Here is a 448,961-nt window from a genome sequence, read left to right as displayed (position 1 = left end):
ACCGGAAACGCGCCTATCAGCGTCAACGACGGGGAGAACAAACCGCGTCGTCAGAATGACGAAATTACCCCACCCAACCGGCCATTTTGATTGTCGCCAAGCGGTCAAAGTAGTTGACGTCGCATAATCTGAGTTGCGATTTCTATGCTTCCTTACTGGATTCTGTTCTTGATTCCCACTGTTGGTGTGCTGGCAACTCGGCGGCTGCACCCGGCATCGCAGACGCCCATGTGGTTGCTGGTCGGGGGAATATTTGCCCTTGCCATCGGAATGCGGTATCGGGTGGGAGGGGATTGGAGCTCTTATCTGGCTTACCTGGATCGCGCGGCGATAATGTCGCTTCCCGAGGTGTTGGCTAGCGATGACCCAGGCTACTACCTGCTCAACTGGCTAGTGTTCCAGTTGGGTGGAAACATATATTGGGTTAACCTGATCTGCGGCATGATCGTGATGAGTGGCGTGGTGGTCTTTGCCCGTCGTCAACCGTTGCCCTGGCTGGCGCTGCTGGTGGCGGTGCCGTACCTGATTGTGGTGGTTGCCATGGGTTATAGCCGCCAGGCCACGGCTTTGGGATTCGTGCTGCTGGGCCTGGTATCCCTGAGCAAAGGCGAGATCCGATGGTTTGCCATCTGGGTGCTACTGGGTGCCACCTTTCACAAGTCTGCGGTGCTGGTATTGCCAGTGGCAGCGCTCGCTGCCAGTCAGAATTGGCTATGGACATTTCTCTGGGTCGGTGTCACTACCTTGATTGGTGGGTACCTGTTTCTTTTCGATTCTGCCGACAGGCTCTGGGAAAACTATGTCGAAGCTGATTACCAATCACAAGGAGGATTAATCAGAGTATTGATGAACGCTGTTCCTGCTACATTATTTTTGGTGCTACGAAAGTATCTTTGCCAAGGCGGAGAAGAGTGCAAGCTTTGGTGGTGGCTATCAATATTGGCCATCGTTTGCATTCCACTGGTGATCATGTCATCGACTGCTACCGACCGAGTGGCTCTTTACCTTATTCCTTTGCAGATGTATGTCTTTTCAAGGTTACACAAAGTCAGTCATGATGCATTAGTGAGGACATATATTGTTACGGCAGTCGTGGCATACTATGCTCTTGTACTATTTGTCTGGTTGATGTTTGCTTCACATGCTTATGTCTGGTTGCCTTATCGGTTGGTGTGGTTGCTGTGAGGGTAATCGCAGGAGAAAGCTCATCTCAAGACAATAATTAATTTTAGACATGATGTTGAGCTGTTTCAGAAAGTCTCTGAGACACCGAGTGCTGATTGAGGTGTTATGGAACCATGCATTGATGGATGTTAAACACCACGGCTATTGTGCTTGCTAGTTAAATTAAGGAGACAAACATTCTCCTCGTTTCTGGAAATTCCACTACGGGTCGATTATTTATTGTTTTTAGAGTATTTGATTATTTATATAATTTAGAGCCCTGATGATGATTACTGTTATATCGCAGCCTGTTATAGTGTTGGTCTCCAACACCTCTTGGTATCTTTATAATTTCCGGCGTGGAACGATTCTGGCGCTTTGCGCAGCGGGTTATCGTGTTGTGGCACTGGCTCCAGAAGATGCTCATTCCAATCGTCTGGTGGAGGAACTGGGCATCGAATATGTGCCGTTACCGTTGGACGGTAAGAGTATCCAGTTGCTTGGCGAAGCTAGAAGCTTTCTAGCCTTGATGAATACGCTACATCGGCTCACACCGTTATTCGTGTTCAATTTTACCGTAAAGGCCAATATTTACTCGGGGCTAGTCTGCCAGCTGCTACGGATTCCCTATGCCAATAATGTTTCTGGACTGGGGACGGCCTTTATCCACGATACTTGGTTGTTTCGTCGAGTTCGCAGAGTGTATGGCTGGGCAAATAGCGGTGCGCGGCGGGTGTTCTTCCAGAACCGTGAGGACTACGACTTGTTCGTCGGACATGGTCTGGTGCGTGATACCACAACTACGGTGCTGCCGGGCTCGGGCATGGATACCGTACGCTTCGCTTTCTTGCCACTGCCGGAAGCAATTCCCTTCACCTTCATAATGATTGCTCGGTTGCTTGGCGACAAGGGGGTGCGCGAGTACGTCGATGCCGCTGAGCGAGTGAAAAGCGATCATCCCAAGACTCGCTTCCTGTTGATTGGCCCGCAGGGTGCGAGCAACCTCACTTCCATCGGCGTGGAGGAGGTGCACCGCTGGCAGGCAGAGGGTGTGGTTGACTATCTCGGGGAACAGGCTGATGTGCGCCCTTTCCTGGCTCAGTCGCACGTGCTGGTGCTCCCTTCGTACCGAGAGGGCATGCCGCGCACCGTACTGGAAGCAGCCTCAATGGGGCGCCCGGCCATCGTATCGGACGTGCCGGGCTGCCGGCACGCGGTGATCGCCGGCGAGACCGGCTGGCTATGCAAGGTCAAGAGTGCCAAGTCGCTGGCTGAGCGGATGAACGAGTGCCTGGCGATGCCCTTTGAGTCGCTGCAGGAAGCGGGCCGGGCGGCACGACGACGTATCGAGAACGAGTTCGATGAACGCATCGTGATCGAGGCGGCGATGAGATGTTTAAGAGGGTAGTGAGAGACTACAAAATATGCTGACGGCTAACCACGGCTTAACCAAAATCAATGCGAGTAATTGACCAGGATAAGAACCGACCCATCTTTCCCGGAGTATCAACAAGCTCAATAGTCGCCCCAGAAAAAGACTGGGGTATCTGACACCGACACAGGCGTTCTTAGGGAGAGTATTCAGGGACACTCAAAGTCGCAGGTGTTCCATTTATTGCTTGGATTCAGAGCAGGTGGGTGGATGCAATGTATGAAGCATGAGAGTAGTGGGGTCTGTGAGGCGGCTGTTACTTGTTGGTGGCGATGCGATCAAACCGCGTTCGCAATGGAGCAATGACAGTGAACACCAGAAAGCACCAGAAAGTTGAGTGCCGTATAGAAGAAAGTGTTACTGAATTTTCTAATATTTGTTCGGATGTTCTGATTGCCAGAACTTGGAGCGAATTCAATAATCTTCGGGATAGGTTCGTTGAGTTGGGGTTCATAAGGTTTCCACCGTTGTCAACGTTTGTTGATATTGAAAGATATGCTAAAGATGTCATTGGAGAGATTAAAGATAAAACTTTTGTCGAGTCATCTCCTGCGCACGTAAAACTACTTGATGCTCTTGAAGTTAAAGCTGTTTTGGCTCCTATCTTGTTTGATATTGCAAAAGATAAATTTGGCTATACTGGCGATTTGGATAGTCAATGCCATATGGCGCGATTAGTTAAGCCTGGAAATGCAGTTGAGCAATACAGAGCGCATTTTGATTCTCATATTTTTACTTTGATTATCCCGTTGGTAATTCCGGCAAACTCTTTGGGAAAAGAAGTTGGGGAATTGTTGTTCATGCCTAATGCAAGGAGGAATCCGGAGAGCGAATTTGAAAATATTGCTGGTAAGGTTTTTTTTAAAATATATGCGAGAAAAAGTAGTGTGTTGAGGCTGGAGAAGGATAACAAATTTGAGGTTGAGTTTTTTTCTGATTATCGTCCGTTGCTGTTTTTGGGTCGAACAACATTTCATGTAAATAAGCCTGTAGCGTTAGGGGCATCAAGCGCTCGGTTAACACTGCTTTCTCATTTTTTTGATCCTGGACCTAAATTTGGCATTGGTAAAATCATGAGATCTCTGCGGAACCGTTGACGAATTGTTCGTCTGAGCGGATTAATATCATTGGTCTTTGGCTTTAATCACATTGGCAATCATCTCACTGTCCTCTTGGCCCAGCATACGTTCCTCTAATTAACTTGGTTTATCATCTTAGTTAAAGGAAGAAGTCTCAATGCCAACCTCATGCTCACTGGATCCGGTGTTGCAACTTCTATTGCTACTGTCTCGGTTGGAGTTGTCAGAAGAGCAGGAGTGTGCTGCTTTGGCATTGTGCGCTCGCATTGACGACTGGACGCGGGTTTCTCATCAGGCGTATCAGCGTTTTATTTTGCCATTGGTCTATCGACATTTATGCAAACTTGCTCCTGAACGCTTGCCGCCGGAACAGTTGGAGGCTATGAGACGCATGTGCTTGACAGTGGTCCGACATAACCTCCATGTGGCTGCCGCGCATCGGAAACTGATTGATGATCTACTGAAGCCCTTGGATGTCCCACATCTATTTTTTAAGGGGCACAGCCTGGCGGCGCGCTATTATGACGACCCGGCCATGCGCTTCTGTCGGGATATAGATGTGCTGGTATCGCATGATCATATCGTCGAGTTGCTTGAGGTCGCTTACGCAATAGGGTATACGCCACATGATCCAGTTGAGCTGACTATGGATCGAGTAAGCCTGGACTTTGTTGCTCGCGCACAACCGGTGATTACCTTGCGGTCACCCCAAGGGGTTTTGATTGAGTTTCATCAACGCATCGACAAGACCGGCTCAATCTACGAGCCATCTGAGCTTTTGGCCAACGCTGAGACGCTGATACTTAGTGATAATAATAAAGTATCGGTCATGCCCACGGCGGAACTCTTCGTTTACGTCTGTATGCACCATACTCGCCACCAATGGACTCGTCTTCACTGGCTGGTCGATCTTGATGCGATTCAACGTCATCCAAGCTTTGATTGGAATGCTGTTTATGCTTGTGCTTCCCGTCGCAATTTGACAGCGACCGTTGAGGCGTCACAAGAACTCTATATGGCATTGGCGACGCCAGATTTTCTGAGTTGTCAGCTATCAGCAAATGGCAAGGAGATACTCGGGACTTGCTTGAACGCCCTTCAGGGTGATCTGGACTTAGGCACGGAACTGGCTTTGCGGAAAAAGAGAGCCGCCCCCGATTTTGCTTTTGCCTGGCAAGCCAGCACTGCCCATCTATTACGTTGGAGAGTACAGGGCTGGATCAAGCGGTGGCAGCCAAACTACAAGGATTACCACAGCTGGCCACTGCCACTCCAGTGGCAGTGGCTGTATTTTTTCATCCGCCCGTTCCGAGAGCTTTTCAAGCGACTCTCTTCAAATAGCTACTCAAAATGACTCTGCTTTTTGCGAGTGCTCATGATTCAGTCTGACAAGATACTTGCGCCGCTGCATACCTTGCGCCGCATTCTACCGTTGCTATGGCAGAGTAGCCGGAAATGGACTGTTCTAAGTACCTTGTTGATGGCCTTGGAAGTAGCCTTCGGTCTGACGGCGCTGTATCTGCTCAAACAGCTGGTGGATGTGGTGACGGAGCTGCTTGGCAGCGATGAAGTTGCCGATGGCTTAGGACCCGTATTGTGGTACGTGGCCTTGACGGGAGGGTGTACGTTGGCCTTTATGGCTTCCCGAGCCCTGTCGAACCTGTCACGAGAAGCTCAGGGGTTGTTGGTGGCCGATCATATCGACCGCGAGATTCATGCCCGCGCGGTACGCGCCGATCTGGCCTTCTACGAAAGTCCGCTCTACTTCGATACACTGCAGCGGGCCCGGCAGGCAGGGAATCAGCGCCCGGTGCAGGTCGTCGGCAATCTGATGATGTTGGTCAAGAATAGCCTGATGTTGGCAGCTATTGTCGTGCTGATCATCACCATCAATTGGCTATTGCTGCCGGTGTTGTTGATTGCCATTGTGCCGGCATTACTGGTGCGACTGCATTTCACTCGGCACTTTTTTGACTGGCAGCGCCACCGTACCCAGCTGGAACGTCGGGCCAGCTATCTTGATTGGCTGATGACCTCCGATATTCATGCCAAGGAGCTGCGCCTCAATCAGTTGGGCGATTATCTGCGAGAAAGCTATGCCGATCTGCGCGCGCTGATTCGGCGTGAACGCATGCGCATCACCCAACGGCGCACGCGAGTCGAACTAGGTGTGGCGAGCATTGCCACTATTGCCTTCTTCAGTGCCCTCGCTTATCTGGCCTGGCAAACCGCGGAAGGGCGCAACAGCGTCGGCGACTTGGTGCTGTTTCTGCTGATCTTCCAGCGTGCCCAGTCGATGGGCCAGGAACTGGTGCAGCAGGTCACCAAGCTTTACGAGGATCACCTCTACATTGGGCTGTTGTTCGAGTTTCTCGATATCCGGCCGGCAATAGCCGAGCCGGAGCATCCGTTGCCGGTACCAGCGCAGTCGCGTGAAGGTATTCGTTTCGAACAAGTGGGATTTCACTATCCCGGTACTAACAAGTCAGTGCTATGCAATATCGATCTAAGTATTCGTCCTGGACAGATCATTGCACTTGTCGGGGCCAATGGTTCGGGCAAGACGTCGCTGATCAAGCTGCTCAGCCGTCTCTATGATCCGACCTCGGGCCAGATCACCCTGGATGGCGTGGACATTCGCGAGTATGACCTGGAGGAATACCGGCGGGTGTTCAGTGTGATCTTCCAGGACTATGGGCACTATGCGACCACGGTGCGGGACAATATACGCTTCGGGGACATTCGGCAGCCCGCCGATACGCCGTCGATCGAGGAGGCGGCGGTCAAGGCGGGGGCAGATTCATTCATTCAGGGACTTGTGCATGGTTACGATACCTCCTTGACCCGCATGTTCGACGATGGCCAGGAGATCAGCATTGGTCAATGGCAGAAGATCGCCTTGGCCAGGGCCTTTATGCATCGCTCCAGTGTCATCATTCTCGACGAGCCGACCAGTGCCCTGGATCCAGGCGCGGAGTTCGAGCTGTTCGAGAACTTCCGCGAACGCATCGATCATCGTGCTGCTCTAATCATCAGCCATCGGCTTTCCACAGTGCGCATGGCGGATTACATCTATGTGCTGGATCAAGGTGTGATCCGTGAGGCGGGTACGCACGATGAGTTGATAAAGCGACAGGGGACGTACTGCGAGCTGTTCAACCAGCAAGCGCATCATTATCGGGAGGTGGAGAGCTAGAAATGAGTCCGGTTCACCGAATCGAGGTTGCACGATCATGAGTGGCGTGTGTGGAATCATTCACCTTGACGGCGAGCCGGTCGATCGAGGGGTTCTCGAACGGATGGCTAACCAGGCGGCTTACCGCGGCCCTGGTGGAGTTCACTATCACTGCGAGGGCGCTGTTGGGATCGCTTGTCTTTCGCTGGATACCACTGCTGATGGAAGCGGGGCCTGCCGACCGGTTATTGCTCGTGGTCACAGTCTGGTATTCGCCGCCGACGCGCGGCTCGATAACCGTGATGAGTGCGCCGAGGTCTTCCTGGTGCATAGTGCCGAGATATCAAGTGGTGTCGGGGCGGCGGAGGGGCCACCATCCGATGCCGAGCTTATGTTGGGTGCCTTGCTGCACGATGGCGAACGCGGTCCAGCGTTCCTCATCGGGGATTTCGCCTACGCACTTTGGGACGAAAGCCGCCGTGAATTGCGGTTGGCGCGTGATGGAATGGGGATGCGCTCGCTGTACTACAAGGTCGAGTCGAAGCGCATACTATTCGCCACCGAGATAAAGCAGATTCTTGCCGTGGGGGGAGTGCCGAGGAAGCTCAACGAGCAAGCGGTGGCCTGGTATCTCGCCGGCATGCAGGTGCCGGCAGGTTGTGTGTTCTATGAAGGGATCGAGGAGGTCAAACCGGGCGAGGAGGTGGTGATCGATTCGCAGACGCGCGTGCGCCAGCGTATCTTCTGGCGACCCGATCCCGACAATCGCATCCGTTACCGTGATGAGCGCGAGTATGCCGATCATCTACGCGAGTTGCTGGTGGAAGCGATGCGATGCAGGCTGCGTGCCCGCTCTCCGGTGGGTGTCAGTCTCAGCGGGGGAATGGATTCGGCTACCATCGCCTCGATCGCTGGTTGGCTCGGCGAACGTGGAGAAGACGTGCCCGCGATACGCGCTTACAGTTGGGCATTCACCGATTTCCCGGAATGTGATGAGCGAGCGAATATCTACCGCATAACCGACAGGTACCAGATTCCCACACACGAGATACCCGCCGAGGAAACCTATCCGCTCGTTGATTATGCTGCATATACCCCGCACGAAGATGACCCCTTTACCTCGATGTTTCAGGCCTTTATAGCCAGAGGAGTGTCGACAGCCTTGGCTGATCGTGCTGCGGTCATGTTCTATGGTTTTCGCGGCGATATGATGGGCGGGGGAAATGTGAGCGACGTTCCGGGCATGCTGCGAGCAGGATTGTTCGGCGACGCACGTGGGGAATTGGCGAGATTGTCGCGCAAGTTCAGCTTCTCCAAAGTCTCGACAATATCGCACTATGTGCTACGTCCCGTGGCCTCTGACCTCATACCCCGGCAATTCATTATCTCGGGGCGGCGTGCCTCACAGCGACTTAGGCCGCTAGTGACGAGAGAGCACCATGGAGAGGATCGCGCGATAAGAGTGGGGCCGGCGGAACGCGCCGTCGAGCATGTGCGCGAGAGCTTCCTCCGGCGGGCTGGGCTTCCGCTATGTGATCCGGTGTCCTTGGAAGCGGAGACCTGGCCGGGTTCAGCAGGTCGGCAACGCTATGTTCACGTCTTCTCTCCGTTGGTGATGCGTGGAGTAATGTATGCCGAACGGCTATGTGCGGGCTATGGTATCGGGTTTGCCGATCCTTGGAGTGACCGACGCATTGCCGAGTTCATGCTCGCCTGCCCACAGCACTGGATAAGCAGATCCACTGAGGTGAAACGGTTACCGCGACATGCCATGCAGGGGATCATGCCGCCGGATGCCATCAAGGCCTCCCGCAAGGTATCGCCCGAGCCATTCTATCTCCATGCGCTGCGCGAGAAGGCGTACGACAATGTGATCGATCTCATGACCGGCAGCTGCTGTGCTGAGCTCGGTTACATCGATGAAGTCGCGCTACGTGAGCGTTTCGAACGTTTCAAGAGGGGCGATGCGCCAGTTTTTGACCTGTGGTCGACTCTGTCACTCGAGATCTGGCTGCGACGTTACTGGTCGTAGATGATGCGGTAGATTGATAGGTCAATGAGGCATATCAATTGTGATGAGAGGATTTCATGAATTGATAGGAGAAAAAACATACTTCGTTGTTATTGATGGGTAAGTCTTTTATGTCTAATATATAGGTAAGGTAGTTGTTTTCAACAATACTTCAATTGTTGAGAGAGGGATTACATGAAAAATAATTCACAGGCTCAAGTGGACTGCTTGGTACGCAGAGAATACAGCGCTCCGCAACTAAAGTTCTGGGGTACTGTATCCGACATTACGCAAGTGGGTTTGACGAATCCCGGGGGGGACGTGTGGCCCGGTAAGGCAGACCATGATCCAGGCAGTATTACTCACAGTAATGCCGGTGGAAATTGAGTGAGGAAGCATAGCGCCAATAGCCTCTTATCATTCTTTTTCCTATAGTTTCACGGGAGATGACTTTGGATGTCGTCTTGCTGCTAGATGGCCGTCTCAACGTAGAGCGACTACTTGAATATAGCCAGCAAGTTGACACGACGTCTGCTTTGCAAGCGCTGGGAGGTGGAATCTGTGCCAATCATTTATGGGACGAGATGGAAGGAGTCGTCCTCGTGGCGCGCGCTCAACCTGTATCAATGCTGGCCGCTTTCGGAAATTTTACTCCCACCCAAAGGTCCCTATTGAGGGGGCTTGCATTACAGATCAATGAGGTGGCCAGTAAGCACCACTTTATTGATTACTCAACCGCCGAAATCGCTGCTGAACGTCTTGCCAAAGAACTTGTCAGGCGTTTTGGTGTTGAGGAGTTGTCACGATTCCAGTATACCGCCATTCCTAGGGGCGGCTTGATCGTGCTCGGTATGTTATCGTATCTACTCGATCTGAGTCCTGAGCAGATCGTCATTCCAGAAAAGGCTACCTCGGCAGTAAACGACGAAGTACTTGTCGTGGTTGACGATTGCGCGTTGTCGGGTGTCCGCTTTCAGCAGTTCTTGAAGAAAGTGGACTCTGCTCAAGTGATTTTTTGTCCACTGTTTGCTGCACCTGAATTGTGTCGAGCCATCGAACGTGCCGAGCCCAGAGTCCAGGCATGTATCAACGCCAAGGATCTGCAGGATATAGCACCCTCGCGATATGGTGAGGCATATGCCCAATGGCTCACCGCTCACCGCGAGATCAGGGGCGGACATGGCTACTGGGATGGCATCACGGAGCCACTCACATTCTCCTGGTGCGAGCCGGAAACCAGATACTGGAATCATGAAAACAAACGCTTCGAGGCCGGCTGGAACGTCAGGCCGCCGGGTTTATGTCTCAAACGCCGTGCTGTCACGGCAAACGTTGAGTGTGAACGGCGTGAGGCTGGTAGCCACAATGCGGTGATACTGCAAACCGATGGCCCAGGGCCGCTGATGGTTGCCGAGCGCGTGCTGTGGACAGAGATGGATTCGGCGATTGCGGTGGCTCGTATGCCGGAAAGCGCGTTGCAGAGCTCACCCTGTTTTCGACTCGAGGGGACGGCAGCCGAGATGTGGCGCTGTGTGCTTGAGCAAGGCACGCTCGAGTCTGCTGAGTCGGCGCTGCTTGAGTTTTACGAGGTCGATCCGGCAACTCTTCGAAAAGATCTTGCCGCGTTCGTTTCGGATCTCGTGGATAACGGAATCTTGACTCGACGTTAAGGTACTCAGTGACGCCGAGGAGGAAGTCGTGGTGAGCGTGAAACCACACCGATACCGTGTCTTCGGCCTGTGCCTGGAAACTGATTACCGTTTCCGCACGCCCATGACCGCCGCGCCGCCCGAGGATGACACACAGCTGCTGTTTACCTGTCTGCTCGTTCTCCATAGCCGCCGCCTGTCGGCTGCTGAGTGTCTCTATCTGAGCCCGAGCAAGAATCTTTACGGCGAAAGCGCGGTGCAGATATACGCCACACAATCCTGTTTCATCATGCGCTTTCCACGAGTGGCGGACTTTGTGTTGAACCCCGGTGAGATCACCTGTGAACTGTTTGACCCTGAATGCGATTACCTGGTGGAGGTGTGCTTGCTTGGTCATGTCCTTGCCTACTACCTGGAGCTAATAGGCGTGGCGGCCATGCATGCCGGCGCGGTAGCTGTTGGCGAGCGTGCGGTACTGTTTGTCGCCAATCGGACTGGCGGTAAGAGCACCTTGGTGGCTTCCATGGTAGCAGCAGGCTGCCCGCTACTCGCCGATGATATTGCGGCGCTCGAAGTGCAAAATGACGTCGTCGTTTGCCGGCACGGGTTCCCACAACTAAAACTCACTCCCGAGCAAGCAATACGCTTTGCGGGGCATTCCGATGGTTTTCCGTTGGTGCACCCGGCCTTCAGCAAACTAAATGTTCCTGCCGAAAAGGTGGGGGCGGTCAGCACAGTTTCACTTCCGCTCACCTGTGTCTACTTGTTGCAACGCTCTGATCGTTCAGCCGAAATACAGATTACCCCTGTCTCCGCTGGCGAGGCGCTGATCCAACTCATACGACACGCTTTCCTCGCTGAGGCCCTCGGAGGCCACGGGAGCTGGAGCGGCTTCGCTGGAGATGAGATAGGGGATAACGGCGTCAACGGGGGGGGGCTATCCGCCAGTCGGTTTTACCACCTGGCAGAGATTGCGCAAGGCGTGTCAGTGAAGCGCTTGCGCTATCCTTCAGGATACGATCAATTGCCGCAGGTTCATGCAGCCATATTCGCTGATCTGGACGAGTCCGGTAGGGTTGGATATCAACACTATGCCTAGCTTCAGCAAGATTTGTTGTCTCTCCCGTATTCGAAAGATCATACTTGTGGAAGCCGCGTTTCTATTACCATTTGCCTGGTTGTTGGTCAGGGCGGTGCCGTTTCGCTGGTGGTCGCGCTGGCTGGGTACGTCCACGTCAGGGGAGGTCGACCCTGACGTTGTCACTGTTGATGAGCGCTCGCAAGACATTGCTTGGGCAGTCCTGGCAATCAATCGCCACGTCGGTGAGCGTTTCACTTGTCTTATGCTGGCCATGGCGGCGCAATGGATGTTCAGTCGCCGCCGCATCTCCAGCAGCTTGGTGTTAGGCACACTCACAGAGCGTGGCGAGGATAAGCGAATGGTCATGAAGGCGCACGCTTGGCTCAGGGTAGGCGCGCGAGTGGTGGTGGGACAGCATGGCGGCCGCTATATTCCCATCTCGAGTTTCGTTCGAACGTATCATTACCCTGAAGATTACTGAGTCGAAATGAGTTGCATCCGAGCAGCAGTATCAACCAAATCCCATTGGAGTGAATATGTCTTATGGATGCGCACAGCGTAGTGGTGAGAAAGAAAGATCCCTTGTCCTCATCCGTGGGAGACGAGGTTGTCATCCTTAGTGCAAAGAAAGGCTTATATTATGGCACCGAGGCCGTTGGCAGCCGAATTTGGTCGCTGATTGAACAGCCGACTAGTGTGGTTCGCCTCTGCAATCAGGTGATGAAGGAGTTCGAGGTGGATCAGGCCACCTGCGAACGTGATGTCCTCTCCTTCCTGGAGCAACTGGAAGGAGAGGACCTCATTATCGTCCACTGATACTACCAAGCTTCGATTTCAGAGTCGCAGGTCCGCATCTCCATTACCCAGCATGTACTTGAGATCGTAAAGCACATGATGAGGCTTTCCCCAACTCCGTATCTGTGCCGTGCCGAGATCGCGGAATTCACGATGGGCGACCGCCAGTATCATCGCATCGTAGGTGCTGTCCTGGGGATGATCCACGGGACGAACACCATAGTGAAGCACTGCATCGTCGACATCGGCGTGGGGATCATAGACATCCACAAGGATGTCGTAATCCGATAATTCACGAATGATATCAATCACTCTGGTATTGCGTAGATCTGGGCAATTTTCCTTGAAAGTCAGCCCCATTACCAGAACTCGCGACCCTTGTGCATGAATGCGCTGCTTGATCATTTGCTTGACCAACTGACCGGCGACATAAGCACCCATGCCATCGTTGATGCGCCGCCCTGAGAGGATGACCTCCGGATGGTAACCGACCTGTTGCGCCTTGTGCGTCAGGTAGTAGGGGTCGACACCGATGCAATGACCGCCCACCAAGCCTGGGCGGAAGGGCAGGAAGTTCCACTTGGTACCCGCCGCCTGCAGCACTTCTTCGGTATCGATGTGCAGTCGGTTAAAGATCATTGCCAGTTCGTTGATCAGGGCGATATTCACGTCGCGTTGGGTATTTTCGATGACCTTGGCGGCCTCGGCGACACGAATGGAGCTGGCCTTGAAGGTACCGGCGGTGATAACCGAGGCGTAGAGCCGATCGACGAAGTTGGCTACTTCGGGAGTCGACCCTGAGGTCACCTTGCGAATCGTGGTGACGCGGTGTTCCTTGTCGCCCGGGTTGATGCGCTCGGGGCTGTAACCAGCGAAGAAGTCGACGTTATAGGTTAATCCAGATATCCGTTCAATGACCGGGATGCATTCTTCTTCTGTAGCCCCGGGATAGACAGTGGACTCGTAGATGACCACATCACCCTTGGAGATAACCTGGCCGACGGTCTCACTAGCCATGAGCAGTGGCCTCAGGTCAGGGCAATGCTGATGATCAATTGGCGTGGGGACCGTCACGATATACACGTTGCAGTTGATCAAAACATCCTGTTGATTGGAAAAAATCAGGCACTCCGACTGGCGTAACAGTTCAGGTTCGACTTCCAGTGTGTTGTCGTAACCAGCGTTCAGCTGGCAAATGCGCTGCGTATTGATATCGAACCCAACCGTTGGGATCCTCTTCCCGAATTCCACTGCTAGAGGCAAGCCGACATAACCCAAGCCGATGATTGCCACTTGAACCTTATCCTTGCGATTTATCATATCCATGTTGCGTTTCCCCGCAGCAACCGAGTGTTAATTTGTGACAAAAACCTTCATGTGATGCTTTATATTTTTAATTGGAATATAAGTCGCATTGAGCTTCTTGGCCGACTGTAAATATAGCTATAACTTTGGATTAGTCTTTGGAGTCGTTGGCCTGTTTTTTGGTAGGTTGTAAGTTGCTATTTCCTTGGATCCTGCTGATGTTGTCGTCTGCACAAAGGTCGTAATAATCACTGATAAGGCATCGAATGAGTCGAGAATGTCTTGTATACGCATATTTGTATTATTAGAGAAAAAATGGCTTTCTGAATTTTGTGTGTGATATAAACAATATACTAGATTGGTTTGTTGGTGTTTATTACTGTTAAATATTGTTATTTTGTGTATTATTTTAATAAAAAAACTCGAGCTTACCAAGTTGGTTTTTCTAGTTACTCGGCTTTGTGGTGGATTAATGGCATGTGGTTAGGGAGTAGGTGAGAAGGGAATGATGGTGTCATTATTCACACCATACTTAAGAATGCATTGTCGATATATGCGAATGATCTTGTTGTGTAAATTCTTGCCTTGTCTGACACTTATTCAGCGGCTTTTCCCACAAGGTCGGCAAATCGAATGCGCCATCCAAATGCATCGGGAGTTGGCTGTCATGTCGTCCGTCTGGAATGGCTACGACGCAAGGGACTGTTAGCGGATTGACCTATTGGCTCTCGAATAGTGGATGGATGATTGGCACGGCGTTATCGAGTGAGTTGGGTCGAATGGTCGTGATCGCGGTGCACACCTTGATTGGTGATAATGAGTGATTCGATGTCCCTTTCTACGGTCTGGCAGCGGGTAAACACCTGGTTGCTGTTTGCATTCGCGGCTCTGCTGATCGTGGTGCCGTGGGGCTATGCCGTGATTCCGTTAGTGGCGGCAGGGGTGGTGTTGGCTGGCTGGCTATGTGGCTCGGGTGTCGGTGATCGCCTGCGTCGCTTGGATGCGGAGGATGGCTGGTGGTGTCTGGCACTGCTGGGCTATGGTGGGCTGTGGCTGTGGGATGTGTGGCGAACCGGTCACTGGCCGGTGGGCGAGGGAAGTCAGGGTGTGGCCTTGCCGTTATGGCCAATACTGGCCGCGCTGTTGCTGGTGTGGCTACGTTGCTTCCGCCCCTCGCCGTATCTCTGGTGGCTAGGCATTGGTTGTGGTGCGCTGGCGGCTGGCGGCATTGCATTGTTCGAACGGCTAGTCCTGGGGGTGCACCGTGCCAGCAATGACATGAATGCCATTCCATTCGGCAATTTGTCCTTGTTGCTGGGCGTGATATCGCTGATGGCGGCGTTATGGCTGAGCAGTCGGTCCTTAGCGGGTCGATGGGGCTGGCTGCGGCTGGCATTCGTGGCGGCGTTGGCGGGCATATTGGCGTCGTTACTCTCCGGCACTCGCGGAGGATGGGTGGCGGCCCCATTACTATTGTTGCTGGTCTGGCGAGGGTATCGCGATGTAGTGAACGCCGCCCTGTTGTGGCGCTGGCGCTGGGCACTAAGTTCGGCAGTATTGCTGTTGGCGTTTGTCGTGGTCTTGCCACAGTCCGGGGTCAGTCATCGCGTGGCCGAGGCGTTCAGCGATGTACATGACTACTGGAGCGAGGAAAACAGGTCGACTTCGATAGGCTTGCGGTTTGAAATGTGGCGAGGCGGCTGGCAGTTGTTTCTGCAGCGGCCGTTGGCGGGCTGGGGAGAGGGAGGGGTTCAGGAGGCAAGGGATGCCCTCGTGGCCAAAGGTATACTACACCCCGACGTCAGCCAATATGATCAGCTGCATAGCGATATCATCGATACCGCTGCCCGACGCGGTATATTGGGCCTGGCGACGCTGGCTATGCTGTATGGCGTGCCGCTGGTGTTGTTCGCTCGGAGGCTGAGTCAAGCCAGCGCAGGGGAGCGTGCGCTCGCCGTGGCTGGCTTGATGATCCCGATTGCCTTTATCGATTTCGGCCTGACGCAGTCGATGCTGCGCGACGTGCGTGGCTTGAGCGGTTATTTGGGATTATGTATTGGCTGTTGGGCGGTATTGAAGCGAGAGGGAGAAAAGTACTTGGCGGCACACACCGACAAGACGCTGACGATAAGGCCACGTCGACTTTGATGAATATCCTGGTGTTAGGCTCCTTCGGGAGCCTTTTTCGTTTCTTGGAAATAAATAACAAACCGAGCGCTTTCGATAGCGTAGTGAATAGCGTCGATCGATTATTCTTGAGCCTTCGTCTATCGCCAAAAGGAGTTGGCCATGCAGGACCTACGCTTTACCCATCATGGCGCCGTGGATGGCGTCACTGGCAGTTGTCATCAGTTGCATGTCGACGATACTCGCTCGTTACTGGTCGATTGCGGCCTGTTCCAGGGCGATGAGGCCGGTAGCGGCGAGGATGGCCTGGCGCGCCACCGCATCGAGTTCTCGCTGCAAGGTGTCCTCGCTCTGGTCGTCACCCATGTGCATATCGATCATATCGGCCGCTTGCCCTACCTGTTTGCCGCCGGTTTCGAAGGGCCGATCCTGTGCAGCCATCCCTCGGCGAAGTTGCTGCCGCTGGTGATCGAGGACGCGCTTCGTGTGGGCTTTACCCAGGATCGTGATTTGATCGAGCGCTTTCTGGCGAGGGTCGACAGGCAGATCGTACCCTTGGAATATCGAGCGTGGCATGTACTGCTGGATGATGCCCACCGTTTGGTCAAGGTCAAGTTGCGTCGTGCCGGCCATATCCTGGGATCGGCTTATGTCGAGGTGGATGTCTTCGACAAACGGAGCCGGCTATCGCGCCGCGTGGTGTTTTCCGGCGACTTGGGGGCGCCGTATTCACCATTACTGTCGGCGCCAGAGTCGCCGCATGGTGCTGACGTAGTGGTATTGGAAAGTACCTACGGAAGTCGGCATCACGAAGGTCGCCGTCACCGTCGGCAGCGCCTGCAGGCCGCTATCGAGCGGGCTTTGGCTGATGGCGGTACAGTGCTGATCCCGGCGTTCAGTATCGGTCGAACTCAGGAGCTGCTCTACGAACTCGAAGGCATCATTCACCGCGCCCGTGAAAAGGGGGATGATTCGGCAGCGCACTGGAAGCGCCTCGAGATCATCGTCGACTCACCGCTCGCTTCGCGCTTTACCCGTGTCTACCGCGAGCTGGAGCCGTTCTGGAATGAAGAAGCCCACCGTCGAATGCGTGCCGGGCGCCATCCGCTGGATTTCGATAGCCTTTATACCGTTAACTCGCATGGGGAGCACGAACGTACGGTGGCCTATCTGGCTGAGAGCCTGCGTCCGGCGGTGGTCATCGCGGCAAGTGGCATGGCGGCAGGCGGGCGTATCGTCAACTATTTGAAGGCGATGCTGAAGGAGCCTCGTCACAATGTGCTGTTCGTCGGCTACCAGGCAGCGGGTACGCCGGGACGTGTCATTCAGCAATATGGCCCGAAAGGCGGTTGGGTGGAGCTGGAAGGCACGCGCTATACCGTGCGCGCTGGTGTCGAGAGCCTGGGAGGTTATTCGGCACATGCAGATCAACGCGATTTGTTGAATTTTATTCGCCGCATGAAGCGTTGGCCCCGGGAAATCCGGTTGGTGCATGGCGACTCCGAAGCCAAACAGGGTCTGAAGCGGGCACTATTGGCCATGGCCATCGAGCATGGGCACAAGTTGGAAGTGGTGATACCGGGATAAGACGATAGCTGTGGCCGCTGTGGCCACTCGGTCGTCTCAGGGCGCCTGTCGGCGCCATCGTTCAGTGAACTGAACTCCCACTGGGTCATGATGCATGGCGGTCAGGGATTATCGTCATATCCTGGACTGGACAGGGAGATGGGGCCGCATCGTATGGCGTTAGCCGGTATACTGGCGATCGAACATTTCAATCGACAGTTTCCGTTCGACAAGGGCCTGTACCGTGGACCAGATTACCTTGACCCAACCCGATGATTGGCACCTGCACGTACGCGATGGCGAACCGTTGCGTTCTGTGGTGCCCTATAGTGCTCGCCAGTTCGGCCGTGCCATCATCATGCCCAACCTGACACCGCCGGTGACTACCACCGACCAAGCGGTGTCCTATCGTGAGCGGATTCTGGCGGCCGTACCCGACGACAGCGATTTCGAGCCGCTGATGACGCTTTATCTCACCGACAAGACGCCTGCCGAGGAAATCGAGCGCGCCAAGGACAGTGGTATCGTGCACGGCGTCAAGCTGTATCCGGCCGGAGCGACAACCAATTCCGATTCGGGAGTCACTGACATTCGCCACTGCGATTCGGTCATCGAAACCATGGCTGAGGTGGGCATGCCGTTACTGGTGCATGGCGAGGTGACCAGCCCCGAGATCGATATTTTCGACCGTGAGGCAGAATTCATCGAGCGAGTGATGAAGCCCTTGCTGGAGCGCTTCCCCGAACTGCGTGTGGTGTTCGAGCATATCACCACCGCCGATGCGGTGGCGTTCGTACAACAGGCGCCGGCCAATGTCGCTGCCACTATCACCGCCCACCATCTTCTGTTCAACCGTAACCACATGCTGGTGGGGGGGATTCGTCCGCATTACTTCTGCCTGCCAGTGCTCAAGCGTGAGACCCATCGCCATGCATTGCTGGAGGCGGCAACCTCGGGCAGCCACAAGTTCTTCCTCGGTACCGACAGTGCCCCCCATGCACGCGGCGCCAAGGAGTCTGCCTGCGGGTGCGCCGGCGCCTTCACCGCCCCGGCAGCGATCGAGCTCTACGCCACCGCCTTCGACCAGGTCGGAGCGCTCGACAAGCTCGAAGGCTTCGCGAGCCACTTCGGCCCCGATTTCTACGGACTGCCACGCAATGACAGCCAGATTACCCTGTTGCGGCAGGAGTGGACTCTCCCCGAGTCCCTGGCGTATGCCGACGATGAGATTGTGCCGCTGATGGCAGGGCAGAGCTTGCCATGGAAGATGCTCGAATCCCACGAAGAATAAGGAAGTAAAGAACTGCTCGGCGGGAAAGCTAGTTAAACAGCGAAGCGAAGCCACCGCTTGGCTAGGCAATGAAAAATCGAAACTGTGATTTCGTTTTTCCATCTGAAGTGGGTAGATGGGAAAGAATCGAAGCTGTACTTTCGTTTTCTGGTGATTTGAGCAAGGATGCTGTAAAAACGAAACTATGGTTTCGTTTTCTGGTGTTGCTGGATATCGGGGAGGAAGACGGTGCGTATTCCGGTGACCAACGTTGTGACTATTGGTGAGGTGGCGAAGAAGGTTCGGCGTGAGCAGGGAATACGCCAGGAGGATATGGCATCGATCCTGGGGGCCTCACATGTGTTTCTCCGTGATGTGGAGCATGGCAAGCCAACGGTGCAGTTGGGCAAGGTGCTGCGGCTGCTCGATGAACTGGGGATCACGCTGATCCTGGAACTGCCGGATGAACCGGAAGCTGACTCTGACCGGAATGGTCGACCATGACACGACGGACACTCACTGTCTGGTTCAACGACACACGTATCGGTGAGCTGTCCAGTCTCAAGGGTTTGTGGCGATTTGACTACTCCCCTGAGTGGCGAGCGAGCGATGATGCCTTCGATCTGTCGCCAGGGCTCCCGAGGGCGCAAGGCACGATTGTCGATGGGGCGGATCAACGCCCCGTGCAGTGGTACTTCGACAATCTATTGCCTGAGGAGGGGCTGCGCGAGTTACTGGCCAGGGATGCCGGGATCGCTCAGCAGGATGCCTTCGGTCTGTTGGCCTTTTACGGTGCCGAGTCGGCGGGTGCCCTGACGCTCCTGCCGCAGGAGGAGGAACCGGCGACGGGTGAGTTGCGCCCCTTGGACGACAAGACGCTCTCCCGGCGTATCGGAGCGCTACCAAGGGTATCGTTGGTGGCCGGTGCGCCCAAGCGCATGTCGCTGGCGGGGGCGCAACACAAGCTGCCGGTAGTGGTCGAGGAAGATCAGCTGTGGGAGCCGGTGGGACAGAGAGCCTCCACCCATATTCTCAAGCCGGATCATCCCGATACCGAGCATTGGCCGCATACGGTGGTCAATGAGTGGTTCGTCATGCAGCTGGCCCATCGTTTGGGGTTGTCGGTGCCCGAGACCAAGCGGCGTTGCGTGCCACAAAGCGTCTATCTGGTGGAGCGTTTCGATCGTGCTCGTCACCACAAGGAGGGCGGGGTCGACAGGCGTCATGTCATCGATGCCTGCCAGCTTCTTTCCTTGGACAAGGTCTTCAAGTATCAGGGTGCGCGACTGCCCACCCTGGCAAGGGCGATCGACTTGTGCGGGCGCAAGGCGCAGGCGCGCATGAGCCTGTTCCGGTGGCTGGTCTTCAACCTACTGGTGGGCAATGACGACGCCCATTTGAAGAACCTCTCCTTTTTTGCGACACCCCGGGGCTATGAACTGGCGCCGTTCTACGATTTGCTGTGCACGACGGTTTACCATCAACCGCCCGGTGATTGGTCGAATGTCACCTTGACGTGGCCATTGGGGACCGCGCGACGTTTCTCGGAAGTCCGTCGGGAAGATGTCCTGAATGCCGGGCTCGCTCTGGGGCTGCCGGCGAAACTGGGAGAGCGCATCGTCAAGGAGTTGGCGACCACCATTGTCGCCAAGGCGGATGCGCTGATCGAAGAGGCTATAGCGGGCGAGGCGCCTGTGAGTGCCGGCGAGGCACGCTTGCTGCGCCAGATTCGGTATGTGGTGGTCGCGGAGATGGCGAAGCAGTTGGTGTGATATGCCTCGATCGAGGCATCATCCCCGGGTCACCAGCCGCCCCTGGGCGTCCAGTTCCAGGCGGCGATTTCGTCCGGCGAACAGGGCGAAAGTGGCAGCAACGATACAGACGAGCATCAGTACGGTGCAGATCGTGGTCAGGCTGGCGCCGAATTGCAGCAGCAAACCGACACCCAGCGGCCCCGTGGCGGCCAGAGTATAGCCGAGCCCTTGGGCCATGCCGGATAGCTTGCCGGCCAGGCGTGAATCACCGGTACGCAGCACGATCAGGGTCAGGGCCAGGCTGAAGCTGCCACCCTGGCCGAGGCCAAGCAGAATGACGCCTGCCCATCGCCATGCCAGCGGCCCGACCAACAACAGCAGCAGACCACTAGCCGTAGCGGTGATGACCAACAGGATGGCTGGACGCTGATCCCGTCCCATCCTGGCCAGCCAAGGGGCACCCAAGGCGGAGATCAATTGTGCCATGACCGATACCGCCAACAACCAGCCGGCTTCTGCCTCGCTCAAGCCACGACGTTGCAGTAAGACCGGTAGCCAGCCGAAGACGATGTAGGCAAGCGAAGATTGCGATCCCATCAGGCCAGTGACCTGCCAGGCCAGAGGGGCGGTTACCAGTCTTACGCGTGGTGGCTTTGCCGCGCTGGGCTCATGCCTGGGCCTGGGGTGAGGCATGCGTACCCGCCAAGCGATCAAGGCAATCAAGGCCACCAGACTCCAACTGGCCAAACCCCAACGCCAATCACCGAACCAGTCGGCCAGGGGGATGCTAAGACCGGCGCCAAGGGCCCCTCCAAGGCAGAGCGCCATGGTGTAGACGCCGGTCATCAGGTCGGCTCCGCGAGGCAATTCGCGTTTGACCAAGGCCGGCAGCAGGCTGCCACTGACGCCGATTGCTGCCCCGACCAGCAGAGTCCCCGAAAAGAGCCGCCAGGCATCGTGGCTGGCCCGCCATAGCAGCGCGCTAGCGAGTACCAATAGCGCCAGCGACAGGGTCCTTTCCGAACCCAGGCGCTTCGCGAGCCACGGCGCGAGAGGTGCGAAGATCCCCAGACAGAGCACGGGCAAGGTGGTTAGGGCTCCGATGCCCAGTGGGGGAAGTCCAGTGTCCTGTTGCAGACGGGTCAAAAGCGGCGCCAGGGAAGAAAGCGCCGGCCGTAGATTGAGCCCGACCAACACCATCAGTAACAGGAATCCGACGATCGGTTTGACTGTCTGTCTCCCGGATGGTGAAGCGGACTGCAACCCTTCGCGCGTCGTAGGCATTTATTTATTTCATATATTGTTGAAGGTCGCCTCGTACGGCATCGAGGAGCGTGATAAAACGAGTGTCGCCGCTTGAATCGATACGATCGACACGGCATGACGTGGACATCGACTTTTCCACCAGCAATTCGTCGAAGATTTCCAAGGTAATCTTCGTAGCTGGTTGGCTGCCGGGAGTGATAATGCCGTCTTCTAGCGTGAAGGTCTCTAGCAGGCTGGCTCGAACGCGAGTGGTACCACCTTCGGCGAGCACACGACGCACGAACAGCCAGCCCTCGCAAGGCAGCACATCGCCGCTGTTACGCTGGCGCAGGAATAGCGTGCGGTAGCACGCGCCTTCCTTTGCACCCTTGTCGGCCATGTTGCGATAGGCGTCGGTGACCCGTGTTGCCACGGCGCCGGCCTGGGCAAGGCGCTCGGAAGCGCCACGATGCTCCTGGCTGAGCTGCTCCTGGCGTTGGAAGACCAGCCAGCGACGGTATTCGGCAATGAGGGGCGACGCGTCCATGTGCTCTCCTTTGAGGGACAGTCGGTAGTTTGCCGGGTACATTCTCATAAAAGGAAGATGTCGTCGAGGCGCATGCGCGAGTCGCCACATAACGGAAATGCTGTCTCGATACAGTCGCGCCATTCAACGGTGCTTATCCTTTCTGGGACTTGTGGCCACGAACCCTTTCTTATTAAGGTCGAGACAACTGGAAAACAACGATTACATGATGATACCCGCCTAGGGATCGCACGCCGCGACAAGAACGACAATCACTTTAATTAGCTACGCACAGGAAAGTTGAATGACCCAGACTCTCGAAGCTGCCACCCTCACGCGGGATGCTGTGTCCGACGACACGTGTTTTGCCCGTTTTACCAATGTCCAGAAGAGTTATGACGGCGTCGAGCTGGTCGTCAAGGACTTCAATCTGGATATCCGCAAGGGCGAGTTCGTGACCTTGCTCGGCCCTTCCGGGTCGGGCAAGACCACTTGCCTGATGATGATGGCCGGTTTCGAGACGCCCACCCATGGTGAAATCCTGCTGAAAGGCAATCCGATCAGTGGCCTGCCGCCTCACAAGCGAGGCATCGGCATGGTATTCCAGAACTATGCCTTGTTCCCGCACATGACGGTGGCGGAAAACCTCGCCTTTCCCCTTGAGGTTCGTCATCTCTCCAAGGAAGAAGTCAAGCAGAAAGTTCAGCGTGCCTTGGCGATGGTTCGACTGGAGGATTTTGGTGATCGTCGCCCGGCCCAACTTTCCGGTGGTCAGCAGCAGCGCGTCGCCCTGGCTCGCGCTCTGGTCTTCGAGCCCGAGCTGGTATTGATGGACGAGCCGTTGGGTGCTTTGGACAAGAATCTCCGCGAAGAAATGCAATACGAGATCAAGCGCATCCACGCGAGTCTCGGTGTGACCATGATCTATGTTACCCACGACCAGACCGAAGCATTGACCATGTCGGACCGCATCGCGGTATTCAACGATGGCGTGGTGCAACAGCTTGCTGCCCCCGACGCTCTCTACGAAGAACCCGAGAACGCCTTCGTGGCCTATTTCATCGGTGAGAACAATCGTCTGCAGGGCGAGGTCGTCGAGAGGGTAGGGGATGTGTGCTCGGTGCGGCTGGACAGCGGCGATGTAGTGCGTGCCAAGCCTGTAGCGGTAGGCGGAGTTGGCTCCAGGACCACACTGTCGTTGCGGCCGGAGCGAGTGAGCATCATTCGAGACGGGAGCGCTCTGCCTGACAACTGCTTTACCGCCAAGGTGCAGGAGGTGATCTACCTGGGTGACCACCTGCGCACTCGCCTGTCGGTTTGTGGCAACGACGAGTTCATTATCAAGACTCCTAATGCCGAGGGTCATGGTGTCTTGCGGCCGGGACAGGAAATAGAGATCGGCTGGTCGAGTGCCGATTGCCGAGCCTTGGATGCCTGAAGGTCGCTTCAGGCTTTCCTCCTCAGAGCCGCGAAGCGGCAAGAAGTGGCATGAAGTGAAGGTGTCGCGAAGCGGCATAGCGAATGACGCTGCAAGATAACGTCACAATTACAAGCGGAGCTTTATCATGATCAAGACACGTACGTTCAAGGGATCCACGATCGTTGTGGCGGGGCTTTCGACACTGGCCCTGGCAGTCAGTGCTCACGCGGAAACCCTCAATATCGTTTCCTGGGGCGGTGCCTATACCGAAAGTCAGCAAAAGGCTTATCACGCGCCTTGGGCGGCGCAAAACGGCGACGAGATCATCAATATTGACCGCAGCGGCAATGCCTTGGCTGGTCTGCGGGCCCAGTCTCAGGCGGGGAATGTGACCTGGGACCTGGTCGACATGCTGCCGGCGGATGCCATGATCGCCTGCGCCGAAGGCCTGATCGAACCTCTGGATCATGACGCCCTGCTGGCTGCGGCGCCAGATGGAACGCCGCCCAGCGAAGATTTCGTCGATGGTGCCTTGGGCGAGTGTTTCGTGGCGTCGATCGTCTACTCCAACGTCGTCGCCTTCAACACCGAGATGTTCCCCGAAGACAAGCAGCCCAGTTCCATCGCCGATGTCTTCGATCTCGAGAACTTCCCGGGCAAGCGTACCCTGCTGCGCAAACCGATCAATAACCTCGAGTGGGCCCTGGTCGCCGATGGGGTGGCGCCGGAAGACGTTTATGACGTGCTCGAAACCGAAGAGGGCGTCGAGCGTGCTTTCGCCAAGCTCGACACCATCAAGGATGAAGTGATCTGGTGGGAGGAAGGGGCCCAGCCGCCGCAACTGCTGGCTGACAAGGAGGTCGCTTTTGGTTCCGCCTACAACGGCCGTATCTTCAATGCCATGGTCAACGAAAACCAGCCTTTCGAGATCATCTGGGATGCCCAGGTCTTCGAATTGGACGGCTGGGTCGTTCCGACCGGCAAGCTCGACAAGGTCAAGGATTACCTGCGTTTTGCCACCGACACGCAGCGGCTGGCCGACCAGGCACAGTATATCTCCTATGGTCCGGCGCGGAAGTCCTCGTCCGACCTGGTGTCGACTCACGCTGAAACCGGTATCGACATGATGCCGCATATGCCGACTTTCCCGCCGAACTTTGCCACTGCCATCCCCAAGGATGACGAGTTCTGGGCCGACTACGGCGATGAGCTGACCCAGCGCTTCGACGCCTGGCTGGCTCAGTAACCGACTGCCGCGCCACTCGGACCCCATCCGAGTGGCGTGCGCATCCGCATCCGTTCTTCTTTCCCTTGCCCGACCGTTTCATGGAGAGACCTGCGTGTCCGAATCTCCCACTGCTCCCTTGACCACGGCCGATGGCGTGCCGTTGAAGACCAGTCTGCGTCGCGCGGTGCGACGCTCGAAGCTCAAAGCGTTTCTGCTGGTGTCGCCTTTATTGTTGTTCCTTGTCATCGCTTTCGTGATGCCGATCTTCGACATGCTGTGGCGCAGTGTCGACAACCCGGAAGTCTCGAGCACTCTGCCACGCACCGTTTCCGCTCTAGAAGGTTGGGATCGCGAGTCGCTACCCGGTGAGCCGGCGTTCGCCGCGTTGGTGGAAGACCTGCGCGATGGGCAAGCGGCCCGTAACCTTGGATTGCTCTCCAGTCGCTTGAACTACGAGAAATCGGGCATGCGCTCGGCCATCAGCCGGACTGGTCGCAGGGCTCGCAATCTGGAGCCCCCTTATCGTGAAGCCTTGATTGAGTTGAACGAGACTTGGGGGGAACTGGATACTTGGAAACTGATCCAGCGCGAGGCTTCACCCTATACTCTGTCGTACTATCTGGCGGCGGTCGATCGGCAACTGACTCCCGATGGCGAAATCGTCAAGGTGCCGGAGCATCTAGAGATTCATGCCACTCTGTTCTGGCGAACCTTCTGGATGAGCGGCGTGATTACCCTGATGACGTTGCTGCTGGGCTATCCCATTGCTTTCCTGCTGGCCAATCTCCCGCTGCGCTATTCCAACTTGTTGATGATCCTCGTGCTGCTGCCGTTCTGGACCTCGCTGCTGGTGCGCACCACGACCTGGATCGCCATCCTGCAGTCCCAGGGCGTGCTCAATGACATGATGGTTGCCATAGGGGTGATCGCCGACGAGGCGCGATGGCAGATGATCCATAACAAGCTGGGAACGATCATTGCCATGACGCATATCCTGCTACCGTTCATGATTCTGCCGTTGTACTCGGTCATGAAGACCATTCCGCCGAGTTACATGCGCGCAGCCCGTTCCTTGGGAGGGCGTCCCTTCCTGAGTTTCCGGCGGGTCTATTTCCCACTGACCATACCAGGGATCGCCGCGGGCGGGATTCTGGTGTTCATCCTGTCGATCGGCTACTACATCACACCGGCCCTGGTCGGCGGACAGTCGGGACGCTTCATCACCAATTATATCGCCTATCATATGCAGACCTCGCTCAACTGGGGGTTGGCAGCGGCGATCGCCTCGATCCTGCTGTTCGTGGTGATAGTGTTCTACATGGTTTTCAATCGCCTGATCGGCGTCGACAAAGTCAAACTGGGGTAATGTGATGGCCGTTCCTTCCTATGCCACTCGCGGTGAACGTATCTGGCATTACGTCTTCCTGGGGCTGTGTGGTCTGATCTTCCTGTTCCTGATTGGGCCCTTGTTGATCATCATCCCGCTGTCGTTCAATGCCGAGCCCTACTTCACCTTTTCCGATGCTATGTTGCGTCTGGACCCGGCGGGCTACTCGCTGCGCTGGTACGAAGACTTCTTCACCTCCAGCGCTTGGCTCAACTCGATCAAGAACAGTTTCATCATCGGGATCGCTTCGACCGTACTGGCCACGGTGTTAGGAACCATCGCTGCGCTGGGGCTCTCGAATCGGCACATGCCGGCACGTGGCGCCATCATGGCGCTGTTGATTTCACCGATGATCGTGCCGTTGATCATTTCGGCAGCGGCAATGTTCTTCTTCTTTTCCAAGATCCACCTGGCCCAGACCTATCTGGGGGTGATTCTCGCGCATACCGCCTTGGGGATCCCCTTCGTGGTGATCACGGTGACGGCAACGTTGTCGAGTTTCGATACCACGCTGATTCGGGCTGCGCACAGTCTGGGTGCCAATCCCACGCGTACCTTCTTCAAGGTGGTGTTGCCGTTGGTGACCCCCGGTGTGGTATCCGGCGCACTGTTCGCTTTCATCACCTCGTTCGACGAGGTGGTGGTGGTGCTGTTCATTTCCGGCCCCGAGCAGCGCACCATGCCGATCCAGATGTGGTCGGGGATTCGCGAACAGATCAGCCCTACCATTCTAGCGGTAGCCACAATGTTGGTGATTTTGTCGATGTTGCTGTTGACCACGCTGGAACTGCTGCGTCGGCGTAGTGAGCGACTGCGGGGCATGACGCCCGGCTGAAGTGCGAACCGACTGTTGCCTGTTTCACGATGCCCGGCCTATGCCGGGCATCGTGCTTTTCATTCCACGCAATCCGTGCAAGTCGGCCCTAAAGATTGGGCGGCAATGGCCGATAGCTAGAATTACACACCCATGCAAGGCCTATTCGTGGCGATGATGTCGCGAAAGGCTGGTAAAAAGGGCATCGAGTCAGGAAGGAGCATCATGGCTACTATCTCGTCATTGGGAGTCGGGTCGGGCTTGGATCTGAGCGGGCTGCTCAATCAGCTCGAAAGCGCCGAGCGGCAGAAGCTGACGCCGATCACCACGCAGAAGAAGAGCTACCAGGCGGAGATCTCCGCTTATGGCAAGCTCGAGAGCGCGTTGTCATCATTTCAGACGGCGGTCAGCTCCCTCAACAAAGCCACGCTCTATCAAAGCGTGACCAGCAGTGTGGAGGGGAGCAGCGTCACCGCGACTTCCACCTCGGACGCCGTCACAGGGAGTTACACGATCAATGTGACCAATGTGGCCAAGGCGTCGAGCATGGCGACCGACGGGATCGCCGACAAGACCACAGACCTAGGGGCGGGCACGGTGAGTTTCACCTTCGGTGACGGAAGCACGCTCGATGTCGATATTACGGCGGGAGACAGCTCACTGGAGGCGATTCGCGATGCCATCAATGCCAAGGAGGGCGGAGTCAGTGCCTCGATCGTCAACGACGGCAGCGGCACTCCCTATCGGCTATCGCTCGCATCCACCGAAACCGGTACTGACGCGGGCATTTCCAGCGTCACCTTCAGTGGAGATTTGGGGGGGCAGCTAGCCATTGATGCCGCTACCGAAGTGGTGGCGGAAGACGCCACCCTGACGGTCAACGGCATCTCCATCACCAGCCAGTCCAATCGTATCGAGGAAGCAATCCAGGGAGTGACGCTAGACATCGTCGAGGAGGGCGAATCGACCCTTACGGTAGAGCGCGACACTGAGTCCATCAAGGATGCGATCGAGAGTTTCGTGAAGAGCTATAACTCGTTGCGTAGCACGATGGACAGTTTGTCCAGCTACGACTCCGAGAGCGGTAACGCCGGTGAACTGCTTGGCGATAGTACCTTGCGGAGTGTGGAGTCGCGCTTGCGTAGCACGCTGAGCGACGCTGTGGAGGGGGGCGAATTCAGCCTGCTTTCCGACCTGGGGATCAGCTTGCAACTGAACGGTAAGCTGAAGATCGACGACGACAAGCTCGATGATGCCATCGCCAATAATTTGTCCGGCGTATCGGAATTCTTTGCCGGGAGCAGCGAGGAAGGGGGTATGGCCGGCCAACTGGACGGCACCTTGGAGTCGATGCTGGAGGACAATGGGCTACTGGATAACAGGGTCAGCGGTCTGGAGACCTCTGTCGAGAACCTTAATGACCGCTTCGCTCTCATGGAACGTAATATCGAAGCTACCATCGATCGTTATCGCCAGCAGTTCACGAAGTTGGATGGCCTTATCGCGAGCATGAACCAGACCAGCACCTATCTGACACAGCAATTCGAGAGCCTGAATGCTCAGTTGGGCCGTAACTGATAAATGTCGCCTGGAGTGAGCGGGTCGCTACTGCAGCCGGCCGAGTGAAGGAGAGAAGGAACCATGAGTGCCATGCGCGGCGCCGCGTCCTATGCCAGGGGTGCGGGAGCTTATGCCAAAGTGGGGGTGGAAAGCGGCGTGATGTCAGCGACCCCTCACCAGTTGATCGTGATGCTGTTCGACGGGGCGCTGACCTCGATTCGGGCAGCCCGGCTGCACCTGAATGAGGGCAACATCCAGGAAAAGGGCAAGGCGATCTCGAAAGCGTTGGATATCGTCAACAATGGGTTGCTGGCAGCCCTCGATGCCGAGCGTGGCGGTGAAGTGGCGGAGCGTTTGGCGTCGCTCTACGATTATATTGCTCGGTTGCTGTTGTCAGCGAATCTGCACAACGATGAAAAGAGTCTCGAGGAGGCGGCGCGTTTGCTCGAGGATATCGGCTCGGCGTGGCGCGAGATCGGTACTCAGGTACAAGGAGTGTGATATGGCGGCGATCCAGCCTATGACGCAGGAGCAGGTTCTTGCTGCATACGAAACCCTGAGGGAGTGTTCCAACCGCATGCTCGAGTGGGCACGTCTGGAAGACTGGGATTCTCTGGTCAACGAGGAATCTCGTTATATCATCGAGGTCGAGCGCCTGTCGAAACTCGAGCCCAGTCTCGCTATGGATGTGGCGCAGCAGGAGCGTAAGGCTGAATTGCTGGAACAGATTCTCGAGCAGGACATGGAAATTCGCCGACGGCTGGTCGAGCGTCGCGATGCCTTGAGCGAACTGATCGGGGTTTCCCAGCGCAAGCGTGATCTGAATCGTGCTTATCGACCGCTGGGTAAAGTAAGCCATCTGCCTAAAGGCCGAACGTGAGTGGCATTACGCCGATTCTCGACACCCTGTTGCATCAGGTGTTGGGCAAGCGAGTTGACGTTCCGGTTTCTCGGCCGCTGAATGAGCCGGTCAAGCCTTTGGACCCCGCCGAGGCGCTGCGGGCGGTGCATAGCGACTCGCGTCTCGATGCCCGCCAGCCGCCCTTGGCCCCGCTTGCCGGCGCTACCGCCAAGGGCATGCCGCGCGAGCAAGGTGTCGCACCGCCCGCCCCAGGCGCGCCGTCTCCTTCGACCAGCACCCACTTCAGTCCTGCCGCTACCACCATCGCCGATATTCTGGTCAAATTTCCCGCACCTCCTTCGGTGATCAAGCCGGTCACTCCGTTGATGCCGACTTCCGAGCCGCTGCCATCGGCACCCTTGTTGGCAAGCCGCCTGCAAGCCAGCATCGGCGAGAGTGGGGTGTTCTATGAGTCACACTTGAGCAAGTGGTTTCGTGGGGAGTTTCCTCGTCAAGCGCTTGAACATGAGCCGCAGATGTGGCGCACCCAGGCGTTGCGTTCGTCGCCCGTCGAACTGTTGCTGACGGGACCTTTGCGGCCGGTATCTGGAGCGCTTCCGCCCGCGCCATGGGTACCGCCGTTCAGCGGGAATGCCGCCATGGGTGGGGGGGAGATATCGCCACGCATGGTGCCTCCGGCGGAGGTCGCGAAAGGCAATCAAGTATCGGGTAGATCCTTGGCCGTGCCGACGTCGGGCGCGCAGATGCCTGACAAGCCGGCGGTGGTAATGCCTGGGGCAAGTACCTCAGGACCTTCGCTGGCAACACCCACGCCAGCGGGCTCTTCTCCCGGTGCCATGAGTTCATCGATGGCTGCCGGCGTTTCGCCGGTGGTAGGCACTGAAGCATCCATGGCGTCGCTTCCCGCCGATCCCGTCAGTGATGCCTTGCAAGGAATCGTCCGCCATCAGTTGGAAATGCTGGTGACACCGGTGTTGCGTTGGGAAGGAGATGTCTGGTCGGGGATCTTCATGGCCTTGATGGTTCAGGTGCCGGAAGAGGCCTTGTCTCAGCATCGATCCCGGCAGGGGGAAGAAGAAAGTGACGGAGAGGGGAAAGAGGAGCAGGAGCCGGCCTGGCATTCGGAGATGACGCTTCGCGTGGAAAGCCTGGGCACGATTGGTGTGTCGCTGCGACTGAAGGAGCGCCGTCTGGCGCTGACCTTGACCGCCGAATCGACCGCGCTCGTGATGCGCCTGGAACAAGGGCAGGTGACGTTGAAGCATAGGCTTGAGCGGTGTGGTCTCGACGAGGTGGCCTTGCGAGTGAATCTGGCCGTTTCGGAGGGGAATGCCTTATGAGCGCTTCATCGTCGGCTGATGGCCGCCGTCAAGCGGTGGCGCTGGCCTATGGGGAGGGGGACTCGGCACCTAGAGTCCTCGCCAAGGGGTATGGCGAGCTTGCCGAGCGTATCGTCGCCGAGGCCAGCCGTCAGGGGGTCTATGTACACGATGCTCCGGAGCTGGTGGCCTTGTTGATGCAGCTCGATCTCGACGAACGCATTCCGCCACAGCTTTATCAGGTGATTGCCGAGCTGCTGGTGTGGGTTCGGGAGATCGCACCTCAAGAAAACGCTGGCTGATTACCTGCACGGCCCAATCGCCGCGTTGCGCGAGCCTGGTCGGAATCTCCATCTCTACCGTATCCAGTTCCCGTGCACCGTGCCTTTTATGCTTGGCGTGTTGGACAAGGTGTACAGTGCTTCGGAAGTGGCGACTCCTGCGCTTTGGGTTGATGTATTCTTTATTAGTATTTTGTGTAAATTTGTATCTTAGAAGAGGGTGGTTTTCATTACAAATGGTGTCGATCGGTATCGAAAGGTGGCTAACTGGCTGTTATCACATCACTTGGTCCTTCCTTGGTCCATGACAATAGGAAGACCTGCCCATCCAGCGTTGACATAACAGGTGTTGATTCTTTTCATAAAAAAGTCTCACAATGCAGGTTAAATAAAGTGGTCGAATACATAGAACCACTGATGTTGAAGGGCACAATAATAATCCAAGGGCCTGTAGAGCCCGCCTTGACAACGCGAATGACGCAGGGACTGACCAATGCAAATCGATAGCATTCTGGACGAGATCCAGGATCTCAACCTTTCGTATCTGTTGCTCGTGCAGCGTCTTTTGAACGAAGATCGCTCCACCGCTATTTTTCGCCTCAAGATCAGCGAGTCCATGGCGGACTTGTTGGCCTCCCTCTCGGCCAAGCAGCTTAGCAAGCTCGCGCGGACCAATCAGTTGTTGTGCCGGTTGTGCTATGAGGATCCCGATCAACTCAAGAAGCTGACCCATAATCAGCGCGAGCAGGGGTTGTCCCAGACCCATGCGGCGTTGTTGATGGCCTCCATGCCAACACATGGTGTGGCTCTTGGCGCCGGTCAGAGGAGTTGAGCGATGGCAGACAAGAGTCTCGTCAGTGAAATGCTGCAAGTGCAGATGGCCATCGAGCTTATCGAGCTGGGAGCTCGTTTGCAGGTGCTGGAAACCGAGACCGACTTGAGCCGGGCGCGATTGATCAAGCTATACAAGGAAGTGCGTGGCATGTCGCCCCCCAAGGGCATGCTGCCGTTTTCCACCGACTGGTTCATCACCTGGTTGCCGAACATTCATTCATCGTTGTTCTACAACATCTATCGGTGTCTGGTGAACGATCAGGGGTGCGAGCGAATGGAGGGTTTCGTCAAGGCCTTTCGGCTGTATCTCGAACAGATGCAGCTCGACGGTGCCGAGCCGGTGTTGGGCTTGACGCGTGCCTGGACCCTGGTGCGTTTCTTCGAGAGCGACATGCTTGAGTTGTCCAAGTGCACGAGCTGTGGCGGCCATTTCGTGGCCCATGCCCATACTCCTTGCCATGATTTCGTATGCGGTATCTGCCAACCTCCCTCCCGTGCGGGCAAGACACGTAAGCGTCGTGATGCCGTTCTGGTGGCAAAGACGGCACCATCCGCAGTGACCGCTGCCACTTTCATGCGTTGATTCACGCCCACTGATGTTTCGCTGTATCCAGCCGCGCCCCCACCAGCCATGTCAGGTGGGGGCGCTTGCGTTGTGTGCGAAGAATTTTCCCGACACCCCCTCAAGTTATCGCCTTGTATGCCGATACCTTCTTCAGGCACTGGCATCGCAAGCTTTTTATACGCGTCAATGAAGGAAACCTGGCTGTGTTGATACCCATTGGATTCATCATCGTGACCTTTTCCGTGTTCGGCGGCTTCGCCTTGTCCGGCGGTCACCTGGGGCCTCTCTATCAGCCCACGGAGATCCTCATGATCGGCGGTGCGGCCTTGGGCTCCTTCATTGCCGCCAACAACGGCAAGGCCATCATGGCGACCCTGCGCACCACCTCCAAGCTCAAGCGTACGGTCAAGTATGACAAGGCGACTTACATGGAGTTGATGGCGCTGCAGTACAAGCTGCTTACCAAGGCGCGGCGAGACGGGATGCTGGCTATCGAACGCGACGTCGACAATCCCCAGGAAAGCGCGATATTTTCCGAATATCCGAAAATCCAGAATGATCCCATGATCATGAATTTTCTGACCGATTACCTGCGCTTGATGATCAGCGGCAACATGGATCCACACCAGATAGACGAACTCATGGAGCATGAGATCGAGGCTTTCGAGCATGAAGCTCACATTCCTGCCGATGCATTGGCCAAGGTTGGCGATGGGCTGCCGGCCTTCGGCATCGTGGCGGCCGTGATGGGGGTGATCAAGGCATTGAGTTCCGCCGATGCCGGCGCGGAACAAATGGGGTTGATGATTGCCCACGCCTTGGTTGGCACCTTCCTGGGGATCCTGCTCGCTTATGGGTTCGTCAATCCCTTGTCCAGTCGTGTCGATCGCCAGGTCAATGAAGCGGTCAAGATGCTGCAGTGCATTCGCGTGACCCTGTTGGCAAGCCTGAATGGCTATGCCCCCCAATTGGCGGTGGAATTCGGGCGCAAGGCGTTGCATACCACCGAGCGTCCGAGCTTCAGTGAACTGGAGGATCATGTGCGCTCGACCAGGGGCGCTGGCACGGGGGGCGCATGAGCCAGGATTCCCGCCCGATCATCATCAAGCGCAAGAAGATCGTCAAAGGCCACTATGGCGGAAGCTGGAAAATCGCCTTGGCCGACTTCATGACGGCCTTGATGGCATTGTTCCTGGTGATGTGGATCCTCTCCACGGCCAGCCAGGAGCAGCTTGAGGGTGTTGCCGACTACTTTCGGACTCCGCTGACATCCGCTGTCGTCGGTGGCAACAAGACCACGGGTAGCACTAGTGCCATCCCAGGAGGCGGGCCGGATCCGATGCATACCGACGGGGAGCGCATGCGCATCGACCTGCGTACCGAAACTCGCCCCAGCGATGAGCAGCGCTCGTTCGTCGACCTCCAGCGACGCTTGGAGAGCTTGGTCGAGGGCGACCCGCAACTCCGTGACATGAAAGCTCAAATGCGTTTCGACATGACGCCAGAAGGGTTGCGTATCCAGTTGGTGGATACCGAGCAGCGTCCGATGTTCGAGCTCGGCAGCGACCATGTGGCGCCTTATATGCGGGACCTGTTGCGAGCGATCGCACCGGTTCTCAACGAGATGCCCAACTCGCTCAGCATTAGTGGGCACACGGATGATATTCCCTATGCCGGTGGCGAGAAGGGGTACAGCAACTGGGAACTCTCCAGCGATCGTGCCAATGCCTCGCGTCGGGAATTGGTTGCCGGTGGACTGGATGCCGACAAGCTGCTGCGAGTGGCGGGTTTGGGATCGCGAGTGCCCCTGGCCGAAACCGTTCCCAGTGCCCCCGTGAATCGCCGTATTGCCGTGGTCGTGCTCGATCAGCGAGCGGCGCGGCAGATCCGCTCACAGGGGCTACGGGGGGGTGGTGCACCATCGCCGGCAGGCACGAATTTGTCAGGAGCTCTGCCTGAATCTCCCCTTGAGCAGTTCACTCAGGGGTTGAAGGAAGCCGTCACCGACGATTAACCAGCAGCAAGCTGACCGGCTTACCCGGTCACTATCATCATCAGTGCGGGAACGAGCATGGATATCAGCGATTTCTACGACACGTTTTTCGAGGAAGCGGAAGAGCTCCTCGGTGACATGGAGCGGCACCTGCTCGAGTTGGATGTCGACGATCCGGATGCCGAACAGCTCAATGCCATTTTTCGGGCAGCGCATTCGATCAAGGGGGGCGCGGGCACCTTCGGATTCGACGTGCTGCAGCAGACCACGCATCTGCTCGAGAATCTGCTCGACCACACTCGACGCGGGGAGTTGGTACTGCGCCGCGATATCGTCGACACCTTTCTGGAAGCCAAGGATATGTTGCACGACCAACTCGATGCTTACCGCAACGGTGAAGAGCCCGATCCCGAAGCCTACGAGCGTATCTGCAAGATCTTGCAGGCTATGGCGTTGGAGGAAATGGGCAAGAGCGTGGAGGGGGGAGCCACCGCTCAACCTGAGGCGGCCGTTAGTTCAGAGGCGAATCCTGAGCCTCCTGTCACCGAGAAAAGCGACGAACCGCCGTCCGGGGATGCGTCGCCCAGCGATGCCGGAAGTGGACGATTGTCCGTGGCCTTGATCGGGGTAAGTGACAAGGATCGCGAGACGCTGGTCGAGGAACTGGGAAATCTTGGCAAGGTGCTCGATCAGAAAGGCGATGCCAAGCGTTATGTGGTCGAATTGGAAACGAGTTCGAGCCCCGACGATATCGAAGCGGTGATGTGCTTCATCGTCGAGCCCGAACAGCTCGAGATCGAAGCGGCCATGGGGTCGCCGGCAAGCACGGAACCTCCGGCCCAGCCCAAGGAACCCGCGGCTGATATGGCCAAAACCGACGACCCAGTCGCAGCCACGCCGCCTGCCGTCGGGCAGAAAGCTCCCGGTGATGGGGGGTGGACATCGACTCCGGCGGCGAACAACCCTCCAACCGCCAAACCCAAGGCCAAGGGAGGCAGTAACGCCAAGAGCGGTGGTGAGTCGACGTCGATTCGAGTCCCGGTGGACAAGGTCGACCAGATCATCAACCTGGTAGGCGAATTGATCATCACCCAGTCGATGCTCGATCAGACTGCCAGCGAACTGGACGGTGTCTCTCACGGTGCCCTGGTCAACGGCATGAGCCTCCTGCAGCGCAACGCACGCGATCTGCAGGAGGCAGTGATGTCGATTCGCATGGTGCCCATGGACTATGTGTTCAGCCGTTTTCCGCGCCTGGTGCGTGATCTGGCGGCAAAGCTCGACAAGGACGTGGAACTCATCACCGAAGGTAAATCCACCGAACTCGACAAGAGCCTGACCGAGCGCATCATCGATCCGCTTACGCACCTTGTGCGCAATAGCCTCGATCATGGTATCGAGACGCCGGATGCCCGCGAGGCCGCCGGTAAGTCCCGGAGCGGCAAGCTGACACTCTCGGCGCAGCATCAGGGTGGCAATATCCTGATCGAAGTGATCGACGATGGAGCGGGTCTCAATCGCGACAAGATCCTAGCCAAGGCCCAAGCCAATGGTATTGCCGCTTCCGAGACGATGAGCGATGACGAAGTCTGGCAACTGATCTTCGCGCCCGGTTTCTCCACCGCCGAACAGGTCAGCGATGTCTCGGGGCGTGGCGTGGGCATGGATGTGGTCAAGCGTAATATCCAGGCCATGGGCGGGCACGTCGAGATCCTGTCGCGCCCCGGCGAGGGAACTACCACGCGAATCGTACTGCCGCTGACCCTCGCGATACTCGACGGCATGTCGATCAAGGTCGGCGAGGAGATGTATATCCTGCCGTTGGGAGCGGTGCTCGAGTCGTTGCAGCCGACCGATGAGGATCTCTATCCGATGCCGGGCGATGAAACCCTGCTCAAGGTGCGCGACGAATATCTGCCGGTGATCGCCGTTCAGGAAGTATTGGATGTCGAGAACGCCTGTATCAAGCCTACCGAATGTATCGCCGTGATCGTTCAGGGTGAGGGGCGCCGCTATGCGCTGTTGGTCGATGATCTGGTCGGGCAGCAGCAAGTGGTGGTCAAGAATCTGGAAACCAACTATCGCAAAGTGCCGGGTGTGTCGGCGGCGACCATTCTCGGCGATGGTAGCGTTGCCCTGATCCTGGACATCGCCGATCTGCATCGTCTGAGTCGTAACAAGAAGGAAGCGCGGCAGGCACACCTGCCCGCCTCGTCTCACAAGCTAGTGCCTTTAAAGGAGGTAGAACCGTCATGACGAGCACGAACTCTGCCAGTGTCGCCGCCGTGGAGGCGCATAGCCGCGAATTCCTGGTGTTCTCGCTGGGTGAGGAAGAGTACGCCATCGATATCCTCAAGGTGCAGGAAATCCGCGGTTACGAAAACGTGACGCGTATTGCCAATGCGCCGGACTTCATCAAGGGAGTGACCAACCTGCGCGGTGTGATCGTGCCGATCGTCGACCTGCGCATCAAGTTCCATCTCGACAAGGTCGAGTACGGCGGTCAGACGGTGGTCATCGTGGTCAATGTCGGTGAGCGTGTGGTGGGCATCGTGGTCGATGGCGTGTCCGACGTCATGACCTTGACACCCGAGCAGATCAAGCCGGCGCCGGAGTTCGGAGTGACACTGTCGTCCGACTACCTGAGCGGTCTGGGCAGTCTGGATGATCGCATGCTCGTGTTGGTCGATATCGAGAAGCTGCTGACCAGCGAGGAGATGGCCATCGTCGATCGTGTCAGCGAATGAGTATCGCTATCCCACCGATGAGTCGGTGACATCACTACAACGAAATGGCCCTGACGAAGCAGGGTGGCGACATGTGCCGGCAAGGGCCGCTTATGTCGAACCGGTCTGGCGATTCCGTGCGCAGGCACGATCGCGTGGAAGGAACGAGGGGACACTGTGAAGTTACTTGACAACATGACGGTGAAAGTCAGTTGGGCCTTGGTGCTGGCAGCCTTTTCGCTACTGATCGTGGTGGCGAGTGTGTTGGGCCTCTATGCCCTGGATCAAGGCTATGATGCCATGACCGGGCTGGCACCCCATGCCGGCGAGTCGGGCCAGGCGGCGTTGCAGGCATTCGATAGCTTTGCCACCGGAATGCGCTGGTCCATCGTTGGCGTGCTGGTGGTATCCGCGGTGATGGTGGCCGTGGTGCTGTGGGGGGTAATGGTCAATGTGATTCGGCCGCTGCACAAGGTAGTCGACCATTTCGAACGCATGGCAAAAGGCGATCTTTCCGAGCGTATCGAAACGCGTGGCAACAACGAGATCGGACAGCTCTACGCCTCGTTTGCCCACATGCAGCAGAACCTGTCACGTACCGTGGGTACCGTCCGCGGCAGCAGCCAGTCGATCTACCAGGGCGCCCAGGGGATCGCTCACGGCAACAACGACCTGTCATCGCGCACCGAGCAGCAGGCCGCCTCGCTGGAGGAAACCGCCTCTAGCATGGAGGAACTGACATCCACGGTCAGCCAGAACGCCGATAATGCCCGCCAGGCCAGCCAATTGGCTGCCAGTGCCTCGCAGACGGCAAGCCGTGGCGGCGTGGTGGTCGGTGAAGTGGTCGATACCATGCGCGAGATCAGCAGCAGTTCCCATCAGGTCACCGAGATCATCAAGGTCATCGACTCGATTGCCTTCCAGACCAATATTCTGGCGCTTAACGCTTCAGTGGAAGCCGCCCGAGCCGGTGAGCAAGGGCGCGGTTTCGCCGTCGTCGCCGGGGAGGTTCGCAGTCTGGCCGGTCGCAGTGGCGAGGCGGCCAAGGAGATTCGTGCACTGATCGAGGCTTCGGTTACCAAGGTCGAGACGGGAACGGCACTGGTCGATCAGGCGGGTAGCACCATGGAGGAGATCGTCGCCGCGGTGCAGAAGGTAACCGACATCATGGACGAGATCGCCTCGGCCTCCCAGGAGCAAAGCAACGGCATCGGCCAGGTCAACCAGGCGATCACCCAGATGGATCAGGTTACCCAACAGAACGCCGCTCTCGTCCAGCAAGCGGCCTCGGCCGCCAGTGAGCTGGAATCCGAGGCCGCTCGGCTGCGCGAGGCGGTGGCAGTGTTCCGCTTGGCGCAATCGGAGGCGAGTGCTTCGCCACAGAGGGGTGAGGAGGACAGCCTGTCTCGCTGGCTTCCCAACCTCCGCGAAGGCGGCGTGCAGGATCGTCATGGCAGGGCCGCGGGGGCCTTGGCACCGACTGCCTCGCGTGCCGGTGACGACGAGTGGGAATCCTTTTGACGTATAACGATAACGAGCCGGCCTGGCCAGCATGTTGCCATGGCCGACTTCATCCGCAGGGGGGGTAAACATGCGCAATAACCAGCCGGTGACGCACCGGGAATATCAGTTGGACGACAATGACTTCCTGATTTCGCGTACGGATCTCAAGGGGCGGATCACTTATGCCAACCCTGCCTTCATTACTATCAGTGGCTTCAGCCACGAGGAACTGATCGGGGCCCCGCACAACCTGGTGCGACACCCGGATATGCCGTCCGAGGCCTTCGCCAATCTCTGGGAGACTCTTCAGGCCGGTGAGACCTGGAATGGGTTGGTCAAGAATCGGCGCAAGGATGGCGATCATTACTGGGTCAATGCCAGCGTGACGCCGATCGTCGAAAATGGCGAGGTCGTCGGCTATGCCTCGGTACGCATCAAGGCTGAGCGTGAGGCGATCGACGAGGCCGAGCGGGCGTATGGCGCGATCCGTGAAGGCCGCGGCAAGCATTTGCGATTGGATCGCGGACGTTTGCAGAGGCGGGGGCTGGTTGGGATGCTGAGGCGCGTCAACCTGCGTACCATGCGGGCGCGTCTGACCGGCATGGTCCTGGTGTCGGCATTGCTACTGGCGGCCAGCGGTGGTCTGGGGCTTTATAGTCTGCAGGCTTCGGGAGAGCGGCTTCAGCAGCTCAATCGCGAAGGGCTGGAAGACGTGGCGCGCTTGCAGCGTATCGATCAGTTGATGACCCAAGGGCGTCAGCGTCTCGACCGCCCGGTCAGCAACCCGATGTCGGCGGATGCCGAGAAGGTCGGTGAGGATGTTGAGCAGGTAGTGTCGTCGTTAGAGGAAGCCTGGGCAGAGTTCGCTGCCGGGGCCAGTAACCAGACGGATGAGGTTGAGGCCTTTGGTGAACGCCTCGATCACTATATTCAGGCTGGCCTGGTCGCCGCAGTGGACAGCTTGGCCAGTGGTGATTTCTATGCCGCCTATGTCGCCCATAACGAAGTGTTGAAGGCCAAAGGCGCGGAGCTATCCGAGTCGGTCAATGCCTTGGTGGCCGACAAGCAGGCCGATGCGCAGGCGATGGCTGAGGAGGCCAGAGCCGATCAGCATCGCACGCTGATTGCGCAGGGAGCGCTCCTGGCATTCGGTCTGCTGGTGTTGATGCTGCTTGGTGCATTGACCATGCGCGCGTTGCTCAAGCCGCTGCGTGAATCGATGAACTTCACCCTGCAGATCGCTGCCGGCAACCTGGCGGCTACGATGCCCGCCCATCGTAACGATGAAGCCGGCCGTCTGATGCGGGCGCTGGATGTCATGCGCAAGAGCCTGGGCAGCATTGTCGGCAATGTGAACAGCGGCGTAGCCGTGGTTAAACCGGCGGCCCAGGACATTGCCAACGGCAACGAGGACTTGTCGTCGCGCACCGAGCAGCAGGCCGCCTCGCTGCAGGAAACCGCCTCGAGCATGGAGCAGATGACCACCACCGTGCAGCAGAACGCGGACAATGCGCGCCAGGCCAGTGGTTTGGCGGTGGACAATACCAATCGGGTGCGTGAGACAGGCGAGCTGATGAATCAGGTGGTGGAAACCATGGGGCGCATCACCGAAAGCTCGCGCAAGATGACCGATATCATCGACGTGATCGATTCCATCGCTTTCCAGACCAATATCCTGGCGTTGAACGCTTCAGTCGAAGCGGCTCGTGCCGGTGAGCAGGGCCGTGGCTTTGCCGTGGTGGCGGGTGAGGTGCGCAACCTTGCCGGCCGCAGTTCGGAGGCTGCCAAGGAGATCCGAGCCCTGATCGATGGCTCCGCCAAGGAGATCGACGGCGGTGCTGATCTGGTCAAGCGCGCCGAGACCTCCATTGAAGAGGTCGTGGCGGCCACAACGCGGGTCAACGACATCATGGGCGAGATCACTGCAGCTTCCGATGAGCAAAGCGGCGGAATTTCGCAGATCAATCAGGCCATCGCCCAGATGGATGAGGTTACGCAGCAGAATGCATCGCGGGTCCAGGAGTCGGCGCGCGCCGCTGCCGAACTCGAGACTCAGATCACGATGCTGGCCAATGCCATCGCCGCCTTCCGCTTGCATGGAAGTGGCCATGAAGATGTCAAGGCCGTGTTGACTCAAGCCTCCCGGAATTCGCAATCCGAGGCCCGAGCGCCGCGTATCGCACAAGACGTCCATCGCATCGCCGGTGGAGAGACACCGCAGCGCGAGAGGGCGCTGAGTGCTTCGGCTTCTCGCCAAGCGGCGACGGCCGATGACTGGGAGGAGTTTTGAGCAGTATTCCTCCCGACAACGTCGGCCGGTCCCAGTGGCCGGCCGCCGGTACGCTCGAGCGTGACCTGATACTGACGGATGCCGATTTCGCACGCATCCGCCAGTTGATTTATGAGCGTGCCGGCATCGTACTGGCCGAGCATAAGCGTGAGATGGTCTATAGTCGCCTGGCCAAGCGCTTGCGCCATCACGGCATGACGCACTTCAGCGACTATGTGGCGCGCTTGGAACGTCAACCGGCGGCTCGGGAGTGGGAAGCCTTCACCAATGCGTTGACCACCAATCTGACCGCCTTCTTTCGTGAGGCGCATCATTTCCCCTTACTGGCCTCGCATATCGCGAGCAAGCCGGGACCGGTGCGCATCTGGAGCGCGGCGGCGTCGACAGGGGAAGAGCCTTATTCCATTGCCATGACCCTGCTCGAGACACTGGGACCACGCGCGAGCGAAAGCCGGGTGGTGGCAACCGACATCGATACCGATGCTCTGGAGCGGGCTCGTGCTGCCATCTACCCCATGGAACAGGTGCGCAAGCTCGATGAATCTCGTGTCAAGCGTTTCTTCCTCAAGGGAAGTGGTGAACGCATCGGCCTGGCGCGGGTGCGTCCGGAAGTGGCGGCGATGGTCGAGTTCGATAGCTTCAACCTGTTGGCCCCGGACTGGTCGATCAAGGGGCCATTCGATGCCATCTTCTGTCGCAATGTGATGATCTATTTCGACAAGAAGACCCAAGCGAAAATTCTTTCGCGCTTCGCTCCCTTGCTCAAGCCGGACGGACTGCTGTTCGCCGGACACTCCGAGAACTTTTCCTATATCAGCGAGGCATTTCGACTGCGTGGCCAGACGGTCTATGTGCTGGCGCCACGAAATTGAACGGATTCGCAGCATCCGCCTAAAGCCTTTCGCCGTGCTGCCGATATGGACTCTATGCCAACCAGAACAATCAATGCTGCCGGCTCGCTGCGTCGACATCGCAAAGGAGATTTGACTTGAGTGCAGCCAAGATCAAGGTGCTGTGCGTCGATGACTCGGCGCTGATACGTGACCTGATGACCGAAATCATCAATGCACAGAGCGATATGGAGGTCGTCGCCGTTGCTCCGGATCCACTGGTGGCACGAGACCTGATCAAGCGTCATAACCCCGACGTCCTGACGCTGGATGTGGAAATGCCGCGCATGGATGGCCTGGACTTTCTCGAGCGGCTGATGCGCCTGCGTCCGATGCCGGTGCTGATGGTTTCCTCGCTGACCCAAGCCGGCTCGGAGGTCACGCTGAGAGCACTGGAGCTGGGCGCCGTGGACTTTCTGGCCAAGCCCTCGCTCGGCATTCGCAGCGGCATGCTCGATTATGGCGAGCTGATCGCCGACAAGATCCGTGCCGCGGCTCGCTCCCGACCGCGTCAGGCCCGGCGCGACGATGCGCCGGCGCCAGTCGCACTCAAGGCACCGCTGGTGTCCAGTGAGAAGCTGCTGATCATCGGCGCTTCCACGGGTGGCACCGAGGCGATCCGAGCCGTACTCGAACCGTTACCTGCCAATGCGCCTGCGTTGATGATCACTCAGCACATGCCGGGTGGTTTTACCCGCTCCTTTGCTGAGCGTTTGAACAAGCTGTGCCGCATCACCGTCAAGGAGGCCGAGGACGGGGAGCGGGTGGTGCCGGGGCATGCCTACATTGCGCCGGGTGACGCTCACCTCAAGCTGGCGCGAAGCGGGGCCAATTACGTGGCAAGGCTCGATAGTGGCCCGCCGGTCAATCGTCACCGCCCATCGGTCGACGTGTTGTTCGATTCCGTGGCCCAGCATGCCGGGCGTAATGCCATAGGGGTGCTGCTGACCGGCATGGGACGGGATGGAGCGCAAGGGTTGTTGAGAATGCACCAGGCGGGGTCCACGACCCTGGCCCAGGACGAAGCGAGTTGCGTGGTGTTTGGCATGCCTCGCGAGGCCATCGCCTTGGGAGGGGCCAGTGAAGTGATATCGCTGGAGGAGATCGCTCCCCGGCTGATGGCGCTGGTCGCGGCATCGGGGCGAGCGCAACGCGTATGACAAGGGGTTGAACCCCGGATGATAACAATTGATTGGGGCTGAGAAGGAAACGCCGGCATGATTCGACTATTGCGCAATATCAGCATCAACGCGGCCATGATCTCCATCCTGGCGTGTTTCGCGCTTTTCATCGCCGTGATCGCGGCACTGGGTTTCGTGGCCGAGCGCAGTGCAGGTGAAACGATCGGGACCTTGCGTCAGATCAATGTGGAGCAGTTGAACGAGATCAATCGCGCCGATGCCTTGCTGAACCAGGCGCGCGTCAATCTCGAGATTGCCGCCAATCGCATCATGATGGGGCAGATGACGAAGGCCAACGAACGGGTCGCCGTAGCGGGGGACGAGCTGGGGCGGGCCGAGCGACGTTTCTCCAACTTCGTCGCCGTGTCCAAGAGCGACCAAGGGAAAGAGCTTGCCGAACGGGTTCAGGGTGATTTCGAGACCGTGCTGGGCCTGGTCAAGGAACTGCATGACGCGTTGGATCAGCAAGATATACCTCGCTTTGCCAATCTTCGCGATGCCCTGACGAAGCCGTCGACAAACCTTGCGGCCAGTATGACGGATTTCGTCCAGCATGGCTTCGAACGCGGTGAAAGCCTGATGAAGGATTACAAGGCGCAGACCCAACGCTTCGAGTGGATCGGCTTCGGGATTCTGGTGCTGACCGCGATCATGCTAGTGCTGATGTATATCGGTCTGCGCAAGATCGTCATTCGCCCGCTCACCGATGCCGTGGTCGGTCTCGAGCATATCGCCAAGGCGGATCTCACGCAGCGTATCCAGGTGCTGGGCCGCAACGAGATCAGCAAGCTGTTCGCCGCGATGCGTGAGATGCAGCAAGGCTTGGCCAAGACGGTGGGTACAGTGCGCGAGAGCAGTGGGTCGATCCATGTCGGCACACGTGAGATTGCCAGTGGCAATGCCGACCTGTCGTCGCGTACCGAGCAGCAGGCCGCCTCACTGGAAGAGACCGCGAGCAGCATGGAACAGCTCACCGCCACCGTGAAGCAGAACGCCGATAATGCCCGCCAGGCCAGTGGGCTGGCAAACGAGGCCTCCAATACCGCCACCCGAGGTGGTGAGGTGGTGGAACGCGTGATCACCACCATGCATGGTATTTCCGGCAGTTCGCAGAAAGTTGCCGATATCACTGGCGTGATCGACTCGATTGCCTTCCAGACCAATATCCTGGCGCTGAACGCTTCGGTCGAGGCGGCCCGGGCCGGCGAGCAAGGTCGTGGTTTTGCCGTCGTCGCCGGGGAAGTCCGCAACCTTGCCGGCCGCAGTGCCGAGGCGGCCAAGGAGATCAAGGAGTTGATCGAAAACTCCGTGGTCCAGGTACAGGAAGGCTCGGCGCTGGTCGAGCAGGCTGGTGAGACCATGAAGGAGGTCGTTGCGGCGGTCAGGCGCGTAACCGACATCATGGACGAGATCTCCGCCGCATCGCAGGAGCAGAGCGATGGCATCGAACAGGTCAGCCATGCCGTGGGCCAGATGGACGAAGTGACCCAGCAGAATGCGGCTCTGGTACAAGAGGCCGCCGCCGCGGCTGCTTCACTGGAAGAACAGGCGAGCCGCTTGGAACGAGCCGTGTCGGTCTTCCGCCTGCCCGGCGGAGCGCACCCGTCGCTGTCGGCGCCCGCCGACGAAAAGTCTGCTTCACCAGCCTTGCCGTCACGCTCCGAAGCCGGGAAGAAAGCCTCCGAGCCGGTCAGCGACAAGCGCCAGCCACGGCCACAACAGCGCGAAGTGGTGACCGAAGACGACTGGGAAGAATTCTGATAGTTAAACGTGGCCGGCATTGTTGCCGGTCTCTCCCGACTGCCATGACGTAACGAGGAAGATCAATGGCTGACAAGAACATGAGTATTCTGGTGGTGGATGACTTTCCCACCATGCGCCGCATCGTCCGTAGCCTGCTCAAGGAATTGGGCTTTACCAATGTGGAAGAAGCGGAAGACGGTCAGGATGGCTTGTCCAAGCTCAAGTCCGGCAACTTCGAGTTCGTGGTTTCCGACTGGAACATGCCCAACCTGGATGGGCTCGAGATGCTCAAACAGATCCGTGCCGACGATGCCTTGAAGGACCTGCCGGTGCTGATGGTCACTGCCGAGGCCAAGAAGGAGAACATCATAGCCGCGGCCCAGGCTGGGGCGAACGGCTATGTGGTCAAGCCTTTCACGGCGGCGACCCTGGAAGAAAAACTCAACAAGATTTTCGAAAAGCTGGGGAAGTAGTAGTCCCTGGGTCTGCTTAAGCCAAGGAGAAGCGATCATGAGCGGTGATGCGCAACAGTCGTCGGCCCAGGGCGCAGATGATCTGGTCCAGCGGATCGGTCAACTGACGCGCATGCTTCGTGAAAGCATGCGTGAACTGGGGTTGGACAAGGAGATCGAAAGGGCCGCCGAGGCGATTCCCGATGCCCGGGATCGATTGAGTTACGTGGCTTCGATGACCGAGCAGGCGGCTGACCGGGCGCTGAATGCCATCGATCGAGCGCAGCCCATCCAGGATGAGTTGGGGGCCAAGGCGGAAGCACTCGATAAACGCTGGCAACAGTGGTTCGAAGACCCTATCGAGCTGAGTGAGGCCAGGGAGTTGGTCAAGGACACCCGCGGCTATCTCAGCGAGGTGCCCAAGAGCATTCAAGCCACCAATGCCGAGTTGCTCGAGATCATGATGGCTCAGGACTTTCAGGACCTGACCGGCCAAGTGATCAAGAAGATGATGGATGTGATCCGCGAGATCGAACATCAACTCGTGCAAGTGCTGCTCGATAGCGTACCCGAGGGCGAGGAGCGTAATGCGATGCAAAAGCGTGCCGAAGGGCAGTGGAAAGCCGATGCCAAGAAGCGCGAGGAATCGCTGCTTAATGGTCCGCAGATCAAGCCCGACGGGGCCGACGTGGTCAGTTCGCAGGATCAGGTGGACGATCTGCTTGACGAACTGGGCTTCTAGTCTTTCCCTTTCATTGTGACCCTTTCTCACTTAATGGCGCGGTAGTCGTGAATTAACGCACGATTACTCGCGCTTTTTCGCGTATCGCCTCTAGTCGCCTTTCATGACAATGGCCAGCATCCAGAACTTCCGACCCGGATGATATCTCCCAGGCCATGGCGGATCAGAGCAGCGACCAGGAAAAGACCGAACCGGCCACACCGCGACGCCTCGAGAAGGCGCGTGAAGAGGGCCAGGTCGCACGGTCTCGAGAACTGACTACCTTCATGCTGCTATTGGGCGGGGTGGGCGGCCTGTGGTCGATGGGGGCTCTGCTTTACGATCAACTCGGGCTGGTGATGGAGCAGGCATTTCTCTTTGAACGGCGTCAGGCCTTCGAAACGATGTCCATGCTCAGCCATGCCTGGGAGCTAGGTCAGCGTACCCTGTACGCCATGCTTCCCCTGTTTCTGTTGCTGGTAGTGGTGGCGTTGGTGGCGCCGGCGATGCTGGGGGGGTGGCTGGTTTCCGCCAAGTCGTTGCAACCTCAACTTGGCAAGCTCAACCCTCTCAAGGGACTGCAACGTATCTTCGGTACCCAGGCGTTGGTCGAACTGGCCAAGGCGATCGCCAAGTCGGTGCTGGTGGGTGGCGTAGCAGTGACATTCCTGCTTGCCAATCGCGGCAAGTACATGGGCTTGATGGATCTGCCCGTGCAGCAGGCATTGGCCAGCACCCTGGAACTGGCAGCCATGGCATGCGGCCTGATCGTCCTGGCGTTGCTGATCGTGATTCTGATCGATGTGCCGTATCAGCTATGGAGCCATGCCAAAAAGCTGCGCATGAGCAAGGACGAAGTCAAGCGCGAGCACAAGGAGTCGGAGGGCGATCCACAACTGAAGGCACGTATCCGATCCCAACAACAGGCCATGGCACGTAACCGGATGATGAGCAAGGTGCCTGAAGCCGATGTGATCGTCACCAACCCGACGCACTATGCGGTGGCCTTGCGCTATGACGATGGCAAGATGTCGGCGCCGCGGGTGGTGGCCAAGGGCGCCGATGCCGTGGCGGCCAAAATCCGCGAGCTGGGTAACGAGCACCGGATTCCGTTGCTGGAAGCGCCGCCCTTGGCTCGGGCGTTGTACCACCATGTGGATCTCGATCATGAGATTCCCGTGGCGCTGTATACCGCGGTGGCCGAGGTGCTGGCTTGGGCCTTCCGTCTGAAACGGGTGCGCGAGGAAGGGGGCGAGATGCCCGAGGCACCCAATGAACTGCCGGTTCCCGAGGAACTGGACGACCGCCGGCCTGCCGAGCCTTCGGCGCCGCGGGATGAGTCGACATAGGAGCCTCGATGAGAGCGCTGACCGATTACCTGGGGCGTCGCGACTGGATGAGCGATGTCCGCATGAAGCTGCTGGCCGGCCCGATCCTGATCATCATGATCCTGACCATGATGATCCTGCCACTGCCGCCATTCGCGCTGGATTTGTTCTTCACCTTCAATATCGCGCTGGCGGTGATGGTGCTGCTGGTCAGTATGTTCACCCAGAAGCCCTTGGATTTCGCGGCCTTCCCGGCGGTGTTGCTGTTCACCACTTTGTTGCGGCTATCGCTCAATGTCGCCTCGACGCGGGTGGTATTGATGGAAGGCCACCAGGGCGGCGACGCCGCGGGCAAGGTCATCGAAGCCTTCGGCACCTTCCTGGTGGGCGGCAATTTCGCCGTCGGCCTGGTGGTGTTCCTGATTCTCGTGGTCATCAACTTCATGGTCATCACCAAAGGGGCTGGGCGTATCGCCGAGGTGGGGGCACGCTTCATGCTCGATGCCATGCCCGGCAAACAGATGGCTATCGATGCCGACCTCAATGCCGGCCTGATTGGCGAGGATGACGCGCGCAAGCGGCGAGCCGATGTGGCCCAGGAAGCCGATTTCTATGGCTCCATGGACGGTGCCAGCAAGTTCGTCCGCGGTGATGCCATGGCTGGCCTGGTGATCATGGTGGTCAATATCATCGGCGGTTTGCTGATCGGCATGTTGCAGCATGATCTGGATTTCTCCCAGGCAGCACGTACCTACACGCTGCTGACGATTGGCGATGGTCTGGTGGCGCAGATCCCTGCTTTGGTGATCTCCACCGCCGCTGGTGTCACGGTATCGCGGGTCAACACCGACCAGGATGTCGGGCAACAGATGATCAGCCAGTTGTTCGTCAACCCTCAGGTGTTGATTCTGGCCGCTGGCGTCATGGGTCTGCTGGGCATGGTGCCAGGCATGCCTAACCTGGTGTTTCTGATCTTTACCGCCGCTCTTGGCGGGCTGGCCTGGTTCCTGATGCGCCAGCAGGAGAACAAGTTGGCCGCGCAGGAGATTGATGCCGAACCGGCTCCACCACCGGAAGCGCCGGAGGCGAGTTGGGACGATGTGCAACTGGTCGATACATTGGGGTTGGAGGTCGGCCATCGCTTGATTCCGCTGGTCGATCACCGTCAGCAGGGCGAGCTGTTGGGGCGCATCAAGAGCGTGCGCAAGAAATTTGCCCAGGACGTCGGCTTTCTGCCGCCGGTGGTGCATATCCGCGACAACCTGGAGCTGGGTCCCAACACGTATGTGATCACCTTGAAGGGTGTGGAAGTCGGTCGCGCCGATGCTTTCCCCGGCAAGTGGCTGGCGATCGATCCGGGGCAGGTATCCGGTACCGTTGACGGCACTCCCACCGAGGACCCGGCCTTCGGTTTGCCGGCAGTATGGATCGATGCCAGCCAGCGCGAGCGTGCCCAAGTCTATGGCTACACGGTGGTCGATGCCGGCACCGTAGTGGCGACGCATCTCAACCATCTATTGCATCGTCATGCCGGCGAGATGCTCGGCCGCACCGAGGTCCAGCAATTGCTCGACAAGTTGAGCGGCGAGAACAAGTCGCTGGTCGAGGACGTGGTACCCAAGGCGATATCGCTGACGACGCTCCAGCGTATCCTGCAGAACCTGCTCGAGGAAGAAGTCTCGATCCGCGATATGCGCACCATCCTCGATACCTTGGCCGAGCATGCCGGCCAGCAGAGCGACGCCAACGAGTTGACGGCGATCGTACGCATTGCCTTGGGGCGCTCCATCACCCAGCAATGGTTCGGTGGTCAGCGGGAGCTTCATGTGATCGGCCTGGATGCCAATCTTGAACAGGTTTTGATGCAGGCCATGAATGGAGGCGGGGCATTGGAACCGGGTCTGGCCGACACCTTGATGCAGCAGGCTGAGGTGGCTTTGCAGCGCCAGGAAGCCAGTGGAGAGCCGCCGGTATTGGTCGTCGAGCATAGTCTGCGTGCCTTGCTGGCGCGCTTCCTGCGTCGCCGCCTGCGGCATTTGGTGGTGATGTCGCAGGCCGAGATTCCCGATGATCGCAGCCTTAGGATTACCAGTCTGATCGGGGCACAACAATGAGCGTAAGACGTTTCTTGGGGAGCAATAGCCGCGACGCGATGCGTCTGGTGCGTGCGGCGCTTGGCGACGATGCCTTGATCCTTTCCAATCGCCGGGTCGAGGAAGGCGTCGAAATACTGGCGATGGCCGATGACGAACACGGTCGCCTGACGCAGACGCCCGTTGCAACGCAAGCCCCACCGGCTTCCACAAACGCGGTTCCGGCCTCCGCCTCGACACGTACGCACCCCCATGCGGAGACGAGCCCCTCGGCACCGCTAACGTCTCCTGCCGCGGCAGTCCCGGAAATGGACTTTGCCGCCCTCAGCCAGCGCTTGTTGGGTGAAATGCAGGACATGCGGGCATTGCTGAATCGCCAGGAGGAGTCCTCGGCGGCAGTGTCGTCGGCACCGAATATTACGGACCGCTTGCGCCATCGTCTGTGGGCGGCGGGAATCGGGCCGCGTCTGGCTGCTGAGCTGCTGACCACCTTGCCGCCCGAGTTGGACGATCTCGAGGCCGACGAGGCCGAACTACAGGCATGGTTGAAGCGGCAGTTGGCTAGCCGGTTACTGGTTCCCGAGGAGGGGGCGGAACTGCTCGACGACGGTGGGGTCATCGCTCTGGTCGGTCCGACGGGTATCGGCAAGACCACCACGACGGCCAAGCTGGCGGCTCGCTACGTGATGCGTCATGGCAGTGAAGGCGTGGTCCTGGTGACCACCGACAGCTATCGGGTAGGCGCACACGAACAACTGCGCATCTATGCTCGTTTGTTGGGCGTGGAGGTTCATGCGCTCGATGCCGAAACGTCGTTGGAATCCTGGCTCGCACAGCTTGGCGACAAGCGATTGGTCATCATCGATACTGTCGGCATGAGTCAGCGAGACCAGCGGCTGGTCAAGCAGGTGGCTCAGCTCGGCGGTGGTGGTGAAAGGGTTCGTTTGTTGCTGTTGCTCAATGCGGCAAGCCATGGCGACACCCTGGAGGACGTCATTGCCACTTATCGTCGCGCCGCTCAGGCAGTCGATAGTCGGCTGATCGATTGCATCCTGACGAAGAGCGATGAAGCAGCAAGACTCGGGCCTTTACTGGATACCGTCATTCGCCACGGACTGCGGCTGCATTATGTCTCTCACGGCCAGCGGGTCCCCGAAGACCTGAGTCTGGCCGATGCCCGAGAGCTCGTCGATCTGGCCCTGGATGTCGATGGGGATTCTCCCTTTGCCTTGGGCGCCGATGACCTGGAGGGTTTGCCCAAGGGGGGACAAGGCCTGCAATCCCTGTCGCGTGGGTTGCTGGGGCAGGGGCGTTCGCTGGCAGTGGCGTGGACATCACTGCGTGAATACCTGCCAGGGTTTGCCCTGTTGGAAGATGCCTGGGAGATCGCCGCCTCGCCTGGCCCCGCTCAGCAGAGTGGCGTGTCTGCCTTGCAGGAGCAGGTTTCGCACCTGGCTCGACAGCAGGCCAGGGCCAGCGGTGGTCAAGTCATGCTCTGGGGGCCCTCCAGGGTGAGCGGTTGCGACTGGCCAAGCCCGATTCAGGCGCTCGATCCCCGGGGCCGGTTGCTGGCGTTGAGTTGGCAATACCATATGCTGCCAGCAGGGCAGGATCAGCGGCTTGGTTGGACGGGAGACCATCTTGGGATCGATCGCCACCTGCTGGCGCAGTGCCCGGATATACCCGCCCTGGAATGGCTTTGTGCCTGGCAGCTTCCCTGGTTGACAGCTGTCAAGGGCAGCCGGCGGGTGGCCTATGAGGGGGAGCGTCGCAGCCTGTCACAGCTTGCCGGGCTGGCAAGGGACAAGGGAACTTTCGCCTGTCGTGCAAAAGGGCGCCATGCCGTTGCCGAGTTGACGAACTTGGCAGTCGAGATGCCGACGATGCGCAGAGAGGCACCTGCGTCGATATTGTCCGCCATGGCCTGGTTCTGCAGGCTCACCGATGCCGACAGTGGCCAAGAGTTGGGTCGTCGCTACTGGTTGTCGTCTGACCAGGACGACAACCAGGCCCGCGAGCTCTTGTTGATGGAGCTCGCCCATGTCGACTTGCCTTCTTTGACCCGCCTGGCGTGGCAGCGCCTGGGCGAGGCCGGTTTCTCTCGCTGCGATTCTTCGCTGCGCTTAATGCTGGCCGGTGGCCTGGCGGCGGTGGCGATGCGTCTCGATCAGGATGACGACGCCTGGGCCATGGATGTACGTTCCCAGCTTCTCTCCATGCAGGGGGGCAAGGCGCAGCGCAAGCCGAAACCTTTGCTCGAGGCCTTGCTGCATCTCTTCACCGCTCGCGACGTGTTTCGCCAGATGGGTCGCAGCGGTCAACGGACATTCGGTGGCTGAAATGGGACAAGAGGCGTCTTCCATGGGGTATGACCAGGCGGCCGGGCTGCGTCGCTGGTCTCGGCAGCGGGGCATCGAGTCGACCGTAATGGAAGATTCGAAGGTATTGGCGGACGCGCCCAGGGAATCGTGCAAGAAGACCTTGATGGTGGTGGGAATGCCAGGCACCTCGTCGCGCCAGCGGCGCCGGGCCCAGCAGGTACTACGGGATTGGCACGTCGCAGGCCAACGTTGGGTCGGTGAACCCGAAGCATGGCAAGTCGTGCTCCTGGATGTCGACAGTCCTCATTTGTCGATACTGGCTGGGCAGCAACCACGTTGGGCGCTCTGGATCGATGGTGGCGAGGAAGGGTTTCGACGCGCCTATCGTACGCTCAAATGCCTTCATGCTGGACGGGGACCTCGTCGTCTCCTGGCGCTCCATCCAGGTTTCGCCTCCCGTGTGGGTTTGCTCAATAACCTCCAGCAAGCAGCCGAAGAGTTCTTCGGTATCGAATTACTTGTGCTGGATGGCACCACTGCCAGGTAGTCGGAGAAACGATGATGAGTACGACTCGTTTGGTCGTGGTACTCGCCTTGCTGATGTTGACGACATGGCCGGCCTGGGCGGCGTCAGGGAGCTGGGTTGCCTCAGCTCCAAGTCTGCGTGTCGCCGTTCCTGAACGTGAGGTTGGCTCGCAAGCGATGTCGGCGACATCCTCGCTTCCCGCTCAGTCGCGCATCACGAGCGTGCGCTGGCGTTTCGATGCTCCACCAGGGCATCCACTACGGGCATGGTTGTGTCATCCCGTACGCTGTATACCGTTATCTTCAGCGTCGGGCCATAGCTTGGCCCTAGCCGATTTACCTGCTTCCATGCCGTTGAATTTTCGCTTTCGCTTGCCTCGCGGGACACGGCCCCTGGAAGTGAAGGGGCTTCAGGTCATTGTCGACTATCGTTGATCCGTGAGTTCAGTGATGCTGGCCGGTGCCAATGAGGGACGATCTCGGTGCCGGTTCAAGGGCTTGCCTTCCAATGCCGTGAGTAGGATCTGTAATGGATCTCCGTGGCTCACCAGTGCGATTGTCTCACCATCATGATGTGCTTCCAGGGTGTCGATGACTTCCCGCATCCGGATAGCAACGCTGGCGGCGCTTTCCACAGCGAAGTGACAATGATCGGGGTCCTGGGCGTCGAGAGCCCAGACGTCGTGATAACGGCGGTCGGGTTGACCGTCCAACTCGCCGAAGAAACGCTCGCGCAATCCTTTCTCCGACTGCATGATCAGTTTGAAATGTCGGGCAATACACTCGGCCGTCTGGGTCGTACGCCGGTAATCCGAGTGCAAGAGAATAGAAGGGGTGGGCCACTGCCAATCGTTGAGCAGTTCGTGCATCTGCCGCTCGCCCAAGGACGATAGCCCATAGCCTGCAATGCCATGTCGGGGGGCACTCACGATGATCCCCGCTTCGTTGGCCTGACTATGGCCATGTCGTATCAGCAAATAGTGATTTTTCAGGTTCACGGTGATCGCACCCTGCGATGACGGATGTGTCATGACGTCTGGCTGGCATTAGCCCAAGCGAATGCGCTTTGCAGTGTATGCCAAAACTTGGAAAAGCCCCGCATTGGATAGGGTATTCAAGGCTTGGGGCTTGCGCCGCTGCATCAATAATGGGAGACGTGACGGGTCGATGTTTCGGCCCGCGAGTTCGATTTTCCATTGAGTCAAGGCGTTCCATTAGGGCCCAAGGCGAGAAGATGTACACGGCACAGGGCAAGATCGATCAAGGGGCGTTGCTCGAGGAGTACCTCCCGATGGTACGGCGTCATGCCTTGGCGCTTCAGGTCAAGCTGCCGGCAAGCGTGGAGCTCGACGATCTGATTCAGGCAGGGATGGTCGGCCTGCTGGACTGCATGTCGCGTTACGATACCAAGCATGGAGCGAGTTTCACGACCTATGCCGGCCAGCGTATTCGTGGCGCCATGATCGACGAACTGCGCAGCCGCGACTGGGTGCCCCGCAGTGTCAGGCGCAATGCTCGCGCACTTGATGAAGCCATTCGACGGCTCGAGCAAAAGTTGGGGCGTGCCGCCGATGAGCGGGAGATCGCGAGCGAACTGGAAATGGAACTCGACGAATATCACCAGTTGCTGGGCGATACCAATGGAGGGCAACTGCTTCCTTTCGAGGAACTCGTGGCCGAGGGAGCGGAGCCGAGTGCGGAAGACCGGGCCCCACCTTCTCCCTTCGCGGCATTGGCCGATGGCGAACAACGCGAGAGGCTGGTCGCGGCCATCGAGCAGCTTCCCGAACGCGAGAAACTGCTGCTGGGCCTTTATTACCAGGAAGAGCTCAACCTCAAGGAAATCGGTGCCGTGCTGGGCGTCAGCGAATCACGGGTATGCCAGCTCCATAGCCAGGCGGTGTCGCGGTTGCGGGCGAAGCTAGCCGATTGACCGATTACGCTTCCCCGCCAGACCGTTTTCATCACGGCCTGGGGGGCTTCATTGCTTTCAATGGCATGACACTTGGGCGCCTTTCCGCTCGCATGGATTGGCAACCCTTCATCAAATCGGCGTCAAGCCCGTCGTTGGGTGCGTGAGCGGCGGCGGCGAGGCCGTTGATCGGCTTCATTGCCGGGGCCTTTGGCTTGACGCTGTTGCGTCGCGCCACGCCGGTCTGACCGCTGGCGCCGCCCGTTCTCGATCGGTTCCGGCTTGGCCGCGGGATCCGGTTCGAAGCCGGGCTCGATACGCTTCTCCAGCGATTTCTTGATCAATTTTTCGATGCCGCCGAGCAGACCATGTTCGTCCACGCATACTAGGGAAACGGCTTGCCCCAGGCTGCCGGCACGGCCGGTGCGGCCGATGCGGTGCACGTAATCCTCGGCGACATTGGGGAGTTCGAAGTTGACGACATGCGGCAGCTCGCTGATGTCCAACCCGCGGGCGGCGATGTCGGTGGCGACCAGGACCTGCAGGTCGCCTGACTTGAAGGCGGCCAGTGCCTTGGTGCGAGCCGATTGACTCTTGTTGCCATGAATCGCCATGGCGGGAATGTCCTGCTTGGACAGTTGTTCAGCGAGACGGTTGGCGCCGTGCTTGGTGCGGGTGAAGACCAGCACTTGATACCAGCGGTGCTTGGTGATCAGGTGAGCGAGCAGGTCGCGCTTCTTGTCTCGGTCGACGCGATAGATGGCTTGGTCGATGGTTTCGGCGGTGGTGTTGCGCCGGGCCACTTCGATCATGGTGGGGGCTTCGAGCAACTTGTTGGCCAGGGTCTGGATCTCGGCGGAGAAGGTTGCCGAGAACAGCAGGTTCTGGCGCTTTTCCGGCAACAGGCGCAAGACCTTGCGGATGTCGTGAATGAAGCCCATGTCGAGCATGCGGTCAGCTTCGTCGAGGACCAGGGTTTCCACCCGCGACAGGTCGACATGGCGCTGTTGATGGAGATCCAGCAACCGGCCGGGTGTGGCGATCAGCACGTCCAGCCCTGGGCGGATGGCATCGACTTGCGGTTGTTGTCCGACCCCGCCGAAGATCACGTGGGAACGCAGTTTCAAGTGGCGGCCATAATCGGCGACACTTTCACCAACCTGGGCGGCCAGTTCGCGGGTCGGGGTCAATACCAAGGCACGGATCTGACGTGCTTTGGGACGCGGACCGTCGGCCAGACGCTGCAGTAGTGGCAGAGTGAACCCGGCGGTCTTGCCCGTGCCGGTCTGGGCGCTGGCCAGCAGGTCGCCTCCCCCGAGCACAGCCGGGATAGCTTGGCGTTGGATAGGCGTCGGGATGGTATAGCCCTGTTCTTCGACAGCGCGCAACAATTCGGCACGCAGACCGAGTTCGGAAAAGCTCATGCAGACTCCAGAGCATGCGCATCCGCCACTCGCCTCGGTTTAGTGCAGGCGTGAGTCCCGGGCCAATGCGTGGAAAAAGGAATGACAGGCGCGGCAGGAGGGACTGAAGTATGCCGCAGGCGCGCATCATGGCAGAAAAACGTGCGGAATGCAGCATAAAGACGCTTTTCCGCCAGCGTAACTCGTCTTTCAGCGTAATTCGGTGATGCGTTTTGCGAGTCGGTCGGCGACTTGGTCCCAGCTACGTCCCAGCGCCCTGACCAGAGCTGGGTAGCCGTCGGTATCCAACTCGCTCTGGGCGCTGAAAGGTTCGAGCGTCAGCAATTGTCCCTGAACATCACGCAATTGCCACTGGCCGCTGGCTACCGCCAGCCCATCGTAACGGCCCTGAAAACGCTCGACCTCGAGACGAAGCGTCAGCGCTTCGTCGGTGCTGCTGTCGGCGCCTAGTACAACGGTATCCGGGAGGCGCTCGGCCAAGCGCTGGCGAAGGCCTCGCTCCAACTGGCGATCGAGGTCCTCCGCCCAGAGGTGCTCGCGAGCCTGGTTGAGCGTAATGTCGTCGAGCTGCAGGACGATGCCTTCGCCATCGAGATAGTGGGCGAGCCGCAAGGAGCGTATGACCAAGGTATGCGTGGCATTCGAGCGGGTAATGCCACGCACTTCCGTGTCGTTGGGCAGGGTGTAGCGCTGAACGGGCGACGGGGTCGAGGCACAGCCTGCCAGCAGCAGCAAGGCGGCAAGCGAAATCAATGAGCGCATGAGGGGCATTCGGTCTCCTTCAAATCTATCGTCAGGGGCGCGGCGCACGTGGCTCGGGGTCTCCATCGAGACGACGCTCGAAGATCAGCGCATTCGGTTGTTCGCTCAAGGTGCGTGCCACGGGTTGGAGGTCGCGCATCACGCGCTCGAGGCGCTCCAAGGCGCTAGTCAGTTCACGATAGGCGCCGGAATCCGGCGAAAAGCCTTGTAGCGTCTGACGCAGCTCTTTCAGGGTCTGGTTGAGGTTATCCGGCACCTCACTGATGCCCGGCTCGTCGAGCAGTCCCTGGAACGATGCGGTGAGCTGGCGGACATCGGCCAGCATGGCCTCCGAGACCTCCAGGTTGCGATCCAGGCGGGTAAGCAGGGGCTCGATCTCTAGGGCATTGAGCTTGTTGAGCAGGTTGGTGACCTGGGTCTCGATGTGGGCCAGGCCGGTGGAGGTGGTGGGAAAGACCGTGTGATCCTCGAAGCGTTCCGCGGCATAGGTATCGGCCAGGTCGCTATGGAAGTTGAGGTCGACGAACAGGGCGCCGGTGAGTAGGTTTCCGCTCTTCAGCGAGGCCCGCAAGCCGAGCCCGAACATGCGCTTGAAGCGTTCATCCCACTCCTCGAGGTCGATGGGGCCGTTGCCGTCGTCGCCAGCGATGCGTTGGGGTTCGATACGAATCAGTACCGGGATCGAGAAGCGCTGGCGGGATTCCGGCTGAGGTGTTCTGAAGTGCCAGGGCACGCTGGCCACGGTACCTACGCGTACGCCGCGAAACTCCACCGGCGCACCGCGCGACAGGCCACGTACGGTATCGTCGACCAGTAGTACGTACTCCAGGTAACGATTGAAGGTACCTTGCCGTGCGCTGTCTTCGTCGGCATAGAGGACGAAGGTGGTATCGGGATTCACGGGGGCGCCACGTGGGATGTCCTCCAGGTAGCCGAAGGTCACGCCGCCCCCGAGCAGGGCTTCCAATGACTCGACATTGACATGGATACCCTCGGAGTCGAGGCGCAGATCGACACCGCTGGCCGACCAGAATCGCGTATTGTCCGTGATCAGCGTGTCGTAGGGGGTTTCGATGAACAGACGATGGCGCATGCGATGCGCTTCGGCGTCGAACTCGGCCACCTCTACGCGGCCGACGGTATACCCCTGGTAGGTGACCGGGTCGCCGACACGCAAGGAATTGCCGAGCTGGCTGACCAGGTTGATGCGGATGCCTTCCGCGCCCGCGGGGGCGACGGGGGGCTGCTCGAGCACGTCGAACTCGCGGCGTTCGACGTCGCTCTGGCCGGGCTGAAGCTGAATAAAGGCACCGGAAAGGACGGTGCCCAGGCCGCTGATGCCTTCGCGGCCGATGCGTGGCTTGACCACCCAGAAGCTGGTGTCTTCGACCAGCATGCGTTCGGCATCGGGGTCCATTCGCGCCGTGATCTGAGTATGGCTCAGGTCATCGGATAACCGTACCTGCTCGACGCGCCCGACTTCCACGTTGCGCGTCTTGATCAGGGTGCTGCCGGCTTCGATGCCTTCGGCATTGGGCATGCTCAGGGTGATCAAGGGGCCGCGACTGGTGATGTTGTCATAGACCAGCCACATCCCGATCAGCACGGCCACCAGGGGCACGATCCAGATGGGCGATAGGCGTGATTGCCGCCGTCGCGAGGCGCGATGAGGGGTAGTGGCCTGTTCGTCGGTCATGATGGTTTTTCCTGCGAATGGCGAATGTGGCGTGGCTGGCGATCGTCCCAGATCAGTCGCGGATCGAAGGTCATGGCGGCGAGCATGGTCAGCACCACTACGCTACCGAAAGCGAGCGCTGCGGGACCAGGCGTGACTGACATCAAGGTACCGGCACGAATCAGGGCAACCAGGATTGCGACCACGAAGACATCGACCATCGACCATCGACCGATGAACTCGGTGATCCGATACAGCCGCGTGCGGGCGGGGCCGTTGAGTTCATCGCTGCGGGGCACGACAAGACATAGCCACGCCAGAGCCAGAAGCTTGCTTACCGGCACCAGGATGCTGGCGGTGAAGATCACCACGGCTACCGGCCAGGAACCCATCTGCCATAACTCCACGATGCCGCCGATGATGGTCGATGGCTGGCTTTGTCCCAGCGATGTGGTGGTCATGATCGGATAGACATTGGCGGGAATATACAGGATCGCGCTAGCGGCCAGTAATGCCCAGGTGCGCTGCAGGCTATGAGGTTGGCGCGTATGCAGGAGTTCGCCGCAGCGTCGACAATGTCCATGACCGTCGGACTCGAGGCGGTTGACCAGGCCACAGGTCGGACAGCCTGCAAGTCCTTGGGGGGCCGCGGTATGGCCGCTTCGCGTGCCCTCCGGTGCCAGCGGTTCGCCGGCCAGCGAAAACCACATCCAGTCGGCGTCGATCGACTGGGTGGTGAACAGCAGCAGCAAGGCAAAGGCACAAAAGGCCCAGAACGAAACTCCCAGGTCGATCTGTGCCATGCCGGCGATCTTGATCAGGCTTACCAGGGCGCCAATGATGAAGACATCGGCCATCATCCAGGGATGAAGATGAGCCAGTGAACGCGCGATGCCCCGGCTGTAGGGAAGGGAGGCGTTGCTCAGCAGCCCGATCTGCAGCCAGATCACCCCCAGCAGATAGACCGCCGGAAGCACGATGATGGTAAGGGCCACGCCGATGGCGACTAGCGGCTGATGAAAGCCGATCAATGTGGTGACCGTCTGTGTGAGCTCGATGCGATTGCCGATTCCACTGACCTCGAAACTGATGAACGGGAAAGAGATAGCCAGCAGCAGGGCGATCGTCGCTCCGATTGCCAAGGCCAGGCTTCGCTGTGCGGGCCGGTAATGTCGCCTGACCAGCGTATGGCCGCAGCGGGGGCAGTCGGCCCGCTCTCCGGGGCGTAATGGTGGTAGGGCGACCACCCAATCGCATTCGTGGCAGGCGCGAAGACGCCGCCGCGAAACCCGTGTCCGGGCAAGCACAGGCTCCATCGTCATCGTGGAAGGCCACCGTGAGCCTTCAGGAGAGGCATGATCGGACAAGAAGAACTCCCAAAACAGTGGGCGAATGAGCTGCCTGCATGTCATTATGCCGCCTGTCGTTGATCATACAAACATGCATGCTTGAATGTCGGCTCTTCGTGGTCGACATCCAATATAAGGGAATGATGACCGATGCTGTTGTTCATTGTCGCCATCGTAGTGGGGTTGATTCTGCTGGTGTGGAGTGCCGAGCGCTTCGTGGAGGGAGCCGCGGCGACGGCGCGCCATTTGGGGCTGTCGCCGTTGCTGATCGGCATGCTTGTGATCGGTTTCGGTACCTCGGCACCCGAACTGACGGTGTCGGCACTGGCTGCGGGACAGGGCAATCCCGGCCTTGCCTTGGGCAATGCCTATGGTTCGAACATCGCCAATATCGGCTTGATCCTGGGGGTGGTGGCGCTGATCTCGCCGCTCGCGGTGCACTCGCAGGTACTCCGTCAGGAATTGCCCTTGCTGGGAGCCGTGACCCTGTTGGCGGCCTGGCAAGTGCGCGATGGTACCATTGGCGCCTTCGAAGCTGGCGTCTTGTTGCTGGTGCTGGCCGTATTCATCGGTTTCAGTATCTGGCGAGCCCGGCAAGCCGGTGCCGGTGAAGACCCGCTGGCCAGCGAAACCGTCGAGAGTCTCGACGTCAAACCGATGCCGTTCATGCGGAGCATCGTGTTTACCCTGATCGGTCTGGTCCTGTTGATTGCCAGTTCGCGGATCCTGGTATGGGGTGCGGTGGGCATCGCCCAGCGTTTCGGTGTCAGCGACCTGATCATCGGCTTGACCGTAGTGGCGGTGGGCACGTCCTTGCCGGAGCTGGCTTCGTCGATCAGTGCCCTGCGGCGCCGTGAGCATGATCTGGTGTTGGGTAACGTGGTCGGCTCCAACCTGTTCAATACGCTGGCAGTGGTGGGACTGGCCGGGATCATTCACCCCATCGGGGTCGGTAGCGAGGTGATCGCTCGCGACTGGCCGGTGATGGCTGTCATGACGCTGCTAATGGCGGTTTTCGCACTGGGCTGGCGCGGCCGCCAGGGACGCATCAATCGTCTCGAAGGCGGTGTGTTGCTGCTACTGTTCGTGAGCTATACCACTTACTTGGTCAATACGGTGATTCAATCCGGAAGTGTGTGATATCGGTTCTTCCCGGAACTCGATGTTCCAGCCGCTATCATCGCGTTTTCAGCATGGGAGACGGGGCTGCGGCAATTGACCACAGTCCCCGATGGCCAAAGTGCGGCAACGCGACACAGGGTTTGCCCGGCATCATTCTTCCGCTTTCAAGCTCCTGTCAGTAGGCTACTTTACTGATACCGACATAGGAGTATGTCATGGAGCTCGATCCGCTGTTGCTGTCACGAATGCAATTCGCATTCGTGGTGTCCTTTCATGCGATCTTCCCGGTGTTCACCATCGGTCTCGCATCTTATATCGCCGTACTCAATGGGCTTTTCTACCGTACCGAGAACCCGGCATGGGAGCGCTTGGCGGTGTTCTGGACCAAGGTCTTCGCCGTGGTGTTCGGCATGGGAGTGGTGTCGGGCATCGTGATGTCCTTTCAGTTCGGTACCAACTGGAGCAACTTCTCTTACGCGGCGGCGAACTTCCTGGGGCCGATGCTCAGTTACGAAGTGGTCACCGCCTTCTTCCTCGAGGCGGCCTTCCTTGGAGTGCTGCTGTTCGGACGTGGCAAAGTTCCCCAGGGCGTGCACCTGTTCGCCGCTATCATGGTGGCCATCGGCACCTTCATCTCCTCGTTCTGGATCCTTTCCGCCAATAGTTGGATGCAGACACCGGTGGGCGCGGAGCTGATTGGCAATCGCTTCCATATTACCGACTGGAGCGATGCGATCTTCAATCCCTCCTTTCCCTATCGCTTCACGCATATGGTACTGGCCTCCTTTCTTACCGGCGGTTTCGTGGTAGCCGGGGTCAGCGCCTGGTATCTGCTGATCGGGCGCGATGTAGGGGCCAACAAGAAGGCGCTCTCCATGTGCTTGTGGCTGCTACTGGTGCTGGCGCCGACTCAGGCCTTGGTGGGCGATTTTCATGGTCTCAATACCCTGGAGCACCAACCCACCAAGGTGGCCGCCATGGAAGGCAACTGGGAGACCCGCTCCCATGTGCCGCTCTTGCTGTTCGCCATACCCGACCAGGCCGCTCAGACCAATCGCTTCGAGATCGGTATTCCCAGCCTGGCCAGCGTCATCCTTGCTCATGATCCTGCCGGCGTGGTGCCGGGGATCAGCGAGATGCCGCCCGAGCAACAGCCGCCGGTATGGCTGGTGTTCTGGTCGTTCCGGATCATGGTGGCGCTCGGTTTCCTGATGATCGCCGTCGCCTTGGTGGGGTTGTGGTTGCGCCGTGGGGGCCGGGTCTACGAGCATCGCGGTTTCCTGCAGTTGCTGCGATTGATGAGCGTCACGCCCTTCATTGCCGTGCTGGCTGGCTGGTTCGTTACCGAAACTGGCCGGGCGCCCTGGCTGGTCTACGGCATGATGACCCATGCCGAGGCGGTGACGCCCTCGCTGACGGGTGGCATGGCGCTGTTCACCCTGATCGGGTATGTGGTGGTCTATGCCGTGGTGTTCTGGGCTGGTATCTACTACCTGACCCGGGTGGTGCGCAGTGGCATGCAGGAGGGTGGCGAAGAGATCGGTGGCGAAGTGGAGCGACCGATGCGGCCGTTTTCGGCCAGTCATACGCCCTTCGATGATGTCCCCACCAGCAACCCGAGCAAATAAGGAGCGCAGCCATGGTTGGTATCGATCTGGCATTGATCTGGGCCGTGATCATCGGCTTCGGCGTGATCATGTATGTGTTGATGGATGGCTTCGATCTGGGCTTGGGCATTCTCTACCCCTTTGCCCCGGATGAGGATGCCCGGGACGTGATGATGAACTCGGTGGCCCCGGTCTGGGATGGCAACGAAACCTGGCTGGTGCTCGGGGGGGCGGGGTTGCTGGGCGCTTTCCCGCTGGTCTATGCGGTGTTCCTGCCCGCGCTCTATATCGGGGTGTTCCTGATGCTGGCCGGTCTGATCTTTCGCGGCGTGGCCTTCGAGTTCCGCTTCAAGTCGCGCAGGAATCGCCACTGGTGGAATCGCGCCTTCTGCTGGGGATCGGCGGTAGCGGCCTTTTCCCAAGGCGCCGTGGTGGGCGCTTATATCCAAGGCTTCGCCGTGGAAGATTTTGTTTACGTGGGCGGGGCGCTGGACTGGCTGACACCGTTCACCGTACTCACCGGTCTGGGGTTGATGGCCGGCTATGCACTGCTGGGGGCCACCTGGTTGATCATGAAATCCGAAGGATATATCCAGGAATGGGCGTATCGCATCACCCCAACACTGCTGGCGGTCGTGTTGGCGGTCTTCCTGATCATTAGCTTGTGGACCCCCTTCGTGAACCCGGATGTCTGGGAACGCTGGTTCGGTCATATCGGCGTAATCTGGATCTTCCCGGCCTTGGCGCTGGGCTGTGCGGTGGTGGTCTATCGCTCGGTGCGTCAGCGTCGTGAAGGGCTGCCTTTCGTAGCCACGCTCGGCATCTACATCTTCACCTACCTGGGGCTGGTGGTCAGTAAGTGGCCGGTGATCGTGCCGCCTGATTACACCATCTGGGATGCATCCTCGTCGCCTGAGTCGCAACTTTTCCTTCTGATCGGCGTGCTGTTCGTGATTCCCATCGTGCTGGCCTATACCGCCTGGACCTACTGGGTGTTCCGCGGCAAGGTCAAGGTGGGTGAGGGCTATCATTGAGTCCATCAACTCCGGAGAGTGGCGATGACGGGCTGACCCCGAGGCGCTGGCTGGCCGATCTGGCCGCTCGCGAACAGCGGCTGCTGCACCTTGCCATACTGGCCGGCTTGGTCGCGGGGGGCGCTACCATCGTGCAGATGGGGCTGTTGGCCTGGATCGTCAGTGCCTTGCTGGTGCAGAACGTTTCGCCCGGTGGGCTGGTCTGGGCCTTTGTCGCAGCCATGGGGGCGATCGGCGTGCGTGCCCTGGCCCAATGGGGCCAGGAGGTGGTCGCCCAGGAGGCGAGCCTGCGGATTCGCCGGGTAGCCAGGCACGAGTTGCTCGAGCACCTCGAAGCACTGGGGCCGGTGCGTTTGGCGGGACGACATAGCGCCGGTCTTGGCGGGCAATTGGTGGAGCAGATCGAGGCACTGGATGGCTATTTTGCGCGTTTTCTGCCGCAATTGCGTTTGGCCGTTGCCTTGCCGTTGGTCATTCTGGCGGTCGTGGCTTGGCTCGACTGGCTGGTGGCGATCCTGCTGTTGCTTTCGATGCCCTTGATTCCTCTCTTCATGGCGCTGGTGGGCATGGGCGCTGAGCGCCTCAATCAGGAGCAGTTTGCCGCGGTGACGCGTCTGGCGGGGCATTTCCTCGATCGGGTTCGTGGTATTACCACACTGCAGTTGTTCAACTGCACCACGTCTGCCTCCGAAGAAGTATTTGCACGAGCTGACGACTATCGGCGGCGCAGCATGCGCACCCTGCGCCTGGCGTTCCTGTCGTCGGCGGTGCTCGAGTTCTTCGCCTCGGTGGCGATCGCGGTGTTGGCGGTCTATATCGGCTTCGGTCTATTGGGCTATATCGACTTCGGCCCTTCCTCCGAACTCACCCTGTTCAGCGGTCTGACGATCCTGCTACTGGCGCCGGAGTTCTTTCAGCCATTGCGCAGCCTTTCGCAACACTATCATGACCGGGCCGCGGCCCTGGGGGCTGCCGATGGCCTGGTGGCGCTGCTCAACGAGCCGCTGTCCGAAGATGCCAGTGAAGGCGAGCGGTGTGGGGTTGCCCCAGCAACCGCGGTCGACTTGAGAGGTGTCAGTATCAGCCACCCCGGGCGGGGCAGGGTTCTGGGACCAATCGATCTAGAGGTGGCGGCCGGTTCGACGGTCGCTTTGGTCGGTCCCTCCGGCGCAGGCAAGTCGTCGCTGCTACAACTCATCGCTGGCTTCATTGACCCGCACACCGGAAGGATGGGGATTGCGCACGAGAATGGCTTTGCCTGGATGGATCAACGCCCCCTCCTGATACATGGCACGATCGCCGACAATCTACGCCTGGCCGCACCACATGCCAACGATGCCCAGTTGCTGGCGGCACTCGGGCGAGCCGGCCTGGGTGAGTTGCTGGCGCGGCTGCCCGAGGGCCTGGATACCTCTCTCGGTGAACGAGGTGTCGGTCTATCCGGCGGTCAGGCCCAGCGCCTGGCGCTGGCACGTGTGTTTCTCTCCCCGGCGCGCTTGGTGTTGCTGGACGAGCCGACGGCGAGTCTGGATGAAATATCCGAGGCTCTGGTGATCGAGGGGCTGAGAGCACTAGCCGAAGAAGGACGAACCCTGGTGATCGCCACTCATCATCCCGCCCTGATGACGTTGGCCAGCCAAGTGGTGCGGCTGGATCAAGGTCGTATCGTCGCGGAGGAGTCGGCATGACTCCTGGGGATCGCCGTGGTGGCTCGGCGTGGCGGGAGCTCGGAAACGAGCTGTGTCCTTGGCTGCGACAACTGGGCCAGCGTCGCCGGCGGCTGGTCTTGGGAGCGTTGCTGCTGGCATCGACCGTCGGCGCGGCAATTGGCCTGCTGGCATTGTCGGGCTGGTTCATCACCGCTACGGCATTGACCGGTACCCTGCTGGCGGCGGGGGCGGTCGCCAGGCTGGACGTTTACGTCCCCGGTGGCGGAATCCGCTTCTTTGCCTTGACGCGTACGGTGTCGCGCTATGTCGAACGCCTTTATAACCATGACACCGTGCTGCGCCTGCTGGCCGACCTGCGCGCCGTCATGTTCCGCGTGCTGGCCGGCTTGGATGCCCAGGCGTTGTCGCGACGCCGGGCCAGCGAGTGGCTCAACCGCCTGACCGCAGATATCGACACACTGGACAGCCTGTACTTGCGTCTGCTGGCGCCGCCGGCAGTGGCGCTGCTGGCGATCCTGGTGGTCGTCGTGTTGCTGGCGAGTTTCACGCCATTGGTGGGTGGCATCATAGGGCTGGTGCTAATGGCTTTGTGGGGCTGGCTGGTGGTGGGCCAGGCCTGGTTGGGAATGTCGCCGAGTCAACGACGGGTAGCGACCCTGGACCGGCTTCGCGGGCATGTGATCGAACATCTTCAGGGGCTGGGCGAATTGCGGGCATATGGTTCGCTGTCGATGCATCGGCGCAGGATCTTCGACGAGGAAGACGCGTTGTATCGGGATCAGCGGCAGCTGGGGCGCATTACCGCTCTGGGCAACGCTTTGGCAGGGCTGGGGGTGAGCCTCGTCATGCTGCTCGTGCTGTGGCTGGCGGCACTGGCGTATCGCGCCGAAGCGCTTTCGGGGCCGTTGATGGTGATGATGCCGCTGGCGGTGCTGGCGCTCAACGAGGCCTTCGCCGTGCTGCCCGCGGCCTTCACCCAGTTGGGAGCGACACGTGCCGCGGCGCGGCGCCTCAATGCGCTGAAGGGCTCGAGCAGCGCCATCGTCGAGACCGCGACAGCGAGTTCGATACACGAAGGGGCCGTCGAGTTGCGCCTGGAGGCGGCAAGCCTGCATTACCCGGATAGCCTATCGCCGGCGCTGGACGAGATATCGCTGACGCTGGGCCGGGGGGAGCGCGTGGCGCTGCTGGGGGCATCCGGTGCCGGCAAGTCGAGTGTGGCGATGCTGCTGACTCGGCTGCAGGATCCGAGCAGAGGGCGTGTCACGCTGAATGGCGTCGATCTGCGCGAGCTGTCACTGGAGGCATTGCGTTCGCGTATCGCTTGTTTGACACAGAGCACCGAGCTGTTTCACGACAGTATCGCGGTCAACCTGCGCCTCGCGCGCCCCGAGGCCAGTGACGCCGAGCTGTGGCGAGTGTTGGAAGCGGTGGAACTGGCCGACTGGGCCGAACGGTTGCCCAGGCAGCTCGAGACGCCGGTGGGCGAGGGCGGTCGTCAGCTCTCGGGTGGCCAGGCGCGTCGCCTGGGGCTGGCGCGGGTTTTGCTACGTGAATCGCCGGTCGTGATTCTCGACGAACCATTCAGCGGTCTCGATCGACCGTTGGCCGAACGCATCGCGGCGCGTCTCGATGCTTGGCTGGCCGGCAAGACAGTACTGTTTCTGGTGCACCAGCTCGGCAATGGACAGGTGGCGCCGCCAGGCATTCGGCGCTCGCTGAAACTGGTTCAGGGACGCATAGCGTCATAGCAGAATGTCGTCCCCGCAGCGGACTTTGCGCAAACGGTCAGATTGGATCAGGATTAGTCAAAGTTCTGGTGTGGAGTGCTTATGCAAGATTTTCTCAAGCGGTTGCCCAAGGCCGAGTTGCACCTGCATATCGAGGGTTCGCTAGAGCCTGAGCTGATGTTCGCGCTGGCCGAGCGCAACGGGGTCGAACTGCCCTACGCCTCGGTGGAAGAGGTTCGCGCCGCCTATGAATTCGAGGATCTGCAGTCGTTCCTGGATCTGTATTACCAGGGCATGAGTGTGTTGCACTCGGCTGACGACTTCTTCGACTTGGCCATGGATTACTTCCGGCGTGCGCACGCCGAGGGCGTGGTGCATGTAGAACTCTCCTTCGACCCCCAGGCGCACTTGGCACGTGGCATTGAGCTGGATGTCCAGATGGAAGGGCTCGGTCGCGCACGACGTCAGGCCGAACGTGAACTGGGAATATCGACGGCGCTGATCATGAGCTTCCTGCGCGATCGCCCAGCAGCCGAGGCCATGCGTGTGTTCGAGCAAGCCGCTCCCTATTGGGAGACCATCGATGCCGTGGGGCTGGACAGCGCCGAGCGCGGTCATCCGCCGTCGAAGTTCAGTGAGGTCTTCGCCCGCGCCAGGGAGCTGGGGATCCCGCGGGTGGCGCATGCCGGCGAGGAGGGGCCGGCTGCCTATATCCGTGAAGCACTCGATCTGCTCGATGTCTGTCGTATCGATCATGGCGTGCGCTGCCTGGAGGACCCGGCGCTGGTCGAACGGCTGCGCGAGCAGTGCATCCCGCTGACCGTCTGCCCGCTCTCCAACGTGCGCTTGAAGGTGGTGGAGCATATCGAAGAGCATCCATTGCCAGAATTGCTGGCGTCCGGTCTGGTGCTGACCCTCAACTCAGACGATCCGGCCTACTTCGGCGGTGGCGTGCTGGACAACTACTTGGCTTGCCACCGTGCTTTCGCCTGGTCGACGGATATTTTTGCGTCGCTGGCACGCAATGCCATCGAGGTCGCGTTCATGAGCGACGAGCGCCGCCGTGCCTTGTTGACCGAACTGCAGGTCGTAGAATCAGAGTGGTAAAAAAGGGCGGCCGTGGAAACGGTCCGCCCAACAGCGCGAGGCAAGAGAAAAACGGTGGGGCTCAATGAGGAGCGGCATCGCGGTGATGCACGCACTCTCCGTTGCCCCAGGTGGCATAGACGGTGCGGTCGTCGCCCAGCATCATCAGCGCGAAGAGCTGTTCGGCGAGATTGCGGGTACGCGAGCTGCGCCGTGCCAGCAATGGCGTGGCTTGGGGGTCGAGCACCACGATGTCGGCGTCACCGCCTTCGCGCAGGCTGCCGATATGGGCGTCCAGATGCAGGGCACGCGCGTTGCCCAGCGTCAGGCGATAGAAGCCCTGCCAGGCGGTCAATGGCTGGCCGAGCAACTGGCCGACCTGATAGGCGGCCTTGAGGGTCGCTAGTCCCGACAGGTCGGTGCCGCCGCCGATGTCGCTGGCCAGCGTGGTGTTGAGCCCGGCGTCGCGACAGGCCAGCCGATCGAACAGGCCGCTACCCAGGAACAGGTTGGAAGTCGGGCAGAAGGCGATGTTGGCACCAGTCGCCGCCAGGCGGTTGCGCATCTCCTGGGTCAGATGGATGCCGTGAGCGAAGGTGCTGCGTGGCCCGACCAGGCCGTAGCGCTCATAGACGCCCAGGTAGTCCGGGCAATCCGGAAAGAGTTCGGCGACCCAAGCGATCTCGCCCTGGTTCTCGGATAGATGTGTTTGCAGGTGCAGGTCCGGGGCGTTGCGCAAGATGGCGCCGGTGGCGTCGAGCTGTTCGGGGCTCGACGTTGGTGCGAAACGCGGTGTCAGGGTATAGCCGAGACGGCCCTTACCATGCCAGTCGCCGATCAGCCGCTCGCTGTCGCGAATCCCGTCGGCCACTGTGTCGGTCAGACCCTCGGGTGCGTTGCGGTCCATGAGGACCTTGCCGGCCAGCATGCGCAGGCCGCGCTTGTTAGCAGCGGTGAAGAAGGCGTCCACTGAAACCGGATGCGAGGTGCAGAAAACCTGAGCGGTGGTGGTGCCGACACGCAACTGTTCGTCGAGAAAGGCGTCGGCAACGTCCTCGGCGTGAGCGCGTTGAGCGAAACGACACTCCTCGGGAAAGGTGTATTCATTCAACCAGTCGAGAAGCTGGCGGCCGTAGGAAGCCATGATGTCGAGCTGCACATAGTGCACGTGACTATCGATGAAGCCGGGCATCATCAGCTTGCCGGAATAGTCGATCACCTCGATGCCCTCGGGCAGTCGCGGGGCTAGCTCGCGGTAATCGCCGATGGCGCGGATATGGCCGCCGTCGAGCCACAGGGCGCCGTCTTCCAGGTGCAATACACTGCCCGGTTCGGGGCGGTCGCCCTCGCCGGGGTCGTTGAGAAAGCTCAGCAGGGGGCCGCGCAGCACGCGTTGGTGTCGAGCCTCGGTCATGGGTCTCTCCGAGTGAGTCTTGGGGTTGTTGTCAGTGCTTGTCAGGGCTGGGACGAGGAGCGCTTGGGTGGCGCGTTCGCAAAGACCTCGCGTAGCGTTTCCGGTGGCACGCCTCGACTATCGTCCTGTTCGCTCGCCGGCTTGAGCGTCAGCAGTTCCGCGACCACAGCCACGGCAATTTCGTAGGGCTGCTTGCCCTTGGCACCAGGAATGCCGATCGGGCAGCGCACCCGGTCGAGACTCGTCTGGTCGTGTCCGGCGTCGCGCAGACGCCGTTGGAAACTGGCCCACTTGCTCTTCGAGCCGATCAGGCCGATAGAGGCGCAGTCGCCACGTTTCAGCAGGGCATCGATCAGCCGGCGATCCTCGCCATGGTCATGGGTCATCACCAGCACATGGCTTCCGGCGGGCAGTGATGTTACGGCGCTTTCTATATCCGGGCCGTCCTCCCCGCTGGCCATCCGCCGGCAGCTCAGTCGCGGTTGCGACTCGCTCCCCTCGGGGAAGATATCTTCACGGCTGTCGAACCACAGCACTCGCCACGGCAGAGGCGCCATCAATCCGACCAAGGCCTGGCCGACATGGCCAGCGCCGAACAGAGCGACGCTCATTTCTGCCCCGGCGAAGATCTCAAGCAGCACATGCACGTAGCCGCCGCAGCATTGCCCGCTGCGCCCGCCCAGTGGGAAAGCTTCCAGCCGCGTGCCGATCTCGCCGGCGGCCAATGCCTCACGCGCTGCGGCGATCACCTGGAACTCGAAGGTGCCACCGCCCAGGGTGTCGTGGGTATCGTCAGCGGTGATCACCATCTTGGCGCCGGGTTCGCGTGGCGTGGAGCCCGCCGCCCCGACCACGCTGGCCAGGGCGTGGGGACGGGCTTCCTGCTGCAGGCGATGCAGCGCTGCGTGCCAGCTCAGGGTCTCAGGCGAGGTCATCGCTGGTCTCTTCCACTGCTGTGGCGGTGGCTTGGCGGCGACGCAGCGCCTCGGCAGCCATCAGCACCCGTTCCGGTGTGGCCGGGGTGTCGAGCCGCGGGCACTCGCGGTAGCCGGTCAGGCTCGACAGCGCATCGCGCAATGCCGACCATACCGACATGCCGAGCATGAAGGGCGGTTCGCCGACCGCCTTGGAGCGGTAGATGCTGGCCTGGGAATTGGGATGGCCCTGCATCAGTTCGACGTTGAATACCGGTGGCAGGTCGCCGAAGGTCGGGATCTTGTAGGTAGCGGGGCCGTCGGAAACCAGACGCCCGGCCTCGTTCCACTTGAGTTCCTCGCTGGTCAGCCAGCCCATGCCCTGTATGAAGCCGCCTTCGACCTGGCCGATGTCGATCGCCGGATTCAGCGAGTCGCCCACATCGTGCAGGATATCCACTCGAGTCACCTGATACTCGCCTGACAGGGTATCGACGCTGACCTCGCTGACCGCGGCGCCATGGGCGTAATAATAGAAGGGCCTACCCTTGGCGGTCTGGCGGTCGTAGTGGATCAGCGGCGTGGAGTAGAAGCCCTTGGCTGACAGGGAGATGCGCGACATGTAGGCCGCCTGGACCAGTTCGCCCCATGGGATACGATGCGCGCTTTCCCCCTCTCCAGCGACCAGTTCCCCGTTCTCGAGGCGCATGCCTTCACGGTCCAGTCCGCCTTGATCCTTGAAAAAGTGCGCGGCGGCGAAGTCGAACAACCGCTCGCGGATCTGCGTGGCAGCGTCTCGGGCCGCCTGGCCGTTGAGGTCGGCACCGCTGGACGCTGCGGTGGGCGAGGTGTTGGGCACCTTGTCGGTGCGCGTGGCGGTGATCCGCACCCGTTCCAGGTCGAGTCCCAGTTCGCGCGCCACCACCTGGCAGACCTTGGTGTGCAGCCCCTGACCCATCTCGGTGCCGCCGTGGTTGATCATCACGCTGCCGTCGGTATAGACATGCAGCAGGGCGCCGGCCTGGTTGAGGTGCTTGGCAGTGAACGAGATGCCGAACTTGACCGGTGTCAGTGCCAGCCCTTTCTTGATGATCGGGCTGTTGGCGTTGAACTCGGTGATCGCCCTGCGCCGTGCCCAGTAGTCGCTCTTGGCTTCGAGTTGCATGACGATATCGTGCAGCAGTTCGAGCTGTTCGACCTTCTGGCCGTAGTGGGTGACGTCGCGCCCGGCACGATAGAGGTTGCGCTTGCGTACCGTCAGCGGATCTTCGCCGACCTGGCGCGCTATATCGTCCATGGCCGCCTCGATGATCATCATGCCCTGTGGGCCACCGAAGCCGCGGAAGGCGGTGTTGGACGCGGTATGGGTCTTGGCGCGATGGCCGGTGACCCGCACCTGACCCAGCGAGTAGGCGTTGTCGGCATGGAACATGGCACGGTCGACGATGGCTTCGGAGAGATCCGGTGAGTAGCCGCAGTCGCCGATCACGGTGATGTCGCCGCCAAGCAATATACCTTGATCGTCGAATCCGAGACGATAGCGGTTATGGAAGGGGTGGCGCTTGCCGGTGACGCGCATGTCCTCGGCGCGAGGTAGGCGGATGCGCGTGGTGCGGCCAGTGCGCCGGGCAATGATGGCGGCGATACAGGCCCAAGGTGAAGCCTGGGTCTCCTTGCCACCGAAGCCTCCACCCATGCGACGCATTTCCACAGTCACCGCATGGAACGGGATATTCAGTACCTCAGCCACCAACTTCTGGGTCTCACTGGGGTGCTGGTTGGAGGTATAAACCACCACGCCTTCGTCCTCGGTGGGCGTGACCAAGCATGCCTGGCCTTCCAGATAGAAGTGCTCCTGGCCGCCGACGAACTGCTCGCGCTCCAGAACATGTGGTGCACCGTCCAGTACCTGCTGCCAGTCGCCACTCTCTTGTACATGGGTGGGGCGTACGAACTCACCGCGTTCGGCGGCGGCCACCGGATCGAGGCTAGCCGGTTGTTCGTCGATCTCGACGATGGCTTGCTTCACTGCCAGTCGCGCCGCCTTGTGGCTCTCAGCGGCTACGGCGAACAGGCATTGGCCAACGTAGCTGATTTCGTCGTCGACGAAGATCGGATCGCCGGGGAACACTGGGCCGATATCGGTGTGGCCTGGCACATCGACGATGGTGATCACGTCGACCACGCCAGGTGCGGCCTTGACCTTTTCGAGATCCAGGCGCGTGAGCCGGCCATGGGCGACGGGTGAAAGGCCCAGCGCGATATGCACCGCATCGGCCGGTGCGACGATATCGTCGATATAGCTCGCACGGCCGGTCACATGTTTGATGGCGCTCTCGTGGGGATGGGCTGCGCCCGCGCCACCGCTCGCCTGGCGGTCGACACCACGACGGGTCCGAGAAGAGTCCTGGGAAATGTCAGTGAGCGTACGCATCGAGCGTCACCTCCGCATGGCTGTTCTTGTTGGACGCCGCTACCAGTATCAGGCGCAGACGTTCGAGCATGTTACTGGCTGTCACCTGACGGTATTCGGCCGCTCCCCTGACATCTGTCATGGGCTGGAATTCGTCGTGCAGCGCACGTTTGGCTGCATCGAAGGCTGCAACGCTGGGCGGCTGACCTTCCAGGGCCTGTTCGGCGCGTGACGCGCGACGCGGAATCGCCGCCATGCCGCCGAACGCCAGGTGAACATCACGCATCACGCCATCTTCGAGGCGCCAGGCGAACGCCGCCAATACGGCCGAAATATCGTCTTCCCTGCGTTTTGACAGCTTCCAGACCTTGAGATTCTGGCCGTCGGCAAGGCGCGGCAGGAAGATTGCGCGAATGAATTCGTTGTCCTTGAGTGCCGTTTTCTTGTAGTCGAGGAAGAACTCAGCAAGCGGCAGCTCGCGTTCGCCGTCGGGGCCATCGAGGCTTAGCCGCGCATCGAGGGCCAGCAGCACCGGCGGGGTGTCGCCGATCGGCGAGGCATTGGCCACGTTGCCGCCAAGCGTGCCACGGTTGCGAATCTGCGAGGAGGCAAAGCGATGCATCAGATGGGCAAAGGCAGGGTAGTGGGCTTCCAGCAGCGGTTCCAGACGTGAGTAGGTCACCGCGGCACCGATCCACCATCCTTGCGGTGTCTCTTCGATGGCATTGAGTTCCGCTACCTGGCGTACGTCGATCAGGTCATCCAGCACCTTCAACTGCTGGGTGGCCTCCAACCACAGGTCGGTGGCTCCAGCGACCAGTCGCGCATGGGGGCGCTGGCGCTTGAGTTCGCGCAGGGTGGCCAGGTCGCGGGGCGCGGTGAAATGCCCTTGGGCGGCGAGTTCGGGAGTCGTGGAAGCACTTTCGCGTAGCTTGGCGACGTTGATCGCCAGGTCCGGATCGTCGGCCCACGTGGGGTGGGTGTCGGGGTAAGTGCCCATCGACAGTGCGGCATCGCGAATCGGCCGGTAGCCGGTACAGCGGCAGAGATTGCCGCCCAGCGCGGCTTCCAGGCTTTCCTGGGTGAGCGGCGCCGGGTGGCGACGCTGTGCTTCGTGCAGTGTGAACAGCGACATCACGATTCCTGGCGTACAAAAGCCGCATTGGCTGCCATGACACTCGACCATGGCCGCCTGGGCAGGGTGCAGGGCATCGCCACGCGACAGGCCCTCGACGGTGACCAGGTGACAGCCATGGAGCTGGTGGGCTGGAGTGATGCAGGCATTGGCGTTGTGATAGCGCAATTCACCGTTGTCATCGGGTTCACCGATGGCGACGGTGCAGGCGCCGCAGTCGCCGGACGCACATCCTTCCTTGGTCCCGGTATGTCCGAGCTGGGTGCGCAGCAGTTCCAGAACACTGGTGTCGGGAGACACATCGGTACATTGCCGACGCTTGCCATTGAGGTAGAAGTCGATCATCGCAGAGTCCGCTGTTGTTGTGCTGTTACCAGGGTATCGCTTCTTTTGACCAAATGGTCAACTTGACTAAAGCGTGGCTCAAAGTGGCGTATAGTGCAAGAGGTGGGGGCAAGGTTTTTTACTCAGCGCTAGTGGCCCATTGCAGCGTGCCGTTGCCTGCGGCAAGCTTGGGGCTTTCCACTCAAGGGCTTGAGTTATGACATCGATGAGCACGCCCGATGCGACACGTACCCGGCTGCGCAACGAGAAGGCCATTCTCGAGGCGGCGGAGCAGGTGTTTGCCCGGCATGGGTATCGCGGCGCCAGCGTGCAGGCGATCGCCGAGGCCGCCGGGCTGCCGAAGTCCAATGTGCTTTACTACGTCGGCAGCAAGAAACAGCTTTATGTGGCGTTGCTGGAGCGCATGATGACGCGCTGGAACGCCATGCTCGACGATATCAGTGTCGAGGACGATCCGGCCCAGGTCCTCGAGGCCTTCATCCGCAGCAAGATGCAGTTGAGCAAGGAGCACCCGCAGGGCTCGCGTCTGTTCGCTGCCGAGATTCTGGGGGGCGCCCCCTTCCTGCAGGAGTACCTGCATGGAGAACTGCGTGAATGGGTCCAGGCGCGTGCCCGCGTCTTCGAACAATGGGCCGAGCGTGGGCTGATGGACCCCGTGGACCCGGTGTGGCTGATTTTCCTGATCTGGTCGGCAACCCAACATTACGCCGACTTCGAGTCACAGGTACTCGGCATCACCGGTCGCGAGACTCTGAGCGACGAGGACTTCAAGCACATCACCGACTTCCTGTGTCGCGTGATCCTCAAGGGGTGTGGCGTGAAGACCCGCGAGGCGGTGGTTTGAATCGATCTTTGTATACAAGTTTTGGTGAAATGGTAGTCATTTGTCTCGCAACATGCGATGGTGTGGCTCAGGATGTCGTCGTGGGGACAGCGAGATGAGCAATACGTGGCAGGATGAAGTACTGGCCGATGTCAAGGCCGGCGCCCGGATCAACGATCGGCATATTGTCGACAGAATTCGTCAGGCGGTGCTGATGCAACGTCTCCCGCCAGGTACGCGACTGCCCGAGGTGACGTTGGGTGAAATTTTCGGCGTCAGCCGCTCTGTGGTGCGCAAGGCGCTGACGCGCTTGGCCTCGGACCATGTGATCACCCAGCAGCCCAACCAAGTGGCCCGGGTAAGCGCGCCGAGCGTCGAGGAAACCCGCGAGATCTTTGCCGCCCGACGCCTGATCGAAGGGGAAGTGGTAGCGCTGTTGGCCGGTCATCTGGACCGCGAACAATGCCGCATCCTGGCGTCGTATGTCGAGGCTGAGCAACAGGCGCACCAGCGCGGCGACGAAGGGCAGCGTATCGAGCATTCCTTGGCGATCCATCACTACCTGGCCGATCATTCTCCCAACCGGACTCTTGGCGTGATGCTTTCCGATCTGATCCTGCGCACTTCGATCGTGATCGCGCTCTACAAGCGTGCCGGCATGGCTTCCTGCTATCTGGAGAATGACCATGCCGAATTGCTGTCGCTATTGGAGCGTGGCGAGGGTGAGGCGGCGCGACGCCGGGTGCAAGCGCACCTGACGGCGCTGGAGGAACTGCTCGATCTGCGACCCCAGGATACACGTATCGATTTGGCGGCGATTTTTGGCGAAGCAGGTTAGATACTGGCTTGTTGTGATTTTTCCGCCGGCAGAGCGAAGGAGATCGCGACCGTAGTGGCCAGCATGGCCGTCGAAGCCCACAGGCAGGCGGCGAGGCCTGCATTCATGTAGATCCACCCCGAGAGCAGAGTGCCGACCAACCGGCCCATGGCGTTGGCCATGTAATAGAAGCCGACATCCAGCGATACACCGTCGGCGCGTGCCATATGCACGATCAGATAGCTGTGCAGGCTGGAATTGATGGCGAATACCGCGCCGAACAGCAATAACCCACCGAGCAGAAACGGCGCCGGCTGCCAATCCAGGCCCAAGGCGATCAGCGCTGGAATCAGTGTCAGCGCGGCGGCCCAGGCAATGGCGCCACGGCGTCCGGCATGGTCGGTGCCGGTGAGACGCGGGGCGCTGGCTTGAACAGCGCCATAACCGATCACCCAGGTCGCCATGAACCCGCCCACTTGCCAGTGGTCCCAACTGAAATCGGTGGTCAGGAATACCGGCAGCGCGACCACGAACCACACATCCCGGGCCCCGAACAGGAACAGGCGGGCCGCCGAGAGCACGTTGATGGCGCGGCTCTTGGAAAGGATGTCGCGGAACTTGGGCTTGGCTTTGGCACGACCCAACTCGGCGGTGAGCTTGATCAGCGACAGGCTGAGCACGAGGACGAGCATCAGCGCCATGGCCAGCACTGCTCCCTGGAAGCCCAGCAGCGTGAGCAGCAGCCCACCGAGGAAGAAACCCACTCCCTTGAGGGCATTCTTCGAGCCAGTCAGCAGCGCTACCCAGCGGTAGAGCGTGCCTGCACCTCCATGCTCGCCGGTGGTGGGCACCAAGGTCTTGATGGCGCTCTTGGCGCTCATCTTGTTGAGGTCCTTGGCGATCCCTGACAATGCCTGGGCGGCCATCACCCATGGCACCGAAAGCCAGGCGGCCGGTACCAGTAGCATGGCCAGTGCCACGATCTGTAGCCCCAAGCCTAGGTTCATGGTGCGGTTGAGCCCCAGACGGGCGCCCAACCAGCCACCCACCAGGTTGGTGACCACGCCGAAGAACTCGTAGAACAGGAACAGCAATGCGACTTCCAGCGCCGAGTAGCCGAGCTGATGGAAATAAAGCACCACCAGCATGCGCAAGGCGCCGTCGGTCAGGGTGAAGGCCCAGTAATTGCCGGTGACCAGCAGATACTGGCGAACTTCCGTCGGTAATGTCGCGATACGAGCCCACATGGTTCAGGCCTTGCCCACCTTGGCGGCGAGTTCCACGGTGCGGTTGGCGTAACCGTATTCGTTGTCGTACCAGGCGTAGAGCTTGACCTGTGTATCGGCGACGACCATGGTCGAAAGCGCGTCGATGATCGAGCTACGCGGATCGCTGCGGTAGTCGATCGACACCAGTGGCCGCTCTTCATAGCCAAGGATACCGGCCAGCTCGCCGTTGGCAGCTTCTTGCAGCATGGCATTGACTTCCTCGACGCTGGTCGACCGCTCGACTTCGAATACCATGTCGGTCAGCGAGGCATTGGCCAGGGGAACGCGGACGGCATGACCGTTCAACTTGCCTTCCAGTTCGGGGAAGATCGCGGTGATCGCCTTGGCCGAGCCGGTGGTAGTGGGAATCAGGCTCATGCCACAGGCGCGTGCCCGACGCAGATCCTTGTGTGGACTGTCGAGGATGCTCTGGGTATTGGTGATGTCGTGGATGGTGGTCATGGAGCCGTGGCGGATTCCCAGGCGCTCGTGAATCACCTTGACCACCGGTGCCAGGCAATTGGTGGTGCAGCTAGCCGCCGTCACGATGCGATGCCGCTCGGGATCGAAGCGGTCGTCGTTGACTCCCATGACAACGTTGAGCACGCCTGGCTCCTTGACCGGCGCGCTGACTACCACGCGCGCCACGCCCTGATCGAGGTAAGCCTGGAGCTTGTCACGAGACTTCATCTTGCCCGATGCCTCGATCACCACGTCGCAGGCCGACCAATCGGTTTCCGCGATGTCACGCTGGGTGCTGAAAGCGACGCGACGCCCCGCGATGACCAGATCGCCGTCATCGGTCGTGATACCATTTCCGCCTGGCTGCCAGCGGCCATGCACCGAGTCGAATTCCAGCAGATGGGCGAACGTGGCGGCATCGCCACCCGGGTCGTTGATGTGCACGAATTCCAGGTCGTCGCGCTCCCAGCCGGCGCGTAGTGCCAGACGACCGATGCGGCCGAAGCCGTTGATGCCGATTTTCAGCGTCATGTGGTGATCTCCTCAACAGCAGGCTTGCTGACGTTCGGGACGATTGCCCATCCGGGCGAGTATTCCCCGCATGTCGGCGAGTTGTGCGTGACAGCCGCGCGCCGTGGTTTCGAGTACCTCGTGCGCCCAAGCGGGCAGCTCGGGGTGCAGCCGATAGTAGACCCATTGGCCCTGGCGACGGTCGGCGACCAGTTGGCAGGCCCGGAGCTGCGCCAGGTGACGCGAGATCTTTGGCTGAGAGGTAGCCAGCACATGGGTCAGCTCGCAGACGCAAAGCTCTTCTTCGGCCTGCACCAGTAGCAGGATTGCCAAGCGAGTATCGTCGGCCAGGCACTTGAACAGCCGTGTGGCTTGTTCGGTCATGTGAAAACGCTCCTTGCCGGGGGATATATAACTCTTGGCATATATGTTACACCATATATCTAGTGAGGTGGCAGTTTAATGACAGTAGCCCGGACGCTTCCCATCGACTCACGACTTGACGATGTCCGCCAGGCGTTACGCGAACATGCGCGGGTTCTGCTGGTCGCCGAGCCCGGTGCCGGCAAGACCACGCGCGTGCCGTTGGCCTTACTCGACGAGCCCTGGTGCAAGAAAGGCAAGTTGTTGCTGCTCGAGCCCCGGCGAGTGGCCGCTCGCCTGGCGTCTCGTTACATGGCCGAGCAACTCGGTGAGTCGGTGGGTGAAAGTGTCGGTTACCGTGTGCGGGGCGACAGTCGGGTCGGGTCGTCCACCCGCTTGGAGGTCGTGACGCAGGGGGTGCTGACCCGCATGCTTCAGGACGATCCCATGCTCGAAGGGGTAGCGGGCATCGTCTTCGACGAGTTTCATGAGCGCAGTCTCGAGGCCGATCTCGGTTTGGCGCTGGCATTGGATGTACAGGCAGGGTTGCGCGAGGACCTGCGCCTGGTGGTGATGTCGGCGACCTTGGATGTCGGGGCGTTGCGGCCCGCACTAGGGGAGACGGCACCACTGATCGAATGCCCGGGGCGTGTCTTCCCGGTTGAAACCCGTTACCGGCCGCTCCACAGCCGTGGAGATAGCGCCGACCAGCAAGCCGCCGTGGTGCGCGAGGCATTGACCAATGGTGAGGGCGACCTACTGGTGTTTCTGCCGGGGGTGGCGGAAATCCGGCGCCTGGCACGCGCGTTGACGGGACTGCCCGCGACCGTCGTGATACACGAGCTGCATGGACGAATGACGCTGGATGCACAGCAACGGGCACTATGCCCCGATCCCGATGGGCATCGCCGGATCGTGCTGGCCACCGCGATCGCCGAATCGAGCGTTACGGTGGATGGCGTTCGCATCGTGATCGATGCCGGTTTCGAACGGGTGCCGGTGTTCCAGCCGCGTACCGGCATGACCCGTCTGGCCACTCAACGTCTCAACCGTGCCAGTGCCGACCAGCGGCGTGGTCGTGCCGGACGTCAGGCTCCCGGGCATTGCTATCGGTTGTGGGCCGAGGAGCAGCCGCTGCCCGCCCATGGCGAGCCGGAGATCGTGCAGGCCGACTTGTCGGGGCTGGCCTTCGAATTGGCGCGCTGGGGCATCAAGACACCCGAGGAGTTGCCTTGGGTGACGCCGCCGCCTTCGGCGGCCTTGGCTGCCGGTCGTGACTTGCTGAAGCGTCTAGGGATACTGGATGCGGCGCTCTCCTTGACCGCACTGGGGCGGGCCTGTTCGCGCTGGCCGACCCATCCGCGACTGGCTGTGATGCTCGAGCGCTCAGAGGAATGGAAGGCCACGCCGCTGGCGTGCTGGCTGACGGCATTGCTCGAGGGACGCGATGGCAGCGATGAACGCGACCTGGCCGTGCGCTTGGCGCGGCGACCCGATGCGCGAGCCCGGGGAGCGGAGGGCCAGTGGTACCGCGATGCGCGACGTTTAGCCCAGATAGCCGGTTGTAAGCTGGATATCGAGAGCCTGGCACCGCTTGGAGAACTGCTGGCACTGGCCTATCCCGAACGCGTGGCGCGGCAAATCGAGCCCGGACGCTTCAAGCTGGCTGGCGGCGGCCAGGCGGTTCTGGATGCGAAGCTTGCGCTGGCACATGTCGAGGCTCTGGTGGCGGTGGATCTCGATGGCCAGGCACGGGAGGCCAGGATCTTTCGTGCTGCCGAAGTGGCGCTCCCACGGATCGATACCCTTTTTCCCGAGACGCGCCACTGGCAGTCCCGTCTGGAATGGTCGGAGAGCGAGGGACGTTTGCAGGGAGAGGAAGTGCGAGCACTGGGGGAGTTGGTCCTGGAGCGTCGCCCGCTGGCCAGGCTGCCCGAGGACGCCGTGCGGCATGCGTTGATCCAGGCCCTGCGCAAGCGTGGAAGGCTGCCCTTGGATGACGACGCAGAGCAACTGCGTGGACGGGTCACGCTCTTGCGGCGCGAATTGGGTGATGCCTGGCCAGACTGGTCGACGCAGGCGCTGCTCGACAGTCTGGAAACGTGGTTGGCACCGCATCTGATTGGCATTACCCGGCTCGATGCCGTCGAACGTTTGCCCATGGCGCGCCTGTTGCTCGATACCCTGGAGTGGTCGCAGCGCCAGGCTCTCGAGGAGTTGGCGCCCAGCCATCTCCAGGTGCCCAGCGGTTCGCGGATACGCCTTGACTACCGTGACGAGGAGCCGGTGCTGGCCGTCAAGTTGCAGGAGCTGTTCGGGCTGAGGGAAACGCCGCGCCTGATCGGTGGCCGCCTGTCGGTGGTGTTGCACCTGCTATCGCCGGCGCGCCGTCCGCTACAGGTGACCCGGGACTTGGCGAGCTTCTGGGCCAATGGCTACTCCCAGGTCCGCAAGGACATGCGCGGGCGTTATCCCAAACATCCCTGGCCGGAAGATCCTTGGAATGCCCCGGCCACATCTCGGACGAAACATACCCGTTCCTAGCTTTTCCTTTCGGGCCAAGATGTTGGCGGGGGCGTCGGCGAGTCACTATATTGACTCCATATGCGCCCATTAGCGGAACCTGCAGTGGCGTGCAAGGAGGGGGCAGCCAATGGCTATGGCGATTGCGTTGATCGTACTGGCGCTGGGCTCGGTGGTGTTCTTCTTTCTTAGCCCCTGGTATTTGACTCCCTTGGCATCCAATTGGGGCGCTATCGACCATACCATCACTATCTCCTTCTGGGTGACCGGTGTGGTTTACCTGGCTATCACGTTCTTTCTCGCCGTCGCCTTGATTCGTTATCGCTACAAGCGACACAGGCGTTCCCTCTACGAACCGGAAAACAAGAAGCTCGAAGTGTGGCTCACCGTGCTCACCTCGTTGGGCATCGCAGCGCTACTGGCGCCGGGTCTGTTTGTCTGGGGCTCGTTCGTCACGGTGCCGGACGACGCACATGAAGTCGAAGTAGTCGGCCAGCAATGGCACTGGAGTTTCCGTTTTCCCGGGGAAGACGGAGAGTTGGGCCCGGTTCGCGCCAGTCTGATCAGCGATGACAATCCTTATGGCATCGACCCCGATGATCCCAGGGGACAGGACGATATCCTGGTTCGGAGCCCACGCCTGATGTTGCCCATCGATCGCCCTGTCAAGATGACACTACGCTCCAAGGACGTCATTCACAATTTCAAGGTGCCCCCGTTCCGCGCCAAGATGGATGCGATTCCAGGGCAGACTTCCTATTTCTGGCTGACACCGACAAAAACCGGTGAATTCGAGGCGGTCTGCGCGGAATTGTGCGGCATTGGCCATTTCGCCATGCGCGGCAGGGTGGAGGTGGTGGATCAGCAAACCTTCGATGAATGGCTGGCCGGCAAACCCACATTCGGAGAATTGGCTGCGCGCGAACCGGGAGACCCCGAGGCGGGGGCCGAACACTTTGCGCGTTGCGTGGCTTGCCATGGCCCGCAAGGCGGAGGGAAGCAGGAGACCAACGCGCCGCGGCTCGCCGGGTTGGATGCCGAGTATCTCAAGCGCCAGTTGCGCAACTTCAGGATCGGGGCGCGTGGAACGAATGAGGCCGATCGTTTCGGGCAACAGATGCGACCTTTCGCCACCTCGCTGCAGGATGAGGACGTCATCGCGGATCTGATCGCCTATCTCGAAACCTTACCTGTCGAATCCACGCGGCCCACCATCGCCGGCGATGTCGAACGCGGTAAGAGACTCTACCGCACTTGCGCAAGTTGTCACGGTCCAGAGGGACAAGGCATGCCGGCATTCAATGCCCCGCGTCTGGCCGGCATGAACGACTGGTATCTGGTGCGACAATTGCAGCACTTCAGGGAAGGCGTTCGTGGTCGCCATCCAGAGGATTGGTACGGCAATCAGATGGTCGACATGACACAGATCCTGGTCGACGAGGCCGCGTTGCGCGATGTGGTCGCGTACATCGGCAGTCTTTCCGAGGCGCCGGCGGTGGCGGATGCCGGCCGACAAAGCGCGGAGGAATGATTCATGGGTGAACGTGAGTACGACGCCAGTTCCTATGTGCCACCCGCTGAAGTCGGCGAGATGGAGCTCGTCCATCCCAAGACGTTCATCGGTAAATACATCTGGAGCCAGGACGCCAAGGTCATCGCGATCCAGTACGTCATTACCGCCACCTCCATCGGCCTGGTGGCGCTGGTGCTGTCGCTCTTGATGCGCCTGCAACTGGGGTTCCCGAACAGCCTGACGCTGATCGACCCCAGCAGCTACCTGCAATACGTCACCATGCACGGCATGATCATGGTCATCTACCTGCTCACGGCCCTTTTTCTCGGCGGTTTCGGCAATTATCTGATTCCGTTGATGTGCGGTGCGCGGGACATGGCCTTTCCCTATCTCAATATGCTCAGTTACTGGGTCTACCTGGTATCGGTGTTGTTACTGGTCGTCGGCTTCTTCCTGCCTGGGGGCTCCACTGGCGCCGGTTGGACCTTGTACCCGCCGCAGGCGATCAACCCCGGAACCCCAGGGGTCGACGGCGGGATCATTCTGATGCTGGTGTCGCTTGCGGCATTCATCATCGGCTTCACCATGGGGGGGCTGAACTATGTCGTCACCGTGCTGCAGGCACGTACCCGAGGCATGACGCTGATGCGGTTGCCACTGACGGTGTGGGGTATCTTCATGGCCACGGTGATGGCACTACTGGCATTCCCCGCATTGCTGGTAGCGGCATTGATGATGTTGCTGGACCGTCTGCTGGGGACCAGTTTCTTCATGCCGGGCATGCTGTCGATGGGTGAGCTTTCCAGCCACGAAGGGGGCAGTCCGCTGTTGTTCCAGCACCTGTTCTGGTTCTTCGGTCACCCCGAGGTCTATATCGTGGCGCTGCCAGCCTTCGGTATCGTCTCCGATTTGATCGCCACCCATGCACGCAAGAACATCTTCGGCTATCGCATGATGGTCTGGGCGATCATCATCATCGGCGCATTGAGCTTCGTGGTCTGGGCACATCACATGTATGTCAGTGGCATGAATCCCTATTTCGGGTTCCTGTTCGCCACCACGACGCTGGTCATCGCCGTGCCCACGGCAATCAAGGTCTATAACTGGGTATTGACCCTGTGGCGGGGCAACATCCATTTCACGGTCCCGATGCTGTTCGCCATCGGCTTTCTGTTCACATTCGTCAACGGTGGCCTCAGCGGCCTGTTCCTCGGCAATGTCACGGTCGATGTGCCTCTGTCGGATACCTACTTCGTCGTCGGTCATTTCCACATGGTGATGGCCGTCGCGCCGATCCTGGTGATATTCGGCGCCATCTATCACTGGTATCCCAAGGTCACCGGGCGCATGCTCAACGACACCTTGGGCAAGATCCATTTCTGGGTGACGTTCCTGGGTACCTATGCCATCTACTATCCGATGCATTTCATCGGGCTCGAGGGCGTGCCTCGGCGATACTACGCCTACGGCGAGACCACGTTCATTTCCGACTCGGTCCAGGCCTTGAACGCGGGGATCACCATTGCCGCGTTCATCGTCGCCATCGCCCAGGTCTTGTTCCTCTTCAACCTGGTATGGAGCTATTTCCGTGGACGGGAGTCAGGGCCCAACCCCTGGCAAGCCAATACCCTGGAATGGCAGACGCCTCATACCCCGCCCCGACATGGCAATTTCGGTGAGGAACTGCCAGCCGTCTATCGCTGGCCCTACGATTACAGCGTGCCCGGCGCGAAACACGACTTCATACCCCAGAACGTGCCTCCCGAAGAAGTGGAATATGAGGAGAGCTCGAAGAGCGGGGGGCGCGCATGACCATCACTCTGATCGTTCTTGCCCTGATGATGGCGGTCTTCGTTGGATGGCTGTTCAGTCAGTCGATCAATGTGCGGCCGTGGATCGCCGAGACGAGCAGGGCACGACCGTTGCCCCGGATCATCCCGCCGTCCGTCACGGCACCACGGGTGGGGCTGGTGGTGTTCCTGGCGGTCGTGACCTCGGTATTCGCCTTGTCCATCAGCGCCTACATAATGCGCATGGAAATGGGCACGGACTGGCGGTCCGTTCCGGAACCGGGATTGCTGTGGCTGAATACCGGTGTTCTGGTACTTGCCAGTGTGGCGCTGCAAACCGCTTGGCACGCGGCCAAGCATGGCAAGCGTCCTCTGCTGCGCCGAACCTTGGTGGCGGGGGGCATCCTCACGGTGGCGTTCGTCATCGGACAACTCGTCGTCTGGCGGCAGCTTAGTGCCGCCGGCTATTACATGACGGCGAATCCAGCCAATGCCTTCTTCTACCTGTTGACGGCTTTGCATGCCTTGCATCTGTTGGGCGGTCTGGTGGCCTGGGGAAGAGCCCTGAACAAGCTGTACGGTGGCGCCGAGCTGGCACGGGTGCGGGCGGGTGTCGAGCTTTGCGCGGTGTATTGGCATTTTCTGCTATTGGTCTGGGCTGTGTTGTTCGGCCTGGTGTTGACGACCTAGCGAGAGGACGACGCGATGGTGAACTCGACTCCTCGTGGACCGACTCAGAAATCCGGATGGCAGGGGTTGGTTTCCGACTTGGCGTCCGACCAGCGGGCCTTCAAGAATGTCCCCTGGGGCAAGGCGATGATGTGGATATTCCTGCTCAGCGATATCTTCATTTTCGCCTGTTTCCTGGTCGGTTACATGACGGTGCGTATTTCCACGACCGAGCCTTGGCCGGATGCGAGCGAAGTATTCGCCTTGCATATCGGGAGTCGGAATGTGCCGCTGCTGCTGATCGCCATCATGACCTTCATCCTGATCAGCAGTAGTGGGACCATGGCCCTGGCGGTCAAGTTCGGTTATGAGAAGAATCGCCGCGCCACTGCGACCTTGTTGATCTTGACCGCACTGCTCGGAGCCTCCTTCGTCGGCATGCAGGCCTTCGAGTGGACCAAACTGATCGGAGAAGGCGTCAGGCCTTGGGGCAACCCATGGGGGGCGGCACAATTCGGGGCCTCCTTTTTCCTGATCACCGGCTTTCATGGTACGCACGTGAGCATAGGCGTGATCTTCCTGATCATCATGTCGATCAAGGTCCTGCGTGGTTCGCTGGAGACAGGGAGACCAGGTTTCCTGACCGGACGCAAGGGCCGCTACGAGATGGTCGAAACGTTGGGCCTGTACTGGCACTTCGTCGACCTGGTCTGGGTCTTCATCTTCGCATTCTTCTATCTCTGGTAGGGCGGCTCGAAAACGGCTGAATGCCGCTATCGCACCGAGCCCCCGGGAGGGCGACATGGCACAAGGAGAAGCTCAACAGCATCCCATCGGTATCTACCTGTGGGTCTGGTTTCTGTTGTTCGTGCTCAGTGTGTTTTCCTATATGGTGGATTACCTGGGATTCGAGGGGTATCTGAAATGGTTTCTGATCACCCTGTTCATGCTGATGAAGGCGGGGTTCATCATCGCGGTGTTCATGCACATGGTGTGGGAACGCCTGGCGATCATCTGCGCGATCCTAGTGCCCCCCGGAGTGTTGGTAGTCCTGATGCTGCTGATGGCGATAGAAGGCAACTACACACTTTTGATCCGGTTGGAATATTTCTTCCAATGAGCCGCAATAGCGCTTCTCTGTTAGGCACTTTCACGAGAGTGCTTGGTAAAACTCATCAAATATCACGCTCAGCACATCGGGCAAAGCCTGGGCTTCGAAAAAACACTTTCGATAAGAAGTTTGTTGTTTTGAAACTTTATGTAAAATATCCCCTGTTTTGATAAATCCGGCAGTCACTCATCTCATTAAATGATGAGTGGAGGAGTGTGGTGTTTATGTATATTCTTTTTTAGAATATTTATATAAATAAAAGTGTTTTTGTTTGGTTCGCTAGCACTAGAGAAATCACCTACAGTTCTTATACGGAAAAGGGAAGTCGCTCAAACGTATTGTTGTATTACTTGGTTTGCCTTGAATTACATGACGTTGAAACGTTGTGGGGGTTGCTGTTGCGACTTGGGCGTAAACGTTGAGTAACTGTGGTCTCGTCATGATGCTACGGTAAGTAACGATGTCTTTGGCCTCATGATTTCAGTGATAAGCATTGCATGCTTTATTGAAAATACGTCGTTGCGGAAATGTAAGTTGGATATATTGCGGCGGCCAAGCAATGGCTGGTCATGGGTGCATGGATTTATTTTCTTGCAAGCAAAACGGTGAGTGCTTGGGCGAAAAATAGTGCCTGGGAAAAAAATAGACGTGATAACGATAGCTGGTTTGCGTGGGCTCTTGGCCTGGAGCAATGACCAATACGCTATTAGTCCAGTAACGATTGGAAAAAGACGAGCAGAGTGAAGCGCCAGGCAGAGATTTGCCAACGATGCCTGGGGAAGTGATGAATAAATCGGCGAGCGGCGTGAAGCGCAAGGCGCCCGGAGCGCAGAACCGAGCGCAGCGACAAACATCCGAAGGATGGCCCCGAAGGGGCGAGAAACCGCAGGTTTCGAGTCAACCGGAGCATATGGGGTATATGTGAGGGTTCCGACCGGGCTGGCGCACCAGCACCGCGTAACGCAGCGATTCACCCGCGCAGGCAATTATTCAGTGTTTCCCTAGTCCGTGCAGGCATTTTGCTCAGTCGGTTCCGAATAACAATCAACAAGGAGAAGCAGTCCATGGTACAGGTCAGCTATCCTGGCGTTTACGTACAGGAAGTCCCGAGCGGTGTGCGTACCATCACGGGAGTTTCCACCTCCATTGCGGCTTTCCTGGGGCGTGCGAGCAAGGGACCGATCGACAAGGCCGTTCGACTGTTGAGTTATGCCGACTATGAACGTGCCTTCGGCGAACCCCATCCTCAAAGCGATCTCGCCGACAGCGTGCGCATGTTCTTTGCCAATGGCGGGACGAACTGCTACGTGGTACGACTCGCACCAGGCGCCACACCTGCCGTCGTTACCTTGAGGAGTCTGGTGCCAGTGCCGCCGGGCCAGGCCGTGCTGGTTGCCATCGCCAAGGCGGCCGGTACCTGGGGCAACACGGTGCGCATGGAGGTCGATTACGATACGCCCAATCCCGATGAAAGTTTCAACCTGCGGGTGATTCAGGAAGAGGGCGGTTCGGTGGTTCAGACCGAATCCTTCACCGGCCTCACCATGAACCCGTCGTCCTCGCGGTTCGCACCAAGCTTCGTGACCCAAAGCTCCAGCCTGGTCGATCTCGAACTGGCCGCCGCCATGGGTAGCGCCACGGACAGCGGCTCGTTCATCAACACGCTCGCCAATAGTTTCGCCGGTTTCTCGGCCTCACGACGGCCACTGCGCAACCCCCTGACCGATCCGGCCGGCGCCACCGATGGCGCCGGCATTCAGGCCGCTCTGAATGCGCTGTTTGCCGGAGGAGAGACCAGTTTCGACATTTCGGTCAACGGCAGTAGCTATGTCACTGTCGACCTGAGCATTGCCCCGGCGCTACCGGCGACCATTGCCGGCATCGCAGGCAATATCGAAAGCAAGATCAACGATATGCTGGCGACCTTGTCTCCGGCGCCAACGGTATCCGTTTCGCTGGGTACCAACGTGGCCGGTTTCGGTCGCTTCATCGAAATCACCGCCGGCAACGGTGACGAATCCGCCGTTCGTGTGCGCCGGGCTGCGGCCAATGACATCGCGGGTGCCCTGATGCTGGGGGTGGACCAGGGCGGCATCGAGAAACCGCGCTGGAGTAATTTCCGGCCCGCGCCGACGGCTAGTCTGATGCGACTGGGTGACCCGACCACGCCGGGCGATATCGGGTTTGCCAATGACGTCTTGACCATCGACCAGAACGCCATCACCCAAATCACCATCAACGGCACCAACGTCGCGCTCAATACCGCGGATTTCAATATCCAGACGACGGCGGGAACCGACCCCTGGTATATGAACGCCTCGGGCGACAGTGCGGTGACGGGCGACAACGACGGGATACGGGAGAAACTGCGTATCATCGCTCGGGCGATCAATGCCGAGCCGGACCTGGGCTTCCAGGCCGAGGTCTGGGGTTACCATCTGGCGGTATTGGCCACCAATGGCGCTCTTGGTAATGAGCCGACAACGCTTTCCACCGGCACGGCCGCCTTTGATGCCACCCTGCAAACCAATGTGCGCCAATACAGTCTCGGCCAGGACGTAGGGGATTTCACCACGAATGGCTCGCCGGGAACGCCGGGCGGCAATCCCACGGCTGGCGCCTACCAAGGCAGCGAAGCCAATCAAACCGGCATGCATGCCCTGGACCCGGTGGACCTCATCAACTTGATGGTCATTCCGGGCGACCGCGATGTGACCGAAAGCGTGATGAACTCGGTATGGGGGCCAGTCAGCGTCTACTGTCAGCGCCGGCGTGCCTTTCTGCTGGTCGATCCGCCGCCGTCCTGGACCGATAGCAACGGCCGGCCACAGGTGGTGCAGGACACCGGTCTGATCAATCAGCTCAGGGCGACCATGGTCAAGGACCATGCCGCTGTCTTCTATCCGCGCCTGAAGTACAACGCTCGTGGCTTGATCAAGACCATCGGCCCAGCCGGTGCCATTGCTGGGCTGATGGCTCGTACCGACGGCAGCCGTGGTGTGTGGAAGGCGCCGGCAGGTATCGAGGCGGGCATTCGCGATATCGTCGGCGTCAACCTCGAGCTCACCGATCGGGAAAACGGCGTGCTCAACAAGAAAGGGGTGAACTGCATTCGCGTGCTGCCCAACGGCATTGTCAACTGGGGCGCCCGGACTCTGGACGGAGATGACGATTTTGGCAGCGAATGGAAATACATCTCCATCCGTCGCTTGGCGCTGATGATCGAAGAATCCTTATATCGAGGCACCCGCTGGGCGGTATTCGAACCCAACGACGAACCGCTGTGGGCCAACCTGCGCCTGAACGTCGGAGCCTTCATGAACTCGTTGTTCCGTCAGGGCGCTTTTCAGGGCAGCAGCCCGACGGAAGCCTATTACGTGCGCTGCGATGCCTCCACCACCACTCAGAACGATCGCAACCTGGGCATCGTCAATGTCGAGGTGGGATTTGCCCCCCTCAAACCCGCCGAGTTCGTGGTGATCAAGATTCAGCAGATGGCTGGCCAGATCGAGACATGATAAGTCCAAGGAGAGATCAGCATGGCTAACGGGTTTTCCGTCAACGCGAATCGCTACGATCCCTACAAGAATTTCAAGTTCCGGATTCTGTGGGACAACAAGCCGGTGCTTGGGGTGAGCAAGATCAGCTCGCTGAAACGTACCACCGAAGTGGTCAAGTTTCGCAGCGGGGGAGAGAACTCGATCGATCACAAATCCCCCGGTCGCACCAGCTACGAGGCCATCACCGTCGAGCGTGGTCTGACCCACGATCCGGAGTTCGAGGCCTGGGCCAGCAAGGTGCATACCTACGAAGGCGACTCGGTCATGGACCTGGCCAACTACAAGAAGGAGTTGACCGTCGAGTTCATGAACGAACGAGGACAGGTGGCGTTTCGCTACTTCTTGCACAACTGCTGGATCAGTGAGTACACGGCCCTGCCGGATCTGGATGCCAACGCCAATGCCGTGTCCATCGAGAGCATGAAGATCGAGCTGGAAGGCTGGGAGCGTGACCTCGATACCAAGGAACCTGACGAAGGGGCTTGAGGATGGTCACGGCCGGACAGGACAGGGCAGCTCGTCAGTCATGGAAGTCGATTGTCTTCGGTTCTGAAACAACGCATGTCAAGGTCGACTTCGGCGCACCGCCACCCTATGCGGTGAGCGCCTTGCTGAGAGCCTGTCTGCGGGATACCGACGGCAACCGCGTCGGTGCAGAGCAGGTCTGGCAATGGTCCGTCGCCAGCCGCCTGCAGGGGCTGCTGGCTGTGGTCATGGCCACCGATGCCGGCGATCTGGATGTCAGCACCGAGTGCCGGCATTGCCATCAGCCGCTGGGTTTCGAGTTGCCACTGCAGCGTTTCGTGCACACACCGCCCGACGAACCGTTGTCTTGCCGGTTGGATAACGGCGAGTGGTTCGAGGTGCGCCTGCCGACCGGCCAGGATCAACGTCGCTGGCTGGAGCAGGGGGGCGCCGACGCCGAGACCATGGCGTGTGACCTGGTGGTGGGAGCCAGCGAAGACGGGGATTGGAGTGAGGACCGTCTAGCGGCCATGGAAGCCGCGCTGGAACGCGCCGACCCTTTTACCGCCCTGGATCTGGAAGCCGAATGTCCCGAGTGCCAGGCATCGATCCAACACCCGTTCAACCTGGAAGCGACTCTGCTGCAACGCTTGCAAGGCGTGCTGACCGAATTGCTGCGCAACGTGCATCGTTTGGCCACAGCCTATCACTGGTCGGAGGCCGAGATCCTGTCCTTGCCCATCCAGCGCCGTGACTTCTATCTGGCCTGCCTGAGTCGGGAGGGGCGCGTATGAGTGGCTATTTCCAGCGTCTGGCGCAGCGCAGCGGGTGGGCAGGCCAACAGCCGATTGCCCCACGGCCTATCACCGCTGGTTCGGAGACAATGCCACCCGAGGTGAACGACGTGCGCAACGTCGCTCAGCCTACCAGCAGAAATGCATCGGCCCAGATGGCACCCCACGTGGAATCGAGTGACAAAGTGACGCATTCCACTGCCACCGAGCACGAGCCAACTGCCCATAAGGCTTCTGGCGATATGGCGCCGCATGAGCAACGTGAGCGCAACCACCAACCGCCGGAAAGCGCGGACGACGTCTCGGTCGATGTTGTCCCCAAGGTTGAAATACGCACACTGGAGATCGCTCAGCCGCGCACGGAGACCGGGCCGGCGGAAGAGCAGCCCTCCCGGCAGGTCGACTCTACATCGCCCATAGCGCCGACGAACGACACTCAGGACACCGAGCCGGCGACAACGCCTCGGGCAGAGAAAAGCGAGCGTCCGGCCGGGACCGTTCCCAGCTTCATCCATGAGGTCAGTCGGGAGTGGGCGCGCGAGGAGGTCAGGGTGCGGGAAGTGGTGAGTGAACCTTCGCGACTTCCCGTGGTAGAGCACGCCGATGGACAGGAGCGCTCCACAGGCGCGGAAGCGCGCGCTTCCTTTCACGTCGAGGTGACACCCCAGCCGCTGTCGAGTCACGGCCCTCCTTTCGAGGACCGCCGCGAGAGCCCAAGCGTCAGCATTGGCCACGTCAGCGTGGAAGTGCACACCCCGACGGCGGAACCCACCGTACAGGCCATGCCGGCAGCCCCGCCTTCGGTTCGGCCCGCCCCGGCCAAGCCGCAGCGGCAGATCGACTTGCGTCGTTACTATCTGAGGGGGGTGTAGCCGATGCCCCTGGAGCAAAGTCGCACCGCGATCGGCGCCGTCGGTGAGCTGCTGCGAACCCGTCTCACCGCCCGTACCTCGGCCGGCTCGGTCGATGTCGGCCGGCCCGAGGTGGCGGCCGGGTCAGCCGGCCCCAAGTTCAATCTCTTTCTGTACCAGATCGAGATCGACGGTTATTTGCGCAACCAGGCCCTGGACGAGGGACAGGATGCGCCTCTGTGGCTGGTGCTGCGCTATCTGATCACCGCCTACGACGATTCCCAGGAAAGCGACTCGGTTGCAGCGCACGAACTGCTGGGCGAGGGCATGCTGGCGCTGCAGGAACTGAACTTCATGCAACCCAGCGTACCCGCGCTGATGGACAACCCGCAGTCGCTGAAGATCACCTTCGACAGTGCCGATGTCGACCTGCTTTCCAAGATCATGCAGGGCAGCGACGAACGTTATCGCCTCTCCGCCGCGTTCCAGGTGCGGCCGGTGATGATCGCGCCATCGCAACCCCCATCCTACGCGCCTCTGGTGCAAACGGTGGGGCCGCCGGGGAACGAAGGGGTGGAGGTCATTCCCAGCCTGGGGCCGACGTTGACTCGTGTCGAGCCGGAAAAATTCGAGGCCGGCGACACCATCACCGTGTTTGGCGAGGAACTGAGCAGCGCGGTTCAGGAGCTGCGGGTTGGCGATCAAGGCTATGGCATCACCGCCGCACCGGCCGGGCGGGTACGCACGCGAATTCCTGCCGATACCGAATTGTCGCCAGGTAGCCATGTCATCGTTGCCGTGAGCCTGTCCGCCAGTGGCCGACGTATCCATAGCAATGCCATCGTCGGCACCTTGATGCCGACCTTGGTCAGCGCCGTGCCGGGCGCTTTGACACCCGATGTGTCCGGCAACCTCTTCGGTTCCCTGACGCTCACCGGCGAGCGCCTGGGCGGCCCCGACGACAGCATCTTCGTTGCCTTCTACCGTGACGGTGCCATTCAGTTGATGCTGGAGGCCTCCGGAATCGCTACCCAGGACAGCCTGACGGCAACGGTGGGCGTGGATGACGCTCTGCCGCCAGGCCGCTATCGCATCATCCTGCGCACCAACGGTGCCCAGGCCATGGCCATGCCGGAGGTGAACTGGTCATGAACGAGGAGCGCTTCGAGAGCCTGGAACGGATGACCCCTGGATTGAGGATCGTAGATCCGATGCTGGCCTATTGGCTTGCCCAAGTGAATCTGCGCCTGCGTCGCGAGCTGACCTGGTGCTGGTACCAGCGCACCGGCCAGAACGATCCCGATACCGGCGTTCTGCCACCCCATACCGGCATCGCCGACGACAACCTGGCGTGGGCGCGCAGCGATGGACAGCGCCGCCAATTCTTCGCACAGGACGCTACCGCCGCTTTCCTCTCCGAGCGCATTCAGGAACCTGCCCCCGAGCTGCGTAGCCGCTACCGGGGGGACTGGGCGTGGCTAGTGACGGAACTGGGGCTGGAGGAGGCCGATCAGTTCGTGCTGGCGCTGGCCGTCGCCCATCGACTCGACGCTGGCCTGGGCCCGGTGTGTGCCGCTTGCCTGAACGACATCAACAAGGCCTTTCCCACCTTGGCGCTGGCCCAGCGTCTATGGGACGAGCCGCTGACCATTCTGGCGCTTGCCGCTTCGACTCACCCGCTGCGTCGTTATGGCCTGCTGGAGACGGATGCGGTGAGCTGGCAACACCCCTTGGAGTTGCCTGCCTGGATTGCCGCCGGTTTGAGTGGCGGCTACACGGATCCCGAGGGTGTGATCGAGGTACCCCCTCGGCCCCGGCCCTTGCCGGAGCACTGGGTCGTACCTCTGCATGTCCTTGGCGAGCCAGCGCATCGTTTGCGCCGCGTTCCCTTGCTGGGACAACGGGATGACGACTTCATCGCATCATGCGCTGCCATCGCCGAGCGACTGGATGCCCGCCTGGTGGGAGTGACACCGGCCGCCTGGCAGCAGCACCGCTTGACCGAACTATTGACCTGGGCCTGGTTGCGCGGTGTCGAGCCGGTATTGCCGTGGGGCGTGACGATACCCGCGGAGAGCTGGCCCCTGGCCCTGCCGTTGCGAGTCTGGCAACCGATGTCGCCACAGCAGTACTCGCACGACGACACCGGTGGCAGCTTACTGCCTCCGTTGACCCTGCCGGCCATCGGTTTTCACCGCCGTTTGGAGGTGTTGCAGGAAGTGCTCGGCAGCGGTGCCGCCAAGCACCATACCGTGGTCGAGGAGTGTGCTCGCCGCTTCCGCTTTTCCGAACCCGCATTGCGCCGTATCGCCACGACGTTGCGGCATTTGGGCGCCTGGCAGGGGGACGATCTGATCGAAGCCTGCCGGCACGAAACCCGAGGCGAGCTGGCGCAGTTGACGCAGCGAGTGGAGCCCCGGTTCACGCCGGACGACCTCGTGCTGGCCGCCGAGCAACAAGCCCAGTTCCGCGAAGTGGCGCGTGCCATGGAAGCCCTGACCGAGGTGCATTATCGCTGGGGTACGGCGCGGGTATGGAACGAGAGTGGCCTGGCCATATTGTTCTGTGGCCCGCCCGGCACCGGCAAGACCATGGCCGCCGAGGCTCTGGCGACTCGCTTGATGCTGGACATGTACCGTGTCGATCTGGCGCAGGTGGTCAGCAAATACGTCGGTGAAACCGAAAAGAATCTGCGCCGCATCTTCGATGCCGCCGAGGCCAGTGACTGCCTGCTGTTCTTCGACGAAGCCGATGCCCTGTTCGGCAAACGTACCGAGGTCAAGGACGCTCACGACCGCTACGCCAACATCGAGGTGTCCTACCTGCTGGAACGCATGGAACGCTTCAAAGGCCTGGCCATCCTGGCCAGCAACCGGCGCAAGGACATGGACGAGGCCTTCATGCGCCGCTTGCGTTATGTCATCGAGTTTCCGGTACCGGGCGTCGATGAACGCGAACGCATCTGGCGACAGGGATTCCCCGCTCATGTCGATACCGACGGCCTGGATTTCCGCTTCCTCGCTCGCCAGTTCGCTTTTTCCGGTGGCCATATCCGCTCGGTGATCTTCAATGCCTGCTTGCAGGCGGCGGCCGAGCCCGAAGGGGAGCCGGCCACGGGCAAGGTCGGCAAGCCCAGCATGCGCCAGGTGCTGGTTCAGGTGAAACGCGAGCTGCAGAAACTCAATCGTGCCGCTGACGATGAACTCTTCGGTAGCTACGCCAGGTTGCTTGGGGAGGAGACGGCATGAGCGCCGTGCGGATAGATCTCGAGCGTATCGACATCAGCCTGCACGGCGTTTCCGCTGAGCTGGTGCAGGAGGCGTTGGATGGGTTGGAGGCGGCGTTGTCGCGACAACTGCAGGGGGTGAAGGCAAGCGAGCGTCCCTTGGCGCTAACCGGTATCAGTCTGGCACCACAGCACGTGTCGCCGCATGTCACCTCCGACGAGATGCGCGATCTGCTGGTGCAGCAAATCGTGATGGCCGTTGAACGAGCCTTGCATCAAGGAGTGGTGTGATGAGTTTCTATCTGCGTGGCGTTCTGGTCGAGTACGGTACCGACATGCTCGGGCCCCTGCCCAACGTGGTGGTGTTCCAGTTCAATCCGGAACAGTTGCAACGCAGCCTGGAGTTGCCTTCCAGCGCCAGTGCCGAGGACCGTGAAAACCGCGGTCAACGCGAGCCCCATCAGGTGAGTTCGGTACCCACCGAAACCATCCGATTGACGGCGCATTTCGACGCTTCCGACGACCTGGGGCAGAACGATGCCTCGTCCGCCATGCCCAGGTTGTTCGGGATAGGCCCCCAATTGATCGCTCTCGAGAAGATGACTTACCCCAGTGGAGCCGGCGGTGGTGCCATTGGTGCCGCTATCGACGCCATCGGTGATGCACTGGGTGACGACAGCGAGCCCAGTCAGCCGAGGCCACGCGAACAGGCGCCCCGGATCCTGTTCATCTGGGGGCCGAATCGCGTACTGCCGGTGGAAGTGCGCTCGATGAGCATCACGGAAAAGAAATTCGATCCCTTTTTGAATCCGGTACAGGCCGAGGTGCAGATCGGCTTGGCGATCGCCAGTTTTCCCGAAAACAGCGACGACGTCATCGGCAAGGGGGCGCTGGATTACACCAATACCGTCAAGGAGGCCCAGGTGGCACTCAACCTGGTCAGATCCGTCGAGTTGGCGATAGAGACGATTCCATTCTGAGGTGATTCATGTTCGGTAACGACTCACGTTACAAGAATCTGCCCACCGTCACCCTCGGTACCGAGAACGGAGAGGCGGTGGCCGCCGTCAAGTTGCGGGTATTGGGCCAGCCGCGCAGTCGCCCCGCCATGGTGACCCAGGGCGACCAGTTGGATGTCATCAGTCAACGACGCTTCAAGAGTGCCACCCGCTACTGGCACATCGCGGATGCCAATAGCGAGCTGGAAGCCAACAGCCTGACCGATGAAGCGGGCCGCATGATCCAGACCCCGGAGGAAAGGTAAGCCGCCATGCCGACCGAACTGCGCATCTACCTCGACAACCAAGCCGCCGATGAGGAACTGCTGTACCGGTTTCGGGAAGTGCGCGTGGATCTCGCCATGGGGATAGCGGCCGAAGCGGAGCTGAAGCTGGAGATAGGCGCCGATGACAACGGCCACTGGGAAGGCATCGAGGAGGACTACACCCAACCCTTTTCCCGGGTTCGGGTCGAGGTCAAACCGCCCAATGGCGACGATTTCGAAGCGCTGATCGACGGCCCCATCGTCGGCCAGCGCTTCACGCTCAGTGCCAGTCCCAACCAGAGCCAACTGGTGCTGGTGGTGCATGACGACAGCGTGCTGCTGAACCAGCACGAAAGCATCGTGTTATATGAGGAACTGACCGCTTCCGATATCGCCACGCAAATTTTTGGCGAATTCGATTTGATTCCTGACGTGGATGCGGTGCCTGCCTCCGGCGGCAGCCTCGAGCGCTTCGTCATGCAGCGCGGTACGGCGGTTCACCTGTTGCGCAAGCTGGCGCGCCAACATGGCCTGTTCTTCTACGTCAGGCCGGGCATTGAGCCGGGCAGTAGCGTCGGTGTGTTCAAGGCGCCGGACCTGACCTTGGCCGGGTATCCCGAGCTGTTGCTGATGGGCGGTAAGCGCAACATCAACAAGTTCGAAGCCGAATACGATGCGCTGCGGCCGATGTCCGCCAGGGCCAGCGATATCGACCTGGCGGACAAGAGCGTGCTGGAAGCCGAGGCAGCCACGAGCACACTCGACGCCTTGGGCGACACCGCCACACACGATATCGCCGATCCCGGCAGCAGTTTCCTGACCCTGACTCGTGAAGACAGCGGCGATCTCGAAGCCGGTGTCAATGCCGTTGCCGACTATTCCAGTTGGGCCTATCGCGCCGAGGTCGAAGTGGCGGCCGATGTCTATCCGGCCGTACTCAAACCCTACAACGTCATTGCCGTGGCAGGCCCCGGTGGCTTTCTGGGTGGCGAATACCTGATTAGCCGGGTAACCCACACCCTCGATGACGAGGGCTACCGGCAACAACTCACGTTGCGTCGCAATGCCCGTTCGGTGGGTAGCGGCGGCGGTGGAGCATTGGGAGGAGTGTTCTGATGGATGACGGGGGAATCGAACGCACGATCGTGGAATTGGCGGAGCAGGTTCGTCACCGCTACTACGGCAAGTATCGAGGCACGGTGGAAGAGAACGAGGACCCACAGAAGATGGGCCGTATCCGCGTTCGGGTACCCAAGGTGCTGGGCGATGTGGTCTCGCCCTGGGCGTTGCCCTGTACCCCATACGCCGGTGATGGCAGCGGCCAATACACTATCCCGCCCATCGGCGCGGGTGTCTGGGTCGAGTTCGAGGCCGGTGATCCCAGCCTGCCGATCTGGTCGGGTGGCTGGTGGTCGCCCGACCAGGTGCCGACCAACCAGGATGGCGATGGCAAGACACCGAACATGAAGGTGATTCGCAGCGAACAGGGCTTGATGGTCAGCTTCGATGACGACGGACAGACCATCAGCGTCAGTGACAGCGACGGCAGCAATATCCTGAAGATCGAAGTTCGCGGTGGCCAGGTATTGCTGAAAGGGGCGAGCAAGGTAGTGGTGGAGGCGCCGCAGATCGAACTGGTCGAAAACGCCACCCATCCGGTGGTGTTCGGCGACCAGTTGATGAGCTACCTCACCCAACTGGTGACCATGCTGCAGACCCACACCCATCCGGGGCAGTTGGCGGCCGGGATCTTTCCGGTAACGCCCATGGTGCCGACGCCGACCTTTCCGACCCCTTCGTCGTCCTTGATTTCACGGAAGGTAAAGGCGGGTTGATATGCCGATCAAAGCGGGAACGGTGAACGACTTCGAAGACAGCATGGCCGAGGCCATGGAGAACGCCCTGGCCGAGGAGTACCAGATTCTCAAGGGCGAGGCGTTGCCGGACATGGGCCAGGAGGATCGCCGTATGCTGCTGTCAGCCATCGCTCAGGGCGTGGTGCGTTACTTGAAGGACAACCTCGATGCCTTCGAATTGAGCAGCGAGGTCACTCAAGTGACCGGTGAGCCCGACGCACCGCTGATTCGCAGCGAGAACCCGGCTTCCATCGGCGTTTCGGGCGGCGGGGGTGGCAGCATCGCCGCCGGTGCGGCGGATGTCACCCAGATCGACAGCGCCGACAACCGTGTGCGCAGTCGCGGCAGCGCCAATATCGACAATCTGAACACGACGGGGACCTTGTACTCATGAGTGGCCGACATCTGTCGTTTCCCTTCCGGATCGGCGCCGATGGGCGCACCCGTACCCCGCAGAGTCTGGAAGAACACATCAAGGGCGAGGTCATTCAACTGCTGCTGACCAACCCCGGTGAGCGCCCGCTGCAGCCGCTGATCGGCGCCGGGCTGCGCCGGCTGGTGTTCGAGGGCAACAGCGATGCCACGGCGGCGGTGGCCAAGGCCACCATCAACCGCGCCCTGAATGAGTATCTGGGCCACCGTATCGAGGTGATGGCGCTGGAGGTGGAGAACGACGACGCCACTTTGCTGGTGGGCTTGCAATACCGCCTTGTGGAAACCGGCGAGGAGCAGCGGTTGCGCTTCGAACACAACCGTTGATGGAGACGAATGCATGAGGCTGGGGATGACATCATGAGCTATCGCTTCGACGACGAAGTGCTGGCCGACCGGGCCCGCGATCTGGAAGGAGAAGGCCTGAACGGCATCGATCTGGTGTTCGTCGAACTGGAGGACGCCACGCCGCCGACCTTTGCTGAGCTGCGCCTGGAATTCCACAACGGCCTGCACCTCGCTGCCATCGACGACGCCATCAACATCGACGGCATCGCGCCCACCGCCATCTTCACCATCCGCGGCGGTTCGCGATTGCCGGCTGGCGACGGGGCAGGCGAAGTGCAAGTCACCCAGCTTCTTTCCGCCAGTGGCAATGCCTTGACATTGAGAGTCGAACCGGTCGGCGATTATTCCACCTATACCTTGCGCGTCGATTTCCGCAGCGGTGCCGGTGACGACCTGATTGACCCCTTGTTCGCCGAAATCCCGTTCAAGTTCCGCCCCGGCTGCTTCAACCTCAATTGCGCTCCCACCTGGGAAAAAGGCCGCGAGAAAGCGCCCAAGCCGGTCATCGACTATCTGGCCAAGGACTTCGACTCCTTCAAGCATGTGCTGATCAATGCCATGCGTGAGCGGGTGCCGGGCTGGGAGCCGACCAGCGAAGTCGACCTCGATCAGGTCATCCTCGACCTGCTTGCCGCCGACGGCGACTTTCTCAGTGACTTCCAGGACCGCGTCATGCAGGAACGTTACTGGGGATTGGCCCGCAAGCGCGTTTCCCTGGCCCGTCATGCCCGGTTGATGGATTACCACATTCACCAGGGCAACCAGGCCAGCACCGATCTGGTTCTGGAGGTAGAGAGCGAACAGACGTTGCAGGATGGATTTGGCGTCTGGACCGGTGACGACTGGAAAGATCCCGGGGCACAGATCTTCGTCACCGCCCATGCGCAGTGGTGCCATCCCTGGCTCAACCAGATCGGATTCTACACTTGGAACGATGCCCTGTCCGCACTCGATGCCGGTGCCACCCACGCCGACTTGGCGCTGCCGGTCGCCCTGAACCCGGGTAACGCCGGTGAGGCCAACCAGTTTCGCGATGTGTTGCGTCGCGACGACGTGCGCTTCCTGATCATCGAGGAGCGCCTGAACCCGGAAACCGGTACCGTCAACGGCCGCGACAGCGGCAAGCGGCAGAAATTGACGCTGTTGCCTGGCAACGCCGCCGCCGAGACCCGGCTGGACCCTTTCACCGGCCAGCATTGCGTGCGCGTGTTCTGGCAGCCGGATGACCGGCTGCGGCGTCGCTATGGCCTGATCACGCGTTGCGAGGGCACGCCGGTGGCCGATGTCTCGGTGATGCATGCCAACGTGGTACACGCTCGCCACGGCCGGCCGCATGTGACCGTTTTTCGGCCACCGGGAGCGATCCTGGGAGGAACGGACAGCTCGGTGCTGATACACAGCGACGAAGCGCACTGGGAGGCGAGCCGCTGGGGCACGCTGTGCGCCTTGCCCAATCGACCATTGGCCTATCGCGATACGCTGCCGGGTGGTGACGTGCCGCCGGTATCTTCTTGCCGGGTGGAGGTCGCTGGGTTTGCGTCGCCCTGGCAGGAACGGATCGACCTGATCGAAAGCCAGAACGACGATGAACATTATCTCGTCGAGACCGACGAACTGAGTCGCAGCCAACTGAGATTCGGTTCTGGCACCAACGGGAGGGCCTTGAACGATGAGGCGGTCGTCACCGTTCATTATCAGGTGGGACGCGGCAGTGTCGGCAATATCGGCATCGACAAGCTGACCGGTTTCGACGGTCCGCCTTGGCTGATTTCCGTGCGCAACCCCTTCGACGCCACCAACGGTCGCGACCCCGAGCCCCGCGATGTGCTGCTGCGCCGGGTGCCGGTCGCTTACCGTGCCAAGCAGAAGCGTGCGGTGACGCTGGCCGATTACGTGGCCCGTGCCGAGGAACTGGCCGAGGTCTCCCACGCCTACGCCAGCTACGCCTGGACCGGTAGCTGGCGCACCGTTCGGGTGGCGGTAGACCCGCTCGGAACTACCGAACTGCAGGACGACGTCCGCCGGCGTATCCACCGGCATCTGGATGCCGTTCGGCTGATCGGCGAGGACCTGGAAGTTCGCTTGGCCCGCTATGTGCCGCTGGATATCAAGATGCGTCTCTGTGCTCACCCCGACTACTGGCCGGAGGATCTCGCCGCCATCCTCGAGCAGGAGTTCTCCGATGACCTGACGCCGGACGGTCGCCACGGCTTCTTCCATCCCGACGACTGGACCTTCGGCCAGCCGTTGCATGCCAGCCAGATCATCGGGCGAGCGCTGGCCGTGACCGGCGTGGAGCGGGTGCTGAGCCTGAGCATTCACCGCTGGAACCAGGGTTTCGGGCCGACCACCGACACCATCACCCTCGAACCGGACGATCTGCCATTGAGCGAGGTGGATGTGCTGGAGGTGGAGCCCAGCGAGGTGATTCAGGTGGCCAACGATCCGGACCATCTGGAGCGAGGCCGGATGGTATTCGACATCCAGGGAGGTCGCCGATGAGCTGCGTACACGATTGCAAGACCCCTCCGGTCTTCCCGTTGCGGATCGACAACCGACGTGGGCTGCCCGCGATCCAGTACCGGATCGGCGACTATGGCAGTTTCCGCGAGCACATGCTGGACCGACTGGATAAATCCAGGACACTTGCCGACTGGACCCATCGCGGCAGCGACGATCCCGGCATCTCTCTGATCGAAGGGACGGCCATCGTCGCCGATATCCTGAGTTTCTATCAGACGCTCTATGCCAACGAAACGTTGATCCGCACCGCTCGCTGGCGCGAAAGCGTCAACCGCCTGGTCCAGCTCAGCGGCTACCGCATGGCGCCTGGCGTGGCAGGGGAAGCGACCTTCGCCTTGACCGTGCAGGGCGAGGATGCGGCCACCATACCCAAGGGGTTCGGCTTCAAGGTCGAGTTGGAGGGGCGTGACGAAGCGGTGGTGTTCGAGACCACTCGAACCGCCACTGCTTATCCGGCGCAGAACGAATTCCACCTCTATCGCCCACGCAAGGGGCTGCAACCGGTGACGACCGGCCTGACTGCGCTGGAAATGCACGCCGTGGATGGCGATCAGGATGTGGCCAGCCTGGCATCCATCGCCTTCAGACCTGGCGACCGCATCCTGCTGCTGCCCGATCTGACGCCTTTCGCCTCGGGTGGCGGTAGCTATGATGCGAGCCACCCCCAGGCCCGACCGGAGATCGTCATCGTCAAGCGAGTGGAGCGGGTGCTGAACCGCATCATCGTCCATTTCGAAGGTGCCTTGACGATACCGCGCGACGCCATCGTCGAGGCCTATGTCATCGATCGCAGTTTCCGCCATTTCGGCCACAACGCTCCGGCACGTATCGGTCGGCTCAACGAAGCGACCGGCTTCATGACGATGGAGGCCACCGACTTCGAGCGCCGGATATATGGCACGGATTTCGGCGACGGCGAGTTCTACAGCACCTTGCCGATGCTGGAGCTTCCGCTCGACCAGGACGTCGATGATGTCGCCGTCGGCAGCAAGTTGATCTGCCACGGCCTGGCGGAATTCGACGGCAGTGGTGGCAGTGTTCCTTTTACTGTGGTGCGCAGCATCGAAGCGCTGCGCAGCGATACGCTGGTGTGGGGTGGCGTCAGTGGGGCCTGTGCGGTGGTCAGCATGGACGCCAGGATGATCGCCAACCTCGCCATTCTCAACGAGAAGGCCGATATCCGGCGCTTGCAGATCCACGAAGCGGTCAGCCCGACCCTGCAATTCCGTGCTCCCAGCGACTGGCACAGCGGCCCCTTTCCGGTGACCGAAAGCGGCTACGAAATTCACTACTACGGCCTGTTGGGAGATGCCGCAAGGCTGGTTGGACGGGAGTTGATGCTGGCCGGAGACGACGGTCGCATGCAGACGGTGAAAGTGCTTGAGGAAACCACCCTCGACGCCTCCGGCCGCGACCCGGCGCAGCCCTGGCTGTGGCCGCTGATGTTCGACCAACAGCCGATATTCGAACGCGACTGGTTCAAGGAAGAGGCACCAAGGGTCACGGTTCACGGCAACCTCGTCCACGCCGATCAGGGCGAAACCCAGAAACCCACGGTGCTGGGTTCCGGCGATGGGCGACGCAAGTTCCAGACACTCTCGCTGCCGAAGCATCCTCTGACCTATCGCTTGCTTTCCGAAGCCACGCCGCCCCAGGTGCCAGCATTGGAGGTCCATGTCGATGGCGTGCGTTGGCGCAGGGTCGATACCTTCTTCAATGCCGGCCCCAGCGACCGCGTCTATGTGGTGCGCGAGGACGAGGAGGGCAACAGCTACATTCAGTGTGGCGATGGCATCAATGGTGCCGTCTTCCCATCCGGCCGCCACAACATCGAGGTAGTGTTCCGCAAGGGAGTGGGCGGGCGCGGCGAGGCCGCCGGCAAACCCAAGCCCACCGGCAAGCTCAAGCCACTGAAAGAAGCGGTCATGCTTGGCCCGGCTGTCGGCGGCGGCGATCCGGAAACCATGCAAAGCGCTCGCGAAGCGGCACCGGCGCGGATGCAGAGTTTGGGTCGCTTGGTTGGCCTGGCCGACTACGAGGCTGAAACCCTGGCATTGCCCGGTGTGCTCAAGGCGCGGGCGGACTGGGTGGCGCCGACCGGAACGCCGCGCATTCGCCTGACGGTGCTCTCCGAGAGCGGCGACCCGGCCGAGGTGAACAAGGTGCGGCAGAGCCTACAGGCTGCCAATCGTTGCCGGGGTGCCTCGCGCCATCCCATCCAGGTGATCAATGGGGTGCGCAAGTTCGTGCTGGTGGATCTGAGTGCCGGCTTCGATCCCGATTACCGCAGCGAAGACATTCGCGCCGCCATTTTGGGCACCTTGGGCGCCTGGGGAGCAGAAGGGGACTCACCGGGCATCACCGGCCTGTTCGCCTTGGCCGAGCGTCGCTTCGGCCAGGGCGCGCACGTTTCCCAGATACTCGCAGCGGTTCAGAACATCGAGGGGGTCAACTGGGTACGGGTGGATGCCTTCCTGCCATTGCCGCTGGGCAGCCCACCTGAAACCGACCCTTCCGAACTGACGTTGCCGGCGAGTCCGGTACGGGAAGCACGCATCGATTGCAGCAGCGCCGAGCTGTTGTCGCTGTATCAGGAACACCTGGTGATCAACCTCAGTGCGGATACGTTGGCGGAGGCCTGTGACCCATGAGCACACCACGCCGGCCTCTATACCAGCAACTGCCCGAGATCTACCGCATCAAGGACGGCGAGCAGCGCCCAGCCCACCAACTCGAGGCCTATATGGGCATTCTCGACGAGGTGATGGCCGGCGTTCGCGACAATATCGAAGCCCTTTATCATGACTTCTTCATCGAGACCTGCGATGACTGGCTGATTCCCTACCTGGGCGACCTACTCGGCGTCTCGCATCTGGCCGGAGATCCATGGACGCTGCGCGCCGACGTCGCCCGCACTGTTTTCCATCGCCGGCGCAAGGGTACCCTGGGCGCGATCGAATCACTGAGCTATACGCTGACCGGCTGGGCAGCGCATGCGGTGGAATCCCGCGAGCGCATGGCCTGGAACCAGCACCTCAATCACCAGCGTCCGGACGCTGGCGGCCAGCCGCCATTACGGCTTCGCACGGATATCGTCTCCCAGGTGCGTGGCGGTATGGCGACATTGCGCGACCCGGCCCAGCTCAGCTTCCTGAATGGCCCGTTCGATCCCTTCGCCCATGTTGCCGATGTCAAACCCGGCCAGATCGGGGTACCGCGTTACAACCTGCCGAACCTCGGCGTCTACCTGTGGCGGCTGAAGGATTTCCAGGTGCCGGTGGCCGATCCCGGTTCGATCGAAGCCGCCGCTGTCGTGCCGGCCCAGGCCGGTGACGCGGCCGCCGTGGTGCGCGCCATCGTCCATCCCCAGGGCGACCCAATGACGCTGTTCAATACGCACCGCTACCGGGCCGACGATGACCCGCCCGACCTGAGCCATACCGATGCGGTGCCAGGCCCCATGCCCTGGGCACGACTGAGCAGCGACACGCCAACCGGTAATCCTCAGGCATATGTCGCCGTCGCGCCATATACCGGCACACCCGGCCAGCCGAGTGCCGGGGCCGTGGGCCTGATCCTGCACGTTCCCGAGCCGTTGCCCGATACGGCTGGCTGGACCTTCCGCGGCGCCAACCTGTGTGCCTGGGAAGAGGGACTGCGCCCAGCACTGCGCGAGCGCGAGATCGCCATCGACCCGGAGCGTGGCCGAGTGCTGTTCGGGCTGAGCGACTTGGCCGGCGAAGCGACACCTCTCGCCGAAGGTCTGAGGATTTCCTATACCTACGGTTTCTCGGGGCCCAGCGGCGCCCATCCCATCGTTCGTAATGCCACCCCGAGCGAATGGCAGAACCAGGCCGTGGTACTGCGCAACGTCAGTGGTGGCGGGGCGACGGCGCTTCGTGATGCCCTGGCTGATCTGGGCACGCAGACCCAGCCGGTGGTGGTGGAGATCCAGGACAGTCGCACCTACACGCTGGACATCGACGATGTGGTAGGCCATGGCACGGAAGGCGGCGCTCCCACGCTGACGCTGACCACGTCGCTGTGGATGCGCGCTGCCAGTGGTCAGCGACCCGTCATCCGCCTGGTTAATCCGTTGCGATTCCGGCCGCTCGATGTCCTCGGCGCCGGTGCCGCCGAGGTCATCGCCAACCTCATGGTTCGGCTGGAAGGGCTCTATCTCACCTGGGACCGGGAGGCGGCTGGTTTCGCCGACCCGAATGAGGCGCTGATCCAGCAGGCGGCGTTGAACCGCCTGGAGCTGGATGGCACCACCTTGGACCCGGGCGGTGCCTGGCAACTGGACCCATTGTCGCCGGGGGTGCGTCAGGCGCTGCGTCCAGCCTTGCATGTGGCGAACGACTTCGGCTTCGTCGATGATCCCAACGAGACCGACGCCTTCGACCAGCAGCCATGGATCGTCATCCATCGCTCCATCGTCGGCCGTGTCGAGGCCGACGATGAATACCAATTGGAGCTGATCGACAGCCTGATCGATGCTGGCAGCGCCGAGGGTGACCCGGCGCCTGAGTTCGCGGTGTGTGCCGCCAGTGGCGATCCGCTCCTCGAGTGGGGGCCGACGCTACAGGTCGCCGGCATGACCTGTTTTGGCCGCATGCGGGTGCACAGCGTCGATGGCCAGGGCAGCATCTGGCTGCACCGCCTGGAGGCCCATGACAACCAGCGTGGTTGCGTCAAGTTCAGTTTCTTCAGCGGCGACGGCGACCGGCTGCCGCCGCATCACGGCTGCCTCTTCGCTACCTCGGCGAGTATCAGCTTCACCGCCACCTGGTTCGGTCTGCCAGGCTACGGCCAGTTGCGGCTGCGCAGCGACAGGCGGCTGCTGGAACAAGGACCGAACAACGATGCCATGGGCTGCTTCGGCTACCTGCTGAATACCCATAAGTGGAAGAACCTGAACATTCGCTACCGTGAATTCGTGCCCGTGGGCATTCGAACGATTCTGGTGCCGGTCACATGACGGTGCCGGTGTTTAGCGCAACAGTCACCGCAAACAGTCAGGGAGACCCGTCATGAAAGGGGACTTCTCGCAACTGAACTTTCAACCGGTCGACAACTTCACCGGCGTTTGGCATCAGCAGGGCAGGGTGCTTCTGGATCAGGACTGGAACGCCGAAACCGAGATCGCCCGCCATCTACGCGAGCTGCTTGGTCAGGACGTCATTGGTCCGGACCTGGTTGGCATACCGGCGGCCGAGCCGGATAGCTGGCGGGTGGTAAGTGCCGAGTCCGATGGCAGCGGTGTCGAAGTCACTGTGGAACCGGGGCGCGGCTGGATCGACGGCCTGCACCTCTACATTCCGGGCGAGATGCCGTTGGTGCTGCCGACCACTTGGTTCGGACCTCCCATCGACGATCCGCAGCCGGATGCCGCCAGCATCGCCGCCGGTGAGCGCGATGCGGTGATCCTGGAAGCTTGGGAAGAGGCATTCAGTGCTTTCCAGGATCCGCAGTGCCTGCTCGAACCGGCACTCGGCGGCCCGGATACCACCGAACGCTCCATATTGCACTACCGTTTACGGCTGTTGCGCCTCCGGGACGGCGAGGATTGCGGCAACCTGGAGCGGCTACTCGATGACCCGGATCAGCAAGGGCACTTGACGGTCACGCCCGCACCCACCCTGGCCATCGGTGGCGACTGCCCGGTTCAGGCTGGTGGTGGCTACAGCGGTTTCGAGCACTACCTGTTCCGTATCGAGGTCGCCAGCCCGACGACAGATGGCGAGGCGCGCTTCAAGTACTCCCGCTTCAACGGCGGTCTGGTCGGACGCGGCACCTTCGATAATGCTCTGGACCAGATCAGCGTGCTGGCCAATGACCAGATGATCGATCATTGCGGCCTGGACGATTTCTTCCTCGAAGTTCTGGCACCCCACGACTCCGGCACTTACTGGGAGGTGGTGATGGAGGCCGATGCCTCCAGCGTTGGCGATGGTGTTCTCTCTCTGACCAACATCGTTGGCGCCTGGCCGGGCGCGGCCAGCGACGAGGCCTTCTTCCGGCTGTGGGATGGCACCCGCCTGATCCAGACCTTCGCCACCGGCGCGCCGGTGGATTTCGAACTGGGCCTGCGTCTGACCTTCGATCCACCCACGGCCGACAACGCCAACTATCGCCCCGGCGATTACTGGACCTTTCCGCTGCGCACCGCTGGTACCGATTTCGATCCCGCTGTCTGGCCGGCAGACGCGCCGCCTCACGGTGTCACCTATCACAGGGCACCGCTCGCCATCCTGAACTGGAATGCCGGCCCGGTGGTGACGCTTGATGGGCCACCGGACATTCATGACTGTCGCCGGGTATTCCAGCCTCTGACCAGGATCCAGACCTGCTGCACTTATAAGGTCGGGGATGGGCTGCATAGCTTCGGTGATTTCGCGACCATCCAGGATGCCGTCGATCACCTGCCGCCGAGTGGTGGCGAGATCTGCGTGTTGCCCGGTACCTATGAGGAAAGCGTCGTCATCGACAAGGATAACGTCCGCATCCACGGCTGTGGCCCGCGCAGTCGGGTGGTCGGGCGGCCGGCGACAGACGACGTTGGCACCCCTGAGCCGGTGTTCTTGGCGGAGGGGCGGCGCAATGTGCGCATCGATTCGCTGGGTGTCGAGGCTGCACCGCGCGGTATTGGCATTACCATCGAAAGCGATGAGCAGGGGGTGGAGTGTCGCGGGATTCGCCTGCTCGGACTGGAAGTGCATGCCGGGGCCGACAGTGCGATCAAGATCGCCGGTGCCAATGAGGTGGTAGTGCGCGATTGCCTGCTGCTGGCCGACGATGTCGCCAGCGGTTGGGCGCCATTGTTCCTGCTCGGCGACGACGTGCTGGTGGAGCACAACCGCATTCAGGTAATCCCGAGACGGATTGCAAGCGATTCACTGACAGCGGCACCGGTCGCGGCCCCACCTCCAACCCCTGCATCGATCCAGGTCGAGGCCGGGCGCGGTGGCATTCATATCGCCGGTACCTGCGAACGCATTCAGGTGATCGACAACGACATCTTCGGCGGTATCGGTCACGGCATCACCTTGGGCAGCGTCGAGACGGTCGACGAGGATGGCAACGTCGGGCCGGGCCTGATCGGTTGGATCGTCAATGTTCAGGATCCCTGCGATCCCTGCGCGCCCGGCAGTGTCTACCTGCCACCCGGCGGCGATCCAGATACCGGCGTCACCTACCAGTCCGCCGGGGCTCTCTACGATATTCGCATCGAGCGCAACCGTATCCATGGCATGGGGTTGTGCGGCATCGGCGTGGTGGCCTTCTTCAATCTGGACGAAGCCGACGAGTTCATCAGCGTCCATGGGCTGGACATTCTTGGCAACGAACTGCGCGACAATCTCTGGCGGGATTTGCAGGCGCTACCACAGGAGGCGCAGGGCTACATGGGCTATGGCGCCATCGGCTTGGCCGATGTCGAGGCGCTGCGTATCCATGACAATGTCATCGAGGACAATGGGCCGGATCATCTGCAGCCGGTATGCGGAATCTTCGTGCTGCATGTCGAAGGGTTGGATATCGGCCGCAATCGTGTCCGCAATAACGGCCAGCAAACCGAGGAGGATGCCGAGGAAGCGTTCTCGGGGCGGCGCGGCGGCATCGTCGTGCCTTATGCCTTGCCGGGCATCGATGCCCTCGATGTCGGCCGCGAGTTCCGCCCGCGCCAGAACGGCGTACCGGCGGCGAGGATTCATGACAACATCGTCTCCCAGCCACTGGGACAGGCGCTGGCGCTGGGCGGCCTGGGGCCGATGAGTGTCCAGGGCAATCAACTTACCTCCCAGGCGCTGGTTCCGAGGTCGGGCGATCCGAGTTTCTGGGCCACCACGGTGCTGATCGTCAACTATGGCCTGTCGAACGAGTTCTACTTGCAGACCATGCTGTTCCGAGGCGCCACAGCCGACCCGGTGGACGCCGGAGACTTGCCGAGTGGCGGTGACGGTTTCATTCCCGCGCCAACGCGTGGCCTGGATGACCAGGGCATCGGTCGCTACCTCGCCAACGGCAATGTGCTGTTCGCCGACAACCAGCTGTTCCTCGACCTGTCGGAAGTCGATGTCGACTTCGCCATCTCCCAGGCCGCCATCGTCAGCCTGGATGACGTCGCCGTGCAGAATAATCAGTTCGACTGCGATTTCCGTGTCGACATCTTGTTCACCAATCTGCTGACGGTGGGCATGACGGTGCGCGTCCAGGACAACCGCTTCAAGGAAACGTTGATGATCGCGCTGTTCTCTTCCGTCGCCCTGGGGCTGGTCTTCAACAACACTAGCGACAACCAGGCCACGCATTGTTTCCTCAATCTGGAGTCGCCGCTCGCCGCCTTGCCGTTCCTCACTCCCAGTATCCGCGAACACGACAACCAGGTGCTGTTCAATGCCTTCAGCTTCCTGACATTCTGGTGCGAGGCCCTGAGCAACTGGCGCCGGATTCTGGTGCCGAATCAGGATCTGAGCGCCACCAATAGCGCACAGGTCAATACCAGTGTCGGCATCGATAACGGTCTGAACATGTTGTGGAGGGATCAATAGCCATGCAACAGCGAACGTACAAGAACAAAGGCCGCAACATCGCCCTTGAGCAGGTCGAGGGCGTACTCAAGAACTCACCCGAGCGCTTCGATGCCGAGCGCGGCCAGGGGCTGGCGACCCTGAGCAATATCAAACGAGCCAAGCTCGTGCAGTCACGCCGAGAGCGAGCTCGCATGGAGCAGCGCCATGGCGCCGATCACCCACGGTTCCAAGAGGCCGATGCTCGCATGCGCCGTGAGCACGTGATGCTGGTCAATACCCGCGCGGAGCGCGACCGTGCCGGGGTACCCATCGTCGAGCGGGAGGAGAACCAATGGATCGTGCACGGCCATGTGCGCAATCAGGAGGGCATACCGCTCGACAACGCCAATGTGGCCCTTTACCCGGATCGCGACGGCCATCGGGACGCATTGGTCCAGAGCAAGACCGACCGCCATGGCTATTTCAAACTGAATTGGTCGCCAGAATACCGCGACACACCGAGCGAGACCGGCGGTGGAACAGGGCCGGGCCTGATCGATGAAGGCGGACAGAGTGGGCTGCGCATCAACACCAATCAAAGCCGCCTTCGCAATGCCGCCGCGGCCATCAACAACCCGGTCTACCTCGGTGCCAGCTTCCAGGGCAGCAAGAGCGTCGACGCCCGCACGCTCTATCCGACGCCTGGAAACGTTAGCTACCGGGATATCGAGCTCACGGTGGAAAACACCGACGCATGCCAACTGCGAACCCGCTACCTGGGCAACAGCAGCACCCGCGAACTGCACGATCTGCACAACGAACAGCCGGGTTGCCAGATCGGCAGAATGCGCCCGGATCACCGGGTGTATTTCACGAGCGAAAAGCAGGCGCAGGCATTGGGTTATGACTTTTGCGCTTATTGCTATGGGCCGGAACGCTCGAAGAGGTAGCTCGTGGAACGCGCCTCTGGAGTTCGGGTCGAGTTGCGTCAATTGGCGCCAAAGCAAGACGGGGTGGAGCGCAGCACCACCAAGCAGCCGTTGGCGCCTCCTTCTCAGCCCTTGATGGTGCAACCGAAACTCTGGGTGGGATCGAGTCGCGATCCTCTCGAACGGGAGGCCAACCGTGTTGCCGATCGTGTCGTCAGTCAAGTGCACGATCGGCAGGCTCAGACGACGCTGTCAGCACCCGTCATGACGACGCCACCACCGGTACAACGCCTGCCTGAGTCGGAGCAGGAGCAAGAGGAAGACAGGGATGGCGATGAAGAGATGACACTCGTTCAGCGCGCAGCCGATGCCGACCCCGAAGATGAAGACGATCGTGGCGAGGATGCTACCCGCCCGGTGCAGCTCAAACCTGCTGTCGTAAGACCAGAGCCCAAAGGACAGCCACTGGAAACGTCATTGGGAAAACGCATTCACGGCGCTACACAGCAACGGGGTAGAGTTCTGGATGCTTCCATCCGGGAGGTAGTGGAAGCAGCCATGGGGTTGGATCTCGGCTGTGTCCGGGTACATCAAGACGCCGAGGCAGCCACCCTTAGCATGCAACTCAGGGCGCGTGCCTTTACTGTCGGTCCCCACGTTTTCTTTGGACAGAACCAGTATGCGCCGAACACTCGTGCTGGTCTGCATTTGCTGAGCCATGAATTGGCTCATGTTCAGCAGCAGCTTGGCGCGCAATGGGTTGCTCGCGATGGCGAAGACGTTTTTCCCGATCGCGAAGTGCCTTCCTCCGCGATCGCCGTCGGCCTATTCGGCATGGATTTTCACCCGGAGGAGAACAGCGTTTACAGCGGTGGGCCCACTCGATTCGAAGCCATGGCGATCGTGCTGAAGAGATTGCTGGGAACGCAATACCGGCGCGGCATCGAACAGCGAGTATACGACGCTTTGGAGCGTCAGAATGTATCTGGTTTCGGACGTTTTTCCGCCAATTCGACAGCGGAGTCGGGGGATCCTATACAAGGTCCTCTGCATATCGACATTCGCGCTTCCAACAAGTTGGTCGCTCTGCTGGAAGGGGAAGATTTCGGCTTTGAAGTGCAACTGAGCGAAGAGGAACGCAAGCGATTGGCACTGGGGCTTACCTCGGCGAATCTTTGGCCGGAAGTGCAGCCTCTCATGCCGGCTTGGTATACCGAGTGGATATTCCGTGAAGAACTGTCTCAGCAAGGGGAACTACTGCGCATCTATCACCGTGCGGCCCAATCGGACGCTCCGGGTGGTGAGTCGAGTCGACAGGAAGCGCTGGGCAACCTGATGGCTGCGCTCTATCCTCCGGTCGAGTTATTGGAAGCGATCCGTCAGGACGTTGCCATCGGCAGTACGGATGTCGAGGCCGGTGATGCCCTCGAGCGTAATACCCGGGTACATGCCGTAGTCTCCTACGTGATTCTTTGGGGAATCAGCGTGGAGGATGCCCAGGACCTGCAACAAGCGCCTGCAGCGGATACGATGCAGAATGATCATCCTCGTCAGGCCAAGGCACTGATGTTTTTGCGTTATGCCAGGACTCAACCTCAGTTGCTGGAAGCCGGACGCAGCTCGGATGGTCATGACGCTCGCATTGAGATACTCGGTCGCTTTGGCCGCTTCCTAGGTCATGTCGGCCAGGCAGGCCGGCGGACCGGCGAAATCATGGACCACCCGGCGCGTGCCAATGCCCCGGCTTGGAATGCGACATTGAGCGTTTCTCCGGAATTGTTGCCGCCCTTGTTCTCCGCGGCACTGGAAACCGATCACAGCTTCTCCATGAACCTGGAGTTCGGCCATTGGACGGATGCCTTCGCTCTTTATGGATTTCTCTGGGAACGCATCCGTATCCCCGATCCTCCGGAAGAGGAGAGCGAGACCGCACCACAGGTGCCGGATGTCGAGCAAATGGCCGGTGAGCGGCCCAGTCTTGGTGAGGTGTGGGATGTCCGCATGCGCCGTACCCACCGCTATAACGAAACCGATATCGAGCGCATTCGCGAGATGACGGGCGTCCCTTTTGGGACGGCCGCCCACGATCTGGTCGGTATCAACAACATTCTACGCATCACAGGTACGGTATTGCGCTTTGGCTTCGAATGGGTGACCCAACCTCGGAATGTACGCCCCATCGTCTTTCCCGAACCGGGGATGTACGTGATCCGTTGCCGCGCCATCCCCATACTCGAGGGCGATGAGGAAGTGGTGCGCATGCCTAGCGTCGCCTACCAACCAGTGGTGGCGCAGGACCCGACTCAAATGGCCATTGAACAGGTCGAGGGAACTGCCCGTACCCAGTTCCAGGCACGCCTGCGAATCGCCGAAATTCAGGGTCTCTTGAGTGCGCCATTTCCTCCTGCCAATGCGGCCGAGCTGCGCGAGGAAATGGAATATTTGCGGACGCTCCTGGCCACGCCCCGGCAGCGGCTGGTCCAGAACGTCAACGACCTCGCGCAACAGATCCGTACCATTGAGGAACGGATACGTCTGCGAGCCCGAATCCGGGCGCTCGAGAGTGCTCCAGAGGCTAGCCGGGACAGCGAAGAGATTTCCCGCTTGCGCGAGCGTCTTCGCGCTATCGGTGGTCCGGGTACCGATTGGGAGGATCAGCGTACCTTGCGGCGGTTGCGTGACCAGCATGAAACTGCCGTGGAAATGGTGGGGACCCGGGAGGCCCGAGTGGTCGACGAGGAAGGTGTGCCCATGGAACTCATGGCTACCTTCGTCAGCGATCTCGGCCACAGCGTTACCCTGGCTCTCGAGACATACGACCGTGGTCCCGTAGATGGTGCTCGGGAAGTCTTCATATCCGATCTGACTACACCTCAGAGCGGGATCGGTACGGGCCGCGCCACTCACTCCCAGCCTGCCAGTGATGAAGCCTTGCGCATGGCGGTCGAACTGGCATTGACGGACTTGCTGGAAACCAGCAGCGACTATGGGAGGGGGCGTGTCGCCTACCGGGTGGGTGGCAGCATTCATCACCTGCGTGTCGAGGCCGGCAGTGGCCGCGTGCTGATGGAAGCACTGGAAGGCGCGAGCATGGTGGTGTCCATTGGTGCCATTGCTGCTGCACCCTTTACCGGCGGTACCAGTCTGTACATTCTGTTGCCTGTGGGGTTGATAGGTGCGGCGCCTTCCGTGTACCGGCTCTATGAACGTTACCAGGCCGATACCCTGCGCTTCGATCTGCAAACGGCGATGGACGTGGTCAACATCGTCGGTGGGATGGTCGGGCTGGCTCAGGTGGCAACGCCTTTGCGCATGGTCCGTCTCGGACGAGCGTTGATGATCATGGGAATCGGTGCCGACGGTGCCGGTATCCTGCTGATGGGGGCGGGCGTAGTGCAACAGATCGCTGCCTTGCAGAACTTGCCTGAAAGCGAACGTGCCGCCCGTCTTCTGGAAATCCTCGGTAACGCCATGCTGCAGATCGGTATCATGGCGGGAGGCTCTCTTGCGCACGCTCGCTATCAAGGGCGCCGATCCAGCGGCAGTCCGGGAGACGATACGCCGGGTTTCCATCCACCTCGGGAAGGGGGAGAAGGCACGGCTGGTGGACGAGCTGGTGTAGAAGTCGACACACCGCCCACCGGTGAACGCACCATGACCGGCACCGGCCGGCCCACGGACCCGCCAGGCACCGGCACTACGGCTACACCGCGAGCCGGAAGCGCGGATACCCAGTCGCCACAACGCCTTCTGGATCGGCTGGGCGAGGGGGTGGACCGAAGCCTGCCGCCACCTCGACCATCAGCGGAGGTGCAGAATCCGCCCCAGGCGGGTACCTATCGTCGTCGAATTTTCGATGCCGATGAAGCCTATACCGCCTACAACGAGGCCTTGGAGGCATCCGCTGGTCGAGAGGTAGCAATTTATCATGATCCCGAAACCGGTGAGTTTCTGGTTCGCATCGGTGACGAAGGCAGCGTTACTGCGCCGGAAGCTGGCTGGAATGCCTTGGTGCATTATCACCCCAACCCCGGCAATGTTCTCACCTACCGCCTGCCTGCCCCGGCCGATTTTCAGGGCCTGATGATGCGCTTCTTCGCCGAAGGTGGCCATGTACGGGAATTTGTCGAATTCGATATACCCGGCGTGGGCCGTGGGCGTACCGAGTACGGCATCGAGGGCGGCCATTCCGAACCTTTCTACGTTCGCATCCACTATCCGGACGGCACCGAACGTACCGTCCGCTTCACTCACGATGGGGACTATCAGGTCTACTGGGGCTCACGCACGACGCATGTGGCTCCAGGATCACCCGAATACCGCGCGATGATAGAAGACATCCAGCGGTATCTGCGAGATCGGGATCCGGACCTGGGCTCCGGACCGATGCGACCAACCAGTGAGAGAACTTCCGCAGGTGCTGGCCAGGGCCAACGTGTCCGGCAACTTCAGGATGCCGAGGGCAACCTGACCTCACAAGGCATTGCGTTCATTCGCCAGCGTTACCGTTCGGTGCGTGACGGCAACCGCAGAATTCCATTGTCGGATCTAAGTGACGCCGAACTGCAACAGCAGTTCAAGAATCAACCCGGTTGGCTGGAATCGGTGGTGATCGCTGAAGTTCGTGCGAGTTGGCTTGGTCGAGGCAGCGAGGTGGATTTCGTCATGACCAATACGCGTCAGGATTTTCACCAGATCGCCAGTCGACTACAGGAGGCGATTACCGCCGGTAATACCGGTCACAGCCTGCACGAGCCGATACTGAGCTGGAATGTACGCGACTTCGTGCTGGAGTTAGTGCGACAGAACGACCCGGTCATCAAGCCGCTTTTCGATGCTCTGCAAAACCATTCGGACGCACAGGTACGACGACGCTGGCATGAGTTCAAGTATTCAACACGGGCTGGCGACATGTACGGCTTTTTCCTGGGCGAGGTGGGGGCGAAACGACCGGATGTGGTGGAGGTGTTGCTCAGTCAGAATGAGATCCATATCACTGATGCCACCTTTGCCGTTGGTGACCCGATCCATAACTTCAAGTCGGCCTTTTATCGTGCCGTCATGGAGCGACTGATCAATGTCGGAAGGGTAACCGCAACGGACTATCGCGCACCGATGCGGCAATCACCGGTGGGACCATGAATCGACGAAGGTGATGCCGTTGTCGTCATAAATCCAGTCGGGCTGAAATACGGGGAGGCGCAACATGTCGCTGGCGAGACAAGGTCAAGGCAAGCCCCGGCAGGATGGCCAGCAGGATTCGACCTCCAAACGAGGCAGTACAGGCTCTGCAGAACAGAATGCAGGGCGTGCCGATCAGCCATTGCTGCTCAGACCTTCACTATGGAACGAAGCGACATCTTCCTCGCTTAGTCCGGCGAGCGGGCACAACGGTTTGCCTCACTCGCTGCGCGGTGCGCTGGAGCAGCTTTCCGGCGTGGATCTCTCTTCCGCCCGGGTTCACTACAATAGCAGCGAGCCCCAGCGCTTGGGCGCCAATGCGTATGCCCAAGCCAACAACATCTATCTGGGAGCGGGACAGGAGCATCAACTGCCGCACGAGGCTTGGCACTTGGTGCAACAAAAGCAAGGGCGCGTCCGGCCCACAGGCCAGCGTAGTGGCGTCGCCACTAACCTCGAGCCATGCCTGGAGCGTGAAGCGGATGAAATGGGGAGCAGAATCAAAAGCGGCGTAAGCAGAACGTTTTCGCCGCCTCACCATCAGATGATACCTGGCCAGCAGCCAGCGCAGGCCGTTGCCCAGTTGGCGCCCGCCAAGATAAAACGGGTCGAAATCTTCACTAATGCCAATGAAGTGAAAATCACGCTGGAGAACGGCAAGCGTTATACCTATCCCTTGATAACCGACGAGCTCGAAAATCCCACCCCCATTGATCCTTCCAATCCACCCTATCAGTCAGGCACTCGCATCAAGGCGACACACAAGAAGAAAGCCAGCCGGGACAAGGATATTCACGTCGACCCCGACGAAACGCTTGGCAAGTTCCGTTACAACTGGTCTTTCGAGGGAGTTGCCGGCCAACCGGAACTCGAAGATTTCCCGCCCAGTGATTATGACCTGATCTTTTACCTCAAGGGCTCTGCCGGTTCGGGAGAGAGTAAAGGTGAGGGTAAAGGGAAGGGCGACAAAAAGGGTGAAGGCGAAGCCGGCAAAGGTGGAGAGGCTGAAAGGAAAGGACAGGGTGGTGAAAAGAAGGGTGGTGCCGGGGGCAAGAAGAAGGCCAGCGAGAAGGAACTGAAGGAGTTCATCAAGAAAGTGGGTGGCTCCGGTGAAGACATCGATAAGACCCCGCTCACCGATGAAGAGAAACAACGTGTAGCCGACGCATTGGGCGAACTGTCAAGCGCTGAGGAAGAACAATTCCTGAGCGTCATGGATGAATTGGCACAACAATGCGAGGACGACCCTGCCTGCACCAACAAGGGTCTGGCCGACCTCCTGGAATTTTACCAAAACCTGGATGAAGCCAGCCGGGAAGCGCTATCGATCAACCAGATGCTGAAGGCGGACCCGACTTCGGAATCGAGCGAGTTGCCGGAAGAAGTGCTGTTGAACATTGAAACGGATGCCAAAGCCACCGCCGCAAGCCTCGACAAGGCCAAGAAGATCAACAGTAATCTGGCTCTGATCCAGAGCAAGATCACCGATCCCAAGCTCAAGAAGGAATTCGAGGAGATCGATCTAAACAAGCTTTCCGAGCTGAATACCCTGATCATGATCCAAGGAATGCTGGCTGGAGCCAGTGAACGCTTGCCTGAGCTGCAACCAGTCACTATCGGGTTGACCTCCAACATTGGCAGGATTCGCGATTTCATTCTGGAAGAGATCGCCTGGTTGTCCGCCGAGATCGCTGCCACGGCACTGTTTTCCGCCTTGACTGCTCCGGTCAGTGGCGGTGCTTCGCTGGCAGCCGGGGCCGCGGCTGCGGGTCATCTGGCCATCCGATTGAACAAGTTGCGCAAGCTAATACGGAAAATTCAGAACCTGATGGAAGTGGTGGACAAGATCCGGGGGATCGTCGCCACCTTCCAGACGGTGCGCGAGTCCTTGGCGAAAGCCGATCGTTTGCTGAAGACTTTCCAGGAAAAGCGTGAGCAGGTCCGCAAGTTGCGCAAGCTGTTGGACAAGGGTGAGGCTTCGGTCGAGCAGATCCGCCAGATGGAGAATCTGGAAGACGAACTGTTGGAGCTGATGTTGGGATCGGAAGAGCGAGTAGGCATGATCGAGAAGCTGGAGCCTATCATGGACCAGTTCTTCTTGCCCGAAGACCTCTCCGACGAGGAACTCAAACAGCTTGTCTTCGATGTGCCGGACGGCATCACCGCCGTGGAAGAAATGCTGGCCTATAAACGGGCCGTCGAAGGCGGTAATGCCGATCAGACGGTGACACTGTCATTGAAAGGCTTCAGGGCTGGCTTCCTGCTAGCGCCCTTTGTCGGTTTCCTGACCGGCACCATCAACGATAAGCTCGCTGAGATCATGGCCGACAAGGACTTGTCGGAGCGCCTGCTTGGCATTGGTGGTCGGCGCCGCAAGGGAGGTGCATTCAAGGGATCCAAGACCAAGCCACGGAAACGGCTCAAACAGGTCAAGACGAACAAGCAGAAGCGGGCGGAAGCCAAGAGGAAGTCGGCCGAGGCTGACAAGCAAGACAAACGTCAGGGCAAGAAGAAAGACAAGGACGATGCATCAGCTGGCACGTCCATGGGTGATTCCCGGGCCAAGTGGCGGCGACTGGAATCGGAGATTCAGGCTATCGGCAAGGAAGCGAAGGAACAGGGCGGCATGACCCAGGTGGAGGTCAAGAAGAAAGCCACTACCATCGCCAGGAAACCTGAATATCGACTGTTCGAGGCTCGGGTGGACATCGATGCCTATCCCAAGGATCCGGCACTGAACCGCTTGCAAGTCGAAGACAAGGGCAGCACCAAAATCAAGGTCAAGGGCGGAGGGGCCAAGAAGCGCCGCCGCAACAGTGACATCCTGGTGAATTATCTGCGTCCCGAACGGGAGCGGCACAAGGCACTGAACGCAGCCATTCGGGATGCCTTCAAGAACTGGCCGGAGGACAAGAGCGATACCAAGGGTGCCATCGAAGCCAAGCTGGACGAACTGAAGAAACGCCATGGCTATCCGGTTCAATTCAAGTATCCCGCTGGCAAGGCCAAGGAGAAGGGCAAGGTGTTCGTCGAAGCGGAAAAAGTGAAAGGCGACATCATTGCCTGGCGGGTCATGACCAGTTTGCGTGAAGGCAAGCCAGCCGAGATAGCGCGTATCGATCGTCCTGGCAACTATTGGGGTAGCAAGAACAATCCGATAGAGCTCGATTGGAAGAAGCCCGCGATCACCGACTCGAAGCATTACGAACCGCTTTACGTAGGCCCCTATGTCGCAGGCGAGGCGCGTGTGACCCAAGCCGAGCTCAAGGACCATAAGGGTCGTTCCAAGATAGAGCGGCAGGCGCTGGCGGATGACATCGAAAGCCGGGTTTCCAATACCGGTACCAAGGACAAAGTGAAAGAATGGAAGAAAAATCCCAAGATCGAGAAGTTTGATGCCACGACCCGGGAAAAACTGCCCAGCCCCAGCCGAACCACGGTCGGTGTCGCCGATAAATGGCAGATCAAGGCAGGCACCAAGCTATTTCCCTTCGTACCGAAGTCCCGCGATAACGAATCCGGGGCCATCTTCACCAACAAGTTCCGGCTGTTTGGTTTCTACGCTGCCGAGGAAGGCAAGGACGGTGACCATGTCTGGGAAATTCAGGTCGGTGGCCCGAACAAGGTCGAGAACATGTGGACGTTGGAAAGCGGTTTGAACCAGCGGGCGGGTGGCGAGTTGGAAAAGGCGACTGTCAAGACGCCGGACAACAAGTCCAAGAGCATGAAGCAACTGAAGAAGGAAGCCAGGGAGAACATCAAGGGCGGCAAGAAAATGTGGGTAAGGATCAAGAGCACCAAGTAGCCCCCTGAATCACCAACGAAAAACCGCCACCCGGTGTGACCCGTAAGTGGCGGTTTCTTTTGCTGTTCGTGGTCGGAGCGACTGGATTCGAACCAGCGACCTCTGCAACCCCATTGCAGCGCGCTACCAAGCTGCGCCACGCTCCGGACCGGGTTCCCGATGTGAGGCTGTAGGCCACCCCATGCCCCGAGAACGAGGCGTATCCTACCTCGTGACGCTGGAAATGAAAACCCCTTTTTGCGCTTTTTATTCAAGTGCTTGTCGGAGCGAGGCAAAGCGACTGCGATGTCAAGGATGCAATGCCGGGTACAAACCCAGAGGGAGGCATATTCTGGCGGCGTGTCTGGCAGCGGCGACTGTCGACAGGCGTGTTCACGGCTCGGGATAAGGAGGAAAAACGCGGAAACGGAAAAAGAGGGCGGTCTACCTATGGCCACCCTCTCTTGCTGACATGTTCGATCAGTGCGATCAAATCTCTTCCCATACCCGTTCGCGGAACTCGTTCGACAGCTCGGCGACCTTGCTGATGCGAGAAAGGTGGGCATTGGCCATTTCCTTGACCGCATCGTTATAGCACTCGCCTAATACCGCAGGGTTGTTGAGCGTTTCCTGATCCATGAAGCATTTGGCCATCCTTTCGCTGCTAGAGGCACAAGCCATCAGGAATTCGGCTTCATGATGAATGGCGTCACTGACGGTTTCCATCCACGCCAGTTGCATGCGTGCCATGGGCGACGCAGCATCCATCCAGTGTTGCATCCACCACTCGATGACCGGTTGGGAAACTTCCAGGACGGGTTCCAGGACGGGTTCCTGGGCAGGAGCAGCGCTGCGCGTTGCTTTTAGCATTTGTAGGCCCCTCGCTATGGTGTCAAGTGCATTCCTGAGTATAGTGGGCAAGGTCGTCCGCGATTGTTTCGAATAGTTTCCGCGCACTGTTTTCTTGATGTGCGACAAAGGACGTAGATGGGCCGTACGTGGCATGCGCTACCCTGAATCTCGGTTGCACGGGAGTCTGTCGATGTGGGAAGTGATCAAGTCAGTGTTGGCGGCATTTTTTGGGGTGCAGAACGAACGCCAGCGACACCGCGATTTCCAGCATGGAAAACCAGTAGCCTTCGTTGCGGCAGGCATCGCCTTGGCGGTGGTGCTGGTAGTCGTGGTGGCCGCGGTGGCGATCGTCGCCGCCCGCTGACGATCGTCGCCTTTAGCGTTGATGCGTGCGTTTAGCAACTTGGTGGGTTTGCTTGCCATTCGGCTTGTAATCCTTTTCCATAAGCGTTAAAGGCACGCCTAATATTGCCTCACAGCCGCGCGGTAGGCATGACAACGACAAGGAGGGGCCGATGCGCAAGTCGCTCGCTTGGATGATGGGGGCGGGATCTTTCCTGGGGTTGGCATCATCGACCCTGGCCAATGGCTGGAACATGCCAGTAGGCGTCACTGATGTCAGTCGCGAGATTTACTCGCTGCATATGACGATCTTCTGGATCTGTGTAGTGATTGGCATCGTGGTATTCGGGGTGATGTTCTACTCCTTGTTCCGCTATCGCCGTTCCCGTGGTGCCAAATCCGCCAATTTTCACGAGAATACGTCCGTCGAAGTGGTCTGGACGGCGATCCCTCTATTGATCCTGGTGGGCATGGCATTACCGGCTACCGCCACACTCAAGAGAATGTACGACCCCTCGGAGGCAGAACTCGACGTCATGGTAACTGGCCAGCAATGGCGTTGGCATTACGAGTATCTAGGCGAGGACGTCTCCTTTACCTCGAGCCTCAGTACGCCTCGGAGTCAAGTCAATGGCGAGGAGGAAAAGGACGAGAATTACCTGCTCGACGTCGATGAGCCGCTGGTGTTGCCTGTCGGTCGCAAAGTGCGTTTTCTGATGACCTCCGACGATGTCATCCATTCATGGTGGGTCCCCGATCTTGCCGTCAAGCAGGACAGCATCCCTGGTTTCGTCAATGAGAACTGGGTTCGAATCGAGGAGCCGGGAATCTATCGTGGGCAATGTGCCGAGTTATGCGGCAAGGACCATGCCTTCATGCCGATCGTGGTGCGCGCCGTGGAAGCCGACGAATTCGATACTTGGTTGGCTGAGCGTCAGGAGGCTGCCGCAGCCGAAGCAAGCGGTGTCGATCGCGAGTGGGGTATGGATGAATTGATGGAGCGCGGTGAGCAGGTTTATGGGTCCATTTGCGCCACCTGCCACCAGCCGGATGGATCGGGAGCCGAGCCGACCTTCCCTGCCTTGGCGGGTAATGAGGCGCTCCTCAACGACCTTGACCGTCATATCGATGTGGTGCTGAACGGTGTCTCCGGGACGCCCATGGCAGCCTATCGCGGCAACTTGAATCCCGTGGAACTGGCAGCCGTCATCACCTATGAACGAAATGCCTGGGGAAATGAGAGTGGGGATGCGGTGCAACCGTCGGAAATCCAGGCGCTGCTCGAGTAGTGGCGCATGACGGAACGTTCCTCTGGGTATTCTTGACAGGACAGGAGATCTCCGATGGCCTCGAATTTGCCTCCCAAACCGACTCTTGAGCACAGTACTGCGGCTAGCGGCGGCCTGGCCCATGAACATCACGAGCGGCCCCGCGGAATTTGGCGTTGGCTGTTGACCACCAATCACAAGGAGATCGGTACGCTCTACCTGGTCTTCTCGTTGGTCATGTTCTTCATCGGCGGCATCTTCGCGTTGGTGGTGAGGGCGGAACTCTTCCAGCCCGGACTGCAACTCGTGCAACCCGAATTCTTCAATCAGATGACCACCATGCATGGATTGATCATGGTGTTCGGTGCTGTCATGCCGTCCTTCGTAGGCCTTGCCAACTGGATGGTGCCGCTGCAGGTGGGGGCGCCCGACATGGCCCTGCCACGGCTCAACAATTTTAGTTTCTGGTTGCTTCCGGTGGCCTTTACCTTGCTATTGTCGACCCTGCTGATGCCGGGAGGCGGTCCCGACTTCGGCTGGACCTTCTACGCGCCGCTGTCGACCACCTACGCCCCGCCATCCACGACTTTCTTCATCCTCTCGCTGCATATGGCGGGAATCAGCTCGATTCTGGGTGCCATCAACATCATAGCCACCATTCTCAACCTTCGTGCCCCTGGCATGCGGTTGATGGACATGCCGCTATTCGTATGGACATGGTTGATCACGGCATTCCTGTTGATTGCGGTAATGCCGATTCTTGCCGGGGTCATTACGATGATGCTGATGGACATCAACTTCGGTACTAGCTTTTTCAACGCCGCTGGGGGCGGGGATCCGGTGTTGTTCCAGCATCTATTCTGGTTCTTCGGGCATCCCGAGGTCTATATCATGATCCTGCCCGCGTTCGGTATCGTGTCGGCGATCATTCCCACCTTTGCCCGCAAGCCTCTGTTCGGATATGCCTCGATGGTCTACGCCACGGCGTCCATCGCCATCCTGTCGTTCCTGGTCTGGGCACACCACATGTTCGTGGTTGGCTTGCCGCTGGTGGCTGAATTGTTCTTCATGTTCACGACCATGTTGATTGCCATACCCACCGGGGTGAAGGTATTCAACTGGATCGCGACTCTGTTCCGCGGTTCGATCACCTTCGAGACAGCGATGCTGTTCGCATTGTCCTTCGTGGTGTTGTTCACCATCGGCGGGTTTTCCGGGCTGATGCTGGCCATCGCCCCCGCGGACTTCCAGTACCATGATACCTATTTCGTGGTGGCCCATTTCCATTATGTGCTGGTGCCCGGAGCCATTTTCGCCGTCATGGCTGGTGTCTACTACTGGTTGCCCAAGTGGACCGGCCACTACCCCGACGAACGTCTGGGACGCTGGCATTTCTGGATGTCGGTCATCGGCGTCAATCTGACGTTCTTCCCCATGCACTTCTCGGGGCTGGCCGGCATGCCGCGACGTATACCCGATTACGCGCTTCAATTCGCCGATTTCAATATGGTGTCCAGTGTCGGCGCCTTCATGTTCGGTGTTTCGCAGTTACTGTTCGTGTGGGGAGTGATCAAATGCGTGCGTGGTGGTGAAAAGGCACCCGCCAAGGCCTGGGAGGGGGCCGAGGATCTGGAGTGGAGTGTGCCTAGCCCAGCTCCCTTGCACACTTTCGAAACGCCACCGGAATTTACCCCGATCACTCACTGACATCACTCGCTTGCTAGGCGCTGCCGATGTCCGGCAGCGCCGGGGAGTCGCGCCATGAACCCGGTCCAACGCACGGTCTTTCGAACGGTAGTTGTGCTGATGGGCATGTTCGCTTTCGCGTTCGCCTTGGTGCCCTTGTACGATGCCTTTTGCAAAGTGACGGGCATCAACGGCAAGGTGGGTGACCAGCCTCGTTCGATCGTTAATGAACAGGTGGATACCTCGCGCTATGTCACGGTGCAATTCATCACGCGTTCCGGAAAGGGGTTGCCGTGGCAACTGGAAGCAGAACACCGACAGGTGCGTGTGCATCCTGGCCAGCCCACCGAAGTCAATTTCGCTTTCAGCAACAATAGCAGCAAGGCACTGACCGGACGTGCGGTTCCGAGCGTGTCGCCCTCACAGGCTTCCTTGCATCTACGCAAGGTGCAGTGTTTCTGCTTCGAGGAGCAGCGCCTGGAAGCCGGAGAGCGTCTGGAAGTGCCGTTGGTTTTTCAATTGACTCGGGATCTACCCCCCGACATCAATACGGTAACGCTGGTCTATACCCTGTATCCCGTGGCGGACTCCCAATCACAGCTACAGGCACAGACATTGCCTGTTCGAGGAGGTGACGTATGAGTGGTGGCAGCTACTACGTTCCGGAAAGCAGTAAATGGCCGGCGCTGGGCTCCCTGGCCGTGGGGATCATGATGGCCGGTCTCGGTACGTTGCTGGTGTACGGTCGGGGCGCCTTGGTGATGACCTTGGGTATGGTGGCTGTGCTGTCCGTCATGTTCCTGTGGTTTCGCGATGTGGTGCGCGAGTCGCGTCAAGGGCTCTACGATGACCAGATGGACCGCTCCTTCCGCTGGGGGATGGGCTGGTTCATCTTTTCGGAAGTCATGTTTTTCGCTGCCTTCTTCGGCGCATTGTTCTACGTGCGTACCTTCGCGGTCCCTTGGTTGGACGGTGAAGGAGCCAAGGGCGTGGCGGCGCTGCTATGGCCGGATTTCACCGCGAGTTGGCCGCTGATGAATCCGCCCGATGCCGGCATCAGCGGGCCTAGGGAATCGGTCAGCCCCTGGCAGTTGCCGTTGGCCAATACGCTGTTTCTGGTCAGTTCCAGCATTACCCTGACCATCGCCCACGAAGCCTTGAAGGAAGGTTATCGGCGGACTGCGCGGAACTGGCTCATTGGCACCCTGGTGCTGGGAATATCCTTCCTGGTCGTGCAGGGGTTCGAGTATTACGAAGCCTACGCTCACTTAGGCCTCACTCTGGAAGCGGGGATCTATGGCTCGACCTTCTTCCTGCTGACGGGGTTCCACGGACTGCACGTCACCATCGGCGCCATTACCTTGGCGGTAATGCTGGGCCGTATCATCAAGGGGCACTTCACCCGTGACGATCACTTCGCGTTCGAGGCTGCCTCCTGGTACTGGCATTTCGTCGATGTGGTATGGATCGGTCTGTTTCTGTTCGTCTACGTGTTTTGAAGGCAGGAAGGCCGGCGCGCGATGCCTGTCACGAGGTTCCTGCCCGCCGTATTCCCGGTCGAACGAAGGGCTGCTGCCAACTGGCCCTTCGTCACGTTATCCAGCGAGATCTCCGAGATAGAAACCATAGAGCAGTAACAAGATCAGCAGGCTTGCCAAGGCGACGCGGACTTTGAGTGAAATCAGCACCCGACGTGAGCGACTATGGTCGCGTAGCAGGAAGCCCGCGCCAGCCGCCAGACTGGTGAGCATGGCGAGAAAGACCAGGGCGATCAAAGCCTTCAGCATGGGGAACTCCGTGAGACAGGATGTAACCAGTTCAAGCAAGCGGGAGCATCATGTCAAGCGCTTCGTGGCCTGGTGGTTGTTCTGGGGGCTGGTGGTGGTGGTTGGGATTGGCCTCGGAACATGGCAGTGGCAACGTGCCGACGACAAGCGTGCCTATCTGGCCCAACTGGAGGCCGCACCTGAGCTCGAAGCACCGTTGTCTGATCCACCGCCAGGGGCGCGCGTCGTGCTCAGGGGAGAATACTTGGCCGAAGAAACCTACTTTCTCGACAACCGGGTCGTCGAGGGTCGAGTCGGCGTGGCCGTCTTGACGCCTTTGCGGGGAGACGATGGACGCTTGTGGCTGATCCAGCGCGGTTTTCTGCCCACGGGCCCCTCTCGCGTTGAACCAAGGGTGGGTACACCAACCGGCAAGGCTCGGGTCAGTGGCCGATGGCAGCCGGCAAATGACGATGCGCTGGTGTTCGGCAACAATCGGGAAGGACGTCGTTTGCAGAGCATCGACCTGGCAGCCTGGTCGTCGTTGCCAGACTTTGCCCATGAGGGGTGGGTGCATCTCGAGGAGGGGGCGGGGAGGCTGACACCTTGGTGGCAGCCCAATGTCGTTCCTCCCAGTCGGCATCTAGGCTATGCAGTGCAATGGTGGGGGCTGGCGATAGCCGCCCTAGCGGTCATGCTGGTGGGAGGTAGGTACCTCTGTCGCGATGAGATGCGGAGAAGCTACACCGCTTCGGAAGAAGGAGGGAGCGAGCGATGACATCGGCTGGTCGTCAGCGTTTGAAACTGCTTGCCTTGATGGCAGTGTTTGCGACGCCGCTGCTGGTTGCCTGGGTGATGGTCGAATGGCGTGTGGGGATTCCCGAGCAGAGAACGGCCCATGGTGAGCTCGAACCCGATATACCGCCATTATCGGAGTGGCCCCTGCGTGAACCGCGCCCAACAACCGAGGTGGGAGACTGGATCTTGGCCTTCGATTGTTCGGCTTCCTGCGATGTGCTGGCTGATCAGTGGTGGCGGTTGCACCGAGCAATGGGGCGTGAGGCGCCGAGGGTCACGCGCTTGAGAATCGGGGGATCCGATACGCCACTTCCCGGTGAGGTGTTGGGGCAGTGGCGCGAAGTTCCTGCCTGGCAGCGTGATGGTCAGCTTTGGCTGTTGGATCCGCAGGGCACAGTGGTGCTGGGTTATGCCACCGACGTCGATCCCGGCGGAGTACTGGACGATATCAATCACTTGTTGAGGGTCAATTCAGATAACGTGGTGGAGGCGGAGCTATCCAGTCGGTGATGTAGCCAAGTGGCTAGGTGCAACGATGATGAGGGGCTGCCATGTCAAAGGTTGATGTCAGACTTCGATTGCTGAAGCACCTGAGCCTGATAGGTGTGTTGTTCACTGCGCTGGTGATTTTGGTCGGAGCCTGGACCCGTCTGATGGATGCGGGGCTGGGGTGTCCCGATTGGCCTGGTTGTTACGGTCGCCTGGTGGTGCCCGATTCCGGTGTTGCCCTGGCCCATTCGCCCGATGTGCCGCTGGAGGCGTTCCGGGCATGGATTGAGATGACTCATCGCTACGTCGCTTCGGCACTTGGCTTCCTCGTATTGATGCTGGTATTCCTTGGCGCGTCTTTGCGCCGTCGCCCTGGCTACCCCTGGCGGGTCAGCCTGACACTGCTGGCCATGATCCTGGTTCAGGGAACCTTCGGTGCCTTCACCGTTACCCTCAAGCTTTGGCCGCAAGTGGTGACGCTGCATCTATTGAGCGGGCTTGCCGTGCTGCTGTTGTTTCTATGGTTGCACCTGCGGCTGCGGCAACATGTGCAAGGGCGCATGCCAGGCGGGTTATCGGGCAAGCCGAGGCAACTGACGCCACTATGGGGTGTGGCGATCGCGTTATTGGTCCTGCAGTTGGCTTTGGGTGGTTGGGCCACTAGCAACTATGCCGGTATCGCCTGTCAGGGATTCCCTACGTGCAATACCCAGTGGTGGCCCGACATGGACTGGAGTGAGGGATTCCACCTGACTCAGACCGTGGGGCCCAATTACCTGCATGGTCAGTTACACGCCGAGGCGCGTACCGCCATCCATTTCGCGCACCGGTTAGGGGCGTTGGCTCTGGGGGGGGCGATCATGGTACTTGCCTGGCGGCATTGGCGTGAACGATACCTACGACCGACACTGTCACTCTTGTTGGGAGCCTATACGGGGCAAGTAGCATTGGGTATAGCCAATGTCCTGTTATGGTTGCCATTAGGCTTGGCGTTATTGCATACGGCAGGTGCGGTGTTGCTGGTGGTGGCGATGGCGCTAAGCGTTTGGCGGTGGCGCCAGCAAGGGGCCTTGCTGACGTTGAATGGAGAAGGCAGCGAGAAGGAGTGGGCGCATGCGTAACGCGGCGATTGAACGTGTCGACGGAATATCGCAAGTGGCCTGGCATTGGCGAGACCTGATAACGCTTTGCAAGCCGCGTGTGGTCATGGTGATGCTGGTTTGCGCGCTGGTGGGCATGGCCCTGGCGTCACCGACGTTGCCATCCTTGGATGCGGTGGTCTATGGCTTGGTTGGTATCGGCTTGGCAGCTTGCGGTGCCGCGGCGTTCAACCACGTTCTTGACCGTCGCCTCGATGCCATGATGATCCGCACGGCTCGCCGCCCGCTGGCTTCGCAGCGATTGCCCATGAGTTATGCGTTGGCGTGGGCGACACTGTTGTCCGTATCGGGGATCGGACTGTTGTTATGGCGGGTCAATGCGCTGACCGCTTGGCTGACCTTGGGCTCCTTGATCGGTTATGCCGTGGTCTATACGGCATTTCTCAAGCGAGCCACCCCACAGAACATCGTGATCGGTGGAGTGGCCGGGGCATCGCCGCCGTTGCTCGGTTGGACAGCCATCACAGGGCAGTTGGGGGCGGAGCCCTTGCTGTTGGTGCTGATTGTATTCGCTTGGACTCCGCCGCATTTCTGGGCCTTGGCCATCCATAAGCGAGACGAATATGCCAAGGCCGGTATTCCCATGTTGCCGGTGACGCATGGCGATGCCTTCACTCGGCTCCAGGTCTGGCTCTACGGTTGGTTGACGGTAGCCGTGACCTTGTTGCCGTTCGTGATCGGCATGAGCGGGCTGGTCTATCTGGTCGGTGTGATGGCACTCAATGCTCGTTTCATGTTCTGGAACTGGAAGGTCTGGCGGGGCCAGGACGTGCATGCGCCGCTCGCTGCGTTCTGGTTTTCGATCCGCTACATACTCGGTGTATTCGGTGTACTGCTGCTCGATCATTATTCGCCCGGATGGTTCTACTGAACTGCAGGCTACTGTCGTCCAGTATTCGATCTCCTATGGGTCGATTGCTTGGCAGCCTGCTTCCAGAGTCATGAGGCGTCACCGGCTTTTGGATGGATTGGGTCGAGTAGTCGGTCGGCGTATACTCCCTACGCCCAAACGCCAAATTGAGACACCCTACCGATGAGTGAAATGACTGCCGTGATCCTGTTGGGGATCGCACTCGTGATCGTAGCTGGCCTCGGGGCTTATGCATGGACGCTATGGAAAGAGGTCAGACGTCGTGAAGCGTTCAAGCGAGATGAAGTTCGCCGTGCCAATGAAATGTGCCTGGAGAGTCTGGATGCCATTGCCAAGGCCATATTGCAGGAACAGGTCGATCTGACCGAGGGAGCATTGCGCTGCAAGGTACTGCTCGAGATCATCGATCCCGCGCTAATGGAGCGCCAGAGTTTCCAGATATTCGGCGTCATCCAGTCGCGTACCGCGCATCTGCATACCCACTCCGCACGCGAAGCTTTGAGCCCCAAGGAGCGGATGAAGGAAGATCGTCAACGATGGGCGATCGAGGAAGAGCACCGACAAGAGGTGCTGGATGCGGCCAGAGCCGTGCTCGAATTCAAGTCGAGTTGGCCGGGAAGCTTGCATTGAATGGGCTATCTATCCGCAGGTATGACGACAGGTGCGTCCACGCTTTTCTCCTATTATACAACAATGATGCACAAATCGGCATTTGCAACATTTTGAGTATTCAGTCATTCTGATGGGCGAGCCTATGATGCTGGTCCGGTGTGCATGACATCATTCGCCGAACGAGGAAAGCACTGGTCGAAACACCAATGATGTGCTTTCTTTTGCAGGGTAAGGTGGAGTAATCTCTTCTCGCTTCGGGGTTCCGCAAAATAATGGGCCTGCTGTGTCAAGAAGAGTTGCGACAAGCGCTGTGTTAAGAAGGAGTCTTACATGAAGAAATCAACGACTGGCTTGATGCTCGGTTCCGCTCTGGTCGTCGGCCTTTCCGGCTGTGCCAGCTCTGCCTCCCAGACGTCCGGTCAGACGTCCTCGGATCGCGCTTGGTACCAGCACCCGGCCGTATGCGGTCTGGCGGGAGGCCTGATTGGTGGTGGCATTGGTTTTGCCACCAGCAGTGATTCCGATGAAGACAGTGGCGCTGCTATAGGCAGCACTGTTGGTGCCACTGCCGGTGCGATGCTGTGTGCCGATCGGACCCCTGAGCCCGTTGAGCCACAGTGCCCACGTTATGGCGAGGTGCCGGCGGGTGTCGCCACCGATGCCGAAGGTTGTCCGCTGGACTCCGATGGCGATGGCGTGCCGGATTATCGCGACCAGTGCCCTGGTACCCCGGCAGGTGTTGAAGTCGATGCGCAGGGTTGTCCGTTGGATTCCGATGGCGATGGCGTGCCGGATTACCGCGATCAGTGTCCGAATACGCCGGCGGGTGCCGAGGTCAACGCTTTGGGTTGCCCCGAGAGCCTGGTGCTGCGTGATGTGAACTTCGAGTTCGATTCCGCCCGGTTGACGCCGCAAGCGGAGCAAGTGCTGGATGGCGTTGCCGAACGCCTGGTGGCCAGTCCCAATGTGCGCGTGAGCATCGAAGGGCATACCGACTCCGTTGGCTCGGACGCATACAACCAGCAGCTTTCCCAGCGTCGTGCCGAATCGGTCGTCGACTACCTGGAGTCACGCGGTGTCGAGAGAAATCGCATGCGCGCCCAAGGCTTCGGTGAGGAGCAGCCGATCGCCAGCAACGAGACTGACGCTGGCCGCGCCGAGAACCGTCGCGTGGAACTCGACGAGTGGGAATGAAGCACCGTCGTTGATGCGAACGGAAAATACGGGCGGAGACACCGCCTGATGATGAACGCCAGGGGCCTTCGGGTACCCTGGCGTCGTTTTGGGTGCCGGCAGGCCATGAAGTTTCATGCTGGACGCCTGATGCAAGAGCCTGCTAAGGTTCGCTTTTTGTTGCCTCACTGTGCCGTTGGCACCGTCTCATCCTGGGCAAGAGCGTCTTGTCTCGTGATGATGGCCAGTCGGCGTGATGGCAATGCATCGTCTCCTTTCATCACAGCCTGCGACATGTGAGCCCTGGTATGGCTCACCACTGCGCTCAAGGATATTTGCAATGCCTATCGTGACACTGCCTGACGGCAGTCAGAGACACTTCGACGCCCCCTTGACCGTCATGGAACTGGCCGAATCCATCGGCCCTGGCCTGGCCAAGGCCTGCGTGGCCGGAAAGATCGATGGAAAACTGGTGGATGCCACCGATGTCATCGATCACGATGCCGACGTGGCGATCATCACCTCGCGTGACGAGGAAGGTCTCGAGATCATCCGTCACTCTTGCGCTCACCTGATTGGTCATGCAGTCAAGCAGCTCTATCCCGAGGCCAAGATGGCCATCGGCCCGGTGGTCGAGGGCGGCTTCTATTACGACATCGATTTTGGCCGCTCGGTGACGCCGGAAGATCTGGAAGCCATCGAACAGCGCATGAAGGAGCTGATCGAACGGGGTTATGACGTGGTTCGCGAGTATGTCGACCGCGATCAGGCAATGTTGACCTTTCTGCACCGCGACGAGCCCTACAAGCAGGAGATCGTGCGCGAGATTCCGGAAGGCGAAACCATTCGTCTCTACCATCACGAAGAGTATGTCGACATGTGTCGTGGGCCGCACGTGCCCAATACACGTCACCTGAAGGCCTTCAAGCTGACCAAGTTGGCTGGTGCGTATTGGCGCGGCGATGCAGACAAGCCCATGCTGACGCGCATATACGGTACGGCCTGGGCGGACAAGAAGCAGCTCAAGGGCTACCTCAAGCATCTCGAGGAAGCCGAAAAGCGCGATCATCGCAAGCTGGCCAAGCGAATGGATCTCTTCCACCTGCAGGAGGAGGCGCCAGGCATGGTATTCTGGCATCCCAATGGCTGGACTCTTTACCAGGTGGTGGAACAGTACATGCGCCAGGTGCAGCGCGAGCACGGTTATCAGGAGATCAAGACGCCCCAGGTGGTGGATTTGTCGCTGTGGAAGAAGTCCGGCCATTGGGGGCACTACAGCGAGCTGATGTTCATCACTGAGTCGGAAAAGCACGAGTATGCCATCAAGCCGATGAACTGCCCCTGTCATGTCCAGGTCTTCAATCAAGGATTGAAGAGCTATCGTGACCTGCCGCTGCGCCTGGCCGAGTTCGGTAGCTGCCACCGCAACGAGCCGTCCGGGGCTCTGCACGGTTTGATGCGGGTGCGTAGCTTCACTCAGGATGACGCCCATATCTTCTGTACCGAAGGGCAGATTCAGTCGGAAGCCGAGGCGTTTATCGCGCTGACGTTGCAGGTCTACCGGGAACTCGGCTTCGAGGATGTCGAGCTCAAGCTGTCGACGCGCCCTGATGGTTTCATGGGCGAGGCCGCGTTGTGGGATCGTGCCGAGGCGGGTCTGGAGGCGGCGCTGAATGCCACTGGCCTCGAGTGGGAGTTGCAGCCGGGCGAAGGAGCGTTTTATGGTCCCAAGATAGAGTTCGCCTTGCGTGATTGCCTCAACCGGGTGTGGCAGTGTGGTACCCTGCAGCTCGACTTCAACTTGCCGGGCCGTCTGGGCGCCCAGTTCGTCGACGAGGACGGTGCGCGCAAGGAGCCGGTCATGCTGCATCGCGCCATCCTGGGCTCCTTCGAGCGTTTCATCGGTATCTTGATTGAGCACTACGCTGGTGCCATGCCGCTTTGGCTGGCTCCCCAGCAGGCTGTGGTGATGACCATTACCGATGCTCAGCGCAAGTATGCCCAGGCATTGACGCAACGGCTGCAGAAAATCGGGCTGCGCGTCAAGGCGGACTTGAGGAATGAGAAGATCGGCTTTAAAATTCGGGAACATACGTTGCAGAAAGTTCCCTATCTCCTGGTGGTGGGAGATAAGGAGGTCGAATCCGACGCTGTTGCCGTGCGCACTCGAAGCGGCGAAGACCTGGGCAGCATGCAGGTCGATGAGCTGATTGCCAGGCTCCAGGCGGAGCGGGTGTGACGGTAACGTCAATTGCCAGAACGGAGATGTAACGATCAAGCGGAACAATCAGCGCGGGCGTCCACAAGACAAGCGCCCACCAATGAACGACCGTATCAGTGAAGACGAAGTTCGTCTAATAGGCAGCGACGGCGAGCAGCTAGGTATCGTCTCGACGCGTGAGGCGCTGGAGCAGGCCGAAGCCGCTGGTATGGATCTCGTGCAGATTTCCAATGCCGATCCCGTGGTCTGCAAGATCATGGATTATGGCAAATTCGTCTTCGAGCAGAAGAAGCAGAAGGCTGCTCAGAAGAAGAAGCAGAAGCAGATCCAGGTCAAGGAAGTCAAATTCCGGCCTGGCACCGACGAGGGGGACTATCAGGTGAAGCTCAAGAACCTGATACGATTCCTCGAAGGTGGCGACAAGGGCAAGGTGACGCTACGTTTTCGCGGTCGCGAGATGGCACACCAGGACATCGGCCGTCGGTTGATGGAACGGGTTGCCGCAGACCTTGAAGAGATAGCCACCGTGGAGTCCTTCCCCAAGATGGAAGGACGCCAGATGATCATGATCCTTGCCCCCAAGAAGAAGTGATCCAAAGGCAGGCTAACGGGTAGTCGCCGGTACCGAAGGGCTGGCGGCTATCGGCCTTGGGTTTTCTGAAAAACACCGAGTGGAGTTTTCCCTCATGCCGAAAATCAAGAGTAACAGCGGCGCTGCCAAGCGCTTCAAGAAGACGGCTCATGGCTTCAAGCACAAGCAGTCTTTCCGTAGCCACATCCTGACCAAGAAGTCCACCAAGCGTAAGCGTCATCTTCGTGGGATGAAGCAGATCCACGACGCCGACAAGGCATTGATTCAGCGCATGTTGCCGAATCTCTAAGCTTGGTTGATTCCCTATAACGTCAGGAGAATGTCATGACTCGTGTCAAGCGTGGAGTGGTGGCTCGTCGCCGTCACAAGAAGATTCTGAAGCAGGCCAAGGGTTACTATGGCGCTCGCTCGCGGGTATTCCGCGTTGCCAAGCAGGCGGTCATCAAGGCAGGGCAGTATGCCTACCGTGACCGTCGCCAGCGCAAGCGTCAGTTCCGTGCATTGTGGATCGCGCGTATCAATGCGGCGGCTCGTCAGAGTGGTCTGTCCTACAGCCGTTTCATTGCTGGCCTCAAGAAGGCTGGCATCGAGATCGATCGCAAGGTTCTCGCCGATCTCGCCGTTCACGAGAAAGCGGCCTTCGCTGCCATCGTCGAGAAGGCCAAGGCTGCTCAATAAGTGACACTGGCCGTTTCGGCGTTCCGAATATGATCGCGTATCGGGACGTCGTGTGAACGTCACAGGGGAAGGGCAGCCGCTCTTCCCCTGTTTTTTATTCCAAGACCCCGTTTTGATGGCCTCGTGTCGATCGAAACGTATTCGGAGCTGAACGGATGGACCATCTTCCCAATCTGGTTGCCGAGGCTCGTTCCGCCATCGAGGCTGCCGAGGATATGCAGTCGCTCGACGAGGTACGGGTGCGTTACCTTGGCAAGAAAGGCGAGATCACCGCCTTGCTCAAAGGGCTGGGCAAGTTGCCGGCAGAAGAGCGTCCCGCAGCAGGCGAACGAATCAACCAGGCCAAGCAGCAGCTCGGGGTTGAACTCGATAGCCGCAGGCAAGCGTTGGAACAGGCTGCGCTCGACGCTCGGTTGTCAGCCGAACGCCTCGATGTGACCTTGCCGGGACGCGGACAGGCGAACGGCGGCTTGCATCCCGTCACCAGAACCTTAGAGCGCATCGAAGGACTGTTCACTCGAATTGGCTACGATGTGGCGGTGGGGCCGGAGATCGAGGATGACTACCACAACTTCGAGGCGCTCAATATCCCTGAGCATCACCCGGCACGGGGCATGGCCGATACCTTCTACTTCGACGCCACGCGCCTGCTGCGTACCCATACCTCCCCGGTACAGGTGCGTACCATGAAGGAGTCCGCGCCACCGATTCGCGTCGTTTGTCCTGGTCGTGTCTATCGCAGCGACTCCGATCTGACCCATACCCCGATGTTCCATCAGGTGGAGGGGCTGTTGGTCGACGAGGATGTCAGCTTTGCCGACCTCAAGGGTACCATCGAGGACTTCCTGCACGCCTTCTTTGAGCGCGACGATCTGTCGGTACGTTTCCGGCCTTCCTATTTCCCGTTCACCGAGCCTTCCGCCGAGGTTGATATCCAGTGCGTGATGTGCGGTGGTGAAGGGTGTCGAGTCTGTTCGCACAGCGGCTGGCTGGAAGTCATGGGCTGCGGCATGGTGCATCCGGAGGTGTTCCGCTATTCCGGTATCGATGCCGAGCGCTACAAGGGGTTCGCCTTCGGCATGGGGGCCGAGCGTTTGGCCATGCTGCGCTACGGCGTCAACGATTTGCGGCTGTTCTTCGAGAACGACCTGCGCTTCCTGCGACAATTCGCTTGACTGCACCGACCGATACCAGAAGACAGGAACTCCCATGAAATTTTCCGAACAATGGTTGCGTGAGTGGGTGTCACCACAACTGGCGACCCAGGCGCTGGCCGACCAGATCACCATGGCCGGTCTCGAGGTCGATGCCGTGGAAGCGGTCGCCGAGAATTTCGAAGGTGTCGTGATAGCCCATGTAATCGACAAGGTGCAGCACCCCGATGCCGATAAGCTCAGTGTCTGCCAGGTCGATGACGGCAGTGGCGAACCGCTGCAAGTCGTGTGCGGCGCGCCCAATGTGGCGGTTGGCCAAAAGGTGCCGTTTGCGCGAGTTGGTGCGGTGCTGCCCGGCGACTTCAAGATCAAGAAAGCCAAACTGCGCGGGGTGGACTCTCGAGGGATGATCTGCTCGGCGTCCGAGTTGGGGCTGGAAGAGGGGCATTCGGCCGGGATTCTCGTGCTACCCGCACTGGCGCCGGTGGGCGAGGATTTTCGTGCCTGGATGGAACTCGATGACAGTACCATCGAAGTCGACCTGACGCCCAATCGTGGAGATTGCTTGAGCATCAAGGGGTTGGCTCGCGAGGTCGGTGTGCTCAACCGTCTGGCCGTGGAGGGGCCAGCCATCGAGACGCAGGAGGCGACGCATGATGAGCGATTCCCGATACATGTCAGCGACCCCGAGCGTTGCCCTCGTTATATCGGGCGGCTGATCAAGGGGGTCAATGTCGGCGCCGAAACGCCGCTATGGATGGTCGAGCGACTGCGTCGCAGCAGCATCCGCAGTATCGATCCGGTGGTCGACATCACCAATTATGTGATGCTCGAACTGGGCCAGCCGATGCACGCCTTCGATCTGGGCAATCTACATGAGGCGATCGACGTTCGCCTGGCACGCGAGGGTGAGCGCCTGGTACTGCTCGATGGCCAGGAAATCGCTCTTCGCGACGATACCCTGGTGATTGCCGATCACCGTGGACCGCTGGCGATCGCTGGGGTCATGGGGGGCGAGCATTCCGGGGTCAACCTGGAAACGCGTGACATCTTTCTCGAGTCGGCATTCTTCACGCCGCTGGCAGTGGCGGGTCAGGCGCGCACCTATGGGCTGCATACCGATGCCTCGCACCGTTTCGAGCGTGGGGTCGATCCTGAGTTGACCCGCTTGGCCGTGGAACGGGCCACTGCGCTATTGCGCAAGATCACCGGTGGTGAACCCGGACCGGTGATCGATGTGACCAGCCACGACCACTTGCCGCCGGCACGACATGTCGAGCTGCGTGCAGCACGTCTCGAGCAGGCACTGGGCGTGACTCTGGCATCCGAGACGGTCGAGGACATTCTGCAACGGCTTGGCATGGTCGTGCATGAAACAGCTGAAGGCTGGCGAGTGGAGGCGCCGAGTTGGCGCTTCGACATCGACATCGAGGAAGATCTGATCGAGGAGCTGGCACGGATTCATGGTTATAACCGTCTGCCGGTTCGTCGCCCGCAAGCCCGCTTGGCACTGAGGCCAGATGGTGAGAGCCGCCAGCCACTCTCGAGGATGCGTCATCAGATGGCGGCGCGGGGCTATCAGGAGGCGATCAGCTATAGCTTCGTTTCCCCCGAGTTGCAGCGGACTCTGATGCCTCAGGCCGTGTCGCCACGTCTGGCCAATCCCATCTCCAGTGACATGTCGGTGATGCGGGCCAGTCTGTTCCCGGGGTTGATCAAGGCGTTGGAGTACAATCTCAACCGTCAGCAGAGCCGTGTACGCCTGTTCGAAGCTGGTCTGGTGTTCCGTGGTGAACTGGACGACCTGGCGCAGATTCCCATGCTGGGCGCTCTTGCATGTGGTCCGCGTGAACCTGAGGGCTGGGGCGCTGGACGCGAGACGGTCGACTTCTACGACGTCAAAGGTGACCTGGAAAGCCTGTTGGCCATGGGAGGCGATGCCGCGGCCTGGCGCTTCGAGCCGGGACAGCATTCGGCCTTGCATCCTGGGCAAACGGCACGTGTCTTGTACCGTGGCGATGAAGTGGGCTGGATCGGTACGTTGCATCCGGCGGTGCGCGCCGAGTTGGGGTTGAAGGTCGATGCGGTGCTGTTCGAAGTGCGACTCGATGCCTTGACCCAAGGCCGCTTGCCGTCGTTCGTGCCGTTGTCACGCTTCCCGGAGGTACGGCGCGATCTGGCGCTGTTGGTCGAAGAGGACCTGCCCGTGCAATCGTTGCTGGATTGCCTTCGAGAGCAGGCTGGCGAATGGCTGACGGAGCTGCGTCTGTTCGATGTCTATCAAGGCAAGGGGGTGCCGGAAGGGTACAAGAGCGTCGCTTTGGGCTTGACCTGGCAGCATCCTTCGCGCACGCTTAATGACGATGAAATCAATCGGTTAGTCGATGCCATCGTCACCGAAACCGGGCAACGGTTCGGCGCTCGGCTTAGAAGCTGAGTTTCCGATCTGCGCGGCGGCGGCGATCCAACGAGGGAATGACCATGGGTGCGTTGACCAAGGCGGAATTGGCCGAACATCTGCATGTCGAGCTTGGCTTGTCCAAGCGCGAGGCCAAGTCGATGGTGGAGGCCTTCTTCGAGGAAATCCGTGGCTGCCTGCGTGAGAACGAGCAGGTGAAGTTGTCGGGATTCGGCAACTTCGATCTGCGCGACAAGCGGGAACGCCCCGGACGCAATCCCAAGACCGGAGAGGAAATCCCTATTTCGGCACGGCGCGTGGTGACTTTCCGGCCCGGACAGAAGCTCAAGGGGCGTGTCGAAGACTTCGATGGCCCCCTGAGCCGCTGAAGCCGATCGAGGTCCGTGATGGAGGAGGCGTCATTCCCAGTGAATGGCGCCTCTTTGTATGCCGCCATTGCTCAATGGCACAATAATGGCCAAGAGCGCAGGCAGTTTTCGGAAGAACCTAGGTGGTGCCTTCCATCAAATAGGTAATGACCACCTTGAAGACATAGCCGAGCATGCCTGCTCCCAGCACGATGAACAGCATCAGCGTGCCGAACCTGCCGGCTCGTGACTTACGAGCCAGATCCCAGATGATAAAACACATGAACAAGATCAGACCGCCGATCAGCACCGGCGTGATCCAGGCTTCGAATGTTTCCCGCATGTTCTCTCCTGTGCCGAGAAAAGGGCGAGTATAGCCCGTGAACAGGGAGCCTTGCAGGTAGAGGGGCGCGGTGCAATAGCACAGGCCGTATGCAGGATTCGGCTTGGCTGTCGACTGTGTTACCATTCGGGAAAATTTCTCAAGTCAATCAAGCCCATGCCCATCCTGAAGATTTTTGTTGGTACTGTATATGGCGGTGCATTGGACGTCGCCGAACAAGTGAAGCCACTCTTCGAGCAGGCCGGCTACGAGGTCACTATCTATGACCAGCCGAGCCTGGACGACCTACTTGGTTCGCCGACCGACCTGGCGCTGTTCTGCACATCGACTACCGGAAGCGGCGACTATCCGGGCAATATCGTGCCCTTCACGCGAGCCCTCAGTGAACAGAGCCCTTCATTGACGGAGCTGCGCTATGGATTGATAGCGCTTGGCGACAGTTCCTACGGAGATACCTTCTGCGGCGCGGGTCGTGCCCTCGACGCCCTGCTCGAAGAGCTTGGTGCCCAACGCCTCGGCGAACGCCTCGAGGTCGATGCCATGGAGACCTTCATGGCCGATGATGAGGCTTTACCCTGGGCCGAGGCCTGGATCGCCGAAGAAAATCTACAGGTTGCCTGAAATGCAGGTCGCTCCCTCGCCCGAACGGCTAAGTGTGATGCTGGGCCTGCTGCTGGTGATTCTTGCCACCTTGCCCCGTTACGTGGCCGAGGGGCTCGATACTCGACTGTCGCTGATCGGGATGGCGTTCGTGGTGGTCGCCGTGATTGCCGTGATTCACTGGCGCATGTTGGCAGTGGAGGCTCGGACACGGTTGCTGCCGCTGCTGCGTCGCCTGGGATTCGCCGTTCTGGCCGGCCTGGCGGTAATGGCGATCTGGCATACTTTTTCGCCAGCCTGGATCAACTGGCAGGTGCTGTTGTCGCGGGGGGTGACACTGGGGCTGCTGTTGCATGTGCTGGGGCTGTGGTGGAAGCCTGTCTCCAACCGTACCTGAAGGCGCGAGGGTGCGCCTTCAGGTGCAATGGCGATCATTGCAGGGTATAGCAGGGTACGTAGGTACTGTCCGGCAGTTTCATGCGTCCTTGGTCGACGAAGGAGCTGAGCAGTTCGTCCAGCCGCGTCATCAGCTCAGATTCGGCGTGTAGCCGGAAGGGGCCGTTGGCTTCGATGGCACGAATTCCCGGTTCCTTGACGTTGCCGGCGACAATGCCCGAGAAAGCACGCCGCAGGTTGGCGGCGAGTTCGTGGACGGGCTGGTTGCGATGCAGCGCCAGGCCGGCCATTGCCTCGTGGTTGGGAGCGAAGGGTTCCTGGAAGTCGCGGTCGATGTTGAGGCGCCAGTTGTAATAGAAAGCGTCTTGGTGGGCGCGGCGGAAGTCGGTGACCTCATTGATGCCCGCTCGCATGCTGCGTGCCACCCCGATCGGGTCATCGATGAGGATGCGATAGCGGTCCCGAACCGCGCTCCCCAGCGTATAGACGAGGAATTCGTCGATACGCTTGAAGTAGTCGGCGGAGTTGGCCGGTCCGGTGAAAATCACTGGATACGGCATGTCATTGTTGCTGGGGTGCAACAGGATGCCGAGCAGGTAGAGAATTTCCTCGGCAGTGCCGACCCCGCCTGGGAATACGATGATGCCGTGCCCGACGCGCACGAAGGCCTCGAGGCGTTTCTCGATGTCGGGCATGATCACCAGTTCGTTGACGATCGGGTTGGGTGACTCCGCAGCGATGATGCCCGGCTCGGAGATGCCTAGATAGCGGCTCTGATTGCGGCGCTGTTTGGCGTGGGCCACATTGGCCCCTTTCATGGGTCCCTTCATGGCGCCGGGGCCGCAGCCGGTGCAGATGTCCAGATCGCGCAAGCCCAAGTGGTAGCCGACATCCTTGGCGTACTCGTACTCCTCGCGGGAAATCGAGTGACCGCCCCAACAAACCACCATGCTGGGGTCCCGCGAAGGCTTGAGAGCGCCGGCTTTGCGCAGAATATGGAAGATGGCGTTGGTAGTGCCTTCTCCGGTGCTGAGATCGAAGCGCTGCTGAGTCTGGATCTCGTTGTAAACGTAGACCACGTCGCGCAATACCGCCGATAGCAGTTCGCGGATGCCGCGAATCATCTTGCCGTCGACGAAGGCTTCGGCGGGGGCGTTGCTAAGCTTGAGACGGATGCCGCGATCCTGTTGCAGGACCTCGATATCGAAGTCGTGATAGGTCTCCATGACCTTGCGGCTATCGTCGGTGGGATTACCGCAGTTGAGCACCGCCAGGGCGCAGCAACGAAGGAGATCGTGCAGACCGCTGGCCGAGGTATCACGCAGGCGGTTCACCTCGTGTTGAGATAGCACTTCGAGGCTGCCTTCAGGGGAAAGAGTGGTGGAGATGGTTTCGGGCACGGTCGGAAACTCTTGGTTGGCGTGACTTTCACGATGCTATCATGCCAGCGTCAAGCTCGCAGCGCTGCGTAAATTGCTGAAATCTGATAGGATGGAGTGCCTGCCATTGCGCATCTCCATCAGGCTGATGAATGGACCACATGCTCCATGTTCAACGCCCAGTACTTCAGGACCTTCATTACGTTGGTCGAAACCGGTAGCTTCACGCACACCGCTCGTCGACTGGATATGACCCAGCCGGGGGTCAGTCAGCACATTCGCAAGCTCGAGCAGTATCTGGGCAAGCCTTTGCTCAATCGGCATGGCCGAAAGTTCACTCTCACCGAGGCTGGACGCCGTGCTTACGACTATGCTGTCAAGCTGTTCGCCGAACATGAGCATTTCCGTCACTCCCTTGACAACGACTCACTGGATTCCGGCGAGTGTCGCATCGCTTCGCCGGGTAGCGTCGGCCTGATGTTCTATCCGTTCATTCTCGGCTATCAGCAGATGTATCCCGGGCTCACGGTAAGTTATAGCTTTGCGTTCAACAACGAGATCGTACAGGACGTGCTGGCTGGTCGTTACGATCTGGGGATCGTCACCGACGTAATCAAGCATCCCGACCTGGATTACGAACTTTGGTATCAGGAGCCATTGTGCCTGGTGGTGCCGGCCGACTTCACTGGCACCACGCTCAATGACCTTCTCGGGCTGGGCTTCATGAACTACTCGGATGGCATCAACCACGCCAGTCAGTTGATGCGTGCCAATTTTCCCGGTGAGTTTCGTTCCATGAGCCATTTTCCTCAGCAGGGTTATACCAACGAAGTTTCCATGGTGTTGGATGCCGTGGCCCGAGGGCTTGGCTTCACCGTGATCTCGCGCCTGGTGCTCGAGACGTCGCCCTGGCAGCGTCAGGTCAAGGAATTGGCACTGCCACATCCCGTTTACGAGACTCTGCACGTGGTCACGCCTGCGGGAGGTGAATTGCCGCGTCGCTATGCCCAGTTGTTGGACGATTTCCGTCAACATCGCCGACATACCCTGTACGGCTATTCCGAAGAGCCGAGTCTAGGCTGAGGGGGAGCGATTCCTCCCGGAAATCGACCGGTGGCGGTGGCGCCCAGTGATAGGGGGAGGTCATTTGTCATCGTCATCACTGCCGGTTGCCATAGTGACATAGTGGACGAGCGCCTCTATCTCATCGCTGGATAGACTCCCTTCGTAGGCCGGCATCACGCCGACACCTCCCTTGACCGCGTCCTTCACCCTGTCCTTCCACGTCGGTGGCACGTGAGACGATACGATACTCGCCCGGCGCCAATTCGGTGGCCAGCACGAAAGGCCGCCAAGCGTAAGGTCCTAGGTCCGGCCCCAGCAACTCCGCCTCTTGCCAGGTTTCGCCGTCGTCGACCGACACTTCGACCTTGTCGATCGTCCTGGTGCCGCCGAAAGCGACCCCGTAGATCATGTTGCGTCCCTGTTCGGTGGTATCGAGGGGCAGCGTGATCCAGGATTTGACATTCATCTTCCACATGGATGGCTGGTCTGGGGCGCCGCTGACGCCCACATCGCGGACACGATAGCCCGATACCTGGATCTTGGCGTCGCTCTCGTTTTCTGTCAGGGCAACCTGCTTGACGTACTTGACGTTGTTGACCCCATAGAAGCCGGGTACCACCATGCGTAAGGGGCCGCCATGAGCAATGGGGATGGAGTCGTCGTTGAGCTCCCAGGCGAGAAGAATGCGGTCCATGACTTCCAACGGCACGGAACGTTCGACCATCACTTGCTTGGCATCGAGGCCTTCGGGGATTTCTTCGCCACCGGTGCCGGTGACGAACCTGGCACCACCAATGGGGCCTCCGAGTTCATCGACAACTGCCTTGAGCGGAACACCGGTCCACACGATGCAGCCTGCCGCACCGACGCTCCATTGCGTGCCGCTCGCCCCGTGAGGAAAGAAGGCACGGCCGTTGCCGGAGCACTGCAGAACCGATGCGACAGTCTGGACATCGATCTTCTTGAGTTCTCCGACGGTCAGGGTACGAGGATCGTTGACGCCTTCGAAGCGCACCTGCCAAGTGTCGGGATCGGCAATGATGCTGGCATCCGGTGCCAGCAGGTTATTGCGTACGAACAGGGTCTGGCTCGGGGTGACGATACCGCTGCGGATAGCGCCACGGCGAGTTTCCATGGTTGCTTCGCTGTGCAGGATCAGGTCCTGCTGTCGCTTCCACGAGGCATAGTCGGGTAGGGTGGAGAGTTCATCGGCGCGTGCGACCGGGATCAGGCTCATGATGCCCAAGGCGGCCACCGCACCGGCGCTGCCCTTGAGTAGCAGTCGCCTTGCGGGGTTTTCCAGGGTCTGCGTTGGCTCGGCGGGCATTGAGGAGGATTCCATGACGTGTCTCCTGGGTTGTTGTGATGTGGGAGACATGACCAGGACGAAGCCGGTACATGGAATTTAGGTATATATTCGTTTTCTTGGATCGGTCAAGATAAGGGACGGTGTCCCCGGACGCACGAACCCTCGGCGCTCAGGCCGAGGGTTCGTCGCATGGTGGGCTGCACCGATGGTCAATCGCGGTATTCGTCGATGCTCGGGCAGGAACAGACCAGTTGGCGGTCGCCGAACACGTTGTCGACGCGATTGACCGCCGGCCAGTACTTGGCTGACTTGACCGCCTCCGAGGGGAAGGCACCTAGCTCACGCGAATAGGGCCGTTCCCAGTGTGCATCCATCAGGTCCGCCATGGTATGTGGGGCGTGGACCAGCGGGTTGTTGTCGGCCGGCCATTCGCCACGTTCCACGCGAGCGATCTCCTCGCGTATGGCGATCATGGCATCGCAGAATCGGTCGATTTCGTAAAGCGATTCCGATTCGGTCGGTTCGACCATCAGGGTGCCGGGTACGGGGAAGGACATGGTCGGGGCGTGGAAGCCATAGTCCATCAAGCGTTTGGCGATGTCCTCTTCCGAGATTCCCGAACTGGCCTTGAGAGACCGGATGTCGATGATGCACTCGTGGGCCACGGTACCGTTGAGCCCCTTGTAGAGCACCGGATAGTGCCCACCCAGACGGTGTGCAATATAGTTGGCGTTGAGGATGGCGAGTTCGGTTGCCTCCCGTAGCCCTCGGGCGCCCATCATCTTGATGTAGGCCCAGGAGATGGGCAGGATCGAGGCCGAACCGAAGGCAGCCGCCGAAACCGCTCCGCACTCCGCGTTGACGCCTTGGATGGGCGTCACCACGTGATTGGAGACATAAGGCGCCAGGTGAGCCTTGACACCGATCGGTCCCATGCCCGGGCCACCGCCACCGTGGGGGATGCAGAAGGTCTTGTGCAGGTTGAGGTGCGAGACATCACCGCCGAAGTCGCCGGGGCGCGCCAGCCCGACCTGAGCGTTCATGTTGGCACCATCGATGTAGACTTGGCCGCCGTGCTCATGAACGATCTTGCAGGCTTCGCGGATGCCTTCTTCGAAGACGCCGTGCGTCGACGGATAGGTGAGCATGATCGCCGAGAGATTGTCGCCATGCTGCTTGGCCTTGTCGCGCAGATCGCTCAGGTCGATGTTGCCATCCTTGTCGCACTCCACCACCACCACTTTCATGTGGGCCATGGCCGCCGATGCGGGGTTGGTGCCGTGAGCGGAGCTGGGAATCAGGCAAATATCGCGATGGCCCTGGCCTTGGGCGGCTTGATAGCGGCGGATGGCCACCAGGCCGGCATATTCGCCTTGCGCCCCGGAGTTGGGTTGCATGGAGATATGCTCGTAGCCAGTGATCTCCACCAGGAAGGCGGCCAGTTCGTCGATCATCTGCTTGTAGCCCACCACCTGATCCTTGGGAGCGAAGGGGTGAATATGGGCGAATTCCGGCCAGGTGATGGGAATCATCTCGCTGGTGGCATTGAGCTTCATGGTGCATGAGCCCAGCGGAATCATCGCATGCGTCAGCGATAGATCCTTGTTTTCCAGTCGCTTGAGATAGCGCAGCATCTCGGTTTCGCTGTGATAGCGACGGAAGGTCGGGTGCGTCAGGAAATCGGACTCACGCCGGCAGGCGTTAGGGATGCCGCTGAGTTTGTCTGCGATGACCTCGTCGTCCAGCACGGAAACGGAAAGCTCGTGTTCCTCACCAAGCAGTACATCGAACAACACGCCCAAGTCCGCTGCGGTGGTGGTTTCGTCAAGGCTGACGCCGATATCGCCACCCTCGAAGTAGCGCAGGTTGATCTCGTGGGTCATGGCTCGACCATGGATCTTGCCCGCATCCGCGCCGGTCAGGCGCAGTGTGTCGAACCAGCTATCGTGCGCCAGACGTATCCCCTTGCGCTTGAGCCCCTCGGCAAGGATGGTAGTCAGACGGTGGATGCGCGTGGCGATGGTGCGCAGGCCTTCGGCGCCATGATAGACGGCATAGAAGCCGGCGATGTTGGCCAGCAGCGCCTGGGCGGTACAGATGTTGGACGTGGCCTTTTCGCGGCGGATGTGCTGCTCGCGGGTCTGCATGGCCATGCGCAGCGCCTGCTCGCCACGGGAGTCCTTGGAAACGCCGATGATACGACCGGGAATCGAGCGCTTGAGCTTGTCGGTGGTGGCGAAGAACGCGGCATGCGGACCGCCGAAACCCATGGGTACACCGAAACGCTGGGTATTGCCGACCACGATATCGGCGCCCAGTCGACCGGGTTCCTTGAGCAGGACCAGACTCATGATGTCGGCGGCGACGCAGGTCATGATGCCTTGCTCGGAAGCGGCCGACAGCAACGGAGCAAGGTCGTGGACCTCGCCGCTTTGACCTGGATACTGCAACAGGGCACCGAATACATTGTGGTCGGCGACTTCCGCTGCTGGCGCAACGATCAGTTCGAAGCCAAAGTAGTAGGCGCGGGTACGCACCACGTCCAGGGTCTGCGGAAGTACGTCGTCGGCGACGAAGAAAGCATGGCTCTTGCTCTTCTTGTTGGCACGCTTGCATAGGGCCATGGCTTCGGCTGCAGCAGTCGCCTCATCTAGCAGGGAGGCGTTGGCCAACTCCATGCCGGTGAGGTCCATGACCATTTGCTGAAAATTGAGCAGTCCCTCCAGGCGGCCCTGGGCGATCTCTGGCTGATAGGGTGTGTAGGCGGTATACCAACCGGGGTTTTCCAGTACGTTACGCTGGATGACTGCTGGCAGGTGAGTGTTGTAATAGCCTTGGCCGATATAGGTCTTGAATACCTTGTTCTGGCGCGCCAGGCGCTTGAGATAATCGAGTGCCTCGGCTTCGGCGCGTGGGCCATCGAGGTCCAGTTCGCGGTCCAGACGAATGCCCGCCGGTACGGTTTTCTCGATCAGAGAGCCGATGCTATCGAGGTTCAGTGCCTCGAGCATCCGTGTCATGTCGTCGGCATCGGGGCCATTATGACGACGAAGGAAGGCGTCGTGGCCGGCCAGTTCGGCCAGGCGGCGATTATCTAAAGCCATGCATCACCTTGTGGTAATTGCGGAGCGGTCAAGCCCCTGACGGATAGTGAGTGAGATAGAGGGGCGAGCCCGGGGCTCGCCAGGCCTCATCGTCAGTCGTCTTCCTCGGCCAGTTGGGCGTAGGCGTCGGCATCGAGCAGGTTGTCGAGCACCGTGATGTCGGCCGGCTTCAATTTGGCGATCCAGCCATCTTCGTAGGGAGATTCGTTGACGGTCTCCGGGGCGTCCTCGAGCGCTTCGTTGACCTCGAGCACCTCGCCTGCCAGGGGGGCGTAGAGGTCCGAGGCGGCCTTGACCGACTCGATGACGCCGAATTCTTCACCGGCATCCAGCTCACGCCCGACCTCGGGGAGTTCGACGAAGACCACATCGCCCAGTGCCTGCTGGGCATGATCGGTAATACCCACCGTCACAGTGCCGTCACCATTGTCCAGCACCCATTCATGGCTTTCGGTGTAGCTCAGATTCGCGGGGATAGTGCTCATTACGTTTTCCTATACGAAATGGTTTTTCTGTTTCGGGGAATCGTAGCGTCATTATAACCGAATGGCGAGCCGGCTGGTGCTAACGCCCGATTCGCCAATTCGAGTGCTTGACCGCCACATAAGGGTGGCCGGCTTTGTCGCCATCGTCCAGCACCTGCAGCGAATTGTCCGACGCACCAGCGCGCAAGGGCACCATATCCCTCCGGGAGTGGCTACGCTTGGAGGAAATGGGCTCCAGGGTCCCTTTCGACTTGTACGTCAGCGCGATGGCGGCTAATGTACCTATGTTTCCTATAAGAAACAATTTTCCTTTGGTGCTGGCAGTGATCCAATAGTGAAAGGTGCAAGCATGCGGCCCAACATTTTGTTGTAGATAGACGTAAGACCAATGTTTCCGACGCAATACTAGAGGAAACATGGTGATATCCGCTATCGTACGCGGGTTCTGCCTGTTAGCAGACCAGGCTATGCACACCTGTGCATAACAAGAAACGGGAAATTGGGGAGAATGACAGATGGAAACCTTGACCGGAGTCTTCACCGCCATCAATAGCGTGGTGTGGGGACCGTTGATGCTGATCCTGTTGCTGGGGGTCGGCCTTTACCTGCAGATCGGCTTGAAACTGATGCCGATTCGTAAGCTGGGCATGGGCTTCAAGCTGATGTTCAAGGGACGGGTATCGGCCAAGGATGAAGAAAAGGAGGGGGAAATATCGCCCTTCAACGCTTTGATGACCGCTCTCTCGGCCACCATCGGTACTGGTAATATCGCCGGGGTGGCCACCGCAATCGCCCTGGGTGGTCCGGGGGCGGTGTTCTGGATGTGGATCACCGCATTGGTGGGCATGGCCACCAAATTTGCCGAGGCGGTACTTGCGGTACGCTACCGTGAAGTGGACGAGATCGGCAACCACGTTGGTGGGCCGATGTTCTACATCAAGAATGGACTGGGCAGCAAGTGGGCCTGGTTGGGCGGTGCTTTCGCTCTGTTTGGTGCGGTGGCTGCTTTTGGTATCGGTAATACCGTGCAGTCCAACTCAGTCGCCGATGCGCTCGATGCATCCTTCGGTTTGCCGCATTGGGTGACCGGGGTGGTGATCATGGTACTTGCCGGCGCCGTCATCCTGGGCGGGATCAAGCGGATCGCCAAGGTGGCGGGCAAGCTGGTGCCGATCATGGGGATCGCGTATGTCGTCGCCGGTATCGCGGTACTGATCGCCAATGCCAGCCAGATCGGCGATGCCTTTGGCATGATCTTCTACTTTGCCTTCAACCCGCATGCCGCCGTGGGTGGCTTCGCAGGGGCCGCGGTGATGGCAGCGATTCGCTTCGGCGTGGCACGGGGTATCTTCTCCAACGAGGCGGGCCTGGGCAGTGCGCCCATCGCGCATGCCGCGGCACAGACCAGGAACCCGGTACGCCAAGGGCTGATCGCCATGCTGGGAACCTTCATCGATACCATCATCGTGTGCTCGATCACCGCGCTGGTGATTCTGACCTCCACGGTATGGGAAACTGGTGAAGCGGGTGCCTCCCTGACCGCGCTGTCCTTCGAGGCGGCCCTGCCGGGTGTGGGCAACCATATCGTGTCGATCGCCTTGGCGGTGTTTGCATTCACCACCATTCTGGGCTGGTCCTTCTATGGCGAGAAGTGCTTCGAGTACTTGTTCGGGGTGCGCTCCATTATGCTTTATCGCGTACTGTTCGTGCTTGCTATCCCGGTCGGCGCCTTGGCACAGCTTGGTCTGATCTGGCTGATGGCGGACACCTTCAACGCCATGATGGCGATTCCCAACTTGATTGCCCTGGCCTTGTTGTCGCCGGTGGTCTTCCAGTTGGCTCGCGACTTCTTCGACGGCAAGGAGGTTCTGCCGGGCGAGGAGCTTAGGTAATCGACGCCAGGCGGCGACCTGGGAATGGTCGTCGCCTGGCTATCCTGACCGATACAACCGAGGGTGAGAGTACAAGCGATGAGCGAACTCAACAGGACTCCGCTTCACGACCTGCATGTCGAGCTGGGGGGCAAGATGGTGCCCTTCGCCGGTTATGAAATGCCGGTCCAGTTTGCGCTTGGGGTCAAGAAAGAACATGAACACACTCGTGCCGCCTGTGGGCTGTTCGATGTTTCCCACATGGGGCAGGTGATCGTGCGTGGCGCGGATCCTGCCGGGGCGCTGGAAGCCCTGGTGCCGGCGGATATCGTCGGTCTGGCCGTGGGGGCGCAGCGTTATGCCTTGTTCACCAACGATCAGGGCGGCATTCTCGACGACTTGATGGTAGTCAAGGGCGAGGATCATCTCTACCTGGTGGTCAATGCGGCGTGCAAGGAACAGGATGTGGCACACCTGAGAGCCGGGCTTGGCGATGACTACGAGGTCGAGGTGCTGGATCGCGGCTTGCTGGCCCTGCAGGGGCCGCAAGCGACCACTGTCATGCAACGGCTGTGTCCGGCGGCTTGCGATATGGTTTTCATGCAGCATGCTCGTTTCGAGATCGACGGTATCGCCGTGTGGGCGAGTCGCAGCGGTTATACCGGTGAAGACGGTTTCGAGATCTCAGTGGCTGCCAGCGATGCGGAGCGTCTGGCCAGGCGGCTGCTGGCCGAGCCGGAAGTTGAGCCGATTGGGCTTGGGGCGCGTGATTCACTGCGCCTGGAAGCCGGACTGTGCCTGTATGGCCACGATATCGATACCACTACCACTCCAGTCGAGGCGGGACTGATCTGGGCGATTGGCAAGCCGCGTCGCCGAGGTGGCGAGCGCGAGGGTGGTTTCCCCGGTGCCGAGCTGATTTTGCAGCAAGTCGAGGACAAGGATCACACTCGCAAGCGTGTCGGTCTGCTGGGCGAAGGACGTGCTCCGGTTCGCGAGGGTGCCGAGCTGTATAGTGAAGAGGGCGAGAAAATCGGTGTAGTGACGTCCGGAGGCTTCGGGCCAAGTGTCGGCAAGCCAGTGGCCATGGGTTATGTGGCTATCGAGCATGCAGCGCTCGATAATCAGGTATTTGCCGAGGTGCGTGGCAAGCGGCTGCCCATGACCATCGCCAGGATGCCGTTTGTGACTCCCGGCTATTATCGCGGCTAGTCTTGTCTCGTCAGCAAGCTTATACCGTTATCTTGTTTTCGCCATAGCCAATCATGACCCGCTACTTGGAAAACCGTTCTCCCTAGGGGAGCGGTTTTTTTACTTCGGGGTGTGCTCACGGCACGGAGGGGTGAATCCAGCGAAAGGTCAGGCTGATCCGCAAGCCTGGTAGCCGCCTGGGCAACAAGGCGTGTTGCAGGTGTCGTTGTGTGCCAGGTCCCATGACCAGCAGGCTGTCATGCGGTAGCCACAGATTGAAGGCCGGAGCATGCCGGTCGCGCCAACGCATGCGCAGGGGGCGTTCCGCACCGAGGCTGACAGCCGCGATCACCGGGTCGGGCCCCAACGCCGGCTCGTCATCGCTGTGCCAGCCCAATCGCTCTTCGCCACTGGCATAACGGTTGAGTAATACGCTATTGAAACGCGCCGGCGTGCCATGTTCCTCGAGTAACGCTTCGATACGTCGGCACAGCGCTTCGACGGCAGGGTGCCAGGCCGTGGGGTGGAAAACCTGGCCCGAATAGCGATAACGGGCGTTCGGGTCGCCCATCCATACTTGCTGGCGCGGGACCGGATGGTCGCGACCGTAGAGCCGCAGACTCGGCCGCTGCCAACTCAATTCATCATCGAGGCGGCGTAACAGCTCCATGCCTGCGGAGTCACCCAATACCCCGAGGAAGCGCCATATCGGCGGGTCGTCGAGCATGGTCTGCCAGCCGTGGCTGTCGTCATGATATTGCATGGCGTCAGCTTGCCAGCGACAAGTGTCCGTTGTCACTCATCAGGCGATCGGAGAGAAGAGCCTCAGGCTGAGCCAGGCAAAGGCGCTACCAATCAGTGCGCCACCAAGGACGTCGCTGATGTAGTGCAGACCGAGACCAACCCGCGATGCTGCGATCAGCAAACTCAACGGCACCACGATGAACAGCATTTCAGGTTGGGTGGCAGCACACAACCAGCAGAACATGACCGCGTGCATGGTATGTCCACTGGGAAAACTGTAGCGGTCGCGGGCTGGCATGGTGCAGGGGATGGAGTGAAAGGTAATGAAGGGGCGTTCCCGGCACAGGCGGGTCTTGATCAGGCGATAGACCAGTATGGCCAGCAGTGCCGTCACGGTGAACTGGAGTGACCAGGCCCATCCCGTGCGTCCGTACAGTAGGGGCTGAACCCCGATCAGGGCCACCCAGGCCGGCCAGTCACCCAGGCGGCTGGCCAGGCGCAAGGTGGCAAGCCAAGGGCGGTAGATACTGAAACTGGCTAACCGCTGGCAGAGATGCCATTCGAGCATGTCCAGGCGTTCAAAGACGGCAGGGGTGCGAGGCGTCATCGAGAGGCTCCTGTACGCTGGCGAGAATGGCGAGGAAGGTGTCGGCGATATGCTCCCAGCGCTGTGACTGGATACGCGCACGTGCTGCGCGTCCCAGGCGGCCGTAGCGGGCCGGGTGCTGGCAGAGCTCGACAGCGGCGGCGGTGAAGGCCTGACTGTCACCGCAAGCTACGGTCACGCCGTGTCGCTCGTTGTCGATCCATTGATTGGCTGCTGCGTAGTCGAAGGCGACCACGCCTAGCCCGCTGGCCATGGCTTCGACGACGACGTTGCCGTAAGTCTCGGAGAGCGAGGGGAAGACAAATAGCTCGGCGCTGGCATAGTGCCGAGCCAGGGTGTCGTGATCGATGAAGCCGGTGAAGATGGCATCGGGGAGGCGTTGTTGAAGCGATGCCCGTTGGGGGCCGTCGCCCACCAGAACGGCGACCAGGTCGGGTTGAGCCTCACGCATGGCCTGCAGGGTATCGACCAGCAGGTCGAGATTCTTTTCACTGGCCAGTCGGCCGACGTATAGAGCGACTGGCTGGTGTTCGTCGACGCCCCAGCGCCGGCGTAATTGCGGATCGCGCTTGTCGGGGGTGAAATGTTGGCTATCGATGCCTCGTCCCATGACATGGACGTTGCCAAACCCCTGGGAGCGCAGGGTTTCGGCCTGGGCCGCGGTGGGAACCAGTGTGGCCTGGGTGCGGTTGTGGAAGCGTCGCAGCATCGCTAGCACTGGTGTCTTGAGCCAACGCATGCCGTAGTCGCCGGCATAATGGTCGAAGTTGGTGTGAAAGCCGCTGACCACTGGTATATCGAGGCGTCGGGCGACGTTCAGGGCGGAGTATCCAAGTGGACCTTCGGTGGCGATATACACGACGTCAGGGCGCCGTGTCTGCCATAGGCGAGCGATTGCGCGCCAAGCGGGGAGACCGAGCTGCACGTCGGAGTAACGTGGCAGCCGAAAGCCTTTGACTTGAAGTTCCTCTTCCATGATCTCGCATGTGGAGCCGTCCTTCGCGCGTGGACGGATCAGTTGCAGCCGGTCTCCCCGTCGATGAAGCTCGCGACTGATGTGGCCGAGGGTATGGGCGACGCCGTTGATCTCCGGCGCCCAGGTCTCGCTGACCAGGCATATACGCATGCGCGTTTGTCTCTTGATCGTCCGTCATTTCGAGACAGTGTCGCGACATTCGATGACAGGCACTGGTCACAGCGATGACCGAACGATGACAGTGGGCGTCGGATCAGCGAAGCACCGTTCGGGGATCGATCGGTTTCCCGCCCCGGCGCAGGTCGAACAGCAAGTCGTAGCGTTCGGTGGCGTTGCTGTAGCCTACCCGGCACAAGGGGGTTCCTCGCTTGACGCTATCGCCATCGGCGACGGTCAGGCGGTCGCATAGGGCATAGACACTCTGCAGATTGTCGGCATGGTGCACGATGACCACCTGGCCGAGATGACGCATGCTGCTGGCGAAGCGCACCTCGCCGTCGGCGACGGCTTTGGCTTGCTTGCCGTTGCTGGTGGCCAACAGCATGGGTTGCAGGGTGCCGCGCGAATCGGTGCCGAACTGACGTACGATGCGGTAGTCGTCCAGTGGCCAGGGCCAGTCATGGGCACTGGCGGGCAATGGTCCGGGAGTGGGCCGGGAAGGGGCCGATGGCGTCCGCCGACTGTTGCTGCGATTGCGGCTTCCCTGGTTCGAGCTGGCCACGGTTCGGTTCCCGCCGCTGAGAGGAACCTGGATCAGTTGCCCGACTTTCAGTTGGTTGGGATTGAAGCGACTGTTGGCTGCCTGGATGCGGCCAGGGGTGGTGCCGAAGCGGCGGGCAATGCTCGAATAGGTGTCACCGGGACGGATCTGGTAGCGATAGGGGCCTCCCGATGGTGCCCTTTCCCGCGTGGAGGGCACGAGTATGCGCTGTCCGATGGCCAGGCGCCGGGCATCGACACGGGGATTGAAACGCTCGAGTCGCACCAGCGGGACGTCGGCACGGGCGGCGATGGTTCCTAGTGTGTCACCACGCTGGATGGTGACCCAGTTACCTGCGATGGTTTGAAGGCGTTGCGTCTCCGAGGGGCTGGCGGCACAGCCGGCCAGTAGAACGAGGAGCATCAAGCCAGCGAGTCGAGGGCGCCATCCTTGTCGCGCCATAGGGCATTGAGCCATGACTGGAAGCGTTCCTTGTAGTGCGGATCCCGGTGGTAGTCGCCTTTCAGCATCCAGGCTGGAACGTCCAGGCGTCTGGCATGCAAATGGATGGCCCCCTCGCGGCCGCAGAGGAATCTCCAGAAGTTGGGCTCCGGATTGGCGTAGCGAAGTGTGACGTCAAGAATGCCGCTCAGGCGTTCACCCATCAGGCTGATCACCTGGGCGGTACCGCCGGCCTTGGGGCGTAGCAAGTGGCGGAAGGGGCTGCATTGGGCATCACGCTTGGCAGGAGTGAAGCGTGTGCCTTCGACGAAGTTGTATATGGCGATCGGCATCTCCTGTGCGCGTTGACACATACGTTCGGTTTCCTCGCGGTCGATGCGTGCCAGATCGGGGTTTTGTTCCAACTGGTCGCGTTTGTAGCGACGCATGAAGGGAAACTCCAGGGCCCACCACGCCAGCCCGACGATGGGCACCCAGATAAGCTCGCGTTTGAGAAAGAAACGCGGCATGGGAATACGCCGATGCAGGGCCATCTGCAGCATGAAGATATCGGTCCAGCTACGGTGGTTGGAGATCACCAACCACCACTGATGCGGCGACAGCCCGGCAGGCACGTGGATCGTCAGCTTGGGTTTGAGCCAGCGACGCATCCACCATAGGTTGGTCCCGATCCAGTTCAAGGCCACATGATTGAGCCCACGGAGCACGTATCGACGCAGCATGCGCGATGGCGTGATCAGTTTGAGCAAGGTGAGGGCAAATAGTGGTACAGCCCAGAACAGGGTGACGATGACCAATAGCACCAGGCTGACGAGCCCTTTAAGGGTCGACATGCATTCTCCTTCAATGACACGCCCTCGATGACTGGGTGCTAATGTTACTGGAAGTATTAGTGACTGCCCAGTCGCAGAAGTAAGCAACCGGGCAATGGTTCAGCTCTGCAGTTCGGGAAGATTCTCGTAGAGTTTCAGTGCCTCGGGATTGGCCAAGGCGTCCACATTCTTGACCGGTCGCCCGTGGATCACGTTGCGCACGGCGAGTTCGACGATCTTGCCCGATAAAGTGCGTGGAATGTCGCTGACCTGAATGATCTTGGCCGGAACGTGACGAGGCGTGGTGTTGGCGCGGATGGTACGCTTGATCTCGTCGCGCATGCCATCGTCCAGTGTCAATCCCTCCTTGAGGCGTACGAACAGCACTACCCGGATGTCGTCGTTCCACTCCTGGCCGATGCACAGCGACTCCAGCACGCCGTCGACTTTCTCCACCTGGCGATAGATCTCGGCGGTGCCGATGCGTACCCCGCCGGGGTTGAGTACGGCATCCGAACGACCATGGATGATCAGGCCGTCCTCGGGGGTGATCTCAGCATAGTCGCCGTGCGCCCAGACCCCGGGGAACGCCGCGAAGTAAGCGTCGCGGTAACGCTTGCCATCGGGGTCGTTCCAGAACCCGATCGGCATCGAGGGGAACGGCTTGGTGCACACCAGTTCGCCTTTCTCGCCGCGCAGCGAGTGCCCCTCGGCGTCGAAGACGTCCACCGCCATGCCTAAGCCACGACACTGCAGTTGTCCCCGATAGACGGGGCGGATCGGACAGCCCAGGGCGAAGCAGGAGACGATGTCGGTCCCCCCGGAGATCGAGGCCAGCAGCAGGTCGTCCTTGATCTCGCGATAGACATAATCAAATGATTCATGGGCCAACGCCGAACCGGTGGACAGCACTGCCCGCAGCCGCGACAAGTCGAAGCGCTTGCCCGGTGCCAGCCCTTCCTTCTCGCAGGCGGCGATATACTTGGCGCTGGTGCCGAACACCGTGATCCCCTCGCGTTCGGCCATTTCCCATAGCACTGCCGGTTCGGGCGCGAAGGGCGAGCCATCGTAAAGCACCACGCTGGCGCCGCAGGCCAACCCCGAGACCAGCCAGTTCCACATCATCCAGCCGCAGGTGGTGTAGTAGAACAGCACGTCCCGCTCGTCGAGATCAGTATGCAGGCGAAGCTCCTTGAGATGCTGGAGCAGGGTGCCGCCGGCGGAGTGGACGATGCACTTGGGCACGCCAGTGGTGCCGGATGAATAGAGAATATACAGCGGATGATCGAAGGGCTGGGGCTCGAAGGTCACTTCCTCGGCGGGGTTGGCCAGGTAGTCGTTCCACGTCACGGCCTTGTCGATACCGCGGGTATCGGCTTCATCGTTGAGGAAGGGGAAGACCACCACCGCCTCGAGCGAGTCGATGGCCTCGCTGATCTGGGCCACGCGCTCGCGGGTGTCGATCGGCTTGCCATTCCAGGTATAGCCATCGGTGGCGATCAGTACCTTGGGTTGGATCTGACCGAAACGGTCGAGCACGCCGTGGAAGCCGAAGTCCGGGGAGCACGATGACCAGACGGCACCGATACTGGCGCTGGCGAGCATGCCGATCACCGCATGCTCGCTATTGGGTACGAACCCCGCAACCCGGTCGCCGGCGGTGACGCCGCTTTGCTGCAGTGAGTGGGAGAGCCTGGCGACCTGTTGGTAAAGCTCGGCATAACTGATCACCTTGCGTCGGCGGCGCTCGTCGGTGACCACCAGGGCCGGATGGGCGTCGCGACGCTTGAGCAGGTTCTCGGCAAAGTTCAGGCGAGCTTCGGGGAACCAGCGTGCGCCGGGCATGGCATCGGGGCGCTCGAGTACAGTTTCGCCCTTGGCCTCGGCGATGACGCCGACCTCGTTCCATAGTAGAGACCAGAATGCCTCCAGATTCTCGACACTCCAGGCATGCAAATCGGTGTAGTCGCGAAGGTTGATCGACTGATCGCGATTGATGTGCCGCATCAGGGCGGCCATTTGCGTGGCATTAATGGTGGCCTGGGCCGGCTGCCATAACGGGGTGGTCATTGACGCCCCTCCCTTTCTTCTTGTGGTGAATGGTTCAGCTCATAGCCTGCCAGCCTTTGTTGGGGATGCAAAGCTGTTGCGACGCACAAATCGTTTCATTTAAGACTAAATGGTGAGAGCGCCGCGTGTGACGAAAAACTGATCATTGTGTAGCGATCCCTGACAAGGTCGCGGATCGGTAGCGATGTACAGCGGCTTTGCACAACGTTATCCACAGAAACTGTGAATAAGTCCCCTTTTCCGTCTTGCTTGGATGGGTCTGGCTGGCAAAGTAAAATGCGCGACGTCTGTTTTGATCCCATGTGGCCAATATCGTTTCGCTCCCAAAATCCGATGCACCTCGCCCCGTCAGGGCTAGGATGGAGGCACCAGTGCGTAAATTGCCGGCTACCTTGCCGATCCTTTTCTTGTGTGAAATCTGCTTTCTGCTTGGCCATGGCCTGATCATGACGCTACTTGGCGTGCGCATGTCACTGGAGGGATTTCCGTCGCAGATGGCAGGTCTGCTGATGTCGAGTTTTCTCTGGGTTTCGTGGTCGGCAGTTACTGGCTCGAGAAGCGGATTCGTGCGGTTGGACATATCCGTGTCTTCGCGGCGTGTGCCGCCTTGTTGGCTGTCACGGCGATGTTGCATGGCCTGTGGGTGAATCCTTGGGCCTGGTTGGCATGGCGGTTGTTCGGCGGATTGGCAACGGCGGGGTTGCTGATGGTCATGGAGTCGTGGGTGTCGGGAGAGTCGACCAACGAGAATCGTGGTCGGGTGCTGGGCTGGTACATGGTGATCTCGACCACGTCCCTGGCCGGTGGCCAATGGATGTTGAATGTCGCGGACCCATCGACCTCGGTACTGTTTTCGGTTGCCGGTATGCTGTTCGCGCTGTCCTTGGTGCCACTTTCCATTCACCGCATTCATGGGCCGAGCCGTGCCAGTGACGTCCAGCCTCGGAAGATCAAGCTACGTGCGCTTTACAATCGCGTCCCGATCGGTCTAGTGGGGGCCTTCGTTGCCGGTTTGATGGTGCAGGCCTTCTTCGCGATGACACCTTTCTATGGCCAGGAGATTGGTCTGAGCACCGCGCAGACCGCCCAGTTCATGGCTGTGACCACGCTGGTGGCATTGTTCGCGCAGTGGACGCTGGGGCGTATCTCGGACCGATTCGACCGGCGCAAGGTCATTCTGTGCATGGCGGTGGTCATGGCCATCGCTGGGGCTTTCATCTCGGTCGCGGCACGGGTCAGTTTCATCATGCTGCTGCTGGTGGCCTGTTTCCATACGGCCATGTTGCACACGTTGTATTCACTGAGCCTGGCGCATACCAATGACTGGCTGGAGCAGGCGGAGATCGTCGCGGCCAATGCCAAGCTGATGATCTGGTATGGCGTCGGTTCGGTCATCGGCCCTTTCAGCGCATCGCTGGTGATGCAGGTGGCTGGCCCCGATGGCCTGTGGTTTTTCCTGGGGGCGGTGGCCTTGATCCTGGCGCTCTTCGTGCTGATACGCCTGCGTGATCGGCAGGTGCTGTCAGAGGTGGAGCAGGAGCCCTACGTGGCGGTGCCGGTCATGGAGACACCGCACTACATCAGCGAGCTCGATCCCCGCTACGAACCTCAGCAGTATGAGTTGGAGCTGGAGCTTGAACCCTTCGACGATGAGCCTGTCCTGCAAGCCAGATATGAATACGCGGACACCCGCTGAGGAGGGCCGCGAAACGACCTAAACGATTTCGCAGCGAGTATGTTGCGGCAACAACAACTCAGCCGCACGCTCATGGTTGCCTGGCAGACACTTTTGCACCAGGGCTAGGCCACCGAGGGAAATGCGGTGCTCGTCGCCGCCAGCGAAGGGCAGCCGTTGCGAGCAAGTTGGGTAGAAGCGATAGTTGAGCAGGGGAGAAACGGGAAACACTCCATGATGCCGGTCAGCGTTGCCGCTCAGGCCTGCTTGCTGCATCTGCTGATCGAGAGTGACCAGATCGCTGTCAAGGCGCTCGCAGTCGAAGCCGGCGTGATGCAGCCTAGGACCCATGACCGATAGCCAGGCTGCCAGCGGATGGGCTTTGCGTAGCTGTTCGAAACTGGCCCAGTCGGGCATAGGCCAAGGGCGGCCGCGTGTCAACAGGTTCTGCCCGTGACGATTCTCTCGTGGACTCTGGCTTACCAACGCTTCGAGATAATCCCGTGGCTGGCGAGTCAGGGTGCCGAGTTGCAATTCCCCCAGCACCAGCCAGGCGCCGTCGTCGGGAGCGGCCAGCAGGGTTACCAGCAATCCGCGATCGGCCATGGCGTAGCGGTCGACGCTGCGATAACCGAAATGCAACAAGTTTGGAACCAATGCATCGGCGGCAAAGGGGCCATGATTGAGCGTCAGCAGTGCCAGATATTCCGGTGTGCTGTCGAGAGGCCACAGGCGTAGCGCCCCGAGCTCCGGATGTTGGTGGATATAGTCGAGCCACAGCTGTTGCAGAAACTCTTGCCGTTGCATGTGACACCCTCTCCGCTGCGCCCTGTGTGATTACCGGAAAGTATAGGAGTAAGCCCCGACGGGGCTTTCAACGCCAGGGCGACGTTACGGCGAGAGGGTATCCAACAGAGGCTGGCTGGCCGTTGCAATCTCGGCTTCCTCGTCGGCGGTGAACACCAAGGCTTCGAGACACAGTAGTGTCGCCTCTACGACCACTTTGTTGATCGAAGTCAGGGATAGAAACATCGATGCCGCCTGAGAGGGCGGCATCGACATTCATGGGCTTCTTTACTGGGTAGCCCCTTCGGGCATCAATTCGTTATCACGCACATAGCGGTCGAACTCGGTAAAGCCGCCGATATGTGTCTGGTCGACGAAGATCTGAGGGACGGTTTCGACCGGCTTGCCGATGGTCTTCTCCATGTCGGCCTTGGTGATGCCCTCCTCATGGATGTCGACATAGCGGTAGCCGGAAATGGCTCCGGTATCGCTCAGCTTGTCGGCGAGTTCCTTGGCGCGGACACAGAAAGGGCAACCAGGGCGACCGAAGATCACGACGAACATGAAGCGTTCTCCTTTGCAAAGCAAAATGATGAATGTCTGAAATGAATAAGCATTGGGCGCCATTGTTTCCCGGTGCCGGCCCGTTTGCCAATAGGCGCTGACTAAACCTTCCATTGCGTGCTGCTATAGCCGGTCTTCATCGGCGCGTTGCAGCAGTTCCGTGAGTTCGCCGTGAATGTCCGGCGCGGTGACGATGATGTTCTCGCCATAGAGATCCTCTGGGATTCCGCTGGGACAGGGGTAGAGGTGGCCCGTTCGCGCGCCTGCCTCGCGGGCGATCAGCAAGCCGGCGGCGAAGTCCCAAGGTGAGACGCTTTCGTAATAGGCGTCCAGTCGACCGCAGGCGACATCGCACAAGTCCAGTGCGGCGGCGCCGTTGCGGCGGATATCCTGGCAGTGCATTAAAACCGCGGACACGCGACGCAGCAGAGGGGGACGGCTATCGCGATTGTAGGGAAAGCCGGTGGCCACCAGACTGCGAGCCAGGCTGGTGGCGCGGCTGGCACGGATACGCTCACCATTGCGATAAGCCCCCGAGCCACGCAAGGCGGTGAACGTCTCGTTGAGAAAGGGGGCGTGGACGACACCGAGTTCCGTGTGGCCGTTTTTCACCCAGGCGATGGACACTGCCACATGCGGCAAGCCATGGGCGAAGTTGACGGTGCCATCGATGGGGTCGACCACCCAAAGAGTGTCGTGAAGGTCGAAGTCGTCACGGTCCGGCGTTAGTTCCTCGGTCAGACGTGGCTCGCCGGGGAATCGTTGCTCGAGCGACTCGGCAATCAGGGTATCCACGGCTACGTCGGTGTCGGTAACCAGTTCGCTGCCTTTCTTGTAGTGCTGCTGGAAATCCTGGTTGGCACGGGCTTCGCGAATGGTGCGACCTGCTCGGTGAGCGATGTCGACGGCCTCTTCGAGACGATCGGCGAGTGACATGGGCTCTCCTTGTAGGGGTTGACGATTGAGAATGGGGCTGACTTCCAGTCTAACAGCATCTGTCCATGGCAGGCGGATCCTCTCTATACTGGATGCCCCGATGATATGTTTGGAGACGATCTCATGCAGGCTCTCGGTGTCGAACAATACGCTCGCCTGCAACATCTGGCGCGTTGCTATGAGCACCGTCATGCCCGGACGATGGAGCAGTCTCCGCAGCGCAATCCTTGCTTGACCGTGGATGCCCTGTGTTTCCAGCCCCTACCCGGCAGCGAAGCCACGGGAGCACTGGTCGGAACGCTGTTGACACCGATTTCGCTTTCGCTGGCCATCGTGCCGCCCGAGGGAGAAACAATGCCCAGCGAGGGGGAGCGGCGCGTGATCGAGTTGCCGGGAGGTCGCTATCCCTTCCAGGCCGAGCGGGTGGATGACCGGGTATGGCTGTGGCGGTGTCCGCTGCTCGACGATCTGCGCGATCTGGAGACGTTGCAGGAAGCCAATCGGCTGGCGCAGCAGCTACTGGATCGGGTCATGACGCCTGCCGTTGACGATTCGCAAGGGAAGGCACCGTCCGCTCGGTAGCGTCGGTCCCCTCCATGGGCTTATGCTGATGTTTCACCGAGCACTGTGATTTTCAGGAGCGAACGATGAGCCCCACATCTCAACCGGCCACGCCCCGCGTGGCCTTGGTGACGGGAACCACCAGCGGTATCGGTGAGGCCGTGGTCAAGCATTTCTGCCAGCAGGGACATCAAGTGCTGGCGGTGGATTTCAACGCGGCCGGCGAGGCCAAGGCCGATGCCGCGGGAGCGGCTTTCTTTCAGGCCGACCTGACCGAGGCCGATGCTTGTCGAGCCGCGGTGGCCGAGGCGGTCAAGCGCTTCGGACATCTCGATATCCTGGTCAACAATGCCGGGATCCAGCATGTGGCGAACATCGAGGAGTTTCCCGAGGACAAGTGGCGCCAGATTCTTGACCTGATGCTGACCGCGCCGTTTTTGCTGACTCAAGCGGCTTGGCCGCATATGCGCAAGGCCGGTTGGGGGCGCATCGTCAATATTGCGTCGGTGCATGCGCAGGTGGCGTCTCCTGGCAAGGCTGCTTATATCAGCGCCAAGCACGGCATGATCGGGCTGACCAAGACGGCAGCGCTGGAAGGCGGTGCCCATGGCATTACCGTCAATGCGATCTGCCCCGCTTACGTGAAAACGCCACTGGTCGACAACCAGATCGCCGACCAGGCTCGCATGCATGGCATGAAAGAGCAGGACGTGATCGAACAGATCATGCTCAAGAATGCCGCCATCAAACGCCTGATCGATCCTTCGGAAGTGGCCTCGTTGGCTGGCTATCTGGCCTCGGACGCGGCTGGGGCGGTAACCGGCTCGAGTTGGAATATCGATCTGGGCTGGACGGCACAGTAGCGCTGCGCGCTGGAAACGAGCCACGGGTGACGAGCTGCGGGCAGTTGATTGCATGTCGGAAGATAAGAACACTGCTGCCCGAAGCCCGAAGCCCGAAGCCCGAAGCCCGAAGCCCGAAGCCCGAAGCCCGAAGCCCGAAGCCCGAAGCCCGAAGCCCGAAGCCCGAAGCCCGAAGCCCGAAGCCCGAAGTCAGCGCCTCACCGGCCGCTTCTGCAGCTTGCGTTGCAGGGTGCGGCGGTGCATACCCAGCGCACGCGCGGTGGCGGAGATATTGCCGTCGTGTTCCTGCAGCACCTTCTGGATATGCTCCCAGGTTACGCGATTGATCGACGGCGGGTTGTCGGCGACTTCGGTGTCGGGGTCGCCGGCCTGCCTGTCGAGCGCGGCGAGGATTTCGTCGGCATCGGCGGGCTTGCACAGATAGTTGACAGCGCCGAGCTTGATGGCTTCCACAGCGGTGGCGATGCTCGAATAACCAGTCAAGACGACTACCCGGCAGTCGGGAGCGACGGCCAGCAACTCAGGCAGCAACTTGAGCCCCGAGCTGTGTTCGAGCTTGAGGTCGAGAGTCGCAATGGCGGGAGGGGTCTGACGGGCCAGCATCAGGGCTTCCTCGGCATTGACCGCGACCATGACCTCGAAGCCACGCCTCATCATGGCGCGTTGCATGACATGACAGAACATTTCGTCGTCGTCGACAATCAGTAGGCGTTGGTTGTCTTGCATGGTGGTTTCAACTCCGATTGGCATCGTGCCGCGGCAGTTTCACTTCGGTCAGGGTGCCCCCTTCCTCATGATTGTAGAGGCTGACGCCACCGCCGAAACGGTTGATGGTGGCATGGGTCAGGAACAGTCCGATACCCATGCCCTTGGTCTTGGTGGAAACGAAGGTATCGCCGAGTTGGTCGGCGATCGACATGGCCACGCCCGGTCCATGGTCGCGAATATCAATGATGACCAGTTCGGCATCCCAATCCAGGTTGATGACGATATTTTCCGGATTGGCGTCGGCGGCATTGTTGAGCAGGTTCATCAATGCCTGATCCAAGGTGGCGTCCACGGCGAGGCAAGGCATCCCCCGGCGTTCGGCGATATCGAAACGATGGCTGACATCCGGGCGCAGCACCAGCCAGCGTTGTATCACTTCACCGAGCCACGTTTCGGCGGTCTTGATCTCGGGTTCTGCCAAACGCCGTCGATCGGCATTGGCGACCAGGTGTTGCAGGCGGGATTTGCAGATATCGACCTGGGCGCGCAGGAGGTCGATATCCTCACGCAAAGGCGAATCCCCGGTGGCATCTCGGCGCATTTCCTTGAGCAACACCGCCATGGTGGAAAGTGGGGTGCCCAACTCGTGAGCGGTACCCGCGGCTTGGGTTGCGACGGCCAGAACCTGTTCGTTGCGCAAGGCGGTCTCGCGGGTGCGTGACAGCGTCTGGTCGCGCCGTCGTAGGGCATGCGCCATTTTGTATATGAAGAAGGTCACCAGTCCCGCCGACAGACCGAAATTCAGCCACATGCCCAGTACGTGCAGACTGATGGAGCCGACGAGCACTCCATGGCTTAGTTGTGGCACTGGCTCGTAGAGCAGCATCAGGAAGGTATAGCCGGCCATGGCGGCACTGGCGATGATCCAGGCATACAGCCAAGGCAGGGTGGCGGCGGCGATGGTCACCGGCACCAGATAATAGGTGATGAAAGGGTTGGTGGAGCCCCCTGTGTAGTAGAACAGCAGCGTCAGCCCGGCGATATCGGCGAGAAGGTGCAGCAAGTATTCGGTATCCGTGACGGCACGAGGCCGACCCAGACGCCACCAGGTGGTCACGTTGACCAGCCCCATGGCAACGATCACGCTGATTACCGGTAGTACGCGCAACTGGAAACCGAGGACCTCGATGCCAAAGATGATGGCGGCGAGAAAGCCGGTCCAGGTGATGCCGCGTACGATCGTCAGGCGCACCAGATTGCGATTGGGTGTCGACAATGGCAGGGGCAGGGCTGGATGCATGGTTACTCCATAATCTGTTGTCCATCATGATACCCGATGCGTTCTCGATGCTCAGCTCCACGGCCCTTTGGTTGCCGATCCCGAGGGGCGGTCCTAGACTCGATATAACCACTGGCGACGGATGGGGGGTTACCATGCGTACGGAAACGGTGAGCGATGAGGTGTTCTTCGACAAGCTCAGGCATTGCATTGCGGGAGAGCATATCGTTATCGATCATGACGGCACGCATTATCCTGCCCGTATCCAGTATGTGACCGGAACCGGAGTGAAGGTGATTCCCGAGTCGCTGCTGGACGGAAGCCATGGCGAGCCGGGTGACCTCAACGGAGTCATGGAATCCTTTGCTTACGTCGTGGAACTGGAGAAGGATGGCGTTCTCTATCGACGCGAGCGCTGATGTTTTCCATCGCTCGGGGCCTACACGACACCCGCTCAAAGCCGTAGAATTGCTGCCACTTCAACCCATTTGCGGCCAATGGATGTTTTTCATCCGGCCATCGGCCGCTGCAGACGTCGTGAACACCCTACATGTCAGAGTCACCGTTGGCCCGGGAAGTCGGGCTCAGAAGAACCTTTGCCATCATTTCGCACCCCGATGCGGGCAAGACCACCATCACCGAGAAGATGCTGTTGTTCGGTAACGCCATCCAGTTGGCGGGGTCGGTCAAGAGCAAGCGTGCCGATCGCCATGCTACCTCCGATTGGATGAAGATGGAGCAGGAGCGCGGGATCTCTGTCACTACCTCGGTGATGCAGTTCCCTTACAAGGGGCGCATCGTCAACCTGCTCGACACGCCGGGGCATGCCGACTTCTCCGAGGATACCTACCGCACGCTCACCGCTGTCGATTCGGCGCTGATGGTCATCGATGCCGCCAAGGGCGTCGAGGAACGCACCATCAAGCTAATGAATGTCTGCCGACTACGGACCACGCCGATCCTGACCTTCATCAACAAGCTGGATCGCGATACTCGTGATCCCATTGAAGTCATGGACGAGGTCGAGACGGTACTCGACATCCAGTGCGCGCCGATGACTTGGCCGATCGGGATGGGGCGTCACTTCAAGGGCGTTTATCACCTCTACAACGATGTCATTCACCTCTACACCCAGGGCCAGGGCGACCGCATCCCCGAAGACAAGCGTATCGAAGGGCTCGACAACCCCGAGGTGGACGAAGTGTTGGGGGCCGACCAAGCCGAGGAGCTGCGCATGGAGGTGGATCTGGTACGCGGAGCTTCGCATGCCTTCGATCTCGAGGCCTACCGGCGCGGCGAATTGACTCCGGTCTATTTCGGTACCGCCTTGGGCAACTTCGGTGTGCGCGAGATGCTTGACGGTTTCGTCGAATACGCCCCGGCACCCCAGCCACGCGAGACCGATGTCCGGGAAGTGGGGGCCAACGACGAGCGTTTCAGCGGCTTCGTCTTCAAGATCCAGGCCAACATGGACCCCAACCACCGCGATCGCATCGCCTTCCTACGGGTCTGTTCGGGCAAGTACGAGAAGAACATGAAGATGCGTCACGTGCGGATCAAGAAGGACGTCAAGATCGCCGATGCCCTGACCTTCATGGCCTCGGACCGCACCCACGTGGAAGAAGCCTGGCCAGGCGACATCATCGGCCTGCATAACCATGGCACCATCCAGATTGGCGACACCTTCACCCTGGGCGAGGACATGCGCTTCACCGGTATCCCGCATTTCGCCCCGGAACTCTTCAAGCGTGTGCGCTTGAAGGATCCATTGAAGATGAAGGCGTTGCAGAAGGGACTGCAGCAGCTCTCCGAGGAAGGCGCGACACAGGTCTTCATGCCGCTGGACAACAACGACCTGATCCTCGGCGCGGTGGGTGCCCTACAGTTCGACGTGGTGGCTCATCGACTCAAGGAGGAGTACAAGGTTGACTGCGTCTACGAGGCCGTGAATGTCCATACTGCACGTTGGATCTACTGCGACGACGCCAAGAAACTCGAGGAATTCAAGCGCAAGGCCAGCACCAACGTGGCACTAGACGGCGGCGGTTACCTGACCTATATCGCGCCGACCCGGGTCAATCTGCAGATGACCCAGGAGCGCTGGCCGGAGATTCGCTTCGCGGCGACTAGGGAGCACTGACCCCCTGCAGGGAGCTTGAAGCCATAAGCTTGAAGCTGGAAGGGCAACCATACTGTTTGGCAGTGGTGCCAGATGCGGCGCTTGACGCGTGAACAAGCGAACCTCCTTTTTCATGGATGAAAAAGGGAGCGCCCAAGGATGGGTTCACAGCGTGTGAGCGTTTCACGCGGCAAGTCAGCCGCAATTCTCTTGCTGCTGCGAAGGGGTTGGAATGCTCATCGACGCCCATTGCCATCTGGATTTTCCTGACTTCGACGCCGACCGAGAGGCGATGCTCGAACGAGCAAGAGCGGCCGGCGTCGGACACTTCGTGGTACCGGGAACCACTCGGCAGCGCTGGCCGGCGGTGCTGGCGTTGGCCGAGCGAGCCGACATCAGTGCATGTCTAGGGCTGCACCCTTACTTCATGACCGAGCATGCGGATGACGACGTCGATGCCTTGGCGTATGTCCTCAAGGAAAATCCCCACCTGGTGGCAGTCGGGGAATGTGGCATCGATGCGCGTTTCAATGAGACGCTCGACGCTCAGTGGGCACTCTTCGACGACCAGTTGCGATTGGCCAAGTCACGGCGTCTGCCAGCAGTGATTCACTGCGTGCGGGCCAACGACGAGGTAGCCAAGCGCCTGCGCCAACTCGACCTGCCCGCCGGCGGGCTGATCCATGCCTTCGCTGGCAGCAAGGAACAGGCCAGACGTTTCATCGATCTGGGGTTCGTGGTGGGCCTGGGAGGCGCGGTCACTCATGAGCGAGCTCAGCGACTGCGGCGGGCCGTGGCAAGCCTGTCGGATGACGGTTACGTGCTGGAAACCGATAGTCCGGACATGCCCCTTGCGCGTTATCGAGGGATGCGCAATGAGCCAGCCAGGGTGACTGAGGTTTGCGAGGTCGTGGCCACGCTACGTGGCCAACCGTTCGACACTGTGGTCGAGAATAGTACCGCTAATGCGCGCAGGCTGTTCGGGCTTCCCGATACCATCACGGGCTAGGTCTTTTGTACCAGGCTTTCCGGATCCAGGCGTTCCACAGCATAGGGTAGTTTGAGTGGTTTGAGTCGTTGACCGGCCACTGAAAGCGGGCCCGGTACTTCCTTGGTCGTCATCACCGCCAGGATTTCCGCCTGGCCGTAGGCATCGAGCTCGGCGCAGAAAACCTCTCCATGCGGCTTGCCTTCGCTATCCTCCACCGCGTCGCCCGGTTCGGGCAACTCGGCTCCTTCGAGTTGGGCGCGTATCAGACGCTTCTTGACCTGGCCGCGGAAGTGCGCGCGTGCCACGACTTCCTGCCCGGTATAACAGCCCTTCTTGAAGCTGATGCCACCCAACGCTTCCCAATTGATCATCTGTGGCAGATAGGTATCGCGGTGGACATCGCGCATCCAGGCCATGCCGGCCTGAATGTCATGTAGACACCAAACGGCATTGCCCACTGGCGTGGTATGCGGGGCCAGCAATTCCCACACATTGCCGACATCCTGCTCCGGGACGATCAGCAACAGTCGTGGGCGCGGGCCAGGGTGGCGCAGCGCATGTCGCTCGCCTTGACGGGCATGATGCCAGACAGCGGGAGGCTCGATATCAAGTTTGGCCTCCAGCAGTGCCGGCGCCTCGTTGCCGATCAAGCCAAGCATGACCAGATCGTCACGCACTCGCATGTCAGCCTTGTAAAAGGCGGCGAACTTGTCGAGGTGTTCTTTCAGGGGAGACAACAGACTGTATTCGGGAATCAGCCAGAAACGCTGGTCTTCCACGCGCACCACTTGTGCATTGGCCAGCATGCGCCCCTTGGGGGTGCAAAAGCAGGTCAAGGGGGCGAAACCCGATGATGCCAGGCTGAGTTGGGCACTGGCCTGACCTTGCAGGAAACGCTCGGCATCGGCACCGCTGATTTCCAGAATCCCCAAGTGGGCCAGAGGCGTTCGCACACTAGTGTCCAGAGCCTTGCGGGCTTGGTCGGGCGTGTCGAATCCTACCCGTCTCTCATCAAGGGGAGTGGCGCCCACCAGGGCATTCCAGTCGGTCATACGAAACTCCATCTCGCATCGGGCATGACACCATTACACCATAGTGCATGGGGGTTAGGCACGATGATTCAAGGCCAACCCAGGGTGGCGGACGCATGATAGACTGAACCATGAGTTCATGCCGCTATACAGGAGTCGACCATGGCCCATATTTCCCTCAGCTTCGAAGGCGTCGACGATGCTGAATTGATCAATCGCATCACCACGGCATTGATGATGCTTGATGGGGTCGAGAGTGCCGAGGTCGGGCGTCATGGAGCCGAAGTGGAAGGGCGGGTACGTCGCGAACTGTTGATAGAGACCGTCGAAGCACTCGGCGTCAAGGTACGCTGACATGAGCATCACGGTGATCAGCGAACGCGATGGCAAGTATCGACAGCGTGTCGTCGTCGATGGTTTCGAGGATCTTTTCGTCGATTCGCCACGGATCGTCGGTGGTGACGAGAGCGCTCCGGACCCACACGATTATTTCGACCTGTCGCTGGCGGCCTGCAAGGCGATCACGGCCCAGATGTATGCCTATCGCAAGGAGTGGCCACTCGAAGGGGTAACGGCCATTGTGAGCCGCGATGAACGTGACGAACGACACGGTGTCTATCGGCTGGACGTGCTGTTGCGCTTCCACGGAGACCTCGATGACGCGCAGCTCGAGCGTCTGACCGAGATTTCGAATCGTTGCCCGATTCATCGTCTAATGACCACCTCCACAGTCGAGATCACTACCCGGCGGGATTGAGTGCGTGCGTTCCCGCCGGTCAGTCGACGAGATATCGCTCATGAGCAAAGCCTTCAAGCTGAATTCCAAGTTCCGGCCCGCCGGCGATCAGCCAATGGCCATCGACAGCCTGATCAAGGGGCTTGAGGCGGGGTTGGCGCACCAGACCATGCTTGGTGTGACCGGCTCAGGCAAGACCTTCACCATGGCCAACATCGTCGAGCGCCTGCAGCGACCGACCATCGTCATGGCGCCCAACAAGACACTGGCAGCGCAGCTCTACGGAGAGTTCAAGGCGTTCTTTCCCGACAACGCCGTGGAGTATTTCGTCTCCTACTACGACTACTATCAACCCGAAGCCTATGTGCCGTCGTCGGACACCTTCATCGAAAAGGATGCCTCGATCAATGACCATATCGAGCAGATGCGTCTGTCAGCGACCAAGGCGCTGCTCGAACGGCGCGACGCGCTGATCGTGGTCTCGGTTTCGGCCATTTACGGGCTGGGCGATCCCGATCAGTATCTCAAGATGCGCCTGCACTTCAATCGTGGAGAACTGATCGACCAGCGTTCTTTCCTCAGGCGTTTGGCCGAGTTGCAGTACACGCGAAACGACATGGACTTTCGCCGTGGTACCTATCGGGTACGTGGCGATGTCATCGATATCTTCCCGGCCGATGCCGACGAGGAAGCAGTGCGCGTCGAGCTGTTCGACGACGAGATAGACTCCATTCGCCTGTTCGATCCGTTGACCGGCGAGGTACATGGACAGGTGCCGCGCATGACCATCTATCCCAAGACGCACTATGTCACGCCGCGCGACACCATCCTCCAGGCCGCCGATCATATCAAGCTCGAGCTGGCTGAGCGCCTGGAGTGGCTGCGTAAGCACGACAAGCTCGTCGAGGCCCAGCGTCTCGAGCAGCGCACGCTCTATGACATCGAGATGATGCACGAACTGGGATATTGCAACGGCATCGAGAACTATTCGCGTTATCTGTCGGGGCGGGCTCCTGGTGAGCCGCCGCCGACCTTCTTCGACTATCTGCCATCCGATGCATTGTTGTTCATCGACGAATCCCACGTCAGCGTGCCGCAGGTAGGCGGAATGTATCGCGGCGACCGCTCGCGCAAGGAGACCTTGGTGGAGTACGGGTTCCGACTGCCATCGGCGTTGGACAACCGTCCCATGACTTTCGAGGAGTGGGAGCGGGTCTGCCCACAAGGCATCTTCGTTTCGGCTACGCCGGGCCCTTATGAGGAAGAGCACGCGGGGCAAGTGGTTGAACTGGTGGTCAGGCCGACCGGTCTGGTCGACCCCGAAATCGAGGTGCGGCCGGCTTCCACCCAGGTGGATGATCTGCTGTCCGAGATTCGCCTGCGAGCCGAAGTGGGGGAGAGGGTTCTGGTCACCACGCTCACCAAGCGTATGGCCGAGGACCTGACCGAGTACCTGGATGAACATGATGTCCGGGTGCGCTACCTGCACTCGGACATCGATACGGTGGAGCGGGTCGAAATCATTCGCGATCTTCGCCTTGGCAAGTTCGACGTGTTGGTCGGTATCAACCTGCTGCGCGAGGGGCTGGACATCCCTGAAGTATCGCTGGTGGCGATTCTAGACGCCGACAAGGAAGGGTTCCTGCGTGCCGAACGCTCATTGATCCAGACCATAGGGCGCGCGGCACGTAACGCCAACGGCAAGGCGTTGCTTTATGGCGATCGCATCACCGACTCCATGCGTCGCGCCATCGATGAAACCGAGCGCCGGCGCGCCAAGCAGATCGCCTTCAATGAAGAACACGGCATTACTCCGCAGACGGTGACCAAATCGGTTGCCGATATCATGGAGGGCGCTCAGACCCCTGGTAAGAAAGGAGGGCGCAAGCGTACCGAACGCCTGGTGGCCGAACGCGATGCGGTCTATGACAAGAACAAGGGCCACCCGATGGGGGGCGACGAACTGAAACGCGAGATCTCGCGTTTGGAAGATGCCATGTTCGAAGCGGCCCAGAACCTGGAATTCGAGGAAGCGGCCAGGCTGCGCGATCGCATTCACCAATACAAGGAACAACTGCTGACGTTGGGTTGAGCGAGTACTTATACCGTTATCTTTATTGGCCTCATCAACCATAAGCATAGTCCGAGCCTTTTCACGTCCTCAGGCGGGATAGGGTATAATCCGCGCCCATCGGGGCCTGCCTGCGTCTCCTGACAACGCCGGCGGCCATTCGTCACTGCCAAGGAGCGCCTTACCTCATGACCGTGATCCGCCAGGATGACCTGATCCAGAGCGTGGCTGACGCCCTCCAGTACATCTCCTATTACCATCCCAAGGACTTCATCGACGCCATGAATGCGGCGTACGAGCGCGAGGAAAATCCCGCTGCCAAGGATGCCATCGCCCAGATCCTGATCAATTCCCGGATGTGTGCCACCGGCCATCGCCCCATCTGCCAGGATACCGGCATCGTCACCGTCTTCGTTCACGTAGGTATGAACGTGCGCTGGGAAGGCGACATGAGCCTGGATGACATGATCAACGAGGGCGTGCGACGCGCCTATCAGTTGCCGGACAACGTGCTGCGCGCCTCGGTGCTGGCTGATCCGGATGGCAAGCGTCAGAACACCAAGGACAATACTCCGGCGGTGATCCACCACAAGCTGGTGCCGGGCGACACGGTCGAGATCCATGTCGCCGCCAAGGGCGGTGGCAGCGAAGCCAAGTCCAAGTTCGCCATGCTCAACCCCTCCGACAACGTAGTCGATTGGGTGCTCGAGCAGTTACCCAAGATGGGCGCGGGTTGGTGTCCGCCCGGTATGCTGGGTATCGGCATTGGCGGTACCGCCGAAAAGGCCATGGAACTGGCCAAGGAATCGCTTCTCGACCCTATCGACATCCAGGAATTGCAGGCTCGCGGGGCGAGCAATCGCGCCGAGGAGCTTCGTCTCGAGCTGTACGACAAGGTCAACAAGAGCGGCATCGGTGCTCAGGGCCTGGGCGGTCTGACCACGGTGCTCGACATCAAGGTGAAGGACTATCCGACCCATGCCGCCAACAAGCCGGTGGCGATCATCCCCAACTGTGCCGCCACTCGTCACGTGCATTTCAGCCTGGATGGCAGCGGCCCTGCCGAGCTGCCAGCCCCCAGGCTGGAAGACTGGCCGGAGATCACCCGCGAAGCGGGCGAGAACGTCAAGCGTGTCAACCTCGATACCATCACCGAGGAAGAGGTGCAAAGCTGGAAGCCGGGTGATACCTTGCTGCTCAATGGCAAGTTGCTGACCGGCCGTGACGCCGCCCATAAGCGCATGGTCGATATGCTGACCAAGGGCCAGAAGCTGCCGGTCGATTTGAAAGGGCGTTTCATCTACTACGTGGGGCCGGTGGATCCCGTGCGTGACGAAGTGGTCGGGCCGGCAGGCCCTACTACGGCGACACGCATGGACAAGTTCACCCGGACCATGCTGGAAGCCACTGGCTTGCTGGGCATGGTCGGCAAGGCCGAGCGTGGCCCGACCGCTATCGAGGCGATCCGCGATCACAAGGCGACCTACCTGATGGCCGTGGGGGGCGCTGCCTACCTGGTTGCCCAGGCAATCAAGAAATCGCGGGTCGTGGGATTCGAGGATCTTGGTATGGAAGCCATCTACGAATTCGAGGTGGAAGACATGCCGGTCACGGTGGCTGTGGACAGCCAAGGGGAGTCGGTACATCAGACTGGCCCAGCGAAGTGGAAGGAAATCATCGCCGAAAGAGTCTAAGGAAAGACATGCCGGCGGCATCACCATGCTGGTGGCGCCGCTGGCTCTCGGCAGACGGATCTGAGCGGGGAACGGCATGACGTCTTGGCTGGTCGGGTTCGCGATCTTCATGGTGCATGTACTGGGGACTCTGTCCGCGGTGCAGGCCTTGATGTCGAGCCGTACCTCGCAAGGGGCTGTCGCCTGGATCATTTCTCTGGTGACCTTCCCTTATGCTGCGCTTCCCGCCTACTGGATCTTCGGACGACCTCGCTTCTACGGCTATGTCTCGGCACGCGGTGAGCGAGACACCGTGCTGCGTCGTGTACTAGCCCGTTATCGGGATCTGATCGAGCCTTATCTAGCCCCCCCTCACCGCGGCGATGTGCGAGCCGTCGAACAGCTTGCGATGATGCCGCTGACCAGCGGTAACCGTGCCGAGTTGCTAGTCAACGGCCAGGCCACCTTCGACAGCCTGTTTGCCGGTATCGCCGAGGCAGAGGAGTATATCCTCATCCAGTTCTTCATCGTTCGCCACGATGCCTTGGGTGTCGAGCTCAAACGACGCCTCGAGCATGCCGCGGAGCGAGGGGTACGCGTCTATTTCCTGTACGACGAGATTGGCTGCCACAAGCTCGACGATGGTTACCTAAACGATCTCAGAGAAGCTGGGGTGGAAGTCAGTGCCTTCAACTCCTCCCGAGGAATACGCCATCGCTTCCAACTCAACTTTCGCAACCACCGCAAGGTGTTGGTGGTAGACGGTCGTCAGGGTTGGCTAGGCGGCTTCAATGTCGGCGTGGAATATCTTGGTCAACACAAGCGCCATGGCCCGTGGCGGGATACCCATCTCAAACTGACCGGCCCCAGCGTGCTGGGGCTTCAGGAGGCGTTCTGGGAGGATTGGCATTGGGCGACAGGCGACGTACTCAATCTGGCCTGGGAACCTCAGGTGACCTGTGTGGAGTGCCAGAACGTCGTGATCGTGCCCTCGGGGCCGGCCGACCGTCTCGAAACCGCCAGCCTGCTGGTACAACAAGCCATCCATAATGCGAATGAGCGATTCTGGGTTACCAGCCCCTACTTCGTTCCCGATCAGAGTGTTCAGGATGCCTTGCGCCTGGCAGCGATGCGCGGTGTCGATGTCAGGGTAATGATCCCTGAGCATCCCGACCACCTGCTGGTCTTTCTCTCGGCCTTCGCCTTTCTGCCAGATATGGTGCGTGCCGGCGTCAAGGTATATCGCTATCAGCCGGGTTTCCTGCACCAGAAAGTGATGTTGATCGATGATCACAGTGCCACCGTGGGTACCGTCAACCTGGATAATCGCTCCTTCCGTCTCAACTTCGAGATTACGGCTTTCGTACCCGACAAACGCTTTGCGGCGGAAGTCCGGCTGATGCTTGAGAAGGATTTCGCCGCCTGCCGTCGCATCAGTTACGATGAGCTCAGACAGCGGCCGTTATGGAAGAAACTCGTCTCGCGCGCCGCCTATTTGCTATCGCCGGTTCAGTAGGTCGGGATATCAACGCTGCGCCACAGGGTTGCGGAAAGTCGACAGTGCCGTTGGTTGGCGGGCAACACTCAAGTAAACTGTTGTTTTTCACGACATGTCATCGGAGTCGCGGTGAATCTCGAGACCAAGTGGCTGGAAGACTTCGTCGCCCTGGCCAACACCCGCAGCTTTTCCGCGTCGGCGCGGCAGCGCCACGTCACGCAGCCGGCCTTCAGCCGGCGTATTCGTTCGCTGGAGCAAGCCGTGGGTGTGACCCTGGTGGATCGGTCCACCACCCCGGTAGGACTGACACCGGAAGGGCAATTGTTTCTGGTCACCGCTCGGAATCTGGTCGAGCAGCTCAGTGAATGCCTAGGCCATCTTCGCGGTTTATCGATAGCCAACGAGGCACTCGATATCGTTGCCGCCCATTCCTTGGCACTTGCCTTTTACCCGCAATGGATCTCGCGTCTACAGCAAGGGCTCGGTGAACTGCCGACACGGTTGGTGGCCATGAATGTCGGCGATGCCATCCATGTCCTCCGCGAAGGTAACTGCGACTTGATGCTCGGCTACTATGACCCCTATGCCAGCATGCAACTCGATGCCGAAGTGTTTCCGTCGTTTTCGATCGGTCAGGTCAAGATGATTCCGGTTTGTCTCCCCGACGAGCAAGGCCAACCGCTGTACCCCTTGAACGGTGATCAACCGATTCCCTATCTGGCCTATACCCAGGGGGCCTTTCTCGGACGCAGCGTGCGCATGTTGCTGAAGAACGATCCCGTGCGCTTGCGCCTGCGCACCATCTACGAGACAGCCATGGCCGAGGGCTTGAAAGGGATGATGCTACAGGGCGTGGGCATGGCCTGGATTCCCGATTTTTGCATTCGGGAAGAGTTGGCTAGTGGCCGCCTGGTCAGGGCCGCGGATAGTGCCTGGGACGTGCCGCTGGAGATTCGCTTGTATCGTTGCTCACTGGTTCACAAGCCTGGAGTAGAGAAACTTTGGCGGCAGATGATGAAATTGCCTCGCGATTTTCTCCAGGCTTGAATGAACCATGACTTCCTAGTACTACTGCGCCCGTCCTCTCTTTCACTTGCACCGGCAATCCTTGCCTTTTCATGCGGTCATGCTCCGCTGAAATCGGCGGGCAGGCCAAGGAAATTCTGAATGATGAAGAAGTGGTCCTCGAATAGGGTCTCCGGTTCGAGATCGGCCAGTGCCACCCAGCGTGCGTGATCGCCTCCCTTGGTCGGTTTGAGCTGGGGGAGATGTTGCTCGGGGCGCAAGGCGAAGTAGAAGGCTTCCGCCAACGTGCGTCCACGCCAGCTTCGATGAGGTTCGTCGAATAATCGTTGTCCTCGTAACGATCCCTTCAACACTGGCTCGGGTACCTTGAGGCGCACACGCTCTCGCAATTCACGCAGGCAGGCATCCAGCAGTCGCTCATGCGGGTTGATGAACCCGCCGGGCAATGTCAGCAATCCCTTGCCAGGAGCCGCGGTGCGCTTGACCAACAGCACATGCCCTGACTGCACCACCACCGCATTGACGGTAACGAAGATCGGCGGATAGGGTGCGTCGGCCCAAGCCTGACGATACTGATTCAGCAGATGCTGTTCCTCGAGCAGTCGCTGCCAGGGCTCACTGGCCTCGAAGGCATGCAAGGTCTCGTGCACGCTGGGCGGCAAGTCGTGGGCAGCACCCGTGGAGAGATAGTCGTTAGCCGATGAAGACGAGCGAAACAGTCGCTCACGGATACGGCTAGCGGAGATGCCCTCGACCAACGGTACGCTAACCGACTCCCATTGCGGGAACAGGCTGAGATAATAGCTGGACTGTCCACGACTGGCGCCGATCAGGCCAATACGTGGCAGCTTTCCATGACTGGGAATGGCGATATCGCGCACCTTGCGCTGCACATCGCGTACCCAAACGTCGTTGTTGTAGAGGGCATCCAGCAGCGGCTCGATTGCCAGGCGCTGGTTGTCCTCTTCATCGAAGCAACTCCTGAGCATCGATTGGCGTTCCTCGAAACGCCATGGGTTGCGCAGCGACCTGGCTTGCCAGGCCGAGCCCACCAGCACGATGACCTGTCGCGCACGCTTCAAGGCTTCATGGATCACCGCCAAGTGCCCCAGATGGGGTGGCTGGAAGCGCCCGATAAAGACCAGGCAGTCGAAATCGGGCAACGGCTGTGGCGAAGACGCCATAAAATCTCCAGGCAAAAGTAAACGGCGATGGCCTGCGGCAGGCACATTATCAGTGCCAAGAGGACTCGCTGCAATGCAGCTATGACGGTCGTCGTCGTGCCAACAAACGCTTGATCAACTGCGAGAACCCTGGCCCGGGAACGGGACATCGTTCCCCGCAATACGGCGGTGCTGGTCAAGCGCGAGCTGTTGACCGGCGACGGTTGAGGTGAGTGAAGGGGGAGCAAGTCGAGGAGGAGGCTCCCTCAAGCCGCCTGGTGAGGCTGGGCCTTGAAGCGCTCCTCCGCCACCCGATCGGCAATCTCTTCCGGTGGGGAATGCTCGCGCCGGGCGCGCTGGAAGATTTCGTCCAACGTATCCTCGATTCGTTCGATATGAGCCATCACGGCCTCGCGACGGTAACCTTGGCGACGCAACTGCCAGGCCACCTCGATCACACCACCGGCATTGGCGGCGTAATCCGGAGTATAGAGAATGCCGCGTTCATGCAATCGCCGGCCCGCGTCAGGAGAGGCGAGCTGGTTGTTGGCGGCGCCGGCCACGACCCGGGCTTTCAGGCGTTCACATACCGTTTCGTCGATCACCCCGCCCAAGGCACAGGGAGCGAAGACATCGACGTCGACATCGAAGATTTCGGCGGGAGATACCACCTCGGCTCCAAGCTCATTGGCCAGTTGTACGGCCGCGGCTTCGTTCACGTCGCTGACGACCAGTGTGGCTCCGGCAGCATACAGCTTGCGAGCCAGGTGGGTTCCGACATGCCCGACCCCCTGAATGGCTACCCGAACACCTTTCAGATGCTGCCTGCCAAGTCCATGACGTACCGCGCAGCGCAAGGCGAAGAACACCCCATGCGCAGTGAAGGGGGAAGGGTCACCGGACTCGCCGCTGGCTTTACGCAAGCCACTGACATGCTCGGTCTGCCTGGCGATCACCTGCATGTCCGCCTCACTGGAACCGGAATCCTCAGCGGTGATATAGCGGCCACCCAATGAATCGACCAGCCGCCCCATGGCTTCTAGCAGGGCCGGTGTCTTGTCGCATTTGGGGTCGGCGATGATCACTGCCTTACCCCCGCCCAGTGGCAGGTTGGCCAGTGCCGACTTGTAGGTCATGCCGCGCGACAGGCGCAAAACATCGGTCAAGGCATCGTCTTCGTTGGCGTAGGGAAAAATGCGAAGACCGCCCAATGCCGGGCCGCGGCAGGTGTTGTGGATGGCGATGATGGCCCGCAGGCCGCTGACATCGTCGAAACCGAAGACGATTTGCTCGTGTCGATCGAATTCCGGATGCTGGAAGACATGCATGACGTTATCCCTTTTGAGGATCGATTGTTGTTGGCAGGCCGGATAAGGCTGCTACCCCGTGAGTACGGAAGCTTTTGGCTTCTCGTATATCAAGACTAGCGTAACCGAATGGGGGTTCCCACCCGGGGCACTTTTGTCGACATTAGCGCAAACTGCTAGAAATAGGAGCAGCGCAGGTGAAGGAGATGACAATGGGGAAATGCTGTGTGAAGGCACTGGTAACGGGCAAGGTGCAGGGCGTGTGGTTTCGTCGCGCCACTCAGGAGCAAGCATTGAGAATGGGGGTGACCGGCTACGCCAAGAACCTCCCTGATGGGCGGGTGGAAGTGCTGCTATGTGGCGAGGGAGAAGCCGTCAATAGCGTGACCCAGTGGCTGTGGCAAGGGCCACCGGATGCACGGGTCACCCATGTCGAACTGGAAGGCGTCGAATGGCGGGATCATGACGCCTTCCTCACCCTCTAGCGTTCGGCGAGCTCCTCACTTCAACGTATCGACGATCCACTCCACGACCGCCTTGCCGTCGGCGCCGGTACATACCTCCACCAACGGCGTACGTGCCCAGCGATCGTCAATGAAGGGGCGCCCCTCGGGAGCGAATAGCGTCTGACCTTCGGCGTCGCCATCGGTGATGACGGTGAGATGGCCGCGTGCAGTGGTAAACAGTTCCGGCTCGATCAGCCAGGCCAGCGCGCAACTGTCGTGAGGACAGCAGCCGTCGATGCCCCGGGCGCCACGATAGAAATCGCTATAGAAGGCATAGCTGCCGGCCAGCACCTCACCCAAACGCCCCTGACTGGCGGCGATCGCTTCCATATCGCTGGGCCGCAGCACGCAGCGATGCGTCGCATCCAGCCCGACCATGGTCAGCGGCCAACCTGCGGTCAACACTCGAGCGGCGGCATGCGGATCGTTGAAGATATTGGCTTCAGCCACGGGTGTGACATTGCCGCCTTCATTGACCGAGCCGCCCATGATCACCACCTGCTTGACCTTGGTGACGATACCGGGATCGAGCTGTAACGCAGTTGCCAGATTCCCCAATGGCCCTACCGCCACCAAGGTGATCTCACCCGGCCGGGCAGTCACCTGATTGACGATGAACTGCGCGGCGGTAGCGGAAATGGCCTGACCGGTGACTGGAGGCAGTTCGATATTGCCGAGACCGTTTTCGCCATGAATGAAGGCCGGGGCCGGATGCTTGGCCTTGACCAACGGTGCCGCCGCCCCTTGGGCCACGGGAATCGCTTGTCCGGCCAACTCGCCGAGCAGCAAGGCATTCCGTGTGGCGGTGGTGATGTCCACATTGCCATAGGTGGTGGTCATGCCCAGCAGCTCGATCTCGGGATGGGCGAGGGCAATGGCAATGGCCTGGGCGTCGTCGACACCAGGATCGGTATCGAAGATGATCGGATGGCTCATGAAATTTCCTTACCTATTCAATATGATGTCATGACCAGTTCGGGCCAGCCGCGTATGGCCGCCTCGACATCGCTGGCAACGGGGATGCTGGGAGCGGCGCCGGCACGTTGCACGCACAATGCCGAGGCTGTACTGGCCAGACGCAAACAGTGCTCGACCTCCTTGCCACGCTGGCGGGCCGCCATGAAATAGCCGATGAAGGTATCGCCAGCGGCAGTGGTATCGAGTGCTGCAACCCGATGGGCAGGTAGATACAGCCGCTGTTGGCGGTACTGGTAGCAGACACCGTCGCTGCCCAGGGTCAGTACGAGCTCTACCTCGGGCAAACGGTGCTCGAGCGCTTCCAGGAGTACGTCGCGATCGGTATCCTCATCGAGCTCCACCAGTGCCGCAGCCTCGCCGCGATTGACGAACAGCAGCTGACACGCTTCCAGCGGCAACTCCGACACTCCAGCTGTCATCGGCGCGGGGTTGAAGGCGACGACCATGCCGCGTTCATGAGCCTGGGTCATGACTTCGGCCAAGCGGTTGCACTCATTCTGCAGCAATAGCCAATCGCCCGGACGGGCCTGGTCGATCAGGGTCTCGATCCGGGCAGCGTCGAAGCCGTGATTGGCGCCCGGGAACAGGATGATGGCGTTTTCTCCCGCATCGTCGACCTGGATCAGGGCATGGCCGCTGGGGCCGTCGATCAGCTCGACATTCGTGGTATCCACCCCCGCCGCAGAGAGCATTTCCAACACCCAACGGTCGGCGTTGCCAAGCTGCCCCCAGTGGCAGACATTGCCTCCGGCACGCGCGACGGCCAACGACTGGTTGGCCCCCTTGCCGCCAAGCACCTGGCGATAGCTCGAACTGGCCAGGGTTTCGCCGGGACGCACGAAATGTGCGACCCGGTAGATATGATCGATATTGATCGAGCCGAAGTTGTAGAGCATGGGATCTCCTGAAGCCGAAAACGGGGCGAATTCATTCGCCTGTCTGGCGCCAACGGCGCAGGTTGTCGACGGTCAGCCGAACCACGTTGGCACGAGCCTCTGGGGTGATCCAGGCATTGTGGGGAGTGACGATGAGATTGAGAGGCTCACTGAGCGCTGCGAGCAAGGGGTGGCCATTGCGGGGTGGTTCCACGGGTAGGGTGTCGACACCCAGGCCACCCAAACGGCCTTTCCTGAGGGCATCGAGGGCCGCTTCCTCATCGATGATGCCGCCACGAGCACAGTTGATCAGCAAGGCGTCACGCTTCATGCGTGCCAGCAGAGCAGCATCGACCAGATGTCGCGTTGCGTCGGTCAATGGACAATGCAGACTGAGGATATCGGCATCCGGTGCCAGATCGCTGAGTGAGGGACGATCGTCGTTTGCCTCATTGCCCGGACGGGCGGTAAAGCTCACGCGCATGCCGAATGCCTCGGCGAATTGTGCCACCTTGCCACCCAGCTCACCCCGACCGACGATGACCAGGTGCTTGTCGGCAAGCTGCAAGGTGCGATGGTCCATCAGGCAGAAGAAGGGGCTCTCGCCCCAGCGACCTGCGACCACGTCACGTTGGTAGAGGGGCAGGCGGTTGGCCAGTGCCAGCATCAACATCAGAGTGTGCTGTGCGACGCTCTGCGTGCCATAGGCGGTGACGTTCCTGACGTCGATCCCCTGGCGCTTTGCGGCTTCCATATCGATATTGTTGGTACCGGTGGCCAATACGCAGATCAGTTCGAGATCGGGGAGTGCCTCCAGCACCTCGGCATCGAGTATCACCTTGTTGACGATGGCGACTCGGGCGCCGGCTAGACGTGGAATACGTTCGCTCAGTGAAGTGATGGCGTAGACGTCCAGTTCGTCCACTTCATCACGCAGTGGGGTGAGGTCGATATCATCACCAAGCGTTGCGGCATCGAGAATCACGGCTTTCATGGGCAGGGTTCCTTTTTCATGGCACCGGCAGCGCCAACTTGCCCGCCAGGGGGCGCAGCGCGCTATAATACCGGGCTTTCAGGCCTCGCTTGGAAAGTACGACGAGTGGCCGCATATTGCCAGTTGCCAGTCTGAATCGCGCGATGTCTCGGTCATCGCGTTTCCTGCGGGCGTTTTCGTATCCAAGGTGATGAAAACCATGCCGATCTATGAATATGAGTGCAAGGCCTGTGGCCACCGTCTGGAGAAACTGCAAAAGATCAGTGCCGCGCCGCTGACCGACTGCCCGAGCTGCGATGCCGCCGAGCTGACCCGCCTGGTGTCGGCTGCGGGCTTTCGCCTGGCCGGTGGGGGCTGGTACGAAACCGACTTCAAGTCGGGTGGCAAGAAAAACCTCGCCGGGGATGGCGGGAGCGACAGCGGTGCATCGAAGGCGCCTGCCGAGAGCGGCGCGGCGGCCTCCGCTTGACGATTGGCCGGCGCAAACCCCGGCCGGTTACCGACAATGACGACTTTCCGATAACGCAACAGAACAGGATTTGACATGCGCAGCCATTATTGCGGCCAGCTCAACGAAACCTTGGTGGATCAGCAGGTCACGCTGTGCGGGTGGGTGCACCGTCGCCGTGACCATGGCGGGGTGATCTTCCTCGACATGCGAGACCGCGACGGTATCGCCCAAGTCGTGGTCGACCCCGACACCGCCGAGGCCTTCGCCACTGCCGACCGGGCGCGTAACGAGTTCGTGCTGCGCATTCAGGGGCGCGTTCGCCTGCGTCCCGAAGGAACCCAGAACCCCAACATGCCGACTGGCATGATCGAGGTACTGGCCAAGGACGTCGAAGTACTCAATACTGCTGCGACACCGCCGTTCCAGCTCGACGAGCACGGCAAGGTCGGTGAAGAGGTGCGTCTCAAGCATCGCTATATCGACCTGCGCCGCCCAGAGATGATTGACAAACTGAGGTTGCGTTCGCGTATCACCCATCGGGTCCGTGCTTTCCTCGAGGACGAAGGGTTCCTGGACATCGAAACGCCGATCCTGACACGTGCCACACCGGAAGGGGCGCGCGATTACCTGGTGCCCAGCCGTACCCATGCAGGCAGCTTCTTCGCACTGCCGCAGTCGCCGCAGCTCTTCAAGCAGTTGTTGATGGTGTCGGGTTTCGACCGTTATTACCAGATCGCAAAATGCTTCCGTGACGAGGACCTGCGCGCCGATCGTCAGCCCGAGTTTACTCAGATCGATCTCGAGGCGTCGTTCGTCGAGGAAGACGACATCATGGGCATCGCCGAATCGATGATTCGCAGCCTGTTCCGCGAAGTGCTCGATGTCGAGCTACCCGAATTCCCGCGCATGCCCTATGCCGAGGCCATGTCGCGTTATGGGTCCGACAAGCCGGACCTGCGTATTCCGCTGGAGCTTGTCGATGTCGACGACCTGATGAAGAACGTCGACTTCAAAGTGTTTTCCGGCCCAGCCAACGCCGAAGACGGTCGCGTGGCAGCGCTCAAGGTCAGTGGGGGCGCCAAGCTGACGCGCAAGGAGATCGACGACTACACCAAGTTCGTGGGGATCTACGGCGCCAAGGGGTTGGCCTGGATCAAGGTCAACGAACGCGCCAAGGGGCTCGAAGGGCTGCAGTCGCCGATCGTCAAGTTCATGGAAGACGTGATCGAGGAACTGCTTGACCGTACTGGGGCCGAGGATGGCGACATCATCTTCTTTGGTGCCGACAAGGCGCGCATTGTCAACGAAGCCTTGGGGGCCCTGCGAGTCAAGCTCGGCGAGGATCTCGAACTCTATACACAAGAGTGGGCGCCATTGTGGGTCGTCGACTTCCCGATGTTCGAGGACGATGGCAGTGCGCGCCTGCAAGCATTGCACCATCCCTTCACGGCACCGTCCTGCGATGTGGAAACCCTCAGAACGAATCCCGCTGTAGCGCTGTCGCGAGCTTATGACATGGTGCTCAATGGCACCGAGTTGGGCGGTGGCTCGATCCGTATCCACGATCAGGCCATGCAGCGTGCGGTCCTCGAGGTCCTGGGCATCGACCAGGCCGAGGCCGACGAGAAGTTCGGCTTCCTGCTCGAGGCCCTGAAGTTTGGCGCGCCACCGCACGGAGGTCTGGCCTTTGGTCTCGATCGCCTGGTGATGTTGATGAGCGGTGCACGCACCATCCGTGAAGTCATCGCCTTCCCCAAGACCCAGAGCGCCGCGTGCCTGCTGACCGATGCCCCCGGCGACGTGTCCCAAGAGCAGCTCAAGGAACTCAGCATTCGCCTGCGTCACAAGGCCAAGGCAGAACACACCGACGAGTGACACGACACGGCAAAGAAGCTGGTTCAAGTAGTGGTTCACCGGCGCCTCTGGGCGCCGGTGTCATGTGTAACAGGAGTGAATCGTCATGGCTGGTCACAGTAAATGGGCGAATATCAAACACCGCAAGGCCGCACAGGATGCCAAGCGTGGCAAGATCTTCACCAAGTTGATTCGTGAACTGACCGTGGCCGCTCGACAGGGCGGCGGTGAGCCGAACGACAATCCCCGGTTGCGGGCGGCGATCGACAAGGCGCTCGCCAACAACATGACCAAGGACACCATCCAGCGAGCCATCGACCGTGGTGCCGGTAATGCCGAAGGCGACAACATGGAGGAGACCGTCTACGAAGGTTATGGCCCGGAGGGGGTCGCGGTGCTGGTGGAGTGCATGACCGACAATCGCAACCGTACGGTTTCCGAAGTACGTCATGCTTTCAACAAGCATGGCGGCAACCTTGGCACCTCGGGCTCGGTGGCCTTCATGTTCCACAAGCAGGGGCGTCTGCTGCTGCCGGAAGGTACCACAGAAGAAGCCGCCATCGAGGCCACGCTCGAGGCGGAACCCGAGGATATCGTGACTCAGGACGATGGCACGCTCGAGATCGTCACGCCCCCCGAAAGCTTCGGTGCCGTCAAGGATGCGCTAGTCGAGGCGGGTATCGAACCCTTGTCCAGCGATGTAGGGCTGTATCCGGATAACTACACGCGCATCACCGATGTGGAACTGGCACGCAGAGTCATCAAACTGATCGACATGCTCGAGGATCTAGACGACGTGCAGAACGTTTACTCCAATGCGGATTTCGACGATGCCATTCTCGAACAGTTGGACTGAGGCATGTCGCCGATGCTGATCCTCGGCATCGATCCCGGTTCGCGCCTCACCGGCTATGGCGTTATCGACGTCAGCGCCACGAAGCCAACCTATGTAGCCAGCGGCTGTATTCGCCTGCAGGCCGACGACCTGGCGCAACGGCTGGCCCAGATCTATGCCGGTATCAGCGAACTGATTGCCGTGCATTGCCCTGGTGAGTTCGCCATCGAGCAGGTATTCATGGCCAACAATGCCGATTCGGCTCTGAAACTGGGACAGGCGCGTGGGACGGCTATCGTATGCGCCTCCAACCATGGTTTGCCGGTCAACGAGTATGGTCCACGCCAGATCAAACAGGCGGTGACCGGTACCGGTGCGGCCGACAAGCGCCAGGTACAACACATGGTCACTGCTCTCCTTGGTCTGGATGGCACGCCCCAGGCCGATGCGGCCGATGCCCTTGCCATCGCCCTGACCCACGCACATGCCAGGCAGGGACTGGTCCAGACCGGCAGCTTCGGCGGTCGACGCACTACCAAGGGGAAAGGGGGGCGCTGGCGGGACTACCGTCCGACCTGACCTCGACTTCGATACTTCCGTTGCAGGGCCATTATTATCAAACAGCGTTTGATAGTACCGCTGGCCAGCCGAACGGGCGATGAGTATAGTGGCCTGCAATCATTCACAGGATCTTGCGATAGCCATGATTGGACGCCTGCGTGGCACATTGTTGGACAAGCAACCTCCATGGCTGGTCATCGATGTGGCCGGTATCGGTTATGAACTCGAAGCGTCCATGAATACGCTGGTGACGCTTCCCGCTCCCGGCGAGACGGTACAGCTCTTCACTCACCTGACGGTGCGCGAGGATGCCCACTTGCTCTTTGGATTCGCCCGGGAACAGGAACGTGCTCTATTTCGCGCCTTGATCAAGGTCAACGGCATCGGTCCCAAGTTGGCTCTGGCGATCCTGTCCGGCATGGAAGAGGAGCAATTCATACGCTGCGTGATGGATGACGATATCAAGGCCTTGACGCGGCTGCCCGGTGTCGGCAAGAAGACGGCCGAGCGGCTGGTCATCGAGATGCGCGATCGCTTTCCCCACTGGACTCGTGATGCCGTGGACGGAGTGGCTTGCCAAGCGATAGGCCGCCAGACATCGTCGGCGGCGACGTCTTCGATGGCCGATGCCGAAGCGGCGCTGGTATCGCTGGGCTATAAACCCACGGAGGCTTCGCGCATGCTGTCCGGTCTCGGTGACGGTCTATCCACCGAAGCCTTGATCAAGGCGGCCCTGGCCCGCAAGCTGTCAGGCTGACGAGGACGCACAAGATGAGGGTAGAAGGCATGTCGATGAATGGATGGCTCCATGATCGAAAGTGATCGACTGATCGCCGCCCAACCACAGGCTGACGAAGGTCGTGTCGACCACGCCATTCGTCCACGGCGGCTAGCCGACTATATCGGCCAGCCCGGGGTGCGAGAACAACTCGATATCTTCATCAGTGCAGCCCGTGGGCGGAGCGAAAGCCTCGATCATACCTTGGTGTTCGGACCTCCGGGGTTGGGCAAGACAACCCTGGCCAATATCATCGCCACCGAGATGGACGTCGACATCAAGTCGACTTCCGGTCCCGTGCTGGAACGTGCTGGCGACTTGGCCGCCATGCTTACCAATCTGCAACCAGGCGATGTACTGTTCATCGATGAGATCCATCGTCTCTCGCCAGTGGTCGAGGAAGTACTGTATCCAGCCATGGAGGACTTCCAGCTCGATATCGTGATAGGCGAAGGCCCTGCAGCCCGCTCCATCAAGCTCGACCTGCCGCCCTTCACACTGGTGGGAGCCACGACCCGAGCGGGGCTCCTGACGTCGCCGTTGCGTGACCGATTTGGTATCGTCCAGCGTCTGGAGTTCTACGGTATCGAGGATCTGACCGAGATCGTCGTTCGCTCGGCCCGCCTGCTGGGGGTCGACACCGATCGCAAGGGCGCCGCCGAGGTCGCTAGGCGCGCGCGGGGAACGCCGCGCATCGCCAATCGCTTGTTGCGTCGCGTGCGCGACTTTGCCGAGGTGCGTGGCGATGGTCGCTTGAATGCTGAAATCGCCGATCGAGCGTTGAACATGCTGCATGTCGACCGCCACGGGCTCGACCATATGGATCGTCGGCTACTGCTGGCAATGATCGAGAAATTCGACGGCGGTCCAGTCGGGGTCGATTCGTTGGCTGCCGCTATCAGCGAGGAGCGTGACACCATCGAGGATGTAATCGAACCCTATCTGATACAACAGGGTTTCATGATGCGCACGGCAAGAGGGCGAGTGGTGACCCGTCTGGCCTACCTGCATTTCGGATTGACGGCACGGGACGACGTGCCCCAAGCCAGCGACGAGGCACACTGATGAGTCAGGAGTTTCGTTGGCCGGTAACCGTTTACATCGAAGATACCGATGCAGGGGGCATTGTCTATTACGTGAATTATCTCAAATACATGGAGCGGGCACGCAGCGAATGGCTAAGGCAGTGCGGTTTCACGCAACGCGAACTGCTCGAGGCCGGGATCCAGTTGGTGGTACACCATCTGGAATGCCGTTATGCCAAGCCCGCCCGGCTCGACGACAGCCTGCTGGTCAGCGCCGACGTCGAGAGTCATTCCTCCTGTCGGTTACGTTTTCGTCAGGAAGTGACATGTCGCGGGGAACCCCTTTGTGATGCCAGGGTCGACATCGCCTGTCTGGATGCGATCCGGCTCAAGCCAAAACGCTGGCCGCCGGCACTCGCCGCGGCATTCAACGGTTAATTTGCAAGACTGACGAGGGCACCCGTGAACGACTCAATGTCCATTTTCCATCTGATCATAAATGCCAGTACCGTGGTACAGCTCGTCATGCTGATACTCACGGTAGGCTCAATCCTCTCCTGGATCGTGATTTTCCAACGCAGTTTCGTGATCCGTCGTGCCAGGCGGGCCCATCAAGCCTTCGAGGAACGCTTCTGGTCCGGTATCGATCTGAACGAACTCTATCGCGAGACACCTTCCGAACAGGAGACGGTCGGTGCCGAGCACGTCTTCCGGGCCGGCTTCCGCGAGTTCAATCGTCTGCTACCCAAGACCCGTAGCCCACAGTCGATTCTCGACGGCGTCCAGCGCAGCATGCGAGTTGCCTGGTCGCGTGAAGAGGAGCGCTTGACTCTGCATCTGGTGTTCCTCGCCACGGTGGCTTCCGCCAGCCCCTATATCGGTCTGTTCGGCACCGTATGGGGCATCATGGGTTCCTTCCAGAGCCTGTCAATGGCCCAGCAGGCTACGCTCTCGACGGTGGCTCCGTGGATCGCCGAGGCCTTGATCGCCACCGCGATGGGGCTGTTCGCCGCTATCCCCGCGGTCATCTTCTATAACCGGCTGTCGTCCGAGTCCAGCAAGCTGCTGGGCAAGTACGAAGATTTCGCCGAAGAGTTTCATTCAATCCTGCACCGCAACCTGCAAGGGCGTGCTGACAGTGACGCGGCCTGAGGGGGAACAATGATGACGCATGGTCCGTTCCATCGCGGCGGTAGCCGTAAGCCCATGGGCGAAATTAATGTCGTTCCCTTCATCGACGTCATGCTGGTGCTGCTGGTGATCTTCATGATCACGGCCCCCATGCTGACCCAGGGAGTGCAAGTCGACCTTCCGCAGGTCACATCGGAGCCGATCGAGGACATGGAAGATCGTGAGCCGATCGTGATCTCCGTGGATCGTGAGGGGCAGTACTACATTTCGCTTGGCGACGAGGAAACCCCTGTGTCGCTGGATGACATCGCCGACAAGGTGATCATCATCCTCGACCGACGCCCAGACACCCCCGTCATGGTGCGGGGTGACCGCAATGTTTCCTATGGTCAGGTCGTCACTCTGATGAGCACCTTGCAGGTGGCTGGTGTAGCGAATGTCGGGCTGATTTCCGAGCCGCCCGCCGGTGACTCACGCGAGAGTTGAGGATTCGTCATGGCCAAACACGAACGGCGTGTAGGCTATGGCCTGCCAGCGATACTCGCCATCGGGCTACATGCGCTAGTGGTGGTGATAAGCGTGATCAGCCTGCCATCGAGCGAAGTCGAGTCACCCTCGTCATCGATCGTTCAGGCGACCCTGATCAGCACTGAGACCGCTACCGACCAGGCACAACGTGCTCAGGAAGCCCGTGAGCGAGCAGCCGCTCGCCAAGCCGAGGAAGAGGCTCGGGCCGCCGAGGAGGCCGCACGCCAAGCTGAAGAACAGGCCGAACGCCAGGCCGAGCAACAGCGCGCTCAAGCCGAAGCCGAGCGGCAAGAGGCACAGCATGAGCGTGAAGCTGCGCGACTGCAAGCCGAAGAGGAGGCCCGGCGTCGTGCAGAGGCAGCCGAGCAACAGGCGCAACGTCGCGAGGAGGAAGCCGAGCGTCAGCGCCAGGAAGAAGAGGCCCGTCGCCAGGCCGAGGCTGAGCGTCAGCGCCAGGAAGAAGAGGCCCGTCGTCAGGCTGAAGCCGAGCGCCAGCGCCAGGAGGAAGAGGCCCGTCGTCAGGCTGAAGCCGAGCGTCAGCGCCAGGAGGAAGAGGCTCGTCGTCAGGCCGAGGCCGAGCGCCAGGAGGAAGAGGCCCGCCGTCAGGCTGAAGCCGAGCGCCAGCGCCAGGAGGAAGAGGCCCGCCGTCAGGCTGAAGCCGAGCGTCAACGCCAGGAGGAAGAAGCCCGCCGTCAGGCTGAGGCCGAGCGTCAACGCCAGGAAGAGGAGGCCCGCCGTCAGGCCGAAGCTGAGCGTCAGCGCCAGGAGGAACTGGCCAGGCGTGCCGCCGAGGAAGCGGCTAGTCGCAGCCTCGCCCAGGCAATCGAAGGCGAATCCGAGTCCGTTGCCAATGCACGCCAGGCTGAGGAGGCTGCCAACAGCTTCATCAACCTGGTACGCAGTGCGGTGGAGCAGGCTTGGATGATTCCGGCAGGCAGCAACCAGGGAGCCGTGGTAACCGTATCGGTCCAACTCGGTCCCTCGGGCGAACTTCTCGGTGCCTCCGTCAGCCAAAGCAGTGGTGACAGTGCCTTCGATCAGTCCGCACTGCAGGCAGTACGTCGAGCGGAACCGTTTTCCGAGCTGAGGCGCATGCCTGCCACCGCGCAACGTGAGTTCCGCCAATTCAACTTGAGATTCCAACCAGGGGATGTGCGCTGATGAAACGTTATTTGACCCTATGGCTGGGGGCAATGCTGATGCTGATTGCAGCTCAAGCCCAGGCCGACCTGACCATTGAAATCACTCGCGGCAGTGATCGCGCCACACCCATTGCCATTGTGCCCTTTGCCGTAGAGGGTGACATGTCGTTGCCCCAAGATGTTGCGCAGGTGATCAGTGACGACCTCGAGCGCAGCGGCCAGTTCGCCCCCTTGTCGCGAGATTCTCTGATCTCGCGACCCAGCCGCAGCGAAAACGTCAACTACCGTGACTGGCGTGCCGTGGATAGCGATTACCTGGTGGTGGGAGAAGTCGCCCAAGAAGGCGGTGGCTATCGCGTGCAGTTTGAATTGTTGGACGTCTATGGCGAACGCCGCATGCTGGGTGAATACATCAGTTCGAATACCGAGCAACTGCGTAGAACGGCACACTACATCAGTGACAAGATCTACGAAGCCATTACCGGTGTACGCGGTGCTTTTTCCACCAAGATCGCCTATGTAACCTCTCAGGGAAGTGGTGACGACATCCGTTATGGCCTGTACGTGGCCGATGCCGACGGACGCAACAGTGAGGAAATCCTGGCATCCAACCAGCCGATCCTGTCTCCCGCCTGGTCACCGGATGGCACCAAACTGGCTTATGTTTCCTTCGAGACCGGGCGCCCCGCGATCTACATCCAGGAACTGGGGTCGAGCCGGCGTGTTCGAGCCACCTCGTTCCCCGGCATCAACGGGGCGCCTGCATGGTCACCGGATGGGCGCAAGCTGGCGATGTCGTTGTCGAAGGATGGCCAGCCGGAAATATACGTGATGGATGTCGCCGCACGCAGTTTCCAGCGGCTGACCAACAACTCCGCCATCGATACCGAGCCGAGTTGGTCGCCAGATGGAAACAACATTGTCTTCACGTCCGACCGAGGAGGTGAACCGCAATTGTATCGCTACGATATTGCCAGCGGGCAGGTGGAACGCATAACCTTTACCGGCAATTACAACTCACGTGGTCGGTATGCCCCAGACGGTGAATCGCTGTTCCTGATCCATCGCGGTGGCAATGAATACCAGGTCGCCCGGCAGGATCTGGATACCGGTCGTCTTGTAACCTTGACCGATTCACGTTGGGACGAGTCGCCTAGTGTCGCGCCCAATGGGAGCATGGTAATCTTCGCCACCCAACAGGGTAACAGTGGGGTGCTGGGAGCGGTGTCGGCCGATGGCAGAGCTTCGTTCCGGCTGCCCGCGGCGCAAGGTGACGTGCGCGAACCCGCATGGTCGCCATTCTTGAACTGACGTCATACATCGAAACGTGTCATTCGATCCTAGCAAGGAGTTGACAATGCAATTCAAACCGTACGCCAAGAGCCTGGCAGTCGCCCTGTCCTTTGCCTTCGTGGCCGGCTGTGCCAGCAGCGGCGGTACCCAGGATGGGGCCCTGGATGGCACCGCGGGCAGCGGTACCGGCACCTCAACCACGGGTCAGGGTATGGCATCCGGACAACAGTCCGGCACCGCCATGCAAGCTGGTCAGCAGGGGCGCATTCCCGACGTGCGTACCATCTATTTCGATTTCGACAGCGATCAGATTCGCAGCGAGTTCCAGCCGGTGCTGACTGCCCATGCCCGCTATCTGAGCAACAATGGCAATGCCAAGGTCGTACTGGAAGGCCATACCGACGAGCGCGGTACTCGGGAGTACAACGTGGCTCTGGGCGAACGGCGCGCCAAAGCCGTCGAGCGCTTCCTGACCGTGCAGGGCGTATCCCCTTCACAGTTCGAGATCGTCAGTTACGGCGAAGAGCGTCCGGCCGTTCGCGGTCATGGTGAAGATACCTACGCACAAAACCGTCGCGTGGTATTCTCATACTGAATACCCGCGTGACCAAGCTCCGATGGAGTGAAACATGAAACGCCGTCTGAAAGGACTGTGCGGCGCGGGAGCCTTGGTGCTCCCGCTGTCCGTATGGGCCGCCCCTGTAGTGGAAGATCTCACGGAACAGCCGCGGAGCTTCTACGACCAAACCGAAGTTCGTGAAGAGGCCGGTGGCAACCTGGTGCTCTTCAATCAGTTGCAGGAAAATCAACGGGAGATCCAGCAGCTTCGAGGCCAGCTCGAAGAACTGCGCTATCAACTCGAACAATTGCGCCGTCTCTCCCAGGAACGCTACCTCGACCTGGAAGAGCGCTTCATGGCAGGCGGCGCCCTCACCGACGAAGGCCAGGCTGGTACTCAGGTCGATGCCGATGTCGCTCGTGAGGTTGCCACGGCACCGAGTCGAGCCAGTGCGCTCAATGGCGATGCCCAGGCCGCCTATCAGCAGGCTTTCCAACATGTCCAGAACCGGGATTTCCCTGCGGCAATCGAAGCCTTCGAGGCCTTCGTCGGCAACTATCCCGACAATTCCCTGACCGCTAATGGATATTACTGGTTGGGCGAGCTCTATTCGGCGCAGTCCGACCTCGAGCCGGCAGCCCAGGCCTTCGAACGAGTGATCAACGACCACCCGCAAAGCAACAAGGTTCCCGATGCGCTCTACAAACTGGGACTGTTGCGAGCACGTCAGGGCCAGCCTGAAGCCAGTCGCGAACTGCTGACCCGGGTACGCAACGATTATCCCGAGAGCAGTGCCGCCGGCATGGCCAATGACTTCCTTAACCAGTCCGGGCTCTAGGATAAGGAGTATCGATGAGCTGCCAGATCGACTACCAAGCCCCGGCGGACCTTCTAGCCGGCCGTGTCATCTTGGTGACGGGGGCAGGGGACGGTATCGGACGTGCCGCCGCGCTGGCTTATGCCCGGCATGGGGCCACCGTGATCCTGTTGGGACGTACCATTGCCAAGCTGGAAAAGGTCTACGACGAGATCGAGGCCGCAGGTGGCCCGCAGCCTGCCATTTTTCCGTTGAACTTCGAAGGTGCCACCCTCAAGGATTACCAGGACATGGCCGAGACCCTGGACAAGGAGTTCGGGCGTCTCGACGGACTGTTGCATAATGCGGGATTGCTTGGCCGCCTCACCCCCTTCGAGCAGTACAATCCCGAGCTCTGGGAACAAGTGATGCAGGTCAACTTCAATGGACCGATCTGGATGACCCAGGCGTTGTTGCCTTTGCTCAAGGCTTCGCAGGACGCTTCGGTGATCTTCACCTCCTCGAGCGTCGGTCGCAAGGGGCGTGCCTACTGGGGGGCCTACGCGGTCTCCAAGTTCGCCACCGAAGGTTTCGTGGAAGTGTTGGCCGAGGAAGTCGAGCACTTGGGCTCGCTGCGCGTCAACAGCCTCAACCCAGGCGCGACCCGCACCCAGATGCGCAAGACCGCCTATCCTGCCGAAAATCCCGATACATTGCGTACCCCGAACGAGATCATACCCACCTACCTGTGGCTGATGGGGCCCGAGAGCCGCGGTCACAACGGTGAACGGTTCGACGCCCAGCCGCCCCGTACCTGATGCTGCACACGCCTCCCGCAGGGGGCGTGTGTTGTCAGGAGTGTTGCAACGCTCGCACCAATGCCTGCGGAGACTCGAACCAGCGATCCGCCAGCCAGGTCTGGATATCGTCACTCTCGTCCAGGTAACCGTAACCTACCGCGATAGCGATCATGCCGGCGGCTCGGGCAGCCTGCATGTCACGACGGTGATCGCCGATATACCAGCAGTCGCTGGCTTTCACGCCCAACTGGCGTGCTGCTTCCCACAAGGGTTCCGGAGATGGCTTCTTCACCGACAGGTCATCGGCACACAACAGCGTGTCGGGGCTCAGGTCCAGTGCCTCGAGCAAAGGCACAGCATAGGCTCTCGGCTTGTTGGTGACGATGCCCCAGCTGCGCGGAGGGCGGGACCAGGCACCGATCAGGGACTCGAGGCCGGGAAACACGCGACTTTCGGCAGCGATGTCCCGCCCGTAAGACTCGAGCAGGAAGGCGCGCGCCGCGGCATGCCCCTCGGTTCCATGTTCCAGTCCCAAGGCCAACGTCACCAGGGCACTGCCGCCATTGGAGACCTGGGCGCGAATCACGGGGTAGGGTAGCGCCGCGAGGCCGTGGTGTGCACGCAGCGCATTGGTGGCCCGTGCCAGGTCCGGCGCCGTATCCACCAAGGTGCCGTCGAGGTCGAAGAGCAGGACGCGCGGCAAGGGGAGGGCGTCGCTCATCACGGCATCTCCAGCCGGCAGTGCATCAGATAGTTGACCGAGACGTCCCGCGCATCGAGCCGATAGCGACGGGTCAGCGGGTTATAGACCAATCCGCTTTGTTCGCAGACTTTCAGCCCCGTGGCTCGACACCAGCTCGACAACTCCGAAGGGCGGATGAACTTGCGGTAGTCGTGAGTGCCCCTGGGCAACAGCCGCAACACGTACTCGGCGCCGAGAATCGCGAAGGCGTAGGCCTTGGGATTGCGGTTGACTGTCGAGAAGAACACTTGTCCACCGGGTTTGACCAACGTCGCGCAAGCGCGGACCACCGCCTGCGGATCAGGGACATGTTCGAGCATTTCCATACAGGTGACGACATCGTATTCGCCAGGATGCGCAGCGGCCATTTCCTCGGCGCTTGCCTGGCGATAGTCGACCTCGACACCGCTTTCCTGGCGATGTAGCCGCGCGACCGCTAGCGGTGCTTCCCCCATGTCGATACCCGTGACCCTGGCGCCACGGTGCGCCATGGCTTCGCTCAGGATTCCGCCGCCACACCCGACATCGATGACCGTCTTACCCGCCAGGCCACCACGTGCCTCGATGAAGTCGAGGCGCAGAGGGTTGATGTCATGCAGGGGCTTGAATTCGCCTTCCTTGTCCCACCAACGGCTGGCCAGGGCCTCGAACTTGGCGATCTCGGCATGGTCGACGTTCTGGCGATACTCGGAGTCCCGTGCGCTTTCCATTCATTTTTCTCCCTGCGACGAGGTGACGGTCATGGCGTCCCGATATCGGTGGGTGTCGGCGAGCACGGCCTCGATATCGAGCGTCTCGAACTCGCCATCGGCAAGGATCGGCTGGCCACCGATCCACACATGGCTGACCTGTTGGCTCTGCATGGCGTAGACCACGGCCGAGGCCGGATGGTGCACGGGTGCGGTATTCAGGCGCTCCAGGTCCAGGGCGATCACGTCAGCCTCGTAATCATGCTGCAGCCGGCCAAGTCGCTCTCCCAGCCCAAGTGCCTTGGCGCCTTCGCGCGTGGCCATGGCCAGGGCCGCCATGGCGGGCAACGCCGCCGCATTGCCACTCACCCCCTTGGCCAAGAGCGCGGCGCTCTTGAGTTCGTCGAACATGTCGAGATCGTTGTTGCTGGCCGCGCCATCGGTACCCAAGGCCACGGTGATCCCGGCATCGAGCAGGCGGGCCACCGGACAGAAGCCGCTGGCGAGTTTCAGGTTCGATTGCGGGCAATGCACGATGCGGGTATCGGTTTCGCGCAGGATCGCCAGGTCATGGTCGTCGACCTGGGTCATGTGCACGGCTTGAAAATGCGGCCCAAGCAAGCCGGCTTCGAATAGCCGTGCCAACGGCCGTTTCCCGTCTTTCGTCAGTGCTTGTTCGACCTCATGCGCGGTTTCGTGGACATGCATCTGGATCGGCAGACCAAGGCGTCGATGCGCGTCGCCTAGACGCTCGAGGCTCTCGTCACCGACCGTATAGGGAGCATGGGGACCCAGCGCCAGGAAAATGCGGGGATGATCACGATAATGCCCGAGCAAGGCTTCGGTCTTGGCCAAGCCAGTGGCGAAATCGGGCGCCCAGGGAGTGGGGAAGTCGATCAGCGGCGTACAGAGCTGGACACGCATGCCCGTTCGTTCCGTGACCTCGGCCACGGCTTCAGGGGCCAGGTACATGTCGGCAAAGGTCGTGGTACCGCTACGCAGCATCTCGGCGCATGCCAGGTAGGTTCCTGCTGCGACGAAATCGTGATCCACATGGGCGGCCTCGGCCGGCCAGATATGCTCGTTGAGCCAAGTCATCAACGGCAGGTCGTCGGCAAAGCCACGCATCAGGGTCATGCCGGCATGGTTGTGGGCATTGATGAGTCCTGGCATCAGCGCATGGCGATCCAGGCGCACGACCCGCCGTGGTTGGACATGGCGGCGCGCTTCCGTCTGCGGCCAAGGGCCCAGCAGACGCCCGTCATGCATGGCGATGGCGTGGTCTTCAAGCGTCGGCAGGCCATCGCTCATCGGCAGTATCCAGCGGGCCTCGATCAACAGGTCGACATCACGCGGTGCGGTGGATGGCATCGCAGGTCTCCTTCGGTATGATGAACGCTATTCTACCCGCTCTAGTCGCCGCTTTCCCATTGCAATCGGGAAGGGCCTTTCAGGAGAGATCATGTCCGCATCTACCATAATGCCGATCCGCTGGTGTGACGACGGCCATCTCGAGCTACTCGATCAGCGGACACTGCCCGACCGCCACCTGGTCCGCACAGTGACCAGTGCCGAGGAAGCGGCCGCGGCAATCCGTGAGATGGTGGTGCGCGGTGCACCGGCAATCGGCATTACCGCCGCCTACGGAGTGGTATTGGCCGCACTCGAGCAAGACGATAGCGGTTGGCCGGATCGGCTGGAGGCCGCCATGGCGACCTTGGCGGCCTCGCGTCCCACTGCCGTCAATCTGTTCTGGGCCCTGGCCCGCATGCGCGAGGTCATGGCGCTGCAACGGCATGCCGAAGTGGCGCCCGTGGCGAAACTGCTCGAAGCGGCTCGTGCCATTCACCGGAAAGATCTCGACGACAACCTCGCTATGGGCGAATTAGGTGCCGACTTGATCGCCCGCAGTGAACCCTGCGCGGTAATGACACACTGCAATACGGGAGCTCTCGCCACCGGCGGGCACGGCACGGCGCTGGGCGTGATACGCAGTGCCTGGAACAGGAGGTTGATCACCCGTGTGCATGCCAACGAGACGCGCCCTTGGCTGCAAGGCGCTCGCTTGACGGCATGGGAACTCGACCAGGAGGGCATTCCCGTGACGCTGGCGGTCGATTCCGCCGCTTCGCTGCTGATGGCCCAAGGCAGGATCGGCTGGTTGATCGTCGGCGCCGACCGAATCGCCGCCAACGGCGATGTGGCCAACAAGATCGGTACACTTGCGCTGGCTGTGCAAGCGCGCCACTTTGGAGTCAAGGTGATGGTGGTGGCCCCGTCGAGCACCTTCGACCTCGAAGTCGCTAGCGGCGTTGAGATTCCCATCGAATGCCGCGACGCCAGCGAACTCACGCATCAGGGCGAACGCATCGTCGCCCCGCAAGGAATCGATATCTACAATCCAGTGTTCGATGTCACTCCGGCGTCGCTGATCGATGCCATCGTCTGCGAGCGCGGGGTCATCGAGCATCCCGATCGCACCGCTATCGCGCGGGTGATCGAGACATGCAGGTGAACCGGGTATGGCATAATTCTCCATGAACCCATGAATTCAGGAAGGACCCGCAATGATCCGCAAGGCCGTACTTCCCGTCGCCGGTTTCGGCACACGCTGCCTACCGGCTTCCAAAGCGATTCCCAAGGAAATGATCACCATCGTCGACAAGCCGGTGATCCAATATGTGGTGGAAGAGGCCGTGGCCGCCGGCATCAAGGAAATCGTGCTGGTCACTCACTCCAGCAAGGGTGCCATCGAGAACCACTTCGACAAGCACTTCGAACTGGAGAGCACGCTCGAGGCCAAGGGCAAGCACGAATTGCTCGAAGAGCTGCGCAACATCATTCCCGATGACGTCAAGATCATCAGCGTACGGCAACCCGAACCTCTGGGACTTGGTCACGCCATACTCTGCGCACGACCCATCGTCGGTGACGATGAACCCTTCGCCGTACTTCTGCCCGACGTACTAGTCGACGGACAAGGGCTTGCCCGCAATGACCTGGCCGGTATGGTGGATGCCTTCAACGCCACTGGCCAGGCCCAGATCATGGTCGAGAACGTGCCGCGCGACATGGTCTACAAGTACGGAATCGTGGCACTCGAGACTCCCGACCTAGCCCCAGGACAATCGGCCGCGATCTCCAGCGTGGTGGAGAAGCCCACCGTCGAAGCGGCCCCTTCGACGCTTGCCGTAATCGGCCGCTATCTGCTTCCGGGGTCGATCTTCCCTCTGCTGGCCAAGACGCCACCTGGTGCAGGCAACGAGATTCAGCTTACCGATGCCATCGATGCGCTACGCGGCCAAGAAGGAGTGGCCGCCTATCGCATGCAGGGCGCCACTTACGACTGTGGCCATCAGCTTGGCTACCTTGAAGCGATTCTGGCGTTCGCCAAGCGTCATCCCAAGCATGGCCAGGGCTTCCAGAAACTGCTGGCCCGCTACGCCGACCAGGAGTGACTCGCAATGCGTATCATCGTACACGGCAGCGAGCTGGCCTCGGCCACGGCAGCGGCTGCCTTGTCCAGCGTCGGTCACCAGGTCGGCTGGCTTCCTCATCCCGATCAGCCTTGGGACAACCTGAGAGAAGCGGAGTGGCTGGCCCGGGAACCCGAACTGCTTTCCCACCTGCAGGCCGCCTGCCAGGGTGGCACGCTGCGCATACTCAGCGACTGGCCTGGTGATGCAGTGGGTCTCGAGGAGGTCGACATCCTGTGGCTGGCCCTGGCACCGGGTCAGCCACAGGAGGCTGAAGCACTGGTGGTGAAGCTTGCCAGTCACCAGGCCACCCCACTGGTAGTGGTCAACAACTCCACGTTCCCGGTGGGGACCACCGAACAGCTCGAGTCACGGCTGGGACACGTCGGCCAGGTGGCCGTCGCGCTGCCCGACATGCTCGAGGAGGGACGTGCGTGGCAGGTATTCACCCGGCCCACGCGCCGACTGCTGGGTTGCGAAGATGACGAGGCCGCCATTCAGATGCGCGAGTTGCTGCGTGCATTCAATCGTCGTAGCGATAACTTCCAGTTCATGCCGCGTCGTGCCGCGGAACTGACCAAGCTGGCCATCAACGGCATGCTGGCAACCCGCATCAGCTACATGAACGAGATCGCCGGTCTCGCTGACTCGTTGGCCGTGGATGTCGAGCATGTGCGCCAAGGCATGGGGGCGGATACCCGTATCGGCTACGAATATCTATACCCCGGCTGTGGCTTTGGTGGACCGAACTTCTCGCGTGACCTGATGCGTCTGGCCGATGTGCAGTCCGCCAGTGGACGAGCGTCAGCTCTGCTCGACCGGGTGCTGGACATCAACGAGCACAAGAAGGAAACCCTGTTCCGCAAGCTCTGGGCCCATTTCCATGGGCAACTGGAGGACCGCACAGTGGCGATCTGGGGGGTGGCTTTCAAGCCAGGAACGGCCCGCATCGATCACGCACCGGTACTGACATTACTCGAGGCGTTATGGGCTCAGGGCGTGCATGTGCGCCTGCACGACCCGGCGGCCTTGGCCTCGCTGGAAGCGTACGTCGGTTCCCATCCACTGATGACTTTGTGCCCCGATGACCCATATCAGGCCTGCGAGGGGGCAGACGCCCTGATGCTGGTCACCGAGTGGAAATGTTACTGGAACCCGGACTGGAGACGGCTGGCGGAAATGCTTGTCGAGCGCCTGGTACTCGACGGGCGCAATATCTTCGATCCTCGCTATGTGGCGGCACGTGGCCTGACCTATCGTGGTATTGGAAGACGCGCCGATCCCTGACGGGAAAAGCCGTGCTCACCTCCAAGAAAAGGCCCCGCCATGGCGGGGCCTTTCTCAGTCATTCAAACACACCGACGACTGGATTAGCTGAAGTTCTGGGCGACGAAGTCCCAGTTGATCAGATTCCAGACATTCTCCAAATACTTGGGACGCGCATTGCGGTAATCGATGTAGTAGGCATGCTCCCAGACATCGATGGTCAGCAACGGGGTCTGGCCATGGGCGATCGGAGTGTCGGCATTGCTGGTGTTGACGATGTCAACGCCACCGTCATCGGTCTTGATCAGCCAGGTCCAGCCGGAGCCGAAGTTACCCACCGCCTGGGCATTGAAGGTTTCCTTGAACTTGTCGAAGGAGCCGAACTTGGCATTGATGGCATCGGCCAGGGCACCACTAGGCTCGCCACCGCCATTGGGTGACAGGCAATGCCAGTAGAATGTGTGGTTCCACACCTGTGCTGCCTGATTGAAGAGACCGCCGGAAGAAGACTTGATGATCTCCTCGAGAGACTTGTCGGCATTGGGAGTGCCGTCAACCAATTCGTTGAGCTTGGTCACGTAGGCTTGATGATGTTTGCCGTAGTGATAGTCGAGCGTCTCGGCAGAGATATGCGGCTCCAGCGCGTTCTTCTCGTAAGGCAGGGCGGGAAGTTCAAATGCCATGGATTACTCCTTTTTCCTTTTAGTCACCAATGAAAACAGCGCTTGATGTTATGGGGATTCCTGCCACGGTCGTCAAGGGTCGGAAAGAGATGAAACGACTTGGCCCGCTATCCGTCCGGGCTAAAAAAACCTTACAATACCAAGCATCTGCGAAGGTGGTGTCGCGACATCATAGCACCCTGGGGTATGCTCGCCAATTCCGACAGCGTCACTCGGACATGTAACGGCGCCCCAAGATGGCAAGCGTTGCCGCCTTGTTCGTGTTTGGTTAAGGAGTTTCTCTATGGCCGAGCGCCCGGAGGAAGAGCGTCTCACGCCCCCTATCGTCCCGGATGCTGATGCCAGCATAACGGCCCATCGTTTGCGTCATCCTCCTCCTCCCCGGTTATGGCCTCTATGGTGCCTGATCTTATTGCTGGGCATGGCGCTTGGCGGTCTGGCCTATCTCGCCTGGCTGGAACGTGAAAACATGCTAGGGGAAATTCGTCGCCTGGAAGGGCAACTCTCCAATGTCCATGCTCGTTTCGATGTGCTCGACGACGAACGCATCGGCGGTGTCGACTCCCTGGAAGAACGGTTTGACTCATTGGCCGACGATCAGCGTTCCCTGCGCGAACGAGTGGAAGAGCAGGAGCGCCTGCTCGACTCGGTTCGTCAGGCAAGTATCGACGACAGTGAACTGGCATCCCTTCAGCAACGCCTGGAGGCACTCGGCGATGATCTCGAGACTCAGGGCGCCGTGGTAGATGCCATCCGCGATTCGCTGGACGCCCTGGAACGTGCCGGTGAGGATGGCCGGGCAGTACTGGCGACCCGACTATCCGGCTTCGAGGCAGCACAGCGACGTCATGGCGAACGACTCGGTGACATGAACGAGGCGCTGAGTATGCTGCGCGAGACCCAGGATGGGTTGCGCGAGACTCAAGGGGCATTACGCGAGGGGCAGCGTGAACTCGAAGAACAGGTGGCCGCTTTGCCGGTGATGGACCCGCAACGACTGCAGGAACTGGAACGGGACCTGGCCACGTTGGCCGGTTCAGTTGAGACACTGCAAGAACAGCGCAATACTGACCGCGAGGCATTGGAAGCCATGCGCGGGCGCTTGACCAGCAATCAGGCGGAGTTGACCGAGCTGCGGCAAAACCAGGTTGCCCTGAGTGCAAGTCTGGAAGCCCTGCAAAGTCGATAAGGTCACGAGGTAACATGGGACATCGCATTCTTGCGCCACTGGGCGTGGCGGCGTTTTGCCTGTGCTTGACGCCACCGACACTGGCCCTGGAGGCGCAAGTCGAGGGACTGGAAGGCGCTCCGGCTGACAATATCGTTAATTTTCTCGAAGGTTTGGATGCAAACCTATTCAGCCGCAGCCATCTGGAAGGAGAAGTGCGCCGCCGTACCCGTGAGGCATTGCGAGTCTACGGGTACTACGAACCCGATATCGTCGTGGAGTTCATCGGCGAGGAGGGCGAAGAGGTCAATCTGGTCATCGACCCGGGTCCACGGGTTACGATCACCGTAATGGATATCGGCGTCCGCGGCGACGCCGCGGACGACAATGCCTTTCGCGATGCGATTGCCGCTTTTCCTCTTGCCGAAGGCGATCCCTTGGAGCACGCTCCCTACGACAGGCTGCGCAACCAGCTCTCCCGTCTTGCCCTCGAGCGTGGCTACTTCGACTCCACCTTCCTCGAGCGACGCATGGAAGTGCGTCCTTGGGAGCAAAGCGCCCGTCTCTATCTGTTGCTCGACAGCGGTCCCCGTTATCGTTTCGGCGAGATCCGCTACAGCGGCAGTCAGATCGATGAAGCGCGCTTGCGGCAGATGCTGCCTTTTACGCCTGGCGATCCCTATCTGGCAGAACAACTCGCCGAATATAACCAGCGGCTGGGCCAGAGCAACTGGTTCTCGTCGATTTCGGTTCGCCCCCGCATACGCGAGGAAGCACGGCTGGCACTGCCGCCGACCGACGTTCACTGGTGGGATCAGGTGGAATACCGGAACGGCGGTCGCTCCATCGAACCACGACCGGATCGACCCCGCATCGAAGCCTCGGCATTGACCAGCGCCGTGGTGTTGCAGGAAACGAGACGTCTGGACGTCCCGCTTGATATCGACCTGGTTCCGGCCGATCGACACCAGTTCGAGGTCGGCGCTGGCTTCGCCACCGACGTTGGTCCCAGATTACGGTTTTCCTGGCACCAGCCCTGGTTGAACAGCGCCGGCCACAGCTTGAACCATGATCTGTTCCTGGCTGCTCCCGACCAACGCCTGACCGGCGAGTACATCATACCGCTCGAGGATCCGTTGCGAGACAGCTATCGTCTGAACTATGGCTTCCGGCAGCGCGATATAGAAGACACGAAAAGCTTGGAAGCCTCTGTGGAACTGGCACGCCGCTGGCAATTCGACAATGGCTGGGTGCAGAGTCTCTACCTGCGCTCCACCTTCGAAGACTTCACCCAGGCAGACGAGTCGGATCAAGTCCTTTTGTTGTACCCCGGTATCAGTTGGTCGCGAACACGTACCCGCAATCCGCGCTTCCCCACTTGGGGCGATCGTCAACGGCTAGCATTCGAATACTCCAGTCGCCTGTGGGGCTCGGATGCCGAATTCCTGCGTTCCACGCTCGACTCCCAGTGGATCCGGATGCTGGGCGACGACATCCGCTTCGTCGGGCGTATGGGGTTGGGAGCCATCAGCACCAGCGACTTCGACAACATCCCGCCGTCGCTACGCTTCTTCGCCGGCGGCGACCGTAGCGTGAGGGGCTACTCCTTCGAGAGTCTGGCACCACAAGACGAGGAAGGAAACTTGCTAGGTGGTCAACAACTGTTCACCACCAGCCTGGAAGTGCAACGACGGGTAACCGGCAACTGGTGGGGAGCGGCGTTCGTCGATACCGGCGATGCCTTCGATGACTGGTTGCCCAGTGATCTCAATACTGGCGCCGGTCTCGGCGTGCGCTGGATCTCGCCGGTAGGCCCGATCCGTTTCGATATCGCACATCCCTTTGACGACGAGGATGCATTCCGTATTCACTTTGCGATCGGGCCTGAGTTTTGAAAATCATCGTTGTGATCTGGGCACTATTGCGCACGCTGATCTGGCTGCCGCTGTGGCTGCTGGGTTTGGTGATCCTTGCTCTCGGCCTGGCACTGTCTCCCTGGGGAACGGGGATATTGCTGGAAGAAGGCCAGGCACGCGGTTGGTATGAAGTCGAAAGTGTCGAGGGGGCACCCTTGGATCGCCTCGAGCTCAGAGGGTTTCGGATCGACGTAGGTCCCACCAGCATTGCGCTGGATCGATTTGTCCTCGATTGGGCGGAAGACTGTGTCTTGAGAGGCCGATTATGCATCGACGAGTTGGCAGTGGCAGGCGCCCGCATCCGTCTGGCGGAAGACGAAAGGGCGCTCGAAGACGAACAGATATCGGACAGCACCTTGCAACCGGCCTCTATCGAGCTACCATTCCCCTTCGAGATTCGGGCTCTGTCGCTGACCGATGTCGATCTTCGACTGGCGGATGGCACTCGGTTGTCGTGGGAGCAGTTCAGAAGCGGCGCCGAAGTGGAGGGGAGCACCCTGAACCTGACGCCGACCCTCTGGCGCGGAGGACGCCTCAGTTTGCCATTGACGCCAGGTACCTCCCTGGCACTGACAGAGGCGGATCTTGACGGGAACGAAAGCGCTTCGTCAACGCGACGGCTGACAGCCGAAGCGATCGACGCGGCTATTGCGGTGCGTTCGCCATTACCTGGGCCTGTCGAAGTTGTGCCGCTTGCCCAGCGGGAACGCCTTTCCCTGCCGGAAATTCATCTGCCATTGGCCATTGAGGTGCCAAGTCTGGTGGTCGAGGATTTCCGCGTTGCCGGCCCCTTCGAGTATGGCATCGAACGTCTGGCCTTGACTCTCGATGCCCGAGACCAGAACGTTCGCATCGAGCCACTTAACGTGACCAGCGTCGATGCTGATGCCGAGCTGACGGCGCGCATCGAGCTGCGTGATGACTACCCTCTCGAGGCACGCTTGACCGGCACGCTCATGCTGCCCGAGATCATGCCCGAACTAGCTGGCGAACGCCTGGCGCTGCAGGCCAATGGCAGCCTGTCCGAGCTGGTCCTGGGATTGGACGCCGAGGGACCGGTCACCTTGGCACTCAAGGGGCATCTCGACGCCCTGGACCCGACCTTGCCGTTCACCGCCACGCTCCGGGCCGACGAACTGACGTGGCCTTTAGCCGACACCATTGACGAGACAGTGGACGACACCTCGGTGGAGGCCGACTCTGCATACCACCTCCGCGAATTGGTAGCTCGTCTGGAGGGTAGCCTGCTCGACTACCAGGCGGCCCTTTCGGTGCGGGCCTCCGGCCCCGAAGTTCCTGAAACGCGACTGGCCTTGACCGGAAGCGGCGATTGGGAGCATTTCGCCTGGGCACCGATTTCGCTGGCTCTGGAGCAAGGCTCGTTGATCAGTCACGGCGATATCCGTTGGGGCGGAGGCCTGGCAGTCAGAGCCGGGGTGCGCATGACCGATCTCGACCCAGGCCTGTTCACCGACGCGGTGTCGGGGCGCCTGAGCGGCAGTGCCGAGCTAAGCTTCAGGCAGGACCTTGAGGGCTGGCGTCTCGCGGTGCCGGAGCTAGCGGTCCACGGCCAACTCCAGGACCTGCCGATGGCACTCGATGCCCAACTGACGGGCAACAGCGACATGCAATGGCAGGTAGAACGACTCGATTTTCGTCAAGGTGACAATCGCTTGCGCGCCCAAGGGCGGGTCGGCGAACGGCTGGCGTTGAGTGGTGATCTCGAGGCACCCGCACTGGAAGCTCTCTCTCCACAACTTGCCGGGATGCTACGCGGAGAATTCAACGTGGCCGGCACCCTCGAGGCGCCACAGGTCGAACTCGACCTGCAAGGTGAGGAGCTGCGCCTTGCCGACACTCGGTTGGAACGTCTGGATCTTGTGGCCAGGGTGAGCGGATTGAATGACCCGAATCTTGACGTTCGCTTGCAAGCCGAGCGGCTCAATGCTGGAGGGCAGCGTTTCCGAACCGTGTCCCTGGCACTTGATGGACGGCTGTCAGAGCATCGGCTGACCCTCGATGCCCAGGCGGACCAAGCCATGCCGCTATCGCGCATCGCCATGGTGATCGAAGGCGGCATGAATACCGAGCGTAGCCGTTATCGGGGGCAGTTGGCGACTTTGGAAGTGGATAGCGAGCATGGCGACCTCCGGCTCATCTCACCGATGGCTTTCGCTGCCAATCTCGACACGGGAAGTGTCACGCTACAGCCTTTCTGCCTACGCCGGTTACAGGGTGGCGAATTGTGTGCCAACGATCCTATCGAGGCGTCCGCCACGCGTGGCCGGGCAATGCTGGCCCTGCGCGAGTTGCCGATGGACCTGCTCGATGAAACGGTTCCCGAGGATTGGGAGCTCGATGGCGACACCCATGCCGACATCATCGTCGAATGGCGGCAAGGTGGTGTTCAATGGTCACTGGATGCACGGTTCGACAGCGAATTGGCCCTGAGCGGACTGGATGCCTATGGTCAGCCTTGGGCGCTACCCGAATCCCGCATCTCGTTGACTGTCGAGGCGACTCAGGCCCGCGCCGACGCCAATCTCGAGATCCTCCTGTCCGAGGCCGGTCGGGTGCGTCTCGAGATCACCGTCGACGAGCCGATGGCGCAAGGCGACCTCAGCGGTCGGTTGATCGTCGACGACATCCGGCTATCGCCTTATCGCACGTTGGTTGCCGGCATGGAGCGGATGCGCGGTGGCGTGTCGGGAGATGTGGCGATCGGTGGCGACCTGCAAGCCCCTATGCTGGATGGTGAAGTCCGGCTCTCGGGGTTGCAGGTTCAGGGTGGGGTAGTTCCCATGGTGGTCCGCGACGGTGAACTGAGCATGCGCTTGAACGGCGATCGCGGCACCATCGATGGTTTCATCGCCGCCGAGCAAGGGCGTCTTATGATCGATGGCGATGCCGCCTGGCCCACTACCGATGCCTGGGAGATATCGATGAGCGTCGATGGCCGTGATGATCCCTTGCTCGCCGTGTTGCCTGAATTCGGGCGTTTGCGTCTCGCCCCCGACCTGCGGATCGACATCGATCCCAGCCTGTTGCGGGTACGTGGACGCGTCGCAGTGCCTTGGGCACGTCTGGTGGTTGGTCGAGTGCCAGCTTCAGCGATCACTCCCAGCAGTGACGAGGTCATCATCACCCGCCGTGACGAAATGCGCGCCCGGCGTGAGGCGGAACGCGCTGCCGTGCAGGCCGAGGAGGGCATCGACGAAACGACCGCGAAAGCCCTGGCCAGGACGGGTATGGCCATCGACGTGCAAATCGACCTGATCCTGGGTCCCGACATGCAGCTCGAGGCCTATGGCCTGGAAGCGGGACTGCGTGGCAGCCTCGAGGTACGCCAAGGGATCGGTCCTGTGCAGCTTTTCGGTTACGTCAACCTGATCGATGGTCGCTTCCGCGCTTTCGGCCAGGACCTGCTGATACGCCAGGGGCAGTTGTTCTTCAGTGGACCGGCGGGGCAGCCGCTGTTGCAGTTCGAGGCAATTCGCAACCCCAATGTCACCGCAGACGATGTGGTCGCCGGGCTACGAGTCAGCGGGCCAGCCGAGGCCCCCAACCTCCAAGTCTTCTCGGAACCTGCCATGGACGAGGCGCGGGCGCTCTCGTACCTGCTGCGTGGCAGGGCTCCCGAGGAAGGCGATGCAGACGGTGCATTGACCTCGGCATTGATTGGCCTGTCGTTGTCACGTACCGGCAGTATCGTGGGCCAACTTGGCGAGGCCTTCGGCATCCAGGATCTGACGCTTGAATCCGCGGGCACTGGCGACGAGAGCCAGGTCGTGGTCAGTGGGTATCTGTTCGAGGATTTACGAGTCAGTTATGGTGTAGGCATCTTCTCGCCAATCGCCGAATTGACGCTGCGCTATACGCTGTGGCGCAACCTCTATCTACAAGTCGTTTCCGGCGCGGCCCAAGCGGTCGACCTGGTATACAGTTTCAGCCTGGGCCGCGCACAGTAACGCCCCTGCCTCGTCGCAAGGGGCACCGAACGAGGTCAAGATCATGTGGACATCCACCCAGCCGCGCCTGATCAGTTCAGAGCAAGCGCTACCCGGACGCGATACGCCGCTTGCGATCAGCGGCGTGCACCATGTGACGGGGCGCTCGATGTTGCCACCCTTTCCCGAAGGACACGAAGAGGTGATCGTGGGCCTGGGGTGCTTCTGGGGTGCCGAACGGCTGTTCTGGGAATTACCCGGCATCTACGTCACCGCAGTGGGCTATGCCGGAGGCTTCACCCCCAACCCCACCTATGAGGAAACCTGCACCGGCCTGACCGGTCATGCCGAGGTGGTGCGGGTGGTCTACGACCCCCATGTGATAGGGCTGCCGGAGCTGCTGCGAGTGTTCTGGGAGGCTCACGATCCGACGCAGGGCATGCGCCAGGGCAACGACATCGGGAGTCAGTACCGCTCGGCGATCTACACCACGACCGCTGATCAGCAGGTGCTCGCCGAACACAGCCGCCGCCAGTACCAGAAGGCTCTGGACGCCGCCGGCAAGGGCCGTATTACCACGGAGATCGCTCCGCTCGAATCGTTCTATGTGGCCGAGGAATATCACCAGCAGTACCTGGCCAAGAACCCAGGAGGTTACTGCGGACTGAAAGGCTCCGGTGTCAGTTGTCCGATCGGCTGATCGGTACGGCACGTAGCCAATCGCTGGAGGGCGAGAGAGTCGCCCAGTCCTTGAGCTGGCGGGCGACCCGTCGTACCAACCACGACCGCAGCCGCCCGCGGTGGAAGTTCATGAAGCCGACATGACCGCCCTGGCGGGAGATTTCCACCCGTACCGCGTCAGAAGGCGTCGGGAGACGGTCGAACAGGTCGCCAGACATGAAAGGGTCATCGGCGGCATGCAGGATCAGGGTCGGTAGCTCGATCTCACCGATCAGGCGTCCCGCCGAAGCCCGTTGGTAGTAATCGCTCGCCGAACAGAAGCCATGCAGCGGAGCGGTCACTTCGTTGTCATAGGCCCAGAAGCTGTCGAGTTCCTTCAACTGGTGGGGCGACAACGCGATCGGCAGAGGGCCCTTGGCCATTTTGGCTGCCACTTTGCGCTTCAGTGACTTGAGCAGGCGGCGCTGATAGAAGCGCGAAAACCCACTGTTCAGGGCGTCGGCGCTGGCAGCCAGGTCGAGAGGGGCGCTGATGGCGATGGCGCCAGCCAGATCAAGGCCGTCGCCACCCTGTTCGGCCACCAACTTGACCAGCATGTTGGCTCCCAGCGAGACACCCACCGCCACCTTGATGGCATGCGGATAACGCTGGGCCAGTTGTCCGATCAACCAGTAGGCATCGGCGGTATCGCCGCTGTGGTAAGCACGGGGCAGGCGGTTGGGGGCCTGCCCGCAACCGCGGAAGTGCATCAATACCGCGCGCCATCCATGTCTCGACGCCATTGCCAACAATGACCTGGCGTAAGGCGAATCGAACGATCCTTCCAAACCGTGAAAGAGCAGAAACAGTGGCGCATCGTTGCGCAGCGGTGCCGGACGCACCCATGCCAACTCGACGAAGTCACCGTCGGGCAGATTGAGGATTTCGGTGTCTCGCGCTAGCCGCGGCTTGGGCAACAGCCGTGGCAACAGGGTCTGGACATGGCGATTGCCGAGCCCACGAGGAGCGCGGAAATCCGCGGGAACGATGGTGCGTGACATGCCGGCCTCGCTGGAACCTTACCCTCTTAAGCTTATCGCGCCTGACCGACCACGCAAACGCTGGAGAGTCGTTCAGCTCTTTGGCGTCAGATTGTCATGGCCGTCCGGCGTGATCACTACATTGTCCTCGATTCGGATGCCTCCATGCGGCGCCAATGACTCGACCGTCTCCCAGACGATGTCTCGACCTGCCTCAGCGTCGCGCAACGGTGCCAGCAGCATGGGTATCACATAGCAACCTGGCTCGATGGTCAGCACCATGCCGGCTTCCAGCTCCCGGGTCAGACGCAACGCGGGATGATCGGCCGGCGCCGGCAGGGATGAACCATCCGCCAGGCGGCGACCTGCGACATCGTGGACCTGCAGACCCAGCAGGTGGCCCAGGCCATGCGGGCAGAAGGCACGAGTGATGCCTTGAGCAACGGCTGCATCGGCACTGCAGCGTACTATTCCATGACCAGCCAGTAGCTCTCCTAGTTCCCGATGCATTCGTTCATGCAAGGCCAGATAGGAGTGCCCGGGAGCGAGTGAATCGATCAGTCGCCGTTGCAAGCGGGTGACTCCCTCGATCAGTTGTTCGAAAAGCTCGCTCGCCTCTCTCCCGGCCCAGGTACGCGTGATATCAGCGCAATAGCCACGATAGCGATGGCCAGCGTCGACCAACAGACTGTAGTGCCATTGCACTGGGTGCAGATCGTAATGCTGGTAGTGCAGCACTCCTGCATGGCGGTTGACCCCGATGATGTTCTGATAGGGCACGGCAGACTCGCGTTGGCGGCTAGCCGCCAGATACGCAAGCTGGATGTCGAGCTCGGCCGCACCGGCATCGAATGCTTCGCGTGCCGCCAAGTGCCCTGCAAAGGCACGAGCATTGGCTTTGCGCAGACAAGCGACTTCATAAGGTGTCTTGCGCACACGCAACTCATCCAAGGCGACGGTCAACGCCTCGGGGTTGAGCTCGGCGCCCAGCTTGGCAGCGGTTTCTCCGTCCACATCGCCCAACACCGCGAATCTTCCTTTCGGTAACTGCGGAGGGCTGGTCTCGGTGGCCGGCTCGATGTCGAAACGATCCCGCCAAGGTTCATCAGGCAACTCGGGAGGCAGATGCCAGAAGTCGCTCGGAGCGTACCATCTCAGCAGGGGACGTTGCCCTGGGCGAATCAGCAGCCAGCAGTGTTCGCTGCCAGGTAGAGGAACCCAATGAAGAAAGTGTCCATAAGTGGAGAAACTCGCGGTCTGATCATCACCGAAATGCACTCGGGCATGACCGCTGTAAAGCAACACTCCCGTATAGCCATGGGCGTCGAGTGCCTGCTGGTAAGCATGCTCGAGGGAGGTCAAGTGTTGCAGGTGAAGGGTGGCAAGTGAAGAAGAAACAGTCATGACGGATCTCCGGGCGATGGGGAAACGCTGGCCAACGGTACCTCGAACTGAGCGAGCCGTTCCCACAGCGCTTCCAACCCACTGTGCTGACGGTTGCGGTGGCGGTACAGTCGGATCTCCAACGGCACGTTCCAGCGCACTTCCCCCGCGCGCACCAGGCGTCCGTCGTCCAGGGCCTTCTGGGCAACACGCTGCGGCAACCAGCCGACACCGTACCCCAACCCTATCAATTCTTTGACATTAGTGGTCTGGATACTTTCATTGACCACGTTGAAATGAGTGGCATCAGGCTGCCTGGCCAAGTGAGCGGTGATTGCCGCGTTCAACAAGCCGCGTGGGTGATAGGCCATCAAAGGAAGTGGCGAGCGGCGGCTACCGGGCAGCACGAAACGAGGTCGTCCCGAGTCATCGGCCACCGACACCGGCACCAACAGTTCCTTGCCGATGACCTGGTAATGGAAGGCACTGGTATCGAGTTCCAGCTCACAACGCTCCACCGGCCAATAACATAGAGCCAGATCGCACTCGCCGCGTTCCAACGCCTGAAAATAATCAGGCAACAGCCAGCTTGTCGCACGCAGGTAGGGAACGACGAGTTCCTGCAAGTCGTAAGTGGCCAGCCAATCCGGCAACAAATACGACAGCAGGCTCTGCGGTGCGGCCAGCAACACCCGTTGCGCCTGTTCTTCGACTAGCCGATGAAGGCGCTCACGGGTAAGCCGAACGCGTTCGGTGACCTGCTCGCAAAGTCGCAGGAACTCCTCCCCGGCCGGGGTCAGTGATAGAGGCAGAGTCTGGCGATTGACCAGTGTGGCCCCCATTTCCTCCTCCAGCAACTTGATGCGCCGCGAGAAGGTCGGCTGGGTGACATTCTGCTCGTCGGCCGCGCGAGAAAAGTGTCGTGTCCTGGCCAGGGCGATGAAGTCTTCCAGCCAGCGGATTTCCATACCCTCGCCCCCCTATAGACGACCTTCCTCGACCCCATGGCACGCGACCTTGGTGCCGTCCTCCCGGGCGATCAAGGATGGAACTTCGCGACGACAGCGTTCGTTGGCATGAGGGCATCGGGCATGGAAGACGCAGCCCGACGGCAGATTGACCGGCGTGGGCACCTCGCCGCTGAGACGGATATGTTGAGGGCGATCGTCCTCGAGGCGCGGAATCGCCGACATCAGCGCCTGGGTATAGGGGTGACGAGGTGAGGCGAACAAAGTGGCCGTCGGTGCCACTTCACACACCGTGCCCAGGTACATGACCGCGACCCGGGTCCCGAAATGTTCGACTACCGCCAGATCGTGGGTGATGAACAGATAAGTCAGGTCATGCCGTTGCTGAGCGTCCATCAGCAAGTTGAGCACCTGTGCCTGGATCGAAACGTCGAGTGCCGAGATCGGCTCATCGGCGACGATGAACTCCGGGTCGACCGCCAGCGCCCGGGCGATGGCGATTCGTTGACGCTGCCCGCCGGAGAACTCGTGGCCGAAGCGCTTGCCCCAGTCCGGGTCTATACCGACCGAGGTCATGACCTCGACCACCTTGTCGCGAACCCGTTCACGGCTCCAGTCGGGATGGTGCAGACGCAGTGGCTCTTCCAATGTCTGCTGGATAGTCATGCGCGGATTCAGCGACGCATAGGGATTCTGGAAGATCATCTGCATGCGCTTGCGATAGGGCAGCAATTGACGAGCACTGAGATGATCGATGCGCTGACCGTCATAGCGTATCTCGCCACTGCTCGGTGACAGAAGCCCCATGACGATACGCGCCACGGTGGACTTTCCGCAGCCCGATTCGCCCACCACGCAGAGCGCCTCTCCACGCCGGATATCCAGGCTCACTCCATTGATGGCATGGACATGTTCCTGGTGACGGACGAGGCGGCCGCCTTTGAAGCGTAGTTGCTCGAGAAAATCCCCCGACAGCGAGAAACGCTTGGTCAGCTCATGGATTTCCAGCAACGCCGAGGGCGACGTCGCTTGCCCACCGGATGTTGTGGCGGTAACGGCGGAAGCGGGGACATTGGCAACGTGCGTCATGACGTCTGCTCCTTGGCGAGGCGTTGTTCTTCCTCCAGCATCGCCGCCACCATGTGACAGGCGACCCGGCAATTACCGGAATTGACGAACTCCGGTACCACTTCCCGGCAGGCACGGCGGGGCTGGCCATTGGCGTCATTGGCGAAGCCGCAGCGTGGATGGAAGGCACAGCCGATGGGCAGGTTCGACAGCGAGGGCATGCTGCCCGGAATCTGGTTGAGACGCTCGCCTGGCGTCGCCATCTGCGGCAAGGCATTCATCAAACCCTGGGTATAGGGATGCTGCGGATCATTGATGATCTCGCGGGTCGGCCCTTGCTCGATCACCCGGCCGGCGTACATCACCAGCATGCGTTGAGTGACCTGGCTGACCACCCCCAGGTCGTGAGTGATCAGGATCAGGCCGACATTGTGCTTCTCGCACAGCTCAAGCAGTAGCGCCATGATTTCGGCCTGGATGGTCACATCGAGTGCCGTGGTGGGTTCATCGGCGATGATGATGTCCGGATCGAGCAGCAGGGCGATGGCAATGATGATGCGTTGGCGCATGCCACCTGACAGCTCGTGAGGATACTGATCCAGCCGAGTCTCGGGCGAAGGAATTTGCACTTGGCGGAGCTTGTGCAGTGCGATGGTGCGTGCCTCACGACGTGAAATGCGCCGATGCGCCCGTAGGCATTCGATCATCTGCTCTCCGATCGACAGCACCGGATTGAGTGTCATCATCGGGTCCTGGAAGATCATCGAGATACGGTTGCCACGTACTTTTCGCAGCGTGCGGTCGGACAATCCGGTCAATTCCTGGCCATCGAAGCGAATGCTGCCGCCGGCAATGAAACCCGGCCTGGCAATCAGGTTGAGCAATGTGAAAGCCGCTACCGATTTGCCGGCACCGGACTCACCGACGATCCCTAGACGCTCGCCGCGGTCGAGGGAGAAACTGACGTTGCGCAGGGCGCGCACCTCGCCTTGGCGCAGGGCAAAGCGCACGTCCAGGTCGGAAACTTCAAGCAGGGACATGGTGCACTCCTTACCCTTTGTAAAGACGCGGGTTCATGACATCTCGCAGCCAGTCGCCCAGCAGATTGATGACCAGTACTAGCACCACCAGTACGGCTCCGGGAATCAAGGTGATCCACCATGAACCGGACTGGATGTAATCGAAACCGGACTTGATCAACGACCCTAGCGAGGGATGGGTCTCCGGCATGCCCAGCCCCAGGAAGGAGAGGGCGGCCTCGGAAATGATGGCGTTGGCGATTTGCACGGTCGAGATCACGAACACCGGCGACAGTGTGTTGGGCAGCACGTGGCGGAACATGATGCGTCGGCTGCCAAGCCCCATCACGCGTGCTGCATCGACATACTCCTTGCTTTTTTCCGCCAGCACCGAGGCGCGTACGGTACGTGCATACTGGGGCCATTCCGCCAACCCGATGATCAGAATCAGCATCAGCACCGCATACTGACTGTAGAAGCTACTGCCCAGCGTGGCCTTGACCACCGCGCCTACCACGATGGCCACCATCAATGTCGAGAATGACAACTGGATATCGGCCAAGCGCATCAGGATTGCATCCACACGACCACCCAGGTAGCCGGCCAGGAGGCCAAAGGTCACGCCCAGGATGGCTTGCAGGATCACCGCACCGAAACCGATCACCAGCGAGACGCGGGTTCCGTAAAGAATGATCGATAGCAGGTCACGCCCCTGAGCGTCGGTTCCCAAGGTGTAACGCTCGACGGCACCTTCGATCCAGAATGGGGGTAACTCGGAGTCGAGGATATCGATCTGGCTCAGGTCGTAAGGATTCGTCGGTGCCAGCCAAGGAGCCATGAATGCCGCCAGCACCAGGCAGAGAAAGATCGCCAGGCATAACTGTGCGCTCCAGGTCCGCTTGAAACTGTACAGCAGGTAGGAATCGCGAAATCTGGCCCAGCGTGTGGGAATGGATAGTTGTGTCGTCATGCGGGCTTACCGGTCAGTTTGACGGTGGGATTCACCAGGCCGTAGATGAGGTCGACGATGGTGTTGGTGATCACGAAGATCACGCCCACGATCATCAAATAGGCCACGATCAGCGGAATGTCGGCACGATTGATAGCATCCAGGAACATCAGGCCCATCCCTGGCCACTGAAAGACGGTCTCAGTGAGGATGGTGTAGGCCACCATGGTGCCGATCTGTACACCACCCACGGTGATCACCGGCAGCATGGTGTTCTTCAGCGCGTGCACGAAGTAGATGCGCCATGGCGAAATCCCTTTGGCGCGAGCAAACTTCACATACTCCGACTGCAACACCTCCAGCATTTCGGCACGGATCAGGCGAATGAACAGCGGTAGCATGATCGAGGCCAGGGCAATTGAAGGCAGCACCAAATGCCGCAAACCGCCGGCACTGAACAGGTTCGAATCCCAGTAGCCGAATACGTGAACCAGGTCCTGGCCACGTCCGAAGGAGGGCATACCGCCCTGAGTCGACAGGGTAGCGTTGAGCCAACCTCCCCAGGCAGTGCCTTCCGGAAAGAGAGTGACCTTCATGCCGATCGAGAAGATCTGGATCAGCACGATGGCGGTGAGGAACACCGGCACCGAGATGCCGACGATCGAAGCTCCCATGAAAAAGCGTGAGATGGGCGAACGAGGCTTGATGGCACTATAGACACCGATCGGCACCGATAGCAGCACGATGATCAGTGTCGCCCCGAACACCAGCTCCAGGGTGGCGGGCAAGTGGCGGGCGATGACATCCAGCGCCGGCTCACGATAGAAGTAGGAGTATCCGAAGTCTCCCTGGATCGCGTTACCGGCGAAACGCAGGTATTGCACATGGAACGGATCGTTCAGTCCAAGGCGCTCGCGCAGGGCTTCGCGCTCACTTTCGGGGACCGACTGGCCCACCATCTGTTGAATGGGGTCACCCAGGTTGTCCTGGATGGCAAAGGCGATCACGCTGATGACGAGCATCACCAATATGGCGTGCATCAACCGCTTGGTCAGAAAAGCAATCATGGCTTGCGCCACCTTTCAAGGAGAGTCGTGACAATGCTCCGCCATCCCCCGGTGACTACCGGAGGACGGACGACATGCTTGAAGAATAGGTCTATCAGTTGGCGTCTTCGACGACCAGATCGCCCAGGTAGGGGAAGTCGATGGCGTTGAGTATCGGTTCGACATCGACACCATCGCGTGCCGCGTAGGCCAGGTTCTGCCAGTGCAGCGGGATGTAGCCGGCATCGTCATACAGCATCCGCTCGGCTTCGCGCAGCATTTCCTGACGCTTCTCAAGATCCGTCTCGCTATCCGCCGCGGCTACCAGTGCATCCAGTTCTTCGTTGCAGTAGCTGCCGTAGTTGTACTGTCCCGCGCCGGTGTCCGCGTCGATACAAGCACTCAGGTACTGGAAGAAGTTGGCACTGTCCTCGGTGTCCGAGTGCCAGCCGATCATCGCCATGTCCGACTGACGGGTATCGTATTCCGGCCAGTACTGGGCTAGCGGCATGGTGCGCAGGTTAACGTCGATATTGATCCGCGCCAGCATGTTGGCTACCGCCTGAGCGATCTGGGCATCATTCACGTAACGATTGTTGGGCGCGATCATGTCGATCTCGAAACCTTCCTCATAGCCGGCTTCGGCCATGAGCTCCAAAGCGCGGTCGACATCATAGCGTGGCGTGAGCTCCGGATTGTGTCCGGAATACCCCTTCGGCGAGAACTGGGCCGCTGGGGTAGCAAAACCGCGCATCAGACGCTGAACGATACCTTCCTGGTTGATGGCATAGGCCACCGCCAGACGCACACGGGGATCCTGGAAGGCCTCGACCCGTTCCTCGTTCAACTGGAAGCCGATGATGCGCGTACCGGGGATCTCGACCAGGTTGACACCATTGCCCTCACGTACGCGGTCCAGGTCGTTGGGCGGTACATGGTCGATGAAATCGACGCCACCGGAAAGCAGAGCCGCCACGCGGGAGGCATTTTCGCTGATAGGGGTGAGCACGATATTGTCGACGTTCCCCGGTGATTCGCTATCCCAGTATTCATCGAAGCGCTCGAAATTGACTCGAACCCCCTGACGACGCTCGGTGACGATGAAGGGGCCGGTACCGGAGACATTGCGTGACGCGAATGAATTGCCGCTCTTGACGATCTCGGCCTTGTCGTCGCCATCATCGGTGGTGCCGTTATAGAACTCGCTATCCATGGGGAAGATATAGGTCGCGAGATTGAGCAATATCGGATACGGCTCGTGGGTGGTGATCTCCACGGTGGTGTCGTCGATGGCCTCGGCACTGGCGATCGGCTCGAAGATGGCTTTGTAGTCCGGGCTTTCCTTCAGACGCTCGATGGTCCAGACCACGTCCTTGGCAGTGAACTTGTTGCCGGAATGGAAGGTGACATCGTCGCGCAGGGTCATGCGCATGGTCGTGTCGTCGACCTGCTCCCACGAGGTGGCCAGGCGTGGCTCGAAGTCGAAATCCTTGGTCCAGCGCACCAACGGATCGAAGGAAAGATGCGAAAAACGCAGCATCCCACCAGAAAGTTGCTCGTGAATGTCAAGTGTCTCGGGATCGGCGCTGTAGCCGATACGCAGGGTGGTATCGGCATTGGCCGTCATGGGCAGCAACGCAGCACCGGTCACGGCGGCGCCCACCAGGGTGGACAGCAAGGTCTTGTTGAAGGTCATGGTGATCCCCATTTATCGATTGTTATCGGCTGCCGCGAGAATTCGCGGCAACTAGTGGTGCACCATAGTCAGACGGCTATCCACGTAACAATCGAAATAGTGACAAGCGTCATTCGCTCCGTGAATGACGCCTGCCTCGCAGTCGTTTTCCGCGGGAATCAGTCGGCGCTGCCTTCGGCGGGTACCAGTCGGTCGATACGGTAGAGTTGCGGCACCTGGTCGAGCCCCTCGACGGTACATCCGAGGTCGGTTATGCGACCATCGTCCAGACCGTAGACCCAGCCATGCACGGCCAGCGCCTGACCGCGCTGCCAGGCGCGCTGGACGATCTTGGTGCGGCACAGGTTGTCGACCTGGGCCTTGACGTTGAGCTCGCACATGCGGTCGACCTGTTCGTCGATGCTGAGATGCTCCATGGAACGCCGATGCCGGCTGTAGAGGTCGCGCACCGAATGCAGCCAGAAATCGACGATACCGCATTCGCCTCCTGCCACCGCGGCACGCACGCCGCCGCAACCGTAGTGACCGACAATCATGATGTGCTTGACCTTGAGCACATCAACGGCGTACTGCACCACCGACAGAGCGTTCATGTCATTGTGATGCAGCAGGTTTGCCACGTTGCGATGCACGAAGACCTCGCCGGGAGGCAGGTCGACGATCTGGTTGGCGGGAACCCGGCTGTCCGAGCAGCCGATCCATAGGTAATCGGGATTCTGCTGCTGAGACAGCCGAGTGAAGAAGTCCGGGTCTTCACGGCTAACGTTTTCGGCCCACTGTCGGTTTCGATCAAGCAATTCCTGCATTTCTTGTTTCATGGTCGAGGTCCTGCAAAGACATGACGTAACCGGCAGGGAAGCCCCTGCCAGGCATTCAGGATGGCGCTTTTTTACCTTCATGGCGACAGGGGGTCAACGGTCGCCACTCCCGACAGCCCACTATGACTGGTATCATTTCAGGCATTCTTCGTTAGTCTCATGTTCCAGGAGTCCAATGTGTCCGAGTTCGACTACGATCTCTTTGTCATCGGTGCCGGGTCGGGTGGCGTGCGTGCCGCTCGCACCGCGGCGGCCAGCGGGGCTCGCGTCGCCATCGCCGAAGACCGCTACCTCGGCGGCACTTGTGTCAATGTCGGCTGTGTGCCCAAGAAACTCTACTCCTATGCCGCCCATTTCCACGATGCTTTCGAGGACAGCTCGGGATTCGGCTGGGTCCTGCCCGAAACGCCGCGTTTCGACTGGGCAACGCTGCGCGACAACAAGATCGAGGAAATCAAGCGCCTGAACGGTATCTATGGCCGCTTGCTGGAAGGGGCAGGGGTGCGCCTGATCAATGGTCGTGCCAAGGTGCTCGATGCCCACCGGATAGAGGTCGCTGGCGAGACCCTCAGCGCCGAGAAGATCCTGGTCGCCACCGGAGGCTGGCCCTGGGTTCCCGACTTCCCGGGCAGCGAGCATGTCGTGAACTCCAACCAGGTCTTCGACCTGGAGCGTTTTCCAGAGCGTTTCCTGGTCTTGGGCGGCGGCTACATCGCGGTCGAGTTCGCCAGTATTTTCAATGGGCTGGGCAGCGACACCCACCTGATCTATCGCGGTGAGCTTTTCCTGCGTGGCTTCGACCGCGAGGTGCGTGAGTTCACCCGCGACGAGATGACCAAGAAGGGCGTTCAACTGCACTTCGAGACCAATATCGAATGCATCGACAAGGTCGATGGCGGTTTGCTGGTGACCCTCACCAACGGCGAGCGTCTCGAGGTCGATGCGGTATTGGTCGCCACCGGGCGCAAACCCCATCTCGCCGGCCTGGGACTCGACCGGCTGGATATCGCCTTGAATGACAATGGCTCGATCAAGGTCAATGAACGCTACGAGACGTCCGTGCCTTCGATCCTCGCGCTGGGGGATGTCACCGGAGGGCCCGAGCTGACACCAGTCGCACTGGCCGAAGCCATGCATTTGGTTCAACACCACTTCAGCGACAACCCGCCGCGCCCACTAGACTACCAGAACATCGCCACTGCGGTATTTTGCCATCCAAATATCGGTACCGTCGGCCTATCCGAAGAGGCAGCGCGCGAGCGGTTTGACGCCATTCGCGTCTATCGCACCGACTTCCGCCCGATGAAACACACCCTGTCGGCTAGTGACGAGCGCTGTCTGATGAAGCTTATCGTCGACGACGTCAGCGACCGCGTGGTGGGGGCACACATGGTAGGCGAGGAGGCCGGCGAAGTGATCCAGGGCATTGCCATTGCCGTGCGGGCCGGCCTGACCAAGGCCGATTTCGATGCCACCGTGGGGATCCATCCGACCGGTGCCGAGGAGTTCGTCACCATGCGCAGCGTCACACGCCGTTGAAGAGGGAACAACGGTCGTCATCTGTCAGTCATCAGGATCTGTCATCTTCAAGGCCACCAGCGCGGTGGCCTTTTTGTACTAGACTTACCAAGCAGATATGAGGAAAGTCAACGCACATGGTATAATATCGTTTTATGGATTTTGCGTTTAGCGATAAGAGCCTCTTTGAAATATGCATAAGCCCTTGTTATAATAAAGCGCAAATTCGCCAACAGCGAAGCATACTCATGAACCTATCGACACAGCCCTTCACTACTTCCGCCGACTTGGCGCGCCCGAGCGTAGCGGACGCAGTAGTCGGCAATGCCAAGACTCCGCTGTTCATCCGCAAGCCCAATCCCGACGATGGTTGGGGTATTTACGAATTGGTCAAGGCATGCCCACCTCTCGACGTGAATTCGGCCTATGCCTACCTGCTACTGGCGACCCAGTTTCGCGATACCTGCGCCGTGGCGACCAACGAGGAGGGCGAGATCGTCGGTTTCGTCTCCGGCTACGTGAAGAACAACTCTCCGGACACCTATTTCCTGTGGCAGGTCGCCGTGGGCGAGAAGGCACGGGGTACCGGCCTGGCCCGGCGCCTGGTGGAAGCCGTGATGAGTCGGCCGGAATTGGCTGAAGTCCGTCATCTGGAAACCACCATCACCCCCGACAATGAAGCATCGTGGGGGCTTTTCACCCGACTGGCGGACCGCTGGCAGGCTCCCTTGAACAGCCGAGAGTACTTTTCCACCGATCAGCTCGGCGGTGAGCACGATCCGGAAAACCTGGTGCGCATCGGCCCCTTCCAGCCCGAACATATCTGAATGCTCACCCCGTTTCATTCTGCTGGCAGCTGGCCTGGCACGTTGGCTGCCACCCCTTCCTTTTGTCCATCGACCAGGAGGTCATGATGCAAACCCAGATTCTCGAACGCATGGAATCGGAAGTGCGTACCTACTCGCGCTCCTTTCCGGTCGTCTTTACCGAAGCCAAAGGAGCGCGCCTCACCGCCGAGGATGGCAAGCAGTACATCGACTTTCTCGCCGGCGCCGGAACACTCAACTACGGCCATAACCATCCCAAGCTCAAGCAGGCATTGATCGACTATCTGGCCAGCGACGGCATCGTGCATGGCCTGGACATGTGGACCAAAGCCAAGCGTGACTACCTGGAAACCCTGGAAGAGGTGATCCTCAAGCCGCGCGGCCTCGAATACAAGGTGCATCTGCCAGGCCCGACCGGCACCAACGCCGTGGAAGCCGCCATCCGTCTGGCGCGGGTGGCTACTGGCCGCCATAACATCGTGTCCTTCACCAACGGTTTTCATGGTGTGACCATGGGGGCGCTGGCGACCACCGGCAATCGCAAGTTCCGTGAAGCAACCGGCGGTATTCCCACCCAGGGTAGCGCCTTCATGCCATTCGACGGTTACCTTGGCGAGGGCGTCGATACCCTCGACTATTTCGAGAAACTGCTCGGAGACAACTCCAGTGGCCTCGACCGCCCGGCAGCGGTGATCCTGGAGACGGTACAAGGGGAGGGGGGTATCAACCCGGCCAGCACGGAATGGCTGCAACGCCTGGAGAAGCTCTGCCGGTCCTACGAAATCCTGCTGATCGTCGACGACATTCAGGCTGGATGCGGCCGCACCGGCAAGTTCTTCAGCTTCGAGCATGCCGGCATCACGCCGGACATCGTGACCAACTCCAAGTCGTTGTCCGGTTTCGGCCTGCCGTTCGCGCATGTACTGATGCGGCCCGAACTCGACAAATGGAAGCCGGGGCAATACAACGGGACCTTCCGGGGCTTTGGCCTGGCCATGGTCACGGGTACTGCGGCACTGCGGCACTTCTGGAGCGACGACACTCTAGAGCGCGATGTCCAGCGGAAAGGGCGCGTGGTCGAGGATCGCTTCCAGCAACTGGCCGCCTGGCTGAGCGAGAAAGGCATACCTGCTTCTGAACGAGGCCGCGGCCTGATGCGTGCCTTGGATGTCGGTACCGGCGATAACGCCGACAAGATCACCGCCGAAGCCTTCAAGCGCGGCCTGGTGATCGAGACGAGTGGCCACGACGGCCAGGCCGTCAAGTGCCTGTGCCCGCTGACCATTAGTGACGAGGACCTGATCGAAGGGCTGGACATTCTGGAAGCCAGCATCAAGCAGGTCTTCGGTTAACCAAAGAACGATAGCGGCCAAGCGTGGCCGTGGGCACGTCGGGTGTCCGTTTCGGCCCGAGAGACAATCGGGCCGTTTTTCTATTTGAATAGCGAGGCCATCATGGCACGCTGGATTAGGAGGAATTTTCGATGATCGTGCGCAACCTGGAAGAAGCCCGTCAAACCGAACGTCTGGTCAAGGCCGAGAACGGCAACTGGGACAGTACGCGACTGGTGCTCGCCAACGACGGCGGTAATTTTTCCTTCCACATCACCCGTATCTACGAAGGCACCGAAACCCATATCCACTACAAGCACCATTACGAGTCGGTGTTCTGCATCGAAGGCGAAGGTGAAGTCGAGACCCTGGCCGACGGCAAGATCTGGCCGATCAAGCCCGGCGACATCTACATCCTCGACCAGCACGATGAACACCTGCTGCGTGCTCACAAGACCATGCACCTGGCCTGTGTGTTCACACCGCCGATCACCGGCAACGAGGTACACCGCGAAGACGGTTCCTACGCGCCGGCCGACGAAGGCGAAGCCGACGACACGAAGCCGCTCTAAAGCGATCGTGACAGTCAGATACCAGAATCCAAACCCCGATGACATTTCATCGGGGTTTGTTCGCAGCTGGCCTATGACTTCGCATAATGTATATTATGTTAAATTTCCTACAAGGAAGCCATCAGCTTGAATCACCCACCGAACTTGGCCAGTTCATTAGCACTCACGGAATTGGACAGCTCTTCAACTGCACCGTAACATTCGCCGGACAGTAACGCCCGCTCAGGGATACATCAGGAATCCTTCAAGGAATGTCCTTTGCCATGCGAATTCGGCATCTTCTGTTTTCCACGACTCTAGTGACCACCAGTCTGCTGGCCGGCTGCGCATTCACCCAGACATCCGCCGAACCCGAGCCCATTCCCCCCTTGGATTCGCAGACCTTCGAGAACCGCATCGATCAGCTCGAGCAACGCTTGGCCGACCGTTGCGACCTGCAGCAAGCCGCATTCGAGGACCATACCGAACAGGCCCGCTCGCTGTTCACGGAAGTTCGTGAGGTCGGCAGCCAGGTGCGCCATCTTCGAGCAGACGTCAAGCGTCTTGGCGAAGAGCCGGCGGTGGTCACTGCGCAGTGCGACGAAGCCGAAGACAGTCTGCTGCACAACAAGGAAGTCTTGGGGCGCAGTGAATGGATCGGCCTGCCGGATGTCGGTACCTATCTGAAGGCACGTATCGATACCGGCGCCAACACCTCATCGCTATCGGCCAAGGAGATTACCCGCTTCGAGCGTGATGGCGAGAATTGGGTGCGCTTCAAACTGGCCCTGACCGAGGACGATGTCGCCGTCGAGCAGGTTCTCGACCAGTGGATCGAGGCACCGGTGGTGCGACGTGTGCGTATCACTCAGGCAGCCGGCAATCATTCACGCCCAGTGGTCAGCCTGCTGATGACCCTGGGTCCGATCCGCGAACAGGTGGAGTTCACGCTCAATGACCGCACCCACCTCAATTATCCTGTGTTATTGGGACGTCGTTTCATGATGGACATCGCCATCATCGATGTCGCTCAGCGCTATATTCATTCCCGTCCGGAATTCCCCGGCGGAGCCCCTTCCGACCAGGCCAGCAAAGACGAAGTCGGCGACGACGAAGACGATACGGCCGAGACCAGCGAATAAAGGACGCCATGTCACGCTTACCTTTCTATCTCTTGACCGGCTTCCTGCTGGTTGCCGGTATCGCGCTCAGCATCCATCGCCATGTTCAGTTCGAGGTTCCCTGGGTGCCGGGCGAACAACGCCAGGTTTGGGAAATCGAGTCTCAGGTTACCTTCAGCGCCCAAGGTGGGCCGGTCATCGTCGATATGGCATTGCCGACTCATCAACAGGGCTTTCGTATCTTGACCGAGAATACGGCTTCCTCGGGGTATGGCCTGTCGTTCCTCGAGGACCAGCGCGGGCGACGGGCGCAATGGTCGATTCGCCAAGCGGTCGGAGCACAACAGCTCTATTATTCCGCCCAGTTGCTGGTGACGCCGGATGGTCGGGTACCTGAGACTCCGATCCCTCCCCTGCCCCGTGATATCGTCTGGGAAAGGCCGTTCGATACTGCGGCCAGCCAGGTCATCGAACGCGCCCATCAGCGCAGCGCCGATTCCATTACCTTCGCTCGAGAACTGGTGCGCGACTTCACCGGTGACCGCCAAGGCGAGAACGCCCGGCTGTTGCTGACCCAGTTCGAGCGCACACCATTGCTGGTTCGCCTGCTCAACGAAGCTGGAGTGCATGCCCGCGAAGTCAGTGGCTTGTTGCTGGAGGACGGTCGCCGGCGTCAGAGCCTGACTTCATGGCTGCAGGTCTTCGATGAGGACGGTGGTTGGGTGCTGTTCAACCCCAATACCGGGGAGCAAGGACAGCCCGATAACCTGCTGTTGTGGGAAGACCGCGGCCAAGCGGTGCTGGAGGTTCAAGGCGGGAACAACTCGAATGTCAGTTTTTCGATGATCCAGCACAATCAGCCGGCCGCAGCCGCCGTGCGCAATCAGTTGGCCGATGACACGCTGCTGAATTTCTCGATTCATAGCCTGCCGCTCGAAGAACAGGCACTCTTCCAGACCATCCTGCTGATCCCTATCGGCGCGCTGGTAGTCGTCTTCCTACGCGTGTTGGTTGGGATAAAGACCTCAGGAACCTTCATGCCGGTGCTGATCGCCCTGGCGTTCATTCAGACATCCCTGATCACCGGACTGATCGGCTTCCTGCTGGTCGTATCGGTCGGCCTGGTAATTCGAAGTTATCTCTCGCACCTCAACTTGTTACTGGTGGCGCGAGTCTCGGCGGTGATCATCACGGTCATCGCCATCATCTCGATCTTTTCGGTGCTCTCCTACCGGTTCGGGCTCAATGCCGGGCTGACCATCACGTTCTTCCCCATGATCATTCTCGCCTGGACCATCGAGCGCATGTCGATCCTGTGGGAAGAGGAAGGTCCGAAGGAAGTGCTGATCCAGGGCGGTGGAAGCCTGTTGACCGCGGTGTTGGCATACCTTGCCATGAATAACCCCTGGGTGAGGCATATCACCTTCAACTTCCTGGGGGTACAAATGATTTTAATGGCATTGATTCTGCTGCTGGGCAACTATACTGGCTACCGGCTGCTGGAGTTGCGGCGTTTCAAGCCGGTAACGGAGGATTGACGACATGCGCTCATGGACTTCGCCCGCGAAATTGCGCGCAAAGGGAATCATCGGTATGAACCGGCGTAACATCCGCTACATCGGCCGTTACAATGATCGCCACCTTTATCCGCTGGTGGACGACAAACTCAAGACCAAACTACTGGCCCACGAGTACGGCATCACCACTCCGGCATTGATCGGTACCGTGACCACACAGTTCGGCGTCAAGCACATCACACAGATGGTCACGGGGCTTCCCGGCTTCGTCATCAAACCGGCCAAGGGCAGTGGCGGCAAAGGCATCCTGGTCATCGAGCGCGTGGAAGAGGACGTCTTCATCAAGCCCAGTGGAGCACACCTGGATCGTGAGGACCTGGAACGCCACGTTTCGAATATCCTCTCGGGGCTGTATTCATTGGGGGGCACCCCAGATGTGGCGGTAGTCGAGGCCCTGATCAATTTCGATGAAACGTTTGCGGAATACACCTACGAGGGTGTCCCGGACATTCGCGTGATCGTGTTCAAGGGCTATCCCGTCATGGCGATGATGCGCCTATCCACTGCCGCCTCGGATGGCAAGGCCAACCTGCACCAGGGTGCTGTGGGAGTGGGCGTGGATATCGCTAGTGGCACGGCCTTGCGCGGCGTTCAGTTCGACCGCTCCAGAAACGACCACCCGGATACCGGTCATGAACTGGCAAGTCTGCGTATCCCCGGTTGGGAAATGCTGCTGACGCTGGCCGCAAGTTGCTACGAAATGACCGGGCTGGGTTATCTTGGAACCGATATGGTCCTCGATCGCGAGCATGGTCCCATGTTGCTTGAGCTCAATGCGCGTCCAGGGTTAGCAATTCAGATGGCCAATGGCGAGGGCCTACGTCCACGCCTCGATCTGATCGAGCGCCAGGCCGATGGTGCCGATGTCGCAGCGCGGGTCGCCTTTTCGCAACGCCATTTCGCGCGTAGCGGCGAACTCCAGCCCGTCCCGGTCCCAGTGGCGGAGCCCTGCCCTGCCTGAAGGCCCGCGCGCCTGGCTGCCGGCGCGCGGGACACGTAGAATAGGGGTTCACGTTAGACGACCAGGCCTCTCATGCCCGATACCCGTGACTTGATGCAACAAGCTGAACGCCAGTGCCAGCAACGCGGTGTGCGTTTCACGCCGATCAGGCGCCGTGTGCTCGAGATGATCGCCGCCAACCAAGGCGGTCTCAAGGCTTATGACCTGCTCGACCAACTGGCCACGGAACACGCATCGGCCCGCCCTCCGACGGTTTACCGTGCACTGGACTTCCTGATCGAGCAGGGGCTGGTGCATCGCATTGAGTCATTGAATGCCTATGTCGCCTGTCCTTGTCCCGAGCATGCCCACGGTTTTCAGTTGTTGATCTGCCGTCATTGCGGTCGTGTCGAGGAGTTGCATCTCGATGACGTCAATGCCCAACTCACCCAACGTGCTCGTGATCTCGGCTTTCGCGTCGAGCGCCAGACCATCGAGCTGCTGGGTGGTTGCGATTCTTGCAAGGCAGCGGACCGCTGAACCCTTTAACAGCCGGATGCAATGACATGAGTGAACTCTTCAAACGATTGGAAAGCGCCTCTCCTGGCACGCGTCGCTCAGCCGATGAACTGCTTGACGCCATTGCCTGGAACGTTGATGGCCTGATCCCGGCGATCGCTCAGCAACACGACAGTGGCGAAGTGCTGATGATGGCATGGATGAATCGAGAATCACTGCAAGAGACCCTGACCACGGGCCGTGTTTGCTACTGGTCACGTTCACGAGGCAAGCTGTGGCGCAAGGGTGAGTCGTCCGGTCAGGAACAGCATCTGCGCTCGGCACATCTCGATTGCGATGGCGATACACTGCTACTTGGCGTCGACCAGACCGGCCCCGCATGCCATACCGGGCGGCGCAGTTGCTTTTACGTGGCGCTGGATGCGACTAGCGGCGAGGTCGACAGCGCCCCCTTAGTCGATCCCGCTGAACTCTATCGGAGGACGTGATGTGCCGTGGTCGCCGAGGCCTGGGAGACTCCGCGGCCAAGCTGCTGTCGTGGCCGCTAATTGCCTTGATCAAGGTTTACCAGTACACGATCAGCCCCCTCCTTGGCCCGCGCTGCCGCTTCTGGCCGAGCTGCTCGCAATATGCGTTGGAAGCGATCCGCATTCACGGACCGCTCATGGGTGGATGGCTGGCCTTGAAGCGAATTCTCAAATGCCATCCCTTGCATCCCGGTGGTATCGACATGGTACCGCCAGCCGATGGCAAGAAGTGCACATGCGATCATCCCCACCCCGAACGGGACCGAAAATGAAACAGGCTGGGTATTCCTTACGCCGCCTGGCTTTCGGCCACTTGGTAGATCCGACCCAACATGGCATGCAAGCCATTACTGCGTGTCGGTGACAGGTGCTTGTCGAGCCCAAGTTCTTCAAGGAAGCTAGGCTCGGTGGAGACGATTTCCTGAGGCGTGCGGTCGTTGTAGATCCGCATCAGCACCGCGATCAGCCCCGAAACGATAGCCGCATCCGAGATGGCATCGAAATGCAGGCGCCCACCGTCCAGGCGATGGTGCATCCATACATTCGACTGGCACCCTTCGATCTTGGTCTCGGCACTCTTCCATTCATCCGGGAATGCCGGGAGCTGCTTGCCCATGTCGATGATGTACTGGTAACGATCCATCCAGTTGTCGAACATTTCGAATTCGTCGACCAGTTCGGCTTGGGCATCTAGTGCTGTCATGATCTCTCCTCTTGCTGACTAGGTTGTGTCCGAAAACTGTCTGCGCTTGCCCATGCGGCGTTAAAAATCATCTCAAAATGCTCATTTACACCCACGTAAACTCCGCTTTCTCGATGTTTTTTGCCTTGCCTGGCCTTCGCTCGCCGACTTTTCGGACATAACCTGGCACCATTATAACGGTTCGCTACCCGGCTCGTCGCGTCGTCTCACTCCATGGCCAGCAAGCTGACGCTGCCACTCCTCGGCTTCGGTATGCAGGTAGCGTGCGGTGGTATCCAGCCGCGAATGTCGTGCGGTCTTCGCTAGGTAGCGCAACTCCACCCCGGCCTGTGCCTGGTGCGTGATGGCGGTATGCCGCAACCAGTGGGGAGAAGCGCGCCGCAAGATATTCGCCATGTGCAAGGCGCCCTCGCCCACCTCGCTTTCCAATGCTTGCGCGGCCTCCTCGAAAGTCGTCTTGATCAACCGATAGAGCTGATTGTCACCTACACCACGTTGACCATTCAGCGAGCGTAGCAGTGGACCGTCGTCGTCGGGCTCTGGTCGTGCTGTCAGACCCAGTGCCATTCGCCATTCACCGAGCAATTCCAGCATGTCAGGAGGCACCGGCACCCGTGCCTGCTTACCGCCCTTGCCTACCACCTGCCACCACCAGTGCCCCTCGCGCCTGATGAAATCGTTCATTCTTGCATCGGCCATCTCGCTGATGCGTGGTGCAAGCAGATAGGCGAAAGCGAAGATCAAGCGGCGACGTTGCCATAGCATCCACTCCCGCCGACTCGCCTCCTTTGATGGTAACCGCTCCAGCCATTGCCATAACCACTCCCACAGCGGCCGCTCCAGGTAACGCTCGATGCTCGCCTGGCGGTTATCGAGGCGCCGCCGCTTGCCGCGCATCAAGCGGAACGGGTTGTGCTCGATCCACCCTGCCTCCACCAGCCAACTGCATAACCCCTGCAGGATCACCAGGCTCTGGCGACGGCTCGAAGCCGACAACGGCTGGCGAAAGGGACGCCACTCCGAGTGATCGCGCGGTCGCGTTGGCCCGATCCAGTGATCGGCTGGCCTCGGATCCGCGAGAAAGGCATCGAAACGCGCCAAGTGATCGCGACGCAGATCTCTCAGCCCTAGCCCTTGCGACTGTAGCCACAGCAATAACCGCTCGGCCTCCTTGCGATAGGCTCGCCAAGTCTGCGGGCTGTTGCGGTATTCGGCCAGCCAGGCCCCTACCGCTTCCTCATCGGTACCGGCAGCGATATGCCCCCGGTAAGCCGTCACGTTCGCCTCAGGAGCAAGAAGCCACTGCCCTTCCCCTTCTATTCCATTGGCCGGTATCACCGGCCGATCTCCTTTATCCAGCACAATTCCTCTTTTCCATCGATTCCATGGCGTGTGGCGTTACCCCTTCATGCATCAACCATATTGTCACCTTTGTACCGTCAAATAATCAAGATAAGCCGCGTAATCATGAATTTTACCTTCCAAAAATAAATAAAATTACGTATTACGTAAAATGTAATAATCTTTATTCCTTTCCGAGATGCCGCTATGCTGGGATCATTCAGGCTCTGTGCCCGGCAAGAAATTCGACCGAGGAGAACGAGATGGCACGCACAGGAGTGCAATACGAGGATGTGCAACGGGCGATCGGCACCCTGCTTCAACGCGGTGACGCGCCTAGCGTGCAGAAAGTGCGGGAAATACTCGGCACGGGCAGTTTCACGACCATCAGCGACCATCTGCGGGAGTGGCGAATTCAGCGCGAGCAGAATCGCGATGCCCCTCCGCCTCAAGCCTTGCCCGAAACCCTGCAGACCCTGACCCAGGAACTCTGGGCCAGAGCACAGGAAATCGCTGCCGAAGGCTTGGCGCACTATCGTGAGGAAGCCGATCGTCGTGTGGAGGAAGCTCGCGAAGAGGCAATGTCGGCCACTCGTCAGGCCGAGGACGCCAGACAGCGTGAAAGCGCCCTCGCCGATCATCTGGCACAGGTTCAAGCGCGACTCGAGGAACGCGGAGCGCAACTGGCACGAGCGGAAGCCGAGCGTGATGCCATGGCCAGCCAGGAAGCTCAGTGGCAGGAACGCATCACCAAGCTGAAGGAGCAGCTCCACCAGCTTCAGGAGCGTAACGAACGCCAGGCCGCCGACCATCAGCAAGCGCTGCGAGAACTCGAGAAGCAGCACCAAAGCCAGCTCGACCAGGAAGAACAGCGCCACGAAGCCGCGGAATCGCGACTGATGGCCCTGCTCGACGCCGCTCGCCAGGAACGCCAGGCGGCAGACAAGCAACACACTCGGCGCGAGTCTCAATGGGAGAAGCGCGTCGTCGAGCGTGACCAGGAACTGCAGGCACTACGCCAGCGCCTCACCGAGGAAGAGCGGAAGCGTCAGGAACAAGCACGGGAGTTGCAGCATCACCAGGATCGCGTGCAGGATCTGCAGCGCGAACAGGCCAAGCTCGAGGACGCGCTTACGGAAAAGACCCGCACGGCAGAGCGCCTACACGAACAGCTCGAACAGGCCGAGGCGAGGCTGGCCAAGGTGCCACTGCCGCCTTTCGTTTATTGAACACCCCAAACCGCCAAGGGCCACCGCGATAGGTGGCCCTTGGGGTAAATAAAGCGAGATAGCGGCGTGGTCAGCGGTAATAGGCCTGACTGGTGTCGGAGTGGTCAGTCACATCGCGAATGCCGGCCAGTTCGGGAATTCGCTCCATCAGCGTCCGCTCAACGCCTTGCTTCAGGGTCAGGTCGACTGCGGCGCAGCCTTGGCAGCCCCCACCGAACTGCAGTACCGCCACGTTCTCGTCGGTGAGCTGGATTAGTTTGATCTCGCCGCCATGAGCCGCCAAGCCAGGGTTGATCTCGCTGTAGAGCACATAGTTGACGCGATCCTCGAGCGGGCTATCGGCGTTGACCTTGGGCATCTTGGCATTAGGTGCCTTGATGGTCAGTTGCCCGCCCATGCGATCGACATTGAAGTCGACCACGGCTTCTTCGAGGAAGGGCACGCTGTGCTTATCGAGGAAGACGGCGATCTTCTCGAGCTCGAGTTTTTCGTCGCTGGGCTCTTCCTCACCGGGGCGGCAGTAGGCCAGGCAGGTCTCGGCATAAGGCGTGCCCGGCTGAGTGATGAAGATGCGCACCGCAATGCCCTCGACGTTCTGCTTCTCGAGCAGTTCGGCGAGGTAGTCCTGGGCACTGTCAGTAATCTGGATAGGTTGGCTCATGTTGCGGAAATCCTGACGCAATGACGATATTTCCTCCCATGGTAAGGAAAAGCGTCCGTCGACACAATCCCGAGTGAAATACTGGGTTTTGTTGTCGCGACTGCCCTGCCTGCTGGGCTTTCTGGTACCATGTACGGCCAACAAAACGAGGCACGCGCGCGACGCGCGCGAGACGCCCTTAACGACGCTTGGAGAATGACCCTGACCATGGCCGCTGCCCCGACTCCCCTGACAGCCTCTCTCATCGAGCGACTCAACGGCCGCATCCTGATCCTGGATGGCGGTATGGGCACCATGTTACAGAACGCCAAACTCGACGAGGACGACTTTCGTGGCGAGCGCTTCCGGAACTGGCCGTCGGAACTCAAGGGTAATAACGACCTGCTGGCGCTGACTCGGCCCGACGTGGTGCGCGATATTCATCGCGATTACCTGCTGGCCGGCGCCGATATTGTCGAGACCAATACCTTCAACAGTACCCGGCTGTCCCAGTCCGACTACGGCATGCAGGAGCTGGTGCCCGAACTCAATCGCGAGTCGGCACGCCTGGCCCGCGAGGTCTGCGACGAGGTTGCCAGGGAAACCGGCATACCGCGCTATGTCGCCGGGGTCCTGGGCCCCACTTCGCGCACCGCTTCGCTGTCACCGGACGTCAACGACCCCGCCAAGCGCAACGTGACCTTCGACGAGCTGCGCGAGAACTATTACGAGGCCGCCGAAGCGCTGGTCGAGGGCGGCGCGGACCTGATCCTGATCGAGACCATCTTCGATACGCTCAACGCCAAGGCCGCCATCTACGCCTTGGAAGAGCTGTTCGAGGCACACGGCGAGCGCCTGCCGGTGATGATCTCCGGCACCATCACCGACGCTTCCGGCCGTACACTCTCCGGCCAGACCACCGAGGCTTTCTGGAACTCGGTGCGGCATGCTCAGCCCTTGTCCATCGGCCTCAACTGTGCGCTGGGTGCCGAGGAACTGCGCCCCTACCTCGAGGAACTGTCCAACAAGGCAGACACCTTCGTCTCGGCGCATCCCAATGCCGGCCTCCCCAACGAATTCGGCGAGTATGACCAGACCCCGGAGGAAATGGCTGCCATCGTCGCTGAGTTCGCTCAAAGCGGTCTGGTCAATATCATCGGTGGCTGCTGCGGCAGCACCCCCGAACACATTCAGGCGATCGCCGACGCGGTGGCCAACACCACGCCACGCGCGGTGCCCGAACGTCCACGTGCGTGCCGCCTGTCGGGACTCGAGCCCTTCAACATCGAGGCCGACTCGTTGTTCGTCAACGTCGGCGAACGCACCAACGTGACCGGCTCGGCCCGCTTCAAGCGGCTGATCGTCGAGGAGGACTTCACCACCGCCCTGGAAGTAGCGCTCGAACAGGTGGAGAACGGCGCCCAGATCATCGATATCAACATGGACGAAGGGATGCTCGAGTCCCAGGAAGCCATGGTGCGTTTCCTCAACCTGATCGCCGGCGAGCCGGATATCTCGCGGGTGCCGATCATGATCGACTCCTCCAAGTGGGAGATCATCGAGGCCGGGCTCAAGTGCGTGCAGGGCAAGGCGGTCGTCAATTCCATCTCGATGAAGGAAGGCGAAGCCGCCTTTCGCGAGCAGGCTACCAAATGTCGGCGCTTCGGTGCCGCCGTGGTGGTGATGGCCTTCGACGAAGAGGGCCAGGCGGATACCTTCGCGCGCAAGACCGAAATCTGCGAACGCGCCTATCGACTGCTGGTCGACGAGATCGGCTTTCCGCCGGAAGACATCATCTTCGACCCCAATATCTTCGCCATCGCCACCGGCATCGAGGAGCATAACAACTACGCGGTGGACTTCATCGAGGCCACCCAGTGGGTCCGTGAGCACCTGCCCCACGCCTTGGTGTCAGGCGGCGTGTCCAATGTGTCGTTTTCGTTTCGCGGCAACAACCCGGTGCGCGAGGCGATCCACTCGGTATTCCTCTACCATGCCATTCGCGCCGGCCTGACCATGGGTATTGTCAATGCCGGACAGTTGGCGGTCTACGACGACCTGCCCGCGGAACTGCGTGACGCCGTGGAGGACGTGGTACTCAACCGCCGCGACGACGGTACCGAACGGTTGCTGGAGATCGCCGACAAGTACAAGGGCGATGGCAGTGGCGAAGCCAAGAAGGAGGACCTCGAGTGGCGTAGTTGGGAGGTCGAGAAGCGTATCGAGCACGCCCTGGTCAAGGGGGTCACCGCCTATATCGAGGAAGATACCGAACTTGCCAGGCAGCGTGCCACGCGCCCCATCGAGGTCATCGAGGGCCCGCTAATGGATGGCATGAACGTGGTAGGCGACCTGTTCGGCGCCGGCAAGATGTTCCTGCCCCAGGTGGTCAAGTCGGCGCGAGTCATGAAGCAGGCGGTGGCCTATCTGATTCCCTACATCGAGGCGGAGAAGACCGAGGACACCCAGGCCAAGGGCAAGATCGTCATGGCCACGGTCAAGGGCGACGTCCACGATATCGGCAAGAACATCGTCGGCGTGGTCCTGCAGTGCAACAACTATGACGTCGTCGACCTGGGCGTGATGGTGCCCGCCGAGAAGATCCTGCAGACGGCACGTGACGAGAAGGCCGATATCATCGGCCTCTCCGGGCTGATCACGCCATCGCTCGACGAGATGGTCCACGTGGCCAAGGAGATGCAGCGTCAGGGCTTCGACATCCCACTGTTGATCGGTGGCGCCACCACCTCAAAGGCCCACACTGCCGTGAAGATCGAGCCGCAGTACGAGCATCCGGTGATCTATGTCACCGATGCCTCACGCGCGGTGGGCGTGGCTGGCCGCCTGCTCTCGCCTGGTCTCAAGGAGGCCTACGTGGCCGAAGTCCGCGAGGACTACGAGGTGGTCCGCGAACGCAATGCCAAGCGTCGCCCCAAGGCCGCCGATCTGTCCTATGTCGAGGCCTGCAAGCGCAAGTTCCGCACCGACTGGGCCTCCTATACGCCACCGGCCCCATCGATCTCCGGACTCAAGGTCTTCGACGACTATGACCTCGAAGAATTGGTCGAGCGCATCGACTGGACACCCTTCTTCATGAGCTGGCAACTGGCCGGCAAGTACCCCAAGATCCTCGACGACAAGGTGGTCGGCGAGGCGGCACGCAACCTGTTCGCCGATGCACAGGCGATGCTGCGCAAGCTGATCGACGAGAAACGCATCACGGCACGTGGCGTGATCGGCCTGTGGCCGGCCAACAGTGTCGATGACGACGTGATCGAGGTCTATGCCGATGAATCTCGGACCCGGGTCATCGAGCGGTTGCATCATATCCGCCAGCAGATGACCAAGAATCGCGACGGCACCTGTTACAGCCTGACCGACTTCGTTGCACCCAAGTCGAGCGGCAAGCCCGACTGGATCGGCGGATTCGCGGTCACTGCCGGGCATGGCGTCGCGGAGCTTACGAAGCGCTACGAAGCCGCCGGCGACGACTACAACGCCATCATGGTCCAGGCGCTGACCGACCGTCTCGCCGAAGCCTTCGCCGAACGCATGCACGAGCGGGTGCGCAAGGAGTTCTGGGGCTATGTTCCCGAGGAACACCTCGATAACGAGGCGCTGATCGCCGAGAAATATCAAGGCATTCGACCAGCTCCCGGTTACCCGGCCTGCCCCGACCACACCGAGAAGGCCACCCTGTTCCGCTTGCTGGAGGCTGAACGCAACTCTGGGCTCACGCTCACCGAAAGCTATGCCATGTGGCCCGCCGCCGCGGTATCCGGCTGGTACTTCTCGCATCCGCAATCGAAATACTTCTCCACCGGCAAGATCACGCGTGATCAAGTCGAGGTGTTGGCTGAGCGCAAAGGCATGTCGCTGAGCGAGCTTGAGCGCTGGCTATCACCAGTACTTTCGTACGATCCCGACTGAACTGCCTTTCAATCTTGTGGGTCCCGGGCAAATGCGCGGGGCCCTGGGCCCACTTACTGGAACACGGCATGCTGCCTGAGCGCTCTCGCCGCGACATCATCCTGAAACTGGCTTTGCCGATCATCGCCGGCATGCTCTCCCAGAGCCTGCTCAACCTGGTCGATGCCGCACTGGTTGGCTCACTGGGCGAAATCGCTCTGGCAGGCGTGGGAATAGGCAGCTATGCCATGTTCTTGATCACCGCCATGGTCTTCGGACTGTCGTCGGGAGTGCAGGCACAGACCGCAAGGCGCCACGGGGAACAGGCCTGGCACCGCCGGGCAGTCGCTTTGAACGCCGGGCTGATAATTGCTTTCGCAGTGGCACTGCCGCTGATGGTGTTATGCCTATGGCAAGCACCACGGTTGATGTGGCTGATCAATCAGAACCTGGGGGTCAACCAGGTAGCGGTCGAGTATTTTCGCTGGCGTGTTGCCGGACTGATTCCCGTAGCGATGATCTTCTGCTTTCGCGGTTATTGGAATGGCATTCAGCAAACTGGCGTCTATCTGCGCATCATCCTGGTCATGCACGTTATCAACGTCCTGGCCAGCATCGGCCTGATCTTCGGCTATGTCGGCCTGCCGGAGATGGGTGCCGCGGGAGCTGGTGCCGGCACAACCTTGTCGTTGTTCGTGGGGCTTGCCATCTGGTCGCTATTCAGTATCAAGGGTGCGGCCAGCAGCGGCTTTCTGATGCGCCTGCCCCGCCGCGAGACCTTCGTCACCACCCTGAAGCTGGCAGCCCCTCATTCCTTTCAGCAGACCTGGTTCGCTGCTGGATACGCCGTGCTGTTCTGGATACTGGGGCAACTCGATACCGCCAGCGTGGCGGTGGGACATGTACTGGTCAACCTGTCGCTGTTCCTGATCCTGCCTGGTGTCGGTCTGGGTCTTGCCGCCATGAGCCTGGTAGGACAGGCGATGGGGCGCGACGCGCATGGCGATGCCCATCGTTGGGGCTGGGAGGTGGTGCGCGTGGCCTGGGCTTGCCTAGGGCTGTTGGCTCTGCCAATGATGTTCATTCCCGACTTGGTCCTCGGCCTGTTCCTGCATGATACCGACCTGATCGAGATGGGGCGGATCCCCCTACAGCTCACCGCCGTGATGATCGTGCTCGATGCCGCCGCTCTGGTACTCGGTCAGGCACTTCTCGGGGCCGGTGCCAATCGTACCGTCATGACCACGACGCTGACCATGCAGTGGCTGGTCTTCCTACCATTGGCCTGGTGGGTCGGCGTCGTGCTGGATCATGGGCTGATCGGAATCTGGTGGATCCAGTTGGGGTATCGATGTCTGAACTCCTTGTGGTTCGCGGTGATTTGGCAGCGCCGTCGCTGGCAACGTCTGGTACTCTAACGTATCAGTCTCGCCTCCTTGGTCACTCAGGAGACCGTTGCCATGCCCCTGCCTGTCGTGTACCTGCCGAATTCAGTGCTGAGACCGCTATTCACGCACTTTTGGCAGGTACCGGCGGAGAACGACCGATGAGCCGCCACCCCTCTTTGAATCGCCTGTTCCTGCAACGCATCATTCCGTTGGGGCTTGTGGTCAGCTTGTTGCTAGGCCTGATCAATGCCTGGCATCTGCAATACCGTTTCGAAGCAGAACTGGCGCGCAAGGAAGTCGAATTGTTGCATATCGGGGCCACCTTGCTGGCATCCCCCGTGTCGCAGTTCGACGAGGAAAGTATCACCAACCTCGTCGACACCTTGCTGGCCGATCCGGATGTGGCCAGAGTCTCGATCCACGACAGCGATGGCGGTTTGCTGCACGCGCGACACGACAATCACCGGCTTGGTGGCTTGCAGGTACACTCCGAACCGATCGTCTTCGAGGATGCGCATAACCGACGCGTCGTCGGCAGCATCGAGCTGGCGTTCACGCGTCAGCGACTGGCCACTCAGATCCTGTGGTCGGTGCTCTACACCCTGTTGGCCGTGGGCTTGATGGTTGTTGCCGTTTCCTGGTGGACGCTGGGCTTCAACCGTCGGCATGTGATCGCCCCGCTCAACGCGATCCTCGACACCCTGCGGGCGCTACGTGCCGGACAAGGGTTTTCGCCGGTGGCCACACAGGCGCCCGGCGAAGTCGGACAGGCATTGAAAGCCTTCAATGCACTGGGTGAACAACTCGACCAGGCCCATTATGAAATTGCCCAGCAAGCACGACGCGACAGCTTGACCTCGCTACCCAATCGCATCGGCTTCCAGGAGGCCCTTTGCACGTGGCTCGAGACCAACCCAGGGCGCTCCTTGGGTATCCTGCACCTGGACATCAACCACTTCCGCTGGATCAACGAGAGCTTCGGCCAGGATACGGGGAACGGGGTGTTGCGCGATGTCGCGCAACGCCTCACCGGTATTTCCGAAGGCCGTACCGCACTTCCGCCGGCGCGTCTCGGCGGCGATGAGTTCGCCCTCGTATACGCCGACGCCGACATCCCTCGCCTAGCGCAGGAAGTACGCCGTCTGCAGCGAGAAATGCGCGCTCCCATGCCGGTGTTCGGCGAGGAGTTGTTCATGGCCTTCAGCATCGGTGGCGCACTCTTTCCACTGCACGCCGATACATCGGAAAGCCTTCTCAAGTGCGTGGAACAGGCCCTGCACCAAGGCAAGGAACACGGGCGTGGCGATTACCGTCTTTATCGTCCCACCACAGCGCGGCTCCCGGCCAGCGAGATGATTGCCCTGGAACGCGACCTGCATCACGCACTGCATCACGACGGTCTGCGTCTGGCACTTCAACCCATCGTCGCTCGTGATGGAACGACCATCAGTGGGGCCGAGACGCTGGTACGTATCGAGCACCCCACCCGCGGCGAACTTTCACCCCAGACCTTCATCCCCGTGGCCGAGGAATCCGGCTTGATCATCCCCATAGGGCAATGGGTACTCGAGCGAGGCCTGAGCTGGTTGGCCGCCATCCATGAACAGGGGCATCGGCACCTGACGCTGTCCTTCAATATCTCGGTGCGGGAATTCCATGACGGAGGGTTGGTCGAGCGACTGACCGATACGCTAGCCCGCCACGCTGTCCCCGCCGACCGTATCATTCTCGAAGTCACCGAGAACCTGATGCTGGAATCCAGTCAGGCGATTCTCGACCAGTTCCATGCCATTCGATCGCTCGGTTGTCGACTCGCCCTCGATGATTTCGGTACCGGCTTCTCCTCGCTCAGTTATCTGCAACACCTGCCCTTCGATACCATCAAGGTCGATCGCAGTTTCGTTCGTGAACTAACCCATAATCAAGAGCACACCTTGTTGGTCGGCGCTATCGTCGAAATGGGACATGCCCTTGACCTCGCCGTCACCGTGGAGGGGGTCGAGTCATCCGACCAAGCCGATAAGTGCTGGCATCTCGGCGCCGACTACCTGCAGGGTTATCATTTCGGAAAGCCCATGTCCCTGGAACATTTTCAGGCTCGCATGACGAATGGGATCGACTGCCCGGCACCTCCCTGACGTTCTAATAACCCTTTAATAAAATTCTATGATCATTTATTCTTTCATAGAATAAACAAAGAGGAGTAAGGTCCTATCTCGGCCTATTTCCTTCATTCGCCCTGACTAGCAGGACACGCCTGAATGTATCGGTACGACACCTACGACCAGACGCTCGTCGATGAACGCGTTGCCCAATTCCGTGATCAGATGGATCGCTATCTGGCCGGGCGCCTGGGAGAAGACGAATTCCGACCGCTGCGCCTGCAGAATGGTCTCTATATTCAGAAACATGCGCCCATGCTGCGCATTGCCATTCCCTACGGCATGCTATCGAGCCAGCAGCTTCGCGCACTGGCAGCCATCACGCGCCGCTACGACCGGGGCTACGGCCACTTCAGTACCCGCCAGAACCTGCAGCTGAACTGGCCGGCGCTGGAGGATGTCCCAGACATTCTCGGTGAATTGGCGAAGGTGCAGATGCATGCGATCCAGACCAGTGGCAACTGCATCCGCAATACCACCAGCGATCAGTTCTCCGGTATCGCCAAGGATGAGATCGAGGACCCACGCCCGTGGTGCGAACTGATCCGTCAGTGGTCGACCTTGCATCCGGAATTCGCCTATCTGCCGCGTAAGTTCAAGATCGCAGTGAGTGGTGCCAAGCAGGACCGTGCCGCCATTCAGGTACATGACATCGGACTGCGGTTGTGGCACGACGACAACGGTGAGCTCAAGGTCAAGGTTCTGGCAGGGGGAGGCCTGGGGCGCACGCCGATGATAGGCGACGTGGTGCGCGAGGACTTGCCCTGGCAGCACCTGCTGACTTACCTGGAAGCCTGCGTCCGGGTCTACAACCAGTTCGGCCGCCGCGACAACAAGTTCAAGGCGCGCATCAAGATCCTGGTCAAGGCACTGGGCATCGATGAGTACCGGCGTCGAGTCGAGGCTGAGTGGGCCCATCTCAAGGACGGCCCGCAAACGTTGACCCATGCCGCCGTGGACGCCGCACGAGCCCACTTCCCCGAACCCGAACGCCGGCCGGTGCCTGAACAGGCGATCGAAGTCTTCGATCGCCTGCGCGCTGATAACCGCGCCTTTGCACGCTTCGTAACCAACAATGTCACCGACCACAAGGTGCCTGGCTACAAGGCCGTGACCCTGTCGCTCAAGCGGCGCGAACATGCCCCAGGCGACGTCACGGCAGATCAGATGGAAGCAGTCGCCGACCTTGCCGATCAATACAGCTTCGGAGAGATACGCGTCACTCACGAGCAGAACCTGGTGCTTTCCGACGTGCCCGTCGACCAGCTCGAGGCCCTGTGGCAGGAGCTCGATTCGCTAGGTATGGCCAACCCTACGGTCGGCACGCTCAACGACATCATCTGCTGCCCCGGCGGTGATTACTGCAGCCTCGCCAACGCGGTATCGATACCCATCGCCCAGGCGCTACAGGAGCGTTTCGAGAATCTCGACTTCCTCTACGATCTCGGCCCGCTGGACTTGAATATTTCCGGCTGCATGAACGCTTGCGGACACCACCATGTGGGCCATATCGGCATTCTCGGCGTCGACAAGAAAGGCGAGGAATACTATCAGGTCTCGTTGGGCGGCAATTCCACCGACGATGCCTCGCTGGGCAAGATCCTTGGCCCCTCCTTCTATCGTGAAGACGTCCCGGACGTGATCGAAAAGGTGCTCCAGGTCTATGTCGAGCAACGACACGACGACGAGCGCTTCCTCGACACCTATCGCCGCATCGGCTTGAAACCCTTCAAGGAGCGGGTCTATGCCTGACAGTCAACTCGAGCACGCCCAGACCTTGATCAAGCTGGGCCAACCCGAAGAGAACACCTGGGCGCTTTCGCGCATTGATGATGCCCTGCCGCGGGCGCGCCCGGTAATCGTCCCACTAAGCCTTTGGCTCGAACACAGCAGCGACGGTGAGCTGGCTCCTTGGTTGCCGAGCGACACCGAGCTGACCGGTGATCTCGCCAAGAGCCTGACCCATGCTCCGCTGATCGCCATCGACTTCCCGGCCTTTACCGATGGTCGGGGCTATACGCTGGCTCGGTTGCTGCGCGAGCGCCATGGATATCAAGGCGAGATTCGCGCTATCGGTGACGTGCTGGTCGATCAGCTCTACTACATGAGCCGTTGTGGCTTCGATGCTCTGGCGCTACGCGAGGACCAACATCTCGACGATGCGTTGCGCGCGTTGGGAGCCTTCAGTGTCAGCTACCAGCCAGGAGTGGACGTCAAGGAAGCACTGTTCGAACGTCGCCTACGCGAATCCGGTCGTAGCTGATTCATTCGATCCTTCCGTACATGACCCCGGCCTTGTGCCGGGCGTCAGCCACGTCGCTTCTGTTGCCGTTCGCGATTGCGTGCCCGCGCTCGCTCGGACTTCTTGAGCATCACATAGGTGGCCCCCAATCCACCATGCGCCGGCTGTGCCGAAGCGTAGGCCTGAACCTCGTCGAACTGGCATAGCCACTTGGCCAGATAGGAACGCAGCACGTTGGGAGGACTGTCGACCTCCCGGCCACGCCCATGAACGACGAGCACGCAACGCAGCTCGTGTTCGTGAGCCTCACGAATGAAGGGAAACAACTCCCGTCGGCATTCGGCGAGTGGTCGCTTGAGCAGGTGCAGGCGAGCCTCCGGGGCATAGCCGCCATGGCGAAGCCGTTCCAACACCCCCGTCTGAATGCCATCACGGCGATATTCGAGAGGATCGTAGGGACCGACCAACTCGACGAAATCGTCGGACAGGAAGTTGTCGTCTTCGCTGGCCAAGGCGTTCTCACGGCGTGCCAACTGCGCTTCGGAAGGTGTATTGGGCCGCTGCCGAGAAAGGTCAGCCTTGTTTCGTCCCCGGGACAAGGGGGTGACGTCGCCCATCAAGTCTTGAAAATCCACATCATCCTGGGACATGGCGCAGCCCTCCCGGATCGCTAACCATCGTCATGGTACCAAACCACCGTTCCTCCACAACCGGCGATGACTGGGCGAACCCATGGCAGCCGTGACACCATGTTACGATCGCCCTCGTCACTCAGGAGCCTTGATCGTGCCCCATCTCCGCTATGTGTTGCTCGGCACCGCAGGCACTACTGTGGCACTGATCGGCTATCTATGGCTGACGCTGCTGAGCCCCTTCACTTACGATCGCCCTGAGTGGTTGCCTGACATTCAAAGCGGTGAACACCAAGTCTTCGTCTACGGGACACTACGCTATCCGTTCGTTCGCTGGCTCGTCTATGGGAGAGCGGGAGATCCCGAACCCGCGACCCTCGAAGGCTTTCGTCGCAATGCCCTGGATCTCGCCGAAGCGCCCGGAGAAAGTGTCAACGGCTTGCTGTTGCATGTCGATGCCGAAGAGTTGTCACGTCTGGATCGTTATGAGCGGCTGGGGCTCCGTTACGAGCGTGTACTGATGACATTGGCCGATGGACGTGAAGCATGGGTTTATCGACGACTCTGATCTTGATGTATTGGCGCGGAAAGAGATAACGGTATAAATACTCAATGCGAGTTGTTAGCCGATACAGCCAACTCTACAATACGCTAATCTGTTGATTTCCCGGTAAACCGAAACGCCATGACAAGATTGACGCTCTACCATAATCCGCGCTGCTCCAAGTCACGCCAAGCGCTTGCATTGCTCGAAGCGCAGGGGGTTGAATTCCAGGTACACCGTTATCTCGAAACCCCTCTCGACTTGCCGGCACTGGAAACCCTGCTGCAGCGCCTCGATGGCGGCCTCCAGCAGTTGCTGCGCACGTCCGAAGCCGAGTGGAAGACTCTGAACGTGTCCCCGGATGACCCTCAGGGAGTACTGGCCGCCATTGCCGAGTATCCCAAGCTGATGCAGCGGCCCATCCTCGATCGCGGCGATCGTGCGATCGTTGGCCGCCCTCCCGAGGCGATCCTGTCATTGCTCACCGACTGACATCGCCCCCCTCTGCTGGAGTCTTCATGACCGCCGACCTTCCTTATGTCCTGATCCTTTATTATTCGCGACATGGTGCGACTCGCGCCATGGCCGAACGCCTTGCCGCCGGCGTCGAGTCCATACCTGGCATCAATGCTCGTCTGCGTACGGTCCCCGCCGTTTCCCCGACTTGTGAGGCAGTGGCACCGGAGATTCCCGCTGAAGGGGCGATATATGCCAGTCTGGAAGATCTGCGCCATTGCGCCGGACTGGCACTGGGCAGTCCGACCCGCTTCGGCAACATGGCAGCACCACTCAAGTACTTTCTCGATGGCACCAGCGAGCTATGGATGAACGGCAGCCTGGTCGACCGTCCTGCGACCGCCTTCACTTCGACCTCCAGCCTGCATGGCGGTCAGGAAAGCACCCTGCTGAGCATGCTGATACCCCTGCTCCACCATGGCATGGTCTATGCTGGTCTGCCTTACAGCGAGACTACCTTGTTCACGACACGCAGCGGTGGTACGCCCTATGGCACCAGTCACCTGGCTGGATTGCGTAGCGATCGCCCCTTGGATGACGATGAACGTCAGTTGGCCTTCGCCCAAGGCCGTCGATTGGCGAAATTATCCATAGCCCTGAATACCTTGCACGAGGCTCATTGATGCGCCAACTGTTCGAACGCCTGGAAGAGCGCCATGGGCTGGATACCCTGTCGCGATCATCGCGCCGGCTCGTGCTGGGAAGTTATATCGCCTTGCTCGCGCTACTGAGTTACGGTGGACTGATGATGCAAGGGAGCGGAGAAAACGGCATGGCTCCCATTTTACTCAGAGTGCTACCGCTGATCCTGTTCCTGCCTTCGATTATTGCCCAGCGCCCACGCGGCCATGCGTGGCTGGCCTTCGTCAGCTTGCTGTATTTCATGCAGGGAGTGATGATCGCCACCCTTCCTGGCCAGACTTTGCTCGGCATGCTGGAGATCGTGGCCTCGCTGGCCTTATTCATCGGCAGCATGTGCTATGCCCGTTTTCGCAGTCGCCAGCAACGCCAATAATTCCACCAAATATCCGTTGGGTGTTGAGCCTAACCCCATCAACGGCGAAGATGTAGAAAAACTCCAGGGAGATTGCCATGACACGTGATATTGCCGAGATTCGGCGTGACTACGAAGGGGGCACTCTGGACGAGTCCAATACCCCGGATACGCCGATGACACTGTTCGATGAATGGCTGGCCCTGGCACTGGAGGCGGAGGGAGACGATGGCAATGCCATGACGCTTGCCACCGTCGACAGTCAGGGGCTGCCCCATGCACGCATCGTCCTGCTCAAGGGAGTCGACCACGGCGAATTGGTATTCTACACCAACTACCAGAGCCACAAGGGCAGTGAGCTGGCCAACGTTCCCCACGCCGCTCTGGTGTTCTGGTGGCCCTCGCTCGATCGCCAGGTCAGGATCGAAGGAAGCGTGGAGCTGGTCTCCGAGGAAGAGTCCGACCGTTATTTCGCCAGCCGCCCCCGTGGCAGTCAGTTGGGCGCTTGGATCGCCACTCAAAGCGTCGAAATTCCCGACCGAATCTGGATCGAGGAGCGCAAGAGACGCTTCGAGCAGCTCTATGAAGGTCAGGAGATCGATCGCCCTGCACACTGGGGAGGGTATCGGGTCATACCGGAGATGGTCGAATTCTGGCAAGGTCAGCCCAACCGACTGCACGATCGTATTCGTTACGAACTCCGTGAAGGCCACTGGGCCAAGGTTCGCCTCGCCCCTTGAAGCGGCTCCCGAAACGCAAGACGCCCGGCTGGTGCCGGGCGTCTTGCGTATCAGCGGCTGGCTATCGACATGTATTTATCCGCCTCGCCCTCGAGGCATGCCTTCTCCGTTATGATTGTTTCCTTTCCTTGCGGAACGACTGAGTCAGGCGGTCCAGCAGCATCGCCAGGATGACCACCGCGATCCCCGCTTCGAAGCCATCGCCGGGGCGCAAGCGCTGTATGGCACGCCACACTTCGTTGCCCAAGCCATCGGCGCCGATCATGGCCGCGATCACCACCATCGACAGTGCCAGCATGATGGTTTGGTTGATCCCCGCCATGATGGTCGGAAGGGACAAGGGCAATTGCACCTTGAGCAGTTTCTGGCGACGAGTGGATCCGAATGCATCGGCGGCTTCGATCAGTTCCTTGGGCACCTGCCGAATACCCAAGGTAGTGAAGCGAATCGCCGGGGGCATCGAGAAGATCACCGTGGCGAAAATTGCCGATACCGAGCCAATGCCGAAGAACGGGATCGCCGGAATCAGATAGACGAAGGCCGGCATGGTCTGCATGAAATCCAATACCGGCATGATCGTGCGATACAGGCGCTCGGAAAGCGCGGCAGCAATCCCTACCGGTAAGGCGATCACCACTGCCACGAGGGTCGCGATGACCACCAGGGTCAGCGACTCGATCATGGGATTCCACAAGCCGAGGTTCCAGATCAGCGCCAACCCCGCTACGGCCCCGATGGCCAGCCGCATGCCGGCCATGCGCCAGCACAACATGGCGATGACCGCCATCAGCGCCCATTCGGGCAACCACATGAGCCCCTCGTTGAGGCCGTTGATACCGGTCTGGGTAAAGCGTGAAATGCCACGGGTGACCATGGAATACTCCGAGGTCAGCCAGTTCAGCCCACCTTCGATCCACTGTCCCAGCGGTATACGGGGAAATTCGATCGCCATCAGTGTTCTCCTGATTCGGCCAGTTGTGCCAGCACGGCTCCCTTGACCACCACGCCCAACAGGCGCTTGTCGTAATCCACCACGGCGATAGGGAAGCTCTTGCCGCTGAACATGGCAAACAGATTGTGCAGGGGCTCGTCGGGACTCACGCAGGGAAAGTCCTGATGTATCAGACTTGCGATGCCTTGTTGGCCGTCCTTGACGGCGCGATCGGCGACCTCCCCCTCTACCAGACCCAACAAGCGACGTTCGCGGTTGGTGACATAGATGGAATCGAGCCCGTTCTCGCTCATCTTGCGCAGCACGGTCCGCGGACCATCGTCTTCCCTAGCGGTGGCACGCACCGGTCGCATGGCGCTGCGCGCGGTCAGGATACGCGACATGTCCACCCCTTCGATGAAGCGTTCCACATACTCATCGGCCGGGGCGGTCAGGATCTCCTCGGGAGTACCGATCTGCACGATCTCACCATCCTTGAGCAGGATGATCCGGTCGCCGATGCTCAGCGCCTCGTCCAGATCATGGGTGATGAAGACCGTGGTCTTCTTCATGCGGTGTTGCAGTTCCAGCAGCTCCTGCTGCATATCCTTGCGAATCAGGGGGTCGAGTGCCGAAAAGGCCTCGTCCATCAGCAACACGCTGGAATCGTTGGCCAACGCACGCGCCAAGCCGACGCGTTGCTGCATGCCACCGGACAACTGATTGGGATAGGCATCCTCCCATCCCTCCAGTCCCACCTGCTTCAGGGCATTCCGTGCCGCTTGGCGACGCTCGTCCTTATCGACATTGCGGATCTCCAGACCATACTCGGCATTCTGCTGTACGGTGCGGTGGGGAAACAGCGCGAAGTTCTGGAAGACCATCGAAAAATGGCGCCGCCGACACTCCAGCAGCGACTTGTCGCTCAATTCGGGAATATTTTCGCCATCGATCACGATTTCGCCTTCGCTCGGCTCGATCAGCCGGTTGAGACAACGGATCAAGGTCGATTTGCCCGACCCGGATAGTCCCATGATCACCAACAACTCGCCTTCATAGACATCGAAGCCGATATTGGACAGACCCAAGGTCTGGCTGGTCTTATCGAGGATGGCGGAGCGTTTCAGCCCCTGGTCGCGCAGTTCGAGTGCTTTTTTCGGCTGACTGCCGAAAACCTTGCTCAGGCCGCGCACCTTGATCTTGACGGGTCGTGTTTCGCTCATCGGCTGTGCCTGTTGGATGCCGGCTTCACGCGCGACAGCACCGCAGCATAGCTTGCCGCCATGTTTTCGCGCCCTTGCCATAACAGTGGATTATAGTTGCTAATTATCATACATACTTATTGATAGGCCCTCAAATCAGAAGGTCTGATGATTGATCAACGGTTCAATTTCCCGGAACCAAGCATGACAGGGTAACCGCAGGGACGTCGATATCAAGCCATCGCCGGCAAATTCAGTCCGGCAGACTTTCCAGACGATGCCGTTGCCATTCGGTACTTGGCTCGTTGAGACGCAGATTGGCGTCCACCACCTGCTCTTCCATGTTGTAGCGCTGGCGGAAACCAAGATGCTTCAGCAATGCCCGCATGGGGTGATTGTCGACCATCACCTTGCCGACCATCTCCAGGGTTCCGACGCTCTTGCAATAACGAATCATCTTGTTCATCAGCACACTGCCAAGACCCTGGCCATGCAGGTCGTCACGGATGATCACCGAGAATTCGGTGCGAATGTTGTCCGGGTCATTCCATACCCGCACCACGCCGAGCATCTCCTTGGCGCCATCATCGCGGTGATGCTCGGCGATGAAGGCCATCTGACGGTCATAATTGATATGCGCCAGCATCGACAAGTCGCGCTTGGAGAGGTCGGCCTTGTGGTGGAAATAGCGAAAGCGGATGCTTTCCTCGGAAAGCTGGGTATGGAAGTTGGTGATCAGGGGCGCATCCTCGGCACGAATCGGGCGTATCTCGACCCGCATGCCATTGCCAAGAGTCACCCATTCACGCAGCTCCTCGGGGTACGGCATGATCGCATGACGAGCCGGCGTCCCTAGATCCATGGCGAAATCCACCGCCAACAGGCCATCGCGATTGAGCAGCAGAGGGTTGAGTTCGAGCCCTTTCATCTCCGGCAGGTCCGAAGCCATCTGCGACAGCTTGACCAGCAGCTGACATAGTTGCTGGATATCGCGCTGTGGGTCACGTGAGTGCTCGCGAATCAGTTTCGCCGCATGGGTGCGTGACACCAGGTCGTCGGCCAGTGTCATGTTGAGAGGGGGCAATGCTACGTGCCGGTCGGCGAGCACATTCACCTTGTAGCCACCGATACCGAACACGATGACCGGGCCAAATACGGCGTCACGCGTCACGCCCGCGCAGAGTTGCATCGAGTGCTTGCCACGCTGCATGGGCTGCAGACAGTACTCGCGAATGGGGATGTCGGGGAATTTCTCGTTCACTTTCGCGCCCAGGCGACGAACGCCTTCGGCCACCTGCTCGGGCGTTTCCAAGTCCTGCAACAAACCAGAAGAAAGCTTGTGTGGATGTCGGCGATAGCGATACGGCACACAATTGTGGTCGTGCACCACTTTCAGCGCCATACGCTCGTTGAAATCGGCCGCCACCCGGGCACCCTCCAACGGGGTCGAGCAGTACCGGCTGGGTGCCACGGGTATCCCGTAGGCCTTGAGCACCTGGGCGGTTTCCGAGTGCACGAGACACTCGCGACCCCACTCCTTGGCCTGTTCGATCAACGTCCGGCAACGCGCGCGAATCTCGGGCGAGGCGGTGAACGGTAAGCTCGGCGGCGTTTCCTGCAATAGTGCCTGCACGCGCTGGTAATCGACCATGTGCATGAAGGCCTTGACCGCTTTCTCCGGTGAAATATAGGTCGGGATGCCCGCCAGGTGACTCTCGTGGCGCGCCGACAGCGCTTCTTCCAGCCCCATCCAACTAGTCAGCAGGTTGCGCTTGAAACGCTTGCGATTAGCGACGATGGCCTGGGCGGTGGCCTTGGAAGGCGCCAGGCGCGTCGGGGCATGTACTACCAACACAGCGTCCACATTGGCATCGGCCGCCACGATCTCCAGCGCGTCGACCATTCTTTCCGGAGTGGCATTGCCACCCAGGTCCACCGGGTTGCGGCCCGGCAGAGTCATATCGAAATCTCCTTGGCGCAGCGCCTGGCGTGTGGACTCATCGAACTCCGCCAGTCGCCCTCCCGCACTGACCAGCTTATCGATGGCCAACATCGCCGGTCCCAAACCATTGGAAACGATCGCCAGACGGTCGCCATGCAACGGCTTCATCCGCGACAGGGTCTCCAGCGCATCGAACAGTTCGTCGGAATCGTCGACCCGCACCACCCCGGCGCGGGCCAAGGCCGCGTCGAAGATGACATCGCGGTTGGCGATACCCGGGGTCGGCGGCTGCCCCGACAGCTCCGATTGAGGCGTTCGGCCGCTCTTGATCGCCAACACCAGACGATGGCGCGACGCTTCGCGCAACGCAGTCATGAAATGCTGGGCGTCGTGGATCCGCTCCAGATGCAGCAGGATCGCTTGGGACGGTGCATACTGATTGATATAGTCGATCAGGTCAGGCAGCAGCACATCGACGCTATCGCCGAGGGTGACGAGATGCGAGAAACCGATGCCGCGCCCCGCCGCCCAGTCGATCATGGCATTGCCCAGCATTCCCGACTGCCCCAGGTAGGCGACGCGCCCAGGCCGGATCGGCTGGCTGGCGTAAGTGGCGTTCAACTTGCGTCCCGGCACGACCACCCCCAGGCACTCCGGTCCCAACACTCGAATACCGGAGCGGCGGGCGGCCTTGAGCATGCGCTCGCGGATCGAGCCGCCATCGCTGCCACGGTCGTCGAGATGCGCGCCACCGGAAAGCACCATGGTGGCCTTGACGCCAAAGCGCCCCAACTGCTCGATCAGTCGAGGCACGCTTTCCACCGGCGAACAGATTACCGCCAGATCGGGAACTTCCGGCAGGTCACGTACTCTCCTGACGCAAGGCTCCCCGAAGACATTGCCATATCCCTTGGGGTTGACCGCCCACACCGGGCCGGGAAACCCTGCCTCTTGAAGGTTGTGAATGACCAACCCGCCCATCGAATGAGGCTTCTCGGAAGCGCCGATCACTGCCAGGCTGCGTGGCTCGAAAAAATGGCGCAGGAATCGCGTGCCCAAGCTTAGCCCTCCTCATGGGGATGGTGCTCTCTGTGTACGACCTATTGACACTGTCATGCAAGGGGTACCAACCATTATGGTCGTTTCATGTCGCCTGGAGTCCGTCATGATCACCTCCTATATCACGCACCCCCACTATCACTGCCACCACATGGGACCGAAACATCCCGAAAGCCCACAGCGCTTGGAGGCGATCCATGCCAGACTGGCACTGGCCGGGGTCCTGCAACAGACCATGCAAACGGACGCCAACCCCGCTACCGACGAGCAGATCGCCCGGGTGCACCCCGAACGGTACATCAAGGCATTGGCCAAATGCGTCCCAGAGCATGGCATCGTTGCCCTGGACAGCGACACCTTGATGAATCCCGATACCTTCACGGCAGCTCGTCTGGCCGCGGGGGCCGTGGTGCGCGGTGTCGACCAGGTCTTCCGACACCAGGCCGACAACGTCTTCTGCGCCGTACGCCCGCCGGGCCATCATGCAGAAGCCACCGACGCCATGGGCTTCTGCTTCTTCAACAATGTCGCCGTCGGCGCCGCCCATGCCCGAGCCCATTACGGCGCCGAACGAGTCGCCATCCTCGACTTCGACGTCCACCAGGGGAACGGTACCGTGGACATCTTCAAGGGCGACCCCAACGTGCTGGTCTGCTCGAGCTTCCAGTTTCCCTTCTATCCCTGGCGTTACCTCAGAAGCGAATGGCACAACATCATCAATACGCCGCTGGCGGCAGGCACCGGCAGCGACGAGTTCCGTCGTGCCGTTGAAGACGACTGGCTGCCTGCTCTGCATGCCTTCAAGCCCGACCTGGTACTCGTTTCGGCCGGGTTCGACGCCCACCGCAGCGACCCATTGGCCGAGCTGTGCCTGGAGGAAGCGGACTACTATTGGGTCACGCAACTGGCCATGGACATCGCCGCACTGTACGCCGACAACCGCCTGGTGTCAGTGCTCGAGGGCGGTTACGATCTCGACGCCTTGGGGCGTAGTGTCGAGGCTCACGTCACGGCTCTGCTTGGTCTGCCCTACTCCACCTGAGTCAGTTGTTTCCCATCCTCGGGAAACAACTTTCCCAGCGATTGTCGCCATGTACCAGGCCATGAACTCGGCAAAGTGTCGTGGTTGAGCAATTGGACCGCGTGTCCGCTCACTTGGCCAGCGGGATTTGTGGTAAGCTATCAGGAAATAATGTTTCCAATAGTGAATCGCCCATGACCGCCACCACCGATCAGGATGCCGCCCTACGCATCGCCTCCGGTCGCAAGGCCTTCGTCGAGCCGTTGCGGCTGGGAGAACGTCTCAAAGAAATCCGGCTCGCCAACCAGTGGACATTGGAAGATGTCAGCCAGCGTACCGGCCTGGCTCGTTCGACACTGTCGAAGATCGAGAATGACCAGATTTCACCAACCTTCAGCGCGGTACAAAAGCTGATCGGCGGCCTGGGCATCGACCTGCCGCAATTGCTCAGCCCCCCCAAGCCCCAGGCACGCACCTTGGGTCGGCGCGACCTTACCCGCGTTGGCGAGGGACAGTTGCACCCTACCCCGACCTACGAGCACGAGTTGTTGTCGTGGCAGCTCGCCCAGAAACGCATGATTCCGTTCAAGACCATCGTCAGGGCACGCCACTTCGAAGAATTCAACGAATGGGTGCGCCACGATGGCGAAGAGTTCCTGATCGTGCTCGATGGCGAGATTCTGCTCTACACCGAATTCTACGAGCCTTTGAAGCTGGAACGCGGCGACAGTATCTACTTCGATAGCGACATGGGCCATGCCTTGGTTTCGGTCAGCGAGGAAGACGCCGTGGTCCTCTCGGTGTGCACGCGCGGCGACACGACCTGATTGGGCGCATTTGCCAGCGGTACTGGCATGTCCTGGATGAGAAACGAATCGGCCGGCAGATGCCGGCCGATTCGTTGCCGGTCTTATCCGGACATCATCCCCGGCAACCAGGTAATCAGCGCGGGCCATAGCGCCAGCGCGACCAACATAGCCAACTGAATCAGAATGAAAGGAGCCACCCCCTTGTAGATGTCGGTTGTTTTCACGCTCGCTGGCGCGACTCCACGCAAGTAAAACAGCGAAAAGCCGAATGGAGGCGTGAGGAAAGAGGTCTGAAGGTTAATCGCGATCATGATACCCAGCCACACCGGATCCAGCCCCAAGGTGAGCAACACCGGTGCGACAATGGGTACTACCACGAAGGTGATCTCGATGAAGTCGAGAATGAATCCCAGCAGGAAGATCACCAGCATCACGATCAAGGTGGCCCCCCACACTCCGCCGGGCATGTCCTTGAACACGCCATGCACCAGCTCGTCACCGCCAAAACCCCGGAACACCAACGAGAACAGCGCCGCCCCGATCAATATCAGAAACACCATGCAGGTGATCTGAGTACTTGAAATGACGACCTCGCGGAGCTTCTCCCTGTTCAACTGCCTCTGGGAAAGTGCCAGCAGCAAAGCCCCCATCGCCCCGACGCCAGCCGCTTCCGTGGGTGTGGCAATCCCCGCGAGGATGGAACCCAACACCGCCAGAATCAACAAAAGTGGGGGGACTAAGCTACCGAGGAACGAAACACTTTTCCCGGCTTGCGTCTCTGGATTGGTGGTATCCGGAGCCGGTGCTGACGCGGGCCTGAGCCAGGCTACCAGTGAGATATAGATCACGTAGCACAGGACCAGCAGCAACCCCGGAATCAACGCTCCAACGAATAGGTCGCCCACCGAGACGGTCTTCGGGGAGAAAAGCCCCATATTCAGCTGGGCCTGCTGATAGGCACTGGAAAGCACGTCTCCCAACAATACCAGCGCAATGGAGGGGGGAATGATCTGACCCAGCGTACCGGTGGCGCAGATGGATCCGGTGGCCAGACTTGGGCTGTAACCACGCTTCAGCATGGTAGGCAGCGATAGTAGCCCCATGGTGACCACCGTGGCTCCTACGATGCCGGTGCTGGCAGCCAGCAACATGCCGACCAACGTTACCGAGATCCCAAGCCCCCCACGCAGGCGACCGAACAACAGCGCCATGCTATTGAGCAGATTCTCGGCGACCTTGGACTTTTCCAGCAGCGTACCCATCAGCACGAACAGCGGAACCGCTATCAGTGTCTGGTTGGTAAGGATGCCGTACATGCGACTAGGCAGAGCGTGCAGGAACGTCAGATCGAACGTATCGGTGACGATACCTCCGCCAGCGAACAGCAAGGCAGTACCCGCCAGGGAGTAGGCCACGGGATAGCCAAGCAACAACACCAGGCAGACCGCGCCGAACATGAAGAAAGGAATGAACTCAACCAAGGCTCGCTCCCTCCTTCGCAACAGGAACTGAACGCCGGTCGACAAGAATCAACGCGTTGCGGATCAGCTCGGCAATCCCCTGCAGGATCATGGTAACGACCAGTACCAGCATCAAACTCTTGAGTAGATATACCAGAGGCAGACCACCGGACTCCGGCGAAGACTCCATGAGCGACCAGGACTTGGCGACGTAACCGAAGCAGAACCACCCGGTGAACAGACAAACCGGCAGCAGCAGGAATAGGGTGCCGAACAGGTTGACCGCTGCTTGCCCGCGTGGAGACAAGGCTCTGTAGAAAATGTCCACCCGCACATGGCCATCATGTTTCAGGGTGAAAGCGGAAGCGGCCATGAACAGAGTCGCATGCAGGTACATCACGCTTTCCTGCAAGGCAATGGAGCCGGTGCTGAACAGGTAGCGCAACACCACTACCAGGAACATCAGCCCCATCATCGCCAACATTAACCAGGCAATGGCGCGGCCGGTAACTTCAGTAAAACCATCGATGATATCGCATAGTCTCTGTAACATACGCAGGCCTACTGGGTGATAACGGTATAAATGGCAACAGTCGAAACAATTGACGGGGAGCAGGCCTACAAGCCAACCATGCTCCCGCATCAACTATCCACTTGTGCGGGTAGTTACTGTTCCCGTGTCTCGATATAAGCCTGCTCGGCCACCTGGTTATAAGCCGCCGCCCCTTGCTGATAGGCGCGATAGGACTCGTATATCCGGGCCGCCATCGGGTCTTCCTCGGCCAACTCCTGCACCACCTCATCGGAATAGACTTGCAACTGCTGGAGCAGATCTTCCGGGAATCGGCGCAACTCGACACCGGAATCCTGCAACTGCTTCAAGGCTTCGATGTTGCGAGCGTTGTATTCCACCAGCATGTCATAGCTGGCAGTCCTGGCCGCTTGTCGAACGATAGCTTGCAGGTCTTGCGGAAGTTCTTGGAAAGCCTCTTCATTGACGATGAACTCAAACATGCTGCCTGGCTCATGCCAGCCCGGATAGTAGTAATACTTGGCGGCCGTGTTCAGACCGAATGCACGATCATTGTATGGGCCGACCCACTCGACGGCATCGATGGCTCCGGTCTGCAGCGCAGTAAAGATTTCACCGCCCGGCAACGACACCGGAACACCACCAGCACGTTTGAGTACTTCTCCCCCCAGGCCCGGGATACGCATCTTCAGCCCCTGAAGGTCCTCGACGGAATTGATTTCCTTGTTGAACCATCCTCCCATCTGAGTGCCTGTGGAGCCGGCCGCCAGCGGTATCACCCCGTGAGGCTGATACAACTCCTCCCACAGCTCCATGCCTCCCCCATAGCGCAACCAACCGTCAGTTTCCGCTGCGGTCATGCCAAACGGAATGGCGGCAAAGAACTGAGCCGCGGGAATCTTGCCCTTCCAGTAGTAGGAGCCACTATGCCCCATTTGCGCGGTACCGTTCGAAACGGCATCGAACACTTCGAATCCCGGTACCACTTCCCCGGCACCGAACACACGGATCTTTAACCGGCCACCGGACATGTCATCGACCATACTGGCGAAGTTTTCCGGGGCAATCCCCAGTCCGGGAAAGTTCTTCGGCCATGATGTCACCAGTGACCATCGATAGGACTGATCACCGTCAGCGAACGCAGACGCGGAAATGCCTAGCGTCGCAACAGCGGTACACAACGCTTTCACTCCCCACCTTTTCAAGAACTGACATTTTCTCGTCATGATATGCAACCTCAGCGTATTTATCGTTATCACATTACCTGCGACCATTTCCCTACAGGCGAGGTCACTGTAGCGAAAGCCGTCGGTGAGCAATATTCGTAGGACTACGCAAGCCGACTACGGGAAATTACGCAGTTTCATCCGTGATACTACGTAGTGATACGACATTGGTCGCAAGGACGGATTCATGGGATGAATTCGCTTACAATGCAGAATCCGACAGGGAATATCCGTATAGATGGAGCGGACGTATCCACCCCTTTGGAGACGCTGAAGAAATCGACGAGCGGTATCAAGCACAAGGCGCCCGGAGCACAGGAACCGGAGCATATGGGGTATATGTGAGGATCCGCCGGTCCGACGCTTCGGCACCGCGCAACGCAGTGATTGAGTCGCGCAGGCATTTATTCAGTGTTTCCCTTGCTGGCCTTCGTATCATGTCGTCATCCATGTCCCTAAAAACCAAGATCCTATCGCTCGCCGTATTACCTCTGCTGGTAGTGGCCTCGTTGATCATGGTGACGACCGTCAATCAGGCTCGTCAGTTGGGGAAAGAAGAAATCCTTACATTCGAACGTAACCTGCTGGCAGCCAAGCGTACCGAACTCAAGCACTACGTCAGCCTGGCACTGACATCCATCGAACCGGTATACCGTCATGCCGACCCCGATAACCCCGAGGCCAGGGAACTGATGAAGGCTATTCTGCACAGCCTGACCTACGGGGAAGATGGTTATTTCTTCGTATACGACCTCGATGGCGTCAACCTGGTACATCCGAAACAGCCGGAGTTGGTTGGGCGCAACTTGTACGATCTTCAAGATATCAATGGCAACCATGTCATCCGCCACTTGCTGGAAGTCGCCAATAAGGGCGGGGGATATCATCGCTACATGTGGCTCAAGCCGTCCCTTGGCGAGATCGTGGACAAATTGAGCTATGCGGTGATATTGCCGGAATGGGGCTGGATGTTGGGAACGGGTATCTATATTGACGACATCGTCAATGAAATACATAAAATCGAAACCCAAGTAAACCAGAATATCCGCAATACTTTCTTTACGGTTCTGGTGATCATTGCCGTGGCCACTGCACTCATCGTGATGGTCGGGGTACTCATCAACTTGCATGAGCATCGACTGGCGGACAGCAAACTCAAGGAGCTTTCCCAACAGACAGTGCTTTTCCAAGAGGATGAAAAGAGACGAATCTCTCGGGAGCTTCATGATGGCATCAACCAGCTCATGGTATCGGTGAAATACCGTATCGAGTTGGGTATGGAGAAATTGCGACTGAATGATTGCAGTGCCAGCGAGGATCTGTACCAGGGAGCGCAGGTGCTGAACGAAGCCATTAACGAAGTACGCCGTATATCGCGGGACTTGCGCCCCAGCATACTCGATGACCTGGGATTGCTTGCGGCACTGGATAGCTTGCTGGGAGAATTCACCGAGCGCACGGGGATAGAGCTCGAGCGGGATACGCCACCCTGCCGCCAGCGGCTACCGGAGCAGATCGAAACCACGCTATATCGCATCGTTCAGGAAGCACTGACCAATATAGAACGCCATAGCGAGGCCACTCATGTCCACCTGAGCACCGGCTGGAAAGGCAACGTATTCCAGTTGACGATCCGGGATGACGGCAAGGGATTCCACATCAAGGAGGTGCTGTGTCGGCGCGGTATTGGCTTGAGAAACATGCGAGAGCGGGTGGAATTTCTGGGCGGGGACTTCATCGCTCACTCCGAGCCTGGGCTAGGAACGGAGCTGAAAGCACTGTTCCCGATGCACTCGCCAGCCTGACGCTTCACGGCGGAAAAGGTAGTCAGCCAGACTAATCGATGCGCATAACAGCATAACAAGGATACCGATCATGGACGCGGACAAGACAATAAAAGTGCTACTTGTGGATGATCACCCGCTTGTGCTGGATGGTATTCGCGCCCGGCTGGAACATGAACGTTGCATTCAGGTGGTCGGCGAAGCCAACAATGGCGAACAGGCGCTATCCTTGGCAGCTCACCTTCAGCCCGACGTGGTATTGATGGATATCAGCATGCCGGTCATGAACGGACTGGAAGCGACCCGCTGCTTCCATGAGCGTTTTCCAAAGATTCGGGTATTGATTCTCAGCATGCATGACAACCAGGAATACATCACGAGTATCATGCAGAGTGGTGCCAGCGGCTATATCCTCAAGGATGTTTCGTCCCAGGAAATGGTCGGTGCCATCATCAGTGTGCATCAAGGCAGCTGCTATTACAGCTCGGGGGTTTCCCAAACGCTGCTCGATGGATACAACCGCCATCAAAATGAACCACGTATTCTCACACGCCGGGAAGAAGCCGTTCTGAAACTGCTGGCACAAGGCAAGAATACCAAGGCGATTGGACGACATCTGGGTATCAGTCCCCGTACCGTGGAAACGCATCGACAGAACATCAAGCGCAAACTGGACATCCACACCCCGACCGGGCTGGCCAAATATGCCATTGAGCATGGCTTGACCTGATCGTCATGGCCGGCCAATCAGCGAACCGCGCGTCGCTTCGCTACATCTCCCGGACGTTTGGGCGGCACCGCATCCAGCACCAGGCGATCGCCGGCATGAATGGCTTGGAAATGGCGCCCTTTCGCACGCGCGATCAGCAACACACCGAAGCGTTCGGCCAGTTCGACACCCTTCTGGGTCACCCCTGACCGGGACACCAGTACGCTGATGCCCATCTGCGCCACCTTGAGCACCATTTCCGATGTCAAGCGCCCGGTGGTGTAGAAAATATCCGCGTCGGCGCTTGCCACTTCCTCCAACCACTGGCGTCCCGCCAGGGTGTCCACGGCATTGTGGCGACCCACGTCCTCGATGAAGTCCAGCACTTCCTCCTGACGGCACAGCGCACAACCATGCACCGCACCGGCACTCTTGTAAGTCTCGTTGTAGGCGCCAAGATTCTCCAACAGGGCATACAACACCGACTGATGCAAACGAGTCGTTGGCAAGGCATTGAGAGCCGTGGCTTCCAGCAGGCGGCCGAATACCGTGCCCTGGCCACACCCCGTGGTCACCGTACGCTTGCCAAGCCGTTCTTCCAGATCCTCCGGCAAGTGGCGGGTCACCACGGCGGCGGCCTCCACCTCCCAATCGACATGGACTGCCACCAAATCCTCTCGGCTGCCGATCAAGCCCTGGTTGCGCAGATAGCCGACCACCAGGGCCTCGGGCCGTGCACCCAGGGTCATCAAGGTCACGATCTCGTGACGATTGAGATAGACCGTCAAGGCCCGCTCGGCCGCTATCGGTTGACGGCGGACCTCGCCGAATTCATCGGTCACGTCGATTTCCAGGGTCGTCGGCAGTCGCGCCTGACTCAGGCTAATGTCATGCATGCGCAGCTCCTCGACGAAACGTTTATTGACGATGATGGCATTTCCTTCCACTACTGTCTTTACTCAATCAAGCGAATAATGATGAGAGCCGATGTCATGACGTTCACCAGCATGAAACCTCTCAGTTTCGATCTGGCCAGCGAGTCCCGGCAGGTGAAGGGGTTCACGACCACCCACTGGCGAGTCGTCGAGCTGCAGCCGGGCGAGCGGGGACCGTGGGCTCTGGACCTGCAACTCTATCTCACCGAACGGGCCGCCTACCGTTTCAACCTTTCGGCTCGAACACCGAGACTTTTCGTACGCTGCGGTGAGGCTGGACAAGCGCCACGCCCCTCGGCGATCACCGCTAGCCAGGAGGTCGCCGCCAGTTGGCTCGACGGCGAGCAACAGGTTCTGGAAGCCGATATGCCACTGGCGATCCAGGCTTGGCTGGAGGCCTACCTGGCACGTCACGGCGAAGCTCCGCCAGAGGGTGGCAAGAAGAAACGCAAGGGGGCCGGCCGCGCCCAGGAGCTCAACCCATGAATCGACTCAGCCGCTGGTCCCGGCGCAAGCTGGGGCAGGATGCCGATGACATCGTTACCGATGATATCGATGAAACCACACTCCATGACACCACGCCTGAGACCGAGAACACCAGCGATGGCGAAGCGACAGCTGACCCCGCCCCCGACCCCGGAAGCCTCGACGCCAGCCTGCCCGCCCCCGAGTCCCTGGCCCCGGGCAGCGATATCAAAGCATACCTGGTACCAGGCGTTAGTGCCGGGCTACGCAAGCGCGCGCTTCGCCAACTCTTTTCCGCCGACCGCTATGCGGTCCGCGATGGCCTGGATGATTACGACGAGGACTATCGCCAGCGTTTGAAGCCATTGGCGAGCGAGGCGGCTCAACGCCTGCGCAAGTGGGCCGAGCGGCTGGACGAATCAGCGGATGAACCCGGTGAACGCGAACAGGCGAGCGAGGCCTCGGCAGGTCATGGCGATAGCGCCGACGATGAAGACAAGGAGGCCTAACTATCCATTAGTCGTACTCGGCAGTGACAAGTTGGCAACATTCCAAGAATTAACCAACACTAAATAAAAAAATCACAAACAACAACGATACACCCGACCGTGAGGTGGCATGAACCAGCGAATCAACCTGATGCCGGTGGACGATCCACGCAATCGGCATGCGAGAGAATGCGCACGTCGCCAGGTATCCTGGCCGGTCAATCTCACCCCCGCCAGCGTCAGCTATTCCAGTCAGGGCCATACCCTGATCCTGGGCAATGAGCGCTGCGCGCGACGTGCTGCCCGCGCCCTTCGCGAGGCAGGGCTACCCTCTCCCACGTTGCTGTACACCGAACCGACCCCAAGCACTGGTGCCATACCCGTCGATGACGACAAACAGGATGAACGTCTGCTGCATGACACCGGCGACCTGAATAGCCAAACCCTATCTCCCGCCCAGGCCCGGGACCTGCGCATCGATGGCTATCTTGGCCGCTTCACGGCCAGCCTGGTGCGGGATGGATCATTACTCGACTTGGCCAAGGCTCTGACGGGCCGCGAGCACTTCGATCTGGTCCTTGATTTGGGCACGACTCCAATCCTGGCCTTGGAACTGTCTCCTCCCGGCTATGTGAGAGCTAGCCACGACAATGGCACTCTCGACTCCGCGGTGGAGGAACTCGCCGGCCTGGTAGGCGAATTCGACAAGCCTCGTTACTTCCAGATCAATCAGGACCTATGTGCCCATGCCTCCAGCGGCAACACCGGCTGTACCCGCTGTCTCGAGGTGTGCCCGGCCGATGCCATCGCCAGCCATCAGGAGCGAATCGAGGCCTGGATCGAGATCGACCCTTTCCGTTGCCACGGAATCGGCAGTTGTACCAGCGCCTGCCCCACCGGGGCCATCCAATTCCGGCTACCGGAGACTCAACGTCAACAGGACACCCTTCTGGCGTGGCTGGCCGCCTATCGCGAGGCCGGCGGCTCTACCCCCGTGGTCCGCTTCGGCGAAGCCGAGGATCTTGCCAGCGAGGAAGATAGCGCAGGACATGTGCTCGATATCCCACTGGAAGAGTTAGGTGCCGCTGGGCACGACCAGTGGCTAACCGCCTTGGCCGGTGGCGCCGCGGAGGTACGGATCCAGTATCGCGCGGACATGCCCGAGCGCCTGGTCGCCTTCCTCGACGATCAACTGGCCCAGGCCCAAGCCTTGCTGGAAGCCATGGGTCACGCCAAGGAACGGATCAAGCGCATCGAGGCCGGCGACAATATCGCTCGCGACGCGCTGCCGTCGCACCCACCGCTGGATTCCAAGCCCTTGGCTTTCGACACGACAAGCAAGCGCGAGCGCTTGAACGGCGTGCTGGCATGTCTTCTCGAGTGCGGCACGCCTGATGGTTATCGCCATTCCATGCCCAGTGGCGCCGCCTATGGCGGTCTCGACGTGGATACCGACGCCTGCACCCTATGCATGGCTTGCGTCGCCAACTGTCCCACGCCGGCATTGGCCGCCGGTGACGACCATCCACTACTGAGCTTCCGCGAAGCTGACTGCGTGCAGTGCGGGCTCTGCGTTCACGCTTGCCCGGAAGATGCCATTGCCCTGGCCCCGGGCTTCCTGGCCGATAACGCGCGAGAACAGCGTCGCGTGTGTCACGAGGAAGCGCCCTTCGAATGCATCCACTGCGGCAAGCCCTTCGCCACGGCCAGCACCATCGCCAACATCAAGGCCAAGCTCGCTGATCATCCCTACTTCGCCGGCCAAGCCATGGCACGCCTGGAAATGTGTGAGGACTGCCGGGTCAGGGACGTTTGGCAGGAGCTGGCCCACGACCCCGAATCGCAACTGAAGGTATGAGCGCGATGACCGAGCTCGATGATTCCCATGCCCTGCGAGCCGACATCTATCGACTGCTGGCCAGACTCCTGCTGGAAGCTCCCGACCGGGAGCTGCTCGACTGGCTGGCGGGGCTCGAGATCGAAGACGATGGCAGTCCACTTGCCGAGTGCTGGCGGGCACTCGCCGACGCCAGTGCCAACTCCTCGCCCGACGTGCTCGCACGTGCCCACTTTCGGCATCTGGTGGGCGTGGTCCAGGGTGATGTGACGCCTTACGCCTCCTGGTATCGCAACGGCGAGCTGATGGAGGAGGCGCTGGTCGCTCTGCGCCGCGACCTTCGCCGCCTAGGGGTCGAGCGCGCCGAGCATAGCCGCGACCCCGAGGATCACTTGGCGGCACTCTGCGAGGTGATGGCCATGCTGATCGAAACCCGCTCCCCAAGCGAAGCGGGGTTCTTCATGGCTCACCTGGCGCCCTGGGCCTTCCGCTGCCTGGAAGACCTCGCCGCCGTGGAGACCCCCTTCTATTCCCGGCTGGGCCAGTTGGGCCGGGCCTTTATCGATATGGAGCATGACCGTCTGGAGAGCGAAGCCTCGCATCAACCCGTTCGGCTCGTCGAGCCTTGATGCCGTTGCAGCGGGGTATGCAGATACAACGACAACAATGGCCATCAGCGGCCAGTACAAGACCGAGGAGAATTCCATGCCCAAGAAGACAACCAATCCCCAGCGCCGCCGCTTTCTGAAGACCCTCGGCGTCGGTACCGCCGCTGCAGGAGCCGCAGCGGCCGTAGGCCACGTCAGCCTGGCGCAGGCCGAGTCCACGCCGACGAAGAACGAGGGTGAGACCTCCCGTAACTACCGGGAGACCGAGCACATTCGTGCCTTTTACGCCACCCTGCGTGACTAACGGCCAGACAGGAGAACATCGCCATGCGACTGACTCGCAAAACCGATACGCCGAAGTCGACCAGCGGGCTTGGCATCTCCCGCCGTCAGTTTCTCAAGCGCAGTGGCGCTGCCACCGGCGGTCTGGCAGCAGCCGGCTTCATGAGCGCCCCCATGATGCAACGAGCGGAGTCCGCGGAGAAAACACCGGTGCTCGACGCACCGGTCGAGACGAAGCGCACCATCTGCTCCCACTGTTCTGTGGGCTGTGGGGTGTATGCCGAGGTTCAGGAAGGCATCTGGACCAGGCAGGAACCCGCCTTCGACCACCCCTTCAACCGCGGCGCGCACTGTGCCAAGGGCGCCTCCCTGCGCCAGCACGGCCACTCCAGCCGCCGGCTCAAGTATCCCATGAAGCTGGTCGATGGCGAGTGGCAGCGCATGAGCTGGGACGAGGCCATCGAGGAGATCGGCAACAAGGTGCTCGAACTCACCGGGCAGCACGGCCCCGACAGCATCTACTGGCTCGGCTCGGCCAAGTTCAACAACGAACAGGCGTACCTGATGCGCAAGTTCGCCGCCCTGGCCGGCACCAACAACACCGACCACCAGGCGCGCATCTGTCACTCCACCACCGTGGCGGGCGTGGCCAACACTTGGGGCTACGGAGCGATGACCAATTCGCTCAACGATCTCCAGAACAGCAAGTCGATCATGTTCATCGGCTCCAATCCCACCGAGGCCCACCCGGTGGCCATGCAGCACATCCTGCTGGCCAAGGAGCGCAGCCAGGCCCAGATCATCGTCGTCGACCCGCGCTTCACCCGCACCGCGGCCAAGGCCGACAGCTATATCCGCATTCGCCCGGGGTCCGACGTGGCCTTCATCTGGGGACTGCTATGGCACATCTTCGAGAACGGCTGGGAGGATCGCGAGTACATCCGGCAGCGCGTCTATGCCATGGACGAGGTACGCACCGAGGTGGCGAACTTCACGCCCGCGGTGGTGGAAAACATCACCGGCGTACCCGAGGCCGCCATGCGTGACACCGCCCGGCGCCTCGCCGAGAATCGCCCCGGCTGTGTAGTGTGGTGCATGGGCGGAACCCAGCACACCACCGGCAACAACAACACCCGCGCCTACTGCATCCTGGAGCTGGCGCTGGGCAACATCGGCGTCTCCGGCGGCGGCGCCAACATCTTCCGCGGTCATGACAACGTGCAGGGGGCCACCGACCTGGGGCTGATGTCCCACTCTCTGCCCGGCTACTACGGCCTCGCCGAGGGGGCCTGGCGCCACTGGGCACGGATCTGGGACCTGGACTACGAGTGGCTGGAAAGCCGCTTCGACCAGACCGAGTACGCCGACGGCAAACCGATGTTCAGCAATGGCATCACGGTGTCGCGCTGGGTCGACGGCGTGCTGGAGGACGAAGAGGCCATCTCGCAACGCACCCAGCTCAAGGCGATGTTCTACTGGGGGCACGCGGTCAACTCGCAGACCCGCGGTCCCGAGATGCAGAAGGCCATGCAGCAGCTCGAGATGATGGTCATCGTCGATCCCTACCCCACCGTGGCCGGGGTCATGCACGACCGCCGCGACGGCGTCTACCTGCTGCCGGCGGCCACCCAGTTCGAGACCTACGGCAGCGTGACCGCCACCAACCGCTCGCTGCAGTGGCGCGACAAGGTCATCGAGCCGCTGTTCGAGTCCAAGCCCGACCATGAGATCATGTACCTGCTGGCCCGCAAGCTGGGCTTCGCCGACGAGCTGTGCAAGCACATCGAGGTCAATGGCACGGAGCCGCTGATCGAGGACATCACCCGCGAGCTCAACCGCGGCATGTGGACCGTGGGCTACACCGGCCAGAGTCCCGAACGGTTAAAGACGCACCAGCAGAATTGGCACACCTTCGACTTCCATACCACGCGCGCCGAGGGCGGTCCCGCCGACGGCGACTACTATGGACTGCCTTGGCCCTGCTGGGGCACTGCGGAGATGGGCCACCCTGGCACACCGATCCTCTACGACACCAGCAAGCGAGTGTCCGAAGGCGGCCTGACCTTCCGCGCCCGCTTCGGTATCGAGCGCAATGGCGAGAACATCCTCGCCGATGGCGTCTTCAGCCGCGATTCAGAGCTCGAGGACGGTTATCCGGAATTCACCGCCGACATGCTCAAGGACCTGGGTTGGTGGGATGAACTGACCGAGGAGGAAAAGCGCGAGGCCGAGGGCAAGAACTGGAAGACCGACCTCTCCGGCGGTATCCAGCGGGTGGCCATCGCCCACGAATGCGCGCCCTTCGGCAACGCCAAGGCGCGCTGCAACGTCTGGACATTCCCGGACCCGATCCCCAAGCACCGCGAGCCGCTCTACACCAGCCGCCGCGACTTGGTCGCGGACTATCCGACCTGGGACGACGTCGCATCCCACTATCGCCTGCCGACGCTCTATCGCAGCATTCAGGAGAAGGATGTCACCGGCGACTACCCGATCATCCTCACGTCCGGCCGACTGGTGGAGTACGAAGGGGGCGGCGAGGAAACTCGCTCGATGTCCTGGCTCGCCGAGCTGCAGCAGGAGATGTTCGTCGAGATCAATCCGGCGCTGGCCAATGACCTGGGCATCGCCGAAGGCGACGACGTTTGGGTGGAAGGAGCCGAGGGCGGACGCGTGCGCGTCAAGGCGTTGGTCACGCCTCGGGTTGCCCGCGAGGTGGTGTTCATGCCCTTCCACTTTGGCGGCATGTTCCAGGGCGAGAGCCTGCACGACCGCTATCCGGAAGGCTCGGCACCCTACGTGCTGGGCGAAGCGGCCAACACCGCCACCACCTACGGCTACGACTCGGTGACCCAGATGCAGGAAACCAAGTGCACCCTGTGTCGCATCGAGAAAGCCAGCTGATCGCGCTCGTGCTTAAAGGAGATTCCCATGGCTCAGATGAAATTCATGTGCGACGCGGAACGCTGCATCGAGTGCAACGGCTGCGTCACCGCCTGCAAGAACGCCAACGACGTGGAATGGGGCATCCAGCGGCGCCGCGTGGTGACCCTCAATGACGGTGAACCCGGCGAGGTGTCGATCTCGGTGGCTTGCATGCATTGCGACGATGCGCCGTGCATGGCGGTCTGCCCCACCGACTGCTTCTACAAGACCGACGACGGCATCGTGTTGCATGACAAGGACCTGTGCATCGGCTGCGGCTACTGTCTGTATGCCTGCCCGTTCGGGGCACCACAGTTTCCCAAGCAGAACGCCTTCGGCGAACGCGGCAAGATGGACAAATGCACTTTCTGCGCAGGGGGCCCCGCCAACTCCAAGGAAGAGGAATACCAGAAGTACGGTGCCAACCGCATCGCCGAGGGCAAGCTGCCGTTGTGTGCCGAGATGTGCTCGACCAAGGCGCTGCTGGCCGGGGATGCCCAGACCGTGGCCGACATCTTCCGCCAGCGCGTAGTGCAGCGTGGCCACGAGGACGGTGCCTGGTCCTCGCTCGAGGGGCGCCCTGCCACGGCGGATGAACTGGCCTATGACGCCACGCGCCAGCAATGAGGAGGTCCCATGAACCTGCTGACTGAATGGCTGCACACCTGGCGGGTCCCCCTGCTGGCCCTGCTGGTGTTGTTGAGCCTGGGCATGGCGGGGCCAGTGCTGGCTCAGGCCGACCCCGAAGGCGAAATCGCCACTGCCGTACCGGCGACCGATGCCGACACCTGGCGGCAAGTACGCAGCGGCGAAACCGGGCCCAACTATCGGGATTCGCGTTTCGACAGCAACTACAATCTGATCAATGCCAGTGGGGAGACCTGGCGCCAGATTCGCAACCGCTGGGTTTCGCCGTTTGGACTGATCGCGATCTGCGGCATGCTGGCGATGATCGTGCTGTTCTATCTGATCGTCGGTCGCAAGCATCTGGACGAACCACGCACCGGACGCAAACTGTTGCGCTGGACGGCACTCGAACGCTCCTTGCACTGGTCGGTGGCCACGCTGTTCATCATCCTGGCTTTGACCGGACTCAACCTGCTGTATGGCAAGTTCTTGTTCAAGACGCTGTTCGGCGATGCCTTCTGGGCCGGCATGATCTCCGGCTCCAAGATGCTGCACAACTACCTTGGCCCGTTATTCGGCGTGCTGCTGGTGATCATCCTGGCCAAGTTCCTGGTGCGCAACCTGCCCAGCAAGCACGACTGGACGTGGTTCAAGCAAGGCGGCGGCTTGATCGGCAAGGGCCGCCATCCAGACGCCGGCTTCGCCAATGGCGGCGAGAAGGTCTGGTACTGGCTGCTCGCTACCGCCGGTCTCGTGGTGATCGCCAGCGGCTTGGTGCTCGATTTCCCCAACTACGGCCAAAGCCGGGATGCCATGCAGTGGGCCAATATCGTCCACGCCGTGGGCGCCCTTGGGCTCACCGCCGTGGCGCTGGGGCACATCTATATCGGCACCCTGGGCACCGAGGGGTCGCTGGAAGGCATGGCCACCGGCTACGTGGACGAGACCTGGGCCAAGGAGCACCACAACCTGTGGTACGAGGAGGTCAAGCACCAGGCCGCCGACGCCGATGAGACTCTCGGAGAAGAATCGACGCCACCCCAACGATCGAGTTGATCGATATGCCGCTTAGACATCGCCCCCCTACGGGGCGATGTCTTTTGTTATCCTTGAGGCAGTTTCCTCAAGGAGTCACGCATCATGCATCATCTCGACGACAACACCCGCACCGAGCTGGAAGCTGCGGCCTTCCGTCGCCTGCTCAAGCACCTGGACGACAACAAGGACGTGCAGAACATCGATCTGATGATCCTCGCCGACTTCTGCCGCAATTGCCTGTCGAAGTGGCTGGTCGCCGCCGCCGAGGAGCGCGGTGCAGAGCTCGACTACGAGGCGGCGCGTGAATATGTCTACGGCATGTCCTACGCCGAGTGGAAGGAGAAGTACCAGGCCCCGGCAACCCCCGAGCAGCTCGCCGCCCTAGAGGCTCGTCAGCAGAAGAAGAAGGGGCAGGCATGAGCGCCGATCGCGACAGTTTCGTCCCGCTGAAGTTCGCGGTTCTCACGGTCTCCGACACCCGCACCGAGGAGACCGATCGCAGCGGCCAGGCGCTGGTCGAGCGGCTTGAAGAAGCCGGCCACCTGCTGGTCGACAAGCGTATCGTGGTCGACGACGTGTACCGCATCCGCGCCCGGGTCGCGGCCTGGATCGCCGATCCCGAGGTACAAGTGATACTGACCACAGGCGGTACCGGCTTCACGGGGCGCGACTCCACGCCCGAGGCCGTCGGCGTCCTGCTCGACAAGACCATCGAGGGTTTCGGTGAATTGTTCCGGCACTTGTCGTGGCAGGAGATCGGCAGCTCGACCATCCAGAGTCGTTGCCTTGGCGGGTTGGCCAACGCCACGGTGGTGTTCTGTCTGCCCGGCTCGACCGGTGCCTGTCGCACCGCCTGGGACGGCATCCTGTGCGAACAGCTCGACAGCCGTCACAAGCCCTGCAATTTCGCTAATCTCGTCATTCCGGGACGCGGCACCCATGGCTGATGACCTGCAGAGCGTCGAAGCGGCGCTGGAAACCTTGCTCGATGGTGTTTCACCCCTGCCCGGCGAGACTGTGCCCTGTGACCGAGCCGCCGGCCGAGTATTAGCGGCTAGCATTGCCGCGCGCTTGGATGTGCCCCCCTTCGATAACAGTGCGATGGACGGCTACGCACTGCGCGCCGAAGATGCTGGCCGTGTATTGCCCGTTTCCCAGCGCATTGCCGCTGGGCAAGCCAGCGCCCCGCTCGAGTCCGGCTCTTGCGCGCGGATCTTCACCGGAGGCGCCATTCCTTCGGGGGCCGACTGCGTAGTGATGCAGGAACGCGTGGAAATTCGTGACGACGGAGTATGGATTCCCGGCGACATTCCCTCTGGCGACAACGTACGCCGTCGTGGCCGCGATGTGCGTGCCGGCAGCGAGCTGTTGCCCACGGGAACGCGGCTAGAGGCCGCCGCCCTGGGCCAACTCGCCGGCCAGGGCGTAACCGAGGTCGAGGTTCGTCGGCGACCGCGCATTGCCCTACTTTCCACTGGCGATGAGGTGATCTCTCCTGGCGAGCCACTCGCCTCCGGCCAGATCTACAACTCCAATCGCCCCATGCTGAAGCGCCTCTTGGAACGCTTCGGGGCGGATGTGGTGCATGTCGCCAGTGTCCCGGACGATTTCGCGACCACTTGCAGCATGCTGGCCGAAGCCGCGGAAATCGCTGATGTGGTGGTCACCACCGGTGGTGTCAGCGTCGGCGAGGAAGACCACGTCAAACGCGCCCTAAAGCAGCTTGGGCAACTGGACCTGTGGCGCCTGGCGATGCGGCCAGGCAAGCCATTGGCACTAGGCCGATTGTCCGGCGCCCATGGCGAGGCCCGCTTCATCGGCCTGCCGGGCAATCCGGTCTCTGGCTATGTAGGTGCCTGGCTGTTCCTGCGCCCGCTGATAGGTGAGTTGCTCGACTGCCCGGCGCTCAAGCAATTGCCCCGTATCCACGCACGCAGCGAATTCGCTACCCGCACCCAGGCTCGTCGCCACTACATGCGTGTCGCCCTGACCTTCGATGCCGAAGGCCCCCGCGCCACAGCCTTTGCCGACCAGAACTCGGCGGTGCTGTCATCGTGCATCGCGGCCAATGCACTGGCCGTAGTTCCCGCTTATAGCGAACTGCGAGAAGGCGATACGGTGGAGTGCTTATGGCTGGTCGAGGCCTGAGCCCGCACCCAGTCGTTCGTGCAACTCTTCCCACAGCGCCTGGAAATCTTCTTCCAGGCGCACATAATCGGCTCTTAACCATGGCACCAACAGAGCTAATCGGTTGGGGCCCGAAAGTCGTCGTCCGACATTCGTCACGGCCATGCACGTAAAGGCAAGATCGGCATAGCGGCGCAACCAATCCTCCTCAATCAGCACCGGCATCATTGGTGCCAGTCGTTCCGGCGCAGTGCGCTCGCCCAGCAGGCGATAGCAGCGTGTCACGAGCCGCTGATGGGCTAGCGACGTCTGCATGTGACTCGCCAGGAAATGGTCCCACAGCAAATCCAGAGCGATGCCGGCATAGCGCCGCTGGCCCGCTGGAGCACGATGTCGTGCCTGAAGCACGATGGGGTGAGTATCGACGAAGGCATCGACACGCCGATGATGCCGGATTCCATCGGCAACGGCCGGCGCCCAGGACGACAGATCGGGACCTTTGACACCATCGGCAATCAAGTTGCCGTACAGGAAGTCATCGCTGCCGCCATGGGCCAACGCGGCATGGGCAAGAAAATTCATGGCCTTACAGGCAGTTTGCTGGTTTGGGCAAGCCAGCCAGACGCGCCCCCACCTTGGCTGGGCTGTCGGGGAACAGCTTCATCAAGTGCAGCGACTTGCCTTTTTCGGGTCCCAAAGCCTGTCCCACCGCCTTGACCAGTGGCCGCATGGCCGGCGCCGTTTCGAAACGGGCGTAGAAATCCCGCAACACCGTGATCACCTCCCAGTGCTCCTCTGTCAATTCCCGCCCCTCTTCGGCGGCCAGAACCAGCGCCACATCTGGCGACCAGTCCTGCAGATGAACAAGGTAGCCTTCCGGATCCAGAGCGATCTCTTGGTCGCTGACTGTAAGATAACGGTATATTTCAGTCGAAGCCATCAGAACCAACTCACCGTCTTGTCGGCTTCCTCGGTCAGGGTCACGAAGCCATCCACATCGACGACCATCACCCGGCTATCGCAACGGCCATCCAAGCCGCGTGACGCCAGGTCCTCGCGCAACGCGAAGAGTCGCCCGATCACCGGCTCGAAATAGCGCACCAGTTGGGGCAACGCCCCTTGAACCGCATCCTCGATCAACAACAAGCGATCTTCCGGTCCCATGGCATCCAGGGTTTGCTGAAAGACACGACTCGCTGATGGCGACCGATTGAGTATGTGCAGAATCATGCCGGTGTACTCCTCGTGAGGCCCAAGCCCCTCCGACTAGAAATTCAGGATCTGCCGATGATGAGCCAAGGCACCGGCAATGGCCTCGCCCTCGACGAGCGACACCGACACGCACAGGTCATCTACCTCGATTCCACGCTCGCTCAGCGCTCGACGATCGACCAGCAGAGTCTCGATATCGTACATGCCCAGCATTTCCAGCATCGGCTGGGTACCCTTCTGCCCCAACGGTCCCTCTTGCTGATCCTTGAGCAATGCCATGACTCCCTCGCCAAGGAACAGCAGGCTGACTCGCTGGCCGAAGGCCGCCGCCACCAAGGCAGCATCCAGCCCCTCGCGCAACCAACTATTGCCATGGGGTCCGTGGCGCAGAATCACCAGCAGATCGCCTTCGGGAATGTCATTCATCGCTCATCCTGCTTCTTCGTAGCTACAGCATCACGGAGAAAAGGTCACCAGGCGATCATGGCTTCTGCCAACCTCGATCAACTGGCCTAGCCCAGTCAGCTCGAAAGGCGCTTCGAGACTATGCCCCTGCTTGCCATGGCGTGCCGCTTCACGCTCGTCGAGCAGCCCCCTGCGCAAACCGGCCGCAATGCATACCAGCAACTCGGTTCCATGATCCTCGTGCAGGCGTCGCCAAGCATCGAGCAGGTGCGGCTCGTCCTGGGGAGGCGCCGACAGGCGCGCTGCATTGTAGACACCATCATGATAGAAGAACACCGTTGCCAGATGGTGCCCTCGCGCCAAGACCGCCTCGGCAAATCGCAGTGCCGAATGCGATGCCTGGTGGCTATAGGGTCCGCCTTGTACCAGCAACGCGTAACGCATGACCCGAGTCCTCATCGATATGGACTATAAACAGACTGGCCCCACCAGGTCGGCGGGGCCAGCGCTCACCACACAAATCCATCAGTCGCTATTCATGATCCCCAACAGCGACAGCAGGCTGATGAAAAGATTGTAGATCGATACATACAGCGTGATGGTGGCGAGAATGTAATTGGTCTCGCCAGCACGGTGAACGATCTCGCTGGTCTGATAGAGGATCGCCGCCGATGCGAACAGCACGAAACCGGCGGAGACGGCCAGCGACAGCGTGGGGATATTGAAGATCAGCGCCGCGACCATGGCCAGCACCAGGACGATAGCCCCTGCCAGCAGGAAGTTCCCCAGGAAGCTGAAGTCCTTCTTGGTCACCAGTGCCACTGCCGACAGCCCAATGAAGGTCGCGCCGGTCATCGCCAAGGCGTTCATGATCAACGCCGGCCCGTTGGGCAGCGCCATATACGCCCCGAGGATCGGCCCCAGGGTAAAGCCCATGAAGCCGGTGAAGGCGAACGTGGACAGCAGCCCCGCCGCGGAGTTGGCGGTTTTGTGGACCAGGAACATCAGTCCATAAGCGCCGATGAAGAACACCAATATGTTCATACGTTCGATGCCCATGGCCATCGCCGCCCCAGCGGTCACGGCCGAGAACAGCAATGTCATCGCCAGCAAGGCATAGGTATTGCGCAGTACCTTGTTGGCACTGACGGCTCTCACCTGGCGTTGATTTACCTGCGTATCTTGATAGGCCATCGATCGATGCTCCCTCTGTTGTTGACCAAGCCTGTCGGCCAAGGATGCCGTGTCGAGGTTTCCAACGCAAGATATACCGCTCAACGTTCTCTCGTCACTGAACGGCCACCAGGCCGAACGGGCTCTCGTCGTACAGGCAAGTTAGGTATGGTGGCTAAGTGTCAATTCTGCAAGGGCCAGCACATCGTCACTGGCGTCGTTACCCAATCCGGCCACCTGCTCCAACGTGAACCACCCCACCGCACGGGCATCATCGGCGGCCGCTCCCGAACCGGCCAGCCATGCACAACCCACCGCCACCAGAACGAAATGGTGCTCGACGTTTCCCGCCATGCCCTCCGCCCGCATGTCCAGGACTGTCAGCACCTCTTCGGCGCAGGCCTCGATACCGGTTTCCTCTAGCAGTTCACGTTCCGCCGCATCGAAGAGCCGCTCCCCCCACTCGATGTGACCTCCCGGGAAGCCCCAGCGCCCGGCATCCGGAGGGTTGCTTCGTTGTACCAACAACACCTTGCGCTCATGCACGACAACGGCCAATACCGCCGGCACGGGCCGCGGCTCTCCCTCACTCTTCACCACATCACCCGCATGACTCATTCGCCGACCATCCTGACCACATCCACGAGTCGTATCAGCGTGAGCCGCCCGGTCGTGAACGCCCCAGTGTCGATATAGTGGACGTTACCCAGCCATACCGGCTCCCTGAGGATGGTATGGCCGACCACCACCGCATCGATGCCTTCGACCCGGGAAGTGTCGCGTCGCTCGATGCGCCGGCGTGACCATACCAGATGGTGCTCCAAGGCATCATCGCCGGGCACGATCCTGGACCAATCGGAAGGCGGTTCGGCATGCACGATACCCACCCGGGCTCCTTCGACTTCGATCTCGAAGGCATAGGGCATGCGGGTCAAGGCCTCGCGCAAGCGCTCTCGCACCTGCTGCGGATCTTCATCGCGTACCCAGACGCCACCATTGAGCAGCCACATGCCCCAGCGCCCCAGTTCGAGGGCATCATGTGCCAGCAACTCATGATTGCCGCGTACCGAATGGAACCAAGGTTCAAAAGGAAGCCGTAGACACTGGAGGGAATTGGGTCCGCGGTCGATCAGGTCCCCGACACAAAACAGACGGTCATACTGATGATCGAACCTTACCCGCTCGAGCTCTCTCAGCAAAAGGTCATGGCAGCCGTGGATATCACCCACGACATAGTCCGTGCCCATCGTGTTAGGAGCGAATCGCTGCAGCATATAGCCCCTCGTTCACCTGCCTCACTGTGTCATCAGTATTGTTACTGGACCGCAAGGTTGTCGATGGAATGACAGGCAGGCCGTGAACACGCTCCTCCCCTGAGTGCACAACACCCACCCGCCTCACTGTCACATCGGTGACCTCACTCCGCCCCTTCTGTAACGATGTGTTACATGTAGCTATGCTGGTGATGACAAGCAACAAGAACAGGATAGGACAATGATGAAAATGATAGTCCTGATACTGGTATGCATTGTTGCCGCAGGTATTGTCGCTTTAGTCTTGAACGATCGCGAGCAAGAGAAGGTGGCGGTCGACCCAAAGAACCTGACCCCGGAACAGGAAGAGTATTGTGACATGGTAGACCAGTGGCGCAGGGAAGAGATGTTCGATGTCGAGCCAAAGTGGCGTTGGGGGAGTCCCGATGCCAAAGGCACGTATGACCAATGGTGCAGAGAACGTTGAACTTCTATGGGAATTGAAAAGCACACAAACGAAAAGGCACCAGCCAAGTAGCTGATGCCTCTCGATAATCTGGTAGTGAGTGGCGGAGGGACAGGGATTCGAACCCTGGGAAGGCTCTCACCTTCGCCGGTTTTCAAGACCGGTGCATTCAACCGCTCTGCCATCCCTCCGGCTCACGGCGGTGAATATTACCAGCTCCTGCGCCTCCGTCAAGAGCCGGTTTGCGATCAAGGCCTTATCGACCCATGACTCAGGTCAATGATAGAGACGCAACCCGACCCTGGTGACCTTGTTGCCCTCCATTTCGTTGACCACCCAGTGAATGCCATGCCAGCCCACATCGTCGCCTACCACTGGGTGTCCCCCCACGCGCAACGACACGAATTCGCCAAGGGTCATGTCCTGCTCTCCCGAGCTCAGGGTCAGCCCATAGGCTGCCGCCACATCGCTCATCAAGGCATCGCCATCCAAGGTGAAAGTACCGAAGAAGGCACGCTCCTGCTTCAGCTTGGCATCACCATTGAACAACCGATTAAGCGCAGGGAGATCAGCGGTCCGACCGATCACGCAAACCACGTCCCCTACACGCAGGCGCGTACTGCCCTTGGGATGCAGCATGGCATGCTGACGAAACAGCGCCGAGATCAAGGCCCCGGACGGAAAACGCAGCAAACGGATCGGCACGTCGTCGAGATCCTCGTTGTCGACCTGATAGACGAACATCTCGTAGTCGTTCTCCGGCAGTATGCCCAAGGGCCCACGACGTTCAGGCGTCACCCCCAGCGGGACCTCGACCTTCATCCAGCGCGCCATAGGCGACAAGGTGGTCCCTTGAATCAACAGTGACATCAACACCACGGCAAAGGCCACGTTGAAGTACAGGGAAGCATTTTCCACCCCACCGATCACCGGGAAGATCGCCAACACGATCGGCACCGCACCGCGCAGCCCCACCCAAGAGATGAAACCGATCTCGCGCCAGCGAAACTTGAAGAACGGTTTGATCGATATGAGCACCGCCACGGGTCTGGCGATGAAGATCAGCGCCAGCGCCACCAACGACGCCGGTAGCGCGTACTCGAGCATTTCACTGGGAGTGACCAGCAGCCCCAGCACCAGGAACAGGCCGATCTGACTGAGCCAGGCCAAGCCATCGTGGACAGGCAAGATGAAATTGAGGTGGCGCCCAGGCTGGTTGCCGATCATCAAGCCCGCGAGATAGATCGCCAGAAAGCCGCTGCCCCCGAACACGCTGGTGACACCGAATACACAGAACCCCAGCGCCAGAGCCAATAGCGAGTACAGTCCCGGCGCCAGATCGAGCCAGCGCAATAGGCGAGCGATCAACCAGCCGGCCCCGACCCCAATGACCAGCCCCAGACCGAACTGCGTTATCAGGAAAATGATTGTCTCGGTAACCCCACCGATATCGCCCACCAGCAGCTCGACCAGCATGATGGTGAGAAAGATCGCCATCGGGTCGTTGGTTCCCGACTCGATCTCCAGCGTAGCGCCGACACGTTCGTTGAGGTTGACACCACGCCCGCTGAGCATCGAGAACACCGCCGCCGCATCGGTGGACCCGACGATCGCCCCCACCAGCAAGCCCTGTACCGGCGTGAGCTCGAAGACCCACATGGCAATCACTCCCACCAGGGCGCTGGTGATGAACACCCCCAGGGTGGCCAGCGACAAGGCTGGCTTGAAGCCGACACGGAAGGTCTTCAGCCGCGTACGTAAACCACCATCGAGCAGGATCATGGCCAGTGCCAGATGCCCGATCAAGAACGCCAGCGGGTAATCGTCGAACTGGATGCCCAACACGCCCTCTTCCCCGGCCAGCATTCCCAGCCCCAGGAAGATCAACAGCAACGGCAGCCCCACCATTGCCGAGAGACGGCTGGCGAGGATACTCAAGGCGATCAAGAGGCCGCTGAACAGGAAAAGAGTATTGATGCTATCCATGTCAAAAAACGCTACCGAAAAGCGGATTATGCCACGCCCCCGGCTCGGCAGCGACGACGTAGAATGAGGGCCCGACTCGACGACTAGGCAGATAATGTAACCAAAGGATAAACTTGGTCTTCCGTATCACTGGTCATGCTCGCCATTGCAGACCAGAAGGATTCGCTGGTGGAGAGACATTGATGACGAGCATGCAACGCCGCGTGGGTGGGGTATGCCTTGCCCTGTTACTCGCCTTGAGCGTGGGAGCCCCACTGTTGGCCGATCGTCCCGACGCCGATCAGGTCGACGCAACTGCGCTAGAGGCGGCATCGCGCATCGCCAGCGGCTGGACCACGCTAAAGGGCGGTCCGGGTGTCGACACACCAGGTTTTCCGGCGGATGCGCCCGTGGCCCCCTCCTTGATCCTGCGCGCCCCGGAACCCATCGCGCCTCCTCCCGTGCGCGAGCTGAGCCTGGTACTGGACTGGTATCTCAGCCCCCAGCATGCGGCGCTGATCGTGGCACGCGAACGGGGTGACTTCGACCGCCAGGGACTCAAGGTCAGCATCTCCGCGCCAGCCGACCCCAGCGTTCCGACCAAGCTGGTCGCCGCCTCCCGGGCCGATCTGGCACTGGGCCGCCAACTGCAGTTGCATCGGCAGATCGATGAGGGGTTGCCGTTGATCCGAGTCGCCACCTTGGTCGGCACACCGCTCAACAGCCTGGTGGTACGCGAAGGTAATGGTATCGCCAACCTTACCGATCTGAGTGGCAAGACCATCGGTTACGCCACCCGCGACGACATCCAGCCGACGTTGTCGATCATGCTAGCCCACCACGGACTGGCGCTCGATGACGTCACCTTGGAAGGTCTGGACTTTACGCTGGCCCCTGCACTGGTGGAAGGCCGTGTCGATGCCGTTATCGGCGGCATGCGTCATGTCATGCCCTACCAGCTCAGGGAAGAGGGAGTCGTGGCGCACAGCTTCATGGTCGAGGATCATGGCCTACCACGCTACGACGAGTTGATCCTGATGGCCAACCGCGACCATCTCAATGGCCAGCGTGACGACATCCGTCGGCTGGTTGCCGCGCTCGAGGATGCCACACACTGGATCATCAACCACCCCAACAAAGCCTGGGAACTGGTAACGCGCAGCGAGCCCGGTCTGGATACCGCGGCCAACCGGCAGGCCTGGCCGGAGATACTGCGTCGGCTATCGCTGCGTCCGGCAACGCTGGATGCACGCCATTACCTCAACTTCCAGGCCTTTCTTCACGACCAGGGCCTGATCACCAAACGTCAGCCCATCGAACGGCTCGCCGTGGATCTGAGCGCCCCTTGAGCGAGCCATGCCCGCTGGCCGATAGCCAGCCGGGCTTAACGCAGTCCCTCTACCCGATCGATGAAGACGTTGACCGCTTCCTGAAAGGCCTCGGGGCGCTCGGCATGCAGCCAGTGGCCAGCATCGAGAGAAACCACCTCCGCCCGCGGCATCACTTCATGCACGCGCGGCAGCATCTCGTCAGTGACATAGTGGGAATTCGCTCCACGCAGCACCAGGCTGGGCCCTTCATAAGGTCGATCGCCATCGGGTTCGTCCCGAATGTTCTCGTAATCGGCCTCGATCTGGTCCAGCCCGACCCGCCAGCGCATGATACCGTCGTCACCGCGCACCAGGTTGGTAGCCAGGAACAGTCGGATGGGCTTCTCCTCCACATACTCGGCCAACAAGGCATCGACTTCACGGCGATTGTCCGGCGCCTTGGCCTCCACGTGGCGCAGCGCGGCAAAGATGGCATCATGCCCATGGTCGTAACGCACGGGTGCAATGTCGGCGACTGCCAGCGAAGCCACCCGCTGCGGGTACAGTCGCGCCAGGGTCATGGCCACCTTCCCTCCCATCGAATGGCCCAGCAGATGACAGCGCTCGATATCCAGACGATCGAGTACTTCCAGCACATCGTCGGCCATCTCCCCGTAGCGCATGCCCTCGGCATGCGGCGAACGACCATGATTGCGCAAGTCGATCGCCACGACGCGGCGCTGCTGCTGCCACTGCTTGATATGCGAGCGCCAGTTGTCGGCACTGCCTAGCAGGCCATGAATGACCACCAGGGGGACTCCCTCGCCGCCGGTGTCGAGTGTGTGAAGTTCCACGGTCATGGCATTCTCCTTGCGGTATTTCCAGGCGATTAGCCGCTCAACGCAGGTTCTGGGAGGCAAGCCCCGGGGCACGATCGGGCTGCCCGGTGCAGCTCATCAGGCGACGGGTCTGAGAGAAAGACAGTGTGAACATTGCCTGTAAGCCTTGAACATACACACGCCACGGCAGTGGCCGTGGCGTCATCGATAAGCGTCGATTATACCCGAGTCGAGACCGAACCGTGCAAGCTCACACCAGACGAGCCTCTGAGGCCTGGCCCAGGTCCCTCTCCAGCATGGCATTGTGGACGTGCTCGAGACTGGTGGGATCGTCGATGGTCGAGGGCACGCCATATTCCTTGCCATCGGCAATATGGCGCAGCAATTTGCGCAGGATCTTGCCGGAGCGCGTCTTGGGCAGCCGCGAAACCACCAGGACCTGCTTGAAGCAGGCGATAGCACCGATCTTCTCACGAACCAGCGCGATCAACTCCTCCTCCAAAGCCACCTCGTCACCGGAGAAGCTGTCCTTGGGAATCACCAGCCCGACCGGTAGCTGGCCCTTCAGAGCATCGTGAATGCCGATCACGGCGCACTCGGCCACTGCCGGATGCGCTCCCAGTACCTCTTCCATCTCTCCGGTCGAAAGCCGATGACCGGCAACGTTGATCACGTCATCGGTGCGCCCCATGATGAACAGGTAACCATCTTCATCGAAATAGCCACCGTCACCAGTCAGGTAATAGCCGGGAAAGGCTGCCATGTAGGCGGCATGGAAGCGTTGAGGGTCGTGCCAGATACCCGCCAGGCACCCCGGCGGCATGGGCTCGCGAATCACTACGCTGCCCTGCACATTGGCCTCGGCGCGCTTTCCGTCACGGTCCAGCACCTGGACATCGAATCCGGGCACCGGCACGGTTGCCGATCCCGCCTTGGTCGACATCGCTTCCAGCCCTTGCAGATTGGCGGCGATCGGCCAGCCGGTTTCGGTCTGCCACCAGTGGTCGATCACCGGCACCGCCAACAGGTCCTCCAGCCAGTGAAAGGTCGGCGGATCGAGCCGCTCGCCAGCCAGAAACAATGCCTTGAGACAGGAAATATCGTGCTTGGCCAGCCATTCGCCATCGGGATCCTCCTTCTTGATCGCCCGAAACGCCGTTGGCGCGGTGAAGAAGGCCTTGACTTGATACTCTTCGATCAAACGCCAGAAGCCCCCCGCATTCGGGGTACGCACCGGTTTCCCTTCGTAGACCAGGGTGGTACAGCCACGCAGCAAGGGAGCATAGACGATATAGGAATGTCCCACGACCCAGCCCACGTCGGATGCCGAAAAGAACACCTCGCCCGGCGCCATGCCATAGACGGTATCCATGGAATAGTGCAGGGCCACGGCATGGCCGCCATTGTCACGCACCACCCCCTTGGGTTTGCCGGTCGTGCCGGAGGTATACAGGATATACAAGGGATCCGTGGCCTTGACCGGCACACACGCAGCCGGTTCGGCAGCGTCTACCAATGCTTGCCAGTCATGATTGCCTTCGCCGAGTTCGGCATGGACCAGGTCGCGTTGCAGGATCACGGTGGCATCCGGGCGATGGCGGCTAGTGCGCAGCGCCTCGTCGACGATCGGCTTGTAGGGAATCACCCTGTCGACTTCCACGCCGCCAGAGGCGGCAATCACCACCTTGGGCTCGGCATCCTCGATACGCACCGCCAATTCATGTGGCGCGAAACCTCCGAACACCACCGAATGTACGGCACCCAACCGCGCACAGGCATACATGGCGACCAGGGTTTCCGGTACCATGGGCATGTAGATCACCACTCGGTCGCCCTTCGTGACCCCGAGCCCTGCCAAGGCACCTGCGAACAGTGCCACCTGGTCGCGCAACTCTCGATAGCTCAGTCGACGCTTGGCACCGGTAACCGGTGAATCCCAAAATACTGCTGCCTGTTCACCACGCCCCGATTCGACATGATGATCGAGAGCCGCATGGCACGTGTTCATCTCGCCATCCACGAACCAGCGAGCATGTCCCTGATTGTCATAGTCGAGAATGGTCCGTGGTGGTGTGGTCCAGGGAATCCGTTTGGCCTGCTCGGCCCAGAATGCTTCGGGATGCTCGATGGCGTGGTGATATTCGTTGCGGTAGGAGCTCATGGCGGTACCCGGTCGACAGTCAAGACCCCAAGGGTGAAGCATTACCTCGCCCTCACGATTGTTGACACTGTAGAGCATGGAGGAAAACTTTCCCTTCATACCATCGACTAATCCGCCTTCAGCTTTCAAATATTGTCGACAATAGCGTGATTTTCACTTTCGTCGCCACGTGTTTCATGCACCACATTGACTCAGCGTTAACTCCTTGCCTGAAAAAGGCTTGCTGAGTTATTGAAGTTTTACTAAATAAATATTGATGCTTCACTAAATGAGACAAACAAGACGGGAGCGTCACCCCACTCGCTGCCACGGCGTCGGGTAACGACAGATGGCCGTGAATGGATTGAATGGCGGTCGCTGTCCACAAGGCCTGACAGCCAGGAGACTCGACATGAGCACACGCCAACCCGCTAGCCAATTGCTGGACGCTGGGGACCCGGTACTCGGTGAAGCCACTGCTTTGCTCAAGGCCATGGCCAACGAAAACCGGCTGCGCATTCTGTGTCTGCTCGACGGCACCGAGCTTTCGGTGTCGGAACTCAACGCCAAGCTCAGCCTGAGCCAGTCGGCGCTTTCCCAACACTTGGCAATTCTGCGCAGGGAAGGAATGGTGGCCACGCGCCGATCTTCCCAGACCATCTATTATTCACTGCAGGGCGATCACGCCAAGCGCATCATCGACGCGCTGTCCAAGCTTTATCTGGCTTGATCACCATAGGCGGCCAGGCGATCACATGGGATCGCCGCCGAGAGGAAGGGACTATTTGCGCAGCCAGCGGCTGGCATCGGCTACTTCGATGGCGCGTTCCACGCCCCGTTCCGCCCCTTTGGCAATGGCCAGCCCTAGACGCTCGCTCAACCCCCTGCGCGTTTCCAGGCGCACAGCCAGAACCCGAGCATCGTTCATGCGTTCCAGCAAATAGGCTTCGCTAGTACCCAGGCTATCCGCCAGCCCACGTTGCACGGCATCGCTGCCGTACCAGATCTCGCCAGTGGACACGGCATCGATATCCAGGTCCGCGCGACGCTCGGCCACATAGCGCTTAAACAGTTCGTGGGTATTTTCCAGGTCATCGATGAACTTTTCCCTGCCCTCCTCGGTGTTTTCACCGAATACCGTGAGAGTGCGCTTGTAACGACCGGCCGTGAGCACCTCGACGTCGACATCATGCCGCTTGAGCAAGCGATGAATGTTGGGCAACTGCGCCACCACCCCGATCGAGCCCAGCACGGCGAAAGGCGCAACGCGCAGCCGATCGGCACAGCAAGCCATCAGGTAGCCACCGCTGGCCGCCACCTTGTCGACACAAACCGTGGAGTTGACACCCGCCCCACGCAACCGATCCAACTGAGCGGCCGCCAAGCCATAGGAATGCACCAGTCCACCAGCGGACTCGAGCCGTATCACCACTTCATCGCCTTCCTTGACGACTCCCAGCAGCGCCGAAATTTCCTCTGCCAGGCGCGGCGTGTTCGACGCCCTCAAGTCACCGTGAAAATCCAGCACCCATACACAGGGCCTTACGGAGGCTTGCCCTTTGGCCTGACGTTTCTCGTCCTTGTCGGCACGGCGGAAAGCCTTGAGCTGTCCCTTGCGCAAGCCCCGGGCAGTACTGGCCAGACGTAAGCGGCGTCGCCGCTGAAGATAACGCTCGTTGAGATCCTCGATACGCAATCGAACACGCTCACCGGGTTCACCACGGACCCGCGCCACCAGAGCGATGATCAGGCCCACGACAGCCAACAATGTTAGTGCCTTGGCCAAGAACAGCCCGTAATCCGTTAGCCAATCGGTCACAGAACACTCCTCCAGGAAGCTGCGCTTGCCATTGCTCGCCACGACAATTCCGCTATCATCCCTGCATTGTAAAAAACTTGATTCAAACACATGTTTGAAATAATCTCCTATCCACCCGTGGTTCGACATCAGGATAAATACATGGCCAACCCCATTATCGAAAAGCTCCACGCGCGTTTCGATTCCGCCGCTGCACGAGGCATGGACGACGTCTTCCAGTTTCTGTTCGACGACACCGACGACTACTATCTAGTGGTCAAGGATGGCTCTCTCGATGTCCAGCAAGGCGAGCACGACGACCCTTCCGTGACCCTGACGCTGAGCACCGATACCCTCAAGGGCATCATGAGTGGCGAGGTCAATGGCATGACCGCCTTCATGACCGGCAAGCTCAAGGCCTCCGGCAACCTCATGCTGGCCACCAAGCTGACAAGCCTCTTCCCCAGCGCCTGAGACGGCCGCTCTCGTCACCGGCCCTGTCGTGCCACGCCGCGCAGGTGAGTTTCGATCAGGGCCCTGGAGATGGAATAGGGAGGCGGCAATTGTGGCAGACTCCCCGACGAGAACCAGGCAGCATCGGCGATTTCCTCACCATCGATACGAATGCGACGACTGGCGGCCTCGGCAAAGAAACCCAGCATCAATGAATGGGGAAAGGGCCAGGCCTGGCTACGATAATAGCTGACACGACCCACCGCGATTCCCACCTCTTCGTAGACCTCGCGTCGCACGGCCTCTTCAGCAGACTCACCCGGCTCGATGAACCCGGCCAAAGTCGAATACCGACCTGGGGGGAAACGTGGGCTACGCGCCAATAGCATGGCATCGCCATGCGTCACCAGCGTGATGATGCACGGCGAAATGCGCGGGTAGTTGCGATGACCGCAAACCGGGCATTGCATGGCGAACTCGTGCTTCAGACGCTCGGCAGGGGTACCACAGCGGCCACAGAAACGATGATTACGCCACCAGCTTCCCACCTGCAGGGCGGTCGACAACAAGGCGAACTGCGACTCGGGAAGCCTTGCCAACCATGCTCGTCCATCCAGCCAATCCGCGCCTGGCGCCCCTTCCTCGACGACCAATGCCACCGGGATATCCTGCCACCAGCCTAGCACCACGGCCGACTCGGGCCACTCCTGAAACGCTTGCAACAAACCGCCACCCTCGCCCGGTGCTATATGCTCCTGGGCCATCCGAATCAGGTACCCGCGATGCGCATCCTGAGGCAAGTCTCGACGGAACATTACGGCGATTTCCGCTCGGGTGTCTGCCAGCCAGGCAGATCATCCCAACGGCACTGGCCGGCCGCTTGACGAATTTTTTCCAGCTTTGCGTAGTGTGCCGCCAACTCGCTCTCGTCGGGCTTTTGCACCGTCAGCCGGCCTCTTTCAAGAGCCAGGCGGCGAATACCGCCATCACCGGAAGCGGATGGGCCACTTTCGGTTTCCTGCGACATTCCATCCAGCGATAACGCTGTCTGACCACCGGTCATCGCCAGGTAGACTTCGGCCAGGATCTCGGCATCCAACAAAGCGCCGTGCAGGACACGATGACCATTGTCGATGTCGTAGCGCTTGCACAAGGCATCGAGATTGTTGCGTTGCCCCGGGTGCTTGTCGCGTGCCATCTTCAGCGTGTCGAGAATCCGGCAATACTCGGCAACGGGCCCCAGGCGAGGCTCGCCACGAGCCTGGTTGAGCAGGCCTAGTTCATGGTCGATGAAACCCACATCGAAGGCGGCATTGTGAATGACCAGCTCGGCGCCACGGATGTATTCCCAGAACTCATCGGCGATTTCCGCGAAGACCGGTTCATTGGCAACCCGCTCGTTGGTGATACCGTGAACTTCGATGGCTTCAGCTTCGATATCGCGTTGAGGATTGATGTATTGATGGTAGTTGTTGCCGGTGAAGCGACGATTGACCATCTCCACCGCCCCGATCTCGATCAGTCGGTGGCCTTCCTTTGGGTCGATGCCGGTGGTTTCGGTATCCAGAATGATCTGTCGCATGCTGTCTCTCGGTTCTCGGAAAAGGCGCGCAGTCAGACTTGCGACGCCTGGTGTTCATCGATGGCTTCGTTGGCCAGGGCATCGGCACGTTCGTTACCGACATGTCCACTGTGCCCCTTCACCCAGTGCCAGTTGATGCGATGCTGGGCCGTTTCAGCCAACAGTGACCGCCACAGTTCGGCATTCTTGACGGGTTGGCGAGCCGCTGTCTTCCAACCGCGTTTCTGCCAGCCATGGATCCATTCGGTAATCCCCTTGCGCAGATATTCGGAATCGGTCCACAGGTCGACAATACAGGGACGTTTGAGCTCGCGCAGCGCCATGATCGCCGCGATCAGCTCCATGCGATTGTTGGTGGTGTTCGCCTCGAACCCTTTCAGGTCCTTTTCATGACGACCACTGATCAGCACCGCGCCCCAGCCTCCCGGTCCGGGATTGCCACGGCAGGCACCGTCGGTATAAATGGTTACTTGGGGAAGCGCGGCGTCAGTCACCCTCTATCATCCTTTCCGGTTGGCGGCTTATGCGGGTGGCATGCCCGAGCGAGGCTCCTCCCAGCGACGACCCGATGGCCAGTTTGGGCCGCTGGACCTGTGCCAGCTGCGATTTGCGCCGCGCCCGAATCATGAAGGTATCGCCCAGAGGCAAGTTATGGCGACGCCCCAAGGTTTCCAGCATGGCATTGCGCGGCGCCCTGCCTGGCAAGTGAAAACCGCAGTAGTCTACCCGCTCGATCTCGAAGTCGACAAACGCCAACCAGTCTCCCAAGCGGCCAGGCGTACGCCAGTGTCCACGCCAGGGCAGCTGACGACGTCGGTGCGGCCATACCCGCGACAACCCACTCACCCCCAACGGTCCCCAGCCAAAGATGATCAAACGCCCGCTATCGGCCGTGACCCTTGCCGCTTCCTGCAGCACATGGTGAGGGTCATCGACCACTTCCAGCAGGTGGTGGATGATCATCAGTTGCAATACCCCATCCGGCAGAGGCAAACGGTCGGGCTGACATACCAGGGTGCCGGGAGATTCGGCCAGCTCACGGGTCGGTGCCCAACACATGGGATGGCGTACCGGGCACATATCACTCAAACGGGGAGCCATCCCCAACTCAAGGCTATGTGCCCCGAACAAGCGTTCACAGACCGGCCCCAGGCAAGCGCGTTCCGCCTGCCAATGTGCTTGCCCATCGGCCGACGTCCAATAGCGGCGACCATCGCGCACCAACTGCGCCAGCGATATCGTAACATCCGAATTTGACACAGCGCGGCGTTCTCCCCACAGTATTCGGTTTTGCGTAGCCAACTACTACGCTGTCAGACGGCGTTTTTCCTTACCACCGGTCGGCCCAGCACTGGCGACTCGCTTGAAACTCTTGAAACTATAGCGGGAGCGGCCCGGATGGTTAAGTCGATGACTTGCAACGAGGACAACGATCCCATGTTGAGCGTGACACCGATTCCGGCCTTCAACGACAACTATATCTGGCTAATACGCCAGGACACGAGCCCCGAAGTCGCCGTCGTCGACCCCGGCGACGCCAGCCCAGTGATCGAAACACTCGAACGCGAAGGCCTCACGCTGGGAACGGTTCTGATCACGCACCATCACCATGACCATACCGGTGGCCTCGCCGAACTCATACGCCAGTATCGCCCGCGAGTGATCGGGCCGCAAAACCCCGACATCGAAGGCATCGACGAGCGACTCGTCGAAGGCGACGAATGCTTGGTCATGGGGCGTCGCTTCGAGGTCATCGAAGTGCCTGGCCATACGCTCGATCATATCGCTTTCTTCGCCGCCGGTATCCCACCCTTGCTGTTCTGCGGCGACACCCTCTTCTCTGCCGGTTGCGGACGCCTGTTCGAAGGCTCTCCCGAGCAGATGCATGCCTCGCTATCGAAGTTGGCGGCTCTGCCCAATGATACGCTGGTGTTTGCCGCTCACGAATACACCCTCGCCAACCTGCGTTTTGCCAAGGCCGCCGACCCTGACAATGCGGCCATCGACAAATATCTCGAGGAATGCCGGCGAGTCCGCGAGCAGGGCAAGCCTACGCTGCCGAGCAATCTTGCCCGGGAACATCAGATCAACCCGTTCCTGCGAAGCGACCAACATGGCGTGCAAAAAGCCGCCGCCACGCAGGGTGATGCCAATACCGCGCTTTCCACCTTCACCACGCTAAGAGCCTGGAAAGATCGCTTCTGACCCCATGGACGCGAAACGGACCGACTGCGCCCCAGAGGAACCACATTCATGACCCACCGAACATCCCGCCGCCAGGTCGTTGGCCTGGCGGGCATCCTACTGTTGGCCATGGCCGGCCTCGTTGCCGCGGCTCAAGGACATCCCGGCACCACCAATTACCTACCACGAACGACAACGCCTCCCTCAAGTTTCTGGGAGGCCCTGGTACTGGAACCAGCCTTGCCTGAAAGTGCCTGGGCAAGGCTGAGGAGTTCTTTCCAGTGGCAAACCGATATACATAGGCCGCGTGTACAGGAATGGATCGAGCGTTATCGTTCCAGTCCGGAAAACATCATCGAGATCGCCGAACGCGCCAGTCCATGGCTGCGTTGGATCACCCGGCAGCTCGAAGCACGTGACCTGCCCGGGGAAATCGCCTTACTGCCCTTCGTGGAAAGTGCTTTCGACCCCGAAGCTCGCAGCTCGCAGGGTGCCAGTGGGCTATGGCAATTCATGCCGGGTACCGCTGATGCCCTGGGGCTGCCACGCACCCGTGGCTATGATGGCCGCCTCGACGTGGTCGCCTCGACCCACGCCGCGCTCGACTATCTCGAACACCAGGCCGAACACTGGTACAAAGGCGATCTGGAGCTTGCTCTTGCCGCCTACAACGCCGGTGCCGGCACTGTGAACAAGGCGCGCCAGGCCGCTGCCAGCAGAGGGGAGCCGAACGACTACTGGCACCTGCGGCTTCCCGGCGAGACCATGCACTATCTCCCCAAGCTGCTGGCGATTTCCGCGATCATCGCCGATCCGCAGCGGTACGACATCGCATTGCCCGAGATCGCCGACACCCCCGTCTTCGCCAAGGTCGAGCTTGATGAAGCCCTGAACCTCGATCTTGCCGCCGACCTTGCCGGTACCACCCGGGAGGCACTCGAGGAACTCAATCCCGGGCTTCTCAATGGCACCTTGTCACCCTCCTACTCCAATGTACTGCTGGTACCGGTCGAAAGCCGCGAGACGCTGGTGGCAAACCTGGAATCTCAGCCGCCATCCGAATCATTCACTAGGGGTGACACTTATGTGGTACAGCGCGGCGACAACCTATCGACCATCGCTGCACGGCACGGTATCACCCTGGCCATGATCCGAGATTACAATGGCCTCGAAGGAGACCTCATACATGAGGGGCAGACGCTGCTCATCCCACGCTCCTCCTTCGCCCGCGCACAAGCCTCGACAAGCTGACCCGAACGCTGTCTGAAAAGGGTTGATGCTGCGCTGACAGCCAGTATTTACAATCGCCACGACGGCTGACACCTTAGCGCTACGGCGGCCTCTCAGGCCGCCGTAGCGCAGTGCTGCCATATCAGACGCCCCGGGGTCCGAATGTTCTCAAGAATGTCATCGATGATCGCTGTCCACTGTCGCCATTTGGCCGTGCTGCCACTTACCGCCATCTTGCTCATGGCCGCCACGGCTCTGCCCGCCGACGAACCACAGGACGTCCCAACGGTCCACGGCCTGGCTCTTTACGACGAGCCGGCCCTACCCCCTGACTTTTCGCACTTCCCCTACGTCAACCCCGACGCTCCCAAAGGGGGCAGCATGGTCCGTGCTGCCGTGGGCAGCAGCTTCGACTCAACCAACCCCTTCATCATCCGCGGCACGCCGGCCATCGGCATCGGCGAGATCTACGACACCTTGGTGGAAGGCAATCCTGACGAACCCTTTTCCGTCTATGGGCTACTCGCCGAAGGCATCCGGCTTGATCCCGAACGCCACTGGATCGAATTCGACCTACGCCCCGAGGCACGCTTTCATGATGGTGAGCCGGTCACTGCCGAGGATGTGGTGTTCAGCTTCGAGCTGCTGATGGAAAAGGGCAGCCCCTTCTACGGCGCCTACTATGCCGAGGTCGCCAACGTGGAAGCTCTGGACGAGCACATCGTGCGCTTCGAGTTCAATAACAACGAGTCCCGCGAACTGCCACTGATCGTCGGTCAGTTACCGATCCTGCCCAAGCACTACTGGAGCGAGCACGACTTCACCGCACCCACCTTGGCTCGCCACCCTGGATCGGGCCCCTACCGCATCGCCGAGGTGGAGCCCGGAAGACGCATCGTCTATGAACGGGTACCCGACTACTGGGGGCAGGATCTCCCCGTGAAACGCGGCCGCCACAATATCGACCAGTTGGTATACGACTATTACCGTGACCGTGACGTGGCGATGGAGGCCTTCAAGGCCGGCGTCATGGACCTGCGCATCGACGCCCGCGCCGCCACCTGGGCTACTGGCTACGACTTTCCGGCTTATCATGAGGGCTATGTCAAGCGCATCGCCATTCCCGACGGGCAGCCGGCCACCATGCAGGGCTATGCGATCAACCTGCGCAAGGAGAAATTCCAGGACGTGCGAGTGCGCGAAGCGCTCAACCTGGCCTTCGATTTCCCTTGGCTCAACGCCAACATCTTCTACGACAGCTACAAGCGCACCGAGAGCTTCTTCCAGAACTCGGAGATGGCTGCCGAAAGCTTGCCCAGCGAAGCCGAACTGGAACTTCTCGAACCCTTTCGCAACCAGCTTCCCGAGCGCGTCTTCACCGAATCGCTACCCATCGACCACCCGGAGAATCTTCGCGATCGCCTGAAGCTGGCCTATGACCTGCTGCTCGATGCCGGCTACGAAGTGCGCGATGACGTACTGGTGGATAGCGAAAGCGGGAGCCCCCTATCCGTAGAGGTATTGCTGTTCGACACTGGCATGGAGCGTGTCGTACAGCCAATGTTGCGCAACCTCTCGCGACTGGGCATCCAGGGCACCATTCGCATCGTCGATGTCAATCAGTACCTCAACCGGCTGCGCAGTTTCGATTTCGACCTGGTGACCGCCCAGTTCCCACAATCCAATAACCCGGGGAACGAGCAGCGCGAATTCTGGACCAGTGACTATGCCAACAGCCCCCAAGCACGTAACTTGATGGGGCTGAGCAATCCGGTGGTGGATACCCTGGTGGATAAACTGATCCGTGCCGCCAGTCGCGAGGAACTCAATACCCGAGCCCGAGCACTGGACCGCGTGCTGCGGTTCGGTTTCTATGTCATTCCTCACTATCATTCAGGCGAGACCCGCATCGCCATGTGGGACAAGTTCGCCTATCCCGACTTTCCCGAATACGGCATCGACCTGTCCTCCTGGTGGGTCGATCCCGAACGAGAAGCCGAGATCCTGCGTCGTCAGGGGCGAGCCAAGTAGCTGAAGGACAACCAATAAGGACGCATCGTGGCCAGCTATATCCTTCGCCGACTGTTGCTCATGATTCCCACCCTGTTGGGCATCATGCTGCTCAACTTCATCATCGTGCAGGCCGCTCCTGGCGGCCCCATCGACCAGTTGCTGGCACGCTTCGAAGGCATGGATTCCATGGCCAGCACGCGTCTCGATGTGGGTGGCGGCGAAGTGGTGACTCAGGATGAGTCAAGGGGTTCCCGGGGCGTGGATCCACGTTTCATCGAACAACTGGAGCAGCAATTCGGCTTCGATCGCCCTGCCCACGAGCGCTTCCTGGGCATGATTCGCGACTACGCCACGTTCGACTTCGGCAATAGTTTCTTTCGCGACCGGCCTGTCGTGTCACTGATGATCGAACGCTTGCCGGTGTCCATCTCACTAGGGTTATGGACCACGCTGTTGGTCTACCTGATATCGATACCCCTGGGCATCCGCAAGGCACTGCACCATGGCTCGTCCTTCGATGTCTGGACGTCTGGACTGGTGATCGTCGGCTACGCCATCCCCGGCTTCCTGTTCGCCATCCTGTTGATCGTATTGTTCGCCGGGGGAAGCTATTGGGATCTGTTCCCGTTGCGTGGGCTCACATCGCCCAATTTCGAGGAGCTCTCAACCCTGGGCAAGATCCAGGACTACTTCTGGCATATCGCATTGCCGGTGGTGGCCATGACCATCGGCAGCTTCGCCACCCTGACCATGCTGACCAAGAACAGCTTCCTCGACGAAATCCACAAACAGTACGTGCTGACCGCCAGGGCCAAGGGTGCCAGCGACCGCCGCGTGCTCTACGGTCATGTCTTCCGCAACGGCATGTTGATCATCATCGCCGGCCTGCCCTCGGCGCTGGTTACCATCTTCTTCACCGGCTCGTTGCTGATCGAGGTGATCTTCTCGCTGGAAGGACTCGGCCTGTTGGGGTTCGAGGCGGTGATGCAACGCGACTACCCGGTGATCTTCGGCACCCTCTACCTCTATACCCTGATCGGCCTGATCCTCAAGCTGATCTCCGACCTGACCTATGTGTGGGTCGACCCACGCATCGATTTCGAGACCCGGGAGTCCTGAGCCGATGTCGCTATCCTTTACCCTATCGCCCATCTCCCGCCGTCGACTGTCCGTCTTCCGTCACAACCGACGCGCCTGGGTTTCCTTATGGATCTTCATGGCGCTGTTCTGCGTGAGCCTGGCGGCCGAATTGATCGCCAACGACAAGCCCATTGTCATGCGTTATGACGGACAATGGTACGTGCCACTGCTCGTGGACTATCCGGAAACCGAATTCGGCGGTTTTCTGCCCACCGGCACCGACTACCACGACCCCTTCATCATCGAGCAGGTCGAGGAAAACGGCTGGGCGCTATGGCCGCCAATCCCGTTCTCCTATCAGACGCTCGACATGCAGATGCGACGCCCCTCGCCAGCACCTCCCGACGCTCGTCACTGGCTGGGTACCGATGACCAGGGACGCGATGTGCTGGCTCGGGTGATCTATGGATTTCGGCTATCGGTATTCTTCGCCCTGGTACTGACCGGGGGCTCGCTGGTGCTGGGCGTGGTGATCGGGGGAGTGCAAGGCTACTTCGGCGGCAAGACCGATCTAGTCGGCCAGCGCCTCATCGAGATCTGGTCCGGGCTTCCGGTGCTGTTTCTGTTGATCATTCTCGCCAGCCTGGTACAGCCTAACCTGTGGTGGCTACTGGGCATCATGCTGCTGTTCTCGTGGCTGGGGTTGGTCGATGTGGTGCGCGCCGAATTCCTGCGCGCGCGTAACTTGGAGTACGTGCGCGCTGCCAAAGCTCTAGGACTCCCTTCACACCTGATCATGTGGCGGCACGTGCTGCCCAATGCCATGGTCGCGACCCTGACCTTCATCCCATTCCTGTTCACCGGCGCTATCACCACGCTCACCGCGCTGGATTTCCTGGGCTTTGGCCTGCCGCCGGGCTCGCCCTCACTGGGCGAACTAGTCGCCCAGGGCAAGAACAACCTGCAGGCCCCCTGGCTTGGCATTACGGCCTTCGTCAGCCTATCGGTAATGCTGTCGCTGCTGGTCTTCATCGGCGAAGGCCTGCGCGATGCCTTCGACCCTCGCCACATTCAAGCCTCCAGCAGCGTAGCCACGAGGACACCGACGCATGCCAATTGACGCACTCTTCCGCTTGCAGGACCTAACCGTCGCCTTCGATGGTGTGACGGTCGTCGATCGGTTGTCATTGGAAGTCCGTCGGGGCGAAACTCTGGCACTGGTCGGCGAATCGGGCTCCGGCAAGTCGGTCAGCGCCTTGGGAGCCATGGACCTGTTGCCGGCCAATGCCAGCGTCAACGGTGGCCGCTGGCTGGAAGGAACCGATCTCGGCCGTCTGTCGGCACATGAATGGCGAGGCCTGCGTGGCGGCCGAGTGGGCTTCATCTTCCAGGAGCCCATGACGTCGCTCAACCCCCTGCACACCGTGGCCAAGCAGATCGGCGAGACGCTGCGTCTGCATCAGGGGCTCAACGGCCGTGCCGCACGGGAACGCACACGCGAGCTGCTGGTACAGGTCAAGCTGCCACGTCCCGACGAGCTGCTCGATGCCTGGCCCCACCAACTCTCCGGCGGACAGCGTCAGCGCGTGATGATCGCCATGGCGATCGCCAATGACCCCGCACTGTTGATCGCAGACGAACCGACCACGGCTCTCGACGTCACGGTGCAACGGGATATCCTGAACCTGCTCGACGAGTTGCGCGCCCACTATGGCATGGGCATGCTGTTCATCACCCACGACCTGAACCTGGTAAGACGCCACGCCGACCGGGTCTGCGTACTCTACGAAGGCCGCGAACAGGAAACCGGCCTGGTCGGCGAAGTCTTCGCCAGCCCACGCAGCGCCTATACACGTACTCTGATCGACGCCGAACCGGAAGGTAGTCCCCAACCCCTCGCCACACAGCACCCTATCCTCGATGCTCGTAACCTGTCGGTGGCCTTCCCGCGTCCCAAGCGTTGGCTGATGGGCAAACGCCCGGCTCCCTTCGTGGCCGTGCACCCGCTCTCACTAGAACTGTCTCGCGGCGAGACGCTTGGCATTGTCGGTGAATCCGGTTCGGGCAAGACGACGCTAGCCATGGCACTGCTGCGCCTGACGCCCAGTCAGGGGGAAATACGCTTCGATGGCGAACGCCTGGACACCCTCACCGGTAATGACTTGCGCAAACACCGCAAGCGCTTCCAGATCGTCTTCCAGGACCCTTATGGATCGTTGTCACCACGCCTGCCGGTCTCGGAGATCGTCAGTGAAGGCCTGAGGTTCCACTATCCCGAACTCGACGAAGCGGAAGTTCAGCGGCGCGTGCGGGAGACGCTCAAGGAAGTCGGCTTGCCTCAGGATTGTGCCTCGCGCTACCCGCACGAGTTCTCTGGCGGGCAACGCCAACGCATCGCCGTGGCCCGCGCCATCATTCTCGAACCCGAGTTGGTGGTTCTCGATGAGCCCACATCGGCCTTGGATCGCAGCGTGCAGAAACAACTCGTGGTTCTGCTGCGCGACCTGCAACGCAGGCGGGGACTCAGCTATCTATTCATTAGCCACGACCTGGCCGTGGTTCGGGCCATGGCCCATCGAGTGATGGTGCTCAAGGATGGGGAAGTGGTCGAGCAAGGCGATTGCGACCACGTACTTGGCGCCCCTCAGAGTGCCTACACCCAGGCGCTGGTGGAGGCCTCCGGTCTGAGGATGGCAGTCAGCGCCTGAGCCCTGCTTGTCAATGGACTTCAATCAGTCGATCCGAATGGCAGCGTCACAAGATAACGGTATAAGTCAGAAAGCGGCAATTTCATCCTCACTCAACTCACGCCACTCGCCTGGCGCCAGCGTCGGATCGAGCACGATGCCACCGATAGACTCGCGATGCAGGGACTCGACATGATTTCCGATCGCGGCAAACATGCGTTTCACTTGATGATACTTGCCTTCGTAGATCGTGAGTCTCACTTCATGAGCCGTAAGCAATTCGAGCTCGGAGGGAAGTGTGGGCTTGTCTTCGCCATCCAACTCAATGCCTTCAGCGAAAGTGGCCACGGCCCGCTCGGCTGCCATGCACGACAAGGGGTCGGCCAGCGTGGCACGATAGACCTTCGCACAATGCCGTCGTGGCGAGGTGATGCGGTGCGACCACTGGCCGTCATCGGTCAGCAATACCAGGCCGGTGGTGTCCATATCGAGACGTCCTACCACCTGCAACCGCTCTTTCTTGGGCAGGTCGACCAGGTCGGTCACGATCGGGTAGCGCCCGCCCTGGGTCGTACACTCCACCCCCACCGGCTTGTGCAGCATCAGGTAACGCAGGCCGACCAGCTTCAAGGCCCGCCCTTGCCACTCCACATGGCTATGTGCGTCGACCTGGGTCCCCGGATTCTTGACCACCTCACCGTCCACGCTGACTTCCTCTCGGTGCATGGCTTTCTTGGCCAGGCTACGCGTCAGCTCGGTGGTCTCGCAGAGAAACTTGTCCAGGCGCATCAGACCAGTACCTCGAAGCGGTCGGCATCCATCCAGGCCGGAAACTTGTCGCGGAAGTCAGCCAATGCTTGTCGGTCGAGCGATCCGGTCAGCAAGAATGGTTTATCGCGCGGCTCATCGATAATCGGCTCGCCTTTGAAATCTACCAGCATCGAGTCTCCGGCATAGGCTAGCCCCTTGGCGTCCTCTCCTACCCGGTTGACGCCGATCACATAGCACAAGTTCTCGATCGCGCGTGCCTGCAGCAAGGTACGCCAGGGCTGACGACGTGGTGCCGGCCAATTTGCCACGCACAGCAGGGCATCGTATTCGAACGCGTTGTCATCGACCGATTGCTGACGCAGCCAGACAGGGAAACGCAGGTCGTAGCATACTGTCAGCAGTATACGAAAGCCTTTGAGTTCGACGACCACACGCTGTCGCCCCATATCGTAACGTTCATGCTCTCCGGCCATGCGGAACAGATGCCGCTTGTCGTAGTGGACCGGGTGGCCGTCGGGCGTGGCCCAGATCAAACGATTGAAATACTCGCCGTCGTCCTCGACAGCCACACTGCCAGTCACCACACAACCCCGCTTGCGAGCCTGCTCGCATAGCCAGGCCACGGTACGACTGGTGGCCATGGGCTCGGCCATGTCGCGGGAATTCATGGTGAAACCGGTGGCAAACATCTCCGGCAGCACGATCAGATCCGTGTCATTGCCGCCCAGGTCGCCGAGCAGGTCTTCCAGCATCCGGCAGTTGGCCTCCGGGTCCTCCCAACGCAAGTCGCACTGCACCAGAGTGGTGCGTAATTCGCTCATTCCTCGTCCTCCAGTCGGCTATGCCTCTCAGCCTAAATGAGACAGCTCATTATCGCAGCCCTTGCATCCGCAGACCTGCCACCTCGCATTCGCCACGTCACTGGGTTTTGCCCGGTGCTGTGCTAGATTAGGTCTTTTCGATAATGAGGTCACGATGAGTCCATCTCCCGGCACATCCTCCCACATCGACCCGGAGGCCACCAAAGGCGTGGGCTTCGGCCTGACCGCCTATTTGATGTGGGGGTGCTTCCCGCTGTTCTTCGCTCTGTTCGAGGGAATCCCTGCCTGGGAAGTGTTGATTCACCGGGTGATCTGGTCGTGCGTATTCCTGGCGGGGCTGGTCACGCTGCTGAGGCGATGGGGGCCAGTCAGGCTGGCGTTTGCCGAACCCAGACGGCTGGGACGCGTGCTGGCCTGCGCCCTGCTGATCGGGCTCAACTGGGGTATCTACATTTATGCCGTGGAGAGCCGACAAGTCTTTCAGGCCAGTCTAGGCTACTTCCTTACCCCGCTGGTCAATGTCGCGCTGGGCATGCTGGTCCTGCGCGAGAAGATGCTCCGCTTGCAGGGAATCGCCGTGGCTCTCGCCACCGTGGCCATCGCTATCCAGTTGTTGGTGCAGGGAGAGCTGCCCTGGATCACGCTAACCCTTGCCCTTTCTTTCGGCACATACGGGCTTTTGCGCAAACAGCTCCCGCTGGATGGGCTATCGGGCCTGTTCGTGGAAACCCTGTTACTGCTGCCACTGGGTCTGGTGGCCTTGGCCTGGCTAAGCCTCATCGATGCTTCGCATTTCCTGACCACACACGCCACGACATTACTGCTGATCACCAGTGGAGTGATCACCGCCTTGCCGCTGATGGCCTTCGCTGGAGCCGCCCGACGCCTGCGCCTTGCCACATTGGGTTTCTTGATGTACCTGAATCCCAGCATCCAATTCTTCATTGCCTTACTGGTGTTTCGCGAACCTCTGACGTCGGTACAGCTCACCACCTTCGCCTTGATCTGGACGGGGCTCGTCCTGTACTTGTGGTCAGCCTGGCTGTCACGCCCTCGCCCACGTGGTACCGTGCCCGATCAGGGCTGACACAGGGGATCGATGCCATTGTATTTTGGCGTCCTAGCATCTTCGGCGAGATAACCGATCAGTGCCTCGAGAACCGCCATGGTCGGTACCCGGCACTGCCAGAGTTGCTGTCCCGGGGGCGCGGGGAAACTTTCCTGATAAAGCCTGGCAGTTGGATCCTCACTGCGATTCTCGAGCGCCTGCACCCCCAAGCGTTTCAGCGGCTCGACATCGTCGATAGGCAGCATCACCAGGCAATGCTGCACCCCTTGGGAATTGATTGCGAAGCGTTGCCCCGTCGCACGGACCTGCCACTCACTGAGTCGCAAGCGACTGATCTGGCGGCGATGCTCGACCTCAGGCAGTTGCGCCAGATGCGCCGCCGCCAGGCGCCCATTGATGTGCCGCTCGCGGCTGGCGGCATTGACGCCGGGATAAAGAAATCCCTTACGCTTGATCATCCAATCCACCGCCTCGCCGACTTCCACACCTTCCCCGGGCCGAAAGCGCATTTCGCGACGCGACAACGCATTGCGCACCGTCGCCAGTCGGAGCGAACAGGCCGCTGCGATCTCCCGATGGTCAACGACCCCAGGGCGCAGGATCACCAGTCCCATACGTTCCGCGGTAGCCTGCGCCAGCAACGGCGAGGGATCGAGCTTTAGACGCAGGACGGCCAATCCCAGCAGATGTTCGAGACGTGGCCATCCAGTTTTGCCGTGTTGCGTTGTCAGGGCACGAGTCAACGCAACGAAATCAACGAAATCCTTCAAGGCATGATCACCATCCGGAATCTCGGCCACCCACTCGCGAAATTCCTGTTCGCCGCATGCCAAGGCTTTCCAACGACGTGCCGCCTCAATCATCTGCTGCTTGAGACACCCCGTTCTCGGCGGTTCACCCCCTCTGCCCGACAGGCGTTGCAAGGGGGCCGCCACCTTCTCGCTGGCGGTGGCAACATCAACCTTCAGGATATCGTCGTGGAACAGCTCTCCAACCGGCTGTCCTAGCAACTCGTCCTGTAGGCCCTGGCCCGATCGCCCACTATCTTTCGCCATGCCCCCTCCGCCGGCTCCCCGCCCCTTCAAGCAACGTTATTTTAATTAAACACAATGTATTCGGATTTAACGGCAATCCAGGGGAAAACTTGAGCATTCGAAGGACCAAAACGGCCATAGGTGCGCCATTCGGCACAGTTCCGGAATGCCTGCGAAGCAGGAGCATGCAGACATACCACTCGACGATCAGGCAGCTTCGGGCCGATAGCCGATACGGAATCCACCCCAGTGTTCGCCCTTGACGAAGATCGGCACCGACAGGTCGTGCATCACCTCGCCAGTGTCACGCTTGTAGGTCTGGACCAGCAGGGGCTCGCGGTGGGCCCCACAACGGCTGCCAGTGGGATCGTCGAAAATGCGCTTGCTACGGCTGTATTGCAGGTCGTGGGCATAGTCTCCAGTCGGTGGCTGGCTGACCTTCAGGTTATGGGTCGGCACATAACCGCGCTGGTTGCAGGTAATGGCGTAGGCTACGCTCAACGACTCCAGCAGCGGTTCCTGTATGCCAGGAAGATGCCGGTCGGTGAAGTCGTCGTAGGCCGTTCGATATTTGGGCGGGTTGGTCTGGTCGATGAGTTCGTATTCATCGGTAAATAGCGCATTGCGGTCGAGTTCACCGCTCTTGAGCGCCTGTTCGAACAGTGTGCCGATGCGATCCGCCGCCGCACGCGCCGCCAGGAAGACCTGCTGGTGGCGACCATCCAGCCGCTGCTGCGCGAGTTCACCATCGACGCCTTCGGCGGCTTCCATCAGCGCATGGGCCTGAGCTGCCAAGTCGTGCATGTCACGGGTGCCTTCATAAACTTCGGTCTCCAGCGTGTTCAGTACTTCCGCCACCTGGCGACCATGCACGCTGGTATCGGCCATGGCCGTGGCAATGCTGCCGATCTGCTGCTCGACGCTATCGAAATCACGGGTCAGATCGCTCAGATGCCCCCCGACCGATTCGACTTCCTTGGCTCGATCGCCAACGCGCTGCATCAAATGGCCAATGGTATCCACCACACGGTGGCTGCTTTCTCCGATCTCTCCCACCAGCGATTCGACCTGATGCGTGGCATCGGCCGTGCGCTTGGCCAGTTCGCGTACCTCACCAGCCACCACCGCGAAACCACGGCCGTGCTCACCGGCGCGCGCCGCCTCGATGGACGCATTGAGCGACAGCAGATTGGTTTGCTCGGCGATCTCCTCGATCAATGCGGTGACGTGCCGCACGCTATCGCTCTTGCGGCCCAGCGCTTCCAGCAGACCAAGCGCTTCCTCGGAGCGTGACGCCAGAGAGCGCATTTCCTCGATCACCCTATCCAGCGCCTCGCGGCTGGACAGATTCGAATCCCGCGAACGACTGGCCAGCTCCGATACCTGGCCCGCACTTGTCGAGACTTGCTCGATGGCCGCGGTGATCGCCGCCATGCTCGACACCGCTTCCTTGACCACGTCGTCCTGGCGTGCCAGACGCTGATCGAGACGGTCGGCATGGTGAGACACTTCGGCCGAGGCGATGGCCGTGCGTCCGGCGCTCTTGATCAGACGATGCGCCATACGCTTGAGAGAGTGGTAGTCACGCTGCGGAGGCAACCAGGGCTGTCTGCCCTTGCCAGCCAGAGTGTCTTCATTGGCCAAGTAGACGGATATCGCCCCGACCAATGCCAGTCCCGCTCCGGCCAGCGCCGACAACAGCATCGCCAGATAACTCCCCCACGGCTCCGGTATGAAATGGAACACGGCAACGGCCACCGCCACCAGCACCAGAGCCAACAACATCGCGATCTTGCCCATACGTACGCTCTCTATCGTGATTATTCACTGCAGGGCTTATCGGCTGTTGTTGAAAAACCTGTTTAGTACTTTGGGTGCATCCACCAAAGTTCAGCGCAAGCAAACGACCGCGGGACGCTCGAGGCGTCCCGCAGGAAAGGTGATGTATGATCTTGCCCAGCAGCAGTGGACACCTCGATTAATCCAAGGAATCGAGCGTGGTCGCTACCGCATCGAACAACCGCTCGAGCTCGCTGTCGGTGGTCGAGAACGGCGGGCCGAACTGCAAGGTGTCGCCACCGTAGCGGACATAGAAGCCAGCCTCCCACAATGCCAGGGCGGCATCTCGCGGACGTACCAGGGGATCGCCGTCGCGCGGCGCCAACTGGACGGCGCCGGCCAGACCGTAATTACGGATATCCACGATGTGCGGCCGGCCCTTGAGCGCGTGCAGCTTGTTCTCGAACAGCGGTGCGAGGGCACGCACCTGGGCGGGGAAATCTTCGCGTTCGAGCAATTCCAGCGCAGCCAGACCCGCGGCGCAAGCCACGGGGTGGGCACTGTAGGTGTACCCATGCGGGAATTCGATGCCATGCTCCGGCCCACCGGCCTGCATGAAAGTGTCGTAGATCTCGCGGGAAGCGATCACCGCGCCCATGGGCACCGCGCCATTGGTGATCTGCTTGGCCACGTTCATCATATCCGGCACCACGCCTAAGGCATCCGCTCCGGTATTGGCGCCGCAACGACCGAACGCCGTGATCACCTCATCGAAGATCAGCAGGATGTCGTGACGATCGCAGATTTCACGCAGGCGCTGCAGGTAGCCATGCGGGGGGACGATCACTCCTGCCGACCCGGATATCGGTTCGACGATCACCGCGGCGATGTTCGAGGCATCGTGCAACGCGATCTGCTCCAACAGCGCGTCGGCGAGTTCGGCGCCACTGTGAGCCTGGCCACGGGTATAGGCCAGGTGCGACTGCAGGGTATGCGGCAGATGGCTGACATCGAGGAGCTGGCCATAGTGCTTGCGGTTACCGCCAATGCCCCCGAGGCTGGTGCCACCGACATTGACACCATGGTAGCCCTTGGCGCGACCGATCAAGCGGTTCTTCTCCGGCTTGCCCTTGAGCCGCCAATAGGCACGGGCCATTTTTACGGAGGTGTCGGCGGCCTCCGAGCCCGAATTGGTGAAGAACACATGGTCCAAACCCGGCGGCGTCAGGCTGGCGACCTTCTCGGCCAAGCGGAAGGCCAGCGGGTGACCGACCTGGAAACTCGGTGCATAGTCGAGGCAGCCCAATTGCCGAGTCACCGCTTCGCGGATCTCCTCACGATTATGGCCCGCCCCGCAGGTCCACAATCCCGAGAGTGAATCGAACAGCTTGCGCCCCTGGACATCGATCAGGTAACGCCCTTCAGCCCCGGTGACCATGCGCGGATGGGCGTGAAAGTCACGATTGGCGGTAAAGGGCATCCAATAGGCGTGGCTGGGAGTCTGCGGCAACTCGACTGCCGTTTCGGCAGAGAGCGATGAATCGACACCGAACATGAGGCTATCCCGCAAGGTTGTTATCGATACTGTTCAGCTTGGCCTCGATTGCAGTTTTTGAAAATCAAATATCATCAACATTCACGTATAGCTTTGCCAAACCTTCCATCGAACTGACAATGTCCTTGGGCGCCGATATTCGTCGGCATTTCACCTGGTGCCCGTCAAGACTGAACTCGATCGCCATTTTCCGGTACGCTCACGCTTCTGCTCGCTCTCCAACCCAAGGGCACATGATGCTCGAACGCTACCTGCCGATACTGGCCTGGCTGCCACACTACAATTCACGACTGTTCGGTGCCGACCTGTTGGCCGGCATCATCGTGACGGTGATGGTGATCCCTCAGTCCTTGGCCTACGCCATTCTCGCTGGCCTGCCAGCGGTGGTAGGCCTGTATGCCAGCATCCTGCCACTGCTGGCCTATGCGCTGTTCGGCACCAGCCGCACCTTGGCGGTGGGACCAGTGGCGATCCTTGCACTGATGACCGGCGCGGCGTTGTCGGGCATTGCCTCCCCCGGTAGTGAAATCTATCTAGAGGCAGCGATGGTCCTAGCCCTGCTCTCCGGACTGATGTTGACCGCCATGGGCCTGATGAAGCTGGGCTTCTTCGCCAACTTCCTCAGTCATCCAGTGATCTCGGGGTTCCTGACCGCTTCCGGGCTGCTGATCGCCGCCAGTCAAGCGGCCAATCTACTGGGGGTTTCCGGCTCCGGCTTCACGGTGGTGGAGCTCGCCTCCAATCTGTTTGCCAACGTCTCCGAAACCCATTGGCCGACCTTGGCCATCGGCACTGGCTGCCTCATCTTCCTGGTTGTCATGCGCCGACACGGCAAGGAGGCCTTGTGCCGGCTGGGTCTGGGCGAGAGCGCCGCCGCGCTGCTGGCGAAGGCAGGGCCAGTCTTTGCCGTGGTAGTGACCACCCTGCTGACTTGGCATTTCAAGCTGGTGGATGCCGGCGTGGCAGTGGTCGGAGACATTCCCAAGGGGCTACCACCGTTTACCTTCCCCACCCCGGAGTTGCCACTGTGGCGCGAATTGTTGGTCCCCGCCCTGCTGATCAGCGTGGTGGGCTTCGTCGAGTCGGTGTCGATGGGTCAGATGCTGGCCGCCAAACGCCGCGAAAGGATCTTCCCGAATCAGGAATTGATCGGCCTCGGTGGCGCCAACATCGCCGCAGCCATTTCCTCGGGCATGCCAGTGACTGGCGGCCTGTCACGCACGGTAATCAATTTCGACGCCGGCGCCCAGACGCCCGCCGCCGGCGGCTTCGCCGCCTTGGGGATAGGCTTGGTCACTGTGGCGTTGACCCCTTTGCTCTACTACCTGCCCATCGCCACCTTGGCCGCCACCATCACGGTGTCGATCCTTACCCTGGTCGATATCCAGATGATCCGCCAGACATGGCGCTATTCGCGCAGCGACTTCGCCGCTATGGCGGTCACCATTGCCCTCACTCTGGTGGAAGGTGTGGAAGCCGGCATCATCGCCGGTGTGACGCTGTCCATAGGGATGTTTCTGTATCGCACCAGTCGCCCCCACAGTGCCCTGGTGGGACGTGTCCCCGGCACCGAGCACTTCCGTAACGTGGCACGTCATGAGGTGGAAAGCGCCAGCCATGTGGCATTGCTGCGCATCGACGAAAGCCTGTACTTCGCCAACGCGCGCTACTTGGAGGATACCGTCTATAACCTGGTCGCCAGCCGCCCGGAAATCGAGCATGTGGTACTGATCTGTTCGGCGGTCAACCTCATCGACGCCTCGGCTCTGGAGAGCCTCGACGCCATCAATGCACGCCTCAAGGACTCCAATGTCACTCTGCACTTGGCTGAAGTGAAGGGGCCGGTGATGGATCAATTGAAGAACAGTGACTTCCTCGACGATCTCACCGGACGGGTTTTTCTCAGCACCTATGCGGCCTGGAGCGAGCTGAAGCAGTCACGCGAATGACGATCCGCTTCGCTCCATCGCTCAACGGTGTAGCAACACCGGCTGCTCCGCCGAGCGCAGAATGGCTTCCGTGGTCGACCCTAGCAACCATTCGCGTATGCGACCGTCGCCGAAAGCACCGATGGTGATGAGGTCACCCGGCTGCGCCATCTCCAGAAGCACGTCGGCCGGATCCCCCTTGCGGACCTCGGTCTCGATCTGGATACGGTGAGTTTCGGCATAATGATCGACGGTCGACAAGCGTCGGCGGGCAATCGCATCGTCATGATGCACACTGACGGCCACCACCGGCAACGATAGCCGCTGCGCCAGCTCGATGGCATAGACCATGGCTTCTCGGGCCGGCTTGGTGCCATCGAAGCCCAGCAGGATCCTCGAGATGTCCTGAAAATCGGCTCCCGCCAGCAGTACCGGCTGTTCCGCCGTACGCAATACCCGCTCTACGACTTCGCCCAACCCCTTGCTGTCGCCCAGCCCCGCGGACTCGCCGCGCCGCCCCATGACGATCAGGTCACTGTCGACGGCGGCGTCGAGGATACGCACGGCAGGGACGCCACTGAGCATCTCGCTGCGGCATTCGATGCCAGACGCTTCTATCTCAGCCTTCATCGACGCCAACAGACGCTCGCCCTGGGCCTCGAGTTGCTCCTGACTCTCGCGTTTGAGACGCAGTGCCGTCTCGATCATCTCGGGACGCGCATCCTCTCCGTAGAATCCCAGTTCCATGAGGCGCGAATCGGTCACGTAGACGACATGAACGGCCCCCTGCAGCTTGCGTGCCATATCGACCGCGTACTGGCTTGCCACTTTGCCGGAAGGCGACATATCAATGGCCAACAGAATCGACTGAATCATGGCTCAGCCTCCTGCCGTGAGTGGGTTTCGTGTCTATCTCGCATTTTAGTCAATTCTGCATGGCGTGGTGGCCGAATGACGGGAAGTCGCGCCCTTTTCGTGGGCACCCCATTAACGTCTATCCTTCAAACAAGATGCCTGGAAGGAGAAGGCAAGATGGAGGTATCCGACGGTTTCGCTGGCACAATCGGCAATACCCCGTTGATTCGACTGCAACGGCTGTCAGAAGAGAGCGGGTGCGACATTCTGGGTAAGGCCGAGTTCATGAATCCGGGTGGCTCGGTCAAGGATCGCGCGGCGCTGTACATCGTGCTCGACGCCGAGCGACGCGGTGCCTTGCGCCCTGGAGGCACCGTCGTCGAAGGTACCGCCGGCAACACCGGTATCGGCCTGGCGCATATCTGCAATGCGCGCGGTTACCGCTGCATCATTGTCATCCCCGAAACTCAGACCCAGGAGAAGATCGACCTGCTTCGCACCCTCGGTGCCGAAGTGCATACCGTTCCGGCTGTACCCTACCGCGATCCCAACAACTACCAGAAAATCGCCTCGCGCATGGCCAGCGATCTGGACAATGCCATCTGGGCCAACCAGTTCGACAATCTCGCCAACCGCCAGGCACATTACGAAACCACCGGGCCGGAGATCTGGACACAAACGGAGGGACGGATCGATGCCTTCGTCGCGGCAACCGGCACCGGCGGCACGCTAGCGGGCGTGGCGCGCTACCTGAAGGAGCAGCGGGAGGATATCCGTTGCGTACTCGCCGATCCCACCGGCAGTGCGCTCTACCGCTATGTCACGACCGGTCAACCGGAAGTGGTGGGCGGTAATTCGATCACGGAAGGCATCGGCAGTTCCCGCGTCACCGCCAACCTCGAGGGCTCGCCCCTGGATGATGCCCTGATGATCGAGGACCAACAGGCAGTCACACTCGTCTATCGTCTACTGCATGAGGAGGGGCTGTTCCTGGGCAGTTCCACGGGAATCAACGTGGCGGCGGCCATGCAACTCGCCAAGCGCCTGGGACCAGGGCACACCATCGTCACGGTGCTGTGCGATGGCGGTGCCCGCTACTATTCCCGGCTATTCAATCTTGAGTGGCTGGCCAGCAAGGGGCTATCGGCAAGCTAAGTCCCGGCCCCCATCCAATGGCGGGCAGCGCCTTAGCCTTCCACCTGTTCCTTGACCTTGGCCACAATATGCGCGCCGATCGGTAGTGCCGACGTTGCCGCCGGTGAAGGAGCATTGCAGACGTTGACCGTACGGCGACTGTTGACGAACAGGAAATCCTCGATCAGACGACCGTCGCGTGAAACAGCCTGCGCCCTGACACCCGCCGGGTAGGGGCCGAGGTCGTCGACCGTGAGACTGGGGCAATATTTGCGCACTTCCGCGAGATAACGCTTCTTGGACAGCGTATTCCTGAGTTCGGCCATCCCCGGACGCATATTGGCGCTCAGGGCCTTGAGAACCCCAGGATACAAGAACATCCGCGCCATGTCCGGCAGCGAGATATCGATCTTGCGATATCCTTCTCGCTTCAAGGCCAGCACGGCGTTGGGCCCCACCGTGACGCTACCGTTGATCATGGGGGTCAAGTGTACCCCCAGGAACGGCATGCCAGGATCGGGAATGGGGTAGATAAGGTGGTTGACGATGCGGTTATGCTTCTCGGGAAGCGCGTAATACTCCCCCCTGAAAGGACAGATGGTGAATCCCGGATCCTTGCCCAGCATCCTGACAATGCGGTCGGCCATCAGTCCGGCACAGGACACCAGGTAGTGGGTCGTCAATTCATCCTGGCGAGTCTTGACCACGACCTCGTGGGGACGTTCTTCGATCCTGGTTACCTGGGTCGAGAGGCGAATCTCGCCACCCAGGCGTTCGAATTCGCGCGCCATGGCACGGGTGACTTCAGCGAAATCGACGATACCGCTGGAAGGCACGAAGATCGCCCCTACTCCAGTGATATTGGGCTCGCGCTCGCGAAGCTCGTCGGCATTCAGCCAGTATCGTTCGAGACCGTTTGCCTTGGTGCGTTCCCACAGCGCTTGCATGCGCTGCATTTCCAGGTCGCTGGTTGCCACCAGCAACTTGCCGCGGGCCTCGTACCGAATCCCGTGCTCATCGCAGAAGGCCTTGGTCGCCCGATTGCCCTCCAGACAGAACCTGGCCTTGAGGCTACCCGGCTTGTAATAGACACCGGCATGAATCACGCCGCTGTTATGTCCAGATTGATGCCGGGCCAGAGCCTGTTCCTTTTCCACCACCAGCATCTTGTGATCCGGATAGGCCCTGATCAGTTGCATCGCGGTCGACATGCCGAGGATGCCACCCCCAATGATGATGAAGTCGTACACCTGAGCGCCTCTTGTTATCAATAATGTAGACGTTATTGCATAATATCAGCTTGTTTTGCAGAGTTTCGCCAGCTCAAACCAGATTGCGTATCATGGCGCCATACTCATGTCGGAATCACCCATGGACAGTCCCTCTCGTCAGAACCTCGGCATCAGTGCCTATTCCTGGTTGAAGCACGACATCATTCGCGGTGTTTTCCCCCCTGGGGAAAAACTGCTGATGAGTCGCCTCAAGGAGCGTTACGACCTAGGTGTCGGCCCATTGCGCGAGGCACTTTCGCAGCTCGTCGCCGAACGCCTGGTGGTAGCGATCAGCCAGCGCGGCTACCGGGTTGCCTCGATGTCGCTTGCCGAACTCGATGACATCTACGATGCACGCTCCCAACTCGAAGCCATGCTTTTGAGATTGGCTATCGAACGGGGTGACGACACCTGGGAAGCGGAGATTCTGGCCAAGGCTCACACCCTTTCCAAGGTAGTCGAAGTCAATAGCGCCGATGAGGTGCTCGATGTCTGGGATGCCCGTCACAAGGCCTTTCATACCGCCATGGTCGCCGGCTGCGGATCTTCCCACCTGCTGCAGGTCAGGGCCAGCCTGTTCGACCAGGCCGAGCGTTATCGTCATCTATGGCTGCAGGAAACGGTATTCTCCGAACAGGCCCTCGAGAGGAAACGCCAGGAACACGCTGCCCTGGTTGACGTGGTACTGTCCCGCGACGCCGAACGTGCCGCGAAAATGATGCATGAACACCTGCTGACACCGGTGCCGATCATCACCGAGGTGATGCGTCGCCAAGGGTTGGTGTAACGCCGAAACGGCGGCGAAAACGCCGATAGTCCTCCTGGGCGCGTTGCGGCGCTTCGGCAACCAGCCTCACTTCCTGACCCGGTTGACATTGCGCCAGTCTCGCACAGGCCAACGGCGTCAACGCCCCCAAACGCGGATAACCGCCGATCGTCTGGCGATCATTGAGCAGCACGATCGGCTGACCGTCCGCAGGCACCTGCACCGCTCCCAAAGGAATTCCTTCGGAAATCATCGTGCCCAGGCGGCAGCGTAGCCGTGGCCCCTTGAGCCGCACGCCCATGCGATCGGCGCGGGCATCCACATGCCATGGTCGATTGAAAGCGGCGAACAGGCTCGCCCCGCTGAAGTCGGCGATCTGAGCCCCGGGCATCAAGGACAGTCGCGCCGGATTCCGGTAATCGATCCGCTCTTCGACGGGCACTTGCCTTCCCTTGTAGTGCTCACGCGCGGACGCCTGGCAGCTCCGGTCGACACGCAGCCGATCATCTGCCGCCAACGCCCGGCCCTGGCCATCGTGTCCTCCCAACCCTTCGCGACTCACGCAGGCCACGCTGCCCAATACCGGCTCAGCCAGAAAACCGCCGGCCACCGCCAGGTAGGCCCTGACGCCATCGCGAGGAGAACCGAAGCACAACCTCTGCCCGGCGGCGATCGTCACCACCTGCCAGCAGGGGACGGGCACCTCGTCCAGGGTCGTCCCCAGATCGGCACCGCAAAGCGCCAGCACCATATCGTCCTCGGCGACCATTTCCAGCCCACCGAGAGCGATCTCCAGCGCCGCTGTGCCCCAGCTATTGCCCAACAGGTGATTCGCCCAGGCCCAGGCATGCAGATCAGCCGGCCCTCCCTGGGTCACCCCGAGGCGACGCACTCCGAACCGCCCGGCATCCTGCAATAGCGCCAACGGACCCGCTCTGATCACACGCAGAACGCCCACAGCATCGTCGGACATCGTCATGAACGCTCCTCCACCGGTGAGAGATCGCCACCAAGGCGTTCGAACTCTACCCGATCGATACTGACGAACCGGACACGATCGCCGACTCGGAGCAGACTGAACCCCTCGCGCTGGCGATCGAACAAGATCGCCGAGGTACGTCCGATCAGGTTCCAACCACCAGGCGAGAGGCGCGGATAGGCAGCGGTCTGGCGACCGGTGACCGCCACACTACCCGCTGGGACACGCTGGCGAGGCGTTTCCAGGCGTGGCACGGCCAGTCGCTCATCGACGCTGCCCATGAAGGCAAACCCCGGGGCAAACCCCAGCGCAAAGACCCTATATTCGTGCGCGCAGTGCGCCTCGATCACCCCGGCACGGTCCAGACCGCTGACACGTTCGAGCCGTTCGAGCTCGGGTCCTACACTGTCGTCGTACCAGACAGGAAGCTCCTTGACCGCCGCTCTCCCCCCCTCCTCGTCCGGCGCCAGCCCGCTCAATGCGGTTTCGAGGTATCGCCGCGCCTCATGTGAGGAGAGTGCCAAAGGATCGTAGTGCACCAGCAGGGTGGTGTACGACGGCACCATATCGACCAACGCTGCTCCGAATGTCGTCTCGCAACGGCGCATCAGAGCCGTGAGCCATGGCATGTTCGCCTCGTCGATTTCATTGAACAAGCGCACCAGCCAGGCATCGATGCCGGCATGCTCGAGACGAGGCAATGGAAGCTCGCGACTCATGTCGAAACCTCGATCTCATGCAGGGCCTGACGAATGGCCTGCACCGCGGCAATCGACTCGGGATTGTCGCCATGCACGCAGAGCGTATCGGCCTCCAGCACCAGTTCACTGCCATCGCTGGCCGTCAGCGGTTGGCCCAGAGCAATGCGCCTGGCTTGATCGACGATGACGTCGGGATCATGGTGTACCGCCTTCGGCTCACGGCGCGATACCAGTCGACCTTCCCCATCATAGGCACGGTCGGCGAAGGCCTCGAACCATAGCGTCACTCCTTCGCGCCGCGCCAACTCGCGGGTGGGAGTCGGCTCGCGCGTGGCCATGACCATCAGCGGCAATTCCGCGTCGAAAGCGGCTACGGCACGCATGATCGCAGCCAGCTTGTCCGGATCGCGCATCATGTCATTGTACAACGCACCATGCGGCTTCACGTACCCCAGGCGCGCCCCCTCGGCGCGACAGATGGCAGCCAACGCGCCGATCTGATAAAGCACCAGGTTCTCGATTTCCAATGCGGAACAGGCCATGGAGCGCCGCCCGAAACCGACCAGGTCGGGATAGGCAGGATGGGCGCCCACGGTCACGTCATGCCGTGCCGCAAGACGTGCCGTGAGCCGCATGGTATCGGGATCTGATGCATGGAAGCCACACGCGACGTTAGCCAGGTCGACGTATGGCATCACCTGTTCATCGAGTCCCATGACCCAAGGACCAAAGCTTTCGCCCATGTCCGCATTAAGCAGTAGCGTTGCCATGTTCGGCACCTCTCGTCAGGAAAGCACTCATCTTTCATACAATTTATAGATAAAATATCAACACAAAATCACCAATAAGTCTAAATAGCATTGACGATTCATAACTGTAATGCCTAACCTTCATGACATTCGACGTCTATGCTCAGGGTAACGCTTGAACGACACGTCGTTTTCTCAAAGTGAAGATACGATCCCGGCGTCCCGCAAGCGCGGCATTCCGCTGCGTGTGACGAGCCAATAACAACGACCACTTGCAAGTGAGGAACCTTCGATGACTACCAGGACTCCCCTACTGGCTAGCCTGATTACCGCAACCACCTTGGGACTGGGAAGCGCTGCCCTGACGACGACCACCGACGCGGTGGCCGCGACCGAATGGGACATGCCGACTCCCTACGGCGACCGCACCTTCCATACCGTCAACATCCGCGAATTCGCCGATGATGTCGCTGAACGCACCAACGGCGAGTTATCGATCACGGTGCATTCCAACGGCGCACTGATCGCCCATCCCGAGATCAAGAACTCGGTACGCAGAGGTATCGTGCCGATCGGTGAACTGATCATGTCGCGGCTGGCCAACGAGAATCCCATCTTCGAAGTCGACTCCGTGCCTTATCTGGCAGCCAACTACGAGGATGCCCGGGCGCTGTGGGAAGCGTCGCGAGAAGTGATCGCCGAGGAACTGGCCGAACAGCGCTTGCGCCTGTTGTTCGCCGTTCCCTGGCCACCGCAAGGCATCTATACCCAGCAGTTGGTCGAGACCATCGACGACCTGCGCAACCTCAACATGCGTGCCTACAACGTCGCCAGCGAACGCTTCGCTCAACTCGCTGGTGCCGTGCCAACCCAGGTAGAGGTTCCCGACATCCCCACCGCCTTCAGCACCGGCCGGGTAGACGCCATGATCACTTCGCCGGCCACCGGCGCCGACACCCAGGCTTGGGACTACCTGAGTCATTTCAATCATGCTCAGTTGTGGATTCCCAAGAACATGGTGATCGTCAACGAGCAGGACTTCTCACGGCTCGACGAGGCCACGCAACAGGCCGTGCTTGACGCAGCGCAGGAAGCCGAGCGGCGCGGCTGGGAGATGAGTCGCCAGGAGACCGAGGACGCTATCCAGATCCTGCGTGACAATGGCATCGAGGTCAGCGAACCGACTCCTGAGTTGGCTGAGTCCCTGGAAGAAATCGGTGCCACCATGACCGAGGAATGGGGACAGCGCGCCGGCGAGCAAGGAATGCGCATCCTCGAATCCTACCGTCAGGCCCACCAGTAACAGCGCTTCCCCCGGCGCTAATGCCGGGGGAACGCTCCACCATGGCCAAGTCCTTGCGAGTGACCCTCATGCACTATCGTTTACGTTCTCTATATGACCTGGGAGCCTACCTGTCGGGCACCTGCTTGAGCCTGATCTGCGCCATGATCACAGCGCAGATACTCGGGCGCATCATCGACAAGTTCATGATCTGGGTCGGCGGCGACAGGATCGGCCTGGCCATTCCCGGCCTGGCGGAAATTTCCGGCTTCCTGTTGGTCGGTGCCACCTTTCTGGGCCTGGCCTACACCTTCGTCAATGGCGGACATATTCGCGTCACCTTGCTGATCGGCCACTTGCCTGCCAGGGTACGTGCCTTCGTGGAGCTGTGGTGCCTGAGCATCGCGCTGTTTCTGTCCCTGTACCTGGCCTGGTACGTGATATGGCTGGTCGCGGACAGCATTGCCTTCAATGAAACTTCCTACGGCCTGCTGAGCATCCCGCTGTGGATTCCACAGAGCATCATGCTGCTCGGCATATTACTGTTCTGCCTGGCGCTGCTCGAGGCTTGGGTCGCGACCCTGGTTACCGCCTTGACCCGACCGTCGTCCTTCCAGGTCGATGACGCTACCAACGAATAATCGAGGCCACTTGCCATGCTATTGATGATTCTCGTTCTCACAATCGCGTTGCTGGTGATGCTGGGGAGTGGCGTGTGGGTCGCCTTCGCGCTGATGGGCATGGGTTGGCTGGGCATCAGTCAATTCACTTCCATCCCCACCGGCGACATCATGGCCTCGGATATCTGGAGCGCGAGTTACAGTTGGGAGCTCACCGCCCTGCCGATGTTCATCTGGATGGGTGAGATCCTGTTCCGCTCACGGCTGGCGGAGGACATGTTCACCGGGCTCACGCCCTGGATGCGGCGCATCCCGGGCCGACTGCTGCACACCAACGTTGTCGGCTGCGGTCTCTTCGCCGCCGTGTCCGGTTCTTCGGCGGCCACCTGCGCCACCATGGGCAAGATGTCGATTCCCGAGCTGACCCGGCGTGGCTATGACGAACGTCTGGTACTGGGAACATTGGCCGGCTCCGCGACGCTGGGACTGCTGATCCCGCCATCGATCATCCTGATCGTATTCGCGGTGGCGACCGATCAGTCGATCGCCCGACTATTCGTGGCCGGTATCCTGCCGGGGTTACTGCTGATCAGCCTGTTCGCAGGCTATCTGATGCTGTGGTCCTGGCGCTATCCGCACAAGGTTCCCCCGGCCGATGCAAGTGTTCCACTGCGGGAAAAGCTACGCCGCTCGAAGCGCCTGATTCCCATGCTCGGCCTGATCGTGGGCGTGATCGGCTCGATCTATGCCGGTCTGGCATCCCCCACCGAAGCCGCCGCCGTTGGAGTCGTGCTATCACTGTTGCTGGCGCGCCTGCAAGGGGCCATGAATGCCGCCATTTTCCGCGACGCCTTGCTGGGAGCGGTGAAAACTTCGTGCATGATCGCTTTCATTCTGGCTGGGGCCTCGTTCCTCACCGCCGCCATGGGCTTCACGCGCATTCCCAGCGACCTGGCGGCGTGGATCGCCAGCCTCGAGCTATCGCCCTTCATGCTACTGGCGGCGCTTACCGTATTCTTCGTCATCCTTGGTTGCTTCCTGGATGGCATTTCGGTGGTGGTACTGACGACTTCGATCATGCTACCGATGGTCGAGGCCGCCGGCATCGACCTGATCTGGTTCGGCATTTTCCTGGTGATCGTGGTCGAGATGTCACAGATCACGCCACCAGTGGGCTTCAATCTGTTCGTGCTGCAAGGCATGACCGGCAAGAACATCCTGCATATCGCCAAGGCGGCCCTGCCGTTCTTCTTCTTGATGCTATTGGGTGTCGTGCTGATCACACTCTTCCCGGAAATCGTCACCTATCTGCCCAACGCCATGGGGAATCGCTGATGAACGAGGAAACGTCCCTCACCAACCTGCGTCATTCGCGTGGCCCGATCGTGTCTTCGGAACATCTGTCACGCAACGCTCAGGAGCTCTCGGAGTTCGAATTCGGCATGATCATCTCAAGCCATGCCTTCAACCGCTGGATGGTACGCTGCATGACTGCCACAGGATTTCCCGAACTGGGCTCGCTGGACGTGCTGGTACTGCATAGCGTCAATCACCGTGAGCGCGCCAAGCGACAGGCGGATATCTGCCTGGTGCTCAATGTCGAGGACACTCACACCGTGACCTATGCCTTGAAGAAACTCACCAAGCTGGGACTGGTGATCGGCGAGAAAAGCGGCAAGGAGACCTTTTTCCGTACCACCGAGGAAGGACGCGTCGCCTGCGAGCGCTACGCCGAGATACGCGAAGCATGTTTGATCGAATCCCTGGCGTCACTGGGCATCGGGCGCGAGGACATGCACCAGATTGCTGGTGTGCTGCGCGCCATGTCAGGACTCTACGACCAGGCGGCACGCGCCGCCGCTTCGCTGTGAATCACGATACATCCTCGACACGTGCAGTCCTGGATAGGTCCTCGGCTCTTGGGTTCTTGGGATAATAGCGCTCCGGCAGGCGCTCGATATGCGGGAAGAACTTGGTGTCCTTGTAGGGCATCTTCATGAACCCGGACACCCCAAGCCCCTCAATCAGTCCGATCGCGGCCAGGATATCGTCCAGCCGCCGCCGAAACTCCTCTTCACGGGCAGGATCCAGCAGTCGGTAGTAACTGTGAATCTTCAGGTGGTTGGGCAGTGCCTCGAAAATGATCATGCCGGTGTGGTGAATGGTATTGAGTGCTTCCAGCGAGGAAATGATCTCCTCGGGAAGCACCAGAAATTCCTCGGGATCCGGCCCATCTTCGAAATAGGAATGCATGCGCGAGCGGTCCTCGATCTCCGGGGCAGCGCTCACCTCATAGGGCAGGCGCATGCCTGGCGACGGCTCGAAGGGTTGGTGTGGCCCCTCGCGGTCGATGTGCAGGGTATCCCGGGCATTGAACAGACAGCTTTTGAAGATGCCCTGGCGATAAATCGCCCTGGCTAGGTTGACCATATTGTTGACCGCCGTCACGAAGGCGGTCTTGAGGTTGGGATCGTGCAGATTGAGTGAAGTATCGATATAGATGCCGTCGGCTTCCCAATGCACAGCCAATCCTCCCACCACAGGGTATTTGCCCAGTCGGCTGACCGCGGCGAGAAAGGCCTTCTCGGTCTCTCCCATGCCTTGCATGAAGTTCTTGTAGTAGCGGTCGAGTTGTACATCGTTGACGTCGCTAAGCGTTTCCGGTGCGCCCTCCTCACGCAGAAACGACTTGCGCGAGCTGTATACCACGGTATCGATCTCGCGCTTGGCCGTACGCACCCATACCGGCACCATCGGCGTGGGCGGCGATTCCTCGAGATCGAACATCACGGTACGCGCAAGGCGTGGCATTTCCTTGAGGAAATAGTCACCCGCGCGGCGACGCAGCTCTGGGTCGGAGGCGAGCAGTCCATCGAGCATACGCGCGAATTCCATGGGCAGGCCCAACGAGGTGGCCGGGATGGCCTTATGACCGAACCGGCAGGACTGCCCCGAAGCCAGAGCGTAGAGGGTCCCCGCCGCGCCCTGCTCGTCGAACCGCGGTGACGACAACCCACCGTTCAATTGCTCCTCGCCAATGAAGTAGACATCACCCAGGCGGGCATTGGTCTGCTGCAGGTTATCGGACATCAGCTCCATGACGTTGGCGGCGACGAACTGCTGATTCTTATCGAGCTGAGCGAATACCGACGAGCCCCAGTCGATCAAGGCGATATTCTCGCGCTCGGCATCGAACACCAGGTTGGATGGTTTGATGTCGCCGTGCACGATGGGGCGACCGGAAGCCCCCGACTCGGACCTAAGGCTGCGCAAGATATCGGCCAGTTGTGCGGCGATGCGCACCACTAGTCGCGGCGAGAGGCGCCCCTCGCGCAGCGACACCTCCTCCAGGTTCTCGCCCGGCGCCCGTTCCATTACCAGGATCGACTGGTTACGAAGCCGCTGGAAGGCGATCAGCCGAGGAACCCGAGGATGGGCGACCTGCTCGAGCATGAAAGCCTCCTCTTCGAGCCGGTCCTGCAAGTGCTGAGGCAAGGTAACGCGCGTGAACTTGAAGACATACTGCGCATTGCGCGCCGTCACGCCGGAAAACACGAAACCATAGGCACCCTTGCCGATCAGCTCGATATCCCGATAGCCGAGCTGTTCGAGCTGGGTGGTGCACAGCGCCACCCAGTCCTTGAGCTTCTTGGCATCGTCATGACTGAGCAGATAGATCGACTGCTCTTCGGGAATGTAGAACTGCTGCAGAGGCACTTGCGCTTGCGTCATGACCGGCCGACCTCGCTATCGTCAACCCATTTGCAACAGCATCGACTGAGGCGATTCGAGATAGCCTTTCCAGCGATTGCAGAAGCGCGCGATGGTGCCGCCATCGATGATGCGGTGGTCCCCGGCCCAGCTAACGGTCATGATCGCTCGCTCGATCACCCCACCGTGATCGTCGAAGCGTGGCAGCCGTTGGACCCGGCCGAGGGCGACAATGGCCACCTCGGGCGCATTGATGATCGGCGACGCATAGGTGCCTCCCAACGCCCCGATATTGGAAATGCTGATGGTACCGTCCTTGAGATCCGCCTGCCCGACACGCCCTTCGCGAGCGGCTTCGGTCAGGCGCGCCACTTCAGCGGCAATCTCCAACAAGGACAGACGCTCGACGCTCTTGACGTTGGGCACGATCAACCCCCCCCGGCCGTCCACCGCCATGCCGATATTGCAGTGAGGCTGATAGTGGATTTCGGTCACCTCGTCGTTGATCCGGCTATTGAGAATCGGGAATTCCCTTACCGCCAGCGCCACGGCCTTCATGAAGAACGGCATCAGCGTCAAGCGCGTCCCCTGTGCCTGTGCTTCATCCTTGAGACGCTCGCGCAAGGCCAAGAGTTCGGTGACATCGATCTCGTCGCCGTAGGTGAAGTGAGGGATGGTAGAGGCCGCTTCCGCCATGCGCCGGGCCATCACAGCCTGCATGCCCTTGATCGGTTCGATGCGGACCTCTCGCTCGCGCTCGACTCTCGCTCGTTCCTCTCTTCTTGTCTCGGCCTGTTGTGGCCGGGCAGCGCCACGCACAGGCTCGGGCCGTCTTTCGAGATATGCAAGAACATCGGCCTTGAGCACTCGGCCATCCTTTCCCGAACCTGGGATATCGGCTAACGTCAGGCCATGTTCACGTACCAGCCGGCGCACCGCCGGACTGGCAGGAATTCGCTGGCGTCGAAGGTTTACCCCAGCATGCGTGACCTCACCCTCGCCGGGCTCGACGGTTGGCGCATGGCGCGGCGGCGCGGCGGAAGTCGCTGGCTTCACGCCTTCCTGGCGATCCCGGGGAACGAAGGCAAACAGTGGCGAATGCACCCGTGCACTTTCGCCTTTCGCGTAGTAGCGGTGAGTCACCCGCCCTGCCTTGGGCGCCGTGATCTCGACCATCGCCTTGTCGGTCATCACATCGACCACGGGCTGGTCTTCCTCGATCTCGTCGCCCTCGCCGATGCGCCACTCGACCACTTCGCACTCGACGATTCCCTCGCCGATATCCGGCAGGATGAAGTCCTCGCTTTGCTCTTCACCCGTCTCGCTCGCCGCGACAACCCTCGCAGGCTCTTTCGGGGGGGCTTGCTCCTGCGCTGACTCGCCCGCGAGCTCTTCTTCGTCTTTCGACGACATCGGCGTGTCGCTAGTCTCTGCCTGCTCTCCACCTTCGGCGACCAGGGCGAACAAGGGCTGATGGACTTTGGCGATCTCGCCCTCGCGATAATAGAGCCGGCTGACGCGCCCCCGGTAAGGAGCCGGAATCTCCACTAGCGCCTTGTCGGTCATCACTTCGGCCACTGGCTGATCTTCCTCGATCATATCGCCTTCGCTGACCAGCCATTTGACCAGCTCGCACTCCACGATACCTTCGCCGATATCGGGCAGCATAAAATCACTCATGGTTGCGCTCCTGTCCTGATATCGACCTAGAACTCGATGCTGGCCTTGATGGCCTCGAAGATCTTCAGATGATCGGGCATGTACTCCTTCTCCAGGGTCAGCGGGAAGGGAGTATCCAGCCCGGTCACGCGGACAATGGGCGATTCCAGATAGAGAAAGCAACGCGTCTGGATGGCGGCAGCGATCTCGCCGGCAAAGCCACCGGTCAAGGGCGCTTCATGGGTCACCACCAACCGTCCGGTCTTGAGCACCGACTCGGCCACGGTTTCCACGTCCCAGGGCAGGATGGTGCGCAAGTCGATGACCTCGCAGGAAATGCCCTCCTTTTCGGCCAGCTCGACGGTCCGTTCGATCACCTCCATCTGCGCGCCCCAACCCAGCACGGTGATGTCATCGCCTTCCTTGATGACTTCGGCCTCGCCCAGAGGAAGCTGATAATCGCTTTCCGGCACCTCGCCGGTGGATGCGCGGTACAGCCGTTTGGGCTCGAAGAACAACACCGGGTTTTGATCGCGGATCGATCCCAGCAGCAGCCCCTTGGCCTGATGAGGGTTGCGCGGCACCACGACCTTCAACCCCGGGGTATGAGCGAAATAGGCTTCCGGCGACTGCGAATGGTAATGCCCGCCGGAAATGCCGCCACCATAGGGTGCCCGAATGGTCAGCCCACCGACATTGAAGAGGTTGCCTGAACGATAACGGAACTTGGCCGTTTCGTTGACGATCTGGTCGAAGGCCGGAAAGATGTAATCGGCGAACTGGATCTCTGCCACGGGGATCGACCCCTGTGCGGCGAGCCCGTTGGCAAAACCGATGATGCCCTGCTCCACCAGCGGCGTATTGAAGCAGCGCGTCTTGCCGTATTTCTGCTGCAGATTGCTGGTGGCGCGAAACACCCCGCCGAACTCCCCCACGTCTTCACCGAAGCACAGTACCCCTTCGTCGGCGGCCATGGCGATATCCAGGGCATTGTTGATGGCCTGCAGCATGTTCATCTTCGCCATGTCACGCTCCTCCCTTGCCTCGGCCAGCGCTCTTCGGATAGGCCTCCGGATACTTGCGAATATGCGCCTTGAGTTGCTCGAGCTGCTCGGCAAGCGCCGGGGTGATGACGTCATAGACGTCGCTGACCAGCGTTTCCAGCGCCGGCGGTTGGCGCTTCTCGGCGCGTTTCATGGTTTCGAGCACCTCGCGGCGCAAGCTTTCCTGCAGGGCCTTTTCGTCGTCTTCGCTCCACCACTCCCGATCCTGCAACCAGTGCCGCATGCGCAGAATGGGATCCTTTTCCCGCCATGCTTCCTCCTCCTTTCTGCTGCGATAGCCGGAAGGGTCGTCGGACGACGAATGCGCCGCGAGGCGGTAAGTCATGGCCTCGATCAGTACCGGGCTGTTGTTCTCGACCACCATGCGACGGGCGATCCTGGTGGCTTCATGAACGGCCAGGACATCGTTACCATCGACCCGGATGACCTGCATCTTGTAACCGAACGCTCGCGGTGCCACTCCATCGGCGGCGAACTGCTCGATGGTGGGAGTGGAAATTGCGTAGCCGTTGTTGCGGCAGAAGAAGATCACCGGCACCTTGTGCACCGTGGCCATGTTTAAGGCGGCATGGAAGTCCCCTTCCGAGGCTGCCCCCTCGCCAAAGTAGGTGATGGTGCAGTGCTTCTCTCCAGCCAGCTTCTGGCCATAGGCATAGCCCACGGCCTGGGGAATCTGCGTGGCCAGCGGCGAGGAAATGGTCATGTAGTGGAGCTTGGCCGAGCCGTAGTGGATCGGCATCTGCCGTCCCTTGCCGTAGTCCTGCTCGTTGCCGAACAACTGATTCATGAACTCGTCGGTGGTGAAGCCGCGATAGGCCAGGGCTCCCTGCTCACGATACTGAGCCATGATCATGTCGGCATCGTCCAACGCAGCCGTACTGCCGATGACTGCGGCTTCCTCGCCGGTGCACTGCATGTAGAAGCTCAACCGCCCCTGGCGCTGGGCCGCCATCATGCGTTCGTCGAGCACACGCGTGAAGAGCATGGCGCGATAGATGCGCAAGGCCTTGTCACGGTCCAGGTCGGGGGCTTCGGCACCGTCGTAGAGCGTGCCGTCCTGCTGCAGGAGCTTGAAAGTGGGAAGACGAAACTCGTCACCGTCGGTGAAGGTCGGGGTATAGGTGACCTCGGATCTCGTTGTCGTCATGGTCCTCTTCCTTGGGTAATGGCTTGAGGAACGCCACTCCCCTTGTGGGGGTGCGGTTAGTTCAACTGTAGTTCAATGTTAGCGGGATTCGATATTCACTCCACCAACGTTACCGATTGCTCAATCTACCGTTAACGTTAACGTAAAATCCGGCACGGAACATGCCATTCGGGATACGACGTTAGTCGATACGCCGTACGGTTACAGGTGTCGGGAAACACGCTCGAAGGCGCTGTCCACGCATAGCGCCAACAGGGCGATAAGCAGAGCACCTTGCAGGATGTAAGCGGTGTTGCCATTGACGATGCCAGCAATGATGGGTTCGCCCAGCGTCTTGGCCCCGATCGTCGATCCTATGGCGGCGGTGGCGATGTTGATGGTCACTGACGTGCGGATACCAGCGACGATGACCGTCAATGCGAGAGGAAACTCCACTTGCCACAGGACCTGACCACCCGACATGCCCATGCCACGCGCCGCTTCCAGCACGTCGGCATCGATTCCCTGCAAGCCGACCAAGGTGTTGCGAACGATCGGTAACAGACCGTAGAGAACCAAGGCAACGATCGTCGGCTCGGTCCCGAATCCCAGCATCGGTACCGAGAGAGCCAGCACGGCCACCGGAGGAAATGTCTGCCCCATGGAAGCGAGTTGGGCGACCAGCGGCAGGAAATCGCGCCCCCAGGAGCGAGTCACCATCACCGCCGCCCCCACCCCGGCAATGATGGCTACCAGCGAAGCCACGCCGACGATGGCCATATGGTTGACCACCAGCGTCAGGAAGGCATTGCGCTGATAAATCACCGAACGGCTATTGGGGGCGATTTGGCGAAAGACATCCTCCAGCCAGGGTATCGCCAGCACCATGCCCAGCAGTGCCGCCAGCCATGCCAAGGGAACCCACCATTCCCACAGGGACGGACGCTGCCACATGCTTTCCGCCAGCCGCTTCATGGTGCTGCCTTGAGCAGATCGTGCAGTGATAGAGTTCCTACCGGACGTCCAGTCCCATCGACGACCGTCAGGCTCTCACAGTGATGCCAGAGCATCAGCGACAGCGCCAAACGCAGACTGTCATCGATACCGACCGATGGATCGGATCGACTGGGGCGGGAAGTACCCAGCGGCTGCATCCGGGCAGCCACCCGAGTCAGGCCAGCCTGCTTGAGCCCTCGGTCCGCCCCTCCAAGCAGCGATTCGACGAAACCATTCGCCGGTTCACGTAGCAGAGCCTGAGGTGTGCCCTGCTGCACGATGCGCCCCTGACTCATGACCACGATGCGATCGGCGAGCTTGAGAGCTTCGTCCATGTCATGAGTGACGAAAACGATGGTCTTCCTGAGCCGCGACTGCAGCCGCAGCAACTCGTCCTGCAGGGTTTCGCGAGTGATCGGATCGAGCGCCCCGAAAGGCTCGTCCATCAGCAGGATATCCGGATCTGCGGCCAGTGCACGCGCCACGCCGACACGCTGAGCCTGGCCGCCGGAAAGCTGAGCGGGCATCTTCTCGGCGAAGACCGCCGGATCGAGGCCCAGTAACTCCATCAGCTCGGTAACTCGAACATCGATACGGGCCGGCATCCACTTCAGCAAACGCGGCACCAGGCCAATGTTGCGCGCCACCGACCAGTGAGGAAACAGACCGGTGTTCTGGATGGCATAGCCGATGCGCCGCCGCAGTACCTGCTCATTGAACGAGCGGATCTGCCGACCATCGATCAAGATCTGACCCGCACTGTGCTCGATCAACCGGTTGATCATGCGTAGCGTGGTCGACTTGCCACAGCCCGAGGTGCCCACCAGCACGCACAGCTCGCCATTGGCCACCGTCAGCGAAATGCCATCCACTGCCCGCTCGCGGCCGAATACCTTGCTGACCTCCTGCAGTTCAATCATGCACGACTCCACGCCGGAAATATGCCGCTAGCGCACTGAAGCCGGCATCTACGATCAGCGCCATGACGAGGATCGGTAACGCGCCCAACACCACCAGATCCATGGCCGCCTGGCCCAGTCCCTGGAAGATGAAGGTGCCGAGCCCTCCGGCCCCAATCAGTGCCGCGACGGCGGCCAGGCCAACCGCCTGGATGGTAGTGACACGAATCCCCTCCAGCAGCACTGGCAAACCTAGTGGCAGGCGCACCTGGAAGAAGATTTGCCAGGGGCTCATGCCCATGCCGCGCGCGGCTTCGATCACGTCGGGCGGTACTTCCTCCAGGGCCACGAAGGTGTTGCGCGTCATTGGCAGCAGGCTGTAGCCAACCAATGCAATCAATGCAGGTGTCCAACCGATCCCTTGCACCCCCAACTCGGCAAGCAGCGGATAACGCGCCGCCAGCCATGCCAACGGTGCCAGCAACAGCCCGAACAGGGCCAGGCTCGGAATCGTCTGAATCACGCTCAGCACCCCGAACGTGGTCGTTTGCAGACGAGTGAAGCTGCGAATCGTCAGCGCCAGGGCAAAACCGATGACTAGGCTCAGCGACACGGCCGCCCCGACCAGCCACAAGTGATACAGCAAGGCGGACGTGAACTGTTCGCGACGACTGGCGTATTCCCGCAGCAGGGCCAGCGTATCGAGCCATCCCGATACCAGGGCGAGCGTCAACGAACCCAGCACCAGTCCGCCGACCAGCAGCAACGCACCGCGTGTCGGATTCAATCGGGTGCGTAGCTCGATCAGAATCAACAGCAACAGGAACAGCAGGCTCCAGACGCCTGCGCCGATACCGGCCCTGGCGTAGGGCTGCCCAGAATCGACGAAGGCCAGAGAGAAGGCTGCCAAGGCCCAAGGCAATGCGATCAACAATGCCACATCGAGGCCGAGCAACAGACGCAGCCTCCTCACGGTGGGATGCCAAGCCAGCCACAAGCCGGCCAGCAAAGGCAGCGACAGCAACACGGCATCAAACGGCCCCATGATCTCTCCCAGGCGATAGGCTTCGCCTGGCACGATGCGGTTAGGCTGGACGCTGACCAGCTCCAGGCCATGTAGCACCAGCAGGGCTAGCGTCGTCAGGGCAACGATGACGCGATTCGGAGATTGCATGGCGTCGGACATGGTGCCGACGCTATCAGAGATCCAGTGAATCGAGATAGTCGGCAGCGACCTGGCTCGGGTCGGCCCCGCCCACGGCGACCTCGCCGTTGAGGCGTTGCAGTGTCTCGAGGTCGAGGGATTCGAACACCGGTGACAGCAGAGACTCGATCCGCGGGTAGGTTTCGAGCACCGACTCACGTATCACGGGGGTTGGCTGATAGACTGGCTGCACTCCAAGGGTATCCTCGAGTACCACCAGATCCAGGGCATTGAGACCACCATCGGTGCCATAGGTCATAGCGGCATTGACACCATCCGTCTGCAACGCTGCGGCACGCATGGTCGCCGCCGTGTTGCCGCCCGACAGGACCACGAGTTGATTGGGGGACAGCTCGAAACCATAGGCTTGTTGAAAAGCCGGCAGCGCGGATGGCGATTCGACGAACTCGGCACTAGCGGCGAACTTGAACTCACCGCCTTGCGCCAGATATTCGCTGAGATCCTCGAGAGATTGCAGCCCGTGCTCTCTGGCCAGATCGCCTCGCACGCTCATCGCCCAAGTGTTGTTGGCATCGGCGGGCGTCAGCCAGACCAGTCCGTTGGCTTCGGCATCCAGGCGCTTGACCTCCTGATAGGCCTGCTCGGCATCCTTCCACACATCACTGTCCTGCCGGTCGAAGAAGAAAGCGCCATTGCCGGTATATTCCGGATAGATATCGATCTCACCCGAGAGGATGGCACCGCGCACGATACTGGTGGTCCCGAGCTGCAAGCGGTTCTCGACCTCGATACCGTTGTTTTCTAGCACCTGCAGAATCAACTCTCCCAACACCGATCCTTCGGTATCGATCTTCGATGCAACCACGACCGGCTCCTGGGCTTGAGCGACCCCAAGTGACAACACAGCACCCGCCATACTCGCCACCATCCAGCCCATTGTCCTGTTCATCGAGACCACTCCGGTGTAATGATGTGATGTCAGTATAAGGAAGACATCATGATGTGTCAGACGAGCGATCAACGCTTCCCGCTCTGGGAGCGTTACCGACATCCGTTGATTCGAGACCTGGCTTGGTTGATCGCAGCCCCGGACGTACTCGAGACGCCTGGCTTCGCACGCCCTGATTTGAAGGAGCTGGGACTGGAAGGAGGTCGTCTTGCCGCCTGGCTGGACGCACTCGAACGCGCCCCGCATACCCTGACGGCGCGTATCGGCGCCAGCCGTCGAGGACGACTAGGCCATTATCATGAACGGCTATGGCAATTCCTGCTCTCCGAAGCGCCTGGCACGCACCTGGTGGCGCACAACCTGCCCATCGTCGAGGACAAACGCACCCTCGGGGAATTGGACCTGATCTACCGCAACGGCAGCACTCCCGAGCCGATCCATCTCGAGGTCGCCATCAAGTTCTATCTAGGCTTGGTTGAGGGGCCGGGTGAGGCCACAAGCCAGGCTCGCTGGATCGGCCCCGGTTGCGCTGACAGCCTGGCCATCAAGTACCAGCACCTGCAACGACATCAACTCCCGCTGGCCAACTCACCCCAGGCACAACGGCAACTCGCCGACATGCTGGGCGAAGCCGACGCGAGAGTCAGCCAACGACTCGCATTACCGGGAATCCTTTTCTATCCCTGGCGACACGATATGCCACCCCCTCGGGGGGCCCGTGCCAACCACCTGAGGGGCGAGTGGCTGACTTGGCAAGAATGGCCAGCGCTTCGTCGTCAATTGCCAGCCGGTACCCAAGGCATCGTGTTGCGCAAGCCTCACTGGTTGGCACCGCCACCACGCAGCACCCTGCACCCGCTATCCGATCTGAACGCGCAGCTTGCTTACCATTTCAGCCTGCCACGCCCACCCCTGCTCCTCGGACTTTATGGCCCCGAGCGAGGTTGGCGTCGCGTGTTCGTGACCGGCAACGACTGGCCAGACCAGATACCGCTGCCGCCAAGTCTAGCGACTCAATCGTCCTGAGTGGCTGGCGTCTCGAACACCCAAGTGGTGCCTTCCCGGCTATCCTTGAGCACGATGCCGAGTTCCGCCAATTCATCACGGATGCGATCCGCCGTGGCAAAATCCTTGGTCTTCTTGGCCGCTGCCCGTTCCGCGATACGCGCTTCGATTTCAGCCTCGCTGATCGGCAGTGCCTCACCACCGCCCTTGAGGAAGGTGGACGGGTCCTGGGTGAACAGGCCCAGAACTCCACCCAGGCGCTTCAGTTCAAAGGCCAAGGCCGGGGCCTGTTCGGGAGCTTCCTTCTTGGCTCGGTTGAGTTCGCGGGCCAAATCGAACAATGCCGCCAGCGCTTCGGGAGTATTGAAGTCGTCATCCATGGCGGCCACGAAGCGCTGGTCGAAGCGCACATCGACCGCCCCTTCTTGCGGCACCACACCTTCCAAGGCGGTATAGAAACGCTCCAGCGATTTGCGCGCCTCGCCCAAGGAGTCCGGCGCATAGTTGATCGGGCTACGATAGTGGCTGGCAACCAGCAGGTAGCGCACCACTTCCGGGTCGTGGGCCTCGAGCACGTCGCGAATGGTGAAGAAATTGCCCAGCGACTTGGACATCTTTTCCTGATTGACGCGTACCGCACCGGCATGCATCCAGGTATTGACATAGAGCTTGCCGGTCGCCGCCTCGCTTTGGGCGATCTCATTCTCGTGGTGCGGGAAGGTCAGGTCAGGGCCACCGCCGTGAATGTCGAAGGTCTCGCCCAGGCAGCAAGTCGACATCGCCGAGCACTCGATATGCCAACCGGGACGGCCCTCGCCCCAGGGCGATGACCAACTGGCCTCGCCGGGCTTGGCCGCCTTCCACAGCACGAAGTCCAACGGATCCTCCTTATGCTCGTCGACCTCGACGCGGGCACCGGCGCGCATCTCATCAGGATCGCGATTGTTGAGCTTGCCGTAGTCGGCGAACTTCCTGACTCGGTAATAGACATCGCCGTTGTCCGCCGCATAGGCATAGCCCTTGTCGATCAAGCTTCCGATCATGTCGACGATCTCGACGATATGGCCGGTGGCGCGCGGCTCCTGGTCCGGGCGAAGCACCATCAGCCGGCCTTCGTCCTCATGCATGGCGGCAATCATGCGTTCGGTCAGACTGGCGATCGATTCGCCATTCTCCTCGGCACGCCGGAGGATCTTGTCGTCGATGTCGGTGATGTTGCGCACATAGGTGACGTCATAGCCCCGGGCCCGCAGGTAGCGGGTGATCACGTCGAAGGCCACCATCACCCGGGCATGGCCAAGGTGGCAATAGTCGTAGACGGTCATGCCGCACACGTACATGCGAATCCTGCCCGGCTCCAGGGGCTCGAACGTTTCCTTGCGCCTTGTCAGGGTATTGTAGATTTGCATGTCAGCCCTTCTTCTGAATCTTCGCCCAGGTGTCCTTGAGTCCCACGGTACGATTGAATACCAGGTGATCCTCACGGCAAGCATGGCGGTCGGCACAGAAATAACCGACACGTTCAAACTGGAAGCGTGACTCAGGTTTCACCCCGGCCAGACTGGGTTCGGCAATGCCTTGTAGGGTGATCAGCGATTCAGCACTGAGGTGCTCGAGGAAGTCGGTATCCTTGTCCTTGTCTGGCGATTCGACCTGGAACAGGTTGTCGTAAAGCCGCACTTCCACCGGCACGCCCTGGGCCACACTGACCCAATGAATCACCCCTTTGACCTTGCGACCTTCGGGGTTCTTGCCCAGCGTATCGAAATCCACCGAGCAGCGTAGCTCGGTGACCTCGCCGGCATCGTTCTTGATCACGTCGTCGCAACGAATCACGTAGGCATTACGCAGCCTGACTTCCTTGCCGGGAGCCAGACGGAAGAACTTCTTCGGCGGCTCTTCCATGAAGTCATCACGGTCGATCCAGATCTCACGGGTGAACGGCAACTTGCGTGTACCCATGTCATCGCGGGCCGGGTGGCCAGGCACTTCGAAGACCTCGTCGTGATCCTCTGGCACGTTGGTGAGCACCACCTTGAGCGGCTTGAGCACGCACATGGCGCGCGGAGCGTTGTCCTCCAGGTCTGCACGAATCGCGTGATAGAGCATGGCAATATCGACCAGGCCGCCATCGGCACGCGTCACACCGATCATCTCACAGAACTTGCGGATCGAAGCCGGCGTATAGCCACGCCGACGCATACCGGAAATGGTCGGCATGCGAGGGTCGTCCCAGCCGTCGACGATGCCTTCGTCCACCAGCAGCTTGAGCTTGCGCTTCGAGGTCAAGGTATAGTTGAGGTTCAGCCGAGCGAATTCGATCTGACGCGGCTTGCACGGAACCGGCAGGTTGTCGAGGAACCATTCGTAGAGTGGGCGATGATCCTCGAACTCGAGGGTGCAGATCGAGTGCGTCACGCCCTCGATGGCATCCGACTGGCCATGCGTGAAATCGTAGGAGGGATAAATCTTCCACTTGTCGCCGGTCTGATGATGGCGGGCATGGCGGATGCGATAGAGGATCGGGTCGCGCATGTTGATGTTGGGCGACGCCATATCGATCTTGGCACGCAATACTTTCTCACCCTCGGCGAATTCACCGGCGCGCATGCGCTCCAGCAGGTCGAGGTTCTCCTCGGGCGAGCGATCGCGATAGGGGCTGGGTCGGCCCGCTTCGGTCAAGGTGCCGCGATACTCGCGGATCTCATCCGGCGAGAGATCGTCGACATAGGCCTTGCCTTCGCGCACCAGATACTGTGCCCACTCATAGAGCTGGTCGAAGTAGTCGGAAGCGAAACGCACGCCCCCCGCCCACTGGTAGCCCAGCCAGGACACGTCCTCCTTGATGGCGTCGATATAGGCCTGCTCTTCCTTGGAGGGGTTGGTGTCGTCGAATCGCAGATGACAGTCACCGCCAAACTGCTCGGCGAGTCCGAAGTTCAGGCAGATCGACTTGGCATGGCCGATATGCAGGAAGCCATTGGGCTCCGGGGGGAACCGCGTGACGATGGTATCGACCTTGCCCGCTTCGACTTCTTCACGAACCTGGTTGCGAATGAAGTTCGGGGCGCTGGTGCTGTCATTGCTCATGGGGCGTCTAGGAACCTCTGGTTGCTCGCGATGGCTGGCGACGCGCCGTGCCGCGAGCCACGTGACTCGCTCCGGCTTCGCGTGCCGTTGCAAAACGGCTATTATAGCGTGACGCAGTCGCGCTACGCCAAGGCGCGCCACTCAATAGCTTTCAGGATTTCGACATGATCGTTCTGCAGACCAACTTCGGTGATATCACTATCGCGCTCGACTTCGACAAGGCGCCGAAGACCGCCGCGAACTTCCAACAATACGTGACCGACGGTCACTACGATGGCACTCTCTTCCACAGGGTGATCAACGGTTTCATGGTCCAGGGCGGTGGCTTCGATACCAATTTCGAGCAGAAGGCAACCCGCGCGCCGATCGAAAACGAAGCCGACAACGGCTTGCAGAACCGCACCGGCACCCTGGCCATGGCACGTACCCAGGATCCGCATTCGGCTACCGCGCAGTTCTTCATCAACGTTGCCGACAACGACTTCCTCAACCATAGCGCCAAGACCCTTCAGGGCTGGGGGTACTGTGTGTTCGGCGAAGTGGTCGAAGGCATGGACGTGGTGGAGAGGATCAAGGAAGTCCCCACCACTCGCCGCGGCATGCATGCCGATGTCCCCGCCGACGACGTGGTGATCCAGCGCGCCTATCTCAAGGACGACGTCCAGGACGTCTGAGCCTCATCCAAGTCTAAAACGCCCGCGCCAGCGGGCGTATTGCGTTCTGCCCGATGCGAGAGCCCGCCATGACCACCCTGCTGATTTCCGACCTCCACCTGGACGCCGATACTCCCGAGATCGCCAACGGCTTTTTCGCCTATCTCGACGACCATGCCCGCAACGCCGATGTCTTGTACATTCTCGGTGACTTCTTCGAGGCCTGGATCGGCGACGACATTCTCGACCACCCCGGCATGGCGCCACTGGCCGAACGTGTCGCCGGTGCTCTACGACGGGTGAGCGACGGGGGAACCAAGCTATACCTGATGCACGGCAATCGCGATTTCCTGCTCGGCGAACGCTTCGCCGCCGACGCCGGCTTGACCCTTCTCGACGAACCGAGCGTCGTGGAGCTTGGCGGCGAACGGGTCCTGTTGATGCACGGTGATAGCCTGTGCACCCGTGACACCGCTTACATGGCGTTCCGCGAACAGGCCCGCAACCCACAATGGCAGGCCCAAGTGCTGGCAATGCCGATCGAACAGCGCCTGGAACTGGCCAAGAGCCTGCGTATGCAATCCGGCGAGGCCGTATCCAACAAGGCCGAGGACATCATGGACGTCACCCCCGAGGAAGTCGTGCGAGTCATGGAAGAACACGACGTGCACACCCTGATCCATGGCCACACGCACCGCCCAGCCGTTCACACACTCGAAGTCAACGGCGCCCCCGCCAGTCGCATCGTGCTCGGCGACTGGCGGCCCGGGCGTGGCTGGGAGGTCCGTGTCGAGGATGGCCGATCGCCGAAGCTCCAGGACTTCCCGCTTCACGGCTAAGTACGTTCTAACAAGAATCCTGGGCCGATGCATCGTCCCTACAAGCCGCCAGGCGCGCCTCCAGCCTCTCGACCAGGGGCAGTTGCGGTGGCGGCCCAATCAATTCCAGGCGCGAATCGCGTCGCCAGACACTGGACGTCAGGGTGGCGCGTCCGTCGGCCCGGTTGTAGAGCTTCCAGCCGGCATCGGTATGTAGTACTCCCTTGATGCGCAACTCCGGCGGCAAGCGATCCAGCAATACCGTCAAGGCATCGAGTGAGAAACGATCGTCGGGATGCCAGCGCCAGCCCAGGCTGGCATGTCCCAGCGACTCGGCCCGCTCACATATCGGCTTGCCAGGGGCTGGTTCGCGATAACGGTACTCGTCCAGGCTGACCAGTGGCGCCGTATTGCGCAAGATGCGATGAGCATTAGCTCCCGGATGAGCGTCCATCTCGACTTCGCGCGCATGACGATGGCCCTCGATCAGCAGGGAGACAGGCATGCGCCCATGACAGGCTTCCAGCACCCAGCGCTTGGGCGGCCACATGTTCTCGAGATAGCGCCATGCGGCCTGGCGTTGCTCGCGGCTGGCCAGATCCGTCATGGTCAGCGCCACCCCATCGGCGATCAGCAGTTGATCTTGAAAGGTGTCATGCTCACGAGAACGCGGATCGTCGAGGCGCCGGGGATCGAGCAAGGCGATGACTTCCTGCAATTGCAGCGCATCGGCGAAGGCCTCTCCGCGCAGCATTTCGAGCAGCCCGGCCGGATGCCCCAACCCCGATGGCTCGACGATCAGGCGATCGGGACGATGGCGGTGGATCAGGTTGACCAGGGAAGCCTGCAGAACGAAGGCCAGCTGGCAGCACATGCATCCCCCTGGCAGCCCCTTGACGATGACGTCGTCGTCCTCCTCGAACATCGCCTGATCGATTCCTACTTGGCCGAACTCATTGATGACGATCACCCAACGCTCATGACGCGGCTTATGGGCAACCAAATGGCGAATCAGAGTGCTCTTGCCACTACCCAAAAAGCCGGTGATCACGTGCACGGGTATTGGAACCCTGCTCTCGTTCGTCGTCATGCAAGCCTCGCTACCGGCAGAAACTGTTACATCATAACATTGTATCTTGAAAAAAACGCGCGGCATCAAGCTACCGCGCGTTCATGCTATTGGCGCCGAGACAGCGGATCAGAGTCGCTCGATCTCCGCCTTGCTGCGGAGATCGTCGAGCAGTGCCTGGATGGCCGCCTGGGCACGTAACCGCTCCGCCATCTGCACCGCGATGCCCTCATACTGCTCATCGACATCACCCGAATCTACTGCATCGAGAGCGATGATCGCCACGTCATTGCCGAGTGTGGCATGGCCGTAGACTGGCTCGTCACCCTGGGGATGCGGTAAACGGAATGCCACCCGGCGCACGGCAGGGGGAATATCGCTCCCCGACTGGCGGCTGACACTGTCCGCCCGTTGCCATTCGAATGCAGGCGCCTCACCGTCACGCAGGGCCGACACGCGTGCTCGCGCGAGTTCGAGCAGAGCATCCCGTTGCTTGCTCACCTTCACCGCGGCCATCACCTGATCACGCACCACGGCGAAGTCGAGAACGGCAGCCTCACGATGATCGGCAACCCGTAGCACCATACGGCGATCCTCGTCGAGCTCGATGACTTCACTGTTGAAACCATCCTCGAGCACATCGCTACTGAAAGCGGCATCCATGACGCCTGGCTCGGCCAGAATGGCTTCTCCCCCATCACGAGACACCCAATCACTTTCGTGAAGCTCAAGACCGAGACTTTCGGCTACGCTCTTCAGATCGTCGGCGGCAAAGCTCTCATCGATGAGACGTTGCACGCGCTGGTTGAACTCATCGCCGACCGCACTCAGAGCCACTTCGTCACGCAATTCGTCACGCAATTCCTCGAAAGACGGCATATCGAGCTCGGTTACCTCGATGAGATGCAAGCCATTGTCCGTCTCGACGATGGGGGACACCTGCCCCACATCCAGTGAAAAAGCGGCCTCCTCGAAGGCGTCGCCAAAAAAGCCGCGGCTGATGACGCCGAGATCCCCACCTTCATCGGCCGTGGAAGCGTCATCGGAATATTCCGCCGCAAGTGTAGCGAAGTCTTCGCCTGCAGCGAGACGCTCCTGTACTTCCTCGAGGCGGGCGCGGGCCTCCTCCCGGCTGCGCTCGCCATCGAAGGTCACCATGATATGCGACACGCGGCGCTCGGCATTATCGGCACGACGCTCATAGGCGCTGCGGAGCGCTTGCTCATCAACCTCCGCCTGCTCGGCCATCTGAAGGCGATCGACAACGACGTATTTCAGCCGCACCTGCTCAGGACGCCGATAGTCCTGCGCATTGGCCTCATAGTAGGCCTTGAGTTCGGCCTCGCTAACCTCGACGGGAGCCTCGAGATCCTCGGCACTCAGGATGTGATAGCGGAAGCTGCGAGTCTGGCGCTGCAACTCACCCAAACGCTCGCGCTCGGAAGGCAAGGTAAAATCGCTGAATGCCAACCCCTGCTGCAGTTGCTGGCGCTGCATATCGACACGCAGTGCCTGACGGAACGACATAGGGGTATAACCCGCACTAGCCAGACGATTACGGAAAAGATCCTGGGAGAAGCGCCCATTCTGATCCTGGAACTCCGGCAATGACACGATCACCTGATCGAGCTGCTCTTCGGAAAGATGCAAACCGCCATCATCGGTGTATTGGTCCAGCAGTGAGACAGTGATGAGTTCGTTCAGCACTTGGTTGCGCAGGGCCCGCTCCTGGTCCGGCGGTACCTGGCCACTGCGAATGGCACGCTGAACCTCCAGCTCGACTTGCTGGCGGGTGATGGATTGGCCATTGACCTTGGCCACGTCATTCTCCCCGCTGGTAAAGAATCCCACCAGGGCATCCGCCCCAAACAGGGCCATGGCGGCAACCATCAATCCGATAATGATCTTGGCGCCCCAACTCTTGGAGCGGTCCCGAATACTTTGCAGCATGCTGGCCTCGGCTGAAGATTGGCACGAATCACGACATATTATACCCGGCAGGTCAGTGCCGAAGCCAAGGTTCGACGCTGCCAATCACCGGAATATATGGGATAAAGTGGTCACGGCTTGTAGTTCGAACGACCCATAACAAAAAAGCGCACCGCTATCGCGATGCGCCTATTGACGGGCCACTTTGCCCGCTGACCACGCGTCAGCGTCTTAGTTGACCGAGTCCTTGAGCGCCTTGCCAGCCTTGAAGCTAGGCACCTTGGCAGCGCTGATCTGAATCGGTTGTCCAGTCTGAGGATTGCGTCCGGTACGCGCGGCACGCTCCTTGACGGAGAAGGTTCCAAAGCCCACCAAAGACACGGTGTCACCCTTCTTCAGGCTCTCAGTAACACTCTCGACCATGGCATCGAGTGCACGGCTAGCGGCTGCCTTGGGAATATCGGCAGACGCTGCGATGGCTTCAATCAGCTCGGATTTGTTCACACTTCACCCCTTGACTGTTACGGAAATTGATTACTAATCGGCGCTATCTTCGGGCGGCTTACACGATCATGGCAAGGCGCAATTTATAGCAATGCGATGAAACGCCTGTCAAGCAACCCTTAGCGCCGAGTCCCATCATGACGGGGTTTTCCCTTTACCATGATGGGGCAATTATCACTAATGCGTACTGATTATCGAGCGGGAAGAAGCAGGGGTATCGGGTCGCTTTTCGTCACCTTCAATCTCCGGCTTTCCTGCCAATGCCGCTTCCAGGACTTCATCGATCCATCGAACGGGCCTGATATCCAACGCATCCTTGATATTATCCGGTACCTCCTTGAGGTCACGGCGGTTCTCTTCGGGTATTAGCACTGTCTTTATACCACCGCGTCGAGCGGCCAGCAATTTCTCCTTCAAACCACCGATGGGCATCACCTCGCCACGCAGGTTGACCTCACCGGTCATGGCGATATCGCAGCGCACCTTGCGCCCGGTGTAAGCCGACACCATGGCCGTTACCATCGCGATACCGGCACTGGGACCATCCTTGGGCGTGGCGCCCTCCGGCACGTGGATATGCAGATCTTCCTTCTCGAACCGTTCGGGATCGATGCCAAACATCATGGCTCGTGCCCGCACCACTGTATGTGCGGCACTGACCGACTCCTTCATGACGTCGCCCAACGAGCCGGTCTTGTTGATCCGCCCCTTGCCTGGCGTCACCACCGACTCGATGTTGAGCAGTTCCCCTCCCACGGAGGTCCAGGCCAGACCGGTCACTCGCCCAACCTGATCGTCCTGATCGGCCAGGCCATAGCTATAACGGCGCACCCCAGCATACGTCTCGACCTCGTCGGCCGTCACGGTACGGGGAGCCTGAGCCCCTTCCTTGTTTTCGGCTTCCAGGCACTCGCGCAGCACCTTACGGCACACTTTTGCAATCTGGCGCTCGAGCTCGCGCACTCCGGCTTCACGACTATAGTAGCGAATCAGCTCAAGCAAGGCCTCATCGGAAAACGCCAGCTCATCGGCCTTGAAGCCGTTGGCCTTCAACTGCTTGGGCACCAGGTAGCGCTTGGCGATGGCCAACTTCTCATCTTCGGTGTAACCCGGGAGCCTAATGATCTCCATGCGGTCCAGCAACGGGCCGGGAATGTTCATCGAGTTGGCGGTACAAATGAACATGGTCTCGGAAAGATCGTAGTCCAGCTCCAGGTAATGGTCGCTGAACTTGTCGTTCTGCTCCGGATCGAGTACCTCGAGCAGTGCCGAGGCAGGGTCGCCACGATGATCCATGCCGATTTTGTCGACCTCATCGAGCAGGAACAGCGGGTTCTTGACCCCAGCCTTGCTCATGCGCTGGATCAGCTTGCCTGGCAATGAACCAATGTAGGTCCGACGGTGACCGCGGATCTCGGACTCGTCACGAACACCCCCGAGCGCCAAGCGCACATACTTACGGTTAGTGGCCCTGGCGATGGACTGACCGAGCGAGGTCTTGCCCACCCCCGGCGGGCCGACGAGACACAGCACCGGCCCCTTGAGCTTCTTGACGCGTTTCTGCACCGCCAGGTACTCGAGAATGCGCTCCTTGACCTCCTCGAGCCCGTGGTGATCTTCGTCCAGTACCTGGGCAGCTCGCACCAGGTCGTGCTTGACGCGGGTACGCTTCTTCCATGGCACTGAAATCAGCCAGTCGAGGTAAGAGCGCACCACCGTGGCCTCGGCCGAAGTCGGCGCCATCATCTTCAGCTTGCCAAGTTCCTGATTGGCCTTCTCGGCGGCCTCCTTGGGCATGCCAGAATTCTTGATGGCCTGCTCGTACTTCTCGGCCTCGTTGGGCACGTTCTCGAGCTCGCCCATCTCTTTCTGGATGGCCTTCATCTGCTCATTGAGATAGTACTCGCGCTGGGACTTCTCCATCTGATCCTTGACTCGCGAGCGAATCCGCTTCTCGACTTGCAACAGGTCGATCTCGGATTCGATCAGCGCCATCAAGTGCTCGATTCGATCGCGCACTCGATCCATCTCCAGCAACTGCTGCTTGTCATCGATCTTCAACGACAGATGGGCACAGATGGTGTCCACCAGACGGCTAGGATCCTCGATGCCGGAGAGAGAGTTGAGCACCTCGTTAGGCACCTTCTTGGACAGCTTGACGTATTGCTCGAACTGGTTGAGCAATACCCGGACCAGCGACTCTCGCTCACGCTCGGTCAGCGGCTCACTCTCGCGCATCGTCACTTCGGCCCGACTGTAGCCACTGTCGACGACGGTGATCTTGCCAACATCGGCACGCGAGGTGCCTTCGATCAGGACCTTGACGGTCCCATCCGGCAACTTGAGAAGTTGCATGATTTCGGCCACCGTGCCCACACTGAACAAGTCGGTGCTGTCAGGGTCATCCTGGCCGGCCTCACGCTGGGCGACCAGCAGTACCCGCTTATCGGCCTCCATGGCCGCTTCCAGGGCCTGGATCGACTTTTCGCGCCCCACGAACAGTGGGATGACCATCTGCGGATAGACGACCACGTCGCGCAGGGGCAACAAGGGCAGACTCAGGGTCTGTTCGGCGTTCTGCAGCATCGCAGACGTTCCTCAACGAATCGGGATTTACTCAGGTGATGGGGGCGTGGACGGCAATTTGCAAGGCGCCCCCGTCAAGCGCCCGCTATTGTATCGGCACATGAAAAGGGGCCGCTGGGCGGCCCCTTCCTCAAGCTGCTCGACGGATTGTCAACCGTCCTTGCCTGCCACCTTGCTCTCTTCCTGATGTGAATAGATCAGCAGCGGCTCGCTCTCACCAGCGATAACCGACTCATCTATGACCACCTTGGTGACGCCTTCCAGGGACGGGATCTCGTACATGGTGTCGAGCAACACGGACTCAAGGATAGAACGCAGGCCACGAGCCCCGGTCTTGCGCGCCATGGCCTTGGCCGCCACCGCTCGCAGGGCATCCTCGCGGAAGTCCAGCTCCACCCCCTCCATCTCGAACAGCTTGGAATACTGCTTGATCAGGGAGTTCTTCGGCTCGGTGAGAATCTGAATCAAGGCATCCTCGGAAAGCTCGGTCAAGGTGGCGATCACCGGCAGACGCCCCACGAACTCGGGGATCAGACCGAACTTGACCAGGTCTTCTGGCTCGACACCGGCCAGCACGTCGCCGATGCCCTTGCCTTCTTCCTTGCTCTTGACCGTGGCGTTGAACCCGATACCACCCTTCTCGGCACGATCGCGAATCACCTTGTCCAACCCGGCAAAGGCTCCGCCCACGATGAACAGAATATTGCCGGTGTTGACCTGCAGGAACTCCTGCTGCGGATGCTTACGGCCACCTTGGGGCGGTACCGACGCCGTGGTACCCTCGATCAACTTGAGCAACGCCTGCTGGACACCCTCACCCGATACGTCGCGGGTGATGGAAGGATTGTCAGATTTGCGCGAAATCTTGTCGATCTCGTCGATGTAGACAATCCCCTTCTGCGCCTTATCGACGTCGTAATCGCATTTCTGCAATAGTTTCTGGATGATGTTCTCGACATCTTCACCGACATACCCCGCCTCGGTCAGCGTCGTGGCATCCGCAATGGTGAAGGGCACATTCAGCAAGCGAGCCAGGGTTTCGGCCAACAGCGTCTTGCCGCTACCGGTTGGCCCGATCAGCAGGATGTTCGACTTGCCCAGTTCCACATCGTCGGACTTCACCTCGGCGCGCAGACGCTTGTAGTGATTGTAGACCGCAACCGACAGCACCATCTTGGCGCGGTCCTGGCCAATCACGTAGTCGTCGAGGGTGTGACGAATTTCACGCGGGGTCGGCAAGCGGTCTTCGTCGCCCTCGGCATCGGCCTCGAGAACTTCCTCGCGAATGATGTCGTTGCACAGATCGACACACTCGTCGCAGATATAGACGGACGGTCCGGCTATCAGCTTACGCACTTCGTTCTGGTTCTTGCCGCAGAACGAGCAGTACAGCAGCTTGCCACCCTCGTCCTTGCCTTTGCCGTCGGCCATTCGCGTACCTCTTAACGGAAGGCGGCCTCAAGCCGCCAGGAGTTGCCTATTCTGATGCGCCTTGAATTTACGCTATCAGGAAGCCGGACGCTTATCCAGCATGGCATCGATCAAGCCGTATTCGGCCGCCTGGGCGCCATCCATGAAGTTGTCACGGTCGGTGTCCCGAGCGATCGTCTCGATATCCTGACCGGTGTGATGCGCCAGGATCTTGTTGAGCCTGTGGCGGATACTGAGGATCTCCTTGGTATGGATCTCGATATCGGACGCCTGCCCCTGATAGCCACCCAGCGGCTGATGGATCATCATTCGCGAGTGGGGCAGGCAGAAACGCTTGCCAGCGGCACCACCAGTTAGAAGCAGCGCTCCCATGCTGGCCGCTTGACCAATGCACACGGTCGACACGTCGGGCTTGATGAACTGCATGGTGTCATAGATGGACATCCCGGCCGTCACCGAGCCACCCGGAGAATTGATGTACAGGTGAATGTCCTTGTCGGGGTTCTCGGACTCGAGAAACAGCAGCTGAGCCACCACTAGGTTGGCCATGTAATCTTCCACCGGCCCGACCAGGAAGATCACGCGTTCCTTGAGCAGGCGGGAATAGATATCGTAGGCCCGCTCGCCGCGAGCGCTCTGCTCGACCACCATCGGCACCAGGCCGCCGGCATTTTGAATATCGAACTCGTTGCTCATCTGTTTGGCGTCCTAATTGCGGAAACACTGCCCACAGGCAGCCTTTCCTTACCCGATGACTGAAACCGCGCCGCCGTCGACGCGGACCCTGCCTTCATTAAACCATAATACCAGGCCCGGCTTAAGCCGGGCCTGGCCGCAGCATTACCCGGACCCGACCAGTCACGCCTTGGCGTCGTCTTCGGAAGCTTCCTCGGCGGCCTCTTCGTCGCCCTGCGCCTGCTGCGCCGCCTGAAGCACCTGCTCATATGTCATTTTGACATCCTTGACGCTGGCCTGTTCGAGCAGCGTGTCGACAGCCTTCTCTTCGAGGAGAGACGACTTGACCTGGCTCTTGAGCTGTTCATTGCCCAGATAATAGTCGATGACCTGCTGCGGCTCCTGGTATTGCTGGGCCAGTTCCTCGACCTTGGCCTTGATCTCGTCGTCGCTGGCATCGAGCTCATTGACCTTGATCACCTCGGCCAGCAACAGTCCAACCTGAACACGGCTATTGGCCTGCTCGGCGAACAGTTCGTTGGGCAATTGGGAGACATCGAAATCCTCACCCAGGCCAAACTGCTGAGCCGCCTGGCGCTTGAGGCCGTCGGTCTCCTGCTGAACCAGCGCCTGAGGCACGGGAATCTCGTTGGCATTCTTCAATGCCTCGAGCACTTGCTGCTTGACACGGTTGTCGACCGCCTGGTCGGCTTCGCGAACCATGTTCTTCTTGACCTCGGCACGGAACTTCTCGAGGTCGCCATCCTCCACGCCGAACTGCTTGATGAAGTCTGCATCGAGCTCTGCAAGCTGTTGTGCGCTGACCTTGTGAACCTTGACCTTGAAGGTCGCTTCCTTACCGGCCAGGTTCTCAGCCTGATAGTCTTCGGGGAAGGTCACTTTGATTTCGGGCTCGTCACCGGCCTTGACACCGACCAACTGATCCTCGAACCCGGGAATGAAGTTGCCGGAGCCCAACACCAGCTCATGGTTCTCGGCCTGGCCACCCTCGAAAGGTTCGTCTCCCAGGAAGCCCTGGAAGTCGATGGTGACCTGATCGCCATCCTCAGCGGCACGATCGACCACTTCCCAGGAAGCATTCTGCTTGCGCAGGGTTTCGATCATTTGCTCGACATCTGCGTCACTCACTTCGACCACGGGACGCTCAACCTCGGCGCCCTCGATGCTCTTGAGCGCGACCTCAGGGTAGACTTCCAGGGTGGCAACGAACTCGAGGTCCTTACCGCTTTCATTGACGGTCGGCTCGATCCGTGGATAGCCGGCGGGATTGAGACTCTCCTGGGTGATGGCCTGAACGTAGCGCTCACGCATCAGTTCGCCCACCACCTCGTTACGCACGTCGCGACCATAGCGCTGACGAACCACGGCCATCGGCACCTTGCCCGGACGGAAACCGTGAAGACGGACGTTCTTGGCGGTGTCCTTGAGGCGGGCCGTGACGGCCTGGTCGACCTCATCCGCCGGCACTTGCACAGTGACACGGCGTTCGATCTGGGAGGTCGTTTCGACGGAAACTTGCATGAATAGTCCTCTACCGACTGGGGGCGTTCTCTATGGAATGCATTGAAGGATCAAAAGGGTAATTCTAAGAACCTCGCCACGCGCTGGCAAGCGCGCCATACCCTCACCATGGGGGCGGAATGCCGGGACACAAGGGAGCATCGAGCTGGAATCCAGCACAGACATCACCCCGGACACGATAGTCGCCCGAAGTGTACGATGCACAGGATAGAAAGAGATGCAACGAGGATAGAAACCAAGGAAACCGACGACAGCATCCGTGTAATGGGGTGGATGATGGGGATCGAACCCACGACCACCGGAGCCACAATCCGGGGCTCTACCACTGAGCTACATCCACCACTACACGAAACTCGAGACACCGACATCAGCTGGACACAGAGCGTCTCTCATTCAAACAAACATCAAGTGCCGCTGAAATGGGGTGGATGATGGGGATCGAACCCACGACCACCGGAGCCACAATCCGGGGCTCTACCACTGAGCTACATCCACCATATCGACACTCGGTTCAAGATACCTGCCGACTGCGACCATCAGAGATGGCACGCCCAGCAGGACTCGAACCTGCAACCTACGGCTTAGAAGGCCGTTGCTCTATCCGGTTGAGCTATGGGCGCATTCTACGGCCTCAAACCTCTTGCCTGCAACCAACTGATAAGAATATACAAACAAAATCAACCGGTTGTGGTCGGGGTGGAGGGATTCGAACCCCCGACATCCTGCTCCCAAAGCAGGCGCGCTACCAGACTGCGCTACACCCCGCCGGCATATTGCACGGCCTTGACGTATGGCCACCTGGCCCGTCAGTGCGAGGCGTATTCTACGTATCTTTCTCCGTCGGTCAAGTCCTTAGCCACACCGTCACGCTCGATTCGCCCTCTCAACGCTTTGACTGTTCGGCCGGTCATGCGAAAATCGATGCCTTCTTTCCATGCTGCCGCCCACTTCAGGGGATATGTTGATGACCGCCCAACTGATCGATGGCAAGGCCATTGCCGCTCATGTACGCCAACAGGTCGCCCGACAAGTCGAGGCCAGACGCCAGGCTGGAGCGAGAACGCCCGGACTTGCCGTGATCCTGGTGGGAGACAACCCGGCCTCTGACGTCTATGTGCGCAACAAGCATCGCGCCTGCGAAGAAGTTGGCATCGCCTCGCTTCGACATCAGTTGCCCAACGACACCACACAGCGGGCACTCGAGGCTCTCGTCGATGAGTTGAACGCCGACCCCACGGTGGACGGCATCCTGGTCCAGCTTCCATTGCCCGAGCACTTGGACCCCCGCCCAATCCTCGAACGCATTCTGCCGCACAAGGACATCGATGGATTTCACCCATACAATCTGGGTCGCCTGGCACAACGGCTACCGGTGCTTCGCCCATGCACACCCAAGGGCATCATGACCCTGCTCCAGGAAACCGGGCTCAAGGTCCGCGGCATGGACGCCACCGTCGTCGGCGCCTCCAACATCGTGGGACGCCCCATGTCGCTCGAACTGATGCTGGCCGGTTGCACGACCACCGTCTGTCACCGATTCACTCGCAACCTGGAAGCTCACGTCAGGAATGCCGATCTGCTGGTCGTGGCGGTCGGCAAACCCGGCTTGGTCAAGGGCGAGTGGGTCAAGGAAGGAGCGATCGTCATCGACGTGGGCATCAACCGGGAAGAAGACGGCCGCCTGGTGGGCGACGTGGAATTCGAGCCTGCCGCGCAACGCGCCAGCTACATCACGCCAGTTCCTGGCGGAGTCGGCCCCATGACCGTGGCGTCGCTACTGGAAAACACCCTGTTCGCCGCGGAGTTGCACGACGCCATGCAGGATCGAGCGCCTTGAGTTAGAATGCGCGCCCTTCGCCCACCCTTTTTCAACTTGCGCTGCGAGGCCCTGTCATGAGCGAACAACCACAGATGAACGTGGAAAGCTTCAATCTCGACCACACCAAGGTCAAGGCACCCTATGTGCGCCTGGCCGGCGTCAAGACCGGGGAACACGGCGACGCCATCCACAAGTACGATATGCGCATCTGCCAGCCCAATCGGGAACACATGGAAATGCCCGCACTGCACTCGTTGGAGCATCTGATGGCCGAGCTGTCGCGCAACCACAGCGACAAGGTGGTCGACATCAGCCCCATGGGCTGCCAGACCGGCTTCTATGTCGCCTTGATCAATCATGACGATTACGAAGACGTACTGAACCTGCTGGAAAAGACGCTCAACGACGTGCTGGAAGCCGATGAAGTGCCAGCATGCAACGAGATGCAGTGTGGTTGGGCTGCCAGCCACAGCCTGGAAGGCGCCAAGGATATCGCACGCGGCTTCCTCGCCAAGCGTGACGAGTGGACCCAGGTCTTCTCCTGACCAGGCTTTCACCCGCAAAAGCCATATGCCACCGGCAGAGAAACGCTCGTAGCTCGTAGCTCGTAGCTCGTAGCTCGTAGCTCGTAGCTCGTAGCTCGTAGCTCGTAGCTCGTAGCTCGTAGCTCGTAGCTCGTAGCTCGTAGCTCGTAGCTCGTAGCTCGTAGCTAATGAAAACACCCACCATGCTGAACAGGAACCTTTAGCATGAAAAAAATCGGCATCATCGGCGCCATGGCCGAGGAAGTCGCCCTACTGGCTTCACGCCTGGAAGATTGCCAGACACGCCAGCACATCGGCTCGACCTTCCATCTCGGCCACCTGCATGGTGTCGAGGTAGCGATTCTGCAATCGGGTATCGGCAAGGTGAACGCCGCCGTCGGCACCACCTTGCTGCTCGACATGTATCACCCTGAAGCGGTGATCAATACCGGTTCGGCTGGCGGTTTTGGCGACCATCTCGAAGTCGGCGACGTGGTGATCTCCACGGAAGTACGCCACCACGATGTCGACGCCGTGGTTTTCGGCTACGAGCACGGCCAGGTACCCAAGATGCCAGCGGCCTATTATCCAGATCCGCGCCTGGTGAATGTGGCCCGGGAATGTATCGAGGACATGGACGAACTGCGCGTGACAGAGGGACTGATCGCCACCGGTGATATCTTCATGGCCGATCCTGCCGTCGTCGCTCTCGCTCGGCAACGTTTCCCAACCATGCTTGCTGCCGAGATGGAAGCCGCTGCCATAGCACAGACCTGCCACCTCTATGGCTGCCCCTTCGTGGTGATTCGTGCCCTGTCCGATATCGCCGGCAAGGAGTCCAATCTGTCGTTCAAGCGCTTCATCGACCAAGCGGCCACGCACTCGGCCCGCATGGTAGAAGCCATGGTGCAGCGCCTCGCCACTTCCGCAACGGTACCGAGCAAGGTCTGAGCCCACCCTTTCCGGTGCCATCGAAGCGCTTGATGGCACCGCCAGGCAACCCCTCAAGTTTTCCCGCGACCGGTCGATATAGCGAAACAATGACACCCACTACGGTCAGGGAAAGGGAGGGTTTATCATGAGCGATCTGATCAATGACATCAGCCAAGCCACCAAGGGACTGAGCGTCCAGCAGCGCCTGGACAGCGCTCTTGCGCAACTCGGCAAGGCCCAAGTGCCTCTTCCCGAATCGGACGCGGTTACTGGCCCTGCGGAAACACCTACCACCGGCGAACTGGTAGAACCGCTCATCCGGATCAACGAAGCCATGCGCCCCTATGGCGTCGAGTTCCTTGTCAACGAATACGACAACCGCACCGTGACCCGCATCATCGATCGCGAGAGCGGAGAAGTCATTCGCCAGATTCCAGCCGAGGAAGTCTTGCGCATCGCCGAATCGTTGAGCGCGCTGCAGGGTCGCCTGATTCACCTGGAAGCATAACCCAGCGCCGGACACTCGCCGCGGCCACACACAGGCGCGCCCACCTGCCCTACCTCACCTGATGGAATCCCCATCAGGCGCTTTCGTTCGGCTATCATGGCGCCTTACCGTCAAGCACGCCGCACAGGAGAGTCTCGATGCCCCAGGCACAACAACCACTGCTCGTCATCTATACCGGTGGCACTCTTGGAATGGTCGAAGGACCGCAAGGGCTGACTCCTGGCCACGACTTCCCCCACCGCCTCACCCAAGCCTTGCGATCCTTACCTCCCGCACGCCAGGCATCACTTCCCGCCTTCGAAATCCTCGAAACACCTTGCCCCATCGATTCCAGCGCAGCCACTCCCGGAGATTGGCAGGACCTGGCGGCCCTCATCGCTTCACGGCATGCACACTACCAAGGCTTCGTCATCCTGCACGGCACCGACACCCTGGCATGGACCGCTAGCAGCCTGGCCTTCCAACTGCAGGGCATCGACAGAGCCGTGGTCATGACCGGCGCCATGCTTCCACTGGAAGCCCCGGCGAGCGATGCCCTCGGCAATGTAGAAGACGCCCTGCGGTTCGCCTCCCTGCCCGAACTGCAGGAAGTCGCCGTGTGTTTCGCCGGGAAGCTGTTACGCGGCGTACGCGCACGAAAATGGCACACACAAGCCACGGACGCCTTCACCAGCCCAAACTATCCCTGGCTGGGCGAAGTCGTCGACCACCACCCGATTCTTTTCTCTCAACGCGGACTCAATGCCCAGCAACGCGGAGCGCCTCGCTTCGAGCTTCCAGACTATCGGGCATTGACCGCCACACCGGCAGCCAGGATCGCGCTCTGGCCAGGGATCAACGCCCGGCAACTGGCCGCCTGGCTCGATGATGAACATGTTGGGGGCGCTTTGCTGGAAGTCTGGGGCGGTGGCAACATCCCGGAAGATCCCGACCTGCTGGGCGTCATGGCCAAAGCCACCGGGGAAGGCAAGCTGTTGGTGGCCATCAGCCAGTGCCCCCAGGGCAGCATCGCCATAGGGGCTTATGCCGCCGGACGCGGCCTCGCTGATGCTGGCGTCCTGTCCGGCGACGACATGACCCCCGAAGCCGCGATGAGCAAGATGATTCACTTGCTTGCGCAACCACTTCCCACCGAAGAGCGTCGCCGACGCTTCGTCACCCCTCTAGTGGGCGAGCGATGAGGCTCGAACCGGGCAGGCCGGCCACATAGGAACTAAAACTAGATTAGAGAAATGTCTTACCAGCAGCCCGGAGCCCTTCATGGAACCATCCGTTCATCACTTCAGCGAACTCTTCGAGCAACTTGGCCTGCCCGACGACCCGGCATCCATCGAGCAATTCATCGAGCGCCACGCCCCACTATCCAGCGACATCGCGCTGGCCGATGCCCCTTTCTGGAATGAGGCCCAGGCCAACTTCCTGCGCGATGCCTTAGAAGAAGACGCCGACTGGGCCGAGGTGGTAGACCACCTCGATGCGTCGCTACGCAAACCCTGACCTGAATTCCCACTCAGCCATGTGAAGCACCCGATGGTAATGTTCCCATCGAGCGCTTCACGTTCATGGCGACGCCGCCCCTTGGACGACTTTATACCTGCATGTTCATCACGTCCTTGTAAGCCGTGACCAAACGATTGCGGACCTGCACACCCATCTCGAAGGCCACACTGGCCTTCTGCGCATCGACCATCACATCGTTCAACGCCACACCGGGATCACCGGACTGAAAAGCGGCGGTCTTGGCGCTGGCGACCTGTTGCAGTTGATTGATGCGATGAATCGACGCCTGGAGCTCGCTGGCGAAACCGCCCTGGCCCACCGCAGTGGAAAGGTGTTGCCCTTTGGCCGGGGCGCCAGTTGCCTGACTGGCAAGTGCTTGCATCTGTGACAACGCGGACTGAATGGCGGGCGAACTCATGTGACGCACTCCGCTGAAATATAAGAACAACGCAAGCCTAGCAAGCCTTGGCCCGGGGCCAAACGCTCAATTGGCCAATAAAAGGCCGGCTTTTCTTGCCTTTAGCCTCGACACCGGCACGGATAATGGCATTCATCACACGACCGCCTGACACGCAGGCAGGCGGCCTATCGCGACGGATTGTGGAGCCGGACGCCGACATGCTTGTAGAGAACAATTCGACATCCCTCGTCACCCGCCGCCGGAGGAGCGCATGAGCAACGCGGCCTCGGCCAACGACGGCACCGCTCGGGGAGCCGATACCAACCAAGCCTCACAGGGTCGTCAGGGAATTTCCGCAGCAAGGCTTCTCGACTCCTTCCGCACCAACTCCCTGATCCCACTGCTGATCGCAGGAGCCGCTGTAGTGGCCATCATCATCGCTCTACTGATGTGGGCCAGAAGTCCCGACTACCGAGTGCTCTACAGCAACCTGAGCGAGGCCGACGGCGGGCGGATCATCAGCGAGCTGGAGCAACGTGGCGTCCCCTACCGGTTCACTGAGGGGGGCCAGGCCTTGCTGGTGCCAGGCGACCAGGTCCATACCCTGCGTCTGCAGCTCGCCGAAGCCGGTTTGCCCCAAGGGGGTAATGTCGGCTTCGAACTGATGGATAACCAAGCGTTCGGCATCAGCCAATTTGCCGAACACGTCAATTACCAGCGTGCCCTGGAAGGCGAGTTGGCACATTCCATCGAGTCGCTGGGGCCCGTCTCGCAGGCCCGGGTCCATCTGGCCATGGCCAAACCTTCGGTGTTCGTACGCGATCGCGAGCCCGCCAAGGCATCGGTGGTCGTGACCCTGCACAACGGCCGAGTTCTCGGCGATGGCCAGGTCAACGCCATCGTGCACATGGTGTCCAGCAGCGTACCCGAACTCGCTGCCCAGGATGTCACCGTGGTCGACCAGAATGGCCGGCTGTTATCATTGCCGGGTGGCAGCAATCGCGACCTCGACGGTACCCAACTCGACTACATCGAAGAGGTCGAACAGTCTTACCGCCGACGTATCGAGAACATCCTGATCCCGATTCTCGGCGCACAGAACGTCCGCGCTCAGGTTGCAGCGCAAATCGACTTTTCTCGTCGCGAGGAAACCTCTGAGCGCTACGGCCCCAACCAGCCGCCCAACGAAGCTGCCGTGCGCAGCACACAGCACAGCGCTTCCTACACGGGTGGCGACGAGTTGGCCAGAGGCATTCCCGGCGCTCTGACCAACACGCCGCCCGGCGCCGCTCCCTCCCCCATCGAGCTGCCCCAACAAGACGATGGTGCCACGAATAACGACCAGGCAAACGCTGACGATAGCCGTCCTCCGAGCAGCCTGCGACAGGACAACGTCATCAACTATGAGGTCGATCGCAACGTCGAACATATCCAGCACCGCACCGGCAAGGTGGACCGTCTCTCGGTCGCCGTGGTGGTCAATTATCGCGATAGCCTCGACGAAGATGGCGAACCGACCCGCGAGCCTTTGAGCGATGAAGAGCTGGCCCAGATCGATCGGCTGGTGCGTCAGGCCATGGGTTTCTCCATGGCACGTGGCGATGAAGTCGAAGTCGTCAACAGCCCCTTCACGCAACAGGACGACACCGACACCGACAGAGCTTGGTGGGAGTCGCCGGAGCTGCAAAGTCTGGCCTTCACCCTGGGCCGATACCTGCTGGTGGCGCTGGCGGCATTGCTGCTCTACCTGCTGATTCTACGCCCGCTCATCAAGCGTCATACCCAAGTCCCGCTGCCGGCCCCGTCTCCTGAGCCGAGCTTCAGCGCAACGGTGGGCGACGATCGGGATGACACCGGCGAGGACAAGGCCCTGGCCGATACCTATGAATTGACACGCCAGAAGAAGCGCAAGTCAGCGGCCTATGAGCAGAATCTCAAGGATCTACGCGAGATGGCCCTGGAAGATCCTCGACTGGTGGCCATGATCGTCAGAAGCTGGATGACCCAAGATGACTAACATCAGCATGAGCAAGATGGGTGGTGCCCGACGCGGCGCCATCCTGCTGTTGGCTCTCGACGAAGATAGCGCTGCCGAGGTCTTCAAGTATCTCTCGGCCTCGGAGGTGCAGGAGCTCAGCCAGGAAATGGCCACTCTCGGTCAGGTCTCGCATGAGGAAATGCGGCAGGTACTCGATGACTTCTACAAGGAGTCGGAGCAGTTCGCCGCCATCAATCTGCATACCAGCGACCATATTCGCTCGATATTGACCAAGGCACTGGGCAACGAACGCGCGTCCAGTTTGATCGAGGATATCCTCGAGACGAGCGGCACCAACTCGGGGATCGACGCCCTGAACCTGATGGAACCCTCGATGGTTTCCGAACTGATCCGTGACGAGCATCCGCAGATCATTGCCACCATTCTGGTTCACCTGGAGCGTCACCAGGCCGCCGATGTGCTCGAACTGTTCGATGACAAGCTGCGCAACGATGTGGTGCTACGCATCGCCACCTTCAGTGGGGTACAGCCCGCGGCCCTACAGGAGCTCACGGAAGTACTGAGCGGCATGCTCGACGGCCAGAACCTCAAACGCAGCAAGATGGGTGGTGTGAGAACCGCCGCCGAGATCCTCAACCTGATGAATTCCAGCCAGGAAGAGACCGTCATCGAAACGGTGCGCGCCCACAGCGAAGACCTCGCCCAGAGGATCATCGACGAGATGTTCCTGTTCGAGAACCTGCTCGACCTGGATGACCGCAGTATCCAGCTAGTGCTCAAGGAGATCGATACCAACTCGCTGGTGGTTGCCCTCAAGGGTGCCCCGGACGCGCTCACCGAGAAGTTCATGCGCAACATGTCCCAGCGTGCCGCTCAGCTCATGCAAGAGGACATGGAAGGCCGGGGGCCGATCCGCGTTTCCCAGGTCGAGGCCGAGCAGAAAGCCATTCTGCAGGTGATCCGACGCCTGGCTGATTCTGGCGAGATCGTGATCGGTGGTGGAGACGATACCTATGTCTGAGCGCCGACCTTCCAGTCACGACGCCGACCATTGGCGCCGCTGGCAGATGGGCGAGCTCGGTGACCCCGCCGGGGAGCATCGACAGCGCGAGCAGGCACGTTACGAGGCGATACGCCAACAGGCCTTCAAGCGTAACGCCGAACTCGAGGCCTTGCGCGAGAAAGCCCGGGAAGAGGCACGTCAGGAGGGCTTCCGCGCGGGCTACGAGGCAGGCCATGCCGAAGGTTTCGAACAGGGGCAGCGCGAAGGCCGCAAAGCCGGCGAACAGGAGATGCAGCACCTGATTCAACAGACCCTGTCGCCACTCGGCCCCTTGGCTCGGCATTTCCGCGAGGCGCTGGAGCAACTCGACGAGGAAGTCGCCGTCCAGTTGGTGGAATTGGCGCTGGCCACCGGCAAACGGTTGGCCGGCGAGGCATTGGATGCGCACCCCGAACAGATCTTGGAAATCGTCCGAGAGCTACTGCACGTTGAACCCGGTCTTGGCGGCCAGCCCCGCTTGTGGCTGCATCCTGCCGACCTCAGCATCGTGCAGGCGCAAATCGGTAACGAGTTCGCGGCGGCAGGCTGGAAACTGCAGCCCGATGACCAGATCAGCCGCGGCGGGTGCCGAGTCACCAGCACCAGTGGCGAACTCGACGCCACCTGGGAGCGTCGCTGGGAGTCGATCGCCTCACAGGTTCGCCGGCGCTCTCACCAGGCCGAGTCCAACGGCGATGCCGAGCAGGAGGAAGATGCATGATGCCGCCCTCCGTGGTCAATGTTCACCAAGCGCGCTGGCAACAAGCCCTGAGCCGCGTCAAGACTCGTGTCGAGAGTGTCCCGCATTATCGGGCCAGCGGACGCATCGTGCGTGCCACGGGGTTGGTGCTGGAAGCCGTGGGCCTGCGTGTGCCGCTGGGCAGCGCTTGCCGGATCGAGTTGAGCGGGTCCGGTCCCGATCAAGTCGCCCAGTTTGCCGAGGCCGAAGTGGTCGGCTTCTCCGGTGAAAAGCTGTTTCTGATGCCATTGGCGGAAATCAGCGGACTCACACCCGGTGCACGCGTCATTCCACTCGGTGAAGGCGACCTCGCCAGCGCACGTCGCTTCCCTCTCGGTGACCGCCTGCTAGGACGGGTGCTCGACGGGAATGGTCGACCGCTGGACGACCGAGGACCTCTGCTGGACATTCCGCATGCACCACTGGCCACCCCACCTCTGAATCCATTGTCGCGCGCGCCGATCGACACTCAGATCGACGTCGGCATTCGCGCCATCAATGCCCTGCTCAGCGTGGGACGCGGGCAGCGCATGGGGCTGTTCGCCGGTTCAGGCGTCGGCAAGTCGGTACTGCTCGGCATGATGGCACGATACACCCAGGCAGACGTGATCGTCGTCGGCCTGATCGGCGAGCGTGGCCGAGAGGTCCAGGACTTCATCGACAACATCCTCGGCGACGAAGGACTGCGCCGTTCGGTGGTGGTCGCCGCCCCGGCGGACACCTCGCCGCTGCAGCGACTGCAGGGTGCCTCCTACGCCACGCGACTGGCCGAAGGATTCCGTGATGAAGGGCGTAACGTCCTGTTGATCATGGACTCCCTGACCCGCTACGCCATGGCCCAGCGCGAGATTGCCTTGGCCATCGGCGAACCACCCGCCACCAAAGGTTATCCGCCTTCAGTGTTCGCCAAGCTACCGGGACTGGTGGAGCGCGCCGGCAATGGCAAGCGTGGCGGTGGCTCGATCACGGCCTTCTACACTGTGCTCACCGAAGGTGACGACCAGCAGGACCCGATCGCCGACTCGGCTCGCGCCATCCTCGATGGCCATATCGTACTTTCGCGCGAACTCGCTGAAGCCGGCCACTATCCTGCCATCGACGTCGAGGCATCGATCAGCCGCGCCATGACAGCCATCGTCGACAACGAACACCAACGGCAAGCGCAGACTTTCAAGCAACTGTTCTCGCGCTATCAACGTAATCGCGACCTGATCAGCGTCGGCGCCTACACTGCCGGCCACGACTCTCAGCTCGACTACGCCGTACAGCTCTATCCTCGCCTGGAAAGCTTCCTGCAACAGCAAATCGAGGAACGTGCCGATATCAGTCATTCCCGTGAGTCCATGGCGACGCTACTAGGAGGCGCGCGATGAACCGACAGCAACCGCTCGACACCTTGATCGACCTGGCTCGCGAGGCTCGCGACAACGCTGGCCAAGCTCTGGCAACCGACCGCCGGAGTCGCCAACAGGTCGAAGTCCAGATCGAAACGCTGGGCCGCTATCGCCTGGAATATGCCCAACGGCTGCAGCAGGCCATGTTCGATGGCATCGACCCGGCCACCATGCACAACTATCAGGCATTCCTACGCTCCCTGGATGCCGCACTCGAGCGAGCCAGACGAGCCCTTGACGAACAGCAGCAGCGCGTCCAGGCCAGCCAGCAGCATTGGCAACAGCAGCAACGCAAGCTGTCTTCCTACGATACGCTGGCAACACGGCGCGCCGAACAAGCCAGTCGACGGGAGAGTCGTCGAGAGATGCGTCACAGCGACGAAATCACCAACAATACCTTGCTACGGCAACGCAACCACGATGCGGCCAGCCCCAGTGGTGCCTAACGCCCTGCCCGGCATTCGTGTCTGAAGGAGGTTCATTATGGACATTCACGCGTTACTCACCCCGACCGGCAAGGCCGCCGCCACACCCAGCAATGGTGTCAAGCAAACCGATGTCCCGCCGGAAGGAGCGTTCTCGAGCCATTTCGATCAGGCCAGCGCCCAAACCAGCACCATTCCGGTAGACACACCTCGCGACACTTCCGGCAAATCGGCTCTTGCCACACTGGATAGCCAGAAGACCCAGGGGCAGGAACAAACGGATACTTCACCAACAGCCTCTCTGGCACCGCTTCCCCAAGGGATCGCCCAGGCCAGCGGCATGTCTGGCCAAGCATCCGAAATGCGTCGACTCCTCGAAGAGGTCATCGTTACCGACTCGGCATCTAGTGAAGCGCTCCCTGCCGACGCACTCTTGGCGACAGACATCGCGCCCGGCGAGCAGGATCCGCTTGCCACTATTCGCGAACGCCTGGCGCTGATCGATCAGGCGGGACAGCTACGCGGAGAGGTGTCCCCGGCCACCACTGAGATCGCTACCGGGAACGTCACCGAGGCAGTGACCGGGACGGGCGCCGAGCATGTCCAGCCTGGGCCGGAGCGAGCCCAGTCGATAATGAATGCCGGTCTACAAGCGCAGCAAGTATCGAGCGCTCGACCGCTACTCGCGGAACCGGCCGCAAACCGACAATCCGCCCATGCCGCACCGGATGTGGGTCCGGCACAGACGCAGCTCGCCCCGGCCCTGCCCCAGTCGGCTTCTGACGATATCCATCGTCGGATGGCTAGCGGCTTGCAAACGCTGGATGGCCAGTCGGCCACTGCTGCTACCCAGACCACTACTACACAGGGTAACCAGCCCCCATCGCTTCCCCCTCAGATCGAAACGGTCATGCGCGACGGTGGCTTCAGTGGCCAACCTGGGCAAGGTAATGAAAACTCGGTACGTGGCGGTATGGACATGCACCATGTCATCGGCACATCGGGCCAAGGACAGACTGGCGCCGTGTCGGGAGGAGCCGCTAGTGCCCCTGCTCAGGCCACCAATCCGATGCTAGCGAGCACGCTACCCGCTCACGTATCCAGCCCGCAATGGTCGCAGCAACTGGGACAGCAGCTCGTCGGCCTTCACCAACGAGGAGGACAGCGGGTCGAGCTGCACCTCAACCCAGCGGAGTTGGGGCCACTATCGGTCAGCCTGAAGGTCAACGAACATGGCGCCCAAGCTCAGTTCCTATCGGCTCATGCTCAGGTTCGCACCGCCATCGAACAAGCCATTCCCCAGTTGCGCGAGGCCCTGGAAGAACAGGGCATCTCCCTGGGTGAAACCATGGTTGGCGAGCACCCCCAACAACAGCCGCAAGAGCAGCCAGCCTTTGCTGGGAACTCCAACTCGATGGTAGCGGGCGCCGACGACGTCATTGCCAGCGAAGACCAGGATGGCGTGACGATACCGCTCGCCCACGATGGTTCGAATGGACGCGTGGACCTGTACGCCTGAGCGTCGCTCGGGCTTCATTTCACGGCATCGCTGCCGATAACTCAGGAGGTCAAGGTGGGTCGAGCAGCGCAAAGCGGCAAGATAAGCCTGTAAGGCCAGCCTTTTCGAGCCATGGTGACGGCCCGGCTGTCGCCATACTGCATTCATGAAGGCCTGAATAGGCCGATTCAATTCTCGATGGCGGAAGCAATGGCAAAATCTTCGACTTCAGGCACCCGCAAGCCTTGGTGGTTACTGGGCATCCTCGTCATTCTCTTCTCGATGGGCAGCTCGGTCGCCGTGTTCTATTTCATGGACAGCCGGGCCGAGATTCAGCCACAGGTGCAAGCGGAGCCCGAACCTCTGGTGGGGCCAACACCGATCTTCGTCGAGATCAAGCCCTTTACGGTCAACGTTCAGAGTCGCCAATACGACCAGCGTCTACTGTACGTGGGTCTCTCGTTGCAGGTCGGCAACGAGATGACCAGCAAGATCCTGCAGGAGCACATGCCCCAGGTACGCAGCCGGCTACTGACTCTGCTTTCGAGCCAACATGCCGAAGACCTGACCACGCCGGAAGGCAAGAAAGCCCTGTCGGAACAGATCCTTAGCCTGTTCGAGCGGCCATTGGCTGACCCTCAGCCGCCTCTTGCGATCAATGACGTGCTCTACACTGAATTCATCGTCCAGTAATTGTCGATAGTGACCTCATAGCCCTTACAGAAGTGCAATAGCGCCATGTCCCAAGACGATTTGCTCTCGCAGGATGAGATCGACGCCCTTCTCAAGGGCGTCAGTGGTGAAGAGGACGCCGCGCCCGCCGACAACAAGACGGGAAATTCACGCGTGCGTCCCTACGATCCGGCGACCCAGCATCGGGTGATCCGCGAGCGGCTGCATGCGCTGGACATCATCAACGAGCGCTTCGCACGACATTTCCGCATGAGCCTGTTCAATCTGCTGCGTCGCAGTGCGGATATCACTGTCGATAGCGTGCGCTACCAAAGCTACAGCGACTTCTCGCGCAATGTTCCGGTCCCGACCAACCTGAACATGATCGCGATGAAGCCGCTGCGCGGTTCAGCGCTGGTGGTGTTCCCCCCCAGCTTGGTGTTCATGGTGGTCGACAACCTGTTCGGTGGCGACGGGCGCTTTCTAACCAAGTCCGAAGGCCGCGAATTCACCCATACTGAACAGCGCATCATCCGACGCATGCTGACACTTGCGATAGACGCCTATCAGGAATCCTGGCGATCCGTCTATCCCCTGGAAATCGACTTCCTGCGCTCGGAAATGCAGGTGAAGTTCACCAACATCACCAGCTCGCCCAACGAAATCGTCGTCAACAGCACCTTCCATCTGGAGGTAGGCAACCTGTCCAGCGACTTCCAGATCTGCATGCCCTACTCGATGATCGAGCCCCTGCGCGACCAGTTGAGCGGTCCGCTAACCGACAGCCACCCGGAGGAGGAGTTCCAATGGGGACAGCGCATGGCTGGCGAGATCAAGCAGTCGCAGATCGAGCTGGTTGCCGACTTCATCGACATTCCCACGACCATCGGGCGCGTCATGTCGCTGAAGGTCGGGGATGTCCTACCCATCGAGCTGCCGGACATCGTCACCGCCAGTGTCGACGGCGTGCCGGTCATGCGCTGCGAGTACGGCAGCCAGAAGGGGCAACGCGCACTGCGTGTCTCGGAACTGATCGAACATGCCACGATGAACAAGCCGGCCAAGGACTCCTTTGTCAAAGGATCAACGCCGCAAGCCAAGGAATCCGATAATGACTGATCCCAAGAATCCTGATCAGAAGCCCGACCGTAAAAAGGATGTCGAGGACGATTGGGCGAGCGCCATGGCCGAACAGGAAGCCGGCGGTGACGCTGCCGATGAGGATGATCCCTGGGCTGCCGCCTTGGCGGAACAAGCCGCCACCGAAACCGAGGATGGCGACGATCCGATACCGGAACCTTCGGCCCAGGCCGCTGGCGACAAAGTCTTCAAGCCACTCGACAAGGAAGAGAAAAGCGGTGCCATGCGGGACCTGGAAATGATCATGGACATCCCCGTCAAGCTCACCGTGGAGCTTGGCCGAACCCGCATCACCATCAAGCAACTGCTGGAGCTGGCCCAAGGCTCGGTGGTCGAGCTCGATGGTCTGGCCGGGGAGCCCATGGATATCCTGATCAATGGGTATCTGATCGCCCAAGGGGAAGTCGTGGTGGTGGATGACAAATACGGTATCCGCATCACCGAAATCATCACTCCTTCCGAGCGTGTGCAAAAACTCAACCGATGAGCGACTCCCCCTCGACGACACCGGCACCCGGCAACGGTCTGGACGCCATGGCCGGCGGTAGCGATGCACTCATGGGCATGGCTGCCCTTGGCAAGACCGCCATGGCACTGGCGCTGGTCATCGCCATCATCGTGCTGTGCAGCTACTTGGTCAAACGCTGGGGCCCCAGCCGCCACCTGCATGGCAGTCGCTTGCAAGTGATCGGTAGCACGGCGGTAGGCAGCCGAGAGCGCGTGGTGATCGTTGAAGTGGAAGATACTTGGCTGGTGCTCGGCGTTGGCGGTGGCCAAATCAGCAAACTGCATGAACTGAAAGCCCCGCTGGAGAGAGCATCCCAGCAGCCAGCACATCCCGAGGCGGAAGGGTTCGCCGGCCGTTTCGCTCAAGCACTAAGGCATAATGTCGCACATGCCGTCGGTAACCGTAAGCAGCCTCCTCGGGGGGAGTCGTGAGGCTATCGCACTTCTTCCCTTGGCTCGGCTGCCTGGTATTGTTGCTGGCACTGGCGCTCCCGGATTCGGCTCTGGCCCAGGAAATTCCAGGCATCATCAGCCGTCCTCTCGCCGACGGCGGGCAGCAGTGGTCGCTCAAGCTGCAGACCCTGCTACTACTCACTTCCATGGCTTTCCTGCCGGCATTGCTGCTGATGATGACCGGGTTCACCCGCATCATCATCGTACTCAGCCTGCTGCGTACCGCCATGGGCACCCAGTCCGCCCCACCCAACCAGGTCCTGTTGGGCCTGGCATTGTTCCTGACCTTCTTCGTGATGTCGCCGGTCTTCTCCCAAGTCTATGAAGCCGCCTGGGTACCGCTCTCCAACGACGATGTCAATTTCGAGCAGTTTCTGACGCTGGGCAGCCAGCCGTTCCGCGAATTCATGCTGGCTCAGACCCGCGAACCCGACTTGGCGCTATTCGCCGGACTCGCTGATGTCGGAGACATGCAGGGCCCGGAAGACGTCCCCATGCGCGTATTGATGCCGGCCTTCGTCACCAGCGAGTTGAAGACCGCGTTCCAGATCGGTTTCACCATCTTCATTCCTTTTTTGATCATCGACCTCGTGGTAGCCAGCGTGCTGATGTCGCTGGGCATGATGATGGTACCGCCGGCCACCATCTCCCTGCCCTTCAAGCTGATGTTGTTCGTGCTGGTCGACGGCTGGCAACTGATCATCGGCTCGCTGGCGGAGAGCTTCTACCTATGACCCGACCCAAGCAGCGGAGGACGCTCCCATGACGCCCGAAACGGTAATGGGCATGGCCTACCAGGGAATGCGCGTGACCTTGTTCCTGGCCGGGCCGCTGTTGATCACCGCACTGTTGATCGGCCTGCTGGTCAGCCTGTTCCAAGCCGCCACTCAGATCAACGAGATGACACTATCTTTCATCCCCAAGATTCTCGGCGTGTTCACCGCCCTGGTGCTGGTCGGCCCCTGGCTGTTGAAACTGATCACCGACTTCACCCGTGAGCTGTTCACCAACATCCCCATGATGCTGACCTAGACGGGCCATCCCGATGATCGAGGTCACCTTCGACCAGTTGCAGGGCTGGCTGATGCTATTCTTCTGGCCATTCGTACGCATCACCGCCTTTATGATGGCCGCGCCGCTGATGGGGCATTCCAGCGTGCCGCGCCAAGCCAAGCTTGGCCTTGCCGCTTTGCTGACAGTGGTCATCGGGCCCAGCCTACCCCCGCTACCCGAGGCACCGCTGATCTCCTGGGCCAGTCTTGGCATCATGATCGAACAGATGCTGATCGGGATCGCCATCGGCCTGACCATGCAGGTGACATTCGCCGTGGTACAAGCTGCCGGCGAGTTCATCGGCCTGCAGATGGGTCTGGCCTTCGCGACCTTCTTCTCGCCCGACACCGGGGCCAATACCATGATCCTGTCCAGGCTGTTCTACATGATCAGCCTATTGATGTTCCTGGCGTTCAACGGCCACTTGATCGTGATCGAGATCCTTGCCTCCACCTTCCTCACCCTGCCCATCGGCATAGGCACCTTCAATGCCGGCGCCTTCGAGCTATTGGCACGCTTCGGCGGCACCATATTCGTCTCCGGCATGCTGCTCGCCCTGCCCTTGGTCGGCGCGCTGCTGATCATCAACCTGTCACTGGGGATCCTCAACCGTTCCGCCCCGCAGCTCACCGTGTTCAATATCGGCTTCCCGATGTCGCTGACCACGGGCCTGTTCCTGCTAATGGTGTTGATGACCGATATTGGCCGCTTCCTGCAAGGTCTGTTCAGCGACAGCCTGATCTTCCTCAGACAACTACTCGAGGCCATGGCGCCACTGACGACTTGATTCTCGAGCATTCAAGCAAGAGGGCCGCCCCGAAAGGAACGGCCCTCTTGCATGCCTCATGATGATGCCTATCTACAGGTAGTTGAAAAGCGACATCCCCTTCATGTCGGCGAAGGTTTGCTGAGCTGCCTGCAAGCCCACCTGGCGTAAGCTGTATTCGGAAATCGCGGAGGCGTAATCGAGATCGACCAAATCGGACATCGTCTGCTCATAGTTGAGCTTGCGATTGTCGCCCACGGCATCCACTACATCCAGTTCATTGAGCCGTGCCCCCATAGAAGCGCGCATGGTCAAGACATTGTCGAGGCTATTGTCGAGCTCGCGCATCGACGTGGACAAGGCATTCTTCAAATCGGCCTTGATCCCGGGATCACCGTCTAGCGGTGACTCCAATGCATCGATGGCGCGCTTGAGCGTCGCGAACAAGTCCTGGTTGGCATCGGCATGATCGGCAGGGTTGACGTCAACACTGTCACCCACGTCCGGCGTTCCGGACAAAGTCATGGACAGGCCGCCGAAATTGATGGGACCGCCACTCGAATAGGTACGCGTCTCGGTTGCGATGGTAGTGCCACTGGGGTCGATGGTCGCAATCTCGAACTCGTCCGCAGCCGTGAAGGTGATCGTGTACTTGTTCTCGCCGTAACCGGCCACTGTGGAATCGACCCGTGCGGGACCGGAGAAGGTCACGTCCCCGGTACTGCCCACGGCACGTTCGGCAATCGCCACATACCCCATGCCACTGGGAATCGACTGGAAGATAGCCTCGCCATTGTCGGCCACCGCCATCAGCCGCGAGGCATCGATACGCTGCTCACGCGTATTGTCATCGCCGACATAGGTCACGCTGTCATCGGCATTGCGCGCGAAGGGCGGCGCGTCGTCCTGATAGCCACCGAACAGATAACGGCCGTTGCCATCGGTGGTATTGGCCTGGCCGATCAGCGTCTCGTAGATGCTGCGCAGTACGCTAGCCTCCGACTTGCGATCGGCATCGCTCAGGGTGTCACTGGAATTCTTCACCAACAGCGTCTTGGCACTCACGATGGCGTCACTGACACTATTGAGTACATTCTCGGACTGCGACAACGAGTTGCGCGCCGAGACGCGAGCGTCCTTGTACTGCTGATTGACGGCCTGGGATTGGGATACTCCCACCGCCTGCGACGCCGCCTGGGGATCGTCCGAGGGATTGACCACACGGCGCCCGGAGGCAATCTGCTGCCCCACCTTCATGAACTCGCCCTGCTGGCGATTCATGCCCGAGACACTTTGCTCGAACATGGTCACGGTGCTGATACGCATGTCATTTCACTCCTTGAACGAATCAGGCACGCAGGCCCAGGATAGTGTCCAGAATCGTCGAGCCGACATCGATCACTCTTGCATTGGCCTGGTAATACTGCTGATAACGGATCAGGTTGGCAGCTTCCTCGTCCAGGTTGACACCTGATTCAGACTGCTGCACCGCTTGCAACTGCTCGGTCAGGCCCTCCTGAGCGGCCAGATTGACTTCGACGATATTGGTGCGGTTACCCACGTCACTGACCATCGCGGCATAGGCTTGGTTGACCGTGGCGCTACCTCCCACCAGCAGTTCGTCCTGAAGCGCCTGTAGGGCCAGGGCATTGCGGTTGTCGCCGGAACCGGCGGCCTCGCCCGCGGCGATCTTGTCCAGGTCGCTGATCAAGCTTTCCATGTCTTGCGCAGCTCGGCGTACCGGTTGCACCTCGAAACGGTCGTCATTGACGAGGTTGGTAGCGTCGTCGAAGGTGAGCACCACACCACCGAAGCTCAAGTCATTACCGACGAACGAAACATCGGCAGTATCCAGTACTTCGCCATTATCCTTGCGAGTGACCTCGACGGTCGGTGGGGTCGTCGTATCGTCGGTGACTCGCACCGTGTAGTCCGCGGCCTGCAAGTCAGTGACATCGTCGAACCGGGTATCCACGACATCCGCCGTGCCGGTGTTACGGGCGTTGGCATAAGCCAGAGGCTGGCCGATGGCGAAGAAGTCCTCGCCCGGATCGCCATTGCTGTCGACACCCTCGGCATGCTGCTCGTTGAAGCCGATTGCCAGGGACACCGCCAACTGACCGATCTGGTTCTGGACCTTGTCCAGTGTCTCGGAACGGAAGGTCATCAGGCCGCCAAGCGTACCGCCGGTAATCACGCTTTCCTTCACTTCCACCGTATTGCCGCCAGAGTCACGGTAACCCAGCACCGTACGCTGCGGGTCACTGGAAGACTCCATGGTTTCGAGCTGATAGTGGTTGGTGCCCGAAACCAACGGCTGCCCGTTGGGGAGCGAAATGTTGTAGGTCTTGCCATCCTGGACAACCAGACGCACGTCAAGGCGCTCGCTGAGCCCGGCAATGGCCTGATCACGCTGGTTGAGCAGGCTGTTCGGCGCTTCGCCATTGCGCGCACGCGCCAGGGCGATCTCGCGATTGAGCTTGGCGATCTGTTCCGTGGCGTTGTTGATCTGGGTGACTTCATCCTTGATTTGACCGTTGACTCCCTCCTGCATGTCCTGCAGATAGCGATCGAAGGAGCGGAACTGGGCGCTCAGGGTATCGGCAGCACCAATCACCCCTTGGCGCGCGGCTGGGTCGGAAGGTGCCCCGGCCAGCCCTTCCAGCGCCGAGAAGAAATCTTGCATCAGGGGAGCCAAGCCAGCATCTCGGTCAGCCAGCAGATCGTCGATCTGGGTGATCTGGGTCTGATATGTCTGCAACGCACTGGCCGTACTCGTCGCCGAATTTAGCTGGCTGGCGACATATCGATTGAACTGACGCTGGATATCATTGACCTCGACGCCACCTCCGGCCCGCCCCTCACCGAGAAGCGTCAACTCGCGGTTATAACCTGAGGTATAGACGTTGCTGATATTGTTGCTGGTGGTATTCAAGGCATTTTGGGCTGCGTTGAGGCCACTCAAACCAATGGAGAAGATGCTCATGATTCCTTTCCTTTAGCCATTGTTCGTAATATCGGCCAAAGACTCACGAGCTTTAGCCTTTTGCGCACCCAATGCCTCGATATATCAGAAAATACTGCCCGGGGTACGCTCGGCAGCGACGTCACGGGGCACGACTCTCGTTCGATCCTGGGTCAGGGCCCGGTCTTCCAACGGGCCGAGCGTACTCATGATTGCCACCAGTTTGTCGGCATAGGCCGGGTCGGTGGCATAACCACCTTGCTGCAATGCCCGGGCCGCCTGCTGGGCATCGGCAGCGGTGACTACCTTGGCATAGCGGGGGTTGTCACCGATCAGGCGCGCATAATCGGTGAACGCCTCCTCGAAAGAGTCATAGACCCGGAAGGTTTCGGTCATTCTTATACGCTGTCCATCGACATACTCATGAGTGGTGATGTCGGTGGTTTCACCTTGCCAGCCACTGCCAGCCTTGATACCGAACAGATTGTGGCTATTGCCCCCCTTGGCCGTGGGAATCTCGTGACGTCCCCAGCCGGTTTCCAATGCCGCCTGGGCCAGGATCAGCTCGGCCGGCACGCCTGTGGTACTGCTGGCGGCCTGTGCCGGCGCGGTCAGCTTGTCAAGAAAATGCTGCACGTGTTCGGGGCGGCCATTCCCACTCGCGGCGCCTTGTTCGACTCGTGCCGTCTCGGATGCCTCACCTGGTAGTCTGGCGTTGAGCTCATCCATGAAATGGCCGGGCAAATCTGTATCAAGCGCTTCACCGAAGCGATGCCCATCCGACTCTCCGGACACTTCACCATCGACACTCAATCCCCCCGTCAATACACGCGGTGTGCCTTTCGGAATACCGGCTATCAACTCCTCGGCCTGCGACTGAGCGGAAGACTGCCGTGGCAGGTTGCCTCGCCCTTCGAGCTGATTGATCAACTGCTCGGCCAAGCCGATGCCGCGTCCCGCCATGTGCTGCGACCATTGTTGATCAAGCAGCGAAGTATAGAACTCGGTCTGCTGACTGTTCAGCAGATCGGACTGGGGCGTGGCCTCGCGCATACTCTTGAGCATCATCTGCAGGAACAGCGCCTCGAACTGGCGAGCGGCTTCGTCGAGGCCGGCATTGGGGTCCTGTCGGGCCGTATGCTTCAAGCGCTGGATACCCTGCATGTCAAGGGCGAACTGGTCACCAAGGTCATTGACACTCATCAGATGATCTCCAGATCGGCACGCAATGAGCCAGCGGCCTTGAGCGCTTCAAGGATCGACATCAGATCAGCCGGAGTGGCACCCAGCGCATTGAGCGCGTTGACCACCTCGACCAGGTCGGCACGCCCTTCGACGATTTGCAGCGAGCCTTCCTCATGTTGGACGGAAATATCGGAATCCGGCACGACCACGGTCTCGCCCTCACCGAACGGAGCCGGCTGACTGACCTGAAATTGCGTATCGACAACGATCGACAGATTACCGTGAGCGACTGCGGCACGATGTAGGGTTACCGCACTGTTGAGCACCACCGACCCGGTACGCGAGTTGATCACGACCTTGGGTGTGGCTTCCATCGGCGTCACATCGAGATTTTCCACCCGAGCCATGAAATTGACTCTGTCATTGTCATTATCGGGCCCCTGCAGACGGATCGTGCGCGCATCCTGGGCGGAGGCCACCGACCAACCGAACTCATTGTTGATCGCACTCACCACGCGCCGCGCAGTACCGAAATCCGCTTCCTTGAGTTGCAGATCGAGTACGCCACCATTTACCCCCAAATCCAGAGGCACCTCACGCTCGACCATTGCGCCGCCACTGATCCGGCCACCGGCCTGCTGATTGATCTGCACGCTGCTACCGCCAGCCTCGGCGCCGGCGCCACCTACCAGCAGGTTGCCTTGAGCGATGGCATAGATATCGCCATCGGCCCCCTTCAGCGGGGTCATCAGCAAGGTACCGCCACGCAGACTACGCGCATTGCCAACGGACGACACCACCACATCGAGGCGCTGACCAGGTTGCGAGAACGGCGGCAGATCCGCAGTGACCATCACCGCAGCGACGTTGCGTAACTGCATGTTGGTACCGGACGGAACGGTGATCCCCAATTGCGACAGCATGTTGGTCAGGCTCTGACCGGTAAAGGGCGCCTGCATGGTCTGGTCGCCGGTACCATCGAGCCCTACCACCAGGCCAAACCCCACCAAGGCGTTGTCACGTACCCCGGCGAAGGTCGCCAGGTCGCGCAGTCGCTCAGCCTGAGCCGGCATGGCCAGTCCCAGCAGTATCACCAGCATTGGCACAGCCAACCGGAATCTGGCAAGGCGACGAAAGACACTCATGAACGCTGTCCCCACTTGCATTTGTTTGAGGCCGGTTAGAACGGTGAGATGTTCAGGAAGATGCGTTGCAACCATCCCATATGCTGCGCTTCGTTGATGTAACCATCGCCGAAGTACTCGATCCGCGCATCGGCGACCTGAGTCGAGGGCACAGTATTCTGGCTAGTGATGGTGCGCGGATTGACCACACCGGAAAAGCGGATGAATTCGACACCTTGATTGATGGCGATCTGCTTCTCGCCACGTACCCGCAGATTGCCATTGTTCATCACTTCCAGAACCGAAACGGTGATAGTGCCGGTAAACGTGTTGTTGGCTTCCGACTCACCACCGCCAGTAAAGTCGCTGCTACCGGAGATGTCGAAACCGTATTCGGCCAGTGTATCCAATGCATCGGGCACCTCGATGAAGCTCAGGTCCGACTCCCCATTGCGATTGGCGCTGCTCTGCGAGTTCTTGCTGGCACTGACTTCCTCGTCGAGGACGATGGTGAGGATATCACCGACCATGCGTGGGCGGCGGTCCTCGAACAATGGCTGGTGGCCTCGCTGAACCTGATAGATCGAACCATTGGCCACAGGGACGGGACGGTCGGGAATTTCTATCCGCTCCTGCTCGCCGACCACCGACGCGCGGGGCAGTTGGGCGCAACCAGCCATCGACGCCAAGGCCAAGGCCAGCGATACCAGGCAAACGCTACGCAACAAGAAAGCCCATGAGGTCATCTTCCACTCCCAAAATGGACTTACAGCTGAGCCAGCCGCGCCAGCATCTCGTCACTGGTCTGTACGGCCTTGCTGTTGATCTCGTAGGCCCGCTGGGTCTGGATCATGCTGACCATCTCTTCCACCACATTGACGTTGGACGTCTCGACATAGCCTTGGAAAAGCCTACCCGCCCCGTTGATTCCGGGTATGGTTTCGTTACGCGGCCCAGATGAGGTGGTTTCCAGATACAAGTTGCCGCCGATGCTCTCCAGTCCCGTGGGATTGACGAAGGTCGACAGGGTGATCTGGCCCACCTGATTGCTCTGTGTGGACCCTGGCTGGGTGACCGAGACGATGCCGTCCTCGCCAATGGTCACCGACAAGGCGTTGTCAGGCAGGATGATGGCCGGCTCTAACGGATAGCCGTTGGCAGTTACCATCTGGCCGTTTTCGTCGAGCTGGAAGCTGCCGTCACGAGTGTAGGCGGTCGAGCCATCGGGCATCAGCACCTGGAAGAAGCCACTGCCATTGATCGCCAGATCACGCGAATTCTCGGTGTTCTCCAGCCCGCCCTGAGTGTGCAGGCGCTCGGTTGCCACCGGTCGCACCCCTGTACCGACCTGCATCCCGGACGGCAGCGTATTCTGCACGTCGTTCTGGGCGCCGGGCTGACGCAGGTTCTGGTACAGCAGGTCCTCGAACACCGCGCGCGAACGCTTGAAGCCGTTGGTGCCGACGTTGGCCAGGTTGTTGGAGATGACATCCATCTGCACCTGCTGAGACTCGAGGCCGGTCTTGGCCGTCCACAGCGATTTGATCATGGGGGATTTCCTTTAATCTCGGTCTCGGATCAGCCTTGGAGAGAGAGCAAGCTGTTGGCTCGCTGGTCATTTTCATCGGCACTGCCAATGACCTTCATCTGCATGTCGTAGAGACGTGCGGTATCGATCATCGCCACCATGGATTCGATGGCGCTGACGTTGCTTCCCTCCAACGCTCCGGAAACGACACGTACATTCTCGTTGGCTGCCAGCGCCGGAATCTCGCCGTTCTCGTTGGGCAGAGGGCGGAACAGGCCATCATCACCACGGGCCAATGTCCCGGGCTCCGGGTCGACCAGCTTGAGACGGCCAACCGCGACCAGAGCGTCGGGATCCTCGCCGGGACCGATCGCACTGATGGTGCCGTCGGCCCCAACCGAGAGTTGCGATCCCAGAGGTACCACGATCGGCCCTTCTTCGCCGAGCACCGGCCGCCCAGCACTCATCAACAGGCCATTGCCATCGACCTGCAAGTCGCCGCGGCGGGTGTAGGCTTCGGTGCCATCCGCGGCCTGGACGGTCAGCCAGCCAGTGCCCTCGATCGCCACATCAAGCTCACGGCCAGTGGTGCTGATGGGGCCGGGGGAGAAATCCGCCCCCGGTGTGGTGGCGGCCACCGATGCGCGGGTCGGTAGCCGCCCATCGCCTTGCACCGGTACCGCACGCATGGCATGCAACTGAGCACGAAAACCGGTCGTCGAGGCATTCGACAGGTTATGGTTCACCACTGCCTGCTGGTCGAGACTCTGCTTGGCACCGCTCATGGCGGTGTAGAGGATGCGATCCATGGTTCACACTCCTGACCTAGCCACCATCAACGCAAGTTGATGGCGGTCTGCAGGACCTCGTCCTGGGTCTTGATGGTCTGGGAATTGGCCTGGTAGGCACGCTGGGAAACGATCATGTCGACCAGTTGCTTGGCCATGTCGACATTGGACGTTTCGATGGCACCTGACTCGACGGAGCCCAGCAATCCAGTACCCGGGGCACCGACCAGTTCCTGGCCGGAGTCGGCGGTGGCGGTCCAGGCATTGTCACCATTCGGCTGCAGCCCTTCCGGATTACGGAAGAAGGCCAGTGCGATCTGCCCGGCGGGTCGAGACTGCTCATTGGCATAGTTGCGCATGATGGTGCCATCGTTCTCGATGGTGATACCCACCAACGCCCCCGAGGTATAGCCGTTCTGGGTCAGGGAGCTGGTCGTGGAGGTGTTGCCGAACTGGGTGGAGCCGGCCAGATCGAGATTGAAAACGAGATCCAGGGGGTCGCCACCCATCGAGGCGGAGTTAAAGGTAACCTGCGGATCATTATCAGCCACGACCGCACCGCCACTATCAGTGATCTGGTTCAAGGTGCCGTTCTGATTGAACGTTACAGTGAAATCATTGTCGTTGGTGCCGTTGCCACTGGTGTCAGTGTCATTGTAGCTGCCATCCATCACCACCTTGGCATCCCAGGTGTTGGAGCCGGTCTTCTCGTAATAGACGGTGACATTACGTGGGTTGCCAAGCGAATCGAAGACGGTGAAATTATTGGAGTAGTGGTAGTCAAGCGTTTGGGTACCACCGCCAAGATTATTGACTTCCACTTGACTCAGTTCTGCACCCACCACCTCGCGGGAATCGAGGTTGATGACCGTTGCCACGTCGGTAGTTGCACTGGCCGCCATCTCGTCGGCAGGGACATTCAGCACCTGGGGTTGGCCGCCGGTCTGCACCGCGCCGGCGGCGTTCAGACCATAGCCCATAATCCGTGCGCCCTGACCATTGACCAGGAAGCCATCAGGCGTCAGTGACAACTGTCCGTTACGCGCATAGACGATTTCGCCACTCTGCTCGTAGCGATAGAAGCCCTGGCCACTGATCGCCAGATCGAGCTCGCGACCGGTCGCCTCGATGTTACCTTCGTTGAAATTCTGCAACACCGCCGAGACACGCGTCCCCAGGCCGACCTTGGAACTGGCGAAGACATCGGCGAACTGTGTGTTGGAGCCCTTGAAGCCGACGGTCTGCGAGTTGGCGATATTGTTGCCCAACACATCCAGCTTCGACGACGCAGCATTCAGACCACTCAATGCTTGTGAAAAACCCATTGTCCTACTCCCTGTGTACCGTTAGCACAATTTCGATCGACTTTTTCGTTCTTTGTACGTCGCCATCGGCAAGCCCGTGAGTGACTCGCTCGACGCCGACGGCGTTACATGCGAAGAATCTGGCGAATATCGGCCAGGCTGGCTTGCTCGCTGACACCTCCCAGGTCCAGGCGTGGAGAGCCATCGCTGGCCGTGGAAACGCCTCGCACCTGAGCGTAATTCAGGGCCGCGGCCACCACGGGCTCATCGCCGGCACTGGCTTCGACACTAACCTGGTAAGCACCTTCCGGTGCCCGCTCGCCGCTCTCCAATGTTCCATCCCATTCGAAGGATTCGACACCGGCATCGACCGGTCCGACGTCGAAGCTGCGCACTACCTGACCGGCACCATCGCGTATGGTCACCACCACTTCGTCGGCGGCTTTTTCCAGCTCGACACCAAAGGGCGTGGTGCCTTCTTCACCAACCAGCAGACGATCGCCAGGCACCAGCACTCCCTGCCCGATCAAGGCTGCGGCCTGAAGCGTATGGCCAGCATCGATCTGACCGGTAATACCTTTCAGGGTGCTGTTGAGCTCTTCGATACCACTGACGGTATTGATTTGGGCCAGTTGCGAGGTCATCTCCGCGTTTTCCATCGGATTGAGCGGATCCTGGTTCTGCAACTGGGTGACCAGCAAGGTCATGAAGTTTTCGCGAAGGTCGTCGGATTTACTGGTACCGCCCCCGGCAGCACCGGCATTGTTCAATCTGTTGATGACGCTGGAATCAATGGTCGTGGCCATGGCGATCAGCCCTCACCCAGAGTCAATGTCTTGAGCATCAACTGCTTGCTGGTATTCATCACCTCGACATTGGCCTGATAGGAACGCGACGCCGAAATCATGTTGACCATCTCATGCACAGGTTCGACATTGGGCATGGTCACGTACCCCTCGTCATTGGCCAGCGGATGTTCGGGACGATATTCCATCCGCATGGGGCTGGGATCCTCGACCACCTCGGTCACACGCACGCCACCGACACCATGCCGCCCTTGGGCCTGGGCCTCGAACATCACCTGCTTGGCACGATAAGCTTCGCCATCGGGCCCGGCCACGCTGTCGGCATTGGCAAGATTGCTGGCAGTGACGTTCATGCGCTGCGCTTGGGCGCTCATGGCCGACCCGGAAATATCGAATACGGAAAACATCGACATCGACTTGCTCCTGCGGTTTATTCGGGCTGCATCGCCTTCTTCAGGCCTTGTATGCGGCTATTGATCAGCGTCAGGGCCGCCTGGTAACGCACGGCATTATCGGCAAACTGGGTACGTTCGCGGTCCATGTCCACGGTATTGCCGTCGAGACTGGGCTGCTCGGGGACGCGATACAGCAACTCCCTGGACACGGGCGCCGAGGCACGAGCCTCGATATGGCTTGCGGAAGTCGTCGTCAACGACAGTCCCGCGCCACTGCCGCGACCGTTTTCCATCACCCGCGACAACTCCTTGGAAAAGTCGAAATCGCGGGCCTTGTAATTGGGGGTGTCGGCATTGGCGATATTGCTGGCCAGCACCTCGTGCCGTTCGGCGCGCAGGTTGAGTGCCTCCTGGTGAAAGCGCAGCGCCCCATTGAGCTTGTCTATCATCCCCTGGTCTCCCTGTGTCACGTGGCCAACACTCGCCACGGGCTATTGGGTCAGCCTGGAGAATAGACGACCCCTTGTCATGGCAAAGGAATAAACAGGCCAGCATTTACAGGCCATTTCCGGCTTTGGTTTTTCACGTCAACCAATAGAATCGTCACTCTAGATGTCATGCCCAGTTCCTATTCGCGCCTCGCGCCCAGGGTATTTCCATGTTGTTGCCAACACTTCTACGCCGACTCCTGACGGCCATTGCCCTACTGAGCCTGGTGACTACGGTCACTCTCACGCCAGTGCGAGCCGACAACACGGCCTTGATCACCGAACGCGTACATGCCTTTCTCTACGAACGGGCGAGCGAACTGGGTAGCGAAGTGAATATCGAGGCGCATCCTCCTTCGGCTCATCTACCCGATTGCGAGAACCCCCAGCCTTTCCTGCCCAATGCGAGCCAACCCCTCATCGGACGCGTTTCGGTCGGGGTCCGATGCGGCGAGCAGGGTAACCAGGTTCGCTATATGCAAGCGACTTTGGCGGTAATCGGGGAGCAGGTCGTGGCCAGTCAAGCCATTACTCGCGGCACAATAATCGATGCCGACATGCTGGCCCTGCGCCCGGCCGAGCTTAGCCGCTTGCCTCGCGGTGCAATCACTGACATACAACAGGCTATCGGCATGCAGGCCGCGAGACCGATCAGGGAGGGCTCGACACTAACCGAACATCAATTGCAGCCGGTTACGCTGGTCGAGCGTGGTGCCAAGGTCAGGATCGAAGCCCGCGGCCAGGGCTTCGCCATTTCTCGCGAGGGTGAAGCATTGGATAGCGGCGCCATGGACAGCGAAATCCGCGTCCGCTTGAATAACCGCGATGTCCTGCGCGCGCGAGTGATCGGGCACAACCGCCTCGAAGTCGATTTCTAGGCGAACAACGTTCAAGTTTGTCGCCCCACGGCCGATAATGGGGGAAAGGCATGCGCAAGAGAGAAACCTCGTGAAAATCGACAGCTCCCATCCGCTGACTCGCCCCACTCAAAGCGAGTCCGGCAACAAGGCAACCAAGGCCGATCTCAATACTCCCTCAACGCAGCAGGAGGGGGCGCCCGCGGCCATCACTCACCTTAGTCAGTCCACCGGCGACAGCGGCCAGGATATCGACCTCGCCCGGGTCGAGGAGATTCGTCAGGCAATCAGCGAGGGCCGCCTGGAGATTCGCGCCGAGCGCATCGCTGACGGCCTTATCGACAGCGTACGCGACCTGCTCGGCACCACGTCCGGTGACAGGGGCAACTCATGAGCCTTGGCCAACATCTCGAGCGTCAGCGCCAATGCCTTGACGACCTTGCCGCACTACTGATCGACGAGCGTCATTCGCTGAGTGCCGCCAAGGTGGATGGCCAGCAGCTCAACGAGATCGCCAGCCGCAAGCAGGCCTTGCTCGATGATCTGGATCGCCTGGACACACAACGACGCGCGGCGCAGCATAAGTTGGGCTACGCCAAAGGCCATCCAGGGGCCGAACAGGCCGCCAGGGATGCCGGTTGCCTGGAGACATGGCATGCCATGCGCGAACAGGCCGAGCATGTCAGCCAACTCAACGAGTTGAACGGTTCGCTCGTGCAGATGCGCCTGTCGCACAACCAGCGCATTCTCAACTTCCTGCACGAAGCAGCCGGCAAGTCACTCTACGGCCCTAACGGACAGTCGGATCGTCGCGGCCTCTCTGGACTCGCCTCCCAGGCCTAGCTGCCAAAACCTTTAGACGCTGCCGAAACATCAACGAGACAAAGCCCGGGCCCCCGCCTGTACCCTTGGGCACTCCCTTTCCTAAGAATCCCTTGACCATAGGGCAACCCTTCGTAGATAGTTCAGTAACAATCGCTGACAAAACCATCAGCCCAGTGCATGGCCTGACACCGTCATGGTTGGCCTGCAGGTGTTACGGAGAACCCCAGGGAATGCCCAGCAGCCAGCCTCAGCCAGTATCCCCCTCGGGCATCGTCACGCTGCCCGCCGAACTGAAGACTCGCCTGCAGGACTGCCCCACCCTGCCTTCGCTTCCCAATGTCGTGATGCAGGTGATTGCCCTGGCTCGGTCACCGGACGCCAGTTTGCACGACCTCGCCCATAGTCTCGAACAGGACCCGGCCTTGACAGCACGGTTGCTTGCGCTGGCCAACAGCGTCTTGTACTCTCCTGCCAAAGCGACCGAAAGTTGTGTCGGGGCCGTCTCACGCCTGGGACTCGATGCCACGCTATCGGTGGCCTTGGGTTTCGGACTGATCAAGGGCCATGACCGGCGGCACGCCTGGCGGCTGAATTACGACCACTTCTGGCAACGTTCTCTGGTCAGTGCACTGGCTAGCCATCGGCTGGCCACGCAAACGGAGCGCAGGGATACCGGCAGCCTTTTCACCATTGCCTTGCTCCAGGACATCGGCATGCTGGCGCTTGACGCCACCCTTCCGGAGCTCTACGCCGAGCTTCCCACGCAAGCCGACGACCATTCGATCGTCATCGAGCTTGAGCGGCAGCACTTGGGCTGCGACCATGCCTGTGTCGGCGCCTGGCTGGCCGATCAATGGGGACTCCCGGAGCGCTTGGTCGATGGCATCGCCAACAGCCACGCCACTCTCAGCACATGCTCTCACCAGAATCGTTGCATCATCGCAGCCAGCTTGATTGCCGATGCCTGGCTATCGACGACCCCAGCCATTCCCTTTGCCGACCTGCTCCCCAGACTTCTTCATCATCTCGAGTTCGATAGTGCGAACCTAGGCAACCTGCTCACCGCCCTGGAAAGCGACCTCCCCTCGCTTGCCCGACTCTTCGAGATCACCCAACCGCCAGCGTTCGATTCCCACCAAGCGCTACTGGAAGCCAAGCAACTGCTTCATGCCCACAACCTGCGACTCAACGAAGCCCTGGAGCAACAGCGCCAGGAGCTGGAATACCTGCGACACCGGCACGAGTTGCTGGACCATCGCATCCGTTTCGATGCCTTGACGGGACTGTACAACCGAGCCTATCTGGAAGAGTTACTCAATGAGCTTTTCCTGACAGCCAAGCGAGAGCGGTCAGCCTTGGCCGTGATTTTCATCGACTTGGATCATTTCAAGCAGCTCAATGACCGCTATGGACACCGGCTAGGTGACGAGGTATTGGAAAACTTCGCCGAACTGCTGAGGGGGTTGCTCAGTACACAGGTACAGGGTGGGCGCTATGGTGGCGAAGAGTTTCTGTTGATTCTGCCCGATGCTCCGGTGAAGCAGGCCAAACTGGTCGCCGAAACCATGTCCCGCCGTCTGGCAGACACCCCCATGGCCACGGTCGATGGAAGGACGATCCATGTCACCGCCTCGATCGGCATCGCCCACATGGGCTGCAACGAGTTCGAGAACGCCCACGACCTCATTCATGTCGCCGATCAAGGTATGTACATGGCCAAACGCGGAGGACGAGCACGCATTTCGCATTTCAGCCCAGCAGCCGGCAAACGACAATAAACGGCCGACTCCGCAGCGCATTCATGGCCTGCCTCACCAAGCTGCAGCCACCCCGCATCATGATGCGGGAGCGGCATCATCTCTATCTTCGGTCCGTTCGGCCCTGGGCTTGGTTGTCGATGAATAGTGCAATTCACGGTCGGATGCGGCTACGCGCCGATCGATCATGTGCAGAATGCCAAGCTGAACGATCAAGAATGCGAAACACAGCACGAGCCCCTTGAGCATGGCGAGATCCTGGGGTGAGAAGCCAGCGGCTTCGATCTCTCGATATTACGCTCATCTCCCGTGCCGGCAGTAGCGATATATTCACGCCTACAACTTCGCCTCGACCCGTTCCAATATCTGCTGACTGACCTTGTTGACCAGAGGCTTGGCAGCTCGATTGACAGCTCGCTCCAGCAGACGGTTATTGATACGGTACTCAATGGTCAACACCACTTCGGTACCTTCGGGAACCCGTGTCAACCGATAACACCCTTGATTGCGCACGCCATCCAGGGACTCCCACGCCAGGCGCTCAGGTGCGCGGGCCTCGGTGATCTCAACATCGAACGTCCAGTCCATGCCCACCGCATGAACGTACCAGCGATAGCGCTTGTCCCCCAGAGGTTCGATCGCCTCGATCAAATCGGAATAGTCGGCAAAGTCCTCGACTCGTTCCAGCAGGGCGAACACGCGCTCTGGCGGGGCATGCAGAACCGCACTATGTTCGATAATCGCCATGTCGCCCCCACTTCCAACACTGACAGATGAGGAGGGTAACGGCCTCGACCGAAAACTACCAGCCTTGCTTCCGTACCACCCCCTATCTTCGACTCGCCTGGCCAGCGTCGTTCAACATCGGTAGAATAAAGAACCTCGCCCGGACCGGATCCCGGGCATCCACTGCCGGCCATGCTCGGTCAGTGGCCAAAAGAAATTCTCCGCCAGGACCTTTGTCATGCCCAACACCCTCTCTTCGCCGGAGCCGGCCTCTCGAGCCGTGGTCATCTATTCCGGCGGCATGGATTCCTTTACCGTTCTGCACCGTGCATTGCGAGAAGGATACGACATCCATGCCCTGTCCTTTGATTACGGACAGCGCCACGCACGCGAACTCGAAGTCGCGGCGCGCGTGTGCCAACGCCTGGGCATTGCCCACCAAATCGTGGATCTCCGAGCCATCCATGGCCTGATCGACAACTCGGCGTTGACCGACCCCACACGCGAGTTGCCAAGCGGGGACTACGATAGCGACAACCTGACCGCTACCGTAGTACCCAATCGCAACATGATCCTGTTGTCCCTGGCCATCGCGCAAGCGGTGAATCTGGGCGCCAGCAAGGTCTTCTATGGTGCGCATGGCGGCGATCATGTGCTCTATCCGGATTGCCGCCCGCTGTTCGTTGAGAGAATGAACGAGGTAGCGGCCATCGCCAACTTCGAAGCGGTGGAAATCTGCGTCCCCTACTTGCACAGCAGCAAGCGAGAAATCCTTGCCGAGGGTCTCGCCATGGGGCTCGATTACGCCGACACGTGGACCTGCTACCGTGGCGAGGCCCTGGCCTGTGGGCAATGCGGAAGCTGTCGGGAGCGGCTGGCCGCCTTTGCCGCCCATGGTATCGAGGATCCACTTGCCTACCAGGAGCGGCGCCATGTATAGCGTCAAAGAAGCTTTCTACACGCTACAAGGCGAAGGTGCCCGAACCGGGCGTGCCAGCGTGTTCTGCCGCTTCACGGGTTGCAACCTGTGGTCGGGGCGCGAGGCCGACCGCGGCAATAGCCTGTGCCGTTTCTGCGATACCGATTTCGTCGGAACCGATGGCCAGAATGGTGGCCGCTTCCGCGATGCCTCGGCCCTGGCCGACCACTTGGCCGCCTTGTGGCCACATGCGACCGACAGGGTCGTACCTTATGCAGTCTTTACCGGCGGCGAACCTTTATTGCAACTCGACGAGGCGCTGATCCAGGCCATGCATGACAGAGGCTTTGAAGTCGCCGTCGAAACCAACGGTACCGTTGCCATACCGGCGGGTATCGATTGGCTGTGCGTCAGCCCCAAAGGCGCCAGTCGACTGGTAGTCGAGAGCGGCGACGAACTCAAGCTGGTTTACCCGCAGCCGGATGCCCCTCCCGAGCGCTTTTCGCACCTCGACTTCCGGTATTTCTATCTGCAACCCATGGACCTTGCCCCGCTAAGCGGCGCAGGCGACACCATGGCTGAAACGGTTGCTTACTGCCTCAGAGTGCCCCAATGGCAACTCTCGCTACAGACACACAAGATCGTGGGGATCGACTGATGACACTTTTCGTCAACGCTCTGACCCAAATCGATGCCTCGCTATGGTGTCCGACGCGCGGCTTGGTCGGCGCCAGTTGGCATGTCGACGCCGAGCTCGACGGCGAACTTGGCGAGGACGGCATGCTGTTCGATTTCGGCGAGGTCAAACCGTGGATCAAGTCACGTCTGGACGCCGGTGCCGACCACACCTTGCTGGTGCCGACCCGAGCGCCCGGCGTCAGCGTTCAAGAGTGCAGCGAAGGACTGTGTATACGTGGTAGCACCCCCTATCCCATGGAGATCCGCGGACCACGCCAAGCTTTCACCCTGTTGCCTTGGAACGCGATCGACGCCGAACGCCTGAGCACCCATTTTTCTGCCGAATTGATGCGGCGTCCACCCCCACGAGTGAACGACATCCGCCTGACCTTGCGTGAAGAAACCATCGATGGCGCGGCCTACTGCTACAGCCATGGCCTCAAGCGCCATGCTGGCAACTGTCAACGTATCGCCCATGGTCACCGCTCGTGCTTGCATATCTGGAAGAACGGGCAGCGCGATGCACAATTGGAGATGGACTGGGCAAACTGGCTCGCCGATCGCTATCTCGTCGATGAAGAGGATATCGTCACCGACGGCGACACCGAGACACAAGGCCTGCTGACCAGCCGATACCAAGCTCCCCAGGGACGCTTTTTCCTGCGACTGCCAGCGGCGCGCTGCGCGGTTTTGCCAAGCCCGACGACTGTCGAGCATATCGCTACCTGGCTAGCGACGGAAATCGCCCGGGACAGTCGCCAGCGCATACGCGTTCAAGCCTTCGAGGGCATCAACAAGGGCGCTATCGCCGAGGCTGGGCCATGACCTCCGGACTGATCGCCAGATCGGCAGAGCCCTCAGCCCGAGGTGGATGTCGCCCAGGCTGCGGCGCCTGTTGTATCGCGCCCTCGATCAGCTCACCGATCCCCGGCATGCCACAAGGCAAACCGCCCGGGGTACGTTGCGCTCAGCTCGATGACAACAACCTGTGTCGCTTATTCGGGGACCCTCGCCGTCCCGACGTGTGCAAGCGCTTCAACTACGATCCCGAGCTATGCGGTACGAGCCGCAACCAAGCATTGGTGAACCTCGCTGCTTGGGAGGCCGCCACCTGAGCGGCCGTGCAGCTCGCCAACGGCCACCGTTCAGGACTCGACATCAGCAGGATACGGCAGACGCTGATCCAGCAAGGTCCGCCACCGTGCCAACACCGGCGCGTCGCTATGCGACACTTCTCCCAATAGGCGCCGGAACTCCTCGCGCATCTTGTCATCGCGAGGATCGACCAGCGTCAACCATAACTCCAGAGCATGCAGTTGCAGGTGCAGATTCTCGTGTTCACGCGCCTGCCTCAAGGCTTGTTCGGCAAGCATGCGCACCGCTTCATGAGGATGACCGAGGCGCTGGCGCACTCGCGCAAGCTGGATGGCCAACTCCGGCAGATACAATGAGCCGCGTTCCTGAGCAACCAACAAGCACTGGTCGAGATAGTCTTCTGCTCTCTCGAGCTCTCCCAAAGCCATACAAGCATCAGAGAACCACAAGACAGGACGCTGATAACGATCTCGCCCGGTCATCTCGTCGAACTCTTCCATGCCGGCCTGCAATTGCACCAAACCCTCGCGATCGCCGGTCAGTACCCGCTGCCAACCCAGCACACTCTGTGCCGACACCTGCCATAGATGCAGATCCGGCGTGCCCGTCAGGTCGTAGGCCCGCTGGGCGCGATTGCCGGCAAGGTGTACATGCCCCAATTGGCGATAAACCGCGGCGGAGAACAGCAGGGCCATGGCCAGCGAGCCGGGATGGTTGAAGCGTTCCGCCAGTCGAATGGCAGCCTCGGCCTGACGTTCGGCACGCCGGTAGTCACCGCGCAGACATAGCGCCCACCCTTGAAAACAAGCCGCGGCCACCTGGGGATGATCAGAGAACGGCAACCACTCGATCAGCATCGGCTGATTGAGTGGGTCGATCTCTTCCAAGTGATCGTAGGCCTGTCGAATGCGACCGGCCCAGTATTCGCAATTGGCTCGAGCATAATCAGCCAAACGGCGGTAGCGCGGATCGTCAAGCCGCGCCGCCAGGTCAGCCAGTTTGGATGCCAGTGAGAAGGCATCGGCATCGGCATGGCGCTGGCTACATCCCACCCAAAGCCCCCACTTGACCAGAAAACGCTGCTCGAGATCGGCTTCCTCATCGCTGTCACTGCCTTCGCAAGCCAACAGCTCGCGGGCACGGACGAAACTTTCGTGCGCGGTCGGCGAACCATGCCCTTCCAAGGCGAACGCTGCCTGGCCACGCACGGTCAACAAGCTGATCTCACGCTCGCACTGGTCCTCGACATGACGCAGGCTGGCCAGCCCGAAATCGGCCATTTTCAGAGCCGTCCGGTGGGCACAGACTTTCAGTGCCTCGCGGGCCGCCAATTCGAAGTAGCGTGCGCCGCGAGCATAATGGCCGCTACGACGAAGGTGTGTGGCGAAGTCCCCAGGGTGACGGCTGATCCACACAGGGAAGCGTTCCTCGATCAGGCTGACGACCTGACGATGAATCCGCACTCTGACGTCCCGGGGGCATGAGAGATAGGCCGCTTCTTGCAACAGTTGATGACTGAACTGGTAGTCGCACTCACTGTTGCCGCTGCACGGCTCGATAACCTCCAGACGACACATCTGGTCAAGCGCCTGCTTGAGCCGCACAGCGTCCCAACCACTGCACTCGGCGAGGAAGTCGAGACGGAACTGCCGCCCCAGTACCGCAGCCACATGCGCCACCTCGCGGTCACCGTCGAGCTGATCGATTCGGCTGGCCAACAGTCCCAGCAAGCCGCGTGGCAACTCCTCGATGTTGACGCTGCGACCTTCGCGGCGGTCCATGTCCAACCGGCGACAGATCTCCTGCAAATACAGCGGTACCCCATCACAACGTTCGATCAACTGGCTACGCAGACGCGGGCTGAGATGAAGGCGATAGCGCCTGGCCAGTTGCGACAACAGACGCGAGGACTGGAGGCTGTCCAGCCGCCCCAATACCACCTGCTGATCCCAGTGCAGCTTGGTCGGCAAAGGCTCTCGGCCGTGATGGCTTGCCACCAGTAGCAACGGACAGTTGATCGGCAATCGCGCCTGCAGACCAGCCAGCACCTTGAACGAGGGCTCGTCAAGCCATTGCAGATCATCGATCATCAACACCAAGGTCCGCTCGGCGGTCAGCGTTTCGATCAACGCATGCAGCAGCTTGACGACCAGCTCGACGGCTTCACCGCTCTGAGTCAGAACGGAGACTTCCTCCGGTTCACGAACGCCTAGCGCTTCTTCCAACAACTGGCGGCGTGGTGTGTCCATGACCAGGGAGGGATGGGCGTTGAGCAACTCCTCCAGCTTGCCGGCATCGAGATCCTCGCCCAAGTGCCAGCGCAATAGGGTACGCGCCACGCCGTAGGGTACCTGTACCGACAAGCGAGTGGTCGGCTGCCAGCAGATGGCCGCATCACGACTCTGCTCGAGTTGACGGAAGCCTACCAGCAGCGCCGACTTGCCCATGCCCGAAGCGCCTCGCACCAGCACGCTCTGGCGCAAACCGATGCCGGCCCTGGCCAAGGCATCACGGAGCTTGCGTAGTGCCGGCTCACGGCCGACCAAGCTGGGTGGCAAGGCTTCGCGGCCACCTTCGTTGGTGCCCAGCACCAGGGCCCGCAGGCGAACGCGTCCATCACTGGCCACCAGGCGCGACGACAAGCGTGGCTGCAGATCCAGAGCCGGTGGCATGTGCTGACTGGCTTCCTGGGAAATCACCAACTCGCTACCCTCGGCAGCGCTCATCAACTCAAGGGAACCCTGTGTGACCTGCCCCAGAGGGTCGACCAACTGACGCTCGGGGAGATAGACCACCCGTCCACTATTGAGGCCTGCCGCCAGCTCGAACCGCGGGACATCTCCCTCGCCGCTCCAATGCCGGGCACATTCATCGGGCAAGGTTCGACGGCAATGTTCGTACAATGCTACCAACTCAGCCAATTGGTGGGCCGGCCCGTGGGTACCAAAGCAGGCCAGCCCTAGCCCACCGGTCGCCCCGGGAAGCCAGAACCCTCCCAAGTGATGGCACTGCTGTTCGAGCCAGCGCATCAACTCTATCTGCAGGGCCAGACAAGCACGGGTCTCGGCCCGATCCTGCCACTCGCCCTTGAGATGCAGCCGAATCGCCATCACCGATAGTTGGCGCTGTTCGATCTCATCATCGCTCAATGGAGCACTGTCCAGCGCCAGGGCCCGGGAAAAGGCACCTTGCGGCGACAGGCCCTGCATGTCGGCCTTGCCCTCGGACCAGTAACGCGCCAACTGCAGGAATCCTGGCTCGGGCTGCTGGCCGGAAAGGGCCAACAGCTGAAGGTAGGCATTGTATTGTTCATGGGCGGCGGCCGATTGCCCCTGCTCAGCGAGCTGGCGCACCAGACGCTCATGAAAAGGACCATAACCGGAAAAACGACTGACCAATATCCGCAGCAACGTATCGGGAACATCGTCATGCCGCTCCAGAACTGCCTCGGCAAAGGCGATGACCCGCTGACGCCATTCGTTGCGAACACGTAGCAACCAACGCTGGAACTCGGAGCAGGACGATAGCTGCAACTCCTCCACCAGATCGCCACGATAGAGCCCAAGCATGCTCTCCAGCGTGGCGATGTCCGGCGAGCCACCCAGGAGTTCTTGAAGTTCGTGGAGGTCGAACCGCCAGTGCTCGGGAAGCCGGAAGGCAATGGTCTGACGCGTGACCACCAACACCTGATCGGCTTCATCGCCCAGTGACTGACGTAGGCAGTGCAAGGCATGGCGCAAGTTAGTGCGCCCGGAAGACAAGCCTTGGTCCGGCCACAGCAACTCGGCGAGCGTGGCACGATTGACCGGCTGCTCGTGCAACAGCAGGTAGACCAACAGTGCCTTGACCTTGTCGTAACTGAACTGAGTGAGGCTATCCTCGCCGAGTGTCAGCGAAAAATGGCCAAACAGCGATAACTGGTCGTTGACAGAAGGATCCCGCATCATTTGGTTCCTGCGTTATCTTGTAGTAGCGAAGGTTTCGCTCATTCCGGCCATGGAGGGGTAAGCCCCCAACCTGCTGACCATGAACCTCCGTGTCCGGTCTCATGCCACCATGGGCATGCCACTGTGAAAACGAAACGTCTCGTCCGGTGAGTGGATCAATCGCCGCTCGCAGTCGGCAAAGAACGCGATTCGCGCGTCGATCCCCTGCTCACCGCTTTCCCCTGCGTAGCGCCGCGCCAACATCAGGTAGTCCTCATAATGACGCCCTTCCGACTTAACCAGACTGCGATAGAACTTGGCAAGCTCGGCATCGAGATGCGGAATCAAGCGTGCGAAACGCTCGCAGGAACGCGCCTCGATGAAAGCGCCGACAATCAGGATATCGACCAATCGCCCCGGATCTTCAGTCCTCACGTGACGACGCAGCCCGTCGGCATAGCGTGACGCACTCAGATGGCGATAGGTAATGCCACGCGCTTCCATGACCTTGACCACCTGCTCGAAGTGCAGCAACTCCTCTCTGGCCAGTTGCGACATCTTGGTCAGCAAGAGCGGGCGATCCACATAGCGATATATCAAGCTCATGGCGGTGGACGCCGCTTTCTTCTCACACTGCGCATGGTCGATCAACAGCAGCGACTGGTTGCGCAGCGCCTCCTCCACCCAGGCCTGCGGGGTGGCACACGCCAGGAAATCCAGCATCGCCTCGGGCAACAACTCTTCAACCGTATCTTGCATCTTATCCCTGGACCGTGATTGAGGGTGACAACGGATAACGGAAAAACGGTGCAAATGAGTCAACACTCGTAACCACCGACGGAGCACGTCTTCTCGAGCGGCAGCGGCTCAACACAAAGCGTCATGTTCCCGGCGGTGATGAGCCTCTCTCATCAAGGCCTCTGCCAGTTCGGCATGCAACGCCTCTGGCGTGAGGCCTCGCCCCTCGGATATCGGTTCCAGCCCGTAACGCGACAGATCACGAATACGCTGACGTCCGACACGTAACAGTTCGACCGCCTGTGACAGCGGGGGCTGTTCGGCTCGGAACCGGATACGGTGTCGGCGCATCTGGGCCTCGAGCGCATCGCTATCGATGACACGCAGAAAGTGACCGGCCACCCGCTCACGCAACGCATCCAGCGCCTCCATGCGTGACTCGCGCTCCTCGCCGGGGAAACCGAACCATTCGCGAATTTCACCGTCATGACGTTGACAACCACGACACACACGATCTCCGACGGTTGTCGAGCATAATCCCACGCATGGGGAGACGATACGTTGACTCATGGCACCTCTTCACCGTTTATCGTCATCTTACCGCGCCGGCCGCCGCTCGGCACGCCCATGGTGCCAGCAATAGCAAGCGCCGACCAAAGTTCAAGGATTGTCGACAACATCTCGCTTAACATTGTCGACAGTTTCACGTAGAATCCGCGACACTCAGTCACACGGTTACCAAAGGCACCAAGGCGGCGTTTTCGACGACGTTGGTTGCAGATGACACTTGCTGCCACGACACCCGCCTTGGCATAGCAACTTGATGAGGGCCCTATCGTGCTTGAAGCTTATCGCCAACATGTCGAGGAACGCGCCAACGAAGGCGTACCGCCGAAACCGCTGAATGCCGAACAGGCTGCCCAACTGATCGAATTGATCAAGAATCCCCCTGCCGGCGAGGAACAATTCCTGCTCGAACTGATCACTGATCGCGTTCCTCCTGGTGTCGACGAAGCCGCTTACGTCAAGGCCGGCTTCTTGACCGCCATTGTCAAGGGTGAAGCGCAATCGCCATTGATCGACAAGACCCACGCGGTCAAACTGCTGGGGACCATGCAGGGCGGTTACAATATCGCCACCCTGGTCGAGCTGCTCGACGATGCCGAGTTGGCCAAGGAAGCCGGCGAACAGCTCAAGCACACTCTGCTGATGTTCGATGCCTTCCACGATGTCGCCGATCGTGCCAAGGCCGGTAACGCTGTGGCCAAGGAGGTCCTGCAGTCCTGGGCCAATGCCGAATGGTTCCTGGCCAAGCCGAAGCTCGACGACAAGATCACTCTGACCGTGTTCAAGGTCCCTGGCGAGACCAATACCGACGACCTGTCGCCGGCCCCGGATGCTTGGTCACGTCCCGATATTCCGCTGCATGCCAACGCCATGCTCAAGAACGAGCGCGAAGGCATCGAGCCGGAAGTGCCCGGCACCAAGGGTCCTCTGACCCAGATCGAAGCGGTCAAGGCCAAGGGCTACCCGGTAGCCTATGTAGGTGACGTGGTGGGTACCGGCTCCTCGCGCAAGTCCGCCACCAACTCGGTGCTGTGGTTCTTCGGCGACGACATTCCCTACGTGCCCAACAAGCGGGCCGGTGGCTTCTGCTTCGGTGGCAAGATCGCCCCCATCTTCTTCAACACCATGGAAGACGCCGGCGCCCTGCCCGTGGAAATGGATGTCTCCAAGATGGACATGGGCGACATCATCGATGTCTATCCCTATGAAGGCAAGGTCTGCAAGCACGGTACCGACGAGGTACTGACCACCTTCGAGCTCAAGACTCGCGTGATCCTCGACGAAGTCCGCGCCGGTGGCCGTATCCCGCTAATCATCGGCCGCGGCCTGACCGACAAGGCACGTGCCGAACTGGGTCTTGGTCCGTCCGACGTGTTCAAGACGCCGGAACAGCCGGCCGACAGCGGCAAAGGCTACACCCTGGCCCAGAAGATGGTCGGTAAGGCTTGCGGCATGGAAGGTGTTCGTCCCGGCATGTACTGCGAGCCCAAGATGACCACAGTCGGCTCCCAGGACACCACCGGCCCGATGACCCGTGATGAGCTCAAGGATCTGGCATGTCTTGGCTTCCAGGCCGACCTTGTGATGCAGTCGTTCTGCCACACCAGCGCCTATCCCAAGCCGGTTGACGTGGAAACCCACCACACCCTGCCCGACTTCATCATGAATCGCGGTGGCGTCTCGCTGCGCCCGGGCGACGGCATCATCCACTCGTGGCTGAATCGCATGTTGCTTCCGGACACCGTAGGCACCGGCGGCGACTCCCATACCCGCTTCCCCATGGGCATCTCGTTCCCGGCCGGCTCCGGGCTGGTGGCATTCGCCGCCGCCACCGGCGTAATGCCGCTGGACATGCCTGAGTCGGTGCTGGTGCGATTCAAGGGCAAGCGTCAAGCTGGCGTTACCTTGCGGGACCTGGTCCACGCCATTCCCTACTACGCCATCCAGCAGGGGCTGCTGACCGTCGAGAAGTCAGGCAAGAAGAACGCATTCTCGGGGCGCATCCTAGAAATCGAAGGACTCGAGGACCTCACCGTCGAACAGGCTTTCGAACTCTCCGACGCTTCCGCCGAGCGCTCGGCCGCCGGCTGCACCATCACCCTCAGCGAAGAGAGCGTGAGCGAATACCTGAAGTCCAATATCACGCTGCTCAAATGGATGATTTCCAACGGCTACGGTGACGAACGCACCATCGGTCGCCGCATCGAAACGATGGAAGCCTGGCTGGCAGACCCAAGCCTGATGCGCGCCGACAAGGACGCCGAGTACGCCGAGGTCATCGAGATCGACCTCGACGAGATCAAGGAGCCGATTCTCTGCGCTCCCAACGACCCTGACGATGCACGTCTGCTTTCCCAGGTCGCTGGCGAGAAGATCGATGAAGTGTTCATCGGTTCGTGCATGACCAACATCGGCCACTTCCGCGCCGCAGGCAAACTGCTCGAGAAGCAGCCGGCCGGTAGCTTGAAGACCCGCCTGTGGTTGGCACCGCCGACCAAGATGGACCAGCACCAGCTAACCGAGGAAGGCTACTACGGGATCTACGGACGCGCCGGTGCGCGCATGGAGATGCCGGGCTGCTCACTGTGCATGGGCAACCAGGCGCGGGTAGCGGCCAAGTCGACGGTGGTCTCCACCTCGACCCGCAACTTCCCCAACCGCCTGGGCGACGGCGCCAATGTCTACCTTGCCTCGGCAGAACTCGCCGCCGTGGCCGCGGTGGAAGGACGCTTGCCAACCGTGGAAGAATATCAAGGCTACATGGGACAGTTCGACGCGATGGCTGGAGAGATCTATCGTTACATGAACTTCCATGAAATCGAGGAGTACCAGAAAGCTGCCTCGAACGTGATTCCGGTCGCCCAGCAGGCCTGAGCCACCGAATCATTTCTTTCGTCGCCGATGCTCGCAACATCGATGGCGAATGCCCCTACGGGGCTACGCCATAGGAAGCGCTGAATGAGTCGACGAGCATGCTCAAGCGCAAGGCGCACGGAGCACAGGAACCGGAGCCTATGAGGTATAGGTGAGGATTCCGCGCACCGCGCAACGCAGCGATTGAGCAGCGCAGGCACTCATTCAGTGTTTCCGCAGCCGATGACCGAAGCGCCCCGCCTTGTGCGGGGCGCTTTTTTGCTGTCTTCTCGCTGCCCCGGGGGACCAATCCACGTCGCTAGCGAGAGACACCGTAGTACTTTTCTTAACACGCTAAGTATTGAGGGAAACACGGACTACACCTAGATTAAGAAATCGACATTATGCAATTGTTCGAACTGGTGGCTGGATCGCCACCAGCGCTGATACGACGGGGCATATCACGTCTTGACAAGGGCCCCCGCCGGCCGATGCGACACATGCCTATCCGTGCTGCATCAAGGAGAGAACCATGACCGTCAGAACCCTGTTTGTCGCCTCGCTGGCCTCGACATCCCTACTTTTCGTAGCCAGTGCCTTTGCCAATCCAAACGATGATCAGGGCCTGTACATCGGGGTCGGAACCGGTTTCAGCTCGTTGGAAAACGACCGCGAAGATGTCGACAGCTTCATCGAAAGCGGTGGCCGTAACTTCGAACTCGACGATGACGACAATGTCTGGAAAGGCTTCGCCGGTTACCAGTTCACCCCCTTCATTGCCGCTGAGGCTTTCTACGCCGATCTGGGTCGGACCAGATTGGAAGGCAATAATGTCGCCAATACCGACTTGGAGACGGATGCCTATGGCGCCAGTCTGGTCGGCCAGCTTCCGATCACATCGTGGTTCACGGCCTTTGCCAAAGCAGGCCTGGCCCAATGGGAAACCGATGTCGACGGTAATCTTGGCGATGCCAGCCTCGACCTGCAGGACAACGATGGAACGGACCCTGTCTATGGGGTGGGCGCCCAGTTCAACTTCGACCCCTTGCTGATTCGCACTGAATACGAACGCTATGACTTCGATAGCGATTACAAGATCGATACCTTCACCGCATCGGTAGGGTGGGTTTTCTGACTCCCCCCTCCTTTTCTCCTCGACTGTGAAAATACCGGGTCACGACCCGGTATTTTTGTTTCCTTGCCTGCATCGAAGGAAGGATTTCACTTCTCACTCTTTGTGGCATGATCGCGGGAGCTTTTTTCCAAGGACATTTCACCAGGAGACCTGCCATGAGCCATATCGTCACTCCGGATATTTGCGATGCCTATCCACACGTCGCCGTGCTAGATCCGATCTTTGTCAATTTCGGCGGCCACGATGCCTTCTGCGGCCCGGTTCGTACCGTGAAATGCTTCGAAGACAATTCACGAGTCAAGGAAGCAGTGGCGGAGCCCGGCAACGGTGCTGTGCTGGTCGTCGATGCCGGCGGATCGAGCCGTTGCGCCATGCTTGGCGACATGCTGGCCGAGCAGGCCGCCGACAATGGCTGGGCCGGGGTGGTGATGTACGGCTGCGTGCGCGATGTCGATGTGCTTGCCGAGACCGAACTCGGCATCCAGGCACTAGGGGCTCATCCACGCAAGAGCGAGAAACGTGGTGAAGGAGTGCGCGACATACCGGTCAGCTTCGCCGGCGTGAGCATCGTCCCCGGGCAATGGCTCTATGCCGACAACAACGGCATCCTGATTGCCGATGAACGCCTGGATCTGGAAGGCAATACCTGACATTGCCAAGTCTCTGGAGCGATGCGAGTCTATTTGCATGAAGATATCTCTCCTCTTCAGCCGATCATGCTGCACCTGTCTCAGCTCGCAAGCGATCTAGCTCGCTCGCTGCGCGAGCATGTGCGCCCATTACTGGCCTACCACCTGTTCTTCACTGTGTTGGCCACGGCGGTTCTGCTGCCTGCCGTGGCCTGGACGCTGACACGTCTTCTCGGACAGTTCGGTCAGCCGGTCATCAGCAATACCGAACTGTTCGACATTCTTCTATCGCCCGGCGGCATCCTGTGGCTGCTGGCCGCTATCGGTCTCTTTTTCTTGATTCTCTACTTGCAGCAGGCGGGCATGATCCTGGTGGCGGTACGACCGCGGGACAACCATTACCACTTGGCGGGCGAGGCCCTATGGACGACATTGCGCCGTCTGCCCGGGTTGGTAGGACTCGTGATCATTCAGGTCGGTACCCATTTGCTGCTGGCACTTCCGCTGGCACTGACGGTGGGCTGGTTGTACAGCATTTTTCTTGGAGGGCTGGACCCTTACTATGTGCAGCGCGTTCGCCCACCCGCACTATGGTTGTTTATCGCCATCAGCCTGCCGGTGATAGTGATTTGGGTATCATTTGCCGTGACCCTTTATTTTCGCTGGATCCTGGCACTGCCGGTGTTGATGCTCGAGAATCTTCCCCCACGCGCCGCCTTGTCTCGCAGCCATCACCTCACCCGAGGCCGTCGGCGACACATCGCGATAGCCGTCATCGCGCTGCTGTTGGTGATCATCGCCCTGCCTATCCTCGCCACCTGGGGCTTCGACCGACTTGGCACACCGCTGTTGTCGTTGCTGCCGGAGCGCAATGCGGTGTTGATACCCGCGACACTGGCCTACCTTAGCGGCTATGTTCTGCTGACCCTGGCTATCACCTTCATGGGGATTGCCGCCAATAGCCTGCTGTCGGCTTGCCTCTACCTGAGGCTGGCCCACCGTGAGCCTCGCCCTCCCAGACCACCGCCTCATGCACATCCCGCGCTGCTTGCCTGGGAGGTGGAAATTGCCGTACTGGTATTCGCTTTCAGCCAAGCTTGGCTGATCGTCAATAGCTTCGAATTGCGCGACGAGGTTCAGATTACCGCGCACCGAGGAAGCTCCATGGATGCGCCGGAAAACACCCTGGCCGCTATCGACCGGGCGATCTTGCATGGTGCCGATTATGTCGAGGTCGACGTACGCCTGACCGCAGACGAACAGGTAGTGCTTTTTCACGATCGCAGCCTGCAACGCCTGACCGGTGACCCGCGCAACCTGCGCGACCTGACCCTGGAAGAACTACAGGCCTTCGACGTTGGAAGCTGGTTCGGCGACGCTTTCGTCGGCGAAGGAATTCCCACCTTGAATGAAGCCTTGCAGCGAACCCGCAACCAGAGCCCGCTGATGATCGACCTCAAACCGGATCCGGGGCGCGAGTTGGCGTTGGTGGACGCGGTGATCGACAGCCTGCAACGTGAGAACCGTGAGCGAGACCGCTGTCGGGAGCAAAGTGTAACACCGGAACGCTGTGGTGGTCCCGACGTCCGCGACGAGGTGTTGATGGCCACCATGTCGCCCTCGCTGGTACGCGAGATCGAAGCCCGCGAGCCACGTCTGCACACGACCCTGCTGGCTCAATTCGTACTACCCGGCACCCTGGATCGTAGCAGCTTCGATGCCTTGGGGTTGCGCCATAACCGCATCAACGACACAGAGCTCGAGGCCGCCCGTCGTTACGGCTACGAACTGCATGCCTGGACCATCAATGACCGTAGCCGTATGTCGCAGCTCATCGACCTGGGCATCGACAATATCATCACCGACCGCCCCGACCTGCTTGCCGACCTGCTTGCCGAGCGCCGTGAACTCAGTGACGGCGCCCTGCTACTGGTCAAGCTGCGAAACTGGCTGCGATCCTGATCCCCGACATGACGACGCCCGACATGACGACACCCGGCAGGCAGCGAGGCCAGCCGGGCGTCGTCGAGCCCAACGCTGTCCTCAGGCGAGGGTTTCGCCGGCCAACATGAACCAGGTCTCAAGCACGGCATCAGGGTTCAACGACACCGAATCGATACCCTGCTCCATCAGCCACTTGGCCAGATCGGGGTGGTCGGAAGGTCCCTGACCACAAATTCCCACATACTTGCCTTGCGCCTTGCAGGCAGCGATGGCCATCGCCAGCAACTTCTTCACCGCTGGATTTCGCTCGTCGAACAGGTGGGCAACGATCCCGGAGTCGCGATCGAGTCCCAGAGTGAGCTGCGTCAGATCGTTCGAGCCGATGGAGAAACCGTCGAAGTACTCGAGGAACTCCTCGGCCAACAGCGCATTGGCCGGCAGTTCGCACATCATGATGATCTTGAGGCCGTTCTTGCCACGCTCCAGGCCGTTGGATGCCAGCAATTCGACCACCGACTTGGCTTCTTCGGGTGTGCGCACGAAGGGCACCATGATCTCGACATTGTCGAGTCCCATCTCGTCGCGCACGCGTTTGAGCGCCCGGCACTCGAGCTCGAAACAGTCCTGGAACGACTCGGAGATGTAGCGCGAGGCGCCACGAAACCCCAGCATCGGATTCTCTTCTCCGGGCTCGTAGAGCTTGCCGCCGATCAGGTTCTCGTACTCGTTGGACTTGAAATCGGACAAACGCACGATGACCCGTTGCGGATGGAAAGCTGCAGCCAGCGTGGAGATCCCCTCGACCAGCTTGTCGACATAGAAAGTCACCGGATCCAGGTAACCGGCGGTGCGCATATCGATGGTCTGTTGCAGATCCAGCGGCAGGGTGTCGTATTCCAGCAGCGCCTTGGGATGCACGCCGATCATGCGATTGATGATGAATTCCAGCCGCGCCAGGCCGACGCCCGCGTTGGGTAGGCTGGCAAAGCTGAAGGCACGATCCGGGTTGCCGACGTTCATCATGATCTTGAACGGGATCTCCGGCATCGAGTCGACACTGGAGGTCTTGCAATCGAAGTCCAGCAGCCCTTCGTAGACGTGCCCGGTGTCACCCTCGGCGCAGGACACCGTGACCTCGCGACCGTCGGCGAGTACCGAAGTCGCATCGCCGCACCCCACTACCGCCGGAATGCCCAGCTCACGGGCAATGATCGCCGCATGGCAGGTGCGGCCACCGCGATTGGTGACGATCGCCGAGGCACGCTTCATGATCGGTTCCCAGTCGGGATCGGTCATATCGGTGACCAGGACATCCCCCTCGAACACCTTGTCCATCTCGCTCGGTTCCAGGATCACCTTGACCGCACCGCGCCCGATACGTTGGCCGATGGCTCGGCCTGATACCAGGGTGCGGCCCTTCTCCTTGAGCTGGAAACGTTCGAGCTTGCCGCCCTCCTGCTGGGAAACCACGGTTTCGGGGCGAGCCTGGACGACATACAGCTTGCCGTCATCGCCATCAAGCGCCCATTCGATATCCATGGGACGCCCGTAGTGCCGTTCGATGATCACCGCCTGGCGGGCCAGAGCCATCACCTGGTCGTCGCTGATGCAGAACCTACCACGGTCGGCAAGCGGCACATCGACGGTGGCTACCGACTTGCCGGCGCTAGCGTCGTCGGTATAGACCATCTTGATCAGTTTCGAGCCGAGGTTGCGGCGCAACACCGCCGGCTTCCCCGCCGCCAGGGTCGGCTTGTGAACATAGAACTCGTCAGGGTTGACCGCACCCTGCACCACCGTCTCGCCCAGCCCCCAGGAGGCAGTGACGAAGACGGCATCGCGATAGCCGGATTCGGTATCCAGGGTGAACATAACGCCGCTTGCGCCGGTCTCGGAGCGCACCATCTTCTGGATACCGGCGGACAGCGCCACATTCTCGTGGGCATAGCCGCGATGCACGCGATAAGAGATAGCGCGATCATTGAACAGCGAGGCGAACACTTCGTGCACGGCGCGCTTGATATTGTCGAAACCCTCGATATTGAGGAAAGTTTCCTGCTGCCCGGCGAAAGAGGCGTCCGGCAGGTCTTCGGCGGTGGCCGAGGAGCGTACCGCGGCCTTGAGATGGGGATACTGGGTCGCCAGAGCCTGGTAGGCTTCCCGCAGTTCGGCTTCGAAGGTGGGTGGCAGCGGCGTATCAATGACCCACTGGCGAATCTCTGCACCTATCCTGGCCAACTCCGCCACATCATCCACATCCAACGCCGCCAGCGCCGCATTGATGCGCTCATTGAGGCCTTCATGGGCGAGGAATTCGCGGTAGGCATGCGCCGTGGTGGCGAAACCGCCAGGGACGCTGACTCCGGCATCCGCCAGGTTGGAAATCATTTCGCCCAGCGATGCGTTCTTACCCCCGACGCGCTCGACGTCGTCCATACCGAGCTGATCGAACCATAGAATGTAAGGTTCCACGAGACCCCCTTGTTCGCATTTGGTCCCCGAGCCCAGGCGGGACACCGTTGACAGATGACCGTCACCCTATCAAGCGAAAGTCGTATTCGCCATTGGTCTAACAGCGAAGTCACTGGAGAATTTTTACAACAATCAGCCAAATGCGGGCATTTCTGTAGTCGGGAGCTTGCCGTCGCCGCCCTCAGCAATGACAATCAACGCACATACCGTTGACGAGATTCGCCATGACGCGTACCGCCTTTTTCATTTCCGATGGTACCGGGATCACCGCCGAGACCTTGGGCCGCAGCCTGCTGGCCCAATTCGAGAATGTCGAGATCCGCATGGTCACCAAGCCCTATATCGACAACGTCGACAAGGCCCAAGCACTGGCGGAAGTGATCGAGGCCACAGCAGTTCACGACGGCGAACGGCCGATCATCATCGACACCATCGTCGACGAAGACGTACGCAAGATCATCTCGTCGGCCCCCGGATTCAAGGTGGATATCTTCTCGACCTTCCTGGCACCCCTGGAAGACGAGCTTGAAACCCACTCCACCTACAGTGTGGGGCAGACTCACTCGATCGGGCGCGACGACGTCTATATGAATCGCATCGATTCGGTACATTTCGCGCTCGACAACGACGACGGCGCTCGCACTCACCAATACGACAAGGCGGAGATCATACTGGTCGGCGTCTCGCGCTGCGGCAAGACACCGACCTCGCTATACCTGGCACTGCAGTTCGGGATCCGCGCCGCCAACTACCCCTTTACGGAAGATGACTTGGACGAGGACGGCACCCTCAAGTTGCCTCGCGCCCTGGCTCCCTATCGCCGCAAGCTGTTCGGCCTGACCATCGACGCACGGCGACTGGCGGCAATTCGCAGCGAGCGCCGCCCCAACAGCCGATACTGCTCCATGGATCAATGCATGCAAGAGGTCCAGCAGGCCGAGGCCTTGTACCGGCAGATGCACATTCCCTATATCGACACCACGCGCTTTTCCGTCGAAGAGATCTCCACGCGGATGATCGCTGAGGCGGGGTTGCAACGCCGCTTCTCTCCTCGTTAACGAACGATCCCCTCCTGTTTCAGACGAGCGATATCCTCATCCGACAAACCCATGCCGCGCAGTACGCTGTCGCTGTCCTGTCCCAGCGACGGCGGGGGTGTTCGGCTGGTCTGGGACTGGCCATCGAAACGCAGCGGGTTGGCCACCTGGGGAATCGTCACGTCATCGCGTTCAAGGCTGGCTACCATGCCACGATGGCGAACCTGCGGATCGCGTAGAGCTTCGCTGACGCCATTGATCGGCCCGGCAGGAATGCCACGGGCCTCGAAGTCGCTCAACCAGGCATCGCGAGCCCGAGTCAGCATGCACTCGGCAATCATCGGCACCAGTCGTTCGCGATTGGCCACCCGCGCGCCATTGGTGGCATAACTCGGGTCACTGGCCCATTCGGGATGCCCGAGCAGCTCGGCAAAACGAGCGAACTGGGTGTCGTTGCCCACCGTCAGCACCAGGTACCCATCAGCACAGGCGAAGGCCTGGTAAGGCACGATATTGGGATGAGCATTGCCTTGACGCTGCGGATTGCGACCTGACACCAGAGCATTCAGCGCCTGGTTGGCCAAGGTGGCTACCTGAACATCGAGCAAAGCGACATCCACGTGACGGCCACGCCCGGTGCGTTCGCGCTCGTCCAGCGCCGCCAGAACCCCGATAGTGGCATACAATCCGGTCATCACATCGGTAATGGCGACACCGGTCTTCATGGGCATACCATCGGGCTCCCCGGTGACGCTCATCAAGCCTCCCATGGCCTGGATCACGAAATCGTATCCCGCACGGTGGGCATAAGGCCCATCCTGGCCGAATCCTGTGATCGAGCAGCCGATCAAACGCGGGTTGATCGTTGCGAGACTGGCGTAATCCAGCCCGTAGCGTTTGAGACCGCCGACCTTGAAGTTCTCGAGCAGGATATCCGCACGCTCGGCCAACGCCTTGACCAACGCTTGACCATCGGGATGGGCGATATCGACCGCCAGCGACTGCTTGCCACGATTGGCACACAGGTAATAGGCCGCTTCCAAGGGATCCCCGGCGGCATCCTCCAGCCATGGCGGCCCCCAGCCACGGGTATCGTCGCCGCTGGTAGGCCGTTCGATCTTGATCACGCGCGCCCCCAGGTCGGCGAGAAGCTGGCCGGCCCAAGGGCCAGCCAGTACCCGCGAAATATCCAGCACTAGACGTCCCTGCAACGGTCCCGGCATGACAACGCTCCCCCTCGTCATTCTGCCGTGAAGGCCTGGATGCCGGTCTGGGCACGGCCCAGAATCAGGGCATGGATGTCGTGGGTGCCCTCGTAGGTGTTGACCGCTTCGAGATTCATCACATGCCGAATCACATGGTATTCGTCGGCGATGCCGTTACCGCCGTGCATATCTCGAGCCACCCTTGCGATATCCAGCGCCTTGCCGCAGTTGTTGCGCTTGATCAGTGAAATTGCCTCCGGCACCAGTTGCCCAGCGTCGATCATGCGTCCCACGCGCAGGGCTGCCTGCAAGCCAAGTGCGATCTCGGTCTGCATGTCGGCCAGCTTCTTCTGGATCAACTGATTCGCCGCCAGCGGGCGACCGAACTGCTTGCGATCCAGGGTGTACTGACGCGCGGCATGCCAGCAGGCCTCGGCGGCGCCCATGCTGCCCCATGCGATGCCGTAGCGCGCCCGGTTGAGGCACGAGAACGGCCCCTTGAGCCCTTGGACGCCGGGCAAGCACTGGTCATCGCTGACGTCCACGTCCTGCATGGCGATCTGGCCGGTGACCGAGGCCCGCAGACTGAACTTACCTTCGATCTTGGGCGCCGACAGGCCCTTCATGCCCTTCTCGAGAATGAAGCCGCGCAGCACGTCGTCCTGGTCCTTGGCCCAAACCACGAACACATCGGCGATCGGCGAGTTGGTGATCCAGGTCTTGGTGCCGTTGAGGCGCCAGCCGCCATCGGTCTTCACCGCCCGCGTGCTCATGCCGTTGGGGTCGGAGCCGTGGTCGGGCTCGGTAAGGCCAAAGCATCCTACCCACTCGCCACTGGCCAGCTTGGGCAGGTACTTCTCGCGCTGCGCTTCGCTGCCAAAATCGTGGATCGGATACATCACCAGGCTCGACTGCACACTCATCGCGCTGCGGTAGCCGGAATCGACCCGCTCGACCTCGCGAGCGATCAGACCATAGCTGACGTAATTGAGACCGGCGCAGCCATAACCATCAAGCGTAGCGCCGAGCAGGCCCAGCTCTCCCATCTCGTTCATGATCTCGCGATCGAAACGCTCATGGCGGTTGGCTTCCAGTACACGGGGCAACAGCTTTTCCTGGCAATAATCGTGGGCCGTCTGCTGCACCATGCGCTCGTCTTCGTCGAGCTGGTCGATCAGGCGGAAGGGGTCGTCCCAGGAAACGGGGGTAATCTGACTCATGGTTGGGCTCCCAAGTGGCAAGGAAGAAAATTTCTACATTTTGGCCAAATGTAGATTAAATGAGGCGCCATGACCAGCCCCTTTTCGACCTCACATCCTCCCAGGGCAATGGCACACCCCAGCTCACTCCTCTTCCCCGGCACGATAGAGTCGCTGGATGCTGGAAAAATCCAGCCTCCCATTACCTTGAGCAGCATGTAGCGCGAAGAGGTTGCGCGCCTGTGACCCCATCGGCACCGTGGATTTCGACTTCAACGCCAGCTCCCAGGCCAACCCCAGGTCCTTGATCATCAGGTCGGTCAGGAACCCCCCTTGATAGTTGTTGGACGCCGGCGCCTTTTCCATCACACCCGGCCAGGGGTTATAGACGTTGAGTGCCCAGTTGCCGCCGCTGCTCTGCTTGATGATCTCGGAAAGCACTACTGGGTCGAGGCCGTTCTTCACGCCCAGCGCCAACGCTTCGGCGGTCCCGCTCATCAGAATGCCAAGCAGCATGTTGTTGCAGATCTTGGCGACCTGACCGGCCCCGATGTCTCCGGCGTGAAAGACATTCTTGCCCATACCTTCAAGCACCGGCTTCGCTTCAGCGAAACCCGTGCTCGAGCCACCGACGATGAACGTCAAGGTGCCGGCCTTGGCGCCGACCACACCACCCGACACCGGGGCATCGACGAAGGTCAAGCCGCGTGCTCTGGCCTGCTCACCCACACGGCGAGCATCGTCGGGAGCAATGGTCGAGGCATCGATGATCAACGGCTTGCCATCCAAGCGATCGAGCAGGCCGACGGTATCTTCATCCCCTAGATAGAGCTGCTTGACATGTTGGCCGGCAGGCAACATCGAGATCACCACCTCTGCACCCACCACCGCCTGCTCGGCGCTGGCGGCACGACTGGCCCCTTCGGCTTCCAGTGCTTGCATGGCACTTTCCACCAGGTCGAAGACACAAAGCTGATAGCCTGCCTTGATCAGGTTGGTGGCCATGGGCGCTCCCATATTGCCCAGGCCAATAAAGGCGATTTGCATGGCGTACTCCCGTCATTGTGGTTGTGAAGTCATCGTTATCGCTCAAAGATCGCGCAATGGATGTTCGTCCGGCTCGCACAACGGCGCCAGCATGGCCTCGATATCGGCCTCGGGCACCGTGGCGACGCTGTCATGCGACCAGCGTGGTGTCTTGTCCTTGTCAATCAGCAGGGCCCGCACTCCCTCGACCAGATCGCCTCGGCGGCAACACTGCACCGAGAGCGTCCATTCCTCGCGGAACGCTTCGGCCAGGCTGCCATGACGATGACGCTCGAGCATCCGCCACACCAGTTGCGCGGTCAGTGGGCAGCCGACCTCGAGCCGTCCACGATTGGCCGCCAACCAGGCATCGTCACGATCATCGGCCAGGATGCGTTGCGTCGCCGCGGCGGCATCGGCGCAGCCCATCAGCCCCTGGAGATGATCCAGGTGCGGCCACACTTGGGCGGCGGGTGCCAGATCGCGACGCTCGAAACGCTCCAGCACGGCATGCACGACGGCCTGCAGTTCGCGTGGATCTCGTGCGCCGTATTCGGCCTCCGCCAGGGCCCCCAGCAGAGCATCGCGGTGATCGCGGGGTAGGAAACGGTCGGCCAGGCCCAGATCCAGGGCATCGCGAGCATTGAGCTGTGCCCCGGTCAGGCCCAGATAAACGCCCACACCCGGCGGCATGCGATTCAAGAACCAACTCGCGCCGATGTCCGGGTAGAGGCCGATGGTAATCTCGGGCATGGCGATAAGGGTGTTCTCGGTCGCCAGGCGGTGTCCGCCGCCGGCCATCAGTCCCAGGCCGCCACCCATCACGATACCATCTCCCCATACCAGCAGAGGTTTGGGATAGCGATGGATACAGTAGTCGAGGCGATACTCAGCGGCGAAGTAGGTCTCGGCGAAGGCACTGCCCTGCCCAGCTTCATCGGTCATCGCTCGGTACAGGGCCACGACATCACCTCCGGCACAGAACGCCTTGTCACCGGCGCCTTCCAGCCATACGGCCCTCACGTTGCGATCCTCCGCCCAGGCAGCCAACCTGGCAGTGAGCTGATGGATCATTTCCAGCGACAACGCATTGAGCGACTTCGGTGCATTGAGGGTTGCCACCCCGATCATTCCACCGTCACGGGTTGGGCGTTCATCAAATAGTACCGTGAGCTCCGACATTCACTTGCTCTCCCATTGCAAAGCGGTCATTCCGTTCACTACTGCAGCGACTCGATCATGCCATCGGCCAACAACCGACGGGCCACGATCACACGCATGATCTCGTTGGTACCTTCGAGGATCTGGTGCACCCGGGTATCGCGCACCAAGCGCTCGAGCGGGTACTCCTTGATATAACCGTAGCCGCCATGCAGTTGCAGAGCCTCGTTGCATACCTGGAACCCGACATCGGTCGCGAAGCGCTTGGCCATGGCACAATGGGCGGTGGCCTCGGGATCGCCCTGGTCAAGCCGCCACGCGGCCTGGCGTACCATCCAGCGCGCCGCAGTCAGCTCGGTCGCCATGTCGGCCAACTTGAACTGCAGTGCCTGGAAGCTGGCCAGTTCACGCCCGAACTGCTTGCGTCCCATCAGGTAATCGCGTGACAGGGTCAACGCTTGCTGAGCCGCACCCAGCGAACAACTGGCGATGTTCAGGCGGCCGCCATCGAGTCCCTTCATGGCGAGCTTGAAGCCCTCGCCTTCCTCGCCCAGCCGGTTGGCGGCCGGCACACTCACCTCATCGAAGCTTACCAGGCGGGTCGGCTGGCTCTTCCAACCCATCTTGTCCTCATTCTTGCCGTACTCGATGCCGGCACTATCGGCGGGCACCAGGAAGGTCGAAATACCACCGGCACCGGAATCCGGCCCACCGGTACGCGCCATCACCACCAGCACGTCGGTTTCGCCTGCCCCTGAGATGAACATCTTGGACCCACTGAGGACGTACTCGTCCCCCTGGCGCACGGCCTTGGTTCTCAGACTGGCGGCATCCGAGCCGGAGCCCGGCTCGGTGAGACAGTAGGAAGCCAGCAATTCGCCACTGATCAGGCGCGGCAGCCACTGCTCACGCAATGCCTCACTGCCCCACATGGCAATCATCCAGCTCGCCATGTTATGGATGGTCAGATATGCGGTGGTCGAAATGCAGCCTTGGGAAAGCTGTTCGAAGATCAGCGCGGCATCCAGGCGCGACAGCCCCAGACCACCATGCTCCTCGGGGATGTAGATGCTCAGGAAGCCCGCCTCGCCGGCGCGCTTGATGACATCCACGGGAAAGTACGACTCTGCGTCCCAGCGTGCCGCATTCTCGGCGAACTCGGCACGGGTGAAATCCGCTGCGGCCTGCTGTAACGCCTTTTGATCGTCGCTAAGGGAAAAATCCATGTCGGCGCCCTCTTTCGCCGGCAGGCAATACGCACCGCCGACACTCTCAGTATTAGTTCATTCTGGACTGACTCGATGCCACCAACCTAGCACTTGCTTGGTTGGGTGCAAGCCACCCCTTGGTCTACAGGCACTTTACGTAAACGTCAACTGGTTCTAGGCTGGGTAAGCATATCGACGGGCCCCCTCTGCGATTCAGGAACAGAACCATGAACGACTCCCCCCACGACACCTTACTGTCCGATGCATCATCGGCAACCAAGCAACGACGCACCTATTCGATTGGTGAACTTGCCAAACTGTTCGAAGTCACGCCGCGGACCATTCGCTTCTATGAACAGGAAGGATTGCTGGAACCGGAACGTCGAGGCCAAACCCGCATCTATCACGAGAAGGACCGGGTCAGGCTCAAGCTCACCTTGCGCGGCAAGCGTCTGGGATTTTCGCTGGCGGAAATTCGCGAAGTCATCGAACTCTACGACGCCATGCCCGATGGCAACGCCCGCCAGTTGCGCCGGTTGCTGGAACTCCTGGCCGACAAGCGCGCCAACATGGAACGCCAACTCGAGGATATCCGTCTGATGCAGCGTGAACTCGATGACGTGGAAGCGCGTTGCCAAGAGGCACTGAACAACCTGCTCCGAACGACTCCAAGGCTCTGACTTTCACCACCCGCAACGTTACGTACCGACAACAAGACGGGAAACACCATGTCACGCCACGATTCAATACACACCAATTACCGTCACCCCACTAGCCATAGCTATGTCAGCGGCATCAGCGACATGCCCTTGAAGGGACAGACCATCGGGGAATGCTTCGACGAGACCGTCGCCCGCTTCCCCGAACGCGATGCGCTGCTCAGCCGGCACCAGAACCTGCGCTATACCTGGCACGAGCTGCAAGATGCCGTTGACGACGCCGCCCGGGCACTGCTCGCCGTGGGCGTACGTAAAGGCAATCGGGTGGGGATCTGGTCGCCCAACTGCGCTGAATGGGCCATTACCCAGTTCGCCACCGCCAAGATCGGCGCCATCCTGGTCAACATCAATCCCAGTTACCGCAGCCATGAGCTGGAATACGCACTCAAGCAGTCGGGCACCTCGACGCTGATTCTTCAGGGTGCCTTCAAATCCTCCGACTATGTGGAGACGATCGCTGAGCTGGTTCCTGAGTTGAAGGCGGCTTCCGGCAAAGCGCTAGCCAGCGACCGATTACCGGCACTCAAGCGCGTTATCTGCCTCGATGAATCCCGTTGCTTGCCAGGTATGTCGAGCTGGAACGCCCTGCTCGAACATGCCGACGAGGTATCGCCCGAGCAACTCGCCGAGGTTCAATCCGGGCTGCAGTTCGACGACCCGATCAACATCCAGTACACCTCCGGCACTACAGGAGCGCCCAAGGGGGCGACTCTCTCGCACCACAACATCCTCAACAACGGCTTCTTCGTCGCTCGCAGGATGGGCTTTTCAGAACATGACCGCCTGGTGATCCCTGTACCGCTCTACCACTGCTTCGGCATGGTGATGGGCAACCTGGGCTGCATGACGCACGGCGCGGCGATGATCTACCCGGGCGATGGTTTCGACGCCGAGGCGACCTTGAGTGCGGTTGCCGAGGAGAAAGCCACCGCGCTCTACGGGGTACCGACCATGTTCATCGCCGAGCTGGAGCATCCATGCTTCACCGATTTCGATCTGTCGACACTGCGCACCGGGATCATGGCCGGCTCGATCTGCCCCATCGAAATCATGCGTCAGGTCATCGACAAGATGCACATGCAGGGCGTGACCATCTGTTACGGCATGACCGAGACCAGCCCGGTGAGCTTCCAGACCCAGACCGACGCCCCGCTAGAGAAGCGCGTAACCACGGTTGGCACCATCCATCCTCACCTGGAGGTCAAGCTGATCGACCCCTCCACCGGCGCGCTGGTACCACGTGGCGAACGTGGCGAGCTGTGCACGCGCGGCTACAGCGTGATGCTCGGCTATTGGGAAAACGAGGAGGCCACCGCCAAGGCCATCGACCATGCCGGCTGGATGCACACCGGCGACCTCGCCACCATGGACGAGGAAGGCTACGTGGCCATCGTCGGCCGCATCAAGGACATGATCATCCGTGGAGGCGAGAACATCTACCCGCGCGAGATCGAGGAGTTCCTCTACACCCACCCGGCGATTTCAGACGTGCAGGTGATTGGGGTTCCCGACGAGAAGTACGGCGAGGAAGTGATGGCCTGGGTCAAGCTGGTCGAGGGCGAAACCCTGGATGAAGAGAGCCTCAAGGCCTTCTGCAAAGGCCAGATCGCCCACTACAAGATCCCGCGCTACGTGAAGTTCGTCGATACCTTCCCGATGACCGTTACCGGCAAGATCCAGAAGTACAAGATGCGCGAGGAAGCCACCAGGGAATTGGGGCATTGACCATAGCTTCGGGCTTCGGGCTTCGGGCTTCGGGCTTCGGGCTTCGGGCTTCGGGCTTCGGGCTTCGGGCTTCGGGCTTCGGGCTTCGGGCTTCGGGCTTCGGGCTTCGGGCTTCGGGCTTCGGGCTTCGGGCTTCGAGCAGGATTGTGATGACTGGCTGCCTTTATGGCTAGCATGCTCGCGGCCCGTAGCCCGTAGCCCACAACTAGCCGAGCAGCGCCCGAATCACCTTTTTGACCCGTTCAATGCCACTTTCCAGGGCGGCCTCGATCTCGGCCATGGTGATTTCGGACTCGACCACGCCGGCAGCAGGATTGACCACCAGCGCCAGGCAGGCGTAGGGAATCTCCAACTCGCGCGCCAGGGACGCTTCCGGCATGCCGGTCATACCCACCAACCGGCAGCCATCGCGCGCCATGCGTGCGATCTCGGCGGCGGTTTCAAGACGCGGCCCTTGGGTGCAACCGTAGACCCCGCCATCTTCCAGCAGTTCGCCGGCTTGCTCACCCGCACGCAGCAGTGCATCACGCAGCTCGGCGTCGTAAGGCCATGAGAAATCGATATGCTGCAGCGGCTTGAAACGCCCATCGAAATAGGTCGATTCACGGCTGCTGGTGTAGTCGATCAACTGATCCGGCACCACTAGGGCGCCAGGCGCCAACGCAGGCTCGATACCGCCCACGGCGTTGACACCGATGATACGCGTTGCCCCCGCCTGCTTGAGCGCCCATACGTTGGCCCGGTAGTTGACGCGATGTGGCGGCAGCTTGTGCGGATGACCATGGCGAGGCAGAAACAGTACGTCACGCCCATCCAGGATACCCTGCAACACCCCGCTGGAAGCTGCCCCCAACGGCGTCTCGACACCATGACGCTGGGTAATCTCCAGATCCGGCATCTCAGTCAGGCCGGTGCCGCCGATAATCGCCAGCATGGCGCTCTCCTCATTCCATCCAGACAACCAAAGCCCAAATCAAAGCCCCTTGGGAGCGAAGATGCCCGGCGCATTGCGCCAGTAGCCCTTGTAATCCATGCCGAAGCCGAATACATAGCGGTCGGCGACTTCGAGGCTGCAATAGTCGGCTTTGAGTCCAGGCACTGCCTTGCGATCGTGGCGCTTGTCGACCAAGACCGCCGTGGAGATGCTTGCCGCCCCGGCCTCACGGCAATAATCGAGAATGGCGGCAAGAGTCGCGCCCTCATCGAGAATGTCATCGACGATCACCACATGACGCCCGGCCATGGGGATCTCCGGCGACACTCGCCAGAACAGTTCGCCACCGCGCAAACCACCGCGATAGCGCGTGGCATGCAGGTAATCGACCTCCAAGGGGAATCCGAGCCGGGTCAGAAGATGGCCAGTAGTGATCAAACCACCGTTCATCACGCAGTAGAACACCGGTAGCTTGTCGCCCAAGTTGGCAGTGATCTCCTCGGCCATGCGATCGAGCGCGCGTTCGACCTGCTCCTGGGAAATCAAGCAGTCGGCATGCTCCATGACATCGCGCATGGTGGCGAGGGATTCATGAAATTCGGTATCGGGTCTGGGCATGGAGTCCATATCAACAGCAATTCAAGTGGTGGGCGGTGTATCAGCCAGGGCTTCCAGACGCGCATGCACGCGACGCCAACGCGACAAGGCCGGCAAGGTATCCAGATTCGGGCGGGCACGAGCGTAGCGCAGTTTGGCGTGACGCTTGCTGCTTCGCCCCGCACAGGCCGCTACGACGGCCTGGGCCGCTTCACGGTCGTTGCACACCAGCACCATGTCGCAACCGGCATTCAAGGCCGCCAGGGCACGACTTCCCGGATCGCCGGCCACAGTGGCCCCAGCCATCGAGAGATCGTCGGAAAAGATCGCTCCCCTGAAGCCCAGGTCCTCACGTAAAAAACCCAGCCAATTAGGTGAGAAACCAGCGGGACGTTCATCGAAGGCCGGATAGATGACATGCGCCGGCATCACGCCATCGAGATGCGAGGCCAGTTCGGCGAAGGGAAACAGGTCGCGCTGTCGCAACTCGTCCAGGGAACGACTATCGATAGGCAGTTCGATATGCGAGTCGGCGGCCACGCCGCCATGCCCTGGAAAATGTTTGCCCACCGCGACCATGCCGGCTTCATGCAATCCCGTGATAAAGGCGCCGCCGAGCAACGCCACGGCCTGGGGGTCGCGGGAAAAGCTGCGATCGCCGATCACCGTGGAGGTACCGCCATCGACATCCAACACAGGGGCGAAGGAAAGATCCAATCCGCAGGCGGCCATCTCCATACCCAGCAGCCAGCCAGCATCCTGGCAGCGTTGCAGCGCGGCTTGCGGATCTTCGTCATAGCCCTCGGCCAGACGGCGCATGGAAGGCAGGCGTGTCACACCCTCGCGCAGGCGCTGGACGCGCCCACCCTCCTGGTCGATGGCCAGCAACAGGTCGGGACGCAAGCGACGCAAGCAGGCGCATAACGCTTGTACCTGGTGGGCATCTTCGATGTTGCGGGCGAACAGAATCACGCCCCCTACCTCGGGGTGCTGGAGCATTTCACGCTCCGCTCGCTTGAGGCTGGGCCCCTCCAGGTCGAGCATCACCGGGCCAAGAGGTTGGGTCATGGTTGGCATCCTTGGCTTAGAAGGAGGGAGATTCTAGACCAATGTGCAAGCCAACGACAGATATGGAGCGTCTCGGCGTGGCGACATCGGCTCGATCGCCCTCACTCATGTACCCACACTGGCGTGCCAGGCACCGCCAGGTCAAAGATTTCCAGCAGGGCAGCGTCGCGCAACCGGATGCAACCGTGCGATGCCGCCGTCCCCATGGGTTCGCCAGGTGGGGTACCATGCAAGTAAATATAGCGGCGCTGGGAGTCACGGTCGCCTCCGCGGTTGAAACCACGCTCAAGACCGCATAACCACAGGATACGGGTCAGGATCCAGTCACGCTCTGGGTGTGCCGAGGCCAACGCTTGGTCGAATATCTCGCCAGTCGGCCGTCGCCCACGAAATACCGTTCCTGGCGGCAAACCATCGCCGATTGCCGCGCGCACGTAGTGCCACCCCAGTGGCGTCTGGCCACTGCCTTGTCGTTGGCCGGCACCGGCTCGCCCACTGGAAATGGCATACTCCTTCTCGGCTTCCTCTCCCCGCCACACCACCAGTCGCTGGAGGCCCAGGTCAACCTCCAACCAGATGGCATCATGCGGTGGTAACTCGGCAAGAGATGGTGTGCGCATGGCATCAACCCGCGGCTGGCAGTGCATCATCGGTCGATTGCGGCAAGGGAGCGTTCATGCCGGCCACCACCACCGGCCGCAGCCGGCGAATCAGTTCCCGCACGCTGACATGTTCTCCATAGTCCTGCTCGGCGATATCGCGCAGGGCATCCAGTCCCGACAAGGTAAAGATCACCGTCCCCAGCATGAAATGCAGTCGCCAGAAACGCTCGGCATCGGGAAGGTCCGGCGTTGCCTGACGAACCAGCGCGGCAAAGCGGGTGAAGACACTACCATAGTGTTCCTGGATATAACGGCGCAGATGCCCCTGCGCCTGACTGTAGGCCAACCCCAACAGTTTCATGAACACCTTCAGGCTGTTGCGCTCGGCAGGCACCTCGAGCACGCAGCGTGCCATGGTCTCGAGCAGCTCTTCCAAGGGAATGACTTCACCCTGATATCGCGCCTCGAGTTCATCGAGAGCGGCATGGAAGCGCTCGGTGAATGGATCCAGGTAACGGGCGAACACCGCCTGGATCAGCGATTTCTTGGAGCCGAAATGATAGTTCACCGCCGCCAGGTTGACCTTGGCCTTGCTGGTGATATTACGCAGTGACGTCTCGGCGAAGCCACGCTCGGCGAACAGTACCTCGGCAGTATCGAGAATTCGCGTCACGGTATCGGTCTGGGCCATGAGCTAGCCTCTTGAGTCGCTATAAACATCTGTTTTAAACATTATACAGCTTACGTTGCATGACGGATTGTCACAATGCAAGCCGTTTAAAACGACATCCGAAAGCCGAAAACGACCATTACTGGATGTAATTCCATGCTGTATACTTGAACAAACTCCAACTTCCCACGCGGAGGTCCCATGACCCGCCCTCTCACGCCGCGCCAGCAGAATGTCTATGACTTCATCGTCAAGACCATGAACGAACTGGGCTATCCGCCAACCCGGGCCGAAATCGCCCGGGCACTGGGGTTTCGCTCACCCAATGCCGCTGAAGAGCATCTGCGAGCACTCGACAAGAAAGGGGTGATTCGCATGGTGGCCGGCACTTCGCGTGGCATCCGCCTGGCCAATCAGGAGATCGATGGCGGTGCCGATGAAACCGATGGCCAAGCCAACAACGGCCTACCGATCGTCGGCGATGTCGCAGCAGGCAGCCCGATCCTGGCAGCCGCGCATATCGATCGTTACTGTCCTCTATCCCCCGACTTCTTCTCTCCTCGCGCCGACTACCTGCTGCGCGTGCGCGGCCTGTCGATGCAGGATATCGGCATCCTCGAGGGTGATCTGCTTGCCGTACATCGCACCAATCGGGTCCGCGACGGCCAGATCGTCGTCGCGCGCCTGGAAGACGATGTCACCGTCAAGCGCTTCAAGCGTCAGGGGCACAAAGTGTGGCTGATCGCCGAAAATGCCGATTTCGCCCCGATCGAAGTCGATCTGCGCCACCAGGCACTGGAAATCGAGGGGGTCGGCGTCGGCGTGATTCGGGGTGGTAATGGCCAAGCCCTCAACTAGGCTTTGCCCGAAAACTGCCTGCGCTCGCCCATACGGCGTTAAAAATCAGCTCAAAATGCTCATTTACAACCACGTAAACTCCGCTTTTTCGCTGATTTTTGCCTTGTCTGGCCATCGCTCGGCGACTTTTCGGACAAACCCTAGCGCTACTATCGCTACCTGTCATGAAACCGAGAAAGATCCTGCATGCCGATTGCGACTGTTTCTACGCCGCAGTCGAGATGCGTGACAATCCCGCCCTGCGCGAGGTTCCACTGGCCATCGGTGGCAGCGCCGAGCGGCGTGGCGTCATCGCCACCTGCAACTATCCGGCACGCGCCTATGGCGTTCGCTCGGCCATGCCCACCGCCAGAGCCCTGCGCCTGTGTCCGGACCTGGTTCTGCTGGCGGGAGATTTCGAGCGTTACCGCGCAGTGTCGCACGAGATTCAGGCCATCTTCGCCGAACTCACTCCGCTGGTGGAACCATTGTCGCTGGATGAAGCCTTTCTCGACGTTAGCAACGTCGAACGCTTTCAGGGCAGCGCCACCTGGATGGCTCGTTGGCTGAAAGAAGAAACGCTGCGCCGAACCGGTATCACCATCTCGGTCGGCGCCGCCCCCTCCAAGTTCCTGGCCAAGATCGCCAGCGACTGGGACAAGCCCGATGGTTTGTACGTGATTGCCCCGGATCAGGTCGACGACTTCGTGCGCCGTTTACCGGTGAAGCGCTTGCATGGTGTGGGTCCCGCCAACGCGACCAAGCTCGAGGACATGGGAGTCGAAACCTGCGAGGATCTGCGCCGTTGGTCCGTGGAGGCACTGATCTCACGTTTCGGCAAATTCGGCCAACGCCTCCACGAATTGGCGCATGGTATCGACGACCGTGAGGTCAAGGTCGAACGCGAACGCAAGTCGATCAGCGTCGAGACCACCTTCGAACGCGATCTTCCCGACCTCGACACCTGCCAGGCCGCCTTGACACCACTTGTCGAACGTCTCGATGAACGCTTGCAACGACATGGCCGCCCCGAACTGGATAAGCTGTTCGTCAAGGTGCGCTTCGACGACTTCAGTCTCACTACCCTGGAGAGCGGTGGATATTCGATCAGCCACAAGAGCTTCGCCGCTCTGCTCGCTCAAGCCTGGCAGCGTGCCCGGCGCCCGGTCCGTCTGCTGGGCGTGGGGGTACGCCTGGTACCACGTGAGGCGCTGCGCCAATTAACCCTGCCTCTATAATCCGGTACTACTTGGTATCGATGTAACGGTGACGGTTGAAGGTCGCCACCCAATGTGGGTGATAAACCACCAGCAAGCTCAACAGCATGCCGGTAATGAACGCCTCGGATGGCATCAGCAGCGGCAGGAATAACGCGTATTCACGGACCACGAACCATACCTGAGGATCGACGGCTCCCAACCATGCGATAACAATCAACGCCAGGCCACTGGCCAGGGTGGACAGCGCCGTGCCGAAAAAGCCACACACGAAAACGAAGATCGGTAGATTGTCGGGAAGATAACGATCGACCAGACGCCATGCCGCTACCATCACCATGGCTGGTACCACGCCACTGATCAGCAGATTGACCCCTAGCAACGGCCAGGCCGTCTTGCCTATCACGACCATGGCCAGATTCACCATCAGGTTGATCAACAATGCCAGTGGTGCTTTGAACACCAGTGTCAACAACGCCGTGAACATCAAATGCAGGCTTAGCCAGTCCACCGCCTGGGCACGAAGTTGCCAGAACAGCATCACGGCGATGCCGGAGACCATCAAACGATGCTGCAAGCCACGATCCACGATCACGGAACGCCAAGGTTTCTGGGCTATTGCCAACCCCAGCATGATCAAGCTCAGCAACGCACACAGCCCCAGCATCCAAGGCGCAAGCACCACGTCAATGAAGGTCATACCGCACCAGGAAGAAAGTCATGGGCGCTCGCTCAGGCAAAAACCACGGTCTTGTTGCCGTGAATCAGGACGCGATCCTGTAAGTGCCAGCGCAAGCCTCGCGCCAATACCGTCTTTTCCACATCGCGCCCGAAGCGCACCAGATCGTCCGCCGTATGGCAGTGACTGACGCGGTGAATATCCTGCTCGATGATCGGTCCTGCATCGAGTTCCTGGGTGACATAGTGGCAGGTGGCACCGATCAGTTTGACGCCACGCTCGTAGGCCTGATGGTAGGGTTTGGCGCCAGCGAAGGATGGCAGGAAACTGTGGTGGATATTGATCACCCTTCCGGCGTAGCGTTCGCAGACGCCGGGAGGCAGGATCTGCATGTAGCGAGCCAGCACGACGGTATCGGCCTCGGCCTCCTCGATCAGGCGCTCCATCGTTGCGAACGCCCTTGCCTTTTCATTGGCCTGCACCGGTACGTGGTGATAGGGAATGCCATGCCACTCGACCAATGCCCGCATGTCCTCATGATTGGAAATCACGCAGGGGATGTCGCAATCGAGTTCACCGGCGGTCCAGCGATACAACAGATCCACCAGGCAATGCGATTCTCTGGAGACCATCAGTACCACGCGTGGCCGTTTTGCCGTATCGGACAAAGCCCATTCCATGGAAAATTCGTTGGCGATCGGAGCAAAGGCACGGCGAAACGAGTCGGCATCCAGCGCCACGGAATCGGCCAGGATCTCGTAGCGCATGAAGAAGCGACCCGTGGCCAGGTCGGAGTGTTGGTTGGCCTCGGTAATCGAGCCACCTTGACTGGCGATGAAACCGGAAACGCGTGCCACGATCCCCACGCGATCGGGACAAGATACGACCAGACGATAATAATGTGACATCGGCAAACCGCCCAAGGGAAATGCTTCGGACGCGATAGTGTAGCGAACTCAGCGGTCTCCAGTCATGCGCGTTGTGGCGTCACCCTCCCATCCCGTATGATGAAGATCTCGTTTGCCGACTCATGATCGACCATGCTGCAGTCCCGTGTAAAAATTCGCCCTCGCCGTCGTCCACCTCTGCATTTCCTGCCCTTGGGTGGTTGCGGTGAAATCGGGATGAACCTCACGCTGTATGGACAAGACGGCGACTGGATTGCCATCGATTGCGGCATGATGATTCGTCAGGATCTGCCCGGCAGTCCCTTGCAGGTTCCCAACCTCTCCAGCCTCGAGTCAATGGGGATCGTGCCCCGTGCGTTGATCATCACCCATGGCCACGAAGACCATATCGGCGCCGCGGCCTGGCTATGGCCACATTGGGGATGTCCCATTCATGCCCCTCCCTTGGCCGCTGGCCTGCTGCGGGCCAAGTTTCTCGAGCGCGGACTGGCCACCGACGACATCCACGTCATCGAACCGGGAGAAGCGATGGAAAGTGGCCCCTTCAGCCTGCGCTTCTTGCCGTTGACGCACTCGATCCCCGAAAGTTGCGCCCTGCTGATCGCCACTCCTCAGTACCGGGTATTGCACACCGGCGACTGGAAACTGGATCCGGAACCGTTGATCGGTTCCCCCACCGACGAGACAACGTTTCGCACCCTGGCACCGGTCGATCTACTCGTCGGCGACTCGACCAATGCGCCGGTACCCGGACATTCGCGTAGCGAAGGAGAGGTGGCTCGTGCACTGGAACGGACCCTGGCCGAGTGTCCCGGACGCGTCATCGTCACTTGTTTCGCCAGCAATCTGGCACGAGTACTAGCCGCCGCCCGAGCGGCGGCGCGTTGTGGACGCCGGGTCAGCCTGATGGGCCGTTCCATGGAGCGCATGGTGGGTATCGCTCGAAGCCTGGGTTACCTGGACGACCTCCCGCCACTGGTTCCGGTACGCGACCTGGGCTACCTGCCACCAGAAGAAGTGTTGGTCATCGCCACCGGCAGCCAAGGGGAACCTCGAGCGGCCCTTTCGCGACTGGCACATGGCAGCCATCCCCACTTCGAACTGAGGCCGGGCGACAGTGTGATTTTTTCCGCCAAGGCCATTCCCGGTAACGAACGCTTGATCGAGCGTCTGCAACGCGCGCTCGTCCGCTTGGGCGTCATTCTTTACCATGAACAGAACCACCCCGAGCTACATGCGTCGGGGCACCCGGCTCAAGAAGAGCTTCGTACCTTCTATGACTGGGTCAAGCCTCGTCACCTGTTACCGGTACACGGTGAACATCGCCACCAGCAGGCCCATTGCGAATTGGCCGAGGCTCTCGGCATTCATGCGCCCTTGATACCCACCGACGGCGATTTGATTCGCTTTGATCAAAACGGGCTGACTCTCGAATCCCGGCATCCTCAAGCGCCCTGTATCATCGAGCAGGATGCCGTGACTCCCTTGCCGTCACTCGCCGATATCGGTGAACGTCGCCATTCGCGACACGGCAGCCTTTTCCTTGCCCTGCCTGTCGTTCCTCGAGAGCAAGGGTGGGCACGTATCGGCCGCCTCGTGCTCGACTCTAGCGCCTCGACCGTCCTGGATGAAGATGCCTTCGCCGACTGGTTGGATGAGCGGTTGGCCGACATGGCAGCGGAAAGCCTTATGGAGTTACGTCGCGAGTTACATCCTCCGCTGATGCAATACCTGATGCGGCACATGCGTCACATGCCCGACGTGCATCTGCAGATCCTGGCCGCTGAACCCCCGTGATCGGGAATAGGGGCGTATGGCCTCGTCTGCTCTTCTCACCGACAAAAAAGCGGACTCGCGTCCGCTTTTTCTTATTGCCTGACGCGTGGGACCGGCTCAGGATTTGTTTGCGTTCTTCGGCGGACGACCGCGACGACGCTTGGGCTGCTCGGAGACCAGGTCATCCAATGACAAGCCGGCATCATTGATCGCTTCACGAATTTCTGCCAACTTGCGTTCCTTGAGAGCCTCCTCTTCCTGGCGCTTCTTATCTTCTTCTTGCTTCTGTTCGATCACTTCACCGATCACTTCCGCCAGCTTGTTCAACTGCTCCATACTGAGCTGACGTGCCGCTGCACGGGCGACATTCTTGTTGCGGGCGATGCGTTCCAAGGTTTCGGAAGACATTGGCCTCCTCCATTTCGAGGGTTGGGAAAGGGGTGCTCCATGGTTTTATCGTAAAAAGTATATGCCTCTATGTCACCTTGGCAAGAAAATCCCGCCATTAACTTGTTCCACATCGACGAATCCGTGGGAGCAAAAAACTCGAAAAGCCCATTTCACGGCACTCGACGTATCCGCACAACGCAGCCACAGGAAGTGGAAACGAAAGCCGTTCCAGGGTAGGCAAAGAAGAGAAGGGAAGCGACAGCCAGACGAGAAGGAACCCTGCTTGCCCACTGAGTGGGCAAGCGTAAGGGAAGTACATTCAACCGCCGGTCATATTCATGAAGCGCACTACCTGGACATCGCCATCGGTAGTGAAGTGATGACGTTCGGGCTTGAGCGGCATGGCCCCGATGATCGCGTCCTTGAGTGCCTCCATGTCGCCAGGATAGCGACGCAGCACGGCACGCAGATCCACCGAGTGCTCATTGCCCAGGCACAACAGCAGGCGCCCCTCCACCGTGACCCGTACCCGATTGCAGGTCGAGCAGAAATTATGGCTGTGTGGCGAGATGAAACCGATTCTGGTGTCGCTGTCGGGCATGAGGAAATAGCGAGAAGGCCCCAGGGTGGTTTCGGTGGTCGGCATCAACGTATACCGCTGCTCGATGATCGCCTGAACCTCATCGCTGGAGCAGTAAGTTTCGGCACGCGAATGGTCGGAGACATCGCCCAACGGCATCTCCTCGATGAAGCTGATATCCACTTCCTCGTTTCGAGCGAAGTCGACCAGGTCGAGCACTTCATCATCGTTGCGGTTCTTGAGAATGACAGCGTTGAGCTTGATACGCTCGAACCCCGCCTCGCGAGCGGCATGAATACCGGCAATCACCTTGTCCAGTTTGCCGGTGCGAGTGAGGCGATGAAACTTGTCGGCATCCAATGAATCCAGGCTGATATTGAGGCGTTTCAGCCCTCCTTCCCGCAAGGCCCGGGCATAGTTGACCAACCCCGCCCCATTGGTGGTCATGGCAAAGTCCTTGAGACCAGGTAGGGAACCGATCTCTCCGACCAGTTTCTCGATCCCGCGACGCACCAACGGCTCACCGCCGGTCAGACGTATCTTTTCCACGCCAAGCTCGGTGAAGGCACGCGCCACCGTAGCCAATTCCTCCAACGTCAATATCTGCGCTCGCGGCAGGAAGGTCATGTCCTCGCTCATGCAATAGACACAGCGAAAATCGCAACGGTCGGTGACTGAAATGCGCACATAGCGCACCCGGCGATCGAAGTTATCGATCAGTGTTGTTGTCATGAGTCCTCCCAACGCTCGGCGTCTCGCTGATCGCTTGCTCGCTCGGACACCCAGTACTGTCCCGACGAGGTATGCTCTTTCTTCCAGAAGGGGGCACGCGTCTTGAGATAATCCATGATGAAATCGCAAGCCTCGAACGCTGCCCGACGGTGGGCACTGGCGACCATCACCAGCACGATCGGATCTCCGGGCGCCAACTGGCCAACCCGGTGAATGACACGCACCCCTTGGAGGGGCCAACGCGATTCGGCTTCCTCGACGATAGCAGTCAATGCCGATTCGGTCATGCCAGGATAATGCTCCAGTGTCAGAGCCTCGACCTCGGGACGCTCGTTGAAGTCACGAACCAGGCCGGTGAAGCTCACCACGGCTCCGATATCATGACGCCCCCGGAGCAACGCCTCCTGCTCTCGTCCTGGGTCGAATGGCTCATGCTGTACACGAATCATCGTCAACCTCCTGTCACCGGAGGGAAGAAAGCCACTTCATCGTCGGCGGTCAAGTGCGTGGCATCTCCCCCCATGACCTGGTTGACGGCACACAGAATGCGCGCGTCGTCGAGCTGGTCGAAGCGGTCGTCACGAGCCTTGAGCGCTGCTTTCAAGCCGGCGACATTCTGCTCATCCAAACTATCGAAGGGAACGTCGAGGTCACTCACGCCCAAACGTTCTCGGAGCTCGGCCAAGCACTTGACCCGCACGCAAGGTATGGCAGCACGCAGTCCCACACTGACCTCCCCACTGCGACATTCGCTGGTGACGATCGGGGCCTCGCTTTCGTCAGCCGTACGGCGATAGTCGCCCGACTTACCACCCGTCTTGGACTCGAGACGAATCGCCCCGATCTGCATGTCCTTGTCGACTGCCTTGCACATGTCATAAAGCGTCAGACAGGCCACCGACACGGCGGTCAAGGCTTCCATTTCCACGCCGGTTCGCCCATTCAAGCGGCAAGTTGCGGTAACCAACACTCGGGATGTCGCTTCATCGAGTCGAAAATCGACGGCCACCTTCGACAATGCCAAGGCATGGCAGAGCGGAATGAGTTCATGAGTACGCTTGGCGGCCTGGATGCCGGCGATGCGGGCCGTCGCCAACACATCGCCCTTGGGTAGTCCACCTTCCGACAGCAACGCCAAGGTTGCCGGTTGCATGACGATATGTCCGCTGGCGATCGCCTCGCGCTGACTCTCGGACTTGTCGGCAACATCTACCATATGGGCTTCGCCACGGGTATTGAGATGGGTCAGGCTCATGTCAGTTCACCAAAGGGTTGTACGATCACGGCCTCTCCCGGCTCCACGCCGTCACGTTCGGCCGTGATCTCGATCAAACAGTTTGCAACGACCATCGACGACAGGATTCCCGAGCCCTGGCGACCGGTGCTTCGCACCCAGAGCTGTCCATTGTCATCAGCATGATAGACGCCGCGCAGGAAGTCCACGCGCCCGCAGCGACTGGCAAGCGGGGCTTCGGCTAGCGCCGTCAGCCGCCGTGGAGACCAGTTCGCCTCGCCCTGCAGGTGACGCAGCATGGGCTGTACGAACTGCAGGAAGGTCACCATCACCGCCACCGGGTTGCCGGGCAACCCGAAGAAGGGTATCTGCCGCTCGCCAAGACGACCGAAAGCCAACGGCCTGCCGGGGCGGATCGCGATCCGCCAGAATCCCAGGTCGCCGCTATCGGCCAAGGCAGGCCGGATCCAGTCGGCCTGCCCGACCGACACGCCTCCACTCGTGATGACCATGTCGGCCTCACGTGCGGCTTGTTCGAGCGCAGCCTGGATGCGAGTCCGCTCGTCGGGCAGGATGCCCAGATCGAAAAGCTCGCACCCGAGCCCTGCCAGCAGGCCGCGCAAGGCGAAGCGATTGGCATCGAAGATACTTTCACCGCCCAGGACTTCACCCGGTGCCGTGACCTCGTCGCCAGTGGAAAACACAGCAACGCGCGGCCGACGATGTACCCGTGCGCTGGGCACACCCAACGATGCCAGCAAGCCCAGATGCTGGGGCTTCAGGCGTGTGCCGCGAGGTAGCGCCAGGCTCCCGCGCCGGATATCCTCGCCGGCCTGACGTACGTTCTGGCCACGACGGACCATCTCCGCGCGCTCGACCGTGATCCAATCCTGGCCATTCTGGCGCGTCTCAAGAATCTGTTCTTGCATGATCACGGTGTCAGTGCCCCGAGGTAACGGTGCTCCGGTGGTGATAGCCACGGCACAGCCCGGCGCCACCTCACCTTCAGGATGACGATGCCCGGCCAGCACCTTACCTACCCGCAACCAGCGCTCGGGGAGTGTCCCAGTATCCTGCGGCCAGGCCACGGCGATACCATCCATGGCGGCATTGGTGTTCTGAGGCACATTGATCGTCGAATGAATATCTTCCGCCAGCACGCGCCCCGGCAACACCTCCAAGGCCAGTCGTTCACTCTCCAGCATCGCCGGTGAAAATTCCCGCAGCGCTACCAAGGCCTCCTCCACCGACAGCATTCGCTCGCCAAGATCGAAGCACGACAGGCTCATGGCTGAGTCTCCATCGGCCGTGGAGTTCGCATGCGAGACCAGCGACCTGGCCAAGCAGCGATCCAGTCGGTCAGGGCCTCGATGTCATCGAGATCAAGCGTTTCGACATCACGCGGCAGAGCCAGCTCGGTATTGCTGGCGACTGCTCGTATCCAAGGGTCCTCCCAAGCCATCAACGGCTTGCCGAGCGCTTCTCGATGGAGTTCCAGCTTGGGCAACGGCCAGGCCTTGAAGCCTTCCACCAGCACCAGATCCGGTGCCAGCGGGCGCAAGCACTCGATCAAGGTGGCCAGATCCGCATCCTCCTGGTCGGGCGTCTCCATCATCATTGCCATTCGAGCGCGCGAAGCGACGAGCATCGGGGTCGCACCAGCCTGACGCAGGCGATGGCTATCCTTGCCGGGCTGATCCACATCGAAGGCATGATGAGCGTGCTTGATCACCGCTACCTTCAAGTCCCGCTGTCGTAGTCGCGGCAGCAGGCTTTCCAGCAGCGTGGTCTTGCCGGTGCCACTCCAGGCGGCAATACCCAGCAGCGGCAGGCGTTCGTCGTCAAGCCTAAGGGAAGACTGCATCATGGTTTCAGCCATTGTTCGAGCCGAGCCTTGTCCTGCTCGGTATTGAGATTGGCGAAGGCGTGTGGACAGTCGCTGAAGTCCACATGACACCACGCGTGACGAGCATACCAGCGATCGATCTTGCGTTCGCCTGCGGCCAATGTCGCTCCCAGGTCCGCGGCCAGCTCACGGCGAATCAGTGCCACTACCGGATGGGCACGCTCGCCATCATGTGCCACGGCGATGTCGCATTCGCCACGTCCGGCTACCAGCCTCTCCACCAAGTCTTCAGGCAGAGCGGGGCTGTCGCAAGGTGCTACCACCACCCAAGGCGTCCTGGCGGCCGACAGTCCACTCCAGATACCCATCAAGGGGCCCTGGTACCCTCCTTCGCGATCGGTGATCACCCGCAACCCCAGGCGGCCATAGACTTCCAAGTGACGGTTGGCATTGATCAATACCTCGGCCACGTGCGGACGCAACCGTTGCAGGACATGATCGATCAGCATCTGACCGGCAAAGGGCTCCACCCCTTTGTCGCGACCGCCCATGCGTCGCCCCTGGCCACCGGCGAGGATCAGGCCACTCAACTGCTCCGGGTGCATGGCTGGCTCTCCACAGAAAGATGAATACGATAATACGAGCAAGGCACCATGGTTGTCCAAACGGTCAAAACCATGCCTGGCTCTAGTCCCAGACTACCTCAACCAGCGCGTTATCTCACAACGCCAAGCGACTGAATCGAGTGATAGTTTTGCCGACAGCGACGTTGGGCGTTATGTTCACGCACTCAAACCGGTATGATGATGTCAAGGATCTTCAACAGGGACGGCTTTTCACCATGAAAGACAAGGGCGAACAATGAGCGGATTCGACGTCGGAGGTCGACTCAAGCAGCTCCGCATGCAACGCGATCTCTCACAGCGAGAGCTGGCCAAGCGGGCCGGAGTGACCAACAGCACCATCTCGTTGATCGAGCAGAACAGCGTAAGCCCGTCAGTCAGCTCGCTAAAGAAGATTCTCGATGCCCTGCCAGTCACCATCAGCGAGTTCTTCGCCGGAGAAGAGGTCTCGCGCGAGCAAGTCTTCTATCGCGCCAGCGAACTCACCGAGATCGGCGATGGCGTTCTCTCCTGGCGCCTGATCGGGGCACGGCGCCCCAATAGGCGCATGTCGATCCTGCACGAGCGCTACCCTCCCGGCGCCGATACAGGGGAAGACATGCTCGAGCATGACGGCGAGGAAGGCGGCGTGATCATCTCCGGCACCATCGAACTCACCGTGAACGGCGAAGTCCAGCTATTGACCGCCGGCGACGCTTATTATTTTGACTCACGCCTACCACATCGATTCCGTAACGTCAGCGACAGCGAATGCATCATCGTTAGTGCCAACAACCCGCCTTCCTTCTCGGATGGCGGGGACGCGCAGCACCATGCATGAGAGCTGGAAGCTGGAAGCTGGAAGCTGGAAGCTGGAAGCTGGAAGCTGGAAGCTGGAAGCCAAAATGCTCCTTCATTGCCTTGATAAAACAAGGTGCTGCTTACAGCTTATCGCTTCCGACTTACAGCTTTATTCATCGGCCGGTGGCAACACCCAATTGAGCACGATCCCCACCAGCGCCGCCAGGCTGACACCTTGCAGAACGAACTGGCCGCCGCCGATCTGCATGCCGCCGATGCCGAACACCAGGATCAACGACACCACCACCAGGTTGCGCGGCGCGGTCAACGAGTGTCCAGCACGTACCAGAGTATTCATTCCCACCACCGCGATCGAGCCGAACAACAGCGTCATGATGCCACCCATCACCGGGCCTGGGATCGTCTGCAGCAAGGCACCGAGCTTGGCAACGAAGGCCAGCAGGATGGCGAAACACGCAGCAACCACCATGATGCTGGGATTGAAGGCACGGGTCAGCGTTACGGCACCGGTAACTTCGGAGTAGGTAGTGTTGGGCGGACCGCCGAACAAGGCGGCAGCGGAAGTGGCCAGACCATCGCCCAGCAGTGTGCGATGCAACCCAGGCTTGTCCAGGTAATTCTTGCGCGTTACCGAGCCGATCGCCACCATGTCGCCGATGTGTTCCACGGCTGGCGCAATGGCCACCGGGATCATAAACAGGATTGCTGCCCAATGGAAAGTGGGTGCCGTGAAGTTGGGCAGTTCGAGCCACCCCGCTTTGTGCAGCGGCGAGAAATCCACCACGCCCATCGCCAGCGCCAGTAGATAACCGGTAACGATACCGCCCATGATCGGTACCAGACGCAGCAACCCGCGGCCGAATACCGCCAGTACCAATGTCACCAGCAAACTGACCATCGACAAGATGATCGCCTGGCCATAGTTGATATGCTCACTGGTCTCGCCACTGGCCATGCTCACAGCCACTGGCGCCAGCGCCAGACCAATGACCATGATCACCGGCCCGACCACCACCGCAGGCAACAGACGATGCAACCAGTCCGAGCCCTTGAGACGCACGAACTGGGACATGACCACATACACCAACCCCGCCGCCATCAGTCCACCCAAGGTTTCGGAAACTCCAAAACTCGCCACCGAACTCTGGATGGGAGCAATGAACGCGAACGATGAGGCCAAAAACACCGGTACGCTCTGTCGAGTGACTGCGTGGAACACCAGGGTACCGGCCCCAGCGGTAAACAACGCCACGCTGGGGTCGAGCCCAGTCAATAACGGCACCAATACCAAGGCCCCGAACGCCACGAACAGCATCTGGGCGCCAGTCGCCAGGGTACATGGCCAGGAACTCGAGGGCTCGTCGGTCGCCACGGTGGTCGTGTCTGTCATTAAGTCGTTCTCCGGATCATGATGTCATGCACAAAAAAATGCCCTTGATGACATCCAAGGGCATAGGTTCCATCAGTCAATCTTTCCTCAACGAGTCCCGAATATCTTATCTCCGGCATCTCCGAGCCCAGGCACGATGTAGCCATTTTCATCGAGCCGCTCATCGATGGCAGCGGTGTAGATCTCGACCTCGGGATAGGCTTCCTGCACGCGCTTGATACCCTCCGGCGCGGCGACCAGTACAATCACCTTCATCTGCGGGCAGCCGCGTGCCTTGAGCATGTCCAACGTTGCAACCATGGTGCCGCCAGTGGCCAACATCGGATCGATGACAATGGCCAGACGCTCGTTGAGATCGTTGGTGAACTTCTCGAAATAGGGCACCGGCTCGAGGGTCTCCTCATCACGATAGAGCCCCACCACACTGATGCGTGCGCTGGGAATCAAGTCGGTGACGCCATCGAGCATGCCTAACCCGGCACGCAGGATCGGCACGATGGTCACTTTCTTGCCCTTGAGTTGCTCCACCGGCACCTGCGCACCATTCCAACCCTCGACGCTCGAGGCTTCGACCTCGAGGTCCTGGGTCGCTTCATAGGTCAGCAGTTTGGCGACCTCACCGGCCAACTCGCGAAAGCTCTTGGTACTGATATCGGCAGCGCGCATCAATCCCAGCTTGTGCTTGACCAGGGGATGGTTAATGGCATGAACGCTCATGGCGAATGGCCCTCGAGTCAATGGATGGGAAAGCAGCCCCACGGCGGGGATCGCCGACGAAAGCGCGCAACAAATTGCGCGCTATTCTAGCTTGATCGAGCGTTCAGGTTAAGAGCGGACCGGCTCGGCCGGCAATTGCCAATCGATGGTTCCACGTCCGTGTTCAGCCAAAAACGCATTCGCACGCGAGAAGTGGCGATTGCCGAAGAAACCGCGATGAGCCGACAGTGGAGAAGGATGAGGCGATTCCAGCACCAGATGACGCCGAGTGTCCACCAACGCCTTTTTCTGACGGGCATGGCTGCCCCAGAGCAGAAACACCGTGGGCAGGCCATGCTCACTGACGGTGGAAATGGCGCGGTCAGTGAAGGTTTCCCACCCCTGACCGCGGTGGGAACCGGCATTGCCCTGCTCCACCGTCAGCGAGGTGTTGAGCAACAACACACCCTGACGTGCCCAGCACTCCAGGAATCCGTGATTGACCGGCTTGACCCCCACGTCCTGCGCCAATTCCTTGTAGATGTTCTGCAATGATGGCGGTGCTGGCACGCCGGGACGCACCGAGAAACACAAGCCGTGGGCCTGATTCGGACCGTGATAAGGATCCTGGCCCAGAATCACGACCCGCACCTGGTCGAGCGGCGTCAGCTCAAAGGCACGAAACCAGTTTGACGAGTGCGGATAAATAACCTTGCGAGCCGCCTTTTCCCGGGCAAGAAAATCTCGCAACTGCTGCATGTAAGAGGCCTTGAATTCCGCCCCTAGATAACGGTCCCAGCTCTCGGGAAGAGGAGATTCCGACATCTTACTTCGTCCTTCTCAGGATGTTTGATTCCGCACTTGGTCCACCAGCGGCTCCACGTAGGCAATCCCCATGTCCCAGGGAAACTGGATCCAGCAGTCCTGAGCCACCTCCGTCAGGTACTGATCGACCAGCGGCCGACCTTCCGGCTTGGCATAGACGGTCACGAAATGCGCCTTGGGTAGCATGTCGCGCACTGCTCGAGCGGTCTTGCCGGTGTCTACCAGGTCGTCGACCAGCAACCAGCCATCACCGTCATGATCAACCCCTTTCATCACCTCGAGCCCACTCTGGTCCATATGGTCGTAGCTCTTGATGCACACCGTGTCGATCAACCGCACGTTGAGCTCGCGGGCGATCAGCGCGGCAGGGATCAGGCCGCCACGGGTAATAGCGACAATACCCCGGAAGTCGCGCTCCACCAGCTTGTGGCACAGGGCCCGTACATCGCGATGGAGCTGGTCCCAGGACACGGTGAAGTGCTGCTGATAACGATTGGCGCTCATGATAGCGATACCGATAACGATAGAAGGAAGACGAACTCACTCGCCTTCGGTGAAGGAACACACGGAAAAGACGCCAAAACCAGCGTCACGGATCTTCTGTGCTCCCCCCAAGTCGGGGAGATCGATAATGGTAGCCGTTTCCACCACGTGGCCGCCACTGCGGGTGATCAGCTTGGCGGCAGCCAGCATGGTGCCTCCCGTGGCAATCAGATCATCCATGATCAGGATACGGTCGCCCTCGCGGAAGGCATCGGAATGCAACTCCACTTCGGCCTGCCCATATTCCAGGGTGTAAGTCTCGCTGATGGTCTTGAACGGCAACTTGCCCTTCTTGCGCACCGGTACAAAGCTGCAGCTCAGCTCATAGGCCACCGGGGCCCCGATGATGAACCCCCGGGCATCGATGGCGGCGATGGCATTCAACTCCATCTCCTGATATCGGTGCACGAAGCTATCGATCAACTTGCGAAAGGCGGCGCTGTTTTGCAACAACGGCGTGATATCGCGGAAATTGACCCCCGGCTGCGGCCAGTCGGGGACGGTACGAATGACAGACTTGATGTAGTCGCCGTAAATGCTCATCGAAGGTCTCAATCCAGGAACAGGAATTTAAGAACGAAGACGATCGCCAATACTACCACTGCCGGGTTGAGATCGCTGAAACGGCCCGACAATGTCTTGATAGCAGCATAACTGATAAAGCCCAGCGCTATCCCCTCGGCGATCGAGAACGTCAACGGCATCGCCAGGGCAGCGATCAGCACTGGCCCAGCGTCGGTAACGTCATCCCAATTGGCGTGCGCCAGACTGCCTGCCATCAGCACAGCCACGTAGAGCAAGGCACCGGCCGTAGCAAAAGCGGGAATCGAACCTGCCAGCGGCGAGAAGAACAAACTGACCAGGAACAGTATCGCCACCACTACCGCGGTCAAACCGGTGCGTCCACCGGAAGCGATACCGGCAGCACTTTCAATGTAACTGGTAGTGGTCGAGGTCCCCAGCAAGGAACCCGCCATCGAGGCAGAACTGTCCGCCACCAAGGCATTCTTGAGGCGTGGCAGCTTGCCATCCTTATCGAGCAGCCCACCACGCTGCGCCACGCCGATCAAGGTACCTGAAGTGTCGAACAGATCGACGAACAGAAAGGCGAAAATCACGCTGAGCATGGCCACATCCAGAGCGCCCGCCAAGTCCAGTTGCAGGAAGGTCGGCGCGATGGAGGGAGGCATCGACACGATACCGCCGTATTCGTTGTGCCCCAGCAATGTGGCCACCAGCGTCACGGCAAGAATGCCGATCATCACCGCTCCGGTAACACGCAGATACGCCAGCGCCGAAATCACGAAGAAACCCGCCAGGGTATAGATCGCCGCGGGTTCCGTCAGGCTACCCAGCGACACCAGCGTCGCCTCGTTGTCGACCACGATACCGGCGTTCTGCAACCCGATCATGGCCAGGAACAGGCCGATGCCGGCAGCGATGCCCAGACGCAGCGACTGGGGAATGGAGTTGATGATCCACTCCCGCACCTTGAAGATACTCAGCAGGAAGAAGATCAAGCCAGAGAAGAACACCGCCCCAAGCGCCGCTTCCCAAGAGTATCCCATGCCCAGCACCACCCCGTAGGTGAAGAAGGCATTGAGTCCCATCCCAGGCGCCAGGGCAACCGGATAGTTGGCCCACAGCCCCATGATCAAGCAGCCGATCGCCGCCGCCAGGCAGGTGGCGACGAACACGGCGCCGTAATCCATTCCGGTCCCGGAAAGAATGCTGGGATTGACGAAAATGATGTAGGCCATGGTCAGGAAGGTGGTGATCCCGGCGATGACCTCGGTGCGAACGTTGGTATTGTGCTCGGCGAGCTTGAAATGACTGTCGAGTAGGCGGTTCAACATCGGCTCTATCCTGCGCGCGTGGATGGGCGTCCTGTATGATTCACTGGATTCGCTATATAAGCCTGACACATATAAGCAAATAATGCGCCACGCGCCATTCCTGGCAACCAACGAACACTTGACGGAATGGTCAGCGCCTGTCAGCCGCTGTCACCGCCGACTCGCCAGAACCCGCTCGACCGTCTCGACAATCGCCTGGGTCTGGGGGTCGACCTCGATATTGACGCGCTCTCCCGGCCCCCGCTCGCCGAGCGTGGTACGCGAGAGCGTCTCGGGGATCAGGTTGACGCAGAAACGAGAGGCCTGACCGGCATCCTTCACCTCACCGATGGTGAGGCTGATACCGTCCACTCCGATATACCCCTTGTCGAACAGGAAACGACCATATTCGGCAGGCAGTTCGAACCACAACCGGCGATTATCGGGCGCCTCTTCGAGCTCGACCAGCTCGGCCATGCAGATCACATGCCCCGACATGGCATGACCACCGATCTCATCCCCGAACCGCGCGGCGCGCTCGATATTGACGCGGTCACCCACCTGCAGCGCACCAAGATTGGTCAAACGCAATGTCTCGCGCATCAGATCGAAGCTGACGTGCTCACCGTCTATCGCGGTCACCGTCAGGCAAACGCCGTTATGGGCCACTGACGCTCCGATGGCCAGTCCTTCACGAAGCGATGCCGGTAGCACGACCACGTGGGTACGAAACTCGTTCTTCTCAACGATGGACACCAAGGGCGCCGTGCCCTGAACGATGCCTGTGAACATGCCTGACTCCCTATGATTTGTACAAAAGTCGCCGAGCGCAGGCAGTTTTCGGACAAAGCCTAATCCATGCACCTAAGTCGCGACGCAGCGACAATCAAGCTCGCCAGTCTAGGCAAGCCGGGGCGGGCCGTCCACGTGGATCATGCCACAAGGCCATTTTTTACGCCATGTGACGGGCTGGCAGTAATATTGCCTGGCTATCAACTTGATAAGCCGAAACATGCACCACTGTCGTTGACATCACATCAGTGGATGCCTAATATTTTCGCTCATTAATTCAGGCGCCGATTTGTACCCGGATTGCGGGCGCCCTCGCTGGCCGTCGCTTTACTCGTCGACCGGTGGGAAGTGCAGCTAAAAGGGTGTGTCCAGCGTTGATGGCCACCCGCTAGGGTGGCCTTTTTTCATTCGGCCCCGTTTGCCGCCGGCCGGCCCTATCCTGCTCGCAACCGGCCTCATCCGCCAAGCCAACCCGACAGGACCATGATCAGACTCACTAATGTCTCCAAGACCTATGGTAACGGCCCCACTGCCATTGCCGCGCTGAAAAACATCGATCTGCATGTCCCCCGGGGTAGCATACACGGCGTGATAGGGCTTTCCGGTGCCGGCAAGTCGACCCTGATTCGCTGCGTCAACCTGCTCGAGCGCCCTACCACGGGCAGTGTCGTCGTCGACGGTCAGGAGCTCACTACCCTGTCCGCCGCCGAACTCAACCAGGCCCGGCATCAGATCGGCATGATCTTCCAGCATTTCAACCTCTTGGCATCGCGCACCGTATTCGCCAATATCGCCCTTCCGCTAGAACTGATGGGCATGGACAAGGTCGAGATACGCGACCGCGTCATGCCTCTGCTTGATCTGACCGGCCTCGAAGACAAGGCCGACAAGTATCCGGCGGAGCTTTCCGGCGGTCAGAAGCAGCGCGTGGCCATTGCCCGGGCACTGGCCAGCCGTCCCAAGGTATTGCTCTGCGACGAGGCCACCTCTGCACTGGACCCCCAGACCACCGGCTCGATCCTTGAACTGCTGCAGGACATCAATCGCAAGCTGGGACTGACGATTCTGCTGATCACCCATGAGATGGAAGTGGTCAAGACCATCTGCCACCGTGTCGGACTGATCTCTGCCGGCGAGCTGGTCGAGGAAGCCGACGTCGGTGACTTCTTCACCGCCCCGCGCACCCGACTGGGCCGCGAGTTTCTCAACGACTTCCTGGAGCTCGAACCGCCCAAGGCACTGGTCGAACGCCTCGAGGAAGCCGCTGGCGAGCACACCCACCCGGTGGTACGCCTGGCCTTTACCGGCGACGCCGTGTCCACGCCACTGGTGTCACGCCTGGCCAGAGAGTGTGGTGTCGATGTCAGCATTCTGCAGGCCAAGGTCGAGTCTATCCAGGATCGCACCCTGGGGTTGATGATCGCCGAACTGATCGGCACGCCGGACAAGACACGCGAGGCGCTTGCCTATCTCGAAAGCCACGATCTACATGTGGAGGTGCTCGGCCATGTCCAGCGCGATGCTTAATCTGATTCTCAAGGCCACGCTCGACACTCTGTATATGGTCGGTGTCTCGGGACTGGTCGCGGCGCTGCTCGGCGTGCCACTGGGCGTGCTGCTGTACATCACCCGTCCGCGTCAGATCCTCGCCAAGCCGCTCACCAACCAGGTGCTTGGGGTGATCACCAACATTGGCCGCTCGGTGCCCTTCATCATCCTGATGGTGGCAATCATCCCCTTCACTCGCATGATCGTCGGCACCTCGATCGGCACCAATGCCGCCATCGTGCCCTTGACCATTGCCGCCATCCCCTTCGTCGCCCGTCTGGTGGAAGGCGCGCTGAACGAGATTCCGCCCGGACTGATCGAAGCCGCCCAGTCGATGGGCGCAACCCCGTACCAGATCATCACCAAGGTGCTGCTGCCCGAAGCCAAGAGCGGGATCGTCACCGGTCTGACCATTACCGTGGTCACCCTGATCAGCTATTCGGCCATGGCCGGTGCCGTGGGCGGCGGTGGGCTGGGCGACCTTGGCATCCGCTATGGCTACAACCGTTTCGATCCGCTGATCATGCTGATCACCGTGGCGATCCTGGTGGTCATGGTCCAAGGCTTCCAGAGTCTGGGCGACCACTTGGTACGCAAGGCCGACCACAAGTAGACGTCGATATGACACGATACTCAATCAGCAACACTTGAATCATAGTGACGCTGCCCATATTCACCAGCGGCAGCCATGTTTTTCCGCTTCCCAAGGGAGCCTATAGGAGATCATCAAGATGACAAACACGCTGGCCCACCTTCTACGCCCCGCTCGCCTGCTGGGAGCCGCCACCCTACTAGGCACTGTCGCACTGGCAGGCTGCGGCAGCGACGAAGCCGAGACGCGTTCGATCAAGGTCGGCACCGTGGCCGGACCGGAAACCGAGGTGATGGAAGTGGCGGTGCGCATCGCCAAGGAAGAGCACGACCTGGATGTCGAGATCGTCGAATTCACCGACTACGTCTCACCCAATGCGGCTCTAGCCGACGGCAGCCTGGATGCCAACGCCTACCAGCATGAGCCCTACATGCGCAGCATGGTCGAGGATCGCGGTTACGATTTCGCCATCGCCGGGCGCTCCTTCGTCTACCCCATCGGCGCCTACTCAGAAAAGCATGACAGCATCGAGGATCTGCCGGAGCGAGCCATCATCGCCCTGCCCAACGATCCGTCCAATGAAGGGCGCGCCCTGATCCTGATGCACAACGAGGGGATGATCGAGCTCGACGACCCGACCAACCTGGAAGCCACGCCGATCAACGTGACCGAGAACCCGAAGAATTTCCGCTTCCGCGAGATCGAGGCCGCCCAACTTCCCCGCGTGTTGCCCGACGTGGACATGGCCTTCATCAACAACACCTTTGCCCAACCGGCGGGTCTGAGCCTCGACGACGCCCTGATCAAGGAGGGGCCCGAGTCACCCTACGTCAACCTGATCGTGGTGCGTGCCGGCGACGAGGATCGCGAGGAAATCCGTCAACTGGTCGACTCTTATCAGCGCGAGGAAGTCGCCGCTAAGGCGGAGGAGTTGTTCAAGGGGGCTGCTATTCCCGGCTGGGAATGATCAGAGAGAGATTTACTACTGCGCTCTCATCAATCAGCGTCCTGGGCCGGAATTCGGCCGGCCCTGTTCGTCAAGGAGACCAACCGAAATGACGGACTACAGCTTGCTCTCCCGCCAACTCGAAGCCCTGCTGGACACCCGCGATGCACTGACCAACATGGCCCAGACCTGTGCCTTCATCATGCACGAGGTACCCGACCTCAATTGGGTGGGCTTCTATCTCCAGCGCCAGCCCGAGACCCTGGTGCTGGGTCCGTTCCAGGGCAAGCCCGCCTGCAACCCGATTCCTTTCAGCCAGGGAGTGTGCGGCGCCGCGGCTCGTTCTCGCCATACTCAACGTGTCGACGACGTTCATGCGGTGCCCGATCATATCGCCTGCGACGCCGCTTCGCGCTCGGAACTGGTGGTGCCGATCATCGTGCAAGACCGCGTGTGGGGCGTACTCGATCTGGACAGCCCCCTCGAGGGCCGTTTCAGTGCCGAGGACCAAGCCGGTATCGAGGCGCTGGTGGCAGTATTTTCCAAGAGGAGCGATCTGGTAAACCAGCCTGAATGACCTGCTCGGGCCCACGTGATAGCAAGATTCGCGACACGACAGAGTGACTCCTGGCGATTCGCTTACGGCCCAATACAAAACACCCCATGGCAAAAGCCACGGGGTGTTTTTCGGAAAGCTGGTAGGACCAAGCGGATTTGAACCGCTGACCTCCACGATGTCAACGTGGCGCTCTAACCAACTGAGCTATGGTCCTATGAATCAATGGTCTCCAAGTGAATGGAGATTGGTAGGACCAAGCGGATTTGAACCGCTGACCTCCACGATGTCAACGTGGCGCTCTAACCAACTGAGCTATGGTCCTACAGCCTGCCTCAAGCCTGATGACTTGCCTCGGCAACGGATGCGTATTCTACGTATTCGCACCGTAAATGCAAGTCCCAGCATGCTCAACGAGCGTTCCCCCACCGCGATCACTCAGGCACTGTTTGAAAACTCGTCGAGCGAAGGCCAGGCAAGGCAAAAATCATCGAGAAAGCGGAGTTTACGTGGTTGTAAATGAGCATTTCGACCGGGCTCGCGCACGAGATGATTTTTAACGCCGCATGGGCAAGCGCAGACAGTTTTCAGCACTTGACCCGTTCGACTGCATCCAGCCACCCCCTATACAGCCGCTCGCGTTCCTCCTCGGGCATCTGCGGCGTGAAGGTCCGCTCGCAACGCCACAGTCCAGAGATCTCGTCGAGATCCCGATACCAGCCGAGATGCAGCCCCGCCAGATAGGCCGCCCCCAGCGCGGTGGTCTCGAGCACACTCGGACGATCCACCGGCACGCCTAGCATGTCAGCGAGAAACTGCATCACCCAGTTGTTGCGAACCATGCCACCATCTACCCTCAAGGTACCGGTTTTCGCCGCCATGTCATCGTTCATGCAAACCTGCAGATCACGACTCTGGTAGCACACCGCTTGCAGGCCCGCGGCAACGATCTCGGCAATACCGGTATCGCGGGTGAGCCCGAAGATCGCCCCCCGCGCCTGGGGGTCCCAGTGCGGCGCCCCCAGACCGGTGAAGGCCGGCACCAGATAGACGCTATGGCCGCTACGGGTTTGGCGGGCCAGGGTTTCCGTCTCCTCGGCGTTGGCGAATAGCTTCAAGCCATCGCGCAGCCACTGCACCGTGGCACCTGCGACGAAGATGCTGCCCTCCATGGCGTAGGTCGGCTTACCGTTCAGCCGATAGCCAACCGTGGTCAATAGGCGGTTACGCGACACCTCAGCCTTGTCGCCGGTATTGAGGATCATGAAGCAGCCGGTGCCATAGGTGCTTTTGCCCATTCCGGGCTCGAAACAGGCCTGACCAAACAGAGCGGCCTGCTGGTCACCGGCTACCCCGGCAATCGGAATCTCTCCCCCCAACAGCGACGCCTGAGCCCGTCCGAAGTCGTCACTCGAATCCTTGACCTCGGGTAACAAGCTCGCCGGAATGCCGAACAGTTCGAGCAATTCCTCGTCCCATTGCTGGGAATGAATGTTGAACAGGGCCGTGCGCGAGGCATTTGTGGCATCGGTGGCATGCACACGGCCACCGGTGAGACGCCACAGCAAGAAACTATCCACGGTACCGAATGCCAACTCGCCGCGTTCGGCTCGTTCACGGGCACCTTCGACGTGTTCCAACAACCAAGCCAACTTGGTCGCCGAGAAGTAAGGATCGATCAACAAGCCGGTGCGTTCTTGCACCATGGCGGTATGACCGGCATCACGCAGACGCTGGCAGGCATCGGCGGTGCGGCGATCCTGCCACACGATGGCATTGTGCAGAGGTTCGCCGGTCTTGCGGTCCCACAGCAGGGTCGTCTCGCGCTGATTGGTGATACCGATACCGGCCACTTGGGAGGCATCGATGCTTGCCTTATCGAGCACTTCCCTGCACGTGGTCAGTACCGATGCCCAGATGTCTTCCGAGGCATGTTCGACCCAACCGTCCTGCGGGAAGTGTTGCGGAAACTCCTTCTGCGCCACCTCGACCACATTGCCTTCGCGATCGAAGAGGATGGCACGGGAACTGGTCGTTCCTTGGTCGATGGCTAGCAGATAAGCGGGCATGGCGTGTTCCTCGGAAGTCGTATAGAGTCCATTGTTATGTTCACTTTCAAACAGAAAACACCGATCAATGTTCGAATTCGATGACTGGAGAGTAAACCAGCGCCGCAGGCACCTCAAACGTTAGGTCATCTTACAGGCTAAGACCTTGGTCGCATGCCTTGTCGGCCTGCCTGACGCAAACCACGGGAAATACCGTAGAATCGGGGAGCATCAACAGGAGGTCTCATGACGCAGCAAGAACGCCAAGACGCCATCGTCGCCCTGGTCAAACGCCAGGGTTACGCCGCGATCGAGCAATTGACCGAACACTTTGCCGTCACGCCGCAGACCATTCGCCGCGACCTCAATGCCTTGGCCAGCGAAGGGCTGATACGACGCGTACACGGCGGCGCTGGCCTGGAATCGAGTACAGTCAACACCGCCTACCAGACTCGCAAGACGCTCAACCTGGAAGCCAAGCGACGCATTGCCGCACTGCTGGCGGCGCAGATTCCCGACCATGCCTCGCTGTTCATCAACATCGGCACCAGCAACGAGATCGTCGCCGAGGCGCTGCGCGGCCATCACGGCCTGGAAGTCATCACCAACAACCTCAACGTGGCAGCCATTCTCCAACACAACGAAGACTTCAATGTGATCATCGCCGGTGGCCAAGTACGCTCTCGAGACGGCGGCATCATTGGTGAAGCGACCATCGACTTCATCAACCAGTTCAAGGTCGATTTCGGCATCATCGGCATCAGCGGCATCGACGAGGATGGTTCGCTGCTCGAATTCGACTATCAGGAAGTCCGCGTAGCCCAGGCCATCATCCACAACTCTCGCCAGGTCTTCCTGATCGCCGATCATTCCAAGTTCCATCGCAACGCCGTGGTTCGCCAGGGCAAGATCACCCAGATCGACGCCCTGTTCACCGACAGACGTCCACCCGAATCGATCTGTCGCCTGCTGGAAAACCACGACGTGGCGCTGCATATCGCAGGACAGGAGACACCGGCTTACGCCCCCGTCGAAGGGGTGATCTGATATCGGCTCATTGCTCCGACCGCCCTTCCGGGGCCGTCGGTCACTTTTGTCTCGCCCCTTGATGTTCGTTTCCGAATAGCATACTTTCTAAATCGAACATTCCTTTCTTCGCACCGGCTTTCATGGTCACAACCGCCGGAGCGTCAGCCAGCAACGGAGCGAGCCATGGGCAAGTCGCAACAACAGGAGCTTCTCGATATCTTCATCGTCGGTGGCGGAATCAATGGGGCCGGTATCGCCAACGATGCCGTCGGACGAGGTCTCAAGGTCGGGCTGTGCGAGCAAGCCGACCTGGCCAGCGCCACCTCCTCGGCCAGCAGCAAGCTGATCCATGGCGGGCTTCGCTACCTGGAGCACCATGAGTTCCGTTTGGTGCGCGAAGCCTTGCGCGAACGTGAAGTGCTATTGAAGAAAGCGCCGCACATTGTCTGGCCCCTACGCTTCATCCTGCCCCACCGGCCGCACCTGCGTCCGGCATGGATGATTCGTGCCGGGCTGTTCCTTTACGATCACCTTGGCAAGCGAGACAGCCTGGCCGGCTCTCGTCGCCTACGCTTTGACGCCACCAGTGCCCTGAAGCCCGAGATCACCCAAGGCTTCGAATACTCCGATTGCTGGGTGGATGACGCCCGGTTGGTGGTCCTCAATGCCCTTCAAGCCCGCCAGCAAGGCGCCGAGATACGGGTCCGCACGCGCTGTACCGAAGCTCGCGAGGAAGGTGGTCACTGGCTGCTGACATTGGAAGATAGCGACACCGGCCAACAGTACCAGCGCCGTGCCAAGGTGCTGGTCAATGCCGCCGGCCCCTGGGTGGAAAGCTTCATTCGCCGCGAGACCGGACGCCTGGCGCGCTATGGCATCCGCATGATCCAAGGCAGTCATATCGTCGTACCGCGCCTCAATACCGACGACCGGGCCTACATCCTGCAGAATCACGATGGCCGGATTGTCTTTGTGCTGCCCTACCAACAGGACTTCAGCCTGATCGGCACCACCGACCGCCGCTATACCGGCGATCCCGACAAAGTCACCGCCAGCGACGAAGAAGCCGATTATCTCCTAGAAGTGGTCAACGCCCACTTCAAGCAGCAGCTCGGCCGCGACGACATCGTCTCTACCTTCAGCGGCGTGCGACCGCTATGCGACGATGAATCCTCCGACCCCTCGGCCATGACGCGCGACTACACCCTGGACCTCGACAGTGAAGGCTCCCCTTTGTTGTCGGTCTTCGGTGGCAAGATCACTACCTACCGCAAGCTCGCCGAAGCCGCCCTGGCCATGCTGGGCGACACATTGCCCGAGATGGGCGCTCCCTGGACCGCCGAACATCCCCTGCCCGGTGGCGATATCGGCAACCAGCACGAGTTCGCTGCGCGCCTGGTCCGTGACTATCCCTTCCTGGGTGAAGGGCGAGCCCGACGCTTCGCTGCCAGCTACGGCAGCCTGTGCCTGAATTTCTTGCGGGGATGTCGCACGCTCGAGGATTTGGGCGAAGATTTCGGTGCCTGCCTGAGCAGTGCCGAAGTCGACTACCTCACCGATCATGAATGGGCACGCGATGCCGACGACGTGCTGTGGCGGCGCACCAAGCTCGGCCTGCGTCTGGACATGAACCAGCGCCAGCGCCTGGCCGGGCACATCGCCACGCACCGGCAAGGGATGGCGGCCTGAGTCTGGCCATGATTTCTCGTACTTGCCTCTTCTCTACTTGCTCATCCGCTACGGAATGTTTCCGGGGCGGATGAGCCGCCTTTATCATTAGGCTACTCAAGCCCGATGTGGGAGGCTTCTGGAAACGCGCAGAACGACATCTCTTTGCTCCACCCTCTCGCATTATGGGCTCAACGCTAATGCCAGTAAGCGGAGGGGGCTTTTCCCCCAAGGGGCACTCTCGGATTACGCACGCAACATGAAATGGCCTGTCACAAACCAATCATTACGGAAGCAACACCACCTTGGCGGCAGCAGTACGGCCGGCCACCAGATCGGCGAAGGCTTGCCGCACCCTCCTGCAGGCGACGCGTTTCCACCCAGGAAAGATCGCCCAAGGCACCGGAATCCAGTAGGGCTGCGGTGGCGCGAAGATCCGACACCGTATAGGTGTAGGCCCCCAGGAATGGCACCTCCTTGAGGGTGATGGCACGCACATCGAGTCCTCCTTCGTTGTCCTGGAGGCCGAGATGCATGATGGCGCCGCCGGGGCGCACGGCCTTGACGGCCATGTTGTGGGTGGACGCCGCACCCACGCTGTCGAATACCGCCTCGAAGGTGTCGGCCTCCGGGCTCGCCTCCCAGGGTCGAACACCTCGAGCCCGGCTTTCTTGGCCGTTTCCCTGCGCAATGGGTTGGTGTCGGCCAGTTGCACCGTGCGTACACCCTGCTGGCGTAGCATTAACCCTGCCAGCAAACCCACTGCACCTGCACCGATGACCAATACACGAGCTTTGGCCAAGGGACGTGGCAATGCCCGCTCGAGTCGTTGAATGCCATGCAAGGCGGTGGCCGCTGGTTCGGTCAGGGCCGCCGAGACCGGCCCGGCGCCGATCTACTAGACGGTCATGCCGTCGCCGCAGCATCCTAGCAGCGATGGTTCTGCATCAGCCGCCCACCCAGCCGAACAAGATGAAGGCCAGCACCACCAGCAGCAGAAATACCGTTTCTGCTGCCATCAGGATCACCGGTTTCCAGCCGACCACCGCCAGCTTCTGGAAGGAGGTCTTGATCCCCAGCGCGGCGATCGCCGTGACCAGGCACCAGCGCGACAGGTCGGTGAAGCCTTCCGTGACCAGGGGCGGAATGAGCCCCAGACTATTAATGATCACCAGCATCACGAAGGCCACCAGGAAGCCAGGCAACATGGGGACCTTGCCCTTCCCCTCTGCGTTGCGGGTGCGGCGGAACAGGAACATGAAGGCCATCACCGCCGGCACCAGCATGGCGACCCGCAACAGTTTGACGAAGGTCGAGACGTCGCCGGTGCTCTCGGAGATCATGTAACCGGCCCCGACCACTTGAGCTACATCGTGGATTGTGCCGCCCAGGAAAATGCCAGCCTGGTCGTCGCTGAGCCCCAGCACGCCCACGATCAGCGGATAGGTGACCATGGCCATGGTCGACAACGTGGTGACCCCAACGACCGTCAGGATGGTGTTGCGCTCGCTGGTTTCGTGGCGCGGCATCACCGCCGACAGCGCCAGCGCCGCCGAGGCGCCGCAAATGGCCACCGAGCCACCGGTCAGCAACCCCATGTCGCGATGCAATCCCAGCAGGCGGGCCAGGGCCATGCCCATCAGGATGGTCAGCAATACGCCGGCGACGACCGTCAGCACCGGCCCGATACCCAGTTCCGTGACCTGCTCGATGGTGATGCGCACGCCCAGCAGCGCCACCCCCAAGCGCAGGATGGTCCGTGCCGCGAACTCGATACCGGCCACGCAGCGCCCTTCTTCGGAGAGGAAGTGCAGCGACATGCCGAATAGCAGCGCATAGAGCAGCGTCGGCCCACCGTAGTGGTCGGCGATGAACGTCGTCGCCAGGGCGATGGTGACGCACACCAGGACGCCCTGCCCCACCCGGGGGACGGTGATCATTGCGCTCTTCGCGATGTCGAGGGGCCAGTACAGGGCCTGTTTTCCACGTTCGAGTATCATGAGGTCTCCATCGATTGTCTGAGGGCCGCCCGGTCACCCGGCCGATCCGGGCACGAGGGGGGAGCGGGGGGACGCCCGCGCCTTCATCAGGTAGGCGGTGGCACCACCACGGAGGATGGTCGCTCGCTAGATCACGCCCCGATTGAGATCCCCAAGAGCCCCTGACGCCAGCAGGTCGACCAGACACTCAGCTCGCCGTGACGTGGGCCATCAGGTCCGCCACCAGGGCGGCCGGCAGCGTCAGCTGGTCATCGCCTTCGCGACGCAGCTGATAACGCCGGTCACCAGGGAGCCGCACGCCCGGCTGGTCCTGCATCACCGCAAAGAGGGTCTCGGCGTGCTCGACGAAGCCGGGCGAGAAACGCGTCGGATCGAACAGCAGGATCAATTGGCCGATACCCGGTGGCTCCCCCTCGGCCTCGAAGAAGGAGCTGGCCTGGAAGCCGAAGTGACTGCCAGCGAGTCCCGCGGTGAGCAATTCCACCATCAGCGCCAGGGCCGCGCCCTTGGCGTCCCCCGCCGGGATCATGCTGCCGGCCAGGGCGGCGTCGGCGTCGGTGGTCGGCCTTCCCTCGGCATCCAGGGCCCAGCCCTCCGGGATCGGCTGGCCCTGCTTCTTGGCCAGCATCACCTTGCCCCGGGCCACCTTGGACAGCGACAAGTCCAGCAGCAGCGGATCGGAGTGCCGGCGCGGGCAGGCGAAGGCGATGGGATTGGTGCCGAACAGCGGCCGGTTGCCGCCCCAGGGCGCCATGGCCGAGGGCGCGTTGCTGAAGGCCAGGGCCAGGTAGCCGTGCCGGGCGGCAGCCTCTACTGGCGCCCCGGCGACGCCGAAGTGATGCGAGCGGGCGATGGATACCGCCGCCATGCCCAGGCGTGAGGCACACTCGATGCCGGCCTCGAGCCCACGGGCCACGGCCGGGAAGGCCAGGCCGTAGCGGGCATCGACTCGTACCACGGCACCATCGGTCTCGACGCTCGGCACCGCCTCGGCCGCGACCTTGCCACTGGCGGCCTGATCCAGATAGAACGGCAAGCGTGACAGGCCGTGGGACGGCAGGCCATCACGCTCTGCTGCCAGCAACGCCTCGACGGTGTCCGCTGCCTCGGCCTCGCCGAAGCCCCGCCCGCGCATGGCCGCCAGCGCCAGCTCACGGGCCTGCTCGACCCCCAGCTTGACGGTCTCGCTCATGAGTGCACCTCCACCGACTGCGCCAACACCGCGCGCACGTTGTCGGCCGTCATCTGGCTGATACGGGCGTTGGACTCCTGGGTCACGCCGGCGATGTGCGGCGTCAGGATCAGGTTCGGCACGCCCTCGAGCACCGACCCCACGGGCAATGGCTCCTGCTCGAAGACATCCAGCATGGCCCCGGCCAGCCGGCCGTTACGCAGGGCATCGGCCAAAGCGGCCTCGTCGACGGTGCCGCCCCGGGCGGCATTGATCAGCACGGCGTCGGACTTCATGCGGCCCAGGGCCTCGGCGTCGATGAGGTGTTGGGTCGCCTCGGTCAGCGGTACGTGCAGGCTGATCACATCGGCGGCCTCGAGCAGCGACGCCAGGCTGTCATGGCGCTCGACCCCCGACCACTCCGGCGCCTCCGCGCTCAGATGCGGATCAAAGGCCGCCACCTCCATGTCCAGTGCCGATGCCCGGCGCGCCGTCTCCCGGGCGATGGCGCCGAAGCCCACCAGCCCTAGGGTGCTGCCGGCCACCTCGCGACCAATCAAGGCCTGGCGCGGCCACTTCCCCGCCAGCATGGCGTGGCTGGTGAAATAGGCCTGGCGGCGCAGCATCAGGGCGCCGGTCAGCACGTACTCGGCCACCGAGCTGCCGTTGCCGCCATAGGCCGGCTTGACCGCCACACCCCGGGCCTTGCAGGCGTCCAGATCGATGTTGTCAAGCCCCACGCCCAGGCGCCCCACCACCTTGAGTCGCGGTGCGGCCGCCAGCAGCTCGGCATCCACCTGGGTGCGGTTGCGCACGATGATGCCATCGGCCTCGGCCACCGCCGCGAGCAGTGTCGCCCGCTCCTCTACCAGAGCAGTGTCGAAGACCACTGCGAAGCGGTCCTCGAGGCTGGCGGCGGCCTGCTCGTCCATGAATTCGGAAATCACGATCTTGGGCATCAGAACCTTTCTCCTTCGACCGGGCGGCATTGCCCGGCTCTCGTTGTGGTTGGTCAGGAAGGGCCGCCCCGTTGGTCTCAGCCCATGAACCACCTGCCCACCGGCAGTGGCACATTAAGCAGCAGCGCAAAGAGCCCATAGAAGCAGGCCACCAGCACGGCACCAGCGATCAGGTAACTCACCAGGCGCTTCGAGGTCCAGGCATCGTGCTGGGCGATCAGCATCAGGGTGACGAAGCTTGCCAGCCCCGTGAGCAGGAAGCCCGCCCAGGGCATCAGCAGCGCCCAGACGGCCATCGCCACCACCAGCAGCACGCGCCGTGGCGTGGAGTCCTGATGGCGCTCAATATTGTCGATGACCCGATGCAGGGTGAGCTGCAGCAGCCGCAGCACGCTGGCCAAGATCATCACCGCGGCGATCGTCATGGGGAAAACCGCCCCCAGCTGGCTCATGTCGCGGGCCTGCCAGAAACAGAGACTCCCTAGAGCGATGAACAGCAGGGGTAGCAGGTACTCGGCACGCGCCGAACAGGCGGCCCGGATCTCGCCGCGCGACGCGCGGGCCTTGGGCATTGCATCGCTCATGAAGAGGCCTCCTTGTGAGAACCGAGACTGCCCGGGTCACCCCGGCGCCGTGCCAACCGCTCTTTGACGATGGGATAGAACACACTGACGACGGACAACGCGATGATCGTCAGGGAAATGGGGCCCCCGAAGAAGGTTGTGAACATCGCCCCACTAGCGCGGCCCATGAGGAACCCCTGGACGAACCCCTGCTCGGCGATGGGGCCCAGTATCAGCCCAAGAACAATGGGTGACGGCCGGAAGCCATAGCGATTGAGCAGCCACCCTGCCACTCCCAGAGTAAGCATGATCACCACATCGCTGATGCTGTTGCGAATGGCATAGGTCCCGATCACGGTCATGAAGGCGATGGTCGGCACCAACAGCGCCTTGGGAATGGTGATGATCGACTTGAAGGCATAGCGTCCGATAAATAGCCCCAGTGGCAGCAGCAGGCAGGTGGCCAGGAAGAGGCCGGCAATGAAGGTGTAGGTGATGCTGGCGTTGGTGGTGAACAGCTCCGGCCCAGTGCGGAAACCCTGCACCAGCAGCGCGCCCAGGATCACCGCATCTGGGGGCGTGCCGGGGATGCCCAGCACCAAGGTGGGAATGAAGCCACCGCCCACGGTGGCGTTGTTGGCGGCTTCTGTGGCCAGCACTCCCTGAGGATTGCCCTTGCCGAAGGTTTGGGGTTGGCGCGAGGCGCGTCGCGCCTCGGAGTAGGACACCAGGCTGGCGATGGAGCCACCGGCCCCGGGCAGGATCGCCACCAGCGTGCCGATAGAGGCCGAGCGGAACAGGTTGAACTTGCCCAACCAGGCCAACCCCAGGCCCTCGCGCAGCCGAATCCCCCGCTGCTCCGCGTCGACCTTGAGGTGAGCCTCGGGCGTCGCCACGAGATCGATGAGGACGGGAATACAGTACAGGCCGATCAGCGCCGACACCGTCTCGATCCCCCCCAACAGCACCTGGGAGCCGAAGGTATAGCGAGTATCGCCCCCTACCACGGCCACGCCTATCGTCGACAGCAATAGCCCGAAGCCGGCGCCGATGAAACCCTTGAGCGTGGAGCCCTCGGACAGCGCCGAGATCAGCGTCAACCCGAAGATCGCCAGCCAGAAGTACTCCACCGGCCCGAAGCTTAGGGCGACCTGGGCCAGAAGCGGGGCAAGAGTCAGTAACGCCAGCACCCCGATCAAGCCGCCCGCTACCGAGGCCAGCGTCGAGAGGGTGACCGCCAGGTCACCGTCGCCGCGCTTGGCCATGGGGAAGCCGTCGAAGGTGGTGGCGATGGCCGAGGGGGTCCCCGGCGTATTGACCAAGATGGCGGAATAGGAGCCACCGTAGATGGCACCGGTATAGATGGCCCCCAGCATGATCAGCGCCGATTCCGGCGCCATGCCGAAGGTCACCGGGACCAGCACCGCCACCGCCATGGTGGCCGAGAGGCCCGGCAGGGCCCCGATGATGATACCCGAGGCCACCCCGATCACTGCCAGTCCCAGATTGACCGGCGAGAGGGCCCCGAGCGCATACGTGAGAATCTCCATGCGGCTCCTCCGTGGCTCAGTCGATCAAGCCGAGTTCACGAGCGGTTTCCTCGTAGACGCGTCGCTGCTCCGCCATGAATTCAGGCATCTCCTCGAGCGGCACATCGATCAACACGAAGCCGAGGTCCTGCATCTTCTGCTGGAAGGCCGGGTTCTGATTGATCTGCTGGAAGATGTCGGAGAGTCGTTGCTGGATCTCCACGGGAGTGCCTTCCGGTACCGCCATGCCGCGGTAGGCGCCGCCCACCATGTCGTAGCCGAGCTCCTTGAAGGTCGGTACGTCGGGGAACATGGGATGGCGTTCCTCGGCGGCTACCGCGAGCATACGCAGCTTGTCCTGGTGGTTGGCGGCCACAGTGGTATAGCCCCACTCTGCCTGCACCTGTCCGCCCAGCAACGCTGTCACTGCGGCCCCGGTGCCCTTGAAGGGGATGTAGGTGGTGGTCACGTCGGCGAGCTGCTGGAAGCGGGTGTGGGCCACGTCGTTGGCGCTGTAGGTACCGCTGCCGGAGAAGGTCACCGTACCGGGCGCGTCGTCAGCCGCCTGGATCAGGTCGTCCAGGGTTTCGAACGGACTGTCGTTCCGAACGATGATGGCGTCCGGGGAGTAGTGGAAGTAGTAGAAGTTCTTGATACCCTCGGTGGCGAAGCCAACGTCCTTGTCCATCGGCTTCAGGATGATGTGCGGCATATTGGAGCCCATGATGGCATGACCATCTGCGGGCATGTCCGACAGTTGCGACCAGGCAACGGCACCGCCACCACCGGGCATGTACTGGATCACCAGCTGCTCGCCAGTGATCTCTTCGAAATACTTTTGCTGAAGTCGGGCACTGATATCGGACTCGCCGCCAGGCCCGAAGGGAATCACGTACTGGACGTCTTTGCTGGGAAACTCATCCGCGACGGCCTGGGTCATGAAGCCGGCGGCGACCGCCATTCCCAGCGCGGTGGCGAAGACGGTGGAGCGTGAAATGCGCATAGCGAATCTCCAGATATTGTCGTTGTGTCATTGAGCTTGCATGCATGGAAGTATCAGAAAAGCTCACAGGCTCGTGTCGGGAAAAGGGCACCTCCCTCTATCGGTTCATGGCACGGAAAAAGCCCCCGTCCTCAGGTTGGGCGGGGGGAACCAGTGTCAGGCGCTCTCATAGAGGCGGGTCAAGACGAACTCGCGATGGCCCAGGGCTTCGGCCGAGGTATTCCGACCATTGGCCGTGCGCAGCATCATCTCGAGCAGCTGATCGCCGGCCTCTTCCATGTTGATTTCGCGCTTGAGCAGGTGCGAGACATCGACGTCGATGTGCTCGCCCATGGTCCGCACGGTGCGCGGGTTGGCGCAGATTTTGATGACTGGCAGGATCGGATTGCCGATGACATTGCCCTGGCCGGTCGGGAAGAAGTGCACCACATAGCCTGCAGCGGCACACAGCGTCACCATCTCGGCGGCGGCAGACGAGGAATCCATGAACCACAGTCCCGGCTTGTCCGGCGTCTCTGCCTTGTCCAGTACCCCGTCGACCTTGCAGGTCCGCCCGATCTTCTGGATGTTGCCCAGCGCCTTCTCCTCGATGGTGGTCAGGCCACCCTCGATATTGCCCTTGGTCGGCTGTGACTCGGAGAGATCGCTGGTCTTGTGGCGATCGATCATGGCGCTGTAGCGATCGAACATCGCCTGGAACTGCTCGCGCACCTCTGGCGTGGCGCAGCGCTCGGCCACCAGGTGCTCGCCACCGGTAAGCTCAGAGGTCTCACCGAAGACGAGGGTGCAACCCGCCTCGTAGAGTTTGTCAAAGGCGGCGCCCACGGTGGGGTTGGCTCCACAGCCCGAGGTGGTATCGGACTCACCACACTTGGTCGACACCCACAACTCATCGATGTCGCACTCCTCGCGCTGCAGCTCGGTGGCATGTTGCACGAACTCACGTGCCTTCTTCGAAGCGGCGCAGATGGTGTTGTGATCCCCGTTCTGCTCGATCCAGAACCCCTCGACCGGCTTGCCGGTGGCCTTGATGCCGTCGACCACTTTCCGGGTCCAGCCCGGCTCGATGCCGATGACCACGACAGCAGCCACGTTGGGATTGCAGCCGGTACCGATCAGGGTACGGAAGTGCAGGTCCAGATCGGCGCCGAACTGCAAGCGGCCGTAGGGATGCGGCAGGGCCAGGGTGCCCTTGATGTTGTTGGCGACGGCCTCGGCGGCAGCGTTGGAGATATCGTCGACCGGCAGCACGATGACGTGGTTGCGCACCCCGACGCGGCCGTTCTCACGGCGATAGCCCAGAAACTTGCGACCCTTGATTTCCATCCTTACCACCTCTTGGTTTTGACGTTGTGGACGTGCAGGTGCTCACCCTGCTTGATCGGTTTCACCACCCGACCGATGTCGACGCTGTACTTGATCACGGTATCGCCCTCGGCCAAATCCCGGATCGCCAGCTTGTGGCCGATCGGAATCGGGTCGCTCACCTGGCAGGTGATGGTCTGATCCTCGTGCATGACCCACCCGGTCAGTTCTTGACCGGCCTGAATTCCCTCGACTACCACCACGCCGACACTATCGCCGGCATCATGTACTACGAAGTCGATACTCATGATGTCTCCTCTCCACGTGCGAGGTTTGTTGGGGAGTGTCTCACTTCCCCCCTGATGACAAGACTGCGACGGGCTGGATGCCGCGAACTCTCCACTCATATATATGATATAGGACATAGAACAGTCAAGTGTCCTCTATATGTTTTTGCTATAATCGGGACAAGGCCACGACGTCCGGTCGCCACGAACGCCGGGCCGGAACTGAACAGACAGGAATCGAGACATGGATCAGCCGCTGACACCCAGCTACCGCCCGCTATACCAACAGATCAAGGAGGCCCTGATGTCACGCATCGTGTCGGGAGACTGGCCGCCCGGCACCTTCATCCCCAGCGAGTCCACCCTCGCCAGGGAGTACGGGGTCAGCGTGGGCACCTTGCGCAAGGCGCTGGACACCCTGGCCAGCGAGCACGTGGTGATCCGCCATCAAGGCAAAGGCACGGTGGTCGCCACCCATGACAGCGACCGCTCGCTGTTCCAGTTCTTCCACCTGGTACGCCTGGACGGCACGCGTTCGCTTCCCATCTCCCGGGTACTGATCCGCGAGCGGCGGGTAGCCACGGCCGACGAGGCCGAGGCCTTGGGACTGACGGCGGGGTCGGAAGTGGTGCATATCCGCCGGATTCGCGAATTGGAGGAGGCCCCGGCGCTGCTGGAGGACGTGGTGGTGTCGTCAGATCGCTTCCGGGACCTAGAACGAGAGCCACAGACCTTGCCCAACACCCTCTACCAGCTCTATCAGCAGCGCTACGGCCAAAGTGTGGCCCATGCCGAGGAACGACTCTTCGCCGTGGCGGCGGGCGCCATTGAGCAGCAATATCTGGGAGTGGAGCTCGGTTCGCCGCTTCTCGAAATTCGCCGCATCGCCAAGGACCTGCAAGGCCATGCGCTGGAGTATCGTGTCTCTCGGTGTGAAACCCAGAATCACTGTTATTTGAATGAGCTATAGAGCAGGCAGGCGTTTCCTTATCCCTCACGCTGGTCTGGTGCGTGGCCCGCAGGCTGTGGGTAGGCGCTCAGTCGGAACCAGAGCGTGGCCAGGGCCACCAGCAGGATCGGCGGCAGCATGGCGAGATTGAGTGTCTCCCAGCCCAGGCGGTGCAGTAGCGCGCCTGATATCAGTGACCCCACGGCCACCAGGGAGAAGATGGCCAGGTCATTGATGCCCTGACCTTGCCGCGCTCGGCTTCGGAGTGAACGATCGAGAACAGTGCGCTACCACCGACAAACAGGAAGTTCCACCCGATCCCCAGCAGCACCAGTGCCACCCAGAAATGGGCCAGGCTCACTCCGAGGTTGGCCACCAGTGCCGTGCCAGTGAGCAGCACGGTGCCCCCCAGCAAGATGCGGGTGACGCCGAACCGGGCGATCAGGCTGCCGGTCATGAAGAAAGGGGCGAATATGCCCAGCACATGCCATTGCATGATGAAGGCAACCTGTGCTATCTCGACCGTGGCGGCACTGGCGTTCCAGGGGCCAAGGAAGGCCGGGCACGGCCTACCCCGGTATCCCCCCCTCCGTCAGCCGGGCCGGGTCGAGCAACCGTTCCAGCTCCTCGCGGCTGAGGTCGGTCTCCTCCTCGGCTACTTCGATGATCGGCCGGCCGGCCTGATAGGCCTTCTTGGCGATGGCGGCGGCCGCGTTGTAGCCAATCACCGAATTCAGCGCCGTGACCAGTATGGGGTTGCGCGTCAGGGGTTCACGAATATTGGCCTCGCGCACCTTGAAGGTGGCAATGGCACGATTGGCCAGTAGGCGGCTGGTGTTGCACATCAGGGTGATCGAGGTCAGCAAGTTATTGGCGATCAGCGGCAGCATCACGTTGAGCTGGAAGTTACCGCTCTGGCCAGCCACTGTCACTGCACTATCGAGTCCGATCACCTGGGCCGCGGCCTGGGCGGCGGACTCAGGAATCACGGGATTGACCTTGCCCGGCATGATCGAGCTCCCAGGCTGCAAGGCTTCCAGCTCAATCTCGCCGAGTCCCGCCAAGGGACCGGAATTCATCCAACGCAGGTCATTGGCTATCTTCATCACTGTGCAAGCATAGGTGCGCAGGTGGCCGGAGAGCTCCACGGCGGCATCCTGGGACGCCAGGCTGGCGAAGAAGCTGTCATTGGGCGCAAGCCGCAGCCCGGTCTGCTCGCTCAGCGCTTTCGCCATCCGCTCGGCAAACTCGGGATGGGCATTGATGCCGGTACCCACGGCTGTCCCCCCCTGTGCCAACCTCCCTAGGCGTACCTGGCAGCCCTCGAAGCGTTCGATGGCCTGTCCCACCTGACTCGACCAACCACCCAATTCCTGGCTCATGCGCACCGGCATGGCATCCATCAGGTGGGTGCGGCCAGTCTTGACCACCGCGTCCAACTCGCCGGCCTTGGTATCGATGGTCGAGCGCAGATGCGCCAATGCCGGCAACAGGGATTCCTGCACCGCCAATGACGCGGAAAGGTGAATCGCCGTGGGAATCACGTCGTTACTCGACTGCCCCATGTTGACGTGATCGTTGGGCCCCACCTCCAGCCCATCACGAGATGCCAAATGAGCGATCACCTCGTTGACATTCATGTTGCTCGAGGTACCAGAACCTGTCTGGAACACATCGATGGGGAACTGGTCGTCGTGGTGACCATCGACAATCGCCCTGGCGGCGGCAACGATTGCCTCCGCACGCTTACCATCAAGCAAGCGCAGCGCCGCATTGACCTCCGCGGCTGCCCATTTGATACGCGCCACCGCATGAATGAAGGCACTGGGCATCGGCTGCCCGCTGACAGGGAAGTTATTGACCGCCCTTTGAGTCTGTGCGCCATACAGGGCACTGGTCGGGACGTCCAACTCCCCCATGCTGTCGCGCTCGATACGGGTGTCACTCATTGCCGCCTCCCACACTGGTGCATTAAGCCATTGTTCATACAAGGATTGCTTCGGGGCCGGTGGCTTTCAAGGAAATTTCGATCAGCTTTGCAAGCTTCATGTTGCATCGCAGCAAAAGGTTTGCTATTGTGCACTGCAGCGAAGGCAGAAACCCTTCGTAATCCAGTAACCTACGGGGGTGTACCATGAGCAACGTCAATTTCGAGAAAGCCACCGAGCAATTCGAAACTTTCTTCTTCGGCCCGGCCCGCGCCTATGCGGCCCTGAGCCTCGACTACAGCGAGAAGCTGATCGGCGCCCAGTTCGAAGCCACCAAGGCTTACACCGACGCTACCCTGAAGCAGGCACGTGCCTTCTTCGACATCAAGGATGCCGACGGCCTGCAAGCCTACGTCGAAGAACAGAAGAAGACCGCCAAGGACCTGGGCGAGCGCTTCAAGGGTGACGCCGAGAAGGTCGTGGCGCTGCAGCAGGAATTCGTTCAGAAAGGTCAGAAGCTGGTCGAGGACAATGTCAAGGCTGCTTCCAAGGCGACAACCCAGGCGACCAAGTAAGCCTGACGCCAGCCGGGCCTTGAAAGCCCTCGCCTGACGAGACACAGGCCGCCGGTGAAAGCCGGCGGCCTGTTTTTGTCAGGCATCAATTTCATCTCTTAGGAAACGCTGAAGAAATCGACGAGCATGCTCAAGCGCAAGGCGCACGGAGCACAGGAACCAGAGCATATGGGGTATATGTGAGGATTCCGAGCACCGCGCAACGAAGCGATTGAGGAGCGCAGGCATTTATTCAGTGTTTCCCTTAGGCTCCTCCCCGCCGCCCACTAGCCTCGGCCAGTCTCGAAAGCGCCTCCAGATCGAGAATATGGAAGTCGCGTCCACTGGATCTGAGCAACTCCTGCTTATGAAAGCGTGCCAGGGTGCGGCTCACAGTCTCCACCGTCAGTCCCAGATAACTGCCGATATCAATGCGCGATAGCGCCAATCGGAACCGCAAGGGAGAATAACCCCGGCGCCGGAAACGCTCCGACATGGCGACGAAGAAGTACGCCAGGCGAGCTTCGGCGGTCCTGCGCAACAACAGGCGCAGCATCAGGCGCTCGTTGTGCACTTCCTGGCTCAAATTACGGCACAACTGCTGGCGCAACGCGGGAAGTTGCGCACCAAGCTCACTGAGCCGCTCCTGCGGCAATACGCTCACCGTGGTGGTTTCCAGCGCCAGGGTAGTGCCCGGGTAGGCATTCTGGCCGATGGCATCGAGTCCCACCAGGTCGCCCGGCATCGCATAGGCCGTCACCAGAGACTCGTCGGTACTGGTCGTCGAGACCTGCTTGAGGCTGCCGGAACGTACCAGAAACAGGCCGGTAAACGGCATTCCTTGCTTGAACAGCGCATCGCCTTTCCTCAGCAGCGTGAACATCTGGCTTTCATGGAGCTCGGGAATGTCCTCCAGAGGCAGCCCCAGGGGCAGAGTCAGGCAGCTCATATTTGCGTACACTTCATCTCATCATAGTAATAGTTTTGTTGGGGTCTTCAGCGCACGGGATCGGCGCCCACTTATCGGGAGCCCCTAACCGCCCTACACCATGCCTGAAATGTCGCATTCCGTGGACATCATTCTTCTCGCAACTTGACGGCTATCATATTGCAATGCGGAATCACTGGTCCAAACCACACCCCTACCACGACATCCACACGCAAAGTTGACTCATGTCATGGCAGGCTTCGCCGTCCCTACCTAGATTGCATCCTGTTAATGCCACCGGACCGGCTCCTTGGTCATCGAAGACAACGACAGCGAGACCACCACTCATGATCGACTTGACAGCACTCACACTCTTGCCACAGGAACAACTCACCCTCGCCAGCACTCACGAGAGCCAGGAGATGCATCGTTATCGACGCCTTGCGCTAAGCTTCCTGCCTAACGCTCCTCATGTCAGCCACCTGATGGCGGCACTGGGCAAGGAGTGCGAACAGCGCCTAGACACCCTGCGCCGTGCGGCCGAGCGCTTGGAGCTCGGCTCCTGCGTCATGACGGACAAGGTCAGAAGCAACCTGCTGGCCAACGTCAAACACCACTTCTTCATCGTCGACGATGCCATGGCGAGGCAAGTGCTCGAGCAAGCCTTGGAAGCCACTCACCACTCCCGACACTTCTTCGCTTGGCTGCTGGAGACCAATGCCACCCCGGAACTGCATGAACCGTTCCTGGCCTGCGTCAGGCAGAAGCAAGCCGAATGCCATGTCCTCCAGGAGTGTCAGGAACAGCATGGGCTCGGCGTTCAACAGCACATCAAGCCTGAAGAAGCCCGCCACCGGGCAAGAGCGGCGTGGCTAAGCCTCTCCGCCTTCGGCCAGTCCCCGATGGCTTTCGCATCGAAGCGATGACCCGAACCAACTTCCCTGGAGCGGCGCAAGCGAGCCCCCATGTTTCGGCAAGCGCCTTGAAGAATTGCCGGAAAAGCCCCTTTCAGTCGCTTACGCCGCGTCGGCCGCTGGTCTCGGCCAGGCGTTTCAGCCGTTCCAGGTCAAGGATCTGGAATTCACGCCCGCGAATGTCCAGCAACTCCTGTTCCTGATAACGCGCCAAGGTACGGCTGACGGTTTCCACCGTCAGCCCTAGGTAATTGCCTATCTCACCGCGCGCCATCGCCAGTCGGAAGCGGTAAGGCGAATAGCCGCGACGTCGGAAGCGCTCCGACATGGCGACGAAGAAGCAGGCCAGACGCACATCGGCGGTTCTGCGCAGCAACAGGCGCAGCAATAGGCGCTCGTTGTGCACTTCCTGGCTCAAACTGTAATAGAGGCGTTCGCGCAACTCGGGCACACGGGAGCTGAGTTCGTCGAGCCGGTCGAACGGCAACTCGCATACCGTCGCGGTCTCCAGTGCAACGACGCTGCCTGGATAGCGTCTCTCGGCGATGGCGTCGAGACCGATCAGTTCCCCCGGCAGAAAGAAAGACGTCACCAGGTATTCGTCGGTCTCCGTCGTAGTGACTTGCTTGAGGCTGCCCGAACGCACTACGAACAGGCTGGTGAATGGCATGCCCTGAAGAAACAGGGCTTCGCGTTTCCTTAATGTCGCCAGAGGCTGGGCGATGTCATTGAGTTCGGCGATATCCTCCATCGAGAGCCCTTGAGGCAGACAAAGGGAACTCAAGTGACAGGCTCGACAATCGACATCATGTTGGCTGATGAAGCGCAACACATTGCTGGGACTCGTCATGACTATCCCCTCTCGGTTGCGACCTTCTTTTGAGTATGGACGAAAGTCGTGACGGCCACAGTGCCATTTCTCCCATGCTTCCACGCCTTAACTCATTGTTTGCGCGACGGGACTCATTCGCGACCGTGACAACCCGATAAAAGGGGCCCCGAAATTGGGCTAGACTTGCTCTGCCGATCCACTCGGCCACCGGCCGACCGAAAAGGGACTTCACCACCATGGCAGTAATGCTTCTCGGCCTGTTGCTGTTTTTGGGGATGCACTCCGTGCGCATCGTTGCCGATGACTGGCGCCAATTACAGATCGAACGCTTTGGCGTACTTGCCTGGAAGCTCCTCTATTCACTGATTTCCATCATCGGCCTAGGGTTGGCCATCTACGGGTACGGCCTGGCCCGCCAGGAACCCATCGATATCTGGATGCCCCCGATGTGGACCCAACACCTGGTGGCGCTGCTGATGATCCCCGCCTTCATCCTGCTGGTCGCCACCTACAGTCCAGCCAGCCATATTCGCAGCGTCCTGGGGCATCCGATGCTGCTCAGCGTAGCCCTATGGGCACTCGGGCACCTGCTGGTCAACGGCCACCTAGGCGATATACTGTTCTTCGGTGCGTTTCTGGTCTGGTCGCTTATCGCCTTTCGCGCCGCCCGACGTCGCAATCGCACGAGCGGAGGGGCACCCGTCGCGGCTCGTTTCCGGGGAGACGTCATCGCCGTGCTGGTGGGACTGGCCCTGTATTTCCTGTTCGCTTTCCAGTTGCATGTTCGGGTTATCGGAGTACCGGCCCTGGGCTAGGATCTGACGGGGTACGATACGTGGAAGCAAAGAGGGCTACGCCAGGGGGAATCATGCGCAGTTGCTTAACCCTACTAGCGATCGCAATCATACTGGCCGGCTGCCAGGTCATGGGACCCGGCGTTGACAGGGCTCCGCAACGCATCGAAATTATCGATAGAAGCGCCGATCGCGACGCGCCTCAGGCTGTCGAACCGCAAACCCGGCCATCGCCTCCCCCGGGACGAGTCGCCCGTCAGGTGGCTTTCCCGGAGCACGAATACGCGGCGCTGGCCAAGCACGGCAACGCCACGATCCGCGGTCGGCTGTACTACACGACGCCAGGTGGCAACCGGATCCATGGAGTCAATGAGGTCATTTCCATCGCCCCGGTGACCACCTATTCGGCCGAAGCCGCCGAAACGGCACTGGCCGGCAAGGCCATCGAGCCCGCCGACCCGCGGGCTCGGGAATATACCCACCAGGCCCGAACCGATAGCCAAGGCTATTTCACTGCCAATGGCTTGCCGGCCGGCGACTATTATGTCGCAGGCAGCGTTCGGCTGCCGGGCTCCAATGGGCGCAGCCCCATCATCATTCACCAAGTGCATGTCGGCGCGGGACAGACCGCGCAGGTGACGTTGAGTCGCTGACTGCAACGGCCACATGCCACATTGCTTTGATCAGGACCGAGTCATGTGGGACCAATATCAAATTCGCCTCTCGCCACGTTCGCGGGGCTTTCACCTGATCACCGCGGAGATCATCGATGCCTTGCCACGTCTGGCCGAGCTGAAGGTGGGATTGCTACACCTGCAACTGCTGCACACCTCGGCATCGTTGACGTTGAACGAGAACGCCGATCCGGACGTTCGCCACGACATGGATGCCTTCATTCGCCGCCTGGTTCCTGGAGATCTGCCCTACTTCCGCCACACTCTGGAGGGACCGGACGACATGCCTGCCCATGTCGCGGCCAGCCTGTTCGGCACCCAACTGACCCTTGCGGTCAGAGAGGGCCGCCTGGCATTGGGCACCTGGCAAGGGATCTGGTTGGGAGAACATCGCGACCATGGAGGTGAGCGCCGATTGATCGCCACACTGAATGGAGACGTCGGTTGAGTCGGAAGGCCATGTTGGCAAGCTCTTGTCCGGGCACCTATGTTTAGGCCATGAAGAAAAGTCGATGCGGGCTAAGGAAGCGCTGAATAAATCGACGAGTAGGATCTAGCGCAAGGCGCCCGGAGCACAGGAACCGGAGCATATGGGGTATATGTGAGGGTCCGCCGGTCCGACGCTTCGGCACCGCGCAACGCAGCGATTGATCCACGCAGGCATTTATTCAGTGTTTCCCTAAATGGCCAGGCCCATCAAGGCAAGGGAGACTCAATCGATGCAACATGACACCAAGCGACGGATGATGGCGCCGATCATTGCCGTGGCAATTTCCTGGTTGTTCGTTGCCACCGCGCACGCGGCGACCCTGGAGGAACTCCAGGACCAAGGCAGTATTCGCATCGCGGTGGCCAACGAGGTGCCGTATGGTTATCTGGACGACAATGGTGAAGCCAAGGGTGCAGGCCCGGAGGTGGCAAAGCCGATCATCGAAGCACTGGAAATCGGCGAGATAGAGTGGGTAGCGACAACGTTCGGTGACTTGATTTCTGGCTTGCAGGAAGGTCGCTTCGACATGACCGCCGCTGAAATGGCCATCCTGCCCGAGCGCTGTCGACAGATGATTTACTCCGAACCGACCACTTCCTACGGTGAGGGGCTCTTGGTTAAGGCAAGCAATCCGCAGGAGATCAATGCCTACAACGATTTCGCCGAGCGCGACGATATTACGGTCGCGGTTCTCGATGGTGCCGACCAACGCGAAATCCTTCAGGCACTGGGAGTTCCCGAGTCGCGAATGGTGGTCATCGAGAACAACACGGATGCCATCGACGCAATCGTCAGCGGACGTGCCGACGCCTATGCCGCCACCGGTTTGACCGTTACCGAGCTGGAAAATCAGGACCAACGAGTGGAAGTGGCACTCAGTTTCGTCGATCCCGTGATCGATGGCGAAGAAGTCCGTAGCTGGGGTGGCTTCACCTTCCCAAAAGGAGCCGAGTCACTGCGCGATGCGGTCAACCGGGAACTGGCCAGCTACAAGAATACCCCTGACTGGGAGCAGACGCTCAGCAAGCACGGCTTCACTCAGGACGACATCCTGAACTCCTTCAAGTACACCACTGAGGAACTCTGCAACAAGTGAGTCGACTCCTCACCAGCCAAGGGCCTGCTTGACGAATGGAATCGTCAGCTTGCGTTTGGCGGAAAGCGAAGCACGGTCCAGCGTTTCCAGCGCCTCGAACAGTTCTCCCAATCGCCGTGGCCCACGATGCAGAATATAACGGACCACCTCATCGGGAAGCTGCATGCCACGCACCTGCGCCCGCAATTTGAGCGCGTCGGCTCGACCATCATCGTCGAGCGGCCTGACATGGAAAGTCATCCCCCAAGTCAGCCGCGAGGCAAGATCGGCCAGCCGGATATCGAGCTGCCGAGGCGCGGCACTGGCTGCAATCACCAGTCGCTTGTCGGCATCGCGCAGGCGGTTGAAGCAATGAAACAGCGCCTCTTCCCAGCGCTTACGACCCAATACGCACTCGAGATCGTCGATGGCTACCAAGTCGAGGCGCTCGATGTCCTCGAGCATGTGAGGCGGGAAATGGCCGAGCTCAGCCAAGGGGAGATAGAGAGCACGCTTGTCGCGGTCGCTGGCCTCATGGCAGGCCGCTTGCAATAGGTGGCTGCGACCGACACCTTCGCCGCCCCACAGGAACAAAAAGGGTTCGCCCGCTTCGTCGAGCTGTGCCCGCATCCGATCCACCAGGGTGGCGTTGCCACTCGGCAGGTAGTTGGCGAAGGTCGCGTCATCGCGCAAGCCCACGCCGAGCGGAAGCTGCGCAGGCCCGGGGCTCATTGGGACTCCTCGTCTCGGCTGCCGTCGCGAGCGGCATCGTATAAGGTGCTGTTTTTATAGCGTTCGTTGAGTTCGCGCAATAATACCATGATCACCGCCGCCGCCGGTAACGCCAGCAAGACACCAGTGAAGCCAAACAGGTTGCCCCCAGCCAGCACGGCGAAAATCACCGCCACAGGGTGCAGGCCGATCTTGTCGCCCAGCAGCTTGGGTTGCAACACCACGCTCTCGACCACCTGACCCAATCCGAACACCGCGACGACGCCCAACAGGATCAGCCAGCTGCCTTCCTGGAAGAATGCCACGATCAGGGCCACACTGATGCCGACGATGAATCCCAGGAACGGGACGATACTGGCCAATCCCGACATCAAACCGATCAACAGCCCGAAACGAACTCCCAATAGCGTCAACCCCAAGGCATAAATCAGCCCCAAGCACAGCATGACCAGCAACTGGCCGCGCAGAAACGCCGCCAACACTTCGTCGCAACGCTTCGCCAATCGTGACGCATCGGGCTCCCACGGGCGCGGCAGCAGATTGCGGATATTCTCGATCAACCGGTCCCAGTCGAGCAGCAGATAGAACGCCACCACCGGGATCAATGCAACATAAGTGATCCAACCGATGAAGGCCACCCCCGAGCGCCCAACCCTCGTCAGCACCTGCGCGGCGGTACCGCCAGCCTGCTGCCAATGCTCTGCCAGCACGCTCTGGATACCCCCCAATTCAGGGGTCACATCATAGCCGGTCCACTCCTGCAATTGCGGCGCCAAAACGGTCTGCACCCACGCAAAGACATTCGGCACCACCTGGCTGAGCTGGCGCAACTGATGGATCAGCAAGGGAATCAGGATCAGCAACGCCAGGGAAACGATCAGCAATAACAGCAGGAACACGCCGCTGGCGGCCAAGGGGCGCGACGCCCCCCAGGCCTCGAAGCGATCGGCCAGCGGATCGCCCAGATAGGCGATGATCATGCCGGCAAAGAACGGCATCAGCATCGACTCCAACTGGAACAACAACCATACCAACCCCACTCCGGCGGCCAATATCCACCAATATCTGCGCATCACGCTGTCTCCCTCGTCTTCATCTCGCATCATGCATGCCTCGTCCTGTCGGCTGGTTCGTTGCCCTATGTCAGCGATGCGGGCTTTGCCCGGTGATGTTACAATCGATGCCTCGATTACCTCATTTCCCGCCGCTTTCGACAGGACTCGTCATGACCCGCAGCACGTCCGATTCCTCCCAGTCCACCGCCACGCCACAAGCATCGCTGAGTTACAAGGATGCCGGCGTGGACATCGATGCCGGCAATGCGCTGGTGGAACGCATCAAGGGTGTCGCCAAGCGCACCACTCGCCCCGAGGTAATGGGCGGCCTCGGCGGGTTCGGTGCGCTGTGCCAGCTTCCCGCCGGTTACAAGGAACCGGTGCTGGTTTCCGGTACCGACGGTGTCGGCACCAAGCTGCGCCTGGCCATGGACCTCGGCAAGCATGACACCATCGGGATCGACCTGGTGGCCATGTGCGTCAATGACCTGGTGGTCGCCGGTGCCGAGCCACTTTTCTTTCTCGACTACTATGCCACGGGTAAGCTCGACGTGGACATCGCCGCCGACGTGGTGACCGGAATCGGCGAAGGCTGCTCGCAAGCCGGTTGCGCCCTGGTCGGCGGCGAAACCGCCGAGATGCCTGGCATGTACGAAGGCAGTGACTACGACCTGGCCGGCTTCTGCGTCGGCGTGGTCGAAAAGTCCGAGATCCTGGATGGCTCGCGTGTCAGTGAAGGCGATGTGCTGCTGGGTCTGGCCTCTTCCGGCCCGCACTCCAACGGTTACTCGCTGATTCGCAAGATTCTCGAGGTCAGTGCCGCAGACCTTGACACCGAACTCGATGGCGTGCCCCTGCACGAAGCCTTGCTCGCCCCCACCCGCATCTACGTCAAGCCGTTGCTGTCACTGATCAAGGACAGTGGAGTCTCCGTGAACGCCCTGTCGCACATCACCGGCGGCGGCTTGCTGGAGAACATCCCCCGTGTGCTGCCGGACGACCTCACCGCCCGCATCGACACGAAAGCTTGGGTACGTCCGGCAGTGTTCGACTGGCTCCAGGCGCAAGGCAACGTCGCCGAACGCGAGATGTATCGCGTACTCAACTGCGGCATCGGCATGGTGGTCGTAGTGCCCGCCAAGGACGCCGAGGACGCCACGAGCCACCTCGAACGTCATGGCGAAACCGTCTACCGTCTTGGCGAGATCGTCAAGCGCGACGGTCAGGAAGAACAGGTACGCCTGGAGAACCTCGAAGCATGAGCGACGACCAGTACAGCCACGACACCCTCAACGACTTCACGCCGGAAGCCACCGAGCCGCGCCGTGTGGTGGTGCTGATTTCCGGCAATGGCAGCAATCTCCAGGCGCTGATCGATGCCCAGTCGCATGATGAACTGGGTGGCGAGATCGTGGCGGTGATCTCCAATCGAGCCGATGCCTATGGCCTGAAACGGGCGCGCGACGCGGGCATCGACGCCGTGGCCCTGCCGCATCGCGAATACGAAAGCCGCGAAGCCTTCGACGGCGCGCTGATCAAGGTCATCGAACGCCATGAGCCTGACCTGATTGTGTTGGCCGGCTTCATGCGCATTCTCAGCCCGATCTTCGTCCAGCGATTCTACGGCCGCCTGCTGAACATTCACCCGTCGCTGCTACCGGCCTACCAAGGGCTCGACACCCATGCCCGGGTGTTGGCCGATGGTGCCAAGGAGCATGGCGCCAGCGTGCATTTCGTCACCGAAGAACTCGACGGTGGCCCTGTGGTGATCCAGGCGGCTCTGGAAATTGCCGAAGACGATACCGTGGAGACCCTCAAGAACAAGGTGCACGCTCGCGAACACCTGATCTACCCCATCGCGGTCAAGTGGTTCCTTGAAGGCCGCCTGCAGCTCGCAGCCGAAGGCCCGACCTTTGATGGCGTGCCCCTGCCGCCACAAGGGATGCGTATGTCGCATGCCGACACCGCCGATGAGTTGGACGAGGATATCGACGAAGAAGCCTGAGTCAATCGCGCAGCAAGCTGCACTCCCACCTGGTCCGCAATGGCTCCAACTCTTGTGGGAGCGCAGATCTTCTGCGCGATCCGGCCGCCAGGCCGGCATCCTCAAGACCGTGCCAGATTCATCGCGCAGCGAAGCTGCGCTCCCACCAAGAAACCCAGCCACCGGGTGTTGTAGTGACTCACGCCCTGGGCAAGGTCACCCCACGCTGCCCCATATATTTGCCCCCGCGGTCCTTGTAGGAGGTCTCGCATACCTCATCGGATTCCAGGAACAGCATCTGCGCCACGCCTTCGTTGGCGTAGATCTTGGCCGGCAGGTTGGTGGTGTTGGAGAACTCCAGGGTCACGTGGCCTTCCCACTCGGGTTCCAGCGGCGTGACGTTGACGATGATCCCGCAACGCGCATAGGTGGATTTGCCCAAACAGATGGTCAGCACGTTGCGCGGAATGCGGAAGTACTCCACGGTACGTGCCAATGCGAAAGAGTTGGGCGGAATCACGCACACATCGCTCTTGATGTCGACAAAGCTTTTCTCGTCGAAGCCCTTGGGGTCGACCACCGCCGAATGAATATTGGTGAAGACCTTGAACTCGTCGGAACAACGCACATCGTAGCCGTAGCTGGACGTGCCATAGGAAATCACTCGCTGTCCGTCGACGTATCGGACCTGGTCGGCTTCGAAAGGCTCGATCATGCCCTGGCTTTCCGCCATGCGGCGAATCCACTTGTCGGCTTTGATGCTCATGGGGCGTCCTTGAAAGCGGCGTGGCGTTCACAAAAATAGGGCCGTTATCATAACGGCCCCCATAAAGATTACAAAGCGCTGTGCGTCTTCAGTCACCGAAGGAAATGCTCGGCCCTTCCGCCCGCTGACTCTCGACACCTTCGGCAACGGCCCGTGCCATGGTCCGGAAGGTCTTGGCCACTTCGCTATCCGGCTCGGCGATCACCGTCGGCCGGCCACCATCGGCCTGCTCGCGAATCGCCATGGTCAGGGGAAGCTGCCCCAACAGCTTGGTCTGGTATTGGGTGGCGATACGTTCGCCTCCCCCTTCGCCAAAGATCGGCTCACTGTGACCGCAGTTCGAACATACATGCAGGCTCATGTTCTCGACCACTCCCAGCACCGGCACGTTGACCTTGCGGAACATCTCGATGCCCTTACGGGCATCCAGCAGCGCGATGTCCTGTGGAGTGGTCACGATCACCGCTCCCGACACCGGCACTTTCTGAGCCAAGGTCAACTGGATGTCGCCGGTACCCGGCGGCATGTCGATGAACAGGTACTCCACGTTATCCCAGGCCGTCTGGTTGAGAAGCTGCTGGAAGGCGCCGGAAACCATCGGACCACGCCACACCATCGGCTCGTTTACGTCAACCATGAAGGCCATCGACATGGCCTGGATACCATGGGCCTCGAGCGGTTTGAATTGATTCTCGCCCGCTTGCTGCGGACGCACACCTTCGCCAATGCCCAGCATCTGCGCCTGGCTGGGCCCATAGATATCGGCATCCAGCAACCCCACCCGATAGCCTTCAGCGGCCATCGCCAGGGCCAGATTGGCGGTTACGGTGGACTTCCCGACACCACCCTTGCCGGATGCCACGGCAACAATGTATTTCACACCCTCGATCACGATTCACTCCCGTCTTGGACTTCAAGGACACCCGGAGGGCCTTCTTGTCAGCAGTATAACTCCTCGATTCGGCCAATAACCAAGTGTGGCACTCAACCTTGGCCGGAGCCACTGCACGTTCCTACAATCTTGCCTACGCTCAAAGAGAAACACCGTAAAGCCCCACGCAGATACATCAATATCATTGACACCTTGTCTCACCTTCAGCGTTCCTTCTCCAAGGGAAAGGCAGGTGATACCCCATGAACACACGCTTCCGCGATCGACATGACGCTGGCCAGGCGCTGGCCGAGGCATTGTCCCATTATCGCCAGACTCCGGATCTACTGGTTCTTGCCCTACCCCGCGGCGGTGTACCGGTAGCCTGGGAAGTGGCCCAAGCACTGGATGCCGAACTCGATGTGCTGGTCGTGCGCAAGATCGGTGTGCCCTGGCAACCGGAAGTCGCCATGGGCGCCATCGCCGGCAACGGCGTTCGCGTCATGCATGATGACATGATTCGATCACTGCGCATCCCCCAAGACGAGATCGACGCCATCGTGCGCGACGAGACGATGGAACTGGAGCGTCGGGAAACGACCTATCGTGGCCATCGCCCTCCGTTGCGAATCAAGAATCGCACCGTGATCGTGGTCGATGACGGTCTGGCCACCGGTGCCACCATGCAGGCAGCCGTGAAGGCATTACGCGCCCAGTCACCGGCACGCATTGTCGTCGCGGTGCCCGTTTCGCCCCCCGATACCGCCGACGACATGGCACGTGTCGCCGACGACGTCGTGTGCCTGATGCAGCCCCCGGGATTCGCTGCGGTCGGCCAATGGTATCAACGCTTCGACCAGACCAGCGATGAAGAGGTGCAGGAACTACTCGGGCTTTCGGCAAGCTAGCCCTAGTCCTGACATGCCTCTTGCCCTGACATGTCCCTTGCCTTGGGCGGCCATCCTGCCTACACCTTGAAAATGGATACCACCCAAGCAGACCGGATGCCGGCCGGGGGACCGTTTGCGCTCTTCAGGTTTCTGGGACTGGTGATCTTCGGCGCGTTGATCGGCATCATGGCGGCCTTGTGTGCCGTGGGCTTCGTCGCTGCCGTACTATGGCTCAACGATATCCTGCTGATCTCGCCGCGCAGTCGCATGATGTTTGCCCATCCCGGCATCCTGGTCGCCACCACCATCGCCGTGCCCGCCGTCGGTGGAGTGATCGTGGGTCTGTTGCACCGTCAGATTCCCGAGCATCGCCCTCATACACCAGCCGATGTCATTGCCGCCGTCCAGACACGACATGGCCGCTTGCCGGCCAGGGCAGGCACCCTATCGGCGCTGAGTGGCCTGATCTCACTCGGCGCGGGAGCGTCGGTAGGTCAGTACGGCCCGTTGGTGCACATGGGGGCGACACTCGGTTCGCTAGGCGCCCGTTTGCTGCGACTGGGCCGTTCGGACGACAACATCACCATCGCCTGCGGGGTCGCCGCGGCGATCGCGACAGCCTTCAATGCGCCACTGGCGGGCATCGTCTTCGCCCACGAAGTGGTATTGCGGCATTATGCCCTGCGCGCTTTCGCTCCAGTTGCCGCGGCGGCTATCGTCGGCCATGTGATCGCCACTGGGGTCCTCGAACGCGGCGCCTTGTTCCATGTCTCTGGTACCACCGTCCCCCAGCCATGGGAATTCGCCGCTTTCGTCGTCATCGGCGGGCTGGGAGCCCTGGTGGCCGGCGCCTACATGCACGCCATCCTTGGCGTCGGACGCCTGGCCGGGCGTCTGCCGCTTCACCCAGTGATGCGCCCGGCCGTGGCCGGCGCTCTGCTCGGGCTGACCGCACTATGGGTACCGGACATCCTCGGCATGGGGCAAGAGACCTTACGCTTCGCCACCATCGCCGGCGCCTTCGGTAGCATCGAACTGGTCGTGGTGCTGTCGCTCAAGTTGGCGGCTACGGCACTCTGCCTCGGCATGGGCTTCGGTGGAGGAGTCTTCAGCCCGGCACTCGTCATCGGCACCCTGTTCGGCGCCTTGTGCGGCACCATAGTGGGCGAGTTGAGCGGTGCCCCTCCCGATACCTTCGTGTTCTACGCCGTATGCGGCATGGTAGCCGTCACCGCCCCGGTCATCGGCGCCCCCCTGACCAGCCTGCTGATCGTCTTCGAGCTGACCGGCAGTTACGTGCTGACCACCGCTGCCCTGGCCAGCGTTACCCTGGCCAGCCCGATCTCCGCCCAGCTCTTCGGCCGCTCGCTGTTCGATATCCAACTCAGCGTGCGCGGCCTGGACCTCTCGGCCGGACGTGGGCGAGCCGTGCTCAGGGAAGCGCCGGTGCGCCTCTACCTGACCCAAAATTGCGTTACTTTGCCCCCCGATATCGACATCACCGCGGCAGTGACGTCCCTCAGTCATGCCGGCCACGGCGAGGCCCATTTGGTGGACTCGCGCAATCGCTATCACGGTAGCGTCTCCCTGGCCGACCTGGAAGCAGCGCGGGAAGACGGACACGGCCAACATCCGGTCAGCGAATGCGCCATCACCAACCGACCGATATTGGGACCCGACACCTCGGTCTGGGAGGCCATGGCGCAAATGCAGGACTTCACCGGAGAAGCCATCGCGGTGATCGATGATGCAACCGATGACACTTTCCTGGGGGTGGTCTATGAGGCGAGCATCGCCCGCGCCTATCTGCAACACAGCGACGAATTGCGGCGGGAGGAACATGGCACAGGTTGAACGTTATTTCGCAGTGGCATTGGCCCTGCTGCTGGCAGCCCTCAGCCCAACC

The 448,961-nt window shown here is 60.3% G+C and carries 416 protein-coding genes, 8 tRNA genes and 1 pseudogene (1 of these 425 running past the window's edge); 247 read left to right on the top strand and 178 right to left on the bottom strand.

Going from position 1 to position 448,961, the window contains the following annotated elements:
* The first annotated feature begins 228 nt into the window (after positions 1-228).
* The 10 genes from IE093_RS02400 (at position 229) to IE093_RS02355 (ending at position 12,407) form a co-directional block, all read left to right on the top strand.
* Complete coding sequence (locus tag IE093_RS02400; RefSeq protein ID WP_229803176.1) at positions 229-1,185, top strand: EpsG family protein; 957 nt, start codon at positions 229-231, stop codon at positions 1,183-1,185.
* 262 nt (positions 1,186-1,447) lie between these two features.
* Entirely contained in the window at positions 1,448-2,572 is a 1,125-nt protein-coding gene (locus tag IE093_RS02395; RefSeq protein ID WP_308427184.1) for a glycosyltransferase family 4 protein, read from the top strand.
* A 332-nt stretch (positions 2,573-2,904) separates the two neighbouring features.
* Positions 2,905-3,693, top strand: coding sequence for a hypothetical protein (locus IE093_RS02390; protein WP_189465792.1), 789 nt, complete (start codon positions 2,905-2,907; stop codon positions 3,691-3,693).
* Between the two features lie 139 nt (positions 3,694-3,832).
* Positions 3,833-5,029: a nucleotidyltransferase family protein gene (locus IE093_RS02385; protein ID WP_189465790.1), complete on the top strand. Its 1,197-nt coding sequence runs from the start codon at positions 3,833-3,835 to the stop codon at positions 5,027-5,029.
* Positions 5,030-5,050: 21 nt separating this feature from the next.
* Positions 5,051-6,871 (top strand): ABC transporter ATP-binding protein, encoded by a 1,821-nt coding sequence (locus IE093_RS02380; RefSeq protein WP_189465788.1) that lies wholly within the window; start codon positions 5,051-5,053, stop codon positions 6,869-6,871.
* A gap of 37 nt (positions 6,872-6,908) precedes the next feature.
* Positions 6,909-8,882: an asparagine synthetase B family protein gene (locus IE093_RS02375; protein ID WP_189465786.1), complete on the top strand. Its 1,974-nt coding sequence runs from the start codon at positions 6,909-6,911 to the stop codon at positions 8,880-8,882.
* Positions 8,883-9,313: 431 nt separating this feature from the next.
* Positions 9,314-10,531 (top strand): PqqD family protein, encoded by a 1,218-nt coding sequence (locus IE093_RS02370; protein WP_189465784.1) that lies wholly within the window; start codon positions 9,314-9,316, stop codon positions 10,529-10,531.
* Positions 10,532-10,559: 28 nt separating this feature from the next.
* Entirely contained in the window at positions 10,560-11,609 is a 1,050-nt protein-coding gene (locus IE093_RS02365; protein ID WP_189465782.1) for a phosphoenolpyruvate carboxykinase (ATP), read from the top strand.
* Positions 11,587-12,072 (top strand): lasso peptide biosynthesis B2 protein, encoded by a 486-nt coding sequence (locus tag IE093_RS02360; protein WP_189465780.1) that lies wholly within the window; start codon positions 11,587-11,589, stop codon positions 12,070-12,072. Before IE093_RS02365 ends, IE093_RS02360 begins: the two co-directional genes overlap by 23 nt.
* 62 nt (positions 12,073-12,134) lie before the next feature.
* The gene (locus tag IE093_RS02355) at positions 12,135-12,407 is read left to right on the top strand and encodes a lasso peptide biosynthesis PqqD family chaperone (protein ID WP_189465778.1); all 273 of its coding nucleotides are present in this window, start codon (positions 12,135-12,137) and stop codon (positions 12,405-12,407) included.
* Between the two features lie 18 nt (positions 12,408-12,425).
* Here IE093_RS02355 and tviB read toward each other — a convergent pair whose 3' ends face one another.
* Complete coding sequence (gene tviB / locus IE093_RS02350) at positions 12,426-13,712, bottom strand: Vi polysaccharide biosynthesis UDP-N-acetylglucosamine C-6 dehydrogenase TviB (protein ID WP_422730956.1); 1,287 nt, start codon at positions 13,710-13,712, stop codon at positions 12,426-12,428.
* A gap of 807 nt (positions 13,713-14,519) precedes the next feature.
* Between tviB and IE093_RS02345 the strand changes: the two genes are divergently transcribed.
* The 5 genes from IE093_RS02345 (at position 14,520) to IE093_RS02325 (ending at position 20,426) form a co-directional block, all read left to right on the top strand.
* Entirely contained in the window at positions 14,520-15,839 is a 1,320-nt protein-coding gene (locus IE093_RS02345; RefSeq protein ID WP_189465776.1) for an O-antigen ligase family protein, read from the top strand.
* A 141-nt stretch (positions 15,840-15,980) separates the two neighbouring features.
* Positions 15,981-17,405: an MBL fold metallo-hydrolase RNA specificity domain-containing protein gene (locus tag IE093_RS02340; protein WP_189465774.1), complete on the top strand. Its 1,425-nt coding sequence runs from the start codon at positions 15,981-15,983 to the stop codon at positions 17,403-17,405.
* Positions 17,406-17,628: 223 nt separating this feature from the next.
* Positions 17,629-18,675: a dihydroorotase gene (gene pyrC / locus IE093_RS02335; protein WP_189465771.1), complete on the top strand. Its 1,047-nt coding sequence runs from the start codon at positions 17,629-17,631 to the stop codon at positions 18,673-18,675.
* Between the two features lie 228 nt (positions 18,676-18,903).
* Positions 18,904-19,158 (top strand): helix-turn-helix domain-containing protein, encoded by a 255-nt coding sequence (locus tag IE093_RS02330; protein ID WP_189465769.1) that lies wholly within the window; start codon positions 18,904-18,906, stop codon positions 19,156-19,158.
* Positions 19,155-20,426, top strand: coding sequence for a HipA domain-containing protein (locus IE093_RS02325; RefSeq protein ID WP_189465767.1), 1,272 nt, complete (start codon positions 19,155-19,157; stop codon positions 20,424-20,426). Before IE093_RS02330 ends, IE093_RS02325 begins: the two co-directional genes overlap by 4 nt.
* Before the next feature lie 18 nt (positions 20,427-20,444).
* Here the strand turns inward: IE093_RS02325 and IE093_RS02320 are convergent, their stop codons facing one another.
* On the bottom strand, positions 20,445-21,608 hold the full coding sequence (locus IE093_RS02320) for a CynX/NimT family MFS transporter (RefSeq protein ID WP_189465867.1): 1,164 nt from the start codon (positions 21,606-21,608) through the stop codon (positions 20,445-20,447).
* An 88-nt stretch (positions 21,609-21,696) separates the two neighbouring features.
* Positions 21,697-22,200, bottom strand: coding sequence for a hypothetical protein (locus tag IE093_RS02315; RefSeq protein WP_189465765.1), 504 nt, complete (start codon positions 22,198-22,200; stop codon positions 21,697-21,699).
* A 283-nt stretch (positions 22,201-22,483) separates the two neighbouring features.
* Between IE093_RS02315 and IE093_RS02310 the strand changes: the two genes are divergently transcribed.
* The 27 genes from IE093_RS02310 (at position 22,484) to IE093_RS22860 (ending at position 52,650) form a co-directional block, all read left to right on the top strand.
* Entirely contained in the window at positions 22,484-23,617 is a 1,134-nt protein-coding gene (locus tag IE093_RS02310) for an ABC transporter ATP-binding protein (protein WP_189465763.1), read from the top strand.
* Between the two features lie 127 nt (positions 23,618-23,744).
* Positions 23,745-24,845, top strand: a complete 1,101-nt coding sequence (locus IE093_RS02305; protein ID WP_189465760.1) for an extracellular solute-binding protein — start codon at positions 23,745-23,747, stop codon at positions 24,843-24,845.
* A 94-nt stretch (positions 24,846-24,939) separates the two neighbouring features.
* On the top strand, positions 24,940-26,193 hold the full coding sequence (locus IE093_RS02300; RefSeq protein WP_229803174.1) for an ABC transporter permease: 1,254 nt from the start codon (positions 24,940-24,942) through the stop codon (positions 26,191-26,193).
* A 4-nt stretch (positions 26,194-26,197) separates the two neighbouring features.
* Positions 26,198-27,049: an ABC transporter permease gene (locus IE093_RS02295; protein ID WP_189465757.1), complete on the top strand. Its 852-nt coding sequence runs from the start codon at positions 26,198-26,200 to the stop codon at positions 27,047-27,049.
* A 204-nt stretch (positions 27,050-27,253) separates the two neighbouring features.
* Positions 27,254-28,606: a flagellar filament capping protein FliD gene (gene fliD, locus IE093_RS02290; RefSeq protein WP_189465755.1), complete on the top strand. Its 1,353-nt coding sequence runs from the start codon at positions 27,254-27,256 to the stop codon at positions 28,604-28,606.
* 63 nt (positions 28,607-28,669) lie between these two features.
* Positions 28,670-29,089 (top strand): flagellar export chaperone FliS, encoded by a 420-nt coding sequence (gene fliS / locus IE093_RS02285; RefSeq protein ID WP_189465751.1) that lies wholly within the window; start codon positions 28,670-28,672, stop codon positions 29,087-29,089.
* 1 nt (position 29,090) lies between these two features.
* The gene (gene fliT, locus IE093_RS02280; RefSeq protein ID WP_229803173.1) at positions 29,091-29,468 is read left to right on the top strand and encodes a flagellar protein FliT; all 378 of its coding nucleotides are present in this window, start codon (positions 29,091-29,093) and stop codon (positions 29,466-29,468) included.
* The gene (fliK, locus tag IE093_RS02275) at positions 29,465-30,790 is read left to right on the top strand and encodes a flagellar hook-length control protein FliK (RefSeq protein WP_189465748.1); all 1,326 of its coding nucleotides are present in this window, start codon (positions 29,465-29,467) and stop codon (positions 30,788-30,790) included. Before fliT ends, fliK begins: the two co-directional genes overlap by 4 nt.
* Positions 30,787-31,071: an EscU/YscU/HrcU family type III secretion system export apparatus switch protein gene (locus IE093_RS02270; protein ID WP_189465745.1), complete on the top strand. Its 285-nt coding sequence runs from the start codon at positions 30,787-30,789 to the stop codon at positions 31,069-31,071. Before fliK ends, IE093_RS02270 begins: the two co-directional genes overlap by 4 nt.
* 472 nt (positions 31,072-31,543) lie before the next feature.
* Positions 31,544-31,882: a flagellar transcriptional regulator FlhD gene (gene flhD, locus IE093_RS02265; protein WP_189465742.1), complete on the top strand. Its 339-nt coding sequence runs from the start codon at positions 31,544-31,546 to the stop codon at positions 31,880-31,882.
* Between the two features lie 3 nt (positions 31,883-31,885).
* Positions 31,886-32,467, top strand: a complete 582-nt coding sequence (flhC, locus tag IE093_RS02260) for a flagellar transcriptional regulator FlhC (RefSeq protein ID WP_189465739.1) — start codon at positions 31,886-31,888, stop codon at positions 32,465-32,467.
* Between the two features lie 185 nt (positions 32,468-32,652).
* Positions 32,653-33,528, top strand: coding sequence for a flagellar motor stator protein MotA (gene motA / locus IE093_RS02255; RefSeq protein ID WP_189465736.1), 876 nt, complete (start codon positions 32,653-32,655; stop codon positions 33,526-33,528).
* The gene (gene motB / locus IE093_RS02250) at positions 33,525-34,463 is read left to right on the top strand and encodes a flagellar motor protein MotB (protein WP_189465733.1); all 939 of its coding nucleotides are present in this window, start codon (positions 33,525-33,527) and stop codon (positions 34,461-34,463) included. Before motA ends, motB begins: the two co-directional genes overlap by 4 nt.
* Before the next feature lie 57 nt (positions 34,464-34,520).
* Complete coding sequence (gene cheA / locus IE093_RS02245; protein ID WP_189465729.1) at positions 34,521-36,698, top strand: chemotaxis protein CheA; 2,178 nt, start codon at positions 34,521-34,523, stop codon at positions 36,696-36,698.
* Positions 36,695-37,189 carry a chemotaxis protein CheW gene (cheW, locus tag IE093_RS02240; protein ID WP_189465727.1) on the top strand — a complete coding sequence of 165 codons (495 nt, stop codon included), beginning with the start codon at positions 36,695-36,697 and terminating at the stop codon, positions 37,187-37,189. Before cheA ends, cheW begins: the two co-directional genes overlap by 4 nt.
* A 174-nt stretch (positions 37,190-37,363) precedes the next feature.
* On the top strand, positions 37,364-38,689 hold the full coding sequence (locus tag IE093_RS02235) for a methyl-accepting chemotaxis protein (protein WP_189465861.1): 1,326 nt from the start codon (positions 37,364-37,366) through the stop codon (positions 38,687-38,689).
* A gap of 70 nt (positions 38,690-38,759) precedes the next feature.
* The gene (locus IE093_RS22730) at positions 38,760-40,961 is read left to right on the top strand and encodes a methyl-accepting chemotaxis protein (RefSeq protein WP_189465724.1); all 2,202 of its coding nucleotides are present in this window, start codon (positions 38,760-38,762) and stop codon (positions 40,959-40,961) included.
* Positions 40,958-41,833, top strand: a complete 876-nt coding sequence (locus tag IE093_RS02225) for a CheR family methyltransferase (RefSeq protein ID WP_189465722.1) — start codon at positions 40,958-40,960, stop codon at positions 41,831-41,833. Before IE093_RS22730 ends, IE093_RS02225 begins: the two co-directional genes overlap by 4 nt.
* A 116-nt stretch (positions 41,834-41,949) precedes the next feature.
* Positions 41,950-43,011 carry a protein-glutamate methylesterase/protein-glutamine glutaminase gene (locus tag IE093_RS02220; RefSeq protein ID WP_189465719.1) on the top strand — a complete coding sequence of 354 codons (1,062 nt, stop codon included), beginning with the start codon at positions 41,950-41,952 and terminating at the stop codon, positions 43,009-43,011.
* Positions 43,012-43,068: 57 nt separating this feature from the next.
* On the top strand, positions 43,069-44,793 hold the full coding sequence (locus tag IE093_RS02215; protein WP_189465716.1) for a methyl-accepting chemotaxis protein: 1,725 nt from the start codon (positions 43,069-43,071) through the stop codon (positions 44,791-44,793).
* 65 nt (positions 44,794-44,858) lie between these two features.
* Positions 44,859-45,248, top strand: a complete 390-nt coding sequence (gene cheY / locus IE093_RS02210) for a chemotaxis response regulator CheY (protein ID WP_189465714.1) — start codon at positions 44,859-44,861, stop codon at positions 45,246-45,248.
* 37 nt (positions 45,249-45,285) lie between these two features.
* Positions 45,286-45,969 (top strand): protein phosphatase CheZ, encoded by a 684-nt coding sequence (gene cheZ, locus IE093_RS02205; RefSeq protein WP_189465712.1) that lies wholly within the window; start codon positions 45,286-45,288, stop codon positions 45,967-45,969.
* A gap of 155 nt (positions 45,970-46,124) precedes the next feature.
* Positions 46,125-47,297 carry a flagellar biosynthesis protein FlhB gene (gene flhB, locus IE093_RS02200; protein WP_189465710.1) on the top strand — a complete coding sequence of 391 codons (1,173 nt, stop codon included), beginning with the start codon at positions 46,125-46,127 and terminating at the stop codon, positions 47,295-47,297.
* 8 nt (positions 47,298-47,305) lie between these two features.
* A complete protein-coding gene (gene flhA, locus IE093_RS02195; protein WP_189465707.1) occupies positions 47,306-49,390 on the top strand; it encodes a flagellar biosynthesis protein FlhA in 2,085 nt (694 codons plus the stop codon).
* Positions 49,387-51,708, top strand: coding sequence for a flagellar biosynthesis GTPase FlhF (gene flhF / locus IE093_RS02190; RefSeq protein ID WP_189465705.1), 2,322 nt, complete (start codon positions 49,387-49,389; stop codon positions 51,706-51,708). The genes flhA and flhF overlap by 4 nt, the downstream gene beginning before the upstream one ends.
* A 22-nt stretch (positions 51,709-51,730) precedes the next feature.
* The gene (locus IE093_RS02185) at positions 51,731-52,237 is read left to right on the top strand and encodes a hypothetical protein (protein ID WP_229803171.1); all 507 of its coding nucleotides are present in this window, start codon (positions 51,731-51,733) and stop codon (positions 52,235-52,237) included.
* An 11-nt stretch (positions 52,238-52,248) separates the two neighbouring features.
* Positions 52,249-52,650, top strand: a complete 402-nt coding sequence (locus tag IE093_RS22860; RefSeq protein ID WP_189465702.1) for a flagellar protein FlhE — start codon at positions 52,249-52,251, stop codon at positions 52,648-52,650.
* On the opposite strand, the gene IE093_RS02175 is transcribed toward IE093_RS22860, so the two are convergent.
* Positions 52,641-53,213, bottom strand: coding sequence for a histidine phosphatase family protein (locus IE093_RS02175; protein WP_229803169.1), 573 nt, complete (start codon positions 53,211-53,213; stop codon positions 52,641-52,643). The genes IE093_RS22860 and IE093_RS02175 overlap by 10 nt on opposite strands.
* Positions 53,214-53,449: 236 nt before the next feature.
* Between IE093_RS02175 and IE093_RS02170 the strand changes: the two genes are divergently transcribed.
* Positions 53,450-54,148: an RNA polymerase sigma factor FliA gene (locus IE093_RS02170; RefSeq protein WP_189465697.1), complete on the top strand. Its 699-nt coding sequence runs from the start codon at positions 53,450-53,452 to the stop codon at positions 54,146-54,148.
* A gap of 122 nt (positions 54,149-54,270) precedes the next feature.
* Here the strand turns inward: IE093_RS02170 and IE093_RS02165 are convergent, their stop codons facing one another.
* The 4 genes from IE093_RS02165 to IE093_RS02150 all read right to left on the bottom strand — a co-directional run bounded on the left by IE093_RS02165 (position 54,271) and on the right by IE093_RS02150 (position 59,310).
* Positions 54,271-55,551 (bottom strand): DEAD/DEAH box helicase, encoded by a 1,281-nt coding sequence (locus IE093_RS02165; protein WP_189465695.1) that lies wholly within the window; start codon positions 55,549-55,551, stop codon positions 54,271-54,273.
* A gap of 189 nt (positions 55,552-55,740) precedes the next feature.
* Positions 55,741-56,322, bottom strand: a complete 582-nt coding sequence (locus IE093_RS02160; RefSeq protein ID WP_229803167.1) for a PqiC family protein — start codon at positions 56,320-56,322, stop codon at positions 55,741-55,743.
* 22 nt (positions 56,323-56,344) lie between these two features.
* Positions 56,345-58,009, bottom strand: coding sequence for an intermembrane transport protein PqiB (gene pqiB, locus IE093_RS02155; protein WP_189465692.1), 1,665 nt, complete (start codon positions 58,007-58,009; stop codon positions 56,345-56,347).
* Positions 58,006-59,310, bottom strand: coding sequence for a paraquat-inducible protein A (locus IE093_RS02150; protein WP_189465689.1), 1,305 nt, complete (start codon positions 59,308-59,310; stop codon positions 58,006-58,008). Before IE093_RS02150 ends, pqiB begins: the two co-directional genes overlap by 4 nt.
* 177 nt (positions 59,311-59,487) lie before the next feature.
* Between IE093_RS02150 and IE093_RS02145 the strand changes: the two genes are divergently transcribed.
* From IE093_RS02145 to IE093_RS02120, 6 genes are all read left to right on the top strand, one after another.
* On the top strand, positions 59,488-60,477 hold the full coding sequence (locus IE093_RS02145; protein ID WP_189465687.1) for a calcium/sodium antiporter: 990 nt from the start codon (positions 59,488-59,490) through the stop codon (positions 60,475-60,477).
* A gap of 197 nt (positions 60,478-60,674) precedes the next feature.
* Positions 60,675-62,087 (top strand): cytochrome ubiquinol oxidase subunit I, encoded by a 1,413-nt coding sequence (locus tag IE093_RS02140; protein WP_189465685.1) that lies wholly within the window; start codon positions 60,675-60,677, stop codon positions 62,085-62,087.
* Positions 62,088-62,098: 11 nt separating this feature from the next.
* Positions 62,099-63,100, top strand: coding sequence for a cytochrome d ubiquinol oxidase subunit II (cydB, locus tag IE093_RS02135; protein WP_189465683.1), 1,002 nt, complete (start codon positions 62,099-62,101; stop codon positions 63,098-63,100).
* The gene (gene cydD / locus IE093_RS02130) at positions 63,097-64,788 is read left to right on the top strand and encodes a thiol reductant ABC exporter subunit CydD (RefSeq protein WP_229803165.1); all 1,692 of its coding nucleotides are present in this window, start codon (positions 63,097-63,099) and stop codon (positions 64,786-64,788) included. Before cydB ends, cydD begins: the two co-directional genes overlap by 4 nt.
* Positions 64,785-66,521 carry a thiol reductant ABC exporter subunit CydC gene (cydC, locus tag IE093_RS02125; RefSeq protein WP_189465681.1) on the top strand — a complete coding sequence of 579 codons (1,737 nt, stop codon included), beginning with the start codon at positions 64,785-64,787 and terminating at the stop codon, positions 66,519-66,521. The genes cydD and cydC overlap by 4 nt, the downstream gene beginning before the upstream one ends.
* A gap of 81 nt (positions 66,522-66,602) precedes the next feature.
* Entirely contained in the window at positions 66,603-67,607 is a 1,005-nt protein-coding gene (locus tag IE093_RS02120) for an adenosine deaminase (RefSeq protein ID WP_189465679.1), read from the top strand.
* A gap of 61 nt (positions 67,608-67,668) precedes the next feature.
* Here IE093_RS02120 and guaD read toward each other — a convergent pair whose 3' ends face one another.
* The 4 genes from guaD to xdhA are packed head-to-tail and all read right to left on the bottom strand — an operon-like array spanning position 67,669 to position 73,807.
* Entirely contained in the window at positions 67,669-69,000 is a 1,332-nt protein-coding gene (guaD, locus tag IE093_RS02115; protein WP_189465677.1) for a guanine deaminase, read from the bottom strand.
* A gap of 41 nt (positions 69,001-69,041) precedes the next feature.
* Positions 69,042-69,935, bottom strand: coding sequence for a xanthine dehydrogenase accessory protein XdhC (gene xdhC, locus IE093_RS02110; protein WP_189465675.1), 894 nt, complete (start codon positions 69,933-69,935; stop codon positions 69,042-69,044).
* Positions 69,922-72,348 carry a xanthine dehydrogenase molybdopterin binding subunit gene (xdhB, locus tag IE093_RS02105; RefSeq protein ID WP_189465673.1) on the bottom strand — a complete coding sequence of 809 codons (2,427 nt, stop codon included), beginning with the start codon at positions 72,346-72,348 and terminating at the stop codon, positions 69,922-69,924. The genes xdhC and xdhB overlap by 14 nt, the downstream gene beginning before the upstream one ends.
* Complete coding sequence (xdhA, locus tag IE093_RS02100; protein WP_189465671.1) at positions 72,332-73,807, bottom strand: xanthine dehydrogenase small subunit; 1,476 nt, start codon at positions 73,805-73,807, stop codon at positions 72,332-72,334. The genes xdhB and xdhA overlap by 17 nt, the downstream gene beginning before the upstream one ends.
* 196 nt (positions 73,808-74,003) lie before the next feature.
* On the opposite strand from xdhA, the gene IE093_RS02095 reads away from it, so the two are divergent.
* Positions 74,004-74,651: a TetR/AcrR family transcriptional regulator gene (locus IE093_RS02095; protein WP_189465669.1), complete on the top strand. Its 648-nt coding sequence runs from the start codon at positions 74,004-74,006 to the stop codon at positions 74,649-74,651.
* Between the two features lie 94 nt (positions 74,652-74,745).
* Positions 74,746-75,468, top strand: a complete 723-nt coding sequence (locus tag IE093_RS02090; protein WP_189465667.1) for a GntR family transcriptional regulator — start codon at positions 74,746-74,748, stop codon at positions 75,466-75,468.
* Here IE093_RS02090 and arsJ read toward each other — a convergent pair.
* Genes arsJ through IE093_RS02075 form a run of 3 tightly spaced genes read right to left on the bottom strand, consistent with a single transcriptional unit; the run spans position 75,465 to position 78,071 of the window.
* The gene (gene arsJ, locus IE093_RS02085) at positions 75,465-76,694 is read right to left on the bottom strand and encodes an organoarsenical effux MFS transporter ArsJ (RefSeq protein ID WP_189465663.1); all 1,230 of its coding nucleotides are present in this window, start codon (positions 76,692-76,694) and stop codon (positions 75,465-75,467) included. The two genes, IE093_RS02090 and arsJ, sit on opposite strands and share 4 nt — an antisense overlap.
* Before the next feature lie 3 nt (positions 76,695-76,697).
* Positions 76,698-77,708 carry an ArsJ-associated glyceraldehyde-3-phosphate dehydrogenase gene (locus IE093_RS02080; protein WP_189465661.1) on the bottom strand — a complete coding sequence of 337 codons (1,011 nt, stop codon included), beginning with the start codon at positions 77,706-77,708 and terminating at the stop codon, positions 76,698-76,700.
* Positions 77,709-77,720: 12 nt separating this feature from the next.
* Entirely contained in the window at positions 77,721-78,071 is a 351-nt protein-coding gene (locus IE093_RS02075; RefSeq protein WP_189465658.1) for a metalloregulator ArsR/SmtB family transcription factor, read from the bottom strand.
* 78 nt (positions 78,072-78,149) lie between these two features.
* Here IE093_RS02075 and hrpB point away from each other — a divergent pair, with 78 nt between their 5' ends.
* The 26 genes from hrpB (at position 78,150) to IE093_RS01945 (ending at position 119,403) form a co-directional block, all read left to right on the top strand.
* Positions 78,150-80,594 carry an ATP-dependent helicase HrpB gene (hrpB, locus tag IE093_RS02070; protein ID WP_189465655.1) on the top strand — a complete coding sequence of 815 codons (2,445 nt, stop codon included), beginning with the start codon at positions 78,150-78,152 and terminating at the stop codon, positions 80,592-80,594.
* 109 nt (positions 80,595-80,703) lie between these two features.
* Positions 80,704-82,104: a cytochrome c oxidase subunit II gene (gene coxB / locus IE093_RS02065; RefSeq protein ID WP_189465652.1), complete on the top strand. Its 1,401-nt coding sequence runs from the start codon at positions 80,704-80,706 to the stop codon at positions 82,102-82,104.
* Between the two features lie 3 nt (positions 82,105-82,107).
* Entirely contained in the window at positions 82,108-83,898 is a 1,791-nt protein-coding gene (locus IE093_RS02060) for a cytochrome c oxidase subunit I (RefSeq protein ID WP_189465649.1), read from the top strand.
* Positions 83,895-84,566, top strand: coding sequence for a cytochrome c oxidase subunit 3 (locus IE093_RS02055; RefSeq protein WP_189465647.1), 672 nt, complete (start codon positions 83,895-83,897; stop codon positions 84,564-84,566). The genes IE093_RS02060 and IE093_RS02055 overlap by 4 nt, the downstream gene beginning before the upstream one ends.
* 15 nt (positions 84,567-84,581) lie before the next feature.
* Entirely contained in the window at positions 84,582-85,292 is a 711-nt protein-coding gene (locus tag IE093_RS02050; protein WP_189465644.1) for a heme-copper oxidase subunit III family protein, read from the top strand.
* A 55-nt stretch (positions 85,293-85,347) separates the two neighbouring features.
* A complete protein-coding gene (locus tag IE093_RS02045) occupies positions 85,348-85,665 on the top strand; it encodes a cytochrome C oxidase subunit IV family protein (RefSeq protein WP_189465643.1) in 318 nt (105 codons plus the stop codon).
* 1,055 nt (positions 85,666-86,720) lie between these two features.
* Entirely contained in the window at positions 86,721-89,174 is a 2,454-nt protein-coding gene (locus IE093_RS02040; RefSeq protein ID WP_189465640.1) for a phage tail sheath family protein, read from the top strand.
* A gap of 21 nt (positions 89,175-89,195) precedes the next feature.
* Positions 89,196-89,702, top strand: a complete 507-nt coding sequence (locus tag IE093_RS02035) for a phage tail protein (protein ID WP_189465637.1) — start codon at positions 89,196-89,198, stop codon at positions 89,700-89,702.
* Positions 89,703-89,704: 2 nt separating this feature from the next.
* Positions 89,705-90,475 carry a hypothetical protein gene (locus IE093_RS02030; RefSeq protein WP_189465634.1) on the top strand — a complete coding sequence of 257 codons (771 nt, stop codon included), beginning with the start codon at positions 89,705-89,707 and terminating at the stop codon, positions 90,473-90,475.
* Positions 90,472-91,347 (top strand): hypothetical protein, encoded by an 876-nt coding sequence (locus IE093_RS02025; protein WP_189465632.1) that lies wholly within the window; start codon positions 90,472-90,474, stop codon positions 91,345-91,347. The genes IE093_RS02030 and IE093_RS02025 overlap by 4 nt, the downstream gene beginning before the upstream one ends.
* Before the next feature lie 3 nt (positions 91,348-91,350).
* Positions 91,351-92,478: a Pvc16 family protein gene (locus IE093_RS02020; protein ID WP_189465629.1), complete on the top strand. Its 1,128-nt coding sequence runs from the start codon at positions 91,351-91,353 to the stop codon at positions 92,476-92,478.
* Positions 92,475-94,574 (top strand): ATP-binding protein, encoded by a 2,100-nt coding sequence (locus IE093_RS02015; RefSeq protein WP_189465627.1) that lies wholly within the window; start codon positions 92,475-92,477, stop codon positions 94,572-94,574. Before IE093_RS02020 ends, IE093_RS02015 begins: the two co-directional genes overlap by 4 nt.
* Positions 94,571-94,843 (top strand): hypothetical protein, encoded by a 273-nt coding sequence (locus IE093_RS02010; protein WP_189465624.1) that lies wholly within the window; start codon positions 94,571-94,573, stop codon positions 94,841-94,843. The genes IE093_RS02015 and IE093_RS02010 overlap by 4 nt, the downstream gene beginning before the upstream one ends.
* Positions 94,843-95,532, top strand: coding sequence for a hypothetical protein (locus tag IE093_RS02005; protein WP_189465621.1), 690 nt, complete (start codon positions 94,843-94,845; stop codon positions 95,530-95,532). Before IE093_RS02010 ends, IE093_RS02005 begins: the two co-directional genes overlap by 1 nt.
* A gap of 8 nt (positions 95,533-95,540) precedes the next feature.
* Complete coding sequence (locus tag IE093_RS02000; protein WP_189465620.1) at positions 95,541-95,816, top strand: hypothetical protein; 276 nt, start codon at positions 95,541-95,543, stop codon at positions 95,814-95,816.
* 6 nt (positions 95,817-95,822) lie between these two features.
* Positions 95,823-96,932 (top strand): phage late control D family protein, encoded by a 1,110-nt coding sequence (locus IE093_RS01995; protein ID WP_189465617.1) that lies wholly within the window; start codon positions 95,823-95,825, stop codon positions 96,930-96,932.
* Complete coding sequence (locus tag IE093_RS01990) at positions 96,932-97,651, top strand: phage baseplate assembly protein V (protein ID WP_189465614.1); 720 nt, start codon at positions 96,932-96,934, stop codon at positions 97,649-97,651. Before IE093_RS01995 ends, IE093_RS01990 begins: the two co-directional genes overlap by 1 nt.
* Position 97,652: 1 nt before the next feature.
* Positions 97,653-98,066 (top strand): hypothetical protein, encoded by a 414-nt coding sequence (locus IE093_RS01985; RefSeq protein WP_189465610.1) that lies wholly within the window; start codon positions 97,653-97,655, stop codon positions 98,064-98,066.
* Complete coding sequence (locus tag IE093_RS01980; RefSeq protein WP_189465607.1) at positions 98,063-98,431, top strand: GPW/gp25 family protein; 369 nt, start codon at positions 98,063-98,065, stop codon at positions 98,429-98,431. Before IE093_RS01985 ends, IE093_RS01980 begins: the two co-directional genes overlap by 4 nt.
* A gap of 33 nt (positions 98,432-98,464) precedes the next feature.
* Complete coding sequence (locus tag IE093_RS01975; protein ID WP_189465605.1) at positions 98,465-100,954, top strand: baseplate J/gp47 family protein; 2,490 nt, start codon at positions 98,465-98,467, stop codon at positions 100,952-100,954.
* Positions 100,951-103,626 carry a baseplate J/gp47 family protein gene (locus tag IE093_RS01970; RefSeq protein ID WP_189465602.1) on the top strand — a complete coding sequence of 892 codons (2,676 nt, stop codon included), beginning with the start codon at positions 100,951-100,953 and terminating at the stop codon, positions 103,624-103,626. Before IE093_RS01975 ends, IE093_RS01970 begins: the two co-directional genes overlap by 4 nt.
* Complete coding sequence (locus IE093_RS01965) at positions 103,623-105,956, top strand: hypothetical protein (RefSeq protein WP_189465599.1); 2,334 nt, start codon at positions 103,623-103,625, stop codon at positions 105,954-105,956. Before IE093_RS01970 ends, IE093_RS01965 begins: the two co-directional genes overlap by 4 nt.
* A 52-nt stretch (positions 105,957-106,008) precedes the next feature.
* On the top strand, positions 106,009-109,527 hold the full coding sequence (locus IE093_RS01960; RefSeq protein ID WP_189465596.1) for a DUF6519 domain-containing protein: 3,519 nt from the start codon (positions 106,009-106,011) through the stop codon (positions 109,525-109,527).
* A 2-nt stretch (positions 109,528-109,529) separates the two neighbouring features.
* A complete protein-coding gene (locus IE093_RS01955; RefSeq protein WP_189465594.1) occupies positions 109,530-110,438 on the top strand; it encodes a hypothetical protein in 909 nt (302 codons plus the stop codon).
* A gap of 3 nt (positions 110,439-110,441) precedes the next feature.
* On the top strand, positions 110,442-115,559 hold the full coding sequence (locus IE093_RS01950) for an eCIS core domain-containing protein (RefSeq protein ID WP_189465592.1): 5,118 nt from the start codon (positions 110,442-110,444) through the stop codon (positions 115,557-115,559).
* Between the two features lie 64 nt (positions 115,560-115,623).
* A complete protein-coding gene (locus IE093_RS01945) occupies positions 115,624-119,403 on the top strand; it encodes an eCIS core domain-containing protein (protein ID WP_189465590.1) in 3,780 nt (1,259 codons plus the stop codon).
* A 69-nt stretch (positions 119,404-119,472) separates the two neighbouring features.
* Here IE093_RS01945 and IE093_RS01940 read toward each other — a convergent pair.
* Both IE093_RS01940 and IE093_RS01935 read right to left on the bottom strand, forming a co-directional pair.
* Positions 119,473-119,549, bottom strand: a tRNA-Pro gene (locus IE093_RS01940).
* A 322-nt stretch (positions 119,550-119,871) separates the two neighbouring features.
* Complete coding sequence (locus IE093_RS01935) at positions 119,872-120,252, bottom strand: hypothetical protein (protein ID WP_189465586.1); 381 nt, start codon at positions 120,250-120,252, stop codon at positions 119,872-119,874.
* 172 nt (positions 120,253-120,424) lie between these two features.
* Here IE093_RS01935 and IE093_RS01930 point away from each other — a divergent pair, with 172 nt between their 5' ends.
* The 5 genes from IE093_RS01930 to IE093_RS01910 all read left to right on the top strand — a co-directional run bounded on the left by IE093_RS01930 (position 120,425) and on the right by IE093_RS01910 (position 125,029).
* The gene (locus IE093_RS01930; RefSeq protein WP_189465584.1) at positions 120,425-120,598 is read left to right on the top strand and encodes a DUF2970 domain-containing protein; all 174 of its coding nucleotides are present in this window, start codon (positions 120,425-120,427) and stop codon (positions 120,596-120,598) included.
* 151 nt (positions 120,599-120,749) lie between these two features.
* On the top strand, positions 120,750-121,865 hold the full coding sequence (gene coxB, locus IE093_RS01925; RefSeq protein ID WP_422730955.1) for a cytochrome c oxidase subunit II: 1,116 nt from the start codon (positions 120,750-120,752) through the stop codon (positions 121,863-121,865).
* A gap of 54 nt (positions 121,866-121,919) precedes the next feature.
* Positions 121,920-123,551 (top strand): cytochrome c oxidase subunit I, encoded by a 1,632-nt coding sequence (ctaD, locus tag IE093_RS01920; protein WP_189465581.1) that lies wholly within the window; start codon positions 121,920-121,922, stop codon positions 123,549-123,551.
* Positions 123,552-123,605: 54 nt separating this feature from the next.
* Positions 123,606-124,172, top strand: coding sequence for a cytochrome c oxidase assembly protein (locus tag IE093_RS01915; protein WP_189465578.1), 567 nt, complete (start codon positions 123,606-123,608; stop codon positions 124,170-124,172).
* Positions 124,169-125,029 (top strand): cytochrome c oxidase subunit 3, encoded by an 861-nt coding sequence (locus IE093_RS01910; RefSeq protein WP_189465575.1) that lies wholly within the window; start codon positions 124,169-124,171, stop codon positions 125,027-125,029. Before IE093_RS01915 ends, IE093_RS01910 begins: the two co-directional genes overlap by 4 nt.
* Before the next feature lie 96 nt (positions 125,030-125,125).
* Here IE093_RS01910 and IE093_RS01905 read toward each other — a convergent pair whose 3' ends face one another.
* On the bottom strand, positions 125,126-125,317 hold the full coding sequence (locus tag IE093_RS01905) for a DUF2909 family protein (RefSeq protein WP_189465572.1): 192 nt from the start codon (positions 125,315-125,317) through the stop codon (positions 125,126-125,128).
* Between the two features lie 10 nt (positions 125,318-125,327).
* On the opposite strand from IE093_RS01905, the gene IE093_RS01900 reads away from it, so the two are divergent.
* The 13 genes from IE093_RS01900 (at position 125,328) to ihfA (ending at position 137,831) form a co-directional block, all read left to right on the top strand.
* Positions 125,328-126,074 carry an SURF1 family protein gene (locus tag IE093_RS01900; RefSeq protein ID WP_229803161.1) on the top strand — a complete coding sequence of 249 codons (747 nt, stop codon included), beginning with the start codon at positions 125,328-125,330 and terminating at the stop codon, positions 126,072-126,074.
* Complete coding sequence (locus IE093_RS01895) at positions 126,071-126,604, top strand: hypothetical protein (RefSeq protein ID WP_189465567.1); 534 nt, start codon at positions 126,071-126,073, stop codon at positions 126,602-126,604. The genes IE093_RS01900 and IE093_RS01895 overlap by 4 nt, the downstream gene beginning before the upstream one ends.
* A 41-nt stretch (positions 126,605-126,645) precedes the next feature.
* On the top strand, positions 126,646-127,704 hold the full coding sequence (locus IE093_RS01890; RefSeq protein ID WP_189465564.1) for a COX15/CtaA family protein: 1,059 nt from the start codon (positions 126,646-126,648) through the stop codon (positions 127,702-127,704).
* Entirely contained in the window at positions 127,697-128,614 is a 918-nt protein-coding gene (cyoE, locus tag IE093_RS01885; RefSeq protein ID WP_189465562.1) for a heme o synthase, read from the top strand. The genes IE093_RS01890 and cyoE overlap by 8 nt, the downstream gene beginning before the upstream one ends.
* Before the next feature lie 162 nt (positions 128,615-128,776).
* Entirely contained in the window at positions 128,777-129,244 is a 468-nt protein-coding gene (locus tag IE093_RS01880; protein ID WP_189465560.1) for a DUF2489 domain-containing protein, read from the top strand.
* Between the two features lie 312 nt (positions 129,245-129,556).
* Positions 129,557-130,420 (top strand): OmpA family protein, encoded by an 864-nt coding sequence (locus tag IE093_RS01875; protein WP_189465557.1) that lies wholly within the window; start codon positions 129,557-129,559, stop codon positions 130,418-130,420.
* Between the two features lie 319 nt (positions 130,421-130,739).
* Positions 130,740-132,638: a threonine--tRNA ligase gene (gene thrS / locus IE093_RS01870; protein WP_189465555.1), complete on the top strand. Its 1,899-nt coding sequence runs from the start codon at positions 130,740-130,742 to the stop codon at positions 132,636-132,638.
* On the top strand, positions 132,610-133,212 hold the full coding sequence (gene infC, locus IE093_RS01865) for a translation initiation factor IF-3 (RefSeq protein WP_479691154.1): 603 nt from the start codon (positions 132,610-132,612) through the stop codon (positions 133,210-133,212). Before thrS ends, infC begins: the two co-directional genes overlap by 29 nt.
* A 94-nt stretch (positions 133,213-133,306) precedes the next feature.
* Entirely contained in the window at positions 133,307-133,501 is a 195-nt protein-coding gene (rpmI, locus tag IE093_RS01860; protein ID WP_189465550.1) for a 50S ribosomal protein L35, read from the top strand.
* A 35-nt stretch (positions 133,502-133,536) separates the two neighbouring features.
* The gene (gene rplT / locus IE093_RS01855) at positions 133,537-133,890 is read left to right on the top strand and encodes a 50S ribosomal protein L20 (protein WP_189465547.1); all 354 of its coding nucleotides are present in this window, start codon (positions 133,537-133,539) and stop codon (positions 133,888-133,890) included.
* A gap of 155 nt (positions 133,891-134,045) precedes the next feature.
* On the top strand, positions 134,046-135,065 hold the full coding sequence (gene pheS, locus IE093_RS01850; RefSeq protein WP_189465544.1) for a phenylalanine--tRNA ligase subunit alpha: 1,020 nt from the start codon (positions 134,046-134,048) through the stop codon (positions 135,063-135,065).
* A 34-nt stretch (positions 135,066-135,099) separates the two neighbouring features.
* Positions 135,100-137,481 (top strand): phenylalanine--tRNA ligase subunit beta, encoded by a 2,382-nt coding sequence (gene pheT, locus IE093_RS01845; RefSeq protein ID WP_189465541.1) that lies wholly within the window; start codon positions 135,100-135,102, stop codon positions 137,479-137,481.
* Positions 137,482-137,525: 44 nt separating this feature from the next.
* A complete protein-coding gene (gene ihfA / locus IE093_RS01840; protein ID WP_189465538.1) occupies positions 137,526-137,831 on the top strand; it encodes an integration host factor subunit alpha in 306 nt (101 codons plus the stop codon).
* 118 nt (positions 137,832-137,949) lie between these two features.
* Here the strand turns inward: ihfA and IE093_RS01835 are convergent, their stop codons facing one another.
* On the bottom strand, positions 137,950-138,153 hold the full coding sequence (locus tag IE093_RS01835; protein WP_189465535.1) for a DUF2788 domain-containing protein: 204 nt from the start codon (positions 138,151-138,153) through the stop codon (positions 137,950-137,952).
* A 156-nt stretch (positions 138,154-138,309) separates the two neighbouring features.
* Between IE093_RS01835 and IE093_RS01830 the strand changes: the two genes are divergently transcribed.
* On the top strand, positions 138,310-138,774 hold the full coding sequence (locus IE093_RS01830; protein ID WP_189465531.1) for a flavodoxin: 465 nt from the start codon (positions 138,310-138,312) through the stop codon (positions 138,772-138,774).
* Between the two features lies 1 nt (position 138,775).
* Entirely contained in the window at positions 138,776-139,150 is a 375-nt protein-coding gene (locus tag IE093_RS01825) for a hypothetical protein (RefSeq protein WP_189465527.1), read from the top strand.
* A 34-nt stretch (positions 139,151-139,184) separates the two neighbouring features.
* On the opposite strand, the gene ppnN is transcribed toward IE093_RS01825, so the two are convergent.
* Positions 139,185-140,549, bottom strand: a complete 1,365-nt coding sequence (ppnN, locus tag IE093_RS01820; protein ID WP_308427183.1) for a nucleotide 5'-monophosphate nucleosidase PpnN — start codon at positions 140,547-140,549, stop codon at positions 139,185-139,187.
* A 147-nt stretch (positions 140,550-140,696) separates the two neighbouring features.
* Here ppnN and IE093_RS01815 point away from each other — a divergent pair, with 147 nt between their 5' ends.
* Positions 140,697-141,611 carry a LysR family transcriptional regulator gene (locus IE093_RS01815; protein ID WP_189465525.1) on the top strand — a complete coding sequence of 305 codons (915 nt, stop codon included), beginning with the start codon at positions 140,697-140,699 and terminating at the stop codon, positions 141,609-141,611.
* A gap of 121 nt (positions 141,612-141,732) precedes the next feature.
* Here IE093_RS01815 and sorT read toward each other — a convergent pair whose 3' ends face one another.
* The 3 genes from sorT to gcvH all read right to left on the bottom strand — a co-directional run bounded on the left by sorT (position 141,733) and on the right by gcvH (position 146,491).
* A complete protein-coding gene (gene sorT / locus IE093_RS01810) occupies positions 141,733-142,935 on the bottom strand; it encodes a SorT family sulfite dehydrogenase catalytic subunit (RefSeq protein WP_189465522.1) in 1,203 nt (400 codons plus the stop codon).
* A 176-nt stretch (positions 142,936-143,111) separates the two neighbouring features.
* Positions 143,112-146,006: an aminomethyl-transferring glycine dehydrogenase gene (gene gcvP, locus IE093_RS01805; protein WP_189465519.1), complete on the bottom strand. Its 2,895-nt coding sequence runs from the start codon at positions 146,004-146,006 to the stop codon at positions 143,112-143,114.
* Positions 146,007-146,098: 92 nt separating this feature from the next.
* On the bottom strand, positions 146,099-146,491 hold the full coding sequence (gcvH, locus tag IE093_RS01800; RefSeq protein WP_189465517.1) for a glycine cleavage system protein GcvH: 393 nt from the start codon (positions 146,489-146,491) through the stop codon (positions 146,099-146,101).
* Positions 146,492-147,006: 515 nt separating this feature from the next.
* Between gcvH and IE093_RS01795 the strand changes: the two genes are divergently transcribed.
* Entirely contained in the window at positions 147,007-148,383 is a 1,377-nt protein-coding gene (locus IE093_RS01795) for an alanine/glycine:cation symporter family protein (protein WP_189465514.1), read from the top strand.
* Between the two features lie 78 nt (positions 148,384-148,461).
* Positions 148,462-149,574 carry a glycine cleavage system aminomethyltransferase GcvT gene (gcvT, locus tag IE093_RS01790; protein WP_189465510.1) on the top strand — a complete coding sequence of 371 codons (1,113 nt, stop codon included), beginning with the start codon at positions 148,462-148,464 and terminating at the stop codon, positions 149,572-149,574.
* Positions 149,575-149,689: 115 nt separating this feature from the next.
* Here the strand turns inward: gcvT and IE093_RS01785 are convergent, their stop codons facing one another.
* The 6 genes from IE093_RS01785 to IE093_RS01760 all read right to left on the bottom strand — a co-directional run bounded on the left by IE093_RS01785 (position 149,690) and on the right by IE093_RS01760 (position 155,924).
* Positions 149,690-150,316 carry an alpha-ketoglutarate-dependent dioxygenase AlkB family protein gene (locus IE093_RS01785; protein WP_189465508.1) on the bottom strand — a complete coding sequence of 209 codons (627 nt, stop codon included), beginning with the start codon at positions 150,314-150,316 and terminating at the stop codon, positions 149,690-149,692.
* Positions 150,317-150,355: 39 nt separating this feature from the next.
* Positions 150,356-150,904, bottom strand: coding sequence for a phosphatase PAP2 family protein (locus tag IE093_RS01780; protein ID WP_189465505.1), 549 nt, complete (start codon positions 150,902-150,904; stop codon positions 150,356-150,358).
* Complete coding sequence (locus IE093_RS01775; RefSeq protein WP_189465502.1) at positions 150,876-152,030, bottom strand: glycosyltransferase family 4 protein; 1,155 nt, start codon at positions 152,028-152,030, stop codon at positions 150,876-150,878. The genes IE093_RS01780 and IE093_RS01775 overlap by 29 nt, the downstream gene beginning before the upstream one ends.
* 103 nt (positions 152,031-152,133) lie before the next feature.
* Positions 152,134-153,003: a M23 family metallopeptidase gene (locus tag IE093_RS01770; RefSeq protein ID WP_229803158.1), complete on the bottom strand. Its 870-nt coding sequence runs from the start codon at positions 153,001-153,003 to the stop codon at positions 152,134-152,136.
* Positions 153,003-153,875, bottom strand: coding sequence for an acyltransferase (locus tag IE093_RS01765; protein WP_189465500.1), 873 nt, complete (start codon positions 153,873-153,875; stop codon positions 153,003-153,005). The genes IE093_RS01770 and IE093_RS01765 overlap by 1 nt, the downstream gene beginning before the upstream one ends.
* 99 nt (positions 153,876-153,974) lie before the next feature.
* Complete coding sequence (locus IE093_RS01760; protein ID WP_189465497.1) at positions 153,975-155,924, bottom strand: acetoacetate--CoA ligase; 1,950 nt, start codon at positions 155,922-155,924, stop codon at positions 153,975-153,977.
* 532 nt (positions 155,925-156,456) lie between these two features.
* Here IE093_RS01760 and IE093_RS01755 point away from each other — a divergent pair.
* On the top strand, positions 156,457-157,620 hold the full coding sequence (locus IE093_RS01755) for an MFS transporter (protein ID WP_229803156.1): 1,164 nt from the start codon (positions 156,457-156,459) through the stop codon (positions 157,618-157,620).
* An 18-nt stretch (positions 157,621-157,638) separates the two neighbouring features.
* Here IE093_RS01755 and IE093_RS01750 read toward each other — a convergent pair whose 3' ends face one another.
* From IE093_RS01750 to IE093_RS01735, 4 genes are all read right to left on the bottom strand, one after another.
* Positions 157,639-158,406: a VOC family protein gene (locus tag IE093_RS01750; RefSeq protein ID WP_189465494.1), complete on the bottom strand. Its 768-nt coding sequence runs from the start codon at positions 158,404-158,406 to the stop codon at positions 157,639-157,641.
* 84 nt (positions 158,407-158,490) lie between these two features.
* Complete coding sequence (locus IE093_RS01745; protein WP_189465492.1) at positions 158,491-158,631, bottom strand: hypothetical protein; 141 nt, start codon at positions 158,629-158,631, stop codon at positions 158,491-158,493.
* A 42-nt stretch (positions 158,632-158,673) separates the two neighbouring features.
* Positions 158,674-158,949, bottom strand: coding sequence for a GrxA family glutaredoxin (locus IE093_RS01740; protein ID WP_189465488.1), 276 nt, complete (start codon positions 158,947-158,949; stop codon positions 158,674-158,676).
* Between the two features lie 123 nt (positions 158,950-159,072).
* Entirely contained in the window at positions 159,073-159,885 is an 813-nt protein-coding gene (locus IE093_RS01735) for an inositol monophosphatase family protein (protein WP_189465485.1), read from the bottom strand.
* Between the two features lie 123 nt (positions 159,886-160,008).
* Here IE093_RS01735 and hybE point away from each other — a divergent pair, with 123 nt between their 5' ends.
* Together hybE and IE093_RS01725 are read left to right on the top strand one after the other, a co-directional pair.
* A complete protein-coding gene (hybE, locus tag IE093_RS01730; RefSeq protein WP_189465483.1) occupies positions 160,009-160,467 on the top strand; it encodes a [NiFe]-hydrogenase assembly chaperone HybE in 459 nt (152 codons plus the stop codon).
* A 65-nt stretch (positions 160,468-160,532) separates the two neighbouring features.
* Positions 160,533-161,309: a 3-hydroxybutyrate dehydrogenase gene (locus IE093_RS01725; RefSeq protein WP_189465480.1), complete on the top strand. Its 777-nt coding sequence runs from the start codon at positions 160,533-160,535 to the stop codon at positions 161,307-161,309.
* A 189-nt stretch (positions 161,310-161,498) separates the two neighbouring features.
* Here IE093_RS01725 and IE093_RS01720 read toward each other — a convergent pair whose 3' ends face one another.
* Positions 161,499-162,035 (bottom strand): response regulator transcription factor, encoded by a 537-nt coding sequence (locus IE093_RS01720; protein WP_189465477.1) that lies wholly within the window; start codon positions 162,033-162,035, stop codon positions 161,499-161,501.
* Positions 162,036-162,042: 7 nt separating this feature from the next.
* The gene (locus tag IE093_RS01715; protein ID WP_189465475.1) at positions 162,043-163,317 is read right to left on the bottom strand and encodes an ATP-binding protein; all 1,275 of its coding nucleotides are present in this window, start codon (positions 163,315-163,317) and stop codon (positions 162,043-162,045) included.
* A 134-nt stretch (positions 163,318-163,451) separates the two neighbouring features.
* Between IE093_RS01715 and IE093_RS01710 the strand changes: the two genes are divergently transcribed.
* The 3 genes from IE093_RS01710 to IE093_RS01700 all read left to right on the top strand — a co-directional run bounded on the left by IE093_RS01710 (position 163,452) and on the right by IE093_RS01700 (position 166,424).
* Positions 163,452-163,715: a hypothetical protein gene (locus IE093_RS01710; RefSeq protein ID WP_189465473.1), complete on the top strand. Its 264-nt coding sequence runs from the start codon at positions 163,452-163,454 to the stop codon at positions 163,713-163,715.
* Between the two features lie 131 nt (positions 163,716-163,846).
* Entirely contained in the window at positions 163,847-165,436 is a 1,590-nt protein-coding gene (locus tag IE093_RS01705) for a peptide chain release factor 3 (RefSeq protein ID WP_189465470.1), read from the top strand.
* A 211-nt stretch (positions 165,437-165,647) separates the two neighbouring features.
* Positions 165,648-166,424, top strand: a complete 777-nt coding sequence (locus IE093_RS01700; RefSeq protein ID WP_189465468.1) for a TatD family hydrolase — start codon at positions 165,648-165,650, stop codon at positions 166,422-166,424.
* Here the strand turns inward: IE093_RS01700 and ygfZ are convergent.
* On the bottom strand, positions 166,421-167,458 hold the full coding sequence (gene ygfZ / locus IE093_RS01695) for a CAF17-like 4Fe-4S cluster assembly/insertion protein YgfZ (RefSeq protein WP_189465465.1): 1,038 nt from the start codon (positions 167,456-167,458) through the stop codon (positions 166,421-166,423). The genes IE093_RS01700 and ygfZ overlap by 4 nt on opposite strands.
* Positions 167,459-167,599: 141 nt before the next feature.
* Here ygfZ and IE093_RS01690 point away from each other — a divergent pair, with 141 nt between their 5' ends.
* From IE093_RS01690 to IE093_RS01665, 6 genes are all read left to right on the top strand, one after another.
* The gene (locus IE093_RS01690) at positions 167,600-167,791 is read left to right on the top strand and encodes a hypothetical protein (RefSeq protein WP_189465462.1); all 192 of its coding nucleotides are present in this window, start codon (positions 167,600-167,602) and stop codon (positions 167,789-167,791) included.
* A 1-nt stretch (position 167,792) separates the two neighbouring features.
* A complete protein-coding gene (locus tag IE093_RS01685; protein WP_189465460.1) occupies positions 167,793-168,194 on the top strand; it encodes an OsmC family protein in 402 nt (133 codons plus the stop codon).
* Positions 168,195-168,234: 40 nt separating this feature from the next.
* Complete coding sequence (uvrB, locus tag IE093_RS01680) at positions 168,235-170,265, top strand: excinuclease ABC subunit UvrB (protein WP_189465457.1); 2,031 nt, start codon at positions 168,235-168,237, stop codon at positions 170,263-170,265.
* Between the two features lie 167 nt (positions 170,266-170,432).
* Positions 170,433-171,938 carry a fumarate hydratase gene (locus tag IE093_RS01675; RefSeq protein ID WP_189465430.1) on the top strand — a complete coding sequence of 502 codons (1,506 nt, stop codon included), beginning with the start codon at positions 170,433-170,435 and terminating at the stop codon, positions 171,936-171,938.
* Positions 171,939-172,014: 76 nt separating this feature from the next.
* Positions 172,015-173,433, top strand: a complete 1,419-nt coding sequence (gene cls / locus IE093_RS01670; protein WP_189465428.1) for a cardiolipin synthase — start codon at positions 172,015-172,017, stop codon at positions 173,431-173,433.
* Between the two features lie 111 nt (positions 173,434-173,544).
* Positions 173,545-174,462, top strand: a complete 918-nt coding sequence (locus IE093_RS01665; RefSeq protein WP_189465424.1) for a LysR family transcriptional regulator — start codon at positions 173,545-173,547, stop codon at positions 174,460-174,462.
* Positions 174,463-174,539: 77 nt separating this feature from the next.
* On the opposite strand, the gene IE093_RS01660 is transcribed toward IE093_RS01665, so the two are convergent.
* Together IE093_RS01660 and IE093_RS01655 are read right to left on the bottom strand one after the other, a co-directional pair.
* Entirely contained in the window at positions 174,540-175,625 is a 1,086-nt protein-coding gene (locus IE093_RS01660; protein WP_189465422.1) for a bifunctional nicotinamide-nucleotide adenylyltransferase/Nudix hydroxylase, read from the bottom strand.
* 245 nt (positions 175,626-175,870) lie between these two features.
* Entirely contained in the window at positions 175,871-176,932 is a 1,062-nt protein-coding gene (locus tag IE093_RS01655) for a Glu/Leu/Phe/Val family dehydrogenase (protein WP_189465419.1), read from the bottom strand.
* A 191-nt stretch (positions 176,933-177,123) separates the two neighbouring features.
* On the opposite strand from IE093_RS01655, the gene IE093_RS01650 reads away from it, so the two are divergent.
* The gene (locus IE093_RS01650; protein ID WP_189465416.1) at positions 177,124-177,396 is read left to right on the top strand and encodes an acylphosphatase; all 273 of its coding nucleotides are present in this window, start codon (positions 177,124-177,126) and stop codon (positions 177,394-177,396) included.
* A 15-nt stretch (positions 177,397-177,411) separates the two neighbouring features.
* Here IE093_RS01650 and IE093_RS01645 read toward each other — a convergent pair whose 3' ends face one another.
* Genes IE093_RS01645 through IE093_RS01635 form a run of 3 tightly spaced genes read right to left on the bottom strand, consistent with a single transcriptional unit; the run spans position 177,412 to position 180,264 of the window.
* Positions 177,412-178,353 carry a nucleoside hydrolase gene (locus IE093_RS01645; RefSeq protein ID WP_189465414.1) on the bottom strand — a complete coding sequence of 314 codons (942 nt, stop codon included), beginning with the start codon at positions 178,351-178,353 and terminating at the stop codon, positions 177,412-177,414.
* Between the two features lie 17 nt (positions 178,354-178,370).
* Positions 178,371-179,291 (bottom strand): ribokinase, encoded by a 921-nt coding sequence (locus IE093_RS01640; protein WP_189465411.1) that lies wholly within the window; start codon positions 179,289-179,291, stop codon positions 178,371-178,373.
* 31 nt (positions 179,292-179,322) lie between these two features.
* The gene (locus tag IE093_RS01635) at positions 179,323-180,264 is read right to left on the bottom strand and encodes a D-2-hydroxyacid dehydrogenase (protein WP_189465408.1); all 942 of its coding nucleotides are present in this window, start codon (positions 180,262-180,264) and stop codon (positions 179,323-179,325) included.
* A 199-nt stretch (positions 180,265-180,463) separates the two neighbouring features.
* Between IE093_RS01635 and IE093_RS01630 the strand changes: the two genes are divergently transcribed.
* The 14 genes from IE093_RS01630 (at position 180,464) to IE093_RS01565 (ending at position 192,035) form a co-directional block, all read left to right on the top strand.
* Entirely contained in the window at positions 180,464-180,733 is a 270-nt protein-coding gene (locus IE093_RS01630) for an FmdB family zinc ribbon protein (RefSeq protein WP_189465405.1), read from the top strand.
* Between the two features lie 75 nt (positions 180,734-180,808).
* Entirely contained in the window at positions 180,809-182,590 is a 1,782-nt protein-coding gene (aspS, locus tag IE093_RS01625; protein WP_189465403.1) for an aspartate--tRNA ligase, read from the top strand.
* 85 nt (positions 182,591-182,675) lie between these two features.
* Complete coding sequence (locus IE093_RS01620; RefSeq protein ID WP_189465400.1) at positions 182,676-183,425, top strand: YebC/PmpR family DNA-binding transcriptional regulator; 750 nt, start codon at positions 182,676-182,678, stop codon at positions 183,423-183,425.
* Between the two features lie 12 nt (positions 183,426-183,437).
* The gene (gene ruvC, locus IE093_RS01615) at positions 183,438-183,983 is read left to right on the top strand and encodes a crossover junction endodeoxyribonuclease RuvC (protein ID WP_189465847.1); all 546 of its coding nucleotides are present in this window, start codon (positions 183,438-183,440) and stop codon (positions 183,981-183,983) included.
* A gap of 124 nt (positions 183,984-184,107) precedes the next feature.
* The gene (ruvA, locus tag IE093_RS01610) at positions 184,108-184,722 is read left to right on the top strand and encodes a Holliday junction branch migration protein RuvA (RefSeq protein ID WP_189465397.1); all 615 of its coding nucleotides are present in this window, start codon (positions 184,108-184,110) and stop codon (positions 184,720-184,722) included.
* A 51-nt stretch (positions 184,723-184,773) separates the two neighbouring features.
* Positions 184,774-185,808 carry a Holliday junction branch migration DNA helicase RuvB gene (gene ruvB, locus IE093_RS01605; RefSeq protein WP_189465394.1) on the top strand — a complete coding sequence of 345 codons (1,035 nt, stop codon included), beginning with the start codon at positions 184,774-184,776 and terminating at the stop codon, positions 185,806-185,808.
* Complete coding sequence (gene ybgC / locus IE093_RS01600; protein WP_189465391.1) at positions 185,808-186,206, top strand: tol-pal system-associated acyl-CoA thioesterase; 399 nt, start codon at positions 185,808-185,810, stop codon at positions 186,204-186,206. The genes ruvB and ybgC overlap by 1 nt, the downstream gene beginning before the upstream one ends.
* A gap of 24 nt (positions 186,207-186,230) precedes the next feature.
* Positions 186,231-186,920 (top strand): protein TolQ, encoded by a 690-nt coding sequence (tolQ, locus tag IE093_RS01595; protein WP_229803154.1) that lies wholly within the window; start codon positions 186,231-186,233, stop codon positions 186,918-186,920.
* A 9-nt stretch (positions 186,921-186,929) separates the two neighbouring features.
* On the top strand, positions 186,930-187,385 hold the full coding sequence (gene tolR, locus IE093_RS01590) for a protein TolR (RefSeq protein WP_229803152.1): 456 nt from the start codon (positions 186,930-186,932) through the stop codon (positions 187,383-187,385).
* Between the two features lie 9 nt (positions 187,386-187,394).
* Positions 187,395-188,588 (top strand): cell envelope integrity protein TolA, encoded by a 1,194-nt coding sequence (tolA, locus tag IE093_RS01585; RefSeq protein WP_189465388.1) that lies wholly within the window; start codon positions 187,395-187,397, stop codon positions 188,586-188,588.
* Positions 188,588-189,880, top strand: a complete 1,293-nt coding sequence (gene tolB / locus IE093_RS01580) for a Tol-Pal system beta propeller repeat protein TolB (RefSeq protein WP_189465384.1) — start codon at positions 188,588-188,590, stop codon at positions 189,878-189,880. The genes tolA and tolB overlap by 1 nt, the downstream gene beginning before the upstream one ends.
* 46 nt (positions 189,881-189,926) lie before the next feature.
* Positions 189,927-190,457, top strand: a complete 531-nt coding sequence (gene pal, locus IE093_RS01575) for a peptidoglycan-associated lipoprotein Pal (protein ID WP_189465381.1) — start codon at positions 189,927-189,929, stop codon at positions 190,455-190,457.
* A 34-nt stretch (positions 190,458-190,491) separates the two neighbouring features.
* Positions 190,492-191,259, top strand: a complete 768-nt coding sequence (ybgF, locus tag IE093_RS01570; RefSeq protein ID WP_189465379.1) for a tol-pal system protein YbgF — start codon at positions 190,492-190,494, stop codon at positions 191,257-191,259.
* Positions 191,260-191,273: 14 nt separating this feature from the next.
* Positions 191,274-192,035 carry a YciK family oxidoreductase gene (locus tag IE093_RS01565; RefSeq protein WP_189465376.1) on the top strand — a complete coding sequence of 254 codons (762 nt, stop codon included), beginning with the start codon at positions 191,274-191,276 and terminating at the stop codon, positions 192,033-192,035.
* 34 nt (positions 192,036-192,069) lie between these two features.
* Here IE093_RS01565 and IE093_RS01560 read toward each other — a convergent pair whose 3' ends face one another.
* From IE093_RS01560 to IE093_RS01550, 3 genes are read right to left on the bottom strand one after another with little or no spacing between them, the layout of a single operon-like run.
* Positions 192,070-192,738, bottom strand: coding sequence for an HAD family hydrolase (locus tag IE093_RS01560; RefSeq protein ID WP_189465373.1), 669 nt, complete (start codon positions 192,736-192,738; stop codon positions 192,070-192,072).
* Positions 192,738-193,469 carry a bifunctional 2-polyprenyl-6-hydroxyphenol methylase/3-demethylubiquinol 3-O-methyltransferase UbiG gene (ubiG, locus tag IE093_RS01555; RefSeq protein WP_189465370.1) on the bottom strand — a complete coding sequence of 244 codons (732 nt, stop codon included), beginning with the start codon at positions 193,467-193,469 and terminating at the stop codon, positions 192,738-192,740. The genes IE093_RS01560 and ubiG overlap by 1 nt, the downstream gene beginning before the upstream one ends.
* A complete protein-coding gene (locus tag IE093_RS01550; RefSeq protein ID WP_189465367.1) occupies positions 193,470-194,819 on the bottom strand; it encodes a TRZ/ATZ family hydrolase in 1,350 nt (449 codons plus the stop codon).
* A 91-nt stretch (positions 194,820-194,910) separates the two neighbouring features.
* Between IE093_RS01550 and mtnA the strand changes: the two genes are divergently transcribed.
* Genes mtnA through IE093_RS01535 form a run of 3 tightly spaced genes read left to right on the top strand, consistent with a single transcriptional unit; the run spans position 194,911 to position 198,211 of the window.
* Positions 194,911-195,963, top strand: coding sequence for an S-methyl-5-thioribose-1-phosphate isomerase (gene mtnA / locus IE093_RS01545; protein ID WP_189465365.1), 1,053 nt, complete (start codon positions 194,911-194,913; stop codon positions 195,961-195,963).
* Positions 195,964-196,015: 52 nt separating this feature from the next.
* On the top strand, positions 196,016-196,906 hold the full coding sequence (gene galU, locus IE093_RS01540) for a UTP--glucose-1-phosphate uridylyltransferase GalU (RefSeq protein WP_189465362.1): 891 nt from the start codon (positions 196,016-196,018) through the stop codon (positions 196,904-196,906).
* A 6-nt stretch (positions 196,907-196,912) separates the two neighbouring features.
* Positions 196,913-198,211: a nucleotide sugar dehydrogenase gene (locus IE093_RS01535; RefSeq protein WP_189465361.1), complete on the top strand. Its 1,299-nt coding sequence runs from the start codon at positions 196,913-196,915 to the stop codon at positions 198,209-198,211.
* Between the two features lie 83 nt (positions 198,212-198,294).
* On the opposite strand, the gene IE093_RS01530 is transcribed toward IE093_RS01535, so the two are convergent.
* Complete coding sequence (locus tag IE093_RS01530) at positions 198,295-198,873, bottom strand: superoxide dismutase (protein ID WP_189465358.1); 579 nt, start codon at positions 198,871-198,873, stop codon at positions 198,295-198,297.
* 283 nt (positions 198,874-199,156) lie between these two features.
* On the opposite strand from IE093_RS01530, the gene IE093_RS01525 reads away from it, so the two are divergent.
* Genes IE093_RS01525 through msrA form a run of 4 tightly spaced genes read left to right on the top strand, consistent with a single transcriptional unit; the run spans position 199,157 to position 206,604 of the window.
* Positions 199,157-200,062 (top strand): coiled-coil domain-containing protein, encoded by a 906-nt coding sequence (locus IE093_RS01525; RefSeq protein ID WP_189465356.1) that lies wholly within the window; start codon positions 199,157-199,159, stop codon positions 200,060-200,062.
* A 14-nt stretch (positions 200,063-200,076) separates the two neighbouring features.
* Entirely contained in the window at positions 200,077-201,936 is a 1,860-nt protein-coding gene (tamA, locus tag IE093_RS01520; RefSeq protein WP_189465353.1) for an autotransporter assembly complex protein TamA, read from the top strand.
* Positions 201,933-205,925, top strand: a complete 3,993-nt coding sequence (gene tamB / locus IE093_RS01515; protein WP_229803150.1) for an autotransporter assembly complex protein TamB — start codon at positions 201,933-201,935, stop codon at positions 205,923-205,925. The genes tamA and tamB overlap by 4 nt, the downstream gene beginning before the upstream one ends.
* Positions 205,926-205,968: 43 nt before the next feature.
* On the top strand, positions 205,969-206,604 hold the full coding sequence (msrA, locus tag IE093_RS01510; protein WP_189465349.1) for a peptide-methionine (S)-S-oxide reductase MsrA: 636 nt from the start codon (positions 205,969-205,971) through the stop codon (positions 206,602-206,604).
* On the opposite strand, the gene IE093_RS01505 is transcribed toward msrA, so the two are convergent.
* The 9 genes from IE093_RS01505 to can all read right to left on the bottom strand — a co-directional run bounded on the left by IE093_RS01505 (position 206,585) and on the right by can (position 216,551).
* Positions 206,585-207,625 (bottom strand): hydrolase, encoded by a 1,041-nt coding sequence (locus IE093_RS01505; protein WP_189465347.1) that lies wholly within the window; start codon positions 207,623-207,625, stop codon positions 206,585-206,587. The two genes, msrA and IE093_RS01505, sit on opposite strands and share 20 nt — an antisense overlap.
* A 72-nt stretch (positions 207,626-207,697) precedes the next feature.
* On the bottom strand, positions 207,698-209,008 hold the full coding sequence (gene pepQ, locus IE093_RS01500) for a Xaa-Pro dipeptidase (RefSeq protein WP_189465345.1): 1,311 nt from the start codon (positions 209,006-209,008) through the stop codon (positions 207,698-207,700).
* Positions 209,005-209,955: a LysR family transcriptional regulator gene (locus IE093_RS01495; protein ID WP_189465343.1), complete on the bottom strand. Its 951-nt coding sequence runs from the start codon at positions 209,953-209,955 to the stop codon at positions 209,005-209,007. The genes pepQ and IE093_RS01495 overlap by 4 nt, the downstream gene beginning before the upstream one ends.
* A 12-nt stretch (positions 209,956-209,967) precedes the next feature.
* Positions 209,968-211,044, bottom strand: a complete 1,077-nt coding sequence (locus IE093_RS01490; protein WP_189465340.1) for an ABC transporter ATP-binding protein — start codon at positions 211,042-211,044, stop codon at positions 209,968-209,970.
* A complete protein-coding gene (locus IE093_RS01485) occupies positions 211,041-212,063 on the bottom strand; it encodes an ABC transporter ATP-binding protein (RefSeq protein ID WP_189465337.1) in 1,023 nt (340 codons plus the stop codon). The genes IE093_RS01490 and IE093_RS01485 overlap by 4 nt, the downstream gene beginning before the upstream one ends.
* A 10-nt stretch (positions 212,064-212,073) precedes the next feature.
* Positions 212,074-213,012: an ABC transporter permease gene (locus tag IE093_RS01480; RefSeq protein WP_189465334.1), complete on the bottom strand. Its 939-nt coding sequence runs from the start codon at positions 213,010-213,012 to the stop codon at positions 212,074-212,076.
* Entirely contained in the window at positions 213,009-214,058 is a 1,050-nt protein-coding gene (locus IE093_RS01475; protein WP_189465331.1) for an ABC transporter permease, read from the bottom strand. Before IE093_RS01475 ends, IE093_RS01480 begins: the two co-directional genes overlap by 4 nt.
* Positions 214,059-214,152: 94 nt before the next feature.
* On the bottom strand, positions 214,153-215,733 hold the full coding sequence (locus tag IE093_RS01470; RefSeq protein ID WP_189465329.1) for an ABC transporter substrate-binding protein: 1,581 nt from the start codon (positions 215,731-215,733) through the stop codon (positions 214,153-214,155).
* A gap of 158 nt (positions 215,734-215,891) precedes the next feature.
* Positions 215,892-216,551, bottom strand: coding sequence for a carbonate dehydratase (gene can / locus IE093_RS01465; RefSeq protein WP_189465327.1), 660 nt, complete (start codon positions 216,549-216,551; stop codon positions 215,892-215,894).
* 177 nt (positions 216,552-216,728) lie between these two features.
* Here can and gorA point away from each other — a divergent pair, with 177 nt between their 5' ends.
* From gorA to yidD, 10 genes are all read left to right on the top strand, one after another.
* A complete protein-coding gene (gene gorA, locus IE093_RS01460; RefSeq protein WP_229803147.1) occupies positions 216,729-218,090 on the top strand; it encodes a glutathione-disulfide reductase in 1,362 nt (453 codons plus the stop codon).
* Between the two features lie 227 nt (positions 218,091-218,317).
* Entirely contained in the window at positions 218,318-218,896 is a 579-nt protein-coding gene (gene ectA, locus IE093_RS01455; RefSeq protein WP_189465321.1) for a diaminobutyrate acetyltransferase, read from the top strand.
* 86 nt (positions 218,897-218,982) lie between these two features.
* Entirely contained in the window at positions 218,983-220,248 is a 1,266-nt protein-coding gene (gene ectB, locus IE093_RS01450) for a diaminobutyrate--2-oxoglutarate transaminase (RefSeq protein WP_189465318.1), read from the top strand.
* A gap of 131 nt (positions 220,249-220,379) precedes the next feature.
* The gene (locus IE093_RS01445; protein WP_189465315.1) at positions 220,380-220,799 is read left to right on the top strand and encodes an ectoine synthase; all 420 of its coding nucleotides are present in this window, start codon (positions 220,380-220,382) and stop codon (positions 220,797-220,799) included.
* A 263-nt stretch (positions 220,800-221,062) separates the two neighbouring features.
* Positions 221,063-221,920, top strand: coding sequence for an ATP-dependent zinc protease family protein (locus IE093_RS01440; protein ID WP_189465312.1), 858 nt, complete (start codon positions 221,063-221,065; stop codon positions 221,918-221,920).
* Positions 221,921-221,928: 8 nt separating this feature from the next.
* The gene (locus IE093_RS01435; RefSeq protein ID WP_189465310.1) at positions 221,929-223,437 is read left to right on the top strand and encodes a UUP1 family membrane protein; all 1,509 of its coding nucleotides are present in this window, start codon (positions 221,929-221,931) and stop codon (positions 223,435-223,437) included.
* A 4-nt stretch (positions 223,438-223,441) separates the two neighbouring features.
* Entirely contained in the window at positions 223,442-224,437 is a 996-nt protein-coding gene (locus IE093_RS01430) for an alpha-L-glutamate ligase-like protein (protein ID WP_189465306.1), read from the top strand.
* 72 nt (positions 224,438-224,509) lie between these two features.
* Positions 224,510-224,956 carry a transcriptional repressor gene (locus IE093_RS01425; RefSeq protein WP_189465304.1) on the top strand — a complete coding sequence of 149 codons (447 nt, stop codon included), beginning with the start codon at positions 224,510-224,512 and terminating at the stop codon, positions 224,954-224,956.
* A gap of 26 nt (positions 224,957-224,982) precedes the next feature.
* A complete protein-coding gene (gene hisI, locus IE093_RS01420; protein WP_189465301.1) occupies positions 224,983-225,423 on the top strand; it encodes a phosphoribosyl-AMP cyclohydrolase in 441 nt (146 codons plus the stop codon).
* Complete coding sequence (gene yidD / locus IE093_RS01415; RefSeq protein WP_189465299.1) at positions 225,423-225,734, top strand: membrane protein insertion efficiency factor YidD; 312 nt, start codon at positions 225,423-225,425, stop codon at positions 225,732-225,734. Before hisI ends, yidD begins: the two co-directional genes overlap by 1 nt.
* A 17-nt stretch (positions 225,735-225,751) precedes the next feature.
* On the opposite strand, the gene IE093_RS01410 is transcribed toward yidD, so the two are convergent.
* Both IE093_RS01410 and IE093_RS01405 read right to left on the bottom strand, forming a co-directional pair.
* Positions 225,752-226,165 (bottom strand): SufE family protein, encoded by a 414-nt coding sequence (locus IE093_RS01410; protein ID WP_189465296.1) that lies wholly within the window; start codon positions 226,163-226,165, stop codon positions 225,752-225,754.
* 171 nt (positions 226,166-226,336) lie between these two features.
* Entirely contained in the window at positions 226,337-227,443 is a 1,107-nt protein-coding gene (locus IE093_RS01405) for a tyrosine-type recombinase/integrase (RefSeq protein ID WP_229803182.1), read from the bottom strand.
* Between the two features lie 326 nt (positions 227,444-227,769).
* Here IE093_RS01405 and IE093_RS01400 point away from each other — a divergent pair, with 326 nt between their 5' ends.
* Positions 227,770-228,735 carry a DNA-binding protein gene (locus IE093_RS01400; RefSeq protein ID WP_189465289.1) on the top strand — a complete coding sequence of 322 codons (966 nt, stop codon included), beginning with the start codon at positions 227,770-227,772 and terminating at the stop codon, positions 228,733-228,735.
* 70 nt (positions 228,736-228,805) lie between these two features.
* On the opposite strand, the gene nfuA is transcribed toward IE093_RS01400, so the two are convergent.
* Positions 228,806-229,396, bottom strand: coding sequence for a Fe-S biogenesis protein NfuA (gene nfuA, locus IE093_RS01395; protein ID WP_189465287.1), 591 nt, complete (start codon positions 229,394-229,396; stop codon positions 228,806-228,808).
* A gap of 207 nt (positions 229,397-229,603) precedes the next feature.
* Here nfuA and metH point away from each other — a divergent pair, with 207 nt between their 5' ends.
* The 5 genes from metH to IE093_RS01370 all read left to right on the top strand — a co-directional run bounded on the left by metH (position 229,604) and on the right by IE093_RS01370 (position 239,097).
* Positions 229,604-233,305: a methionine synthase gene (metH, locus tag IE093_RS01390; protein ID WP_189465840.1), complete on the top strand. Its 3,702-nt coding sequence runs from the start codon at positions 229,604-229,606 to the stop codon at positions 233,303-233,305.
* Between the two features lie 68 nt (positions 233,306-233,373).
* The gene (locus IE093_RS01385) at positions 233,374-234,702 is read left to right on the top strand and encodes an MATE family efflux transporter (RefSeq protein ID WP_189465284.1); all 1,329 of its coding nucleotides are present in this window, start codon (positions 233,374-233,376) and stop codon (positions 234,700-234,702) included.
* Positions 234,703-234,830: 128 nt separating this feature from the next.
* Entirely contained in the window at positions 234,831-236,810 is a 1,980-nt protein-coding gene (locus tag IE093_RS01380; RefSeq protein ID WP_189465281.1) for a putative bifunctional diguanylate cyclase/phosphodiesterase, read from the top strand.
* Between the two features lie 123 nt (positions 236,811-236,933).
* Complete coding sequence (locus tag IE093_RS01375) at positions 236,934-238,586, top strand: nitrite/sulfite reductase (RefSeq protein ID WP_189465279.1); 1,653 nt, start codon at positions 236,934-236,936, stop codon at positions 238,584-238,586.
* Positions 238,579-239,097 (top strand): DUF934 domain-containing protein, encoded by a 519-nt coding sequence (locus IE093_RS01370; protein ID WP_189465277.1) that lies wholly within the window; start codon positions 238,579-238,581, stop codon positions 239,095-239,097. Before IE093_RS01375 ends, IE093_RS01370 begins: the two co-directional genes overlap by 8 nt.
* 44 nt (positions 239,098-239,141) lie before the next feature.
* On the opposite strand, the gene smrA is transcribed toward IE093_RS01370, so the two are convergent.
* Entirely contained in the window at positions 239,142-239,726 is a 585-nt protein-coding gene (gene smrA / locus IE093_RS01365; protein ID WP_189465274.1) for a DNA endonuclease SmrA, read from the bottom strand.
* Positions 239,727-239,862: 136 nt separating this feature from the next.
* On the opposite strand from smrA, the gene IE093_RS01360 reads away from it, so the two are divergent.
* From IE093_RS01360 to pdxH, 5 genes are all read left to right on the top strand, one after another.
* Entirely contained in the window at positions 239,863-240,276 is a 414-nt protein-coding gene (locus IE093_RS01360; protein ID WP_229803145.1) for a gamma-glutamylcyclotransferase family protein, read from the top strand.
* 117 nt (positions 240,277-240,393) lie between these two features.
* Complete coding sequence (locus tag IE093_RS01355) at positions 240,394-240,744, top strand: arsenate reductase family protein (RefSeq protein WP_189465267.1); 351 nt, start codon at positions 240,394-240,396, stop codon at positions 240,742-240,744.
* 26 nt (positions 240,745-240,770) lie between these two features.
* Complete coding sequence (wrbA, locus tag IE093_RS01350) at positions 240,771-241,391, top strand: NAD(P)H:quinone oxidoreductase (protein WP_189465264.1); 621 nt, start codon at positions 240,771-240,773, stop codon at positions 241,389-241,391.
* Complete coding sequence (locus IE093_RS01345) at positions 241,391-241,783, top strand: DUF2069 domain-containing protein (protein WP_189465261.1); 393 nt, start codon at positions 241,391-241,393, stop codon at positions 241,781-241,783. Before wrbA ends, IE093_RS01345 begins: the two co-directional genes overlap by 1 nt.
* 77 nt (positions 241,784-241,860) lie before the next feature.
* The gene (gene pdxH, locus IE093_RS01340) at positions 241,861-242,502 is read left to right on the top strand and encodes a pyridoxamine 5'-phosphate oxidase (protein WP_189465258.1); all 642 of its coding nucleotides are present in this window, start codon (positions 241,861-241,863) and stop codon (positions 242,500-242,502) included.
* A gap of 109 nt (positions 242,503-242,611) precedes the next feature.
* Here the strand turns inward: pdxH and IE093_RS01335 are convergent, their stop codons facing one another.
* The 3 genes from IE093_RS01335 to IE093_RS01325 all read right to left on the bottom strand — a co-directional run bounded on the left by IE093_RS01335 (position 242,612) and on the right by IE093_RS01325 (position 247,636).
* Positions 242,612-243,448, bottom strand: a complete 837-nt coding sequence (locus IE093_RS01335; RefSeq protein ID WP_308427185.1) for an ABC transporter permease — start codon at positions 243,446-243,448, stop codon at positions 242,612-242,614.
* Positions 243,449-243,453: 5 nt separating this feature from the next.
* Positions 243,454-244,656 (bottom strand): quaternary amine ABC transporter ATP-binding protein, encoded by a 1,203-nt coding sequence (locus IE093_RS01330; protein ID WP_189465252.1) that lies wholly within the window; start codon positions 244,654-244,656, stop codon positions 243,454-243,456.
* A 232-nt stretch (positions 244,657-244,888) separates the two neighbouring features.
* Complete coding sequence (locus tag IE093_RS01325) at positions 244,889-247,636, bottom strand: bifunctional acetate--CoA ligase family protein/GNAT family N-acetyltransferase (protein WP_189465249.1); 2,748 nt, start codon at positions 247,634-247,636, stop codon at positions 244,889-244,891.
* Positions 247,637-247,742: 106 nt separating this feature from the next.
* Here IE093_RS01325 and IE093_RS01320 point away from each other — a divergent pair, with 106 nt between their 5' ends.
* Complete coding sequence (locus IE093_RS01320) at positions 247,743-248,678, top strand: histone deacetylase family protein (RefSeq protein WP_189465247.1); 936 nt, start codon at positions 247,743-247,745, stop codon at positions 248,676-248,678.
* Positions 248,679-248,851: 173 nt separating this feature from the next.
* Entirely contained in the window at positions 248,852-249,484 is a 633-nt protein-coding gene (locus tag IE093_RS01315) for a helix-turn-helix domain-containing protein (RefSeq protein WP_189465244.1), read from the top strand.
* Between the two features lie 83 nt (positions 249,485-249,567).
* Here IE093_RS01315 and IE093_RS01310 read toward each other — a convergent pair whose 3' ends face one another.
* The 3 genes from IE093_RS01310 to IE093_RS01300 form a co-directional block, all read right to left on the bottom strand.
* The gene (locus tag IE093_RS01310) at positions 249,568-250,947 is read right to left on the bottom strand and encodes a TRAP transporter large permease (protein WP_189465241.1); all 1,380 of its coding nucleotides are present in this window, start codon (positions 250,945-250,947) and stop codon (positions 249,568-249,570) included.
* Entirely contained in the window at positions 250,940-251,479 is a 540-nt protein-coding gene (locus tag IE093_RS01305) for a TRAP transporter small permease subunit (protein ID WP_189465239.1), read from the bottom strand. The genes IE093_RS01310 and IE093_RS01305 overlap by 8 nt, the downstream gene beginning before the upstream one ends.
* Positions 251,480-251,592: 113 nt before the next feature.
* Positions 251,593-252,684 (bottom strand): TRAP transporter substrate-binding protein, encoded by a 1,092-nt coding sequence (locus IE093_RS01300; protein ID WP_189465235.1) that lies wholly within the window; start codon positions 252,682-252,684, stop codon positions 251,593-251,595.
* Positions 252,685-252,827: 143 nt separating this feature from the next.
* Between IE093_RS01300 and IE093_RS01295 the strand changes: the two genes are divergently transcribed.
* Positions 252,828-254,489 (top strand): cache domain-containing protein, encoded by a 1,662-nt coding sequence (locus IE093_RS01295; protein WP_229803143.1) that lies wholly within the window; start codon positions 252,828-252,830, stop codon positions 254,487-254,489.
* 70 nt (positions 254,490-254,559) lie between these two features.
* On the top strand, positions 254,560-255,198 hold the full coding sequence (locus IE093_RS01290; RefSeq protein ID WP_189465233.1) for a response regulator: 639 nt from the start codon (positions 254,560-254,562) through the stop codon (positions 255,196-255,198).
* 17 nt (positions 255,199-255,215) lie between these two features.
* Here IE093_RS01290 and IE093_RS01285 read toward each other — a convergent pair whose 3' ends face one another.
* Positions 255,216-256,073 carry a formate dehydrogenase accessory sulfurtransferase FdhD gene (locus IE093_RS01285; protein ID WP_189465230.1) on the bottom strand — a complete coding sequence of 286 codons (858 nt, stop codon included), beginning with the start codon at positions 256,071-256,073 and terminating at the stop codon, positions 255,216-255,218.
* Between the two features lie 96 nt (positions 256,074-256,169).
* Here IE093_RS01285 and IE093_RS01280 point away from each other — a divergent pair, with 96 nt between their 5' ends.
* The 11 genes from IE093_RS01280 (at position 256,170) to IE093_RS01230 (ending at position 266,530) form a co-directional block, all read left to right on the top strand.
* Positions 256,170-256,598 (top strand): DUF3305 domain-containing protein, encoded by a 429-nt coding sequence (locus IE093_RS01280; RefSeq protein ID WP_189465227.1) that lies wholly within the window; start codon positions 256,170-256,172, stop codon positions 256,596-256,598.
* The gene (locus IE093_RS01275; protein ID WP_189465224.1) at positions 256,595-257,086 is read left to right on the top strand and encodes a DUF3306 domain-containing protein; all 492 of its coding nucleotides are present in this window, start codon (positions 256,595-256,597) and stop codon (positions 257,084-257,086) included. Before IE093_RS01280 ends, IE093_RS01275 begins: the two co-directional genes overlap by 4 nt.
* Before the next feature lie 109 nt (positions 257,087-257,195).
* Positions 257,196-258,923 (top strand): 4Fe-4S binding protein, encoded by a 1,728-nt coding sequence (locus IE093_RS01270; RefSeq protein ID WP_189465221.1) that lies wholly within the window; start codon positions 257,196-257,198, stop codon positions 258,921-258,923.
* Between the two features lie 5 nt (positions 258,924-258,928).
* Positions 258,929-259,531 carry a TorD/DmsD family molecular chaperone gene (locus IE093_RS01265; protein ID WP_229803141.1) on the top strand — a complete coding sequence of 201 codons (603 nt, stop codon included), beginning with the start codon at positions 258,929-258,931 and terminating at the stop codon, positions 259,529-259,531.
* Between the two features lie 76 nt (positions 259,532-259,607).
* Positions 259,608-259,814: a twin-arginine translocation signal domain-containing protein gene (locus IE093_RS01260; protein ID WP_189465214.1), complete on the top strand. Its 207-nt coding sequence runs from the start codon at positions 259,608-259,610 to the stop codon at positions 259,812-259,814.
* Between the two features lie 23 nt (positions 259,815-259,837).
* Positions 259,838-262,696 (top strand): formate dehydrogenase subunit alpha, encoded by a 2,859-nt coding sequence (locus tag IE093_RS01255; protein ID WP_189465211.1) that lies wholly within the window; start codon positions 259,838-259,840, stop codon positions 262,694-262,696.
* A gap of 27 nt (positions 262,697-262,723) precedes the next feature.
* Positions 262,724-263,344, top strand: coding sequence for a formate dehydrogenase FDH3 subunit beta (fdh3B, locus tag IE093_RS01250; protein ID WP_189465208.1), 621 nt, complete (start codon positions 262,724-262,726; stop codon positions 263,342-263,344).
* 9 nt (positions 263,345-263,353) lie between these two features.
* Positions 263,354-264,400, top strand: coding sequence for a formate dehydrogenase subunit gamma (locus IE093_RS01245; protein ID WP_189465205.1), 1,047 nt, complete (start codon positions 263,354-263,356; stop codon positions 264,398-264,400).
* A gap of 84 nt (positions 264,401-264,484) precedes the next feature.
* Positions 264,485-264,802: a DUF1244 domain-containing protein gene (locus tag IE093_RS01240; protein ID WP_189465202.1), complete on the top strand. Its 318-nt coding sequence runs from the start codon at positions 264,485-264,487 to the stop codon at positions 264,800-264,802.
* Positions 264,799-265,329 (top strand): molybdenum cofactor biosynthesis protein B, encoded by a 531-nt coding sequence (gene moaB / locus IE093_RS01235; RefSeq protein ID WP_189465199.1) that lies wholly within the window; start codon positions 264,799-264,801, stop codon positions 265,327-265,329. Before IE093_RS01240 ends, moaB begins: the two co-directional genes overlap by 4 nt.
* The gene (locus IE093_RS01230) at positions 265,322-266,530 is read left to right on the top strand and encodes a molybdopterin molybdotransferase MoeA (protein WP_189465195.1); all 1,209 of its coding nucleotides are present in this window, start codon (positions 265,322-265,324) and stop codon (positions 266,528-266,530) included. The genes moaB and IE093_RS01230 overlap by 8 nt, the downstream gene beginning before the upstream one ends.
* Here the strand turns inward: IE093_RS01230 and IE093_RS01225 are convergent.
* The 8 genes from IE093_RS01225 to IE093_RS01190 form a co-directional block, all read right to left on the bottom strand.
* Positions 266,510-267,091: an acyl carrier protein phosphodiesterase gene (locus IE093_RS01225; protein WP_189465193.1), complete on the bottom strand. Its 582-nt coding sequence runs from the start codon at positions 267,089-267,091 to the stop codon at positions 266,510-266,512. The two genes, IE093_RS01230 and IE093_RS01225, sit on opposite strands and share 21 nt — an antisense overlap.
* Before the next feature lie 4 nt (positions 267,092-267,095).
* Positions 267,096-267,449 (bottom strand): TusE/DsrC/DsvC family sulfur relay protein, encoded by a 354-nt coding sequence (locus IE093_RS01220; RefSeq protein ID WP_189465189.1) that lies wholly within the window; start codon positions 267,447-267,449, stop codon positions 267,096-267,098.
* Positions 267,449-267,739: a sulfurtransferase complex subunit TusB gene (tusB, locus tag IE093_RS01215; RefSeq protein WP_189465186.1), complete on the bottom strand. Its 291-nt coding sequence runs from the start codon at positions 267,737-267,739 to the stop codon at positions 267,449-267,451. The genes IE093_RS01220 and tusB overlap by 1 nt, the downstream gene beginning before the upstream one ends.
* Before the next feature lie 36 nt (positions 267,740-267,775).
* Positions 267,776-268,147 carry a sulfurtransferase complex subunit TusC gene (tusC, locus tag IE093_RS01210; protein ID WP_189465183.1) on the bottom strand — a complete coding sequence of 124 codons (372 nt, stop codon included), beginning with the start codon at positions 268,145-268,147 and terminating at the stop codon, positions 267,776-267,778.
* A 30-nt stretch (positions 268,148-268,177) separates the two neighbouring features.
* Positions 268,178-268,570 carry a sulfurtransferase complex subunit TusD gene (gene tusD, locus IE093_RS01205; protein ID WP_189465180.1) on the bottom strand — a complete coding sequence of 131 codons (393 nt, stop codon included), beginning with the start codon at positions 268,568-268,570 and terminating at the stop codon, positions 268,178-268,180.
* An 81-nt stretch (positions 268,571-268,651) separates the two neighbouring features.
* A complete protein-coding gene (locus tag IE093_RS01200) occupies positions 268,652-269,320 on the bottom strand; it encodes a Bax inhibitor-1/YccA family protein (protein ID WP_189465178.1) in 669 nt (222 codons plus the stop codon).
* A gap of 141 nt (positions 269,321-269,461) precedes the next feature.
* Positions 269,462-269,917, bottom strand: coding sequence for an NUDIX hydrolase (locus tag IE093_RS01195; RefSeq protein WP_189465175.1), 456 nt, complete (start codon positions 269,915-269,917; stop codon positions 269,462-269,464).
* On the bottom strand, positions 269,914-270,528 hold the full coding sequence (locus tag IE093_RS01190; RefSeq protein ID WP_229803139.1) for a metallophosphoesterase: 615 nt from the start codon (positions 270,526-270,528) through the stop codon (positions 269,914-269,916). Before IE093_RS01190 ends, IE093_RS01195 begins: the two co-directional genes overlap by 4 nt.
* Positions 270,529-270,793: 265 nt before the next feature.
* Here IE093_RS01190 and IE093_RS01185 point away from each other — a divergent pair, with 265 nt between their 5' ends.
* Positions 270,794-271,039, top strand: coding sequence for a hypothetical protein (locus IE093_RS01185; protein ID WP_189465170.1), 246 nt, complete (start codon positions 270,794-270,796; stop codon positions 271,037-271,039).
* A gap of 80 nt (positions 271,040-271,119) precedes the next feature.
* Here IE093_RS01185 and IE093_RS01180 read toward each other — a convergent pair.
* Together IE093_RS01180 and IE093_RS01175 are read right to left on the bottom strand one after the other, a co-directional pair.
* A tRNA-Ser gene (locus IE093_RS01180) sits at positions 271,120-271,209 on the bottom strand.
* A gap of 85 nt (positions 271,210-271,294) precedes the next feature.
* On the bottom strand, positions 271,295-273,004 hold the full coding sequence (locus IE093_RS01175; protein ID WP_189465167.1) for a potassium/proton antiporter: 1,710 nt from the start codon (positions 273,002-273,004) through the stop codon (positions 271,295-271,297).
* A 182-nt stretch (positions 273,005-273,186) separates the two neighbouring features.
* Here IE093_RS01175 and IE093_RS01170 point away from each other — a divergent pair, with 182 nt between their 5' ends.
* A complete protein-coding gene (locus IE093_RS01170; protein ID WP_189465165.1) occupies positions 273,187-274,332 on the top strand; it encodes an ABC transporter substrate-binding protein in 1,146 nt (381 codons plus the stop codon).
* 35 nt (positions 274,333-274,367) lie between these two features.
* On the opposite strand, the gene IE093_RS01165 is transcribed toward IE093_RS01170, so the two are convergent.
* Together IE093_RS01165 and IE093_RS01160 are read right to left on the bottom strand one after the other, a co-directional pair.
* Positions 274,368-275,153: an alpha/beta fold hydrolase gene (locus tag IE093_RS01165; protein WP_189465162.1), complete on the bottom strand. Its 786-nt coding sequence runs from the start codon at positions 275,151-275,153 to the stop codon at positions 274,368-274,370.
* A 229-nt stretch (positions 275,154-275,382) separates the two neighbouring features.
* Positions 275,383-277,293, bottom strand: a complete 1,911-nt coding sequence (locus IE093_RS01160; protein ID WP_189465836.1) for a propionyl-CoA synthetase — start codon at positions 277,291-277,293, stop codon at positions 275,383-275,385.
* Positions 277,294-277,684: 391 nt separating this feature from the next.
* Here IE093_RS01160 and IE093_RS01155 point away from each other — a divergent pair, with 391 nt between their 5' ends.
* Positions 277,685-278,002 (top strand): ArsR/SmtB family transcription factor, encoded by a 318-nt coding sequence (locus tag IE093_RS01155; RefSeq protein WP_189465158.1) that lies wholly within the window; start codon positions 277,685-277,687, stop codon positions 278,000-278,002.
* Between the two features lie 51 nt (positions 278,003-278,053).
* On the opposite strand, the gene sohB is transcribed toward IE093_RS01155, so the two are convergent.
* Positions 278,054-279,091: a protease SohB gene (gene sohB / locus IE093_RS01150; RefSeq protein ID WP_189465156.1), complete on the bottom strand. Its 1,038-nt coding sequence runs from the start codon at positions 279,089-279,091 to the stop codon at positions 278,054-278,056.
* 141 nt (positions 279,092-279,232) lie between these two features.
* Between sohB and IE093_RS01145 the strand changes: the two genes are divergently transcribed.
* Positions 279,233-279,544 (top strand): SCP2 sterol-binding domain-containing protein, encoded by a 312-nt coding sequence (locus tag IE093_RS01145; RefSeq protein WP_189465153.1) that lies wholly within the window; start codon positions 279,233-279,235, stop codon positions 279,542-279,544.
* Between the two features lie 14 nt (positions 279,545-279,558).
* Here IE093_RS01145 and nudC read toward each other — a convergent pair whose 3' ends face one another.
* From nudC to IE093_RS01125, 4 genes are read right to left on the bottom strand one after another with little or no spacing between them, the layout of a single operon-like run.
* Positions 279,559-280,338, bottom strand: coding sequence for an NAD(+) diphosphatase (gene nudC, locus IE093_RS01140; RefSeq protein WP_189465150.1), 780 nt, complete (start codon positions 280,336-280,338; stop codon positions 279,559-279,561).
* Positions 280,338-281,105 carry a DNA polymerase III subunit epsilon gene (gene dnaQ, locus IE093_RS01135; protein ID WP_189465147.1) on the bottom strand — a complete coding sequence of 256 codons (768 nt, stop codon included), beginning with the start codon at positions 281,103-281,105 and terminating at the stop codon, positions 280,338-280,340. Before dnaQ ends, nudC begins: the two co-directional genes overlap by 1 nt.
* A gap of 32 nt (positions 281,106-281,137) precedes the next feature.
* Positions 281,138-281,599 carry a ribonuclease HI gene (rnhA, locus tag IE093_RS01130; RefSeq protein ID WP_189465145.1) on the bottom strand — a complete coding sequence of 154 codons (462 nt, stop codon included), beginning with the start codon at positions 281,597-281,599 and terminating at the stop codon, positions 281,138-281,140.
* On the bottom strand, positions 281,592-282,365 hold the full coding sequence (locus IE093_RS01125) for a class I SAM-dependent methyltransferase (RefSeq protein WP_189465142.1): 774 nt from the start codon (positions 282,363-282,365) through the stop codon (positions 281,592-281,594). Before IE093_RS01125 ends, rnhA begins: the two co-directional genes overlap by 8 nt.
* Positions 282,366-282,542: 177 nt before the next feature.
* On the opposite strand from IE093_RS01125, the gene gloB reads away from it, so the two are divergent.
* From gloB to IE093_RS01095, 6 genes are all read left to right on the top strand, one after another.
* Positions 282,543-283,310, top strand: a complete 768-nt coding sequence (gloB, locus tag IE093_RS01120) for a hydroxyacylglutathione hydrolase (RefSeq protein WP_189465834.1) — start codon at positions 282,543-282,545, stop codon at positions 283,308-283,310.
* 48 nt (positions 283,311-283,358) lie between these two features.
* Positions 283,359-284,540 carry a transglycosylase SLT domain-containing protein gene (locus IE093_RS01115; protein ID WP_189465139.1) on the top strand — a complete coding sequence of 394 codons (1,182 nt, stop codon included), beginning with the start codon at positions 283,359-283,361 and terminating at the stop codon, positions 284,538-284,540.
* 162 nt (positions 284,541-284,702) lie between these two features.
* Positions 284,703-286,550 (top strand): extracellular solute-binding protein, encoded by a 1,848-nt coding sequence (locus tag IE093_RS01110; protein ID WP_189465137.1) that lies wholly within the window; start codon positions 284,703-284,705, stop codon positions 286,548-286,550.
* A 27-nt stretch (positions 286,551-286,577) separates the two neighbouring features.
* On the top strand, positions 286,578-287,651 hold the full coding sequence (locus IE093_RS01105; RefSeq protein WP_189465134.1) for a microcin C ABC transporter permease YejB: 1,074 nt from the start codon (positions 286,578-286,580) through the stop codon (positions 287,649-287,651).
* A gap of 4 nt (positions 287,652-287,655) precedes the next feature.
* Positions 287,656-288,732, top strand: coding sequence for an ABC transporter permease (locus IE093_RS01100; RefSeq protein WP_189465131.1), 1,077 nt, complete (start codon positions 287,656-287,658; stop codon positions 288,730-288,732).
* Entirely contained in the window at positions 288,722-290,320 is a 1,599-nt protein-coding gene (locus IE093_RS01095) for an ABC transporter ATP-binding protein (protein ID WP_189465128.1), read from the top strand. The genes IE093_RS01100 and IE093_RS01095 overlap by 11 nt, the downstream gene beginning before the upstream one ends.
* 66 nt (positions 290,321-290,386) lie before the next feature.
* On the opposite strand, the gene IE093_RS01090 is transcribed toward IE093_RS01095, so the two are convergent.
* Together IE093_RS01090 and IE093_RS01085 are read right to left on the bottom strand one after the other, a co-directional pair.
* Entirely contained in the window at positions 290,387-291,088 is a 702-nt protein-coding gene (locus IE093_RS01090; protein ID WP_189465126.1) for a pseudouridine synthase, read from the bottom strand.
* Positions 291,088-291,891, bottom strand: a complete 804-nt coding sequence (locus IE093_RS01085) for an amidohydrolase (protein WP_189465123.1) — start codon at positions 291,889-291,891, stop codon at positions 291,088-291,090. The genes IE093_RS01090 and IE093_RS01085 overlap by 1 nt, the downstream gene beginning before the upstream one ends.
* Before the next feature lie 154 nt (positions 291,892-292,045).
* On the opposite strand from IE093_RS01085, the gene rarD reads away from it, so the two are divergent.
* A complete protein-coding gene (gene rarD, locus IE093_RS01080; RefSeq protein ID WP_189465121.1) occupies positions 292,046-292,978 on the top strand; it encodes an EamA family transporter RarD in 933 nt (310 codons plus the stop codon).
* On the opposite strand, the gene IE093_RS01075 is transcribed toward rarD, so the two are convergent.
* The 3 genes from IE093_RS01075 to aptA form a co-directional block, all read right to left on the bottom strand.
* Complete coding sequence (locus tag IE093_RS01075) at positions 292,969-294,015, bottom strand: hypothetical protein (RefSeq protein ID WP_189465118.1); 1,047 nt, start codon at positions 294,013-294,015, stop codon at positions 292,969-292,971. The two genes, rarD and IE093_RS01075, sit on opposite strands and share 10 nt — an antisense overlap.
* Positions 294,016-294,201: 186 nt before the next feature.
* Positions 294,202-295,794: a methyl-accepting chemotaxis protein gene (locus tag IE093_RS01070; protein ID WP_229803137.1), complete on the bottom strand. Its 1,593-nt coding sequence runs from the start codon at positions 295,792-295,794 to the stop codon at positions 294,202-294,204.
* Positions 295,795-295,972: 178 nt separating this feature from the next.
* Positions 295,973-297,253, bottom strand: a complete 1,281-nt coding sequence (gene aptA, locus IE093_RS01065; protein WP_229803180.1) for an omega-aminotransferase AptA — start codon at positions 297,251-297,253, stop codon at positions 295,973-295,975.
* A gap of 311 nt (positions 297,254-297,564) precedes the next feature.
* On the opposite strand from aptA, the gene IE093_RS01060 reads away from it, so the two are divergent.
* Entirely contained in the window at positions 297,565-299,277 is a 1,713-nt protein-coding gene (locus IE093_RS01060; RefSeq protein WP_189465830.1) for a SulP family inorganic anion transporter, read from the top strand.
* 21 nt (positions 299,278-299,298) lie between these two features.
* Here IE093_RS01060 and IE093_RS01055 read toward each other — a convergent pair whose 3' ends face one another.
* Positions 299,299-300,132, bottom strand: a complete 834-nt coding sequence (locus IE093_RS01055) for a universal stress protein (RefSeq protein WP_189465112.1) — start codon at positions 300,130-300,132, stop codon at positions 299,299-299,301.
* Between the two features lie 156 nt (positions 300,133-300,288).
* Here IE093_RS01055 and IE093_RS01050 point away from each other — a divergent pair, with 156 nt between their 5' ends.
* A complete protein-coding gene (locus IE093_RS01050; protein ID WP_189465110.1) occupies positions 300,289-301,266 on the top strand; it encodes a cysteine synthase A in 978 nt (325 codons plus the stop codon).
* Between the two features lie 32 nt (positions 301,267-301,298).
* Here IE093_RS01050 and lhgO read toward each other — a convergent pair whose 3' ends face one another.
* Entirely contained in the window at positions 301,299-302,495 is a 1,197-nt protein-coding gene (lhgO, locus tag IE093_RS01045; RefSeq protein ID WP_189465107.1) for an L-2-hydroxyglutarate oxidase, read from the bottom strand.
* A gap of 121 nt (positions 302,496-302,616) precedes the next feature.
* Between lhgO and csiR the strand changes: the two genes are divergently transcribed.
* Positions 302,617-303,303 (top strand): DNA-binding transcriptional regulator CsiR, encoded by a 687-nt coding sequence (csiR, locus tag IE093_RS01040; RefSeq protein WP_189465104.1) that lies wholly within the window; start codon positions 302,617-302,619, stop codon positions 303,301-303,303.
* Here csiR and IE093_RS01035 read toward each other — a convergent pair.
* The 3 genes from IE093_RS01035 to IE093_RS01025 are packed head-to-tail and all read right to left on the bottom strand — an operon-like array spanning position 303,269 to position 305,732.
* Positions 303,269-304,255 (bottom strand): 5-oxoprolinase subunit C family protein, encoded by a 987-nt coding sequence (locus tag IE093_RS01035; RefSeq protein WP_189465828.1) that lies wholly within the window; start codon positions 304,253-304,255, stop codon positions 303,269-303,271. The two genes, csiR and IE093_RS01035, sit on opposite strands and share 35 nt — an antisense overlap.
* A 2-nt stretch (positions 304,256-304,257) precedes the next feature.
* Positions 304,258-304,980, bottom strand: a complete 723-nt coding sequence (gene pxpB, locus IE093_RS01030; protein ID WP_189465101.1) for a 5-oxoprolinase subunit PxpB — start codon at positions 304,978-304,980, stop codon at positions 304,258-304,260.
* Positions 304,977-305,732 (bottom strand): 5-oxoprolinase subunit PxpA, encoded by a 756-nt coding sequence (locus IE093_RS01025; RefSeq protein ID WP_189465098.1) that lies wholly within the window; start codon positions 305,730-305,732, stop codon positions 304,977-304,979. The genes pxpB and IE093_RS01025 overlap by 4 nt, the downstream gene beginning before the upstream one ends.
* A 271-nt stretch (positions 305,733-306,003) precedes the next feature.
* Here IE093_RS01025 and IE093_RS01020 point away from each other — a divergent pair, with 271 nt between their 5' ends.
* From IE093_RS01020 to IE093_RS01005, 4 genes are read left to right on the top strand one after another with little or no spacing between them, the layout of a single operon-like run.
* Complete coding sequence (locus IE093_RS01020) at positions 306,004-307,014, top strand: TRAP transporter substrate-binding protein (RefSeq protein ID WP_189465096.1); 1,011 nt, start codon at positions 306,004-306,006, stop codon at positions 307,012-307,014.
* Positions 307,015-307,055: 41 nt separating this feature from the next.
* On the top strand, positions 307,056-307,634 hold the full coding sequence (locus tag IE093_RS01015) for a TRAP transporter small permease (protein WP_229803135.1): 579 nt from the start codon (positions 307,056-307,058) through the stop codon (positions 307,632-307,634).
* Positions 307,635-307,649: 15 nt separating this feature from the next.
* Positions 307,650-308,948 (top strand): TRAP transporter large permease, encoded by a 1,299-nt coding sequence (locus IE093_RS01010; protein WP_189465093.1) that lies wholly within the window; start codon positions 307,650-307,652, stop codon positions 308,946-308,948.
* Positions 308,948-309,484 carry a winged helix DNA-binding protein gene (locus tag IE093_RS01005; protein ID WP_189465090.1) on the top strand — a complete coding sequence of 179 codons (537 nt, stop codon included), beginning with the start codon at positions 308,948-308,950 and terminating at the stop codon, positions 309,482-309,484. The genes IE093_RS01010 and IE093_RS01005 overlap by 1 nt, the downstream gene beginning before the upstream one ends.
* Before the next feature lies 1 nt (position 309,485).
* On the opposite strand, the gene IE093_RS01000 is transcribed toward IE093_RS01005, so the two are convergent.
* From IE093_RS01000 to osmF, 8 genes are all read right to left on the bottom strand, one after another.
* Entirely contained in the window at positions 309,486-311,345 is a 1,860-nt protein-coding gene (locus tag IE093_RS01000) for a protein kinase domain-containing protein (RefSeq protein ID WP_189465087.1), read from the bottom strand.
* A 21-nt stretch (positions 311,346-311,366) separates the two neighbouring features.
* Positions 311,367-313,004, bottom strand: coding sequence for a dihydrolipoyllysine-residue acetyltransferase (locus tag IE093_RS00995; protein WP_189465084.1), 1,638 nt, complete (start codon positions 313,002-313,004; stop codon positions 311,367-311,369).
* A 26-nt stretch (positions 313,005-313,030) separates the two neighbouring features.
* Positions 313,031-314,008: an alpha-ketoacid dehydrogenase subunit beta gene (locus IE093_RS00990; protein WP_189465081.1), complete on the bottom strand. Its 978-nt coding sequence runs from the start codon at positions 314,006-314,008 to the stop codon at positions 313,031-313,033.
* 1 nt (position 314,009) lies between these two features.
* Entirely contained in the window at positions 314,010-315,194 is a 1,185-nt protein-coding gene (locus IE093_RS00985) for a thiamine pyrophosphate-dependent dehydrogenase E1 component subunit alpha (RefSeq protein WP_189465078.1), read from the bottom strand.
* Between the two features lie 201 nt (positions 315,195-315,395).
* Entirely contained in the window at positions 315,396-316,148 is a 753-nt protein-coding gene (locus IE093_RS00980) for an ABC transporter permease (protein ID WP_229803133.1), read from the bottom strand.
* A complete protein-coding gene (locus tag IE093_RS00975) occupies positions 316,145-317,089 on the bottom strand; it encodes an ABC transporter ATP-binding protein (protein ID WP_189465076.1) in 945 nt (314 codons plus the stop codon). The genes IE093_RS00980 and IE093_RS00975 overlap by 4 nt, the downstream gene beginning before the upstream one ends.
* Positions 317,082-318,254: an ABC transporter permease gene (locus IE093_RS00970; protein WP_189465073.1), complete on the bottom strand. Its 1,173-nt coding sequence runs from the start codon at positions 318,252-318,254 to the stop codon at positions 317,082-317,084. Before IE093_RS00970 ends, IE093_RS00975 begins: the two co-directional genes overlap by 8 nt.
* A 13-nt stretch (positions 318,255-318,267) precedes the next feature.
* Positions 318,268-319,170 (bottom strand): glycine betaine ABC transporter substrate-binding protein OsmF, encoded by a 903-nt coding sequence (gene osmF / locus IE093_RS00965; RefSeq protein WP_422730958.1) that lies wholly within the window; start codon positions 319,168-319,170, stop codon positions 318,268-318,270.
* A gap of 60 nt (positions 319,171-319,230) precedes the next feature.
* Here osmF and IE093_RS00960 point away from each other — a divergent pair, with 60 nt between their 5' ends.
* A complete protein-coding gene (locus IE093_RS00960) occupies positions 319,231-320,208 on the top strand; it encodes a DUF1853 family protein (protein WP_229803131.1) in 978 nt (325 codons plus the stop codon).
* Here IE093_RS00960 and cysS read toward each other — a convergent pair.
* Together cysS and IE093_RS00950 are read right to left on the bottom strand one after the other, a co-directional pair.
* Positions 320,196-321,596, bottom strand: coding sequence for a cysteine--tRNA ligase (gene cysS / locus IE093_RS00955; RefSeq protein WP_189465066.1), 1,401 nt, complete (start codon positions 321,594-321,596; stop codon positions 320,196-320,198). The two genes, IE093_RS00960 and cysS, sit on opposite strands and share 13 nt — an antisense overlap.
* Position 321,597: 1 nt before the next feature.
* Positions 321,598-323,277, bottom strand: coding sequence for a glutamine--tRNA ligase/YqeY domain fusion protein (locus IE093_RS00950; protein ID WP_189465063.1), 1,680 nt, complete (start codon positions 323,275-323,277; stop codon positions 321,598-321,600).
* Positions 323,278-323,441: 164 nt separating this feature from the next.
* Here IE093_RS00950 and IE093_RS00945 point away from each other — a divergent pair, with 164 nt between their 5' ends.
* Positions 323,442-323,951 (top strand): peptidylprolyl isomerase, encoded by a 510-nt coding sequence (locus tag IE093_RS00945; protein WP_189465060.1) that lies wholly within the window; start codon positions 323,442-323,444, stop codon positions 323,949-323,951.
* A gap of 68 nt (positions 323,952-324,019) precedes the next feature.
* Positions 324,020-324,769, top strand: a complete 750-nt coding sequence (locus tag IE093_RS00940) for a UDP-2,3-diacylglucosamine diphosphatase (protein WP_189465056.1) — start codon at positions 324,020-324,022, stop codon at positions 324,767-324,769.
* Positions 324,770-324,776: 7 nt separating this feature from the next.
* Here IE093_RS00940 and IE093_RS00935 read toward each other — a convergent pair whose 3' ends face one another.
* The 11 genes from IE093_RS00935 to IE093_RS00885 form a co-directional block, all read right to left on the bottom strand.
* Complete coding sequence (locus IE093_RS00935; RefSeq protein WP_189465054.1) at positions 324,777-325,838, bottom strand: CobW family GTP-binding protein; 1,062 nt, start codon at positions 325,836-325,838, stop codon at positions 324,777-324,779.
* 108 nt (positions 325,839-325,946) lie between these two features.
* Entirely contained in the window at positions 325,947-327,767 is a 1,821-nt protein-coding gene (locus tag IE093_RS00930) for a SurA N-terminal domain-containing protein (RefSeq protein ID WP_189465051.1), read from the bottom strand.
* Between the two features lie 210 nt (positions 327,768-327,977).
* On the bottom strand, positions 327,978-328,250 hold the full coding sequence (hupB, locus tag IE093_RS00925) for a nucleoid-associated protein HU-beta (RefSeq protein ID WP_189465048.1): 273 nt from the start codon (positions 328,248-328,250) through the stop codon (positions 327,978-327,980).
* A 177-nt stretch (positions 328,251-328,427) separates the two neighbouring features.
* Positions 328,428-330,836 carry an endopeptidase La gene (gene lon / locus IE093_RS00920; protein WP_189465046.1) on the bottom strand — a complete coding sequence of 803 codons (2,409 nt, stop codon included), beginning with the start codon at positions 330,834-330,836 and terminating at the stop codon, positions 328,428-328,430.
* 150 nt (positions 330,837-330,986) lie between these two features.
* Positions 330,987-332,267 carry an ATP-dependent Clp protease ATP-binding subunit ClpX gene (clpX, locus tag IE093_RS00915; RefSeq protein WP_189465042.1) on the bottom strand — a complete coding sequence of 427 codons (1,281 nt, stop codon included), beginning with the start codon at positions 332,265-332,267 and terminating at the stop codon, positions 330,987-330,989.
* 75 nt (positions 332,268-332,342) lie between these two features.
* Positions 332,343-332,963: an ATP-dependent Clp endopeptidase proteolytic subunit ClpP gene (gene clpP / locus IE093_RS00910; protein WP_189465040.1), complete on the bottom strand. Its 621-nt coding sequence runs from the start codon at positions 332,961-332,963 to the stop codon at positions 332,343-332,345.
* Positions 332,964-333,125: 162 nt separating this feature from the next.
* Entirely contained in the window at positions 333,126-334,484 is a 1,359-nt protein-coding gene (gene tig / locus IE093_RS00905) for a trigger factor (RefSeq protein WP_189465037.1), read from the bottom strand.
* Positions 334,485-334,749: 265 nt separating this feature from the next.
* A tRNA-His gene (locus IE093_RS00900) sits at positions 334,750-334,824 on the bottom strand.
* Positions 334,825-334,904: 80 nt separating this feature from the next.
* Positions 334,905-334,979: transfer RNA gene (locus IE093_RS00895), tRNA-His, on the bottom strand.
* A gap of 48 nt (positions 334,980-335,027) precedes the next feature.
* Positions 335,028-335,104, bottom strand: a tRNA-Arg gene (locus tag IE093_RS00890).
* Between the two features lie 68 nt (positions 335,105-335,172).
* A tRNA-Pro gene (locus tag IE093_RS00885) sits at positions 335,173-335,249 on the bottom strand.
* A 199-nt stretch (positions 335,250-335,448) separates the two neighbouring features.
* Here IE093_RS00885 and folD point away from each other — a divergent pair.
* The 6 genes from folD (at position 335,449) to IE093_RS00855 (ending at position 339,765) form a co-directional block, all read left to right on the top strand.
* Positions 335,449-336,321 carry a bifunctional methylenetetrahydrofolate dehydrogenase/methenyltetrahydrofolate cyclohydrolase FolD gene (gene folD, locus IE093_RS00880; protein ID WP_189465033.1) on the top strand — a complete coding sequence of 291 codons (873 nt, stop codon included), beginning with the start codon at positions 335,449-335,451 and terminating at the stop codon, positions 336,319-336,321.
* Between the two features lie 56 nt (positions 336,322-336,377).
* A complete protein-coding gene (locus IE093_RS00875; RefSeq protein WP_189465029.1) occupies positions 336,378-336,848 on the top strand; it encodes an S-ribosylhomocysteine lyase in 471 nt (156 codons plus the stop codon).
* Between the two features lie 204 nt (positions 336,849-337,052).
* Positions 337,053-337,778 carry a 5'-methylthioadenosine/S-adenosylhomocysteine nucleosidase gene (mtnN, locus tag IE093_RS00870; protein ID WP_189465027.1) on the top strand — a complete coding sequence of 242 codons (726 nt, stop codon included), beginning with the start codon at positions 337,053-337,055 and terminating at the stop codon, positions 337,776-337,778.
* Positions 337,779-337,905: 127 nt separating this feature from the next.
* Positions 337,906-338,268: a flagellar protein FlaG gene (locus tag IE093_RS00865; protein ID WP_189465024.1), complete on the top strand. Its 363-nt coding sequence runs from the start codon at positions 337,906-337,908 to the stop codon at positions 338,266-338,268.
* Positions 338,269-338,405: 137 nt separating this feature from the next.
* On the top strand, positions 338,406-339,449 hold the full coding sequence (locus tag IE093_RS00860) for an asparaginase (RefSeq protein WP_189465021.1): 1,044 nt from the start codon (positions 338,406-338,408) through the stop codon (positions 339,447-339,449).
* A 79-nt stretch (positions 339,450-339,528) separates the two neighbouring features.
* Positions 339,529-339,765 (top strand): DUF2789 domain-containing protein, encoded by a 237-nt coding sequence (locus IE093_RS00855; RefSeq protein ID WP_189465018.1) that lies wholly within the window; start codon positions 339,529-339,531, stop codon positions 339,763-339,765.
* 91 nt (positions 339,766-339,856) lie between these two features.
* Here the strand turns inward: IE093_RS00855 and fliE are convergent, their stop codons facing one another.
* A complete protein-coding gene (gene fliE / locus IE093_RS00850) occupies positions 339,857-340,186 on the bottom strand; it encodes a flagellar hook-basal body complex protein FliE (RefSeq protein WP_189465015.1) in 330 nt (109 codons plus the stop codon).
* Between the two features lie 253 nt (positions 340,187-340,439).
* Between fliE and fliF the strand changes: the two genes are divergently transcribed.
* The 13 genes from fliF to fliR all read left to right on the top strand — a co-directional run bounded on the left by fliF (position 340,440) and on the right by fliR (position 351,877).
* Positions 340,440-342,185, top strand: coding sequence for a flagellar basal-body MS-ring/collar protein FliF (fliF, locus tag IE093_RS00845; RefSeq protein WP_189465012.1), 1,746 nt, complete (start codon positions 340,440-340,442; stop codon positions 342,183-342,185).
* On the top strand, positions 342,178-343,188 hold the full coding sequence (gene fliG, locus IE093_RS00840; RefSeq protein WP_189465009.1) for a flagellar motor switch protein FliG: 1,011 nt from the start codon (positions 342,178-342,180) through the stop codon (positions 343,186-343,188). Before fliF ends, fliG begins: the two co-directional genes overlap by 8 nt.
* A complete protein-coding gene (locus IE093_RS00835; RefSeq protein ID WP_189465007.1) occupies positions 343,181-343,930 on the top strand; it encodes a flagellar assembly protein FliH in 750 nt (249 codons plus the stop codon). The genes fliG and IE093_RS00835 overlap by 8 nt, the downstream gene beginning before the upstream one ends.
* The gene (gene fliI / locus IE093_RS00830; protein ID WP_308427182.1) at positions 343,927-345,321 is read left to right on the top strand and encodes a flagellar protein export ATPase FliI; all 1,395 of its coding nucleotides are present in this window, start codon (positions 343,927-343,929) and stop codon (positions 345,319-345,321) included. Before IE093_RS00835 ends, fliI begins: the two co-directional genes overlap by 4 nt.
* A complete protein-coding gene (gene fliJ / locus IE093_RS00825; RefSeq protein WP_189465004.1) occupies positions 345,318-345,788 on the top strand; it encodes a flagellar export protein FliJ in 471 nt (156 codons plus the stop codon). Before fliI ends, fliJ begins: the two co-directional genes overlap by 4 nt.
* A gap of 37 nt (positions 345,789-345,825) precedes the next feature.
* Positions 345,826-347,286 carry a flagellar hook-length control protein FliK gene (locus IE093_RS00820; RefSeq protein WP_189465001.1) on the top strand — a complete coding sequence of 487 codons (1,461 nt, stop codon included), beginning with the start codon at positions 345,826-345,828 and terminating at the stop codon, positions 347,284-347,286.
* A gap of 189 nt (positions 347,287-347,475) precedes the next feature.
* Positions 347,476-347,958, top strand: a complete 483-nt coding sequence (gene fliL / locus IE093_RS00815) for a flagellar basal body-associated protein FliL (RefSeq protein WP_189464998.1) — start codon at positions 347,476-347,478, stop codon at positions 347,956-347,958.
* Between the two features lie 45 nt (positions 347,959-348,003).
* Complete coding sequence (gene fliM, locus IE093_RS00810; RefSeq protein WP_189464997.1) at positions 348,004-349,056, top strand: flagellar motor switch protein FliM; 1,053 nt, start codon at positions 348,004-348,006, stop codon at positions 349,054-349,056.
* Positions 349,049-349,564, top strand: coding sequence for a flagellar motor switch protein FliN (gene fliN, locus IE093_RS00805; protein WP_189464992.1), 516 nt, complete (start codon positions 349,049-349,051; stop codon positions 349,562-349,564). The genes fliM and fliN overlap by 8 nt, the downstream gene beginning before the upstream one ends.
* On the top strand, positions 349,561-350,016 hold the full coding sequence (fliO, locus tag IE093_RS00800) for a flagellar biosynthetic protein FliO (RefSeq protein WP_189464990.1): 456 nt from the start codon (positions 349,561-349,563) through the stop codon (positions 350,014-350,016). The genes fliN and fliO overlap by 4 nt, the downstream gene beginning before the upstream one ends.
* A gap of 32 nt (positions 350,017-350,048) precedes the next feature.
* On the top strand, positions 350,049-350,771 hold the full coding sequence (fliP, locus tag IE093_RS00795; protein ID WP_189465818.1) for a flagellar type III secretion system pore protein FliP: 723 nt from the start codon (positions 350,049-350,051) through the stop codon (positions 350,769-350,771).
* 28 nt (positions 350,772-350,799) lie between these two features.
* Positions 350,800-351,069, top strand: coding sequence for a flagellar biosynthesis protein FliQ (gene fliQ / locus IE093_RS00790; RefSeq protein ID WP_189464987.1), 270 nt, complete (start codon positions 350,800-350,802; stop codon positions 351,067-351,069).
* A 13-nt stretch (positions 351,070-351,082) separates the two neighbouring features.
* On the top strand, positions 351,083-351,877 hold the full coding sequence (gene fliR, locus IE093_RS00785) for a flagellar biosynthetic protein FliR (RefSeq protein ID WP_189464985.1): 795 nt from the start codon (positions 351,083-351,085) through the stop codon (positions 351,875-351,877).
* Between the two features lie 72 nt (positions 351,878-351,949).
* Here the strand turns inward: fliR and flgL are convergent, their stop codons facing one another.
* The 11 genes from flgL to flgB all read right to left on the bottom strand — a co-directional run bounded on the left by flgL (position 351,950) and on the right by flgB (position 362,400).
* Complete coding sequence (gene flgL / locus IE093_RS00780; RefSeq protein WP_189464982.1) at positions 351,950-353,182, bottom strand: flagellar hook-associated protein FlgL; 1,233 nt, start codon at positions 353,180-353,182, stop codon at positions 351,950-351,952.
* Between the two features lie 22 nt (positions 353,183-353,204).
* A complete protein-coding gene (flgK, locus tag IE093_RS00775; protein WP_189464979.1) occupies positions 353,205-354,842 on the bottom strand; it encodes a flagellar hook-associated protein FlgK in 1,638 nt (545 codons plus the stop codon).
* Between the two features lie 84 nt (positions 354,843-354,926).
* On the bottom strand, positions 354,927-356,024 hold the full coding sequence (gene flgJ, locus IE093_RS00770; RefSeq protein WP_189464976.1) for a flagellar assembly peptidoglycan hydrolase FlgJ: 1,098 nt from the start codon (positions 356,022-356,024) through the stop codon (positions 354,927-354,929).
* Positions 356,024-357,106, bottom strand: coding sequence for a flagellar basal body P-ring protein FlgI (locus tag IE093_RS00765; RefSeq protein WP_229803179.1), 1,083 nt, complete (start codon positions 357,104-357,106; stop codon positions 356,024-356,026). The genes flgJ and IE093_RS00765 overlap by 1 nt, the downstream gene beginning before the upstream one ends.
* A gap of 80 nt (positions 357,107-357,186) precedes the next feature.
* On the bottom strand, positions 357,187-357,876 hold the full coding sequence (locus IE093_RS00760) for a flagellar basal body L-ring protein FlgH (protein ID WP_189464971.1): 690 nt from the start codon (positions 357,874-357,876) through the stop codon (positions 357,187-357,189).
* Between the two features lie 20 nt (positions 357,877-357,896).
* Complete coding sequence (flgG, locus tag IE093_RS00755; RefSeq protein ID WP_189464968.1) at positions 357,897-358,679, bottom strand: flagellar basal-body rod protein FlgG; 783 nt, start codon at positions 358,677-358,679, stop codon at positions 357,897-357,899.
* Positions 358,680-358,708: 29 nt separating this feature from the next.
* On the bottom strand, positions 358,709-359,467 hold the full coding sequence (locus IE093_RS00750; RefSeq protein ID WP_189464966.1) for a flagellar basal body rod protein FlgF: 759 nt from the start codon (positions 359,465-359,467) through the stop codon (positions 358,709-358,711).
* A 26-nt stretch (positions 359,468-359,493) separates the two neighbouring features.
* Positions 359,494-360,771 carry a flagellar hook protein FlgE gene (gene flgE, locus IE093_RS00745; RefSeq protein ID WP_189464963.1) on the bottom strand — a complete coding sequence of 426 codons (1,278 nt, stop codon included), beginning with the start codon at positions 360,769-360,771 and terminating at the stop codon, positions 359,494-359,496.
* Positions 360,772-360,875: 104 nt separating this feature from the next.
* On the bottom strand, positions 360,876-361,556 hold the full coding sequence (flgD, locus tag IE093_RS00740; protein WP_189464960.1) for a flagellar hook assembly protein FlgD: 681 nt from the start codon (positions 361,554-361,556) through the stop codon (positions 360,876-360,878).
* A 5-nt stretch (positions 361,557-361,561) separates the two neighbouring features.
* On the bottom strand, positions 361,562-361,969 hold the full coding sequence (gene flgC, locus IE093_RS00735) for a flagellar basal body rod protein FlgC (protein WP_189464957.1): 408 nt from the start codon (positions 361,967-361,969) through the stop codon (positions 361,562-361,564).
* 17 nt (positions 361,970-361,986) lie between these two features.
* Complete coding sequence (gene flgB, locus IE093_RS00730) at positions 361,987-362,400, bottom strand: flagellar basal body rod protein FlgB (RefSeq protein WP_189464954.1); 414 nt, start codon at positions 362,398-362,400, stop codon at positions 361,987-361,989.
* Between the two features lie 209 nt (positions 362,401-362,609).
* Here flgB and flgA point away from each other — a divergent pair, with 209 nt between their 5' ends.
* The 4 genes from flgA (at position 362,610) to IE093_RS00710 (ending at position 365,899) form a co-directional block, all read left to right on the top strand.
* Positions 362,610-363,317, top strand: a complete 708-nt coding sequence (gene flgA, locus IE093_RS00725) for a flagellar basal body P-ring formation chaperone FlgA (RefSeq protein ID WP_189464951.1) — start codon at positions 362,610-362,612, stop codon at positions 363,315-363,317.
* A 70-nt stretch (positions 363,318-363,387) separates the two neighbouring features.
* Positions 363,388-363,690, top strand: coding sequence for a flagellar biosynthesis anti-sigma factor FlgM (flgM, locus tag IE093_RS00720; protein WP_229803129.1), 303 nt, complete (start codon positions 363,388-363,390; stop codon positions 363,688-363,690).
* Positions 363,687-364,139, top strand: a complete 453-nt coding sequence (locus IE093_RS00715) for a flagella synthesis protein FlgN (RefSeq protein WP_189464945.1) — start codon at positions 363,687-363,689, stop codon at positions 364,137-364,139. Before flgM ends, IE093_RS00715 begins: the two co-directional genes overlap by 4 nt.
* Before the next feature lie 212 nt (positions 364,140-364,351).
* A complete protein-coding gene (locus IE093_RS00710) occupies positions 364,352-365,899 on the top strand; it encodes a sensor domain-containing diguanylate cyclase (protein ID WP_189464942.1) in 1,548 nt (515 codons plus the stop codon).
* Between the two features lie 315 nt (positions 365,900-366,214).
* Here the strand turns inward: IE093_RS00710 and IE093_RS00705 are convergent, their stop codons facing one another.
* Positions 366,215-366,625: an SRPBCC family protein gene (locus tag IE093_RS00705; protein ID WP_189464940.1), complete on the bottom strand. Its 411-nt coding sequence runs from the start codon at positions 366,623-366,625 to the stop codon at positions 366,215-366,217.
* 217 nt (positions 366,626-366,842) lie between these two features.
* Here IE093_RS00705 and queC point away from each other — a divergent pair, with 217 nt between their 5' ends.
* The 4 genes from queC to IE093_RS00685 are packed head-to-tail and all read left to right on the top strand — an operon-like array spanning position 366,843 to position 369,316.
* The gene (queC, locus tag IE093_RS00700; protein WP_189464937.1) at positions 366,843-367,544 is read left to right on the top strand and encodes a 7-cyano-7-deazaguanine synthase QueC; all 702 of its coding nucleotides are present in this window, start codon (positions 366,843-366,845) and stop codon (positions 367,542-367,544) included.
* Complete coding sequence (gene queE, locus IE093_RS00695) at positions 367,537-368,181, top strand: 7-carboxy-7-deazaguanine synthase (RefSeq protein WP_189464934.1); 645 nt, start codon at positions 367,537-367,539, stop codon at positions 368,179-368,181. The genes queC and queE overlap by 8 nt, the downstream gene beginning before the upstream one ends.
* Positions 368,181-369,026: a 6-carboxytetrahydropterin synthase gene (locus IE093_RS00690; RefSeq protein WP_189464931.1), complete on the top strand. Its 846-nt coding sequence runs from the start codon at positions 368,181-368,183 to the stop codon at positions 369,024-369,026. The genes queE and IE093_RS00690 overlap by 1 nt, the downstream gene beginning before the upstream one ends.
* Positions 369,023-369,316: a YkgJ family cysteine cluster protein gene (locus IE093_RS00685; protein WP_189464928.1), complete on the top strand. Its 294-nt coding sequence runs from the start codon at positions 369,023-369,025 to the stop codon at positions 369,314-369,316. The genes IE093_RS00690 and IE093_RS00685 overlap by 4 nt, the downstream gene beginning before the upstream one ends.
* Before the next feature lie 30 nt (positions 369,317-369,346).
* Here IE093_RS00685 and IE093_RS00680 read toward each other — a convergent pair whose 3' ends face one another.
* The 3 genes from IE093_RS00680 to IE093_RS00670 all read right to left on the bottom strand — a co-directional run bounded on the left by IE093_RS00680 (position 369,347) and on the right by IE093_RS00670 (position 374,530).
* Positions 369,347-373,240 (bottom strand): ATP-binding protein, encoded by a 3,894-nt coding sequence (locus IE093_RS00680; RefSeq protein ID WP_229803127.1) that lies wholly within the window; start codon positions 373,238-373,240, stop codon positions 369,347-369,349.
* 102 nt (positions 373,241-373,342) lie between these two features.
* Positions 373,343-373,981: a MiaE family protein gene (locus IE093_RS00675; protein ID WP_189464922.1), complete on the bottom strand. Its 639-nt coding sequence runs from the start codon at positions 373,979-373,981 to the stop codon at positions 373,343-373,345.
* A 108-nt stretch (positions 373,982-374,089) separates the two neighbouring features.
* Entirely contained in the window at positions 374,090-374,530 is a 441-nt protein-coding gene (locus IE093_RS00670; RefSeq protein WP_189464920.1) for a DUF1289 domain-containing protein, read from the bottom strand.
* Between the two features lie 267 nt (positions 374,531-374,797).
* On the opposite strand from IE093_RS00670, the gene acnB reads away from it, so the two are divergent.
* The 4 genes from acnB to IE093_RS00650 all read left to right on the top strand — a co-directional run bounded on the left by acnB (position 374,798) and on the right by IE093_RS00650 (position 381,106).
* Positions 374,798-377,401, top strand: a complete 2,604-nt coding sequence (acnB, locus tag IE093_RS00665; RefSeq protein ID WP_189464917.1) for a bifunctional aconitate hydratase 2/2-methylisocitrate dehydratase — start codon at positions 374,798-374,800, stop codon at positions 377,399-377,401.
* Between the two features lie 511 nt (positions 377,402-377,912).
* Complete coding sequence (locus IE093_RS00660) at positions 377,913-378,515, top strand: porin family protein (protein WP_189464915.1); 603 nt, start codon at positions 377,913-377,915, stop codon at positions 378,513-378,515.
* A gap of 155 nt (positions 378,516-378,670) precedes the next feature.
* Positions 378,671-379,165, top strand: coding sequence for a ribonuclease E activity regulator RraA (gene rraA / locus IE093_RS00655; protein WP_189464912.1), 495 nt, complete (start codon positions 378,671-378,673; stop codon positions 379,163-379,165).
* 66 nt (positions 379,166-379,231) lie between these two features.
* The gene (locus IE093_RS00650; RefSeq protein ID WP_189465816.1) at positions 379,232-381,106 is read left to right on the top strand and encodes a glycerophosphodiester phosphodiesterase family protein; all 1,875 of its coding nucleotides are present in this window, start codon (positions 379,232-379,234) and stop codon (positions 381,104-381,106) included.
* Positions 381,107-381,187: 81 nt separating this feature from the next.
* Here IE093_RS00650 and ppsA read toward each other — a convergent pair whose 3' ends face one another.
* Positions 381,188-383,560 carry a phosphoenolpyruvate synthase gene (gene ppsA, locus IE093_RS00645; protein ID WP_189464910.1) on the bottom strand — a complete coding sequence of 791 codons (2,373 nt, stop codon included), beginning with the start codon at positions 383,558-383,560 and terminating at the stop codon, positions 381,188-381,190.
* A gap of 224 nt (positions 383,561-383,784) precedes the next feature.
* Here ppsA and ppsR point away from each other — a divergent pair, with 224 nt between their 5' ends.
* On the top strand, positions 383,785-384,618 hold the full coding sequence (gene ppsR, locus IE093_RS00640; RefSeq protein WP_189464907.1) for a posphoenolpyruvate synthetase regulatory kinase/phosphorylase PpsR: 834 nt from the start codon (positions 383,785-383,787) through the stop codon (positions 384,616-384,618).
* On the opposite strand, the gene IE093_RS00635 is transcribed toward ppsR, so the two are convergent.
* From IE093_RS00635 to IE093_RS00615, 5 genes are all read right to left on the bottom strand, one after another.
* Complete coding sequence (locus tag IE093_RS00635; protein ID WP_189464904.1) at positions 384,615-385,820, bottom strand: CaiB/BaiF CoA transferase family protein; 1,206 nt, start codon at positions 385,818-385,820, stop codon at positions 384,615-384,617. The genes ppsR and IE093_RS00635 overlap by 4 nt on opposite strands.
* Before the next feature lie 17 nt (positions 385,821-385,837).
* Positions 385,838-387,022 (bottom strand): acyl-CoA dehydrogenase, encoded by a 1,185-nt coding sequence (locus IE093_RS00630; protein WP_189464901.1) that lies wholly within the window; start codon positions 387,020-387,022, stop codon positions 385,838-385,840.
* Between the two features lie 123 nt (positions 387,023-387,145).
* On the bottom strand, positions 387,146-388,048 hold the full coding sequence (gene mmsB, locus IE093_RS00625) for a 3-hydroxyisobutyrate dehydrogenase (protein WP_189464897.1): 903 nt from the start codon (positions 388,046-388,048) through the stop codon (positions 387,146-387,148).
* Positions 388,049-388,090: 42 nt separating this feature from the next.
* On the bottom strand, positions 388,091-389,209 hold the full coding sequence (locus IE093_RS00620; protein ID WP_189464894.1) for an enoyl-CoA hydratase/isomerase family protein: 1,119 nt from the start codon (positions 389,207-389,209) through the stop codon (positions 388,091-388,093).
* Positions 389,210-389,247: 38 nt separating this feature from the next.
* Complete coding sequence (locus IE093_RS00615; RefSeq protein WP_189464893.1) at positions 389,248-390,414, bottom strand: acyl-CoA dehydrogenase family protein; 1,167 nt, start codon at positions 390,412-390,414, stop codon at positions 389,248-389,250.
* Positions 390,415-390,623: 209 nt separating this feature from the next.
* On the opposite strand from IE093_RS00615, the gene IE093_RS00610 reads away from it, so the two are divergent.
* Both IE093_RS00610 and IE093_RS00605 read left to right on the top strand, forming a co-directional pair.
* Positions 390,624-391,076 (top strand): MerR family transcriptional regulator, encoded by a 453-nt coding sequence (locus IE093_RS00610; protein WP_189464890.1) that lies wholly within the window; start codon positions 390,624-390,626, stop codon positions 391,074-391,076.
* Positions 391,077-391,124: 48 nt separating this feature from the next.
* Entirely contained in the window at positions 391,125-392,840 is a 1,716-nt protein-coding gene (locus IE093_RS00605) for an AMP-binding protein (RefSeq protein ID WP_189464888.1), read from the top strand.
* Between the two features lie 205 nt (positions 392,841-393,045).
* Here IE093_RS00605 and IE093_RS00600 read toward each other — a convergent pair whose 3' ends face one another.
* From IE093_RS00600 to IE093_RS00580, 5 genes are all read right to left on the bottom strand, one after another.
* Entirely contained in the window at positions 393,046-393,774 is a 729-nt protein-coding gene (locus IE093_RS00600; RefSeq protein ID WP_189464885.1) for an S-methyl-5'-thioinosine phosphorylase, read from the bottom strand.
* A gap of 39 nt (positions 393,775-393,813) precedes the next feature.
* Entirely contained in the window at positions 393,814-394,392 is a 579-nt protein-coding gene (locus tag IE093_RS00595) for a hypoxanthine-guanine phosphoribosyltransferase (protein WP_189464882.1), read from the bottom strand.
* Positions 394,393-394,413: 21 nt separating this feature from the next.
* Positions 394,414-395,439: a beta-N-acetylhexosaminidase gene (gene nagZ, locus IE093_RS00590; protein ID WP_189464880.1), complete on the bottom strand. Its 1,026-nt coding sequence runs from the start codon at positions 395,437-395,439 to the stop codon at positions 394,414-394,416.
* A 101-nt stretch (positions 395,440-395,540) separates the two neighbouring features.
* Entirely contained in the window at positions 395,541-396,059 is a 519-nt protein-coding gene (locus IE093_RS00585; protein WP_189464878.1) for a L,D-transpeptidase, read from the bottom strand.
* Positions 396,060-396,063: 4 nt separating this feature from the next.
* Positions 396,064-396,732: a TetR/AcrR family transcriptional regulator gene (locus IE093_RS00580; protein ID WP_189464875.1), complete on the bottom strand. Its 669-nt coding sequence runs from the start codon at positions 396,730-396,732 to the stop codon at positions 396,064-396,066.
* 180 nt (positions 396,733-396,912) lie between these two features.
* Here IE093_RS00580 and lexA point away from each other — a divergent pair, with 180 nt between their 5' ends.
* Positions 396,913-397,569, top strand: coding sequence for a transcriptional repressor LexA (gene lexA, locus IE093_RS00575; RefSeq protein WP_189464871.1), 657 nt, complete (start codon positions 396,913-396,915; stop codon positions 397,567-397,569).
* Positions 397,570-397,733: 164 nt separating this feature from the next.
* Positions 397,734-398,786 carry a DNA polymerase IV gene (gene dinB / locus IE093_RS00570; RefSeq protein ID WP_189464868.1) on the top strand — a complete coding sequence of 351 codons (1,053 nt, stop codon included), beginning with the start codon at positions 397,734-397,736 and terminating at the stop codon, positions 398,784-398,786.
* A gap of 7 nt (positions 398,787-398,793) precedes the next feature.
* Here dinB and IE093_RS00565 read toward each other — a convergent pair whose 3' ends face one another.
* Together IE093_RS00565 and purU are read right to left on the bottom strand one after the other, a co-directional pair.
* Positions 398,794-399,465 (bottom strand): energy-coupling factor ABC transporter permease, encoded by a 672-nt coding sequence (locus tag IE093_RS00565; protein WP_189464865.1) that lies wholly within the window; start codon positions 399,463-399,465, stop codon positions 398,794-398,796.
* A gap of 32 nt (positions 399,466-399,497) precedes the next feature.
* The gene (purU, locus tag IE093_RS00560) at positions 399,498-400,352 is read right to left on the bottom strand and encodes a formyltetrahydrofolate deformylase (RefSeq protein ID WP_189464862.1); all 855 of its coding nucleotides are present in this window, start codon (positions 400,350-400,352) and stop codon (positions 399,498-399,500) included.
* A gap of 216 nt (positions 400,353-400,568) precedes the next feature.
* Between purU and IE093_RS00555 the strand changes: the two genes are divergently transcribed.
* Positions 400,569-402,149 carry a ribonuclease J gene (locus IE093_RS00555; protein WP_189465814.1) on the top strand — a complete coding sequence of 527 codons (1,581 nt, stop codon included), beginning with the start codon at positions 400,569-400,571 and terminating at the stop codon, positions 402,147-402,149.
* 96 nt (positions 402,150-402,245) lie between these two features.
* On the opposite strand, the gene IE093_RS00550 is transcribed toward IE093_RS00555, so the two are convergent.
* The 7 genes from IE093_RS00550 to mobA form a co-directional block, all read right to left on the bottom strand.
* Positions 402,246-402,536 (bottom strand): H-NS family histone-like protein, encoded by a 291-nt coding sequence (locus IE093_RS00550; protein ID WP_189464859.1) that lies wholly within the window; start codon positions 402,534-402,536, stop codon positions 402,246-402,248.
* A gap of 301 nt (positions 402,537-402,837) precedes the next feature.
* A complete protein-coding gene (gene moaA, locus IE093_RS00545; RefSeq protein ID WP_189464857.1) occupies positions 402,838-403,830 on the bottom strand; it encodes a GTP 3',8-cyclase MoaA in 993 nt (330 codons plus the stop codon).
* A complete protein-coding gene (moaE, locus tag IE093_RS00540; RefSeq protein ID WP_189464854.1) occupies positions 403,827-404,279 on the bottom strand; it encodes a molybdopterin synthase catalytic subunit MoaE in 453 nt (150 codons plus the stop codon). Before moaE ends, moaA begins: the two co-directional genes overlap by 4 nt.
* A gap of 2 nt (positions 404,280-404,281) precedes the next feature.
* Positions 404,282-405,085, bottom strand: coding sequence for a cyclic pyranopterin monophosphate synthase MoaC (gene moaC / locus IE093_RS00535; protein ID WP_189464852.1), 804 nt, complete (start codon positions 405,083-405,085; stop codon positions 404,282-404,284).
* Positions 405,082-406,353: a molybdopterin molybdotransferase MoeA gene (gene moeA / locus IE093_RS00530; RefSeq protein WP_189464849.1), complete on the bottom strand. Its 1,272-nt coding sequence runs from the start codon at positions 406,351-406,353 to the stop codon at positions 405,082-405,084. The genes moaC and moeA overlap by 4 nt, the downstream gene beginning before the upstream one ends.
* The gene (gene mobB, locus IE093_RS00525) at positions 406,350-406,931 is read right to left on the bottom strand and encodes a molybdopterin-guanine dinucleotide biosynthesis protein B (protein WP_422730954.1); all 582 of its coding nucleotides are present in this window, start codon (positions 406,929-406,931) and stop codon (positions 406,350-406,352) included. The genes moeA and mobB overlap by 4 nt, the downstream gene beginning before the upstream one ends.
* The gene (gene mobA / locus IE093_RS00520) at positions 406,928-407,515 is read right to left on the bottom strand and encodes a molybdenum cofactor guanylyltransferase MobA (protein ID WP_189464843.1); all 588 of its coding nucleotides are present in this window, start codon (positions 407,513-407,515) and stop codon (positions 406,928-406,930) included. Before mobA ends, mobB begins: the two co-directional genes overlap by 4 nt.
* A gap of 256 nt (positions 407,516-407,771) precedes the next feature.
* Here mobA and IE093_RS00515 point away from each other — a divergent pair, with 256 nt between their 5' ends.
* Positions 407,772-408,353 (top strand): cupin domain-containing protein, encoded by a 582-nt coding sequence (locus tag IE093_RS00515; RefSeq protein WP_189464839.1) that lies wholly within the window; start codon positions 407,772-407,774, stop codon positions 408,351-408,353.
* A gap of 129 nt (positions 408,354-408,482) precedes the next feature.
* Here the strand turns inward: IE093_RS00515 and IE093_RS00510 are convergent, their stop codons facing one another.
* From IE093_RS00510 to IE093_RS00480, 7 genes are all read right to left on the bottom strand, one after another.
* Positions 408,483-409,724 (bottom strand): uracil-xanthine permease family protein, encoded by a 1,242-nt coding sequence (locus tag IE093_RS00510; RefSeq protein ID WP_189464837.1) that lies wholly within the window; start codon positions 409,722-409,724, stop codon positions 408,483-408,485.
* A gap of 87 nt (positions 409,725-409,811) precedes the next feature.
* Positions 409,812-410,441, bottom strand: coding sequence for a uracil phosphoribosyltransferase (gene upp / locus IE093_RS00505; RefSeq protein ID WP_189464833.1), 630 nt, complete (start codon positions 410,439-410,441; stop codon positions 409,812-409,814).
* Positions 410,442-410,549: 108 nt separating this feature from the next.
* Entirely contained in the window at positions 410,550-411,245 is a 696-nt protein-coding gene (gene ung, locus IE093_RS00500) for a uracil-DNA glycosylase (RefSeq protein WP_189464831.1), read from the bottom strand.
* A 15-nt stretch (positions 411,246-411,260) separates the two neighbouring features.
* On the bottom strand, positions 411,261-411,749 hold the full coding sequence (gene gpt, locus IE093_RS00495) for a xanthine phosphoribosyltransferase (RefSeq protein WP_189464828.1): 489 nt from the start codon (positions 411,747-411,749) through the stop codon (positions 411,261-411,263).
* 36 nt (positions 411,750-411,785) lie between these two features.
* Positions 411,786-412,331 (bottom strand): adenine phosphoribosyltransferase, encoded by a 546-nt coding sequence (locus tag IE093_RS00490; protein WP_189464827.1) that lies wholly within the window; start codon positions 412,329-412,331, stop codon positions 411,786-411,788.
* Positions 412,332-412,339: 8 nt separating this feature from the next.
* The gene (locus IE093_RS00485) at positions 412,340-413,644 is read right to left on the bottom strand and encodes an NCS2 family permease (RefSeq protein ID WP_189464824.1); all 1,305 of its coding nucleotides are present in this window, start codon (positions 413,642-413,644) and stop codon (positions 412,340-412,342) included.
* Positions 413,645-413,794: 150 nt separating this feature from the next.
* Positions 413,795-414,415 (bottom strand): riboflavin synthase subunit alpha, encoded by a 621-nt coding sequence (locus tag IE093_RS00480; RefSeq protein ID WP_189464813.1) that lies wholly within the window; start codon positions 414,413-414,415, stop codon positions 413,795-413,797.
* Positions 414,416-414,898: 483 nt separating this feature from the next.
* Here IE093_RS00480 and IE093_RS00475 point away from each other — a divergent pair, with 483 nt between their 5' ends.
* The 4 genes from IE093_RS00475 (at position 414,899) to IE093_RS00460 (ending at position 418,078) form a co-directional block, all read left to right on the top strand.
* Complete coding sequence (locus IE093_RS00475; protein ID WP_189464811.1) at positions 414,899-415,942, top strand: methionine ABC transporter ATP-binding protein; 1,044 nt, start codon at positions 414,899-414,901, stop codon at positions 415,940-415,942.
* A complete protein-coding gene (locus tag IE093_RS00470) occupies positions 415,923-416,576 on the top strand; it encodes a methionine ABC transporter permease (RefSeq protein WP_189464808.1) in 654 nt (217 codons plus the stop codon). The genes IE093_RS00475 and IE093_RS00470 overlap by 20 nt, the downstream gene beginning before the upstream one ends.
* Positions 416,577-416,694: 118 nt before the next feature.
* Positions 416,695-417,522 (top strand): MetQ/NlpA family ABC transporter substrate-binding protein, encoded by an 828-nt coding sequence (locus IE093_RS00465; RefSeq protein WP_189464805.1) that lies wholly within the window; start codon positions 416,695-416,697, stop codon positions 417,520-417,522.
* Between the two features lie 88 nt (positions 417,523-417,610).
* Positions 417,611-418,078, top strand: coding sequence for a GAF domain-containing protein (locus tag IE093_RS00460; protein WP_189464803.1), 468 nt, complete (start codon positions 417,611-417,613; stop codon positions 418,076-418,078).
* A gap of 119 nt (positions 418,079-418,197) precedes the next feature.
* Here IE093_RS00460 and IE093_RS00455 read toward each other — a convergent pair.
* The 3 genes from IE093_RS00455 to glpK all read right to left on the bottom strand — a co-directional run bounded on the left by IE093_RS00455 (position 418,198) and on the right by glpK (position 420,126).
* A tRNA-Val gene (locus IE093_RS00455) sits at positions 418,198-418,274 on the bottom strand.
* 31 nt (positions 418,275-418,305) lie between these two features.
* A tRNA-Val gene (locus tag IE093_RS00450) sits at positions 418,306-418,382 on the bottom strand.
* A gap of 262 nt (positions 418,383-418,644) precedes the next feature.
* Positions 418,645-420,126 carry a glycerol kinase GlpK gene (gene glpK / locus IE093_RS00445; RefSeq protein ID WP_189464800.1) on the bottom strand — a complete coding sequence of 494 codons (1,482 nt, stop codon included), beginning with the start codon at positions 420,124-420,126 and terminating at the stop codon, positions 418,645-418,647.
* A 225-nt stretch (positions 420,127-420,351) separates the two neighbouring features.
* Between glpK and IE093_RS00440 the strand changes: the two genes are divergently transcribed.
* Entirely contained in the window at positions 420,352-421,152 is an 801-nt protein-coding gene (locus IE093_RS00440) for a DeoR/GlpR family transcriptional regulator (RefSeq protein WP_189464798.1), read from the top strand.
* A 165-nt stretch (positions 421,153-421,317) separates the two neighbouring features.
* Positions 421,318-422,823 carry a glycerol-3-phosphate dehydrogenase gene (glpD, locus tag IE093_RS00435; RefSeq protein ID WP_189464796.1) on the top strand — a complete coding sequence of 502 codons (1,506 nt, stop codon included), beginning with the start codon at positions 421,318-421,320 and terminating at the stop codon, positions 422,821-422,823.
* Positions 422,824-423,074: 251 nt separating this feature from the next.
* On the opposite strand, the gene IE093_RS22855 is transcribed toward glpD, so the two are convergent.
* The 10 genes and pseudogenes from IE093_RS22855 to IE093_RS00390 form a co-directional block, all read right to left on the bottom strand.
* Positions 423,075-423,494 (bottom strand): zinc-binding dehydrogenase, encoded by a 420-nt coding sequence (locus IE093_RS22855; protein ID WP_422730957.1) that lies wholly within the window; start codon positions 423,492-423,494, stop codon positions 423,075-423,077.
* A pseudogene (locus tag IE093_RS22850) lies at positions 423,440-423,586 on the bottom strand (2-dehydropantoate 2-reductase N-terminal domain-containing protein); the annotation flags it as partial. The pseudogene IE093_RS22850 and the gene IE093_RS22855, both read right to left, overlap by 55 nt.
* 163 nt (positions 423,587-423,749) lie before the next feature.
* Positions 423,750-424,802 (bottom strand): YeiH family protein, encoded by a 1,053-nt coding sequence (locus IE093_RS00425; RefSeq protein ID WP_229803123.1) that lies wholly within the window; start codon positions 424,800-424,802, stop codon positions 423,750-423,752.
* A 187-nt stretch (positions 424,803-424,989) separates the two neighbouring features.
* Positions 424,990-425,994 (bottom strand): Ldh family oxidoreductase, encoded by a 1,005-nt coding sequence (locus IE093_RS00420; protein WP_189464792.1) that lies wholly within the window; start codon positions 425,992-425,994, stop codon positions 424,990-424,992.
* Positions 425,991-426,932, bottom strand: coding sequence for a hydroxyacid dehydrogenase (locus IE093_RS00415; protein WP_189464790.1), 942 nt, complete (start codon positions 426,930-426,932; stop codon positions 425,991-425,993). Before IE093_RS00415 ends, IE093_RS00420 begins: the two co-directional genes overlap by 4 nt.
* Positions 426,933-427,009: 77 nt before the next feature.
* Positions 427,010-427,516 (bottom strand): tripartite tricarboxylate transporter TctB family protein, encoded by a 507-nt coding sequence (locus tag IE093_RS00410; RefSeq protein WP_189464788.1) that lies wholly within the window; start codon positions 427,514-427,516, stop codon positions 427,010-427,012.
* Positions 427,513-429,045, bottom strand: coding sequence for a tripartite tricarboxylate transporter permease (locus tag IE093_RS00405; RefSeq protein WP_189464785.1), 1,533 nt, complete (start codon positions 429,043-429,045; stop codon positions 427,513-427,515). Before IE093_RS00405 ends, IE093_RS00410 begins: the two co-directional genes overlap by 4 nt.
* 16 nt (positions 429,046-429,061) lie before the next feature.
* Positions 429,062-430,027 carry a Bug family tripartite tricarboxylate transporter substrate binding protein gene (locus IE093_RS00400; RefSeq protein WP_189464784.1) on the bottom strand — a complete coding sequence of 322 codons (966 nt, stop codon included), beginning with the start codon at positions 430,025-430,027 and terminating at the stop codon, positions 429,062-429,064.
* A 156-nt stretch (positions 430,028-430,183) separates the two neighbouring features.
* Positions 430,184-431,353: a UxaA family hydrolase gene (locus IE093_RS00395; protein ID WP_189464782.1), complete on the bottom strand. Its 1,170-nt coding sequence runs from the start codon at positions 431,351-431,353 to the stop codon at positions 430,184-430,186.
* A 2-nt stretch (positions 431,354-431,355) separates the two neighbouring features.
* A complete protein-coding gene (locus tag IE093_RS00390) occupies positions 431,356-431,640 on the bottom strand; it encodes a UxaA family hydrolase (protein ID WP_110282459.1) in 285 nt (94 codons plus the stop codon).
* Positions 431,641-431,863: 223 nt separating this feature from the next.
* Here IE093_RS00390 and IE093_RS00385 point away from each other — a divergent pair, with 223 nt between their 5' ends.
* Positions 431,864-432,589: a GntR family transcriptional regulator gene (locus IE093_RS00385; RefSeq protein WP_189464780.1), complete on the top strand. Its 726-nt coding sequence runs from the start codon at positions 431,864-431,866 to the stop codon at positions 432,587-432,589.
* A gap of 17 nt (positions 432,590-432,606) precedes the next feature.
* Here the strand turns inward: IE093_RS00385 and IE093_RS22380 are convergent, their stop codons facing one another.
* The 3 genes from IE093_RS22380 to IE093_RS00375 all read right to left on the bottom strand — a co-directional run bounded on the left by IE093_RS22380 (position 432,607) and on the right by IE093_RS00375 (position 434,517).
* The gene (locus tag IE093_RS22380) at positions 432,607-432,771 is read right to left on the bottom strand and encodes a hypothetical protein (RefSeq protein WP_229803122.1); all 165 of its coding nucleotides are present in this window, start codon (positions 432,769-432,771) and stop codon (positions 432,607-432,609) included.
* A complete protein-coding gene (locus IE093_RS22375) occupies positions 432,759-433,064 on the bottom strand; it encodes a hypothetical protein (protein WP_229803120.1) in 306 nt (101 codons plus the stop codon). The genes IE093_RS22380 and IE093_RS22375 overlap by 13 nt, the downstream gene beginning before the upstream one ends.
* A gap of 73 nt (positions 433,065-433,137) precedes the next feature.
* The gene (locus IE093_RS00375) at positions 433,138-434,517 is read right to left on the bottom strand and encodes a class II fumarate hydratase (RefSeq protein WP_189464777.1); all 1,380 of its coding nucleotides are present in this window, start codon (positions 434,515-434,517) and stop codon (positions 433,138-433,140) included.
* 185 nt (positions 434,518-434,702) lie between these two features.
* Here IE093_RS00375 and IE093_RS00370 point away from each other — a divergent pair, with 185 nt between their 5' ends.
* Positions 434,703-435,071: a phasin family protein gene (locus IE093_RS00370; protein WP_189464775.1), complete on the top strand. Its 369-nt coding sequence runs from the start codon at positions 434,703-434,705 to the stop codon at positions 435,069-435,071.
* A 244-nt stretch (positions 435,072-435,315) separates the two neighbouring features.
* On the opposite strand, the gene IE093_RS00365 is transcribed toward IE093_RS00370, so the two are convergent.
* Positions 435,316-435,999: a helix-turn-helix domain-containing protein gene (locus IE093_RS00365; protein WP_189464772.1), complete on the bottom strand. Its 684-nt coding sequence runs from the start codon at positions 435,997-435,999 to the stop codon at positions 435,316-435,318.
* Between the two features lie 326 nt (positions 436,000-436,325).
* Here IE093_RS00365 and IE093_RS00360 point away from each other — a divergent pair, with 326 nt between their 5' ends.
* Positions 436,326-436,904: a hypothetical protein gene (locus IE093_RS00360; protein ID WP_189464770.1), complete on the top strand. Its 579-nt coding sequence runs from the start codon at positions 436,326-436,328 to the stop codon at positions 436,902-436,904.
* A gap of 82 nt (positions 436,905-436,986) precedes the next feature.
* Here the strand turns inward: IE093_RS00360 and fnr are convergent, their stop codons facing one another.
* Positions 436,987-437,742 carry a fumarate/nitrate reduction transcriptional regulator Fnr gene (fnr, locus tag IE093_RS00355; RefSeq protein WP_189464768.1) on the bottom strand — a complete coding sequence of 252 codons (756 nt, stop codon included), beginning with the start codon at positions 437,740-437,742 and terminating at the stop codon, positions 436,987-436,989.
* 218 nt (positions 437,743-437,960) lie between these two features.
* Here fnr and IE093_RS00350 point away from each other — a divergent pair, with 218 nt between their 5' ends.
* The 4 genes from IE093_RS00350 to ehuB all read left to right on the top strand — a co-directional run bounded on the left by IE093_RS00350 (position 437,961) and on the right by ehuB (position 440,778).
* Positions 437,961-438,539, top strand: a complete 579-nt coding sequence (locus tag IE093_RS00350) for an NnrU family protein (RefSeq protein WP_189464766.1) — start codon at positions 437,961-437,963, stop codon at positions 438,537-438,539.
* A gap of 53 nt (positions 438,540-438,592) precedes the next feature.
* Positions 438,593-439,171, top strand: a complete 579-nt coding sequence (locus IE093_RS00345; RefSeq protein WP_189464764.1) for a carboxypeptidase-like regulatory domain-containing protein — start codon at positions 438,593-438,595, stop codon at positions 439,169-439,171.
* Positions 439,172-439,214: 43 nt separating this feature from the next.
* Positions 439,215-439,640 (top strand): secondary thiamine-phosphate synthase enzyme YjbQ, encoded by a 426-nt coding sequence (locus tag IE093_RS00340; protein ID WP_189464762.1) that lies wholly within the window; start codon positions 439,215-439,217, stop codon positions 439,638-439,640.
* A 271-nt stretch (positions 439,641-439,911) separates the two neighbouring features.
* Positions 439,912-440,778, top strand: coding sequence for an ectoine/hydroxyectoine ABC transporter substrate-binding protein EhuB (gene ehuB / locus IE093_RS00335; RefSeq protein ID WP_189464759.1), 867 nt, complete (start codon positions 439,912-439,914; stop codon positions 440,776-440,778).
* Positions 440,779-440,787: 9 nt separating this feature from the next.
* Here ehuB and hda read toward each other — a convergent pair whose 3' ends face one another.
* Positions 440,788-441,489, bottom strand: coding sequence for a DnaA regulatory inactivator Hda (gene hda / locus IE093_RS00330; RefSeq protein ID WP_189464757.1), 702 nt, complete (start codon positions 441,487-441,489; stop codon positions 440,788-440,790).
* A complete protein-coding gene (locus IE093_RS00325) occupies positions 441,486-442,562 on the bottom strand; it encodes an AI-2E family transporter (protein WP_189465811.1) in 1,077 nt (358 codons plus the stop codon). Before IE093_RS00325 ends, hda begins: the two co-directional genes overlap by 4 nt.
* A gap of 152 nt (positions 442,563-442,714) precedes the next feature.
* Here IE093_RS00325 and purM point away from each other — a divergent pair, with 152 nt between their 5' ends.
* Both purM and purN read left to right on the top strand, forming a co-directional pair.
* A complete protein-coding gene (gene purM, locus IE093_RS00320) occupies positions 442,715-443,806 on the top strand; it encodes a phosphoribosylformylglycinamidine cyclo-ligase (protein WP_189464754.1) in 1,092 nt (363 codons plus the stop codon).
* A complete protein-coding gene (purN, locus tag IE093_RS00315; protein WP_189464751.1) occupies positions 443,803-444,549 on the top strand; it encodes a phosphoribosylglycinamide formyltransferase in 747 nt (248 codons plus the stop codon). Before purM ends, purN begins: the two co-directional genes overlap by 4 nt.
* Before the next feature lie 178 nt (positions 444,550-444,727).
* On the opposite strand, the gene dcd is transcribed toward purN, so the two are convergent.
* Positions 444,728-445,294, bottom strand: a complete 567-nt coding sequence (gene dcd, locus IE093_RS00310; RefSeq protein ID WP_189464748.1) for a dCTP deaminase — start codon at positions 445,292-445,294, stop codon at positions 444,728-444,730.
* Between the two features lie 88 nt (positions 445,295-445,382).
* Positions 445,383-446,183 carry an iron-sulfur cluster carrier protein ApbC gene (gene apbC / locus IE093_RS00305; RefSeq protein WP_189465809.1) on the bottom strand — a complete coding sequence of 267 codons (801 nt, stop codon included), beginning with the start codon at positions 446,181-446,183 and terminating at the stop codon, positions 445,383-445,385.
* 245 nt (positions 446,184-446,428) lie between these two features.
* Between apbC and IE093_RS00300 the strand changes: the two genes are divergently transcribed.
* The 3 genes in view from IE093_RS00300 to IE093_RS00290 are tightly spaced (at most 30 nt apart) and all read left to right on the top strand, a layout consistent with a single transcriptional unit that may run on beyond the window.
* Positions 446,429-447,073 carry a phosphoribosyltransferase gene (locus IE093_RS00300; protein ID WP_189464745.1) on the top strand — a complete coding sequence of 215 codons (645 nt, stop codon included), beginning with the start codon at positions 446,429-446,431 and terminating at the stop codon, positions 447,071-447,073.
* A gap of 30 nt (positions 447,074-447,103) precedes the next feature.
* The gene (locus IE093_RS00295; RefSeq protein WP_229803118.1) at positions 447,104-448,909 is read left to right on the top strand and encodes a chloride channel protein; all 1,806 of its coding nucleotides are present in this window, start codon (positions 447,104-447,106) and stop codon (positions 448,907-448,909) included.
* A protein-coding gene (locus IE093_RS00290) for an extracellular solute-binding protein (RefSeq protein ID WP_189464742.1) crosses the window boundary here: on the top strand, positions 448,896-448,961 show its start. 1,032 nt of this gene lie beyond the right edge of the window; the window shows 66 of its 1,098 coding nt (coding positions 1-66); its start codon is at positions 448,896-448,898; its stop codon lies off the right edge, out of view. Before IE093_RS00295 ends, IE093_RS00290 begins: the two co-directional genes overlap by 14 nt.

The sequence above is a fragment of the Litchfieldella qijiaojingensis genome (assembly GCF_014651875.1).
Classification (GTDB): domain Bacteria; phylum Pseudomonadota; class Gammaproteobacteria; order Pseudomonadales; family Halomonadaceae; genus Litchfieldella; species Litchfieldella qijiaojingensis.
This window is presented reverse-complemented; position numbering and strand designations above follow the sequence as displayed.

Bases quoted from the DNA above. Each gene is read 5' to 3' on its own strand.
- cheA (WP_189465729.1), top strand. From the start codon at position 34,521: ATGGATATCAGCGATTTCTACGACACGTTTTTCGAGGAAGCGGAAGAG.
- IE093_RS01480 (WP_189465334.1), bottom strand. From the start codon at position 213,012: ATGACGACACAACTATCCATTCCCACACGCTGGGCCAGATTTCGCGAT.
- gcvP (WP_189465519.1), bottom strand. From the start codon at position 146,006: ATGGCTTTAGATAATCGCCGCCTGGCCGAACTGGCCGGCCACGACGCC.
- aptA (WP_229803180.1), bottom strand. From the start codon at position 297,253: ATGCCCTTTACCGCCAATCGTGACTTTCACGCCCATCCGCGCATGGTC.
- IE093_RS02090 (WP_189465667.1), top strand. From the start codon at position 74,746: ATGAGCAATACGTGGCAGGATGAAGTACTGGCCGATGTCAAGGCCGGC.
- tolR (WP_229803152.1), top strand. From the start codon at position 186,930: ATGATGACGCATGGTCCGTTCCATCGCGGCGGTAGCCGTAAGCCCATG.
- IE093_RS02395 (WP_308427184.1), top strand. From the start codon at position 1,448: ATGATGATTACTGTTATATCGCAGCCTGTTATAGTGTTGGTCTCCAAC.
- IE093_RS22860 (WP_189465702.1), top strand. From the start codon at position 52,249: ATGATGAGTACGACTCGTTTGGTCGTGGTACTCGCCTTGCTGATGTTG.
- IE093_RS01015 (WP_229803135.1), top strand. From the start codon at position 307,056: ATGGCCAAGTCCTTGCGAGTGACCCTCATGCACTATCGTTTACGTTCT.
- ruvB (WP_189465394.1), top strand. From the start codon at position 184,774: ATGATCGAAAGTGATCGACTGATCGCCGCCCAACCACAGGCTGACGAA.
- IE093_RS01550 (WP_189465367.1), bottom strand. From the start codon at position 194,819: ATGCCATCCACCGCACCGCGTGATGTCGACCTGTTGATCGAGGCCCGC.
- IE093_RS01765 (WP_189465500.1), bottom strand. From the start codon at position 153,875: ATGTCGACCCTTAAAGGGCTCGTCAGCCTGGTGCTATTGGTCATCGTC.
- nudC (WP_189465150.1), bottom strand. From the start codon at position 280,338: ATGTTCCGTCGAGACTTGCCTCAGGATGCGCATCGCGGGTACCTGATT.
- tamA (WP_189465353.1), top strand. From the start codon at position 200,077: ATGGGACATCGCATTCTTGCGCCACTGGGCGTGGCGGCGTTTTGCCTG.
- IE093_RS01260 (WP_189465214.1), top strand. From the start codon at position 259,608: ATGCCCAAGAAGACAACCAATCCCCAGCGCCGCCGCTTTCTGAAGACC.
- IE093_RS00970 (WP_189465073.1), bottom strand. From the start codon at position 318,254: ATGTCCGACGCCATGCAATCTCCGAATCGCGTCATCGTTGCCCTGACG.
- IE093_RS01410 (WP_189465296.1), bottom strand. From the start codon at position 226,165: ATGACAGCACTAGATGCCCAAGCCGAACTGGTCGACGAATTCGAAATG.
- flgA (WP_189464951.1), top strand. From the start codon at position 362,610: ATGTTGTTGCCAACACTTCTACGCCGACTCCTGACGGCCATTGCCCTA.
- IE093_RS00610 (WP_189464890.1), top strand. From the start codon at position 390,624: ATGAACGACTCCCCCCACGACACCTTACTGTCCGATGCATCATCGGCA.
- IE093_RS01760 (WP_189465497.1), bottom strand. From the start codon at position 155,924: ATGACCACCCCGTTATGGCAGCCGGCCCAGGCCACCATTAATGCCACG.
- IE093_RS01735 (WP_189465485.1), bottom strand. From the start codon at position 159,885: ATGTCACTCGCCGATCGTCTCGAAGAGGCCGTCGACATCGCTCACCGA.
- IE093_RS01075 (WP_189465118.1), bottom strand. From the start codon at position 294,015: ATGGCGAAAGATAGTGGGCGATCGGGCCAGGGCCTACAGGACGAGTTG.
- gpt (WP_189464828.1), bottom strand. From the start codon at position 411,749: ATGAGCGCCAATCGTTATCAGCAGCACTTCACCGTGTCCTGGGACCAG.
- IE093_RS01635 (WP_189465408.1), bottom strand. From the start codon at position 180,264: ATGAAAGCCGTGATTCTCGATGCCGCAACGCTTGGTGATGATATCGAC.
- fliD (WP_189465755.1), top strand. From the start codon at position 27,254: ATGGCTACTATCTCGTCATTGGGAGTCGGGTCGGGCTTGGATCTGAGC.
- IE093_RS22375 (WP_229803120.1), bottom strand. From the start codon at position 433,064: ATGCAATGGCATGTGCTGGGCATATTCGCCCCTTTCTTCATGACCGGC.
- IE093_RS00680 (WP_229803127.1), bottom strand. From the start codon at position 373,240: ATGCGGGATCCTTCTGTCAACGACCAGTTATCGCTGTTTGGCCATTTT.
- IE093_RS00635 (WP_189464904.1), bottom strand. From the start codon at position 385,820: ATGCCGGGACCGTTGCAGGGACGTCTAGTGCTGGATATTTCGCGGGTA.
- ihfA (WP_189465538.1), top strand. From the start codon at position 137,526: ATGGGTGCGTTGACCAAGGCGGAATTGGCCGAACATCTGCATGTCGAG.
- cysS (WP_189465066.1), bottom strand. From the start codon at position 321,596: ATGCAAATCTACAATACCCTGACAAGGCGCAAGGAAACGTTCGAGCCC.
- IE093_RS01895 (WP_189465567.1), top strand. From the start codon at position 126,071: ATGACATCGGCTGGTCGTCAGCGTTTGAAACTGCTTGCCTTGATGGCA.
- mmsB (WP_189464897.1), bottom strand. From the start codon at position 388,048: ATGCAAATCGCCTTTATTGGCCTGGGCAATATGGGAGCGCCCATGGCC.
- IE093_RS00365 (WP_189464772.1), bottom strand. From the start codon at position 435,999: ATGAGCTGCCTGACTCTGCCCCTGGGGCTGCCTCTGGAGGACATTCCC.
- rpmI (WP_189465550.1), top strand. From the start codon at position 133,307: ATGCCGAAAATCAAGAGTAACAGCGGCGCTGCCAAGCGCTTCAAGAAG.
- ehuB (WP_189464759.1), top strand. From the start codon at position 439,912: ATGCAACATGACACCAAGCGACGGATGATGGCGCCGATCATTGCCGTG.
- IE093_RS01430 (WP_189465306.1), top strand. From the start codon at position 223,442: ATGCGCTCATGGACTTCGCCCGCGAAATTGCGCGCAAAGGGAATCATC.
- thrS (WP_189465555.1), top strand. From the start codon at position 130,740: ATGCCTATCGTGACACTGCCTGACGGCAGTCAGAGACACTTCGACGCC.
- IE093_RS01985 (WP_189465610.1), top strand. From the start codon at position 97,653: ATGCCGATCAAAGCGGGAACGGTGAACGACTTCGAAGACAGCATGGCC.
- flgK (WP_189464979.1), bottom strand. From the start codon at position 354,842: ATGAGCATCTTCTCCATTGGTTTGAGTGGCCTCAACGCAGCCCAAAAT.
- IE093_RS02340 (WP_189465774.1), top strand. From the start codon at position 15,981: ATGCAGGACCTACGCTTTACCCATCATGGCGCCGTGGATGGCGTCACT.
- IE093_RS01975 (WP_189465605.1), top strand. From the start codon at position 98,465: ATGAGCTATCGCTTCGACGACGAAGTGCTGGCCGACCGGGCCCGCGAT.
- IE093_RS01930 (WP_189465584.1), top strand. From the start codon at position 120,425: ATGTGGGAAGTGATCAAGTCAGTGTTGGCGGCATTTTTTGGGGTGCAG.
- IE093_RS01995 (WP_189465617.1), top strand. From the start codon at position 95,823: ATGCCGACCGAACTGCGCATCTACCTCGACAACCAAGCCGCCGATGAG.
- IE093_RS01155 (WP_189465158.1), top strand. From the start codon at position 277,685: ATGAGCACACGCCAACCCGCTAGCCAATTGCTGGACGCTGGGGACCCG.
- IE093_RS01725 (WP_189465480.1), top strand. From the start codon at position 160,533: ATGAGCCCCACATCTCAACCGGCCACGCCCCGCGTGGCCTTGGTGACG.
- mobA (WP_189464843.1), bottom strand. From the start codon at position 407,515: ATGCACCCGGAGCAGTTGAGTGGCCTGATCCTCGCCGGTGGCCAGGGG.
- IE093_RS00460 (WP_189464803.1), top strand. From the start codon at position 417,611: ATGACGGACTACAGCTTGCTCTCCCGCCAACTCGAAGCCCTGCTGGAC.
- IE093_RS01100 (WP_189465131.1), top strand. From the start codon at position 287,656: ATGTCGCTATCCTTTACCCTATCGCCCATCTCCCGCCGTCGACTGTCC.
- cydB (WP_189465683.1), top strand. From the start codon at position 62,099: ATGGTTGGTATCGATCTGGCATTGATCTGGGCCGTGATCATCGGCTTC.
- IE093_RS01980 (WP_189465607.1), top strand. From the start codon at position 98,063: ATGAGTGGCCGACATCTGTCGTTTCCCTTCCGGATCGGCGCCGATGGG.
- ybgC (WP_189465391.1), top strand. From the start codon at position 185,808: ATGAGTCAGGAGTTTCGTTGGCCGGTAACCGTTTACATCGAAGATACC.
- IE093_RS01025 (WP_189465098.1), bottom strand. From the start codon at position 305,732: ATGGCAACGCTACTGCTTAATGCGGACATGGGCGAAAGCTTTGGTCCT.
- IE093_RS00765 (WP_229803179.1), bottom strand. From the start codon at position 357,106: ATGCTGGTGATACTGCTGGGACTGGCCATGCCGGCTCAGGCTGAGCGA.
- hybE (WP_189465483.1), top strand. From the start codon at position 160,009: ATGCAGGCTCTCGGTGTCGAACAATACGCTCGCCTGCAACATCTGGCG.
- IE093_RS01160 (WP_189465836.1), bottom strand. From the start codon at position 277,293: ATGAGCTCCTACCGCAACGAATATCACCACGCCATCGAGCATCCCGAA.
- IE093_RS00405 (WP_189464785.1), bottom strand. From the start codon at position 429,045: ATGGAGATTCTCACGTATGCGCTCGGGGCCCTCTCGCCGGTCAATCTG.
- IE093_RS00860 (WP_189465021.1), top strand. From the start codon at position 338,406: ATGCCCCAGGCACAACAACCACTGCTCGTCATCTATACCGGTGGCACT.
- wrbA (WP_189465264.1), top strand. From the start codon at position 240,771: ATGACCGCCGACCTTCCTTATGTCCTGATCCTTTATTATTCGCGACAT.
- fliS (WP_189465751.1), top strand. From the start codon at position 28,670: ATGAGTGCCATGCGCGGCGCCGCGTCCTATGCCAGGGGTGCGGGAGCT.
- IE093_RS00940 (WP_189465056.1), top strand. From the start codon at position 324,020: ATGACCACCCTGCTGATTTCCGACCTCCACCTGGACGCCGATACTCCC.
- IE093_RS01175 (WP_189465167.1), bottom strand. From the start codon at position 273,004: ATGGATAGCATCAATACTCTTTTCCTGTTCAGCGGCCTCTTGATCGCC.
- IE093_RS02035 (WP_189465637.1), top strand. From the start codon at position 89,196: ATGGCTAACGGGTTTTCCGTCAACGCGAATCGCTACGATCCCTACAAG.
- clpX (WP_189465042.1), bottom strand. From the start codon at position 332,267: ATGGCCGACGGCAAAGGCAAGGACGAGGGTGGCAAGCTGCTGTACTGC.
- IE093_RS01660 (WP_189465422.1), bottom strand. From the start codon at position 175,625: ATGGCGTCTTCGCCACAGCCGTTGCCCGATTTCGACTGCCTGGTCTTT.
- cls (WP_189465428.1), top strand. From the start codon at position 172,015: ATGACGTCTTGGCTGGTCGGGTTCGCGATCTTCATGGTGCATGTACTG.
- osmF (WP_422730958.1), bottom strand. From the start codon at position 319,170: ATGGGCTGGATGGTGGCGAGTATGGCGGGTGCTGTGTTGTCACTTGGG.
- cyoE (WP_189465562.1), top strand. From the start codon at position 127,697: ATGCGTAACGCGGCGATTGAACGTGTCGACGGAATATCGCAAGTGGCC.
- IE093_RS01305 (WP_189465239.1), bottom strand. From the start codon at position 251,479: ATGTTACAGAGACTATGCGATATCATCGATGGTTTTACTGAAGTTACC.
- clpP (WP_189465040.1), bottom strand. From the start codon at position 332,963: ATGAGCAACGAGTTCGATATTCAAAATGCCGGCGGCCTGGTGCCGATG.
- IE093_RS00465 (WP_189464805.1), top strand. From the start codon at position 416,695: ATGACAAACACGCTGGCCCACCTTCTACGCCCCGCTCGCCTGCTGGGA.
- IE093_RS02150 (WP_189465689.1), bottom strand. From the start codon at position 59,310: ATGACGATGGAGCCTGTGCTTGCCCGGACACGGGTTTCGCGGCGGCGT.
- fnr (WP_189464768.1), bottom strand. From the start codon at position 437,742: ATGACGAGTCCCAGCAATGTGTTGCGCTTCATCAGCCAACATGATGTC.
- IE093_RS02170 (WP_189465697.1), top strand. From the start codon at position 53,450: ATGTACACGGCACAGGGCAAGATCGATCAAGGGGCGTTGCTCGAGGAG.
- IE093_RS00370 (WP_189464775.1), top strand. From the start codon at position 434,703: ATGAGCAACGTCAATTTCGAGAAAGCCACCGAGCAATTCGAAACTTTC.
- pdxH (WP_189465258.1), top strand. From the start codon at position 241,861: ATGACACGTGATATTGCCGAGATTCGGCGTGACTACGAAGGGGGCACT.
- IE093_RS02385 (WP_189465790.1), top strand. From the start codon at position 3,833: ATGCCAACCTCATGCTCACTGGATCCGGTGTTGCAACTTCTATTGCTA.
- hisI (WP_189465301.1), top strand. From the start codon at position 224,983: ATGAGTGAACTCTTCAAACGATTGGAAAGCGCCTCTCCTGGCACGCGT.
- IE093_RS01780 (WP_189465505.1), bottom strand. From the start codon at position 150,904: ATGACGCCTCGCACCCCTGCCGTCTTTGAACGCCTGGACATGCTCGAA.
- IE093_RS00555 (WP_189465814.1), top strand. From the start codon at position 400,569: ATGAACCTCACGCTGTATGGACAAGACGGCGACTGGATTGCCATCGAT.
- IE093_RS00395 (WP_189464782.1), bottom strand. From the start codon at position 431,353: ATGGAAATCAAGGGTCGCAAGTTTCTGGGCTATCGCCGTGAGAACGGC.
- flgJ (WP_189464976.1), bottom strand. From the start codon at position 356,024: ATGAGTGTCAATGACCTTGGTGACCAGTTCGCCCTTGACATGCAGGGT.
- IE093_RS00950 (WP_189465063.1), bottom strand. From the start codon at position 323,277: ATGAGCAATGACAGCACCAGCGCCCCGAACTTCATTCGCAACCAGGTT.
- IE093_RS01485 (WP_189465337.1), bottom strand. From the start codon at position 212,063: ATGTCCCTGCTTGAAGTTTCCGACCTGGACGTGCGCTTTGCCCTGCGC.
- IE093_RS02080 (WP_189465661.1), bottom strand. From the start codon at position 77,708: ATGACGCTGAAAATCGGCATCAACGGCTTCGGCCGCATCGGTCGTCTG.
- IE093_RS00705 (WP_189464940.1), bottom strand. From the start codon at position 366,625: ATGGCGATTATCGAACATAGTGCGGTTCTGCATGCCCCGCCAGAGCGC.
- IE093_RS01705 (WP_189465470.1), top strand. From the start codon at position 163,847: ATGTCAGAGTCACCGTTGGCCCGGGAAGTCGGGCTCAGAAGAACCTTT.
- IE093_RS02310 (WP_189465763.1), top strand. From the start codon at position 22,484: ATGACCCAGACTCTCGAAGCTGCCACCCTCACGCGGGATGCTGTGTCC.
- IE093_RS01630 (WP_189465405.1), top strand. From the start codon at position 180,464: ATGCCGATCTATGAATATGAGTGCAAGGCCTGTGGCCACCGTCTGGAG.
- IE093_RS00415 (WP_189464790.1), bottom strand. From the start codon at position 426,932: ATGCCCAAGATCGTGATTTCCGAATTCATGGACGAGCAGGCCGCCGCC.
- dnaQ (WP_189465147.1), bottom strand. From the start codon at position 281,105: ATGCGACAGATCATTCTGGATACCGAAACCACCGGCATCGACCCAAAG.
- IE093_RS01945 (WP_189465590.1), top strand. From the start codon at position 115,624: ATGTCGCTGGCGAGACAAGGTCAAGGCAAGCCCCGGCAGGATGGCCAG.
- aspS (WP_189465403.1), top strand. From the start codon at position 180,809: ATGCGCAGCCATTATTGCGGCCAGCTCAACGAAACCTTGGTGGATCAG.
- sorT (WP_189465522.1), bottom strand. From the start codon at position 142,935: ATGGAATCCTCCTCAATGCCCGCCGAGCCAACGCAGACCCTGGAAAAC.
- IE093_RS01275 (WP_189465224.1), top strand. From the start codon at position 256,595: ATGAATCGACTCAGCCGCTGGTCCCGGCGCAAGCTGGGGCAGGATGCC.
- IE093_RS00930 (WP_189465051.1), bottom strand. From the start codon at position 327,767: ATGCTGCAAAGTATTCGGGACCGCTCCAAGAGTTGGGGCGCCAAGATC.
- IE093_RS01185 (WP_189465170.1), top strand. From the start codon at position 270,794: ATGATGAAAATGATAGTCCTGATACTGGTATGCATTGTTGCCGCAGGT.
- IE093_RS01300 (WP_189465235.1), bottom strand. From the start codon at position 252,684: ATGACGAGAAAATGTCAGTTCTTGAAAAGGTGGGGAGTGAAAGCGTTG.
- IE093_RS00300 (WP_189464745.1), top strand. From the start codon at position 446,429: ATGAACACACGCTTCCGCGATCGACATGACGCTGGCCAGGCGCTGGCC.
- csiR (WP_189465104.1), top strand. From the start codon at position 302,617: ATGGACAGTCCCTCTCGTCAGAACCTCGGCATCAGTGCCTATTCCTGG.
- IE093_RS01285 (WP_189465230.1), bottom strand. From the start codon at position 256,073: ATGCATGACATTAGCCTGAGTCAGGCGCGACTGCCGACGACCCTGGAA.
- IE093_RS00475 (WP_189464811.1), top strand. From the start codon at position 414,899: ATGATCAGACTCACTAATGTCTCCAAGACCTATGGTAACGGCCCCACT.
- fliT (WP_229803173.1), top strand. From the start codon at position 29,091: ATGGCGGCGATCCAGCCTATGACGCAGGAGCAGGTTCTTGCTGCATAC.
- moaB (WP_189465199.1), top strand. From the start codon at position 264,799: ATGAGCGCCGATCGCGACAGTTTCGTCCCGCTGAAGTTCGCGGTTCTC.
- IE093_RS01345 (WP_189465261.1), top strand. From the start codon at position 241,391: ATGCGCCAACTGTTCGAACGCCTGGAAGAGCGCCATGGGCTGGATACC.
- gloB (WP_189465834.1), top strand. From the start codon at position 282,543: ATGTTGAGCGTGACACCGATTCCGGCCTTCAACGACAACTATATCTGG.
- IE093_RS01170 (WP_189465165.1), top strand. From the start codon at position 273,187: ATGACGAGCATGCAACGCCGCGTGGGTGGGGTATGCCTTGCCCTGTTA.
- ruvA (WP_189465397.1), top strand. From the start codon at position 184,108: ATGATTGGACGCCTGCGTGGCACATTGTTGGACAAGCAACCTCCATGG.
- IE093_RS00550 (WP_189464859.1), bottom strand. From the start codon at position 402,536: ATGTCTTCCGAAACCTTGGAACGCATCGCCCGCAACAAGAATGTCGCC.
- IE093_RS01960 (WP_189465596.1), top strand. From the start codon at position 106,009: ATGAAAGGGGACTTCTCGCAACTGAACTTTCAACCGGTCGACAACTTC.
- xdhC (WP_189465675.1), bottom strand. From the start codon at position 69,935: ATGACCTCGCCTGAGACCCTGAGCTGGCACGCAGCGCTGCATCGCCTG.
- IE093_RS02375 (WP_189465786.1), top strand. From the start codon at position 6,909: ATGAGTGGCGTGTGTGGAATCATTCACCTTGACGGCGAGCCGGTCGAT.
- flhF (WP_189465705.1), top strand. From the start codon at position 49,387: ATGAGCGTAAGACGTTTCTTGGGGAGCAATAGCCGCGACGCGATGCGT.
- IE093_RS01745 (WP_189465492.1), bottom strand. From the start codon at position 158,631: ATGTTTCTATCCCTGACTTCGATCAACAAAGTGGTCGTAGAGGCGACA.
- IE093_RS01675 (WP_189465430.1), top strand. From the start codon at position 170,433: ATGACCGTGATCCGCCAGGATGACCTGATCCAGAGCGTGGCTGACGCC.
- glpD (WP_189464796.1), top strand. From the start codon at position 421,318: ATGGGCAAGTCGCAACAACAGGAGCTTCTCGATATCTTCATCGTCGGT.
- IE093_RS00400 (WP_189464784.1), bottom strand. From the start codon at position 430,027: ATGCGCATTTCACGCTCCACCGTCTTCGCCACCGCGCTGGGAATGGCG.
- IE093_RS01055 (WP_189465112.1), bottom strand. From the start codon at position 300,132: ATGATTCAGTCGATTCTGTTGGCCATTGATATGTCGCCTTCCGGCAAA.
- IE093_RS01685 (WP_189465460.1), top strand. From the start codon at position 167,793: ATGAGCATCACGGTGATCAGCGAACGCGATGGCAAGTATCGACAGCGT.
- IE093_RS00480 (WP_189464813.1), bottom strand. From the start codon at position 414,415: ATGTTCACAGGCATCGTTCAGGGCACGGCGCCCTTGGTGTCCATCGTT.
- IE093_RS02120 (WP_189465679.1), top strand. From the start codon at position 66,603: ATGCAAGATTTTCTCAAGCGGTTGCCCAAGGCCGAGTTGCACCTGCAT.
- IE093_RS02305 (WP_189465760.1), top strand. From the start codon at position 23,745: ATGATCAAGACACGTACGTTCAAGGGATCCACGATCGTTGTGGCGGGG.
- pqiB (WP_189465692.1), bottom strand. From the start codon at position 58,009: ATGACCGACGAACAGGCCACTACCCCTCATCGCGCCTCGCGACGGCGG.
- dcd (WP_189464748.1), bottom strand. From the start codon at position 445,294: ATGAGCATCAAAGCCGACAAGTGGATTCGCCGCATGGCGGAAAGCCAG.
- IE093_RS00995 (WP_189465084.1), bottom strand. From the start codon at position 313,004: ATGAGTGATTTTATGCTGCCCGATATCGGCGAAGGTATCGTGGAGTGC.
- upp (WP_189464833.1), bottom strand. From the start codon at position 410,441: ATGAGCGTTCATGCCATTAACCATCCCCTGGTCAAGCACAAGCTGGGA.
- IE093_RS02400 (WP_229803176.1), top strand. From the start codon at position 229: ATGTGGTTGCTGGTCGGGGGAATATTTGCCCTTGCCATCGGAATGCGG.
- IE093_RS00990 (WP_189465081.1), bottom strand. From the start codon at position 314,008: ATGGCGAAGATGAACATGCTGCAGGCCATCAACAATGCCCTGGATATC.
- IE093_RS02355 (WP_189465778.1), top strand. From the start codon at position 12,135: ATGGATGCGCACAGCGTAGTGGTGAGAAAGAAAGATCCCTTGTCCTCA.
- gcvT (WP_189465510.1), top strand. From the start codon at position 148,462: ATGAGCGAACTCAACAGGACTCCGCTTCACGACCTGCATGTCGAGCTG.
- IE093_RS01010 (WP_189465093.1), top strand. From the start codon at position 307,650: ATGCTATTGATGATTCTCGTTCTCACAATCGCGTTGCTGGTGATGCTG.
- IE093_RS01560 (WP_189465373.1), bottom strand. From the start codon at position 192,738: ATGAGCGACGCCCTCCCCTTGCCGCGCGTCCTGCTCTTCGACCTCGAC.
- IE093_RS00565 (WP_189464865.1), bottom strand. From the start codon at position 399,465: ATGACCTTCATTGACGTGGTGCTTGCGCCTTGGATGCTGGGGCTGTGT.
- IE093_RS02215 (WP_189465716.1), top strand. From the start codon at position 43,069: ATGATTCGACTATTGCGCAATATCAGCATCAACGCGGCCATGATCTCC.
- IE093_RS00390 (WP_110282459.1), bottom strand. From the start codon at position 431,640: ATGAGTATCGACTTCGTAGTACATGATGCCGGCGATAGTGTCGGCGTG.
- IE093_RS00585 (WP_189464878.1), bottom strand. From the start codon at position 396,059: ATGCGCACACCATCTCTTGCCGAGTTACCACCGCATGATGCCATCTGG.
- fliO (WP_189464990.1), top strand. From the start codon at position 349,561: ATGAGCGACTCCCCCTCGACGACACCGGCACCCGGCAACGGTCTGGAC.
- IE093_RS01470 (WP_189465329.1), bottom strand. From the start codon at position 215,733: ATGACCTTCAACAAGACCTTGCTGTCCACCCTGGTGGGCGCCGCCGTG.
- IE093_RS01370 (WP_189465277.1), top strand. From the start codon at position 238,579: ATGCCTGACAGTCAACTCGAGCACGCCCAGACCTTGATCAAGCTGGGC.
- IE093_RS02010 (WP_189465624.1), top strand. From the start codon at position 94,571: ATGAGCGCCGTGCGGATAGATCTCGAGCGTATCGACATCAGCCTGCAC.
- ectA (WP_189465321.1), top strand. From the start codon at position 218,318: ATGAACCTATCGACACAGCCCTTCACTACTTCCGCCGACTTGGCGCGC.
- IE093_RS01965 (WP_189465599.1), top strand. From the start codon at position 103,623: ATGAGCACACCACGCCGGCCTCTATACCAGCAACTGCCCGAGATCTAC.
- IE093_RS00835 (WP_189465007.1), top strand. From the start codon at position 343,181: ATGTCTGAGCGCCGACCTTCCAGTCACGACGCCGACCATTGGCGCCGC.
- IE093_RS00325 (WP_189465811.1), bottom strand. From the start codon at position 442,562: ATGCGCAGATATTGGTGGATATTGGCCGCCGGAGTGGGGTTGGTATGG.
- IE093_RS02345 (WP_189465776.1), top strand. From the start codon at position 14,520: ATGTCCCTTTCTACGGTCTGGCAGCGGGTAAACACCTGGTTGCTGTTT.
- purN (WP_189464751.1), top strand. From the start codon at position 443,803: ATGAGCGACGACCAGTACAGCCACGACACCCTCAACGACTTCACGCCG.
- IE093_RS02055 (WP_189465647.1), top strand. From the start codon at position 83,895: ATGACCATCACTCTGATCGTTCTTGCCCTGATGATGGCGGTCTTCGTT.
- nfuA (WP_189465287.1), bottom strand. From the start codon at position 229,396: ATGAGCCAACCTATCCAGATTACTGACAGTGCCCAGGACTACCTCGCC.
- IE093_RS01195 (WP_189465175.1), bottom strand. From the start codon at position 269,917: ATGAGTCATGCGGGTGATGTGGTGAAGAGTGAGGGAGAGCCGCGGCCC.
- IE093_RS02000 (WP_189465620.1), top strand. From the start codon at position 95,541: ATGTTCGGTAACGACTCACGTTACAAGAATCTGCCCACCGTCACCCTC.
- IE093_RS01200 (WP_189465178.1), bottom strand. From the start codon at position 269,320: ATGGCCTATCAAGATACGCAGGTAAATCAACGCCAGGTGAGAGCCGTC.
- IE093_RS02235 (WP_189465861.1), top strand. From the start codon at position 37,364: ATGACGGTGAAAGTCAGTTGGGCCTTGGTGCTGGCAGCCTTTTCGCTA.
- tusD (WP_189465180.1), bottom strand. From the start codon at position 268,570: ATGCGTTACGCGTTGCTGGTACAAGGCGGACCCTATAGCCACCAGGCA.
- IE093_RS01290 (WP_189465233.1), top strand. From the start codon at position 254,560: ATGGACGCGGACAAGACAATAAAAGTGCTACTTGTGGATGATCACCCG.
- IE093_RS01000 (WP_189465087.1), bottom strand. From the start codon at position 311,345: ATGACGCAAGCGCAAGTGCCTCTGCAGCAGTTCTACATTCCCGAAGAG.
- IE093_RS01815 (WP_189465525.1), top strand. From the start codon at position 140,697: ATGTTCAACGCCCAGTACTTCAGGACCTTCATTACGTTGGTCGAAACC.
- IE093_RS01655 (WP_189465419.1), bottom strand. From the start codon at position 176,932: ATGCATGTCTTCCAGCATCCGGAATTCGATCGACACGAGCAAATCGTC.
- IE093_RS01070 (WP_229803137.1), bottom strand. From the start codon at position 295,794: ATGGGCAAGATCGCGATGTTGTTGGCTCTGGTGCTGGTGGCGGTGGCC.
- IE093_RS01385 (WP_189465284.1), top strand. From the start codon at position 233,374: ATGCTGCCTGAGCGCTCTCGCCGCGACATCATCCTGAAACTGGCTTTG.
- fliE (WP_189465015.1), bottom strand. From the start codon at position 340,186: ATGAGTTCGCCCGCCATTCAGTCCGCGTTGTCACAGATGCAAGCACTT.
- IE093_RS00690 (WP_189464931.1), top strand. From the start codon at position 368,181: ATGACACTTTTCGTCAACGCTCTGACCCAAATCGATGCCTCGCTATGG.
- IE093_RS02145 (WP_189465687.1), top strand. From the start codon at position 59,488: ATGCTGTTGTTCATTGTCGCCATCGTAGTGGGGTTGATTCTGCTGGTG.
- IE093_RS01255 (WP_189465211.1), top strand. From the start codon at position 259,838: ATGCGACTGACTCGCAAAACCGATACGCCGAAGTCGACCAGCGGGCTT.
- folD (WP_189465033.1), top strand. From the start codon at position 335,449: ATGACCGCCCAACTGATCGATGGCAAGGCCATTGCCGCTCATGTACGC.
- flgC (WP_189464957.1), bottom strand. From the start codon at position 361,969: ATGTCGATGTTTTCCGTATTCGATATTTCCGGGTCGGCCATGAGCGCC.
- moeA (WP_189464849.1), bottom strand. From the start codon at position 406,353: ATGAGCCTGTCGTGCTTCGATCTTGGCGAGCGAATGCTGTCGGTGGAG.
- cheY (WP_189465714.1), top strand. From the start codon at position 44,859: ATGGCTGACAAGAACATGAGTATTCTGGTGGTGGATGACTTTCCCACC.
- IE093_RS01720 (WP_189465477.1), bottom strand. From the start codon at position 162,035: ATGCAAGACAACCAACGCCTACTGATTGTCGACGACGACGAAATGTTC.
- ppsR (WP_189464907.1), top strand. From the start codon at position 383,785: ATGACGCGTACCGCCTTTTTCATTTCCGATGGTACCGGGATCACCGCC.
- IE093_RS02185 (WP_229803171.1), top strand. From the start codon at position 51,731: ATGGGGTATGACCAGGCGGCCGGGCTGCGTCGCTGGTCTCGGCAGCGG.
- IE093_RS01910 (WP_189465575.1), top strand. From the start codon at position 124,169: ATGAGTGGTGGCAGCTACTACGTTCCGGAAAGCAGTAAATGGCCGGCG.
- IE093_RS00650 (WP_189465816.1), top strand. From the start codon at position 379,232: ATGCTGCACCTGTCTCAGCTCGCAAGCGATCTAGCTCGCTCGCTGCGC.
- IE093_RS00675 (WP_189464922.1), bottom strand. From the start codon at position 373,981: ATGCAAGATACGGTTGAAGAGTTGTTGCCCGAGGCGATGCTGGATTTC.
- IE093_RS02295 (WP_189465757.1), top strand. From the start codon at position 26,198: ATGGCCGTTCCTTCCTATGCCACTCGCGGTGAACGTATCTGGCATTAC.
- IE093_RS02030 (WP_189465634.1), top strand. From the start codon at position 89,705: ATGGTCACGGCCGGACAGGACAGGGCAGCTCGTCAGTCATGGAAGTCG.
- IE093_RS00420 (WP_189464792.1), bottom strand. From the start codon at position 425,994: ATGAGCGAGACCGTCAAGCTGGGGGTCGAGCAGGCCCGTGAGCTGGCG.
- yidD (WP_189465299.1), top strand. From the start codon at position 225,423: ATGTGCCGTGGTCGCCGAGGCCTGGGAGACTCCGCGGCCAAGCTGCTG.
- tviB (WP_422730956.1), bottom strand. From the start codon at position 13,712: ATGGATATGATAAATCGCAAGGATAAGGTTCAAGTGGCAATCATCGGC.
- dinB (WP_189464868.1), top strand. From the start codon at position 397,734: ATGAAACCGAGAAAGATCCTGCATGCCGATTGCGACTGTTTCTACGCC.
- IE093_RS02270 (WP_189465745.1), top strand. From the start codon at position 30,787: ATGAGCGCTTCATCGTCGGCTGATGGCCGCCGTCAAGCGGTGGCGCTG.
- glpK (WP_189464800.1), bottom strand. From the start codon at position 420,126: ATGCCCGCTTATCTGCTAGCCATCGACCAAGGAACGACCAGTTCCCGT.
- IE093_RS01445 (WP_189465315.1), top strand. From the start codon at position 220,380: ATGATCGTGCGCAACCTGGAAGAAGCCCGTCAAACCGAACGTCTGGTC.
- IE093_RS01795 (WP_189465514.1), top strand. From the start codon at position 147,007: ATGGAAACCTTGACCGGAGTCTTCACCGCCATCAATAGCGTGGTGTGG.
- IE093_RS00975 (WP_189465076.1), bottom strand. From the start codon at position 317,089: ATGATTGAACTGCAGGAGGTCAGCAAGGTATTCGGCCGCGAGCGGGCA.
- nagZ (WP_189464880.1), bottom strand. From the start codon at position 395,439: ATGACCCAACCTCTTGGCCCGGTGATGCTCGACCTGGAGGGGCCCAGC.
- rraA (WP_189464912.1), top strand. From the start codon at position 378,671: ATGAGCCATATCGTCACTCCGGATATTTGCGATGCCTATCCACACGTC.
- ubiG (WP_189465370.1), bottom strand. From the start codon at position 193,469: ATGGAAAGCGCACGGGACTCCGAGTATCGCCAGAACGTCGACCATGCC.
- guaD (WP_189465677.1), bottom strand. From the start codon at position 69,000: ATGACCGAGGCTCGACACCAACGCGTGCTGCGCGGCCCCCTGCTGAGC.
- IE093_RS02325 (WP_189465767.1), top strand. From the start codon at position 19,155: ATGACACGACGGACACTCACTGTCTGGTTCAACGACACACGTATCGGT.
- IE093_RS00960 (WP_229803131.1), top strand. From the start codon at position 319,231: ATGATGTGTCAGACGAGCGATCAACGCTTCCCGCTCTGGGAGCGTTAC.
- lon (WP_189465046.1), bottom strand. From the start codon at position 330,836: ATGCTGCAGAACGCCGAACAGACCCTGAGTCTGCCCTTGTTGCCCCTG.
- IE093_RS02160 (WP_229803167.1), bottom strand. From the start codon at position 56,322: ATGCCCCTCATGCGCTCATTGATTTCGCTTGCCGCCTTGCTGCTGCTG.
- IE093_RS01645 (WP_189465414.1), bottom strand. From the start codon at position 178,353: ATGAGCCATCCGATCATCTTCGATACCGATCCTGGTGTCGACGACGCC.
- IE093_RS01620 (WP_189465400.1), top strand. From the start codon at position 182,676: ATGGCTGGTCACAGTAAATGGGCGAATATCAAACACCGCAAGGCCGCA.
- IE093_RS00345 (WP_189464764.1), top strand. From the start codon at position 438,593: ATGCGCAGTTGCTTAACCCTACTAGCGATCGCAATCATACTGGCCGGC.
- IE093_RS01330 (WP_189465252.1), bottom strand. From the start codon at position 244,656: ATGAGCGAAACACGACCCGTCAAGATCAAGGTGCGCGGCCTGAGCAAG.
- IE093_RS02060 (WP_189465649.1), top strand. From the start codon at position 82,108: ATGGGTGAACGTGAGTACGACGCCAGTTCCTATGTGCCACCCGCTGAA.
- IE093_RS01230 (WP_189465195.1), top strand. From the start codon at position 265,322: ATGGCTGATGACCTGCAGAGCGTCGAAGCGGCGCTGGAAACCTTGCTC.
- IE093_RS01990 (WP_189465614.1), top strand. From the start codon at position 96,932: ATGGATGACGGGGGAATCGAACGCACGATCGTGGAATTGGCGGAGCAG.
- IE093_RS00295 (WP_229803118.1), top strand. From the start codon at position 447,104: ATGTCCCTTGCCTTGGGCGGCCATCCTGCCTACACCTTGAAAATGGAT.
- IE093_RS00875 (WP_189465029.1), top strand. From the start codon at position 336,378: ATGAGCGAACAACCACAGATGAACGTGGAAAGCTTCAATCTCGACCAC.
- IE093_RS01145 (WP_189465153.1), top strand. From the start codon at position 279,233: ATGGCCAACCCCATTATCGAAAAGCTCCACGCGCGTTTCGATTCCGCC.
- lexA (WP_189464871.1), top strand. From the start codon at position 396,913: ATGACCCGCCCTCTCACGCCGCGCCAGCAGAATGTCTATGACTTCATC.
- IE093_RS01740 (WP_189465488.1), bottom strand. From the start codon at position 158,949: ATGTTCGTCGTGATCTTCGGTCGCCCTGGTTGCCCTTTCTGTGTCCGC.
- can (WP_189465327.1), bottom strand. From the start codon at position 216,551: ATGAAACAAGAAATGCAGGAATTGCTTGATCGAAACCGACAGTGGGCC.
- xdhA (WP_189465671.1), bottom strand. From the start codon at position 73,807: ATGATCGACTTCTACCTCAATGGCAAGCGTCGGCAATGTACCGATGTG.
- hda (WP_189464757.1), bottom strand. From the start codon at position 441,489: ATGAGCCCCGGGCCTGCGCAGCTTCCGCTCGGCGTGGGCTTGCGCGAT.
- IE093_RS01535 (WP_189465361.1), top strand. From the start codon at position 196,913: ATGCGTATCATCGTACACGGCAGCGAGCTGGCCTCGGCCACGGCAGCG.
- fliR (WP_189464985.1), top strand. From the start codon at position 351,083: ATGATCGAGGTCACCTTCGACCAGTTGCAGGGCTGGCTGATGCTATTC.
- IE093_RS01955 (WP_189465594.1), top strand. From the start codon at position 109,530: ATGCAACAGCGAACGTACAAGAACAAAGGCCGCAACATCGCCCTTGAG.
- ruvC (WP_189465847.1), top strand. From the start codon at position 183,438: ATGCTGATCCTCGGCATCGATCCCGGTTCGCGCCTCACCGGCTATGGC.
- queC (WP_189464937.1), top strand. From the start codon at position 366,843: ATGCCCAACACCCTCTCTTCGCCGGAGCCGGCCTCTCGAGCCGTGGTC.
- tusC (WP_189465183.1), bottom strand. From the start codon at position 268,147: ATGAATGACATTCCCGAAGGCGATCTGCTGGTGATTCTGCGCCACGGA.
- IE093_RS01640 (WP_189465411.1), bottom strand. From the start codon at position 179,291: ATGCTCTACAACTTCGGCTCGATCAATATCGATCATATCTACCGGGTC.
- IE093_RS00515 (WP_189464839.1), top strand. From the start codon at position 407,772: ATGAGCGGATTCGACGTCGGAGGTCGACTCAAGCAGCTCCGCATGCAA.
- moaE (WP_189464854.1), bottom strand. From the start codon at position 404,279: ATGATTCGTGTACAGCATGAGCCATTCGACCCAGGACGAGAGCAGGAG.
- IE093_RS01220 (WP_189465189.1), bottom strand. From the start codon at position 267,449: ATGGCTTCGACTGAAATATACCGTTATCTTACAGTCAGCGACCAAGAG.
- IE093_RS01425 (WP_189465304.1), top strand. From the start codon at position 224,510: ATGCCCGATACCCGTGACTTGATGCAACAAGCTGAACGCCAGTGCCAG.
- IE093_RS00360 (WP_189464770.1), top strand. From the start codon at position 436,326: ATGATCGACTTGACAGCACTCACACTCTTGCCACAGGAACAACTCACC.
- IE093_RS00350 (WP_189464766.1), top strand. From the start codon at position 437,961: ATGGCAGTAATGCTTCTCGGCCTGTTGCTGTTTTTGGGGATGCACTCC.
- purU (WP_189464862.1), bottom strand. From the start codon at position 400,352: ATGTCACATTATTATCGTCTGGTCGTATCTTGTCCCGATCGCGTGGGG.
- ung (WP_189464831.1), bottom strand. From the start codon at position 411,245: ATGTCGGAATCTCCTCTTCCCGAGAGCTGGGACCGTTATCTAGGGGCG.
- IE093_RS00490 (WP_189464827.1), bottom strand. From the start codon at position 412,331: ATGAGCATTTACGGCGACTACATCAAGTCTGTCATTCGTACCGTCCCC.
- IE093_RS01565 (WP_189465376.1), top strand. From the start codon at position 191,274: ATGAGCTGCCAGATCGACTACCAAGCCCCGGCGGACCTTCTAGCCGGC.
- IE093_RS01525 (WP_189465356.1), top strand. From the start codon at position 199,157: ATGGCCGAGCGCCCGGAGGAAGAGCGTCTCACGCCCCCTATCGTCCCG.
- IE093_RS00945 (WP_189465060.1), top strand. From the start codon at position 323,442: ATGATCGTTCTGCAGACCAACTTCGGTGATATCACTATCGCGCTCGAC.
- IE093_RS00605 (WP_189464888.1), top strand. From the start codon at position 391,125: ATGTCACGCCACGATTCAATACACACCAATTACCGTCACCCCACTAGC.
- mobB (WP_422730954.1), bottom strand. From the start codon at position 406,931: ATGATGCAGTCTTCCCTTAGGCTTGACGACGAACGCCTGCCGCTGCTG.
- uvrB (WP_189465457.1), top strand. From the start codon at position 168,235: ATGAGCAAAGCCTTCAAGCTGAATTCCAAGTTCCGGCCCGCCGGCGAT.
- IE093_RS02020 (WP_189465629.1), top strand. From the start codon at position 91,351: ATGCCCCTGGAGCAAAGTCGCACCGCGATCGGCGCCGTCGGTGAGCTG.
- IE093_RS01715 (WP_189465475.1), bottom strand. From the start codon at position 163,317: ATGCATCCAGCCCTGCCCCTGCCATTGTCGACACCCAATCGCAATCTG.
- IE093_RS00425 (WP_229803123.1), bottom strand. From the start codon at position 424,802: ATGATACTCGAACGTGGAAAACAGGCCCTGTACTGGCCCCTCGACATC.
- IE093_RS01115 (WP_189465139.1), top strand. From the start codon at position 283,359: ATGACCCACCGAACATCCCGCCGCCAGGTCGTTGGCCTGGCGGGCATC.
- IE093_RS01835 (WP_189465535.1), bottom strand. From the start codon at position 138,153: ATGCGGGAAACATTCGAAGCCTGGATCACGCCGGTGCTGATCGGCGGT.
- fliG (WP_189465009.1), top strand. From the start codon at position 342,178: ATGACTAACATCAGCATGAGCAAGATGGGTGGTGCCCGACGCGGCGCC.
- fliI (WP_308427182.1), top strand. From the start codon at position 343,927: ATGATGCCGCCCTCCGTGGTCAATGTTCACCAAGCGCGCTGGCAACAA.
- IE093_RS01875 (WP_189465557.1), top strand. From the start codon at position 129,557: ATGAAGAAATCAACGACTGGCTTGATGCTCGGTTCCGCTCTGGTCGTC.
- IE093_RS02045 (WP_189465643.1), top strand. From the start codon at position 85,348: ATGGCACAAGGAGAAGCTCAACAGCATCCCATCGGTATCTACCTGTGG.
- pepQ (WP_189465345.1), bottom strand. From the start codon at position 209,008: ATGACTGTTTCTTCTTCACTTGCCACCCTTCACCTGCAACACTTGACC.
- ygfZ (WP_189465465.1), bottom strand. From the start codon at position 167,458: ATGACCGACTGGAATGCCCTGGTGGGCGCCACTCCCCTTGATGAGAGA.
- IE093_RS01225 (WP_189465193.1), bottom strand. From the start codon at position 267,091: ATGAATTTTCTTGCCCATGCCGCGTTGGCCCATGGCGGCAGCGATGAC.
- IE093_RS01060 (WP_189465830.1), top strand. From the start codon at position 297,565: ATGCTCGAACGCTACCTGCCGATACTGGCCTGGCTGCCACACTACAAT.
- IE093_RS22730 (WP_189465724.1), top strand. From the start codon at position 38,760: ATGCGCAATAACCAGCCGGTGACGCACCGGGAATATCAGTTGGACGAC.
- IE093_RS01830 (WP_189465531.1), top strand. From the start codon at position 138,310: ATGCCCATCCTGAAGATTTTTGTTGGTACTGTATATGGCGGTGCATTG.
- IE093_RS01490 (WP_189465340.1), bottom strand. From the start codon at position 211,044: ATGACGCACGTTGCCAATGTCCCCGCTTCCGCCGTTACCGCCACAACA.
- xdhB (WP_189465673.1), bottom strand. From the start codon at position 72,348: ATGCGTACGCTCACTGACATTTCCCAGGACTCTTCTCGGACCCGTCGT.
- flgB (WP_189464954.1), bottom strand. From the start codon at position 362,400: ATGATAGACAAGCTCAATGGGGCGCTGCGCTTTCACCAGGAGGCACTC.
- IE093_RS01280 (WP_189465227.1), top strand. From the start codon at position 256,170: ATGACGTTCACCAGCATGAAACCTCTCAGTTTCGATCTGGCCAGCGAG.
- IE093_RS01440 (WP_189465312.1), top strand. From the start codon at position 221,063: ATGCGAATTCGGCATCTTCTGTTTTCCACGACTCTAGTGACCACCAGT.
- flgL (WP_189464982.1), bottom strand. From the start codon at position 353,182: ATGCGTATCAGCACCGTGACCATGTTCGAGCAAAGTGTCTCGGGCATG.
- motB (WP_189465733.1), top strand. From the start codon at position 33,525: ATGAGCCAGGATTCCCGCCCGATCATCATCAAGCGCAAGAAGATCGTC.
- pheT (WP_189465541.1), top strand. From the start codon at position 135,100: ATGAAATTTTCCGAACAATGGTTGCGTGAGTGGGTGTCACCACAACTG.
- coxB (WP_422730955.1), top strand. From the start codon at position 120,750: ATGCGCAAGTCGCTCGCTTGGATGATGGGGGCGGGATCTTTCCTGGGG.
- IE093_RS00715 (WP_189464945.1), top strand. From the start codon at position 363,687: ATGAGCCTTGGCCAACATCTCGAGCGTCAGCGCCAATGCCTTGACGAC.
- IE093_RS00485 (WP_189464824.1), bottom strand. From the start codon at position 413,644: ATGTTGAACCGCCTACTCGACAGTCATTTCAAGCTCGCCGAGCACAAT.
- IE093_RS01690 (WP_189465462.1), top strand. From the start codon at position 167,600: ATGGCCCATATTTCCCTCAGCTTCGAAGGCGTCGACGATGCTGAATTG.
- IE093_RS00760 (WP_189464971.1), bottom strand. From the start codon at position 357,876: ATGACCTCATGGGCTTTCTTGTTGCGTAGCGTTTGCCTGGTATCGCTG.
- IE093_RS02315 (WP_189465765.1), bottom strand. From the start codon at position 22,200: ATGGACGCGTCGCCCCTCATTGCCGAATACCGTCGCTGGCTGGTCTTC.
- IE093_RS01035 (WP_189465828.1), bottom strand. From the start codon at position 304,255: ATGTCCGACGATGCTGTGGGCGTTCTGCGTGTGATCAGAGCGGGTCCG.
- rarD (WP_189465121.1), top strand. From the start codon at position 292,046: ATGAGTCCATCTCCCGGCACATCCTCCCACATCGACCCGGAGGCCACC.
- IE093_RS01400 (WP_189465289.1), top strand. From the start codon at position 227,770: ATGGCACGCACAGGAGTGCAATACGAGGATGTGCAACGGGCGATCGGC.
- msrA (WP_189465349.1), top strand. From the start codon at position 205,969: ATGTGGACATCCACCCAGCCGCGCCTGATCAGTTCAGAGCAAGCGCTA.
- pal (WP_189465381.1), top strand. From the start codon at position 189,927: ATGCAATTCAAACCGTACGCCAAGAGCCTGGCAGTCGCCCTGTCCTTT.
- cydC (WP_189465681.1), top strand. From the start codon at position 64,785: ATGACTCCTGGGGATCGCCGTGGTGGCTCGGCGTGGCGGGAGCTCGGA.
- IE093_RS01650 (WP_189465416.1), top strand. From the start codon at position 177,124: ATGGGGAAATGCTGTGTGAAGGCACTGGTAACGGGCAAGGTGCAGGGC.
- ybgF (WP_189465379.1), top strand. From the start codon at position 190,492: ATGAAACGCCGTCTGAAAGGACTGTGCGGCGCGGGAGCCTTGGTGCTC.
- IE093_RS01355 (WP_189465267.1), top strand. From the start codon at position 240,394: ATGACAAGATTGACGCTCTACCATAATCCGCGCTGCTCCAAGTCACGC.
- IE093_RS01890 (WP_189465564.1), top strand. From the start codon at position 126,646: ATGTCAAAGGTTGATGTCAGACTTCGATTGCTGAAGCACCTGAGCCTG.
- mtnN (WP_189465027.1), top strand. From the start codon at position 337,053: ATGAAAAAAATCGGCATCATCGGCGCCATGGCCGAGGAAGTCGCCCTA.
- IE093_RS00600 (WP_189464885.1), bottom strand. From the start codon at position 393,774: ATGCTGGCGATTATCGGCGGCACCGGCCTGACTGAGATGCCGGATCTG.
- IE093_RS01240 (WP_189465202.1), top strand. From the start codon at position 264,485: ATGCATCATCTCGACGACAACACCCGCACCGAGCTGGAAGCTGCGGCC.
- queE (WP_189464934.1), top strand. From the start codon at position 367,537: ATGTATAGCGTCAAAGAAGCTTTCTACACGCTACAAGGCGAAGGTGCC.
- IE093_RS01265 (WP_229803141.1), top strand. From the start codon at position 258,929: ATGACCGAGCTCGATGATTCCCATGCCCTGCGAGCCGACATCTATCGA.
- arsJ (WP_189465663.1), bottom strand. From the start codon at position 76,694: ATGTGGGCTCGTATCGCGACATTACCGACGGAAGTTCGCCAGTATCTG.
- IE093_RS01880 (WP_189465560.1), top strand. From the start codon at position 128,777: ATGAGTGAAATGACTGCCGTGATCCTGTTGGGGATCGCACTCGTGATC.
- ctaD (WP_189465581.1), top strand. From the start codon at position 121,920: ATGGCCTCGAATTTGCCTCCCAAACCGACTCTTGAGCACAGTACTGCG.
- IE093_RS00470 (WP_189464808.1), top strand. From the start codon at position 415,923: ATGTCCAGCGCGATGCTTAATCTGATTCTCAAGGCCACGCTCGACACT.
- pxpB (WP_189465101.1), bottom strand. From the start codon at position 304,980: ATGAGTCGCGAGCTTCCATTGCCTCGTCTCGAGCATGCCGGCATCGAT.
- IE093_RS02015 (WP_189465627.1), top strand. From the start codon at position 92,475: ATGAACGAGGAGCGCTTCGAGAGCCTGGAACGGATGACCCCTGGATTG.
- IE093_RS02320 (WP_189465867.1), bottom strand. From the start codon at position 21,608: ATGGTGTTGGTCGGGCTCAATCTACGGCCGGCGCTTTCTTCCCTGGCG.
- tolB (WP_189465384.1), top strand. From the start codon at position 188,588: ATGAAACGTTATTTGACCCTATGGCTGGGGGCAATGCTGATGCTGATT.
- flgG (WP_189464968.1), bottom strand. From the start codon at position 358,679: ATGATCAAATCGCTGTGGACGGCCAAGACCGGCCTCGAGTCTCAGCAG.
- mtnA (WP_189465365.1), top strand. From the start codon at position 194,911: ATGTCCGCATCTACCATAATGCCGATCCGCTGGTGTGACGACGGCCAT.
- IE093_RS02005 (WP_189465621.1), top strand. From the start codon at position 94,843: ATGAGTTTCTATCTGCGTGGCGTTCTGGTCGAGTACGGTACCGACATG.
- flhD (WP_189465742.1), top strand. From the start codon at position 31,544: ATGCAAATCGATAGCATTCTGGACGAGATCCAGGATCTCAACCTTTCG.
- pheS (WP_189465544.1), top strand. From the start codon at position 134,046: ATGGACCATCTTCCCAATCTGGTTGCCGAGGCTCGTTCCGCCATCGAG.
- IE093_RS01090 (WP_189465126.1), bottom strand. From the start codon at position 291,088: ATGCGCCTGGACAAGTTTCTCTGCGAGACCACCGAGCTGACGCGTAGC.
- IE093_RS00710 (WP_189464942.1), top strand. From the start codon at position 364,352: ATGCCCAGCAGCCAGCCTCAGCCAGTATCCCCCTCGGGCATCGTCACG.
- IE093_RS00980 (WP_229803133.1), bottom strand. From the start codon at position 316,148: ATGAAGCGGCTGGCGGAAAGCATGTGGCAGCGTCCGTCCCTGTGGGAA.
- IE093_RS00510 (WP_189464837.1), bottom strand. From the start codon at position 409,724: ATGACAGACACGACCACCGTGGCGACCGACGAGCCCTCGAGTTCCTGG.
- tolA (WP_189465388.1), top strand. From the start codon at position 187,395: ATGGCCAAACACGAACGGCGTGTAGGCTATGGCCTGCCAGCGATACTC.
- IE093_RS01245 (WP_189465205.1), top strand. From the start codon at position 263,354: ATGAACCTGCTGACTGAATGGCTGCACACCTGGCGGGTCCCCCTGCTG.
- IE093_RS01380 (WP_189465281.1), top strand. From the start codon at position 234,831: ATGAGCCGCCACCCCTCTTTGAATCGCCTGTTCCTGCAACGCATCATT.
- fliQ (WP_189464987.1), top strand. From the start codon at position 350,800: ATGACGCCCGAAACGGTAATGGGCATGGCCTACCAGGGAATGCGCGTG.
- IE093_RS01770 (WP_229803158.1), bottom strand. From the start codon at position 153,003: ATGCTCCTCGTTCTACTGGCCGGCTGTGCCGCCAGCCCCTCGGAGACG.
- coxB (WP_189465652.1), top strand. From the start codon at position 80,704: ATGGCTATGGCGATTGCGTTGATCGTACTGGCGCTGGGCTCGGTGGTG.
- moaC (WP_189464852.1), bottom strand. From the start codon at position 405,085: ATGAGCCTGACCCATCTCAATACCCGTGGCGAAGCCCATATGGTAGAT.
- IE093_RS00685 (WP_189464928.1), top strand. From the start codon at position 369,023: ATGACCTCCGGACTGATCGCCAGATCGGCAGAGCCCTCAGCCCGAGGT.
- flhB (WP_189465710.1), top strand. From the start codon at position 46,125: ATGGCGGATCAGAGCAGCGACCAGGAAAAGACCGAACCGGCCACACCG.
- IE093_RS00820 (WP_189465001.1), top strand. From the start codon at position 345,826: ATGGACATTCACGCGTTACTCACCCCGACCGGCAAGGCCGCCGCCACA.
- IE093_RS01005 (WP_189465090.1), top strand. From the start codon at position 308,948: ATGAACGAGGAAACGTCCCTCACCAACCTGCGTCATTCGCGTGGCCCG.
- IE093_RS01315 (WP_189465244.1), top strand. From the start codon at position 248,852: ATGACCGCCACCACCGATCAGGATGCCGCCCTACGCATCGCCTCCGGT.
- IE093_RS00595 (WP_189464882.1), bottom strand. From the start codon at position 394,392: ATGCCCAGACCCGATACCGAATTTCATGAATCCCTCGCCACCATGCGC.
- IE093_RS00750 (WP_189464966.1), bottom strand. From the start codon at position 359,467: ATGGATCGCATCCTCTACACCGCCATGAGCGGTGCCAAGCAGAGTCTC.
- fliF (WP_189465012.1), top strand. From the start codon at position 340,440: ATGAGCAACGCGGCCTCGGCCAACGACGGCACCGCTCGGGGAGCCGAT.
- IE093_RS00670 (WP_189464920.1), bottom strand. From the start codon at position 374,530: ATGAGTCAACGTATCGTCTCCCCATGCGTGGGATTATGCTCGACAACC.
- IE093_RS01915 (WP_189465578.1), top strand. From the start codon at position 123,606: ATGAACCCGGTCCAACGCACGGTCTTTCGAACGGTAGTTGTGCTGATG.
- metH (WP_189465840.1), top strand. From the start codon at position 229,604: ATGGCCGCTGCCCCGACTCCCCTGACAGCCTCTCTCATCGAGCGACTC.
- IE093_RS01020 (WP_189465096.1), top strand. From the start codon at position 306,004: ATGACTACCAGGACTCCCCTACTGGCTAGCCTGATTACCGCAACCACC.
- IE093_RS01700 (WP_189465468.1), top strand. From the start codon at position 165,648: ATGCTCATCGACGCCCATTGCCATCTGGATTTTCCTGACTTCGACGCC.
- IE093_RS02040 (WP_189465640.1), top strand. From the start codon at position 86,721: ATGGTACAGGTCAGCTATCCTGGCGTTTACGTACAGGAAGTCCCGAGC.
- tusB (WP_189465186.1), bottom strand. From the start codon at position 267,739: ATGATTCTGCACATACTCAATCGGTCGCCATCAGCGAGTCGTGTCTTT.
- IE093_RS01165 (WP_189465162.1), bottom strand. From the start codon at position 275,153: ATGACCGTGGAACTTCACACACTCGACACCGGCGGCGAGGGAGTCCCC.
- IE093_RS01495 (WP_189465343.1), bottom strand. From the start codon at position 209,955: ATGGAAATCCGCTGGCTGGAAGACTTCATCGCCCTGGCCAGGACACGA.
- IE093_RS02025 (WP_189465632.1), top strand. From the start codon at position 90,472: ATGAGTGGCTATTTCCAGCGTCTGGCGCAGCGCAGCGGGTGGGCAGGC.
- IE093_RS00660 (WP_189464915.1), top strand. From the start codon at position 377,913: ATGACCGTCAGAACCCTGTTTGTCGCCTCGCTGGCCTCGACATCCCTA.
- smrA (WP_189465274.1), bottom strand. From the start codon at position 239,726: ATGTCCCAGGATGATGTGGATTTTCAAGACTTGATGGGCGACGTCACC.
- IE093_RS00935 (WP_189465054.1), bottom strand. From the start codon at position 325,838: ATGACGACGAACGAGAGCAGGGTTCCAATACCCGTGCACGTGATCACC.
- IE093_RS00630 (WP_189464901.1), bottom strand. From the start codon at position 387,022: ATGAGTCAGATTACCCCCGTTTCCTGGGACGACCCCTTCCGCCTGATC.
- galU (WP_189465362.1), top strand. From the start codon at position 196,016: ATGATCCGCAAGGCCGTACTTCCCGTCGCCGGTTTCGGCACACGCTGC.
- IE093_RS01320 (WP_189465247.1), top strand. From the start codon at position 247,743: ATGATCACCTCCTATATCACGCACCCCCACTATCACTGCCACCACATG.
- IE093_RS00375 (WP_189464777.1), bottom strand. From the start codon at position 434,517: ATGAGTGACACCCGTATCGAGCGCGACAGCATGGGGGAGTTGGACGTC.
- moaA (WP_189464857.1), bottom strand. From the start codon at position 403,830: ATGACAACAACACTGATCGATAACTTCGATCGCCGGGTGCGCTATGTG.
- cheW (WP_189465727.1), top strand. From the start codon at position 36,695: ATGACGAGCACGAACTCTGCCAGTGTCGCCGCCGTGGAGGCGCATAGC.
- IE093_RS00385 (WP_189464780.1), top strand. From the start codon at position 431,864: ATGGATCAGCCGCTGACACCCAGCTACCGCCCGCTATACCAACAGATC.
- IE093_RS01050 (WP_189465110.1), top strand. From the start codon at position 300,289: ATGGAGGTATCCGACGGTTTCGCTGGCACAATCGGCAATACCCCGTTG.
- rplT (WP_189465547.1), top strand. From the start codon at position 133,537: ATGACTCGTGTCAAGCGTGGAGTGGTGGCTCGTCGCCGTCACAAGAAG.
- IE093_RS00865 (WP_189465024.1), top strand. From the start codon at position 337,906: ATGAGCGATCTGATCAATGACATCAGCCAAGCCACCAAGGGACTGAGC.
- gcvH (WP_189465517.1), bottom strand. From the start codon at position 146,491: ATGAGCACTATCCCCGCGAATCTGAGCTACACCGAAAGCCATGAATGG.
- IE093_RS01530 (WP_189465358.1), bottom strand. From the start codon at position 198,873: ATGGCATTTGAACTTCCCGCCCTGCCTTACGAGAAGAACGCGCTGGAG.
- IE093_RS02095 (WP_189465669.1), top strand. From the start codon at position 74,004: ATGACATCGATGAGCACGCCCGATGCGACACGTACCCGGCTGCGCAAC.
- IE093_RS00410 (WP_189464788.1), bottom strand. From the start codon at position 427,516: ATGAGCGATGCAATGCCCAAGGCCCGCGCGTCGCGCGGCGAGATCCGG.
- IE093_RS02380 (WP_189465788.1), top strand. From the start codon at position 5,051: ATGATTCAGTCTGACAAGATACTTGCGCCGCTGCATACCTTGCGCCGC.
- tig (WP_189465037.1), bottom strand. From the start codon at position 334,484: ATGCAAGTTTCCGTCGAAACGACCTCCCAGATCGAACGCCGTGTCACT.
- IE093_RS00620 (WP_189464894.1), bottom strand. From the start codon at position 389,209: ATGTCGGAGCTCACGGTACTATTTGATGAACGCCCAACCCGTGACGGT.
- IE093_RS01085 (WP_189465123.1), bottom strand. From the start codon at position 291,891: ATGAGCGAATTACGCACCACTCTGGTGCAGTGCGACTTGCGTTGGGAG.
- IE093_RS01505 (WP_189465347.1), bottom strand. From the start codon at position 207,625: ATGTCACGCACCATCGTTCCCGCGGATTTCCGCGCTCCTCGTGGGCTC.
- IE093_RS01750 (WP_189465494.1), bottom strand. From the start codon at position 158,406: ATGCAACGGCAAGAGTTTCTGCAACAGCTGTGGCTCGACTATATCCAC.
- flhA (WP_189465707.1), top strand. From the start codon at position 47,306: ATGAGAGCGCTGACCGATTACCTGGGGCGTCGCGACTGGATGAGCGAT.
- IE093_RS01905 (WP_189465572.1), bottom strand. From the start codon at position 125,317: ATGCTGAAGGCTTTGATCGCCCTGGTCTTTCTCGCCATGCTCACCAGT.
- IE093_RS01435 (WP_189465310.1), top strand. From the start codon at position 221,929: ATGTCACGCTTACCTTTCTATCTCTTGACCGGCTTCCTGCTGGTTGCC.
- IE093_RS00985 (WP_189465078.1), bottom strand. From the start codon at position 315,194: ATGACGACAACGAGATCCGAGGTCACCTATACCCCGACCTTCACCGAC.
- IE093_RS01375 (WP_189465279.1), top strand. From the start codon at position 236,934: ATGTATCGGTACGACACCTACGACCAGACGCTCGTCGATGAACGCGTT.
- IE093_RS01710 (WP_189465473.1), top strand. From the start codon at position 163,452: ATGCGTACGGAAACGGTGAGCGATGAGGTGTTCTTCGACAAGCTCAGG.
- IE093_RS00340 (WP_189464762.1), top strand. From the start codon at position 439,215: ATGTGGGACCAATATCAAATTCGCCTCTCGCCACGTTCGCGGGGCTTT.
- hrpB (WP_189465655.1), top strand. From the start codon at position 78,150: ATGACAGTAGCCCGGACGCTTCCCATCGACTCACGACTTGACGATGTC.
- cheZ (WP_189465712.1), top strand. From the start codon at position 45,286: ATGAGCGGTGATGCGCAACAGTCGTCGGCCCAGGGCGCAGATGATCTG.
- IE093_RS00615 (WP_189464893.1), bottom strand. From the start codon at position 390,414: ATGGATTTTTCCCTTAGCGACGATCAAAAGGCGTTACAGCAGGCCGCA.
- IE093_RS01475 (WP_189465331.1), bottom strand. From the start codon at position 214,058: ATGATTGCTTTTCTGACCAAGCGGTTGATGCACGCCATATTGGTGATG.
- fliN (WP_189464992.1), top strand. From the start codon at position 349,049: ATGACTGATCCCAAGAATCCTGATCAGAAGCCCGACCGTAAAAAGGAT.
- fliM (WP_189464997.1), top strand. From the start codon at position 348,004: ATGTCCCAAGACGATTTGCTCTCGCAGGATGAGATCGACGCCCTTCTC.
- IE093_RS01825 (WP_189465527.1), top strand. From the start codon at position 138,776: ATGCAGGTCGCTCCCTCGCCCGAACGGCTAAGTGTGATGCTGGGCCTG.
- IE093_RS01785 (WP_189465508.1), bottom strand. From the start codon at position 150,316: ATGCAATATCATGACGACAGCCACGGCTGGCAGACCATGCTCGACGAC.
- IE093_RS00855 (WP_189465018.1), top strand. From the start codon at position 339,529: ATGGAACCATCCGTTCATCACTTCAGCGAACTCTTCGAGCAACTTGGC.
- IE093_RS01775 (WP_189465502.1), bottom strand. From the start codon at position 152,030: ATGCGTATATGCCTGGTCAGCGAGACCTGGGCGCCGGAGATCAACGGC.
- flgD (WP_189464960.1), bottom strand. From the start codon at position 361,556: ATGGCCACGACCATTGATTCCAGCGTCATCAACAGATTGAACAATGCC.
- IE093_RS02050 (WP_189465644.1), top strand. From the start codon at position 84,582: ATGGTGAACTCGACTCCTCGTGGACCGACTCAGAAATCCGGATGGCAG.
- flhC (WP_189465739.1), top strand. From the start codon at position 31,886: ATGGCAGACAAGAGTCTCGTCAGTGAAATGCTGCAAGTGCAGATGGCC.
- IE093_RS01110 (WP_189465137.1), top strand. From the start codon at position 284,703: ATGATCGCTGTCCACTGTCGCCATTTGGCCGTGCTGCCACTTACCGCC.
- IE093_RS01270 (WP_189465221.1), top strand. From the start codon at position 257,196: ATGAACCAGCGAATCAACCTGATGCCGGTGGACGATCCACGCAATCGG.
- IE093_RS01935 (WP_189465586.1), bottom strand. From the start codon at position 120,252: ATGCTAAAAGCAACGCGCAGCGCTGCTCCTGCCCAGGAACCCGTCCTG.
- IE093_RS02075 (WP_189465658.1), bottom strand. From the start codon at position 78,071: ATGACCGAACAAGCCACACGGCTGTTCAAGTGCCTGGCCGACGATACT.
- IE093_RS02140 (WP_189465685.1), top strand. From the start codon at position 60,675: ATGGAGCTCGATCCGCTGTTGCTGTCACGAATGCAATTCGCATTCGTG.
- purM (WP_189464754.1), top strand. From the start codon at position 442,715: ATGACCCGCAGCACGTCCGATTCCTCCCAGTCCACCGCCACGCCACAA.
- IE093_RS00440 (WP_189464798.1), top strand. From the start codon at position 420,352: ATGACGCAGCAAGAACGCCAAGACGCCATCGTCGCCCTGGTCAAACGC.
- IE093_RS01095 (WP_189465128.1), top strand. From the start codon at position 288,722: ATGCCAATTGACGCACTCTTCCGCTTGCAGGACCTAACCGTCGCCTTC.
- ectB (WP_189465318.1), top strand. From the start codon at position 218,983: ATGCAAACCCAGATTCTCGAACGCATGGAATCGGAAGTGCGTACCTAC.
- IE093_RS00580 (WP_189464875.1), bottom strand. From the start codon at position 396,732: ATGGCCCAGACCGATACCGTGACGCGAATTCTCGATACTGCCGAGGTA.
- IE093_RS02165 (WP_189465695.1), bottom strand. From the start codon at position 55,551: ATGAGCTTTTCCGAACTCGGTCTGCGTGCCGAATTGTTGCGCGCTGTC.
- fdh3B (WP_189465208.1), top strand. From the start codon at position 262,724: ATGGCTCAGATGAAATTCATGTGCGACGCGGAACGCTGCATCGAGTGC.
- IE093_RS01970 (WP_189465602.1), top strand. From the start codon at position 100,951: ATGAGCTGCGTACACGATTGCAAGACCCCTCCGGTCTTCCCGTTGCGG.
- fliL (WP_189464998.1), top strand. From the start codon at position 347,476: ATGGCAAAATCTTCGACTTCAGGCACCCGCAAGCCTTGGTGGTTACTG.
- flgE (WP_189464963.1), bottom strand. From the start codon at position 360,771: ATGGGTTTTTCACAAGCATTGAGTGGTCTGAATGCTGCGTCGTCGAAG.
- fliJ (WP_189465004.1), top strand. From the start codon at position 345,318: ATGAACCGACAGCAACCGCTCGACACCTTGATCGACCTGGCTCGCGAG.